This is a genomic window from Klebsiella quasipneumoniae subsp. quasipneumoniae, assembly GCF_020525925.1.
Classification (GTDB): Bacteria; Pseudomonadota; Gammaproteobacteria; order Enterobacterales; family Enterobacteriaceae; genus Klebsiella; species Klebsiella quasipneumoniae.
The window spans coordinates 4,599,781-5,061,153 of sequence record NZ_CP084876.1; the positions used below are offsets into that span (position 1 = coordinate 4,599,781).

Sequence of the window (461,373 nt, forward strand, 5' to 3'; positions counted from 1 at the left end):
CATTTCGCGCCCCGAGTCCTGGGGTCGGTGGTCCAATGCCCAGTTGGGCAGCGACGTGAAGATTGAATATAAAGAGCCGCTGCCGGAGAAATTTGATCTGGTGATCACCGCCAAAGCCTACGGTCCCAATGCCAATAAGCCGATCCCGGTGCGGGTTGGTCAAAGTGAGCAAGTACTTACACTGGTCAATGATGTGACCACCACGACGCTGCATTTCGACAACCCAACGCGCAGCAATACGCTGACCATCACTCCGCCGGACCCGCAGTCCACCAACGAGGGCAATATCCTCGGCCACTCCCCGCGTCAGCTGGGGATCGGTATGGTGGAGATCAAAGTGGTGAAAAGCGAAGGTTAAAGCCACCTTGCCCGGCGGATATTGGCGCCGGGCAACGGTTTCCGTGGCAGGGTGTTAACAATACAGCGGCTTGAGGTCGTCAGCCGACAGTCCGGTAATTTTCTGTACCGTCTCTTTGTCGAGGCCATTCTGTAACATGCTGCCGGCAATGCGCAGCGCCTCACGCCGGCTCCCTTCCTGTAAGCCCTCAAGGCGCCCTTCCAGGCGCCCCTCCTGTCGGCCCTCATGCCGACCTTCCTGCTTAAGCTTTTGCGCGATAGACATCAATGTCTCCTCATACTGTGGCAGACGGCGGGCCAGCCGGCGGAGAAACACGCCCGGCTCGGCCGTGTTACCGTACTGCAGCATATAGTGAAACAGCATTCTCAACTGCCGGGGATTAGTGTATCCCAGTATCACCACGGCCGCCAACGACTCCGTTATGCCGCTGAGATCGCGCTGGCGAATATGCTTTTGCATCAGCTCCAGCAGGGCGACCCGCCGATGCTGCACGATTTCATCGTCCGGCATGACCGTGACGTCGATCAATGGAAACTGACTGCCGTACAGCCTCTTCGCCAGCTGCGGGTCGGCAAATTCATCCAGCCAGTTGAGGGAAAAAGGATACGGACTGGTTGCGCCATGATAAAAAAGCATCGGCACCACCAGCGGCAGCGTTTTGTGCCCGGCGTCGAGGTGTCGCTGCATCGCGGCAATCGCATAGCGCATTAGACGAAAAGCCATATGATTATCCGGCGAGCTCTGATGCTCTATCACCACGTAAATATATCCCTCCCCGCAGGTGGTTTGCACCGACCACAGCACGTCCGAATACCAGGCGCGTAGATCCTCATCGATAAAGCTCGCCGATTGCAGCCTCAGAGTAGCGAAATCGCACCGCTGGCGGATCGCTTCGGGAAGATAGAGCATGAGAAAATCATTCGCCGTCTCCGGGTGGCGAAGAAATCGTTTAAACACCGCATCATGCGGCGTGGCGGTTATTCGTTTTTTCATGGCCATCCGCTTGCCTGAAAGAGAAGGAAAGCCGGACTCTACCACCGGTTTTTAACCGGTTGGTTTTGACGATGATTTTCTGGGAAGCGCCTCGGAGAATAGCGGAGCGGCCAGTTTGACTGGCCGCCATAGGCAAGATTTAGTAATCAAACTGCCGGTAATAACGGCGGATATTCAGGTCGTGGCCGGTATGGTGCTCAAAGTGGGCCGCCAGCCGGTCCACCAGCAGAGTGGACACCACGCACGGCGCCATAATCCAGCGGAACGCATCATCAATGCCGTTCAGCGGATAGTCGCGCGGGTCGATCACCACCAGATGGTCAGTTATCTTTTCGGCAAAGCGTTCGACGCGCTCGTCCAGCGCCCGGCATTTCCCCTCGCCCTTCACCAGAAACAGCGGGACCTCTTTTTCCAGCAGCTCCAGAGTGCCGTGGAAAAATTCAGCCGAGCTTACCGACTTGGTCCGCTTCCACTGCATCTCTTCGAGAATACACATCGAGAACAGGTAGACCTCACCCCACATTTCCGCGCCGCCAATCCACATCATATAGTCGCTGTCATGGTACTGCGCGGCAATGCTGTCCGCCTGGGGATCGAACTGGCGTTTGGCCTGCAGAAGATTTTCCGGCAGCAACTCGAGCTGGCTGGCAAAACGCGCATAATCCGCAAACTCGCCGTGACGATAAATGACACGGAAGAATAACCAGTACAGCAGCATATATTCATATTCCACGCCATTTTTGTGGCACATCGGAATATGCCAGCTGGCGGCGGCAGCCAATGGCGAATCGGCATGACGGGTAATGGCTACCACGCGTATCCCCTGCGCCTTGCACCATTCGGCAATGGCCACCGACTCTTTGGTATCGCCGGATTTGGATAACGTCACCACCACCGCCTCTTTATTTAATTTTTTATGCCCGCGATGAATTAATTCCGCCGCCTGCTCAAGATAAACCGGCACGCTGGTTAATTCTTTGGCAAACTCATTAATTGCCATCATCGGAGCTAAAGAACCGCCTACCGAGGCGAAAAATAACGCGCTGCAGCCGCTGTCATAAATAGCGTCAGCCACGGTTTCAGCCTGTTTACGCGCAGCGATGATCTCGCGAGCACTGGTCAGGTACTCGTCCTGATTAAAACCCAACATAGTTTTCTCCTGAATAATCAGATTTTACTTTTTAATACGCGGTCAAAATCGTCGAAAATACGTATCGCCAGATCGATGCCTTTTAGCCCAGCGGTATGCCAGGCGAGCATCTGCACTGGGACAATCAGCAGCAGCGGCGCCAGGTGATGCTCGCACGGGCAGTTAAGCGCCAGCGTTTGTTCATCCTCTTCGTCCCCCAGCGTCAGGGTAAAGGCGCGGGCAATGGACGGCGCCATATAGTCGCGCAGCGCCCGGGTTCGCGCGTCCGGCGAGTCTTCCATAAACAGCATCACATGGCGGGCATTGGCTTCCAGATAGGGGCCGTGCATATAGGCTTCCAGCTCAAAGCCGCTGGAAGGTACCCGCACCGTCTCGGTAAATTTGGTTTCGAACTCTTTCGCCACGCCAACCAGCGCGCCATAGCCGGTGGCGACAAAGCGCTCGCCGCGCCGCAGCGTTTCGCTATGCCGGTCGATAAAGCGCGAAGTGCGGGCGATGACCTCCGGGATCGCCGCCGCCAGTCGCTGGAATTCGGCAAGATAGTGCTGCTCCTCGGCTTCACTGGCCTTCCCCTGGCTGCGAGCAATCATCAGCGCTATCAGCAGCAGATTGAGCACTGTCGCGCTAAAGCCGCGGGTGACAAACCCTACGCTCTCGATCCCGGTATTGATATCCAGAACGCCATCGCAGGCCCGCCCGGTCGGGCTTTGCGGATCGGAGGTCAGGGCAAATACCGGCAGTCCTGAGGCCTGTACCTTACGCATCGCCTCCAGCGTCGACGCGCTTTTTCCGCTCTGGGAAATCGCCACCACCAGATCGGTATGCGGGTCGATAGTTTCGTAATGGGTAAAGTTGTACGGCTCTTTAATGTCCACCAGCACGTCAAAGCGTTGTTCAAAGAAATAGCGCGCGCAAAGCGCGGCATTCAGCGACGATCCGGTCGCCAGCAGCAAAATACGCCGCACCGGCTGCTGGCGGGCGAAGGTCTCAATCGCCGCCAGCTTGTGCCGGTAGTCGCGCAGGATCTGCGCCAGACAGGCCGGCTCTTCGCTGATATAGGTCATCATTGTTGGTCGCATAGCTCACTCCCGTTAAAACAATCCGATCCACGAACCCAGAATGCCCACCAGCGCCATTCCGCCGATAATAGAGAGCGGTTTAACCTTCCGCCCCAGCAGCCAGTAGACGATGCCGAAACTCACCAGCGGCAGCATGCAGGGCAGAATGTCGTTGATGATGTCCTGCACCTGAGTTTTGGCCTCCCCGGCCCCGAAGGAGACAGGGATGGTGATATCGATCATTGAGGCGGTCATCGCCCCGACCACCATCAGGCCGATAATCGACGCCCCGTAGGTCAGGCTCTCCATCATTCCGCTCTTCTGGATCCGCTGCAGCACCCCGGTGCCCAGCACGTAGCCCCAGCGGGTAAAGCACCAGCGCACCAGAATGTGCGGCACGTTAAACACCAGCAGAAACAGGATCGGCCCGAGAATATTGCCCTTTAGCGCCAGGCTGGTGCCGATGCCGGTGGCGATCAGGCGCAGCGTTCCCCAAAAGAAGGAGTCTCCCAGCCCGGCCAGCGGCCCCATCAGCGAGGCTTTGACGTTATCAATCGCGTTGGCATCCATATTTTTCTGCTGGCTGTTTTTCTCCTCCATCGCCGTCGTGATCCCCAGCAGCAGGGTGACGATATGCGGCGTGGTATTGAAGAACACCAGATGGCGTTTCAGCGCCCCGGCCAGCTCCTCTTTGCGCGGATAGAGCTTCTTCAGCACCGGGATCAGCGCGTAAACAAAGGCGAGATTCATCTGTCGCTCATAGTTCCACGAGAACTCCATCTGGAAGGAGCGCCAGAACACCCGGCGTAAATCACGCGGCGTAATTCGCGCTTCTTCCTGCTCCTGCGGCTGCAGGGTCTCTTCAGAAATCATCTTCGTCGTCATCGCTGACTCCTTGTTCTGTCGTGGTACGAGGTGCGCTCAATGCGGTGACATTAACCATCACCACCGCCACGATGGCGCCGAGAATGGCGATACCGGTCACCGGGATTTTCAAATAGGCCATCAGTACAAAGCCGAGGAAAAAGTACGGCGCCACCTTCTTGTTAATCAGCAACCTGGCGAGCATCGCGAAGCCGAGAGCCGGAATGATCCCGGTGGCCACGCTGAGTCCGTGTTTAATAAATTCCGGGATCGTATCGAGCAGGGATTTCACCGCGTTGCTGCCCACCAGGAATGAGACGGTCACCACCGTGGCAAGCATCAGCGACAGGCCGAATCCGGCAATCAGATGCATCCGCTCAATGCCGCGCGTATCCGCCCGTTCCGCATAGCCGTCCGCTTTCTGGCTGAGCAGCGGAATAAACATCCCCAGATAAACGTTTTTCAGGATCAGGGTCAGGGTGGCGATAGGCAGGCCGAGCAACAGCGCCGTTTCCGTGCCCGCGCCGGAGGTGATGGCGAACGCCACGCCGAGAATACCGCCGGTCACCACGTCGGGCGGGATCGAGGCGCCAACGGAGAACGAACCGATAAACGCCAGCTCCAGCGTCGCGCCCATAATGACGCCGGTCTGCACATCCCCCAGCACCAGACCGGTCAGTAGCCCGGTGACGATAGGCCGGGAAATCAGCGACGTCCCTAAGGCATATTCCGATTGCGCGATAAACGCCACCAGACCCAGTAAGAGAGCCTCTACCATAATCTGTCCTCCGGAATCACACGCATTCCGTAAAAAGCTGTTTGCGATCGTTCGGGACCTGGCGAATCTCCACCTCGACGCCTTTGCCCACCAGTTGTTGCAACTGCTCTATTTCCTCCGGCAATAAATTAATCGCCTTAGAGATATTTTTACTGCCCTCTTTGGCTTTAATTCCGCCGAGATTAATACTTTTAATTTCCTCGACGGCGCTGGCAATACGCCAGGCGTCATTGACCGATTCCACAACAATAAATAAATTATATTTATCGGTAACCCCGCTTTTTATCGCCTCAATTGAGTCATTTATATTTTTAATCACCAGCTTCACCGAGGGTGGTTTAGCTAGCTTAATGGTGGTTTTCCGCAGTTCATCCTCAGGGACACTGTCGTTGGCGATTAAAATACAATCGGCGCCGACATATTGGGTCCAGGAAAAGGCTACCTGGCCGTGAAGTAATCGATGGTCAACCCTTAATAACGTAATCATCATGCATCCTCATTTCAGAAGTCTTTATCCATAGTCATCGCCCCGGCAATAGTCTGATTGCAGTACTGAATGCTCTCTTTGGCGTTGATTAATGCTTCAGAAATTAATTTTTCGGTATTCTCTTCCGCTGCAGAAATAAGCAGATCAATAATTAATGGTAGATTTAACCCGGACAATAAATGGAAGTGCGGGCGCGATAAAAAACGCACAAACTCATTATTCACGCTACCGGCGAAAATATCCGTAATCACTATCAGCTCATCCTGCGCCGGGAAACGCGCCAGCAGCGCCTCCACCTGCTGCGTCAGATCGACCTCCTCTTCCACATAGGCGCACAGAGTATGAATATCCGGCTGTTTACCGAGGATCAGCTCCACAGAGTTCAACAAACCGTTAGCAAAGGTGCCGTGGCTGGCAAAAATATAGTGTCGTTTCATCCTTACCTCGAAAGCGCATTCCACTGCTTTCTTAATTGCAACCGACGTGCCAGAAACAGTGGCGCGTCGGCTAACGTAAGGACAAAAGGGAGAGAAGCGTTAAAACTCTTGATCTTCCTGAATAAATTCCGTTTCCCGCGTCAGAATATCGTGAATGTAGTACAGTTCTACGGCGGGGATTTTGACACTATATCCACTCTCTATGACACTAAAGGCCTCGCGCAGCGTCGCCAGCTCGCGCTCCGGACACTGCCTTCCCGCATAATGGGTTGGGGAAGCGTGGCGAATTAACCGCTCTATCAGACAGCTGATATGCACATACAGCGCCACCTTACGTTCGTTGGGCACCTCGTACCCGGCCAAATGCTCATAGCGCAGCAAAAACTGCTCAACCTGGTTGATCACCTTCGCGGTATCGAGGATCGTCACCGACTCGATCACCCGCCGCAGCGAGAAGTTTTTCAGGATCAGGTTGTTGATCTCGCTGACCTGCTCCGCTGTCGCCAGTTCGCCGAAGATACGCATTAGCGGGCGGCTTCCCTCCCCCGAGATCAGCGAATCCAGCGAGATCCACGGGAGATCGGCAAGATGCGGATCGAGGGTGCCGACGATCGCCAGCACGTCGTAGCGGCTGAGCATCGGCTCCCGCCGCGCGGGGTCGGCCAGGGTCTCCACATCGCAGGCCACAATATCAACGCCGAGCGCTTCAGGGATGCTGGCTTTTAACAGCGCCGAAAGGTTCGCCGCAGCGCCCAGGCCGGTGGCGCAGGTGGTCAAAATCGCCCGCGGTTTATCGGTCTGCGGGTAATAGAGCTGGTGCTCAACCGCCAGATCGTCGCCGATCTCGCGGACGATATCTTCCAGCATATCGCCGTGTAAAATCCGCTCCCCGACGTACATCGCCATGCCGGTGGAGACATTGTTAATAATCGCCACCGGCGTATTCAGGCGACGATTAAAATGGCTGTGAATAGCGTTCAGCGATCCCATATCGACCAGAATGATCAGCCCTGACGCCAGCGCGTGGCGCTCAATATACGCCATCACCTGATTAGCGATAGCCTCCGGCGTCACGTCGAGCGGCATGTCGAATGACTCAAACAGCGGGCTTTTCAGCAAGCGGTTCGCCACGCTGGCGATGCTGCTGGCGGTGGCGTAACCGTGAGCGAGAATAATCGCGCGGGTCACCTGCTGCTGGCTGATTGCGCCGTTTTTCTGGAACCATAGTACCAGCAACAGCAGGTCAATACGCCGGGGCTCAATATCCAGCTTCAACGCCAGCGCGTCGAGGATCGCTTCGCAAAAGCGATACAGCAGCGGGAATTTGTTTGCCAGAAAATCCGCCAGAAGACGGATTTTCTCATTGCTCATCGTGGACGCCGCCTGACGGGAGCGATGGATCAGGTAGTGGCTCAGGGCGTAGAGACAGTTGCCGTTAAACTGGATGTTGAAGCGTTTTTCCAGGCGATAATACTCCTCCCGCACCTGATGGGCGATCAGCAGCAACATCTGCGAGCTACTGGCATCCTGGTTATCAAAGATCAGCCGATCGAAGAGGGTTTCAATCTCCTCCCCCATGCTTCTTTGCGCCTCTTCCCAGACCGTTTTTTTATTTAGCACTGCTTCATACAGCGCCAGAATCCGACACTGAACGTCATGGATCAGCCCCTGAACCGGATCGCGCGCCCGCAGCAGCCAGACCAGGCTGGTCTGCGGCTCGATAAGCAGCGGCTCCTTCTGGCCCATGGCTTCACTGAGCGCCGGCGTCGCCGCCATGATATTTTCCGGCAGATCGTGCAGCGTCACGGTCAGCATCTCGCTGCCCGGAGACCTGGCCCAGGCCGATGCAACGGCGTACTTCACCACATTCTTCAGCTCGCCGACGTTGCCTCGATAAACGTACTGCGTCAGAACCTGCAAAAGCCGCGGCGTGAGCTGCAGCCTGGCGGCAAGCGTCCGCGCCTCCTGCCAGAAAAACTGCAGCGTTAGCGCCTCCTTCTCCTCGCGGCTACGCTGTTGAAGATCGGGCAAGCTGACCAGGATCGGAATACGACGAAGAAAGGTGGTCAGAAACGTGCTGTGAATATCTTCGGTGGTGGCAAACACCAGCCGCAGGGAAATCGGCAGGCCATGGGCGGTCTCTCCCACCCGGTAGATCTCCTTGCGGTCCAGCCAGGTGAAGAGCTTCTCCTGCCCCTGAGCATCCAGTCGATGGACCTCGTCGAGAAACAGCATCCCGCCGTTTGCCGCCTCGAACGCCCCGGCTTTATCGCTCTGCGCGCCGGTAAACGCGCCTTTGACATAGCCAAACAGGTTGGCGGCCAGCAGCTCCGGGTTACTGGCATATTGCGCGCAGTTGAAGCTGACAAAGGGCGCATCGGGCGCCAGCAGGCCCTGGGCGATCGCGAACTCGTGCATCAGCTCCGCCATATAGCTTTTGCCGGTTCCGCTGTCGCCGACGATCAGTAACGGCAGGCCGCCGTTGGGATAAAACAGCGCGGTTTTCATCTGCTCAATCGGTTTACGCAGGCTGCCGTCATGCCCGGTCAGCAACGAAAAATGGTCCGCCTGTTCCGGCTGGCGGTCACTCTCCGCGAGCAGCTCCGCCATGCTGGCGTACTCGCTGCGGGAAAGGGGGAAGAACTGCTGGCAGAAGGCTTTTTTATGCAGAAAATAGACCGGCCGGGTGTTGATCTTCACCAGCACGTCCTGGGCGACCAGCTGATTGAGATAGTGGCTGGCGGTATTTCTTTGCATCGCGAAACGCTGAGCCAGCCAGCTGGCGGTAAAAACGTCGCTCAGGTTATCCGGATCGAAAAAATCGGTCTGATTTTGCAAAAAAGCCAACAGTTCCGTTTTACGCATTACATCCCCCTCGTCGCCATTACGAAGAGATATGATGCGGCAAAAGAGAGGCTTATCGACGCCCCGTGCTGTTTTTTGCGGCCCAGCGCACACTCCCGCCTAAGCGGACTTCGCTGCCGCACACTCCATCGTCATTTCATACTGCTGCAGCGATAGCGGCGCATACCCCGCCGCGGCAAACAGCGGCGTAAAGGTTTCCGGGACCGTCACCGACGTGCCGATCCCCGGGAACTGCTGCGCCAGCGCCATCAGCAGCGCCTGCGCCAGCCCCTGGCGACGGGCGGCGGGTTCCACCCATAAAAACTGCAGTACAGGCCGTGAGCCCGAGGTGCTCAGTACCGCGAAGGCGCGCTGTTCCAGGGTCACGACGCGGCATGGCAGGGTGGCGAAGGTAAGCGGATCCATCAGCCAGGGGAGCTGACTGTTACTCTCCTCAACGGCGCGTCGAAGCAGTGCCAGGATCGGATAAGGCTGTAACACGCCAGGCGCCGCAGCCAGAGGCTCTGCGCTCAGGTAGCCGCAGAGCCCATAGCGCCGCGTAAAGCCTAACGACTGATACAGCGCGACGGCCGCGTGGTTATCGCGGATCACCTCCAGGGAAACCGTCTCGATCTCCTGCTGCTGCAGAAACGTCAGCAGCTCCTGCATCAATTTCCGCCCAAGACCTTTGCCGCGCCAGGCCGGGCGCAGGGCAAAGGCCGCCAGGCGAGCCATATTCCCCCGACGCGCGACGATCGCGATCGCCGCCGGTTCATCTCCGGCCAGCCAGACGCGGGAATCGATCAGGCTCATCCCCTCGGCGCTAAAGCGCTGAACAAATCCCTCCACCGACTGGGTCACCGGTACCAGATAGGCTTCAAAACAGGCGTTAAGAATATCCGTTAACTGCACGCTGCTGAACTGCGTGGCGGGAACGGCGGTCAGATCCATATTTTTCTCCCGAAGGCTGCTATGCTCAGGTGATGAAAACTAACACTATAACTGCCGGCGCCGGATTACGCCTGACCGAGGAGAGTGATATCGCCCTTCTGCCGGCCATTGAACGTTCCGCCGCTCAGGCATTTCGTCAGATCCCCGCTCTCGCCTGGCTGGCGGACAGCGAGGTGATTAGCGTTGCGCGCCATCATGATTATCTGGAAACGGAACATAGTCTGCTGGCGGTGGCCGCCGGGCAGCCGGTTGGTTTTATTCTTACCGAACCGCTCGACGATGCCTTATTTATCGCCGAAATCGCCGTCCACCAGGCCTGGCAGCATCAGGGCATCGGGCGGATGCTGCTGGAGCAGGTTATCGAGCGCGCCCGGCAAATGGCTTACCCGGCGGTGACCCTCACCACCTTCCGCGAAGTGCCGTGGAATGCGCCGTTTTATACCCGCCTGGGATTCGCCATACTCGATGAGCTGACCCTGCCCGCCGGGCTGGCGGCGAAAAGGGAGCTGGAAACGGAACATGGCCTGCCGCCGGAAACGCGCTGCGCCATGCGCTTAGCGCTGTAGCCTCCGGCGCTGATTTCAGCGGCGGAATATGGTACAAAGTACCATTCACAACTTACCCGTTGATACCCGTATGTCCTGGTCAATCGATATCATTTCCTGCATTACCGATCGCTTTGTGGAACTCACGGCGACCGAAAAGCGCATCGCGCAGTTTATTCTCGATGATGTCGCGGCGGCGGCGGAGCTACCCATCGCCGAGATAGCGCGTCTGACTCAGACCAGCCAGGCGTCGGTCACCCGTTTTGCCCGGGCGCTCGGCTGTAAAGACGTCCGTGAGCTGAAGATGAAGCTTGCGCAATCCCTTGCGGTCGGCCAGCGGTTTATCCTCGATGTTCCGGACCTCGAAGGCGTACAGGGGATCTATGAGTCAATCATCAGCGTGCTGGAGACCAATCGCCGGGCGCTGGATATCGAGGCGTTGAAGCGTGCGGTGAGCTGGTTGAGTGCAGCGCGGCAGATCCTCGCCCTTGGAATGGGCGGCGGGTCAACCATCTGCGCTCAGGAGATTCAATATCGCCTGTTTCGTCTTGGTCTTCCGGTCGTCAGTCAGAGCGACGGTCTGCTGGTACGCATGATGAGCTCGGCGGTGACGCCGCAGGATGTGGTGATTGTGCTGTCTCTGGGCGGCTATACCCCGGAGATCATCGAGAGCGCGGCGATTGCCAGCCAGTACGGCGCGAAGGTCATTGCGATTACCCCCGCCGGGACGCCGCTGGCTGAGCAGGCGGATCTGGTGCTGCCGCTGCTGGTGCGGGAAAACGACTATATCTTCAAGCCCAGCACTTCGCGTTATGCGATGCTGGCGATGGTCGATGTGCTGGCCACCGAACTGGCGATGGCCAACAAAACTCAGGCAAAAGGCAAATTACGTCGTATTAAGCTGGCCCTCGACAGCCACCGCGGCGGCGTCGATCGCCAGCCTCTTGGCGACTAGCCACCGGCAGCGGCGATAAACCTCTCCGCCTGCAGGCGGGTACGTTCCACGGCCTGTCCGGCGCGATACAGATCGCTGCCCAGGCCGGCTCCGGCGCACCCAGCCCGCATCCAGGTTGCCAGATTCTCCGGCGTCACGCCGCCCACCGCCAGCACCGGCACCTCCGACGGCAGCACCGCTTTCAGCGCCCGAATGTAGTCCGGACCGAAAGCAGAAGACGGAAATATCTTCAGCCACTGCGCCCCGGCATCCAGCGCGTTAAACGCCTCAGTCGCGGTGGCGCATCCGGCACAAACCTGCATTCCGTGCGCCACTGCCTGACGGATCACCGCAGGCTGGGTATTCGGCGTCACGATAAGCTTCGCCCCGGCCTCAGCGAGAAAATCGACCTGTTCCACGCGCAGTACCGTTCCCGCGCCTATCATCGCCTGCTCGCCAAACCGCGCAACCATCTGCGGAATACTCTGCTGCCAGTCTGGCGAATTGAGCGGGATTTCGATATAGCGAAAGCCTGCATTGATTAGCGTCTCAATATGATCTGCCGCCTCAGCGGGTTGAATGCCGCGTAAAATCGCCACCAGCTTAATCTTGTTCATGCATTATCCTCGCCATGCCAGCCAGCAATGCCTCATCGCCACTGCAGCTGTTAACCGTCATTCCGCGCGCCTTCATCGCCCGACCGTAGCGGGCATTCAGCGCCGGGTCGCCAACCAGCGTGACGGCAGAAGCACGGAAACGCTGCCCCAGGGTCGCCACCTCCGCGCCAATCAGCAGCCCGGAGAGGTAATCGCTGACCGAGCTCGCCGCCAGACCGCCCAGCACCCGGGCGGCCCTGGCGACAAACAGTTCGCTAATCAGCGACGGCTGCGCCAGCCCTTTTTCCAGCCCCCGTTCAAACGCCGCCTCGTCCGGCTGCTGGGCAGGCAGCCCTTTGCCGATCAGCGATTGCGTCATCAGCAGATGATGCAGTTCGCCGGTCATCGCCGTGGCAAAATAACGCACCGCGCCGCCCGCCACCTGGACCCATTTGCAGTGGGTGCCCGGCAGCACGTAACACTCCGCCGGCGCCAGCTGGCAGGCCCCCAGCAGCTGCGTCTCTTCGCCGCGCATCACGTTGAAATCCCGGTCCTGTTCAATCTTGAGGCCGGGAATAATCCACACGCCTTCAGCAACGGCGCATAGCTGCCGCCCGGGCGCGTCGATCGCCGCCGGACAGTCCAGATACGGCACCGCCTGCCAGCCCGCGTCGCTGCCGATCATCCCGGCCATCAGCACCGGCAGCGCCTGTGCGCCGCGCCAGGGGGCCAAATGCTCCGCGAATACATCGGCAGGCGATCGTCCGTTCAGGCGGGTAATACCCAGCGGCAGCTGCTTCGTTTCGACGCACTGGCCGTTGCGAATCAGCCAGCCGCGCAGCTGGGTAGAGCCCCAGTCGACGGCAATATAATCCTTCATTGTGCTTCTCCTGAGACCTGCACCGCCGTCTTCGCCGGGATCGCCTCCCCTTCCCGCTCCTGGGTAATCATTTCCAGCGCCTGCTGACGGCTGATTTTGCTGGCTGGCGTCATGACGGTGACAAAAATAGCGGAAACAAAGCTGCCAACGACCGACGGAATGCACGGATTGCCCCAGTAAGCCAGCCAGTCGGCCTTAACCAGAACCACAATAGACACCAGCATGCCGCTCAGCAGCGCGGTGAGCGCACCCTGCCAGTTAAAGCGCAGCCAGAAGCGGCCGAGAATGGAACAGACGAAGAGCCCGGACATCAGCATGGAGATCATTTTGGTGATATAGCTGATGATATCGTTCGAGGTCAGGGCGAAGATCATCGCCAGGCCGATGACGAACGCCAGCATCCAGCGAGAGAGCGTTATCGCCTTATGCGCCGGCGGCATTTTTCCGGTAACGAGGGTATAGACATCCCGCATCATGATGGCCACGGCGGCTATCGCATCGGAGCTGGCCGAAGACATGGTGGCGGAAAGTCCGGCAATCAGGACCACCAGCCCGAGGATCGCCGGTAAGAAGCTGGTGGCGAACAGGAAGGCGTAGTTACTGTTCTCAAGATTGGGGTTCATCGTCCAGGCCGCCATGCCGATGATCGCCGGCAGCACCGAGAAAAACAGATACAGCACGCCGGTATAGACAAACGAGCGCCGCACCGAAGAGACGTCTTTTCCCGAGTAAATACGCTGGCGATAGGAAGGGGTCGCCAGCACGCCGACGCCGATGACCATCGCCAGCGATAGCGCCGGAATGGTCCCCAACTTATCGACCGCAAACAGGCTCATCGCCTTGGGATCCATTGCCTGAACGATGGCATCCCATCCCCCGACGTGAACCACCGCCAGAATCGCCATCAGGATAAAACCGAAAAACAGAATTAATGCCTGAATGGTGTCTGTCCACACCACAGCAGAATAACCGCCGATAATGACGTAAATCGCAAACGCCATGGCAATAATAATTTTTGCCACCGTCAGATTAATTCCTGTCGCCCAGGCTAAATACATACTCCCGCCAAGAATATGCGCCCCCAGCCAGCCAATTGAGGCAATAAATATCATTATCCCGACGAGGTTTTTAATTAAATGGCTGCCACCAGTGTAATAAGAAAGCTCTTCGCTCATGGTCATAAAGCGCAGCTTTCGCACCGGCGCAAACAGCCAGGCCACCAGTAAAATACCGATGGCGCCGCCCACGCCGTAGAGCATCCCGGCCCATCCATTGCTGTAGCCGAAGCCGACAGCGCCCATGCTTGAACCGGTTCCCACCATAGTCGCCACGGTAGACCCCAGCGTCAGGAACAGCGGCAAAGAACGGCCGCCGAGTAAAAAATCCTCACCGCTTTTTTGATGACGGGACACGTACCAGCCAAGCCAAATCATGGCCAACGCGTAAATAATAAAGCCGACTAAAAAGACATGACTATTCATAATTCACATCCTGCCAGTTAATTTTGTAAAGGTAAAAGGCTACGAAGCGCTGAATTATTTCAGCGCTCAAAATGACTGTTTATATTTCTGGTTACTAACTTTTTATGCGCGAGAAGCGTTATAACAGGTCACATCCACTTCGACTTTACAATCCACCACCAGGTCCGCTACGCAGCAGATGCGGGCAGGCGGGTTGTCGCCAAAGAACTCGCGGAAGACTTTATTGAAAGACTGAAAATAGCGCGCATCGGTGAGGATCACTTTAACATGCACCACGTCGGCCAGGGTGTAGCCCGCTTCGGTCATGATATCTACGCAGTTCTGAATCGCCAGACGCGACTGGTCGACAATCCCGCCTTCCACCACTTCCCCGTCCTTCATCGGCGTCTGGCCGGAGACGTACAGCCAGCCTCCCGCTTCCACCGCCCGCGCGAACGGCAGGTGCTGCCCGCCGGTACCGGTACCGCCCTCTACGCCATAACGTTTAATACTCATTTTTCACTCCTCAGTTCATTCGGCGGCGCAGGAAACGCCCCGCGCGCCCGATAATCTTTTTGTCGCTGCCGTAGCTCATCACGCCGTTAACCATCACCGCCTCAATACCGTCCGCCGGACGTTTCGGGTCGGAGAAACTGGCGACATCGCGCACCGTCAGCGGGTCAAACAGCACCAGGTCGGCGTAATAGCCCACTTTTACCAGCCCACGATCCGCCAGCTGGAAGCGCGCCGACGACAGCCCGGTCATTTTGTGGATCGCGGTAGTCAGCGGAAACAGCCGTTCATCGCGGCAGTAGTGGCCCAGGACCCGCGGAAACGCGCCCCACAGCCGCGGATGCGGCATCGGGTCGTTCGGCAGCCCGTCGGAGCCAATCATGGTCACCGGATAACCCAGCACCCGCCGTACGTCCTGCTCGTCCATGTTGTAATAAATAGCGCCTGCCGGCATCAGCCGCGCCGCGGCGTCGTGCAGGCTCACCTGCCATTCATCGGCGATCTGCTGCAGCGTTTTTCCGGCCTGCTCGGGCTGTGCTTCCGACCAGGTGATGACGATATCGAACTCATCGGTGACCTGCTTCATATCCAGCGTCGACGAGCTGGCGGAATAGGGGTAACAGTCACAGGCGATCTCCTGGCGCTGGCGCATCTCATCGAAGAAAGCCAGCGTCTCCTTCGTGCGACCCCAGTTTTTCGCGCCGGCGCACTTATGGTGCGAGACCACCACCGGCACGTTGCCGTGGCGACCAATGCGGAACGCCTCGTCGAGCGCCTCCAGAATCGGCTCGAACTCCGAACGCAGGTGGGTGGTGTAAATTCCCCCCTCTGCCGTCAACTCCTCAGCGAGCGCCATCACTTCTTCGGTGGTCGACTGGAAGGCGCTGGCGTAGGCAAGGCCCGTGCTCAGTCCTAAAGCGCCCTGGCGCAGCGCATCGCGCAACTGTATGCGCATGCCGGCGATTTCCGTCTCGCTCGCCGGGCGGAACAGGTCATCCATATGGTTATTGCGCAGCGCGGTGTGCCCAATCAGCGTCCCGACGTTAAGCGATGGTCGCGCCGCCTCTACCGCATGGGCGTAGGCTTCGACGGTGGGATAGATGAAGTGCTGTCGTTCGCCGAGAAGATTCATCGGGTCTGGCACCTCGCCGCGCATGGTGGCGGTTGCCGCGCTGATCCCACAGTTGCCGACGATCACGGTTGTCACCCCCTGGCTGAGCTTAGGCAGATACTCCGGCATGCGGATGACGTTGATATCGTCATGGGTGTGAACATCGATAAAGCCAGGCGCCAGCACCCGCCCTTGACCATCTATCTCCTGCTCCGCCGCGACGTCAAGCGCCGGAGCGATAGCCATTATTCGGTCGCCCTTCACCGCCACATCGGCACGGTATTGCGGCCCGCCGCTCCCGTCGATCACCGTGACGTTTTTGAAAAGCCAGTCAACTTTCATAGCAATTACTCCCTTTCGACATACCGACAAGTTAACCATTTACAAGTGCAAAAAACAGTGGAAAACTACGCAAAAACCAGATCATTTTGTGATACTTTTATTCAAAATAAACAATAATCATTAATTAAAGACATTATTATCAAATATTTATAACTGATACCCAGCAACTCACCGATTATAAACCCTGAAAGGATAGTGTTATGAAATACCATTCAGCACCCCTCATTCCGCACAAATCCGCCCTCATGTCCGCGCCGGCTAATCTGCTGGCGGAAGAGGTCTGTCTGCCTGCCGCGCTGCTAAAAAAGTCGGCGCTGGAAAATAATATTTCATGGATGCAGCGCTACGCCGATGCCCGCGGCGTATCGCTGGCGCCGCATGGTAAAACGACAATGACGCCATGGATATTTCAGGCGCAGCAGCGAGCGGGAGCGTGGGGGATCGGCGTGGGCAGCGCCTGGCAGGCCAGCGCGGCGATGGCCAGCGGCATCCAGCGCGTCCTGATGGTCAATCAGCTGGTCGGTAAGGCCAATATGCAGGTGGTCGCGCAGCTAAAAGCCCACTACCGGGCAGTGGATTTTATCTGCTGTGTAGATAGCGAGACCAACGTGCGCGCCCTCTCCGCGTTCTTCGCCGCCCAGGGGCAAACGCTGGATGTGCTGATTGAACTTGGCGTGCCGGGCGGGCGCTGCGGCTGTCGTAGCGTGGATGACGCGCTGGCATTGGCGCAGCGGGTCAGCGACCTGCCGGGGCTACGGCTACGCGGTCTGGAATTGTATGAAGGGGTCCTGCACGGCGACGATCCGCAACCGCAGGTGGAAGCGCTATTACAACAGGCTGCAGCGCTAGCCTGCCGCATGGAGCCGCTGGTTGACGGCGAATTTATTCTCACCGGCGCGGGCACCGTCTGGTATGACGTGGTGTGCAACATCTGGCTGGCGGCGGCAAAACCGCGCCGCTGCCGTATCGTCATTCGCCCTGGCTGTTATATCACCCACGATCGCGGGATCTACGATCTCGCCCAACAAGCGCTGATCGCCCGCGATCCGATTGCCTGCGATCTCGCCGGCGATCTTACATCAGCGCTGGAGCTGATGGCGATGGTGCAATCGGTGCCTGAGGCGGATCGCGCGGTGGTGAATTTCGGCAAGCGCGACTGCGCCTTCGACGCCGGGCTGCCGCAGCCGATCGCCCATTATCGTAACGGCCAGCAGTTAGCGCTGCGCGCGGAGTCGATCGTCAGTATCGGCATCATGGATCAGCACTGCATGCTGCGCCTGGCGCCGGGCAGCGATGTGCAGGTTGGCGATATTCTGCTGTTCGGCACCTCGCACCCCTGTCTGACCTTTGATAAGTGGAAGACGTTGCTGCTGGTCGATGACGACTACAACGTGCTGGACGAGCTCGACACGCTGTTTTGACAGGCATCCCGGGTGGCGGCGCTTCGCGCCTTACCCGGGCTACACAATCCGCGACGTTCGGTAGCCCGGCTAAGCGTAGCGCAAGCCGGGGGATGCCCCGGTGGCGGCGCTTCGCGCCTTGCCCGGGCTACACAACCCGCGACGTTCGGTAGCCCGGCTAAGCGTAGCGCAAGCCGGGGGATGTCCCGGGGGACGGCGATTCGCGCCTTACCCGCCCTGGCGCAAGGCGCAAATCTCATCATGCAATGAACGGCTGATGGCGACCCCCTGCCGCTCACTCTGCTGGCGGCAGGCGAAACGCCGCTCGCCCGGCAGCCGCGCGCCCTGATCCTGCATCGCATTGAACAGGGTTTCGGCGCGCGCCAGCTGCTCCTGTGCCTGCGCGCCGAGAAAACGCTGCGGATCCAGCGCCAGAATCAGTTCTCCGCCGTAGGGTAAACCGCCCGCGCCGTTATCCCACGCCAGCGATTCGGCGCTGGTCATATCGCCGATAAGCGGCCCGGCCAGCAGCTCAACCATTGCCGCCAGCGCCGAGCCCTTATGGCCGCCGAAGGTTAACATCGCGCCGTTCAGTACCTCTGTGGCATCGGTCGTCGGCTGCCCCTGGCTGTCGATTCCCCACCCTTCCGGTAGCGCTTTGCCAGCACGCTGATGCAGCTGGATTTCGCCGCGCGCCGCGGCGCTGGTCGCCATATCCACAATAAACGGCGGTTCCTCCCGCCGCGGCCAGCCAAAGGCGATAGGGTTGGTGCCGAACAGCGGACGGGTGCCGCCCGCCGGGGCGACCCAGGCATGGCTTGGCGTACAGGCCAGCCCCACCAGCCCTGCCTCAGTCAACGGCTCAATATCGGCAAACAACGCGGAAAAATGGACGCAGCGGTTAATCGCCAGCGCCGCAATACCGCTGTGCCGCGCTTTCTCCAGCAGCAGCGGTAGCGCGCGTTCGTAGGCCAGCAGCGAAAAGGCGCCCCCGGCATCCGCCCGCACAATCGCCGGCGCCTGGTCGTGGATCTGCGGCTCGGCATCAGGCGAAACCTTACCTTTACGCAAGGTATCGACAATGCCCAACAGCCGCCACAGGCCGTGGGAAGCGCAGCCGTCGCGCTCCCCGGCAGCCACGTTACGGGCGATGGCCGCCGCGTGGTCGGCGCTGAATCCATTGGCGCTGAGCACCGCCAGCGCCAGGTCATAAGCTTCTGGTAACGATAGAGTTACCGACCCCATACTGTTCTCCTTTACTCTTCTTCGTCTCCGCTAAAATTAGCCTGCGGCAGACAGCTGCGCGCGCCCCAGTAATAAATCCCCAGCGACATCGCCGCCACCAGCACCGTATCCCAGGGGTGACCAATAACATTAAGCCCGCCGAAGCTGCCCAGCCAGGAAAAGAGGATAATCAACGCATAAAAAGCGATCAGCCACAGCGAAGACTTCACCTGCTGCGCCAGGCTCACGGTATGTTCCGGCACCTTGCCTTTGCACATCACATACACCACAAACATCACGATCTGCAGCCCCAGCAGCCACGAGAGCGTATTCCAGCCGGACCAGTAGACGATCAGCGCCGAGACCATAAACGACACCGGGCCGATGATGCCGAAGGCGCGCACGCGGAACGGCCGCGGCAGATCCGGGGCGTTGCGGCGCAGCCCGGCGGCGGTCACCGGGGCGATGGCGTAGCTCAGCACCAGGGCCGCCGACACCACGCTTATCAGCTGTTCCCAGGAGGGGAACGGCAGCGTCCAGAAAATCGACAGCCCAAAGGTCAGCCACAGCGCCGGGCGCGGAATACCGGACGCTTTATCAATATGGGTAAAGGCTTTAAAGAAAGTACCCGCCTTCGCCCAGCCGTAGATCACCCGCGGCGTCGCGTTCATATAGATATTGCCGGTGCCGCTCGGGGAGATGATCGCATCGCTTATCACCATAAAGGCCAGCCAGCCCATGCCGAGGGTAATGGCGATATCGCGATACGGCAGCGAGAACTGTTTGCTCACTTCGGCCCAACCGCCGTTCAGCATCTCGGTGGGGATACTGCCAAGGAACGCCAGCTGCAGCAGCACGTAGATAATCGTCGACAGCACCACTGATAAAATCAACGCGATAGGGATAGTCCGCTGCGGCTTTTGTACTTCGCTGGCCACCGAGATAATCGGCGTCAGTCCCAGATAGGCGAAGATAATTCCCCCGGCGCTGATCGCCGCTTCCACCCCGGACATACCAAACGGCGCAATGCCCTGAGCATGCAGGTTCTCAGGTTTAAAGAAGGCGAACAGCGTGACCACCACCAGCAGCGGCACCAGAAACTTGAGCACGCTGATGAAGTTGTTCGAGCGGGCGAAGGTCTTGACGCTGTAGTAGTTCAGCGCGAAGAAGAAACAGAGCAGCAGGAACTGCACCCCCCACCCCAGCAGCGTCGGCGAGCTGGAGCCCGGCTGGGTCAGCGCCGGAAACCAGGCCGCGGCATATTGCCGGGCGGCGACAATTTCTATCGAGATCAGGCTGGAGAAGGCGATCAGGGTGATGAACCCCAGCAGATAACCCATCAGCTCACCGTGGGAAAAGACCGGGTAACGAATAATGCCGCCGGCGCGCGGCAGCGCCGCCCCCAGCTCGCAGTAGACAATCCCCAGCAGCAGCACCGCAAAGCCGCCGATCACCCACGACGCGATACCGGCCGGACCGGCAATGGATGCCACATGGCTGGCGGCGAATAACCATCCGGAGCCGAAGATCGCCCCCAGGCCGATAAAGGTGAGGTCGGTCAGAGTCAGCTGTTTTTTAAACTTACCCGACTCCGCAACGCGTGTTTGACTGTTATGCGTAGTGTGAATGGTCATGGTGATGCCCTTGCGTCAATGAGAGGAGGAAATCGCTTCCCGGGTCCACTGGCCGTTGACCAGGCGCAGCAGGTTTAAAGGGTTCGCATCCTGCAGCGCCGGCGGTAACAGGGCGGCCGGCGCATTCTGCAGGCAGACCGGGCGCAGAAAACGCTCAATCGCCCGGCTGCCGACCGACGTCCCGCGCGCATCGGTCGTCGCCGGCCATGGGCCGCCGTGGACCATCGCATCGCACACTTCCACGCCGGTGGGATAACCGTTAAACAGCACCCGTCCGGCCTTCTCACACAGCAGCGGTAGCAGACTCGCCGCCAGCGGGCCGTCGTCCGCTTCCGCGTGCAGCGTCGCGGTGAGCTGTCCTTGCAGCGCTTTCACCACCGCCTGCAGCTGGGCCGCGTCGTCCACTTCCACCAGCAACGATAGCGGGCCGAAAACTTCGGTCTGCAGCAGCGTATCCTGCGCCAGCAGATCCTCGACCTGAGCCTGCCACAGCTGGGTTTGCGCCTCCCCGGCGCCGGCGGCGAGGCCGCTCGCCAGCCTCTCGATACGCGGATGCGCCGCCAGCGCCGCCACGCCCTGGCGGTAGTGCTGAAGGGTCGGCGCATTGAGCAACACCTGCGGCGCGCAGCCCGCTACCGCCGCGCACAGCGCCGACTTAAAGCGTTCCAGTCCGGCGCCGCGCAGCGCCAGAATCAGCCCCGGACGGGTACAGAACTGGCCGCCGCCGAGGGTAAATGACGCCACCAGCTCGTTCGCCAGCGCCTTGGCCCGCGTCTGCAGCGCCTGCGGCAGAATAATCAGCGGGTTAATCGCCGACATTTCAGCAAACAGCGGGATTGGCTGCGGGCGCTGCTGCGCCAGCTGATATAGCGCCTTACCGCCAGCCAGCGAGCCGGTAAAGCCAACGGCCTGAATCGCTGGATGGCGGACTAATTCGGCGCCGATATCCGTCCCGAAAATCATATTGAATACGCCGCCGGGTAACCCACACCGCGCGACCGCCCGGACGATCGCGTCAGCGGTCAGCTCGGCGGTGGCCATATGGCCCGCATGGGCCTTCACCACCACCGGGCAGCCAGCCGCCAGCGCCGAGGCGGTATCGCCGCCAGCGGTGGAAAAGGCCAACGGAAAGTTGCTGGCGCCAAACACCGCCACCGGCCCTAACGCCTGCTGATATTGACGCAGGTCCGGGCGCGGCAGCGGCTGACGGTCGGCTAAGGCGGTATCAATACGGGCGGCGAAGGTATCCCCGCGCAGGATCACGCCAGCAAACATCCGCAACTGGCCGCTGGTTCGCGCCCGCTCGCCCTGCAGCCGCGCCAGCGGCAGCGCGGTCTCCTGTTCGGCGATAGCAAAAAACGCCTCCCCCAGCGCGTCCAGCTCATCGGCAATGGCGCAGAGAAAGTGCGCCCGCTGCTGCGGCGCGGTCTGTGAATAAATGGCAAACGCCTGCTGCGCCGCCTCCGCGGCCTGGGCGGCCTCCGCGTGGGAAGCCGGATAAAAGCGATGGCCGGTGGCCTCGCCATCCACCGCCCGCAGGCTCAATAGCGTCGCTTCGCCGCTGGCAACGCGGCGTCCGGCGATAAACTGCCGTCCCGCCGTGGTTTGAGATGCATTCATACTGACTCCTGTGCTCAGAGGCCAACGTCCGGCAGGGCAGGACGAGTCGCCAGCGCCTGTTCCACGATCGCCACCACCTGCTGGCGCGTTTCGCCTTCCAGCGCCAGACGCGGCGGACGGGTCACAGCGCTGCCGCGCCCGAGTAGCTCTTCGCACAGCTTGATGCACTGCACCAGATCCGGACGCGCATCGAGATGCAGCAGCGGCATGAACCAGCGGTACAGCGCCATCGCTTCTTCGTAACGCTGTTGGCGGGCGAGACGGAATAACGTTTCCCCTTCGCGCGGGAAGGCGTTGGACATTCCGGAGATCCACCCTTCCGCGCCGACGGCGATGCTTTCCACCACCACGTCATCCAGCCCGGCAAACAGCACGAAGCGGTCGCCAACGGTGTTACGCAGGTCGATAAAGCGGCGGGTATCGCCGGAGGAGTCTTTAAAGCAGACGATGTTGTCGCAATCGGTCAGGGTGGCGAGAATGTCCGGCGTCACGTCGTTTTTGTAAATCGGCGGGTTGTTGTAGACCATGATCGGCAGGTCGGAGGCGGTGGCCACACTGCGGAAGTGAGCGGCGGTTTCATGCGGTTTTGAGGAGTAGACCAGCGCCGGCATCACCATGATCCCGTCGACGCCGACGCGCTCCGCCTCTTTCGCCATCTTCTGGGCAAAGGCGGTGGTGAACTCGGCCACCCCGGCGATCACCGGAATTTTGCCGCCGGCGGCATCTTTCGCCACTTCGATAATCTGCAATTTTTCATCAGTGCTCAGGGAGGTGTTCTCCCCTACGCTGCCGCACACCACCAGCCCGGAAACGCCATCTTTGACCAGGTTTTTCATCACCGCGTGGGTGGCGTCTAAATCGAGGGAGTAATCGCTACGAAACTGCGTGCTAACCGCCGGGAATACGCCGCTCCAGTGAATCGCTTTATTGCTCATGCTCGGTTCCTTGTCGTCATTTTGTTAAGTCGAGGTGAATGATTGGTGAATATTCACTGACAGATTGACGCGTCGCGGAACCGGCGGCTTGTCGGTTTTCCCTTAATCCGATGACGAAATTAGCACAGTCGACAAAAGTGTGAGCCAGCCGTTATCCCTGCAGCGTCAGGCGAAAATCGCGCGGCGTCGAGCCGGTCATCGCTTTGAACTGGCGGCTGAAGGCGCTGTGATCGGTATAGCCGCACTGCAAGGCGATATCGGTAATCGGCGTGTCGCCGGCCAGCAATTCGGTGGCTTTTTCCAGACGCACTTTGTGGATCATCTGCCGCGGCGTGAGATGAAAGATCCGTTTGCAGTAGCGCTCGATCTGCGCAATCGACATCCCGCTCAAGGCGGTCAGCTCTTCCATGGCGATCGGCCGGTGATAGTGGCGGCGGATATGATCGTCGACGATCGCCAGCCGCTGCCACGCCGGATGGCGGGCGTGGGCCTCCTGCAGATCGTGAGAGATCCCGGCCATGCCGATCACCTGTCCGCGGACATCGCGCAGCGCCAGCTTCTGCGTCAGGCACCAGCCGCGTTCCCGGCCATTGTAGAGATGCATTTCCAGCTGGTCGCGCAGGGTCACGCCCTCCCGCAATACCCGAAGATCCTGTTCGGTGTAACCCTGACCCAGCGCGGAAGGAAAGACGTCGGCGGAGGTTTTCCCCAGCAGCGAGGAGACGGTTTTGAAACCGCAGCGGCGGGCCAGCGTCAGATTCGCCAGCAGATAACGCGCTTCGCTGTCTTTGATAAAAAAGACCACGTTGGGGATGGCATTGAGCAAGGGGGCGATCAGCGCCAGGGCATTGAGCAGCGCCGCCATATTCTCCGGCCGCTGGCGCGCCAGCCCTTCGCAGATCTGGCTCAGCTCATCGACCGCCAGCTCCGGTTGATTAACAGCGCGCGGCGGCGCCGCTTCAGACACACCGATCATAGGGCTTCCTCATGGTAAGTGACCGAAGGATATTTATTCACTTCCTGTTAACACCTCAAGCGGCAACCGCCGGTTTTGCGATCCTGGATCCGCTTTACGCCTTCCCCTGGTTTATCCACTGGCGCAATCGCCACTTTCGGTTTACCACGCCATTAACAGAATGATTAATAAGAAATAATTATGCACCACATGAACATCCCCCCAGCGCTATTATGCCGATTTCGTCATTATCTCTGCCGAAAGCGTTCAAGCCGCCCGTCACGGGTTGCGCCAGCATGATGAAACATGTTGTTAACTTCCGGAGAGCAGAATGACCGCGCCACGCCCCCCTATTGCGCTGAGAGCCATTGATTCACACACCGGCGGCGAACCCACCCGCCTGATCGTTGACGGCTTCCCCGACCTCGGCGGCGGCAGCATGGCGGAGCGTCGCGACCGTTTCGCCCGTGACTTCGATCGCTGGCGTCAGGCGGTGATTCTCGAACCGCGCGGCAGCGATGTGCTGGTCGGCGCGCTGCTTTGCAAACCGGTCTCGGCGGCGGCCACCGCTGGCGTCATTTTCTTCAACAACGCCGGTTTTCTGAATATGTGCGGCCACGGCACCATCGGGCTTATCGCCTCGCTGGCGTGGCTTGGCCGTATCCTGCCAGGCGTTCATCTGATTGAAACCCCGGTCGGCGACGTAAGCGCCACGTTGCACGACGATGGCAGCGTATCGGTGCAAAACGTCCCGGCCCGCCGCTGGAAAAAGCAGGTCCGCGTGGAGACCGCGCGGGGTCCCGTCATCGGCGATATTGCCTGGGGCGGCAACTGGTTTTTCCTGATTAACGATCACCCGTTCGCCATTACCCCGGCGCACATTCCACAGCTCACCGACTACGCCTGGGCGGTGCGCGAGGGGCTGGAGGCTGCGGGGATCCGCGGCGACGACGGCGGCGTTATCGACCATATCGAGCTGTTCGCCGATGACGATGCCGCCGACAGCCGCAGCTTCGTACTCTGTCCGGGAAAGGCCTGGGATCGTTCGCCGTGCGGCACCGGCACCAGCGCCAAGCTGGCCTGCCTGGCGCAGGATGGCAAACTCCAGCCGGGAGCGATCTGGCGCCAGGCCAGCATCATCGGCAGCCAGTTTACCGCCAGCTACCAGCGCGCCGCCGCAGGCATCATTCCAACGATCCGCGGCGAAGCCTGGGTGTGCGGCGATAATCAGTTGATCCTCAACCCGGACGATCCCTTCTGCTGGGGGATCGCGCCGTGAAGCCGTGCGATGTCATCGTGATCGGCGCCGGGATCATCGGCACCGCCTGCGCGTGGCAGCTGGCGAAGCGGGGGCAGAAAGTGACGCTTATCGATGACGGTCAACCCGGCGCCACGGCGGCGGGTATGGGCCATCTGGTGTGCATGGATGACGACCCCGCCGAACTGGCGCTGTCGGCGTGGTCGCTGGCGCGCTGGCGCGCCATCACCCCGCGGATGCCCGCCACTTGCGCCTGGCGCGGCTGCGGCACGCTGTGGCTGGCGGAAAGCGAAGAAGAGATGGCCGTCGCGGGTGAAAAACAGCGGCGGCTGGCTGGCTATCAGATCCACAGCGAACTGCAGACCCCACAGCAGATCGCCGGGCGCGAGCCGCTGCTGCGCAGCGGGCTGGCCGGCGGGCTATGGGTACCAGGCGACAGCATCGTCTACGCGCCAAACGTCGCCCGCTGGCTGATGGCCGATGCCGGAGACCATCTCACCTGCCTGCACGACAGCGCGCAGGCGATTACCGAACCGGAGGTGCTGCTCGCCAGCGGCAAACGGCTACAGGCGCGGGCCATCGTGGTGGCCTGCGGCCTGGAGGCCAATACGCTGTTGGCGGAAAACTGGCTGCGGCCCAGGAAGGGTCAGCTGGCAATTACCGATCGCTACGGGCCGCGGGTGCATCACCAGCTGGTTGAGCTGGGCTACGGCGCCAGCGCCCACGGCGGCGGTACCTCGGTAGCGTTTAACCTGCAGCCGCGGCCCACTGGCCAGCTGCTGATTGGCTCTTCGCGCCAGTTCGATAATCGCGAGCGCCAGCTGGATCTCCCCTTGCTGGGGCAGATGCTCGACCGCGCCCGCCATTTTGTGCCGGCGCTGGCGACGCTGAATATCATCCGCTGCTGGAGCGGCCTGCGCGCCGCCTCGCAGGATGGCAATCCGCTGATCGGCCCGCACCCCACGCGCCGCGGTGTATGGCTGGCGCTGGGCCATGAAGGACTGGGGGTCACCACCGCCCCGGCGACGGCTGAGCTGCTGGCGGCGCAGATCCTCGGCGAACGCTGCCCGCTGGCGCCTGAGGCCTGGCTCCCGGCCCGTCTGTACCATCAGGAGGCGATCGCATGAATAGCACGCTCAATATCACTGTCGATGGCGAAGCGCTGACGGTGCCGGAAGGTATCAGCGTGGCGGCAGCGCTGGCGTTGACCGGCGATCCCACCACCCGCCAGGCGGTTAACGGCGACCCCCGCGCGCCGTTTTGCGGCATGGGGGTCTGCCAGGAGTGCCGGATCACCGTCGACGGCCGGCGGGTGCTGGCCTGCCAGACCCTGTGCCGGGCCGGTATGCAAATAGAAAGGAGCCGCTATGTACACGCTGCGCTGTGACATTTTAATCCTCGGCGCCGGCCCCGCCGGCATGGCGGCAGCCCTCGCTGCCGCCGCCTGCGATAAACAGGTCATTATTCTCGACGATAACCCCGCCCCCGGAGGGCAAATCTGGCGCGCCGGCCCGCAGGCGACGCTGCCCGCCCTGGCCCGGCGCTACCGCGACGCCATCGCAGCGTCTGCCGCCATCCGGGTGGTGAACGGCGCGCGGCTGATTGCCCGCCCCTCCGCGCGCAGCGTGCTGTTTGAAACCGCCGACGGCGGTGGCGTGGTTTACTGGCGGAAACTGATCCTCTGCTGCGGCGCGCGCGAGCTGTCGCTGCCCTTTCCCGGCTGGACCTTACCCGGCGTGACCAGCGCGGGCGGCCTGCAGGCGCAGATCAAACATGGCCTGTCGCTGAAAGGCGAAAAAGTGGTGATTGCCGGCAGCGGCCCGCTGCTGCTGGCGGTGGCGGATACGGTGAACAAGGCCGGAGGCCAGGTAACGAATATCGTTGAGCAAGCGCCGCTCCCGGCGCTGCTGCGCTTCGCCAGCGGGCTGTGGCGCTGGCCGCAGAAGCTGCGCCAGTTAGCGACGCTGGCTCCGAAAGGCTATCTTAGCGGCGCCCAGGCGATCCGCGCCCACGGCGCAACGCGGCTGGAAGCCGTGACGCTGCGCCAGCGCGGCATCGAGCGGACTGTCGCCTGCGATCGGCTGGCTATCGGCTACGGGCTGGTGCCCAATATCGAGACGGGGCTGCTGTTCGGTTGCGCCACGGCGCAGGAGGCGATCCAGGTTAACCGCTGGCAGCAGACCAGCCTCGCGGATATTTACGCCGCCGGGGAGTGCACCGGTTTCGGCGGGAGCGAGCTGGCGCTGGCGGAGGGCGAAATCGCCGGGTATGCCGCCGCCGGGGCCAGCCAGCAGGCCCAGGCGTTATTTGCCCGTCGCGCCCGCTGGCAGCGCTTCGCCACGGCCATCAACCGCACCTTCCGGCTGGCGGAGTCGTTGAAAAACGCGGCGACGCCGGAGAGCCTGCTGTGCCGTTGCGAAGATGTGCGCTGCGGCGATGTGGCAGCCGCCGACGACTGGCTACAGGCCAAGCTTACCCAGCGCTGCGGAATGGGCGCCTGTCAGGGGCGCACCTGCGCCGCCAGCGCCCGCTGGCTGTATGGCTGGCCGCTGCCGCAGCCGAGAGAGCCGCTGTCCCCCGTCCGCGCGGAAACACTTATTGCCCTCGCCAGGCTGAGCGCCGAGCCGTAACCGCTACTCTTCTTCATCACCGCGCCCGGCAGGGACGCCAAGCGCAATAAACTCCTCCAGCAGCGAGGTCAGTTGCTGCAGCTTTTCCGTAGTGAACTGAGCCTCCAGCAGGCGATAGGTTTCTTCCACCTCCGCCTGGGCGCTTTCGTACAGCGCGGTTCCGGCAGGCGTCAGCGAGACGTACAGCTTGCGCTGATCGTTAACCGGCTTCAGCCGCAGCACCAGTCCATCCCGCTCCATGCGCGTCAAAATCCCGGTCAGACTGGGGCGCAGAATACAGGCGCGAAAAGCCAGATCGTGAAAGTCCATTGACGGACGTTCGGCGAGGATACGCACGATCCGCCACTGCTGTTCGGTGAGATTGTGTCGTTTGACGATCGGTCGAAAGTAGGCCATCGCCGCTTCACGCGCCTGCAACAAGGCAATGGTTAATGAATCATGCATAGTATTCCCTCAACGGCCTCATCTAAAACTTATTAACAACTTAATAATTAGCTTTAATCCTGCCATGTACAACCGGTTTCTGCACCTGAAAAGTACCAGCCTTTCCCAGAAAAATATTCAACTATTTGATTAATAACGAATAAGTTATTGATGTGTAAATATTGTGTTAATCCGATCACAAAACATTCACTTCCAGTTGCTAAACCTCATCGCAAAGCATAAAAGATGATCATTAATATATTAACGAAATCCCTTTAAACCGAAATCAGTCCCAGAGGAGTGGTGAATGAAAGGTACCATCTTCGCCGTTGCGCTCAATCATCGCAGCCAGCTCGACGCCTGGCGCGAGGCGTTTCAACAGGCCCCCTACAAAACGCCGCCGAAAACCGCGGTCTGGTTTATCAAGCCGCGCAATACCGTGATTGGCGATGGCGAGGCGATCCCCCATCCGCAGGGCGAAACTGTGCAAAGCGGCGCCACCGTGGCGCTGATTGTCGGCAAAACCGCGCGCAAGGTGGCGGCGGAAGAGGCAGCGAACTATATCGCCGGCTACGCGCTGGCGAACGACGTCAGCCTGCCGGAAGAGAGTTTTTATCGCCCGGCGATCAAGGCCAAGTGCCGCGATGGTTTCTGCCCCGTCGGCGCGCTGTCGCCGGTGCGCAACGTCGATAACCTGACCATCATCACCGAAATCAACGGCCGCGAAGCGGACAGCTGGCATACCGGCGATCTGCAGCGTAACGCCGCGCAGCTGCTGAGCGCCTTGAGCGAGTTCGCCACCCTCAATCCCGGCGACGCGATCCTCATCGGTACGCCCCACTCCCGCGTTACGCTGCGTCCCGGCGATCGCGTACGCATTCTCGCCGAGGGCTTCCCGGCGCTGGAAAACCCGGTTGTCGCAGAAGGAGAGCTGGCATGAAACAGGCACGTATTGAATGGCAGGGACAGGTACGCGATGCGGTGGTCGATGAACGCGACCAGGTGCGCCTGGACGATGGCACGGTATTGAAAGAAGGTGAATTCCGCTGGCTGCCGCCCGCCGACGGCACGCTGTTCGCGCTGGGGCTGAACTACGCCGACCACGCCAGCGAGCTGGCGTTTAAGCCGCCAACCGAGCCGCTGGTGTTTATCAAAGCGCCAAACACCTTTACTGGCCACCAGCAGCAGTCGGTACGCCCGGATAACGTGGAATACATGCACTACGAAGCTGAGCTGGTGGTGGTGATCGGTAAAACCGCCCGCCGCGTCAGCGAAGCCGAGGCCATGGACTATGTCGCCGGCTATACCGTCTGCAACGACTACGCGATCCGCGACTATCTGGAAAACTACTACCGGCCAAACCTGCGGGTGAAAAGCCGCGATACCCTGACGCCGATCGGCCCGTGGATCGTCGGCAAAGAGGCGATCCCGGATCCGCATAATCTGGCCCTGCGCACCTGGGTCAATGGCGAGCTGCGCCAGCAGGGCACCACCGCCGATCTGATCTTCAGCATCCCGTTTCTCATCGCTTACTTAAGCGAATTTATGACCCTGCAACCGGGCGACATGATCGCCACCGGCACGCCGAAAGGGCTGTCCGACGTGGTGCCAGGCGACGAGGTGATCGTTGAAGTCGAGGGCGTGGGCCGCCTGGTCAACCATATCATCAGCCAGCAAGCGTATGAGGAGACACTGTCATGAAAAAGATTAACCATTGGATCAACGGTAAAAACGTTGCCGGCGCAGACTATTTTCATACCACCAACCCGGCCACCGGCGAAGTGCTGGCGGAAGTCGCCGCCGGCGGTGAAGCCGAAGTCCATCAGGCGGTAGCGGCGGCGAAAGAGGCCTTCCCGAAGTGGGCTAACCTGCCGATGAAAGAGCGCGCGCGTCTGATGCGCCGCCTCGGGGATCTGATCGACCAGAACGTCCCGGAGATCGCGGCGATGGAAACCGCCGATACCGGTCTGCCTATCCACCAGACCAAAAACGTGCTGATCCCGCGCGCCTCCCACAATTTCGAGTTTTTCGCCGAAGTGTGCCAGCAGATGAACGGTAAGACCTATCCGGTCGACGACAAGATGCTGAACTACACCCTGGTGCAGCCGGTGGGCGTCTGCGCGCTGGTGTCGCCGTGGAACGTGCCGTTTATGACCGCCACCTGGAAGGTGGCGCCGTGCCTGGCGTTGGGGAATACCGCGGTGCTGAAGATGTCCGAGCTGTCGCCGCTGACCGCCGACCGTCTGGGCGAACTGGCGCTGGAAGCGGGTATTCCGGCGGGGGTACTGAACGTGGTGCAGGGCTACGGCGCGACGGCGGGCGATGCGCTGGTACGCCACCATGACGTGCGCGCGGTATCGTTTACCGGCGGTACCGCCACCGGGCGCAACATCATGAAAAATGCCGGGCTGAAAAAGTACTCCATGGAGCTGGGCGGCAAATCGCCGGTGCTGATTTTCGAAGACGCCGATATTGAGCGCGCCCTCGACGCCGCGCTGTTCACCATCTTCTCGATCAACGGCGAACGCTGCACCGCCGGCTCGCGCATTTTCATTCAGCAGAGCATCTACCCCGAGTTCGTTAAGCGCTTCGCCGAGCGCGCTAACCGCCTGCGCGTCGGCGATCCAACCGACCCGAACACCCAGGTTGGCGCGCTGATTAGCCAGCAACATTGGGAGAAAGTCTCCGGCTATATCCGCCTCGGCATTGAAGAAGGGGCGACCCTGCTGGCCGGCGGCGCGGATAAACCGTCCGACCTGCCGGCGCATCTGAAAGCCGGCAATTTCCTGCGCCCGACAGTGCTGGCGGATGTCGACAACCGTATGCGCGTCGCGCAGGAAGAGATTTTTGGCCCGGTCGCCTGCCTGCTGCCGTTCAAAGACGAGGCGGAAGGGCTGCGCCTGGCGAACGATGTGGAATACGGCCTGGCGTCGTATATCTGGACCCAGGACGTCAGCAAAGTGCTGCGTCTGGCGCGCGGTATTGAAGCCGGGATGGTGTTCGTCAACACCCAGAACGTCCGCGACCTGCGTCAGCCGTTCGGCGGCGTGAAGGCCTCTGGCACCGGCCGCGAAGGCGGCGAGTACAGCTTTGAAGTGTTCGCCGAAATGAAAAACGTCTGCATCTCGATGGGCGACCATCCGATCCCGAAATGGGGAGTCTGATATGGGTAAGTTAGCGTTAGCAGCAAAAATCACTCACGTGCCGTCGATGTACCTGTCTGAGCTGCCGGGGAAAAACCACGGCTGCCGCCAGGGCGCTATCGACGGGCATAAAGAAATTGGCAAGCGCTGCCGGGAAATGGGCGTCGATACCATCATCGTGTTCGATACCCACTGGCTGGTCAACAGCGCCTACCACATCAACTGCGCCGACCATTTCCAGGGCGTCTACACCAGTAACGAACTGCCGCACTTTATTCGCGACATGACCTACGACTATGACGGCAACCCGGAGCTGGGTCAGCTCATCGCCGACGAGGCGGTGAAGCTCGGGGTGCGCGCCAAAGCGCACAATATTCCGAGCCTGAAGCTGGAGTACGGCACCCTGGTGCCGATGCGCTACATGAATAGCGATAAGCACTTCAAGGTGGTGTCCATTTCCGCCTTCTGTACCGTTCATGACTTTGCCGACAGCCGCAGGCTGGGCGAAGCGATCCTCAAAGCCATTGAGAAATATGACGGCACCGTGGCGGTGCTGGCCAGCGGCTCGCTGTCGCACCGCTTTATCGACGATCAGCGTGCCGAAGAAGGCATGAACAGCTACACCCGAGAGTTCGATCATCAGATGGATGAGCGGGTGGTGAAGCTGTGGCGCGAGGGCAAATTTAAAGAGTTCTGCACCATGCTGCCGGAGTACGCCGACTACTGCTACGGCGAAGGCAACATGCACGACACGGTGATGCTGCTTGGCCTGCTGGGCTGGGATAAATACGACGGCAAGGTGGAGTTTATCACCGAGCTGTTCGCCAGCTCCGGCACCGGCCAGGTTAACGCCGTGTTCCCGCTGCCGGCGCAGGCGTAAGGAGGCCCCATGCCACATTTTATCGCCGAATGTACCGACAACATCCGCGAGCAGGCCGATCTGCCTGGACTGTTCGCCAAAGTCAACGAGGCGCTGGCCGCTACCGGCATCTTTCCGATCGGCGGGATCCGCAGCCGTGCCCACTGGCTGGATACCTGGCAGATGGCCGACGGCAGGCAGGATTACGCCTTTGTCCATATGACGCTGAAGATCGGTGCCGGGCGCAGCCTGGAGAGCCGTCAGGACGTGGGAGATATGCTGTTCGCGCTGATCAAATCCCACTTCGCGGCGCTGATGGAGAGCCGCTACCTGGCGCTGTCGTTCGCCATGGAAGAGCTCGATCCGACGCTGAACTACAAACAGAACAATGTGCACGCCTTATTTAAATAACGTGCAAATTGCCCGGTGGCGCTGCGCTTACCGGGCCTACAGCGGCCATGAATTTGTAGGCCGGATAAGCGAAGCGCCATCCGGCAATACAATGCCACAGGAATCACTATGCTCGATAAACAGACCCGAACCCTGATTGCCCAGCGGCTGAATCAGGCCGAAAAACAGCGTGAACAGATCCGCGCGATCTCGCTGGATTATCCGTCGATCACCATTGAGGACGCCTACGCCGTCCAGCGCGAGTGGGTCGAGATGAAGATCGCCGAAGGCCGCGTACTCAAAGGCCACAAGATCGGCCTGACCTCAAAAGCCATGCAGGCCAGCTCGCAGATCAGCGAGCCGGACTACGGCGCGCTGCTTGACGATATGTTCTTCCACGACGGCAGCGATATCCCCACCGACCGCTTTATCGTTCCGCGTATCGAAGTCGAGCTGGCGTTCGTGCTGGCCAAACCGCTGCGCGGCCCGAACTGCACCCTGTTTGATGTCTACAACGCCACCGACTACGTGATCCCGGCGCTGGAGCTGATTGACGCCCGCTGCCACAACATCGACCCGGAAACCCAGCGCCCGCGTAAAGTGTTCGACACCATTTCCGATAACGCCGCCAACGCCGGGGTGATCCTCGGCGGCCGCCCGATCAAGCCCGACGAGCTGGATCTGCGCTGGATCTCCGCCCTGCTGTATCGCAACGGCGTGATTGAGGAGACCGGCGTCGCCGCGGGGGTGCTCAATCACCCGGCCAACGGCGTGGCCTGGCTGGCCAACAAACTGGCGCCGTACGATGTCCAGCTCGAAGCCGGGCAAATCATCCTCGGCGGCTCCTTCACCCGTCCGGTCCCGGCGCGCAAGGGCGATACCTTCCACGTCGACTACGGCAACATGGGCGCCATCAGCTGCCGCTTTGTCTGAGGAGAGCAACATGAACAACGCTTTTAAAGCGGCGCTCAAGGCCGGGCGCCCGCAAATCGGCCTGTGGCTGGGGCTGTGCAGTAGCTACAGCGCCGAACTGCTGGCCGGCGCCGGCTTCGACTGGCTGCTGATCGACGGCGAACACGCGCCCAACAATGTGCAAACGGTGCTGACCCAGCTTCAGGCCATCGCCCCCTACCCCAGCCAGCCGGTGGTCCGCCCGTCGTGGAACGACCCGGTGCAGATTAAACAGCTGCTGGATATCGGCGCGCAAACCCTGCTGGTGCCCATGGTGCAGAACGCCGACGAAGCGCGGCTGGCGGTCAGAGCCACCCGCTACCCGCCCGCCGGCATTCGCGGCGTCGGCAGCGCGCTGGCCCGCGCCTCGCGCTGGAATCGGGTGCCGGATTATCTTCACCAGGCCAACGACGCCATGTGCGTCCTGGTACAGATTGAAACCCGCGAAGCGCTGAAAAATCTGCCGCAGATCCTCGATGTCGACGGGGTGGATGGCGTGTTTATCGGCCCGGCGGACCTCAGCGCCGATATGGGCCATGGCGGCAATCCGCAGCACCCGGAAGTGCAGGCCGCCATTGAACAGGCCATCCAGCAAATCCGTCAGGCCGGTAAGGCGCCGGGGATCCTGATGGCCAATGAAGCGCTGGCGAAGCGCTATCTCGAACTGGGCGCGCTGTTCGTCGCCGTCGGCGTCGATACCACCCTGCTGGCGCGTGGCGCAGAAGCGCTGGCGGCCCGTTTTACCCACACCGCAACGACCACAACCGATAACAATAAATCCGTCTATTGAACGGATAATGTGGAGCGCAACATGACTACCTCTACCCTGCAACACAATGATAATAAAGCCGTTGAAGTAGAAAACCAGGTGATCAAAAAGCTGTTCCGCCGCCTGATTACCTTCCTGTTTGTTCTCTTTGTTTTCTCATTTTTGGACCGCATTAATATCGGCTTCGCCGGCCTGACGATGGGCAAAGACCTCGGCCTGACCTCCACCATGTTCGGCCTGGCGGCGACGCTGTTCTACGTCACCTACGTACTGTGCGGGATCCCCAGCAATATCATGCTGGCGAAAGTCGGCGCGCGCCGTTGGATCGCCGGAATTATGGTGGTCTGGGGGATCGCCTCGACCTGCACCATGTTCGCCACCAGCCCGCATACGCTGTACATCCTGCGCATGCTGGTCGGCATCGCCGAGGCTGGTTTTCTACCGGGGATCCTCGTCTATCTGACCTGGTGGTTCCCGGCCTACCATCGCGCCCGCGCCAACGCCCTGTTTATGATCGCCATGCCGGTGACCATGATGCTCGGCTCGATACTTTCCGGCTATATTCTGGCGCTCGACGGCCTGTGGAACCTGAAGGGCTGGCAGTGGCTGTTTCTGCTGGAAGGCCTGCCGTCGGTGGTGCTCGGCGTCGTCACCTGGTTCTTCCTCAACGACACGCCGGATAAAGCCAACTGGCTCGATAGCGAAGAAAAACAGGCGCTGAAGGCGATGATCGATCGTGAACGGGAAAATGCGGCGGTCGTTCCGGCTTCGCCGCGTTCCACGCTGCGCGAAGTCCTGACGCCAGCGGTGCTGATGTATACCCTGGCCTACTTCTGCCTGACCAATACCCTGAGCGCCATAAATATCTGGACGCCGCAGATCCTGCAGAGCTTCAACACCGGCAGTAGCAACATCATGATTGGCCTGCTGGCGGCGATCCCGCAGTTCTGCACTATTTTCGGCATGATCTGGTGGAGCCGCCGCTCCGACCGGCGCAAAGAGCGCAAAATGCATACCATCCTGCCCTACCTGTTCGCCGCGGCGGGTTGGCTGCTGGCTTCGGCAACTCACCACAGCCTGATCCAGCTGATCGGCATTATTATGGCTTCGGTGGGATCCTTTACCGCGATGGCCATTTTCTGGACCACCCCGGATCGGGTGATCAGCCTGCAGTCGCGCGCGGTGGCGCTGGCGGTAATCAACGCCATCGGCAACGTCGGCTCTGCCGTCAGCCCGCTGTTGATCGGCATTTTGCGCGATACCACCGGCAGTTTTAGCTCCGGGCTGTGGTTTGTCGCCGGGCTGCTGATTGTCGGCGCGCTGGTGCTCACCCGCATTCCAATGAGCCAGCGTGAGGACGCCGCCGCCGCGCCGGGCTTAGCGGCGCAAAAAGGCCACTAAGGAGCGGGTATGTGCCAGCATTCCATCGCCAATATCGATATCAATAAAGATTACGACGAGAGCCTGGGCACCGAAGAGGTGCACTATCAGTCGTTTTCCCGCATGGCGGCCTTTTTTGGCCGCGACATGCAGGCGCATCGCCACGACCGCTATTTCCAGATGCACTATCTTGATACCGGGCAGATTGAGCTGCAGCTTGATGACCATCGCTATTCGGTGCAGGCGCCATTGTTTGTGTTAACGCCGCCCTCGGTGCCGCACGCCTTTATTACCGAGTCCGATAGCGATGGCCATGTGCTGACGGTGCACGAAGAACTCATCTGGCCGCTGCTGGAGGTGCTCTATCCCGGCACGCGGGAGACCTTCGGCCTGCCGGGGATCTGCCTGTCGCTGGCGGATAAACCCGACGAGCTGGCGGCGCTGGCCCACTACTGGCAGCTGATCCGCCGGGAATCCACCGCCCAGTTGCCGGGGCGCGAGCACACCCTGGCGCTGCTGGCGCAGGCGGTCTTTACCCTGCTATTGCGTAACGCAAAGCTCGACGATCACGCCGCCAGCGGCATGCGCGGCGAGCTGAAGCTATTCCAGCGCTTTAACCAGATGATCGACAGCCACTACCATCAGCACTGGACGGTACCGGATTACGCCAGGGAGCTGCACCTGACCGAATCGCGGCTGACCGATATCTGTCGCCGCTTTGCCAACCGTTCGCCCAAACGGCTGATATTCGACCGCCAGCTGCGCGAGGCGAAGCGCCTGCTGTTGTTCTCCGATAGCGCCGTCAATGAGATAGCCTGGCAGCTGGGGTTTAAAGACCCCGCTTATTTTGCGCGTTTTTTTAGCCGCCAGGTCGGCTGCTCGCCCAGCAGCTACCGGGCGCAAAAAGTACCGGTATCGTAATTCCCCGCTGGCGCTGCGCCTGCCGGGCGATGGTCCACAGGTCGGTTCAGCGCCGCGCCAGCCGGCAAACGCTGCAGAGATCACAAAATTTACTCCCGCCTGAAAAGTACCCGTCGTTGTCGCAAACGTCCCTTCACGACAAGCGCAATAACCGCTTCAATTGAACAACAAAAACAAAACATATATTTAACATCATTTTCCGATAAATACTGAAGAGGCCCCTATGAAACCTGAAGATTTCCGCGCCGACGCGAAACGCCCGTTAACTGGCGAAGAGTATTTAAAAAGCCTGCAGGATGGCCGCGAAATTTATATCTACGGCGAGCGCGTGAAGGATGTCACCACCCACCCGGCCTTCCGTAACGCCGCGGCCTCCGTCGCTCAACTGTACGATGCGCTGCACAAACCGGAGATGCAGGATTCCCTGTGCTGGGGCACCGATACCGGCAGCGGCGGCTACACCCATAAATTCTTCCGCGTGGCGAAAAGCGCCGACGATCTGCGCCAGCAGCGCGACGCCATCGCCGAGTGGTCGCGCTTAAGCTACGGCTGGATGGGCCGCACCCCGGACTACAAAGCCGCCTTCGGCTGCGCGCTGGGCGCCAACCCGGCGTTTTACGGCCAGTTCGAGCAGAACGCCCGCAACTGGTACACCCGCATTCAGGAAACCGGCCTGTACTTTAACCATGCGATCGTCAACCCGCCGATCGACCGCCACAAGCCGGCCGATGAAGTGAAGGATGTCTACATCAAGCTGGAAAAAGAGACCGATGCCGGGATCATCGTCAGCGGCGCGAAAGTGGTCGCCACCAACTCGGCGCTGACCCACTACAACATGATCGGCTTCGGCTCCGCGCAGGTGATGGGCGAAAACCCGGACTTCGCGCTGATGTTCGTCGCGCCGATGGACGCCGAAGGCGTCAAGCTGATCTCCCGCGCCTCCTATGAGATGGTCGCCGGCGCGACCGGCTCCCCGTACGACTATCCGCTATCCAGCCGTTTCGACGAGAACGACGCGATTCTGGTAATGGATAAGGTGCTGATCCCATGGGAGAACGTGCTGATTTATCGCGACTTCGACCGCTGCCGCCGCTGGACCATGGAAGGGGGTTTCGCCCGCATGTACCCGCTGCAGGCCTGCGTGCGTCTGGCGGTAAAACTGGACTTTATCACCGCCCTGCTGAAGCGCTCGCTGGAATGTACCGGCACCCTCGAGTTCCGCGGCGTGCAGGCCGACCTCGGCGAAGTGGTGGCGTGGCGCAACATGTTCTGGGCGCTGAGCGATTCCATGTGCTCGGAAGCGACGCCGTGGGTCAACGGCGCATGGCTGCCGGATCACGCCGCGCTGCAGACCTATCGCGTGATGGCCCCGATGGCCTACGCCAAGATCAAGAACATCATCGAGCGCAACGTCACCAGCGGCCTGATTTATCTGCCGTCCAGCGCCCGCGATCTGAACAACCCGCAGATTGACCAGTATCTGGCGAAGTATGTGCGCGGCTCCAACGGTATGGATCACGTTGAACGTATCAAGATCCTCAAACTGATGTGGGACGCCATCGGCAGCGAGTTCGGCGGCCGCCACGAGCTGTATGAAATCAACTACTCCGGTAGCCAGGATGAGATTCGCCTGCAGTGTCTGCGCCAGGCGCAGAGCTCCGGCAATATGGACAAGATGATGGCGATGGTCGACCGCTGCCTGTCCGAGTACGACCAGAACGGCTGGACGGTGCCGCATCTGCACAATAACGCTGATATCAACATGTTGGATAAGCTGCTGAAGTAATTCGCAGCGGGAGGTCATAATGCAATTAGATGAACAACGCCTGCGTTTTCGCGATGCCATGGCCAGCCTGTCGGCGGCGGTTAACGTGGTCACCACCGCAGGCGAAGCCGGCCGCTGCGGGATTACCGCCACGGCGGTGTGCTCGGTGACGGATACGCCGCCCTCGGTGATGGTGTGTATCAACGCCAACAGCGCGATGAACCCGGTGTTTCAGGGCAACGGCAAGTTGTGCATCAACGTGCTGAACCATGAACAGGAAATCATGGCCCGTCATTTCGCCGGGATGACCGGGGTGACGATGGAAGAGCGTTTTGCCCTCAGCGGCTGGCAGCAGGGCGCGCTCGGGCAGCCGGTGCTGAAGGGGTCGCTGGCCAGTCTCGAGGGGGAGATTAGCCAGGTACAAACCATCGGCACCCACTTGGTCTATCTGGTAGAAATCAGGAATATAACCCTGAGCCAGCAGGGCCACGGGCTGATCTACTTTAAGCGCCGCTTCCACCCGGTAATGATGGAAATGGAAGTCGCAGTGTAATCGCCTTGTCAGCTCCTCCCCGGTTGGGGAGGAGCGTTAACCCACAGCGTCGCAGGCCACAATCTCCTGTGATCACAATCACATAATCCCGCCCTGTTCACTTCGTAGCCAACCGCTTACCCCTTCCAGTAACCGCTTAACCTCCTATACAACCACTCACCCATTTACTCATCTTTACGCGCGCGCCGGTCTGGCAAGATCGGAGGCAGCCTAGCTAATCAATACCTCCATCAACTCTTACTTAAAACCAGACGGCTTCGGCCAATTATTCATCTCATTAACGCCAGGTTTTACTATGGATACCAAAAAACTATTCAAGCACATACCCTGGGTGATTCTCGGGATCATCGGGGCATTTTGCCTCTCAGTCGTCGCCCTGCGCCGCGGTGAGCACGTCAGTGCCCTGTGGATCGTGGTGGCGTCGGTTTCCGTGTACCTCGTCGCCTACCGGTATTACAGCCTGTATATCGCGCAGAAGGTGATGAAGCTTGACCCGACGCGCTCCACGCCAGCGGTCATTAATAACGATGGCCTGAACTATGTGCCGACCAACCGCTACGTGCTGTTTGGCCACCACTTTGCCGCGATTGCCGGCGCCGGTCCGCTGGTGGGCCCGGTGCTCGCCGCGCAGATGGGCTACCTGCCGGGCACCCTGTGGCTACTGGCGGGCGTCGTGCTGGCAGGCGCGGTACAGGACTTTATGGTGCTGTTTATCTCCTCACGGCGTAACGGCGCCTCGCTGGGCGAGATGATCAAACAGGAGATGGGTCCCGTACCGGGCTCCATCGCGCTGTTCGGCTGCTTCCTGATAATGATCATCATCCTCGCGGTGCTGGCGCTGATCGTGGTGAAAGCGCTGGCGGAAAGCCCGTGGGGCGTCTTCACCGTCTGCTCGACGGTGCCAATTGCCCTGTTTATGGGGATCTACATGCGCTTCCTGCGCCCGGGCCGTGTAGGCGAAGTATCGGTCATCGGTATCGTCCTGCTGGTGGCGTCTATTTACTTCGGCGGCGTGATTGCCCACGACCCGTACTGGGGCCCGGCGCTGACCTTTAAAGACACCACCATCACCTTTACCCTGATTGGCTACGCGTTTATCTCGGCTCTGCTGCCGGTATGGCTGATTCTGGCGCCGCGCGACTACCTGGCGACCTTCCTGAAAATCGGCGTCATCGTTGGCCTGGCGCTGGGTATCGTGATCCTTAACCCGGACCTGAAAATGCCGGCGGTGACCCAGTACATTGACGGTACCGGTCCGCTGTGGAAAGGCGCCCTGTTCCCGTTCCTGTTTATCACTATTGCCTGCGGCGCGGTCTCCGGCTTCCACGCTCTGATCGCCTCCGGCACCACGCCGAAGCTGCTGGCCAACGAAACCGACGCCCGCTTTATCGGCTACGGCGCAATGCTGATGGAGTCCTTCGTGGCGGTGATGGCGCTGGTAGCGGCCTCAATTATCGAACCGGGCCTCTACTTCGCGATGAACACCCCGCCGGCGGGTCTGGGCATCACCATGCCGAACCTGCACGAAATGGGCGGTGAAAACGCGGCGCTGATTGCCGCCCAGCTGAGGGATGTCACCGCTCACGCGGCAGCGACCGTCAGCTCCTGGGGCTTCGTGATCTCACCTGAGCAAATCCTGCAAACCGCGAAAGATATCGGCGAACCTTCCGTACTGAACCGCGCAGGCGGCGCGCCGACGCTGGCCGTGGGTATCGCTCATGTGTTCCACAAAATCATCCCGATGGCGGATATGGGCTTCTGGTACCACTTCGGTATCCTGTTTGAAGCGCTGTTTATCCTCACCGCGCTGGATGCGGGGACCCGCGCAGGCCGCTTTATGCTGCAGGATCTGCTGGGTAACTTCGTGCCGTTCCTGAAAAAAACCGACTCGCTGGTCGCCGGGATTATCGGTACCGCCGGCTGCGTCGGGCTGTGGGGCTACCTGCTGTATCAGGGCGTGGTCGACCCGCTGGGCGGCGTGAAGAGCCTGTGGCCGCTGTTCGGTATCTCTAACCAGATGCTGGCCGCGGTGGCGCTGGTGCTTGGCACCGTGGTGCTGGTCAAAATGCAGCGCACCAAATATATCTGGGTCACCGTGATCCCGGCTGCGTGGCTGCTGCTGTGCACCACCTGGGCGCTGGGCCTGAAGCTGTTCAGCACCAACCCGCAGATGGAAGGCTTCTTCTTTATGGCTCAGCAGTATAAAGAGAAGATCGCTTCCGGCGGCGAACTGACCGCACAGCAGATTGCCAACATGAACCATATCGTGGTCAACAACTACACCAACGCCGGCCTGAGTATCCTGTTCCTGGTGGTGGTGTACAGCATCATCTTCTACGGCATCAAAACCTGGCTCACTGTCCGCAACAATAAAGTGCGTACCGACAAAGAGACCCCGTACGTGCCGGTACCGGAAGGCGGCGTGAAGACCTCGTCACATCATTAACCCCGATGCCGGATGGCGCTACGCTTATCCGGCCTACAAAAAAGCGCATCAACGTAGGCCGGAGAAGGCGCTAGCCGCCATCCGGCTTTATTCGTTATCTGGAACTTACAATGTTTGGTAACTTAGGTCAGGCAAAAAAATATCTCGGTCAGGCGGCGAAAATGCTGATTGGCATTCCGGATTACGACAACTACGTCACCCATATGCAAACCAACCATCCGGATCAGCCGTACATGACTTATGAAGAATTCTTCCGCGAACGCCAGCAGGCCCGCTACGGCGGCGACGGCAAAGGCGGCGTCCGCTGCTGTTAATGGAGGCAATAATGGCACCGATTGCAGTCACCCTACTCACCGGTTTTCTCGGCGCAGGTAAAACCACCCTGTTGCGCCATATTCTTAACGAACAGCACGGCTTTAAAATCGCCGTGATTGAAAATGAATTTGGCGAAGTCGCCGTCGATGACCAGCTGATCGGCGACCGCGCCACGCAGATTAAAACCCTGACCAACGGCTGCATCTGCTGTACGCGCTCCAACGAACTGGAAGACGCCCTGCTCGATCTGCTCGACAGCCGCGACCGCGGTGAAATCGAGTTCGACCGGCTGGTGATTGAATGCACCGGCATGGCCGACCCGGGGCCGATTATCCAGACCTTTTTCTCCCACGAGGTGCTTTGCGAGCGCTATCTGCTGGATGGCGTGATCGCCCTGGTGGATGCGGTCCATGCCGACCAGCAGATGGATCAGTTCACCATCGCCCAGTCGCAGGTAGGCTACGCAGACCGCATTTTGCTGACCAAAACTGATGTTGCCGGCGACACCGAAAAATTGCGCGAACGGCTGGCGCGCATTAATGCCCGGGCGCCGATTTATACCGTCATTCACGGCGATATCGATCTTAGCCAGTTGTTTAACACCAGCGGCTTTATGCTGGAAGAGAACGTCGTAAACAGCAAACCGCGTTTCCACTTTATGGCAGAGAAGCAAAACGACGTGTCATCAATCGTGGTTGAGATGGATTACCCGGTGGATATCAGCGAAGTGTCGCGTGTAATGGAAAATCTGCTGCTCTCCTTCGCCGAGCAATTGATGCGCTATAAAGGGATGCTGTGGATCGACGGCGAGCCAAATCGCCTGCTGTTCCAGGGCGTGCAGCGCCTCTACAGCGCCGACTGGGATCGCCCGTGGGGCGATGAAACGCCGCACAGCACGCTGGTGTTTATCGGCATTCAGTTGCCGGAAGAGGAGATTCGCGCGGCATTTGCCGGGCTACGACGCTAATCTGCCCGCCTGCGCGCTAAGGCGCAGGCCCCCTTCTCTCCCCGTACATCGTCAAAGACAGGGATAAAACGTCGTCATCGCGTCGAAAAATGTAAATCAACGTTTTTATAAGTAACAGCAGAAACACTTTTGCAAATAATAAGAAATTCAATGAATAGGACGCTTAATAATTAATGCCCGCCCTGTTCAGTTTCTGTTTAGCCCCCCCATTAAACTGTGGCTAAACAGACCAAATTTGATGATTGACCTCGCCATAACCCAACGTCATTACAACATTTTCAAAACACTTCCCTGACAAACACAGCATAAAAAATCGACGTAAGTCACATTTGCAGAGGTAAACATCGATTGTTAAGGTGCCCTCAGACAAATTTAATGACGAGGAGCAAACCATGAAAAAGCTTAACATCCTGATTGTTGCTGCCCTGACCGCGGTCTCTGGTTCCGCCATGGCAATGGGGTTTACCGTTGAACAAGGTAAGAATTTTACCAACCTGAATATGGAAATGGGTAAATCCTCTTCCGGCCTGTATGCCGAAAGCCACTGGCTGAAGAATACCGATGATGGTAGCCAGACCGGCGGCGTTGGCGCGGGTTACAATCTGGAAGTTGGCCCGGTGATGCTCAACGCTGGCGCGAAAGCTATCTACCTCGGGCCGAAAAAAGGCGATAACGGCGTCGCGTTTCCGGTCGGCGGCGGAGTGAACGTGGCCCTGACCGACAGCATCCACGTGTTTGGCGAAGGGTATGTCGCCCCCGACGGCCTGAACAACAGCGTGAAAAACTATGTTGAGGCGAACGGCGGCGTGAGCTGGTCCCCGGTTGGTCCACTGACCCTGAAGGTCGGTTACCGTCACGTGAGCGTTGACGGCAAAGAGGGCCGCCCAAACCACACCCTGATTGATGGCGCCTACGTGGGCGGCGGGATTACCTTCTGATGAAATCACGTCTCGCCGCGCTCTCTGCGCTGAGCCTGGCGTTGCTGCTCACCGGCTGCACTCAGTATACCTGGGTGAAGCCGGGTTTAAGCGATGCCGACATGCATAAAAAGCTCACCGAATGTGAAGCGCAGGCCCTGGTCGATCTCCCTCCGGATAACGTGGTGACCGGGTCCAGTTCAGAAAAAACCGACAAAAAGCATAAGAAACAGGATGTTGAAACAAGTTATACGGTAGAAGACGCGAATGAATATCAGCGGGAGACCTTAGTCGACAGCTGTATGTTCAAAAGCGGCTGGGATAAAGTCGAAGTGCAATAAATCTATTATAAAAAAACCTGCCGGATGGCAGGTTTTTTTATGGTCGGGCTTAGCGGCGAACCACCACCAGCTTTTGGTTCACAAACTCTTTGATGCCGAGATCGGAGAGCTCCCGGCCATAACCGGAACGCTTCACGCCGCCAAACGGCAGTTCAGGCGCGGTATCGGTCAGCCAGTTGATATAGACCATCCCGGTTTCAATGGCGGATGCCATCCGTTTAGCGCGTTCGATATCCTGACTGAACACCGCGCCGCCCAGGCCATAGTGAGAATCGTTGGCAAGCGCAATCGCCTCCTCATCGTTTTTCACCACGTAGATCTGCGCCACCGGGCCAAAGAACTCTTCGAAGTACGCCGGGTTGTCGCGGGTGATACCGGTCAGGATAGTGGGTTCAAAGAAGTTGCCGTCTCGCTCCACGGGCTTGCCGCCCAGATGCAGCGTGGCGCCATTTTTGACCGCCTCGTCAACCTGCTTGCTTAAGGTTTCCAGCGCATCTTTAGAGGAGAGCGGCCCCAGCGTGGTGCTTTCATCCAGCGGATCGCCTATTTTTACCTGGCGAAACGCCTCGCTAAATTTCGTCAGAAACGACTCAGCGATGTTCTCATGCAGGATAAACCGCTTGGCGGCAGTACACACCTGGCCGGCGTTGTTCAGCCGCGCCTGGACGCCGATTTTCACCGCGCGATCGAGGTCGGCATCGTCGAGCACCACAAACACATCGTTGCCGCCGAGTTCCAGGGTCGATTTTTTAATATGCTTCGCCGCCTGCGCCGCCACCACGCTGCCAGCTTTTTCCGACCCGGTCAGCGCCGCGCCCTGCACACGATCGTCGGCGATAATCTTCGCCACCTGATCCTGGGAGATAAACAGATTGGTCCACGCCCCTTCCGGTGCGCCGGCCTCGCGCACCAGATGAGCAAAGGTCTCCGCGCAGTGCGGCACAATGCTGGCGTGTTTGGCGATAACCGGGTTCCCGGCCGCCAGGTTTGGCGCCAGGACGCGCATCAGCTGGTAATAGGGGAAGTTCCACGGTTCCACCGCCACTAATACGCCGATGGGATGGTGTTCAACCCAGGCGTCGCCGAGTTCGGTGGGGTATTTCACCGGCGCCAGCATCGATTTGGCGTTATCGGCGTAATAGCGGGCGATTTGCGCGCACAGTTTTACTTCGCCGCGGCTCTGCTTAATGAGTTTCCCCATCTCCTCGCTGGCGATTTTCGCCAGATCTTCCGCCCGGCTGTCGATCAGATCCGCCAGCTTATGCAGCACCGCCAGACGCGGTTCAATATCGCCTTTCGCCCAGGCAGAATGATAGAGCGCATCCGCCTGCCGCAGCGCCGCCTCCACGTCCGCATCGCTGTGCGCCGGGTACGTTTTAATAAGCTGATTGTTCGCAGGATTCACCGTCTGATAGGCCATATCGCATGTCTCCTTGTTATCGCTATTAAGGCAGTCAAAAATGCCGTTAAGGATATTAAGGGTAGTCGAGATGGCTGGCGATGCGGGTAAAGTTAGGTATATCCGGAATATTCCATAACGGTGGCTAACCGGGGCGACCGTCAGGCCGTCCCGGCGTTATCAATGCGCCAGCGCGGCGATCTCGTCGGCGGTCAGGCCGGTGATTTTCACCACCGTCTCGCGGGCAATGCCGTCGGCCAGCATCCTCTGGGCAATGCGCAGCGCCTCGGCATGCTGTCCTTCACGCTTGCCTTTTCTGCGCCACACTTCCTGTAATCGTTCGGCGATGGTCATCAATCTCTCCCTGTGCTGAGGAACCCGTTGCGCCACTTCCTGGATAAACCGGCCAAAGCGACGCGCGTTGCCAGTCTGCAGTAGATAATTAAACAGCGTTTTTATCTGCCTGTCATTAGCGTCACCGCTAAGTAAAATCGTCGTCAGCTGCTCAACAATCGCCATTAAATCGCGCTGGCGAATATGCTTCTGTATCAGCTCGAGTAATGCCACCCGCCGGTGACGAACGATCTCATCGTCGGGGATCACCGTGATATCCACCAGCGGAAAGGGCGAGGCATAAAGCTCCCTCGCCAGCTGTGGATCGGCAAAGCAGTCCAGCCAGCTGAGCGACCACGGGTATGGCGTGGTCGCTCCGTGATAGAACAGCATCGGCACCACCAGCGGCAGTCTGGTATGACCGTTATCCAGATGGCGCTGCATCGCGGCGATGGCGTAGCGCATCAGGCGAAAAGCCATTTGCACGTCCGGTGAGCTCTGATGTTCGATAACCACATAAATGTATCCCTTGCCAGACGCGGTTTTGAGTGACCACAGCACATCGGAGTACCAGGCCCGCAGGCTCTCCTCGATAAAGCTTGCCGACTCCAGCTGTAAGGTATCGAGGTCGCAGCGCTGACGCAGCGCAGGCGGTAGATGGATCGCCAGGAAATCACGCGCGATGTCGGCCTGAGTGAGAAACTGTTTAAACACCGCATCATGCGGCGTCGAGGTGGTGCCCTTTGCCATCGGCTCATCCCTGCCTGCTTATCCTGCAGGGACTCTACCTCCCATGAATGTCGCTGACACCCCGGAAACCGGGATTTTACATTCCGCGACGAAAACATATTTCCCCGGACTGCAAGCGTGACATCCTTTTTCGACGCGGTACGCAAATCCCGGCGGGCGACAGCCTCGGCGCAGCATGCTATAAACGATTTATCCCCTCAGCAAAGGTCGATGCGGTGAACCATACCCGAGATATTCCCCAAACCTTCTGGCGAGACGATCGCCTGCCGTGGCTGGAGCTGCGCAGCACCTGGCGCAGCCGTCAGGCCTATAAGCGCCACAGCCACCCGCAGCTCTCGGTGGGGGCGATTATCGACGGTGAAACGCGCTGCCTGTGCAATGGTCAGGAATATCTCCTGCAGCCCGGGGATCTGATCGTGATCCCGCCGCACGCGCCGCATAGCTGTAATCCGCTGCGTGACCGGCCGCGCAGCTATCATATGCTGTACCTGGAGGCGGCATGGTGCCATGCGCAGCGTCCAGATATTCCCCCTGGCGCCAGTATCACCTCGCCGCAGCCGCTGCTGCGCGACAGCCCTCTCTTTGCCTGCTTCCAGCAGATTGTCGCCCTGATGAGCCGCGGCCGTATTGAGCAACTGCCCGCCCGGCTGGCGCAGCTCCTGCACGCGCTGCCGCTGTGCGCCGCCGTGCCGCAGGCGCCACATCACGCCAGCGCCCTGCTGTTTCAGCGCCTGGCGACAGATCTGCCGGCGCCGCCATCGCTGGATAAGCTGGCCCACGACAGCGCGCTACGTAAAGAGACCGTTATCCGCGCCGTGAAACAGGATACCGGCCTGACGCCCGCCAGTTTGATCAATATGGCGCGCATTGAATATGCGAAAACGCGCTTACGTGCCGGGGACCCTATTGCCGACGTCGGCTATCAGGCCGGCTTTGCCGATCAGAGCCATTTCCATAAAACCTTCGTCAGCTATACCGCCGCCACGCCGCGGCAGTATGCGCAAAGCCGATCAATTTCCGACAATAAGTAATTTTCCACCTGGCGTAGGGTGGCCTCAGCACCATTATCGAGGCCACTATGAATACCTTATCGACTCTCTTCCCCGCCGCCTTTCCGGCGTTAGCCCTGTCCCACTTTGTCGCTCTGCTCAGCCCGGGCCCCGATTTTTTTCTGCTGGTCGGTTACGCTGTACGCTACCGGATCCGCGGCAGCCTCGGACTGTGTCTCGGCATCGCCGCCGGGAATGCGTTGTATATAGTCCTGGCCATCGTTGGCTGGGGGCTTCTGCGCCAGGCGCCGCTGCTGTTTTTGCTCATCGAGCTGCTGGGCGCAGGCTATTTACTGTGGATTGGCAACCTGCTGATTCGCAGCCGTCCCGCGGCGCTGGCGGTGGAGAGTGTTCGCGCATCGTGTCCGGGGTTCGGCAAGCAGTTGCTGCTGGGGCTGGGGTCATCGCTGCTCAACCCGAAGAACGCGCTGTTTTATCTGGCGCTGATGACCTCCCTGCTGGGGCCGGCGGTTACCTTGCTGCAGCAAACGGTAAGTGGCCTGTGGATGGTCAGCGTGGTGTTCTTCTGGGATTTACTGCTGGTGAGCGCGATTGCGCTGCCGCAGGTGCAGCACCGCCTGAGCGCCATCGTCTGGCGGGTCGAGCGGGCGGCGGGGGCGATCCTGATGATGTTCGGTCTGTGGATTATCTGGCGATTTTTGCACGACCTCGCCGTCAGGTTATATGCTTAAGTTTATGGAAAAACTCGCTGAACTGAAACGCGCCAAACTGCTGGCGCTGTCGCTGCTGCTGATCGCCGCCGCGCTATTTATCACCACCCTGCTGCTGCCGCCGACGCCATGGGTCAGCGCGCTGAAGGCCATTTCCGAAGCGGCGATGGTCGGGGCGCTGGCCGACTGGTTTGCGGTGGTGGCCCTGTTTCGTCGTATTCCGCTGCCCTTTGTCGCCCGCCATACCGCGATTATCCCGCGCAACAAAGATCGCATCGCCGACAACCTCGGCCGCTTTGTGGAAGAGAAGTTCCTCGATACCCCGTCGCTGGTGGCGCTGATCCGCCGCTATCAACCAGCTCTGATGCTCGGCAACTGGTTCAGCCAGCCGGAGAACGCCCGGCGGGTCGGCCAGCACCTGCTGCAGGTGATGAGCGGTTTTCTCGAACTGACCGATGACGCCCGCATTCAGCGCCTGCTGCGGCGCGCGGTGCATAAGGCGATCGATAAGGTCGACCTGACGCAGACCAGCGCCATGATGCTGGAGGGGCTGACCCGCGACAACCGCCATCAAAAGCTGCTGGATTCGCTGATAAATCAGCTGATCGCCCTGCTGCAGCGCGACAGCTCCCGCGCCTTTATCGCCCGCGGCATCGTACGCTGGCTGGAGACCGAACACCCGCTGAAGGCCAGGCTATTACCCACCGAGTGGCTCGGCGAGCACAGCGCCGAGATGGTCACCGACGCCGTGAATACCCTGCTGGACGAGGTCACTCACGATCGCACCCACCAGATCCGCCAGACCTTTGACCGCGCGACGCAAAAGCTAATCGATAACCTGAAATCCGACCCGGAACTGGCGCAGAAGGCCGATAACATCAAAGCCTGGCTGAAAAATGATGAGACCTTCAACCGCTATCTTGGCGAAGTGTGGGGCGACCTGCGCGGTTGGGTAAAAAACGATATCAGCAGCGACGACTCGCGTATCAAGCAGCGCATCGCCGAGGCTGGCCAGTGGTTCGGTGAAACCTTACTCCGCGACGACGCGCTGCGCGAATCGCTTAACGAACACCTGGAGCAGGCGGCGCACCGGGTGGCCCCGGAGTTCGCCGCCTTCCTCACTCGGCATATCAGCGACACGGTGAAGAGCTGGGACGCCCGCGATATGTCGCGGCAGATCGAGCTTAATATCGGTAAAGATCTGCAGTTCATCCGCATCAACGGCACCCTGGTCGGGGGAACCATCGGCCTGTTGTTGTGGCTGCTCTCGCAGATCCCGTCGCTGCTGCATCTGCATATTGGTTAGCAATGATACTATCTGAACAATAGCGCTGAAAAATATTCCACAGGGAGGGCGAGATGATGCACCGGATGACCCGCTGGCTAACCCGGCACGCCGCCGCGCTGTTCTTCCCGGCGGCGCTCATTCTGTATGATTTTTCCGCCTATCTCACCACCGACCTGATCCAGCCGGGGATCCTGCACGTGGTGCGGGATTTCAACGCCGATGTGGCGCTGGCTCCAGCCTCGGTGAGCCTGTATATGGCCGGCGGCATGGCGCTGCAGTGGCTGCTGGGGCCGCTCTCTGACCGGATCGGACGGCGTCCGGTACTGCTCACCGGCGCGCTGATTTTCACCCTCGCCTGCCTGGCGACGCTGTTCACCACCTCCATGACCCAGTTCCTGATCGCCCGCTTCGTGCAGGGCACCAGCATCTGCTTTATCGCCACCGTCGGCTACGTCACCGTACAGGAAGCCTTTGAGGAAAAAAGGTCGATCAGGCTGATGGCGGTGATCACCTCCGTCGTGCTGGTGGCGCCGATCGTCGGCCCGCTCTCCGGCGCGGCGCTGATGCATTTTATCCACTGGAAAGCGCTGTTCGGCATTATCGCCGCCATGGGGCTGGTGGCCTGGCTGGGGCTGCTGTTGACCATGCCGGAGACGGTGCGCCGCGGCGATGTGCCGTTCAGCCCCCTGGGCGTGCTGCGCGATTTTCGCAACGTCTTTCGCAACCGCATCTTTTTGCTCGGCGCCGCCACGCTGTCGCTGAGCTATATTCCGCTGATGAGCTGGGTGGCGGTATCGCCGGTGATTTTAATGGACGCCGGCGGGCTGACCACCAGCGAGTTCGCCTGGAGCCAGGTGCCGGTCTTCAGCGCCGTCATCATTGCCAACCTGTCGGTGGCGCGCTGGGTAAAAGATCCCACCCGTCCGCGCTTTGTGCTGAGCGCGGTGCCGGTACAGATGCTCGGCCTGGCCATCCTGATCGTCGGGAATCTGGCCTGGCCGCACGTCTGGCTGTGGTCGGTGCTCGGCACCTGCTTCTACGCCTTTGGCATCGGGCTGATTTTCCCGACGCTGTTCCGCTTTACCCTCTTTTCCAACGACCTGCCGAAAGGCACGGTCTCCGCCTCGCTGAATATCGTGATCCTCAGCGTCAGCGCCTTATCGATTGAAGGCGCGCGCTGGCTGTGGTTCCATGGCGGGAGACTGCCCTTCCACCTGTTGGCGGTGGTCGCGGGGCTCGCCGCCGCCTGCTGCCTCGCCGGACTGTTACGCCACCAGCGTCAGTGTGCGCAAGCGGTCATTGAAGCCCGGCAGTCGTGACCCCTTTTACGGAGAAAGCCCCATCATGAGTGAGATTGAACTCAGCCCGGCGCAGCGCGACCTGCTGCGCGACAGGCTCAGCAGGTACTGCGAAGAGACATTTAACCTCGAACTGGAGCAGTTTGACGCTGAATTTTTTGTCGACTTTATCGCCCAGGAGCTGGGGCCGCTGTTTTACAACGCCGGTATCGAAGAGGCCATCCGCACCCATCTGGCATGGAGCGAGCGGATCCAGGAAGAGATGGATTTAAAGAAGGTCTATTAACGCCGCGCGCAGACGCAGGAGATCAATAAAAGCATACAAACAACGGGGTTATAATGGCGACTCTTTCAGCATCTCCCGTGTACGGGGAAGGAAAACCATGTCGCTTATCACCGATCTACCCGCCATTTTTGACCAGTTCTCGGAAGCTCGCCAGAAGGGCTTTCTCACCGTCATGGATCTTAAAGAGCAGAACGTGCCGCTGGTGGGCACCTACTGCACCTTTATGCCTCAGGAGATCGCCATGGCGGCGGGGGCCGTGGTGGTCTCGCTGTGCTCCACCTCCGATGAAACCATCGAGGAAGCGGAAAAAGATCTGCCGCGCAACCTCTGTCCGTTAATCAAAAGCAGCTACGGCTTCGGCAAAACCGATAAATGCCCCTACTTCTATTTCTCTGACCTGGTGGTTGGGGAAACCACCTGCGACGGCAAAAAGAAAATGTACGAGTACATGGCCGACTTCAAGGCGGTCCACGTGATGCAGTTGCCGAACAGCGCCAGCGACGCGGCCTCCCGCGCCCTGTGGAAAGCGGAGATCCTGCGCCTGCAGCAGGTGATTGAGGCGCAGTTTGGCGCGCCGATTAGCGAGGCGGCGCTGCGCGAGGCCATCGTGCTGAAAAACCGCGAACGCCGGGCGCTGGCCCACTTTTATCGTCTCGGGCAGCTCAATCCGCCGGCGCTCAGCGGCGGCGACATTCTGAAAGTGGTGTATGGCGCCACCTTCCGCTTCGACAAAACCGCGCTGATTGACGAGCTCAACGCCATGGCGGAGCGCATCCGTCAGGAGTGGCGGCAGGGTAAACGACTGGCCTCACGCCCGCGCATTCTGATCACCGGCTGCCCGATCGGCGGGGCGGCGGAGAAAGTGGTTCGCGCCATCGAAGAAAACGGCGGCTGGGTGGTGGGTTATGAAAACTGCACCGGCGCGAAGGCTACCGAGCGCTGCGTGGCGGAAGAGGGTGACGTCTACGACGCCTTAACCGATAAATATCTCGCCATCGGCTGCTCCTGTATTTCCCCTAACGATCAGCGCCTGCAGCTGCTGAGCCAGATGGTGGAGGAGTACCAGGCCGACGGGGTAATCGACGTCATCCTGCAGGCCTGCCATACCTATGCCGTGGAATCGCTGGCCATTAAACGCCATCTGCGCCAGCAGCACGACCTTCCTTATATGGCGATTGAAACCGACTATTCGACAGCGGACCTCGGCCAGCTCAGCACCCGCGTCGCCGCCTTTATCGAAATGCTGTAAGGAGCAGGCGTGATCTACACGGTTGGTATTGATTCCGGCTCCACCGCCACGAAAGGTATCCTGCTGGCGGACGGGGTGATTACGCGTCGTTTCCTCTGCCCGACCCCCTTTCGCCCCGCCGACGCCATCCATGAGGCCTGGGAGACGCTGCGCGCTGGCCTCGCGGAAACGCCCTTTTTAACCCTCACCGGCTATGGCCGCCAGCTGGTGGATTTTGCCGATAAACAGGTGACGGAGATTTCCTGTCATGGCCTCGGCGCCCGCCTGCTGGCGCCGGACACCCGCACGGTGATTGATATCGGCGGCCAGGACAGCAAGGTTATCCAGCTGGATGCCGGGGGCAACCTCAGCGACTTTCTGATGAATGACAAATGCGCCGCCGGTACCGGCCGTTTTCTGGAGGTCATTTCACGAACCCTCGGCGCCAGCGTCGAACAGCTGGACGTCATTACCGACGGCGTGGAACCGCACGCCATCACCAGCATGTGTACGGTATTCGCCGAATCGGAAGTCATCAGCCTGCGGTCGGCCGGGGTCGCGCCGGAGGCGATTCTGGCGGGGGTGATTAACGCCATGGCCCGGCGCAGCGCGAACTTTATCGGCCGCTTATCGGCGCAGGGACCGCTGCTGTTTACCGGCGGCGTCAGCCACTGCGCCGCCTTTGCCCGCATGCTGGAAAGCCATGTCGGCATGGCGGTGACAACCCATCCCGACGCCCAGTATGCCGGGGCGATCGGCGCGGCGCTGATCGGCCAGCGTCAGCGGAGGCGCGGATGACAACCTTTCTGTTTTTATTTCATTCCACGGTGGGAGTGGTGCGCACGCGCAAAGCCCTGCAGGCGGCGGGAATGACCTTCGAGGTCAAAGATATTCCCCGCCAGCTGCGCAGCGGCTGCGGGCTGTGCATCCTGCTGGAGGGGACGGAAGCCGATGCGCGAAGCTGGATCCTGCCGGAGCTGACGGCGGCGTTGTATCAGCAGGACGGGGAAGCGTGGCGCTGTCTCGCCACCTTCCCATCGGCAGGTTAATCGCTTACCACAAAGCGCGTCGCCGCGAAGCAGTTCAGCAGGCGGTGCATCAGAAAGACCAGGGTCAGCGTCACCACCAGCGAGACCGTCACCGAGGTGATGCGGTACAGATCGCTGAATACCAGATCCTGATAGGGATGCAGATTCTGGCCAAACATAATGCCGATGGTGGTGATGCTGGCGAAGCCCACCCCGGCGCCCACTTTCTCCATCACGTGCAGACGGGCGCTGAAGGCCAGCCCGAGGCCAATCAGCGGCATCATCAGGACCATGTGGTTGCTGAAGTCATAGATAATCAACTGCACCACCAGAATATAGAGACAAGCCAGCACCACCCCCGCCACGCGCCAGATCGAGCTGATCACCGCCCCGCGATAGTGCATCGGGAACAGGATCAGGATCCCGGCCATCAGCGCTGACAGCGAGTCGCTGAGATCGCAGATCTGAAACACCACGAAGATGATCGTCGCCACCGTGCCGGAGAGCAGCGACTCGTGGCGGATGCGGGCGGCGTCTTTTTCAAGGCGCGGCGGCGGCTTGCGCGGCTCGACGTCCGGGATCAGGTAATGCAGCAGCGCGCTTAGCGCCACCGCCAGCACGCACGCTTCCATGTTGGAGAACATCAGGGTGTGCCAGTTGCTGGTCGGGTAGCTCATAAAGTTGAGCATCGTGCTCTGACACACCACCCCCATCGACCCCAGCAGAAACAGCGGCCCCTGGCTCATAAAGCGAAAACGCATCACGTACAGGGCGAACACCACCAGCGTCATGATCACCGGCCACTGTGACAGATAGCCAACGATCAATACCATTTCGACGCAGTTCACCGCCGCGCTGAATACAAACTGGCGGGCGACATGGCGGTTGAACACCGGCACCAGCGACATCAGCATCAGCGGATAAACCACAAAAAATACGCCGTACTGCACGTCGTAGAAGGTGGAGATGCTGAGGGCAATGGTCCCGGCCACGGCGATACGCACCGTCTGGCGAAAATCATTCGCCGTGTAGACGATATTGCCGTGCGGGGTAAAGACGTGCGCCAGGGTATTAATAGACATAGTGCAACCAGCTCACCAGATGGATCTGCAGGCCGGCGAAGGTGCGGGCGAAAGGTCCCTCGCTATTGTACAGCTGCACCGTGGCGCGGGCGCCGGTCGGCAGCGGTTTCTCCAGCGGCTGATCCAGCGCGACGTGAATGCGCATTCGCTGGGCGTCGCGCACCCAGCGGGTGGACTGTTCCGGCTGCGACAGCTGACCGTTAACCGCCTCCTGCCCCGCCAGAATCCCGGCATCGCTGCTGGTGACATGCGCCGGGAAGACTTCCCCCGGCAGGGCGTCAAAGACCACCGCCGCATCGGTGTTTACCGCGGTGTGGCGCAGGCTCTTCTCACGGAAGTCAGCGACGATATCGGTATTGTTGTTGACCAGCGCCAGCACGGCCGTCGCCGCGGTGGCGTAGATCCCCGGGTTAAGCTGCAGGTTGCTGACCATGCCGTCAGTTTCCGCACGCACTTTGGTCCAGGCCAGGTTCAGCTGCGCCTCCTCCAGCGCGTTGCGGTATTTCTGCAGGGTGACGTTGCGCTTATCGTCGCGCTCGCCGCGCTGGATCAGCAGGTTCTGGATCTGCGCGTTCAGCGCCGAGACCGACTGCTCGCTGGTCTGCCAGGTGGTCCGCACCTTGTCGAGATCGGACTGCGAGACGTTCTGCATGGTGCTCAGGCGCTGATAGCGATCGAGCGTGACCTTATCGTTACGGGCGGTGTACTGCGCGGTGCGCAGGTTGGCGCGGGCGGCGGCGATTTGCGCGTCCAGCTGCTGGTTGCTCAGCTTCGCCTGTTCAAGGGCGATCTGTGCCGCTTCAACTTTATTAATGAATGGCGTTGGGTCGAGCTCATACAGCAGGTCGCCCTTTTTCACCTGGCTATTGTTATGCACGTAGACGTGCGAGACATAGCCGGAGACCCGCGACGAAACCGGGGTCACCACGCGCATGACGGTGGAGTCCGGCGTCAGCGGGATCCAGATATCGGCAACGATAAACCAGGCGAATATTCCCAGAAAAGCGGCAATACTCACCCGTACCCAGCGGGCAAATTTTTGTTCAGGCGTCATCATAGTGTGTTAGATCTTGTTATCTTCTTCGCGGATAGTCCGCAAACGGCAGGCGATTTGATTTAACGTGGCGCTGAAGGTGGCGAGGTCGGCCTCCGGGATGGTCTGGGTTACGCGCTCCTGATAGGTCTCGATCACGCGGCTCAGTTTTTCCAGAATAGCCCGCCCCTCAGCGGTCAGCGTCAGCAGGCGAATGCGTTTGTCATATGGCGATGTGGAACGCAACAGATAGCCCTGCTTTTCCAGTAATGAGAGGGTGCGCGTCAGCGGCGGCAGTTCAATCCCCTGCACCTCCGCCAGTTCGCTGACCGAGACGTTGTCTCCCAGCTGATGCAGCTGCATCAGCACCGTCCAGCTGGACTGGGTGAGTCCCGTATCGGTGATAGCGGAGTCAATAATCGCGCGCCACTGGCGCACCACCATGGCCATCCGCATCCCCAGCGGGCGGCGGGCAAACAGTTCGTCTTCAGTCACAGCTTTTCCTCTCATTGTTGAGAAGAAAATAATACTTATCAGGGTAAGTATCAAGAAACGGAAGGTCGCGTCGCATCAATTGATAAATTTCGTGAATGTTTCCCCGGCGTCGCCAGCGCTTACCGGGGCAAAGAAGAAATGATGTCTGAAAAAAACCGCACTTTTTAATTGATCTGATCCCGACGCAGGCCGATATCTTTCAGCTGTTCGTCGCTCATTTTCTGCAAAGCTCTGCGCGTTTGCTCCCGAAGCCACCATTTTTTGACAAATCGCGCCAGCAGTACGAAACCGATAAATGGCTGTCTTGCCCTGTTCTCGTGAAATTCCATCCTCTACCTCCTCACCTTGCCAGAGGCTTTATCTTCACGGATTTGGGGGTAAGGAATACAGATTCACAAAACACTTTTCTTTAACATACAGATTAGCTAAAACGTACAGCAGACCCCACTTTTTACGGCCATCTGTACTGGTTATTCCATCTGTATGGCGGCAATTAAGGATACACATGACCCGCTATCAACATCTCGCGACGCTGCTGGCCGAACGCATTGAACAGGGCCTGTATCGCCACGGCGAAAAACTGCCGTCGGTGCGCAGCCTGAGCCAGGAGCACGGCGTCAGCATCAGCACCGTCCAGCAGGCCTATCAGCTGCTAGAGCAGCAGCAGATGATTGTGCCGCAGCCGCGATCGGGCTATTTCGTCGCCCCCCGCAAGGCCCAGCCGCCGGTGCCGCCGATGTCGCGCCCGGTGCAGCGCCCGGTGGAGATCACCCAGTGGGATCAGGTGCTGACCATGCTCGACGCCCGCTACGATAAAACGATCATCCCCTTCGGCGGCGGCTCGCCGGACGTGACGCAGCCAAGCCTGAAGCCCATCTGGCGCGAACTGAGCCGGGCGATCCAGCACAACCTCACTGAGGTGTTGAACTATGACGAACTGGCCGGGCGCCGCGAGCTGCGGGAGCAGATCGCCCGCCTGATGCTCGACGGCGGATCGGTGGTGACTGCCGACGATCTGGTGCTCACCAGCGGCTGCCACAGCGCGCTGTCGCTGGCCCTGCTGTCGGTGTGCCAGCCTGGGGACATCATCGCCGTGGAATCCCCCTGCTACTACGGCACCATGCAGATGCTGCGCGGACTGGGATTAAAGACGATTGAGATCCCCACCGATCCGGAAACCGGGATCAGCATCGAGGCCCTGGAGCTGGCGCTGGATCAGTGGCCGATCAAAGGGGTGATCCTGGTGCCGAACTGCAACAACCCGCTGGGCTTTATCATGCCGGACGCTCGCAAGCGCGCAGTGCTGAACCTGGCCCAGCGCCACGATATCGTTATTTTCGAGGATGATATCTACGGCGAGCTGGCCACCGAGTACCCGCGCCCGCGCACCATTCACTCCTGGGATATCGACGGCCGGGTGATGCTCTGCAGCTCCTTTACCAAAACCATCGCCCCCGGCCTGCGCATCGGCTGGATCGCCCCCGGTCGCTACTACGACAAGCTGCTACAGATGAAGTACGCCGCCAGCGGCACCAACGTCCCCTCCACTCAGCTGGCGGCCTGTAACTTTATTCGCGAAGGCCACTACCACCGCCACGTGCGGCGGATGCGGCAGATCTATCAGCGCAATATGGAGATCTATACCTGCTGGCTGCGGGAATTTTTCCCCTGCGGGATCTGCGTCACCCGGCCGAAGGGGGGTTTTATGCTGTGGGTGGAGCTGCCGGAGCAGGTGGATATGGTCTGTGTCGCCAAACAGCTGTGCCGGCTGAAGATCCAGGTCGCGCCGGGCTCGCTGTTTTCCGCGGCGGGCAAGTATCGCAACTGCGTCAGGATCAACTGCGCCCTGCCGCCGACCGAGAAACATAAAGCGGTGATGGTGAAGCTGGGAGAAGCGGTGAAGGTGGCGATGGAGTGAAGTGCAACCTGTTCTCCCCGGTGGCGCTGCGCTTACCGGGGCTACGGATGATCCCGCGTCAGCAAAGCGCTTCACTGGTCAAAAAACACCATCCCCCTATACGGCTGTTCGCGGCAGGCGGCCAGACGCTGGGCGAGGCTACCGACGTGCAGCTCCAGCTTATGGCCGTCGGGGTCGAGGAAGTAGTGCGAGGCGCCTTCGCTGCGGTTCAGCTTCCACACCGCCACGCCGGCAACCTCAAGGCGAGCGGCGAAGCAGGCGAAATCGGCTTCGCTGATGCTAAACGCATAATGGGTGTAATCGCTCTCCTCCGGCGGGGTGATGCGCCGCTGCGGATCCAGCGACAGGCATAGCCACAGATCGCCGCAGGAGAGATAGGCGCCGCTCTCCCAGCGGGCGTGCAGCGTCATACCCAGCAGCTGCTGATAAAACGCCACGCTCGGCGCCAGCTGGCTGACCGCCAGGGTCAGGTGATTCAGTCCGCTCAGCATGTCTGTTCCTCCAGTGAATTCACAATGAACTGGCGCAGCCATTGATGCGCCGGGTCGCGGTGCCAGCGCTCGTGCCACAGCATCAGCATCTCAAAGCCGGCGACCGCCAGCGGCGGCTCGACGACCGCCAGCCCGCTCTGCCCGCGCACCAGCCGCTCCGGCAGCATCGCCACCAAATCGCTGTTGCGCAGAGTCTCCAGCATAAACAGGAAATGTGGCACGGAAAGGACAACCCGCCGCGCCAGGCCAAGATTCGCCAGCGCGGTATCGGTCGCCGCGCTGAAGCCGCCCCCATCCGGGGAGACGATCGCTTGCTCCAGCTGACAGAACGTTTCCAGACTCAACCCTTGCCCCAGCGCCGGATGCCCGGCCCGACCCGCCAGCACGTAGCGTTCGCGAAACAGCAGGCGTTGATGCAGCCCCGGCGGCGCGCCCTCGCGGGTATGGAAGCAGAGATCTACTGTATCGCTGGCTGCCTGCTGCTCCAGCCGCGCCGGCTGTAGCTCGAACACCGCCAGCCGACTGCCGGGAGAGGCCAGGCGTAGCCTGCCCAGCATCGGCAGGAGGATCGCCGAGGCCATATAGTCCGTCGCTGCCACCCGCCAGGTCTCCGCCGCCGTCGCCGGATCAAAAGGGCTGACCGGCGCCACCGCCTGCTCCAGCGCGGCTAACGCGGCGCGCAGCGGCTGGCGAAGCTCATCGGCGCGGGCGGTGGGCTGCATGCCGCGCGGGCCCGGCATCAGCAGCGGGTCGGCAAACATCTCCCGTAACCTGGCGAGCTGAATACTCACCGACGGCTGCGACAGATTCAGCCGCTGCGCCGCCCGGGTGACGTTGTTTTCACTGAGCAGCACGTCGAGCGTGCGCAGCAGATTGAGATCCAGACGATGTAAATTAATCACAGCTATACCTGGGATTGAAGTAATTAATTTCTACTATAGCGCCAACTTTCCTACTCTGCAGATCTTCCCACTTCAGAGGTGATGTTATGAAAGTACTGCTGATTTACGCCCATCCGGAACCGCGCTCCCTCAATGGCGGACTCAAAGATTTCGCCATCCGTCATCTGCAGCAGGCCGGTCATGAAGTCCAGGTGTCCGATCTCTACGCCATGCGCTGGAAGGCCGAGTATGACGCCGACGACAGCGGCGCGCCGCCGGTCGGCGAGTTCTGGCGTCCTACCCTTGATTCAAAACTGGCCTTTTCGCAAGGAACTCAAAGCGCGGATATCGCAGCCGAGCAGGAAAAGCTGCTATGGGCCGATACGGTGATTTTTCAGTTCCCGCTGTGGTGGTTCTCGATGCCGGCGATCATGAAAGGCTGGATCGATCGGGTATATGCCTGGGGTTTTGCCTATGGCGTCGGCGAGCACAGCGACCGCCACTGGGGCGATCGCTATGGGGAAGGCACCTTCGTCGGCAAGCGGGCAATGCTGATCGTCACCGCCGGCGGCTGGGCGGAACACTATTCACCGCGCGGGATCAATGGCCCCATCGACGACATCCTGTTCCCCATTCAGCACGGTATGCTGTTCTACCCCGGCTTCGAGGTGCTTCCGCCGCTGGTGTTCTACCGCACGGACAAAACCGATGCCGCGCAGTTCGCCGACCAGTGCGCCACCCTGGCCGGGCGGCTGGACACGCTGTGGCAAACTGAGCCCATTCCATTTCGCCGGCAAAATCATGGCGACTATCTGATCCCATCGCTGACGCTGCGCCCGGAGCTGGCGCCGGGGCAAAGCGGCCTGGCGGTGCATCTGCGTAGCGAGTAGCAGACAAACGCTGCCCGTCTTCGCCACCGAGGATGGGTAGTTTATCCGACTCTCTCCAGCCCCAGCATGCCTCGCGCCTGGATAAAGCACAGCAGCAATACCCCCCACAGCGCCATCGTCAGATAGGGGCTGATACCGAGGATATTGAACCCACTCTCAATGATCTGCAGCAGGAACAGCGCTAGCACCATCCCGACGATGCGCCCGCTGCCGCCATCCGGATTCACGCCGCCAAGCACCGCCGCGAGGATCGACACCAACAGATACGATTCTCCATAAGACGCTTTGGCTGAGTTCAGCTTCGACATCATCAGAAACGCGGCCACAGCGCAGAGCAGGGCCGAGATGACATATACCCACATCAACACCCGTCGGGTATTGATCCCGGAATAATGGGTCGCCCGCTCGTTGGATCCGATCAACATGATCGCCCGACCCAGCGGGCTTTTCTCCAGCAGCACCCACAGCCCGATCGCCACCACCGCAAAAAGCCACATTGGTAGCGGAATACCAAACCACTGGGCATGATTCAGCCACAGTACCCACTGAGGATAGTTAGCGATGGCGCTGCCGCCGGTGATCAAAATATTTATCCCTTTGAGCAGGGTCATCATACCGAGGGTAGCCAGGATCGGCGAAACACGGATCCCGGCGATCAGTATCCCGTTGCACAGGCCAATGATCATCGCCGCCCCTCCGCCGGCCAGCAGCGTCGCCAGCGCAGTGGCGGCACCCGGTGGATAGCTTGTCGCTACCCAGGCCATCACCAGCGAGCAGGCATTGGCGGTCGCGATAATTGACAGATTAATGCCGCCGCAAAGCATGGTCATTGCCATCGCCAGCGCCAGGATCCCCAACACCGGCATTTGCGAGGCAATCGACTGGAAATTAGTGACAGACCAGAAGATGTTTGGCATGGCAATGCTAAAGGCGATAACCGTCAGCAGCAGCAGGCCGATCAGGTAAAACTCAACGTTATTGCGCCATGATTTTTTCATAACAAGCTCCGGTTCTGATGCTGGCTCCAGGCCGTTACGCTGATACTGACGACGATGATCGCCCCGGTAATCAGGGTCTGCCAGTAGGAGGAGACCCCCAGCAGGTTCAGGCCGTTCTGCATCACCGCCAGTAAAATCACCCCCAGCAGCGTACCGGTGAGGGATCCGCGCCCGCCAATCAGGCTGGTACCGCCCAGCACCACCGCGGCCAGCACCGTCAGCTCATAGCCCAGCAATGAATCCGGCGCGACAGTCATCACTGTCCATGCCTGCACGACACCTGCGGCCCCCGACATCAGCCCCATATAGCCATAAACGAACAACTGCAGGCGGAGCACACTGAAGCCGACGCGGCTGGCGGATTCCCGGTTGCCGCCCATGGCATAGATCTTGCGGCCAACGGTGGTGAAATTCATGATAAACGCGGTCAACAACACCACCGCTATCATCGTCAGCAGCGGCAGCCCCAGGCCGTAATCGTAACCATCGGCATCGGTGTATTTGAACAGCATGACCCCCTTTTCAAACCACGGGGGGAAGTCATAGAGCCAGACACCTTTGCTTAACCACAGCAGCAAACCGTAGAAAATATTGAGCGTGGAAATGGTGATAATGATCGAGGGGACCCGCAGACGATTGACCAACAGCGCGTTAACCAGCCCCAGTAGCACGCCGATACCGCCGGCAAGCACAAAGGCCACCGCGAAGTTGCCGCCCACTTTTTGCAGCATCACTACCATGCCGTACTGGGCGATAATGGTCATGGCCGGGAAGGAGATATCAATCCCGCCGGCGATCAGCACCACGAACAGGCCACAGGCGAGGATAGTCAGCATCGCGTAGTTATTAGCGAGGTCGTAAATATTACCGAAAGTGAAAAATTCCTCACTGCGCCAGCCCAGCATCAGGCACAGCGCGATAATAAACATACCTAACCAGAATTCATGTTGTTTCAACAGATTAGCCATTAACCACCTCCGCTATCTGCTGTTGGTTACTGCTGTCCGGCAGGAAGCTATGCGTCAATTCGCCCTGCTTCATCACCAGGATGCGATGACTCTGGTACCACGCCTCTTCGATCTCGTCACAAATCATCAGCACGGCGATGCCATGGGCAGCCAAATCGCTGATGATATGATAGATCCCGGCTTTGTTTGCGATATCCACCCCCACCGTCGGGCTATCAAGGATCAGCAGCTTAGGGGCGATCGCCAGCCATTTGGCGATAGAGACGCGTTGGGCATTGCCGCCGGAGAGGGTATTCACCGGCAAATGCGTATCCGGCGCTTTAATGGTCAACGCGTTGACCATTCTCGCGACCAGTTGCTGAGCTTTACTGTCACTCAATAGTCCGCAAGTGCCTTTCACTTTATGAAACACCGTGCTGATGATGTTATTTTCAATCGACTGACTCATCACCAGGCCGCGTGACATACGGTCCTCAGAGACATAGCCGATACCGTGGCGGATAGCGTCCTGATTGCTACGCAACCGCACCGGTTGGCCATTTATCAGGATCTCGCCGCTGTCGGGGCGGGTCATGCCGAAAAGGCTCAGGCACAACTCTGTTCGCCCCGCACCCAGCAGGCCGACTATCGACACCACTTCTCCGGCTTCGACCTTCAGAGAGACGTTGTGATATTCCCCCTTACGGCTGAGATTGCGCACTTCCAGTACCGGCGTGCTGCCCTTCCCTTGCCACAGGTCGCGCACCTGATAATCAAACTCCTGGCCCGTCATCAGAAAACCGAGTCGCCGAGTAGTCACCTCTGCCGCCGGTAAGGTACCGACCAGATTGCCATCCTTCAGCACGCTGATGCGATCCGATACGGCCATGACCTCTTCCAGACGGTGGCTAACAAAGACGATGCAGATCCCCCTCTCACGTAGCTGGCGCACGACATTCAGTAGCCCCTCCACTTCCTGATGGGTCAATGAGGCCGTGGGTTCATCCATAATGATAAGCTGGGCGTCCTGCGCCAGCGCGCGGCAGATCGCCACCAGCTGGCAGCGGGCGATGGAGAGCGACTCAACGGTGGCATCAAGCGGCAGCGAGACGTTAATACTCCGCATCGCCTGCTCCGCACTGCGCCGCAGTTCGCTGCGCTTTACCAGCACGCCGCGGTGATAGTGGTTGATGGCAATGTTCTCCCACACGCTGAGATTGGGAAACAGCGACAGATCCTGATAAATCACCTGGATCCCATGGGCGACAGAGGCCGCAGGCGTCAGTCTGGGCCACGTCTTGCCGCCCAGCTCCATCGCCGCGCCCTCATCCGGGCGATAGACGCCGGAGATAATTTTGATCAACGTCGACTTCCCGCAACCGTTCTGCCCGGCCAGGCAGTGTACTTCCCCGGGCATAAAATCGATGCTGATATCATTGAGCGCGCGGTTGGCGTGGAAGGTTTTGCTGACGTGACGAAGGGAAAGGAAAGGTTCCATAACATCCCCTGGCAGGTTAAGCCGGGGCGCCAGGCGCCCCGGAAGATGGATTAGTAGAGCGAATCAATATTGTCTTTATTTACCAGCAGCACTTTATGGAAGCGGATAATATGCTTGTCGCTATCGACATCCGCTTTACCGAGCTCTTTCAGTTCAAATCCTGGCTCAATGGATTTGCCGTTCAGCAGGGTGCTGGCGACGGCCGCGAGGGCATAGCCGGCTGTCGCCGGATCGTAGGTAATGCCTTCTGTAATATCACCACTCTTAATGAGGGAGGCCGCCTGCGATGGGATCATCATCCCGTAGACCGCAACTTTGTTTTTCGCACGCTTCTCTTTCACCGCGCGCCCCGCGCCAATCGGACCATTCGAACCAAAAGAGACCACCGCTTTCAAATCCGGGTAAGTTTTCATTAGATCGAGCGTGGTACGGCGGGAATCATCAACACTTTCCGCTACCGGCATGCGGCGGGTGACTTCATGCATGTCCGGATAATGCTCTTTTTGGTATTTCACCAGCAGATCGGCCCACAGGTTGTGCTGCGGTACCGTAAGACTACCTACATAGATAACGTAGCCGCCTTTGCCACCCATCCGCTTGGCCATATGCTCCACATATTCAGCGGCGAACTTCTCGTTATCGATGATCTCCACATCCCAGTTGGCGCTCGGCTGCCCGGGCGATTCGTTGGTCAGCACGACGATGCCGGCGTCACGGGCTTTTTTGAATACCGGCTCCAGCACGTTGGCATCGTTAGGCACGATAGTGATGGCATCCACTTTACGTGCAATCAGGTCCTCAATAATTTTCACCTGCTGCGGCGCGTCGGTGCTGGACGGCCCAACCTGAGAGGCGTTGAGGTTAAACTCTTTCCCAGCCTGGACTACCCCTTCTCCCATCCGGTTAAACCATGGCATGCCATCTACTTTTGAAATATTGACTACCGTTTTTTCCGCCGCATATACCGGCGCGGAAATAAGCGCAGCCCCCAACAGCAAGGATGAAAAAATATTAACGACCAGACGTTTATGCATAATAATTAGCCTCAATACGTTGTAGTCAGACAGGGGTATGACGCAAAATGGAAAAAAGATATAAATAGTAATAATGTTAATAATTTAGAAGAGAATAAACACAAGCAGTAACAGCAGACAGGTAATATCCAGCTATAAATATGGATAATAATACTATAATCCTGTGACGTGAGCTTTTTCACAAAAAGCCTGCAACATACTTTATTGTTCCATAATAATTATCAGGTCTATGAGAAAACCTATTTTCCCGTCTGGTCATTTACCGCAAAACAACAAAAAAATAATACCAGAAAAATCATATGGTTTTTGATTGCGCTCTTGGCCTATTCCGTGGCAGGATAAAAAGATGAACAGAAACGCGATCGTAACCTATCCCCGCCGTTGGTGGCTGCCTGCATAACAGGCGGCACGATACACGTTTCCATTTTCAAAGCCGCCGGAAGGCGGCTTTGGTGTTTTCAGGACGTCTTTCGGCTGAACAGTCTGATAAGGAGTTCCTGATGAACCATCCGCAAACCATCCTCACTGGCGACCGCCCCACCGGCCAGCTACATCTTGGCCACTTCGTCGGCTCGCTGCGCCAGCGCGTCGCGCTGCAGCACGACCACCAGCAGTTTATCCTTATCGCCGACCTGCAAGGGCTCACTGACAACGGCAGCAACCCGCAAAAAATCAGCCATCATATTCTCGAAGTGATGGCCGATTATCTGGCCGTCGGCATTGACCCCAGGCTCACCACGCTCTGCCTGCAGTCCGCCCTGCCCGCGCTGGCGGAGCTCAGCGCGCTGTATATGAATATCGTCACCGTCGCCCGCGTGGAACGTAATCCGACGGTCAAAAATGAGATTGCCCAGAAGGGATTCGCCCGTTCGCTGCCGGTGGGCTTTCTCGCCTATCCGATTAGCCAGGCGGCCGATATCACCGCCTTCAAAGCCGAACTGGTGCCAGTGGGCGACGATCAGCTACCGATGATTGAGCAGACCAACGAGATCGTCCACAAGATGAATAGCCTCACCGGCGAACCGGTGCTGCGCCACTGCAAGGCGCTACTCAGCGAAGTGAGCCGCCTGCCGGGCGTCGACGGCAACGCCAAAATGTCGAAATCGCTGGGCAATACGCTGACGTTATCGGCCAGTGAAGAGGAGATCCACCGCGCGGTCAGCGCGATGTATACCGACCCAACGCACCTGAGAGTCAGCGATCCGGGCCATGTCGACGGCAACGTGGTGTTCACCTATCTCGACGCTTTCCATAGCGATAAGGCGCGGGTGGCTGAGATGAAAGCCCACTATCAGCGCGGCGGGCTGGGGGATCGCCAGTGTAAGAATGAACTGGAAACCTGCCTGCAGGCGCTCCTGGCGCCGATCCGCGAACGGCGGGCCACCTTTATTCAGGATAAAGGGATGCTGCTGGAATTGTTGCGTCAGGGCAGCGAGCGCGCCCACCAGTTGACGCAGCAGACGCTGCATGAAGTGAAACGAGGTCTGGGGCTGCCGGTCCTGTTCTGAGGTGATGAAAGGTTTCCGGTAGTGGATATTTTGTTAACGCGTCGACAAGACCCTGCCTTTAGTGTGGACAACACCGCCGCGGATGTTACTATCACGTTAACGGTAGCTCTCACTATGCGTGTTTCATTAAGGCCAGGATCGCTGATGATGACCACATAAGTAGTACAGCGTTCGGCTGCGCATCGACGCGGTAGAGCGCTGCGTCAGCGGCCCTTCCCCACTCATTCGTCCTTCGCAAGGAGGACGCTCCGCCCGTCGGAGAAGACACGCGTATCACTTCGCACAGGGAATCAAGCGAGTCGCGTATGGACAAAATAAAGAAACGTTGGACAGGGTATTTTGTCGGCTTACTGGTGGTACTCGCCGCCGCTGCATGGTGGCTGCTGCGCCCGCCGGGCCTCCCGGAGGGTTTTGCCAGTAGCAACGGACGAATCGAAGCCACCGAGGTGGATATTGCCAGCAAAATCGCCGGGCGTATCGACACCATTCTGGTCAAAGAGGGTCAGTTCGTGCACCAGGGAGAGGTGCTGGCGAGAATGGATACCCGTGTACTGAACGAGCAGCGTCTTGAAGCCGCCGCGCAAATCAAGGAAGCGGAAAGCGCGGTCCTGGCCGCCAGAGCCTTGCTCGATCAGCGGCAAAGTGAAATGCGCGCCAGCGAAGCGGTAGTGAAGCAGCGTCAGGCGGAGCTCGACTCCACGGCGAAACGTCACGTCCGCTCGCACACTCTCTCCCAGCGCGGCGCCGTCTCCGCTCAGCAACTGGATGACGATCGCGCCGCGGCGGAGAGCGCTCGCGCGGCGCTGGAGTCGGCGAAAGCCCAGGTCTCTGCCGCCCGCGCCGCCATCGAGGCCGCCCGCACCAGTATTATTCAGGCGCAAACCCGCGTCGAAGCCGCCCAGGCGACCGAGCGGCGGATCCTCGCCGATATTGACGATAGCGAGCTGAAAGCCCCCCGCGACGGCCGTATTCAGTATCGCGTCGCCGAGCCCGGCGAAGTGCTGGCCGCCGGTGGTCGGGTGCTGAATATGGTCGATCTCGCCGACGTCTATATGACTTTCTTTCTGCCCACCGAACAGGCAGGTCTGCTGGCGCTCGGCAGCGAAGCGCGCTTGATCCTCGATGCCGCTCCGGATCTGGTGATCCCGGCCAATATCAGCTTTGTCGCCAGCGTCGCCCAGTTCACGCCGAAAACGGTGGAGACCCGCGACGAGCGTCTCAAACTGATGTTCCGCGTCAAAGCGCGCATCCCGCCGGAGCTGCTGGCGCAGCACCTGGAGTATGTCAAAACCGGTCTGCCCGGCATGGCCTACGTGCGGCTGGATAACCAGCAGTCCTGGCCTGAAGCCCTGACGGTGAGGTTGCCGCAATGATACTGACGCCACAGGATACCTCGCCCCCCGTCGCCCGGCTGGACAACGTTGGCCAGCGCTTCGGCATCACCGTGGCGCTGCGGGATATCAGTCTGGCGATCCCGGCGCGGCGCATGGTCGGCCTGATTGGCCCGGACGGCGTCGGCAAATCGAGCCTGCTCTCTCTCATCGCCGGGGCGCGGGCCATTGAGCAGGGTAACGTGATGGTGCTCGGCGGGGATATGCGCGACGTTCATCACCGCCGCGAGGTGTGCCCGAAGATTGCCTGGATGCCGCAGGGGCTGGGGAAAAACCTCTATCACACCCTTTCGGTGTATGAAAACGTCGACTTCTTCGCCCGCCTGTTTGGCCACGATAAAGCCGAACGCGAATCTCGTATCAACGAGCTGCTGCAGAGCACCGGGCTGGCGCCGTTTCGCGATCGCCCGGCGGGTAAGCTCTCCGGCGGGATGAAGCAAAAGCTGGGGCTCTGTTGCGCCCTTATCCACGACCCGCAGCTGCTGATCCTCGATGAACCCACCACCGGCGTCGACCCGCTTTCCCGGGCGCAGTTCTGGGAGCTTATCGACAGCATTCGTCAGCGCCAGCCGGAGATGAGCGTGCTGGTGGCCACCGCCTACATGGAAGAGGCTGAGCGCTTTGACTGGCTGGTGGCGATGAACGCCGGCGAGGTGCTGGCGACCGGTACCGCTACGGAGCTGAAAGCGCAGACCGGCAGTCAGACGCTGGAGCAGGCGTTTATCGCCCTGCTGCCGGAAGCGCAGCGCCAGGCGCATAAGGCAGTGGTAATCCCGCCGCGCGACGACCGCGAGGAAGAGATCGCCATCGAAGCCCGTGGGCTGACCATGCGCTTTGGCGACTTCGTCGCCGTCGACCACGTTAACTTCCGCATCGCCCGCGGTGAAATCTTCGGCTTCCTCGGCTCCAACGGCTGCGGCAAATCCACCACCATGAAGATGCTCACCGGCCTGCTGCCCGCCAGCGAAGGCGAAGCCTGGCTGTTCGGCCAGCCGGTCGACCCGAAAGATATCGCCACCCGCCAGCGGGTGGGCTATATGTCGCAGGCTTTCTCGCTCTATAGCGAACTGACCGTCCGGCAAAACCTCGAACTGCACGCCCGCCTGTTTCATATTCCGGACGGCGAGATCCCCGGTCGGGTGGCGGAAATGAGCGAGCGCTTCATGCTCAGCGAAGTGGAAGACGCCCTGCCCACCGCCCTGCCGCTGGGCATCCGTCAGCGTCTGTCGCTGGCGGTGGCGGTCATCCATCGCCCGGAAATGCTGATCCTCGACGAACCCACCTCCGGGGTCGATCCGGTGGCACGGGATATGTTCTGGCAGCTGATGGTCGACCTCGCGCGTCAGGATCGGGTGACCATTTTTATCTCCACCCACTTTATGAATGAGGCAGAACGCTGCGACCGCATCTCGCTGATGCACGCCGGCAAGGTGCTGGCCAGCGATACGCCGCAGGCGCTGGTCGAGCAGCGCGGTGCCGCCAGCCTCGAAGAGGCGTTTATCGCCTGGCTCCAGGAGGCGCAGCCAACCGCCGCAGCTCCTGAGGAACCTGCGCCTGCTGCAGCATCCCATCCAGAACGCGCGGCCCCGCGCCAGGCCTTCAGTCTGCAACGGCTGTTCAGCTACAGCCGCCGCGAGGCGCTTGAGCTGCGCCGCGATCCGGTGCGCTCGACGCTGGCGCTGCTGGGAACGGTGATCCTGATGTTTATCATGGGCTATGGGATCAGCATGGACGTCGAGGATCTGCGCTTTGCGGTACTCGACCGCGATCAAACACTGAGCAGTCAGGGCTGGTCGCAGAATATCGCTGGCTCACGCTACTTTATCGAACAGGCGCCGCTGCGCAGTTACGATGAGCTCGACCGGCGGATGCGCGACGGCGAGCTGGCGGTGGCGATAGAGATCCCGCCGAACTTTGGCCGCGATATCGCCCGCGGCACGCCGGTGCAAATCGGTGTCTGGGTGGATGGCGCAATGCCAAACCGCGCGGAAACGGTACGCGGCTACGTGCAGGCCATGCATCTGGCCTGGCTGCAGGAGATGGCTGCCCGGCAGAGCAGTCCGCAGCGCGCTACCTCTCTCATCTCCATTGAGACCCGCTATCGCTATAACCCGGACGTGAAGAGCCTGCCGGCCATCGTCCCGGCGGTGATCCCGCTGCTGCTGATGATGATCCCGGCGATGCTCAGCGCCCTGAGCGTGGTACGCGAGAAGGAGCTCGGGTCGATCATCAACCTGTACGTGACGCCGACCACCCGCAGCGAATTCCTGCTCGGCAAGCAGGTGCCTTACATCGTACTGGGAATGTTTAACTTCTTTTTGCTGTGCGCGCTGTCGGTCTTCGTCTTTGGCGTATCACATAAGGGCAGCTTCCTGACGCTGAGCCTGGCGGCTCTGCTCTATGTCACCATCGCCACCGGACTGGGACTGCTGATCTCAACCTTTATGAAGAGCCAAATCGCCGCCATCTTCGGCACCGCCATCATTACGCTCATCCCGGCGACCCAGTTCTCCGGGATGATCGATCCGGTGGCGTCGCTGGAAGGCCCCGGGCGCTGGATTGGACAAATCTACCCGACCAGCCACTTCCTGACTATCGCCCGCGGCACCTTCTCCAAGGCGCTGAATCTCAGCGATTTGTGGGGCTCCTTTATTCCCCTACTGATTGCGGTGCCGCTGGTGCTCGGGCTGAGCGTGTTGCTGCTGAAGAAACAGGAGGGGTGATGCGCGGATTACGTAATATTTATAACCTCGGCGTCAAAGAGCTGCGCAGCCTGCTGGGTGATAAAGCGATGCTGGCGCTGATCGTGTTTGCTTTTACCGTGTCGGTGTACTCCTCAGCTACGGTGATGCCCGGCTCGCTGCACCTGGCGCCGATTGCGGTTGCCGATATGGATAAGTCGCAGCTCTCTTCACGCATCATTAACGCTTTCTACCGCCCCTGGTTTCTCGAACCGGAGCTGATCACCGCCAATGAGATGGACGCCGGCCTGGATGCCGGGCGCTACACTTTCGCCATCAATATTCCGCCAAATTTCCAGCGCGATGTGCTGGCCGGCCGCCAGCCGGAAGTGCAGGTCAACGTCGACGCCACGCGCATGAGCCAGGCCTTTACCGGCAACGGCTATATCCAGAATATTATTAACGGCGAAGTAAACGGCTTCATTGCCCGCTATCGGGAGAACAGCGTGCTGCCGGTAGAGCTGGCGGTAAGAATGCGCTTTAACCCTAACCTGGAACAGGAGCGCTTTGGCGCGGTGATGGCGATCATCAACAACATCACCATGCTGGCTATTGTCCTCACCGGCTCGGCGCTGATCCGCGAGCGCGAGCACGGTACCATCGAGCATCTGCTGGTGATGCCGGTTACGCCGTTTGAGATCATGATGGCCAAGATCTGGTCGATGGGGCTGGTGGTATTGGTGGTCTCCGGGCTGTCGCTGCTGCTGATGGTTCAGGGGATTTTGCAGGTGCCCATTGAGGGGTCGATTCCACTGTTTATGCTGGGGGTGGCGCTCAGCCTGTTCGCCACCACCTCGATCGGCATTTTTATGGGCACCCTCGCCCGCTCGATGCCGCAGCTGGGGCTGCTGATGATCCTGGTGCTGCTGCCGCTGCAGATGCTCTCTGGCGGCTCCACGCCGCGTGAAAGTATGCCGCAGCTGGTCCAGGATATCATGTTGACCATGCCGACCACCCACTTCGTCAGTCTGGCGCAGGCGATTCTGTACCGCGGCGCCAGCTTCAGTATCGTCTGGCCGCAGTTCTTAACCTTGCTGGCTATCGGAGCGGTGTTCTTTACTATCGCCCTGCTGCGTTTTCGCAAAACGATTGGTCAGATGGCGTAAGGGCTTAAGAAGGGCCGTCGACTCCCGGCGGCCCGAATGGTTTATTTGTGGCGATTCATAAAGTGGCGAAGACCCCAGGTGAAGGCCATCGCCATGCTGAAGAGAATGAACAGCAGCACCACCCAGCTGATGGAGATGCGCAGCAGCGTGCCGGGGGTCATAAACGGCTGCAGATAGACAGTGAAGGACTGGGCGGGTGATTTCCCCAGCAGTTCATACAGGTTATCCGTCAGCCACACGCCGACCCGGCAGAACAGCCAGATTATCGCTGGCCAGCAGAGCAGCACCAGAAAGGTAAAGCGCTCCTGAAGGTAGGTGAAGAGCCGGCGCAACGGCGACCAGTTAAGCAGGATTTTCATTTCTATTCTCATATTGCCAGCCGATAACCAGAGCAGATAGCGCAAGGTACGTCGGACAGCATCCATACAGGCAATCATCCCTCTTTGTATATCAAATTTGCTGTCATATAAACCAGATCAAGTTAACAAAGTGTTAATGATATGGCGCATCAAGCCCAAAAACCGGCAAGATGCATACCCATTGTTGCAATAAATGGGGAGTGAAGTCCTCAGCGGCGGAAATAATTTCGTAATTTCGCTAACGTGTTAATATTCCGAAAGAAGAAGCAGCGCTATTATTTCGCAGAGCACAAGATAATAGCGCTGAAATAGCGAGAGATATTTAATCGTAGCCACTGATAATTATTTTTCGACTCGTATCATTGGATAAATTCACGGTACGAGCGACCACACCACGCGCGTAATTCTCAGTATTTTGCGAGTCAAAAAGATAGGTATTTTTCCCGCAGCGTTGCAGAGGTTGTTTATTCACCATACCCGTGTTGCAGGTTTCTGACACCACCCGCCCGGAGAGCGTCAGCCTGGCGGATTAGCGAAGCAGTTGCAGGACTTCAGGCGATATTTTTCCCTGAGTCAGTGCTGCATATCTTGTCCGCGCCACAGGGGCGTAGCCCCATGTCAGATCCGTAGCCCCGGTAAGCGCAGCGCCACCGGGGAGGCATGCCGGCACCCTCCCCGGAGGACAAAAACGCAAAAAAGCTCAGTCTTTCGACTGAGCTTTCTGCTTTATTTGATGCCTGGCAGTTTATGGCGGGCGTCCTGCCCGCCACCCTCCGGGCCGTTGCTGCGCAACGTTCAAATCCGCTCCCGGCGGATTTGTCCTCCTCCGGAGAGCGCTCACCGACAGACAACAGACAAAACAAAAGGCCCAGTCTTTCGACTGAGCCTTTCGTTTTATTTGATGCCTGGCAGTTCCCTACTCTCACATGGGGAGACCCCACACTACCATCGGCGCTACGGCGTTTCACTTCTGAGTTCGGCATGGGGTCAGGTGGGACCACCGCGCTAGTGCCGCCAGGCAAATTCTGTTTTATCAACACGTCCTGCGGACGCATCGACTAATCTGTATCGAAGCTGAAAATCTTCTCTCAATCCGCCAAAACATCTTCGGCGTTGTAAGGTTAAGCCTCACGGTTCATTAGTACCGGTTAGCTCAACGCATCGCTGCGCTTACACACCCGGCCTATCAACGTCGTCGTCTTCAACGTTCCTTCAGGAGACTTATAGTCTCAGGGAGAACTCATCTCGGGGCAAGTTTCGTGCTTAGATGCTTTCAGCACTTATCTCTTCCGCATTTAGCTACCGGGCAGTGCCATTGGCATGACAACCCGAACACCAGTGATGCGTCCACTCCGGTCCTCTCGTACTAGGAGCAGCCCCCCTCAATTCTCCAGCGCCCACGGCAGATAGGGACCGAACTGTCTCACGACGTTCTAAACCCAGCTCGCGTACCACTTTAAATGGCGAACAGCCATACCCTTGGGACCTACTTCAGCCCCAGGATGTGATGAGCCGACATCGAGGTGCCAAACACCGCCGTCGATATGAACTCTTGGGCGGTATCAGCCTGTTATCCCCGGAGTACCTTTTATCCGTTGAGCGATGGCCCTTCCATTCAGAACCACCGGATCACTATGACCTGCTTTCGCACCTGCTCGCGCCGTCACGCTCGCAGTCAAGCTAGCTTATGCCATTGCACTAACCTCCTGATGTCCGACCAGGATTAGCTAACCTTCGTGCTCCTCCGTTACGCTTTGGGAGGAGACCGCCCCAGTCAAACTACCCACCAGACACTGTCCGCAACCCCGATTAGGGGCCCACGTTAGAACATCAAACATTAAAGGGTGGTATTTCAAGGTTGGCTCCACGCAGACTGGCGTCCACGCTTCAAAGCCTCCCACCTATCCTACACATCAAGGCTCAATGTTCAGTGTCAAGCTATAGTAAAGGTTCACGGGGTCTTTCCGTCTTGCCGCGGGTACACTGCATCTTCACAGCGAGTTCAATTTCACTGAGTCTCGGGTGGAGACAGCCTGGCCATCATTACGCCATTCGTGCAGGTCGGAACTTACCCGACAAGGAATTTCGCTACCTTAGGACCGTTATAGTTACGGCCGCCGTTTACCGGGGCTTCGATCAAGAGCTTCTCCTTACGGATAACCCCATCAATTAACCTTCCGGCACCGGGCAGGCGTCACACCGTATACGTCCACTTTCGTGTTTGCACAGTGCTGTGTTTTTAATAAACAGTTGCAGCCAGCTGGTATCTTCGACTGGTCTCAGCTCCATCCGCAGGGACTTCACCTACACACCAGCGTGCCTTCTCCCGAAGTTACGGCACCATTTTGCCTAGTTCCTTCACCCGAGTTCTCTCAAGCGCCTTGGTATTCTCTACCTGACCACCTGTGTCGGTTTGGGGTACGATTTGATGTTACCTGATGCTTAGAGGCTTTTCCTGGAAGCAGGGCATTTGTTACTTCAGCACCGTAGTGCCTCGTCATCACACCTCAGCCTTGATTATCCGGATTTGCCTGGATAACCAGCCTACATGCTTAAACCGGGACAACCGTCGCCCGGCTAACATAGCCTTCTCCGTCCCCCCTTCGCAGTAACACCAAGTACAGGAATATTAACCTGTTTCCCATCGACTACGCCTTTCGGCCTCGCCTTAGGGGTCGACTCACCCTGCCCCGATTAACGTTGGACAGGAACCCTTGGTCTTCCGGCGAGCGGGCTTTTCACCCGCTTTATCGTTACTTATGTCAGCATTCGCACTTCTGATACCTCCAGCAACCCTCACAGGCCACCTTCGCAGGCTTACAGAACGCTCCCCTACCCAACAACACATCGTGTCGCTGCCGCAGCTTCGGTGCATGGTTTAGCCCCGTTACATCTTCCGCGCAGGCCGACTCGACCAGTGAGCTATTACGCTTTCTTTAAATGATGGCTGCTTCTAAGCCAACATCCTGGCTGTCTGTGCCTTCCCACATCGTTTCCCACTTAACCATGACTTTGGGACCTTAGCTGGCGGTCTGGGTTGTTTCCCTCTTCACGACGGACGTTAGCACCCGCCGTGTGTCTCCCGTGATAACATTCTTCGGTATTCGTAGTTTGCATCGGGTTGGTAAGTCGGGATGACCCCCTAGCCGAAACAGTGCTCTACCCCCGAAGATGAGTTCACGAGGCGCTACCTAAATAGCTTTCGGGGAGAACCAGCTATCTCCCGGTTTGATTGGCCTTTCACCCCCAGCCACAAGTCATCCGCTAATTTTTCAACATTAGTCGGTTCGGTCCTCCAGTTAGTGTTACCCAACCTTCAACCTGCCCATGGCTAGATCACCGGGTTTCGGGTCTATACCCTGCAACTTAACGCCCAGTTAAGACTCGGTTTCCCTGCGGCTCCCCTATACGGTTAACCTTGCTACAGAATATAAGTCGCTGACCCATTATACAAAAGGTACGCAGTCACACCCGAAGGTGCTCCCACTGCTTGTACGTACACGGTTTCAGGTTCTTTTTCACTCCCCTCGCCGGGGTTCTTTTCGCCTTTCCCTCACGGTACTGGTTCACTATCGGTCAGTCAGGAGTATTTAGCCTTGGAGGATGGTCCCCCCATATTCAGACAGGATACCACGTGTCCCGCCCTACTCTTCGAGTTCACAGCCTGTGCATTTTGGTGTACGGGACTATCACCCTGTACCGTCGGACTTTCCAGACCGTTCCACTAACACACAAGCTGATTCAGACTCTGGGCTGCTCCCCGTTCGCTCGCCGCTACTGGGGGAATCTCGGTTGATTTCTTTTCCTCGGGGTACTTAGATGTTTCAGTTCCCCCGGTTCGCCTCGTTAACCTATGTATTCAGTTAACGATAGTGCAACGAATTGCACTGGGTTTCCCCATTCGGACATCGCCGGTTATAACGGTTCATATCACCTTACCGACGCTTTTCGCAGATTAGCACGTCCTTCATCGCCTCTGACTGCCAGGGCATCCACCGTGTACGCTTAGTCGCTTAACCTCACAACCCGAAGATGTCTTCAGATTGCGAAAATTTGAGAGACTCGAACACACATTAACTGTGTGTCGTTTCAATTTTCAGCTTGATCCAGATTTTTAAAGAGCAAATATCTCAAACGTCACCCGAAGATGAGTTTTGAGATATATCGGCACGCGTCTTTCACTCACGAACCAGCAAGTGGCGTCCCCTAGGGGATTCGAACCCCTGTTACCGCCGTGAAAGGGCGGTGTCCTGGGCCTCTAGACGAAGGGGACACTGAAGTCTCAATCGCAAGACGCCTTGCTTCTCTACTTTCATCAGACAATCTGTGTGAGCACTACAAAGGCAGGTTCTTTAAGGTAAGGAGGTGATCCAACCGCAGGTTCCCCTACGGTTACCTTGTTACGACTTCACCCCAGTCATGAATCACAAAGTGGTAAGCGCCCTCCCGAAGGTTAAGCTACCTACTTCTTTTGCAACCCACTCCCATGGTGTGACGGGCGGTGTGTACAAGGCCCGGGAACGTATTCACCGTAGCATTCTGATCTACGATTACTAGCGATTCCGACTTCATGGAGTCGAGTTGCAGACTCCAATCCGGACTACGACATACTTTATGAGGTCCGCTTGCTCTCGCGAGGTCGCTTCTCTTTGTATATGCCATTGTAGCACGTGTGTAGCCCTGGTCGTAAGGGCCATGATGACTTGACGTCATCCCCACCTTCCTCCAGTTTATCACTGGCAGTCTCCTTTGAGTTCCCGGCCTAACCGCTGGCAACAAAGGATAAGGGTTGCGCTCGTTGCGGGACTTAACCCAACATTTCACAACACGAGCTGACGACAGCCATGCAGCACCTGTCTCACAGTTCCCGAAGGCACCTAAGCATCTCTGCTAAGTTCTGTGGATGTCAAGACCAGGTAAGGTTCTTCGCGTTGCATCGAATTAAACCACATGCTCCACCGCTTGTGCGGGCCCCCGTCAATTCATTTGAGTTTTAACCTTGCGGCCGTACTCCCCAGGCGGTCGATTTAACGCGTTAGCTCCGGAAGCCACGCCTCAAGGGCACAACCTCCAAATCGACATCGTTTACGGCGTGGACTACCAGGGTATCTAATCCTGTTTGCTCCCCACGCTTTCGCACCTGAGCGTCAGTCTTTGTCCAGGGGGCCGCCTTCGCCACCGGTATTCCTCCAGATCTCTACGCATTTCACCGCTACACCTGGAATTCTACCCCCCTCTACAAGACTCTAGCCTGCCAGTTTCGAATGCAGTTCCCAGGTTGAGCCCGGGGATTTCACATCCGACTTGACAGACCGCCTGCGTGCGCTTTACGCCCAGTAATTCCGATTAACGCTTGCACCCTCCGTATTACCGCGGCTGCTGGCACGGAGTTAGCCGGTGCTTCTTCTGCGGGTAACGTCAATCAACAAGGTTATTAACCTTATCGCCTTCCTCCCCGCTGAAAGTGCTTTACAACCCGAAGGCCTTCTTCACACACGCGGCATGGCTGCATCAGGCTTGCGCCCATTGTGCAATATTCCCCACTGCTGCCTCCCGTAGGAGTCTGGACCGTGTCTCAGTTCCAGTGTGGCTGGTCATCCTCTCAGACCAGCTAGGGATCGTCGCCTAGGTGAGCCGTTACCCCACCTACTAGCTAATCCCATCTGGGCACATCTGATGGCATGAGGCCCGAAGGTCCCCCACTTTGGTCTTGCGACGTTATGCGGTATTAGCTACCGTTTCCAGTAGTTATCCCCCTCCATCAGGCAGTTTCCCAGACATTACTCACCCGTCCGCCGCTCGTCACCCGAGAGCAAGCTCTCTGTGCTACCGCTCGACTTGCATGTGTTAGGCCTGCCGCCAGCGTTCAATCTGAGCCATGATCAAACTCTTCAATTTAAGTTTGATGCTCAAAGAATTAAACTTCGTAATGAATTACGTGTTCACTCTTGAGACTTGGTATTCATTTTTCGTCCGAGGACGTTAAGAATCCATGTCACTTTGAGTGCCCACACAGATTGTCTGATAAATTGTTAAAGAGCAGTTGCGACGCGCTTTAGCGCTCTGTCGCGAGGTGGCGTATATTACGCTTTCCTCTTTCAGAGTCAACCCGTTTTTCAGGATTTTTCTCTTCAACCGAACCGGCTGTTTGTGTGAAGTGATTCACATCTGCCGTGTCAGTGGGAGCGCATTATAGGGAGTTCGCCGGAAGTAGCAAGGGTTAAAATAGAAAAATCTTATCGACCGCTCATTATTTGAACTTTTCGCATATTCCTCTTCCTACCATTAAAGCCGCCATCCCAGTGTTCATGCGGCCTGCAGCGTAGTTAACGCGAAAATTGGTTTTTGGCAAAAATGTGGTTTTTCTCTCTTACCCAACGCCATTATCGCGCCGATGGTGAATTAAGCGCCACTCTTGACCCACGACAAAGCGCCCGCCCAGCCCCCGTTTCTATAATCAGGCCCGTTTCTTCTTACTGGTAATAATCGATGGCTTATCAACTCAACATTAACTGGCCCGAGTTTTTAGAGAAATACTGGCAAAAGCAGCCGGTGGTTTTAAAAAACGCGTTTCCGGACTTCGTCGACCCGATTACCCCGGACGAGCTGGCCGGGTTAGCCATGGAGCCGGAAGTCGACAGCCGGCTGGTCAGTCTGGCCAACGGTAAATGGCAGGCCAGCAATGGACCTTTTGAACATTTCGATGGCCTGGGCGAGACCGGCTGGTCGCTGCTGGCCCAGGCGGTAAACCACTGGCATATGCCGGCCGCCGAGCTGGTGCGACCGTTCCGCGTACTGCCGGACTGGCGTCTGGACGACCTGATGATCTCCTTCTCCGTCCCCGGCGGCGGCGTCGGCCCCCATATCGATCAGTATGACGTCTTTATTATTCAGGGCATGGGCAGCCGCCGCTGGCGCGTGGGCGATAAGCTGCCGATGCGTCAGTTCTGCCCGCATCCCGCGCTGCTGCACGTCGACCCGTTCCCGCCGATTATTGATGAGAATCTGCAGCCGGGCGATATCCTCTATATTCCGCCGGGATTCCCGCACGATGGTATCACCCACGAAACCGCGCTGAACTACTCCGTGGGTTTCCGCGGGCCAAACGGGCGCGACCTGATCAGCAGCTTCGCCGACTATGTGCTGGAGAACGATCTCGGCGGCGAGCACTACAGCGATCCGGACCTCACCTGCCGCGAGCATCCGGGCCGGGTTGAAGAGTATGAACTCGAACGTCTGCGCGGCATGATGATCGACATGATTCGCCAGCCGGAAGACTTCAAGCAGTGGTTCGGCAGTTTCGTCACCACCCCGCGTCACGAGCTGGATATTGCGCCGGCGGAACCACCGTATGAAGAAGAGGAAGTAGTCGATGCGCTGCTGGGCGGCGAAAAACTTTCTCGCCTGAGCGGCCTGCGCGTTCTGCATATTGGCGACAGCTTCTTCGTGCATAGCGAACAGCTGGACACCACCGATGCCGAAGCGCTGGATGCATTATGCCGCTATACCTCATTAGGCCAGGAGGAGCTCGGCAGCGGCCTGCAAAACCCGGCGTTTGTGAGCGAACTGACGCGCCTGATTAATCAAGGCTACTGGTACTTCGAAGAGTAAGCCGCGGTACGACTACGGGCAGCCGCCTGGCGCTGCCCGCTGGCTATCAGCCGTTATTGCGCCTGTTTCGGCAGCACTACAATAAACCGCGTCGAGCGCAGATCGGACTGCGCCGCCACGCTGCCGTGGTGGGCGCTGACGATGGATTTCACAATCGCCAGGCCGATGCCGCTGCCCTCCCCTTTGCGCTGGCGCGAGGGGTCGACGCGATAGAAACGGTCAAACAGCCGCGGCAGATGTTCGGCGGCAATCGGCGTACCGGGGTTCTCCACCACCAGGCGGATCGTCTCCGCGCTTTCGCTCAGCGCGATCGTCACCGCCTGGCCAGCCGGGGTGTAGCGGATCGCGTTCGACAGCAAGTTGCTGATCGCCCGCCGCAGCATCAACGGATCGCCCGTCACCCGGCAGGGGCTGCCGTCAAAGCGCAGCGCTACCGCCTTCTCTTCCGCCCACGCCTCGAAAAACTCAAACACCTTATGCACCTCCTCAGCCAGATCCAGTTCCCGCTGTTCGGGGATCAGCTGGTTGTTATCGGCCTGGGCGAGGAACAGCATATCGCTGACCATCCGCGACATGCGCGAGAACTCTTCAAGATTGGAGTAGAGCACCTCTTCCAGCTCCGGCTGGCTGCGGCTCTGGCTTAAGGCGATTTCGGTTTGCGTCACCAGGTTGGTGATCGGCGTGCGGATCTCATGGGCGATATCGGCGGAGAAGTTCGACTGGCGGGTAAAGACATCCTCCATTCGCTCCAGCATATGGTTAAAGGACAGCGCCAGCCGCTCCAGTTCGATAGGCACCGCCTGCGGGTCGAGGCGCACGTCGAGATCCCGCGAGGTAATATTCTGGATCTGCCGGCTGATCTGGCGGATAGGCTTATGCCCCTGATAGACCACAAACAGCACGATGGCGATAATCAGCAGGCTGATTATCGACGCGGCGGAAATCAGCTTCGCTTTCAGCTCATTAATATAGTGCAGGTGAAAATCGATGGATAAGGCCATCAGCAGATGGTACGCCGGCTTGCCATCCGCCTGCTTGCCCAGCGGCAGCATGATCAGCCGCCAGGCACGGGTCTCCATTTGATGATTATCGTGCGCCATTGCCCGCGGCTGCGGATCGGTCCATGAAATCACATTCCCGTCGCGCAGCTGCATCGCCAGGCCTGGCGTACTCAGCATATGGCTGAGATCCGGTCCGTTGGGCGACTGGAACAGAATATTGCCCTGTCCATCGTCCAGGCAGATAAAGACGTTGGCGTAGCCCGCAATGATATTCTTCACGATCTCCAGCCGCCGCGCCTGCGGGTAGTCAGCGTGGTCGAGGACCGTCTCCAGGGTGGTGCTGAGCTGCCTGAGATCGTGAACGTCGCGCTCTTCAAAATGCGCCTTCACCGAATGGATCATGATCCAGGTGAAGGCAAAGAAGGCGATGATGGTGGCGAGGCTAATAAAGAAACTCAGCCGGGTAGCCAGGGAAAAGGGGCGCTTAGCGACAATCCGGCACCTCAAGCATATAGCCGACGCCGCGCACAGTCTGGATCAGCTTCGGCTCGAAGTCGTTATCGATTTTGGCGCGCAGCCGCTTCACCGCCACATCTATCGCGTTGGTATCGCTGTCGAAATTCATATCCCACACCTGCGAGGCAATCAGCGAACGCGGCAGCACCTCGCCCTGATGGCGCAGGAAGAACTCCAGCAGAGTGAACTCCTTGCTGGTCAGGGTGATGCGGGTGGCGCCGCGCGTCACCTTACGGCTGACCAGATCGACGCTGAGATCCGCCGCCTGAAACTGGCTTTCGACAATGACCGCCGCCCCGCGACGCAGCAGCGTCCGCACCCGCGCCAGCAGTTCCGCAAAGGCGAACGGCTTCACCAGATAGTCGTCGGCGCCCAGCTCCAGCCCCTTCACCCGATGCTCAATGGTGCCTAACGCGGTAAGCAGCAGGATCGGCATGCCTTTCCCGGCGGTGCGCAGCATGCGCACGATATCCCAGCCGTTCACGTCCGGCAGCATGATGTCGAGGATCAGCAGATCATAGTCGCCGGTCATCGCCAGGTGATAGCCGTTAAGGCCGTTATCGGCCAGGTCGACGACGAAGCCAGCCTCGGTGAGCCCTTTGGTCAGGTACTCCCCGGTTTTCTTCTCATCTTCGACAATCAAAATCTTCACCGCCGGCTCCTTCACGCGCGTTCTGTGCGGGTATTCAATTTTAGAGGAGCGCCTCCGGATAGCAATGAAATATCAGGAAAATGACAGCTTTGTCATTTTCCTGTCACGTCCTGAACAGAGGCCGCTACGTAAAGTAGCCGCCATGGATAAATCGTCGAAAACGTCTGCCGCCATGCGCCCAATAACGCTTCTTACCCTCAGCGTGATACTCGCCTTAACCGGCTGTGTCTCGCTCGCTCCCGACTACCAGCGCCCCGCCGCGCCGGTACCGCAGCAGTTCTCTCTCAGCCAGAACAAGCTGGTTCCCGCTACCGCGAGCTATCAGGAGACCGGCTGGCGAACCTTTTTCGTCGACCCGCAGGTGAAAAGCCTGATAGGCACCGCGCTGACCAACAACCGCGATCTGCGGATGGCGACGCTGAAAGTGCAGGAAGCCCGCGCCCAGTATCGGGTGACCGATGCCGACCGCTACCCGCAATTGAACGGTGACGGTAGCACCACCTACGGCGGCAAGCTTAAAGGCGACACCACCACCAGCAGCGATTACGCCGTCGGGCTGAATCTCAACTATGACCTCGACTTCTTTGGCCGGCTGAAAAACCTCAGCGAGGCCGACCGGGAGAACTTCTTCGCCAGCGAAGAGGCACGGCGCGCAGTGCATATCCTGCTGATTGCTAACGTTTCACAAAGCTACTTCAACCAGCGGCTGGCGGCAGCGCAGCTGCAGGTGGCCAACGACACCCTGCAAAACTATCAGCAGTCTTATGCGTTCGTTGAAAAACAGCTGCTGACCGGCAGCACCACCGTCCTGGCGCTGGAGCAGGCGCGGGGGATGATCGAGAGCACCCGCGCCGAGATCGCCAGGCGGCAGGGCCAGCTGGCGCAGGCTAATAACGCTCTGCAACTGTTGCTCGGTAGTTATCAACATCTGCCGGACGATAGCGCCAGCAGCGCCGTCGACCTGCAAGGCGTAACCCTGCCGCCGTCGCTCTCTTCAGCGATCCTGCTGCAGCGGCCGGATATTTTAGAGGCCGAACACAGCCTGCGGGCGGCCAACGCCAACATCGGCGCCGCGCGGGCGGCCTTCTTCCCGTCGATCACCCTGACCAGCTCGCTCTCCGGCAGCAGCAGCGAGCTCGCCAGCCTGTTTAACGCCGGCAGCGCGATGTGGAACTTCATCCCCAAAATCGACATTCCGATTTTCAACGCCGGGCGCAATCAGGCCAACCTCGATCTGGCGGAGATCCGCCAGCAGCAGCAGGTGGTCAACTACGAGCAAAAAATTCAGTCCGCTTTTAAGGAAGTGGCCGACGCGCTGGCCCTGCGCCAAAGCCTGGCCGATCAAATTACCGCACAGGAGCGCTATCTCGCGTCGCTAAATATCACCCTGCAGCGCGCCACCGCGCTCTATCGCCACGGCGCGGTCAGCTACATCGAAGTGCTGAGCGCCCAGCGCGACATTTTCACCACCCGACAAACCCTGCTGGAACTCAACTATTCCCGTCAGGCAAATGAAATCACCCTGTTCACCGCCCTCGGCGGCGGCTGGATGGAATAACCCGAGGAGTCTTGATTATGAATTCACTGTCTAAAGTCGCCCTGTTCACTCTGATTTCTGGCGCGGTGTTCGCCGCCCAGGCCGCCGACCCGCACGCCGGCATGGCGATGCACGAACAGCCCGCCGCCGCGCAAACGCAAAGCATCAGCGGCAAAGGGGTCATTAAAGCCATTGATATGGATAGCAAAAAAATCACCATTGCCCACGAAGCCATCCCGGCGGTGAACTGGCCGCCGATGACCATGCGCTTCACCATCACCCCGCAGACCCAGCTCAACAATGTGAAGGACGGCGACAGCGTGGACTTCACCTTCGTTCAGCAGGGCAATCTGTCGCTGTTACAGGATATCCGCGCCCACTAATGGCCCGGCGACGGTAGGCTCCTCAACAACTGAATGGACGACACATGGCATCCCTGACACTGAAAAACACGGCGCTGCTCCTCGGCAGCATGGCGATCGGCGGCGCGCTCACCGCAGCGCTGTATACCCGGATGGCGCCGCCCCTCGACGCTGCCGCCGCCGCCCCGGCGGCCGAGCAGCAGCGAAAAGTGCTGTTCTGGTACGACCCGATGTACCCGAACACTCGCTTTGATAAACCGGGTAAATCGCCGTTTATGGATATGGACCTGGTGCCGAAATACGCCGATGAAGAGAGTGCCGCCGCCGGTGCGCCGGGGGTGCGTATCGACCCGACGCAGACCCAGAATCTCGGGGTGAAAACCGCCGCCGTCACCCGCGGGCCGCTGCGCTACGCCCAGACCTTCCCGGCCAACATCAGCTACAACGAGTACCAGTACGTGATTATGCAGGCGCGGGCGGCGGGTTTTATCAATAAAGTCTATCCCCTGACCGTCGGCGACAAAGTGCAACAAGGTACGCCGCTGCTGGAACTGACCATCCCGGACTGGGTGGAAGCGCAGAGCGAATACCTGCTATTGCAGGAGACCGGCGGCACCGCCACCCAGGTCGAGGGGATCCTCGAGCGGCTGCGTCTCGCCGGAATGCCGGACGACGATATCCGCCGCCTGAAAGCCACGCGCAAGATCCAGACCCGCTTCACCCTCAAGGCGCCCATCGACGGGGTGATCACCGCCTTCGATCTGCGCGCCGGAATGAACATCGCCAAAGATAACGTGGTGGCGAAAATTCAGGGCATGGACCCGGTGTGGGTCAGCGCGGCGGTCCCCGAGTCCATCGCCTGGCTGATTAAAGACGCCTCGCAGTTCCGCATTCAGGTTCCCGCCTGGCCTGACAAAACCTTCCGCATCAGCAAATGGACGATTCTCCCCAGCGTCGATAGCGCCACCCGCACCCTGCAGCTACGCCTGCAGGTGAACAACCCGGATGAAGCGCTGAAGCCGGGGATGAACGCCTATCTGCAGCTGACCAGTGACAGCGAACCGATGCTGCTGATCCCCTCCAAAGCGCTGATCGACAGCGGCAGCGAGCAGCGGGTGATCACCATGGATAACGAGGGCCGCTTCGTGCCGAAGCAGGTCCAGGTTTTCCATGAATCCAATGGCGTCACGGCCATTCGCAGCGGGCTGAAGGAGGGCGAGAAGGTGGTCGCCAGCGGCCTGTTCCTGATCGACTCGGAAGCCAATATCGCCGGCGCGCTGGAGCGCATGCGCGCGCAGGCCCCTGATGCCGCTGCCGCCCACGCGCACTGAGGAACGGAACAATGATTGAATGGATTATCCGCCGCTCGGTGGCCAACCGCTTCCTGGTGATGATGGGCGCGCTGTTTCTCAGCCTCTGGGGGACCTGGACCATCGTCCACACCCCGGTGGACGCCCTGCCGGATCTCTCCGACGTACAGGTGATCGTCAAAACCAGCTATCCGGGGCAGGCGCCGCAGATTGTCGAAAACCAGGTCACCTGGCCGCTAACCACCACCATGCTGTCGGTGCCCGGCGCCAGAACGGTGCGCGGCTTCTCGCAGTTTGGCGACTCTTATGTGTATGTGATTTTTGAAGACGGCACCGACCCTTACTGGGCGCGCTCGCGGGTGCTGGAGTATCTCAACCAGGTGCAGGGCAAACTGCCCGCCGGAGTCAGCGCCGAAATGGGCCCGGACGCCACCGGCGTCGGCTGGGTCTTCGAGTACGCGCTGGTCGACCGCAGCGGCAAGCACGATCTCGCCGAACTGCGCTCCCTGCAGGACTGGTTCTTAAAATATGAGCTGAAAACCATTCCTAACGTCTCGGAAGTGGCGTCGGTGGGCGGCGTGGTCAAGGAGTACCAGATAGTTGTCGACCCGATGAAGCTGACCCAGTACGGCATCAGCCTCGGCGAGGTGAAATCGGCGCTGGACGCCTCTAACCAGGAGGCGGGCGGCTCTTCGGTCGAACTGGCGGAAGCCGAATATATGGTGCGCGCCAGCGGCTATCTGCAGACCCTCGACGACTTCAAAAACATTGTACTGAAAACCGGCGATAACGGCGTGCCGGTGTATCTCGGCGACGTCGCGCGGGTGCAGGTCGGCCCGGAGATGCGCCGCGGCATTGCCGAACTGAACGGCGAAGGCGAAGTGGCCGGCGGCGTGGTGATCCTGCGCTCCGGCAAGAACGCCCGGGAAGCGATCTCGGCGGTCAAAGAAAAACTGGCGTCGCTGCAAAGCAGCCTGCCGGAAGGGGTTGAAGTGGTCACCACCTACGACCGCAGCCAGCTTATCGACCGCGCCATCGATAACCTCAGCCACAAGCTGCTGGAAGAGTTTATCGTCGTCGCCCTGGTCTGCGCCCTGTTCCTGTGGCACGTGCGCTCGGCGCTGGTGGCGATTATCTCCCTGCCGCTCGGCCTGTGCTTCGCCTTTATCATGATGCATTTCCAGGGGCTCAACGCCAACATCATGTCGCTGGGCGGGATCGCCATTGCGGTGGGGGCGATGGTCGATGCCGCCATCGTGATGATTGAGAACGCCCACAAGCGGCTGGAGGAGTGGACGCATCAGCATCCGGGAGAGAAGCTCGGCAACGACAGGCGCTGGAAAATCATTACCGATGCCTCGGTGGAGGTTGGCCCGGCGCTGTTTATCAGCCTGCTGATCATCACCCTGTCGTTTATCCCCATTTTCACCCTCGAAGGCCAGGAGGGCAAACTGTTCGGCCCGCTGGCCTTCACCAAAACCTGGTCGATGGCCGGAGCGGCGCTGCTGGCGATCATGGTGATCCCGATCCTGATGGGCTTCTGGATCCGCGGCAGGATCCCGGCGGAGAGCAGCAACCCGCTGAACCGCTTTTTGATCCGCATTTACCATCCGCTGCTGCTGAAGGTCCTGCACTGGCCGAAGACCACCCTGCTGATCGCGCTCCTGTCGATCCTGACGGTTGTCTGGCCGCTTAACCGGGTCGGCGGCGAGTTTCTGCCGCAGATCAACGAGGGCGATCTGCTGTATATGCCGTCAACGCTGCCCGGGATCTCCGCCTCGCAGGCGGCGGATATGCTGCAGAAGACCGACAAGCTGATCATGACGGTGCCGGAGGTGGCGCGGGTGTTCGGCAAAACGGGTAAAGCAGACACCGCTACCGACTCAGCGCCGCTGGAGATGGTGGAGACCACCATTCAGCTCAAACCGCAGGATCAATGGCGGCCGGGGATGACCATGGAGAAGATCATCGACGAACTGGACAAGACCGTGCGCCTGCCGGGGCTGGCGAACCTGTGGGTGCCGCCGATCCGCAACCGCATCGACATGCTCTCCACCGGCATCAAGAGCCCGATCGGCATTAAAGTTTCCGGCACTAACCTGGCCGATATCGACGCCATCGCCGGGCAAATTGAGGGAGTGGCGCGCAGCGTGCCGGGCGTGACCTCGGCGTTAGCCGAGCGGCTGGTGGGCGGGCGCTACCTCGACATTGATATTCAGCGTGAGAAGGCGGCCCGCTACGGGATGACCGTCGGCGACGTGCAGCTGTTCGTCTCGTCCGCTATCGGCGGGGCGATGGTCGGCGAAACGGTGGAGGGCGTCGAGCGCTATCCGATCAACATCCGCTATCCGCAGAGCTACCGCGACAGCCCGCAGACCCTGCGCCAGCTGCCGATCCTCACCCCGCTGAAGCAGCAGATCGTCCTCGGCGACGTCGCCGAGGTGAAGGTGGTCAGCGGGCCATCGATGCTGAAGACCGAGAACGCCCGCCCCACCAGCTGGATCTACATCGACGCCCGCGACCGCGACATGGTGTCAGTGGTGCACGATCTGCAGCAGGCCATCGGCAAGGAGGTGAAGCTGAAGCCGGGCATCAGCGTGTCGTATTCCGGGCAGTTTGAGCTGCTGGAGCGCGCCAATCAGAAGCTGAAGCTGATGGTGCCGATGACGCTGATGATTATCTTTGTGCTGCTGTACCTGGCGTTCCGCCGCGTCGGCGAGGCGCTGCTGATCATCGCCAGCGTGCCGTTCGCCCTTGTGGGCGGGATCTGGTTCCTCTACTGGATGGGCTTCCATCTGTCGGTGGCCACCGGTACCGGCTTTATCGCCCTGGCCGGGGTGGCCGCGGAGTTTGGCGTGGTGATGCTGATGTACCTGCGCCACGCCATCGAGGCGGAGCCGGCGCTGGAGAACCCGCAGACCTTCAGCGCCGGGAAGCTCGACGAGGCGCTGTATCAGGGGGCAGTACTGCGCGTGCGGCCGAAGGCGATGACCGTGGCGGTGATTATCGCCGGCCTGCTGCCGATTTTGTGGGGCACCGGCGCCGGGTCGGAGGTGATGAGCCGCATCGCCGCGCCGATGATTGGCGGAATGATCACCGCCCCGCTGCTGTCGCTGTTTATTATTCCGGCGGCGTATAAGCTGATGTGGCTGTCCCGGCATCGGGACAAGCGCGGCCGCTAGCCCACCGCGTTTACGCCGGTCCGGGAAATTGGCTATAGTGGCGCCACTCTTCTGGCCGGCGTGAACGTCCCTATGAATCTGAACCTGGTATGTTATTCCCTGCTGCTGCTCACCGCTGTGGGCAGCGCCCTGCTCCCCTACCCGCTGGCGATGTGGTTTTTACTGAGCAGCCTTCTGACATGGCTTATCTATGGTGCCGACAAGCTGGCGGCGCGCAAAGCCTGGCGACGGGTACCGGAAACCACGCTGCTGGTGCTCGGCCTGGCGGGAGGCTGGCCGGGGGCGATCCTCGGCCAGCAGTGTTTTCGCCATAAAACGCAAAAGCAGCCCTTCCGGACGTGGTTTTTCATCAGCGTGGCGCTGAACGTGGCGGCGCTGGCCGGGCTGTATGCGGTTTACTCTGGCATGCTCAGCCGCTAAGGGGCGAGGCTAGCGCGGCGTCTGGCGGATCCACACCAGTCGATCGACGTCAAAGCCCAGTTCGCGCGCGGTATTCAGGTAATCCTGCTTCACCGCCGCCGGAATGGTGGGGGTACGCGACAGGATCCACAGATAGTCGCGGTTGGGGCCGCTGACCAGCGCATACTGGTAGTCGTCGTCCAGACGGATCACGTTATAGCCGCCGTAGAATGGCCCGAAGAACGACACCTTCAGCGCCGCGGTGGTGGGGGCGCCGGTGAAATAGGCTTTCCCGTCGCTCTCATTCCAGCGTTTTTTGACCGGGTCATAACCGCGATTGACGACGCTGATCCCCCCGTCGCTGCGGGCGCCGTAGGTGGCGGTCACCTGCTCCAGGCCTCGCTCGAAGCGATTCTCCAGGCGGGCGACCTCATACCATTTCCCGAGGTAACGGCTGGCGTCAAACCCGCTAATCGGCTGAACGCCCTTCGGCGGGGTGGGCGATTTGCAGGCCACCAGGGTCAACGCGATAGCGACGCCAGTGACAACAGGCCATAGCTTCATGAGAACTCCTTTCATTTACGCGGTTGGGGAAAGTGTAGTGCAAAGCCGCTACACTTCACGCCAGCCGACGTGATTCGTAGTATATTGAGAATATTCTTTGTTAACAGGTGGCCTCCATGCCTTACTCCATCGGCGAATTTGCCCGACTCTGCGGGATAAATGCGACCACGCTTCGCGCCTGGCAGCGCCGCTATGGCCTGCTCAAGCCGCTGCGCACCGATGGTGGACACCGTCTGTACAGCGATGACGACGTCCAGCAGGCGCTTAAAATCCTCGACTGGGTGAAAAAAGGGGTGCCGGTCAGCCAGGTGAAGCCCCTGCTGTCGCGCCCCGGCGCGCGGCGCACCAACAACTGGCTGACGCTGCAGGAGACCATGCTGCAGCGGCTGAAAGAGGGAAAAATCGAGTCCCTGCGCCAGCTGATCTACGATGCCGGCCGCGAATATCCGCGCCAGGAGCTGGTGACCGAGGTGCTGCGTCCGCTGCGCAGCCAGGTCTCCGCCAACGTGCCGGCCATCATGACCCTGCGCGAAATCCTCGACGGCATTATCATCGCCTACACCTCGTTTTGCCTCGAAGGCGACAAGAAGGCGCCCGGGGACAACTTTCTGATCACCGGCTGGCACCTGACCGACGCCTGCGAAATCTGGCTTGAAGCGCTCAAACGCACCGGCCAGGGCCATCGCATCGACGTCCTGCCGGTGCCTCCCGCCGCCCTGGCGCCGGAGATTTTCCCCCAGCGCAACTGGCTGCTGGTCACCAGCGGCAAACTCTCCGCCGCTCGTCAGAGGCAGGTCGAACTCTGGCAGCAGCAGGTCGTCTCCCTCGAGGTGATCCCGCTCTAACCCCCGGTTTTCACTTCCCCCCACTCTCTGTTCCGCCTGCGCCCGGCGGCGCGGCGGGCGCACGTTTGCCCTTCGTGCAACCCGCGTTTTTCATCCTTTACAACAATAATCATAACATCATGATTTTAAACATAAATAAAATATATTTTACCACAAACTTGGACAAATAATTTTATTTGTGTAAGTTTTAAGTATGCCATTACACCACCGTGTTTAGCCAGGATGTGATCCATGAGCACCACGCCGTCCGTCATTCGTCGTTTCGTTGAGTACTACGCCGGGCTGGATGCGCAGCCGCCCACGGCGCTGGCCGCGCTGTACCATCCGGACGCGACGCTGAGCGATCCTTTTGGTCAGCACCAGGGACTGTTTGCCATCCAGCGCTACTTTACCCATCTGCTGGCCAACGTGGAGCAGTGCCGGTTCACCATCGACGCGCCGCTCTGCGACGGTCAGCGGTTCGCCGTAACCTGGACCATGCACTGGTCGCATCCGCGCATTGCCGGCGGAGAAACGCTGGCCCTGCCGGGCTGCTCGGTGGTGGACATCGCCGGGGAGCAGATCCTCCATCAACGCGACTACTACGACGCCGGGGAGATGATCTACGAGCATCTTCCCCTGCTGGGCTGGGCGGTACGCGGCGTGAAACGGAGGGTGCGCTCATGATGACGGTGCTTATCACCGGCGCCAGCTCCGGGATTGGCGCCGGCCTGGCGAAATCCTTCGCGGCGGATGGCCACCTGGTCATCGCCTGCGGGCGCGATGCGTCGCGCCTGACGGCGCTGCAGCAGTTCAGCCCCAACATCAGCGCGCGCCTGTTCGATATGACAGACAGGGACGCCTGTCGCCAGGCGCTGACGGGCTGTTTTGCCGACCTGATCATTCTCTGCGCCGGCACCTGCGAATACCTCGACCACGGGCAGGTGGATGCCGCCCTCGTGGAGCGGGTGATGACCACCAACTTCCTCGGGCCGGTAAACTGCCTGGCGGCGCTGCAGACGCAGCTGGAGGCAGGCGATCGGGTGGTGCTGGTCAGCTCCATGGCGCACTGGCTGCCCTTCCCGCGCGCGGAAGCCTATGGCGCCTCCAAGGCGGCGCTGACCTGGTTTGCCAATAGCCTGCGTCTGGACTGGGAGCCGAAAGGGGTCGCCGTCACGGTGGTCTCTCCAGGCTTCGTCGACACCCCGCTGACGCGCAAAAACGACTTTGCCATGCCCGGCCGGGTGAGCGTCGATCGGGCGGTGGCGGCGATCCGCCACGGCCTGGCGAAGGGCAAAAACCACATCGCCTTCCCCACCGGCTTCAGCCTGGCCCTGCGGCTGCTGGCCAGCCTGCCGTCAGGTATACAGCGCCTGCTGTTGCGCAGGATGGTGCGCTCATGAACATCGCCATCATCGGCAGCGGCATCGCCGGGCTGACCTGCGCCTGGCGGCTGGCCGGACACCATCAGGTGACGCTGTTCGAAGCGGGCGCCGCGCCGGGCGGCCACACCGCCACCGTGGATGTCGCCACGCCGCAGGGCACCTGGGCCATCGATACCGGATTTATTGTCTACAACGATCGCACCTATCCGCGCTTTATGGGCCTGCTCAGCGAGCTGGGGATCGACGGGCAAAAAACGCAGATGAGCTTCTCGGTCCACAACCCGGCCAGCGGCCTGGAGTACAACGGCCACAGCCTGACCTCGCTCTTCGCCCAGCGGCGCAATCTGCTGAAGCCGGCCTTCTGGGGGCTGCTGAGCGAGATCGTCCGCTTCAACCGGCTGGCGAAACTGGCGCTGACCGAGGCGCTGGATCCGGGGGCGACGCTGGAGAGCTTCCTCGCCCGCCACCGCTTCAGCCCCTTCTTCGCCCGCCACTATATCCTGCCGATGGGGGCGGCCATCTGGTCGTCGTCGCTGCAGGAGATGCGCCGCTTCCCGCTGCCGCTGTTTTTGCGCTTCTTTGAACACCACGGCCTGCTGGACATTCGCGATCGCCCGCAGTGGTACGTAGTGCCCGGCGGTTCCCGGGAATACGTTCGCGCCCTGCTCGCCAGGCTCGGCGACCGCCTGGACCTGCGGCTCAACGCGCCGGTGCAGCAGGTGGAGCGCCACCCGACAGGGGTTACCCTGCGGCTGGCGTCCGGGGAGGCGCATTTTGACCAGGTGATCTTCGCCTGCCACTCCGCGCAGGCGCTGGCGATGCTGGCGGCGCCCACCGACGCCGAACGCGAAGTTCTCGGGGACATCGGCTGGCAGCGCAACGAGGTGGTGCTGCACAGCGATCCGCGCTGGCTGCCGGCGCGTCAGCGCGCCTGGGCCAGCTGGAACTATCGCCTGAACGACGGGGATCGGGCACGGGCCTGCGTCACTTACAACATGAATATTCTCCAGGGGCTGCCCGCGGGCGCGCCGCTGTTCTGCGTCACCCTGAACCCGGACGCGCCGGTGGACGATCGCTACGTCTGGCAGCGCTTCGTCTATGAGCATCCGCTGTTTAACCCGCAAAGCTGGTCGGCCCAGCTGCGACGCGACGAGATTAACGGCCAGCGGCGGAGCTGGTACTGCGGGGCCTACTGGTACAACGGCTTTCATGAGGACGGGGTGCGCAGCGCGCTCGACGTGGTGCAGGGCATCGCCGCAGCGGAGGGCAACTGAAATGAACAGCTGCCTCTATCAGGGCGTCCTGCGCCACCGTCGCCTGCAGCCGAAGGCGCACCACTTCGTCTACCGCCTGTTTATGGCCTGGCTCGACCTCGACGAACTGGACAGGCTGCCTGAGGCGGGCATCCGTCGCAACCGCCTGGCCGCCGCCGCCTGGTACGACGCCGATTATCCGCTGGGCGCGCCGCTGAAGGCTCAGGCGCTGAACCGGCTGGAGAGCCTGACCGGCTGCCGCCCGGCGGGACGCGTGATGCTCCTGACCCAGCTGCGCTACTTCGGCTTCCATTTTAATCCGGTCAACTTTTACTACTGCTATGACGAGGCCGACACCCTGCGCTGGGTGCTGGCCGAAGTGCGCAACACGCCGTGGAATGAGCGTCATTACTACGCGGTGGACGGCCAGCAGGCGCGCCCGCTGGAGAAAGCCTTTCACGTTTCGCCGTTTAACCCGATGGACATGGTCTATCACTGGCGCTTCAACGCGCCCGGCAAAACGCTGCACATGCATATTGAAAACCATCAGGCCAGCAAGGTGTTCGACGCCACGCTGGCCCTGAGCCGCGTGCCGTTAACCCGCGCCAACCTGCGCGGGCTGCTGCTGCGTCTGCCGATGATGACCCTGAAAACCGTCCTCGCCATCTACTGGCAGGCGCTGCGGCTGTGGCTGAAGCGCGTGCCGCTGTACAACCATCCTGTCAGCAGGAGTGAACGCTCATGACCGATCCCGTCTTTGCGCTTGAACCCGATGTGCCGCGCAACGTGCGGCTCGCGCGCTGGCTGCTCTTTCGTCTGTTGAGCGGCCTCCGCGAAGGCTCGCTCACCGTGCGCGAAGGGGCGCAGACTTTTCATTTTGGCGACCCCGCCGCTGCGCTGCGCGCCGAGGCGCGGGTCTGCACGCCGGAGGTGTACTGGCGCCTGCTGACCGGCGGCAGCCTGGCGGCGGCCGAGGCCTGGATGGACGGCGACTGGGAGAGCCACCAGCTGACGGCGCTGCTGCAGATCCTCGCGCGCAACGGCGAGGTGTTGGGGCGTCTGGAGCGCGGCTTTCGTCTGCTGGGCAAGCCCGTCGCCCGCCTGCGCCACTGGACCCGCCGCAACACCCGCGCTCAGGCGCGGGAGAACATCGCCGCCCATTACGACCTCGGCAACGAATTTTATGCCCACTTTCTGGATGACGACCTGCTCTACTCCAGCGCGCTGTTTGCCGACGACCAGCAGGATCTGACCCAGGCCCAGCGGGCCAAGATGGCGCGCCTGTGCGACCAGCTGGCGCTCACTCCCGGCGATCATCTGCTGGAGATTGGCACCGGCTGGGGGGCGCTGGCCGAGTACGCCGCCCGCCATTACGGCTGCCGGGTCACCACCACCACCCTCTCCCGGGAGCAGCACCGCTGGGCTACCGAGCGCATGGCCCGCGCCGGGCTGCAGGATCGCGTCGAGGTGCTGCTCTGCGACTACCGCGATCTGCGCGGCGAGTACGACAAACTGGTGTCGGTGGAGATGATTGAAGCGGTTGGCCAGCGCTACCTGCCGGCCTTTTTCCGCACCTGTCAGGCGCGCCTGCGCCCGGGCGGCAAAATGGCCCTGCAGGCGATCACCATCCAGGATCAGCGCTATCGCGACTACAGCAAAAGCGTCGATTTTATCCAGCGCTACATCTTCCCGGGCGGCTTTTTGCCCAGCATCACGGCAATGAGCGAGCTGATGACCCGCCATACCGATTTTGTGGTGCGCAACCTGTTCGACATGGGCCCGGACTATGCCCGCACGCTGGCGCACTGGCGGCAGCGTTTTACCCATGCCTGGCAGGATATTGAAAAGCTCGGCTTTGATGAGCGCTTCCGCCGGATGTGGCTCTACTACTTCGGCTACTGCGAAGCCGGATTTAACGCCCGCACCATCAGCGTGGTGCAGCTCACCGCGGAGCGGGTATGACACGCCCGGCGCAGCACCTGCTGATGGCCCTCGCGTTCGATGTTTACTGGACGCTGGTGGTGATGTTGCGCGAGCGCGGCCTGCTGATCTGGCTGACGCTGGCGCTGTTCGCCTGGCTGCGGTTGCCGGCGGCCAGTCGTCCGCCCGCTCTGCTGTTGGCCGCGGCGGGCTGCGGGCTGGACGCCTGCTGGGCGCTGGCGGGGCTGATTGATTTTCCCGGCGACAGCCTGCTGCCCCTGTGGATGGTGGCCCTGTGGCTGATGTTCGCCGTCGTCTGGACCCGGCTGACCCGCACCACGACGCTTCCCGGCTGGGTGCTGGCCGCGGCGGCCACCGTCGGCGGCCCGGTGGCCTACCTGATCGGCGCTCGCCTCGGAGCCATGACCCTGCTGGTACCGACGGCGCTTGCCGTGGCCGCCATGGCCTGCGGCTGGCTGGTGCTCATGCTGTTGTTCCATCTGGGGATGGGGAGGCAAAAATGAGATTCGCCCTGTTACTGCTGTGGCTGAGCGCCATCGCCCCGGCGGCCCACGCCGCCGACTGGCTGACGTGGCGCCGCGTCGGCGAGGCGACCCTCACCTGGGGGCCGTTCACCGTCTATCACTCACAGCTGCGCACGCCCAATGGCCGGTATGACGGCCCGCAGCAGGATCGGGCGCTGATCATCACCTACCGGCGCGACATCGATCGCGAGGCGCTGGTGGAGGCCACCCGCGACCAGTGGCAGGCGCAGGGCATTTTGCAGCAGGAGCCGCGCAGCGAAGCCTGGCTGCGCATGCTGCAGGGGATCTGGCCGGACGTTGCGCCGGGCAGCCAGCTGGCGTTCGTGGTCAGCGGCGGCGAGGGGCAGTTCTGGTACCGCGCCAGCGCCGCGCAGACCGCCTTTACCCCACTCGGCCCGCGCCAGTCGGCGGCGTTCAGCACCCGCTTTCTCGCCATCTGGCTCGATCCGCGCACCACTTATCCCGAACTGCGTCAGCAGTTGATCGGAGGTACACCATGAAACGCATTCTGACCCGTAGCCTGGCGCTGCTGATGCTGATGCTCGCCGGCTGCAGCACCGAGGTCACCGAGTACCGGCAGCAGCAGCCCGCCCTCGACATCTTCCACTATTTTCAGGGCCGAACCGAGGCGTGGGGGATGGTGCAGGATCGCAGCGGCAAACAGCTGCGCCGCTTCCATGTAGCGATCGATGGCGACGTCGTCGGCGACACCCTGACGCTCCATGAGCGCTTTGTCTATGACGATGGCGAGAAACAGCAGCGGGTGTGGCGCATTCGCCGCACTGGCGATAACCGTTATCAGGGCACCGCCGGGGATATCGAAGGCGTGGCCAGCGGCCAGGCGGCAGGCAATGCCTTTCACTGGCGCTACAGCATGAACGTCGAGGCCAGCGGCAGCCGGTGGCTGCTGCACTTTGACGACTGGATGTTCCTGCAGGACGGCAGCCATTTGTTTAACAAAACCGAGATGAAGAAATTCGGCATTACGGTGGCCACCGTGACCCTTTTCTTTACCCGAACCACAGCAGAAGAGAGGACAGCGCCATGAACACGCAACCTGTCATTGGGATCAGCGGATGTTTAACCGGCTCAGCCGTGCGATTCGACGGCGGGCATAAGCGTATGGGCTTTGTGATGGATGAGCTCGCGCAGTGGGTGGCGTTTAAGCCCGTCTGTCCGGAGATGGCGATCGGCCTGCCCGTTCCCCGCCCGGCGCTCCGGCTGGTGCAGACCCCGGTCGGGGAGATCCGCATGCGCTTCAGCCACGCCCCGCACGAGGATGTGACGGAGAAGATGGCCGATTTCGCCAACGCCCATCTTGCAACCCTGGGCGAGCTGTCGGGCTTTATCGTCTGCGCCAAATCGCCGAGCTGCGGGATGGAGCGCGTGCGGCTGTATGATGAAAAAGGCAATCGCGGGCGTAAGGAAGGCGTGGGGCTGTTTACCGGCGCCCTGATGGCGCGCTACCCGTGGCTGCCGGTGGAAGAGGATGGCCGGCTGCACGATCCGCTGCTGCGGGAGAATTTTGTCGAGCGCGTCTTCGCCCTGCATGAACTCAACGCCCTACGCGCCCGCGGCCTGACCCGCCACGGCCTGCTGGCCTTTCACAGCCGCTACAAGCTGCAGCTGCTGGCTCACCACCAGGCGGGCTACCGCGAGATCGGCCCCTTCGTCGCCTCGCTGCATGAATGGGAGGATCTGGAGGCTTTCTTCGAGGTCTACCGCGAGAAGCTGATGGCGATCCTCAAGCGGCCCGCCTCGCGGAAAAACCACACCAACGTGCTGATGCATATTCAGGGTTATTTCCGCGACCAGCTGAACAGCCGCCAGCGCGGCGAGCTGCGGGAGGTGATCCTCAACTATCGCGCCGGGCTGCTGCCGATCCTCGCGCCGCTGACGCTGCTTAAGCACTATCTGGCCGAGTATCCGGATCGCTACCTGCAGGCGCAGAACTATTTTGACCCCTACCCGCAGGATCTTGCCCTGCGCCTGACGGTGAACTGAGGGAACCTGGGCCAGCTGCCCGGCGGCGCTGCGCTTGCGCGGGCCTGGGGGGGTATCCCGCAGGCCTCCTCAGGAACGTAGGCCGGATAAGGCATTTATGCCGCCATCCGGCACTACCGCGGGTGCGGCGGCAGACCGCCCGGCGGCGCTGCGCTTGCCGGGCCTACGAGGGGATCCCGCAGGCCTCCTCAGGAACGTAGGCCGGATAAGGCATTTATGCCGCCATCCGGCACAACCACAGGTATGGAGCTTGAAGTGTCCTGCCCGGCGGCGCTGCGCCTGCCGGGCCTACAGGGGGAGCCCGCAGGAAGGAACGTAGGCCGGATAAGGCATTTATGCCGCCATCCGGCATAAATGGAGCGCACCAGTCGTAGCCCGGCTAAGCGTAGCGCCAGCCGGGAACGCTCCTTCGACAACGCTATCGCATCAGAACCACGCCTCAAACATCCCGCCGACGTTCAGCGAATCCAGCTGCTGGTCTTTGGTGCCGTTGACCTTCGCGGTATGCTCGTTGTCCACCTGACCGCCGGTCACGTAGAAGCGCAGCATCGGACGGAACTCCGGCCCCATGCCGATGGCGATGTTCTGCGACAGCGTCAGCTTCCAGCCGTGGTTATCCCCGCCCTGGTCGTAGTCCACGCGCTGGTAGCCCGCTTCCAGCCAGGTGGAGTGCACGTCGTTCCAGAAGTACATCGGCCGCACGATGGCGCCGTAGTTTTTGCGGTTGTCGGTATTATCTTTGCCGTTGTCGTAGTCGTGGAAGGCCAGCAGATATTCCACCTGCGCCTGCTGGGTGAACTTATGGCTGCCCTCGAAGCTGGCGTAGACCGTGGTCAGGTCGTCGGTTTTGTTGTAGACGCTGTTATCCGAGTTGTCGGAGTAGCGCAGGATCACCTTGTTCACCCCGCTGTCGTTGGTGTGGCTCAGCACCAGGCCGCCCTGCCAGGCTTCGAGACGCGCGTCGCTGTCCACCGCCTTCGAGTCAAAGCCGTAGTTGGCGTACACCTCGACATCGATCGGCCCGGCCTTGATGTTGTGGGTTTTGGTGGTCAGCGCGTAGTGGCCGTTGTCCCCGGTGTCGGAGCTGCCGGTACAGGTGATGCGCGACGGGTTGGTCTCGTCGGCCATCACTTCCGGGCTACAGGATTTCACCTGCGACACCGCCGCCACGTCGAACTGCACGCCGCCGATATCAAAGTTCTTCACCCCGGCGCCCTGGCCGTCGTGGTTCATCCAGAAGTAGTCGTTGATCCCCTGTTGCGGACGCTGGTGGAAGTCGCGGCCGGCCCAGATATAGGCGTTGGGGTTGGATTCCAGCACGTTGGTGACGCCGACGTAGGCCTTCTTCAGGTTAACCTCGTCGCTCCAGTGGTCGAACATGACGTTGAGATCCCAGATAGCCCCCTGCGCGCTTTTGAAGGCTTTGCTGATCTGGAATTCGCCGCCGTTGCTTTCGTTGCCCAGACGACCGATCGCCGAGGCGCCGTTATAGGAGCCGTCGACGCCGACATATTTCTGGTCGCCGGTCTGGAAATGGGCGCCATAGCGGGCATAGCCGCTGAACTTGAGGCCGAACGGAATGGCCATATCCGGCGAGGCGGCGGTGGTCTGCGGGTTGGTAATGACGTCGACCTTTTTGTCGGCCGCGGCGTCAATTTTCGCCTGGCGGTCGGCCAGCGCTTTATCAACGGCTTTGGCGACGATGGCGTCGATCTGTTCCTGAGTAAATTCTTGCGCCATTACAGAGGTAAGCGGAAAAAACGCGGCGATAACCGCCATGGTTAATGGAAGTTTTTTTATCATTGTCATGAGTTTCTCAATATAGGTTAATTTTATTCAGACAATAACCAGCCTATTCTGAGCTGACAGAATATGTCGCTATCATCAGAACAAGTTATTTTTTATTTTGTACGGTCACAGAGGCATTACACAATTATCGCTACTCGCCCTCCCTCACTGATATTAAACAGGTGGCACAATGGCAGAACCATCCGCGCGGCGGATGGTTCCTCTATAGACAGTCAAACAGATAGCCTTTCGGCACAGACAGCATAAATACAACACGAACAAATAAACGCTATTTCCCGGCAGCGGGCAGACGGCGGAATACATGCCCCCGCAGGGGCATGTCAGCCAAATTTAACCAAAGATATAGGTATTGACGAGATTTTCGAGTAATTCCTGACGCCCGCTGTGATGCTGCGGATTCAGATTATGCTGCTCAGCGTACCGGGCAATATTATCCAGCGACATACGGCCGGCCATAATTTGCTGCCCCAGCTCGCCCTGCCAGCCGGCATAGCGTTTTGCCAGAGCCCGATCGAGCTTGCCATCCTCAATCATCCGCGCGGCCAGCTTGAGAGACAGTGCCATCACGTCCATGGCGCCAATATGGCCATAGAACATGTCGTATTTGTCGGTGCTCTGCCGGCGAACTTTGGCGTCAAAGTTCAGGCCGCCGGTGGTGAATCCCCCGGCTTTGAGGATCTCGTACATCACCAGGGTATTTTCTTCCACGCTGTTCGGGAACTGATCGGTATCCCAGCCGAGCTGCGCATCGCCGCGGTTGGCATCAACGGAGCCGAAGATCCCCAGCGCGATGGCGCTGGCGATTTCATGGTGGAAAGAGTGCCCCGCCAGGGTGGCGTGGTTGGCTTCAATGTTCACCTTGATCTCATTTTCCAGACCAAACTGCTTCAGGAAGCCATACACCGTCGCGACATCGTAATCGTACTGATGCTTGGTGGGCTCCTGCGGTTTCGGCTCGATAAGCAGCGTGCCGCCAAAGCCAATCTTATGCTTGTGCTCCACCACCATCTGCAGGAAGCGGCCAATCTGCTCGCGCTCCTGACGCAGGTCGGTATTCAGCAGGGACTCGTAACCTTCGCGGCCACCCCACAGAACATAGTTTTCGCCGCCGAGCTGGTGGGTGGCGTTCATGGCGGTCACCACCTGCGTGGCCGCCCAGGCAAACACCTCCGGATCGGGGTTGGTCGCCGCCCCGGCGCCGTAGCGCGGGTGGGTAAAGCAGTTGGCGGTGCCCCACAGCAGTTTCACGCCGGTTTGCTGCTGTTTCTCCGCCAGCACCTCGGTCATCACGGCAAAATTATGCAAATACTCTTTCAGCGACGCGCCTTCTGGCGAGACGTCGACATCGTGGAAGCAGTAATACGGCACGTTGAGCTTGTAGAAAAATTCAAACGCCACGTCCGCTTTGCGTTTGGCCATTTCCAGCGCATCGCCCGCGGCCTGCCAGGGACGCTCAAACGAGCCGGCGCCAAACATATCCGCGCCATTCCAGCAGAAGTTATGCCAATAACAGGCGGCAAAACGCAGATGATCTGCCATACGTTTTCCCAGCACGATTTCATCCGGATTATAGTGGCGAAACGCCAGAGGATTATCGGTTTTAGGTCCGGCAAAAAGAACGCGTTCGAGCTGGTCAAAATAAGTTTGCATGATGAACTCCGAAATTGAGGAAGCCGAAAATTAACAACTGTGACACATCGTGTATTCTCATCGTCGGTTGCTCAATTACGTTATTTCACTCGGCGATTGAGAAAATGCTCAAATGTGAGCCATCTCGCAAATAAAACTATTTTAAATATCTCGCTTCGCGCGCGTATAGCGTACACTTCCTGGGGAATTCAGGTGGGCATAGCGAATTAAAATGCCGGTTTTGTCACATTGCCTGTCTGCCAAAAAATTAGCGGCGGATGGCGGCTCAACGCAGGTGATACAGGCCTTTGCTTCGAGGATCACAGAAGTAAAAAAACATAATTACTTAATTTAAAAACGTAATAGATTCTTCCATGTCAACTGTGTCAGAAAGTGTTTCACCTACACAAAACAAACCGGAGTCTGCTTAGAATGAGTAAAAACATAATGCACAGTCGGCATGATGAATATCATAAATTAACCCGCGGAGAACGAATTGGTTATGGCATGGGCGACTTTGCGCAAAACCTGGTTTTCGGCACAATTGGGGGTTTTCTGGCTTTGCATATGCTGACGGTAAATACCATCAGCACGGCAACGGCAGGATTTATTTTTCTTTTTGTCCGCATAATTAACGTGTTTTGGGATCCGATGGTCGGCACCTACGTGGATAAACGAACCTCGAAAGCAGGGAAATATCGTCCGTGGCTGTTACGAGCCGGCGTGCCGCTGGTGATCCTCTCGGCATTACTGTTCGCGCCCATCCCCGGAGTGAAAGGTTCGGTGGCTTTCGCCTTTATTATTTATCTGGCGCTGGACCTGGTTTATTCCTTAGTCAATATTCCCTATGGCTCATTGAATGCGTCGCTGACCCGCGACCCGGAATCGATCGATAAGCTCACCAGTACCCGCATGATGCTGGCCAACAGCGCCAACCTGCTGGTCTATACCCTGTTCCCGATGTTTGTGCAGATGGCGGCGCCGAAAGATCGCAGCCTGAAAGACACCGGCTTTTTTGGCCTTGAGCTGAATCTGGGGAATTATGCCGATCCGTCGGCAAATTACGCCTGGTTTGGCGTGTACGCCATCTATATGATCATCGGCGCGGTGGCTCTGTTTATCTGTTATAAATTCACCAAAGAACGCGTTGTCGCGACCGCCGAGCAGACCGCCAACGTCAAAACCACCGACCTTTTCCACGAGCTCCGACATAACCGCCCGCTGGTGATCCTCGGCATGTTCTTTATGCTGGCCTTTACCTTCATGTTCTTCATGAACACCGTTAACGGCTTCTTCAACCAGTACGTCGTCGGCCACTCCGAATGGATGGGCGCGGTGGGTCTCGTCGCGTCTATTCCCGGCATCGCCTTCCCGATTTTCTGGCCGAAACTGAAAAAAATCTTTGGTAAAAAAGGCTTCTTCCATCTGTTCCTCGCCATGTTCATCGTCGGCGAACTGCTGACCTACGTCTGGTCCCGCGAAGGGATGCACGACGCGCTGTGGCTGGCCTACATCGCCACCTTTATTAAACAGTGGGGCTTAACCTCCGCCACCGGCTTTATGTGGGCGCTGGTACCGGAAGTCATCGCGTACGGCGAATTAAAATCTGGCAAACGCAATGCCGCCATTATCAATGCCATTATGGGACTCTTCTTCAAGATCGGCTTCACCATCGGCGGCGCGATCCCGCTGTGGCTGCTGGCGGTGTATGGCTTTAATGAAAGCGGCGCCGTGCAGAGCGCCAGCGCCATCGACGGGATCATTATGACCGCGGTGTGGATCCCAATTGCGCTGGCCGCTATTTCGATGGTGATCATGCAGGTTTATCCGATCTCCGATAAACATGTTACCGACATCAACCGTCAGCTGGATGAGATCCGCGTGTAGTTAAAAAATTATAAATCAGACCGATTCGTCACTTTCCATTTTAAAAGGTGTAATGAAATGTCACTTATTCAAAACCCGATATTACGCGGCTTTAATGCCGACCCCAGTATTATTCGCGTCGAGGATACGTACTATATTGCCAACTCGACGTTTGAGTGGTTTCCGGGCGTGCGTTTACATGAGTCGAAAGACCTGAAAAACTGGAACCTGCTGCCTTCGCCGCTCTCCACCACCACCCTGCTGGACATGAAGGGCAACCCCTCCTCCGGCGGCATTTGGGCGCCGGCGCTCTCCTGGGCCGACGGACAATTCTGGTTGGTGTATACCGATGTGAAGGTCACCGAAGGCGCCTTCAAAGACATGACCAACTACCTGACCACCGCGAAGGATATTCGGGGCCCGTGGAGCGACCCGATCAAGCTGAACGGCGTCGGGTTTGACGCCTCGCTGTTCCATGACGACGATGGCCGGAAATATATCGTCCAGCAAACCTGGGATCACCGGGAGTACCATCACCCCTTCGATGGCATTACCTTAACGGAGCTGGATACCAACACGCTGAAGTTAATGCCGGAAACCGCGCGCACCATCTACCGCGGCACCGCCGTGGCGCTGGTCGAGGGGCCGCACCTCTATAAACTGAACGGCTACTACTATCTGTTTGCCGCCCAGGGCGGCACCGTGTTTACCCACCAGGAGGTGGTGGCGCGGTCGAAAACCCTCGAGGCCGACAGCTTTGAAACCGAGCCGGGCGACGTGTTCTTAACCAACGTCGACACCCCGGACAGCTACATCCAGAAACAGGGCCATGGCGCGCTGGTCTCCACCCCGGAAGGCGAATGGTATTACGCCTCGCTCTGCGCCCGGCCGTGGAATCGCCCGGGGGAATCCATCTACGACCCGCGCGGCTGGTCAACCCTCGGCCGGGAAACCGCGATCCAGAAAGTGTACTGGGATGACGAGGGCTGGCCGCGTATTGAAGGCGGTCACGGCGGGAAAACCTTCGTCGAAGGGCCGAAAGACGCCATCTTCACCGAAAGCGCCAGCGATAATAGCCAGCAGGATGACTTTACGTCGCCAGCGCTCGACCCGAACTGGAATACCCTGCGGGTGCCGTTTACGGCCAAAATGGGCACCACCGGTAACGGCAAATTAACCTTAATCGGCCAGGGTTCGTTAGCCAATACGCATGACCTGTCGCTGATTGCCCGCCGCTGGCAGGCCTTCTATTTTGACGCCGCGGTGAAGGTGAAATTCGAGCCCTTCAGCTACCAGCAGATGGCCGGGTTAACGAATTACTATAACGACCGCCACTGGAGCTTCGTCTTCCTGACCTGGAATGAAATTAACGGCAAGGTCATCGAAGTCGGCGAAAATAACCGCGGGAAATACACGTCGTACCTGAAAGATAACGCCATCAAGGTGCCGGACGGCGTGGAATACGTCTGGTTCAGGACCAAAGTCCGCAAGCAGACCTACAGCTATGAATACAGCTTCGATGGCGTGACGTTCACCGAGATCCCGGTCCAGCTGGATGCCGCGGTGCTGTCCGATGACTATGTGTTGCAGAGCTACGGCGGGTTCTTTACCGGGGCGTTCGTCGGCCTGGCGGCGGTAGACTACGCCGGGTACGGTACCCAGGCTGAGTTTTATCAGTTCGAGTATCAGGAGCTGGGCGATAGCTTAGCGGCCGATGGCAGCTACAGCTGGGAGGCTGGCGAGACGCGGGATAAGTAAAAGAGAGCGGGCCCACGCTACCGGTAAGGTAGCGTGGGGTTTGTGGTGTGTTTGATGAACGTAAAGCGAGCGCTGTCGGATGTCAGTCTGTGGGGCGCAGCCGGGCCTTCAGCTCTTCGGGGGTAAACGGCGGATCTCGCCGGTGCAGCATCGCATGGCAGTTGGGACATACCGGGATCAGATCGGTTTCAGGGTTCAGGCGGTAGTCCTGCTTTATCCCGGCCAGCGGGATGAGATGGTGGATATGGATAAAGCCCTGGCCGATATCGCCATAGCGGCTGGCCATATCCAGACCGCATACCTGACACTGGCAGCCATGCAGGCGAAGCGCCGCCTGACGAGCCTGACGGTCACGCTCATAGCGATTGATCACCACCTGCAACGCCGCCCCTTCCACGTACTCCATGGTCGTCTGCCCCTCATCGGGGAAAAGCGCAACCTCGTCATCGCCAGCGCCCTGCGACGCGATCGTAAATCCTTGCTCCAGTAACAGACGCACGCATTTGGATTTAATCCCTCCGCTGAAATCCGCCGGGGTAAATTCCGTCCCCGTCGCAAGTGTGGCCGCTAACCCGACGATGGCTTTTGAAGGATACCGACGCCCCTCAAACTCGATCTCATACAGACACGCGCTTTTAAACTGATGCGCAACGCCTGCATCGTAAGCGCGAATGGCGGCGATGATGCATTCCCTGGATAAATGGTCCGGTAGTTTTTTCATAAGACATAGCTATCTGATGGCGCGAAGCTTGAGTATAAATAGAAAGCTATGGGCTTTTCGAACAAATAACTGGCAGTGATAATTAAATCGCGATCCATGTAGAATCGCCGCATCTGGTAGGTTGATCGGCAAGGATTTTGCGAGCATCATCGCATTTATTTAGCTGCCGATGTAACGCTATGCCCTCCAGCACGACCCTGCAACACGCGATCGAGAACATCGCCATCTGGCGCAAAGGCGAACAGCGTGCGCCGCATAAGCCACTACTGCTGCTGTACGTCCTCTCACAGTACCAGCGCGGCCATGCGCGGATGTTCGACTACGCCTCAGAGATACGCGATGAGCTGCATAGCCTGCTGGAACGCTTTGGCCCGCAGCGCCGCCAGTACCGGCCGGACATGCCCTTCTGGCGCCTGAAAGGCGACGGCTTCTGGGAGCTGCACAACAGCGAACAGTGCTCAACCCAGGGCAGCCGACAGCCGCCCGGCAAAGAGCTGGAGCTCTGTCACGTCGCCGGCGGCTTCGATGAGCCGCATTTTGCGCTACTCAACAGAAATAATAAGCTGATCAATACCCTCGCCCATCAGATCCTCGAAGCGCATTTCCCGGAGAGTATTCAGGAAGAACTGGCTGAAGAGATGGGGTTTGATCTGCTGCAGATCCGTAAAGAGCGCGACCCGCATTTTCGCCAGCAGGTGCTGCGCGCCTATAACTATGAGTGCGCTATCTGCGGCTTCAATATGCGCCATGATAATACCTCCGTCGCCCTGGAAGCAGCCCATATTAAATGGAAGCAGCACGGCGGCCCATGCGAAATCCCTAACGGCCTGGCGCTCTGCGCGATTCACCATAAGGCTTTTGATAAAGGATCCATTGGTCTGGATGAGGATATGCGCATCCAGGTTTCGCCGGCGGTGAACGGCGGGGGCATCGTTGGCAGGCTGTTCTGGGATTTTAATGGTAAGCCGATTACCTTGCCGCTGGGGAAAGCATGCTATCCGCAGGAAGGGTTTGTGGCATGGCACCGGCGGGAGGTGTTCAGGGGATGAGGGGGTATGGGGATGGTGATAAGCGGGTTTCGATGTTGAGCGTAGGGTTTAGGGATTTTGAATGTGTTTCGGAGAGGATTTCGGGGTTGATCAATGATTGGTCGTGGCTAGATTAAAGGACTTATTTATTGGTTGTTTTGATATTGATGCTTGGGAATGGGGGGAGGCCGGACTCGAACATGAAATTCAACCTCATGATTTTAAATAGTAAATAAAAAACATTTTCATTTTATACCAACATAGATACCAACACGAAAATTCATTGTTCTTCAGCATTGAACCCGGACAAACATGACTGAGTTGTATTAGCTCAAATTTGACCTGAACAGAACAGCTCGCTTAAGCCCGGCCAGTGCCTGGTTGTTGATATCTGTTGTCTGAGAGCATATCTACACTGCATGAAATCGCATGAGTCTCATGCAGTATTTCTCACGCAAAAAACCATATGTGGTGGCTTCTGTAACGAACTACGTTCTGCATGAAAACTACTGCATTAAGTGAAGCGGGCAGGCGGGCGAGGCTACCCACGCTGGAGAGGATTATGAGTAATTTTATTCGTTGACCTTGCTACGACGCATGTACGTTGCAAAAAATCAATATATTCCTAAACAATCGATAGACACAAGCAACGACCATCAATAGTATAAACTTCATGATAAACGCATGCTTAAAAAGGAAGTTACAGGATGAGCGGTTATTCAGTGACTTATGAAGAGAGATTTCTTTTTAAAGAAATCGGTTCAATAGCTACGAAACCTGATATTGCTATTACTGAACTTGTAGCTAACTCACATGATGCTGGCGCAACGGTAGTAAAAATAAATATATCTGAAACCAATCCGCAAGTCCTCACTATTGAAGATAATGGAGTAGGACTGACGAAAGAACAATTCGAAAGCAGGTGGCTTAGATTACGATACGACAGGCACAAGCATCAGGGAGCATATGTCGAATTTCCTAGCGATGCTGATGTCCAAACTAAACGTCTTGCATTTGGATGCAATGGTGTAGGGAGACATGCAGGACTATGTTTCGATGATAATTATATAGTTGAAACATGGAAGGACTCCATCCGCAATTATTATCATTTAGCTGTATCCTCCGGTCAAAGTCCAATAAAAGTTGTTGAACACCGTAGCGAGAAATCAGCAGGTCATGGTTCTAAGATTACAGTAAATATCACTCGTAACTACGTCGATTCTGAACAAATATCAGATATTATATCTGCAAGATTTCTTTTTAATCCAGAATTTCATGTTTATGTTAACGGCCGCAAAATCACCTTGCTAGAGCATCCTGGGGTGGTAAGAACGGAAGAAATAAATCCAATCGGAAACATAAAAATAAAATTAACTTTAGTAGATTCTTCTGCTGCGGCTAGAACTTCAAATCAGCATGGTGTCGCTTTTTGGCTGGGTGGGAGATTGTTAGGAAAACCTTCTTGGTATATTGCTAAAAATCAAATAATAGATGGGCGAAAGTCATTTGCCAAAAGATATACTTTAATTGCTGAGTCGAATGATCTATTCAGCTATGTTGAACCTGATTGGTCCAGCTTCAAGACAGACTTTACAACTATAGACCTTATATCTAATGAAATCGGTAGGATTCTTCGCGGCTGGTATGTTGAGTTATCTCAAATAGACATGCAACAAGCAAAATCTACGGTAATTCAAAATCATGTTGAGGATATAAAGAGTCTAAACATTCTTGCTAGAAAGGAACTGAATGATTTTCTAGACAATATTTTGGAGGAAAGTCCGGATGTTAAATTGGAATATTTGGAGTTGGCATTTAAAGCAGCTATAAATTTAGAGAAGTCCAGATCTGGAATTCCACTTTTGAGAAAATTAATTAGCATTTCACCTGATGATGTCGAAGCGCTGAATGTTTTTCTGGATGAATGGAATGTAACAGATGCAATGACAATTCTTGCTGAAATTGACTCTCGCATAAAGTTAGTTGAGATGATTTCCAAGATTAGTGGTGACCATAGTGTGGATGAATTACATACTCTACATCCACTAATCGAGAAAGCTCGTTGGGTTTTCGGTCCAGAATTCGATAGTGCCGAATATTCAAGTAACAGAGGGCTTATCAAAACTATGGAGACCATATTTAAAAAAAGTTATAAGAAAGAATGTTTTTTAAACTCATCAAAACGTCCTGATATAGTCGTAGGTAGTAATTCATCTTTAAGCATGCTTGGACTTGAGGAGTTTGATGGTGAAATAAAAAAGACTAAGACTGTACTTTTAATTGAGCTTAAGAAAGGCGGTTTCACTATTGGTCGTGATGAGATGAATCAGGCAAGATCTTATGTGGAAGATATTTGGCATACTGGCGTAGGATCTTCACGTCCTTTTATTAAAGCATTTGTTGTTGGTGATACTATAGATAAATTTGCCAGCAAGTATCAAGCAGTTGGAAATAATGAAAATGACAAGTTTGGCGAAGTGAAAGCTATTACTTTTGATGAAATGGTTAGGACTGCACAGGCTAGGCTTTTTAATCTACGTGACAAAGTATTCCTTAGGTACGACAGCTTAGACAACGAAGCTACGATGAGCAACGTTATCAATATTCCTACACAAGATAAATTTAGCATTTAAATTTCACTCATGAGTCAGGTGATAATAGTTATCAACTGACTCACAAATTTCATGACGTAATAGTACAATTTATATTGTTAAGGCTGATTGTCTTTTGATACTCTAATTGAGTTGGGAGTAGGTTATTGTTACTTTCTTTGGTTGTAACTGGTCTGTCCATGAAGAAATGACTATGCTTATTCCACTAAAGATTCTTCCTGAATTGTCGATAATTGATCCGAAAAGCCAAATTTTTTACGGAATCATCATAGTTAAGGAAAGTACATATTGCTGGGTTTAATAAATAAAAAGTTAAAGTGTTTACTAATTATAATAATAATAATGGGTTCAGGCTGTGTAACACAATCCCCATATAATTCCTCCGGCCCGTAGATCAGGCATTAAAAGTTTGTGGCTTAGGATACTAATCGGAAGCTGCAATGCTTTATCGAGGTGCTGACCAGATTACTCATAAACAAGCATCTGCTGAATTTGAAACAAAGTTTAGCCAAAACCTTGAAACTCAGATTGTAAGTATCCCGGTAAAGCGGACCATTCACATTTAGAGATCTTCCTGCATACTGATTATGTTCCTGGAGGAGATAGCCATGCGCAAAGCCCGATTCACCGAACACCAGATCATTGCCGTTCTGAAGTCCGTCGAAGCCGGACGCACCGTCAAAGATGTGTGCCGCGAAGCCGGGATTTCTGAGGCCTCGTACTACAACTGGAAAGCGAAGTTCGGCGGTATGGAAGCCTCTGATATCAAAAAGATGAAGGACCTCGAAGATGAAAACCGCCGGTTGAAACAGATGTTTGCGGACCTGAGCCTCAAGTGCCGCGCATTGAAAGACGTTATTGAAAAAAAGCTTTAAAACCAGCGATAAAGCGTGAGCTGGTCAGCTATCTGACCGCGCAGTTTGCCATGAGCTTACGTCAGGCATGCAGGATATTGTCGCTGAGCAGGACGGTATTTCGTTATCAGCCGGATACGCAACGTGATGAGCCAGTCATTATGGCGCTGACCGTGGCGGCTGAACGCTATCCGCGATACGGATTTAAAAAGCTTTTTCAGGTGCTGCGCAGGCAGGACAAAAGCTGGAACCATAAGCGCGTTCACCGGATTTACTGCCTGCTGAAACTGAATTTTCGCCGTAAGGGAAAACAGCGTCTGCCAGTGCGCAATCCGGTTCCGCTGGTGACGCCAGAGGCGATGAACCAGAGCTGGTCCATCGATTTTATGCACGATGCGCTGGTGTGCGGCAGACGCTTCCGGACCTTCAACGTGGTGGATGATTTTAACCGCGAAGCACTGGCGATCGAAATTGACCTGAATATCCCGGCGCAGCGAGTCGTGCGAGTGCTGGACAGGATCGTGGCAAACCGCGGATATCCGCTAAAGATGCGGATGGATAACGGTCCGGAACTGGTCTCGCTGACGCTGGCACAATGGGCAGAAGAGCATGGTGTGATGCTGGAGTTTATCAGGCCCGGCAAGCCAACGCAGAATGCCTTTATCGAACGGTTCAACCGGACATACAGAACAGAAATACTGGATTTTTATCTGTTCAGAACACTGAATGAAGCACGGGAAATTACAGAGCGCTGGCTGGCTGAATATGACGGCGAGCGCCCCCACGAATCCCTGAATAACCTGACGCCGGAAGAATACCGGCTGATGGCTGAAACCCCGGAAATCTCAAAAAGTGCGTGGAACTAAAACGGGTGCGCTTACAATATCTGCTTGCGAAAAATAATGATCAATCTGACGTCCAAACTCATGCCTAGGAACAATGCGGCGATCGTGCTATGTGCAGATCTTCTCCATACGCTTCAGTGGGAAAAGTACTTTTCAAGCTCATTGAGCAGTACTTCATCTGTTCAAACATAGGGCAGGATCGTCTACCGGGGCGGGGTCAGTCCAACTATAGGGCAGGAGCGTCTACAGGAGTGGGTCAGTCCACCCAGTATTCATTTACCCCACAAGCTGTTCATGAGATCATATAAGCAAATAACTTCTGGTATGGGGCTTTTCAGTCTAGATCGCTGGTCATCGGTTGAATGAATCATAGAAGACTCTGGTAACAGCAAAATCACCATTTATGTGCAGCCCCAAAATGCTGTATTTTTATACATAAAATACTTCATCATGGAAGTTGTAAGCTAAAGGCGCTCGCAAATGGTTGCATCTTGGACGTTGTGCAAATACTAATGAAGTGGAAATAAGATCTTGATACTCTTGTAGTAATTAATCTATGGGTATCTCTAAGTCTTTGAAAAGATGAGAAGAGTTAAATGAAGAAAGTATCTTGTGTCGATTTGTTTTGTGGTGCAGGTGGATTAACGCATGGCCTTGTACTTGAAGGCTTACCTGTAGTTGCAGGAATTGACATGGATCCGGCCTGCAAATTTCCTTATGAATCAAACAACAATGCCAAATTTATAGAACGGGATATAAGCAAAGTAACAACAACCGAATTAGATGCATTGTTTGGCGATGCTGACATCAAAATTCTCGCTGGCTGCGCGCCTTGCCAACCATTTTCTACCTATACACAACGTTATGAATCGGATGGTAAGGACGGTAAATGGGGGCTCCTGTATGAGTTTGCACGCCTAGCAGAAGGTACTCGCCCAGACGTGATCACGATGGAAAATGTTCCTACAGTGGCTAAACACCAAGTGTTCCACGACTTCGTCGAGGCATTGAAGTGTATTGGCTACAGCGTATGGTTTAGCATTGTTGATTGCACTCAATTCGGTGTCCCACAAACACGTAAGAGAATGGTTTTATTGGCATCACTCCATGGCGAGATAAAAATGTCTTCTCCAACGTGTACAAAACCCAAAACAGTAAGAGAAGCTATAGGCCATCTGCGCGCATTAAATGCTGGTGAAGCTGCTCCAGGAGATAAGCTGCATGTTACCTCCACATTGTCAGATAAGAATCTGGAGCGTATTAAGGCCTCAAAACCAGGAGGAACTTGGCGTGACTGGCCAGAACATCTTGTTGCCGATTGTCATCGAACAGAAAGTGGCAGAACTTACGCTAGTGTTTATGGCCGTATGGAATGGGACAAACCAGCACCAACCATGACAACGCAGTGCTATGGTTTCGGAAATGGTCGATTTGGGCATCCTGAACAGAACCGCGCAATCTCCCTGAGAGAAGCGGCAATTCTTCAGAGTTTTCCCCGTAACTATGCATTTATTCCCCATGATGGTCCAGTAAGTTTAAGGATTCTAGGGCGCCTAATCGGGAATGCAGTTCCTGTGGAACTTGGCCGAGCAATTGCACGCAGTATTAATTCACATCTTGCAAATGTGAATATGGCCACTGTGGAATGACAACTCTTTACTAATCATTAGCTTCGCTGAATTAGAGCCTGGAAACAATATGGAAATTTCTAATACACCTGATATCCGAGTACAGCGAACTATTCCAGAACCCGGTCAGTTGGTTGAGGTCCGTCGGCGTCAATGGGTTGTTGTGGAAGTTACTTCATCTCAATTGTTACCTGCCTCAGCTCAACAGCACGCAGTAACTTTGTCATCTATTGATGAAGATGGTTTGGGGGAAGAACTTGAGGTTATTTGGGAAATTGAGGTAGGTGCCCAGATTATTGAGCGAGCTGGGCTGCCCACAATCAGTGGCCAAGACGACTCCAGCACTCTTAATGCTTTCCTTGACGCAGTGCGCTGGGGAGCAGCCACTAATGCTAACCGAGGCTTCCTGCAGGCCCCCTTTCGCAGTGGCGTTAGTATAGAAGACTTCCAACTCGATCCGTTGGTGCGTGCAATTGATATGGCACGTGTCAATCTCCTCATAGCCGATGATGTCGGTTTAGGTAAGACTATTGAGGCGGGATTAATCATTCAGGAAATGCTGCTTCGGCATCGAGCCCGTACAGTCCTGATTATCTGCCCTGCGTCGCTACAGGAAAAGTGGCGGATGGAGATGCAGGAAAAGTTTGGACTGGAATTTCAAATCGTCGACACTCTCTACATCAAGCAATTACGCCGAGAACGCGGGATCCATGCCAATCCGTGGACATCGCATTCTCGACTGATCACGTCCATGGATTGGGCCAAAAGCGGCGAAGGCCTGAGAGCTATGCGCGATGTGTTGCCCTTATATAGCAGCTACCCACGCAAGTTCGATCTATTGGTCATTGACGAAGCACATAATATCGCACCGGCTGCTGGGGCAAACTACGCACTGGAGAGTCAGAGAACGCGCTTCATCCGTTCAATCAGCCCTCATTTCCAGCACAGGTTGTTTCTGACCGCTACGCCACATAATGGCTATACCGAATCCTTCACCTCACTGCTCGAACTTCTGGATGACCAACGTTTCGCCAGAAATATACTTCCCGACGATAAGCAGCTCAATCAAGTAATGATCCGTCGCCTCAAGAGCGATCTCGTTGACGCAGACGGCAATCTACTTTACGCCCAACGTAAGCTTGAAGCCTTACCGATCTTATACACTGCCAAAGAACGCGAAATTCACTCAAAACTCAACGACTACTGCAAGAGCCGAGAACTAGGTGCAGAGAAAGCTGGTAGAACATTCGGAACTACTTTCGTGAATCAGCTGCTAAAAAAACGCCTCTTTTCCTCACCTGCAGCCTTCGCATCAACACTCGAAAAACACATCGCTAGTCTGGCTTATGGAAACCTGCGTAGTGATAATAGTCCGATGGACGACCGCATCTTGCGCAAAGCTATTCTTCGTGTTGATGAAGATTACGCTAACGACCAAGAGATAGAGAATGCGCAATCTGAGGCTGTTGAAGAAGCTTCACGTCGAGCTCAGCCGCTCACAACCGACCAGCAACAAATGCTGAGTGAACTACGTAAATGGGCACAGATAGCCAGAAACCAAGTCGATTCCAAAGCTAAAGCAGTGCTCAGCTGGCTTGATACCAATCTGAAAACAAACGGCCATTGGAACGAACATCGGGTAATTCTGTTCACTGAATATCGCACTACCCTCCAGTGGATACATGAGATCCTAGCCAGCCATGGATTTGGTGGGGAGCGCCTTGCGATCCTACATGGTGGTATAGCGCAGGACGAACGTGAGAAAGTAAAAGCAGCCTTCCAGACCGCTCCAAAAGTCTCTGCCGTTCGTATTCTTCTTGCTACCGATGCAGCATCTGAAGGTATTGATCTGCAGAACCACTGTAACTGCTTAATCCATCTTGAGATCCCCTACAATCCCAATGTCATGGAGCAGCGCAATGGTCGTATTGACCGTCATGGTCAACGCCAGAAAGAGGTCTTGATCTGGCATCCTGTCGATGGCGATGAAAATAGCCAAGCTAGCATTGGAGGCCATAGTGGAGACATCATCCGAGCTCTACGTAAGCTCGAATCTATGCGATCAGACATGGGTAGTGTCAATCCGGTTATCGCGCCACAGATGTCGAAGCTGATTGAAGGATCTATCAGGGATTTTGATACTCGTATTGCAGAAGCTCGGATTGCCAAAACTAAACGATTCGTAAGCGCCGATCGTGAACTGAAAGAGCGGATAGCCCGGTTACATGACCGGCTACTATCCACTCAAAACGATTTCCATCTCACGCCAGAACATATCCTCATGGCTGTAAATACGGGACTTTCTTTGGCAGGCCGACCACATTTGGAGCCGTTTGCTCTTCCGGATGCTCCAGCTGGTTCAACATTCAAAATGCCAGCATTGTCAGGATCCTGGGCTCGTTGCCTGGAGGGGCTACGCCATCCCTATACTCTACAAACTCGCCCTATCACCTTTGACCATACCGTGGCGAAAGGGCGTGACGATGTCGTACTCGTTCATTTGAATCATCGACTGGTACAGATGTGCCTACGTCTGTTACGAGCAGAAGTATGGGCTCGCGATGACGTGAAGAAGTTGCATCGTGTTACTGTACGTTCGGTGCCCGACACACTAATTGATGGCCTTGCCGTAGTAGTTAGTTCAAGGCTGGTTATCACCGGAGGCAATTACCATCGGCTCCACGAAGAGTTGACAACAGCCGGAGGTTATCTTGGGGATAAATCCTTCCGCCGTGAAGAAGGGGTCAATAAAGTTCAGCTATGGCTAGATAATAGTAAGCCAATGACAGCTTCTGACTCACTATTTGATGATATCCGTATTCGTTTTGAGCGTGCGCAACACGCCATTCTACAGTCAGTGAACGCTAGGTCAAAAGACCGGCTCAAAGATTTGAGTAATACTCTTCAGCTCAGTAAGAATCGAGAATTAACGGACATTAGCACCGTGCTTGATGAACTTGAAAAAACCATCTGTATCGAATTAAAAAAAGATCAACAACCTGAGCAATTTTCACTGTTCTCAGAGGATGAACGAACCCAGCTCAAACGTGACACCGCAGCTCTGAAAGCTCGTCTTTCACGTATTCCTGAAGAGCGTGAACAGGAGATCCAAGCCATCGAAACTCGCTACGCTAAACTCGACGATCGTACTTTTCCAGTTGCTATTACCTTCCTAGTACCTGAATCTACTGTTCAGCGGGGGGAAGCATGAGTATGACCAGCATACACGATGATTGGCTCTCGCTAATCGACATTTCAGGCCCCTTCCTTGCTGTACCAGTACTAAAAGATGCATTCCCGCAAGGGCTGGAAGAGCTAGACGCTGCTAAGCGCAAACGACTGCGCCAAGCTTACGATGAGTGGCGAGAAGCACTGGAACAAGAAGATCCTCAGTTCAACAAATTGCATTTCGCGTGGATTGAAGAAGTTCTTTCACGTGGCCTTGAGTTTGACGAGGACGGGAAAGGCGATGTACTGAAGGGCACAGATTGGTGCGCCGCCAACTTGAACACTTTTCTCCCTGATCATGGCGTAGCTCTGTCACCAACTCTAACAATTGTCGACGAGCAATGTGCGAACAAGCCTTTGATGCTCATTCATACCTATGCGCACGATATCGATCTTGACGCAACATTGAAAATAGACGGATGGGCCGCTACACCCACGGAACGTATGGTTCAGCTGTGCCGCTCCAGGGAGTGTCGCCTTGGTTTGGTGACCAATGGCGAACGCTGGATGCTGGTTGATGCACCGGTGGGCGCTGTCACCAGCTTCGCCAGTTGGTATGCTCGACTCTGGAACCTGGAGCCCATAACACTGCAGGCCTTCGTGCACCTGCTCGGTATCCGCCGTTTCTTCGTCGATGAATCCGAACAACTACCCGCATTGTTCGACAGTTCTCTGAAATATCAGGATGAAGTAACCGATGCGCTGGGAGAACAAGTACGTCGTGCTGTCGAAGTATTAATCCAGTCCCTTGATAAAGCTGATCAGGATCGCAACCGTGAACTACTGTACAACGTAAAAGAATCCGAACTCTATGAAGCCGCGCTGACGGTGATGATGCGTTTGGTGTTTCTGCTCTCAGCCGAAGAGCGCGGACTGCTACTTTTGGGTGACGAGCGATACGAAGCCAACTATGCACTTTCCACTTTGCGTATGCAGCTGCGCAAAGTTCCCGAAGAAATCCTAGAACGAAGATGGGACGCTTGGTCACGCCTGTTAGCGATTTTTCGGGCTATGTTCTGCGGTGTTGAACATGAGAATCTACGTCTACCAGCACTGGGTAGTTCACTATTCGATCCAGACCATTTTCCTTTCCTAGAAGGACGGGCTAAAGGATCTAATTGGCGGACAGATGCTGCCAAACCACTACCAATTGATAATCGCACAGTCCTATTATTACTTGAGGCTATCCAGCAATTCCAGGGCCGAACACTCTCATATCGCGCACTGGACGTCGAACAAATCGGGTACGTGTATGAAGGTCTGCTGGAACGTACTGTCAGGCGCACCGATGAAGTCACACTGGAGCTTGCTGCCACCAAGAAATCACAGTATCCATGGGTTACACTGGCCGAGCTAGATGCAGCGAACACTGATGGTGCCGAACAATTAGTTAAGTTGTTGCAAGAACGCTCCGGCAGTTCTGCCAGCCGAGTGCGTAATGATCTGGCTAAAGCTGTTGATGACACCTTGGCTGATCGCCTGCTGACGGCCTGCCAAGGTGACATCCAGTTACGTGATCGTATCAAACCTTATGCCCATCTGCTGCGCACTGACCCTTGGGGTTATCCGCTAGTCTACCCCGCTGGTGCCTTCATCGTAACCAGCGGCTCAAACCGACGCGAAACTGGTACTCATTACACGCCCAAGTCCCTTACCGAAGCCATCGTCACCGAGACGTTGACACCAGTGGCCTATGTCGGCCCTGCAGAAGGCACACCCCGTGAAGGGTGGCGACTCAAATCTCCCACTGAACTGCTCGATCTCAAGATCTGCGACCCAGCGATGGGGTCGGGCGCCTTCCTGGTACAGGCCTGCCGCTGGCTGGCCGATCGCCTTGTCGAGGCCTGGATGCTTGCTGAAGCCAGCGGAAAGGCGGTGAGCGTGGATGGTGTCGTCTTGGACGCCCTTGGCACCTTTGAGCAGTTACCACGCGATATGGATGCACGCATCGTCATCGCCCGTCGCCTGATTGCCGAACGTTGCCTATACGGCGTCGATCTGAATCCGCTGGCAGTCGAACTGGCCAAACTATCGATCTGGCTTGTAACGCTAGCCAAGGGTCGTCCGTTTGGCTTCCTCGACCACAGTTTGCGCTGCGGTGATAGCCTGCTCGGTATCCATCAATTGGATCAACTGACCCAGCTTTCGATGAAACCTGCGCCCAAGGGACAGCTACGCCTGTTTGGCCAAAACAGCGAAAAAGCTGTTCGGGAAGCAGTAGAATTGCGTCAGAGACTGCGCGAAATGCCTATCCGCGACATTCGCGACGTAGAAGCCATGGCGCAACTGAATGCCGAGGCACGCAGCAAGCTCGAAGTGCCGAAATGTATCGCCGATGCGTTTATCGGAGAAGTATTCACAGTAGGTGACAATGCTGCTGTGCTGGAGAACTCGCTGGCATTCCTGACTACTCAGGCCGGACAAGCTATCGACGGGGAGCGTAACGTACTTAACTTGATGTACCGGAGAGCAGTTGCCGCGCTCTCGATCGATCTTCCAGTAGACAAGACTGCACGTCGACCTTTCCATTGGCCGCTGGAGTTTCCGGAAGTGTTCGAGCGTGAATGCTGCGGTTTCGACAGTATCGTCGGCAATCCACCGTTCCTTGGCGGGAAGCGAATCAGCACAGTAATGGGTTCTGCCTACAGCGATTGGCTTTCCATTGTGCATCAAGGCGCCGGAAAAAACTCTGATTTGGTAGCGCATTTCTTCCGTCGCACTTGGAACATCATCCGTGATAATAGTGGATTCGGCCTTATTGCTACTAACACTATTGCGGAAGGTGACACCCGCCAAGGGGGGCTTGAATGGATCCTGAATGAGGGGGCCATCATCTATGCAGCTTACCCGAACGAACGCTGGCCCGGAAAGGCGGCCGTCATCACCAGCCGCGTGCACGCGCACAAGGGGCGGTGGAATGGCGAACGTACGCTGCTTGGAAGACCTGCCTCTTTTATATCGGCTTTCCTATCCAACCGAGAGGAATGGAGTCTGAAGAAGCTCAAGGCAAACGACAAAAATGCTTACATCGGCTCTTTCGTAAACGGTATGGGATTTGTTCTAACCAACAACGATGCCCAGATGATGCTTAACGCTAATCCACGCAATGCGGAGGTGATTTTCCCTTATCTCAATGGTGAAGACCTGAACTCTGACCCGGAGCAGCAGGCCAGCCGTTGGGTTATTAACTTTTGGGACTGGCCAGAAGAGAAAGCTGCAACCTACCACGAGCCCTACATGTGGATAAGAGAACATGTCTACCCCGAGCGCTTGAAGAAGAGCAAGGAGAAATCGTACAAAAATATCATGTCTATGTGGTGGCTGTTTTGGCGCCACCGTCCAGAACTCTACCACGCAATTGGTCGTGGTCATCATTTCGAATGCCATCCAAATGGCTGGTTGCCAAATGAGCGATTGATGTCAAGAGTTCTTGCGATTACTCGCGTCAGTAAGACATTGGCCTTTTCGTTTGTCGATCCCAATATTGTCTTTTCAGACGCCATCGTTGCATTTTCTCTCAACCGCGGGAGAGATTTCGCTCTGTTACAATCGAATATCCATGCAGTCTTTGCGTGGCAACATGCATCAAGGCTTAAAACAGATTTGCGGTATAGCCCGACAGATGCACTAGAACCGTATGTTTTCCCACGTGGTTTCCATGACGCTCTGGGCGGCCAGCTTGATGATTTGGGAGAGCAGTTTCACCAAGAGCGCATTGAAGTCATGCGAGCCGATCAGATTGGCTTAACTAAACTTTATAACCGCTTCCACACTGACACCGAGCACGATTCTCGTATCGAAAGGCTGCGCGCATTGCAACGTGAAATTGATACCGCGACCGCCCAAGCCTACGGTTGGGATGACTTTGACCTTGGCCATGATTTCCACGAAGTTCCATATTTACCCGAGAATGACCGGGTTCGTTTCACTATCTCAGAGGCTGCTCGTGTCGAAGTGCTACAACGATTGTCAGAATTGAATCGTCTGCGCTATCAGGAGGAACTTGCTGCTGGCTTGCATGTAAAAGCGGCTAAAGCTAAGAGATTAAGTACGCCACGAAAATAATCCCCAACATTAATTTCAAACTAAGTTTGAGTTTGGGAAAGGTAATTCATTAATGATCAACGCAACCCCCGTTGATCTTGTTGTCACGGCTCAAAATTTCGTCTAGAGCGGTATGGAGGGAAATAATGATAAATGATAAAGCAACCAGATCACCTAATGCATGGTTCGCGATTGACCGTGCCCAAGTGAAAGATCCGACCTTAGCCCTCTATACGCAGCGCTTAAAAGGCGAGCGAGAACTCAATCAAGGCATCTCAAATGACGATTGGGTCGTGATTCTAGATACCTCAGGCCATATCACGCGAATCGGACGCATTCTGCGTATTCGCTCCGATCTTGAAAGTACTACGCTGTTTTTCGATCGCATGTTGCACGTCAAGCCATCTATTTCGGTTGGTATGACCTCACTCACACTACCAGCAAAAGGAAGTTCTGGTCGTATTCAATGGAAAGAATTCATTGAAATGCTCCCAAATGTACTGAATACGAATATTGCTGAAATACCAAAAATCGGGGATCAAACCTATATCCGCGAACTGCTGCAATTGGCTGTGATGGACGACTTGCTTGGCCCTGCTGGTGGCCCTAATGAGCTCATCGTCGATATGGGTGTACGCGACCGCTACCTAGTTGGCAAACTCGCCCCACGTGAAGCAGCCGAAAGAGGACAAGAGTTTCCTGTTGATGCTGAAGATATTGAAGATGAGGAGCCAGACCTGATCGTCAAAGCGAAGACTGCAAAGGTGAACTCTCCCTCAGTCCTTGGTAGCGGCGAAACAGATACGGCAGAAGAGATTGATGCAGCCAGCAATCAATCATTGGTGCCCAGTAGCCTCGGCATGACTTTCTGCGTGGATGGCGACGTCGATCGGATCGAGATCGAAGCGTGTTGGGGGCGATATGAGCGTGTGCCAAATGATGAACATCAATTCTTTAAGTCCAATGGGCAAAAAGCTAAGGTGTGGAAACGCATTCCTTGTGGCGGCAAGATCGTACTCCCCCTGATCGAAGGCTCGATTTCACATAATGCTCCGGATAGTACTTCCCCGGAAGTTAGAGTGCAGGGCTCTATTCGAGCCAAAAATGACAATGGTGATCGGCTGATTACACTCTTCCTCGTTAATGCGCAGGAAGAACCGGATACAAACCGTGATACAGCATGGGTGTTTCAACCAGAGCTGATCGTTCGAGCAGCGAAAGATGCGACCAAGCCTGCCATTTTCAGGCGCAGACCGGTACTAGATGCAGATGGTATGGACCCAGAGCGCGAAGCACTTGAGATGATCTACCGAGATCGTGTCGAGTTCGCCGTGGGTCATGGAGTTGCAGTTCATGCAGAAATAGCGGATGACGTCACACTAGCCACAGAAGTGCGTACTACAGTGATGCCACAGTACGAGGTTCAGGCAACTGAGACTCCTGGGCTTGAGCTATCCGATCGTCCAGCTATGCGAGAAATGGTAAGTAGTGGTCTGCTTGATATGCAACGACTAGCCACTTTGGACATTGATCCATTAGTTGATGCCTTGAGTGTGCTAACTAATGACTACGCTACCTGGATTGATGAACAGAACTTGAGTGTGAGCAGCAAGGCCAAAGGCTTCGATAGCCAAGCCCAAGCGGCCATAAATCGTTGTCAGGAGATCCATACCCGCCTGCAAGAAGGTATCAATACACTTAAGTATAATGAGAATGCTCTGGCGGCCTTCCGTTTCGCCAACCAGGCGATGGCCACGCAACGTATACGCAGCTTGTATGCACTTGCCATGCGCCGAGGCGAAGACGTTACCCTAGATAAGTTCGATGTTCTGAAGAACCGCAGCTGGCGTCCATTCCAGTTAGCTTTTCTGTTGCTGTCGATTCCATCCCTGGCGGATCCGTGTCACCCAGACCGAGTCAAACCTATTGAGGCTTATGCGGACCTGCTGTGGTTTCCTACCGGGGGTGGTAAGACTGAAGCCTATCTGGGTGTAGCCGCCTTCACCATGGCTATTCGACGTATGCAGGGTAATTTGGGCGGGTACGATAGCTCGCGTGGTTTGACTGTAATCATGCGCTACACCCTTCGTTTGCTGACACTTCAACAGTTCCAGCGTGCTACAGCACTTATTTGTGCAATGGAAGTGCTGCGAGGCGAGGCACTAAAAAAGGGTGATAAGTCCCTCGGAACGGAGCCATTCACTATTGGCCTATGGGTCGGCAATAAAGTGACTCCGGGAACGACTGAAGATAGCCATAATGCTATCGAAAAAACACGTAACACGGGTAGTTATAATGCAGGAACAGCCTCACCCGTCCAACTGACCAGCTGTCCATGGTGTGGTACCGAAATCATTCCTGGGCAAGATGTCGAAGTTAAAAAGGATAAAGCTGGCGGCCGAACCTTTATCTATTGTGGTGACAAAAAAGGACGTTGCGAATTTTCCAAGGGAAAGTCCAGCAAGCAACTACACCCTGGAATACCAGTACTGGTGGTAGATGAAGAAATCTACCATCGTCCTCCGACAATGATGATTGCCACAGTGGATAAGTTCGCCATGATGGCATGGCGTGGCCAAGTGCGGACTCTTTTTGGCAGAGTTGAAAAAGAATGTGAGCGGCACGGTTTACTCTGGCCTGGGGCCAATTGCACTGGAAACCACCAAGCATTCAAAGGACAACCTTCAGTTAAAGTGAAGGCCATCCCCCCCATCCGACCACCTGATTTAATAATCCAGGATGAGTTCCACCTAATAAGTGGGCCACTGGGTACCATGGTAGGTTTGTATGAAACTGCCGTCGATGAGCTGTGTAGCTGGACGCTCAACGGAAAAACGGTAAAACCGAAAATCATCGCCTCAACGGCGACGGTGCGCAAAGCCAAAGAACAAGTAAATAATGTATTTATGCGTCAAGTTTCGGTATTCCCGCCACATGGACTAGATGTGGAAGATAACTTCTTCTCAGTTCAACGCCACATTAAGGATAAATTTGGGCGACGTTATCTGGGAGTCTGCTCCCCCGGTAGCTCGCGCCCAGCAATGCTTATTCGTGTCTATACCGCTTTCTTAACAGCGGCACAGGAACTATTTGACCACTTCGGTGAACCTGCTGATCCTTATATGACTATGGTCGGCTACTTCAACTCTCTGCGTGAACTAGGTGGAATGAAGCGATTGGCAGAAGATGATGTGCAGACACGTTCCTATCGCGTGCAAATGAGCATGGTGGAACGGCCTGCATTGGCACAACGTAGTGTCAACAACATCCGCGAATTGACTTCTCGTGTATCCAGCCAGGATATCCCAAAGTACCTCGACAATCTTGAGGTCAAGTTTAAGGCCGAGTTTGATAACTCTGCAGGTAAATACGTAACGAAATGGCAGGAGGGTGATACTCGCGCTATTGATGTAGTGCTGGCGACCAATATGCTGTCAGTGGGAGTCGATGTGAATAGACTCGGCCTGATGGCAGTGAATGGACAACCTAAGGGAACGGCCGAGTATATTCAGGCTACCAGTCGTGTTGGACGTTCATTCCCCGGCCTAGTTTGCACCGTACTTACGTGGGCCCGACCGCGTGACCTCTCTCATTACGAAACATTCGAACATTACCACGCCACCTTCTACAAGCATGTTGAGGCTCAATCGGTAACGCCATTCTCTCCACGTGCAATGGATCGTGGTTTGACAGGGGCGTTGCTAAGTCTTATGCGTCTGAAGAATAACGAGTTCAGCCCGAATGAAGGTGCGGGTAAATTGGATATGTCAAACCAGAGTGAACTCGCTCATGCAATTGAAGTTTTAGCGACTCGTGCAGGCAATGTAGCAGAAGATAATGCACGTAAGTTGTTAGCTGAAAATGAACTGAAAGAGCGTGCCGACGAATGGGCCAAAGAGGCCAGTAAAGGCGGACGAATTTTGGGATATGAAAAGAGAGGACCCGAAAAAGACAAGACTGTGGCGTTGATCAAATCACCAGGGCTTCAAGCGTGGGACAACTGGACTGTACCTATGTCAATGCGAGAAGTTGAGTCTGGAGTACGCCTGATTATGGACACCAAATTTATCAAGGACGATCACGATTGGAAGCCTCGTCCTGCAACGAATGACGAGGATTGAATATGATCATCAATAACAAAACTCCAGTCGGCGAAGTACGCCCAAGCCAGTTGCTATGGACTTATGGGCCTGGCGCGCTAATCGATCTACCGAGCCTATCTGTAGTGACACTAGGTATTGACCAGTGGGAGCGAGATCGCTGCCAGCCAATTCAAGAGGCCCGGCTTCTTGCTGCTGTTCGGAAGGTATTAGGATCACAAGTCGAAAATTTGAGAATGCCGCCCTTTCAGAAAAGCGAGCTCGTTGACCCCTGGTCAGCCGAGGCCAACATAGGTGTACCTGTTCGTCCATTTCCTCGCTGGATGCGCTGTGTAAAGTGTGGTTTGTTGTCGCCCTTTGATGATGGTCTGCTTGAGATCAGAGAGGATCGATTCAGGGCCGAACGAACTCGCTTTGTTCACAAAGGCTGTACAGGTTCTAAAAGAAATTTACCCGCTAAGGATGCTGATGCTGTTCCTGCACGTTTTCTGCTTGCCTGTCGTGACGGTCACCTAGATGACTTTCCTTGGCACTACTTTGTCCATGGTGGCAATAGTACATGCAAAGGGACATTGCGCTTCTTTGAGAGCGGTGCATCCTTACAAACCGAAAACCTGTGGGTACGGTGTGATAGCTGTGAGGCATCACGAAGCATGGCCCATGCCTTCGGCAAAGCCGGTAAAGAAAATCTTCCAGCTTGTCGAGGTCGCCACCCACATTTGGATCAATTCGACATTGACTGCGGTGAAGAACCACGGGCAGTACTGCTAGGAGCCACAAACAGCTGGTTTCCGATAACGCTTTCTGCATTGGCCATACCCCAAACAAAAAATCCTCTCAGTCAGTTGATTCAAGATGGATGGCCGTTCTTTGAAGCAATTACAGCTGAAGTCATGGTTCCCATCGTTGTGCAGACACTCAAGTTAACTGGCGGTCTCCCTGGAATCGACAAATATAGCGTGTCAGACATCTGGTCAGCCATCGAAATGCATCGTTCTGGTGGCGATAGCGAATATGTCGGTGAAGCCGATATCAAAGGTCCAGAATGGGAAGTGCTGACAGAGGCCAACCCTCCCACGGATTATCCACACTTCATGAGTAAGAAGATCGGAACCCCAGCACAATTCATACCGTACATCAGCCGTGTATTACTACTTGAACGACTACGAGAGGTTAATGCTCTGCTTGGTTTTACTAGAGTAGAGGCACCAGAAGGATCCGGAGAGATAAATGAACGTCCTCAGATGGCTAGCTTGGCACGCAATAAACCTGAATGGGTGCCAGCTAACCAGGTGCATGGGGAAGGTATCTTCATCCAATTCGATGAAAAATCTCTTGTAGATTGGGAATCACTGGATGCCGTCAAGCAAGTAGACAAGTTGCTTCGTGGTGGGCATACCGGTTGGCGTAACTCTCGTAATCTCGATCCGAATGAAGATTACCCAGGTATCCGATATGCCATGCTGCATACCCTATCTCATTTGTTGATCCGTGAACTAGCCCTGGAATGTGGATACAACGCAGCAAGTATTCGCGAACGTATCTATGCTGATACATCAAACGGCAGTCCACAAGCTGGTATCTTGATCTACACGGCAGCAGCTGATTCTGATGGCACACTGGGTGGTCTTGTAGATCTTGGCAAACCAGAGAATCTTGGTCGCCTGCTGGTACAAGCATTAAATCGTTCTAAGATCTGTTCTTCTGACCCACTATGTTCTGAACATAACCCGGAGAAAGATCGGTCATTACATGCCGCAGCCTGCCATGCATGTACTCTGGTAGCAGAAACCTCCTGTGAGCAAGGCAATCGCTATTTGGATCGATCGCTATTAGTACCAACACTTGAGCGTATTCACGCTGCATTTTTTAAGGGTTTTTAACATGGATGAACTCTTAGATGCTGTTGCCGAGCTAGTTTGTCTGGTTTCTCCTGAAAAGATACAAGCGATCGCAGGCCGAATTCGACGGACTGAAGCCTGCAAGGCTCTGCTGGTACTGCCAGGTGCAGTAGGAACTCCCAAGGCAAGTAACGCTATTGAGAGACTAGCAATTGCATGGCGAAACACCATGGTCAGTTCAGATGAACTAGCATCTATGCTTCTTGCTGCAAGCCATGTTTACTTTAAAGTTAGCTCAGAGCAAAGTACTGAACTTGTATGGACTGGTCCAACAACACCTTTTGTATCTGTTCGCCGAACAGAGCAAGTGCTGCTACAAATAATCAATGCGGCAAAACAGTCTTTATTTATTACCAGCTTTGTTGCCTATGATGTGTCGAGTATTGTGAATGAATTGAACATAGCTATAAAGCGTGGCGTTACCATTACAATGTTGCTGGAATCTTCACAAGAGCATGGTGGCAGTATCAATATTGATATAATCGGTAAGATGCAGGCGCTTATACCTGGCGCACATATTTACGCTTGGAATAATAAAAATAATGAATATTCAGAAGGTCGCGTGCATGCGAAAGTAATTGTTGCCGATGGTCACACCTGTTTTATTACAAGCGCAAATCTAACTGGGTATGCCATGGAGAGAAACATTGAAGCAGGAGTACTTATTACAGGCGGAGGGATTCCAAAAGCACTTAGTGATCATCTGTACTCTCTTATAAACACAAATATCATTAGTCTGATTTAATTTATTCAGCTTGATATAAAAAATTAATCTTCGTACTAAGGATAAAAAATTGAATGCATCTGAAAATGGACTATTAGAAGTAGCTTGGTATCTCGCTAAGTATGGAAAAAAAAAGCCTCCTGAAGCTCTGGATGTTGATACATGGAAAGCAGCAATATCACTATTTTATTCAACATTTGGTGCAGGTAAGACGAGAATTGAATTTTATAACAGTCTAAAAAACCACCGTGATCGTTTTGATTCTTGGCTAAGTGATGTACGCACAGGCTGGCGGAATGCTGATGGTTCTCCTAGCGAGCTCCCGTTGTCTGCTCAGATTGTTATGAACAAAATGAACAAACTACCAGAGTCACTTATTGAACAAAAAATTTTATCTTGGCTGTCGATAACCTCTTCAGAACAAGAACTGGCTGATATCTTACCTATTCAACAAGATAAAAATCTGGATGAAACGATGAAAGAACGATTAGTCGCTTCAAGGCTTGGACAAGGTGAATTCAGGAAAAAATGCCTTAAACTGTTCCCTGCCTGCCCTATAACTGGTATTTCTTTTCAACCACTATTAAGGGCTAGCCATATTAAGCCTTGGGCCGCGTGCCAGAATGGTCATGAGCGACTGGATCCTTATAATGGAATAATGTTGGCAGCTCATATTGATGCTCTTTTTGACCAAGGATGGCTGTCATTTAGTAATAATGGGCACATCTTAATTAGCACCGAACTTGATTTTGAAGTTAAAACACAACTAAACCTACCTGAAAATATCCCACCATTCTCGGAACAGCATCATCACTATCTAAAATGGCATCGAGAAAATATATTAAGATGATGATATTATTTTCGTGGAAACAGTTGCACAAAAACACGCCAATTAAAGCATGCTTCCTGAAGTATGTAAATAGATGAAATTGAGTATTGGTTAATCTATTCAGTGAAGCTTAAAGCAGACATCCAACCATCCTCATGTTCAGATGCCTGCTTTACTGACATTTTTCATCAAAGGTCCTCTTGGAGATAGATCGCCAGCAACACTATGTCGTATGTTGCAAATACTATACTCAATAAGGTTTATCTATTTCCCTGAATTAATTTTCGCAAAATCAAACGGACTCACTACCCCTTCCCGATTAACATCCAGAAAATCAGCCCACCACTGCAGCATCAGTCGCCGCTCATCAAGATGTTCGGCCTTATGAATGTAAGCTGCACGTACTGAGTTACGTTCCATATGACTCATCTGCCGTTCCACTGCATCCCTCGACCACAATCCAGACTCAATCAATGAACTACAGGCCATTGTCCTGAAACCATGCCCACAAACCTCTACCTTGGTGTCATAACCCATAACGCGCAGGGCCTTGTTCACCGTGTTCTCACTCATCGGTTTGCGATGGTCGTGATCGCCAATGAAAACAAAATCGCGATCGCCACTAAGTTTGTGTACCTGTTTAAGGATTGCTAACGCCTGACGAGATAACGGCACCAAATGAGGCGTACGCATTTTTGAACCACGCTGGGAGTGCTTCACCCCTTCAATAGCTTCTCGCTCTGCTGGGATCGTCCACATTGATGTTTCAAAATCGATCTCAGACCAACGAGCAAAACGCAGTTCACTTGAACGAATAAATACAAGGAGGGTTAGCTCAACGGCAAGGCGGGTCAAAGATCTACCCGTATAGCTGTCAATGCGCTGAAGCAGTTCGGGGGTACGTTTCAACTCTAACGCAGGTCTATGCTGCCTGTTACTTGAAGCAACAGCACCAACCATTTCCTGTGCGGGATTGTAATCAAGTAAACCACTCTGAATGGCATATCTCATAATTGCAGTAGTGCGCTGCTGTAGACGGGATGCCACCTCAAGTCGCCCCGACAACTCTACCGCTTTGATTGGGGCTAGCAGGTCTCTAGTTTTAAGATCAGCAATATTTCGCTTACCTATGGCAGGGAAGAGATTATCCTCCAGACTTTTCAGTACTCGTCGGCTATGTTCTTCCGACCACTTTTTATTTGTGGCATGCCACTCAATAGCAAGTTGTTCGAAAGTACGTGCTTCTTCCTGCTCAACCTTATCATTTTTCTTTTTATCTCCCGGATCGATGCTGTTTGCCAAAAGCTTACGAGCCTCATCACGACGAGCCCTTGCATCAGCGAGTGACACATCAGGATAAACACCCAGAGCCAGCATCTTTTGCTTGCCGTCAAAACGGTACTGCAAACGCCAGTATTTCGAACCATTAGGATGGACAAGCAAGTGCATACCACTGCCATCAGTCAGCTTATATTGCTTATCCGTTGGCTTGGCTGTTCTGACTTTGATATCTGTTAGAGCCATGCTTATCCCCTCCCTGTTGGTACAAGCATTATCGAACCGGAAATACCATCATCTGTACCAACATCTGTTGGTAGATGTACGTTGAAGTCGGTTGACCTTGAGATAATTAATATAGCGGGAATAATGGATAAATACTGGATTTTAGGCACAAAAAAAGACGTCTGTTGACGTCTATTGATGTTCCGATGGTGCCGAAGGCCGGACTCAAATCATGTCGTAACTTAATGAAATTAAAAAGATAATATATAAACCATAAATTATATGCCCCCTTTTGTGCCCCCAACCATTTTTGCGACCATATCAAACTTAGCTGTTTGATATTACTATCTAATTAAAGACTAACGCCCCATTCGGTTAGGATCCGAAACCCGGATCCTAACCGGAACTCAAATACCATAAAAAAGTTTTTTTGCATTTAACTGTTCACACTGTTCACCTCCTTATTTTTCTTTTTAATATCATAATGATAGATGGTGAACGGTTGGTGAAGAGTGAACAGTCAACTCTTCACCTCAGCGCGTTTCTGGCCTGTTTCCGGCGACCATCACCGCAATACGATGGTGATGAGGGGGGGTAAAAAGTTTTTTTGGGTTTAACTGTTCACACTGTTCACCTTTGGTTTTTTATCAATATTTTCATAGTGATACAGGGTGAACATACGGTGAAGGGTGAACAGTGGATTGTTCACCCTTGAGGGAGGGACAGATACAAAAAGACCGGCGGTTGCCGGTCTGAGACAGGTTAAGTCGCGGTGGGTTCGTCGCACTTCGGCAGCCAGTCGCCGTAGCTTTCTTCTTTCAACGTCAGGTTGGTTTGTATCCCCTGCTTGGTGTGCCGCTTCTCATAATTCATCCCGTACTCTTTCAGCATCATGGGCAGTCCCAGCCCGAACATTTTCAGGCTGAGCACATTCCTGTACCCGTTGGCCTCCATATAGGCCAGATACGCGTGATAGAGATATTTACGGTAATTACGCGGGATGATACTGGCATTACCAATAAACATCCCGTTGGTCTGCGGCAGCGCCTCCAGATAGCCACAAAAATCAAACGTCGGGTCAGCGTCGCGTTTAATACTGAGCGCCTCGTCGGAGTTCTGCTGCGACTGGAGCAGCGCGCGGGCACTCATCGGGTCGCTGAACTGCTGCATCAACTGGCGCACAATTACGGCCAGCTCGCGGGCGATTTTATCCCTGAGCTGCGGGTCGCGCTCCTCCGGGGCTATCTGCTCCGGGAAGTGGATGATTACCCGTCGGCGTGACACGCCGCCGCTGCGGTCGGTGAAGCGCATCGGGTTATTGTTCACGGCCAGAATCACCGCCGGAATGTGCGTCGAGTAGGGGTTCTGGTATTTCGGGTCAACGGAGACCGCATCGCCGCCGGTGATGGCCTTGAGTCCGGCACCGTCACCGCTCCATTTCTCCTGGTCAGGCAGACGTATCAGCGAGAAGCCAATCAGGGAGGCGCGCTTGCGCGGGTCTTCCAGCGTGTCGATATCGGCTGACGTGGCGTTATCCTCTCCGGCCAGCATCGTGGCGATTTCGGCGAGAATACTTTTCCCGCTGCCGCCCGGCCCGGTCACTTCGAGAAAGAGCTGCCAGTCGTAGCGGTTCGCCAGCACCATAAACAGCGCGGCCAGAATCACGTCGCGTTTTGTCGGGTTGCCACTGGCCGCCCGGTCGAGCCAGCGCCAGAAATTCGGCGCGTGGGTTTCCAGTGTTTCCCCCTCGACCGGCGGGGTGAAATCCACGTCGCACAGGGTGCGCAGCCAGTGCGATTTACTGTGCGGGCTGAATATACCTGAGCTGGTATCGAGCACCCCGTTGCGAAAACCAATCAGACGGCGTGCCGGTGCCTCCTGCTGCGGAATAATCAGTTTCAGGGTTTCCACCACCGACGCAATTCTCCCCGACGAGAAAGGGGCGCGCAGGCGCTGGAACAGCCCGGCCACGTCGCGGGCAAAGTCAGACGGCGGAATTACCTTCCAGATGCCGTTTTCATAGCGGGACAGGAGCTGGCCGTTGGCGTCCACGGCCAGCGCTTCGCCGTAATGTTCATGCACCCGCATTGCCTTATCGCTGGCGCTCATGGCGGTAAATTCCGCCTCGCTCATGGTGTCGAAGGGGCTTTGTGCCGCTGGCCGGATGGCGGCATAAATGGCTTTCCGCGTGGCGTCCTCCCCTTTCAGCATCACCGCATCATTCCAGTCACCGAACACCGGCGGCAGGGCGACAATGCCCTCGCAGGCTGCTGTGGCCGCAGCGGCTTTAGTCTGGCCGTCGCCGTTCAGGTCACGGTCGGCGGCGAGGATAATCTGACAGGCCGGGTGCTTGCTGCGGGCCAGGCTCGCCAGAGAAAGAAGGTTCACCGACGACAGCGCCACCATGACGGTTTCCCCGGTCAGGTGATGCACGCTAAGGGCCGTTGCATAACCCTCTGCTATCCACAGGCGTTTACCGGCCTGTTTCTGCCCGTCGATAAGGTGACATGCTCCTTTGACCTGTCCTCCCTTCAGGGTGCGCTTGAGCCCCTCAGCATTAATAAGCTGGAGGTTAACCAGCGCGCCGGTTTCGTCATACAGCGGCACCACCACATCACCGGCGCGGTAGGCCACGCCGCCGGTTTTGTGCGACGTGGTCAGCGTCAGACATTCCAGAGCGGGAAAGCCCTTGCGGGTCAGGTAAGCGTTGCCGGTGGCCGGGCGGGTTTTCTCCAGCAGCCCGATGGCCAGCGCGGCCGCTGCTTTGCGGTCGGCCTCCGTTCCGGCGTCTGCGGCTGCAATCACCTCCGGGGCTACCGGCGGCAGGTGGCCGGTGACGGCGTTCACCTTCCCGGCGGCCTCGGATGCCGATATGCCGAACACCTTCTCAACCAGTGTCAGGCCGTCACCGGCACCGCACTGGTTACAGAACCATGTGCCGCGCCCCTCTTTATCGTCAAAGCGGAACCGGTCAGCGCCGCCACACACCGGACAGGCCTGATGGCGGTTTTTTATCACCTTCATGCCCAGCGCCGGGAGAATGCGCGGCCAGTGGCCGCACGCCTGTTTTACGGTATCCGTTACGTTCATTTTCATGGTTTTCTCCCTCAGTGCAGTACAGGCGATGTCAGATGGCGGGCGCAGAGTTCATCCATCACGGCGAGCCCGAGGAAGGACAGCGACGGGGCGGCTTTCAGCGGCCCGGCCTCCATCAAATCTTCCAGTAATGCACAGGCAATCAGACGGCCTTTCTCTTCGCCGTGCTGGCGCAGATAGAAGCCCTCCAGCTCGGCGGCGATGGCGCTTTCCAGCGCATCGAGGGTGAGGTGGGGATAGCGGTGCTGGCGTTCGCACAGGGTCAGCCAGGCACAGGCCACGGCGCGGCGATACAGGGCGGCACGCAATACGGGCGGTAATGGCGTTTTCATACGTTGCCCTCCCCGGTCAGCCAGCGGTGGTTGCAGCGTTCGACCACGCCGTCGAGCTGGGCGGTCATGAGGTAAATCACGGAGGTGAGCTGTAACTGCTGGGTCGGGTCGCGGCGAATGGTAGTGCAGTCCTGCTCCTGCATCAGCTCGCCGACGAACTGGCCGACGTTACGCAGGTGCTCAAGGCATTCGAGGTCTTTGACGGTGATGGCGGGCTGTTTCATGCGCGCACCTCCGCCACCGGCAGGCGTCCGGCAAACGAGAGGACGTAATCGCGGACGAGGGAAAGGCGTGCGGCGTGTTCATCCCCGGCAACGGCGCGGAGCATACAGATACGGGGCTGACGGTCTGCGCGACGAACAGCGGCAAACACAAAGACAAACTGCGGGTGTGACGGGGTGAGGGTCGTAGCCATAGGGGCAACCTCCTGTGAATAGCGGTTATTGCCACCACCGGAGTTCCTACGCTCATGGGTGGTGACCCGGACGGGGGTAGGAATACCGGCTCCACAGAATACCGGCCAGCCCGAAAGCTGCCCCGCCCGGACCACCATTATCTTGCCGGAGCTGCGGTGTGCGCATAAACACCACAGCCCGAAAAATGGGTGTGCCTGAGCTACGACGTAAAAAAAGACGCATGGCGCGTCTGTTGTCGCCTGTGAATTACACGGGTTCCTACGCCCGGCTGCCGATTTTGCGACAGCGACAGAACTATACCTGGAAACGGCAAAGGGAAGCAAGCCAGAAAAAGAGGCTTTTTGCAGAACGGACATCATCATGCGTCATAGCCCCGGTTGCGTTCGGCGATACGGTCAGCCATCCACCCGGTGATTTCCGACTGCGCCCACGCCACGTTTTTCCCGCCGAGGGAGATTTGTTTTGGGAAAGCCTCCCGGCTGATGAGGTCGTAAATCGTGGAGCGGGACAGCCCGCACAGATGCATCACTTCGGGCAGACGGATAAAACGCTCCTGAACGGCATCAGAGACCGGCATCATCGGCGCGGCAGGGGCAGAAGACGGGGAAGAAAAAGCGGTGTGCATCGGGCTACCTCATAAAGTCCATACAGTGCCGGTCGTGTCCGTCCGGCTTCGGGTAGCTCTCTATTTTGTGAATATTTTCCCCGAGGGCAACAAGTCATTTTGCAGCGAAATACCACACAACAAACTGTTAACAAGCAAATGGCAAACAGTGGCAATCCCTGACAATCGTTGGCAATCCCTGATAATTCTTTGGCAAACCGATGATTACTTTTATATATATAAATTTATTTTTTAATTGCTAAAAAATCTAAGAAAGCAGAGCATCGTAAAAACAGAAAGGTGAACAGTGGTGAACAGTGGGTGAACAGTCAACCCCTCAACTGTTCACCCTTTATCTTACTGTATTACTTATATTTTTTCTTATGGTGAACAGTGGTGAATAGTTAATAGTAAAAAAACAAACAGTGAGTATGCTTTTCCTGAGACCTTTCTCTGGCAAGCCGGGTTTTGACGTCCTGTTTGTGCCAGCACTGCCACAACCGCAACAGGTCGTGTTGTTGTGTGTGCCCCGGCAGAATCACCTCATGTTGAAACCACGAGGAAACCTGCCATGACCGACACCACCTTTATCCCTGATTACCTGAAACCGGCGCTGGAGCGACTGGCCGCAGCCCGAGAAGCCCATCTTGAACAGGCCCGCCGGATGGAAGACACCCTTACGGCCATTACCCGCGCGGAGGAGCAGAAAGCGGCGCTGGAGCAGGACAACGGCAGCGATACCCGCACATGGCGTGCCGCTTTCCGTGCCGGGGGTGCCATGCTGACCGATGAGCTGAAAAGCGGCCATATCGAGCGAGTGGCCCGCCGGGAGCTGGCGCAGGAATGCCACAACCTGACCGAAGTGCTGGCCTTTGAACGTGACCAGCTGAAAGCCACCTGCAACAGCACCGCGCGGGCATTCCGCCAGGCGCATCATGCTGTGCTGAGTAAATACGCTGAGGAAGAGCTTAACCGCGCGCTGAATGACACCCTCGGGCCACTGGTCCGGGCGATGGTGCTGAAAGCAGAGGTGATGGAAAATCCGCTGGCCAACACCACCGGCCATCAGGGCTACATCGAGCCGGAGAAGGAGGTTATGCAGCAGGTGGTCACCTTCCTGACCGGGAAAGTGAGCGCCTTCTCCGTCACGCCAGCCGATGAGCCGGTGCTCTCCCTGACCGGCTTCCCGGTCGTCGCGCTTCCGCATATGAACCACGACGCCGCCAGCACGCCCGGCGAGCGTAAGGTCTGGCAGGAGAAAATCCGTCAGCGCGAGGCTGACCTGAAAGCGCGGGGGCTGCTGCCATGATGCACTGTCCGTTCTGCAAAAAGTCAGCGCATACCCGTACCTCCCGTTACCTGTCGGAGAACGTCAAACAGCGCTATCACCAGTGCACCAATATTGAGTGCTCGGCGACGTTCCGCACCACTGAAGCCATTGACGAGGTTATCCGTCCTCCGGCGGAGAAAATGCCGCCTGTCGCGGAGCCGGTCACACCTCCGGCACCCCGTAAAGTGCAGGGCTGCTACAGCTCGCCATACCGCCATTAATCAGGGGAGAATTGACCATGACCGCCATTACGCTACAGCAGGCCTTTGAGGCCTGTCAGAATAACAAAACCGCCTGGCTGAACCGTAAAGCCGAACTGGCGGCCGCAGAGCAAGAATACCGCGAGCAGATGCTGGCCGGGGATGAACGTATCCCGGCAATTATGCAGGGACTGCGCGACATTATGGACGTCAAAAAATGGGAAATTAATCAGGCAGCCGGGCGCTATATCCGCTCCCATGAAGCGGTGCAGCGCATCAGTATCCGCAACCGGCTGAATGACTTCATGCAGGCGCACGGTGCTGAACTGGCGGCCACGCTTGCCCCGGAGCTGATGGGACTCAGTCAGCAGCCCGCCCTCCTGACCGGCCATGCGCTCGACCGTTCGGCTCATTACCTGAGGGAAGCGCTGTCCGTGTGGCTGAGTACCGGTGAAGAAATTAATTATTCGGCAGAAGACAGCGATATTTTAACGGCCATCGGATTCAGGCCTGACGCGGCTTCGCTGGTGGATAATCAGGAAAAATACACCCCCGCACAGAGCCTGATTTATGCCCGCCGGCGCACGGAACTGGCCAGTAAGTAGCTTCGCAAAAAATCCCCGAAAATACCGCTATTTTTCCCGAATTAAGCCATGCATCCACAGGGTGCATGGTTTTGCATGCGTTTCCTCGCCTTGTTATTCCTGTCCGGCCCCTGTCCCGGCGCGGCCTGAGCTCCCCGATGCACCTGCATGAAAACCGACCCACGAAGCGTGCAGGCGAGGCGGGGAAAGCACTGCGCGCCAGCGGTAAAGTATTTATTTAATGATATTTAATTTCGCAGCCTGAGCGCGTCGCTGCGCTGCGCGGGTTCACGGGAGTGTCGGTGGATGGTGCGGTGCTGTTCGATGGCATGGCGAGCCTCTGAGGCGCTCAGGAGAAGTGCAAAAAAAGGTCGCCCGAAGGATGAGGGAAATTAGTTATTTCGGCGCCGATGCTGTTACCACTTAAACCGCTCACCTCCTGTCCATGCATTCATCTGATGCATTCGGCCTGTTGCAGCTTAAGCCCCACTAAGCACCTGCATGAAAACAGACCTACGAAGCGCGCAGGCGAGGCGGGGAAAGCATTGCGCGCAAACTTGAAGAGTACATTGTCTAAATTAGTCTTTTAAATTCCACAGTTCTCCGAATGCGGGCATCTTTCTACTTACTCGCATGAATCTAGAGCTTCTCAGTATTATCCTAGTTCGTTCACTCAAAAGGCTTAACTGATCCATGGCTACAAAAATTTGCTTCCTACTCTGAGCAAGACACTCGATAATTGCTTCATTTGTTTTAGACTCTATGTTTTTAAATATTAAAGAATCTTCAATCAAAATAGGTAAAGATGTATTCCTCAGGAAGGAAATGTCAAATATCAGCAAATCAGAATATGACTTCCCAGTGCCAGAATCGCTATAATGCTCAAAGACGTAGCTTTTTTTATTCAAGCGTAACCTTGGATAAATCTTGCTATTCTGATATATCTCAGAACAAACAATATTTATATTTTCGTTAATGGTTTTTTCAACACCCATTAATACACTATCTACCCTCTCATCAATTTCAGCACGTAAAGTCTTCACACTTTCATCAATATCATTTTTCATTTCTGTAAAATGGATTATTCTCTCAATATCTTTTTTTCGTATTGTAAGTGAAAGAACTTCGTCAATTAACTCTTTTGGTTTATCAAGCTTCCCAGCAGATGCTTTGATTTGTTCATCTATGTTAATCAGCGATTGATCAATATCATTCACTTGAAACTCAAGAACCTTTATCTCTTCTTTGATTTTGCTCGTCAATATCTTAGTGATTCCAGAGTGGAATGACTCCACTTGAGTTAGCTTATCAATATTAACGGTAGGTAAGAAATCTATTAGTTTTTCGAAATACTTACCCTTTATAGTTCCTGCATGAAGAAGGTTGGTTTTCAATCTTTCAATCTTGCCATTCAAAACAGAACGTTGCTTTTGGAAGCTATTTTTATCCTTTATCAATTCAATGTTTTTTTCATTTACAATAGATTCAATACCTGAAATGAAACTACCAAAATCATCTTTTATGTAATTAATCTTTTCATTAATAGTTATGAGCTCAGACATTAAAGCACGTACTTCTTTTTTAGTGGCCTTGCTTATTAACCCTTTCTTTATTGCTGAATCAAGACTGCTCCTTAAGCTCTCTTGTTCTTTTTTATTTTTGTGCATTTCATCGAACAAATCTGCATAACCGAATGTTTTTATTAAAAATTCTTTAATTTCTGCGTAACTTTCAGATGGATGGTTGTGTAATGGATTATCAGGATCTTCGTTACCTTTTCTCCATATTCTCGAAAATCGAGATGTAATATTCCTAAAGGTTGGCGCGCTTTCAGTCAAGCCATACTGTTCAGAGAGAAAATCCCTATATTCAGCAATTGTTTTCTCTTCATTCCCAACGCAGTATTGAACGATATTTGGAAATTCGGTGCTTCGAAAGAACCGGTAACAAACGTTATTAAATTCGAAATTAGCATAAACTTTTACATGCCCTTTTTGATTAATAACATCAACACAATTTTTTAAAAAACTATCTCCTCCAAAAACAAAATCTATTAGATATAAAACGGAGGATTTCCCAATGGAGTTTGCTCCACTCCGAGGGCCTAATATAGTATTGAGACCTGGGCCGAACACCAAAGTTTCACGAACTAATTTTTTGCAATATATTGACGTCAGCATTTTTCCAATATCCCTTTTTCATTAACCTTGATCTTTTCTATTATGAATAGCACGTCAAGAGAAAACACAAATTCATCTATACCCTCAAAAAGATGTGAAACTTCATCATAAAGCTCAAGTAAACCTATTGTTTCAAAATCCTCTTCTAGGATGGCGAGCATTTTAAACAAGATTGATTCTCTTAATGGTGTCGCTTTATTTGGCACTATCACTAGAACACCTCGCAATTTTGAACAAAAAACGAGATTAAAACCTCAGATGCGACCTTGTTCTTTGTTTGACATGTAAGATGAACCCAACTCACTAGAGCATCGAAAGCCTTCTCTTTATCTAACCCACTTCGTTTTAAACTTAGATAATGAGTTTTGACCTCGGAATAAACTAACTCAGAGGTACCAGGAATATCTTTATCCAGCTCTTGAAAAAGTTGTTTAATATCGACGTAAAAATAATTAACAAACCCTTGGACTTTAAACTTTAATAAAAAATCATTGTCATCAGGTAATTTCGTATCAATAGTCTTAGCGTCAAAATCTAGATTTGCTTGTGCTTGATTAATTTTACTTGCTAACCTTTCTATTAACTCCTTCACTTCTTCAGTTAAGTGAAAAGTTGATAAGTTCCTTCTTATTTCTGCGTTTTGAGAGGATGCTGTTTTTATCTTACACATTTCTCGGTAACCCTCAACTGTACGAGGGTTATCGAAGACTTTATGGCAATCCTTACACAAAGCAATAAGATTACCTAGATCATCAACATCAGTCGTTAGCCTTTTTTCATTTTTTAATAAAATAATTTCGCTTGGTCGAGGGGAGTGAGGATATATATGAGCTACTTCATATACCTTAACATGGCTTTTACCGCTTTTTTTTAATAGCGCTTTATTGCATTTCGGACAGATGCCATTCACCTCATCACATAAGGCTATATTCATATTTTCAGTGATAGATCCTCTTTTCCCTGCCACAATCGGCTCCTAAACAATTAGTTTGGTTATATTCCCACGACTTCAATAGACAGATCAAAACTCTCGTATCATAAAGTAAGCCACCTTGTCAACGGATGCTTATCATACGAATGAAGAAGTTAACATAAATTTATGCACTATTCGTCTTTAGCTTCGCAAACTCATAAGGTGTTAGATATGTATTTTTATTCCAATCTAGATAATCTGACCACCACTGCACCATCAGCCTACGCTCATCTAAATGCTCTGAAGTGTGAATATAAGCAGCACGTACATTATTACGCTCTGAATGACTCAGTTGACGCTCAATCGCATCATCACTCCATAACCCTGACTCACCGAGCGCACCACGCGCCATTGTCCTGAATCCATGCCCGCAAACCTCGGTTTTCGTGTCATACCCCATAGCACGCAATGCGCTGTTTACCGTGTTTTCACTCATAACCTTTGTTGCGTCATGATCACCCGGAAAAAGCAGCTCTTTATCACCACTAATCTGCTTTAACTGGTTTAGCAAAATCATCGCCTGCCGACTAAGCGGAACGATATGCTCCTCTTTCATCTTCATGCCACGGTATGAGTAACGCACGCCTTTAATTTCTTCTCGCTTTGCAGGTACACGCCAAAGAGATTTATCGAAATCAAACTCTTCCCAACGAGCAAAGCGTAACTCGCTGGAACGTACAAAAGTTAGCAGAGAAAGCTCAACCGCGATCCGCGTCATTACACGGCCACGATATGCAGCAAGACGAGCAAGAAACTCAGGGAACCGGCTAGAGGGTAAAGCAGGATAGTGTCGTGCTTTGGTTGTTGATAAAGCACCAGCCATATCACTGGCCGGGTTAGAGTCGATGTAATCGTTCTGTACGGCATAACGCATAATAGCCGTCACACGCTGCTGAAGACGCTGTGCGACGTCATGTTTGCCACTGGCATCAACTTTTTTAATCGGGGCTAACAGGTGGCTGGTTTTGAGCTGGCGAATGTCGGACGAACCGATATGAGGGAAGATATAAAGCTCAAGATAGCGGAGAACGCGCGATCGATGGTCTTCACTCCAGCGCTTGTTACTGGCATGCCATTCGCGAGCAATGGTTTCGAAAGTATATGCACCCGAATTCTCGGCCTGATCTTCTTTCTGTTCGGCTTTTGGGTCAATGCCCTGTACTAACAGCTTTTTAGCTTCGTCGCGCTTGGCTCTTGCCTGAGCAAGCGTCACAGTAGGCCAAACACCAAAAGCAAGGCGATCCTCTTTTTTGTCAGAGGGGCGTCTGTATTTCATGCGCCAGTATTTAGACCCCTTAGCCGAAACCTCGAGATACAAACCGCCGCCATCGGCCATTTTGTAGGTTTTGTCTTTGGGCTTTGCGGTCTCTACCTGCCTGGCGTTGAGCTTCATTTTGGGGGCACATTTCTAATCGAAGTTAAGATGCCCCCAATTATGCCCCCAATGACATCCGGATTTCAACGGACAACCTCGGACGACTCAGGACGTAAAAATCGCTGCAAGCATTGATTTTTAAGGTAAAATTGGACTTTCTCGGATGGTCTTGGAAGTACTAATGGTGCCGAAGGCCGGACTCGAACCGGCACGTATTTCTACGGTTGATTTTGAATCAACTGCGTCTACCGATTTCGCCACTTCGGCACTGAAGGGGATGCGGAAACGTTCTGGATTATACCTGTCGGCGGCGGCCATGCAAGCGACAGCGTGTCGTCATCGCGCTAAGTGTTGAAAAAAACAGCACTATCCTGCTCGGCGTCACCTTTTGCCGCCGTTCCATAGCGTGCCTACCACCAGCAACCCTTCTCTCACCCTCCCGCAGACCCAGCTCCACCTGCCAGCCACTCCCCTTTCCCCCTTTACCCCCCAAACCCCACTCAAACTTATCTCAAATTTTTCTCACATTACTCTCACCAGCATACCTCAACACAACCCAACGCTCCCCACCCATCCCCAATATCCAATCCCTCAATATTCCCCCGCCCCCACCCACCATCATTCCCATATATTCCAGAAAGTTTTAGCCAATGCCTTTTTGTTATTCATCCGCTCCGCAGTCAAATATTAATTTCATCAATATTTTTATAACTTTACATTAATGAAAAGTTTTCTTTTTGCCGTTTATTCCAGGATTTTCCTCAGGCGTGAAGGGTTCCGGTAAACACTATTTTTACTAGTCGCTGTACGAGTCTTGATGGACATATTCACTCGATGAATTAACTCAGGAGAATACTTGTGACGACGTTAAAACCTTTGCTGGCCCGCAACCGCAGCTGGGCGCTGCAGAAGTGTCAGCATGACCCGGACTATTTCGAAAAATGGGTCGACGGGCAGCGGCCCCACTCGCTGTGGATCGGCTGCTCCGACAGCCGCGTTCCCGCCGAGGTGCTCACCGGCAGCCAGCCCGGCGAGCTCTTTGTCCACCGTAATATCGCCAACATGCTCGATCCCGCCGACGACAACGTCATGAGCGTCCTGCAGTATGCCCTGCACTACCTTGAGGTGGAGCGGGTGGTGCTCTGCGGCCACTACGGCTGCGGCGGCGTGCAGGCGGCGCTCTCTCTGCCCACCCTGCCGCTGGCGCAGGAATCCTCGGCGCTGGCTCGCCGCATCGGCCAGTTGCGCCACACCCTGCATCACGAAATTGCGCAGATCGCCGATGGATGTGGTGTTGCGGCCTCCTCCGGCGCCAGCGCCGGCACCGACGCGGAGCGCTCTCGCCATGCGCTGGACGCCCTGGTGGAAGCCAACGTTCGCGCCCAGTTCGCCCGTCTGCTGGAGAGTGAACCGGTGCAGACGGTGCTCGCCAGCGGGCGGCCGCTCAGCCTGCACGGCTGCGTCTACGATCTGGCTTCCGGCCATTTAACCACCCTCGTCGAACACCTCTCACCGCAGGAGCACGCCCCATGAACACACTTCGTCAGGACTCTCTCGCCGGCATCGTCGTCTTCCTTGTCGCCCTGCCGCTGTGCCTTGGCATCGCCCAGGCCAGCGGCTTACCGCCCTTCGTTGGCCTGCTGACCGGCATCATCGGCGGCCTGGTCGTCACCGCCCTCAGCCCCTCCCGCTTCGCCGTCAGCGGCCCCGCCGCCGGACTGGTCACCATCGTCGTCGCCGCCATAGAATCCCTGGGTTCCTTCTCCGTCTTCCTGATGGCGCTGGTGCTGGCCGGCGTGCTGCAGCTGCTGTTCGGCATTCTGCGGGCCGGGCGTTTTATCTCGCTGGTTCCCGCCAGCGTCATCAAAGGCATGCTGGCGGCGATCGGCATCCTGCTGATTATGCAGCAGATCCCCGTCGCGCTCGGCACGGCGGAAGAGACCGGGCTTGCCGATGTGGTTCAGGGCAATGCCGCTTTCTCCGTCACTGCGATTGCCGTCGCCGCGGGCGGCCTGCTGGTGCTCTGGCTCTGGGGCTCGCCGCTTATCCGCCGGGTGAAGAGCCTGCGCTGGATCCCCGGGCCGCTGATCGCCGTCCTGCTCGGCTGCGTGACCACCCTGCTGCTGACCCATTTTGCGCCGCAACAGCTGGCCGCCCTGCCGCGGATCACCCTGCCGGCGTTCGGCAGCCTCGGCGACCTGCTGGGCGAGCTGGAGTCGCCGGCGTGGAGCGCGTGGCGCAATCCGTCGGTGTGGGTGGTGGCGGTGACCCTGGCGCTGGTCGCCAGCCTCGAAACCCTGCTCAGCCAGGAGGCGCTGAAAAAGCTGCGCCCGCAAAATCCGCCGCCTTCGCCGAACCGCGAAATGGTCGCCCAGGGCGTCGGCAACCTGCTCTCCGGCGTGCTGGGGGCGATGCCGATCACCGCGGTGATCGTCCGCAGCTCGGTGAACGTCAGCAACGGCGCGCAGAGCAAACTGTCGATCTTTATCCACGGCGTGCTGCTGTTGATCTGCGGCCTGTGGTTTAGCGGCCTGCTGACCCTGATCCCGCTCGCCAGCCTCGCCGCCGTGCTGCTCTATACCGGCTATAAGCTGGCGACGCCGCGGCTGTTCATCGAGCAGTTCCGCCAGGGGGCAGCGCAGTACGTCCCCTTCCTCGCCACCATCGGCGGGATTATCGCCTTCGGCATGCTGGCGGGGATCGGGATTGGTCTTGCCACCCAGATGGCGTTCAGCCTCTGGCGCAGCCATCGCCACTCGCTGCAGCTGGCGCGCTACGATGACCACTACGTGCTGCGCATCCAGCAGAATCTGACCTTTATGCACAATCCGCATCTGCTGGCCCTGCTGGCGAAAATTCCGGAAAAGAGCGTGGTGATCGTCGAGCATGACAGCGTCGGCTACCTCGACCCGGACGTGCAGGCGGTGCTGGATGATTTTGCCGAGAACGCCCCGCAGCGCGGCATCCGCCTTAATCAGTGGCCGCTGGCCAGCCGCTGACCTTAACGGGCGGCTGGTCCGCCCGCTTCGCTACCCCTCCGATTGCCAAGCGCCGGGGAATACCATGCTCTACACTTTCTGGGTTATCACGCCAACCCCAAGGAAATGAACATGAGCATCATTAAAAGCTACGCCGCCAAAGAAGCGGGCGCCGATCTGTCGCTGTGGGAATACGATGCCGGCGAGCTGCAGCCGGAAGATGTCGAAGTTGAGGTGGAATACTGCGGGATCTGCCATTCGGACCTGTCGATGATCGACAACGAATGGGGAATGTCGAGCTACCCGCTGGTGGCCGGTCACGAGGTGATTGGCCGGGTGGCGGCGCTGGGCAGCGCGGCGCAGGATAAAGGGCTGAAGATTGGCCAGAAGGTCGGCATCGGCTGGACGGCGCGCAGCTGCGGCCACTGCGACGCCTGCATCAGCGGCAACCAGATCAACTGTCTGGAAGGCTCGGTGCCGACCATTCTCAACCGCGGCGGCTTCGCCAATAAGCTACGAGCCGACTGGCAGTGGGTGATCCCCCTGCCGGAGAGCATCGATCTGGCGTCCGCCGGCCCGATGCTGTGCGGCGGCATCACCGTCTTTAAACCGCTGCTGACCCACCACGTCACCGCCACCAGCCGCGTCGGGGTGATCGGCATCGGCGGCCTCGGCCATATCGCCATTAAGCTGCTGCGGGCGATGGGCGCGGAAGTGACCGCCTTCAGCTCCAACCAGGCCAAAGAGCAGGAAGTGCTGGCGATGGGCGCCGATCGCGTGGTCAACAGCCGCGATCCTGAAGCCCTAAAAGCGCTGGCCGGCCAGTTCGACCTGATTATCAACACCGTCGCCGTCGACCTCGACTGGCAGCCGTACTTTGAAGCGCTGGCGTACGGCGGCAACTTCCACACCGTCGGCGCGGTAATGAAGCCCTTCCCGGTGCCGGCCTTTACCCTGATCGGCGGCGACCGCAGCATCTCCGGCTCGGCGACCGGTAACCCGTCCGAACTGCGCACTCTGATGAAGTTTGCCGGCCGCAGCAAAGTGGCCCCAACCACCGAGCTGTTCCCGATGTCGCAGATTAACGAAGCGCTGAAGCACGTTCGCGAAGGCAAAGCCCGCTACCGCGCGGTGCTGAAAGCCGACTTCTAATGGTTCTCTCCCGCCGGGCGGCCCGCTCGCCCGGCGTTTTTCCCGTCGCTTCATCAAACCGTCATCTCCCCGCCATGCCTCTGTAGTCATTGCTTCCCACAATCCGGGCTTCGATAAATGGCTGAACGAGATGCGCGTCACCATGAGAAAGACCTGGCTTCCCTGGCTGATCCTGTCGCCTTCCCTGCTGATTTTACTGCTGTTTACCTGGTTCCCGCTGGGGCGTTCGGTGTATGACAGCCTGTTTGATACCCGCATGGCCAGCGACGGCGCGCAGTACGTCGGGCTGGATAATTTCGCCCGCCTGTTTGCCGATAACGTCTTCTGGCAGTCGCTGGGCAATAACCTGCTCTATATCCTGCTGACGGTAGTGCCCGGGGTGACCCTCGCCCTGCTGCTGGCGGTCGCCCTGAGCGAGAACCATCGCGTCAACCGCTGGCTGCGCACCGCCTTCTTCTTCCCGATGATTATCCCGATGGTCAGCGCCGCCGCGCTGTGGCTGTTTATCTTTATGCCCGGCCTCGGCCTGCTCGACCACTATCTGGCGAAGCTGTTCGGGCCGATGAACAACAACTGGCTGGGGCGCAGCAACAGCGCGCTGCTGGCCCTGGCGCTAATCGGCGTGTGGAAGTTCGCCGGCTACTACATGCTGTTTTTCCTCGCCGGGCTGCAGAGCATTCCGGCCTCGACGCGGGAAGCGGCGCTGATGGAAGGGGCTACCCGCACGCAGGTCTTTTTTAAGGTCACGCTACCGCTGCTGCGCCCGACCCTGAGCTTTGTGATCACCACCGCGCTGATCTACTCCATCACCCAGATCGACCACGTGGCGGTGATGACCCGCGGCGGGCCGGACAACGCCACCACCGTGCTGCTCTATTACATCCAGAATCTCGCCTGGGATACCCACGACCTCGGCAAAGCCTCCGCCGCCACCTTCCTGACCCTGGCCGGGCTGTTCGCCTTCTCGCTGATTAACCTGAAACTGCTGGAGAAAGGAGCCCACTATGAGCGCTGACATCTCGCCGCTGCTGGTCCGCACGCCCGCCGCCGCCCGTCCGCTGTGGCTGCGCCTGCGCCGCTCGTCGCCCTTTACGCTCACAGTATTAATGTGCTGCCTGGCGCTGCTGTGGGTAAGCCCGTTTATCTGGATGCTGGCCACCTCGTTCAGCGCCACCACCTTCGGGGAAGATATGGCCTCGTTGCTGCCGCGCCTGCCGCTGACCCTCGATAACTTCCGCGACGCCTGGAACAGCGCCGACTGGCTGAGCCTGTACGCCAACACCCTTATCTTCACCTTCGGCACCTTCTTCGTGCAGCTGTTGACCATCACCACCGCCGGGTACGTCTTCGCCTGCCACGAGTTTCGCGGCAAGCAGACGCTGTTTCTCCTGTTCCTGGTGCAGCTGATGATCATGCCGGTAGTGATGATGGTGCCGAACATGCTGACCCTGAAAACCTTCGGCCTGCTCAACACCCTCACCGGGGTGATGATGCCCTACTTCACCTCGGCGTTCGGCGTGTTCCTGATGCGTCAGGCGTTCCTCGCCATTCCGAAAGAGCTGGAGGAGGCGGCGCTGATGGAGGGCTGCCGCTGGTGGCAGGTGCTGTTCCGCGTGCTGCTGCCGATGTCCTGGCCGTCGGTGCTGGCCTTCGCCACCGTCAGCATTACCTACCACTGGAACGAATACCTGTGGCCGCTGATGATGCTCAACGATCCCGATAAGCAGGTGCTGACCGTCGGGCTGGTCTCCTTCGCCATGGGCGCCGAATCCGGCGGCCAGTGGGGCACCATCGGCGCCGGAACGCTGATGGTCTGCCTGCCGCTGATGCTGGCGTTCATCCTTTTTCAGAAACAGTTCCTGCGGAGCTTCGGCTTCTCCGGGATCAAATAAGGAGTGATTCATGCTGTTAGCGCACATTTCCGATACCCATTTCCGCAGCCGCGGCGAGAAGCTGTACGGCTTTATCGACGTCAACGCCGCCAACGCCGACGTGGTCTCCCAGCTTAACGCGCTGCGCGAGCGTCCGGACGCGGTGGTGGTGAGCGGGGATATCGTCAACTGCGGCCGCCCGGCGGAGTATCAGGTGGCCCGCCAGATCCTCGGCAGCCTGAACTATCCGCTGTATCTGATCCCCGGCAACCACGACGACAAAGCCCATTTTCTCGAGCATCTTCACCCGCTATGCCCGCTGCTGGGCAACGATGCGCAAAATATGCGCTATGCGGTGGATGACTTCGCCACCCGCCTGCTGTTTATCGATTCCAGCCGCGCCGGCACCTCGAAAGGCTGGCTGACCGACGAGACCATCGGCTGGCTGGAAGCCCAGCTGTTCGAGGGCGGCGACAAACCGGCGACTCTCTTTATGCACCACCCGCCGCTGCCGCTGGGCAATGCGCAGATGGACCCGATCGCCTGCGAAAACGGCCACCGTCTGCTGGCGCTGGTGGAGCGTTTCCCGTCGCTGACGCGCATCTTCTGCGGCCATAACCACAGCCTGACCATGACCCAGTATCGCCAGGCGCTGATCTCCACTATCCCCGGCACCGTCCATCAGGTGCCGTACTGCCACGACGACACCCGGCCCTATTACGACCTTTCTCCGGCCTCATGTCTGATGCACCGCCAGGTCGGCGAGCAGTGGGTGAGCTACCAGCACTCGCTGGCCCACTACGCCGGGCCGTGGCTGTACGACGAAAACATCAGTTGCCCAACGGAAGAGCGCTAACCGCCATGCTCAGTCTGCAAAACATCAGTAAACGTTTCGACGGCAAGCCGGCGCTCAGCGCCCTGTCGCTGGATATTCACGAAGGCGAATTCGTGGTGCTGGTCGGCCCGTCGGGCTGCGGAAAAAGCACCCTGCTGCGCCTGCTCGCCGGCCTGGAGCCGGTCAGCGAAGGCCAAATCTGGCTGCATGATGAGAACATCACCGCCACCACGCCGCGCGAGCGCAACTTCGCGATGATCTTCCAGAACTATGCCCTGTTTCCGCATCTGTCGGTGCGCGACAACATCACCTTCGGCATGAAGGTGCGCAAGGAAGAGAAAAGCAGCTGGCAGCCGCGGGTGGACAACGTGGCGCAGATGCTGCAGCTGGAGGCGCTGCTCGACCGCAAACCGGCGAAGCTCTCCGGCGGCCAGCGCCAGCGGGTGGCGATGGCCCGGGCGATTGTGCGTAATCCGCGGCTGTTCCTGATGGACGAGCCGCTCTCCAACCTCGACGCCCGTCTGCGCAGCGAAGTGCGCGACAGCATTATGGCGCTCCATCAGCAGCTGAAAACCAGCACCATCTATGTGACCCACGACCAGACCGAGGCGATGTCGATGGCCGACCGCATCGTGGTGATGAACGGCGGCCACGTGCAGCAGGTCGGGCGCCCGGAGTATCTCTACGCCAACCCGGCCAACCTGTTCGTCGCCGGATTTATCGGTTCGCCGGCGATGAACCTGCTGTCGCTGCCCTGCGCCAACGGTGAAGTACTGTTGGGAGAACAGCGCCATCCGCTGCCGCCGCGCCACCGGGATCAGACCCGCGTCTGGCTGGGCGTTCGCCCGGAACATATTACCGACCGCGTGGAGGAGGGCCATCTGCGCCTGCCGGCCACCGTTCTGCAACGAGAACTTATGGGAGCCGATTACCTGCTCCACGTCAGCACCCCGATCGGCACCCTGCGCTTTAGCCGCCGCCACCGCGGCACGGTGCCGGAGAAAGGCGAGTCGCTACCGATCGGCTTTTCGCCTGCCGATGTGCATCTTTTTCATGCTGAGACCCAGCATAATTTACTGATGGAGTGTAATCATGTTTAAACCTCTTACGGTAGTCGCGGTTAGCCTCAGCCTCGCCCTGAGCGGCGCGGCGCTGGCAAAAGAGAAAATAGACTTCATGTTCCCGGCGCCGGTGGACGGCAAGCTGACCATGGAGATGACCCGCGTCATTAAGCAATTCAACGACTCGCAGCAGGATGTGGAAGTGCGCGGCATCTTCACCGGCAACTACGACACCACCAAGATCAAAGCTGAATCGGCGCAGAAGGCCGGCCAGCCGCCGGCGCTGGTGATCATGTCCGCTAACTTCACCACCGATCTGGCGCTGAAGGATGAGATCCTGCCGATGGATGAGTTGTTTAAATATGGCGATCAAAAGGCCGGCGATTTTCTGCAAAAGGAATTCTGGCCCGCGATGCATAAGAACGCCCAGGTGATGGGCACCACTTATGCGATCCCGTTCCATAACTCGACGCCGATCCTCTACTACAACAAGACGATGTTCGATCGGGCCGGGATCAAACAGCCGCCGCAGACCTGGGCCGAGCTGCTGGCCGATGCCAAAAAGCTGACCGACGAGAGCACCGGCCAGTGGGGGATCATGCTGCCGTCGACCAACGACGACTACGGCGGCTGGATCTTCTCGGCGCTGGTGCGCGCCAACGGCGGGAAATACTTTAACGAAGACTATCCGGGCGAAGTCTATTACAACTCGCCGACCGCCATCGGCGCCCTGCGCTTCTGGCAGGATCTGATCTACAAGGACAAGGTGATGCCGTCCGGGGTGCTGAACTCGAAGCAGATCAGCGCTGCGTTCTTCTCCGGCAAGCTCGGGATGGCGATGCTCAGCACCGGCGCGCTGGGCTTTATGCGCGAGAACAGCAAAGACTTTGAGCTTGGGGTGGCGATGCTGCCGGCCAAAGAGCAGCGCGCGGTGCCGATCGGCGGCGCCAGCCTGGTGAGCTTTAAAGGCATCAACGAGGCGCAGAAGAAAGCGGCGTATCAGTTCCTGATCTATCTGGTGAGCCCCGACGTGAACGGCGCGTGGAGCCGTTTTACCGGCTACTTCTCGCCGCGCAAGGCGTCATACGATACGCCGGAGATGAAGGCCTATCTGCAGCAGGATCCGCGGGCGGCGATCGCGCTTGAGCAGCTGAAGTACGCCCATCCGTGGTACTCCACCTGGGAGACCGTGGCGGTGCGTAAGGCGATGGAGAACCAGCTGGCGGCGGTGGTTAACGATGCCAAAGTGACGCCGGAAGCGGCGGTTCAGGCGGCGCAAAAGGAAGCCGACGCGCTGATGAAACCTTATGTGGATAAAACCGCGCTGGCGGAAGTGAAGTGACGCTTTACCCGTCATCGCCACCCTCACCCCGGCCCTCTCCCTGAGGGAAAGGGAACTGTCCGGCGCCGGGGTTAAGATCCAGTCAGGCGGTTTGCAAGCGGGAACAGGGATTGAGAAAGGAAAAAAAGCAGGCCATACCCGGTATGGCCTGAAAATGTCACAACGATTAGATCCCTGCCGTTTCGCGGATATATTTGCGCGCTTTTACGGCGTATTCGAAAGGATTGGCCAGGGCAGGATCCTGCTCGGCTTCCACCACCATCCAGCCTTTATAGCCAAAGTCGTCCAGCAGCTTGAACACCGGACGGAAATCGATCACCCCGTCGCCCGGGACGGTGAAGGTGCCTTTTTTCACGCCGTCGAGGAACGACAGGCCGTCGCGGCGCACCTGGTCGATCACCGGCGGACGGACGTCCTTCAGGTGAACGTGGTTGATGCGCGGCAGATACTTTTTGAGGATCGCCAGCATCGGCGCTTCGCCGCCTTCGGAGTACCAGGCGTGGCCGGTGTCGAACAGCAGGAAGACGCGCTCGTCCACCAGCGACATAAACTTGTCGATTTCCGCAGTGGTCTGGATGCCGGTGCCCATGTGGTGGTGCAGACAGACCTGCATCCCCTTCTCCGCCGCCAGGCGACCAAGGGTGTTGTAGCCTTCCGCCACCCGCTGCCACTCTTCGTCGCTGAAGCACGGCTTCGCATCGCCGAGGATCGGTTTATCCAGCCCCTGGATGCTGCCGCTCTGCTCGGAGCAGCCAATCACTCTCGCGCCCATCGCATGGAGGAAGTTCATGTGATTGACGAATTCATCAATGGTTTTTTCCCGCTGGCCGTTAGCGAAAAAGGTGCTGAACCAGGCGTTGCAGATCTGAATGCCGCGGATGTCCAGCATCGGCTTGAGAACCGCCGGATCGCGCGGATATTTGCTGCCGACTTCGCTGCCGGTAAAGCCGGCCAGCGCCATTTCGCTGACGATCTGCTGGAAAGTATTTTCGCTGCCGAGCTCCGGCATATCATCGTTAGTCCAGCCGATCGGGGCGACAGCCAGTTTGACGTTATCTTTGTTCATAGTAGGGCTCCTGCCGCTGCGCCTTAGCGGCGCAGCAATTCACGTTCAATGAGTTCACGGGTTTCCACTGCCTGGTATTTCATTTTTTCCGGGTAGCCAAACAGCGAGGTGGCGACAATCGGCTCCCCGCCGACCTTGAAGGTCTGCTCGGCGAATTTCATTTCGCGCAGGGTGCGGAACAGCGCGTCGAAATCCACATCCCCTTCCCCGACGCCTACGTGCTGGTGCACCACGGCATCCACGCCCGGCGGGTTAACGATATAGCGGCAATGTTTCGTATGATTGCGGGTATCCGCAATCAGGACATGGGAGAGATCGCTCCCGGCATAGCGCAGCATGCTCGCCACGTCGCCGACGCCTTTGTCGTAGAAAAAGGTGTGCGGCACGCTGTAGACGTACTTCACGTTATCGCTGCGGAACGACTTCACGATATCGACGGTTTCATTGTTCTCTTCGCAGAAATCCCAGGGATGCGCCTGGATCTCCACGCGGATGCCTTCCCGCTCAAAAATCGGCAACAGCTCTTCCATCGAGCGATAGAACATTTCATCGCAGATCTCAGGCTGATTCGGATCGCCGGAGAACTCGGTGTTGATCACCTGAACGCCCATCTCCACCGCAATTTCCACCAGCCGTTTCCAGTTTTTCACCGCCGCCTGGCGGCGCAGTTCGTCCGGGCCGGACCAGCGGTAGACGCAGATAAACGACGACAGCTCAAGGCCGGTATCGCGCAGCGCCTGCTTGTACTCGGCCATGATCTCCCGGCTGGCGCGCGGGTGCTTGTAGAACGGGTTAATCTGCGGGTGCGGCGACTGTTCAATGTACTTGTAGCCCCACTCCGCTACCTGATGGACCATGCGGGTGATCCCGAGGTCCTTAATCACATCCACATCAAAGGCAATTTTCATCGTCGTTACCTGTGCAAAGAAGTTCCGTCGGCAAAGCGTGCTTAACGTTTGTAGAATGCCGGGCACTCAGGCAGCGTCACCTCAACCGGCTCGCTGGTTCCCTGCGCTTTAATGCAGGCGTCCGCCGCTACCGACGCCGCGTAGCCGTCCCAGGCCGACGGGCCGTGCAGCTGACCGGCTTTGACGTCGTTGATAAAGGCCTGCAGCTCGACGTCGTAGGCTTTGATAAAGCGGTCTTTCCAGTCGGTCAGAATGGCGGTCGACAGGCTGGCGGACTTGCGCATCTGGACGGCAGACGGCTCCGGCAGACGGGCAATCCCGGTCTCGCCGACCACTTCGCACTGGATGTCATACCCGTACTGGCAGTTCACGAACACCTCGACGTCGATCAGGGTGCCTTTTTTGGTTTCAAAGGAGACGATCTGCGGATCTTTCAGGCGCGCATGGGTGTGCGAGGTGGAGCGCGGGAAGCGCACCTGCACGGAACGGTAGTCATCGTTCAGCAGCCAGCGCAGCACGTCCAGCTCGTGGATCAGGGTGTTGGTGATCGCCATATCGGTGGTGTAGTTCTCGCCAACCGACTGGTTGCGGTGGGCGCAGCGCAGCATCAGCGGCACGCCGATATCGCCATCGTCGATCACTTTTTTCAGCGCCAGATAGCCTTCGTCGTATGGGCGCATAAAGCCAACCTGCACCAGGCGACGGCCGGCCTTCATTTCAGCATCGACGATACGGCGGCAGCCTTCCGCAGACATCGCCAGCGGTTTTTCGCAGAACACCGGCTTACCGGCGGCGATGGCGGCCAGGGTGTACTCTTCGTGGGTCGGGTCCCAGGAGGTGACCAGGATGGCATCGACATCGCTGGCGTTAATCACGTCGTGGCCGTCGGCGTAGACTTCCGCCTGCACGCCCGGCAGCGCGACCGCCGCACGGGCGTTGTCGGCATTGATATCAGACACCGCCACAACGGTGGCGCCCTGCAGAACCTGGGTGCAGCGACGGATGTGTTCTTTACCGATAGCGCCAGCGCCGATGACACCTAATTTGAGCGACATAATGGTTTTCTCCGTAAGTCTGTAGGATTCAGGGTGGATGTTCGTTTTAGTAATCACGCGCCTGGGCGCGCTTTTCATTAATCATTTGCGCAACTTTGCGGATCCGCTCTGAGAGCGCCGTCTGGGCGACCCCGACGTTCCACCAGCTGCCGTATTTGTGCACCATGGTCTTCGGCAGTACTTTAATATCAATCAGGGTGCTGACCGTTTCGCGACGGGCGGCGTCCAGCGCGTGGCGCAGTTCGTCCAGGGTGGTGACGCGCCAGGTTTTGCAGCCGTAGCCGGCGGCGATGGTGGCGAAGTCCACCGGCACCAGACCGCCCTGCAGCTGGCCGGTTTCCGGCTGGCGGTAGCGGAACTCGGTACCGAAGCTGTCCATCCCGTGCTCCATCTGCAGGTTGTTGATGCAGCCGTTGGCCATGTTGTCGAACAGCACGACGTTGATCTTCGCCCGCTCCTGCAGGGAGGTGACCAGTTCAGAGTGGAGCATCATGAACGAGCCATCGCCGACCAGGGAGTAGACTTCGCTCTGCGGCTGCGCCAGCTTCACGCCCAGCGCGGCGTTGACCTCATATCCCATGCAGGAGTAGCCGTACTCCACGTGGTAGGTGTTTTCCGCGCGGTTGCGCCAGACGCGCTGCAGATCGCCGGGCAGGCTGCCCGCCGCCGCGACGATCACCGCCTCGGCCGGCAGCGTTTCATTCAGTACCCCAAGGACGCTGCTCTGGGTCAGGGTGGAGTCGGTGATCTGGCGGAACTCGCGATATACCGATTCGCGATCGAGATGATCGTCGATCTCCGGCACAAAGGATTTCTCCTGCCACACCGCCTGGTACACGCGCTGGGTCTCTTTTAACTGACGGCTCTGCACGCTCTCGATCTGCGCGCCCCAGCCGGCCTGCCAGCCGCTGTCCGCCAGCGCCGCGTCGAGGGCGGTCATCGCCTCCCGGGCGTCCGCCAGCATGGCAATGCCGTCCAGCTTCCAGGCGTCGAAGTTGCTGACGTTAATATTCAGGAAACGCACCTCCGGGTGCTGGAAAATCCATTTCGAGGCGGTGGTAAAATCGCTGAAACGGGTGCCGACGCCGATCACCAGGTCGGCCTCTTTCGCCAGCAGGTTCGCCGCCAGACAGCCCGTCTCGCCGACGCCGCCGACGTTCAGGGGGTGAGAAGAGACCACCGTCCCCTTCCCGGCCTGGGTTTCGGCAAAAGGCACTCCGTAGCGCTCGGCGAAACGGGACAGCGCTTCGCCCGCGCCGGAGTATTTCACCCCGCCGCCGCAGACGATCAGCGGTTTACGGCTGGCTTTGATGGCCGCCACGGCGTCCGCCAGCTGCGCGGCGCTGGCCGGGCGGCGATCGAGACGGTGTACGCGACGCGCAAAGAAGGATTCCGGGTAGTCCCAGGCTTCGCCCTGCACATCCTGCGGCAGGCACAGCGTCACTGCGCCGGTTTCCGCCGGGTCGGTCAGGACGCGCATGGCGTTGATGCAGGCGCTCATCAGCTGTTCCGGGCGGGTAATGCGGTCCCAGTATTTGCTGACCGCACGGAAGGCGTCATTGGTGCTGATGCTGAGATCGTAGCTCTGTTCAATCTGCTGGAGCACCGGGTCCGGCTGGCGGGTGGCGAAGACATCGCCCGGCAGCAGCAGCAGCGGAATGCGGTTGGCGCTGGCGGTGCCGGCGGCGGTGATCATGTTGGCCGCCCCCGGGCCGATGGAGGAGGTGCAGGCGATAATCTGCCGGCGCAGGGCCTGGCGGGCAAAACCGGTGGCCGCGTGGGCCATCCCCTGCTCGTTGCGCCCCTGATAGACGCGCATGTCGCCGCTATCCTGCTCCAGCGCCTGCCCCAGTCCCAGGACGTTGCCATGGCCGAAAATCGCAAAAATGCCTTTCACGAACTTCAGCTCTTCGCCATCCACTTCCAGGTACTGGTTATCGAGGAACTTCACCAGCGCCTGCGCCGTTGTCAGTCTCAGTTTGCCCATGTTTCACAATCCTTATTGTTCAGTATTTGTGTGTGGCGTCGCGCCGATGCCGCCGGGGCCGTCGTTCACGTCACTGGAATACCTGTGGATTATAGGCAAACATTTTTTTCATTAAATACAAATACAGAAGAAATATTTCATTTTGCGAGAAGGATCAAACTCTCTACCCATTTCATACGTTTCACTTACATTCCTGACACGTTTTCGGGCCCTTTTTGGCGGCGCCAGACGGCAACATCCCCTTAAAAATCATAGGTAAATGGCTGTCGTTTGGCGTTTCATTTTCCTCAGGGTCGACAGTGGGGGCGATCCGCGCTAACGCGAGGCTCAGTGCGGCAGAGTGGTAGATCCCTCACACTTTTGGTTTTTTAATTTCGAACGAGTTTGCAAATGAAATATTTATTTCTCAAACTAAGGGTAACCAATAACCCTCAGGCTGTTCACGGAGTCGACGTCGGGATCCCGACCCTTCCAGGCAGCAGACACCAAAAAGGAAATCCTAGCTATGAATGCAGCAGTAAAGCGGCTCGACGTCATCTGTATAGGTCGGGTGGCCGTCGACCTCTATGCCCAGCAGATCGGTTCGCGGCTAGAAGACGTTGCCAGTTTCTCGAAATATCTGGGCGGCTCCTCCGGCAACGTGGCCTTTGGCACCGCGATTCAGGGGCTGAAATCGGCCATGCTGGCGCGCGTTGGCGATGAACACAACGGCCGTTTCCTGCGTGAAACGCTCAACCGCGCCGGGGTGGATACCGAGTATCTGATTACCGACAAATCCCGCCTGACCGCGCTGGTGATGCTGGGGATCAAGGATCAGGAGACCTTCCCTCTGATTTTCTACCGCGATAACTGCGCCGATATGGCCTTAACGCCTGACGACATCAGCGAGGAGTATATTGCCTCCTCCCGGGCGCTGGCGGTGACCGGCACCCACCTGTCGCACGCCAACACCCGCGCCGCGGTGCTGAAGGCGCTGGAGTACGCTCGTCGTCACGGCCTGCGTACCGCGCTGGATATCGATTACCGTCCGGTGCTGTGGGGGCTTACCTCGCTCGGCGATGGCGAAACCCGTTTCATTGAGTCCGGGCCGGTCACCAGCCAGCTGCAGGAAGTGCTGCATCTGTTCGATTTGGTGGTGGGAACCGAAGAAGAGTTTCATATTGCCGGGGGCAGCACCGATACCCTGACCGCGTTGAAAAATGTGCGCCATGCCACCAAAGCCACCCTCGTCTGCAAGCGCGGACCGATGGGCTGCGTGGTGCTGGAAGGCGACATCCCGGACAGCTGGGACCAGGTGCCGCTGCAGCAGGGCGTGCGCGTGGAGGTGCTCAACGTGCTGGGCGCCGGGGATGCCTTTATGTCGGGCCTGCTGCGCGGCTGGCTTAACGACGAGGGCTGGGAGCAGGCTTGCCGTTACGCCAACGCCTGCGGGGCGCTGGTGGTCTCCCGCCACGGCTGCGCGCCGGCGATGCCGACCAAAGTCGAACTCGATGACTACCTGCAGCGCGCCGAATCGGTGCCGCGCCCGGACGTCGACGAGCGCCTCAACCATCTGCACCGGGTCACCAGCCGCCGCCAGCAGTGGCCGGAGCTGTGCATTTTCGCCTTCGACCATCGCAAACAGCTAGCCGACCTGGCGCGGGAGACCGGGCGCGATGAAGCCTGCATTCCGCAGCTCAAGCTGCTGTTGTTGGCCGCGGCCGAAGCGGCGGCGCAGGAGGCGGGTCTTGACCAGCGCAGCGGTATTCTGGCCGACGGCACCTACGGCCAGCGTGCGCTGAACGCCATTACCGGCAAGGGCTGGTGGATCGGGCGCCCTATCGAACTGCCCAGCTCGCGCCCGCTGCGTCTGGAGCATGGCAACATCGGCTCGCAGCTGATCGACTGGCCGCTGGAGCATGTCGTCAAATGTCTGGTCTTCTATCACCCGGACGACCCGGCGGCGCTGCGTGAAGAGCAGGACGCTCTGCTGCTCGAGGTGTGGCAGGCCTGTAACAAATCAGGCCACGAGCTGCTGCTGGAGGTGATCCTCCCAGAAAATGGCCCGGACAAAGACGAGCGCCATTACCACACCATGCTGGAGCACTTCTATCAGCTGGGGATCAAGCCGGACTGGTGGAAGCTGCCGCCGCTCTCCAGCGCCAGCTGGCAGCAGATCACCGCCCTTATCGAGCGCGAAGATCCGTGGAGCCGCGGGATCCTGATCCTCGGTCTCGATGCGCCTTCCGACAAACTGCGCGCCGGTTTCGCCGAAGCGGCCGCACACCCGATGATCAAAGGTTTCGCCGTCGGGCGCACCATCTTTGGCCAGCCGTCGCGGCGCTGGATGCAGGGCGAGCTCAGCGATGAGGCGCTGATAGAGGAAGTGAAACGCAACTACCTGACGCTTATTGGCTACTGGCGCGAAGCCCGCCGCTGATCCCCCAACGCCCGTCTCCGTCACCTTGCGGAGCGGGCGTTTTTCTGTTTCTTCGTGAAATGAATCGCGTATTTCGTCGCAATAAATGAAAAATTCGCTTCATTTGGTACACTGGAAGCCATATTCCTTCCATTTTCTCAGAGCGCACTCTATGGCCAATAACCCAACACAGCTGACCATCCTGCAGGATGAAATCAGGCGTCGCTACGATACGTTAAGCAAACGTCTGAAACAGGTCGCCCGCTATATCCTTGATAACAGCAATAGCGTGGCTTTCGATACCGTGGCCTCCATTGCGCAACAGGCGGACGTTCCCCCTTCCACGTTGATTCGTTTTGCCAACGCCTTCGGCTTCAGCGGCTTTAACGAAATGAAACAGATGTTCAAGCAGCATTTGATGGAAGAGACCGCCAACTATACCGAGCGCGCCCGTCTGTTCCGCCAGACCACCAGCGATGAGTCCAGCCCGCCGGAAACGCCGACGGAAATCCTCAATATGTTCACAATGGTGAACAACCAGGCGCTGCAGCAGCTGGCGATGCAGACCTCCAGCGATGAGCTGGAGCGCGCGGTGGCCCTGCTGGGCGAGGCGGAAAATATCTACGTCATTGGCCTGCGCCGGTCGTTCAGCGTCGCTTCCTATCTGACTTATGCGCTGCGCCACCTCGATCGCAAAGCCTTTCTGATCGACGGCCTCGGCGGCATGTTCACCGAGCAGCTGAGTCTGGTCGGCCCGAAAGACGTGGTGGTGGCGGTGAGCTTCTCGCCGTACGCCCGGGAAGTGGTCGAGTTGGTGGAGCTGGGCGCGCAGCGCAAAGCGCGGCAGATCGCCATTACCGACAGCCAGGTCAGCCCGCTGGCGGCCTTCAGCGATGTCTGCTTTGTGGTGCGGGAAGCGCAGGTGGATGGCTTCCGTTCGCAGGTTGCTTCCCTGTGCCTGGCCCAGACGCTGGCGGTTTCGCTGGCGCTGAACAGCAGTCAGGAGTCCGAGGCCAAGCAGAAGGCGTGAGATAGGCCGCCTGGCGTCGGTTGCGCGGCGGCGCGGGATAAGCCTGCGGGGGGACCCCGTAGGCCGGATAAGCGTAGCGCCATCCGGCACAAGACGGGTATGGCGCCAGAGGTGTCCTGCCCGGCGGCGCTGCGCTTGCCGGGCGTGTGATATATGCGCCTGCGGGTCGCCGTAGACACTGTTTTCGGTTTGCAACTTTCCCGGCCAGACAAAGCGTTTATCACGTGTAACTTCAGTGAAATTTGCGCTCCCGGTTAATTTTCTGCGTTATGTCTCTTACGGCGCAGGGAGCGCACAGGGGGCGGCCAGTCGCCGCCGCCCCCTGTACCCCCGGGCTCCGGCCAGCAAAATCGCCGCTACGCGGTACCTTCGACTTATCCCTGCAGGCTTCGGGTCGGGCCGAGGCAGCGTCCGTGCAAAACACGGCCCTCAGCCCGCATCCATGCGGGCTGCCCCGGCCTTCCGGGAACGTCTCAGCGATTTTGAGGCCGTCAGCACCGGCAGTTTCAGCAAGGCTGGTGAATAAATTAACGACAGGTCGCACGAACTGTAGGCCGGGTCAGGCGCAGCCGCCACCCGGCATAAAAGCGGCTCCGTACCCGCTGTCATCGCCCGGTGGCGCTGCGCTTACCGGGCCTACGAGGTATGAGCCTGTGAGAGGCCCCCGTAGGCCGGATAAGCGTAGCGCCATCCGGCACAAGACGGGTATGGCGCCAGAGGTGTCCTGCCCGGCGGCGCTGCGCTTGCCGTGCGTGTGATATGTGCGCCTGCGGGTCGCCGTAGACACTGTTTTCGGTTTGCAACTTTCCCGGCCAGGCAACGCGTTTATCACGTGTAACTTCAGTGAAATTTGCGCTCCCGGTTAATCGTCTGCGTTATGCCTGGCATGGCGCAGGGAGCGCACAGGGGGCGGCCAGTCGCCGCCGCCCCCTGTACCCCCGGGCTCCGGCCAGCAAAATCGCCACTGCGTGGTACCTTCGACTTATCCCTGCAGGCTTCGGGTCGGGCCGAGGCAGCGTCCCTGCAAAACACGGCCCTCAGCCCGCATCCATGCGGGCTGCCCCGGCCTTCCGGGAACGTCTCAGCGATTTTGAGGCCGTCAGCACCGGCAGTTTCAGCAACCATGGTGAATAAATTAACGACAGGTCGTAAGAACGTAGGCCGGGTAAGGCGCCAGCCGCCACCCGGCAACATGACTGGTATCGAGCCTGATATCTTGCCCGGTGGCGCTGCGCTTACCGGACCTGGGAGGTATGAGCCTGTGAGAGGACCCCGTAGGCCGGGTAAGGCGCAGCCGCCACCCGGCAAAATAACGGCACAACCGGAAATGTCCTTGTTCGCACTGCGCCTGGCGGGGCTACAACTTCTATGTTATTTCCGGACAGATTGCGCTCCCGATATGTCTTCTGCGCTATGTCCCTAATGGCGCAGGGAGCGCACAGGGGGCGGCCAGTCGCCGCCGCCCCCTGTACCCCCGGGCTCCGGCCAGCAAAATCGCCACTGCGTGGTACCTTCGACTTATCCCTGCAGGCTTCGGGTCGGGCCGAGGCAGCGTCCCTGCAAAACACGGCCCTCAGCCCGCATCCATGCGGGCTGCCCCGGCCTTCCGGGAACGTCTCAGCGATTTTGAGGCCGTCAGCACCGGCAGTTTCAGTCGCGCAAGTGGGTAAATCAAGGACAGGTCGCACGAACCCTCCAGGCCGGGTCAGGCGCAGCCGCCACCCGGCAACATGACGGGTATCGAGCCTGATATCTTGCCCGGTGGCGCTGCGCTTACCGGGCCTGGGAGGTATGAGCCTGTGAGAGGCCCCCGTAGGCCGGATAAGCGTGGCGCCATCCTGCATAAAAACGGCGACGGTGTTTGCGGTGTCCTGCCCGGCGACGCTGCGCTTGCCGGGCCTACGAGGTATGAGCCTGTGAGAGGACCCCGTAGGCCGGATAAGCGTAGCGCCATCCTGCATAAATACGGCGACGGTGTTTGCGGTGTCCTGCCCGGAGGCGCTGCGCTTGCCGGGCCTACGAGGTATGAGCCTGTGAGAGGCCCCCGTAGGCCGGATAAGCGTAGCGCCATCCGGCACAAGACGGGTATAGCGCCAGAGGTGTCCTGCCCGGCGGCGCTGCGCTTGCCGGGCCTACGAGGTATGAGCCTGTGAGAGGACCCCGTAGGCCGGATAAGCGTAGCGCCATCCGGCACAAGACGGGTATGGCGCCAGAGGTGTCCTGCCCGGCGACGCTGCGCTTGCCGGGCCTGGGAGTGGGATTCCGCGGAGCCTTTCGCGAAAAAACACCCGCAGCCCATAGACAAGAAGGCCGGTTAGCATCGCTAACCGGCCTTTTTTATCGGCGTCTGCGCGTCACGTTAGTCGTGGCGCGGATATTCCGGGGTGTTGATCCAGGCGTGGTCCTCTTCCCAGGTGAACAGCCATTTCCGATCCGGCCCGGCCATGACGTTCAGATAGTAGCTGTCGTAACCGGCAATCGCCGCCACCGGATGGTAACCGCGCGGCACCATCACCACATCGTGGTTATAGGGCGCCATGCAGGCGTCCAGGCTGCGGTCGTCGGTGTAGACCCGCTGGAAGGCAAAGCCCTGCGGCGGATCGAAGCGGTGATAGTAGGTCTCTTCCAGCTGCGTCTCTTTGCCCGGCTGGGCGGTATCGTGCTTATGCGACGGCCACGAGCTGGTGGCCCCTTCGTCGGTGTAGACCTCGACCACCAGCAGGCAATCCGCCTCGGCGCTGTCCGGCAGAATATTATGCACCCGGCGCTGGTTGCGCCCTTTCCCGCGGTGCTCCACGCCGACGTCTTCCGGCCGAATCAGGCGTGCCGGGAAGCTGCCTTTGCCCGGCGCGCTGCACACCGCCAGCTCCAGATCGGAATCGGCGGTCACCTCGACCCGATCCTGCGGCGGCACGTATACCGACCACGGCGGGGTACGTTCAAACGGCGACATCCGTTTACCGAGATTCGGGAAATCGGCCTGCTGCGTTTTCACCGACGCCAGGCCAGCGACCAGCACCAGGCACAGCTCGCGATCGCCGCTCTCCAGCGTCACGGTCTGCCCTTTTTTCAACATCCAGACATCAAAGCCGATATAGCGCCAACCGGCGCTTTGCGGCGTAATATGCTGGATCTGTCCCTCTTTTCGCGATTTAGCCAGTAACGACATGGCGCTCTCCTTCGCCGATTAACCTAACGTCGGCATGCTGAATTCAGATACGGTCTGCTGCCCTGCCGGCCAGCGTACGGTGGCGGTCTTCATGCGCGTGTAGAAGCGCACGCCGTCCGGCCCGTGGACGTTCAGCGCGCCAAACACTGAGCGCTTCCAGCCGCCGAAGCTGTGGAACGCCATCGGCACCGGGACCGGCACGTTCACCCCGACCATCCCCGCCTGCACGTCGTGGACGAATTCACGCGCGGTGTGGCCGTTGCTGGTGAAGACGGCGCTGCCGTTGCCAAACTCGTGGCTGTTAACCAGTTCGAGGGCGCTGTCATAGTCCGCCGCGCGCACAATCCCCAGCACCGGGCCAAAGATCTCTTCGCGCCAGATGGTCATCTCCGGGGTGACGTGATCGAACAGGGTGCCGCCGACATAATAGCCCGCGTCGTAACCCGGCACGCGCAGTTTGCGGCCATCGACCACCAGTTTTGCCCCTTCGCTTTCGCCTTTATCAATATAGCCGAGCACTTTTTTCTGGTGAGTATCAGACACCACCGGCCCCATCTCGTTCTCTTCCTGGCCGCGCATGCAGCCCGGGCCCACTTTCAGCGCTTCCACCAGCGGCTTCAGGCGAGCGATCAGTTTGTCGGCGGTTTCATCTCCCACCGCCACCACCACCGGCAGCGCCATGCAGCGCTCGCCTGCGGAACCGAAGGCGCCGCCCATAATGGCGTTAACGGTGGCGTCGAGATCGGCATCCGGCATCACTATCGCGTGGTTTTTGGCGGCGCCGAAGGCCTGCACGCGCTTGCCATGGGCGCTGGCGGTCTTATAGATATACTCCGCCACGCCGGAGGAGCCGACGAAGCTCACCGCCGCAATGCGCGGGTCAGTGTACAGCTGCTCGGCATCTTCATTGCTGCAGTGCACGACGTTAAACACGCCGTCCGGCAGACCGGCCTCTTTCAGCAGCTCTGCCAGACGCACGGCGGCCGTCGGCGCCAGCGCCGGCGGCTTGAGGACGAAGCTGTTGCCGCAGGCCAGCGCCAGCGGGAACATCCACATCGGCACCATCGCCGGGAAGTTGAACGGGGTGATCCCGGCCACCACGCCCAGCGGCTGCATCAACGAGTAGCTGTCGACGCCGGTGCCGACGTCAGAGGAGTATTCGCCTTTAATCAGGTGCGGGATCCCGCAGGCGAATTCGACCACTTCCATGCCACGGGTCAGCTCGCCCAGCGCATCCGACCACACTTTGCCGTGCTCGCTGACGATGATCCCCGCCAGCTCTTCCACGTGCTGTTCCAGCAACATTTTAAAGTTGAACAGCACGCGGGCGCGGCGCAGCGGCGTGGTGCGAGACCAGCTGTCAAACGCATCGCGAGCAACCTGAATCGCCTCAGAGACTTCCTGCGCGGTCGATACCGTGACTTCGCGCACCGCTTTGCCCGTCGCCGGATCGTACACCGGCATCGTTTCGTTGCTGATGCTGATAACGGTTTTCCCGCCAATAAAGTTTCCTGTGATCGTCATGTTCTCGCCTCATAGTGAAGAGGGCCAGCGCACGCCGGCCCGTCGCTGATTCTGCTGTGCTATAACCGTAGTAAAATGAAATTTATATTTCAACATTGTTGTGAAATGAAATTTCATTTTGGTGATAACAGTCGCATTTTGCGCTCACGCATCGCTTACGCGCTTCCCCCATCGAGCCGCGCCGCCTCGCGATACCTGGCTTCCGGTCCCGGTCGCTCCCGCCGCGGCAGCCGGGAATATTTTGCGAGGCAGCTCAAACAATCATCATTTTCATTCTTGCTTATTTTGGAATAAACGTTTTGACTGTTAGCCAATTGAACGAACCCAACCCTCTTCCGTCAGGAGTGTCCTATGGCCATCGCAATGCAACGTTTTTGTATTAACCGCAAAATCGCGCCAGCGCTCAGCATTGAAGCGTTTTTCCGTCTGGTGAACCGTCTGGGCCTGAATAAAGTCGAGCTGCGCAACGATTTACCCAGCGGGAAAGTGACCGACGATCTGAGTCATCAGCAGGTGCGCGAGCTGGCGGCGCGTTACCACATCGAGATCCTGACGATTAACGCGGTCTATCCCTTTAACCGCCGTAGCGAAGAGGTGCGGCAGCTGACCGAGTCGCTGCTGAAAGAGGCCCAGGCCATTGGCGCCAAATCGCTGGTGCTCTGCCCGCTCAACGACGGCAGCGAGGTGCCGGCCAGCGACACTCTGAGCGCCCTGCGCGACCTGGCGCCGCTGTTCGCCTTCTACGGCATCCACGGCCTGGTGGAGCCGCTGGGCTTCCCGCAAAGCTCACTGCGATCGGCGCACCAGGCGCAGACGCTGATCCATGACGCCCGCGTGCCGTTTAAGCTGCTGATCGACACCTTCCATCACCATCTCTACCCGCAGGCGGCGGACGAGTTCAGCCAGGTGGAAGTGGCGGACATCGGTCTGGTGCACCTCTCCGGGGTGGACGATACCCGTCCGCGCGAGCAGCTCACCGATGCCGAGCGCATCATGCTGACGCCGCAGGATCGCCTCGGCACCTGCGAGCAGGTTAAAGCGCTGGAAGCCCGCGGCTATCAGGGGGTATACGCTTTTGAACCCTTCGCTCCCGAGCTGGCGCAGTGGAGCGAAGCGGATATCGAGCGCGAAATTGAGCAGAGCATTGCGCTTATCCAACGCCACTGCGCCTGAGGCCTCTCGCGACAGCGTGCGCGGCGCGTGACGATTTCCCCAACGCCGGACGACGAGGTTGCCTATAATCGTCGCAGGATAAATGGAGGAATCGATCATGAGCTCACCCCTGTTGATTGCGCGCACGCTGGATAACGCGCTCTATTTGCTGCCCGCGATGGCCAACCGCCATGGGCTGATCACCGGTGCGACCGGCACCGGTAAAACCGTCACCCTGCAAAAGCTGGCTGAGTCGTTCTCGGAAATTGGCGTGCCGGTATTTATGGCGGACGTCAAGGGCGACCTGACCGGCATTGCCGCCGCGGGGCAGAGCTCAGAGAAACTGCAGGCGCGGCTGGAGAAGATCGGCGCCAGCGACTGGGAGCCGCACGCCAACCCGGTGGTGCTCTGGGATATCTTTGGCGAGAAGGGCCACCCGGTTCGGGCGACGGTCTCCGATCTTGGCCCCCTGCTGCTGGCGCGCCTGCTCAATCTCAATGAGGTGCAGAGCGGCGTGCTGAACATTATTTTCCGCATCGCGGACGACCGCGGTCTGCTGCTGCTTGACTTCAAAGACCTCCGCGCCATCACCCAGTTTATCGGCGACAACGCCAAATCTTTCCAGAACCAGTATGGCAATATCAGCAGCGCCTCGGTCGGCGCCATCCAGCGCGGACTGTTGACCCTGGAGCAACAGGGCGCCGGGCACTTCTTCGGCGAGCCGATGCTGGATATTGCCGACTGGATGCGCGTCGATGCCAGCGGCAAAGGGATAATCAATATCCTCAGCGCCGAAAAGCTCTACCAGATGCCGAAGCTCTACGCCGCCAGCCTGCTGTGGATGCTCTCCGAGCTGTACGAGCGTCTGCCGGAGGCGGGCGATCTCGACAAGCCCAAACTGGTATTCTTCTTCGATGAGGCGCATCTGCTGTTCAACGACGCGCCGCAGGTGCTGCTGGATAAAATCGAACAGGTGATCCGTCTTATTCGCTCCAAGGGCGTCGGCGTCTATTTTGTCTCGCAGAACCCGGCGGATATACCCGACGCCGTGCTCGGCCAGCTGGGCAACCGCGTACAGCACGCGCTGCGCGCCTTTACGCCGAAGGATCAGAAAGCGGTGAAAACCGCCGCCCAGACCATGCGCGCCAACCCAGCCTTCAGTACCGAGCAGGCGATCCAGGAGCTGGGCACCGGCGAGGCGCTGATCTCCTTCCTCGATGAGAAAGGCAGCCCCTCGGTGGTCGAGCGGGCGATGGTTATCGCCCCCTGCTCGCGAATGGGGCCGGTCAGCGATGATGAGCGCAATGGCCTGCTGAATCACTCGCCGCTGTACGGCAAGTATGAAGAAGAGGTGGACCGCGAGTCGGCCTTCGAAATGCTGCAGCAAGGGGTGCAGGTCACTACCGAGCAGCAGTCGGCTCCGCCGGCGAAGGGTCAGCAGAGCGGGGATGACGATGGGCTGCTCGGCGGCCTGAAAGAAATCCTGTTCGGCAGCACCGGCCCGCGCGGCGGCAAACGCGACGGTATCGTGCAGACCGCGGCGAAAAGCGCGGTTCGCCAGGTCACCAATCAGATCGTCCGCGGCATGCTGGGCAGTCTGCTGGGCGGCCGCAAGCGCTAAAAAAAAGCCCCCTCATCGTTGAGGGGGCTTACGTTCCGTAGCCGGGTCCGCTAGGCCTTGCGCATCATCAGCCAGAGGCTTATCAGGAAGAAGCTGGCGCTTGGCAACAGGGCGCCGATGATCGGCGGTATGCCGTACACCAGGGTCAGCGGGCCGAAAATCTGATCCAGCACGTAGAAGATAAAGCCGAAGCTAATCCCGGTCACCACCCTGACGCCCATCGGCACGCTACGCAGCGGGCCAAAGATAAACGACAGCGCCATCAGCATCATCACCGCCACCGACAGCGGCTGGAAGATTTTGCTCCACATATTGAGCTGGTAGCGTCCCGGATCCTGGCCGCTGGACTTCAGGTATTTCACATAGTTGTGCAGCCCGCTGATCGACAGCGCGTCCGGATCCAGGGCTACCACGCCGAGCTTGTCCGGCGTCAGGTTGGTTTTCCAGGTGCCGCTCACCATCTGCGACCCGGTCACCTGCTTCGGATCGGTCAGATCGGATTCATCCACCTGCGACAGGCGCCACACTTTATTCTCGCTATCGAATTTTGCCGAGGCGGCATAGCGCACCGACTGTAAACGACGCTCCGGGTTGAAGGCATAAATGCTGACGCCCCCCAGCTCATCGTTACCTTTTACCCGTTCGATATAGACAAAGTTATGGCCATCTTTCGCCCACAGCCCCTGCTGGGTGGAAAGCAGCGAACCGCCGTACATCTGCTGAGCGCGGTAGTTGCGCGCCATCTGTTCGCCCTGCGGCGCCACCCACTCGCCGATCGCCATGGTCAACAGCACCAGCGGGATCGCGGTTTTCATCACCGCCAGCGCCACCTGCAGCCGGGTGAAACCGGACGCCTGCATCACCACCAGCTCGCTGCGCTGGGCCAGCATCCCCAGCCCCAGCAGCGCGCCAAGCAGCGCGGCCATCGGGAAGAAGATCTGGATGTCTTTCGGCACGCTGAGGATGGTGTAGAGGCCAGCGCCCAGCGCATCGTAACTACCCTGCCCGGACTTTTTCAGCTGATCGACAAACTTGATAATGCCGGAGAGCGACACCAGCATGAACAGGGTCATCATGATGGTGTTGAAAATCGTCTTACCGATATAACGGTCAAGTACGCCAAACGCCTGCATCAGGCCGCTCCTTTATTAAAACGGGCGCGGAAGCGGCGCATCGGCACCGTGTCCCACAGGTTTAACAGCACCGCCAGCGCAAAATAGAGCAGGTTAATCGCCCACATCCAGATAGCCGGGTCCATTTTGCCTTTGCCGCCGTTCGACTTAATCGAGGTCTGCAGCAGGAAGAACACCAGGTAGAGCAGCATCGCCGGCAGCATCGACAGCACGCGGCCCTGGCGCGGGTTGACCACGCTGAGCGGCACCACCATCAGCGCCATAATGAAGACGGTCGCCACCAGCGTGAAGCGCCAGTGCAGTTCGGCGCGCGCACGATCGGTGTGGGTCTGCCACAGGGTGCGCATATCCATCTGTTCGGTGTCGTCCGGATCGGCGGCCACCGCCTGGTGGCCGATAATGGCCTGATAGTTATTGAAGTCGGTGATGCGGAAGTCGCGCAGCATCGCGGTGCCTTCAAAGCGGGTGCCCTTATTGAGGGTCACCACCTGCGAACCGTCTTTCTGCTGCGACAGCTCGCCGGAATCCGCCACCACCACGGAGGGGCGCGCGTTGCCTTTCGGGCGCAGCTGGGCAAGGAAGACGTCATGGAAGCGGTTGCCGTTCACGCTCTCGATAAACATGACCGCGTTACCATCGCTGGCCTGCTGGAACTGGCCCTGGGCCAGCGCGGCCATGCCGGGGTTGGCCTTGGCTTCCGCCAGCACTTCATCCTGATGGCGCGACGACCACGGCCCCGCCCACATCACGTTGACCGCCGCCACCGCGCCGGTGAACAGCGCGAGGATCATCGCCGCCTTGATCAATACGGCTTTACTCAGGCCGCAGGCGTGCATCACCGTAATTTCGCTTTCGGTGTACAGCTTGCCGAGGGTCATCAGCAGGCCAAGGAACAGACTTAACGGCAGGATAAGCTGCGCCATCTCCGGGATGCCGAGCCCCAGCAGCGAGAGCACCAGATTGGTTGGGATATCGCCATCCACCGCAGCGCCGAGGATCCTGACTAATTTCTGGCAAAAGAAAATCAGTAACAGGATGAATAGGATCGCCAACTGGCTTTTCAGCGTCTCACGAACCAGATATCTTATGATTATCACTATAAATACGCCCGTAAAAACCCGTTTTAGTGCAGGAAAATTGCTTGTTTCATGGCTTAAACGTCATTTATTCTCTTTGGTCGTCGAAAACGTCGCTAAGATTAAATGACTCATCGGTTCTGCATGTCAGGATCTTTTCTGACGAACCCAGGCCTTATTAACGTTAAGATTAACACGAAGTCACCGCAACAGCGGACATGAGTTACGAAAGCTTGCAATTATATACTCAATGGATTTCGAGTTGTAAGAAGGCAGCAGGGCTGTGGCCCCTGGCGCGCACAATGTGCCACGTCAGGGTAAGCAGGCGCAGCCGGCGCATCTGCAACTTGAAAGGCGACGAGTATAGCCGTAGCCACCACTGTTGTCTTTAAGATTCAGGAGCATAGTGCATGGAGTTCAGTGTAAAAAGCGGTAGCCCGGAGAAGCAGCGGAGCGCCTGTATCGTGGTCGGCGTTTTTGAACCACGTCGCCTCTCCCCCATCGCCGAACAACTCGATAAAATCAGCGACGGCTACATCAGTGCCCTGCTGCGTCGCGGCGAGCTGGAAGGCAAACCTGGCCAGACGTTATTGCTGCACCATGTGCCGAACATTCTGTCTGAGCGCATTCTGCTGATTGGCTGCGGCAAAGAGCGCGAACTGGATGAGCGTCAGTACAAGCAGGTCATCCAGAAAACCATCAATACCCTGAATGATACCGGTTCAATGGAGGCAGTCTGCTTCCTGACCGAGCTGCACGTCAAGGGTCGTAACAACTACTGGAAAGTTCGCCAGGCGGTGGAAACCGCCAAAGAGACGCTGTACAGCTTCGACCAGCTGAAGACCAACAAAAGCGAGCCGCGTCGCCCGCTGCGTAAAATGGTCTTTAACGTGCCGACCCGTCGCGAGCTGACCAGCGGCGAACGCGCCATTCAGCACGGGCTGGCGATCGCCGCCGGCATCAAAGCGGCGAAAGATCTCGGCAACATGCCGCCGAACATCTGTAACGCCGCCTATCTGGCCTCCCAGGCGCGCCAGCTGGCCGATACCTATAGCAAAAATGTTATCACCCGGGTGATCGGCGAACAGCAGATGCGCGAGCTGGGAATGAACGCCTACCTCGCCGTCGGCAACGGTTCGCAGAACGAGTCGCTGATGTCGGTCATCGAGTATAAAGGCAACCCGTCGGAAGACGCGCGCCCTATCGTGCTGGTCGGTAAAGGCCTGACCTTCGATTCCGGCGGTATCTCCATCAAGCCGGCCGAAGGCATGGACGAGATGAAGTACGACATGTGCGGCGCCGCGGCGGTGTACGGCGTGATGCGGATGGTTGCTGAGCTGCAGCTGCCGCTGAACGTGATCGGCGTGCTGGCGGGCTGTGAAAACATGCCTGGCGGTCGCGCTTATCGCCCGGGCGATGTTCTGACCACCATGTCCGGCCAGACGGTGGAAGTGCTCAACACCGACGCCGAAGGCCGCCTGGTGCTGTGCGACGTGCTGACCTACGTTGAGCGCTTCGAGCCGGAAGCGGTTATCGATGTCGCGACGCTGACCGGCGCCTGCGTGATTGCCCTCGGCCATCACATCACCGGCCTGATGTCGAACCATAACCCGCTGGCCCATGAGCTGATCGGCGCCTCTGAACTGGCGGGCGACCGCGCATGGCGTCTGCCGCTGGCCGACGAGTTCCAGGATCAGCTGGAATCCAACTTTGCCGATATGGCGAATATTGGCGGCCGTCCTGGCGGCGCGATCACCGCCGGCTGCTTCCTGTCGCGCTTCACCCGCAAGTACAACTGGGCGCACCTCGACATCGCCGGCACCGCCTGGCGTTCCGGTAAGGCCAAAGGCGCCACCGGTCGTCCGGTCGCGCTGCTGTCGCAGTTCCTGCTCAATCGCGCGGGTTTTAACGGCGAAGAGTGATTGCCGTCTGATGCCCGGTGGCGCTACGCTTACCGGGCCTACGGAAAGATGCCGTTTGTAAGCCGGGTAAGCGTAGCGCCGCCCGGCTTTACATTTAAATCCACAACAAGAAGCCCCATATATGAAAAACGCAACGTTCTATCTTCTGGACAACGAAGACACCGTCGATGGCCTGAGCGCCGTCGAGCAGCTGGTGTGTGACATTGCCGCAGAACGTTGGCGCAACGGCAAGCGCGTCCTGATCGCCTGTGAAGATGAGCAGCAGGCGATTCGTCTCGATGAGGCGCTGTGGTCGCGACCACCGGAGAGCTTTGTGCCGCACAATCTGGCGGGCGAAGGCCCGCGAGGCGGCGCGCCGGTAGAGATTGCCTGGCCGCAAAAGCGCAACAGCAGCCCGCGGGACATTCTGATCAGCCTGCGGCTTAACTTTGCAGATTTTGCCACCGCTTTCACAGAAGTGATAGACTTTGTCCCTTACGAAGAAAATCTGAAACAACTGGCGCGCGAACGCTATAAGGCGTACCGCATGGCTGGTTTCAACCTGAACACGGCAACCTGGAAATAATGGAAAAGACATACAACCCACAAGATATCGAACAGCCGCTTTACGAGCACTGGGAAAAGCAGGGCTATTTCAAACCGAATGGTGATGAAAGCCAGGAGAGCTTCTGCATCATGATCCCGCCGCCGAACGTCACCGGCAGTTTGCATATGGGTCATGCCTTCCAGCAAACCATCATGGATACCATGATTCGCTACCAGCGCATGCAGGGCAAAAACACCCTGTGGCAGGCGGGGACCGACCACGCGGGTATCGCTACCCAGATGGTGGTTGAGCGTAAGATTGCCGCTGAAGAAGGGAAAACCCGTCACGACTACGGCCGCGACGCCTTCATCGACAAAATCTGGCAGTGGAAAGCGGAATCCGGCGGCACCATTACCCGTCAGATGCGCCGTCTCGGCAACTCCGTTGACTGGGAGCGCGAGCGCTTCACCATGGACGAAGGCCTTTCCAATGCCGTGAAAGAAGTCTTCGTTCGCCTGTACAAGGAAGACCTGATCTACCGCGGCAAACGCCTGGTTAACTGGGACCCGAAACTGCGCACCGCCATTTCCGACCTCGAAGTGGAAAACCGCGAATCGAAAGGCTCCATGTGGCATATCCGCTACCCGCTGGCCGATGGCGCGAAAACCGCTGACGGTAAAGACTACCTGGTGGTCGCCACCACCCGTCCGGAAACCCTGCTGGGCGATACCGGCGTGGCCGTTAACCCGGAAGATCCGCGTTACAAAGATCTGATTGGCAAATTCGTGGTGCTGCCGCTGGTTAACCGCCGCATCCCGATCGTGGGCGACGAACACGCCGACATGGAGAAAGGCACCGGCTGCGTGAAGATCACCCCGGCGCACGACTTTAACGACTACGAAGTGGGTCGTCGTCACCAGCTGCCGATGATCAACATCCTGACCTTTGACGGCGACATCCGCGAAAGCGCGGAAGTGTACGACACCAAAGGCAATGAATCCGACGTCTACTCCAGCGAGATCCCGGCGGAGTTCCAGAAACTGGAACGCTTCGCGGCGCGTAAAGCCGTCGTTGCGGCGGTTGACGCCCTCGGCCTGCTGGAAGAAATTAAACCGCACGACCTGACCGTCCCTTACGGCGACCGCGGCGGCGTGGTTATCGAACCGATGCTGACCGACCAGTGGTACGTGCGCGCGGACGTGCTGGCCAAGCCGGCGGTGGAAGCCGTTGAAAACGGCGACATTCAGTTCGTGCCGAAGCAGTACGAAAACATGTACTTCTCCTGGATGCGCGACATTCAGGACTGGTGTATCTCCCGTCAGCTGTGGTGGGGTCACCGCATCCCGGCATGGTATGACAACGACGGCAACGTTTACGTGGGCCGCACCGAAGACGAAGTACGCCAGGAAAATAACCTCGGCGCCGACGTGGCGCTGCGCCAGGACGAAGACGTGCTGGATACCTGGTTCTCCTCCGCGCTGTGGACCTTCTCCACTCTCGGCTGGCCGGAAAACACCGACGCCCTGCGTCAGTTCCACCCGACCAGCGTGATGGTGTCCGGCTTCGACATCATCTTCTTCTGGATCGCCCGCATGATCATGATGACCATGCACTTCATCAAAGATGAAAACGGTAAACCGCAGGTGCCGTTTAAGACCGTCTACATGACCGGTCTGATCCGCGATGACGAAGGCCAGAAGATGTCCAAATCCAAGGGTAACGTTATCGACCCGCTGGATATGGTTGACGGCATCACCCTGCCGGAGCTGCTGGAGAAACGTACCGGCAACATGATGCAGCCGCAGCTGGCGGAGAAAATCCGTAAGCGCACCGAGAAACAGTTCCCGAACGGCATCGAGCCGCACGGCACCGACGCCCTGCGCTTCACCCTGGCGGCGCTGGCCTCTACCGGCCGCGACATCAACTGGGATATGAAGCGTCTGGAAGGTTACCGTAACTTCTGTAACAAACTGTGGAACGCCAGCCGCTTCGTGCTGATGAACACCGAAGATCAGGATTGCGGCTTCAACGGCGGTGAAAGGGTGCTCTCTCTGGCCGACCGCTGGATCCTCGCGGAATTCAACCACACCGTCAAAGCGTATCGCGAAGCGCTGGATAACTTCCGCTTCGATATCGCCGCCGGCATCCTGTACGAGTTCACCTGGAACCAGTTCTGCGACTGGTACCTGGAACTGACCAAGCCGGTGATGAACGGCGGCAGCGAAGCGGAACTGCGCGGCACTCGCCATACGCTGGTGACCGTGCTGGAAGGTCTGCTGCGCCTGGCGCATCCGATCATTCCGTTCATCACCGAGACCATCTGGCAGCGCGTGAAGGTCATCTGCGGGATCACCGCCGACACCATCATGCTGCAGCCGTTCCCGCAGTATGATGCCTCTCAGGTGGATGACGCGGCGCTGGCCGACACCGAATGGCTGAAGCAGGCGATCGTCGCCGTACGTAACATCCGTGCGGAAATGAACATCGCCCCGGGCAAACCGCTGGAACTGCTGCTGCGCGGCTGCAGCAAAGAGGCCGAGCGTCGCGTGAACGACAACCGCAGCTTCCTGCTGAATCTGGCGCGTCTGGAAAGCATTACCGTGCTGCCTGCCGATGATAAAGGTCCGGTCTCCGTGACCAAGATCGTCGACGGCGCCGAGCTGCTGATCCCGATGGCGGGCCTCATCAACAAAGAAGATGAGCTGGCGCGTCTGGCGAAAGAAGTGGCCAAAATCGAAGGCGAAATTGGCCGCATCGAAAGCAAGCTGGCTAACGAAGGCTTTGTCGCCCGCGCGCCGGAAGCTGTGATCGCCAAAGAGCGCGAGAAGCTGGAAGGCTACGCGGAAGCGAAAGCGAAGCTGATTGAGCAGCAGGCGGTGATCGCCGCGCTGTAATTGCTCGCGATAGAAAAAAGGCCGGAGCTTGCTCCGGCCTTTTTACATTACAGGAACGGCAGCATCGGAAAAAAACCGCCGCATAGTTTGTCAGATACCGTCGGCTGCGGTGGTGCCGCCGGCTGCAGATCGAGCGAATCGAACTCACCGACCATCGTCGTGTTTTCAGCAATATAGCGTAGCAAATCAATCTTGAACCAGGGATAGGCCAGCCCCAGCGTCAGCGGCGTGAGAAACGTCAACGCCAGTAAACGCGGAGCAAGACCGAAAAACGTCAGGGTGGAACGAAAATGAACGCTGTCCCCCAGCACCAGGTTATTCATCGCGTGATTACGTAAAGCCACACGAAGGTATGCCATGGATAACACGATACCGATAGTGAGGAATATATATCCCCCTAATATCGCCCCAAGATGCCGCAATGCCATAAACAGTGCCGAACCTTCACTGCACAGACCAAACATACAGCCCGTCAGCAGTTGAGCGAATGCTGAAAATAAAAAGCCAATAAAAATGATGATAAACGGCAACAAAATCGCCGTTGCCCATAAAAAAATCACCACACAACGCTTAGTACTCACATAAATATTAAATTTATTTTTGCCTAAGGTTGCGCCTTTGCCGATGAGATCAAGCCAGTGGCTGTAAACCACACCGCTGGTTATTGCCATAATAACTAGCGCCAGCAAAAGCAGAACAACGATCCCCAGCAGCATGCTATTTAGGCCATTGTAAAAGAGCCGACTTCCCAGCATGGCGAACACCACCGCTGTTAGCACGTATATCAGCAAAGGTAAGCCGAGCATAATCCACCATCCGCGCAGCAGATGACACTGAACCCCAAAGCGAATATTCGCGAAAGAGGTCATCGTCGCATGGTAGCTTAACCCCTTAATTATCATTACCGGCAGCAGGATAAGAAATGCCAGCGTCTCCAGCCCTTCGCTACCGGGAGAGAAAATGGCAAGCGCTAAGCTGAGTAAAACCAGCACGACAAATATCAATAGCCAGCTGAGTAAAATCGTGATACCGCGCCCGTGATAGGCAAAGCGGGCGCCATTAACCTCCATATTCTCACAAAGATAACGGCGACTCCGTACCCATGCCCATGGAATAAATAACCCACAAGTTATTACAGAAAAAATAATATTAACCAGACAAATAATAAAATAGCGCCCGACCTGACCATGAAAAACAAAAGAATGGCCAGAACGCTGCAATTGCCCTGAAATCATACTCATAAAAAGGTCGTCCTTGTACTTTAAACCATATATAAAAATAATAAATAATGCGCATCGGCATTAAGAGAGCAGAATATATTATTTTGAATTTTCCCGGCAATACATTTCACGCGCACCTTGCGCCTGTAAACGAATAATGGTATTAAAGAAATATATGGTTATTTAAGCTAAAATTGAGTGATTCTATGAATCTTGCCGCGCCACAGACCTTTACTTTACGCCATATCGCGGTACAGGATAACGCTGCGATAGCGGCCGTCATCCGCCAGGTATCCGCAGAATATGGCCTGACCGCCGATAAAGGCTATACGGTCGCCGACCCGAATCTCGATGAACTGTATGAGCTGTACAGCCAGCCAGGCTCGGCCTATTGGGTGGTGGAGAAAGAGGGAGAAGTGGTTGGCGGCGGCGGCGTCGCGCCGCTCGCCTGCAGCGAGCCGGATATCTGCGAGCTGCAGAAAATGTATTTTATGACCAGCGCCCGCGGCCAGGGGCTGGCGAAGAAGCTGGCGCTGTTGGCGCTGGACTACGCCCGCGAGCAGGGCTTTAAACGCTGCTATCTGGAAACCACCGCCTTCCTGACGGAGGCGATCGGCTTATATGAGCATCTTGGCTTCGAACATATTGACGGTCCGCTGGGCTGCACCGGCCACGTGGACTGCGAAGTGCGGATGTTGAAAATGCTGTAACGCCTCGATATCGCAGGCGTCCCCGGTAGCGCTACGCTTACCGGGGCTACAGTTCGGTAGCCCGGCTAAGCGTAGCGCGAGCCGGGGTATGTCCCGGATGGCACCGCTTGCACCTTACCCGTGCTCGCGGTGCCGTTTTTTTGTCGGGTGGCGGCTAACGCCTTACCCGATCTACGGCCCGTACCATGGCGAGCTGAAGCTCTCAACGCTATCTCTCCCCCCATGGCTACTGAGACTGCCGGCGTGAGTGGCGACCGGGGCGACGGGAGCCGAACAGCGTGGGCTACGCCGCCGCCGGCACGCCGCTGTGAAAGCGGAATTCGGCCTCCGGACGGAGGATCAGCGCCGCTTCCGCCTCGCCGAGCTGGCGGACCCGTTCGCTGATATCTTCTCCGGCAATCTTCTGCGCCAGATCCAGGTAGTCCTGATAGTGACGCGCTTCCGAACGCAGCAGCGACAGATAGAACTTCTGCAGATCGTCGTCCAGCCACGGCGCCAGCGCCGCAAAGCGCTCGCAGGAGCGGGCCTCGATATAGGCGCCGCAGATAAGCTTATCGATCAGCATCACCGGCTCATGTGAGCGCACCTCCCGTCGCATGCCGCGGGCATAGTTGCTGGCGGTGATTTTGACGTAGGGGATATCGCGCGCCAGCATCATCTCCCGCACCTGCCAGAAGTGATGCAGCTCCTCTTTAATCAGCAAAATCATGCTGTCCAGCAGCTGACGGCCCCACGGGTCGTCGGTCTGCGGCATGGCGCTTTTGTTGATCCGCTTATGCAGGGCGACAAAATCCGGCTCCGGCCCCCGGCGGTAGGTGAAGTCTTCATACGGCTTCAGGCAGGCCAGCAGCTTGTCGGCGTCGGCTTTATCCGCGACGTAGCGACGCACCAGCAGCATGGCGTTCTGCGCCGCTTTCAGTTCGCACACCATATGGTCGGTCAGCAGCAGCGGCAGGTTTTCCGGCTTGCGGGCTTCGTCAATCCACGCCTGCGGCGTCGGGCAGTGCAGGAAGTTGATAATCGGGGAGAGTATCTGCGGGTAATCCATGGAAGTTCCTTGCTATACGGCGGCTGGCGCCGCCGTATCCATCTACATCATCTGCGACTTAGTGACGAACACCATCGTCGTCTTCATCGACAAAATCTTCGTCATCCTCGCCGTCTTCTTCGCCGTTCGGGTCCTCATAGTAGGTGCCCCAACCGTCATACTCGACGTCAAATTTTTCTGCCAGCGTCATCAGCTGTTCCACCTGGGCATCGATCAGTTCTGCGTTCAGGGCGCATTCGCTCAGGATATCGCAGCAGATGACCACTTCACCCTCTTCCACTTCCAGCTCTTCGGGCTCGGTCACTTCGTAGCCCAGCTTAAACGCTTCCACCGCCACTTTCTCCAGGGTTTCGAAATCGTCTGCAGAGAGGTGATGCTCAATCGTGTACAGTGCGTCCGGATCGCTGCCATCTTCCAGCAGCTCTTCGATAATCAGACGCGTCTCTTCACGCTGTTCTTCCAGGTGTTCCGGGTTTGCCATGGCTCGTTCCTCATAATGTGCGGCAGTTATCCCTATTGTCACATACCGCCGTCATTGCCTCCACTTCTCAGTGAAAGATTTCGATCACAGACTTGCAAATGAATATTCATACATATAAATTGAATTTTAATTCAATTAGTGGCCTATGCCAGGTGAGGGAACCATGTCTGCGTTTTACCAGAAGCATTTTTTAAAGTTACTCGATTTTACGCCTGCAGAAATCACCGCCCTGCTCGAGCTGGCGGCAAAGCTGAAAGCCGATAAGAAAAACGGTATCGAAGTCCAGAAACTGGCAGGGAAAAACATCGCGCTCATCTTCGAAAAAGACTCAACCCGTACACGATGCTCTTTCGAAGTTGCCGCATACGATCAGGGCGCCCGCGTGACCTACCTGGGGCCCAGCGGCAGCCAGATTGGCCATAAAGAGTCGATCAAGGACACCGCCCGCGTGCTCGGACGGATGTACGACGGCATTCAGTACCGCGGCCACGGCCAGGAAGTGGTGGAGACCCTGGCGCAATACGCCGGCGTGCCGGTGTGGAACGGCCTCACCAACGAGTTCCACCCTACCCAGCTGCTGGCGGACCTGCTGACCATGAAAGAGCACCTGCCGGGCAAAGCCTTTAACCAGATGACGCTGGTCTACGCCGGCGACGCGCGCAACAACATGGGCAATTCGATGCTGGAAGCCGCGGCGCTGACCGGTCTGGATCTGCGCCTGGTGGCGCCCTCGGCCTGCTGGCCGGAGGCCGCGCTGGTGGAAACCTGCACCGCGCTGGCCAAACAGCAGGGCGGCAACATCACCCTGACGGAAGATATCGCCGCGGGGGTGCAAGGCGCCGATTTTATCTATACCGACGTCTGGGTCTCAATGGGCGAGGCGAAGGAAAAATGGGCCAAACGTATCGCCCTGCTGCGCGACTATCAGGTTAACAGCGCGATGCTGGCGCTGACCGGCAACCCGCAGGTCAAATTCCTCCACTGCCTGCCAGCGTTCCATGATGACCAGACCACGCTGGGCAAACAGATGGCTGCCGAATACGGCCTGCACGGCGGCATGGAGGTGACTGACGAGGTGTTTGAGTCGGCGGCAAGCGTGGTCTTCGACCAGGCGGAAAACCGGATGCACACCATCAAAGCGGTGATGGTGGCGACGCTGAGCAAATAGTCCTTCGCTCGCCGTCAAATCCCGGATCGCTTGGCGCGTATCCGGGATACCGCTCGTCAGGACGCTTTGTCACGCCATCAGCATCTTCACCACCGCTTTGCGCACCTTCGCCGGGGCGCCCACGGCGCACAGCGGTTTATGCACTTCGCCGGGATAAAACACCACAAAGTCCCCTTCGTTAAGGATTACCGTTTGCTCCTGCGCCCCCTCCGCCAGGAAAGCGATGTCTTTCTCCACCAGCCAGTCGGTCTGCGGCTCTCCAGCCGGCAGGGTGCTGAAGGTCATCCCCTCGCTGCCGCGGAGCACAATCTGGATATCGAGATAGCGGGCATGATATTCCGCGCGACGCGCGGCCTGCGGCTCGGTGGTGTCTTCGGAAATCAGATAAAACAGGTTGTTGCCGTCGATATGGTGTTTACCCAGCGGCGTCGCCTCGCTGACATGGGCGATAACGTGTTCGATAGCCTCGCGCAGCGCGGCAGGCAGCCATGGCTGCAGATGGTGGATATTGCCAATAATCATCGCTTACCTCAAATATAAAACAACATTTCATTTTTTCGTTTTATACCCCCATCGTCGCTGCCATACCAGTGCAGTTTCACGGTTCTTTGCGCTGGCGCACTTTTCTGCAGGCAAACGATTACCTGTTTGTGAATGAATCGCTTGATCGCCATAACGGTCTGCGTATAATGCCAGTCGTTTTGCCGGGAGGAAGCATGGCCAATTGCGTACGACATTCTGTCTTAGCGCGTCTCAATGCAGACGCTGGCCTGCCGTTTTTCTTTCCGTTGCTCATTGGATTCCCGAAGCCCCTTATTTAAGGGGCTTTTTTTTTGCCCAGGCGTCAGGAGATAAGCATGGCTAACCCGCTATATCAAAAACATATCATTTCCATAAACGATCTCAGCCGCGAAGACCTCGAACTGGTGCTGGCGACGGCGGCAAAGCTGAAAGCTAATCCACAACCCGAGCTGCTGAAGCATAAGGTTATCGCCAGCTGTTTCTTTGAAGCCTCGACCCGCACCCGCCTCTCTTTTGAAACCTCGATGCACCGCCTGGGGGCCAGCGTGGTCGGCTTCTCCGACAGCGCCAACACCTCGCTGGGCAAAAAAGGGGAAACGCTGGCGGATACCATCTCCGTCATCAGCACCTACGTTGACACCATCGTGATGCGTCATCCGCAGGAGGGCGCCGCCCGTCTGGCGACCGAATTCTCCGGCGGCGTGCCGGTACTGAACGCCGGCGACGGCGCCAACCAGCACCCGACCCAGACCCTGCTCGACCTGTTCACCATTCAGGAGACCCAGGGCCGCCTCGAAAACCTCAACGTGGCGATGGTCGGCGATCTGAAGTATGGCCGTACCGTCCACTCCCTGACCCAGGCGCTGGCCAAATTCAGCGGCAACCGCTTCTACTTTATCGCCCCGGATGCGCTGGCCATGCCGCAGTACATCCTCGATATGCTGGATGAAAAAGGTATCGCCTGGAGCCTGCATAGCGCCATCGACGACGTGATGGCGGAAGTGGATATTCTCTACATGACCCGCGTGCAGAAAGAGCGTCTGGATCCGTCGGAATACGCCAACGTCAAAGCGCAGTTCGTCCTGCGCGCCGCCGACCTCGAAGGGGCGCGCGCCAATATGAAGGTGCTGCACCCGCTGCCGCGCATTGACGAAATCACCACCGATGTCGATAAAACGCCGCACGCCTGGTACTTCCAGCAGGCCGGTAACGGCATCTTCGCCCGCCAGGCGTTACTGGCACTGGTACTGAATAGCGAGCTGGCACTGTAAGGGGAAATGAGAGATGACACACGACAATAAACTGCAGGTAGAAGCGATCAAACGCGGCACCGTGATCGACCACATTCCGGCGCAGGTCGGCTTTAAGCTGCTCACCCTGTTCAAACTGACCGAAACCGACCAGCGCATCACCATCGGCCTGAACCTGCCCTCCGGCGAGATGGGCCGCAAAGATTTGATTAAAATCGAGAACACCTTCCTGACCGACGAGCAGGTTAACCAGCTGTCGCTGTACGCCCCGCAGGCGACGGTAAACCGCATTGATGATTACGAAGTGGTGGGCAAATCCCGCCCGAGCCTGCCGGATCGCATCGACAGCGTGCTGGTCTGCCCGAACAGCAACTGTATCAGCCACGCCGAACCGGTTTCTTCCAGTTTTGCAGTGAAAAAACGCGCTGATGACATCGCACTCAAATGTAAATACTGCGAAAAAGAGTTTTCTCATTATGTGGTGCTGGCCAACTAAATGCGGTTGGTATTGGTGGTAGGCCTCCCTATAATGGCTACCACCCTACGCTTCGTCCTTCGGGCGGCGTCTGCGCCCGGCGGCACAGCGCTTACCGCCTGGCGGCCACCTGAATGATTTTGCGTAACATTACTCAGTTCATCTGGAGATAACATGAGCAAAACTATTGCGACGGAAAATGCACCAGCAGCGATTGGCCCCTACGTTCAGGGCGTTGACCTGGGCAGCATGATCATCACCTCTGGCCAGATCCCGGTCGACCCGAAAACCGGCAGCGTTCCGGAAGACGTATCCGCGCAGGCGCGCCAGTCGCTGAACAACGTGAAAGCCATCGTTGAAGCCGCAGGCCTCACCGTCGGCGATATCGTCAAGACCACCGTTTTCGTCAAAGATCTCAACGATTTCGCTACCGTTAACGCCACATACGAAGCGTTCTTCACCGAGCACAACGCCACCTTCCCGGCGCGCTCCTGCGTTGAAGTGGCGCGTCTGCCGAAAGACGTGAAGATCGAGATCGAAGCCATCGCCGTACGCCGCTGATCGCGAACCCCGGCATGAAAAAAGGCAGCCCGCAGGCTGCCTTTTTTACGGGGGTCATCCGCAAACCTTCCCCTCACTGCCAGCCGTAGCGGCGGCTGTAAAAGCCTTTGACCGTTTGGGTCAGCACCATATAGCCCGCCAGGATCGCCACCAGCCATGGGAAGTAGCTCAGCGGCAGGGCCTGCAGCTGCAGATAGCCCGCCAGCGGCGAGAACGGCAGCGCGATCCCCACCGCCATCACCACCAGGGTCATGGCGAACAGCGGCCAGGCGGCGCGGCTCTGGACGAACGGAATGCGCCGGGTGCGGATCATGTGCACGATCAGCGTTTGCGACAGCAGCCCTTCAATAAACCAGCCGGACTGGAACAGGGTCTGCATCTCCACGGTATTGGCGTGGAACACCCACCACATCAGGCCGAAGGTGAGGATGTCGAAAATCGAGCTGATCGGGCCGAAGAAGACCATAAAGCGTCCGAGGTCGGCCGGGTTCCAGCGCTGCGGCTTGCGGATCTGTTCATCGTCTACATTATCGAACGGGATCGCCACCTGGGAGACATCGTACAGCAGGTTCTGAATCAACAGGTGCAGCGGCAGCATCGGCAGAAACGGCAGGAAGGCGCTGGCCACCAGCACGCTGAAGACATTGCCGAAGTTGGAGCTGGCGGTCATTTTGATGTACTTAAGCATGTTGGCGAAGGTGCGGCGGCCTTCGATCACCCCCTCCTCCAGCACCATCAGGCTCTTCTCCAGCAGAATGATATCCGCCGCCTCGCGGGCGATATCCACCGCGCCGTCGACCGAGATGCCGATGTCCGCCGCGCGCAGCGCCGGGGCGTCGTTGATGCCGTCGCCCATGAAGCCCACCACGTGGCCTTCGCGTTTCAGCAGCGTCACGATGCGCTCCTTATGCAGCGGCGCCAGGCGGGCGAAGAGCGTGGTGCGTTTCGCCAGCGCCGCCAGCTCGTCGTCGCTCATGGCTTCAATCTGGCTGCCAATCACCACTTCGCCGGCATCCAGCCCCACTTCATGGCACACCTTCGCCGCCACCAGCTCGCTGTCGCCGGTGAGGATCTTCACCGTGATGCCGCTGGCTTTTAACGCTTTCAGCGCCGGGGCGGTGGTCTCTTTCGGCGGATCGAGGAAGGCGATGTAGCCTTCAAGGATCAGGTCCGACTCATCGGCGCGCTGGTAGTCGCCTTCGCGGGCCGGCAGGTACTTGGTCGCCACCGCCACCACCCGCAGCCCTTGCCGGTTGAGGGTGTCAGTGACCCGGCGAATGCGGCGCAGCATGGTGTCGTCCAGCGGCACGATATCGCCGTTGTAGCGCACCTGGGTTGAGACGTTGAGGATCTCCTGCAGCGCCCCTTTGCAGATCAGCTGATGCGCGGCGTCCTCCTCTTTCACCACCACCGACATGCGGCGGCGTTCGAAATCGAAGGGGATCTCATCCACTTTCTGCCAGCGCGCCGCCAGCCCGCGGGCGGCCTCCAGCTCAACGCCCTCCAGCACCGCGGTGTCGAGCAGATTTTTCAACCCGGTCTGGTAGTGGCTGTTCAGCCAGGCGGCATGCAGTACGCGCTCGCTGACCTTGCCGGAGACGTCGGTATGGTTCTCCAGCACAATCTTATCCTGAGTCAGGGTGCCGGTTTTATCGGTGCAGAGGATGTCCATCGCGCCAAAGTTCTGAATGGCGTCGAGGTGCTTCACGATGACCTTTTGCTTCGACAGCTTTACCGCCCCGCGCGCCAGCGTCGAGGTGACGATCATCGGCAGCATCTCCGGCGTCAGGCCGACCGCCACCGACAGCGCGAACAGCGCCGCCTCCCACCAGTCGCCTTTGGTGTAGCCATTGATCAGCAGCACCACCGGGGCCATCACCAGCATAAAGCGGATCAGCAGCATACTCACCCGGCTGATGCCTTTCTGGAAGGCGTTCGGCTCGCTCTCCTGCTCGCTGACGCGGCCGGCCAGTTGACCAAACCAGGTGTGGCCGCCGGTGGCGAAGACGATGGCCTGCGCCGAGCCGCTCACCACGTTGGTGCCCATAAAGCACAGGGTGTCGCACTCCAGCGGGTTCTGCTGCAGCGGATCGCGGCTGCGGGCCACTTTCTCCACCGGCAGCGATTCGCCGGTCAGCGAGGCCTGGGCGACGAACAGATCCCGCGCCTGCAGGATACGCAGGTCCGCCGGGATCATATCCCCCGCCGACAGCCGGATGATGTCGCCCGGCACCAGCTGGTCGATAGGCAGCTCCAGCCAGCGGCTCTCCCCCTGCTCGTTGACCACCCGCAGCACGGTGGCGGTATTGCTCACCATCGCCTTCAGCGCATCCGCCGCTTTGGTCGAGCGCGCCTCCTGGATGAAGTTGAGCAGCGTCGAGATCCCCACCATCAGGGCGATCACCCCGGCGGCGAACAGATCTTCGGTGGAATAGGAGACGATACCCAGCACCGTCAGCAGCAGATTGAACGGGTTGCGATAGCAGGTCCACAGATGCACCCACCACGGCGAGGGCTTCTGCGCCGGGATCTGGTTGTCGCCGTGTTTAAGGATTTTCGCCGCCACTTCGCCTTCATTGAGCCCTTCAGGGTGGCTGTCAAAGGCGCGCCAGATCTCCTGGTCGTCCATCGCCGCCACGTCCAGGCACTGTTTGCCCAGCGACTCAGGGATGGGGCCGCTCGCCAGATGGCGGGCGTCCGGCAGCGGATCGCGCTGGACTAAACGGCGTGGCAGATGGCGGCTAAGCTGTGCGAACAGCTGCCGGGTATAATTTTTCAGCATAAACAGTCCCTCCGCGCTCGCGCAAGCGAACGCAGCGTTGCCGACGGGCGTAGCAAAACCTACCTGTCAGGCATGTTATTTTTATGGCAGGGACATCAAGGACGTCACTGCTTTACGCTTTCCGGTAAAGCAGTGTTAAACAGGCTTACCGGAAAGAAAGGTTGCTCCATCGAGGATGAGGAGTGGGATCGGGGTCCATAACTATCTCCGGTAAGTTAATTTAAACGGCGCGGATTATAGCGCCCTCGTTGAGGATTGTGTGGCAATAATGGCGATGATAAACCCGCGCAACTAAACCGAACGTAAACCAGACTTTGCTCATTGCGGTTTGGTTGAGTAGCATTAGGCTCACTTCTACCCACCCTGACGAGAATTCCGCATGCAGAACCGGCTGACCATCAAAGATATCGCGCGCTTAAGCGGCGTAGGGAAATCAACGGTATCCCGCGTCCTCAACAACGAGAGCGGGGTCAGCGAACGGACCCGCGAGCGCGTCGAAGCGGTGATGCAGCAGCACGGTTTCTCGCCCTCCCGCTCCGCCCGCGCCATGCGCGGCCAGAGCGATAAAGTGGTGGCGATTATCGTCACCCGTCTCGATTCGCTGTCGGAAAACCTCGCCGTGCAGACCATGCTGCCCGCCTTTTATGAGCAGGGTTACGACCCGATTATGATGGAGAGTCAGTTCTCCCCTGGGCTGGTGGAGGAGCATCTCGGCATGCTCGCCCGGCGTAATATTGACGGCGTGGTGCTGTTCGGTTTTACCGGCATCGACGAGGCGATGCTCGCTCCCTGGCGCGACACCCTGGTGCTGATGGCCCGCGACGCCCCCGGCTTCGCCTCGGTGTGCTATGACGACGAGGGGGCCATCACGCTGCTGATGCAGCGGCTCTACGAGCGCGGACATCGCCACATCAGCTTCCTTGGCGTACCGCACAGCGACGTCACCACCGGCGAACGCCGCCATCTCGCCTACCTCGCCTTCTGTAAAAAGCATCGCCTGACGCCCACCGCCGCCCTGCCAGGGCTGGGCATGAAGCAGGGGTATGACACCGTCGCCAGCGTGCTGACGGCCGAGACCAGCGCCCTGGTCTGCGCCACCGATACCCTCGCCCTCGGCGCCAGCAAATATCTCCAGCAGCAGGGCCGCGATGCGCTGCAGCTCGCCAGCGTCGGCAGCACGCCGCTGATGAAGTTTCTCCACCCGGAAATATTGACCGTCGATCCTGGCTATGCCGAGTCCGGACGCCGGGCCGCCCGGCAGCTGATCGAGCAGATCGCCGGCAGCGTCGATCCCCGCCAGATCGTGATTCCCGCCGCCCTCAATTAATCTCGTTCGGGCGATTTATGTGATCGTCGCCGGGTTTCGGGAACGTTCCCATTTTGCAAATCAAGCGGAACGGTTAGGATGCCCTCAAGGTAAAAACGGCATCTCTCCCCTCTGTTTTTGAGGCTTCATCATGAGCAAAGTAAACCAGCAGGACATCGATAAACTGATCGAACTGGTGGGCGGGCGCGGCAATATCGCCACCGTCAGCCACTGTATTACCCGTTTGCGCTTTGTGCTGAACGACCCGGCCATCGCCAGACCAAAAGAGATTGAGCAGCTGCGCATGGTGAAGGGATGCTTCACTAACGCCGGTCAGTTCCAGGTGGTCATCGGCACCGAGGTGGGTGATTACTACAAGGCCCTGCTGGCGACCACCGGTCAGACTTCCGCCGATAAAGAGCAGGTCAAACAGGCCGCGCGGCAAAATATGAAGTGGCATGAACAGCTGATCTCGCACTTCGCCGAGATCTTCTTCCCGCTGCTGCCGGCACTGATCAGCGGCGGTCTGATCCTTGGTTTCCGCAACGTCATCGGCGACTTACCCATGAGCAATGGCCAGACGCTGGCCCAGATGCACCCGTCGCTGAAAACCATCTATGACTTCCTGTGGCTGATTGGCGAGGCGATCTTCTTCTATCTGCCGGTGGGGATCTGCTGGTCGGCGGTGAAGAAGATGGGCGGTACGCCGATCCTCGGGATCGTCCTGGGCGTGACCCTGGTGTCCCCGCAGCTGATGAACGCCTATCTCCTCGGCCAGCAGGTGCCGGAGGTGTGGAACTTCGGCCTGTTTACCATTGCTAAAGTCGGCTACCAGGCGCAGGTCATCCCGGCCCTGCTGGCGGGCCTGACCTTAGGCTTTATCGAGACGCGCCTCAAGCGCATTGTGCCTGACTACCTCTATCTGGTCATTGTGCCGGTCTGCTCGCTGATCCTCGCGGTATTCCTCGCGCACGCCATTATCGGTCCGTTCGGCCGCCTGATCGGCGACGGCGTGGCCTTCGCAGTGCGCCATCTGTTAACCGGCAGCTTCGCGCCGATCGGCGCCGCGCTGTTTGGCTTCCTCTACGCGCCGCTGGTGATTACCGGCGTCCATCAGACCACCCTCGCCATCGATATGCAGATGATCCAGAGCATGGGCGGGACCCCGGTGTGGCCGCTGATTGCGCTGTCCAACATTGCCCAGGCGTCGGCGGTGGTCGGCATCATCATCGCCAGCCGCAAGCAGAATGAACGTGAAATCTCAGTACCGGCGGCGATCTCCGCCTATCTCGGGGTCACCGAGCCGGCAATGTACGGTATCAACCTGAAGTACCGCTTCCCGATGCTGTGCGCAATGATCGGCTCCGGCCTCGCCGGCCTGCTGTGCGGCCTGAACGGCGTGCTGGCGAACGGCATCGGCGTCGGCGGCCTGCCGGGGATCCTCTCCATCCAGCCGAGCTACTGGCAGGTGTACGCCATGGCGATGGCCATCGCGGTGGTGGTGCCGATTATCCTCACCACCGTGGTGTATCAGCGCAAGTACCGTCAGGGCACCTTGCAGATTGTCTAACTTCTTCTTTCGGGGCGCCTTTGGCGCCCCTCGTTGCAGCAGGAAAGTACTATGAATCATCTCCCCCACTGGTGGCAAAACGGCGTTATTTATCAAATCTATCCGAAGAGTTTTCAGGATACCACCGGCAGCGGCACCGGCGACCTGCGCGGCGTCACCTCCCGCCTCGACTATCTGCAAAAGCTTGGGGTCGACGCCATCTGGCTGACGCCGTTCTACGTTTCACCGCAGGTGGATAACGGCTACGACGTGGCAAACTACACCGCCATCGATCCCTCCTACGGCACGATGGCCGATTTTGACGCTCTGGTGGCGGAAGCGAAGGCCCGCGGGATCCGCATCGTGCTGGATATGGTGCTGAACCATACCTCGACCGAACACGAGTGGTTCCGTCAGTCGCTGAATAAGGAGAGCCCCTACCGTCAGTTCTATATCTGGCGCGACGGCGAACCGGACGCCCTGCCGAACAACTGGCGCTCCAAGTTTGGCGGCAACGCCTGGCAGTGGCATGCCGACAGCGGTCAGTATTATCTGCACCTGTTCGCCATTGAGCAGGCGGATCTCAACTGGGAGAACCCGGCGGTGCGCGCCGAGCTGAAAAAGGTCTGCGAATTCTGGGCCGACCGCGGCGTCGACGGCCTGCGCCTCGACGTGGTCAACCTGATCTCGAAGGATCAGGCCTTTCCCTGCGATGCGGACGGGGATGGCCGCCGCTTCTACACCGACGGCCCGCGGGTGCATGAGTTCCTGCAGGAGATGAGCCGCGATGTCTTCACGCCGCGTCATCTGATGACCGTCGGCGAGATGTCTTCCACCTCGCTGGAACACTGCCAGCAGTACGCCGCGCTGGACGGCCGCGAGCTATCGATGACCTTTAACTTCCACCATTTAAAAGTCGATTATCCCGGTGGGGAGAAGTGGACCCTCGCCCGCCCGGACTATGTGGCGCTGAAGGCGCTGTTCCGCCACTGGCAGCAGGGGATGCACAACCGGGCGTGGAACGCGCTGTTCTGGTGTAATCACGATCAGCCGCGCATCGTCTCGCGCTTTGGCGACGAAGGCGAGTACCGGGTGCCGGCGGCGAAGATGCTGGCGATGGTGCTGCACGGCATGCAGGGCACGCCCTATATTTATCAGGGCGAAGAGATCGGTATGACCAATCCGCACTTCAACAGCATCAGCGATTATCGCGACGTCGAGAGCCACAATATGTTTATCGAACGCGCGGCGCAGGGGCAAAGTCCGGACGAACTGCTGGCGATCCTTGCCAGCAAGTCGCGCGACAACAGCCGCACGCCGATGCCGTGGCATGGTGGCGAGAACGGTGGCTTTAGCGATGGCGAACCGTGGATCGGCCTTGGCGATAACTACCGGGAGATCAACGTCGAGGCGGCGCTGGCGGACCCTGATTCGGTGTTTTATGCCTATCAGCAGCTGATTACGCTGCGTAAAACCCTGCCGCTGCTGACCTGGGGCGATTATCAGGATCTCCTGCCTGACCATCCGTCGCTGTGGTGCTATCGCCGTCAGTGGCAGGGACAAACGCTGGTGGTCGCCGCCAACCTGAGCCGCGACCTGCAGGCCTGGCAGCCTGAGGACGCCCCGGGCGAGTGGAAGATGATCATCAGCAACTATGCCGAGACCACGCCCCGCCCAACCGGGCTGACGCTGCGGCCGTTCGAAGCGGTATGGTGGCTGCAGGCGTAAGGTGTCCCCTGCCCTCCCGAAATGAGAAGGTCATGCCTGGCGCCGGTGGCGAACGCCAGGCATTTTTGCTTATTTTCCAGCCAGATAAATTTACATTTATCGCCAGCGCCCATCATCCGTACTCTCACCTTTTTACCTTGTTCTGGGTCAATAAAATCGCAAACATCTTTGATGCAAATCACTACATATAGAACTTAAAATGCGTCCCGGCCCTACATGTTGTATTAATCGTCTATTATGTCACCATATCTTGTCGATGTCTGGCGGTGATGAGATGTGGATAAAACGGGCCGGATCTGAAGGCAAACAGCACGAGCCGTAGCGTACAGCGCCTTCGGGATAACCTCCGCCTCTGTGGATAACCTGTTCTATATATGGAGTGATCATGACACCGCATGTGATGAAACGTGATGGCTGTAAAGTGCCGTTCAAGTCAGAGCGCATTCAGGAAGCAATTCTGCGTGCAGCTAAAGCAGCGGGAGTCGATGACGCAGACTATTGCGCCACCGTCGCAGAAGTCGTTAGCCAACAAATGCAGGGCCGCGCCCAGGTCGACATCAACGAGATCCAGACCGCCGTGGAAAACCAGCTGATGTCCGGCCCCTATAAGCAACTGGCGCGCGCCTACATTGAGTATCGCCATGACCGCGATAGCCAGCGTGAGAAGCGCGGCCGCCTCAATCAGGAGATCCGCGGCCTCGTCGAGCAGACCAACTCCGCGCTGCTCAACGAAAACGCCAACAAGGATAGTAAAGTCATCCCGACCCAGCGCGACCTGCTGGCCGGTATCGTCGCCAAGCACTACGCCCGACAGCACCTGCTGCCTCACGATGTGGTGATGGCCCACGAACGCGGCATGATCCACTATCATGACCTCGATTACTCGCCCTTCTTCCCGATGTTTAACTGCATGCTGATCGACCTGAAAGGCATGCTGACCCAGGGCTTTAAGATGGGCAACGCGGAGATCGAGCCGCCGAAATCTATCTCTACTGCCACCGCGGTGACCGCGCAGATCATCGCCCAGGTCGCCAGCCATATTTACGGCGGCACCACCATCAACCGTATCGATGAAGTGCTGGCGCCGTTCGTCAGCGAAAGCTTTAACAAGCATCGTAAAATCGCCGAAGAGTGGCAGATCCCGGATGCCGAAGGCTATGCCCGCGCCCGTACCGAAAAAGAGTGCTACGACGCCTTCCAGTCGCTGGAGTATGAGGTTAACACGCTGCATACCGCCAACGGCCAGACGCCGTTCGTCACCTTCGGGTTCGGTCTCGGCACCAGCTGGGAATCGCGGCTGATCCAGCAGTCGATTCTGCGCAACCGCATTGCCGGCCTCGGTAAAAACCGTAAGACCGCGGTGTTCCCGAAACTGGTGTTCGCGATCCGTGACGGCCTGAACCATAAGTTCGGCGACCCGAACTACGACATCAAACAGCTGGCGCTGGAGTGCGCCAGCAAGCGCATGTACCCGGATATCCTCAACTACGACCAGGTGGTGAAGGTTACCGGGTCGTTTAAAACGCCGATGGGCTGCCGCAGCTTCCTCGGGGTGTGGGAAAACGAGAACGGCGAGCAGGTGCACGATGGGCGCAATAACCTCGGCGTCATCAGCCTCAACCTGCCGCGCATCGCCCTGGAAGCGAAAGGCGACGAAGCCGCCTTCTGGGCGCTGCTGGACGAGCGCCTGCAGCTGGCGCGTAAAGCGCTGATGACCCGCATTGCCCGCCTGGAAGGGGTAAAAGCGCGCGTGGCGCCGATCCTCTATATGGAAGGGGCCTGCGGCGTGCGGCTGAAAGCCGACGACGACGTCTCCGAGATCTTTAAAAACGGCCGGGCGTCGATTTCGCTGGGCTATATCGGTATCCATGAAACTATCAATGCGCTGTACGGCAACCAGCATATGTACGACAGCGAGGCGCTGCGCGAGAAGGGTGTGGCCATCGTCCAGCGCCTGCGCGACGCCGTCGATTTGTGGAAAGAAGAGACCGGCTACGGCTTTAGCCTGTACAGCACGCCGAGCGAAAACCTGTGCGACCGCTTCTGCCGTCTCGACACCGCCGAGTTTGGCGTGGTGGAGGGCGTGACCGACAAAGGTTACTACACCAACAGCTTCCACCTCGACGTGGAGAAGAAGGTCAACCCGTACGACAAGATCGATTTTGAAGCGCCGTATCCGCCGCTGGCTAACGGGGGCTTCATTTGCTACGGCGAATACCCAAACATTCAGCACAACCTGAAGGCGCTGGAAGACGTATGGGATTACAGCTATCAGCATGTGCCGTACTACGGCACTAACACGCCGATCGATGAGTGCTACGAGTGCGGTTTCACCGGCGAGTTCGAGTGCACCAGCAAGGGCTTTACCTGCCCGAAATGCGGTAACCACGACGCCTCCCGCGTTTCCGTTACCCGTCGGGTGTGCGGCTACCTCGGCAGTCCGGACGCGCGTCCGTTCAACGCCGGCAAGCAGGAAGAAGTGAAGCGCCGCGTGAAGCACCTGGGCAACGGGCAGATCGGTTAATTCCAGCTGGTTTAGCCCCTCCCCCTCTCCCCAACGGGGAGAGGGAACCGGCCCCGTAGCCGTTTGGCCACTAAGGCGCCGTTCCCGGATCGCGGCGCAAAGCGCCTTATCCGGGCTACAACCGCGTATGCGGCTTTTCGTAGCCCGGGCGAGCGCAGCGACGCCGGGAGCCGTTCCCTTTACAAATGCACAGCACCTCCGTTTTCGCAAAGCCATTAGCGTCAGAGCAAGGCGGCAAACGAGGGAATCCCAAACAGCCAGGTGGGTTTCCTCAAATCAGTTGGCGTTGTAGCAAGGCGGCAAACGAGTAAGTCCCGGGGAGCTTACTGGAGTAAGTGACCCGGGCGAGCGAGCGCAGCCAACGCCGCTACATCGGCAAATGAGAAGAGGAAACAATGAATTACCATCAGTACTACCCGGTAGATATTGTCAACGGCCCCGGCACCCGCTGCACCCTGTTTGTCTCTGGCTGCGTCCATGAGTGCCCCGGCTGCTACAACAAAAGCACCTGGCGGGTGAACTCCGGCATGCCGTTTACCGCCGAGATGGCCGACCGCATCATTGCCGATCTCAACGATACCCGCATCAAACGCCAGGGGATTTCACTCTCCGGCGGCGATCCGCTGCATCCGCAGAACGTCGCGGAGATCCTCAAACTGGTTCAGCGCGTGCGTGCCGAATGCCCCGGCAAAGATATCTGGGTCTGGACCGGCTATAAACTGGATGAGCTGAATGAGGCGCAGATGCAGGTGGTGAACCTGATCAACGTGCTGGTCGACGGTAAGTTTGTGCAGGATTTAAAAGACCCAGCGCTGATCTGGCGCGGCAGCAGCAACCAGGTGGTACATCATTTGCGATAGCGTTTAGAGCCGTTTATTCGCCTGATGATAAACGGCCGCTTTCTCTCTTTTGCCAATGGCAATAACGTAAACCACCACCACACTATCCCGTACTTGATACACCAACCGATAACCTGACGCCTTAAGCTTGATTTTGTAGCAATCCGGTAAATCACTCAGACTGGCCGATGCAATTCGCGGATTCTGCACAACCTGCTGGAGCTTATTTTTGAACTGTTTTTTGATCGTCTCGCCAAGCTTATGCCATTCGCGCCAGGCACGCGGATCAAACGCCAGTTCATAGGTCATCCAGACTTACCTTCACCTCCGGCTGCGGGTTTTCCAGCCGCTCGCGGACGGTGCGTAATAATGCCGCTTCGCTATCGCTGATAGTCATACTTTTCACTGGCATGCGGCCATTTTCCGCAATGTATTGAAACAGCAGGCGCACCGCCTCCGTTGGCGTCATATCGAGTTTCTCCAGCACGGCATAAGCCTCTTTTTTGAGTTTATCGTCCAGTCGAACGTTGAGCGTGGCCATTATGCCTCCAGAAAGGGATATTTTGTAATGCATTATAGCATTACATTTGCATTACACTCGAATCTGGAAAACGCCTCTCAAAACCGGCTGACGCACTCCATCGCCACCGTTTTAAACTCATCGAAGCTGCGGGTCGCGGCGAGGCGGCTCATGGCGCGCTCGCGCAGGAAAGTCACGAAAATATCGTAGATCGCCATCGCCTCTTCGTACTCGCGCTTGCTGATAGCGAGCAGGAAGATGATATGGGCGGTTTCATCACCCCAGACGATGCCCTGCGGGGCAATGACGGTATAGACCACCGTCTTTTTCGCCAGTAGCCCCAGGGAGTGCGGCAGCGCAATGCCATCGCCGAGCATGGTGCTGACAATCGCTTCACGCTCCACCACCGAAGCATGAAACTCGGCGTCAACAAAGCCTTCCTCCAGCAGCTGCTGGCACAGCTCGGCGAACAGCGTTTGCTGATCCATCGGCGTATCGACCACCCGGAAGTGGGCGGCATCGAAGTACTTATTCAGCATCCATGGACGGGTACGGTCCACCAGCACCAGCTTGCCGATCTGATCCAGTTGATAGTCAGTGGGGAACGGCGCGATGGTCACTACCGGCTTGTCTTTTTCGCTGATCCGCACCGTGGAGATAACAAAATCCGCCTCGATCGCGTCCCGCTGTTCGTATTCGCGCTGGGAAATAGTGGCGGCGATCTCCAGCTGCGGATATTTGCGCTGCAGGATCGCCTCGATCATCCGCACCATCGCATTGCTGGTATCGCACACCAGCAGCACCTGCGGCTGACGCTGGTAGCCGATGTTGTAGTGGCGCTCCAGCCCGACGCCGATATGCAGCACCAGAAAGCCGATTTCGTTTTCGCTGATGGTGTATGGAGTATATTTGCCCCAGCTGGAGACCGCGGCGAGGGTCATATCCCAGGCCATCGGGTAGTGCTGTTTGATGTTATCCAGCAGCGGATTGGGGATCATGATCTGGTAGCGTACGCGGGTGATCATGGTCTTTATGTGGGTTAGCAGATCGGCGTGCAGCTGGGCATCGTCCAGCAGGTTGTAGTTATACTGGCTGTTGATGTAGCGCAGGATGTAGTTGACCAGCGCTTCGTCATCGTCGGCGCTGATGGTTTCCGGGTCCACGTCCTGTACCTGACGGGCGGCGATATGCACGCACAGCCACTCTTCTTCCGCGGGCGATAAAGGTTTACCGGCCAGCCGCTGCAGTTCGCCCGCCAGATCGCGCGCGGCATCGCGGACGTTCTGCGCCACATCTTCAGCACTAAAATCCGCCAGCGGGTAGCCTTCGCTGACGCGACGCACCACCACCGCCCCGTACAGGCAGATAAAGCGCTCGCCGACGTCGGTGAGACGAATATGGTGGCGCGTGAGCGTCTCCTGCAGCACCGGCTCCAGCAGCGCAGGCACCTCCTCTGCAAAGGCCTCGGCGCCGATCGGCGGCGCGATACCGCCCTGCTGGGTTAGCTCCCACAGCAGGTCGGTGAGGCAGGCGCGAACCGATACCTCGCTACCGAACAGCTTCATGCCGTGGCGCGGGCGGGTTTCAAGGGTTAGCTGATAGCGCTGGAAGCGCTCGCGCACCTCGACCATATCGTTTTGCAGCGTGGCGCGGCTGACGAACCACTCATCCGCCAGGTCTTCCAGCTTGATCGAGAACGCCGACGTCAGAAAACGCACCAGCAGGAAAGTGATGCGATCCTGGGCGGTACGCGGGACATGCTGCGCCTTCGGCGCCGTCTCCTCCAGCGCCTGAAAGCTCGCCGGGTTATCAATTTTCAGCTGATAACCGCTGCCGCGGTTAAGGATAAACTGCGCGCCATACTGCGCCAGTAGCGCATTCAGGGCGGTAATATCGGCGCGCACGGTACGGGTGGAAACCGACAGGCGTTGCGCCAGCTCATCCTGCGGCAGCGTTTCATTCCGCAGCAGGGTGAAGAGTTGCGCTAAGCGTTGGTTGGGAAATCGCATGTCAGTTCCTTGTGGTTACGGCTCAGGGTTGGGCGGAAATCACCATCTGCGATGGGCTGCCGACCGGCGTGTAGTCTGAGACAAAGGTCAATTTGCCATCCTTCGGCGCCACGCTGAAGCGGGTAATATTATCGCTACGCTGGTTCATGACGTACAGCCACTGCCCTTGATTATCCAGGGTCAGCGTGCGGGGGTAATCTCCGCGCGTCCAGATATCCTCCTGGTGGCGCAGGCGGCCGTCGGCCTGCACCGTAAAGTGGGCGATGCTGTTATGCAGACGATTGGCTACGTACAGCTGTTTGCCGTCGTTGCTCAGCGCCAGGCCGGCGGCAAAGCTGGTGCCCTTATACTCTTTCGGCAGCGCGGAGACGGTTTTGCCTTCGCGCAGCAGGCCGCTTTGCTGATCCAGATGATAGAAGGTCAGCGTCGACGCTTCCTCGTTAATCAGCCACAGACCGTCGCCCTTTGGCGTGAAGACGAAGTGGCGCGGGCCGGCTCCCGGCGACGAGGCGGCGATAAACGGCGGATCGTTCGGCGTCAACTTGCCGCTGGCGCTATCCAGCCGATATTGATAGATCCGATCCAGCCCCAGATCGGTGGAGTAAACAAATTTCCCGCTGGGATCGGCGGCGATCATATGGGCGTGCGGGCCATTGTGATCGCTGATGGCGAAGCTGCCCTCGACGGCCGCCGCCGGGCGTTCGGCGCCTGCCGGGCCTTCATCCTGATGCCTGTCCACCGCCTCGCCCAGGCTACCATCCTCTTTCACCGGTAGCACGGCGATGCTGCCGCTGACGTAGTTGGCCACCAGTAGCTGTTTACCGTTCGGCGTCAGGGAGAGATAAACCGGACCAGCGCCGCCGGAGGCGACCTGATTGAGTGCGGTCAGCTCGCCGTTCTTCTCAATGCGCCACGCCTGCACCACGCCTTTCTCCACTTCGCTGGCGGCATACAGCGTCTTGCCATCGCGCGAGACGGTCAGCTGCGCGGCGTTCGGCAACGAACTCACCAGCGTCCTGTCACGTAGCGCGCCGGTTTGGCTATCAACGGTAAAGCGGTACAGACCTTCGCCATTGGGATTATAGGTGCCTACCCAGGCATAGTGAGTTTGCGCGGCGGCGGCGGCGGCAAACAGGGACAGTGAAGCGACAAGCAGATGACGAGCGACAGGCATAGCAACTCCTTGATGGTTCAGTGGGATAAGCTGCCCCTCACCCTTTGAGGGTGAGGGGCAAGGGCACTACTTCACTAACTGTTTGGTCATCTCCAGCAGCTGGCGAACATCGGCCGGGCGGGTGTTGCCGCTGGCCTTATCGATAATCGAGCTGTAGATATGCGGGATGATTTTGCTCACCCCGGCATCGAGGGCGATCTTCAGGATCGCGCTGTAGTTTTCCAGATCGATACCGCCGGTCGGCTCCAGCCAGAAATCGTGCGCGGCGCAGGCTTTGGCCACCGCCTCGAACTCGTCGCGGTGCTTCAGGCCGCCCATCGGGAAGTATTTGATGGAGCTGCCGCCCATATCTTTTAACAGCGCGATGGCGGTTTCCAGCGGCACAATCCCATCCGCCGCGCCGCTGCTCAGCGGGCCGGTGGAGATCTTCACCATACCCGGGGTGCCGGTGGGCGAGACCAGGCCGTTGACCACCGTTTCGTTCTGCCCGAGCAGCGCGCGGCTGGTGGCCACGCCGGTGAAGACCTGATTGACGTGCTGCGGCTGCACCTGGCGCGAAATCTCGCTCACCATCGCCGACTGATTCGGATCCCCTGCGCCCAGCCCGACGGAGAGGGCGTTATCAATCAGCTTCGCGTAGTCGCGCATATCGGCCACCGCGCTGGCGACGTCCGGGTAGTTTTTGGAGAGCACGCCGACCAGGACATGACCTTCCGCCGCGTCGTAGATTTCCCGGGCGTTGTCTTTGCTACCCGCCAGGACGTTCAGGCACACGCGGTCACGGTAAAAGTTTGGGGTCAGTTTCATGCTTGTTTCTCCTTGTTCAGAACTTCCGCGATACGGCGGGCGACTACCGCCAGCTGCTGGGCGTCAACGCTGCGGACATCGGCTTCGATAATGCCTTCATTCGCTTTATAGCCGCGGAAGTAGATGGCGTATTCGCCCTGCTTCAGCGCGTTAACCAGATCGCCGGTCTTCACGCCGGTCACCGCTTCGTCGAATTTGATTTCGGCGCGGGCGATATCGCGGCCGGCGCTGTCCCATACCACGCGGGCAGTGACGCCGTTGAGGGTATTGAGCTGTTCGATAAACGGCGTCATCTTCGCCACCATCTCTTCGCCGCTCTCTTTGCTTGCCGTCAGGTAGTGTTCAATGGCGCAGGTCAGGCCGAGGATCCCCTCTTTACCCACTTTCATCGCCCGGCCAATCCCCATCGACTGGCGTTTAACCCACTCGACGTACTGCGTTTTGCCGATCACCAGCCCGCTGGTCGGCCCTTCAATCGCTTTCGCGCCGCTGTAGATCACCAGGTCGGCGCCCATGCGGTAGTAGCCCTGCAGATCTTCCTCCGCCGCCGCGTCGACGATCAGCGGTAAATGATGCTGACGCGCCACTTCCGCGGCCTGCGCCACGTTGAGCATGCTTTTCTGCACGCAGTGGTGGGATTTGATGTAGAGGATCGCCGCGGTGCGCGGGGTGATCGCCGCCGCCAGCTGTTCGGCAGAGCATTCGTTGGCGTAGCCCGCTTCCACCAGCCTGCCGCCGCCCAGCGCCACCATGGTGCCGACCGGCGCGCCGAAGTTGACGTTGTGGCCCTTCGGCAGGACGATTTCGTTATGCTCTATCGGCGTGACGTGCAGGTTATCCAGCAGCCAGTCGCTGTCTTTCACCAGCACCGCCGCCACCGACTGGGCAATCCCTGCCGAGGCGCAGGAGACCACGGTCGCCCCTTCCACGTCCAGCAGCCTGGCGATGTACTCGCCGGTTTTATTCACCAGATCTTTCATTTCAAAGTACTGGTTCATGCCGGCCATCGCGGCGTCCACCACTTCCGGACGCGGCGTGGAAACGCCCAGCGCCGTCATCCGGCCGGAAGTGTTAATAACTTGTTTTAAATGGTATTTTTCAAAAATCGAAGGCATGTTCCGCGCTCCCTTGTTCGGTCAGATAGCCTTTGCCCGCGCGGATCGCAGCCAGCGGCACCAGAATGTTGTCTGCCTGGAGGCTCTCTTTTTCGGCATCCACCAGCAGCGTTGGCTGGCGCTCCAGGCGAAATAGCGTGAGATCGGCGTCGAAACCCACTTCCAGCCGCCCTTTACGCGACAGGCGCAGCCCCTCGGCAGCGCTGACGGTCACGCAGGCAATCACCTGCGGCAGGGTCATGCCGATGGCGAGAAATTTCGACATCACCAGCGCCAGCGAACGCACCGGGCCGTCAATGCGGTTACGGCAGTAAATATCCGAGCTGATGGTGTGCGGCAGAATGCCCAGCGCAATCGCCCGGCGCGCCACTTCAAAGCTGAAGCTGGCGGTACCGTGGCCGACGTCGAGGCGCACGCCGCGCTGCAGGGCGCGAGTAATCGAACTGCGCAGTTCGCCGGCAGGATTCAGAATGCGGTTCGGTTTGCCGTTATAGCAGTGGGTAATGATGTCGCCGCGGCTCAGCAGATCGGCGATTTCATCGAGGTTCGGCGGATTGTTGCCAATGTGCACCATCAGCGGCAGATCGCCGTTTTCCTGCTGAATCGCCTTGGCGCGCGCCAGCGGCGTAATGCCGTTTTCTCCCACCACGCTGCTGCTCATCCGCGCCTTCAGACCAACGATAAAATCGGGATGACGCTGCACCGCCTGCTTCACCGCCTCGGCGTCAATATTGGTCATATTGGCCAGTTCATTCTGGGCAATCAGCCCGACGCGGGAGATATTGAGCAGGGCATAGACTTCCGTCGCCGCTTTACGGGTCAGTTGATAGAACTCATCGACATCGTCGGCGCCGGTGCTGCCGGCATCAATCACGGTGGTGACGCCGGTGGCGATACCGACGCTGTCCGGCTCATCGTGATAAATTGGCGAATTCGGGTAGCAGTGAACGTGGGAGTCAATCCAGCCGGCGCTGACGTAGCTGTTGCCCTGCAGATCGAGGGTTTTGCGGGAGGGCGCGCTAATCTCGCCCAGCGCCGCGATTTTCCCGTCCTGAATGGCGATATCAGTCAGGGTATCGTCGACGAGGCGCGCGCGGCGCAGGAGTAAATCAAACATAGCTATCTCCTGATGAAAGTGTGAATCTGTTGCCGGATGGCGACGTACCGCCTTATCCGGCCTACCAATCGCGCTGACGTGTAGGCCCGATAAGCGCCGCGCCATCGGGCGATTAGCTAATCGCCACCGGGAAAATGGAGCCGAGGATCATCGCGCCGAGGATGGCGCCGCCGGTGATCGGTTTCTGCCAGATGTAGAACAGCAGGGCGCCAACCAGCGAGCCGATCCCGATAGGAATCGAGGCGGTCATTGCGCTGAGGATGATCAAGGGGCCGAGGAAGCGGCCGGAGGCATTACCGGCCCCCATCATCACGTCGGCGCCGTAGGTAGAGTCGCTCTGGTTGATGGTGAACTTACGCGCCAGAATGATGATGTAGCCCACCGCCAGGCCGAGGATCAGGCCGGTTGCCAGCGAGGCGGCGAAGTTCGCCACCGGGAAGACAAAGCCCGCGCCGAGCAGCAGCGCCGGGACGCCAAGACCGATCCCGGTCTGAATAGCGCCGCCGATATCGAGGATCCCCACCAGCGACCCTTCGATGATGCGGGCGAACAGGAAGCTGGCGCCAAACGCCGCCACCGCGCCGTAAACGCCGGTATCAATCCCCGACTTCAGCATCGCCACGAAGGCGACTTCGTTAAAGGCGCCGATGCCGTACAGGTAGTACATGTGGGTCCCGGCGAAGACGCCGGAGGAGAGCAGGCCAACGAAGATCGGGAACGACCAGTCGGCATACCAAAAACCTTTATTCTGTTCCATTATCAGGCTCCCGTTACTTGCCGCTGAGTGAGTTGTGGATCATGTCCAGCCAGTTCGGCACGGTCAGATGGAAGGATTCGATCATCTTCATGTCGAAGCCGCGGAAGAAGCCGCTGAGGACGAACAGGGCGACAATGGCCACCATCATCACTTTGGTGACCCGGTTCCAGCCGCTCTCTTCAACGCCTTTGCCGATCAGGATGCCCAGCACCAGCCCCGGTACGGCGTTGCCCATAATCAGCTGCGCCGCGCCGCCGAAGATAGTCGCCCAGAAGCCTGATTTTTTACCGGCGTCGATCGCCGCCAGCCAGAAGATCACCGGCATCACGGTGTTCACCAGCAGGTTTGCCGCCGGCACCAGTACCTTAACCGCGGTCACCTGCAGCGCTTCCGGTACGGACGAGGCGGTGAGGTTAAGGAAGGCGACGACGATCATGCCGATGATGCCGCAGGAGATGGCCATTTTTTTCGGATCGTGCAGCGTTTCGCCGACGTTACGATTTTTCAGCATCAGCGCCGCCGCGCCCCAGTTGGGGATAATGCGGTGGTCAACATCCTGGGTGAAGGAGCCTGCTGCAACGGAAGAGGCCCAGGCGTTAAAGAAGAAACCGAGGCCAAAGGAGAAGTGGGAAGCCGGATCGCCCTCACAGGAGTTCAGCTCGCCCAGGGTTCGAAACGCCCCCATCCCCTGGGTGGTAGGGGCATGAAACATGCGTGCCGCTCCGGCGCCCACGCCGACGCCGACCAGGCCGCCGATGATAAGCGATTTTATTAATATTATCAGGAACATAGTCAGACCCTTTGCTAACAATCAGGTTTGCGTGACGAAATCCACTTTATCGAGATCGATGGCGGTCACGTTGACGGTGACGTCCAGCTCCACGCTGTAGGTCCGTCGTTCACGGCGCAAAAAGAAAAACAGGAAGGCCTCTTTTCGTACCGCTTCGCGCGCATGAACAACCGTCACGTCCTGTGGCTCAATACGCAGCAGAATGTGCGATGACGTTTTCATCACCGCAGCCTGCACATGGTTCAGGGCATCGGCGAAGGCCCGTGATTTGCTTTCGCCTTTGCCGGCAACCCTCACCGTGGTGGTGAATTGCTCTTTCATACTTATGCGCCGTATTTCTTTTTCCAGGCCTCTACCAGCCGCTCGCCCAGCTCTTCTTTATCCATAAAGCCGAAGCCCAGCACGTTGCAGCCTTCGTTGATGGCGGTGACGCCCTCTTCCACGGAACGCATGCCGTATTTCGCTTTGTAGCCGTGTTTGGTCTGGGCGGTGATGGCGCCGGCGCCGCCGCTGCCGCAGAAGGAGATGCCGAAGGTGGCGTTTTCCGCTTTCATCATGTCGCCAAGCTTCATGTCGGCAGCAACGCCAGGGACGACCACTGCACGTGCGCCGGCTTTCTCTGCGCCTGCGGCGACTTTTTGGCCTTTACCCAGACGGTCGCCAATAACTACGGTGATTTGTTCCATGTTTTGCTCCTTACAGGTTTTCTTTTGCGACTTCGAAATGGACGGAGAGCAGCCAGGCCTCTTCATCAGGCAGGTTGCCGAACTGCGCGACCACTTCGCGGGCCAACGTCATTGAATCTGGTGAAATCTCTTCGAACAGGCTGGCATCCACTTCCGGCAGCGGTTCCCCGCTGATTGACCGGTGGGCCATCGCCCGCACGTGGGAGGTCAGCATTTGCTCCTGAACGTCGTTAGGGACGATGCCGTGACGGCTTAACAGGGCAAAAACCTGCTGCAGCATCTTGTCAGCCAGGCGTTCGGTCTGCGCTGCCTGCTCCCCTACGTCGTGTATTACCGCTCCGTTATTCACTTCTGATACCCCGCTGATGTCTCTGGGAATCAAAGTAGCGCCGGGGGATGGGAGTTTGTAGCGAGTTGTTTTCCACTTCGAAGTGGAAAGGGAGACGGCAGGCGTGATCGACCCCACACATTCACTGGAAAAATGAAAAAACAGCAATTATGGCGTGAGACGTATCACAACAATGCGCGTGAATGTGCAGCCCGCGGCTGCGGAAAGGCCGGAAAAAGAGATCGAAAAGTGTGATATCGGTAGGCTTTGAGGTGGGAGACATCGGCTGATGCCTCCCGAAAACGGCAGTTAGCGGTACTTCTTATGGTAGGTGTTGCGGGTGGTTTTAAACTCCTCCGCGGCGGCCTGCGCCTCTTTCACCTTGCCTTCATTCGCCAGCTTCAGCGCGCCGTCGATCTGGCCGATCAGAATATCCAGACCGTGACGGTAATCTTTCATCTCAGCGCTGTCGGCCGCTTTGCCTTCCAGCTTCGGCGGCGTCTCTTTCTGGGCATCAACCGCGGCGGTACGCATCTTATTCAGCGCCGCTTTCAGTTCGCCGGCGTCGGAGGTTTTCTGTACCACTTGCAGATTTTCTGCCAGAGTGTCCATGTCTTCGCCCAGGTCGGCGAAGGCCGAGGCTGAACCGAGCGCAAAAGCAGAGACAGCCAGCATCGCTAACAGTTTTTTACGCATTGCTCACTTCCTTTTTATTATTTAAGCAAACAGGTGTTATTGCCCGGCGATTTTCATCTCCGGCAGCAGCACAGAACCGCACTGAATGTTGCTGCGCGTTTCAATATCATCGCCGATGGTCACGATATTACGCCACATTTCTTTCAGATTTCCTGCAATGGTGATCTCACTGACAGGATATTGAATTTCGCCATTTTCTACCCAGAAGCCGGATGCGCCGCGTGAGTAGTCGCCAGTGACGCCACTGACACCCTGCCCCATCAGTTCGGTAACCACAAGACCGGTGCCCATCTCTTTAAGCATCTTTGCAAAACTCAGGCCGCGGCCGTTGATGCGCCAGTTATGGATGCCGCCGGCGTGGCCGGTGCTTTTCATCCCCAGCTTGCGGGCAGAGTAGTTGGTCAGCAGCCACTGGGTCAGCACGCCGTCTTTGACGATATCGCGACGCTCGGTGCGCACGCCTTCGCTGTCGAACGGCGTGGAGGCCAGTCCTTTACGCAGGTGCGGATGCTCTTCAATGGTCAGCCACTCCGGCAAAATTTGTTTGCCCAGCGAATCGAGCAGGAAGGTGGATTTGCGGTATACCGAACCACCGGCAATCGCTCCGACCAGGTGGCCAAACAGCCCGGTCGCCACTTCATTGGCGAAAATCACCGGCGCCTTCATGGTCGACAGCTTACGCGGCGCGAGGCGCGACAGGGTGCGGCGGGCGCACTCTTCCCCGACCCATTCCGGGGACTGCAGATCCTCAATCGCCCGGCCAATGGTATAGGCGTAGTCGCGTTCCATGTCGCCGTCATCTTCCGCGATCACGCAGCTGGAAAGGGAGTGGCGAGTCGAACAGTAGCTCTGCAGCATGCCATGGCTGTTGCCGAACACTTTGATGCCGTAGTGGCTGTTAAAGCTGCCGCCTTCGGTGTTGGTGATGCGTTTATCGGCCTTCAGCGCCGCTTGCTCTGCGCGGGCGGCCAGTTCGATGGCCTCATCCGGGGAGACCTCCGCCGGGTGGAACAGGTCCAGATCCGGGGCGTCAAAGGCCAGCAGCTCTTTATCCGCCACGCCGGCGAAGGGATCCGGGGAGGTGTAGCGGGCAATATCCAGCGCCGCCTGCACGGTGCGGGCGATGGCGTCCGGGCTGAGATCGGTGGAAGAGGCGCTGCCCTTGCGGTTCTGGTGGTAAACCGTGATGCCTAACGCCCCATCGCTATTGAATTCTACATTCTCCACTTCGCCATAGCGGGTGCTGACGCCGATGCCCGTCGTCTTGCTGACGGAGACTTCCGCGCCATCGGATTTACCTGCCGCCAGTTCCAGCGCCGTGGTCACGGCCTCTTCCAGCGTCTTACGTTGCTGGGCAACTTGAGAGATCACTTTCATTGCTAATGCCATAATGTAAGAAGGAGTTAACTGAAGTCTAACAGAGAACCGTTTTTCAGTGCGCGCCTTAACTGGTAACATTAGCCTCTTTTTTTAAGGAGCCTGAGATGACAAAGCAGCCCGAAGACTGGCTCGACGACGTTCCCGGTGATGATATCGAGGATGAAGACGATGAAATTATCTGGGTCAGTAAGAGTGAAATTAAGCGCGACGCGGAAGAACTGAAGCGTCTTGGCGCGGAACTCGTTGACCTGGGGAAAAACGCGCTGGATAAAATTCCGCTGGATACTGACCTGCGCGACGCCATCGAACTCGCCCAGCGAATCAAAAAAGAGGGTCGCCGCCGCCAGCTGCAGCTTATCGGTAAGATGCTGCGCAATCGCGATGTCGATCCGATTCGTCAGGCGCTGGATAAGCTGAAAAACCGCCACAACCAGCAGGTTGCGCTGTTCCACAAGCTGGAGCAGATCCGTGACCGACTGATTGACGACGGGGATGACGCCGTAGCTGAAGTGCTGAACCTGTGGCCAGATGCTGACCGTCAGCAGCTGCGTTCCCTGATCCGCAATGCGAAGAAAGAGAAAGAAGGCAACAAACCGCCGAAATCCGCGCGCCTGATCTTCCAGTATCTGCGCGAACTGGCGGAAAACGAAGGCTAATTCCCGCCGCATTTGCCGCACAAGTCACCCGGATGGCGGCGCGCTGCGCCTTATCCGGGCTACTCCGCTTTGTCTGGGGGTGGCTAACGCCTTATCCGGCCTACGGAAGGCTGCTGAACCTGAGTTATCAAACAGTTGCTCAACTCTGTAGGCCCGCGCAAGCGCAGCGCCGCCGGGCAGGCTGTATCCAACGCTATTCCCCTCGTTTTGCCGGATGGCGGCCCACCTTCCCCTTCTTCAACGCAAGCATCGCGCCAGCAGGGGGTTCCCCTGAGCCCCCAAGTCCACACAACGAGACTGTCGTTTATTGCCTTCTCTAAAGCTGAATCGTTAAAGCTAAAAGCAATGCAGATCACATCTTGTGGTGATAATTAAGCATGGTTTAGCACAATAATCCGACGACTATCGCATTTAACATCTTAAAAAAGGCCACTTTCTCACCAGGTGAGGCGCTTCACATTTTAATCACCCCCATGCCGGTAGATTTCACACGTCAATGACACAATCGATTCAGCAAAAAGGGAATAAAAATGAAAAAGACATTGGTTCTGACGGCTATCGCTCTGCTGGTTTCTGGCTCCGCCGCGGCAAAAACATGGGTGCTGACGAATGCTGAAGAGGGCATGGATAAAGGAAACTGGCAGATCGGCAGCGATCAGCTGAAGGTGAAAGACCATGCGTTCAGCATTGAGCAGAAAGTCCTGCACGGCGGCAAGCAGGAAGGCAGCAAAATCCTCACCATTCGCAGTAAAGACGGCCTGACCATCACCCTCAGCCCGACGCGCGGCATGAACTTGCTGCGAGTGGAAGGCTTCGGCAGCCGGATGGGTTGGGATTCGCCGGTCAAAGAGGTTGTTAACCCGGCCTTTATCAACCTGGAGAGTCGCAACGGGCTCGGCTGGCTGGAAGGGTTCAACGAAATGATGGTCCGCTGCGGCTACGAGTGGACCGGCCATCCGGTGACTGCGGACGGGCAAATTTATACCCTGCACGGCAAGGCAGGCAACACGCCGGCCTCTCTGGTGGAGGTTGAGGTGGCCGACAGCGCGCCGTATGAAATTCGCGTCCGCGGGCTGGTGAAAGAGAGCACCTTCAAAAAAGCCGATCTGCAAACCATGACCGAGCTGCGCTATATCCCGGGCAGCAACAGCTTCAGCCTGCACGATGTCTTAACCAATCACGCCGACTATCCGCATGATTACCAGATCATCTACCACAGCAACTTCGGCACCCCGATTCTGGAAGAAGGCGCGCGTTTCCTCGCCCCGATGTCCAGCATCAGCCCGTTCAATGATTACGCTAAGAGCGGATTAAAAACCTGGCAAACCTATCAGGGGCCGACCAAAGACTTTGACGAGATGGTGTTTAATATTCAGCCGCTGGCCGATGAAAATCACCAGACGCTGGCCGCCGTGGTCAACAAAGCGGGCGATAAAGGAGCCTCCATTCAGTTCGACACCCGCCAGCTGCCGGTCCTGACGCTGTGGAAAAACACCGACACCGTCAAACAGGGCTATGTCACCGGTATCGAGCCGGGGACCAGCTACGCCTATCCGGTGACCATTGAACGCGAGCAAAAACGCGTAAAACAGCTGCAGCCGGGCGCCAGCGCGCAGTTTGATCTGACCTACACCCTGCTGCATGACAGTGCCCAGGTGGCCGCCGTCGAGCAGAAAATCGCGCAGATTCAGGGCGACAATAAAGTGGCGGAGAACGACACGCCGATCGCCAAAGAGTAAAAATACCCCAGCCGAACGCCCGGAGCGGTACGCCGCGCCGGGCTACGCCCGCCCCATCACCTCGCGCCCGAGATCCCGGGCAAAATGCTGATACTGTCGCTCATCGATCGGCTGCGGGTAGCTCAGCACCAGCAGCTCATGATCCGCGATGCCCTGATGATAGGTCGGATGACGATGCGCCCAGGGGTTAGCGTGGAATCCCATCGACTGATAAAAGCGCAGCCGTTTATGGGCGATCTCGCTGCTCAGCGGATCGATTTCCAGAATGGTCAGCGGCGCGCGCGTCAGGATCTGCGCCAGCAGCTGTTTACCATAGCCGCGGGAGCGCAGCGTATCGTCGATCGCCAAATGTTCGACATAACAGTAGCCGGAAAACTGCCAGCAGCCGCTGAGGCCGATATATACGTCCTCATCGAACCACGCCTCCAGCGCGTAGTGCGCGTTGCTGAGCGCCTGACGTTTGGCCTCGCTTTCGCGCTGCTCGTGCCAAGGAAAGGCGCGCGCGTAGAGCGCGTCCAGCATGGCGAAATGGGGCGAGTCGGTAGAAAGTACGCTTTCGCGGGTAAGCATCACACCATCCCTGTTGGTAAAAACAAAACTGCCCTCACGCGGAGGGCAGTGACCGGAGGCGGGACGTTACTCTGTCGCGGCCGCTTTTTGCGCCAGTTTATCCAGCAGCTTTTGATGAATGCCGCCGAAGCCGCCGTTGCTCATCACCAGGATATGGTCGCCAGGATGGGCGGTTTTGACCACCATCTCCGCCAGGGTATCGACGTCGGCGCTCCAGTGAGCCGGCTGGACGCAGGCTTCCGCCACTTCCGCCACCTGCCACGGGATATGCTGCGGCTGCAGGAGGAACACCTCATCGGCGCGGCCAAGAGACGGCGCCAGATCGTCCTTGCAGACGCCCATTTTCATGGTGTTAGAGCGCGGCTCCAGCACGGCGAGAATGCGCGCAGTGCCGCCCACTTTGCCGCGCAGCGCCTGCAGCGTAGCGAGAATGGCCGTCGGATGATGAGCGAAATCGTCATACACGGTGACGCCGTTGGCTTCGCCGCGCAGCTCCAGGCGACGGCGGGCGTTGATAAAGCTGCCCAGCGCGTTCGCGGCATCCGCCGGCAGTACCCCGACGTGACGCGCCGCGGCAATGGCCATCAGGCCGTTATGCATATTATGCTCGCCGACCAGCGCCCACTTCACCTCGCCGACCTTTTCACCGTCGAACAGCACTTCCCACTGCGAGGCGTCAGCGTTCAGCTTCCTTGCCTGCCAGTGGCCCTGCTCGCCCACCAGCTCCTGCTCGCTCCAGCAACCCATCGCCATCACCTGCTTCAGGTTGATGTCGTTCTCCGGCAGGATAATTTTGCCTTTGCCCGGCACGATGCGCACCAGATGGTGGAACTGCTTCTGAATCGCCTTCAGGTCGTCAAAGATATCCGCGTGGTCGAACTCAAGGTTGTTGAGGATCAGCGTCCGCGGGCAGTAGTGAACAAATTTGGAGCGCTTGTCGAAGAAGGCGCAGTCGTATTCATCCGCTTCAATGACGAAGAACGGGCTGTCGCCCAGGCGCGCAGAGACGTCAAAATTGCCCGGCACGCCGCCGATCACGAAGCCCGGCTGGTAACCGCAGGCTTCAAGGATCCAGGTCGCCATGCCGGCGGTGGTGGTTTTGCCGTGGGTCCCGGCGACGGCCAGCACCCAGCGATCGCGCAGCACGAAGTCGTGCAGCCACTGCGGGCCGGACATATAGGGAATATTGTTTTCCAGCACCGCTTCAACGCACGGGTTGCCGCGAGTCATGGCGTTACCGATGATCACCAGATCCGGCCGGGGCTCCAGCTGGCTGGGGTCATAGCCCTGAATTAAATCAATCCCCTGGTTTTCCAGCAGGGTGCTCATCGGCGGATAGACGTTAGCATCCGACCCCGTTACCTCATGACCGAGGGAGCGCGCCAGCATGGCCAGGCCCCCCATAAACGTGCCACAGATTCCTAAAATATGAATGCGCATTCGTCATTTCCTTCTCTTATCCGGGGCACATTTTACCCATATCCCGGGCCCTGGCGAAATGCATTTCAGGCGAATCTGTATTTTGCTGGCGCGATTCACTAGTGCGCACTTTTTTGATTCTTTGTTAAGATTGTTGCGTTCGTTTTACTCAACATAAAAATGCAGGGAACGAGTTATGAAAACGTTAGGTGAGTTTATTGTTGAAAAGCAGCACGAGTTCTCCCACGCCACCGGTGAGCTGACTGCTTTGTTGTCAGCAATAAAGTTGGGCGCCAAGATCATCCACCGCGATATCAACAAGGCCGGTCTGGTCGATATCCTGGGTGCCAGCGGTGCTGAAAACGTTCAGGGCGAGGTGCAGCAAAAACTCGATCTGTTCGCGAATGAAAAATTAAAAGCCGCACTGCGAGCACGCGATATTGTTGCCGGGATCGCCTCTGAAGAAGAAGATGAGATTGTCGTCTTCGAAGGGTGTGAACACGCCAAATACGTAGTGCTGATGGACCCTCTGGATGGCTCCTCTAACATCGACGTTAACGTCTCTGTTGGTACGATCTTCTCTATCTACCGCCGCGTGACGCCTGTTGGCACGCCGGTGACAGAAGAAGATTTCCTGCAGCCGGGCAACAAACAGGTGGCAGCGGGCTATGTGGTCTATGGCTCTTCGACGATGCTGGTGTATACCACCGGCTGCGGCGTCCACGCCTTCACCTACGACCCGTCCCTCGGCGTCTTCTGTCTGTGCCAGGAGCGCATGCGCTTCCCGGAGAAGGGCAATACCTACTCCATTAACGAAGGCAACTACATCAAATTCCCGCAGGGCGTGAAGAAGTACATTAAGTACTGCCAGGAAGAGGACAAAGCGACGCAGCGTCCTTATACCTCACGCTATATCGGCTCGCTGGTGGCGGACTTCCACCGCAACCTGCTGAAAGGCGGCATCTACCTCTATCCAAGCACCGCCAGCCACCCGGACGGCAAGCTGCGCCTGCTGTATGAATGCAACCCGATGGCCTTCCTCGCCGAACAGGCGGGCGGTAAGGCCAGCGATGGTAAAGAGCGTATTCTGGATATTGTTCCGGAAAGCCTGCACCAGCGCCGCTCCTTCTTCGTCGGCAACAACCACATGGTGGAAGACGTCGAGAACTTTATTAAGTCGTTCCCGGACGCCTAAGCGCCCTGCCCGCTCCTCCCGCGCCTGCGGGAGGAGCCTCTCTCTTAGCGACTCCCCGCCCCGCTCACCCGCGTGACCGCCGCATTCTGCCGGTTTTCCCACAGCACGGTCAGCCCACGCTGCAGCGCGATAAAGATAAACAGCAAAATGCCGATGGCGATTTTGGTCCACCATGAGCTGAGGGTGCCGTCGAAGTTGATGTAGGTCTGAATCAGCCCCTGGATCGCCACCCCGAACAGGGTTCCCAGCACAGTGCCGACGCCGCCGCTAAGCAGCGTGCCGCCGATCACCACCGAGGCAATGGCGTCCAGCTCCACGCCGACGCCCGCCAGCGCATAGCCCGCCTGGGTATAAATGGAAAAGACGATCCCGGCCAGCGTCGCCAGCCCGGTGGAGAGCATATAGATACGGATCGTGGCGCTGCGGGTGGAAATCCCCATTAAATTCGCCGACGTCGCGTTGCCGCCAATGGCATACACCTGGTTGCCGAAGCGGGTGCGGTGGGCGACAAAAATACCGGCCACCACCACCAGCAGCATCAGCAGCCCCATGGCGCTGAGGCGTCCGCCGCCGGGAATGGTCCATGCCAGCCCGGACAGGGTGTCGTACACCGGGTGGTTAATCGGAATCGACTCCTCTGACACCAGATAGCTCACGCCGCGCAGGAAGAACATGCCGGCGAGAGTGATGATAAAGGCCGGGATCTTCAGGGCGTCAATCAGCAGCCCCATAAACGCGCCGAAGGCGCAGCCCATCACCAGCACCAGCGGAAACGCCACCAGCGGTGATATTCCCCAAAAGCCAATCGCTTTGGCGAGAAAGACGCCGGTAAAGGCGATCACCGACCCGACAGACAGATCGATCCCGCCGGAGAGGATCACGAAGGTCATGCCCACGGCGATGATCCCGAGGAAGGCGTTATCCGTCAGGATATTGCAGATCACCCGCGTCGAGGCAAAGCCGGGGAATTGCGTCAGGCAGTAGAGATAGCCCAGCACAAACACCGCGAGGGTGATCATCAACGGTAAATTACGTTTTATCATGGCCGCGTACCCCTTTCAGTAAACCGATAAAGCGCGGCGACTGGACAATCAGTACGCACAGCACCACCACCGCTTTCACCACCTGGTTGAGCTCCGGCGGGAAGCCGGAGAGCAAAATCCCGGTGTTCATTCCCTGGATAATCAGCGCCCCCACCACCGACAGCAGCAGGTTGAAGCGCCCGCCCATCAGCGAAGCGCCGCCGATGACCACCGCCAGAATGGCGTCCAGCTCAAGCCATAGCCCGGCGTTATTGGCATCCGCGCCGCGAATGTCCGCCGCCACGATGATCCCGGCGATCGCCGCGCAGACGCCGCTCAGGACATAGGCCAGCATCACCACGATGCGGGTATTGACGCCGGCGTTTTTCGCCGCGCGGATATTGATCCCTACCGCTTCGATAAACATGCCCAGCGCCGTTTTGCGGGTAAACAGCCAGAACAGCAGCAGGGTCGCGGCGGCGATGATCACCGGCGTCGGAAACAGGAGGAACGATCCGCTGCCGAGCCACGCCAGCGCCGGGGAATCAAAGGTGACGATCTGCCCGGCGGTGATCAACTGCGCCACCCCGCGTCCGGCCACCATCAGGATCAGCGTCGCCACAAAGGGCTGGATCTTAAGGACCGCCACGAGAATGCCGTTCCACAGCCCGGCCAGCGCGCCCGCCGCCAGCGAGGCCAGCAGCACCACCGGCAGGCTGTGACCGGCGACGGTCATCGAGGCGGCCGTCGCGCCGGCTATCGCCATCACCGCCCCCACCGACAGGTCGATGCCGCCGGTGGCGATCACCAGCGTCATGCCGATGGCCAGCAGCGCCACCGGGGCGGCGCGGTTGAGAATATCGATTGGGCTGCCAAACAGGCGGCCATCCTGGAGCACCACCTGATAAAAATGGGGCGCCACCAGGCTGTCGACCAGCAGAACCAGCAGCAGGGCAATGATCTGCGGGGTGCCCTTCGGCCAGGTGAAGCGTCGCTTCTCCGGGCCGGTTTGCGAAAGAGATCGAGGCATCATGGGTTACTCCTTATGCCGCAATTGCGTTCATGATCGCCGGTACAGAGAGCTCGGCGAGCGGGATCTCGGCCACCTGCCGGCGATCGCGCATGATAATGACCCGATCGGCGTAACCCACCAGCTCCTCCAGTTCAGAGGAGATGACCAGCAGCGCCAGGCCATCGGCGCAGAGGGTTTCAATCAGGCGAATGATTTCCGCATGGGCGCCGACGTCGATGCCGCGGGTCGGCTCATCGAGGATCAGGAACTGCGGTTTGGTCAGCAGCCAGCGCGAAAGCAGCACCTTCTGCTGGTTGCCGCCGGAGAGAAACTCGATCGGCTGCTCCGCGCTGGGGGTGCGGATCCCCAGCTGGCGAATAAAGCGCTCGGCGATCTCGTTCTGTTCGCGCCGGGGTATCGGCCGCAGCCAGCCGCGCTGCGCCTGCAGAGCGAGGACGATATTTTCCCGCACCGAGGCGGCGGCGATAATGCCGTCGGTTTTGCGATCCTCCGGACAGAAGCCGATCCCGAGGCAGGAGGCCTGATGCGGAGAACGCAGGGTTTGCGGTTTGCCTTTGATCCACGCCTTCCCGCTGTCCGCCGTTTTAATACCGAAGATCACCTCGGCGGTTTCCGTGCGGCCGGAACCCAACAGGCCGGCGAGGCCAACGATTTCGCCCGGACGCACCTGCAGGTCGAACGGGGCGATGGTGCCTTTTTTACCGTAGCCTTCAAATGCCGCCACCGGCTTATCGCTCAGCAGGGTTCGGCCCGCCCGCTGCAGGGCGTTGTGGTCCAGTTCGCGGCCCAGCATCATTTTCACCAGCTCAATCTGCGGCAGTTCGCGGGTCTCGCGGCAGCCGACGAAGCTGCCGTTGCGCAGCACGGTAATGCGGTCGCTGACCGCATAGACCTGGTCGAGAAAATGGGTGACGAAGATCAGGCTGACGCCGTTATCCCTGAGCTGGCGCATCAGGGTAAACAGCATCTCCACCTCCTGGGTATCGAGGCTGGCGGTGGGCTCGTCGAGGATCAGCACCTTGGCCGACAGGTCGATGGCCCGGCAGATAGCGACGATCTGCTGCATCGCCACTGAAAAGCGGTTCAGCGGCTCGCGCACATCGAGGGAAAAGCCGTAGGAGGCCATCAGCGCCGTTGCCCTGGTCTCCATCTCTTTCCGCCGCAGCAGGCCAAACCGCCGCGGCTCACGGCCGATGAACAGGTTATCCGCCACCGACATATTGGGCAGCAGGTTCACTTCCTGGTAGACAGTGCCGATCCCCAGCTGCTGGGCATGGGCGGTATTTTTCGGGGAAATGGCCTGGCCTTCCAGCCAGATAGTGCCGCGATCGGCATGGTAAACGCCGGTAAGCGCTTTGATCAGCGTCGATTTCCCGGCGCCGTTTTCGCCCAACAGGGCCATGATTTCGCCGCGCCGCAGGCTAAAGTTGACGTTATCCAGCGCCTTAACGCCGGGGAAGAATTTACTGAGTCCTTCGGTGCGAAGGATCTCCTGGTGTGCCTCGGCGCTCATAATCGATATCACCTTCAAATGATGTCAGGTTGCCCCGGCTCGCGCTGTGCTTGCCGGGGTTGCTGGAACGCTGCCTGTTACCCTCTCCGGCTGAGGAGAGGGGCGGGATGAGGGGCTATCCACTCAGTAGCCCATATTTTTCTTCTTCTCTAACTCTTCTTTCGCCGTATCCGGCAGATACAGCGTCGATTTGGTAATGGTCAGCTTCTCCGGCAGGGTGCCGTCTTTTTTGTATTTCTCCAGCGCATCAAACGCCGGGCCGGCCATATTTGGCGTCAGCTCGACGCTGGCGTTGGCTTCGCCGGCGATCATCGCTTTATAGATATCCGGCACGCCGTCGATGGAGCCGGTCAGAATATCTTTGCCCGGCTTCAGGCCAGCTTCTTTAATGGCCTGGATGGCGCCGATGGCCATATCGTCGTTATGAGCGAATACCATGCAGATGTTTTTGCCGTTATTCTCAGCCTTGATAAAGCTCTCCATAACCTCTTTCCCTTTGCTGCGGGTGAAGTCGCCGGACTGAGAGCGGATGATTTTGATATTCGACGCTTTGGCGATGGCGTCAGCGAAGCCTTTCTTACGATCGATGGCCACGCTGGCCCCGACGGTGCCCTGCAGTTCCACGACGTTACACGGCTTACCGTCGACGGTTTTCACCAGCCAGTCGCCAATCAGTTGACCTTCCAGCACGTTGTTGGCGGTCACGGTGGTCATGTAGAGATCTTTATCTTTCACATCAATAGAACGGTCGAGGAGGAAGACCGGGATTTTGGCCTCTTTCGCCTCTTTCAGCACCGGCTCCCAGCCGGTAGCCACCACCGGCGCAATGAAGATCGCGTCTACCCCCTGGGCGATAAAGGAGCGCACCGCTTTGATCTGGTTTTCCTGTTTTTGCTGACCATCTGCGATCTTCAGCGTGATACCGCGCTTGGCGGCTTCCTCTTTCGCGACGCTGGTTTCTGCCGCACGCCAGCCGGATTCAGAACCGACCTGCGAAAAACCTACGGTTAGCGGGGCAGCTATCGCCATAGACGACATAGCTGCGGAAACTGCTGTGACAAGAAGTAAGCGCTTCCACATAAGGGTATCCTCGTAGGGTTATTGTTGGTTAAAGTCTCACCTGCGGACAAACTATAGACAATCGGTGATGTAACTGAATGCGTTACATCACACTTCAAAAAAGTAAATGAGATGTTAATGACGGCCCCATTGCCCAGCGGAGAGCCGATAAGGCTTCGCAGGGAGCGCGGCTGTTGCGGTTTATGACGTTTTTTTAAGCGGTTTGATAAATCAATCACATGCAATGAAAACGGTTACATAAATTTATTCATGATGTGGCTATGTTTATGGATTTTCATGCCATTATTGCGCGCAAAATTCAGAGCACTCCACGGCGAGATCGGGAAAAAGAAGCGAAGACATTCGATGTGAGTTGGCTATAATACCGAGCACTTGTTTGCCATACATTTTAAAGGAAACAGACATGAGCTTACTCAACGTACCTGCGGGCAAAGATCTGCCGGAAGACATCTACGTCGTGATCGAGATCCCGGCGAACGCAGATCCCATCAAATACGAAGTCGACAAAGAGAGCGGTGCACTGTTCGTTGACCGTTTCATGTCCACAGCGATGTTCTATCCGTGCAACTACGGCTACATCAACCACACCCTGTCTCTGGACGGCGACCCGGTTGACGTGCTGGTCCCGACCCCGTACCCGCTGCAGCCGGGCTCCGTGATCCGCTGCCGTCCGGTTGGCGTTCTGAAGATGACCGACGAATCCGGTGAAGATGCGAAACTGGTTGCGGTACCGCACACCAAGCTGAGCAAAGAATACGATCACATCAACGATGTGAACGACCTGCCGGAACTGCTGAAAGCCCAGATCACTCACTTCTTTGAGCACTACAAAGATCTGGAAAAAGGCAAGTGGGTTAAAGTCGACGGTTGGGACAACGCAGAAGCGGCGAAAGCTGAAATCGTTGCCTCTTTCGAGCGCGCTAAGCAGAAGTAATTCTGTCTCAGGCAGGGTCATACCCTGCCTGATTGCGGCACGGATAGCCGCGATAACACCATGGAGGGTGTCCCGTGAAAAGCGTTCGCTATTTCACTCTTAACTTTTCTGGCTTCACAACCGCCGCCTCTGAAAAACAGGGGTATCTGCGCCTTATCGCCGGCGACCATGTCTTTTATACCGATAAACGCTATTTTAACGACCCCTCGCTTTTTGACCGCCTGAAGACCCATCAGCCTCTGTATCTCGGCGCCCGCCGCCTGGACAACGGCAGTTACTGGATCCACTGGCTCAGCGATGGCGAAACGCTCCTTGAGCCCAGTCAACGCGTCAAGCGCTGGGCCCGGCCGCTGCTGATTATCAGCCTGCTGACGCTCATCGTCTCCCTTATTCCGCTCCTGGTGAGCGCCTCAGAATGGGCAAAGTTCGGCTGCGGCATTATCGCGGTACTGGCCTTCATCGCGCTGTTAACCGGGCTCTGCGAGCGGCTGTTCCACCCGGCGCTAAAACGGCACCCCGCGATGCGCGATCTGCTGGCGAAGATGGCGCAGGCCCGCCGCCGCGACTTTTCTTTTTGCCAGCCGCTACCCTCAACGCCGCGGGCCGTCCGCCGGTCGGCGATGCCTTTTACGCATGCCCTGCCGGAACGCTATGCGGTTAAGACAGACATCATCACCGATACCCACTTTAAGAAGTGGTATGCGAGCAATCCTACGCGGGAATATCACGGCCTCGGGATACAATGCGGTTCCCTGCCGCTGGCCTTCTGGTGGCAGGCTGGCTGCGCTAATTTCGCGCTGCATCCTGTTCTCTATCGTCGTCAGCCACCGTTTCTTGCCACTGGCGATCGTATCGTCGCCGTATACGAGCGCGACAGCCGGGCGATCCATGCGCTATACAATGCCAGCGACGGCGCGGCTTATGTAAAAAACCATCCGCTCTATCCTGGACGCAGACAGCTGTCGCTGCTTTATTATCTGTTTTACGGCCTAGCGCTGGTGATGTATCTGCTATTTCTCGGGGTAGAAATCATCAGCGCCCTTCAGTCAGGCCGACGCGTCTGGTGGCAGGTTCAGGATTCACTGGACATGCTGTCCTTATTGTTACTCTGCTTTGGCGGGATACTGGCGGTACTGGAGCTGATTGGCCCAACGGCCTGGTTATTGTCACACCGGGTGGCTGACTGGCTGAAGCTGCGATCGGCGATGCGGCGTTACCTGCGGGAGGCAGCCCCCCAAACCACGCCCGAGGAGGTCATGTAATGTTCAGCACCCCAACACGACGATTATTATTCCTCGCGCTGACGACGCTGGCTTCCACGATGTGGCTGGCGAGAGATTATCTGCCGCTCTGGTAAGAGGCGGGCGCAGAAAAAACAACGCCACCCGAAGGTGGCGCTGTCGTGGTTAATACTGGTCGCGATCCAACCAGTTGCCGTTCGCTATCAACGTACAACCCTCAACGGAACGTTGATAGACATACATCCATGCGCTGCCGTAAGGCGTCTGAATCAGGTGGCGCGCATACTCGCCCCCCTTGGTGCGGAGCGCATCCAGTTCGGCCAGCGTCGATGCATCAATACGATAAACTTCACCATGTACTGTGCCTTCGCCGGGCACCGCGCCTGGATAGTGGCCCAGGCTGTACAGCTGATAATCGTCGACACTATGAGCGCCCAGCCACTGGGCGTTGGTCATCCAGTGGCTGTTGCCTTGTTTGCGTCGTAAACTGCCGTAAACAAATATTCGCATTGCTAAAACTCAAACTGATAGAGCAAATCGAGCGCCTGGTCGATGCCAGACACCGCTTCCACATATAGCTTAGGCATCAGGCGATAACGTAAAGTCAGCGTCGCCAGGGAATCGAAGATACCGACCCCGTATTTTACCTGCAGACCCGGCAGTACATAGCCGCTGACCACCACCTGGGAAGAGTCGCCTACCCCTTCGGTGTCCAACGCCAAATTGCTTACGCCAAACGTCTCGCCGATTTTACCCACAACCTGACCACTTTGTGCAACCCCCATACCAATAAGCATTGAGGTCATCGCGGCGCTATCGCTCTGTCCGCTGCTCAAACCCTGGCCGCGCAGCAGATAAGACAGCGCTTCCTGCTGGGACATAACCGGGTCGGAGAAGATCTCCGCTTTCGGCTGATCGGCGGAGCCGGTGACGCGAACGCCGGCGATCACGTCGTCTTCGGTGGCATCCGGGTTACGAATCGCTTCGATATTCAGCAACGGCTGATCCGGCGGACCGGAGAACAGCAGCTCCCCTTTGCGCACAATCAAATCCTGGCCATAGGCGTGGAAGCGGCCGTCCGGAATATTGATCTGCCCGTTGAGTCCCAGCCCCTGCTTGTCCTGCGCCACTTTCAGATCGCCGGTCAGACGCGCTTTCAGACCGAAGGCTTCCAGACGAACGTTGTTGCCGACGTGGATCGTCAGGTTGCTGTTGATCGGGATCCCGGCGCTCTGCTGCTTAATCGGCTTGAGGTTTTTGTCGAGCATCACTTCGTCCGACGACACGCCGACCGCGCTCTCCGGCACCTCGTTGACCACGATCCGCGCCCAGGGCACATCCACCTTGCCATCGAGGTTGAACAGGCTTGGCGTGGCGGTAAACACCACGTCCGGCGATACATCGAGACGGACCATCGGCGGCACGGTGATCCGCACCCGGCTGCCCTTCGCCGCAATCTGCGCCCGCCAGTTATCGATCTGCGTCCAGTCGGCGTTCCCGCTAAGGGCGATTTGCCCCTGACGGGTGTTCACCGTCCCCTGCAGGGTCGAGCGCGTACCGTTGAAGTTCATCGCCAGCTGGCTCGGCTGCATATCAAACGGCATAAAGTTGCCGTCGATATCCACCCCGCTTAGCTGCATCTGGCCGAACAGCTGCGGACTTTTCACGTTGCCGCCCAGGCGCAGACGGGCGTTGAGCCGTCCCTCCGCCTTTTCACCGCGGGCGAAAATCGGGTTGATCATCGCCAGCGAGAAGTTGCTGATATTGACGTTGCCGCCGAGGTTACGCCGCCCCTGCGGGTCGGTGACCTGCACTTGCCCATCCAGTTGGCCATTGTTGGTCAGGCGGATAAGCCAGCCCAGCTCCGCGCGATTGTTGTGCAGATCGGCGCTGAGGTTCAGCGTATCGAACGCCACCGGCAGCGGGGCGTCATTGACCACCTGGGTCACTTTGACGTTGCGCCCGCTGAGGGTCACTTTACCCTGCGGCAGCCCCTCTTTGGTGGTGTCCCAGCTGACATTGGCATTACCGGTAAACACGCCGCTGGCCTGGGTCGCCTCCGGCATAAACGGCTTAAGCATCGCCAGGTCGAAGCGGTTGAGATTCACCCGCGCCCGCCCGCTGGCGCCCGCGTCAATGGTCTCAGGCACGCAGAGTTCGGCGTTCGGGTTGGTCCAGCAGTGTGGCCCGATGCTGATTTTCTGCTCCTGGTTACGGTAGTCCAGCGCAATACTGCGCGTCAGCGCTACTGGCCCCACCGGCGTCTGGAAGCGGGTATCGCTTAGCGCGCCTCTCCAGCGCTCGGCCTGACGATCGAAGCTGCCCGCCAGCGCCAGCTGGCCGGAAACCGGATCGCCCTGCACCCGCAGCCGCAGCTCATGCTGCTTTTCAGTGCCTTTGGCATTGAGCTGCACCAGGCTGATATTCACCCCCGGCTGGCTGATGCGATCCACCCGCACGTCCAGGTTGCCGCCAATCTGATCGGTGGATTTCACATCCCCTTTGACGTTGACCTGGGCGATGCTCAGCTCCTGCCAGCGCAGCGCACGGGCGGTGATGTCCGCCAGCAGCTGCGGCGCATCGACAGTGCCGCGCACTTTCACCAGCCCCTTCGCCGTCCCGCCGAGCCCCGGCAGCGCATTATCCAGGTGCGGCGCATCGATGGTGGCGTCGAGATTCAGATCCTTCACCCCCAGCTCGCCTTTGATATCGGCGCTGTTCGGGCCTAACGCCAGATGCAGCCCCGGGATCTTCCACTGCAGATAGCTGTTGCCCTGCAGCGAGCCGGAGACATCCACCTTGTTCTGTTTCACGTTGCCGGTAATTTTCAGCTCCGGCACCGACATCTGCCAGCTGCCGCCGTACAGGCTGCCCTGGGTCTTGATCCTGCCGTTGAGCTTCGACGGCCAGTCCGGCACCTCTTTGGCGGTGTTGATGCCGTCGAGGGTCAGCTCGCCGCGCCAGCTGATCGCCTGCTGCCAGTCGAGGAGCGCCTTCAGCTCGGTTTTCCCTTCGAGGGCATTGACCGTCAGCTTGTCGAGATTGATCTGCCGCTCATTGCCTTTGGCGTTGAGGGCGATTTTCGCCGGCGGCAGCGACTGGCCTTTCACCGCGGTGGAGAAGGCCAGCGCGTAGTCGGTCATTTTGCCGCTGAACTTCAGCTGGACGTCGTCGGCCTGGAACTGCTTCTCGCCGCTGAACGGCCAGGCGAGCTGCTTGCTCTTCAGCTCCATATTGAGCGGCAGCCCGGCCTCCGCCAGCTGCGCGTCCGCCCGCAGCGTGGCCGCTACCGGCCCGCTTAAGTCCACCCCGACCTTAAGCGTTTTACGTATCTCGCCGCCCACCTTCAGCTGCACTTTCTCCCCTTTCATCGGGTCGACGTTCAGCGTTCCGGCGAGGGTGATGTCTACCGGCCAGTTATCCTGCAGCTGGGCGCTGCCCGAGGCGGTGACTTTGCCCTGATCGGAGTCGATGTCGAGGGCGTCGAGCTTCATCTGCCCGTCGATACTGCTGACTTTCAGCAGCAGGTTATACACGGTGATATCGGTATCGCCGGTGAGGCGCAGCTGCTCGCCGCGGAACGCCTCAATATTGAGGTTCAGCGGCAGATGGACGTCGGTCATCGCCGGCAGCACCGGCTGCGAGAAGAGGTCGGTCATCGTCTCGCCGAGCGGTTTTTCCTGCGGCTGCGGGTTGTCGATTTTCGGTTCAACCACCTGCTCCTGCGCTACTTTCGCCACCTTCGGCAGGGCGATCAGCAGCCCCTGCAGCGAGGTCGGCGTCAGGGTCAGGTTTTTCTCCTGCCAGTTCAGGCCGGTGGAAAAATCGCGCACAGAGACCGCGGTATCGTCGATTTTGACGTTGACGTTATGCAGCGCGACGCGGCTGAGGGCGATCGGATAAGGGGTGGAGAGATTCAGCGGCCCGCTGTCCTCTTCCTCGACCGGCGCAGAGGGCGGCATCTTCTTCGTATCGACGGCGACGTAAATATCACGCAGCGAGATGTCGTTTACGCACAGACTGCTGTCCCACAGGCAGCGCAACCTGACGCTGAGATGAAACTGGCCGGCGGTGACCGCCACGCCGGGCTGCTCATAGCGGACATTATCGAGGGTTAAATCACGCCAGCCGCCGGTCACTTTGCCGATTTCCAGCCCCGAAACCCAGCGATCCGCCGCTTTGAAAACCAGATGCAAGCCGGTGGTGGTGCCCACCAGGAACCCGACGGTACCCAGCAGGAGGACCAACACGATTAAGACGCCGAGGCTTATCTTCTTCCATAAACTCATAATTCAGGCCCCAGACCGATGTAAAACTGTAAACCATGCTCTTCTTTGTCGCCGATTGGCCGGGCGATATCCAGCTTGATCGGCCCCACCGGCGACTGCCAGCGCACGCCCACCCCGGCGCCGGTTTTAAAATCACTTTCGCGAATATCGCTGACCGCTTCGCCGCTATCGACAAACACGGCGCCCCACCATTTGCCGCTGACGTTGTACTGATATTCCAGCGAGCCGGTGGCCAGCTTCGAGGCCCCGATCAGCTTGCCGTCATCGTCCTTCGGCGAGATGGATTTGTATTTATAGCCGCGAATACTGCGATCGCCCCCGGCGAAAAAGCGCAGGTCCGGCGGCACCTTGTCAAAGTTGTCCGCTTCGATCCAGCCCAGGTTGCCGCGCACCACAAAGCGGTGGCGGTCATAGAGGGTACGGATCCAGACGTCCTGGGCCTGCATCACGATGAAGTTGATGTCCGAGCCCCACATGGTGTTGGAGTAGTCCACCGAGTAGCGCTGGGAATCGCCCCAGGTGGGCATCAGGCCGCCGCGGGAGCGAGTGCGGTTCACCGAGACCCCGGGGTAAATCAGCATGGTGGTGTTGGTGACGTTCGCCTGGGTAAAGTGGTCCAGGCTCCAGCGCAGGTTGATCGCCCGCTGCCAGCCGCTCGACATCTCCCAGAAACGCGACAACCCAAGGGTGGTGGAGTCAGCCTGGGTGTCATTGAGATCGGTACGCTTAAAGCCGCCCTGCATCAGATAGTACTGCTCGAGCGGGCTCTTGAGCAGCGGGACTTTATAGGTGAAGTCGAACTGCTGCTCCGGGGCGGAGAGGCTGACGCTGGAGGTCAGGCTGTGGCCATAGGAGTTCATCCACGGTTTTTTCCACGTGGCTTTTACCCGCGGACCGACGTCTGTGGAGTACCCTACCCCGGTTTCCACGGTGTTCTCTTTGCGTGGCGAGACAACGCCCTGCAGAGGCAGCACCTTGGTTTTCCGTGACTTAGCAAAATCAGGCGCCACCACCACCGAACTGAACCACCCGGTCGCCGCCAGGCGGCGGTTTAGCTCGGCCAGGTCCTGAGAGGTGTAGTAGTCGCCCTCTTTAAACGGCACGAGGTTTTGCAGGTATTCATCACGGATTTGCGATCCGGAGAAGGTGACGTGGCCAAAGCGATAGCGTTCGCCGCTGTCGTAATCGATATCCCAGAACGCCTGATGGCGGTCGAGGGAGACCCCCAGCTGGCTTTTATTGAACTCGCTGTCAAAGTAGCCTTTGCGCAGGGCGACGCGGGTCAGGGAGCTCTTGAAACCGTCGTAATCGCCGTGGTTGAGCACCGTCCCGATGGCCGGGCGGGTTTTCAACAGCGCCAGATAGTCGCTGTCGGTGCGGGCGCCGCCGCGCAGAATCACCTCGGTGCCGCCAATGCGCACCGGCTCACCCGGGGTCACTTTGGCGATCAGCACCTGACGGCCCCTTTTCGGCGGCGGACGAAGATCAAATTCAATCGTCGGCTCGTAATACCCCAGCGCTTTCAGACCTTCGCGAATGGCGTCATCGACGCGCGCGCGAAAGCGACGATCCGGCGTGACCTCATCACTCTGGATGGTGGAAAGCTGGGCGCGAACGTTTTTCTCCAGCTCCCCGGATAATCCTTCAACCTGCAAACGCACATTCGCTGCGCTGGCGATCCCGCTGACCAGCAAAAGGCTGGTGACACATAACTGGCGGATTTTTAGCACATTTTCTCCTGAATATCCCTGTTTCCCCCTACAGGAAACACTGGCGCCGTTCCACGGCTTAACAAAACCCTAACAACGTAGGGTTGAAAAAGTGGCAATAACCCAAATAATTCTTATGTATTAATCTAGACGTATTACGCGTATTTATTGTGTTAAAAGACACGCTTCGTTACAACCTTAACGACGATTTCTGTATTGAGAGGCCCACCGTGAGTCTATTTGATAAAACGCATCTTGTCGCCCAGGCGGATGCGCTGCCTGGACGCAATACCCCGATGCCAGTGGCGACGCTCCACGCAGTTAACGGCCACTCGATGACCAACGTCCCGGCGGGGATGGAAGTCGCGCTGTTCGCCATGGGCTGCTTCTGGGGAGTTGAACGTCTGTTCTGGCAATTGCCGGGGGTTTACAGCACCGCCGCCGGCTACACTGGCGGCTATACGCCCAATCCGACCTATCGCGAAGTGTGCAGCGGCCAGACCGGTCACGCGGAAGCGGTGCGCGTGGTCTACGATCCGCAGGTCATCAGCTATGAGCAGTTATTGCAGGTGTTCTGGGAAAATCACGACCCGGCGCAGGGAATGAGACAGGGTAACGACCACGGCACCCAGTACCGTTCGGCGATTTACCCGTTGACGCCGGAACAGACGGAAGCGGCAAAGGCCAGCCTCGCGCGCTTCCAGGCGGCGATGAACGACGCGCACGATACCCGGCACATCACCACCGAGATCGCCACCGCCAAACCGTTCTACTATGCCGAGGACGATCACCAGCAGTATCTGTATAAGAACCCGCACGGCTATTGCGGCATCGGCGGCATTGGCGTCTGCCTGCCGCCTCAGGCGTAATTCTGATTTCCGCCTCAACAGCGAGGCGGTTAATGAACGCTCTGGCGGCTTTACATTCCCTTACGCTATACTACCCAGTGTGACAGCCGGTCCAGCGCCTTCGGACCGGTTTTTTATGTATTCCACATTTGAGTTATCAACTTCCCTTCCGAGGATCTGACCTCAACGGTCAGAAAAGATATGTTAAACAGTATTTTAGTAATACTCTGTCTGATAGCCGTCAGTGCCTTTTTTTCGATATCGGAAATCTCACTGGCCGCCTCACGTAAAATCAAACTGAAACTGCTGGCCGATGAAGGCAACGTCAACGCACAGCGGGTGCTGAAGATGCAGGAGAACCCGGGCACCTTCTTTACCGTTGTGCAGATTGGCCTTAACGCCGTCGCCATTCTGGGCGGTATCGTGGGCGACGCGGCCTTCTCCCCGGCGTTTTATAGCCTGCTCAGCGGGTATATGTCACCGGAGCTCTCCGAGCAGCTGAGCTTCATCATCTCTTTTACCCTGGTCACCAGCTTGTTCATCCTGTTTGCTGACCTGACTCCGAAACGCATCGGTATGATTGCGCCCGAAACCGTGGCACTGCGCATCATCAACCCGATGCGCTTCTGCCTGTTAGTCTTCCGCCCGCTGGTGTGGTTGTTTAACGGCATGGCTAATATGATCTTCCGCATCTTCAAACTGCCGATGGTGCGGAAAGACGATATCACCTCCGACGATATCTATGCCGTGGTTGAGGCCGGCGCGCTGGCCGGGGTGCTGCGCAAGCAGGAGCATGAGCTGATTGAGAACGTGTTCGAGCTGGAGTCCCGCACCGTTCCTTCCTCCATGACCCCGCGTGAAAGCGTCATTTGGTTTGATTTACATGAAGACGAGCAGAGCCTGAAGAATAAAGTGGCCGAGCATCCGCACTCGAAGTTCCTCGTCTGTAATGAAGATATCGACCATATTATCGGCTACGTCGATTCCAAAGATCTGCTGAACCGCGTGCTGGCGAACCAGAGCCTGGTGCTGACCGGCGGCGTGCAGATCCGCAACACGCTGATCGTCCCGGATACCCTTACCCTGTCCGAAGCGCTGGAAAGTTTCAAAACCGCCGGGGAAGACTTCGCGGTGATCATGAATGAATATGCGCTGGTGGTCGGGATCATCACCCTTAACGACGTGATGACGACTTTGATGGGCGATCTCGTCGGCCAGGGGCTGGAAGAGCAGATCGTCGCTCGCGATGAAAACTCGTGGCTGATCGATGGCGGTACGCCGATTGATGACGTGATGCGCGTGCTGGATATCGACGAGTTTCCGCAGTCCGGGAACTACGAGACCATCGGCGGCTTTATGATGTTTATGCTGCGTAAAATCCCCAAGCGCACCGACGCGGTGAAGTTCTCCGGCTATAAGTTCGAGGTCGTGGATATCGACAACTACCGTATCGACCAGCTGCTGGTGACCCGCATCGATAACAAGCCAACGGTGCTGGTGCCCAAGCAGTCGGAAGCGGCGGAAAGCCAGAACGCCTGAGCATCATCTTTTCTCTCTCTTAAGGGCGGATGATCATCCGCCCTTTTTATTGCCCGAATGTGAAGCGGCTCACGCCCCTCTGCCGATAGCAGATTATTACTGCTCCATAGCGAAACGTTCATGACTCCCCCGTGCGCAAAAAGGTAACGTTGCTCGCGTCTACACGATCATATTCCTGAATAAAGGAAGCGAGGGTTACCATGATAACGTCGAATAAAAATTACTTTATCAGCTGTCTGTTTTTCCTGTTTTTCTTTATAGGCTGGGGATGCTGCTACCCCTATTTATCACTGTGGTTAACGGAAACCATCGGTATTAACTACACGGACGTCGGTCTGGTTTATTCTTTCACCGCCATTGTGGCCGTCTGCGTTCAGCCATTATTCGGTTTTATATCGGATAAGCTGGTGTATCGTAAGAATTTGATGTGGATGCTGGCGATCATTATCACCTTATTCGCCCCATACTGGATCTATGTCTTCGCGCCTCTGTTAAAAATAAATGTGTTCCTCGGCGCACTGGCTGGCGGCCTCTATATTGGCATGGCCTACGGCGCAGGCTGCGGGATTTGCGAAGCCTACATCGATAAGGTCAGCCGCGCCTCCGGCTTCGAATTTGGTCGGGCGAGGATGTTCGGCGGCATCGGCGCCGCGATCGGCACCTTTGCGGCAGGAAAGCTCTACGGCATCGATCAGAACATGATTTTCTGGCTGGCCAGCGCGGCAGGTGTCTGCCTGCTGGTGATTGTCTGGAAAATGCAGATCAGCACCCATCAGCAGCAGGGGCTACTGTCTGGCAAAACGTCTCCGGTCACCCTCCGCGATGCCGCCTCGCTGCTGAAAATTAAAAAATTCTGGTTCTTCGCGCTCTATGTGATTGGCGTGGGCGCGGTCTATGAAACCTATGACCAGCAGTTCGCTATCTACTACAGCCACTTTTTTGAGAGTAAAGCCCGGGGCGCAGAAGTCTTCGGTTATTTAACGACAGGACAGATTTTCCTTGATGCCGTCGTCATGTTCTTTGCGCCGTGGTTTGTGAATAAAATCGGCCCCAAAAATGCGCTGTTATACTGCGGGCTGATTATGAGCTTGCGCATTATCGGTTCCGCGTGGGCTATTGGCCCGATATCCATCAGCCTGATTAAACTTCTCCATGGATTTGAAAGCTCGGTGTTACTCGTCGCGGCGCTTAAATATATTACCGCTAACTTTAACCCCCTGCTTTCAGCGACGGTTTACTTAATTGGTTTTCAGTTTTCAAAAAGCTTTAGCTCTATTTTCCTCTCCACCGGCATCGGCCATATGTACCAGAGAATGGGCTTTACCAGCAGCTATATCGTGCTGGGAAGTATCGCCCTGTGCTTCACGCTCATTTCGTTTATCACGCTGGATAAAGCGCGCGTGTTCTCTTCACAACCTGTGCCCGCGAATTAATGTCAGGAGGTACTCTGCATGTCTCAGTTATTTTATGGCGTGGCGTATTACGATGAATATATGCCGGAAGATCGGCTGGCCAAGGATATTGCCTTAATGCGCGAAACCGGCATTAACGTGGTGCGTATCGCCGAGTCCACATGGAGTACGCTGGAGCCCGAAGAGGGCCAGTACAATTTCTACCATATCGACCGGGTGCTGGCGGCGATGCATGAGGCCGGCATCGCGGTCATCGTCGGGACGCCGACCTACGCGGTCCCGGCCTGGCTGGCGGCGAAACATCCCGATATTCTGGTCACCACCGTCACAGGGCAGCAAAAGTATGGCCCACGGCAGATCATGGATATCGTCAACCCGACCTTTCGCCGCTATGCCGAAAAAATTATCCGCACGCTGATGGCGCATGTGCAGCACCATCCGGCAATTATCGGCTGGCAACTGGATAACGAAACCAAGCATTACGACAATATCGGCCGCTATATGCAGGAGGGCTTTGTGCGCAGCCTGCAGGAGAAATATCCTGACCTCCGGCAGCTAAATCACGATTTCGGTCTGGATTACTGGAGCAACCGCATTGACCGCTGGCAGGATTTTCCGCCGGTGGAAAATACCATCAACGCCAGCCTCGCCTGCGCCTTTTTCCGTTATCAGCGCCAGCAGGTCACCGAGTATCTGGCCTGGCAGGCGGAGATCGTGCGCGAGTACGCCCAGCCGCACCAGTTCGTCACCCACAACTTCGATTTTGAATGGCGCGGTTACTCTTACGGCGTGCAGCCCCGGGTCGACCATTTTGCGGCAGCGCAGGCACTGGATATCGCCGGTGTTGATATCTATCACCCGAGCCAGGCGCACCTGACCGGGCGGGAAATCGCCTTCGGCGGCGCCATCACCCGCTCGCTTAAGCCGGGCCAGAACTACTTCGTGCTGGAAACGCAGGCGCAGGGTTTCGCCCAGTGGACTCCCTTCCCGGGCCAGCTGCGCCTTCAGGCGTTCAGCCATGTCGCCTCCGGCGCCGCCATGGTCTCCTACTGGCATTGGCATTCGATTCATAACGCCTTCGAAACCTACTGGAAGGGGCTGCTCAGCCACGACTTCTCGCGTAATCCGACCTGGCAGGAGGCCACCACTATCGGGGCTGACTTTGCCCGCCTGTCGCCGCAGCTGACGGAGCTGAAGGCCGAAAACGACGTTGCGCTGCTGATAAGCAATGAGGCAATGGACGCCCTTAACCAGTTCCGCCCCGGCGACGCCGAGGGCAATATTTATAACGATATTTTCCGCCGCTTCCACGATGCGCTGTATGACCACAATATCAGCCTCGATATCATCCACGACGTCAACGAGGAGACCTCTCGCTACCGGGTGCTGATCGTTCCCGGCCTGTACGCTGCCGATGATGGCCTGCTGGCGCGTATCAACCACTATATCGCCGAGGGCGGCAGAGCGCTCATCGGCTTTAAATCGGGCTTTAGCGATGAAAACGTCAAAGTGCGCCGCAGCGCGCAGCCTGGGATCCTGCGGCAGAGCTGCGGCGTCAGCTACAGCCAGTTCACCCTGCCGGAAGGGACAACGGTAAGCTCATGCTGCGCGGATATTGATTGCCGCAACGACAATCAGGCTGAGCTGTGGATGGAGCTGCTGACGCCCGATGCCGGGACCCGCACTCTGCTGCGCTATCAGCATCCGGCATGGGGCGAGTACGCGGCCGCCACCGAAGCGGATTATGGCCGGGGACGATCGATGTACGTTGGCTTCCTGCCGCAGAAGCGATTGATTAGCCAGCTGTTTGATGTACTCACTGCCGATCTCGCATTGCGCTCGCGCACTTCCTCCTATCGCTACCCATTAGTGGTCAAAAAGATGCGTAATCGCGCCGGGAAAACCATCCACTTCCTGTTCAATTACTCTGGCGAGACGCTCGATTTCGGTAGCGAAACGGCGGGGAACGACCTGCTGAGCGGGGAAAAAGTGCGCTGCGGCCAGCCGTTGCGCCTCAGGGCATGGGAATTTACTATCATCGAAAGGTAATGACGCTGCGACGCTCAGGTGGGAGAGAGAATGGAACTTGATATCAATGAGCTACTCAATTTCTCGCCATTGATGAAAACCTTTACCTTCAATGCCTGGGTTGTCGCGGGCTTCACGCCGATAACCCGCGGCTCCAAACTGGACTACTACATTAATCGTCCGCAGGGGATGAAAGGTTACATCATCAATCTGACCCTGCGTGGCCAGGCGCGGGCGAAAGCGGGCGATGGCTTTCTTCTGTGTCGGGAAAACGATCTGCTGCTGTTTCCCCCCGGCGTGCCTCATCATTACGGCAGAGACGAACACAGCGAGTATTGGGACCATCTCTGGATCTACTTTATTCCCCGCCCCTACTGGATAGACTGGCTAAAATGGGACCAAACCACGCACGGCATCGGCAAAACGACCGTTGCTGGCCCCGACCAGCTCCAGCACCTGCGCGATCTGTTCCATGAAGTGATACGCCACCACTCGGCCTCCGCGCCGCTGTCGGAAGCGCTGGCGATGAACGCCCTGGAAAGGTTGATCCTCCGCTGTTTTCAGCAACAGCCCATCAGCAACCGCCACGCCCACGATCCGCGAATTAACGCCGTCTGCGACTACCTTAACGCCCATATCGCGCAAGAGGTAAAAATCGAGACCCTGGCGGCGATGGTATTTATCTCTCCTTCACGTCTGGCGCACCTTTTCAAAAATGAGCTGGGGCAGACGGTTTACGCCTGGCGGGAAGCTCAGCGCATCAACCGCGCCAGGTGGCTCATTCAGAGCACCACACTCCCGCTTAACAAGATTGCCTTATCGGTGGGTTACAGCGATCCGGTCTATTTCACCCGCTTGTTTCGTAAACATAACGGCATTCCACCGGGGGAGTATCGCAAACGCTATGCGGAGATGAAGGGCTGAAAACATCAACGGCCCCCATCGGGAGCCGTCTTTTACCTACTACGTACTGCTACGTGTCAGGTTATGCCATCTCAGTTTGCAGACGCAACACCTGACGATTGACTTCGGACATCACTGACAGATGCAGCTTGTCCTTGACCTTCGGGATAAGGATTTTGCCCTTATCAAATTCAAATGCGCCAACGTCCTTGATGTACAACCGTCCACGAAACAGGATCTTCACGTACTTCGCCACTTGCAGCGGATTGTAGCGTTGGAAAATTTTCATTCTTCTCTCCTGCCAGGGTTACGCTCCTGTGGTGCCACAGTTAGCCCACGTATCGGGAGCGCAAATTTTAATGCCCTAAAACTATAGTCCAGAATCTCAGAGGGACCCAGTGTGTATAAGTTTATTTACCGTTTGATGACAATAATTCAGAATTTTCGTTTCGGACATACGATGAAGTAAGTATAAGTCGCCGTTTTTCGACTAATTTGTGCGTCAACACGCAAACTGGCATCCTCATTGCGGGTAATCGTCGCCAATCGCACTTATCATTAAACGAGACCAAGTGGTCGGATCACCTGCACAAAAATGATTAAGGATTCCGCATGACCCTACGTAGCATACTGGCCGCCTCGTTACTCCTCTTCCCGCTGCTGGCCTCAGCGCATAACTTTGTCGACGGCCAGCGCGTGGCGCCGGTCGGCGTCGCGGATCGGGGCGAACTTATTCTGGATAATGATAAGTTTAGCTATAAAAACTGGAATAGCTCTCAGCTGGTGGGAAAAGTGCGAGTCATCCAGCACATCGCTGGTCGCTCGTCAGCAAAAGAGAAAAATGCCAACCTGATCGAGGCGATTAAAGCGGCGAGTTTCCCACACGATCGCTATCAGACCACCACCATTGTCAATACCGACGATGCCATCCCGGGCACCGGCATGTTCGTGCGCAACAGTATCGAGAGTAATAAACAGCTCTTCCCGTGGTCGCAATTTATCGTCGACAGCAACGGGCTGGTGCGGAAAGCCTGGCAGCTGGACGAGAAGAGCTCCGCGATTGTGGTGCTGGATAAGAGCGGGCGCGTACAGTGGGCCAAAGACGGCGCGCTCACCCAGCAGGAGGTGCAGCAGGTGATCGACCTGCTGCGTAAGCTGCTTAATAAATAGAGACCCGGAAGCCGGGGTTGAGGAAGGATTCACGCGGCGTGTAGTCGAGGGTTTTCCCCTGCCAGTCGTGAACATGCGCCCCGGCGGCGACCGCGACCGCATGGCCGGCGGCGGTGTCCCAGGTGCTGGTCGGCCCGAAGCGCGGATAGAGCTGGGCCTGACCTTCCGCCACCAGGCAGAACTTCAGCGAGGAGCCGATAGAGGTGGTCTGGTGCTCGCCCAGCTGCTCAAGGTACTCCTGCAGCTCCGGATCGTTGCCATGGGAGCGGCTGATCACCACCAGCGGCGGACGGGCATCGCGGACCTGGATCTGCTTGCGCACGCCGCACTCTTCTTTCCAGGCTTTGCCTTTTTCCGCGCTGTACATCACCTTCATCACCGGCGCGTAGACCACGCCCAGCGTCGGCTTGCCGTTTTCAATCAGCGCGATATTGACGGTGAACTCGCCGTTACGCTTAATAAATTCTTTGGTGCCGTCCAGCGGGTCGACCAGCCAGTAGCGCTGCCAGTGCTGACGCACTTCCCAGGCCGGCGGGTCCTCTTCCGACAAAACAGGAATGGTGGCATCCAGCGCCTGCAGGCCGCTGACAATGACTTTATGCGCCGCGATATCCGCCGCCGTGACCGGAGAATCATCTTTCTTGCTGGCGACGTTGATCGGTTGGTTTCCATCGTAAACTTCCATGATGGCATCGCCCGCGTTCCGTGCAAGCTGACATACTTGTTCTAACATTCTCCACCTCGTCTGGTTACAGTGGCGTTAACTCGTTGTTTTATTTATATCGCATCACCGCAAGTTCCGCTATCTGTGATAACGATGGCGGTTTCGCTGCCCACTTTTCTGGCAAGATTCACATTTCTGTAAGCAACAGAATATAAATACATTTTCTTCTGTGCTATCGCTCATAAAAAAAGGACGCCTCTGATGATTAAGTTTAGCGCAACGCTCCTGGCCACGCTGATCGCCGCCAGCGTCAGCGCCGCAACGGTCGACCTGCGGATCATGGAAACCACCGATCTGCACAGCAATATGATGGACTTTGACTATTACAAAGATGCCGCCACGGAGAAATTCGGCCTGGTGCGTACCGCCACCCTGATCGAACAGGCGCGGGCAGAAGCGAAAAACAGCGTACTGGTAGATAACGGGGATGTGATCCAGGGGAGCCCGCTGGGCGACTACATGGCCGCCAGGGGGCTGAAAGAGGGCGATGTTCATCCAGTGTATAAGGCGATGAACACCCTGAATTATGCCGTCGGCAACCTGGGCAACCATGAATTCAACTACGGCCTCGACTTCCTGCACAAAGCGCTGGCGGGGGCGAAATTCCCTTACGTGAACGCCAATATCATCGATGCCAAAACCGGCAAACCGATGTTCACCCCCTACCTGATTCAGGATACCCCGGTTCAGGACAGCGACGGTCAATCCCACACCCTGCGCATCGGCTATATCGGCTTTGTGCCGCCGCAGATCATGACCTGGGATAAAGCCAATCTTAGCGGCAAAGTGACGGTCAACGACATTACCGAAACCGCGCGCAAATATATCCCGGAGATGCGGGCGAAAGGCGCTGACGTGGTCGTGGTGGTCGCGCACTCCGGCCTCTCCGCCGACCCGTATCAGGCGATGGCCGAGAACTCGGTCTACTACTTAAGCCAGGTGCCCGGCGTTGACGCCATCATGTTCGGCCACGCCCACGCGGTGTTCCCCGGCAAAGACTTCGCCAACATTAAAGGCGCGGATATCGCCAGAGGGACGCTGAACGGCGTGCCGGCGGTAATGCCGGGAATGTGGGGCGATCACCTCGGGGTGGTCGATCTGGTGCTGAACAACGACAGCGGAAAATGGCAGGTGACTCAGAGTAAAGCGGAAGCGCGGCCAATCTACGACGCGGTGGCGAAGAAATCGCTGGCGGCGGAAGACGGCAAGCTGGTGGCGGTGCTGAAAGCCGATCACGACGCCACTCGCGAGTTCGTCAGTCAGCCGATCGGCAAGTCCGCCGACAACATGTACAGCTATCTGGCGCTGGTGCAGGACGACCCGACGGTGCAGGTGGTCAACATGGCGCAAAAAGCCTACGTCGAACACTACATTCAGGGCGACCCGGATCTGGCGAAACTGCCGGTGCTCTCCGCCGCCGCGCCGTTTAAAGTCGGCGGGCGTAAAAACGATCCGGCGAGCTTCGTGGAAGTGGAAAAAGGCCAGCTCACCTTCCGCAACGCCGCCGACCTCTATCTCTACCCGAACACCCTGGTGGTGATGAAGGTCAGCGGGAAGGAGGTCAAGGAGTGGCTGGAGTGCTCGGCCGGGCAGTTTAACCAGATAGACCCGGCCAGCAGCAAGCCGCAGTCGCTGATCAACTGGGACGGCTTCCGCACCTATAACTTCGACGTGATTGACGGGGTGAACTACCAGATCGACGTCAGCCAGCCGGCCCGCTACGACGGCGAGTGCCAGATGATCCATCCGCAGGCAGAGCGCATCAAGGGCCTGACCTTCAATGGCAAACCGGTCGATCCGCAGGCCACTTTCCTGGTCGCCACCAATAACTATCGCGCTTACGGCGGTAAATTCGCCGGCACCGGCGAAAGCCATATCGCCTTTGCCTCACCGGATGAAAACCGTTCGGTGCTGGCGGCGTGGATTGGGGCGCAATCGAAGAAGGATGACGCGATCCATCCGGCGGCGGATAACAACTGGCGCCTGGCGCCGATCCACAGTAAGACACCGCTGGATATTCGTTTTGAGACCTCGCCTGGCGACAAAGCCGCGGCGTTTATCAAAGAGAAAGCCCAGTATCCGATGCGCCAGGTGGCCGCCGATGATATCGGCTTCGCCATTTATCAGCTGGATTTGAGTCAGTAATGCCTGTTCCCCGGTGGCGCTGCGCTTACCGGGGCTACAAACCGGAGCTGACGGGTAGCCCGGATAAGGCGCCAGCCGCTATCCGGGTACATCTCCCCGGTGGCGGGGCTACAGGGAGTGATACATTTTCACTCCCCGTGGCTCGCCAGCACCGCGGGCAGATTAACCTCGATCCAGTCCGCCAGGGCGGCCACTTTATCGCTCACCTGCAGACCGAGCGGCGTCAGGCTATATTCAACGTGCGGCGGCACCACCGGATAAGAGACGCGGTCGATAAAACCATCCTGCTCCAGGGCCTGCAGCGACTGCGCCAGCATCTTTTCGCTGACCCCGCCCATTTTGCGCCGCAGATCGCTGAAGCGATGGGTCCCCTCGCGCAGCGCCACCAGAATCAACACGCCCCAGCGGCTGGTGACATGTTTAAGCACATCGCGCGACGGGCACTGTTCCGCAAACAGATTGCCGTTGCGCAGTTTATCGCTCAGCGTCGGTTCGGCCATTTTCATACTTACCTTTTTGTACGTACTTACTAAAAGTTAGTTAAGGTGTTAGCTTACCACAACTGCCAATAAACACGAAGGAGAAGCCTCATGATCGCCCTTACCGGTGCCACCGGCCAGCTTGGCCACTACGTTCTGCAAGACCTGCTTAAAACCGTTCCTGCCAGCCAGATTGTGGCGATTGTCCGCAACCCGGCCAAAGCCCAGGCGCTCAGCCAGCAGGGCGTCGTCGTCCGCCAGACCGACTATAGCGACGAAGCGGCATTGACCGCCACGCTGCAGGGTGTGAATAAACTGCTGTTAATCTCCTCCAGCGAAGTCGGCCAGCGTGCCGTACAGCACCGTAACGTCATCAACGCCGCCAAAGCCGCTGGGGTGACATTCATCGCCTATACCAGCCTGCTGCACGCCGACACTTCGCCGCTGGGCCTGGCCGCAGAGCATATTGAAACCGAGCAGATGCTGGCCGACTCTGGCATCGCTTACGCCCTGCTGCGCAATGGCTGGTATACCGAAAACTATCTGGCCAGCGCGCCGCCGGCGCTGGAGCACGGCGTGTTTATCGGCGCCGCCGGCGAAGGTAAAATTGCCTCCGCTACCCGCGCGGATTATGCCGCCGCGGCCGCCCGCGTTATCGCCGGTGAAGGCCATGCAGGGAAAATTTACGAACTGGCGGGCGATAACGCCTGGACGCTGAGCGACCTGGCTGCCGAGCTGAGCACGCACAGCGGGAAAAACGTGGTCTATCAGAACCTCAGCGAAGCCGACTTCGCCGCCGCGCTGAAAAGCGTCGGCCTGCCGGCGGGTCTGGCGGATATGCTGGCGGACTCCGACGTCGGCGCCTCGAAAGGCGGGCTGTTTGACGACAGCCACACCCTGAGTACATTGATCGGCCGTCCGACCACTTCCCTTGCCGAAAGCGTGAAAGGCATGCTGTAACCGCCCCTCTCAGCTTTTGCGGTTGCGTCCCGGCGGTTCCTCTCTCATATTGAAGAGATCAACCGTCGGGAGGCAGGCATGCAGGGCGTACCACCCCAATTTAGTGATGAAAAAGATCGTGCGCGCTTTCGCCATCTCGAACAGCTTCCCGGGGTGGAGCTTTACCACGCCCATATCTCCCGCTACGCCTTTGAACCCCATACTCACGAAGCCTTCGGCATCGGCGTGATTGAGCAAGGCGCCGAGCGCTTTCGCTACCGTGGCAGCCAGCATATCGCCGCCGCCAACGCTATTGTCACCATGAATCCCGACGAGCTGCACACCGGCGAAGCGGAAACCGCCGACGGCTGGCGCTACCGGATGATTTATCTGGAGCCGGACCGTCTGGAAGCCATCACCGGGGTGCGCGACTGGTGGTTCAGCGAGGTGGTCCGCGAGGATCCCCTGCGGTCCCGGCGGATTGGCCAGCTAATATATGGCCTGTGGCACAGCGACGATGCGCTGGCCCAGCAGGGAATGCTGCTCGACCTCATCGACACCTTCCGCCCTCTGGCCCACCATGCCTCGGCGCAGGGCGAGACAGGACATCGCTTCGACCGCGTGCGCGACTACCTGCACGATAACTATATGCGCCCCATCACCCTCGACGAGCTGGCTCAGGTGGCGGCGCTTAGCCCGTACCACTTTCAGCGCCAGTTTAAAGCCCACTATCATGTGACGCCCCATCAGATGTTGATGGCCATCCGCCTGTGGCGCGCCAAGGCGTTTCTCACCCACGGCATGCCCGCCGCCGAAGTGGCGATAGCCGTCGGCCTTACCGACCAGTCTCACCTGACCCGCGCCTTCACCCAGCGTTACGGCATTACGCCGGTACGCTATCAGAAGCAGGTCGCCAGGCGCTGATGCGCAATCTCATACAATATTCCCGCCCGCCCTCCTTCTACACTGCAGACAACCGTGATGACAATGGATGCAATGATGATTAGTGGTGTGTTGTACGCCCTGCTGGCGGGGCTGATGTGGGGATTAATCTTTGTCGGGCCTTTGCTGGTGCCCGAGTATCCGGCGATGCTCCAGTCGATGGGACGCTATCTGGCGCTGGGTCTGATCGCCCTGCCGCTGGCATGGCTCGGGCGCGCGCGTTTGCGCCAGCTGAGCCGGAACGACTGGTGGACCGCGCTGGGTCTGACGATGATGGGAAATCTTATCTATTACGTCTGTCTGGCCAGCGCCATTCAGCGCACCGGGGCGCCGGTCTCCACCATGATTATCGGCACGCTGCCGGTGGTATTGCCGGTCTTCGCCAATCTGCTCTACAGCCAGCGCGACGGAAAGCTGCCGTGGCGGCGCCTGTTTCCGGCGCTGGTCTGCATCGCCGTCGGCCTGATCTGCGTTAACGTCGCGGAACTGCGCCAGGGTTTGCCTGATTTTAGTCCGTGGCGCTACGGCTCCGGCATTGCGCTGGCGCTGGGGTCGGTGGTCTGCTGGGCCTGGTATGCGCTGCGCAACGCCCGCTGGCTGCGGGAGAATCCGCATCAACCGCCGATGATGTGGGCTACCGCTCAGGCGCTGGTGACGCTTCCGGTTTCGCTGGCCGGTTATCTCGCCGCCTGCGCCTGGCTGCACGGTCAGCAGGCCGGGTTCCCCCTGCCCTTCGGCCCGCGCCCGGCGGTGTTCATTACGCTGATGCTGGCCATCGCGGTGCTCTGCTCATGGGTCGGCGCGCTGTGCTGGAATATTGCCAGTCAACGGTTGCCGACGGTGATCCTCGGGCCGCTTATCGTTTTCGAAACCCTGGCCGGGCTCCTGTATACCTTTCTGCTGCGACAAAGCTTACCGCCGCTGCTGACCCTGAGCGGTATCCTGCTGCTGGTGCTCGGCGTGGTCTCCGCCGTACGCGCCAGGCCGGACAAACCGACGTTGCAACCGCTGACGCACGAAAAAAAGTAGCCGGGCCCTCTTAAGGGGTATTCCCTCGCCATAAAGATGCATTTAAAATGCATCTTATATTCCTGATGACGAGGTAACTGCTATGGCTTTCCGTGACCAACCTTTAGGCGAGCTGGCGCTGACCATCCCGCGCGCCTCCGCCCTGTTCCGTCAATACGATATGGACTACTGCTGCGGCGGCAAACAGACGCTGGCGCGCGCCGCATCGCGTAAAGCGCTGGATGTCGCGGTGATCGAAGCCGAGCTGGCGAAACTGGCCGAGCAGCCCGTCACCCACGACTGGCGCGCGGCGCCTCTCGCGGAGATTATCGACCATATCATCGTTCGCTATCATGATCGGCACCGCGAACAGCTGCCGGAGCTGATCCTGCAGGCCACCAAGGTGGAACGGGTCCATGCCGATAAACCGAACGTGCCGAAAGGGCTGACGAAGTACCTGACCATGCTGCAGCAGGAGCTCTCCAGCCACATGATGAAAGAGGAGCAGATCCTGTTCCCGATGATCAAACAGGGGATGGGCGCCCAGGCCGGGGGCCCCATCAGCGTGATGGAAAGCGAGCATGACGAAGCGGGTGAACTGCTGGAGGTGATCAAACATATCACCCATAACGTGACGCCGCCGCCGGAAGCGTGCACCACCTGGAAAGCGATGTATAACGGTATCAACGAGATGATTGACGATCTGATGGAGCACATCAGCCTGGAAAATAACGTGCTGTTCCCGCGTGCCCTCGCAGGAGAATAACGAAAAAGGCGCCCGCAGGCGCCCTCGACATTGTCCGTCTTATTTGGCCACTCCGGGTGGCCTTTTTTATGACGGTCCGTTGCAAGCAACGTTAAAATGCTCTTTTATTTCGCCAGACGTTTTTTGCCGGCAAACAGCCAGCCCGCACCCAGCAGAACGAACCACAGCGGGGTGACCATCAGCGCTTCACGGGTGTCATCTTCGAGGGTCAACAGCACCAGTACGAAGACGAAGAAGGCCATGCACACCCAGCACATTAATTTGCCCAGCGGCATCTTATATTTGGACTTCTCGTGCAGCTGCGGACGCTTTTTACGGTAGACCAGATAAGAGCAAAGGATGATGGTCCAGACGAACATGAACAGGATCGCCGACACCGTGGTGATCATGGTGAACGCGGCGATCACGCTCGGGTTGACCATCAGCATCACCACACCGCCCAGCAGGCACATGCAGGAGAAGGTTAAGCCCTTCGCCGGCACCGCACGCTTCGACAGCTTGGCGAACATCTTCGGCGCCTGACCATCCTGCGCCAGACCGAACAGCATACGGCTGGTGGAGAAGACGCCGCTGTTGGCTGAGGAGGCTGCGGAAGTCAGCACCACGAAGTTAATCAGGCTCGCCGCCGCCGGCAGACCGACCAGCACGAACAGCTCAACGAACGGGCTCTTGCTCGGCACCACGGAGCTCCATGGCGTCACCGACATAATCACAATCAGCGCGAAGACGTAGAACATAATGATACGCAGCGGGATGGAGTTAATCGCCCGCGGCAGGGATTTTTCCGGGTCTTTGGTTTCGGCCGCGGTGGTACCGACCAGCTCAATCCCCACGAAGGCGAATACCGCAATCTGGAAGCCGGCGAAGAAGCCGCTCAGCCCTTTCGGGAACCAGCCGCCGTCATTCCACAGATGCGCGAAAGAGGCTTCGACGCCGGTCGGCGATTTAAAATGCATCATGACCATCACCAGGCCGACCACGATCAGCGCCACGATGGCGACGATTTTGATCATCGCGAACCAGAACTCCATTTCGCCAAACATTTTGACGGTGGCAAGGTTCAGGCCCAGCAGCAGCAGGATCACCGCCAGCGACGCGACCCAGTCGGAGAGTCCGGGAAACCAGAACTGCGCGTAGGCAGTGATCGCCACCACGTCCGCCATCCCCGTCACCACCCAGCAGAACCAATAGGTCCAGCCGGTAAAGTAGCCCGCCCAGGGTCCCAGCAGATCGGCCGCGAAGTCGCTGAAGGATTTATATTCGAGGTTCGACAGCAGTAATTCGCCCATGGCACGCATAACGAAAAACAGCATAAAACCGATAATCATATAAACAAAAATAATGGATGGCCCGGCAAGGCTGATGGTTTTGCCAGAACCCATAAATAATCCAGTGCCGATCGCCCCGCCAATTGCAATCAGCTGAATATGTCGGTTTGTGAGATTTCGCCGTAGCGACTGTTCAGTCGGCTCCTGCTCGACAGCAGCGACTTTAACCTGATCTACCATGTGATTTCTTCCTGTTGTACCTGTCTGTGTTGTTCAGGCTCTGATGGCCTGTCGTCTGTCATTAACCCCAGCAAGGGCTAGTCGATATTAGGTAAGAATCGGAGGGATGAATACTATGATTTAGATATAATGTTAATTTTATGTTTAAAGTGAGTGTTATATCACTCATCTAACGCGAAATAGCTCACAAAAATACACCCATACGCGATGAATGCAAAACATAATTCCAATTAATTTTTAACTTAAGGATTTTACGCTATTTTTGTGGCTTCCCCCGCCGCCGGGGAAGAGGAAGCCTCTGCTGTTTAGATAATATCCAGCAGTTCAACTTCGAAGATCAGAGTGCTGAACGGAGGAATCGACGCGCCAGCGCCGCGCTCGCCGTAGGCCAGGTTGTGCGGGATGGTCAGTTCCCATTTGGAACCTACCGGCATCAGGGTCAGCGCTTCAATCCAGCCGCCGATTACGCCGGTCACCGGGAACTCTGCCGGTTCGCCGCGGGCGACGGAGCTGTCGAAGACGGTGCCGTCGATCAGTTTACCGGTGTAGTGCACGCGTACGCGGTCGGTACGGGCCGGGATCGGACCTTCGCCCTGGGTCAGCACGCGGAACTGCAGACCGGACTCGGTGCTGTTCACACCCTCTTTCTCGCGGTTTTCATCAAGGTATTTCTGGCCGTCAGCGGCCATCGCCTGGAAACGCTCGCGACGCACGGCGTCGGCGCGCTCGTGGATTTCACGCAGCGCACGGTGGACGGCTTCTACCGGCACCTGCGGCTGGTTACCTTCCAGCGCATCGGCGATACCCGCCACCAACGCTTCCGGCAGCAGCCCCTGCAGGCCGGATTCGCTCAGCTGTTGTCCAACCTGCAAGCCGATACCGTAACTTGCCTGCGCTTCGATAGTGTCAAAAGTTGGGGTTGCCATCTTTGTTCCTTTTTTGGGTGATAAACATCAAGAGAAAAGCGTCCGGAAGCATAACAGCCATAGCGAAATGGGTAAAACTTTGTCGGCGGATGATGACAAATCTCAGCGAAAAAGAAACAATAGGCGGCATCAGGTTAACTTCACTTTGTTCCGGTCATCAGGACGTTAGCCATCTATACTCATAGGCAGGATAAAAATATGCGGAGCAGGAGGAAAGCCATGCCCGGGCGCTTTGAACTGACATCTACCCTGGCGAAAATCTGGCACGCCCCGGATCATTTTCGCCTCCTGGACCCACTGCCCCCGATGCACCGCCGGGGAATTATCGCTGGCTTCCTGTTGGTGATTATCGGCATTCTGCTTCCCTCAGACGATAGCCAAAACCCGGCGTCCACCAGCCGTGAAGCAAACCTGAATCTGCAGTCGCAGTCCCAACCGCAAGCTGGCGGCAATCAGGCCGTTCCGCTGCCGCCGATCACCAATACGCCTACCGTGAGCGATGCCGACCAGATGGCGCCGGTCGCCCCGGAGCCGATTCAGGATGAGCAACCGGACCAGGCGCAAACGCAGCAGCCCGCCGCCTCCCAGCCCTATCAATCCTCATCGCAGCAGTCCGCGCCGGGCATTGAACAGCAATGGCGGACCTATCGCATCGAGTCAGGCAAAACCCTGGCCCAGCTGTTCCGCGATCATGGGCTGCCGGCCACCGACGTTTACGCCATGGCGCAGGTTGAAGGCGCAGGTAAACCATTAAGCACGTTGCAGAGCGGACAGACGGTGCAGATTCGGCAGAACGCCAACGGCGTGGTCACCGGGCTCACTATTGATACCGGCAACGGACAGCAGGTGCTGTTTACCCGCCAGTCGAACGGCAGCTTTGTGCGCGCGCGCTAGCAGCGAAGACGACAGCGAGCGTTACGCCGCCGCAAAATGAAAGGCGCTAAAAAGCAAAACGCCGGCACAAGGCCGGCGATTTGTTGTTACCAGAACGTCAGAGGCCGATTACTCAGCAACCACGTTGATGATAACTTTAGCGAAAACTTCGCTGTGAACCTGGAAGTCCACTTCGTGCTCGCCAACGTTACGCAGAACGCCGTTCGGCAGGCGAACTTCGCTCTTAGCAACTTTAACGCCTGCTGCAGTGACAGCGTCAGCGATGTCGCGAGTACCGATGGAACCGAACAGTTTACCTTCGTCGCCAGCTTTAGACGCGATGGTTACGGATTCCAGGGCGTTGATCTGCGCAGCACGAGCTTCAGCAGCTGCCAGAACGTCAGCCAGTTTGGCTTCCAGTTCAGCGCGACGTGCTTCGAAGAATTCAACGTTTTTCTTGGTAGCAGGAACAGCTTTACCCTGCGGGACCAGGAAGTTACGAGCATAGCCCGCTTTAACGTTAACCTGATCACCCAGGCTACCCAGGTTTGCTACTTTATCAAGCAGAATAACTTGCATTACCTTATCCTCTCAAAGTCGTATTAATGGACCGTGACCGATTACTGATGACGATCAGTGTACGGCAGCAGGGACAGGTAGCGAGCGCGTTTGATAGCGCGAGCCAGCTGACGCTGGTATTTTGCACGGGTACCGGTGATACGGCTCGGGACAATCTTACCGCTTTCGGTGATGTAGTTTTTCAGCGTAGCGATATCTTTATAGTCGATCTCTTGAACGCCTTCCGCGGTGAAACGGCAGAACTTGCGACGACGGAAATAACGTGCCATATGGCTAGTCTCCAGAATCTATCAATTCAATCTGCTCGGCATGCAGAACCATTTTGCTCAAGCCGTTCTTTGCCTTATGGCAAGAGATGAACCCTCGAACGGTTACTGCGCTACCGACCGTTATACTGTGAGTAATGGCCTGGTTCTCGTGACCGCTAATAATAACGGGCATTTGACACCATGCCTGCCGGTGAAAACCGGCTTCCTCCTGCACTGAACGATGCTCAAGCACGAACTGGCAGTGAGGAATTCCTGACGGGCTGACCTTACGAAGTGGAGTCCTGCAAATAATGCCGGACAGCTCCAGACGGTTGGTCATCAGGATTACTCTTCAGAATCCCCAGCTTCAGAATCATCTGCGGTTTCGTTGGCGAAATCTTCGCGACGCTCACGGCGCTCGTCTTTCGCTTTAACCATCGGAGATGCTTCGGTAACAGCGTGCTTAGTACGCATTACCATGCTGCGGATAACGGCGTCGTTGAAGCGGAAGTTAGTTTCCAGCTCATCGATCGCTTCCTGCGGCGCTTCAACGTTCAGCAGAACGTAGTGAGCTTTGTGCAGTTTGTTGATCGGATAAGCCAGCTGACGGCGGCCCCAGTCTTCCAGACGGTGGATCGTACCTGCTGCTGCAGTGATTGCACCAGTGTAACGTTCGATCATGCCCGGAACCTGTTCGCTCTGGTCAGGATGGACCATAAAAACGATTTCGTAATGACGCATCGAATTGCTCCTTACGGATTATTCAGCCTCCTGTCTGGGTCAGCCGCGGCCCATGGAGGCAAGGAACGTGTTAAAGGGCGGCTGAAAAATTGACGCGTCATTCTAATGGCGGCCCCCCAGGAACACAAGCGCATTTGCACAAATAATTCGCACTAAGCGCCAAGTGGCGCTAAGTGGGTGATTTAAAATTAACCAGCAAAGGAAGCGGCATTTTTTTGAACAACTGCATCAGAAAAGGTCGCGATACGCCGTTCAATCAGCGATTACACTTAAATCAGAAACCCAATGACCACAGGAGAGCCCCGAGTCAGCGTCAGGACTGTCAGTCAGGAGCGTAGTATATGAAACTGAAAATCATCGCCATGATGGCTGCGCTTTTCTTCAGCGCCAACGCGTTGGCAGCTATCCAAATCACCGAACGACAGGCCCGCAACATGGACGATGTGCAGAGCCTCGGCGTTATCTATATCAATCACAATATGGCCACTGAGCACGAGGCCGAACAGGTCCTTAGCCAGCTGAGCGATGCGCAGGGGGCGAAATATTTTCAGCCCATCCTGATGCACGAACCAGAAACCAACGGCCCGCTTCGCGCCAGCGCGGTGATTTACCGCTAATGTCGGGCCCATTCTTCGCCTCTCCTCGCGAGGGGCGAAGCAAGGCCAGCGGCTAAACGCAATTGAGAATAATTTTATAAATCAACTTATCAGCGTCATCGCAACCTGATTTAATCAGCCACTCGCCATTTGATATTCAGGAGTGATTGATGGTTCCGCGTTTCGCCACCTTAGGCCGCATCCCCAAAGGCGTTTGGGTACTCGGCGGCGTCAGCCTGCTGATGGATGTGTCGTCCGAGATGATCCACAGTCTCTTACCGCTGTTTATGGCCACCACCCTCGGCGCCAGCGTGATTATCATCGGTCTTATCGAGGGGCTGGCGGAAGCCACCGCCCTGATCCTGAAAATCTTCTCCGGCGCGATCAGCGACTACGTCGGTAAGCGCAAAGGGCTGGCGCTGCTGGGCTACGGCCTGGGCGCGCTCAGCAAGCCGCTGTTTGCCATCGCCCCGACCGCCGGCGTGGTGTTTAGCGCCCGCATGATCGACCGCGTAGGCAAAGGCATTCGCGGCGCGCCGCGCGACGCGCTGGTCGCCGACGTCACCCCACCGGAGATCCGCGGCGCCGCCTACGGGCTACGTCAGGCGCTGGATACCGTTGGCGCCTTTCTCGGCCCGCTGCTGGCGGTGCTGCTGATGTTTATCTGGGCCAACGATTTTCACGCTATATTCTGGGTGGCGGTTATTCCCGCCGTGCTCTCTATTCTCCTGCTGGGTTTTGGCCTGCAGGAGCCAAAATCCGCCATCGACCATCAACGCAGTAATCCGCTGAAGCGCGAAAATCTGCAAAAGCTCTCCGCCGCCTACTGGTGGGTGGTCGCCATCGGCAGCATCTTCACCCTCGCCCGCTTCAGCGAAGCCTTTCTGGTGCTGCGCGCCCAGCAGATGGAGATCCCGCTGTTTACCATTCCGCTGGTAATGGTGGCGATGAACCTGGTCTACAGCGTTACGGCCTACCCGTTCGGCAAGCTCTCTGACAGCATGAGCCACAGCAAACTGCTGCAGTGGGGACTGCTGGTGCTGATCCTCGCCGATATCGTGCTGGCCCTCAGCGCCCACTGGAGCACGCTGCTGGTCGGGGTCGCGCTGTGGGGAATTCATATGGGGATGACCCAGGGGCTGCTGGCGGCGATGGTCGCCCATACGGCGCCGCCGGCGCTACGCGGCACGGCGTTCGGTATGTTCAACCTGATGAGCGGCCTGGCGCTGTTGCTGGCCAGTACCGGCGCAGGCGTGCTGTGGGAAACCTTCGGCGCCGCTTCGACGTTTTACGCTGGCGCGATAATTTGCGTGGTCACGCTCATCGGCATGCGCGCTATGCCGTCGGCTTATCGTCAGGGCTAAAAACGGCTCCGGGGCCAGACCAGTTGCTTTACCGTGACGGTGAAAGCCCCGGAGCGCGTCGTTTACTTCTGCCCGTAGTAGGCGTTCGGCCCGTGTTTACGCAGAAAATGTTTTTCCATCAGCCAGCTGTCAATCGGCTGCAGCCGCGGATTAATGCCGCGGGCAATCCACGCCATGCGCGCCACCTCTTCCATCACCACCGCGTTGTGCACCCCCTCGTGGGCGTCTTTCCCCCAGGAGAACGGCCCGTGCTGATAGACGACGATCCCCGGCGTATGCAACGGGTTTGCCTCGCCCAGCGTTTCGATAATCACCTTTCCGGTGTTCAGCTCGTAGGCCTCATCCACCTCCTGCGCGCTAAGCGCCCGGGTGCAAGGGATATCGCCGAAAAAGTAGTCCGCATGGGTGGTGCCGAGCGCCGGGACCGCCAGCCCCGCCTGTGCCCAGGCGGTAGCGTGCGTCGAATGGGTATGCACTACCCCGCCAAGGCCGGGATAACGGCGATAGAGCGCCAGATGGGTAGCGGTATCAGAGGAGGGACGTCAGCGTGATCCGCGTTTAAAGATGCTGCTGGAAAAAGGCGACCGTCGTGGCCAGCGCCTCCGGGGTGATGCGATGGCGGACGCCTTTCTGCCAGACGCAGGTCAGCCTGGCGGCAAGATCGCTCTGCCTGAGCGCCTGCTCAAGCCGGAAGGTCTCTGCCGGCGGCACCACGTCGTCGGCATCGCCATGCCAGAGCAGCAGCGGCCGCCGGGCGAGCGACGCCAGCTGATGACTGACATCCCACTCGCTGAGGCTGTCGCCATCAAAGCCAGGCGAGGGAAACAGGGTTTGCGACAGCGAACGAAAATAACCCGACCCCATCAGGCAGGCGACGCTGTTCAGCTCGGGATGATGCGTCATGATACCCAGAGCCGTCATTCCCCCCATCGACGCCCCCGCCACCGCCAGTCGCTCTCCTTCCAGCCAGCCTTCGGCGATAATCGCCTCGCGCAGCGCGGGAAACTCTCTGAAATTCTGCTGCAGGATCGGCCAGAAGCGCTGCATCCGCCCGGTCTCATCACCGTGATAGCGCGCGCCATGCTCCGGCGCGTCCGGCATAATCACCCGGAAACCCGCCTGGGCCAGCGCCACTGCAAAGTAGCTGTAAACCAGTTTTGACGAGGTAAAGCCATGATAAAAGACGATACAGGGCAGTGGCTTATCCAGACTCTCCTGCGGGCAGGCATGCAAAATTTCGCCACCGCCGAGGTTGCGCATTTCGAGTGCAATCATTTATCGTCTCCCTTCTCTATTGTGGTTAGGCAGCATGGGAAAATGCATTCACCAGGCAACCCCGTTTGCTACGATTCATAATGTTGAGAACCCGGTTACGCTTTCACAACATTTTCATTCGAAAATCGCGTCAGAGATAACAGTTCGGGAACATTCCCCGGAAATCCTGTTAAGGCTACCACTACACTATCACTATCAGGAAACGAGATATGGTTATGCGCAGGTTTTGTCCGTGGTTACTGGCTATCGTCCTCAGCGGGTGTAGCGCTCTGCAGGGAACGCCGGAAGCCCCGCCGCCCGCCACCGACCATCCGCAGGAGATCCAGCGCAACCAGACGGCTGGCCTGCAGAAAATGGCCACGGTGAGCGTACTGATGTACGGTTCGCCGATGGATGTCGAAGCGGCGCTGAAGGCCAAAGCAGAAGCGGCCAAAGCCGATTACTACGTCATCATCATGATCGATGACACCATGGTACCCGGCCAGTGGTATTCGCAGGCGATCCTCTATCGTCGATGACGAGGCGGCGTCTTTAAATCTGCTTTACACAGCTTTGCGTCCATTCACGTTCTCCTGTGCATAATAACGTTCGGCCAGCCACCTGGCAGGACGTTAGCAACGGACTGCCCTTGGGACTACGTGAAATGGAGCTGACGATGAAACGATCTTTTACCCTATCCAGCCTGCTGTTAACCACTGCGACGGCCAACACCTCCGCGCAGTCAGCCGAATTCGCCAGCGCGGATTGCGTCACCGGCCTGAATGAAATCGGTCTGATCTCCGTCGCTAATCTTTCCGGCAGCCAACAGGATGTGGAGCACGCCATTGCCCGCAAAGCGGACGAGCAAGGCGCCTCCTGGTATCGCATTATTCAGATGTACGAGGAACAACAGCCGGACAGCTGGCGCGTGCAGGCCATTCTCTACGCCTGAGGCGCCTGACGCCCCCGCCCCATGGCCCGCAGCAGCAGGTCGTCGAGGGTCGGCGCGTCAAGACGTATGCCGCCGCGCGTGTCGAGCATCATCCGGCACCAGGCTTCGGCCAGCGGCGGCGAAGCGAAACGCAGCATCTGCGCTCCCGCCCCCAGACGATAGACCAGCCGGGCAATCTCTCTGCCCTGCTCTTCGGCGGGTCGTTTCAGCAATTGCTGCAGCTGACGCCATGCGCGGTCGAGATGGCGGTTCTGTCCTTTCACCTCCGCACACTCCGCGGCCAGCAGCTCCATCGCCGCCGGCTGCTTGCTCAGCACCCGCATCACATCGAGGCACATAATATTGCCGGAGCCTTCCCAGATGCTGTTGACCGGCATCTCGCGATACAACCGCGGCAGCTCACTCTCCTCGCAATAGCCGATCCCTCCCAGGACTTCCATCGCCTCAGCGACGAACGGGATGCCTGCCTTGCAGATGGCAAACTTGGCCGCAGGCGTAAACAGACGCGCCCAGGCGCTTTCCCGGGCATCATCCCGACGGTCCCAGGCCCGCGCCAGACGAAACAGGAACGCGGTTTGTCCTTCAAGACGGAGCGCCATTTGCCCCAGCAGCTGGCGCATCATCGGTTGATCGACCAGATTTTTACCGAACGCCTGGCGCTGTAACGCATGATACAGCGCCACCGAGAAGGCCCGGCGCATCAGGGCATGGCTACCCAGCGCGCAGTCAAAGCGGGTCAGGCCGCCCATCCTGAGGATCTGCCGCACGCCGTCGCCCTCGTCGCCCACCAGCCAGCCGCAGGCGTCATAAAACTCCACTTCGCTACTGGCGTTGGAGCGGTTGCCGAGCTTTTCTTTTAAGCGCTCCAGCCGCACGCCGTTGCGCTGTCCGTCGGGCAGCAGGCGCGGCACAAAGAAGCACGACAGACCCGCAGGCGCCTGGGCCAGCACCAGGTGGGCATCGCTCTGCGGCACCGAGAAGAACCATTTGTGTCCCACCAGCCGGTAAAACCCTTCCGCCGTTTTCTCCGCGCGGGTGGTATTGCTCAGCACATCGGAGCCCCCTTGCTTCTCGGTCATCCCCATGCCAATCAGCAGGCCGCGCTTCTGGCCGCCCGGCGCGAGGTGGGGATCGTAACGGTCGCTCAGCAGCGGCGACAGCCAGTCGCCAAAAGGCGCAGGCAGGGCGTGCTGCAGCAGAGGCGTCGCGGCGAAGGTCATGGTAATCGGGCACAGCGTTCCGGCCTCTACCTGGGCGTGGAGCAGAAAGCGAGCGGCGCGCGCGACAAACGCGCCTTCACGGGCCTCCTCCTGCCAGGCGAGATTATGCACCCGGTTCGCGCACAGCCCCTGCATCAGCAGGTGCCAGGCGGGGTGGAAGCGAACGTCGTCCAGTCGGGCGCCGGTGGCGTCATAGCGCAGCAGCTCCGGCGGGTTGCTGTTGGCCAGGCGTCCCAGCTCCAGCGATTCTGCGGTCCCCAGCTGCTGGCCAATGCTGGCGAGCAGATCGCCATCCCAGCCGGCGCCTTCACGGACCACCGCTTCACGCAGGGCGGTATCAGACAGGAACAGATTGCTGTTATTCAGCGGGGTCGGTTGATTAAAAACGGTGTGCGTTTGCCAGTGCATCGTGTCTCCCTCCATCAATGGCGATAACCATAAGTATGGTTATCCAGGGAGATACTCGCCCGCGAGAGCGGTCACAAAAAAGCCATCCCGGAGGATGGCTTTTCAGTTCCGTCAGCGGATCAGCTTAGCTGCGCTGGCGTACCGCCTCAAACAGGCAGATGCCAGTGGCCACCGAGACGTTCAGCGAGGAGACACTGCCCGCCATCGGGATACTGATCAGCTCATCACAGTGCTCGCGGGTCAGGCGGCGCATACCTTCGCCTTCCGCGCCCATCACCAGCGCCATCGGCCCGGTCATTTTGCTCTGGAACAGCGTATGGTCGGCTTCACCTGCGGTTCCGACGATCCAGACGTTCTCCTCCTGCAGCAGGCGCATGGTGCGCGCCAGGTTGGTGACGCGGATCAGCGGGACGTTCTCCGCCGCGCCGCAGGCCACTTTCTTCGCCGTCGCATTCAGCTGCGCGGAACGATCTTTCGGCACAATCACCGCGTGCACGCCGGCAGCATCGGCGCTGCGCAGGCAGGCGCCGAGGTTATGCGGATCGGTCACGCCGTCAAGGATCAACAGGAACGGCTGATCGAGCTGCGCCAGCAGATCCGGCAGATCGTTCTCCTGATACTGACGCCCCGGCTTCACACGGGCAATGATCCCCTGGTGTACCGCGCCTTCGCTCTTCTCATCGAGGAACTGGCGGTTGGCCAGCTGAATCACCACGCCCTGCGCTTCCAGCGCGTGGATCAGCGGCAGCAGGCGCTTATCCTCACGGCCTTTCAGAATATAAACTTCCTGAAAACGCTCAGGTGCGCGCTCCAGCAGTGCCTGCACCGCATGGATGCCGTAAATCATTTCACTCATTGATGTACTCGTTTTAGGTTCTGTAATCCGCCCTTAACCCCGTTCTGCGTCAGCAGACTTCAGAGTGAAGGGTGGTCAATCACTCGGCGCTCTTCTTCTTTGCCGCGCGCTTGGCTTTGGTCGCGGCGGCGATTTTCTGCGTTTTCGCCGACGGTTTTTTCGCTTTCTTCTCGCCTTTCGGCTTCGCTTTCGCCTGGTCTTTTTCTTTGCGGAACGCGCTGTCCGGCTCGAAGTTCACTTGCTTACCAACCTGACGACGACGGCCGCCCGGTTTGCCGGAGGTGCTCTTTTTCGCTTTCTCACGGGCGGTTTTGCCGACATTACGCGGCGCGCGCTCGCTGGAGATCAGGGTAAAGTCGATTTTACGCTCGTCCATGTTGACCGCTTCCACACGGACTTCCACGCGGTCGCCCAGGCGATAGGTCTGCCCGCCGGACTCGCCGATCAGACGCTGCCCCACCTGGTCGAAACGATAGTAGTCGTTATCGAGGGAGGAAACATGCACCAGGCCGTCGATAAACAGATCGTTGAGACGAACGAAGAAGCCAAAGCCGGTCACGCTGGCGATAACCCCGGAGAAGATATTGCCTACCTGATCCTGCATGAAGTCACACTTCAGCCAGTCGGAGACTTCGCGCGTCGCTTCATCGGCGCGACGTTCGGTCATCGAGCAGTGCTCGCCCAGCTGCAGCATCTCTTCCATGCTGTAGTGCCAGCCGCCAGTCTCCGTGCTATTGCCTTTATGCCCCTGCTCTTTGGCCAGCAGATATTTGATGGCGCGGTGCAGCGACAGATCCGGGTAACGACGGATCGGCGAGGTGAAGTGGGCATAGGACTGCAGCGCGAGGCCAAAGTGGCCGCGGTTTTCCGGATCGTAGACCGCCTGCTTCATCGACCGCAGGAGCATCGTCTGCAGCATTTCCGCATCCGGGCGATCGGCGATGGAGGTCAGCAGTTCTGCGTAATCGCGCGGCTCCGGCTTGTTGCCGCCCGGCAGTTCCAGACCCAGCTCCGCCAGCACGCTGCGGAACGCGGTAATCGCCTCGGTGCTCGGCTTATCGTGAATACGGAACAGCGCCGGCTCTTGCGCCTTCTCAACGAAGCGCGCAGCGGAGATGTTCGCCAGGATCATGCACTCTTCAATCAGCTTGTGCGCATCGTTACGCTGGGTCTGTTCGATACGCTCGATACGGCGCTCGGCGTTGAAGATGAATTTAGCTTCTTCACTTTCAAATGAGATACCGCCGCGCTCTTCGCGGGCGCCATCCAGCACCTTGTAGAGGTTATGCAGTTCTTCAATATGCTTCACCAGCGGCGCGTAGTGCTCACGCAGCTCCTGGTCGCCCTGCAGCATATGCCACACCTTGGTATAGGTCAGGCGAGCATGTGAACTCATCACCGCTTCATAGAATTTATAACCGGTCAGACGGCCTTTTGACGAAATCGTCATCTCGCACACCATGCACAGGCGATCGACCTGCGGGTTCAGCGAGCACAGACCGTTAGACAGCACTTCCGGCAGCATCGGCACCACCTGCGACGGGAAGTAGACCGAGGTTCCGCGGCTGCGCGCTTCAGCGTCCAGCGGCGTCCCTGGACGCACGTAGTAGCTGACGTCGGCAATGGCTACCCACAGGCGCCAGCCGCCGCCGCGTTTCTTCTCGCAGTACACCGCGTCATCGAAGTCGCGGGCATCTTCGCCGTCAATGGTGACCAGCGGCAGGGAGCGCAGATCGACGCGCCCGGCTTTCGCCTCTTCCGGCACCTGCTCTTTCAGGCCGGAAACCTGGTTTTCTACCGCCGGCGGCCAGACGTATGGAATTTCATGGGTGCGCAGCGCCATATCGACGGCCATGCCGGTACCCATGTTGTCGCCCAGCACTTCGACGATTTTCCCCACGGCTTTGGTGCGGCGGGTCGGGCGCTGGGTCAGCTCGACCACCACCACGTAGCCCATCCGCGCGCCCATAATCTCTTCCGGCGGGATCAGGATATCGAAGCTCAGGCGACTGTCGTCCGGGACGACGAAACCGACGCCAGCGTCGGTAAAGTAGCGGCCAACAATCTGGCTGGTTTTCGGCACCAGGACGCGGACAATGCGCGCTTCGCGGCGGCCCTTGCGGTCCGCGCCCAGCGGTTGGGCCAGCACCTGGTCGCCATGAATACAGGTTTTCATCTGCTCTGACGACAGGTAGAGATCGTCTTTGCGCCCTTCAACGCGCAGGAAACCATAGCCATCACGGTGGCCGATAACGGTTCCTTTGAGGAGATCAAGGCGCTCCGGCAGCGCATAGCACTGACGGCGGGTGAAGACCAGCTGACCGTCGCGCTCCATCGCGCGCAGGCGGCGGCGCAGCGCTTCGGTTTGCTCTTCGCCCTCGATATTTAACTCGATGGCCAGCTCATCGCGGCTGGCAGGCTTTTCCCGTTTGGTTAAATGTTCGAGGATAAATTCCCGGCTCGGGATTGGGTTCGCGTACTTCTCAGCTTCGCGTTCCTGGAATGGATCTTGTGACATATCGGTTCCTCCGTTGTCATCTCCGGCAGAGTGGCGTCACTCCACCAGCAATAATTTATAAAGCGGTTGATTCTTCTCAACCAAATCAGCCAGCGTATAGTTATCCAGTTCCTTGAGAAAACTCTGCGCGGCTTCAGCTAGCGCCTGTTTCAAACGACAGGCTGGTGTAATGTGGCAAAACTCGCTGCTGCAGTTGACCAGCGATAAGGGTTCAAGGTCGCGCACCACGTCACCGACGCGGATCTGTCCTGCTGGTTTGCCGAGGCGAATGCCCCCGTTCTTCCCCCGCACGGCAGTTACGTAGCCCATGCGACTTAACTGATTGATTATTTTAACCATATGATTACGGGAGACGCCATAGACCTCGGTCACTTCCGAGATACTGGTCATCCGTCCTTCCGGCAGCGACGCCATATAAATCAGCGCCCGTAGTCCGTAATCGGTGAAACTCGTTAACTGCACATAAACCTCAGGGAAAAGAAAACAGGGTATGTCGAGCGACATCATTATTATTGATGATAAACCAGCCAGCGCTCAGGCCGCTAATTTATTTAAAATGGGGCGGGCGAACAGCAAAAACAAGGGCGCCCGAACGGCGCCCCTTGCGAGTGATTATGCGTCGAACGGGTCGCGCAGAATCATGGTCTCGGTACGGTCTGGACCGGTAGAGATGATATCAACCGGAACGCCGGTCAGCTCTTCAATACGCTGGATGTAGTTCAGCGCTGCCTGCGGCAGGCCGCTGCGCTCTTTCACGCCGAAGGTGGTTTCAGACCAGCCCGGCATGGTTTCGTAGATAGGCTCGATACCTTCCCAGTTGTCGGCTGCCAGCGGAGTGGTGGTCACTTCGCGGCCATCCGGCATACGGTAGCCAACGCAGATTTTCACTTCTTTCAGGCCGTCGAGGACGTCCAGTTTAGTCAGGCAGAAGCCGGACAGGGAGTTAATCTGCACCGCGCGACGAACCGCGACGGCGTCCAGCCAGCCGGTACGACGACGACGACCGGTGGTGGCGCCGAATTCGTTACCCTGCTTGCAGAGGAACTCGCCGGTTTCATCAAACAGCTCGGTCGGGAACGGACCCGCGCCTACGCGAGTCGAGTAAGCTTTGATGATACCCAGAACGTAATCCACATAACGCGGGCCCAGGCCGGAGCCGGTCGCCACGCCACCGGCGGTGGTGTTGGAAGAGGTTACGTACGGATAAGTACCATGGTCGATATCCAGCAGCGTGCCCTGCGCGCCTTCGAACATCACGAAGTCGCCGCGTTTACGCGCCTGATCCAGCAGGTCGGAAACGTCCACCACCATGCCGGTCAGGATGTCGGCAATCGCCATCACATCGTCCAGCACTTTCTGGTAGTCAACGGCTTCTGCTTTGTAGAAGTTCACCAGCTGGAAGTTGTGATATTCCATCACTTCTTTCAGTTTATCGGCGAAGGTTGCTTTATCGAACAGATCGCCAACGCGCAGACCGCGACGAGCGACTTTATCTTCGTAAGCCGGGCCGATGCCGCGACCGGTGGTGCCGATCGCCTTCGCGCCGCGCGCTTTTTCACGCGCCACGTCCAGCGCCACGTGATAGTCAAGGATAAGCGGGCAGGCTTCAGAGAGCAGCAGACGCTCGCGAACCGGGATACCACGGTCTTCCAGGCCCTTCATCTCTTTCATCAGCGCAGCCGGAGACAGCACGACGCCGTTACCGATGATGCTGGTGACGTTTTCACGCAGAATGCCTGATGGAATAAGATGGAGAACGGTTTTTTCACCGTTGATTACGAGAGTATGGCCGGCGTTGTGACCACCCTGGTAGCGCACAACATATTTAGCCCGTTCTGTCAGGAGATCGACGATCTTCCCTTTACCTTCGTCACCCCATTGGGTGCCCAGTACGACGACGTTGTTACCCATTTTTCAAAATCACCGTTTGCTTAAAAATGGATTCTACCATCGCTTTTTCAGAGTTACAGCACTTTTTGCATCCAAAATAAGGCAAATCCGACCACTTTTTGATCAGCCAATCGATTTCCTCAACATGTAGTAGATCACAATCCCGGCAACCACAAGTCCGCCGCCAAAGCGCCGCAATAAATTATCCGGGAGCTGGCTCAGGCTGGCGACCATCTTGCGCCAGGCGCGCGGATAAAGTAGCGGGCCAAGCCCTTCGAGTACTAAAACCAGCGCCAGCGCCAGCCAAATGGTGGAGTTCATCGTCAACCCTAATTGAAAAGTATCATCGCCGCCTTCGCAGGCGTCATCGGCCAGCACAGTGAATTCATTCACTCATTTCACATTGTCCCGTATTTCAGCTTCATTATGAACCAGCAAAGTGAAACATAATTCACAACTAATTGTATTGATGGATATTTTTTAAACTGTAACTATGCCGTCGCGTACTACAACCCGGTACGTCTACATAATCAGGAAGATTATCATGAGAGAATTAACCGCATTTGAAATCGAAAATGTGAGCGGCGCAGGCTGGTTACAGGATGGCCTGGCCTCCTTAGGTAGTAAGGTCGGCGCCGCCGTATGGACGATGGGCACCGATGCCCTGAGCATCAACCTGCCGCTGCTTGGCACCATTAATCTGGCCGATCTGGCGCCGGACCTGGGCAAAACCCTGGGCGAAAGCGTTGGCTCATCTATCGGCGGCACCATCGAGAGTACGCTGGCGAGCCTGCCGGTGATCGGCGGCCTGCTGAACAAGCTGCTCGGCAACTAATTCACGCCGTCGTAGCATAAAAAAAGGCGCCTGTCTCAGGCGCCTTTTTGCATTAACCACTGTAGGTTACTGTCATCTTCGACTTATTTACGCACCGAATCCGGTGAACGCATATAGCGGAAGAAATCGCTATCCGGGCTCAGGACCATGACATCCTGATTGCTCTGGAAGCTCTTCTCATAGGCGCGCAGGCTACGAATAAAGGAATAGAAGCCCGGATCCTGGCTGAACGCGTCGGCAAACAGTTTTGCCGATTCCGCATCGCCTTCACCACGCAGGATACGGCCCTGGCGCTCGGCTTCCGCCAGCGTCTTGGTGACTTCATAGTCCGCGGTCGCGCGCAGTTTTTCCGCCTCTTCCTGACCCTGTGAACGGTGGCGACGAGCAACCGCTTCACGCTCCGCGCGCATACGGTTGTAGATCGCTTCCGACACTTCCGCCGGCAGGTTGATCTGCTTGATACGCACGTCGACGACTTCAATACCCAGCGCCGCCATACTGTTCGGGTTGATCACCTGCACTTTGCCGTTGGTTTCAGCTTCCACGCGCTCTGCCGCTTTGGCAATCGCGTCGTCAGCTGCCGGCGTGCTAACCTCGTCTTCCGTACCGGCCGACCCTGAGTTCAGCGCATCACGCACTTCCAGCGTCAGACGGCCACGGGAGTCGGTGACGATGTCTTTCACATCCAGACGGCCGATTTCAGAACGCAGACGGTCCGAGAATTTACGCTTCAGCAGCACCTCTGCCTGGGAGACGTCGCCGCCGCCGGTGGCCAGGTAGTAACGGCTGAAGTCGCTGATGCGCCATTTAATATAGGAGTCGACGATCAGGTCTTTCTTCTCTTTGGTGACAAATCGGTCAGCCTGGTTATCCATGGTCTGAATACGCGCATCCAGCATTTTCACCGATTCGATAAACGGGATCTTGAAGTGCAGGCCTGGCGCATATACCAGCGGCTTGTTTTCGTCGTCACGCAGAACTTTACCGAAACGCAGCGTGATACCGCGCTCGCCCTCCTTCACGACAAAGACTGACATGTAGAGCACTACCAGCACGATGACAATGATCGCGATAACAGATTTACGCATCGTTATTCCCCCTGACGCTGGTAGTCGTTACGCTGCGCGTTAGCGCGGCGTTGGTCCATAATGCTACCCCCGGTTGAGCTCGAGGTTGATGAGGTGCTGGCGCTGCCAGTGCTGGATGCAGGCGGCAGACGCAGCAGATCGCTGGCGTCACTGCTATCGCTCTTTGCTGCCGGCGCAGCGGCGCCTTTCAGCATCTGGTCCAGCGGCAGAACCATGAGATTGCCGTTTTTGCTGTCATTAACCAGCACTTTACGGGTGTGGCTCAGCACTTTTTCCATCGTTTCGATGTACAGACGCTCGCGGGTAATCTCCGGCGCGGCTTTGTATTCCGGCAGGATCTTAGCAAAGCGAGCCACTTCACCCTGGGCTTCCAGGACGGTCTGGGTCTTATAGGCGCGTGCCTCTTCGAGGATACGCTGCGCCTGACCATTCGCGCGCGGCTGGACTTCGTTGGTGTAAGCCTCCGCTTCACGAATGTATTGCTGTTCGTTCTCACGCGCGGCAATGGCATCGTCAAACGCGGCTTTCACCTCTTCCGGCGGACGTGCCGTCTGGAAGTTGACGTCCAGCAGAGTGATGCCCATGTTGTACGGGCGAATCGTCTCTTCCAGCTCACGCTGAGTATCGCTACGGATCACGGTACGACCTTCGGTCAGAATGCGATCCATGGTGTATTTACCGATCACCCCGCGCAGCGCGCTGTCGGTGGCCTGACGCAGGCTGTCGTCCGCGCTGGTGACGCTAAACAGATAGCGCTCCGGATCGGTGACGCGGTACTGCACGTTCATCTCAACGCGCACCACGTTTTCGTCAGAGGTCAACATGACGCCGGACGCCGCCAGTTCACGTACCGACTCCACGTTTACTGCCTGCACGTTATCGATAAAGGTCGGCTTCCAGTTCAGGCCCGGCTCAACCAGATGGCTGAACTTACCAAAACGGGTGACCACGCCGCGTTCGGCTTCTTTAATAGTATAGAAACCGCTGGCCGCCCAGATAATCACTGCCGCCGCGGCAACGATGCCGACAATACGCCCGCCCATCGGTCCGCGAGGTCCCTGCGCGCTATTGCCGCCGCCCAGTCCGCCCTTGCCGCCGCCGAGCCCGCCAAGTTTTTTACTTAACTTGCGGAAGATATCATCCAGATCCGGCGGCCCCTGCTCGCGACCGCCTTTGTTGCCATTTCCCTCAGAGTTGCCGCCAGGTTTGCTGCTCCCCCACGGGTCGCGGTCCTGTCCGTTATTACCGGGCTGATTCCACGCCATGTATATGCTCCATATTTGTTTTTGATATCCCCACAGGGGTCAATATCTTCAGGCAAGCTGCAAGGTCAAACCACATAGTCAACAAGCGTTGGCTCTTGCTTACAGAGGCGCCGCCAGTCAACGATCGGCATGCGCACCTGCAGACTCACGCTGCCGTCATCCTCCATCCACTCTTTTTCTATCGCCTGAAGCTGATAGAAACGGCTTCTCAGTCGCCCTTCTTTCGGCGGTAAGCGCAGCGTATGCTGGGCCACTTCACCGGAAAGGCGCTCCGTTAACGCCTGAAAAAGCAGTGGTACGCCAACCCCGGTCTGAGCGGAAAGCCAGACCCGAATCGGTTTATTTTCATCGTCGCGATCGATGCGCGGTTCAAAATCGTCCAGCATGTCGATTTTGTTCATCACCAGCAGCGCCGGGATCTCATCGGCCTCAATTTCAGCGAGAACCGTATTTACCGCATCAATGTTTTCCTGCACGCGGACATCCGCCGCGTCAATCACATGCAGCAGCAGCGTCGCCTGACGCGTCTCCTGCAACGTCGCTTTAAACGCGGCCACCAGATCGTGCGGCAGGTGGCGAATAAAGCCGACGGTATCGGCCAGCACCGTTTCGCCGACGTCAGGGACGTCAATGCGGCGCAGCGTCGGGTCCAGGGTCGCGAACAGCTGGTTCGCGGCATAGACCTCGGCGGCGGTGATCTGGTTAAAGAGCGTTGATTTTCCGGCGTTGGTGTAGCCCACCAGCGACACGGTTGGAATATCGGCTTTCGCGCGCGACCGCCGCCCCTGCTCACGCTGTTTTTCGACTTTTTCCAGCCGCGACAGGATCTGCATGATGCGGTTACGCAATAAACGACGGTCAGTTTCGAGCTGGGTTTCACCCGGGCCACGCAAACCGATCCCGCCCTTTTGTCTTTCAAGGTGGGTCCAGCCGCGGACAAGGCGGGTCGCCATATGGCGCAGCTGCGCCAGCTCGACCTGCAGTTTCCCTTCATGGGTGCGCGCGCGCTGAGCGAAAATATCTAAAATAAGACCGGTACGATCGATAACCCGGCATTCGCACAGGCGTTCCAGGTTGCGTTCTTGCGCCGGACTCAGGGCATGATCGAAGAGCACGACCGAAGCGCCGGTCGCTTTAACGGCTTCCGCAATTTCGACTGCCTTACCTTCACCAACAAAATACTTCGGGTGCGGTGCTTTACGGCTACCGGTAATCACCTGCATTGCTTCGACACCGGCGGAAGAGGCCAGAGTTTCAAACTCCTGGAGGTCTTCCATATCTTTGTCTTGCGAAAAATAGATGTGTACCAGTACCGCCTGCTCACCGGCGTCATAACGGTCAAACAAGCGTAAACCCCTTATAAAATACCAGCGGGGAACGCAGAAAACCTGGCTCCCCGGCGTGGAAAAACAGCACTAGCCTTATTCGGCGTCGTCGCTGTCTTGTTGTGGCGCAGAAGAGCCCTGCGCGCTACCACCGTGGTGATAGTTACTGGAACCGCCGCCAGCATTGTTGCTGTGGTGAGACACCGGGCGAGACGGGACAACAGTAGAAATTGCGTGCTTATAGACCATCTGGCTGACCGTGTTCTTCAACAGGATCACGAACTGATCGAAAGACTCAATTTGCCCTTGCAGCTTGATACCATTCACCAAATAAATAGAAACCGGAACGCGTTCCCGACGCAAAGCGTTCAGGAACGGATCTTGTAAAGATTGCCCCTTAGCCATTCTCTCTTTTCCTTATATGTATGCTTGTTTTGTACTCAGAACCTTACGATTCTCAAAAAAAATTACGCACGATACCGTTTAATTGTACACGTTCAGTTCTGGCTCGCACCAACAACCTGTAATACTTTGTTGAGCGCTTGTTCAGGTTGTTCACTGTCTAACCAATGCACACCTTCCCAACCGCGCAGCCAGGTGACCTGACGTTTGGCTAACTGTCTCGTGGCGCAAACACCTCGATAAACCATCTCATCATATGGGATCTCGCCATTGAGATATGACCACATCTGGCGGTATCCGACACAACGGATGGAAGGCATATCCGTATGCAAATCTCCGCGGGCAAAAAGCGCCCGTACTTCTGCTTCAAAACCTGAAGCTAACATCTGATGAAAACGCTGTTCTATGCGTTGATGGAGCAGTTCACGGCTCGCCGGGGCGATGGCGAACTGATGCACCTGATATGGCAGAGCGTCTCCTGACGTTTGCGTCAGTTCCGTTAAAGTTTTACCCGAAATGAAAAAAACTTCCAGTGCCCGGGAAAGCCTTTGCGGATCATTTGGATGAATACGCGCAGCCGCCACGGGATCGATCTCCTGTAACTGCTGATGTAACGCGTTCCACCCCTGCTCTGCGGCCTGCCGCTCAATCCGCGCTCTGACCTCTGGGTCAGCGGACGGTAAGGGCGACAATCCTTCCAGCAACGCTTTGAAATACAACATCGTCCCGCCGACTAACAGCGGAATTCGCCCGGCGGCAACAATTTCCGCCATCGCCGCCAGCGCATCGCGGCGAAAATCCGCCGCGGAATAGGCCTCTGCAGGATCCAAAATATCCAGCAGCCGGTGCGGCGCGGCGCTCAGCTCTGCGGCATCCGGTTTGGCGGTGCCAATATCCATTCCCCGATAAATGAGGGCGGAATCAACACTAATCAACTCTACTGGCAAAACTTTACGTAAGGCTATCGCCAGCGCGGTTTTGCCGGAGGCCGTCGGGCCCATTAAAAAAATTGCCTTGGGCAGGCTCGCCTCGGTTACATCATTCATCTTTCAGGGCATTCATCGCCGAATGGAGATCTACAGGTTGTAACAGGCCACCCGGCGGCGTTCTCACCAGCTGCGGGCAAAGACGCTCAACGTCCGCCAGCAGCGCAATCGCCTGCGCCATATTCCATGACGTCTGTTCGCTCGTCAGATTACGCGCCATCCATTGGGCGATATTGCCGACGTCGAATGCGTTTTGCTGCGCCAGGTAGCCTATCAGTTCAGGAATCAAGATTTGTAAATTTTGTTGTCTTAAGGGTAAAGGGACCGCGCGCACCGTCACGTGCAGGGCATCGGTATGCATATCGATCCCCAGCTGCGTCAGCGCCGACTGCGCGGCGGCCAGCGCCTGTTTTTCCCCTTCCGTCACTTTTAACCGCAGGGGGATCAACAGCGGCTGGGCACAGACGGCCTCTGCTCCCGGGGTTAACTGCGCCTGGCGCAGCCAGCGCTCGGCAACGGTCAACGACAGCAGCGCCAGGCCGCCCTCGCGCTCGAGCAGCGCGCAGTCGCGGCTCACAATCGTCAGCACTCTGCCAAAGCTCTGGCTGTGACCGGCCAGTTCCGCCGTGCCCGGAGTCTGTAACGCGGGCTTTGGCGCCGTTGGCGTGTCGAGCAACTGACGATAAAGCGCCCCTTGCTGCTTCTGGTAACCCGGCTGCGCGTGCGGCCAGCTCGCGCCGCCCGGCCTGCCGCTGGAGGCCGCAGACTCACGCGATGGCGTGATGCTGAAACGGGTTGCCGGTTCACGCGCTTCCGACGGCCGCGCAAACTGGTTGCCGCCCGCCGCGATCCGGTTCTCCGGCATCGCACGGGGCGCCGGCGGGTCGTCTTTTTCCGCCAGCGGCGCGTCAAGTTGCTGCTGCAGCACGCTCAGTACGCCCTGGTAGATAAAGTCATGCACCAGGCGCGACTGATGGAAACGCACCTCATGCTTGGCCGGGTGGACGTTCACATCCACCTGATGGGGATCGATCTCCAGATACAGCACAAACGCCGGCTGCTGATCGGCCCCCAGCTTGTCTTCACAGGCCTGGCGGATAGCGTGGTTGATCAGCCGTTCGCGCATCATCCGCCCGTTAACATAGCAATACTGAATTTCCGCCAGCGCAGGGGTGGTATGCAGCGGATCGGCGACCCAGCCGCGCAGGGTCAGATCGCCATGCTGCCACTCAATCGCCAGGGCATGTTCAAGAAAGGCGGCGCCACAGATGGTTCCCAGCCGCCGCTCCCGTTGGCCATCCTGAGCGACTGCCCGATACTGGCGCATCACCTTGCCGTTATGGCTGAGGTTGATGGTGACGTCGAAGCGCGCCAGCGCAATGCGGCGGACCACCTCGTCAATATGGCCGAACTCGGTCTTTTCGGTGCGCATAAATTTGCGCCGCGCCGGGGTGTTGTAGAACAGATCGAGGACTTCCAGGGTGGTGCCGACCGGATGCGCCGCCGGCTTCACCGTCACCGCCTGATCGCGGCCTTCGGCATACGCCTGCCAGGCTTCCTGCTGTTCCGCCGTGCGCGAGGTGAGCGTCAGGCGCGCCACCGAGCTGATACTGGCCAGCGCTTCGCCGCGAAAACCGAGGCTGATAATGGCTTCGAGATCGTCGAGCGAGGCGATTTTGCTGGTCGCGTGGCGAGCCAGGGCCAGCGCCAGCTCGTCTTTTTTGATGCCGCAGCCGTTATCGCGAATGCGAATGAGCTTCGCGCCGCCGCGTTCGATATCAATATCAATTCGCGTGGCGCCCGCATCAAGGCTGTTTTCAACCAGCTCTTTCACCACCGACGCGGGCCGTTCCACCACTTCGCCGGCGGCAATCTGGTTGGCGAGCTGCGGCGGCAGAACCTGAATCGGCATCCCCTGCTCCTTAGTTAATCAACATCCCGCCTGGCGCTGCGGCGCTGGCGGTCTGCGCCGCCTCGCCGCGAGGCGCAGACTGCAGCGGATGCTGCATAAAGTAGTTGCGCAGACCGTTGTAAATCGCCTCCGCAATCTGCTCCTGGTAATCATCGCTCCCCAGTAGCCGTTCTTCCCCGTTGTTACTGATAAAGCCTGTTTCCACGAGGATCGACGGAATGTCCGGCGAGCGCAGTACGCCGAGGCTGGCATGCTCAGGACGGCGCTTATGCAGATTGCCAATCCGCTGCAGCTGGCTGAGTACGTTGGTCGCCACATCGTAGCCGACGCGCTGGGAGTGACCGAACTGCAGATCCAGCACCGCCTGGCTCAGGTAGGGATCGGCCTGGCTGTTCGCCAGCACATCGCCCGCGCCGCCGAGCAGTTCAGACTGCTTCTCATGCTGCTCCAGCCAGCCGGCCATTTCACTGTTGGCGCGACGGTTCGAGAGCACCCATACCGAGGCGCCGGTGGCATCGCGGTTTGGCGCGGCGTCGGCATGGATTGAGACGAGGAAGTTGGCGTTTTGCTTACGCGCCACATCCGAGCGCCCCATTACCGAAATAAAGTAATCCCCGTCACGGGTCAGCACCGGTTTAAACTGCGGATCGGCGTTCAGCAGCGCCCGCAGCTTGCGCGCGATAGCGATAGTCACGTTCTTCTCTTTGGTGCCATTCGGACCAATCGCGCCAGGATCCTGACCGCCGTGCCCGGCGTCGATGGCGATAATCACCTTATCCTGCGCCGACACCGTGCGGGCCGCCGGACGGGTCACGGTCTGATTGTTGGTCATCGCCGGCTGAGAGGGGGTCATCACCGTCTGCCGATCGTGGCCCGACGAGCTAAACGGATTGCGTCCCGCCGTCGCCGTCCGGGAAGGCATTACCGGCGGCGGGTCGGCCCGTTTCACCACCACAGGAGGCGGCGGCGGTGGCGGTGGCGGCGCGTCGGCGTTGATGGTAAAGACCACCGTGTAATTCGCCCCGTTCTGCTGCTTCACCGCCCGGGTTTTGCCATCTTCCGTCAGATCCACCAGCAGACGCAGCGTCTGCGTATCCTGCGGCGTACCGGCGCGAATACTCTTCACCAGGTTGCTGCCGCTAAATTTCAGCGGCAGTCCCTGCAATACGCCGGTCTGCTTGATATCCAGCGCCACCAGTCGTTTGCCCTGCGGGGTAAAGGAATACTCCGGTTCACCGACAAAGCTAAGAGTAATACGGGCCTGCTGGTCTCCATTGGAGACCTGGATATCGGATAAACTCGCCGCAGTGGCGTGAAGACTCGACAGCATCAGCGCAGCGGCAAGCCAGGTGGTTATGCGATACTTCATCCCGTCATCCTTCAGGCTAAATGGCTAAACGCGCCAGTAAAGATTCACCCCGTGAGGAGATCGCGGTCATGCGCGCCTCACGCCCTTGTGCCTGGTAATCAAGGTGAATTTCAACGTCCGGGTCAGGCAGGACACCTGCGCCTTGCTGCGGCCATTCCACCAGGCAGATGGCATCGTCGGCAAAATAATCGCGGATCCCCATAAATTCCAGCTCCTCAGGATCCGCCAGGCGGTAGAGATCGAAGTGATACACCATCAGTTTGTCGAGGGTGTACGGCTCCACCAGGGTATAGGTTGGGCTTTTGACATTGCCGCGGTGACCGAGCGCCTGTAAAAAGCCGCGGCTAAAGGTGGTTTTCCCCGCGCCTAAGTCACCATACAGGTAAATCACGGTGGCGCCGGTACAGGCCTGCGCAATACGGTCGCCCAGGGCCAGCGTGGCCTGCTCATCGGGTAAAGGAATCACTCGGTTAATCATGGTCTACGTCAATCACATCCGGGTTAACAACACGCCTGAGCGTGGAAAAGAGATCGGTCGCCAGCATGCCGCGGGTGCCCTCGCGGGCGGCCAGTCGGTCGGCGGCATCGCCATGCGCGACGCACCCGGCACAGGCAGCATCATACGGCGTCAGGTGCTGTCCTAACAATGCGGCGATAATGCCAGTGAGCACATCGCCCATTCCGCCGCTGGCCATCCCGGCATTGCCGGCGTCGATAATACCCATCGCCCCGCTTTCACTGGCCACCACCGTGCCCGCGCCTTTCAGCACGACCACGCCGCCATACCGTTTTACCAGACGCTGCGCAGAAAGTAAGCGATCGCTTTCAATTTCTGCCACGCTGACGTTCAGCAGACGGGCCGCTTCGCCGGGGTGCGGCGTCAGCACGCGATTGTGACGTTTATCGGGATTGAATGCCAGCAGGTTCAGCGCGTCTGCGTCCCAGACCATCGGTTTGTTAACACTTTCCACCATGCGCAGGGCGCTGCGTCCCCACTCGTTCTGCCCCAGGCCCGGGCCAATCGCCACCACATCCGCCCATTCCAGCGCGGCTTTCAGGGTCTGCGGCGTCAGTTCATCCACCATTAATTCCGGCCGGGCGGTGACAATGGGCGCTACGTTCTCAGGGTGAGTGAGTACTCGCACCAGCCCTGCGCCGGCGCGTAAAGCCGCTTCACCGCACATGCGAATCGCGCCTGCCGTGCCGCGCTCGCCGCCGACGATCGCCAGCTTGCCGTGATCGCCCTTATGGGAGGTAGCCCGGCGCGGCGGCAGCCAGTCGGCAAGGTGGGCGGCGCAAAACCGCGTCAGGGGAGTACTTTGTCCGGCGAGCCAGCGCTCAAGCCCCAGCGCATGATGGTGGAGCTGCCCGACGACATCCCGCGCCTTGCCGGTCAGCAGCCCCGGCTTGAGCGCAATAAACGTCAGCGTATGGTCGGCCTGAATGACCGCCCCCGGCGTCGCGCCGGTCTGCGCATTCAGGCCGGAAGGGATATCCAGAGCCACCACAGGCGCAGGATGGTGGTTCGCCTGGTGGATGAGCGCCGCGATGGATTCGCGCGGCGCACTGCGCAACCCGGTGCCAAGCAGGCCGTCAATAATCAGTGAGATATCGTCTGGCCAGGGGACAGTGTCCGCATGGATCACGCCGCCGGCGTTAAGCCATGCCTCCCGCGCCGCCTGCGCCTCTTCCGGCAGCGGGTTGTCACTCTCCACCGCCAGCAGCGTCACCCGCCGCCCGGCGGCCTGGGCCAGACGCGCGACGACATATCCGTCGCCGCCGTTGTTGCCATGCCCGCAGAGGATCAGCCAGTGCGCGCTGTCAGGAAAAGCGCGGCTGGCCAGCTGGAACGCCGCCTCGCCCGCGCGCTGCATCAGTTCAAACAGCGTCAGTCCCAGGCTGTCCGCCGCCTCTCGTTCGGCCAGGCGCAGCGCCTCCGCAGGCCAAATGTTGTATGGTATACTGTCAGGGTTTTTCGTCATTGTATGGTCCATCATGTCACAGCCCCTCGATCTCGTTCAGTTAGCGCAACAAATCAAACAATGGGGCACAGAGCTCGGGTTCCAGCAGGTCGGTATCGCCGATACCGACCTTAGCGCCAGTGAACCCAAACTGCAGGCATGGCTGGATAAACAATACCACGGCGAAATGGAGTGGATGGCCCGTCACGGTATGATGCGCGCCCGCCCCCACGAACTGCTGCCCGGTACGTTACGCGTCATCAGCGTGCGGATGAACTATCTGCCCGCCAACGCCGCCTTTGCCCGCACCCTGAAAGATCCCGCGCTGGGTTACGTCAGCCGTTATGCCCTTGGGCGTGATTATCATAAGCTGCTACGTAATCGCCTGAAAAAACTGGGTGAGAAGATTCAGGAACAGTGTGCTTCGCTCAATTTTAGACCTTTTGTCGATTCCGCGCCTATTCTGGAGCGGCCCATCGCAGAAAAAGCGGGCCTTGGATGGACAGGTAAGCACTCACTTATCTTAAGCCGCGACGCCGGATCCTTCTTTTTCCTCGGCGAACTGCTGATTGACCTGCCCCTGCCGGTCGACAGCCCGGTCGCGGAGGAGTGTGGACGCTGCGTCGCCTGCATGACCATCTGCCCCACCGGGGCCATCGTCGAGCCCTATACCGTCGACGCCCGCCGCTGCATCTCCTATCTCACCATCGAACTGGAAGGCGCGATCCCGGAGGAATTCCGTCCGCTCATCGGCAACCGGATCTATGGCTGTGACGACTGCCAGCTCATCTGTCCGTGGAACCGTTTCTCACAGCTCACCGATGAAGAGGATTTCAGTCCGCGCCAGGCGCTGCATGCCCCGCCGCTGGTGGAGCTGTTCGCCTGGAGCGAAGCGTGGTTTCTGAAGGTGACCGAAGGGTCGGCGATTCGTCGCATTGGTCACCTGCGCTGGCTGCGTAATATCGCCGTCGCGCTGGGTAATGCGCCCTGGGATGAAGCCCATCTTCGCGCGCTGGAGAGTCGCCTGGGCGAGCACCCGCTTCTCGACGAACACATTGAGTGGGCGATGGCCCAGCAGCTGAAAAAACGGAGCGCCGACGCCGTTGAAGTACAGCTGCCGAAAAAATTACGTCTGGTCAGGGTGGTAGAGAAAGGGCTGCCGCGCGACGCCTGATTCATTCACAGGCTGTGAATAAAATCTAAAACACATTGCGTTTCAAGGCGCAGACCGAGGTCAAGTGATCGGATTAACATTTCGAAATGAAATTTAATTGTTAAATTTCAATTAGATATAAAGATATTATTTACAAAGCGAAGCATTTACGCCGTCAGAGACGAAACGACAACCTGTGGATAACTCTGTTCACAGTATTTCTGCAGACCAAACGAAAATCATCCCCGGCGCTGGATTGCACTGTGGATAAATAAGAGATGGAAGAAAATTTGGAGCGGGAAACGAGACTCGAACTCGCGACCCCGACCTTGGCAAGGTCGTGCTCTACCAACTGAGCTATTCCCGCTTAATCATCGTCATTCAAGCTACTGTGTAGCAACCTGAAAACTGCGACTGGTGTGGTGTGTCATTCAAATTTTGGAGCGGGAAACGAGACTCGAACTCGCGACCCCGACCTTGGCAAGGTCGTGCTCTACCAACTGAGCTATTCCCGCTTAATCTTTGGCTTTCGCCCCGCATCTGCGAGATGAAATCCTTTGATCAGGATGGTGCTTTCAAATTTTGGAGCGGGAAACGAGACTCGAACTCGCGACCCCGACCTTGGCAAGGTCGTGCTCTACCAACTGAGCTATTCCCGCGTTACTGCATTTTTTGCCATATTTCGATGGCGTCGTAATTTGCATTTCTGCGTCGTTACGGGAGGCGCATTATACGAGAATTCGATGCCCCTGCAACCCCCTGTTCATCACTTTTTTGCGTTTTTTGTTTAAATGGATATTTTCTCGCCACCTACGCCGCTGAATTGTATAAATAAGCGTCATTTCGGGCAAAATCGCTTTTTCCGCCCGCCTGAATGACGCAAAATCGCTCGCATCATACAGCGGTGGCGCGACGTAAAACGAGGCCACCACGCCGCCAAACAGGGAATTAGCATGAGAAAAGTCCTCACCGTCCTGCTGCTGAGCACGCTGGCCATCGGAACCGCGTCAGCCGAGACGCTCCATTTTGGCACCAGCACGGCCAATCCGCCGTTTGTCACCGCCAACGGCAAAAATCAGCCTGTCGGCTTCGATATCGATCTTGCCCAGGCCCTGTGCCAGCAGATGCAGGCGCAGTGCCAGTTCACGGCGCAGCGTTTCGATACGCTGATCCCGGCTTTACGCTTCAAGAAATTTGACGCGGTGATTGCCGGCATGGAAGTGATCCCGATGCGTGAGAAGCAGGTCGCCTTCAGCCGTCCCTATCGCCAGGCGCTCTCCGGGGTGGTGATCGTCAACAAAGATGTCGCCCATACCTTTGCCGACCTGAAAGCCAAAAAAGTCGGCGTGGTGAAAGGCACACTGCATCAACACTATCTGCGTGATAAACAGAAAGCCGTACAGGCTGTTCCTTACGACGACGTCGCCAGCGCCCTGGCCGCGCTGAAGGCCGGGCAAATAACCGGCGTCATGGGCGACTTCGCCACCCTCGACGCCTGGCAGCAGGAGAACCCTGACTACGCCATCATGGATGAACGTGCCACCGACCCGGCTTATTACGGTAAGCAGTATGCGATTGCGGTGCGCAAAGACGATCCGGAGCTACTGAATGCGATCAACGATGCCCTGACCGCGGTCATGGCGACGCCTGACTTCCAGCAGATGCAGCAGAAGTGGTTTAAATAACGCAGAAAGGTGTACCGGGCCGCGCACAGGGCCCGGTCGCGGTTTACAGCTTAATGAAATGCTCGCGGTAGTAAGCCAGCTCGGCGACTGACTCGCGGATATCGTCCATCGCCTGATGGGTACCCTGCTTTTTAAAGCCGTCGAGAATTTCCGGCTTCCAGCGGCGCGCCAGCTCTTTCAGCGTGCTAACGTCCAGATAGCGATAGTGGAAATAGGCTTCCAGTTGCGGCATGTACTTAAACAGGAAGCGACGATCCTGGCCGATGCTGTTGCCGCAGATCGGCGACTTGCCCGCCGGCACCCACTGCTTAAGAAACTCAATGGTCGCCAGTTCGGCGTCGTGCTCGCTGACGGCGCTGGCCTTCACGCGATCCACCAGCCCGCTGCCGGTATGCGTCCGCACATTCCACTCGTCCATCAGCGCCAGCTGGGCATCCGATTGATGCACCGCGATGGTCGGCCCCTCGGCCAGAATGTTCAGGTTGGCATCGGTCACCAGGGTGGCGATTTCAATAATGCGATCGCGCTCCGGATCCAGCCCTGTCATCTCAAGATCGATCCAAATGAGGTTGTTTTCATTTGCACTCATGCTATTTTCCACCCTTCTTGCGTGACTATATTCATCTAAAATAGCGTGTATCATAGAGGTTTTGCCCCATCAGGGCGACCAGGAGCCAGTTCGATTGAGTAAAAATAAACTCTCCAAAGGCCAGCAGCGCCGCGTCAAAGCCAACCACCAGCGCCGTCTGAAAACCACTGCGGAGAAGGCCGACTACGATGACAACCTGTTTGGCGACACGTCGGAAGGCATTGTCATCAGTCGCTTTGGCATGCATGCCGACGTCGAATCCGCTGACGGCAGCGTGCATCGCTGCAATATCCGCCGGACGATCCGTTCGCTGGTCACCGGCGACCGCGTGGTCTGGCGGCCGGGTAAAGACGCCGCCGACGGCGTAAGCGTCAAAGGGATCGTCGAAGCGGTTCACGATCGCGCCTCCGTCCTGACGCGCCCGGATTTTTACGACGGCGTGAAGCCTATCGCCGCCAATATCGACCAGATCGTGGTGGTTTCCGCGATCCTGCCTGAGCTGTCGCTGAATATTATCGATCGCTATCTGGTGGCCTGCGAGGCGCAGGATATCGAGCCGTTAATCGTCCTGAACAAAATTGATCTGCTGGATGACGATGGCCTGCGCTTCGTCAATGAGCAAATGGACATCTACCGCAACATCGGTTACCGCGTACTGCTGGTCTCCAGCCGTACTCAGGACGGCCTCAAGCCGCTGGAAGCGGCCCTGACCGACCGCATCAGCATCTTCGCCGGGCAGTCCGGGGTGGGTAAATCAAGCCTGCTGAACGCCCTGCTGGGGCTGAATGAGGATCAGATCCTCACCAATGATGTCTCGGACGTTTCCGGCTTAGGCCAGCACACCACCACCGCGGCGCGCCTCTACCACTTCCCGCACGGTGGCGATGTGATTGATTCACCGGGGGTACGTGAGTTCGGCCTGTGGCATCTGGAAGCGGAACAAATCACCAACGGCTTTGTCGAATTCCATGATTATTTAGGCCGTTGCAAATATCGCGACTGTAAACACGATACCGATCCTGGCTGTGCGCTTCGCGAAGCGGTAGAGAGCGGCAAGATCGCCGAAAGCCGTTTCGAGAACTACCACCGCATCCTGGAAAGCATGGCGCAGGTACAGGTAAAAACGCGTAAAAACTTTTCCTCGACCGATGACTGACCATTAAGCTGAGCGTCACGTCAGGCGCTGCCGGGCAGCGGTGATGACGCGGCTTACGCGGATGCCATTTGGCGAGTTTTACGTATAGAATCGTCCCCTTTTTTCAGGTCCCCGCCCGCAGGCGGGGTCAGGAACGACATATCATGGCCTGGAGGCTACTTTGTTAAACGATCTTAAACTTTCACTGCAATACATTCTGCCTAAACTGTGGCTCACCCGCCTCGCAGGCTGGGGTGCGAGCAAACGCGCAGGTTGGCTGACGAAGCTGGTCATCGATCTGTTCGTGAAATACTACAAGGTCGATATGAAAGAGGCGCAGAAGCCGGATACCGCGGCCTATCGCACCTTCAACGATTTCTTTGTGCGCCCGCTGCGCGACGACGTTCGCCCGCTGAATACCGATCCTAACGTACTGGTGATGCCGGCCGACGGCGTGATCAGCCAGCTTGGTGCCATTGAGAACGATAAAATTCTGCAGGCCAAGGGCCACGACTACAGCCTGGAAGCCTTACTGGCCGGCAACTACCAGATGGCCGACCTGTTCCGTAACGGCAGCTTCGCCACCACCTATCTGTCGCCGCGCGACTATCACCGCGTGCACATGCCGTGCAACGGTATCCTGCGCGAAATGATCTACGTTCCTGGCGACCTGTTCTCCGTTAACCATCTGACGGCGCAGAACGTGCCGAACCTGTTTGCCCGTAACGAGCGCGTCATCTGCCTGTTTGATACTGAGTTTGGCCCGATGGCGCAAATTCTGGTGGGCGCGACTATCGTCGGCAGCATCGAGACCGTGTGGTCCGGCACCGTAACCCCGCCGCGCGAAGGCATTATTAAACGCTGGACCTGGCCCGCTGGCGACAGCGAAGGCTCCGTCGCCCTGCTGAAAGGCCAGGAGATGGGCCGCTTCAAACTGGGCTCCACCGTGATCAACCTGTTTGCCCCGGGCCAGGTGAAGCTGGTCGACATGCTGCAAAGCCTGTCCGTGACTAAAATCGGCCAACCGCTGGCGACAACGGTGGAAGCAACCACCGCCGCTGAACCGGCGCCGTTACCGGAAGAAGAGATCCGCGCCGAACATCGCGCCAGCCCGCTGGTTGACGATAAACAAGACCAAGGTTAATTCTTCAGCAAAAGGGTTATGCCGTGCGCCTGATATACACTTTCCTGTTGGCCTTGAGCCTCAGTTTCGGGGCGTACGCTGCGACAGCCCCGGATGCTAAACAGATAACCCAGGAACTGGAACAGGCGAAGGCGGCAAAGCCCGCCCAGCCTGAAACCGTTGAAGTTCTGCAGTCCGCCCTGAACGCGCTTGAGGAGCGAAAATCGTCTCTCGAGCGCGCCCGTCAGTATCAGGACGTTATCGACAATTTCCCCAAACTGTTTCAAAGCCTGCGTGCCCAGCTCAACAATCTGAGCGAAGAGCCGCGCCAGGTGCCAGTCGGCCTGACCGCCGATGCGCTGAACCAGGAGATCCTCCAGGTCAGCAGCCAGCTGCTGGAGTCAAGCCGTCAGGCGCAGCAGGAGCAGGATCGCGCGCGTGAAATCGCCGACTCCCTGAACCAGCTGCCGCAGCAGCAAACCGACGCCCGGCGTCAGCTCAATGAGGTTGAGCGCCGCATCGGCACGCAAACCGGCAACAATGCTCTCGCCCAGGCGCAAAATCTTGCCCTGCAGGCGGAATCGGCGCGCCTGAAGGCGCTGGTGGATGAGCTCGATCTCGCCCAGCTTTCCGCCAATAACCGCCAGGAGCTGTCGCGCGCCCGTTCTGAACTGGCGCAAAAGCAGAGCGAGCAGCTGGATGCCTATCTGCAGGCGCTGCGTAATCTGCAGAACAGCCAGCGCCAGCGGGAGGCGGAAAAAGCGCTGGAGAGTACCGAACTGCTGGCGGAGAACAGTGAAAACCTGCCGCCGGACATCACCGCCCAGTTTAAAGTCAACCGCGAACTCTCCCAGGCGCTGAACCAGCAGGCGCAGCGTATGGATCTGGTGGCGTCCCAGCAGCGGCAGGCGACGAATCAAACGCTGCAGGTGCGCCAGGCGTTAAACACCCTGCGCGAGCAGTCGCAGTGGCTGGGCTCCTCCAATCTGCTGGGCGAAGCCCTGCGCGCCCAGGTGGCGCGGCTGCCGGAGCGCCCTCGCCCGCAGCAGCTGGATACGGAGATGGCGCAGCTGCGCGTGCAGCGTCTGCGCTTTGAGGATTTACTCAGTAAGCAGCCGCAGCTGCGGCAGATCCGTCAGGCCGACGGCGAACCGCTGACCAGCGAGCAGAACAAGATCCTGCAGGCGCAGCTACGCACACAGAACGAGCTGCTGAACTCGCTGCTGCGCGGCGGCGATACCCTGATGCTGGAGCTCACCAAGCTGAAGGTCGCCAACGGCCAGCTGGAAGACGCGCTGAAGGAGATCAACGAAGCCACCCACCGCTATCTGTTCTGGACTTCGGACGTCAGCCCCATCGGCTTCTCCTGGCCGCTGGAGATCGTCCAGGATCTGCGGCGCCTGATCTCCCTGGATACCATCAGCGAGCTGGGTAAAGCCAGCGCGATGATGCTCACCAGCAAAGAGACCCTGCTACCGCTGTTTGCCGCCCTGCTGCTGGTTGGCTTCAGCATCAGCTCCCGGCGCCATTTCACCCGCTTCCTTGAGCGCTCCAGCGCTCGGGTGGGGAAAGTCACCCAGGATCACTTCTGGCTGACGCTGCGCACGGTCTTCTGGTCGATACTGGTAGCTTCGCCGCTGCCGGTGCTGTGGATGACGCTCGGCTATGGTCTGCAGTCCGCCTGGCCCTTCCCGCTGGCGGTGGCGATTGGCGATGGGGTCACCGCGACGGTGCCTCTGCTGTGGGTGGTGATGATCTGCGCCACCTTCGCCCGGCCAAACGGGCTGTTTATCGCCCACTTCGGCTGGCCGCGTAACCGCGTGGCGAAAGCGATGCGCTACTACCTGATGAGCATCGGACTGATTGTGCCGCTGATAATGGCGCTGATCATGTTCGATAATCTTAACGACCGCGAGTTCTCCGCCTCGCTGGGCCGCCTGTGCTTCCTGCTGATCTGCGGCGCGCTGGCGGTGGTCACCCTCAGCCTTAAGCATGCCGGCATCCCGCTCTACCTGGATAAAGAGGGGAATGGCGACAATATGGTGAACCGCCTGCTGTGGAACCTGATGCTTGGCGCCCCGCTGGTGGCCATGCTGGCGGCCGCCGTCGGCTACCTCGCCACCGCTCAGGCGCTGCTGGCGCGTCTGGAAACCTCCGTCGCCATCTGGTTCCTGCTGCTGGTGGTCTATCACATTATCCGCCGCTGGATGCTGATCCAGCGGCGCCGACTGGCCTTCGACCGGGCCCGCCATCGTCGCGCGGAAATTCTCGCCCAGCGCGCCCGCGGCGAAGATGAGCCTGTTCACGTCAGCAGCCCGGAAGGGTCGGTGGAGACGGAGGTCAGCGAGGTCGATCTCGATGCCATCAGTACCCAGTCGCTGCGTCTCGTGCGCTCTCTGCTGATGCTGATCGCGCTGCTGTCAGTCATCGTGCTGTGGTCGGAAATTCACTCGGCGTTTGGCTTCCTTGAGAATATCTCGCTGTGGGACGTCACCTCGACGGTGCAGGGGGTGGAAAGCCTCGAGCCCATCACCCTTGGCGCGGTGCTGATTGCCATTCTGGTGCTGATCATCACCACTCAGCTGGTGCGCAACCTGCCGGCGCTGCTGGAGCTGGCGATCCTCCAGCACCTCGATTTAACGCCCGGCACCGGCTACGCCATCACCACCATCACCAAGTATTTGCTGATGCTGATCGGTGGGCTGGTGGGCTTCTCGATGATTGGCATTGAGTGGTCGAAGCTGCAGTGGCTGGTCGCCGCGCTGGGTGTGGGTCTCGGGTTTGGCCTGCAGGAGATCTTCGCTAACTTTATCTCCGGCCTGATTATCCTGTTTGAAAAGCCGATCCGCATCGGCGATACGGTCACCATCCGCGACCTGACGGGCAGCGTCACCCGCATCAATACCCGCGCCACCACCATCAGCGACTGGGACCGGAAAGAGATTATCGTGCCGAACAAGGCGTTCATCACCGAACAGTTTATCAACTGGTCGCTGTCGGACTCGGTCACCCGCGTGGTGTTGACGGTGCCGGCTCCGGTGGACGCCGATACCGAAGAGGTGACCAAGATCCTCATCGCCGCGGCGCATCGCTGTTCGCTGGTCATCGATACCCCGGCGCCGGAGGCGTTTCTCGTCGACCTGCAGCAGGGGATCCAGATTTTCGAGCTGCGTATTTTTGCCGCCGAGATGGGGCACCGCATGCCGCTACGCCATGAGATGCATCAGCTGATCCTGGCGGGCTTCCGCGAGCATGGCATTGATATGCCGTTCCCTCCGTTCCAGATGCGGCTGGAAAGTATCGACGGCAGGCAAAGCAGTAAAACCATGACCTCGGCCGGGAAAACCAGCCGACGTACGGCTGGCAGCCTGTAGGCCATACCCTGCCCGGCGCCGCCGCCGGGCAGGCTTTCTAGCTCTCCATTACCAGCACACCGGACGCCAGGCGCCGACGGTAGCTTTCGTAAATGGCCAACGCCAGCAGCGAGAAGAAGATCGGCCCGCCGACCATCCACAGCGTGCTGTTCCAGTCCCCGCTGTCGATGACCGGCTGAATAATGGTGAAGATATTGGCGAAAGTCACCACCAGTAGCACCACGCCGGTCGCCAGCAGCGTCGACTGGCGGTTTTTGAAAATCACGAACGGCCGATCGAGATGCGCTTTTGACTTGAAGAACGGGAAGGCGATGGTCAGGAACAGGTAAGGCAAAGTCATGGAGACATTGGCCATCAGCGTCAGCTTGTTATAAAACGCGGAAGCGCTGTCCCCACCGAACGACACCATGACAATAAACACCCCGACCAGCAAACACTGCAGCCACATCGCCGCGGCGGGCATACCATTAACGTTGAGACGGGTCATCACCGATGGCCAGAGCGCTTTTGGCGTGCCCTGGATAATCGCTTTCAGCGGCGAATAGCTGAGAGTGAAAAACGCGCCGGTATAGGCGAGAAACATCGACAGCCCGGTAATACGGGCGAACCAGATCCCGGTGAGGGCTGCCGCCTCTGGCGTCATGTGCAGAGCCTGGCCGAGCGTGTTCCCGAGGCTGGTCATCAGCACATAGGTGATGTTGCCGAGGTTGGTTGAACGCGCACCGAGCACCTGCTGCCAGTTAGCGCTCACGCCCCACAGCACAATCGCCAGCGAATAACCAACCGAGATTACGATCGCCGCGATAATAATCCCTTTGGCAAAGTTCTTTTCCGGTTTATCGGTTTTATCCACTAAGCCGCCGACTGCCTCAATTCCGCCATAGGCGAAGATGGCAAATACCACAAATGACAGCATTGCCATACACGACTGATAGCCCGGATTAGGCGAAAGGGCGAAGTTTAACGGTTGGGCGAAATGGCCGCCGTTGAGCAGCAGGATCGCCCCGCTCACCAGCAGCAGCACCAGATTAAGCCCCATCACCGCGATACCGCCGACGGCGGTGATCCTGGCGATTTTATTGATCCCTTTGACGGCAATAAAGGTCACGACGACCATCCAGCAGGCCGCCAGAATGCCCACCGTCTGCGTCGGGGTCAGGCTACCCAGCGCCCAGCTTTGGGTTTTGTCGGCGCCAAACAAAAAGGTAGATAGCGGCACCCAGATCTTAGCCGCGGTACTCACCATCCAGACGATGTACGACGCAAACCACATAAAGGTGCCGATAAACGCAAAGCGCGGCCCGACGCTGTGGTTCATCCAGGAGTAAATGCCGCCCTCTTCCCGACGAAAGGCTGAGCCCATCTCCGCCATCATCAGCGCAAACGGAATGAAGAAAAAGAGTGCGGAAAAAAGATAAAACGGCATAGCGCTGTAGCCCATCAGATAAAACGCCGACGGGCTGTTGGCAAAGCCAAACACCGAGGTGAAGATCATCAGAATCAGCCCAATCAGGCTCATCTTCTTGAGTTGTTGATGCATAAACCTATCCAAACGTGAGCATCGCCCGACGGGCAACGCCTGGTCTCATAAAAAGAGCGCGGATAGTAGCAAAAGCACGGAGAGAGATTGTGGGTATTCGGGCGAATGCCGGGATACCGTGCGAGGTATAGGTCAGGAGAGGCCTGTCACCTCCCTCGCCCGCAGGCGGCGGGAGGTGACAGCGCCATCAGGCGCGGTCGACCGTAAAGGCGATCACTTCGCCGATGCTTTCAGCGCCCAGCGCCAGCATCACCACGCGATCAACGCCCAATGCCACGCCGGAGCAGTCCGGCAGACCTGCCTCCAGCGCCGCCAGCAGGTTGTTATCGATGGGCTGCTGCGGGAGGCCGCGCGCGGCCCGCTTGCGGTTGTCCTGCTCAAAGCGCAGGCGCTGCTCATGGGCGTCGGTCAGCTCGTGGAAACCATTCGCCAGCTCAATTCCTTTGTAATAGACCTCGAAGCGCTCAGCGACCCGATGATCTTCCGGGCTGATCTGCGCTAAAGAGGCCTGAGTTGCCGGGAAATGATAAATGAACGTCGGCCGATCTTTGCCGATGTGCGGCTCCACGCCCATGGTGAACAGCAGTTGCAGCAGCGTGTCGCGATCTTCTTCAGTATCGGCGATATTGCTCAGATCCAGCTTCGCCGCGACTTCGCGCAGCTGCGCTTTATCGGCAGAGAGCGGGTCAATATCCAGATGACGCTGGAACGCCTGCTGATAGGAGAGGCTTTCCGCCGGCTGGCACTCCAGCACCTGCTGCAGCAGATCGTCCACCTCGTTGATCAGACGATACATGTCATAGCACGGACGATACCACTCCAGCATGGTGAATTCCGGATTGTGATGCCGCCCCATCTCTTCATTACGGAAGCTGCGGCACAGCTGGAAAACCGGGCCGCAGCCCGCCGCCAGCAGGCGCTTCATATGGTATTCCGGACTGGTCATCAGGTACAGATTGAGTCCCTGTGAGTGGCCCGGGCCGACGAAACGGGTTTCAAACGGGAACAAATGGATATCCGTTACCGTCGCCTGACTCATGCAAGGCGTCTCCACCTCCAGCACGCCGCGATCGGTAAAGAAACGGCGGATTTCCGCCATCACCGCCGCGCGTTTCAACAGATTGGGAATGGGTGCGCTCGGCTGCCAGGTTGCCGTCTCGCTCATGGTACTTTCTCCGATTGCAAACAAGGGCACGAAGTCTACTCGCAACCGGCGAGTGAAACAAATTTTGTGCAATCCCCGGCAGATTACATGCCATTAATCTATCGTTAACCTAAATGCATAAATATCACTGATAAATAACCGCACATATCGATAAAAAAATCGAACACGTCAATTTTCCATACTGACCCTACGGCTATACTCCTGTACCTATAAAGGAGCAGTGATACTTTTTCGCCAGCCCGGCGGCGAAATACACTAAAACTGGAGGAATGTCGTGCACACTTTTCAAGCCGATCTCGCCGTAATTGGCGCCGGCGGGGCAGGCCTTCGCGCCGCTATCGCCGCCGCCCAGGCCAACCCCAATGCCAAAATCGCCCTGATTTCTAAAGTCTATCCGATGCGCAGCCATACGGTCGCTGCAGAAGGGGGGTCCGCAGCCGTTGCCCAGGATCACGATAGCTTTGAGTACCATTTTCACGACACCGTCGCCGGAGGCGACTGGCTGTGCGAGCAGGATGTCGTCGACTATTTCGTTCACCACTGCCCGACGGAAATGACCCAGCTGGAACAGTGGGGATGCCCGTGGAGCCGCCGCCCTGACGGCAGCGTTAACGTCCGGCGCTTCGGTGGCATGAAGATCGAACGTACCTGGTTTGCCGCCGATAAAACCGGCTTCCACATGCTGCATACCCTCTTCCAGACCTCCCTTCAGTTTCCCCAAATTCAACGCTTTGATGAACATTTCGTCCTTGATCTGCTGGTCGATGACGGCCAGGCCCGCGGCCTGGTGGCGATGAATATGATGGAAGGCACGCTGGTGCAGATCCGCGCCAACGCGGTGGTGCTGGCCACCGGCGGCGCCGGACGCGTCTATCGCTACAACACCAACGGCGGCATCGTTACCGGTGACGGCATGGGTATGGCGCTGGGCCACGGCGTGCCGCTGCGCGATATGGAATTCGTGCAGTATCACCCGACCGGCCTGCCGGGCTCCGGGATCCTGATGACCGAAGGCTGCCGTGGTGAAGGCGGGATTCTGGTCAACAAAAACGGCTATCGCTATCTGCAGGATTACGGCATGGGCCCGGAAACCCCGCTCGGCGAACCGAAGAACAAATATATGGAGCTGGGCCCGCGCGACAAAGTGTCCCAGGCCTTCTGGCACGAATGGCGGAAAGGGAACACCATTCCCACGCCGCGCGGCGACGTGGTCTACCTCGATCTGCGCCACCTCGGCGAGAAAAAGCTGCTGGAGCGCCTGCCGTTTATCTGTGAGCTGGCGAAAGCCTACGTCGGCGTCGACCCGGTGAAAGAACCGATTCCGGTACGCCCGACCGCGCACTACACCATGGGCGGCATCGAAACCGATCAACAGTGCGAAACCCGCATCAAAGGGCTGTTTGCCGTGGGCGAATGCTCGTCCGTTGGTCTGCACGGCGCCAACCGCCTGGGCTCCAACTCGCTGGCCGAGCTGGTGGTCTTCGGCCGCCTGGCCGGGGAACAGGCCATGCAGCGCGCCGCGCAAGCGGGCGAGACGAACGGCTCCGCCCTTGATGCGCAGGCTGCCGATGTGGAGCGTCGTCTGAAAGATCTCGTCAACCAGGAGGGTAACGAAAACTGGGCGAAAATCCGCGACGAAATGGGGCTCTCGATGGAGGAAGGCTGCGGCATCTACCGGACGCCAGAGCTGATGCAGAAAACTATCGACAAGCTGGCTGAGCTGCAGGAGCGCTTTAAGCGCGTGCGCATTACCGACAACTCCAGCGTATTCAACACCGATCTGCTTTACACCATTGAGCTGGGACACGGTTTAAACGTTGCCGAATGTATGGCGCACTCGGCCATCGCCCGTAAAGAATCGCGCGGTGCGCACCAGCGTCTGGATGAAGGCTGTACCGAACGCGACGACGTCAACTTCCTCAAACATACGCTCGCCTTCCGCGAGGCTGATGGCACCACCCGCCTGGAATATGGCGATGTGAAGATCACCACGCTGCCGCCGGCGAAACGTGTCTATGGCGCTGAAGCGGAAGCGGCTGAGAAGAAGGAGACCACCCATGGCTGAGATGAAAAACCTGAAAGTCGAAGTGGTGCGTTACAACCCGGAGGTCGACACGGCACCGCACAGCGCGTTCTATGACGTGCCTTACGATGAGCAGACCTCGCTGCTGGACGCGCTGGGCTACATTAAAGACAACCTGGCGCCCGACCTGAGCTACCGCTGGTCCTGCCGGATGGCGATCTGCGGCTCCTGCGGCATGATGGTCAATAAGGTACCGAAGCTGGCCTGTAAAACCTTCCTGCGGGATTACACCAAAGGCATCAAGGTTGAAGCGCTGGCCAACTTCCCGATCGAGCGCGATCTGGTGGTGGATATGACCCACTTTATCGAAAGTCTGGAGGCCATTAAGCCGTATATCATCGGCAATAACCGCACCCCGGACCAGGGACCAAACAAGCAGACGCCGGCCCAGATGGCCAAATACCATCAATTCTCCGGCTGTATCAACTGCGGACTGTGCTATGCCGCCTGTCCGCAGTTCGGCCTGAATCCGGAGTTTATCGGCCCGGCGGCGATCACCCTCGCCCACCGCTATAACGAAGACAGCCGCGACCACGGCAAAAAGGAACGCATGGCGCAGCTTAACGGCCAGAACGGCGTCTGGACCTGTACTTTCGTGGGCTACTGCTCGGAAGTGTGTCCGAAGCACGTCGACCCGGCGGCCGCGATCCAGCAGGGCAAGGTGGAAAGTTCGAAAGACTTTCTTATCGCCACCCTGAAACCACGCTAAGGAGTGCATTATGACGACGAAACGCAAACCCTACGTGCGGCCGATGACCTCCACCTGGTGGAAAAAGCTGCCGTTTTATCGCTTCTACATGGTGCGGGAAGGCACGGCGGTGCCGACGGTCTGGTTTAGCATTGTGCTGATTTACGGGCTGTTTGCCCTCAAGCACGGCGCCGAAAGCTGGGCGGGATATATCGGATTCCTGCAAAATCCAGTGGTGGTGATCCTCAATCTGATCACCCTGGCGGCGGCGCTGCTGCACACCAAAACCTGGTTCGAGCTGGCGCCGAAAGCCGCCAACGTCATCATCAAAGGCGAAAAAATGGGGCCAGAGCCGGTGATTAAAGGTCTCTGGGTGGTGACGGCGGTGGTCACCGTGGTGATCCTGTTTGTCGCCCTGTTCTGGTAAGGAGGCTGAGATGATTAATCCCAATCCGAAACGTTCCGATGAACCCGTTTTCTGGGGGCTGTTTGGCGCTGGCGGCATGTGGGGCGCGATTGTCGCGCCGGTGATGGTGCTGCTGGTGGGCATTTTGCTGCCGCTGGGGCTCGCCCCCGCCGACGCCTTCAGCTATGAGCGCGTGCTGGCCTTTGCCCAAAGCTTTATCGGCCGCGCGTTCATCTTTCTGATGATTGTCCTGCCGCTGTGGTGTGGGCTGCATCGTATTCACCACGCCATGCACGACCTGAAAATCCATGTGCCAAACGGCAAATGGGTCTTCTACGGTCTGGCGGCGATCCTCAGCGTCATTACTCTGGTTGGCGTACTGTTTATCTGATCCTGCAAGAGCCCGGCAGCAATTCTGCTACCGGGCTCGCTTCATAGAAAAATCTTGCCGCCTTTGCCCTGCCGGACTCTACACTTAGCTTAAAAGCCAGCAAGGAGCATACCATGCGTATCCTGCCGATAATCACCGCGGTCGCCGTCTCGTTCCTGTCTGTCGCCTGCAGCACCCCTGCCCCGCCGCCGGGCGTCACCGTGGTCACCCCCTTCGACGTTCAGCGCTATCTGGGTACCTGGTACGAAATCGCCCGCTTCGACCATCCTTTTGAAAGCGGGCTTGAAAAGGTCACGATCGCCTGGCAGCCGCGCGATGACGGCGGTCTGGACGTGGTCAATAAAGGCTATAACCCCGACCGCGACATGTGGCAGAAAACGGACGGGGTGGCGTATTTTACCGGCGAACCCAGCCGCGCCGCGCTGAAGATCTCCTTCTTCGGCCCCTTCTATGGCAGCTATAACGTCATTGCGCTGGATAAGGAGTATCGGTACGCGCTGGTCTGCGGCCCCGACCGCGACTATCTCTGGCTACTGGCGCGAGCCCCCACCATCGCCCCGGAAGTCAGGCAGCAGATGCTGGATATTGCCACCCGGCAGGGTTTTGATATCAGCAAACTGGTCTGGGTCAATCAGCGCTACAACTAGTGCGCGCTGATCTTCAGGCCAATGATGCCGACCACGATGCAGACAAGACTGGCGATACGCATAGCGCTGGCGGATTCACCTAACAGTACGATACCGGTCACAGCGGCGCCCACGGCGCCGATCCCCGTCCAGACGGCGTAAGCGGTACCCACCGGCAGGGTTTTCATCGCCCATGAAAGCAGCGCCATGCTGACGACCATCGCGACGATGGTGATGACGCTGGGAACCAGCCGGCTAAAGCCATGGGTATATTTCAGGCCGACGGCCCACACCACTTCCAGCAGGCCAGCGATAAATAAGACTATCCAGGACATAAGGCTCCTTTGCTGGGGCCGTCCCCGGATGAGAAACGCTTACGGGTCGTCCCGTAAGGTGGATGAAAAGTCGTAGTGAGTATATCCAACAGGATGGGGGAAGTGAAGAACGGTACGGCGCAAAACCGTACCGTCGAAGGCTGTTATTGCTGAGCTTTGGTTGCTGCGCCAGAGATTGCGCTGCCGCCCTCTGAAATATCCTGACCCACACCGCGCGTGGTGTTACAAGCGGTCAGTGCTGAAGAGAGGACCAAAACCGTAAAGAACGCTGCAATCGTTTTTTTCACCATAATGTCATCCTTAGTGTCAGTTTTGTTTTCATGCCCTATAAGCATAGACAAACCGTCCACAGATGAAGGGATCTTTGCGTTTTTTAAGAGAAAAGGAGTATTCGTGGAGGAAGCAGGCGCACCGCAAGGCGATCGCGGCAGGCGAAACGGAAGGAAGTCAGCTTACAGCGCGAGAGATGGCGTGACCCAGGCCCTGAATATCTTCACCGAAACCGCGGGCGGTATTGCAGCCAGACAGCAGTGCGCTGCTCAGAAACAGTAACGCCAGGAGTTTTACGCTGCGCTTCATGTGTCGTGCTCGTCGTGCCAGTACAGAAAGAGCGGCGCAGCACAGAGGCTGCGCCAGTCATCATGACGTGAAATTACTTCACGCGGGATACGTATTCGCCAGAGCGAGTATCCACTTTGATTACTTCGCCAATCTGGACGAACAGCGGCACTTTAACCACAGCGCCAGTAGACAGGGTCGCTGGTTTACCACCGGTACCTGCGGTGTCGCCTTTCAGACCTGGGTCGGTTTCAACGATTTCCAGCTCAACGAAGTTCGGCGGGGTGACCGCGATCGGCTGGCCGTTCCACAGGGTCACAATGCACTCAGCCTGATCCAGCAGCCATTTGGCATTGTCACCGATCGCTTTCGCATCAGCAGACAGCTGTTCGAAGGTTTCGTTGTTCATGAAGTGCCAGAACTCACCGTCGTTATACAGGTAAGTCAGGTTCATATCGACAACGTCCGCGCCTTCTGCAGAATCAGTAGATTTGAAGGTTTTCTCAACGCGGGTGCCGGTCAGCAGACGGCGCAGCTTAACGCGCGCAAACGCCTGGCCTTTACCTGGTTTAACGAATTCGCTGGCTTCTACCGCATAAGGTTCGCCATCTAACATGATTTTAAGACCAGCACGAAAATCGTTGCTATAGTAAGTCGCCATAAGGCCCTCTGAAATTGTTTAACTGGTAGCTAAGCCACAAAATGGCGCATATTGTAACCCTAAATACCCCATCCAGAGAAGATTGGATAACGCAACTTGCCAATGTTGTGACCAGTCCTGATGAACTGCTGCGTCTTTTAAATGTAGACGCTGATGAAAAACTGCTCGCCGGACGTGAGGCCAGACGCCTGTTCCCGCTGCGCGTCCCGCGCGCGTTTATTGCCAGAATGGAGAAAGGCAACCCTGACGATCCGCTGCTTCGTCAGGTACTTACCGCCGAAGAGGAGTTTATCGTCGCCCCCGGCTACTCCACCGATCCGCTGGAAGAACAGCACAGCGTCGTGCCCGGCCTGTTGCACAAATATCGCAACCGGGCCCTGCTGTTGGTGAAAGGCGGTTGCGCGGTCAATTGCCGTTACTGCTTCCGCCGCCACTTCCCTTATGCCGAAAATCAGGGCACCAGGCGCAACTGGCAGACGGCAATGAATTATATCGCTGAGCATCCGCAGCTTGATGAAATCATCTTCTCCGGCGGCGACCCGTTGATGGCGAAGGACCATGAGCTTGACTGGCTAATGACCCAGCTGGAAGCCATTCCGCACGTTAAGCGTCTGCGTATTCACAGCCGCTTGCCGATCGTGATCCCGGCGCGCATCACCGAGATGCTGGCCAGCCGCTTCCACCGTTCGTCGCTGCAGGTGATCTTGGTTAACCACGTCAACCACGCTAATGAAATTGACGGCGAGTTTCGCGCGGCGATGGCCATGCTGCGTCAGGCGGGCGTCACGCTGCTTAACCAGAGCGTGCTGCTGCGCGGGGTGAACGATAACGCGCAAGCCCTGGCCGATCTCAGCAATGCGCTGTTCAATGCCGGGGTAATGCCCTACTACCTGCACGTGCTGGACCGGGTACAAGGGGCGGCACACTTTATGGTCAGCGATGATGAAGCCCGTGAAATCATGCGTGAACTATTGACCCTTATCTCCGGCTATATGGTGCCGAAGCTGGCGCGAGAGATCGGCGGCGAACCCAGCAAGACGCCGCTGGATTTAGGACTGAAGCAGCGTTAGCTCTCCTCCCTTGTCTGCCAGGTCGTGCTGGCAGACATCTTAATATGAATACACCGCCAGGTTGGGACTAACATACTCGGCAATCCACTTTACCGTTACCTTCTCGATATAAACCCCAGCGGCGGCGTATTATCGATGTAACACGATCAGTACGATAACATTGATAACTATCATCACGACAATCAGCGCGATTAACCAGGTGGGAACTTTAAAGGTTATATGTAATCGTTCCGATACTTTCTCTGCCACCTTCACGCTATTTTCCCGCCTATCATTCTCCTGGATTGCTAAATTCACTGGTAGTGGAAGACTTAATTTATGGTCAATTTTCCCCGTATCATTGAAAATGACATCAGCAGTTTTACTACTGTGAAAATGCGTTAATCTTTCCCGATTCATATTCTCGCACTCTTCATCCGAGAGCGGGATAACTAAAGTATCCGGGGCGACGCTAAAGCCTTTTTGTCTGACGGTGATAATGATATCCTCAGATAGTCCGGCTTTGAGCAGCGATTTTCTCAACAAAGAGATATTTTGATAAAATGTATTTTGCGAAACTACCACTCCCCGTGTTTCCCATACAGCCGCCAGAAATTCATCCCGAGAAATCACTTTGCCGCAATTCTGCAATAGCAGCAGCAAGCATCTGGCGGTAGGCGCATTGAGGCTGATGCTCTCCCCATTCCCGGCAAGCGGTCGCAGCTCATTCATATTGGCATTAAATATAATCTCCTGATTAATTATACAGCCATTAAATAATGCAATATCATCCATATCCTTGCCCCACGCAACCCTATTATCCATAACAAAAATAAATAATCCCAGCTAAACCATGGCGTGAACATTATCGCTTCAGACAGAAGCGGGGTCAGTTCACATTGAACTTCAGCTTTGAGGATACCGCATAAAAAATGACAAGCGATAGTTATCTTGTTTAAAAGCCACATTTTCGGATTAAATTTATCTCAACCTAACTCAACATCTCATTAGAAAAGGTCATTATTAAATTCACGTGTGCTTCATCAAGAATTCACAAGCATTTTTTGCACCAGACTTTTAAATTACCCCCGCTTCTCCATGGTTCGCTATGGCAAGTGATATTGTAGCGTCGTTCAACAGGAAGGTAGGTTTCAGCACTATATAAGGAATGCTGGCGCTTATTTTCAATATCAATAGGAATGTATACTCCATTCCCATGATAACTGTTATCGATTCTACACAGGACTAAGTATCTATATATGGATTAATTAAATGAAAAAGACAATCGTAGCTGTAATGGTCGCTGCTTCTGCAGTTCTGAGTGCTCAGGTAATGGCAACCAACACCGCTCAGGTAACTGTACTGGGTGAAGTCTCTGATGCAGCTAACTCTTGCGTCGTGACTCCGACGGGTACCCTGAACAACGGTATCGTTCAGCTGATGACCGTGACCACTACCGAAGCGAATGCTGAAGCGGCTGGTGCTCTGTTTAAAACTCAGGACTTCGGTTTTGACGTGAAAGACTGCGCACAGGGTAGCGCCACTCCGGTTACTGCTGTAACCGTCAATGTGACCGGTGCCTCCAGCAACGCTAACATCCTGGACAACACCGCACCTGGCGGCGCTACCGGCATTGGTATCGGTATCCAGCGCGTACGTGATGCACACCGCGTAGGTTTCGACGGTTCTGACCTCATGACCGAAAGCTACACTGCAGCTGGCGGCACTCAGCTGAAGTACACCACTGGTTATGTGAAAGTGAACTCCGCGACTCCGGTTACCGAAGGTCCGGTTAAAGGTGTTGCGACCTTTACTATCGATTATACCCTCTAATTTTTCCCCGAAGGGCTCCGCTTCACGGCGGGCCCTTTTTCGCATTCAGAGAAAAACCATGTTCAGGAACTTATTAAATATCACCGCATCCTGTGCATTACTCCTCAGTAGTATTGCCCATGCTGGTATTGTGATTGAGTCCACCCGCTACCTCTATAAAGAAGGTGCGCGTGAAATCACCGCGCAAATCGAAAATAAAGATGACATCCCTTATCTGATTAAATCCTGGGTTGAAGCGCCGGCAGGGAAAACGCCCTCTTTTATGGCTACACCTCCGTTATTCCGCCTTGAGGGTAAGCAGCAGAATACCGTGCGTCTATTTTCTACCGGAAACGTCAATGCCCCGAACGACCGGGAATCCATATACTATTTTAACGTGATGGCCATCCCGCCGGCGGACGATGAGAAAGCCAACGCCAATACTATTCAACTGGCGGTCCGCCACCGCATGCGTCTGGTCTATCGTCCAAAAGCACTTTTCGACCTTTCTCCAAACATTGAAGCCAAAAAACTCGAATGGCGGAAATCAGGCACAAAACTGACGATTAAAAATCCAACACCGTTTTTCTTCTATTTCCATAGTGTTCAGATTGGTAGCAAAGAAGTGAAGCCGGAAGTCAACTCGGTCGCTCCAATGACGACCAAAGAAGTGACATTAAAAGAAAATATCAATGCCTCCAGCGTCAACTGGAAAGTAGTTAATGATTATGGCGGAGCAGGATCGCTCTATTCCTCATCGCTGTAATAAGAATTTTATTTTATCATTATAGGGATGTGTCTATGCCAAATAAGAATAATGGATTATTCAAACTATCCGCAGTCTTCCTCGCAATGCTTCCGGCATTGCTTTCTGGTTTGAATAATAAAGCGCAAGCACGTGACTTTTTCGATCCCTCATTCATTAGCTCATTGAATGGTAGCGATCCATCAACCACTCCCGACTTATCTATTTTCCAGACGCAGAACGCACAGGCGCCAGGGGATTATCGGGTAGATATCATGTTTAATGGTCGCTATCTGGATACCAGGACAATGAAGTTTGTTGCGAATAGCCGTGCCACTGGGAATAATCGAGAGCCCGCCCTGGTGCCCTGTTTGAGCCTGAAAACATTGGCAGAGTATGGCGTACGGGTTAAAGCCTTTCCCGAACTGGTCGAGGATAAAAACGGCTGCGCCAATCTTTCAGTCATCCCGGATACCAAAGCGGATTTCGACTTTACCGTCCAGCGCTTGAATATATCCATTCCGCAGGCGGCACTATCTACCACCGCACAGGGATATATTCCACCGGAACAGTTTGATGACGGCATCAACGCCCTGCTGGTGAACTATCAGTTCAGCGGCTCAAACGACATGCAGGCCAATGACGAATACTACAGCCTGAACCTGCAGTCTGGCCTCAACGTTGGCCCATGGCGTATCCGTAACCTCAGCACCTGGAATAAAAACAACGGTGGTGCGGGTGATTGGGACTCAGCCTATCTCTACATGCAGCGCAGCATTCGTCCCATCAACAGTAACCTGGTGATGGGCGAGAGCTCGTCACTCTCAGGCATCTTTGACAGTGTACCGTTTACCGGTATTCAACTGGCCACCGATACATCAATGTTGCCGGAAAGTATGCGCGGCTATGCGCCGATTATCCGTGGTATCGCCAAAACCAACGCCCGTGTCTTCATTAAACAAAACGGCTACCAAGTATACCAGACCTACGTGGCGCCTGGCGCGTTTGAAATCACCGATATGTACCCGAGCGGCGGTAGCGGCGACCTTTACGTCACCGTGGAAGAGTCCGACGGTTCTAAGCAGGAGTTTGTCGTACCGTTCGCTACGCTGCCGGTGATGGTCCGTGAAGATCAGCTGGAATATGAAATTACGTCTGGTAAATATCGTCCTTACGACGGCGGGGTCGATGAAACGCCCTTTACGCAAGCTACCGCGACCTACGGTGTCTCCAGCAGCCTGACGCTTTATGGCGGGGTGCAGGCCGCATCGCGCTATCAGGCGCTGTCAACAGGCCTCGGCTATAACCTCGGCGAGCTAGGCGCCGCCTCAGCAGACGTCACTCAGGCCTGGTCAAAAATGAAAGACGACGAAAAGACCTCTGGGCAGTCATGGCGTGTCCGTTACGGGAAAAATATTATCGAAACCGGTACAAACGTGACTATCGCTGGCTACCGCTATTCCACCCGCGGATTTAATACCCTCTCTGAAGTGTTAGATAGCTATTCTAATGACGGCAAGTATACTCCTCGCTCGCTGCGCAACCGCACCAATCTGACGCTGAATCAAAGCCTGGGTAAAGGCCTCGGCAGTCTGTCTATCAGTGGATTGATTGAAGATTACTGGGACGATAAGCGCACCAACAAGTCGATTAGCGTGGGGTACAACGGTGGCTTCCGCAATGTAAACTATTACCTCGGGTACAGCTATAACCGCTATACCTGGAGCGGGAATAACTCCGGGAAAGACGCCCAGGACGATCAACGTATCTCGCTGACCGTCACGCTGCCGCTGAGCAACTGGCTACCGGGCACCTATACCAGTTATCAGTTAACCAACAGTAATCCGGGGTCTACCGATCAGTCGGTCTCCATCGGTGGTAACGCGCTGGATAACGACAGCCTGGAGTGGAGCCTGCAGCAAGGATACAGCAACCGGGAATACTACAGCGGCGATATGCGCGCAACCTATAACGGTGCTCGCGGCAGCGTCAATGCCGGTTACAGCTACGATCGCGGTAGCGAGCGTATAGACTATGGGGCCAACGGCAGCATTGTCGCTCATGCCGATGGGGTCACGCTTGGTCAGGACATCACCGATGCCGCCGTACTGGTTAAGGCCCCAGGTTTGGATAACGTCAAGCTGACCAACGATAACACCATCACCACCGACTATCGTGGTTACGCCATCGTACCTTACGTTACGCCTTATCGTCGCACCGATATCACCCTCGATAGTACTTCGCTTGGCGAAGATATGGAGCTTCCGGAAACCACGCAGAGCGTCGTTCCGACACGCGGCGCCATCGTGCGGGCCAATTATGCCGGTAATATCGGCCAGCGCGCATTTGTCCATCTGAAAACGGCCAGCGGCCAGGACGTGCCTTATGGCGCGATGGTGCTGCTCGCCGGCGACAGCAAGTCGCAGCCAAGCATCGTCAGCGACGCCGGGATGGTCTATATGTCCGGCCTGCAGCAAACCGGAATACTTAACGTGCAATGGGGCAAAAGCGCGGCGCAGCAATGCAATGCTTCCTTTACTTTACCGGCCAGGGAAGGCAAAGCGTCTGGCATCAGTCAAATCGAAACGGTTTGTCGCTAATATCGACCAAGGAACAATAAAGAATGAGAAAAATACTTGTTTTTTTATGTCTACTATTTTGTTGTAGTGAGGTAGTTGCAAAATGTGATTATTTTGATTCTACTGGAACGGTGTTATTCAACCTAAGTCCGAAAATCGCAACGGATCCAACAATACCAGTAGGTACAGTTTTGTATACCAAAAAAGTCGGTACCGGGCACTATAAAACCTTTGAGTGTAATAAATTACTGGGGGATCAGTACATTGTTGATTCAACCGCACCTGAGGTGCCAGGCGTCACGGGTATCATGGGTAAGCCGGTTTATGAAACAGGGATTGATGGTATTGGTTTTCAATTTTCAGATATTCTGGACAGCAAACATGGGTCAATTAAACCAGCAGTTGCTCAATCAATGATTGTACCTATAAAGAGATCTAATGATGATTATAGATTCATGACGGTATGGTTAATCAAAACGAAGCCTGTCATTGATACATCCGGTGTCAGTACCAATCCGGTATTTAAATTCTCTGCGGGTAACTTAAACACCAACCCCAGGCCATCTGACCGCCTTTTGCTCACAGCGACCCTAAAGTTTAAGAGTATTTCGTATAAAGCAACCTCATGTGATATTTCAGTATCAGGGCCTAGCCAAATCACCCTGAATACAATTGAAAAAAATACATTAATGTCAATCCCTCGGGGCGGCACAACCCCATCACAGAAAACTATCACAATGGACGTTTCATGCCCAGCGGGTTCAATTGGTAATAAACTTTACTATTGGTTTAACCCAGTTGGTGGCACCAGCCCTGCGGGGAATGGTATCATCGATAATCTGCTAACAGGAAGCGGAGCAGCAAGCAACGTTGGCATTATCTTCAAAAAAGATAATAGCCCGGTTATATTTTATGATGCAGAGACATACAGTTTTGCCAGCGCTCAAGCATCGCAACAATTTAAATTCACCGCCGATTATTATCGAATGAGCGATAATAGCGCTGAAGTCACGGCCGGGCATGTAAAAGCGATGCTTGAGGTGGTTATTCAGGAAGAATAAACAAAATTACAATCGCATAAAAGGTGGATAATGATATCCACCTTTTTAATTCCCTTGTGAATAACCAAATGCACTGTAATATGTAAATGTGTAAAAATAAGGAGATATCATCGGGAGCACATCAATAATAACAGAGTGATTTCACATTCTAAAATGAATTGCTAAGTCGTGAAGCTAAAAGTATTGAGAATTAATCGAGCATAAATTTTAAATTTCATCAACAATTCACATTAAGTTGAGTTGATTCATACTACAGCAACGACTATCTTCTCTGCGGACCAACTTCTGGTCTGGAATGAATATATAATTTTAATTTTAGTTAAAGGACTAATCATGCATCAATTAACTGTATTTGAAATGGAAGAAATTTCTGGTGGCGCGCTGACTGATACTTTATCTGATATCGCAACCTGGGCTTTTCAAGAAGTTAGCGCCATCGCGCTTGGGGCTTCTCTGGGAGCTCTTGCAGGTACAGCATTTGCAGGCCGCTGGGGTGGCGTAAGCGGTGGTATCTTTGGTATCGGCTCCATCGGGCAGGGCGTGGGAATGATCGCCGGGGTTATCCTTGGTGGTGTTTGCTTTGGTATTGCAGCAGGTGTTGTCGGTTGGGATTTGACCCTCGAGTATGCAAAAATGGGCGTTGGTGGCGTGTTCGACGGCACCTTTAATTTCTGGAGCAACTAAGTTTTAGCGCTCATAACTGATTCAATATTTTGTTGACATCAGCCGACTATTAAATAAGGCCTGGAGTTTCAGGCCTTTTAACTTCTCGTAAGTGAATACCATGTTGAAAAAAATCTATCGCAAGGAAGCGATCGAATACAAAAAGCATCACTGGAAAGGAAAGGCTTTGCTGCTAGCAGGGCTTCCAGCATGGCTTATTGCATTACTTTCTTTTGCCTTTTTAGCCATTCTAATAACCACCACAATATTTTGTACCTTTACCCAACGCATTGATGTTCGTGGGGAAGTTATTACTTTACCTCATTCTGTCAATGTTTATGCGCCACAGCAAGGGTTTGTTATTTCCCAATATGCAAAAGTCGGTGACCTTGTCGCCAAAGGACAGTCTTTATATGAAATTGACATCTCCCGAAATACAACAACAGGCAACGTCAGTACGGCGCAAATAGAAGTCATTAATGAAAAGATTGCGAACGCTGAAGATATCATCACCAAACTTTCTCATAATAAAGAAGAAACTCGCTTATCTTTAGATAAACAGCTAAAAACCATCAATGATTCGTTAAAAGAAACTAACCGCATGCTGGTTAATGCGCAGACTGGTTTAAAGAAAATGCATGATAATCTTTCCAGTTACGATAAATATCTTCGTGATGGCCTTATCACCAAAGATCAGTATAACTATCAGCATTCATTATACTTTCAACAACAGAGTACCTATCAGTCTTTGGTCAGTCAGAAAATGCAACTGGAATCCCAGGTAACCCAGTTAAATAGCGATAAAATCACAAAAACGGCAGATTTTGACAACCAAATATCATCTCAGGAAAACCAGATTAATGATTACAAAAACCAGTTGGTTGAATCAAATGCCAATGGTAATGTCATTATTAAAGCAACCACAGAAGGACGCATTGAATCGCTGGCTGTAACAAAAGGACAAATGGTCGACAAAGGCAGCAGTTTAGCGCAAATCAAACCCACTGGTGATATAGAATATTATCTTATTTTATGGTTACCTAATAATAGCATACCTTATGTCAAACCGGGTGATGTCATTAACATCCGCTATGATGCTTTCCCATCCGATAAATTTGGGCAATTCCCGGGAAAAATACTTTCAATATCTTCGGTCCCGACATCCCGACAGGAACTGTCTGAATACACTAATGTTAATAATGGAACGAATCAGCAGGAACTGGCACTCTATAAAACCATTGTCAAAATTGAAAACAAAACCTTTAATTACAATGGTAAAACGCTTTCGCTTTCGAATGGACTGAAGGCTCAAGCCGTTGTATTTCTCGAAGAGCGCCCACTTTATATGTGGATGTTTACCCCTGTGTATAAGATAACTCAAAGCATTACTGGGCCAATCCATGACTAACGAATTGTTCAAAACCATTGTTGCAAAACTAAATTTTTCTCTGGTTAACAAAACGCCTGTTATTCTACAGTCAGAATCATCGGAATGTGGAGTTGCCTGTCTGGCGATGGTCTGTGGTTATTATGGGTTAAATATCGATTTATTTAATTTTCGTCAACGATTCGGTAGCCCCTCACAGGGCTCCTCACTGCTGTCTCTAAGCAAAACAGCCGAGCAGGCTGGTTTAAAAAACCGTGCGCTAGCGCTCGACCTCGATGAAATAAAACAGCTTAAGCTTCCCTGCATCATCCACTGGGGAATGAACCACTATGTAGTCCTTACAAAAGTAAAGAAAAACGGATTTGTGATTCACGATCCCGCGCTGGGTAAACGAATCATTGGCATCAGTGAGATGTCAAATAATTTTACCGGCGTTGCGCTTGAACTCTGGCCTGATCATAACTTCCAACAAGAGGAGGCGAAATCCCGTTTACGACTCCTGGATTTAATGCATAAAATTGTTGGTTTAAAATCGGCGCTGATTAAGATCTTTGCTTTCTCTGTTGTGGTAGAAGCGATTGGCCTCCTGTTGCCTATTGGTACACAGTTAGTAACTGACCATGTCATTATGGCGCACGATGAAAGTTTACTCTCTGTTATTTGTATTGGTTTAATATTTTTCACGCTATTCCGCACGTTTATTAGCATGCTCCGAGCATGGACGTCGTTAACGTTGAATACGTTGACAAACATTCAATGGAAAACAACGCTATTCGATCATTTGGCAAGTTTGCCATTATCTTTTTTCGAGAAAAGACACTTAGGTGATATCCAGTCTCGTTTCTCGTCTCTGGATACCATTCGTTCAATTTTTACCAACAGTATTGTCACTGGCATCATCGATTCGATAATGACGATCGGTTTGTTAGTCATGCTGACATTATATGGCGGCTGGTTAGTCTGGGTCGTCATTGGTTTTACCGTCTGCTATGCGATTATGCGCTTCGCTACCTATAGTTTTTATCGACGCGTAACGGAAGAGCAGGTCGTTAAAGGGGCGCGTGCTAACTCTCACTTTATGGAATCACTTTATGGCATTTCCACGATCAAAGCATTAAATTTAAAAGAACGTCGCTCGCAGCATTGGCTGAATCTTAACGTTGATGCCAGTAACGCAGGTATTAAGCAAACTCGCTTTGATATGATGTTTGGTGGGATTAATACCTTTATCACCTCTATCGATCAGGTGGTGGTACTGTGGTTGGGTGCCATTATGGTAATTGATAATGAGATGACGCTCGGTATGTTTATGGCATTTAATGCTTATCGAGGCCAGTTTTCTCAACGTGCATCGAATCTCATTGATTTGGTGATGCAGCTTCGTATGCTCTCGCTTCATAATGAACGTCTATCTGAAATCGCCTTTAGCGAACCGGAAAAAGAACTTCCATCCCGACGTGTGTTTACAGCAAACACCGGCGTGAAACTTGAAGTTAGGAACCTGAGTTATCAATACGATCCTTTTTCACAACCCATTTTTACCAATCTGAATATAACGGTTGCCCCAGGCGAGTCTGTCGCGCTAATTGGCCCATCTGGCGTTGGCAAAACCACGCTGTTGAAAGTCATGTGCGGTTTGCTTTCACCTGACTCCGGCGAAATACTGGCGGATAATCTGGAGATTCAAAAAATTGGCTTAAATAACTATCGTCTCGGTATCGCCTGCGTACTTCAGGAGGATCGTCTCTTTTCAGGTTCACTTATCGATAATATCAGTGGTTTTGATGATAACCCCGATTTGGAATTCGTAATGGAATGTGCCAAACATTGCAACATCCATGATGAAATCATGAAGATGGCGATGGGATACGAAACCATTGTCGGCGAACTGGGGCTGGGCATTTCCGGCGGTCAAAAGCAGCGTATCCTGATCGCTCGTGCTTTGTACCGTAAACCGAGTATTCTGTTTATGGATGAGGCAACTAGTCACCTGGATCTCAGAAATGAGTCGGTCATCAATCAGTCGATTTCAGCGTTAAGTATCACCCGAATTATTGTCGCGCACCGGCCATCAACCATTGCATCAGCCGATCGCGTTATTGACCTCTCACAATCGAAGTCGATGGCTACCGCTTAATAAAGGAGAAGATTATGCAAGGAACGTTTATTGGTTTTAATACTGCAGGAATTACTTTTGAAGAGCGTTTCCTGGCGCTGTTACTTAAGGTCAAGAAAGCGAATGATACCTGTGAGATTTTCTATCTTCAGGCACCCGTATTATCCGACCTGCTTCTGATATTGCAAAGTAGAATGGCCTTAATTTTTCAGCGACTTGAAAATAAAGGCGAGGCTTACAAAGATGAGATTATCGCTTATAACGAAACACTCGTAACCCATATCCCCACGGTAGAAATGGCTGAAATACAACAGCCTTCTCCTGAGCGGCGTATAATGTCTATTACGCTTAAACCTGGCGAAACGCAGTCAACGCTGATCCTGGTATTTCAGGATGAGCAAATTAAGACGTTAACTATTGATGACCGACAGGTTGAAGCCCTGATAATCGGTATTCAACAGGCATTAAAAACAGTCGGCGATCAGGAACTTATCCAGTATTTAAGTTCAAATATGGATTTTTTAATGTGCTACAGCGTCGACTTAACTACTCAGCCGAATATTGATTACCAGCAGTATCCCCAGGAAGAATGGAAGCTAAACCTGTTTTCCCATTATCTGGGCGTGCTCTATTGCTGCGAGACGGACGAAGGCAAGAAAATTGTCTCCGGAGCGGTGGTAAAAACCAGTGCGCCACATTTATCTGAAATGGAAAACAGCGTGGTAGTACGCCTTATTGAGAAAAGCCCCAAGCTTAAGGCGATGCACACGGCGCTGGCGCCATGCCAAATCTTCAGTACCATTATTCCTTCCCAGCCAGGAAGAATGCTCAGCCTGGAAGAGTGTCTGCGTCCCCTGCATGCCTTCTATCTGGAGAAGAAAGCGGAGCTTAACGCCTGACCCTCTTCTACCGGTCACGCCTCTCTCTACGCTCGCAGAGAGAGGCATCGCGCATCAGTTCGGACACTTATAAACCTGGCCGTTCATCTCGCTGTCGGTGGGCACAAAGCTCGACAACAGATTTTGCGTCGGGCTGCTGACGCCATAAATCACGTTGCCGCCCATGGCTGCCGCCTGGTTACGCAGGGCGTTAGCCGCACCGCGCATGGAGCCACCCTCATCGCCATTCTGGCCGGAGAGCCAGTTGCTCTGTTTACCCGTCGCGGTCCCTAACAGCTGACACTCTGCGCCCGGCTTATCCTGCACGAAGCGCACATTCTGGCCGGCAGAGGTTAATTCATTGCTGGAACTGCAACCTGCCAACAGTAAGGCTGCGCCGACAATCCCTGCTAAATATTTTACCTGCATGTTAATCCCCATGATCGATGAGCTGGACGCACTGGCCCGGATGTAAACCTGTCATCCTTCAAACTGCGTCGGCATGAGCCGCTTTCATTCCTTAGCCGGTCGCGCTAGTTAGTCGCTTCCGATACGGAGGTGCTTGCCGCTCTGATGCAGCTTAAATGATTTTTATGTATAAGCCTTATACTAAAAAGCGCGCCAAAAGAAAAACCCCCAGCCATTACTGGCCAGGGGTTTCTGCTTTTTTATGCCGTAGAGCGCACGATTACATCATGCCGCCCATACCGCCCATGCCGCCCATACCGCCAGCAGCACCTAAATCAGGCGCATCGCCTTTCGGCAGGTCGGTCACCATGCACTCGGTGGTGATCATCAGGCCAGCCACGGAAGCCGCGTACTGCAGTGCAGAACGGGTGACTTTGGTTGGGTCCAGGATACCGAAGTCGATCATGTTGCCGTATTCTTCAGTTGCCGCGTTATAACCGTAGTTACCGTCGCCGGCTTTCACGTTGTTCGCCACAACAGACGGCTCTTCACCGGCGTTGGACACGATCTGACGCAGCGGCGCTTCCATTGCGCGCAGCGCAACTTTGATACCGACGTTCTGATCTTCGTTCTGACCGGTCAGGCCAGCGAGTTTCGCTGCAACGCGAACCAGCGCTACGCCGCCGCCAGCCACCACGCCTTCTTCAACCGCAGCACGAGTGGCGTGCAGGGCATCGTCGACGCGTGCTTTTTTCTCTTTCATTTCAACTTCGGTTGCCGCGCCGACTTTGATTACGGCAACGCCGCCAGCCAGTTTAGCGACACGTTCCTGCAGTTTTTCACGGTCGTAGTCGGAGGTTGCTTCTTCGATCTGCTTACGGATCTGAGCAACGCGGCCCTGGATTGCGGATTCTTCGCCAACGCCATCGATGATGGTGGTGGTGTCTTTGTTGATAACCACGCGTTTCGCCTGGCCCAGGTCTTCCAGAGTCGCTTTTTCCAGCTCCATACCGATCTCTTCAGAGATAACGGTACCGCCAGTCAGCGTCGCGATATCCTGCAGCATGGCTTTACGACGGTCGCCGAAGCCCGGCGCTTTCACCGCAGCCACTTTCACGATGCCGCGCATGGTGTTAACCACCAGGGTCGCCAGCGCTTCGCCTTCAACGTCTTCAGCGATGATAACCAGCGGTTTGCCAGCTTTCGCTACGGCTTCCAGAACCGGCAGCATTTCGCGGATGTTGGAGATTTTTTTGTCAGCAAGCAGGATGAACGGGCTTTCCAGCTCAACGGCGCCGGTGTCCGGCTTGTTGATGAAGTACGGAGACAGGTAGCCGCGGTCGAACTGCATACCTTCAACCACGTCCAGTTCGTCTTCCAGACCGGTACCGTCTTCAACGGTGATCACGCCTTCTTTGCCAACTTTATCCATCGCTTCCGCGATCAGTTTACCGACGGTTTCGTCGGAGTTAGCGGAGATGGTACCTACCTGAGCGATAGCTTTGGAGTCAGAGCACGGAACGGACAGCGCTTTCAGTTCTTCAACAGCGGCAACGACAGCTTTGTCGATACCACGTTTCAGATCCATCGGGTTCATGCCTGCAGCAACGGCTTTCAGGCCTTCGTTCACGATAGCCTGCGCCAGCACGGTTGCGGTGGTGGTGCCGTCGCCTGCCGCGTCGTTCGCTTTAGAGGCAACTTCTTTCACCATCTGCGCGCCCATGTTTTCGAACTTGTCTTCCAGCTCGATTTCACGTGCAACGGAAACACCATCTTTGGTGATGGTCGGCGCGCCGAAGGATTTGTCCAGAACCACGTTACGGCCTTTCGGGCCCAGGGTCACTTTAACTGCATCTGCCAGTACGTTTACGCCGCGCAGCATTTTAACACGAGCGTCGTTACCGAATTTTACGTCTTTTGCTGCCATTTCTTATATTCCTCAAATTCGTTCAGGGTCGTGCGAATTAAGCTTCAACAATTGCCAGGATGTCGCTTTCGGACATGATCAGCACTTCTTCGTTGTCAATCTTCTCAGTCTTCACGCCGTAGCCATCGTTGAAAATCACGATGTCACCAACTTTAACGTCCAGCGGCTGCACGGTCCCGTTTTCCAGGATGCGGCCTTTACCGACAGCGATGATTTCGCCACGCGTTGACTTAGCTGCTGCAGAACCGGTCAGAACGATGCCGCCCGCAGATTTGGTTTCAACTTCTTTACGTTTGACGATCACACGATCATGTAACGGACGAATACTCATTGATAGCTCTCCTTCGAGAAAGTCATTATCAGTTATGGGTGACGCCGGGCCGAACGCGGTTTACCGGCTAGTGCAGAGAGAGATGGGGATGGCCATTTCCCGCTTCAAGGGCAAAATTAAAAAAAAATTTTTACCTTTGCGCTGGCGCGCAAAAAGCGGCGCCACCGGGCAACCGGTCATAAGGAAAAGCGATTGTGATACTCTCTTTCTTTTCACTGGCGCAGGATGGAATCATGAGTGGTTTAAAACAGGAGTTAGGGCTGGGACAGGGAGTCGGGTTGCTTTCCACCTCACTGCTGGGCACCGGCGTTTTCGCCGTTCCGGCGCTGGCGGCGCTGGTCGCTGGCGATAACAGCCTGTGGGCATGGCCGTTGCTTATCCTCCTTGTTTTTCCGATTGCCATCGTCTTCGCCCTGCTGGGCCGCCATTTCCCCAGCGCGGGCGGCGTGGCCCACTTTGTCGATATGGCCTTTGGCCCACGTCTGGCCAGCGTCACCGGCTGGCTGTTTTTATCGGTTATCCCGGTCGGACTCCCTGCCGCCCTGCACATCGCCATCGGCTTCGGCCAGGCGCTGTTCGGCTGGCATGATGCGCAGCTGCTGCTGGCGGAGCTGGGTACCCTGGCCATCGTCTGGTGGGTCGGTTCACGTGGCGCCAGCTCCAGCGCCAACCTGCAGACGCTGGTTGCCGTGCTGATCGTGGCGCTGATCGTCGCCGTCTGGTGGCGCGGCGGGATAAGTCCGGCGCAGATCCCCTTCCCCGCCCCGGCGGAGATCGACCGCGGCCAGCTCTTCTCTGCGCTGTCGGTGATGTTCTGGTGCTTTGTCGGCCTGGAAGCCTTTGCCCACCTCGCCTCGGAGTTTAAACACCCCGAGCGCGATTTTCCCCGCGCGCTGATGATAGGCCTGCTGCTTGCCGGTTCGGTCTACTGGGCCTGCACCGTGCTGGTGTTGCACTTCCACGCCTTTGGCGTGGAGATGGCGGCGGCGGCGTCATTACCGAATATCGTGGTCCGCCTGTTCGGCGTCGAAGCGCTGTGGGTGGCCTGCGTCATCGGTTACCTCGCCTGTTTCGCCAGCCTCAACATCTATATTCAGAGCTTCGCCCGCCTGGTCTGGTCGCAGGCGCAGCATAAGCCACAGAGCTACCTCGCGAGGCTGTCGCCGCGGCAGATCCCACGCAACGCCCTCAACACCGTGCTGGGCTCCTGCGTGGTCAGCACCTTGTGTATCTATTTTCTCGATATCAATCTGGACGCGCTGATCGTCTATGCCAACGGCATTTTCATCATGATCTATCTGCTGTGCATGCTGGCGGGCTGTCGTTTGCTGCGCGGGCGCTATCGGCTGCTGGCGGCGGTGGGCAGCATTCTCTGTCTGCTGCTGCTGGCGATGGTCGGCTGGAAGAGTCTGTACGCGCTGGTGATGCTGGCGGTGCTGTGGTTGTTTTTACCGAGACGTAAGCTGGCGACAGGAAGCGCATAGGCGCAAAAAGAAAGCGGCCCGGTCGCGTCTGCAGACCGGGCCGATAAACGTTAATCGCGGCGATCGTCCTTGTGGTCCAGACGGTCGCGCTGTTCATCCTTGCGCTGGTATTCCCCTTCGAAGGTCTCTCCGCCGCCAGTCCCGGCGCTAAAGCCGCCACCCGGCATCCGGCTGAAGCGCAAATGCGGCATCAGCTTCATCGTCAGGTGCTTCTGCACCGGGGGCAAAAGCAGCAGCAGGCCGAGGAAGTCGGTAAAGAACCCCGGGATCAACAGCAGCAGGCCAGCGATAATCAGCGAGACGCTCTTGATCATCTCCGCCGCCGGGCTCTCGCCCGCGGCCATCTTCTGCTGCATCAGCAGGAAGTTTTTGAAGCCCTGGTTGCGCACCAGCGACATCCCCACCACCGAGCTAAAGATCACCAGGATCAGCGTCATAAAGACGCCCAACACGTGCGCGACCTGGATAAAGATCGATATCTCAATGTAAACGTAAAGAAAAAAGGCAATAAACGGAATCCAACGCACCGGCGTCTCCTTCATCGACAGGCGCCGAATTCGGCCCCCGTAGTCATCAATTTGCTGATCGCATCCCACTAAGATGGGGATGCTGAGCGCCTTTTCAATCAGCGGAAATGCTTATTTTTTCCAAGAATAGGAAAGCGGTGACCCATTTCACAGATTAATAAATCTTCTCACACCCGCGATGTAATAAGTGATCAAGCTTACTGATATTCGCTATCATCAGCATATGATCTTGGGCACCGGGCCGGTTAAGGAAATAATCGTCGGCCAGAAAATATACTGAATCCTGGATATTCTGTGTATTTGGTGAATTCATTGGCAGCTTGAAAAGAAGGTTCACATGTTAAACAACATTCGTATCGAAGAAGATCTGTTGGGCACCAGGGAAGTTCCCGCGGACGCTTACTACGGCGTTCATACTCTGCGAGCGATTGAAAACTTCTACATTAGCAACAGCAAAATCAGCGACATACCAGAATTCGTGCGCGGCATGGTGATGGTGAAGAAAGCCGCCGCGCTGGCGAACAAGGAGCTGCAGACCATTCCCAAAAGCGCGGCAAATGCGATTATCGCCGCCTGTGACGAAGTCCTGAATAACGGCAAATGCATGGACCAGTTCCCGGTCGATGTCTTCCAGGGCGGGGCCGGCACCTCCGTAAACATGAACACCAACGAAGTCCTGGCAAACATCGGCCTCGAGCTGATGGGCCACCAGAAAGGCGAATACCAGTACCTGAACCCAAACGATCACGTCAACAAATGCCAGTCCACCAACGATGCCTACCCGACCGGATTCCGCATTGCGGTGTATGCCTCTATCCTCAAGTTAATCGATGCGATTAAGCAGCTGGGCGAAGGTTTCCAGGCGAAAGCCGAGGAGTTCCAGGACATCCTCAAGATGGGCCGCACCCAGCTGCAGGACGCGGTGCCGATGACCCTCGGTCAGGAGTTCCATGCCTTCAATGTGCTGCTCAATGAAGAGACCAAAAGCATTCTGCGCACTGCGGAGCTGCTGCTGGAAGTGAACCTTGGCGCAACCGCCATCGGCACACGCCTCAACACCCCGGACGGTTATCAACAGCTGGCGGTGCAGAAGCTGGCGGAAGTGAGCAACTTACCGGTCGTTCCGGCGGAAGATCTGATTGAAGCCACCTCGGACTGCGGGGCGTACGTCATGGTTCACAGCTCGCTGAAACGCCTGGCGGTGAAACTGTCCAAGATCTGTAACGACCTGCGCCTGCTCTCTTCCGGACCGCGCGCGGGCCTCAACGAAATTAACCTGCCTGAGCTGCAGGCTGGCTCTTCTATTATGCCGGCGAAGGTTAACCCGGTGGTGCCGGAGGTGGTCAACCAGGTCTGCTTTAAAGTGATCGGCAACGACACCACGGTGACCATGGCCTCAGAAGCCGGGCAGCTGCAGCTGAACGTGATGGAGCCGGTGATCGGCCAGGCAATGTTCGAGTCTATCCACATTCTGACCAACGCCTGCTACAACCTGCTGGAGAAATGCGTCAACGGCATTACTGCCAACAAAGCGGTGTGCGAAGGTTACGTCTATAACTCCATCGGCATCGTCACCTACCTCAACCCGTTTATCGGCCACCACAATGGCGATATCGTCGGCAAGATCTGCGCCGAAACCGGGAAGAGCGTGCGGGAAGTGGTGCTGGAGCGTGGGCTGCTGACGGCGGCGGAGCTGGATGACATTTTCTCCGCGCAAAACCTGATGCATCCCGCTTATAAAGCGAAGCGTTATACCGATGAAAGCGAACAGTAATCTTTCCGGATAGTCATTCAAAGGCATGTCAGCGATGACATGCCTTTTTGCTTTTTAGTTTTACTAAAATACAACAATCCAATATCAACTTGTTAAAAAACAAGGAAGGCATATATGTTTGGTGCAGAACTGGTTATTGTCCTGCTGGCGATTTATCTCGGCGCCCGGCTCAGCGGCATCGGTATCGGCTTTGCCGGTGGCCTTGGCGTCCTTGTCCTGACGCTTATTTTTCAAATTAAACCGGGTGCGATCCCCTTCGACGTTATTGAAATCATTATGGCGGTGATTGCCGCTATCGCCGCCATGCAGGTCGCAGGCGGAATGGATTACCTGGTCAGCCTCGCCGAACGGATGCTGCGTCGCCACCCGAAATATATTACCTTCCTTGCCCCGCTGGTGACCTGGTTTATGACCGTACTCGCCGGCACCGGCCATACCGCCTTCTCCACGCTGCCGGTGATCACCGAAGTGGCCAAAGAGCAAGGCATCCGTCCGTCCCGTCCGCTATCGATTGCGGTGGTGGCCTCCCAGATAGCGATCACCGCTTCGCCCATCTCCGCCGCGGTAGTGTTCTTTGCCGGGATCCTGGAGCCGCTGGGCGTTAGCTACCTGATGCTGCTGGCCATCTGTATTCCGGTCACCCTGCTGGCGGTGATGCTCACCGCTATCGTCTGCAATTTCCTCGGCTGCGAACTGAAAGATGACCCGGTTTACCAGGAGCGGCTGGCCAAGGGTGAGGTCAGACTGCGCGGCAGCCAGGTGTTTGAGCTGAAGCCGCACGCCAAACGTTCCGTTCTGCTGTTTCTGATCGGCATCGTGGCGGTGATGTTCTACGCCACGGCCATCAGCGATACCGTCGGTCTGATCAAAAACCCGGTACTACCGCGTAACGAGGCGATCGTGGTGTTTATGCTGACCATCGCCACGCTGATCAGCATCACCTGCAAAATCGACACCGGCGAAGTGCTCAATGCCAGCACCTTTAAGTCCGGCATGAGCGCCTGCGTCTGCGTGCTCGGCGTCGCCTGGCTGGGGGATACCTTCGTTAAAGCGCATATCAGCGATATCCAGGCCGTGGCCGGCGACCTGCTGCATAACTACCCGTGGCTGCTGGCGGTGGTGCTGTTCTTTGCCGCCACGCTGCTCTACTCGCAGGCGGCCACCACCAAAGCGCTGATGCCCGCCGCGCTGATGCTGGGCGTGAGCCCTCTCACGGCCATCGCCTCGTTTGCCGCCGTCTCCGCCCTTTTCGTTCTGCCGACCTACCCCACCCTGCTGGCGGCGGTCGAAATGGATGACACCGGCTCCACCCGCATCGGTAAATACGTCTTCAACCACGCCTTCCTGATCCCCGGCGTCATCGCCATTACGCTGTGCGTGATCCTCGGGTTTATTTTTGGCGGCATCATGCTGTAAATCTCTTCAAATTCGGGCCAGATCCTGGCCCGTTTCGTTAATCCTCCCCACCTTGCGTGCTATAGTGCCTCTTTTCGCTGATACGAGGTTCATGATGACTACGCCTGATGCTGTTGTTGTGCTCTGTACCGCGCCGGATGAAGCGACCGCCCAGGATCTGGCGGCAAAAGCGCTGGCCGAAAAGCTGGCCGCCTGCGCCACGCTCCTGCCGGGCGCCACCTCGCTCTATTACTGGGAAGGGAAGCTGGAGCAGGAGTATGAAGTTCAGATGCTGCTCAAAACCGATCTTGCCCATCAGCAGGCGCTGCTGGACTGCCTGAAGTCTCACCACCCGTATCAAACCCCTGAACTGCTGGTTCTGCCCGTCACGTATGGAGACAACGATTACCTCTCATGGCTTACCGCATCTTTACGCTGATCCTGCTGCTGTGCAGCGCGTCAGCCACCGCCGGGTTATTCGACGCGCCGGGGCGCTCGAACTTTGTGCCTGCTGACCAGGCCTTCGCCTTTGACTTTCAGCAGCAACAGCATGACCTCAACCTGAGCTGGCAAATCAAGGATGGTTACTATCTTTATCGTCAACAGTTTACCTTCCGCGCCGCCGGGGCGACGATCGCCGAACCGGCGCTGCCGGCGGGCGAGTGGCATGAGGATGAGTTTTACGGCAAAAGCGAGATCTTTCGTCAGCGCCTGACTGTCCCGGTCACGGTGAAGCAGGCGGACAAAGACGCCACCCTCACCGTCACCTGGCAGGGCTGCGCCGATGCCGGATTCTGTTATCCGCCGGAGACCAAAGTGATCCCGCTGAGCGCCGTGCTGGCGGCTTCGGCAGATGGCCGGGCGACCACCATTGCCCCTGCGCCGCCGGCGAGCAGCCGTCCGGCGTTCAACCCGCCGCTGCCGGTTGAGCCGCGTCCGGCCCCGGAGGTCGCCACTTCACCTGCGCCTGCCTCAGCGCCGCCCGCTGACGCCCCCGCCCGCCTGCCTTTCACCGCCCTGTGGGCGCTGCTGATAGGCATTGGTATCGCCTTCACCCCCTGCGTGCTGCCGATGTATCCGCTGATTTCCGGCATCGTGCTGGGCGGCAAACAGCGGCTTTCCACCGCGCGCGCCCTGCTGCTGGCCTTTATTTATGTCCAGGGGATGGCCTTAACCTATACCGCGCTGGGGCTGGTGGTGGCCGCCGCCGGGCTGCAGTTCCAGGCGGCCCTGCAGCACCCGTATGTGCTGGTGGGTCTGTCGGCAGTGTTTATACTGCTGGCGCTCTCCATGTTCGGCCTGTTCACGCTACAGCTGCCCTCCTCGCTGCAGACCCGGCTGGCGCTGCTCAGCAATAAGCGCCAGGGCGGCTCGCCCGGCGGAGTCTTTGCGATGGGCGCGATTGCCGGGCTGATCTGCTCCCCCTGCACCACTGCGCCGCTGAGCGCCATCCTGTTATATATCGCCCAGAGCGGTAATCTGTGGCTGGGCGGCGGCACGCTGTACCTCTACGCGCTGGGCATGGGCCTGCCGTTGATTCTCGTCACCGTGTTTGGCAACCGTCTGCTGCCGAAGAGCGGCCCGTGGATGAGCCATGTGAAGACCGCCTTCGGATTCGTGATCCTGGCTCTGCCCGTTTTCCTGCTGGAGCGCATCCTCGGCGACCAGTGGGGATTACGTCTGTGGTCAATGCTTGGCGTCGCCTTCTTCAGCTGGGCGTTTATCACCTCGCTGGGCGCGACCCGGCCGTGGATGCGGCTGGCGCAAATCATTCTTCTTGCCGCCGCGCTGGTTAGCGCCCGTCCGCTGCAGGACTGGGCGTTTGGCGCCCCGGCGCCCGAGCAGCAGGCGCATCTGTCCTTCACCCGCGTCAGCTCGGTGACCGAGCTTGATCGGGCGCTGGCGCAGGCAAAAGGCCAGCCGGTGATGCTCGATCTCTACGCCGACTGGTGTGTAGCCTGCAAAGAGTTTGAAAAATACACCTTTCGTTCACCTGACGTGCAGCAGGCGCTGAAAGGCGTCGTGTTATTACAGGTTGATGTGACAAAAAACAGTCCGCAAGACGCCGCGCTGCTGAAGCGCCTGCAGGTGCTCGGTCTGCCGACGATCCTGTTCTTCAACGCGCAGGGCCAGGAACAACCCGACCGGCGGGTCACCGGCTTTATGGATGCTGCGGCATTCAGCGCCCATTTGCGCGATTGGCAAGCGTGAGCGACACTTTAGGAGGAAAGATGGAGGAGAACACCGTGCTACGTGAAGACGTCCTGGCAGAAGCCATTAAAATTCTTGAAATTGAAGGTATCGCCAACACGTCGCTGGAGATGGTCGCTGAGCGCGTGTCCTGTCCGACGAGCGACCTGAAACGCTTCTGGCCCGATCGCGAAGCGCTGCTCTACGACGCGCTTCGCTATCTGAGCCACCAGGTGGATGCCTGGCGCCGTCAGCTGCTGCTGGACGACACCTTAAGCGCAGAGCAAAAGCTGCTGGCGCGCTATAGCGCGCTTACCACCTGCGTCAGCAACCAGCGCTACCCCGGCTGTTTATTTATCGCCGCCTGCACCTTCTATCCGGATGCCCAGCACCCGATCCACCAGCTGGCGGAACAGCAGAAGCAGGCTTCGCTGGCCTACACTCATGAGCTGCTGACCCAGCTGGAGGTGGATGATCCGGAAATGGTCGCCAAGCAGATGGAGCTGATTGTCGAGGGCTGTCTGAGCCGTCTGCTGATCAAGCGTAGCCAGACGGATGTCGATACGGCGCGGCGGCTGGCAGAAGATATTCTGCGCTTCGCCCAGTGCCGTATGGGCGGGGCCTTAACCTGATTCTGATATCCTAACCGCCACGTCGCGCATATAATTTCCCCCTCACTGATTGCTGACAGGGATTGATATGCGCGCGTTCTTCTGGGCTGCCTGGCTGGGGCTGTGCTCCACACCTCTGCTGGCGGCGCCCCTGCAAGGTTTTTCCTTTGCGCAAAAAGACTGGGAGCTCGCCTGCGATAACACTGGCACCTGCCGGGCGGCGGGTTACGGCGCCCGCATGGGCGAGGTCAGCGTGCTGTTGACCCGCAACGCCGGCAGCGAACAGCACCTCACCGCCACGGTCACCTTCGCGCAGATCGAACACGATATCCCCGCCGACTCCACCGCCAGCCTGCTGATCGACGACCGGGACCTCGGCTCGCTGGATGCCGTGGATGACAGCCACTTCCGTCTGGACAGCGATCAGACCTCCGCCGTGCTGCAGGCCCTGGCGAACCAGCGCAAAATTGAATTCACGCTTAACGGCCAGCACCTGCCGCTTTCCAGCGCCGGCAGCCGCGAGGTGCTGAGTAAAATGGATGCGTTTCAGCGACGAACCGGCACCGCCGACGCGCTGCTGGATAAAGGCAACGCGGGCGACGATGCCATTTTGCCCGCTGCCCCCGCCCAGGAAATCATCGCCGCGCCGGTGATCCACAACGCGCAACCTGTACCGCTGAGCATGCTCCAGCGCCAGAAGCTGTTGCCCGCCCTGACGCCGCTGCTGAACCAGCGCTGTGAAGACTGGCAGAACCCGGCCATTCCGGCGGCAGAGCGCCAGATCACCCTCACCGCGCTGGATAAAACCCATTCGCTGGCGCAGGCGCTCTGCTGGCGAGCGCCCTATAACGATGGCTATGCCCTGTGGCTGGTCGATAACGCCCAGTTGAGCAAACCGCGGCTGCTCACTACCGAGGCCTCCAGCTACGCCAACGGCACGCTGGTCTTCCTGCACAAAGAGCGGGGCATGGCCGACTGCGTAACCGGCGAGACGCGCGTCTGGGAGGGTAAAACCTTCGTTCCCAGCCTGAAGTACAGCACCGGTATGTGCCGGGAAATCACCCCGGGCGGCACCTGGATGCTGCCGACCTTTGTCAGCCAGGTGATCCCGAAGCAGCAGAAAGAAGCGGATAACCTGGCCCTGCGAACGCTGTACAACGCGGTGCTGAAAGCGCAAAAAAGCGATCCGGAACTGGCGCTGAACCGGGTCGCCGAGCAGTTTCCGTTAACCGGCCATATTACCGACTTCACGCTCACTTACGCCGATGACAGCCTGGTGACGACCAGCAAACCGTCCCCGGATATCAGCGATGACGAGTGGCAGGCGTTTCTGCGCTCCGCAATTAGCGCAGATTCAGAAAACGGTAAAGTCAACTTTACGCTTATCGACCTCGACGGCGACGGCAAACGCGATCTGATCATCGACAGCTACGTGGGCGGCACCGGGCTCTTCAGCTACACCGGGGTACTCCGGCGCGGCGATGATGATTTTGCCGCCGTCAACGATAGCGACAGTGATAACGGCGAAGATTTCGATGCCGGGGTGCCCGGCGCCCTCTTTTCGATCAATGGCCGCGGGGCTAACCAATGGAACCACTGGGTCAAAATCAACGGCCAGGTCTATGCCCTGTGGTACAACGGCCAGTTTGGCGAAGATAATCTCTATCTGCTGCGCCCGTTCAGCACCGCCAGCCAGACGCCCGCGGTGACGGTTCGCTATCGCTATACGCTGAACAGCATCCGCTCCCCGGAGAAAGACCAACCGCTGACCCCCAGCCTGAGCGACGGCGATAAAGCGGATCTGCTGCGCTCGCTGGAGGTGATGCAGGGCAACCTGCTGAAAGACAAACCCGCCAGCGACAACGATGCGCCGATCTGCCCCATTCCGCCCGGCGCCTCCGCCGACGAGGCGGACAACTATTACAGCGGCGTTGCCGTTAACTATATCTATGAGACGGTGGCCTATATTCCGGTCTGGCTGAACGGAAAATGTTATATCGGCACTATTTTCAGCCATCATGGCGCCTATCGTCACGGTGTGGATGCGGAAATTACGCTGAGCTCGCCGCGGGAAGATGAAGAGGTCATTGGTGATTACCTGATCTCCGGGTTGCGCCACGTTATCTCCGTCACCAGCGGCTGGAAAAGCCGTGAAGGCGATAACGGCATGCAGTGATATTGAGTCAAAATGCGCCTTTGAACGCGGAATTGCCGCAAAGATAAGCAATCGACAAGTAATTTAAGAAATTTGGTTGACGGGGTGGGCGGATTACGGTTTAATGCGCCCCGTTGCCCGGATAGCTCAGTCGGTAGAGCAGGGGATTGAAAATCCCCGTGTCCTTGGTTCGATTCCGAGTCCGGGCACCACTTATTCAGAGAACCCAGCCTATGGCTGGGTTTTTGCTTTTCTACATCCGGACTCTTCATCGAACTGCGTTCGATTATTCGCCGCACAGCGGCTCACCCCTTCGGGGCCAGCGCGACACGCGCGCTGTTCAACGCCTGCGGCGTTAGTCCGAGTCCGGGCACCACTTATTCAGAGAACCCAGCCTATGGCTGGGTTTTTGCTTTTCTGCATCCGGACTCTTCATCGAACTCCACTCTATGATCCCCTGCCCGGCGGCGCTGCGCTTGCGCGGGCCTACGCTGTTTGAGCCTGCGGCAGGACCCGTAGGCCGGATAAGGCATTTATGCCGCCATCCGGCACAACCGCGGGCACGGCGTCTGATGTATATCGCCCGGCGGCGCTGCGCTTGTGCGGGCCTGCGCTGTTTGAGCCTGCGGGAGGACCCGTAGGCCGGATAAGGCATTGATGCCGCCATCCGGCACAACCGCGGGTACGGCGTCTGATTTATATCACCCGGCGGCGCTGCGCTTGCGCGGGCCTGCGCTGTTTGAGCCTGCGGGAGGACCCGTAGGCCGGATAAGGCATTTATGCCGCCATCCGGCACAACCGCGGGTACGGCGTCTGATGTATATCGCCCGGCGGCGCTGCGCTTGCGCGGGCCTGCGCTGTTTGAGCCTGCGGGAGGACCCGTAGGCCGGATAAGGCATTTATGCCGCCATCCGGCACAACCGCGGGTACGGCGTCTGATGTATATCGCCCGGCGGCGCTGCGCTTGCGCGGGCCTACGCTGTTTGAGCCTGCGGCAGGACCCGTAGGCCGGATAAGGCATTGATGCCGCCATCCGGCACAACCGCGGGTACGGCGTCTGATGTATATCGCCCGGCGGCGCTGCGCTTGCGCGGGCCTACGCTGTTTGAGCCTGCGGCAGGACCCGTAGGCCGGATAAGGCATTGATGCCGCCATCCGGCACAAACGCGGGTACGGCGTCTGATGTATATCGCCCGGCGGCGCTGCGCTTGCGCGGGCCTGGGGGTCAATGAAACGTCTGCGCAAACGCAGTGAAGAAAGGTATTACTCGGCGGCGGTTTTCCCTTTGCCGGGCAGCCTGAACGCTTCGCCATAGGGCTTCGCAATGCCCATGCGATACTGCGTCTCCTTTGCCGCCTGGTGGAGATCGGCGAACTCCTCTTTCGGCGCCGGCGGACGTTGCGCCTTTTTCAGACACTGATTGCGATGGTGACGGATCCACTCTCGGTCCTCATCGTCCAGGCAACGCTGCATCACCTCAATCCATCTGGATGCCGCCCGACGGTAGAGCCCGCAGGCTTCTAACCGCTCCGCAATACTGTCCCTTATTCTCATCCACCTCGCTCCTCTGATGCTTTCACGATATCTCATGGTATTCCGACGCGTGAGTCGGAATACCATGGTAGAGTTAATTTATGACAAAACTATTCCTCTGCGGCGCAAGGAATATAATCATTATAATAATCGCTGTGCATAGCAAACCGCCATGGCGGTAATTACTTCCAAAGAGCTCCGGAATTATATGCCGGGCGCCGCCCTGGATACCGACTGGTATCGACGGTTATACCTATCAATATCTATTTAATTTATTACATTTCCATCGTCACATACCTTGCGATATCATCTATTCCCTGTACAACCACGCCTTATGGCGATCGACCGGACTGGTCCAGAAGTTTATTTTTGAAGATAAATAAGCAGGCTTCATTAAAATTATCTAACCCCAGACGCTCATAAAGCGCGGTCCGCTTGCGGTAAAGGCTTTTTAGCGAAGTATTCAGATTCACCGCCACCTCCTCCATTGTCATCCCCGCCCCAAGAAAACGCAGCATCAGCTGCTCTGTCATACTTAAGCGCAGATTGTCGAACCACTCTTTGGTCAGCCGCTTGCTCTTCATCTCCAGAAAAAGCCCAAATAAGGTCGCCATATCGGCGGGTGATAATGACATGTTTAAAAACGATTTCAGACTGAGTAAATGCTCTTCCCGATGGCGCATATCGAGGACAATACAGCATATTCGCTTTCTGGATTGTGCCGCCTCCATGACCAGATAATCGTAATGACAAAGCGGCGAACGGCTATCAACCAGCAGAGAGAGTTCATCAACCTCATTATCTAAAATCGCTTTTCCGCTAGAATCTAACTGAATGATATCAGGAAAGAAATTTTTAACTCCTTGAAAAAGACAGTGATCCTGGGTAACTAATATCATTGAATTTGCCACAAGTCTTCCCTTTAACATTTAATCAACAAATTCTCGTCAACCAGACGTTTTCCTTGCCCCTGGGGAACGCTCCGCATGGCGGTAAAAATAACGAGATCTGTGATTTATCATTAGCGCGGCATCTGAATCTGGCTGTGAAAAACCTCCCTGGGTGCGGACAGAAAATAAACGGATTAATTATAAATAAAAAAATCCCACAGAAAAGATGCTTTTTTTGCTATTGAGAATTTTTGTCAGAAATCATCTTAAATATCCATGAAAAACCTTTCTCTTCACTGCAATATAAGCCACCCAACAAAATTAAAACAAAATTTCAGCCAACTCCATTTTTTATTTATTTCAGTAAGTTAAAGGAACTCGCTTCAACATGGCGATTCGAATTAAACCATTTTTACAGATTTATCTTAAAACGCAGTTCGTCATTTAACCATATTTATCCGCTGCGGTATCGGGTATAAATTATCCATTCAATTATCCACAGGAGATATGTTTATTACTTTGCAATAAGTCATTCACCCGCAGTGCCAGTCAGCTAAATGGGACCATCCTCATCCTTTAACTCACCGTCAAAGGACGGTCGTGTTGTGCAATGGATTCTTGATGAACATATGGCAAATAGAAATGGAAAGATCACCTTATTCAAATACGTTATTGTTTAATCGCAACACGAAACTCTCGCTGTCAATCGGTGTGCTTTTGCTCTTCCCGACGCTGGTTCAGGGAGCGGACTCGCTCTATGACCAGCAGATCCTGCAAGCGCGTCAAGGCCAGTACGCCCCCTTTCTCTCATATCTTCAGCAATACCAGCTGCGGCATGCCTTAACCCCTTCTCAGGTTGCAGACTGGCTGCAGGTAGCCCTCTGGGCCGGCCAGGACGACGAGGTGGTGAAAGTCTGGCGACGCTATCAGGTCTATATGCCGCTTCCCGCACGGGGCACCGCCGCCGCGGCGCAGGCGATGCGCAACCAGAAACAGTGGCAAGCCTCGCTCCTCCTCTGGCAGCAGGCTCTCAGCCAGGCCCCCGACAGTGACGACTATCGTATCGGCTATATCAAGACGCTGGCCGATGCCCGCAAGGACGGCGAGGCGCTCAGAGAAGCGCGTCGCCTGGTGGCGGAGCAGGCGAGCATTGCCCACCTGCAGACCCTCTCTTATGTCTACCTGCGGCTTGGCAAGAGCTGGGACCAGCTGCTGGTGGACACGCAGATCCTCGATCGCGAACCGCAGAATAAAGCCGCGCTGGCGAGCCTGATGGCGACCCTGACCCGCAACCGGATCGACTCCCCCGCCCTCGGCCTCGCGAATAGCGTCGAACTGACGCCCGCGGAAAAGCGCAACCTGCAGCTGAACGCCGCCGCCGAACTGGTGCGCCTTGCCGATACGCCTTCCCGTGAAGAAAATGCGCGTTACGCGCTGGCCCGCACGGCGCTGGCGCAATACGACGCGATGATCGCCGCCTGGCGTCCCGACCCGCAGGCCGCCCCGGACATCATCCGGGCGCGCATTGACCGTCTGGGCGCGCTGTACGCCAACGCAGACTACGCGCAGGTTATCCGCGAATACCAAAGCCTGATGGCGCAGCAGCAGGCGGTTCCCGACTGGGCCATCGGCTGGGTTATCTCCTCTTATATCGCGCTTAAGCAGATTGAGCCTGCGTTGACGCTTATTCATCAGCATCCCTCGTGGCTGACGAGCCAACAGAATGAAGAACATGAGCTTTTCTTCGCCCTGCTGGACACCGCTCAGTACCCGGCGGCGCAACGGTATGTCGCCCGACTCACCCGGAATGCGCCCTATATCCGTCATCTCTACGGCTCGCCGACGCCCCAGCCGAACGACGACTGGCTCACCGCGCAGTCGCTTAACGTGCACTATCTCTCCGCCACCAACGCCCTGCCGCAGGCCGAAGCCCGCATGCAGCGCCTGGCGGCGACGGCCCCCGGCAACCAGGGGCTGCAGATCGACTATGCCGCCCTGCTGCAGGACAGAGGGCTGCCGCGGGCAGCCGAACGCCAGCTGAAAGCGGCGGAAGCCCTGGAGCCCGCCAGCCTGCAGCTGGAGCGCCAACAGGCCTGGGTCGCCCTCGATCTGCAGGAGTGGCGGCAGATGGATCTGCTGACCGACGACGTTATCGCCCGCTCGCCACGGGATCTGAATACCCAGCGCCTGGCCAGAGCCCGCGACATCCATCATTTCTCCGAGCTGCGCCTGAGCGTCGGCAAAGGGCTGCATTCCGACAACCCGGTGAGCGGTACCCACGACCTCAGTTTTGAGACGGCGATCTACAGCCCGCCGATAGCCGACAGCTGGCGATTGTTCGGCGGCCACCGCTTTGCCCAAGGCAATTTTGAAGAGGGGAAAGGCAGCCGTCGCCAGCTGTTCGCCGGTATTGAATGGCGTCCGCGCGACGCCTGGGGAGAACTTGAACTCTCCAGCGTCAATTTTCACGGCGAGAATAAGCCCGGCGTCCGCCTTTCCGCCGCGCACGACGTCAACGATCGCTGGCAGCTGGGCGGCGAGCTGGAGCGGATTTCGCAGCAGACGCCGCTGCGCGCGTTACGCAACGGCGTCAGCGCCAACCGCGGCGAAGGCTGGCTGCGCTGGTATCAAAACGAGCGCCGGGAGTACCGCGTCAGCGCGGCCGCCAGCCGCTTTACCGACCACAACCGTCGTCAGGAGTACACCCTCTCCGGTAAAGAGCGCCTCTGGCAGACCCCGTGGCTAACGCTGGATCTGCAGCCCGGTCTGTCGGCCAGCGCCAATAGCCGCACCGACACCGCGTATTACAGTCCGGCCCGCGACCTCGCGGCCACCGCGGCGCTGGCGGTCGATCACACGCTTTACCAGCGGTATGACACCGTCTGGAGTCAGCAGCTGCTCGCCGGCGGCGGCAGCTACTGGCAAAAAAATCACGCCGCCGGCGCGATAACGACGCTGGGCTACGGGCAGCGTCTGCGCTGGAACAACCTCGTCGACGCCGGGGTGATGCTGAACTGGGATAAACGCCCCTACGACGGTAAACGTGAAAACAACCTCGCTATCACTGTTGATGCAAACATACGGTTTTAAGGATGACCATGCTGAACACGACCCTGCGCAACGGCCTGATGCTTCTCGGCTGGCTGTGCCTTATCTTCAGCGTGCGTGCTGAGGAGGTCCCCTTCCTCGCCCCGCAGCAACGACCCCAGCTGGAGGCCAATAACCCCTGGCCGGCGGATCGCTTTCTGGTGCTGGCCTATCATGACGTCGAAGACGACGCCGCCGACCAGCGTTACCTTTCGGTGCGTACCAGCGCGCTTAATGAGCAGATCGCCTGGCTGCTGCATCACGGCTACCATGCCGTGAGCGTTCAGGACATTCTGGACGCGCATCATGGCCTTAAGCCGCTGCCGCCTAAGGCTTTTCTTCTCAGCTTCGACGATGGCTATAGCAGTTTTTATACTCGCGTCTGGCCGCTGCTTAAAGCCTGGAACGTTCCGGCGCTGTGGGCGCCGGTGGGCAGCTGGGTGGACACCCCCGCCAACCAGCCCGTTAATTTTGGCGGCCTGATGACGCCGCGCGATCGCTTCGCCACCTGGGAGATGGTGCGCGAGCTTAGTCGCTCGCCGCTGGTGGAGATCGGCGCGCACACCTGGGCCTCGCACTACGGCCTGCCGGCCAATCCGCAGGGCAGCCGCGAGCCCGCCGCCGCTAACCGCGGCTGGGATAAAACCACCGGCCGCTATGAAAGCGACGCGCAGTTTACCCGGCGAATAGCCGATGACGTGCAGAAAGTGACGGCGAAAATCCACGACGTCGCCGGGAAAGCGCCGCGCGCCTGGGTGTGGCCCTACGGCGCCGCCAGCGGCAGCACCCTGGCCATCGCCAAACAGCAGGGGTATCAACTGGCGTTTACGCTGAACGACGGCCTGGGCAACGTGAAGGATCTGGATAATATTCCGCGCATGCTGATCGCCGGTAACCCGTCGATCAAGGCCTTTGCCAACGCCGTAACCCAGATCCAGGAAGCCGATCCTGTTCGGGTGATGCATGTGGATCTGGACTATGTCTATGACCCCAATCCCGTCCAGCAGGCAAAGAATATCGATAAGCTGGTGCAGCGCGTCTATGACATGAAAATCAGTCACGTCTTTCTGCAGGCCTTCTCCGACCCGCAGGGTGACGGCACGGTCAAGTCGCTCTATTTCCCCAACCGCTGGCTGCCGATGCGCGCCGACCTGTTTAACTTCGTCTCCTGGCAGCTACAGACCCGCGGCGGGGTGAAGGTTTATGCCTGGATGCCGGTGCTGGCCTTCGATCTCTCGTCCGATCTGCCGCGCGTTCAGCGCTGGGATCCGCAAACCGGGAAGGCGTTACTTGCCCGTCAGCCCTATGTCCGCCTGTCACCCTGGGATCCCCGGGTTCGCCAGCAGATCACCGACATCTATGAGGATCTGGCCCGACACGCCAGCTTCAGCGGGATTCTGTTCCACGACGACGCCGTGCTGACCGATTTTGAAGACGTGAGCCCGGAGGCGGTCGCCGCCTGGCGGCAGAGTGGCCTGGCGCACGATGCCGGCCCGGTGCCCCAAAGTCCGCAAGAGCGCCAGGCATGGATGCGTTTCAAAAGCCAAACCCTGACCCGCTTCACTCTGCAGCTGCGCCAGTCGGTACAGGCCATCCGCGGCCCGCAGGTAAAAACGGCGCGTAATCTCTTCGCCCTGCCGATCCTTGAGCCGCAGAGCGAAGCCTGGTTTGCGCAAAATCTGGATGACTTCCTTGCCGCCTATGACTGGACGGTCCCCATGGCGATGCCGCTGATGGAGTCCGTGCCGATTGACGCCAGCCAGGCCTGGCTGACGCGGCTGGTGCAGGCCGTCGCCCGCCGCCCGGGCGCGCTGAAGAAAACCATCTTTGAGCTACAGGCCAGAGACTGGAACCGACGCCAACACAACGCCATTCCCGACCAACAGCTGGCGGACTGGATGCATTTGCTGCGGCTAAACGGCGTCAAAAATTACGGCTACTACCCAGACGATTTCATTAACAATCAGCCAGATATCTCCCGTATCAGACCGCAATTTTCTTCCTGGTGGTACCCTGACCATGACTGATCGCATTATCGCATTGTGCATTTTATGCCTCGTTTTCGGGCTGCCGTTAGGCGTCGCAGCGGCGTTTACCGGCGAGCTTATCCTCGACTTTGTCTTTTTCTGGCCGCTGTTTATGTCGGTGCTATGGATCACCGGGGGTCTGTACTTCTGGTTCCAGCTGGAGCGCCACTGGCCGTGGGGAGAGGATACCCCGCCGCCGTCGCTACCGGGCAATCCGCTGATCTCGATCCTGATCCCCTGCTTTAACGAGGAGAAAAACGCCCGGGAGACCATCAGCGCGGCGCTGGCCCAGCGTTACGCCAACCTCGAAGTGATCGCGATTAACGACGGCTCTTCGGACAACACCGCCCAAGTGCTCCAGCAATTGGCGCAGGAGGAGCCAAGGCTGCGGGTGATCCACCTGGCCGCCAATCAGGGAAAAGCGGTGGCGCTCAAAGCGGGCGCCGCCGCCGCGCGCGGCGATCTGCTGGTCTGCATCGATGGCGACGCCCTGCTGGACCGGGATACCGCGGCCTGGCTGGTCGCCCCGCTGATCCACTACCCGCACGTCGGGGCGGTCACCGGCAATCCGCGGATCCGCACCCGATCCACGCTGATCGGCCGCATTCAGGTAGGGGAGTTCTCGTCGATCATTGGCCTTATCAAGCGGACGCAGCGGATCTATGGCCGGGTCTTTACTGTCTCCGGCGTGATCGCCGCCTTCCGGCGTCAGGCTCTGGCGGACGTCGGCTACTGGAGCCCGGATATGATCACTGAAGATATTGATATCAGCTGGAAGCTTCAGCTCCGCCACTGGGACATCTTTTTCGAGCCGCGGGCGCTGTGCTGGATCCTGATGCCTGAGACCCTCAAAGGGTTATGGAAGCAGCGTCTGCGCTGGGCCCAGGGGGGAGCCGAAGTCTTTCTGGTCAACCTGCGCCGCCTGTTTCACTGGCAGCATCATCGGATGTGGCCGCTGTTTCTGGAGTATGCCTGCTCCACGCTGTGGGCCTTTGCCTATGCGGTCACCATCCTGCTGTTTATCCTCAGCCGCCTGATGCCATTGCCGGACAACCTGACAGTGCACAGCCTGTTTCCGCCTGAGTTCACCGGCATGCTGCTCGGCCTGATGTGCCTGCTGCAGTTCGTCGCCAGCCTGTATATCGAACGGCGCTATGAGAAAAAGGTCGCCAAATCCCTGTTCTGGGTGATCTGGTTCCCGATGGTTTACTGGATGATCGGCCTGCTGACCACGCTGGTCGCTTTTCCGAAAGTGATGTTGAAACGTCAACGTTCCCGCGCGCGCTGGGTGAGCCCGGACCGGGGAAAAGGAAGCCTGCGATGAATGAAAATACGCTCATCTTAACCGAACACCGCGTGCTGCCCCGGCTGGTGGACGCCGGCTTAACGCTGGTGGCCTGGCTCGGTTTTCTGTTCTTTCTCTACGCCAATTTGCTGATGCAGTTCATCGCGCCGCCCTCCCCGCGCTGGTCATCGTTGATGGACTCCCTGAATACGGCGCTGGTGTATTTATTGATTGCCGCGCTGAACGGCTGGTTGCTGATCCTCTGGTACCACTATAACCGACGCCGCGCCCATACCCGGCGTCACACCGCGGTGCTTACCCTGCGAGATGAGGAGCTGGCCAGCAGCTTTAACGTCGCCCCGCAGATCATCTCCGAAATGAGTCGCTATAATTTGCTGACCGTTTACCACGATCACATTGGTCAGATTATTGATTTAAAAAGCCACGCGCTGCCGCCGCCCGAGGAGAGGGATCAGGAATGATAGCAGGGCCGCCCCCGGCGGCCCTGACTGGGTAACGACGCCGCCGATCAGCCGCCGGCCTTTTTAATGGCGGCTTCGAGCGAGGCTTTATCCGCCAGCCCCGGGAAGACGGTGATGCTGGCTTCCGTGGCGCCAGTAGTTGGCATCACGATCACGCCCGGCGTGCCGCTGAGACCAATCTCCTGCGCCAGGTCGTTAATGCTCTGCAGCACCGGTTCGACGTCGGTGGCCTTCTTCGCATCAAAGCCGGCTTTCTTCGCCTGCTGCTGGATATCCGCCGTCGTCAGCTTGCCTTCGTTATGTCCGGTGGCGTAGATCCCGTTATGGTAGGCCAGATAGGCATCCGCCCCTTTCTGCTGATAGATCTGCAGGCCGGTTTTCGCTGCTTCCAGCGAGCTTTCCCAGCGGCCGCCGAAGATAGGCCACTCTTTAAAAGCGAAGCGGGTCTGCGGATGCGCTTTAATCACCTGCTCCATCACCGGCGCCAGCCGGCTGCAGTAGACGCACTGGTAGTCAAAGAACTCAATCACCGTGACTTTGCCGTTGGCCGGGCCGTAGGTCGGGGTATTTTTATCCTGAGTCAGCAAGGCGGCATTCTTCAGCACCGCCTGGGTGGCCGCGCTGGCCTGCTGCTCAGCCTGAATTTGCTGCAGTTTCTGGCTTGCCTGCAGGAGAACTTCCGGGTGGGCGACCAGGTAATCGGCGGCGATTTTGCCGATTTGCGCCTCCTGTTCCGCGGTGAAAGTCGCCGGCGCGTCAGCGGCAGAAGCCATCGCCGGCAGTAAGACAGCGCTCAGCAGGGCGACAGAGAGGTATTTCTTGTGGCCAGACATAGTGGGGATCCTTGCGATAAGTGAACAGCAGGTGAGTCTGTATGACAAAATATCACCCTTTTTCGCCGAAGCCTTGCCCGACGGCGCGTTGATTCGTAACTTTATTTTTCAGGCTCAGGTTTCCCGCGCGACGGCGCGGACCGGCGCCAGTGGTCAACGCTCCCCGGGCGGAGCCCCCGGCGCAACGGCTTTTCGTGGTATTTATTTCAGGTGGTTTCTCTCGATATGTATGCGTTTCTTCAACAATGGGACATGGCGGTGATTATGCTGCAGATTGTCGCCATCGACTTACTGCTGGGCGGCGACAACGCCGTGGTGATCGCCATGGCCTGTCGCAAACTGCCGCCACAAAAACGCACCAAAGCGATCGTCATCGGCACCGTAGGCGCTATCCTGGCGCGCATCCTGCTGCTGGCGATCGCCCTGTATCTCCTGTCGCTGCCGTGGCTGAAAATAGTCGGCGCGCTGCTCCTGATGTGGATTGGCATCAGGCTGGTCAGTAATGAGGAGGACGAGAGCGAGGTTGCCAGCTCCGGCAGCCTGTGGCGCACCGCAGTCACCATCACCGTCGCCGATGTGATCATGTCGCTGGATAACGTGCTGGCGGTGGCCGCCGCAGGCAAAGGGCACATTGCGCTGGTCGCCCTCGGCGTGGCGATCAGCATTCCGGTTATCGTCGCCGGCAGCAAGCTGGTGCTGGCCCTGCTCACTCGCTTTCCCGCGGTGGTGCTGCTGGGCGGGATGCTCATCGGCTGGATTGCCGGGTCAATGCTGGTCAGCGACCCTACCCTTCGCCAGCTGTTTCCCACCGCCGGCGACGGCATTGCGCGCCTGGCCGGCGCCATCGGCGCGCTACTGGTGCTGTTCGCAGGCTGGCGCCGTCGTCCGCGACCGCAGGTGAAAGACTAGCTGCGCCCACGACGCCGTTGACCCCGACGGCGTCAAGTTTCCGCCACTTTTCTTCCCCTTCAGGGCGCATTTGCCCTACGCTTTATACAGACGCCTGATCCAGGGAATATGTAACCACCGCACTGAGCATAGATGAGATAACAGCATGGAATTGAAGGATTATTATGCCATTCTCGGGGTGCAACCAACCGACGATCTGAAAACCATCAAGACCGCCTACCGCCGCCTGGCGCGCAAGTACCACCCCGACGTCAGTAAAGAAAACGATGCCGAAGCCAAATTTAAGGATCTCGCCGAAGCCTGGGAAGTCCTGAAAGATGAGCAACGGCGCGCGGAATACGATCAGCTCTGGCAGCATCGCAACGATCCCGGGTTCGGTCGCCAGCAGCAGACCCACGAGCAGAGCTACAGCCAGCAGGATTTCGACGACATCTTTTCCTCCATGTTTGGCCAGCAGGCGCATCAGCGTCGCCGTCAGCACGCGTCGCGCGGCCACGACCTGGAGATCGAGGTCGCGGTGTTCCTTGAAGAGACGCTGGCTGAGCAGACCCGCACCATCAGCTATAACCTGCCGGTGTATAACGTGTTCGGCATGATCGAAAGCGAGACGCCGAAAACGCTGAATGTGAAGATCCCCGCCGGGGTGGCCGATGGACAGCGCATCCGCCTGAAAGGCCAGGGGACGCCGGGCGAAAACGGCGGGCCGAACGGCGATCTGTGGCTGGTGATCCACATCGCCCCGCACCCGCTGTTCGACATCGTGGGACATAACCTGGAGATCGTCCTGCCGCTGGCGCCGTGGGAGGCCGCGCTGGGCGCCAAAGTCACGGTGCCCACCCTGAAAGAGAGCATTCTGCTGACGGTGCCGCCGGGTAGCCAGGCAGGGCAGCGCCTGCGTATCAAGGGCAAAGGGCTGGTGAGCAAAACCCACACCGGCGATTTGTTCGCCGTTATTAAAATTGTGATGCCGCCAAAACCAGATGAAAAAGCGCGTGAGCTCTGGCAACAGCTGGCCACCGCCGAAGCCAGCTTCGATCCGCGTAAGACATGGGGGAAAGCCTGATGGCTACAGTAACAGTGACGTTTACCATTACCGAATTGTGCCTGCGTACCGGGGTGTCGGAAGAGGAGCTGACGGAGATTGTCGGCTTAGGCATGATTGAACCGCACCAGCCGCAGGCGGACGCCTGGCTGTTCGACGACAGCGCGGTGACGATTGTCCATCGCGCGGTGCGCCTGCGTAACGAGCTGGAGCTGGACTGGCCGGGGATTGCGGTGGCGCTGACGCTGCTGGATGAGAACGCGCGGCTGACCCGCGAAAATCGCCTGCTGCAGCAGCGCCTGGCCCGCTTTCTCGCCCACGGATAGGGGCGACATCCCGGGTGGCGGCGTTCCGTCTTACTGCCGGGTGGCGGCTACGCCTGACCCGGCCTACATACGGCACCAGGCTCACCCATCGCATTGGATCCGTAGGCCCGCGCAAGCGTAGCGCCGCCGGGCATGGCCACAGCCAGGGAGCCGCCTGTATGCCGGGTGGCGGCTACGCCTTACCCGGCATACAAACTAAGCACAGCGCAAGCCGGGGAATTTCCCGGGTCGCGGCGTTCCGCCTTACCCGGGCTACCGGACTAGGCCCACCATTGCACTGGATCCGTAGGCCCGCGCAAGCGTAGCGCCGCCGGGCATGGCCACAGCCAGGGAGCCGCCTGTATGCCGGGTGGCGGCTACGCCTTACCCGGCCTACAAACTAAGCACAGCGCAAGCCGGGGAATTTCCCGGGTCGCGGCGTTCCGCCTTACCCGGGCTACCGGACAGTGTAAACAGTAGCCCGGCTAAGCGCAGCGCAAGCCGGGGAGTTTCCCGGATAGCGCAAACCGCGAATAGCGCTTAGTCCGGCAGCGAACCGGCGAGGTTGCGCGCCGAAACGCTCTCGCTGACCGGCGCGGGCGGCTCCGGCGCCTTAGCCGGGGCGGCCGCTGGCGCGGCTGTCGGGGCGGAAGAGGCCGGCTGGATCTCAAGGAACGAGGCCAGCATCTTGCGCAGCGTTTCCGGTTTAGTGTCTTCCGCCAGCAACGCCGCCAGCATCGACGGCAAGCGGCTATCGACTTCCCCTAACGCCAGCCCCGCCAGCAGCGCCGTGCGCGACATATCGCCACGGTCGCCGCGATGGTGGGCCTCAATTTTTGCGTCCGCGAAGCGCTCGCTGGCGCTGATATCCGGGCGCAGGTAAATCAGCACTTTTCTGCGTTCCAGAGTCATAGACGCTCCTTAGCCAATAATTTTCAGACCACGCACCAGGGCGAACTGCGGCTCTTCAGCCACCACGAAACGGTCCTCACGCAGGCCCATACGTTCACGAATGGCATCGGCAACCAGCGGCGCGCCGCCGCCAATCACGATGGCATGCGAGTAGCCTTTAAAGCTATCGATAGCCGTCAGGACGCGGGTGGTCAGACGTTCGATGCTGTTAGTGATCACCTTTTTCACCTCAGAAACCGCATCCGGATCGTTGATGTTATCGGTCAGGTACGCTTCGTCATGGCGATTGATAATGATCTGGTCGACGTTATAGCTTGAGGTATCGGTATTCGCCCGCGCCAGCGCCAGCTTAACGGCGTCGGTCACCAGCGATACGCCCAGCTTCGGGTCGCCGTAAATGCGCGAAACCGAGGTCATCTGCCCGGCGACCATCGAGATATCGAGCGTGGTGCCGCCGAGGTCGATAATCAACACCGAATGGGAGGGCTTGAGTTCATCGCACAGGCTAATGCCCGCCGGAATCGATTCCGGGCGCACGGTGACTTTGGTGATGTTGAACACCACACCTTTATTCAGCTTAACTTCGCGCAGCAGGCTCTTTTTCTTACGCTCAATGTTGTCGAGGCGATATTGCGCATCCTCGTCATAAAATTCAGTCAGCGGCAGCGTCACAACTATTTCAACGTCCTGTGGCTCAAGACCGCTGGTCAGCAGCGCGTGATGGACAGCGATGGAGTTCAACGGGCTGTACTGCCAGTCAATATTATTGGTCGGGAGCGCATCGGGAGTGATCAGGTCGAATGAGTACTTTTCATCATCCACGGTGTAGTTAAAGGGCTTCCCGGAACCGAAGGTGGCAGACCAGCCGCGTTTAAAACTATTGGGGCTGATATGGGTGAAAGTTTCGCCATCTTGCTCCCACAGCATTTTGATATTGGTTGAACCATCATCGATAAAAATGCGCATCGCATTGCTCCATCACTGAGACAAATAAGAGAAAAATGTAACACCCAAAAGAGTAGCAAGAGTTAAAAAGCAGCGCAAGAGCACGAAAAAGAGACAATTCCGAGTTTTAATTGAGAACAATTGGAGCAAATAACAACTTCATGAACCTAGATAGAGAACATTTTGAGACAAATTAGAGAAATACGTTTTCTCTTTTCATCCGCTTTCAACGCTCATTTTTGTCCAAAAAAGAGAGTATCCCTCCCCTCTTTCGTCAGCTGTTTTCGAACGCTTTTTACACCTGGTTGGGTACCACAATGGGCCGTTCCGGCTCAGCCACATTTTCCGGTACCCGACGATATTTATCCAGCAGGTGAATCTGAATGCGACGCAGCATATCGCCGTTGAGCTTGTAATAGCGGAAATAGAGAAACAGCGTCAGGGCAAAAAAGAGCGTCGGCAGCGCAATCATAATCGCCTGCATCCCCAGCAGCGTCTGGGACGACTGGGCCACATTCGGCACATAACCGATGATACCGAGCACGATGGCGATAAACCAGGCCGCGAACGCCGAGCCCGCTTTCACCACCAGCGTCTGCACCGAATAGGCGATACTTTCGCAGCGGATGTTCATCGTATATTCGCCGTAGTCGACGGTATCGGCCACCATAATAACCTGCAGCACCCAGAACAGCGCGGTGCCGATATTCAACAGCACGCCGGCCAGCGAAATCAGCGCGACGTTGTAGACCCCGCTCAGCGCCATCAGCAACAGCACGCCGCAGCCCAGCACCGGCATGATCGAAGCGCCCGCCCACAGAATGCGCCGCGACAGCCCTTTCACCAGCCGCGGAAACAGCACCAACGTCAGCAGGTTCGCCGCGCCGGCGTAGGACATGTAATACGGGAACATCTCCGCGCTGCCAATCACGTAGGTAAAGTAGTAAATCGCAAAGCCAGCGATAATATTCGCCGCCGTGTTATAGGCCAGCGCCATGCCCAACAGGCAGGCCAGCTGATCGTTTTTATAGATCAGCGCCACCATCTGGCGCAGTGAGAGATGGCTGGCATCCTCGCTCACGCCGCTATCCGAGGAGTAAACCTCGTGGACGTTACGCAGCGTGACGAGGGTGGAAACCACGAAGAAGGCGATCAACACCAGGGTGAACATCTGGAAACCGAAACCGCGGTCGGCGCCGCCCACGGCGCTGACAAACGGCAGCGTGACGCCGGCAGTGACGAATCCCGCCAGGCTGGCGAAAAAGCGTGGATACGGCACCAGCTGTTCACGTTCGCGTTTATCGAGGGTAATGGTCGGTACCAGCGACCAGAATGGCACATCCATGATGGTGTAGGTGAACCCCCACAGCAGGTAGGTCAGCCACACCCATGCCAGCAGCGCCCCGCCGGAGAAGTGATGGGCGCTGAACAGCATATACAGCACCACCGAGTTGGTTATCGTGCCAATCAGGATCCACGGTTTGAATTTCCCCCATCGCGATCGCGTACAGTTGACGATCCAACCCATGATCGGATCGGCTATCGCATCGAGGATCCTCGCCACCAGAAACAAGGTACCGACCACCCCAACCGACAGTCCAACAATATCGGTGTAGTAATACATCAGGTACATGTAGACGATACCGATAGCGAAATCTTTACCAAAGGCACCAAATCCGTAGCTGAGCTTTGTTGTCATTGAAATACTCATAGGGTACAGGTCGCTGTCGCCAGCGCCTCCTTCAGTGTTTGATAGAGCATGTAGGACGCCGCCGGGGTCGTTGCCCCCGGCGGCATGAGAAGATTAACGATGCAGCCAGGACGGCAGCCAGTCGCCGTGGCTGGCGATCAGATCGTCCACCAGCGCGTAGATCTCTTCGATCCCCAGCACCGCGGCGGTGTGCGGATCCATCATCGTGGCGTAATAGACGTAATCGCGATTTTCGGTGAGGATCGCCTCCGTGAGCAGCGTCTGCACGTTGATGTTGGTCTGCATCAGCGCCGCCAGATGCGCCGGCAGAGCGCCCACTTTGGTCGGCTGAATGCCGTTGGCGTCCACCAGGCAAGCCACCTCCACGCAGCAGCCCTGCGGCAGGTTGTCGATAAGGCCGTCATTGCGTACGTTGCCATACACCACGCTTGGCTCGCCGGTCCAGATGGCGTTCATGATGGTGCTGGCATACTCACGGGATGGCTTCACCTCGATGCGCTCGCCGCGCTGATAGCTCTCCAGCTCCTGATGCCAGTTGGCCAGTTGCTCGACGCAGCGTTTCGGGTATTCATCCAGCGGCACTTTATAGCGGGCGATAAGGTCCTCGCGGCCCGGCTTGATAAACCATGGCGTGTATTCGGCAAAATGCTCCGATGACTCGGTCACAAAGTAGCCGAGCTTTTTGAACATCTCATAGCGGACAATGTTTTCGCAGCGCGGGTTACCGTGCAGGTTAGGCTTCGGCGCGCGCCCGTCGGCGTAGGCCTGCAGCAGGTCGGGATAGAGGCTGACATAGCTGCCGTCGGCGAGCTTTTTCTCCAGCGAGAGATAGAACGCCATATGGTTAATCCCGGCGCAGCGGTAGCGTAAATCCGCCGGGTTGAGGTCAAGATCGCGCGCCAGTTCTTCCGCCGTTCCCTGCACCGAGTGGCACAGGCCAACCTGTTTAATATGCGGGTAGCGGGCGTACATGGCCCAGGTGTTCATCGCCATTGGGTTGACGTAGTTAAGCAGGGTGGCGTCCGGGCAGACCTCGGTCATGTCGTCGCAGATAGCCCACAGGTGAGGTATGGTGCGCAGGGCGCGCATAATGCCCCCCGGACCCAGCGTATCGGCGATGGTCTGCTCCAGGCCATGGCGTTTACAGACCTCAAAATCGGTGACAGTACAGGGCTCATAGCCGCCAATCTGGAAGGCGACCACAACGAAATCAGCGCCCTGCAGGGCGGTTTTGCGATCGCGATGGCAGCTGATTTCGCCCTTCGCGCCGACGGAATCCATCAGCTTGCGCACCACGGTATGCGACTCTTCCAGCCGGGTGTCATCGATATCCATCAGCGCGACATGCGCCGATTTCAGCGCCGGGCGCTGGAAAACATCACCGAGAATATTTTTAACGAACACCGTCGAACCGGCGCCGATAAAGGTAATTTTTGGGGCGGTCATTACGCTCTCTCCATCTGGTCATTGAACCCTTGCAGAGTGGCACGCCGTTCAGCGTTGCGCTGCCCTGTTCCCACCGGAGCATTCCCGAAAGCTCAGATCGGCCATTAAGCGCCACAAAATCTGAGTTTTCGGGAACAGATTGCGCAAAAAGGAGAGAAAATGGGCCGATTCTTCCGCTAAGCTGTCGTCAGTTCTGGCGAAAAATGCAGCCACTCTGACAATTCAGGAATACGCTAACGATGGAATACCGCTTCACCTCCCTGCCCCCCGATCCCTTTATGTGCAGCAGCGATGAAAAGCAGAGCCGCAGCCCGCTGGCGCTCTACTCTGAGTATCAGCGTATGGATATCGAGCTGCGCCCGCCGCACGCCATGCCTACCAGCCACTGGCATGGCCAGGTGGAGGTCAACGTGCCGTTCGATGGCGACGTGGAATATATGATTAATAACGAAGTGGTGCGCATAGAGAAAGGCTATATCACCCTGTTCTGGGCCTGTACGCCGCACCAGTTGACCCGCCCGGGGGATTGCCAGCAGATGGCGATCTTTAACCTGCCGATGCATCTGTTTCTCTCATGGCCGCTGGACCGGGAGCTGATCAACCACGTCACTCACGGGATGGTGATTAAATCCCTCGCCGCCCAGCAGCTGAGCGCCTTCGAGGTGCGCCGCTGGCAACAGGAGCTGAACCACGACAATGAACAGATTCGCCAGCTGGCGATCGATGAAATCGCCCTGATGCTGAAGCGGCTGAGCCTCGCCGGCTGGCAGCCGATTCTGGTCAACAAAACCTCGCGCACCCATAAGAACAGCGTCTCGCGCCATGCGCAGTTTTATGTCAGCCAGATGCTGGAGTTTATCGCCGCCCACTACGACCAGGCGCTGACCGTCAATGCCGTCGCCGAGCACGTTAAGCTCAACCCGAACTATGCGATGGGGGTATTCCAGCGAGTGATGCAGCAAACCATGAAGCAGTACATTACCGCCATGCGCATCAATCACGTGCGGGCGCTGCTGAGCGATACCGACAAGACCATCCTGGATATCGCCCTCACCGCCGGTTTCCGCTCCAGCAGCCGCTTCTACAGCACCTTTACCCGCTACGTGGGGATGCCGCCGCAGCAGTACCGTAAACTTAGCCAACAGCGTCGTCACGGTCTGGCCTTGCCGGAGGCATAAAAAATGCCGCCGGGGTTTCCCCAGGCGGCATGATTAGCAGTGAAAACAGTTAGTCGTTGATACGCGGATGCTGCTGCACCAGACGCGACCGTTTTGCCTGCAGATCGGCGATCTCCTGATCGATATCTTCGATTTTTTGTTCGATGTTATCGTAGTGCTCGCCAAGGATTTCTTTCGCTTCCTGAATATCCGACGCCGCCGGGGTCGCCCCTTTCAGCGGACGGTTAGCCGTCTCTTTCATCGACAGGCCCGTCGCCATACCCACCACCGCGATTACCATCAGGTAGTATGCTGGCATCATCAGGTTCTGAGTGGTTTCCACCAGCCACGCCGCCAGGGTTGGCGTCAGACCGGCAATCAGCACCGAGATGTTAAAGGCGCTGGCCAGGGCGCTGAAGCGGATGTGCGTCGGGAACATCGCCGGCAGCGAGGAGGCCATCACCCCGATAAAGCAGTTCAGCACCACCGCCAGCAGCAGCAGACCGGCGAAGATCAGGCTCGTCACGTTGCTGTTGATCATAATGAAGGCCGGGATCGACAGGGCAAACAGCGCCACGCTACCAATCAGGATAAACGGGCGACGGCCGAAACGGTCGCTAAGCATACCGATAACCGGCTGTACAAACAGCATCCCGACCATGATAGCGATGATGATCAGCACCCCATGGTCTTCCGAGTAGTGCAGGTTATGCGACAGGTAGCTCGGCATGTAGGTCAGCAGCATGTAGTAGGTCACGTTGGTGGAAATCACCAGACCGATACAGGTCAGCAGGCTGCGCCAGTGCTTCGTGGCAATCTCTTTAAAAGAGACCTTCGGCCCGTCCTGCAGACCTTCACGATCGCCCTGCTCCATGGTGTCCACATGCTGCTGGAACGCCGGGGTCTCTTCCAGCGCATGGCGCAGATAGAGGCCGATGATGCCTAGCGGCAGCGCCAGGAAGAACGGGATACGCCAACCCCACTCAAGGAAGTTCTGTTCCCCCACCACGCTGGAGATCAGGACCACCACGCCGGCCCCCATCACAAACCCGGCGATGGAGCCAAAGTCCAGCCAGCTGCCCATAAACCCGCGTTTACGGTCAGGGGAGTATTCCGCGACGAAGATCGACGCCCCGGTATATTCACCACCGACCGAGAAGCCTTGCGCCATTTTACACAGCAGCAGCAGGATCGGCGCCCAGATACCTATCGTGGCATACGAAGGAATAAGGCCGATACAGAAAGTACTTATCGACATGATCACGATAGTTATCGCGAGAATTTTCTGCCGACCGTATTTATCGCCCAGCATCCCGAAGAACAGGCCGCCCAGCGGACGAATTAAAAATGGAACGGAGAAGGTACCGAGTGCGGCAATCATCTGCACGCTTGGGTTGGCATCGGGGAAGAAGACTTTACCTAAGGCGTAGGCCACAAAGCCGTAGACGCCGAAATCGAACCACTCCATCGCGTTGCCCAGAGAGGCCGCGGTGATCGCCTTTTTCAGTTTACCATCGTCGATGATGGTCACATCCTTAAGGGTGATGGGCTTTATTTTTTTCCTTTTAAGCATATTTTTCCTCTGCTACTCCGCCTTGAATGCACGTCTCTTCGCCGAATGGCAAAGCCATTCGCAACGTGCGTCAGGAGCGGTGAATTGCTGTGCTCCTCATTTCAAGCGTAGCAGGTTTGCCTGCACTGTCTGCTGACAGAATGTACAACCGAACCTGTTGACGCCTGCTGTGGCTACTGGTGAATAAATGGAGCGGCTCATCGTCATAATTGATGAAATTGACCTGCTCCCCTTTTTTACCCTAACAGTGTTTATATCTGCGATCAACTTCACATAAATTTACCGCCTAATTACAGAGTCCCAGAAAATAAATAAGTTCATTTCCTGCCGTTTGCCCGGAAATTATTTCGTCGGTGTTGTTCCATCGCCGGCGGTTAATTTCAGCAATTATTCGGTTCTTCCCGGAATAGCGCCCCGGCTATTTTTTAGCAAAAAAACACCCGACAAAAGTGGGTGATTGCGCTATAATCATAGCCACTTTCGGCTCTCAGCCGCTGTTTAAAGGACCAACGTCCTGTTTTTCGACGACATCACGAGGAACGTCATGCAACTGCCACACTGCCCAAAATGCGATTCGACTTACACTTATGAAGACAACGGCATGTACATCTGCCCGGAATGCGCCCATGAGTGGAACCCTGCCGAAGCCACGGAAGAAAACGACGTTCTGATCGTTAAAGATGCCAATGGCAATTTACTGGCCGATGGCGACAGCGTCACGGTAGTGAAAGATCTGAAGGTTAAAGGCAGCTCTTCGATGCTGAAAATCGGCACCAAAGTGAAGAATATCCGTCTGGTCGAAGGCGATCACAATATTGACTGCAAAATTGACGGTTTTGGCCCGATGAAGCTGAAATCTGAATTCGTCAAAAAGAACTGATTTATTTCCGGGCAGGCGACGCGATTATTTTCCCCTATCGCCGTCGCCGCTCCCGATATCCTCACTGCCCTTCGCCTCCCTGCGCATCCGGTTATTTATCCCGCCAGCCGCCGCTATTTACGCTGCCGCCTGCAGCACTATTCCCGCCCCATTTTCGCGCTGCCGTCTGGCTCAATCCCGCTGTGGGTGACTACGCTTTACGGGTTACGGTCACTGAGGTATTCACCATGTCCTTAAGTCCCTACCTTGCCTTTGCGGGCAACTGCGCCGAGGCGATCGCCTTCTATCAGCAGACGCTGGGCGCCGAGCTGATGTTTAAAATGACCTTTGGCGAAATGCCGCCTTCGGCGCAGGAAGCCTCTGACGGCTGCCCGTCTGGCCAGAAGATGGCGGATGACGCCATCGCCCACGCCAGCCTGCGCATCGGCAACGGCGAGCTGATGCTAAGCGACAGCGCCTTCGGGCCCGATGTGCATTACGCCGGCTTCACCCTCGTCCTCGATCCCAACGATGTCGCTGAAGGCCAGCGCTGGTTCGACGCGCTGGCGGTCGGCGGGCGCATTGAGATGGCCTGGCAGGAAACCTTCTGGGCCCACGGCTTCGGCAAAGTCGTCGATCGCTTTGGCGTCCCATGGATGATCAACGTGGTCAAACAAGGCTGACCCCGCCAGGGCGGCCTGGCCGCCCTGTCATCCGTCTGGCATTAACTCTTCATCCTTTAGTCATCATCACTTAACAGAACTGCAACATAAACCGGTCAGGATCGGCTCACAACGCGAGGAGGCTCCTCGCCTATGCTGTGTGAGGCTTGATGACCATGCACCTGTCCAGACATCCGACCAGTTATCCCACGCGCTATCAGGAAATCGCCGCCCGGCTTGAGCAGGAGCTGCGCCACCACTATCGCTGCGGCGACTATCTGCCCGCCGAGCAGCAGCTGGCGACGCGCTTCGACGTAAACCGCCATACCCTGCGTCGGGCTATCGACCAGCTGGTTGAGCGCGGCTGGGTACAACGCCGTCAGGGCGTCGGCGTGCTGGTGCTGATGCGGCCGATCGATTACCCGCTCAATGCCCAGGCGCGGTTCAGCCAGAACCTGCTGGAACAAGGCAGCGATCCCACCAGCGAAAAACTGCTGTCGGTACTGCGCCCCGCCAGCGCGCACGTTGCCGAGGCCTTTGGCATTAGCGAGGGCGAGAATGTCATCCACCTGCGCACCCTGCGCCGGGTCAATGGCGTCGCCCTGTGCCTGATTGACCACTACTTTACCGACCTGCGCTTCTGGCCGGTGTTGCAGACCTTCAGCCACGGCTCGCTGCACAACCTGCTCCGCGATCGGCTTGACGTCGAACTGACCCGGGTGCGCACCAAAATCAGCGCCCGTCGCGCGCAGGCGAAAGAGAGCAAGCTGCTGGAGATCCCCAATATGGCGCCGCTGCTCTGCGTGCGCACCCTCAACAGCCGCCAGGGCGAGCAGGCCGTCACCGAATACTCCGTCAGCCTGACCCGCGCCGACATGATTGAATTCACCATGGAGCACTGAATGCACTTCGATACCGCCACCCGCCAGCGCTGGATGTCCGTGCTGGCCCACAGTGAACCTCAAGATCTTCTGGCACGCATGCACGCCCTGCAGCTGGCGCCGGAGTATGAGCTGATCCGCTCTCCCGAGACAGGCCTGGTGCAGCTTCAGGCCCGGATGGGCGGTATCGGCGACCGTTTCTTCGCCGGCGACGCCACGCTCACCCGGGCGGCGGTACGTCTGGCCGATGGTACGCTCGGCTACAGCTGGATCTTAGGCCGCGACCGCCCGCACGCCGAACGCTGCGCGGCCATCGACGCCCTGCTGCAGTCGCCCCGCCATTTTCACAATTTAATGGAAACCCTGATAACCCCGCTGGAAGCGCTACGCAGCGCGCGCATTGAAGCCCGACGCGCCGAAGTCAACGCCAGCCGGGTCGACTTCTTTACCCTGGTTCGCGGAGATAACGCATGACCTTACAACCCGCTTTTACCCTGGCTGTGCAGGATGCCCAACACAGTTTTCGTCGCCTGCTGAAAGCGATGAGCGAGCCGGGGGTGATTGTCTCCCTGCAGCAGTTGCAGCACGGCTGGCAGCCGCTGAACGTCGCCTCCACCAGCCTGCTGTTGACCCTTGCCGATCACGAAACGCCGGTCTGGCTCGCCAGCGCCCTGCATAACGATCTGGTGGGACAGAATCTGCGCTTCCATACCGGCGCGCCGCTGGTGGACCAGCCGCAGCAGGCGGTCTTTGCGGTCGCCAATGACGGCATCAGCGCCGAGCAGCTCAACGTCCTCTCCGCGGGCACCGTCACCGCCCCGGAGACCGGCGTCACGCTGATCGTCCAGCTCGCCAGCCTGAGCGGCGGGCGCATGCTGCGCCTGACCGGGGCAGGCATTGCCGAAGAGCGAATGATCGCCCCTCAGCTGCCGGACTGCATCATTGACGAACTGACGGAGCGCCCGCACCCGTTCCCGCTGGGCATTGACCTGATCCTCACCTGCGGCGAGCGCCTGCTGGCGATCCCGCGCACCACCCACGTGGAGGTTTGCTAAATGTACGTTGCCGTCAAGGGCGGCGAGAAGGCGATCCGCGCCGCTCACGCCTTACAGGAACAGAAACGACGGGGCGATGGACGGCTTCCCGAACTGAGCGTTGACCAGATAAGTGACCAGCTCAATCTGGCGGTGGACCGGGTGATGACCGAGGGCTGCATCGCCGATCGCGAACTGGCGGCGCTGGCGCTCAAGCAGGCCAGCGGCGATAACGTCGAAGCGATCTTCCTGCTGCGCGCCTACCGCACCACCCTGCCGCGGCTGGCGATTAGCGAACCGATCGACACCGCCGGAATGCGTCTCGAACGCCGCATCTCGGCAGTGTACAAAGATATCCCCGGCGGCCAGCTGCTGGGCCCCACTTACGACTACACCCACCGCCTGCTCGATTTTACCCTGCTGGCAAACGGCGAAGCGCCTTCTGTGCAGCAAGCCGAGTGCGACACGCAGCCGACGCCGCACGTCTTTAGCCTGCTCACGCAGCAGGGGCTGGCGAAGGCCGAGGAAGATCGCGGCACACCGCCCGACGATATCACCCGCACCCCGCCGGTCTACCCCTGCTCGCGTTCTTCGCGCCTGCAGCAGCTGATGCGCGGCGATGAAGGCTACCTGCTGGCGCTGGCCTATTCGACTCAGCGCGGCTATGGCCGCAACCATCCGTTTGCCGGCGAGATCCGCAGCGGCTACGTGCAGGTGGAGATTGTCCCGGAAGAGCTGGGCTTTAGCGTCAATATTGGCGAGCTGCTGCTGACCGAATGCGAAATGGTCAACGGCTTCGTCGCCCCGCAGGATGAACCGCCGCACTTCACCCGCGGCTACGGTCTGACCTTCGGCATGAGCGAGCGCAAAGCGATGGCCATGGCCCTCGTCGACCGCGCCCTGCAGGCGGCGGACTATGACGAAGAGATTGCCGGTCCCGCCCAGGATGAAGAGTTTGTGCTGGCCCACGCCGATAACGTTGAAGCCGCCGGCTTCGTCTCGCATCTGAAGCTACCGCACTATGTCGATTTCCAGGCCGAACTGGCGCTGCTGAAACGCCTGCAACGGGAGAACGAACGTGGCTAACCCACTGACTGGCTATAACTTTGCTTATCTCGACGAGCAAACCAAGCGCATGATCCGCCGGGCTATTCTCAAAGCGGTAGCCATTCCCGGCTATCAGGTGCCGTTCGGCGGTCGCGAAATGCCGATGCCCTACGGCTGGGGCACTGGCGGCATCCAGCTGACCGCCAGCGTCATCGGCGAGAACGACGTGCTGAAGGTGATTGACCAGGGCGCCGATGACACCACCAACGCGGTGTCGATCCGCCAGTTCTTTAAGCGCGTGACCGGCGTCGCCACCACTGAGCGCACTGAAGACGCCACCCTGATCCAGACCCGCCACCGCATCCCGGAGACGCCGCTGGTGGAGGATCAGATCCTGATCTATCAGGTGCCGATCCCGGAGCCGCTGCGCTTTATCGAGCCGCGCGAAACCGAAACCCGCACTATGCACGCCCTGGAAGAGTACGGCGTGATGCAGGTGAAACTGTATGAAGATATCGCCCGCTTCGGCCATATCGCCACCACCTACGCCTACCCGGTGAAGGTCAATGGCCGCTACGTGATGGACCCCTCGCCGATCCCGAAATTCGATAACCCGAAAATGCACATGATGCCGGCGCTGCAGCTGTTCGGCGCCGGGCGCGAAAAGCGGATCTACGCCGTGCCGCCCTATACCCCGGTGGAAAGTCTCGATTTCGACGACCATCCGTTTACCGTCCAGGAGTGGGATGAGCCTTGCGCCATCTGCGGCTCGCGCCACAGCTACCTCGACGAAGTGGTGCTGGATGACAGCGGCCAGCGGATGTTTGTCTGCTCCGATACCGACTATTGCCGCCAGCAGAGCGAGGGGCAGAAAAAATGAGCCAGCCGTTACTTGCCGTCAATCACCTGACCCATCTCTATGCCCCGGATAAAGGCTTCCGCGACGTCTCCTTCGAACTGTGGCCGGGGGAAGTGCTCGGCATCGTTGGGGAGTCCGGATCCGGTAAAACCACCCTGCTGAAGGCGATTTCCGCCCGCCTGACGCCGCAGCGGGGCGAGGTGCTGTACCAGCAGCGCTCGCTGTACGCCATGAGCGAAGCCGAACGCCGCCGCCTGCTGCGCACCGAATGGGGGGTGGTGCATCAGCACCCGATGGACGGCCTGCGTCGCCAGGTCTCCGCCGGGGGCAACATCGGCGAACGGCTGATGGCCACCGGCGCCCGCCACTACGGCAACATTCGCGCCACCGCCGAAAAGTGGCTGCAGGAAGTGGAGATCCCGCCCTCGCGCATCGACGACCTGCCCACCACCTTTTCCGGCGGCATGCAGCAGCGTCTGCAGATCGCCCGCAATCTCGTCACCCAGCCGAAGCTGGTGTTTATGGATGAACCTACCGGCGGGCTGGATGTGTCCGTGCAGGCGCGGCTGCTTGACCTGCTGCGCGGCCTGGCGGTGGAGCTGAATCTGGCGGTAGTGATTGTCACCCACGATCTCGGCGTCGCCCGCCTGCTGGCGAACCGACTGCTGGTGATGAAGCAGGGCCAGGTGGTGGAGAGTGGCTTAACCGACCGGGTGCTCGACGATCCGCATCACCCTTACACCCAGCTGTTGGTGTCGTCGGTATTGCAGAACTGACGCTGTTTTGCCGGGCGGCGGCGGCGCCTTACCCGGCCTGCAGATACGTTATTCGTAGGCCGGGTCAGCGAAGCGCCTCCCGGCAACTCAACCCCGTGAGGGCTAACATGATCCGCGTTGAAAACATTCATAAAACCTTTGTTCTGCACCAGCAGCACGGCGTGCGTCTGCCGGTGCTGGCCGACGCCTCGCTGACCGTTAACGCCGGGGAGTGCGTGGTGCTCCACGGCCACTCCGGCAGCGGCAAATCGACCCTGCTGCGCTCGCTGTACGCCAACTATCTGCCGGACAGCGGCCATATTCATATCCGCCACGGCGACGAATGGGTCGATCTGGTCACTGCCACACCGCGCAAGGTGCTGGAAGTGCGTCAAACCACCATCGGCTGGGTCAGCCAGTTTCTGCGGGTGATCCCGCGCATTTCGGCGCTGGAGGTGGTGATGCAGCCGCTGCTCGACCTCGGGACGCCGCGTGAAGCGAGCGCCGCCAAAGCCGCCCAGCTGCTGACCCGCCTCAACGTTCCCGAACGTCTGTGGCATCTTGCGCCGTCGACCTTTTCCGGCGGCGAACAGCAGCGGGTCAATATCGCCCGCGGTTTTGCGGTCGACTATCCGATCCTGCTCCTCGATGAACCCACCGCCTCACTGGATGCCAAAAACAGTGCTGCCGTGGTCGACCTGATCCACGATGCCAAAGCGCGCGGCGCGGCCATCGTCGGGATTTTCCATGACGAAGGGGTACGCCGCCAGGTCGCCGACCGGCTGCACCCCATGGGAATGACAGCATGATTATCAATAACGTAAATCTGGTTCTCGATGACGACGTGGTACACGGTTCGCTGGAAGTCCAGGGCGGTCGCATTCTCGCCTTCGCGGAAAGCCAGAGCCGGCTGCCGCAGGCGCTGGATGGCGAAGGCGGCTGGCTGCTGCCGGGCCTTATCGAACTGCATACCGATAACCTCGACAAATTCTTTACCCCGCGACCGAAGGTGGACTGGCCGGCCCACTCGGCGATGAGCAGCCACGATGCAATGATGGTCGCCAGCGGCATCACCACCGTGCTCGACGCCGTGGCGATTGGCGACGTGCGCGATGGCGGCGATCGTCTTGAGAATCTGGAGAAGATGGTCAATGCGGTGGAAGAGACGCAAAAGCGTGGTCTTAACCGCGCCGAGCACCGCCTGCACCTGCGCTGCGAGCTGCCGCATCACACCACGCTACCGCTGTTTGAAAAGCTCATTGACCGCGAGTCAGTGAGCATGGTCTCGCTGATGGATCACTCCCCGGGCCAGCGCCAGTATGCCGATCGCAGCAAGTACCGCGATTACTATCAGGGAAAGTACCATCTGACGCATGACGAGATGGATCGGTTTGAAGCCGAGCAGATGGCCCTGGCCGCCACCTGGTCGCAGCCCAATCGCCAGACCATTGCCGCCATGTGCCGCGCCCGCCGTATCGCCCTCGCCAGCCACGACGACGCCACCGAGGCGCATGTGGCTGAATCCCACCAGTTGGGTAGCGTGATCGCCGAGTTTCCTACCACCCTGGCCGCGGCGCAGGCTTCACGTCAGCACGGGATGCACGTCCTGATGGGGGCGCCGAATATCGTGCGCGGCGGTTCCCACTCCGGCAACGTCGCCGCCCACCAGCTGGCGAACCACGGTTTGCTCGACATTCTCTCTTCCGACTACTACCCCGCCAGCCTGCTGGATGCCGCATTCCGCATCGCCGACGCCGAGGATAACGCCTTCACCCTGGCGCAGGCGATCCGTCTGGTCAGCAAACATCCGGCGCAGGCGCTGGGCCTTGACGATCGCGGCGTCATCGCCGAGGGGAAACGCGCCGACCTGGTGCTGGCGCACCGTCGCGGCGAGCATGTCCACATCGACCATGTCTGGCGCCAGGGAAGGAGGGTCTTTTAATGCCGGGGAAACTGATTTGGCTGGTGGGGCCCTCCGGCTCCGGTAAAGACAGCCTGCTGGCGGCGCTGCGCCAGCGCGAGCACCCGCAGCTGCTGGTGGCGCATCGTTACATTACCCGGCCCTTTAACGCCGGTAACGAAAACCATATCGCCCTCAGCGAACATGAATTTTTTACCCGCGCCGAGCAGCATCTCTTTGCCCTCAGCTGGCACGCCAACCATACTTACTATGGCATTGGCGTGGAGATCGACCTCTGGCTGCACGCCGGCTTCGACGTGGTGGCCAATGGCTCCCGCGCCCATCTGGCGCTGGCGCGGGAACGCTACGGCGAGGTGCTGGTGCCGATCTGTCTCGCCGTCTCGCCGCCGGTGCTGCGCCAGCGGCTGGAGCAGCGCGGCCGGGAAAATGCGGTGGATATCGCCCAGCGTCTGGACCGCGCCGCGCGCTATAAGCCGGACGATTGCCTGACGCTGAATAACGACGGCAGTCTCCGACAATCGGTCGATGAATTTTTCCGCCTGCTGCGCAGCCACGCGGTGCGCGAAGCGGATCCGCTGGTATAAACCAAAGGTGACACGATGAGCCTGACCCTCCGCTTAACCGGCACCGGCGGCGCTCAGCTGGTGCCGGCCTTTGGCTGCGATTGCGCGGCCTGCCGCCGCGCCCGCCGCGAGGAAAGCCATCGCCGACGCCCCTGCAGCGGGGTGGTGACGTTCAACAGCGCAGTGACGCTGCTGGACGCCGGCAGACCGGATCTGATGGAACATCATCCCGCCGGCAGCTTTCAGCAGGTGCTGCTAACCCACTATCACCTGGATCATGTGCAGGGGCTGTTTCCGCTGCGCTGGGGCGTGGGCGCGCCGATCCCGGTCTACGGCCCGCCGGACGACGCCGGCTGCGACGATCTGCTCAAGCACCCCGGCCTGCTCGACTTCAGCCATACCGTCACGCCGTTTGTGGTGTTTGAGCTGCAGGGCCTGCGGGTAACGCCCCTGCCGCTCAACCATTCGAAGCTCACCTTCGGTTATCTGCTGGAGTCGGCCCACAGTCGGGTAGCCTGGCTCTCGGATACCGCCGGGCTGCCGGACAAGACGCTGAAGTTTTTACTCAGCAACCGCCCGCAGGCGATGATCATCGACTGCAGCCATGAGCCGCGGGCGCAGACCCCGCGTAACCATAACGATTTCAATACCGTTCGCGCCCTTAACCAGGCGATAGGCTGTCCGCGGGTGATCCTCACCCATATCAGCCATCAGTTTGACGTCTGGATGATGGATAACCCGCTACCGGAAGGTTTCGAAGCGGGTTATGACGGGATGGAAATCGTGCTGGATTAGGCGTCGGTCTGCTGCGGGGCGATCAATAGTCATCGTCCAGACGACGCTGATCGCTTTCTAACTGGCGGCGATCGCGATCGAGCTGGCGCTGGCGTTCATCCAGCTGACGGCGGCGATCGTCCAGCTGGCGTTGCCGATCGTCATGCTGACGCTGGCTGTCACGGCTCTGCTGGCGACTTCCCTGATAGCGCCCGTCATCATACCGGCCATCGTCATCGTATCTGTCGTCGTCATCAGAGCGACTGCTACCCGGGTTATAGGCGTCGTTAATGGCTTGCTGAATATTGCCGATCGCGTCATCGATAATATCGGCGCGGGCGGCCAGGCTGGTCAGCGACAGAGTGCAAAAGAGCAGTGCGATTGCGTAACGTTTCATCGGGGCCAATCTCATCAGAGTCCTGCCGCTACCTTAATCATCGGCATGCCGCCCGGGTAGCGGAGGAATCTCAAATCCTCGCGTACGCTGCACTCAGCGCCTGCGCCAGCTGGGTGCGGGTAAAGGGCTTACGCAGCCACTCCACCTCCGGCAGGGCCGGGTTCTGCGCCGGGCGCAAATCCTGACCGCTGATCAGCAGCACCGGCAGCGCCGGAAAGCGGCGTCGGGCGGTATGGATCACATCGGCGCCGCTCAGCGCGCCGGGCAGCATCAAATCGCTGATCAACAGGGCGATATCCGGCGAGGCCTCCAGCAGCTGCAGCGCCTCTTCCCCGCTGGCGGTTTCCAGCGTCAGCCAGCCCAGCTGATGCAGCTGTTCGCACAGCGTCTGGCGAACATCCTCTTCATCCTCCAGCACCAGCGCCAGCCGCTCTCCCGCCGGGATGGGTTCGTCTTCCACCGGCGCCACCGCCTTCCCGACCTCGGTCATCGCCCGGGGCAGCTGCAGCCGCACCGTCGTCCCCTGCCCCGGCGCGCTCTCCAGCGCCACCCTGCCGCCCGACTGGCGCACAAAGCCATACACCATCGACAGCCCCAGGCCGCTGCCGCTGCCGGTGGCTTTGGTGGTGAAGAAGGGTTCAAACACCCGGGCTTTCACCGCCTGCGACATGCCGCTGCCGTGATCGATCACCTCCAGGGCCACCATATCCTGCCGCTGGCCGCTGCTGCGAGTGACCCGCTGATTCCAGGTGCGAATTTTAATGACGCCCGTGCGCCCGGCCATGGCGTCGCGGGCGTTCATCACCAGGTTGATCAGGGCGTTTTCCAACTGGCCGACGTCTATCCATGCCGGCCATGCCGGCGACTGCGCCTCAATCTCCAGGCTCAAGGTCGCCGGCAGGGAGTGGCGCATCAGCTCGCTGAGGTTCTCCAGCAGCGGCGCCATCGCCACCGCCTGGGGATGCAGCGCCTGCTTGCGCGAAAAGGCCAGCAGCCGCTGGGTCAGAAGCGCCCCGCGTTCCGCCGCCTTCAGCGCCCTGGTGAGGCGCGGCGCATCCTGCGCATTCGCCTCCACCAGCTCAAGGCTGCCGATGATCACCGCCAGCAGGTTGTTAAAATCATGCGCCAGGCCGCCGGTCAGCTGGCCGACGGCCTTCATCTTCTGGCTGTGCAGCAGCGCCTCCTCCAGCTCCTGGCGCTTAATCCGATCGATCTCCATTTGGGTGGTCTTCTCTTTCAGCAGCCGGGTGGTATGCTCCAGCGACGCCGTATTGCGGGCGAAAACGTTAAAGGCGCGCGCCAGTTCGCCCAGCTCGTCGCGCCGCTGCAGGGCCGGCACCGAGACGTTCGGCTCTCCCTGAGCCAGCCGCGACATCGCCCGCGAGATAGCGGTCAGGTTAGAGCCCAGGTTACGGTAGATGTACCACCCGGCGCAGCCGGTGATCGCCAGCGCCAGCAGCGCGGAAAGCAGAATAAACATGCTGATGGAGCGCAGCTCCCGATGGCTCTGCGCCGCCCGCTGTTCGGAGGCTTCCGCCACCCGGGTCACGTACTGATTGATGTCGTCGTTAAGTAGCGCGACCAGCGCTTTGATGTGGTACATGTACCAGCTGATCGTCAGGTCGCTCTCCTCCAGCTGGGCCGACAGCGGGGCCAGCTTCGCCAGCTCCCGGGTGACGTCGGGGAGAACAAACGCCAGCGCGGGATCGGCGCTTTGAGCCGGCAGGTCGCCGCGCAGCTGGTCGAGCTGCAGAACGATCGACCGCGGCGTGACGGTATGGATCGCGGCGACGATCAGCCGGTCCATCTCGGCCAGCCGGCGAGGATCGATCGCCCGCTCCCCGCCGCGATCGTTAAGATCGGCGAGATGGCGCAGGTTGCTCTGATTCTGGTAAAGCGAACTCAGCAGCGCATTGCGCTGCAGATGGCGGCGCTGGCCGCGCTCCAGCATCTCCGCCACGCTCTGCTGCAGCGCGTTGCTGCGGCGAATAATACTGGCCACCAGCGCCTGCTCCTGCTGCGCCAGCGGGGCCGCCGCCAGCTGGGCCAGCGAGTGCTTCAGCGCCTGCTGCGTCGCCAGCAGCCGTTCCGCTTCGCTTTTGTACTCCAGCGCGCCCACCACCTGCGACAGGCGCACCGCCGCCGTGGCGACATTCGCCGTGTCCCGCGCCAGATCCATACTGCCGCGCATATCGTTGAGGGTCTGGCGCTGCACCTGCTCCTGCAGCTGGCTGGCGTGGTGAAAGCCGAACACCGCCACGCCGCTCACCAGCAGGGTGACGACTACCATCAGCAGATTAAAGGAGAGCAGGCGGCCACGGGCGCTGGTGAAAAACGGGTGTCGGCGAGCGGTCATAGCAACTCCGGTGAAGGAACGGTCGGCAGATAAGCGTGACGGTGCAGAAAATGACGCCGCGTAACTGTGATCGCGGTTAACTATTTATCACTATGACAAATATGAATGGATTCTGACATCCTGCATTTATTTTCCGGTGGTGGACTACAGCTATTGTTCTCGCAGACAGGAGCGCCGTGATGACCGCCACCCCGGTACTGGAAATGCGCCATATCGCCAAAGCTTTTGGCAAATTCTACGCGCTGAAGGGCGTCGACCTGACGGTCTGGCCCGGCGAGATCCATGCCCTGATGGGGGAAAACGGCGCCGGAAAAAGCACACTGATGAAGATCCTCGCCGGCGCCTATACCGCCACCAGCGGCGAGATCCTGATCGACGGGAAACCGCAAACGATCCGCGGCCCCAAGGACGCGCTGGCCGCCGGGATCACGTTGATCTACCAGGAGATGCAGCTGGCGCCGAACCTGACCGTCGCGGAAAACATCTTCCTCGGCAGCGAGCTGGCGCGCGGTGGCCTGGTGCAGCGCAAAGCGATGCTCAGCCAGGCGCAGGCGGTGATCGACCGTCTCGGCGCCCAGTTCAAGGCCAGCGACCGGGTGATGACCCTGACCATCGCCGAACAGCAGCAGGTGGAGATCGCCCGCGCTCTGCACCGTCAAAGCCGCATTCTGGTGATGGATGAACCCACCGCCGCCCTCTCCTCGCGAGAAACCCAGCGCCTGTTCGACCTCATCCTGCGCCTGCGTGACGAGGGGATGGCGATCATCTATATCAGCCACCGTATGGCGGAAGTGTATGAGCTCTCCGACCGGGTCAGCGTCCTGCGCGATGGGCAGTATGTCGGCAGCCTGGTGCGCGACAAGCTCAATGCGCCGGAGCTGGTGCGCATGATGGTCGGCCGTCCGCTCAGCGATCTGTTCAATAAAGCGCGCGATATTCCCCGCGGCCAGCCGCGCCTGCGGGTCGAAGACCTGACCGATGGCGGCAAGGTTAAGCCCAGCAGCCTGGTGGTGCATGCTGGCGAAATCGTCGGCCTCGCCGGGCTGGTCGGCGCCGGACGCTCCGAGCTGGCGCAGCTGATCTTTGGCGTGCGCAAAGCCACCGGCGGGGTGATCGAGATCGACGGCGAGCCGGTGGTGATCCACTCGCCGCGCGAAGCCATCGACCATGGAATCGGCTTTCTGACCGAAAATCGCAAAGAGCAGGGCCTGTTTCTCGAACTGGCGGCCCAGGAAAACATCACCATGGCGACGCTGGAGCGCGACGCGACCTGGGGGATGCTCAATCGCCGTAAGGCGCAAACTATTTCCGATGACGCCATCCAGCTGCTGAACATCCGCGTGCCTCACGCCCAGGTGCGCGCCGGCGGACTGTCCGGCGGCAACCAGCAGAAGCTGTTAATTTCGCGCTGGGTGGCGATTGGCCCACGCATTCTGATCCTCGATGAACCCACCCGCGGCGTCGACGTCGGCGCGAAAAGCGAGATTTACCGCATCATGAACGACATGGCGCGCCAGGGCGTCGCTATTCTGATGATCTCCAGCGAACTGCCTGAAGTGGTGGGCATGAGCGACCGGGTCTATGTGATGCGCGAAGGGACTATCGCCGGCGAGCTGCAGTCCGGCGATATCAGCCAGGAACAGATCATGACGCTGGCCACCGGCGTGAACGATTCTCACCTTAAGGCAGGGCAACTATGAGCATACCGAAAGAGACCTCCGCGCCGGTCGCGACATCCGCTTCGGCGAAAAAAATGCTGATGGGCGACCTGATGCAGACCGTCGGCATTCTGCCGATCCTCATCCTGATCGTCGCCGTTTTCGGCTTTATCGCCCCCAACTTCTTCACGGAAAGCAATCTGCTGAATATCACCCGCCAGGCCTCGATCAACATTGTGCTGGCGGCGGGAATGACCTTCATCATCCTCACCGGCGGCATTGACCTCTCCGTCGGCTCCATTCTCGGCACCACCGCGGTGGCGGCAATGGTGGTCTCGCTGATCCCGGAGTTGGCGTTGCTGTCGATTCCGGCGGCGCTGATGCTCGGCCTGCTGCTTGGGCTGTTCAACGGCGCGCTGGTGGCCTTCGCCGGGCTACCGCCGTTTATCGTCACCCTCGGCACCTATACGGCGCTGCGCGGCGCCGCCTATCTGCTGGCCGACGGCACCACGGTAATCAACTCCGATATCAGCTTCGAGTGGATCGGCAATGACTACCTCGGCCCGGTGCCGTGGCTGGTGGTCATCGCCCTGGCGGTTATCGCGGTGTGCTGGTTTATCCTGCGCCGAACCACCCTTGGGGTGCATATCTACGCGGTGGGCGGCAACATGCAGGCGGCGCGGCTGACCGGCATCAAAGTCTGGCTGGTGCTGCTGTTTGTCTATGGCATGAGCGGCCTGCTCTCCGGCCTTGGCGGGGTGATGAGCGCCTCCCGGCTGTACAGCGCCAACGGCAACCTCGGGGTCGGCTACGAGCTGGACGCCATCGCCGCGGTCATTCTCGGCGGCACCAGCTTCGTCGGCGGCATCGGCACCATCACCGGTACGCTGGTGGGGGCGCTGATTATCGCCACCCTCAATAACGGTATGACCCTGATGGGGGTCTCCTACTTCTGGCAACTGGTGATCAAAGGGGCGGTGATCATCATTGCGGTGCTGATCGACAAATACCGTACCCGACACCATCAAAGTGCATAACAACACCATCTTACCTGCGAGGAAAAGCGAATGCGTTTAAAACCGATAGTCACCGCGCTGTGTGCTGGCGCGCTGCTGGCCGCCTCCCCCTTTGCGTCGGCCAAAGAGCTGAAAGCGATAGGCGTGACGGTGGGCGACCTTGCCAACCCGTTTTTTGTGCAGATCACCAAGGGCGCGGAGCTGGAAGCCCGCAAGCTGGCGGGGGATAACGTCAAAGTGACGCTGGTCTCCAGCGGCTACGACCTGGGCCAGCAGGTGGCGCAGATCGACAACTTTATCGCCGCCAGGGTCGATATGATTATCCTCAACGCCGCCGATTCGAAAGGCATTGGCCCGGCGGTGAAGCGGGCCAAAGAGGCCGGGATCGTGGTGGTGGCGGTTGACGTTGCCGCCGAAGGGGCCGACGCCACCATCACCTCCGATAACACCCAGGCGGGCGAGCTGGCCTGTAAATACATTAGCGACCGTCTGAACAACAAAGGCAACGTGGTGATCATCAACGGGCCGCCGGTCTCCGCCGTACAAAACCGCGTCGAAGGCTGCGAAACGGAGTTCAAAAAACACCCGGATATTAAAATTTTGTCCTCCAACCAGAACGCGAAAGGCAGCCGGGAAGGCGGACTGGAGGTGATGACCTCCCTGCTGGCGGCCAATCCGAAGATTGACGGCGTGTTCGCGATCAACGATCCGACGGCGATTGGCGCCGATCTGGCGGCGAAACAGGCGCAGCGCAGCGAGTTCTTCATCGTCGGCGTCGACGGCAGCCCGGACGGCGAAGAGGCGCTGAAGCGTAAGAACTCGCTGTTCGTCGCGACGCCGGCGCAGGATCCGCAGGTGATGGCGGCGAAGGCGGTGGAAATTGGCTACAACATCCTGCAGGGCAAACCGGCCCCAACCGCGCCGGTGCTGATCCCGGTGACCATGATCGACAAAAACAACGTCAGCTCTTACAAAGGCTGGACCGTGAAATAAGCGCAACCGGGCGCACAATCGTTCCGTCGATTGTGCGCTACGCTTAACAGGTATGACGGCGCGGAGTAGCGATCATGGAACGCAAAGGCATCATTGCCGCAGGCAACATGCTGGTCGATCATGTTCACCAGATCAGACAGTGGCCGGAGCGCGGCTGGCTGGTGGAAATTATTCACAGCGAACGCGCCACCGGCGGCGCGCCGCTGAATGTCCTGCTGACCCTGGCCAAAATGCACGCCGGACTGCCGCTGCAGGCGGTCGGCCTGATTGGCGAGGATAACGATGGCGACTACATTACCGCCATGCTCGATCAGTACCATATCAATCGCCAGCTTGTGCAGCGCACCAGCTCCGCCCCCACCTCAATGACTCAGGTGATGACCGACGCCGAAGGCCAGCGCACCTTCTTTCACTCTCCCGGCGCCAACCGCCTGCTTGACCTTCCGGCCTTTGAGCCGCTGGATGCGCCGCTGAAAATTTTCCATCTCGGCTATCTGCTGCTGCTTGAGAGTCTCGATCGCCCCGACGAAGAGTACGGCACCCGCAGCGCGCGGTTGCTGGCGCAGATGCGCGAGCGAGGCTATGAGGTTTCCCTCGATCTGGTGTCGCGCAAGGGCGACCCGCGCTACCGCCCGCTGGTCCTGCCGGCGCTGGCGCATCTTGACTACCTGACCATCAATGAGCTGGAAGCCAGCGAGTTTAGCGGGCTGGAGATTCGTCTACCCAACGGCGAGCCGCACGTCGCCCATATCGCCCGCGCCGCCAGCGCATTGCTTGACGCAGGCGTGCGCCAGCGAGTGGTGATCCACTGTCCGGAGGGGGCATGGGGCGTCTCCCGTACCGAAGCCGGGCGCTGGGTACCGTCATGGCGGCTACCGCCGGAGGAGATTGTCGGCAGCGTCGGCGCCGGAGATGCCTTCTGCGCCGGCCTGCTGTACGGCAGCCACGAACGCTGGCCGTTAACCGACAGTCTGCAGCTGGCTCATGCCTGCGCCCGCGCCAGCCTGCAGGCCGCCAATGCGATCGACGGCGCCAAAACGCTCTCTGAGCTGCAGGCGTTTATTCAGTTGCAGAATAGTGAGAGGGGTTAACACCGCCAGCAATGGGCAGGCCGGTTAGACAGCCCCCGCCCTACGCCGCCTTCTCGCTGTGGGTCACGTCGGCGGAAAAGACATAGCCCAGGCCGCGCAGCGTTTTAATCAGCGTCGGCTGATGCGGGTTCAATTCGATTTTGCGCCGCAGGCGCATGATCAGCACATCGATGGTGCGATCGAACACCTCGGTGCTTTCGGTATGGGTTAGCGCCAGCAGCTGTTCACGGTTCAGCACCCGGCGGGCGTTCTGCGCCAGCGCCAGCAGCAAACCGTATTCTCCCTGAGTCAGCGGGATCGCCTGCTGCTGTGGGTTATACAGCTCACAGCGGGTGGTATCCAGCCGCCAGCCGTTGAACGTCAGGCCGGCGACGCCGCCCGGCGCCTCGCTGGCCAGCGCCCCGCTGCGCCGCAGCACCGCCTTCACCCGGGCGACCACCACCCGCGAACTGAACGGTTTGGCGATGTAATCATCGGCGCCCATCTCCAGGCCCACCACCACATCGGACTCGCTGCCCAGGCCGGAGAGCATCACCACCGGCAGCTCAGGCCGCGTGCGCTGCAGCTGCTGGAGCACCTGCAAACCATGGGTATCCGGCAGGATCATATCCAGCAAAACCAGCGCGATGTCCGCCCGCTGCGCCACCGTCGCCAGCGCGTCGCCGCCGGTCTGGCAGACCAGCACCTCAAACGCGTGCGCGCCGAGCACATCGCTGAGCAGCTCGCCCATCGCTATGTCGTCATCAACCACTAAAATGACCGGTTTCATCTTTGCCTCTGCCCGCGGGGAGTTAGTGTCAGTCTGATCGATTCTGCAAGGCTGCGCCGACAAATTCCTCTCCCGGTGACATTTTTTCAAGCGCCGTCACATCTCCAGGGTATCGACACGTCAAATCTGTCGACAGGCTGTTTTTCGTCAGCATTTCGCCCAAAAAAGCCACGTATCATCAAGGAATACCCACAATGAAAATATGGCATAGAAGATGCATAGTGACGGCGCGATAGCGCAAACGCGCCCATTGAATAACTGGAGCAAGACCGATGAAAAAAGTCGTCACGGTTTGCCCGTATTGCGCATCAGGTTGCAAAATCAACCTGGTGGTCGATAACGGCAAAATCGTTCGGGCTGAAGCGGCGCAGGGGAAAACCAACCAGGGAACCCTGTGCCTGAAGGGCTATTATGGCTGGGACTTTATTAACGATACCCAGATCCTGACGCCGCGCCTGAAAACCCCCATGATCCGTCGTCAACGCGGCGGCAAGCTGGAAGCTGTCTCCTGGGATGAGGCGCTGGATTACGTCGCCACTCGCCTCAGCGCCATTAAAGCCAAATATGGCCCGGATGCGATCCAAACCACCGGCTCCTCCCGCGGTACCGGTAATGAAACCAACTATGTGATGCAAAAATTCGCGCGCGCCGTTATTGGTACCAATAACGTCGACTGCTGCGCTCGCGTCTGACACGGCCCTTCGGTTGCAGGTCTGCACCAGTCGGTCGGTAATGGCGCCATGAGTAATGCCATCACGGAGATTGATAACACCGATCTGGTGTTTATCTTCGGTTACAACCCGGCGGATTCCCACCCTATCGTGGCGAATCACGTCATTAACGCTAAACGCAACGGGGCGAAAATTATCGTCTGCGACCCGCGCAAAATTGAAACCGCGCGCATCGCCGATATGCACATTGCGCTGAAGAACGGCTCGAATATCGCGCTGCTCAACGCCATTGGCCACGTGATTATTGAAGAGGATCTGTACGATAAATCCTTCGTCGCCAGCCGTTCCGAAGGCTTCGAGGAGTATCGCAAAATCGTTGAAGGCTATACGCCGGAGTCGGTGGAGGAGATCACCGGGGTCAGCGCCCAGGAGATCCGCGCCTGCGCCCGGATGTACGCCAGCGCCAAATCCGCCGCCATTCTGTGGGGCATGGGCGTGACCCAGTTCTACCAGGGCGTGGAGACCGTACGTTCGCTGACCAGCCTGGCGATCCTCACCGGCAACCTCGGCAAACCGAGCGTCGGCGTCAACCCGGTGCGCGGCCAGAACAACGTCCAGGGCGCCTGCGACATGGGGGCGCTGCCGGATACCTATCCGGGCTATCAGTACGTTAAGTTCCCGGAAAACCGCGAGAAGTTCGCCAAAGCCTGGGGCGTCGACAGCCTGCCGGCACATACCGGCTATCGCATCAGCGAGCTGCCGCACCGCGCGGCGCACGGCGAAGTGCGGGCGGCGTACATTATGGGTGAAGATCCGCTGCAGACCGATGCCGAACTCTCGGCGGTGCGCAAAGCGTTCGACGATCTGGAGCTGGTTATCGTCCAGGACATTTTCATGACCAAAACCGCCTCCGCGGCCGACGTCATCCTGCCGTCCACCTCGTGGGGCGAGCACGAAGGCGTGTACACCGCAGCGGATCGCGGCTTCCAGCGCTTCTTTAAAGCGGTAGAGCCGAAGTGGGACCTGAAAACCGACTGGCAGATCATCAGCGAAATCGCCACCCGGATGGGTTATCCGATGCACTATAACAACACCCAGGAGATCTGGGACGAGTTGCGGCATCTGTGCCCGGACTTCTACGGCGCCACCTACGAGAAAATGGGTGAGCTTGGCTACGTCATGTGGCCGTGCCGCGATGAGTCCGACGCCGATCAGGGGACGTCGTATCTGTTTAAAGAGAAGTTCGATACCCCGAACGGGCTGGCGCAGTTCTTCACCTGCGACTGGGTCGCGCCGATCGATAAGCTCACCGACGAGTACCCGATGGTGCTGTCGACGGTGCGCGAAGTCGGCCACTACTCGTGCCGTTCAATGACCGGTAACTGCGCGGCGCTGGCGGCGCTGGCGGATGAGCCTGGCTATGCGCAGATCAACACCGCCGACGCCGAACGGTTAGGCATTGAGGATGAAGCGCTGGTGTGGGTGAATTCGCGCAAGGGTCGGATCATCACCCGCGCGCAGGTCAGCGACCGGCCGAACAAAGGGGCGGTGTATATGACCTACCAGTGGTGGATTGGCGCCTGTAACGAGCTGGTGTCGGAGAACCTGAGCCCGATAACCAAAACGCCGGAGTACAAGTACTGCGCGGTCAACGTTGAGCGGATTGCCGATCAGCGCGCGGCGGAACAGTACGTGATCGACGAGTACAACAAGCTGAAATCCCGCCTGCGCGAAAGCGCGATGGGTTAATGTTCGGCGGCCTGATCCGGCTCGCGCGATGCGTAGGCCGGATCTGGCATAGCCGCCACTCGGCATACAAGCGGCGCCGTGCCCGCGTACCTGCGGTAGGTAGAGCGAATCCGCTCTACCTACCGATCCCTGTCATTTTCTTCTTTTTCGCCTCCCTTTATACTGCGCGCTATGTTCCTTGCTGATAATAAATACAAATGAAATACCTCTTTTTATTTTTACTGGTCATTACCAGCGGCGCAGCGGTGGCCACCGAACCGGGTAGCCGGTATCAACAGCAGGCGGAAGCCGGCGATCGACGCGCGCAATATTACCTTGCGGATACCTGGGTTAGCTCCGGCGATTATCAGAAAGCCGAATTCTGGGCACAGAAAGCAGCGGCGCAGGGCGATGGCGACGCGCTGGCCCTGCTGGCGCAGCTAAAAATTCGCAATCCGCAGCAGGCGGACTATCCGCAGGCTCGCCAGCTGGCGGAAAAAGCCGTCGAGGCCGGCAGTAAATCCGGGGAGATCGTCCTCGCGCGAGTGCTGGTGAACCGTCAGGCTGGCCCCACCGACGTGGCGCACGCCATCACGCTTCTGCAGGATGCCGCCCGGGACAGCGAAAGCGATGCGGCGGTAGACGCCCAGATGCTGCTGGGGCTGATCTACGCCAGCGGCGTGCACGGTCCGGAAGATGATGGGAAAGCGAGCGCCTACTTTAAAGGCAGCTCGGCGCTCTCGCGGACCGGCTATGCCGAATACTGGGCCGGGATGATGTTCCAGCAGGGAGAGAAAGGCTTTATCGAACCGAATAAGCAGAAGGCGCTGCACTGGCTTAACGTCAGTTGCCTGGAGGGGTTTGATACCGGCTGCGAAGAGTTTGACAGGATCAGTAAAGGATAAGAAAAAGCCCGGCGCTCGCGCCGGGCTTTGTGTTTTATTGCGCGGTTTTATCAAACTTGCCCAGCACTTCGCGTTCATACGCCAGCGCTTTTTTGCGGTCGAACTTATGCTCCCACTTGGCGATAACCAGCACCGCCAGCGCATTGCCCACCACGTTCAGCGCGGTACGCGCCATGTCGAGGATACGGTCGACGCCGGCGATAAAGGCGAGGCCCTCCAGCGGGATCCCGACGCTGCCCAGGGTGGCCAGCAGCACCACAAAAGAGACGCCCGGCACGCCGGCGATCCCTTTCGAGGTCACCATCAGGGTCAGTACCAGGGTGATCTCCTGCCAGATGGAGAGGTCGATGCCGTACAGCTGGGCGATAAAGATCGCCGCGATGCTCTGATACAGCGTTGAGCCATCGAGGTTAAAGGAGTAGCCGGTCGGCACCACGAAGCTGGTGATCGACGCCGGCGCGCCATAGGCTTCCATTTTCTCGATAATACGCGGCAGCACGCTCTCGGAGCTGGCGGTGGAGTAAGCCAGAATCAGCTCATCTTTCAGGATGCGGATTAGGATCCAGATGCTCAGGCCGCACAGGCGGGCGACAATCCCCAGCACCACCAGCGCGAAAAACAGGATCGCGAAGTAAACCAGCAGCACCAGCTTGGCCAGCGGCCACAGCGAGGCGAAACCAAAGGTGGCGACGGTCACTGAAATCAGGGCGAACACCCCGATCGGCGCATAGCGCATCACCATATGGGTGACTTTGAACATGGTTTCGGAGATGGAGCGGAAGACCGTCACCAGCGGCTCACGGTGCGTCGCCGGCAGCGAGGAGAGCCCCAGACCAAACAGCACCGAGAAGAAAATAATCGGCAGCATATCGCCTTTCGCCATCGACGCCACGATGTTGGTCGGCACCAGCGACAGGATGGTGCCCATCAGGCCATGCGCATGGCTCTGCACCTCAGCGGTGGTGTTCTGGTATTTCGAAATATCAACCGCCGCCAGCTGCGACATATCAATGCCCGTTCCCGGCTGGAAGACGTTGGCCAGGGTGATACCCAGCACGATCGCCACCGTGGTGATCACTTCGAAATAGATAATGGTTTTGGCGCCGATCCGGCCTAACTGTTTGGCATCGCCCACGCCGGCAATCCCGACCACCAGGGTCGAAATAACAATCGGGACTACGATCATTTTAATCAGATGGATAAAGATATCGCCCGCCGGCGTCAGCAAATTGCTAATCAACCAATCGCGACTTTCGGCGTGGTAATGCAGATAACTGCCCAAAAGGATACCCAGCACCAGGGCTAGCAAAATTTGCCAGGCCAGACTGACTTTTTTTGTTTTCTTCACTACTGACTTCCTCAATGAAAGGCACCATTCCTTTTCGTCATGGTACCCACTGCAGGGGGTATGAATTGTGTTGCGTTGCTTTGTGGGGTTATTTAACGCGCAATATCAGTATCATTTGCACGGCATGCTGCGCAAGCCTTTAAGAATAGGGCTTTCTTCTGGTTTTCTGCATAAAGTCACGAATTTCCCCCAGTTACAATGCATAAGTATTTGTAATAAAAAATATTTCACATCTTCCGTTTCTATAAATTCATTTACGTAATTATTTCACTTCAAAGTTTCATTTGACGAAATTTCACTCAGTTGAATCATTGCGTGATCTGCCCCCCAATTAACAAACAAAGCTGTCAAAACCCCTACTCTTAACGTTTGTTTGACATATATTTAACAAGTTCAAAGGAGAAAAAAAGCCATGAGCCAAATACACAAACACCCTATTCCCGCTAACATTGCGGAACGTTGCCTGATTAACCCGGATCAGTACAAGGCGCAGTATCAACAATCCATAACCGACCCTGATACATTCTGGGGCGAGCAGGGCAAAATCCTTGACTGGATGCGCCCCTATACCCGCGTGAAGAATACCTCCTTTGCGCCGGGTAACATTTCCATCAAATGGTATGAAGACGGCACCCTGAACCTCGCCGCCAACTGCCTCGACCGCCATCTCGCCGAGCGCGGCGATCAAACCGCCATCATCTGGGAAGGCGACGACGCCAGCCAGAGCAAGCACCTCACCTACCGTGAACTGCATGCGGACGTCTGCCGCTTCGCCAATGTGCTGCTCGGCCTCGGGATTAAAAAAGGCGACGTGGTCGCCATCTATATGCCGATGGTGCCGGAAGCCGCGGTGGCGATGCTGGCCTGCGCCCGCATCGGCGCCATCCACTCGGTGATTTTCGGTGGCTTCTCGCCGGAGGCAGTGGCCGGACGCATTATCGACTCCAGCTCGCGCCTGGTGATCACCGCGGATGAAGGGCTGCGCGCCGGTCGCGCCATCCCGCTGAAGAAAAACGTCGATGACGCGCTGAAAAACCCGAACGTCAACAGCATTGAACACGTCGTGGTCCTGAAACGTACCGGCGGTAAAATCGACTGGCAGGAAGGCCGCGATCTGTGGTGGAGCGATCTGATGGCGAACGCCAGCGCCGAACACCGCCCCGTCGAGATGAACGCCGAAGATCCGCTGTTCATCCTCTATACCTCTGGCTCCACCGGTAAACCGAAAGGGGTGTTGCACACCACCGGCGGCTATCTGGTCTACGCGGCCACCACCTTTAAATACGTTTTCGATTACCACCCGGGCGATATTTACTGGTGCACCGCCGATGTCGGCTGGGTCACCGGCCACAGCTATCTGCTGTACGGCCCGCTGGCCTGCGGCGCCACCACTCTGATGTTCGAAGGGGTGCCGAACTGGCCAACCCCGGCGCGTATGTGCCAGGTCGTCGATAAGCATAAGGTCAGCATTCTGTATACCGCTCCGACGGCGATCCGTGCCCTGATGGCGGAAGGCGACAAGGCTATCGAAGGCACGGACCGCTCCTCACTGCGCATTCTCGGCTCGGTCGGCGAACCCATTAACCCGGAAGCCTGGGAGTGGTACTGGAAGAAGATCGGTAACGAGAAGTGCCCGGTGATGGACACCTGGTGGCAGACCGAAACCGGCGGCTTTATGATCACCCCGCTGCCGGGGGCGATTGAGCTGAAGGCTGGCTCCGCTACCCGCCCGTTCTTCGGCGTTCAGCCGGTGCTGGTGGATAACGAAGGGCTGCCGCTGGATGGCGCCACCGAGGGCAATCTTGCCATCGCCGACTCCTGGCCCGGCCAGGCGCGAACCCTGTTCGGGGATCATGAGCGCTTTGAGCAAACCTACTTCTCCACCTTCAAAAATATGTACTTTAGCGGCGACGGCGCGCGCCGAGATGAAGATGGCTATTACTGGATCACCGGCCGCGTGGATGACGTTCTGAACGTCTCCGGCCACCGTCTGGGTACTGCCGAGATCGAATCGGCGCTGGTGTCACACCCGAAAATCGCCGAAGCGGCAGTGGTCGGTATTCCGCACAACATCAAGGGCCAGGCTATCTACGCCTACGTGACGCTCAATCACGGTGAAGAACCGACGCCGGAGCTGTATGCGGAAGTGCGTAACTGGGTGCGTAAAGAGATTGGCCCGCTGGCGACGCCGGATGTTCTGCACTGGACCGATTCGTTGCCAAAAACCCGCTCGGGCAAAATTATGCGCCGCATTCTGCGCAAGATCGCCGCGGGCGACACCAGCAACCTCGGCGATACCTCGACTCTCGCCGATCCTGGCGTAGTGGAAAAACTGCTCGAAGAGAAGCAGGCCATTACCATGCCTTCTTAAGTAAGGACCGATTCCCTACACCCTCTCCCCCACCGGGGAGAGGATAAAAATAAGTCCCTCCCCCAGGATTTCACTCGCAGGAACGCCGTCAGCGAACCGTATCCCGGCCTTTAACGCCGGAGGGGTTGCTGTCGCCAGCGTCCGCTGCGTGGATGACGAAAGGGAGACCTCTGGAGACGCTAAGATGAATGAACAACTTTGTCAGCGGATAGAAAATAGTGCGCATTTCAGGGAGCTGGTAGCATCACGGCAACGGTTTGCCGCCATTCTGTCAGTGATTATGTTAGTGATCTATGTGGGCTTTATTCTGCTTATCGCCTTCGCGCCAGGCTGGCTCGGCACGCCGCTGCACGCCGGGACCAGCGTCACCCGCGGGATCCCGCTGGGCATCGGGGTGATCGTCATTTCGTTTGTTCTCACCGGTATTTATGTCTGGCGGGCCAACGGTGAATTTGACCGTTTGACCAAGAGCGTTCTCAACGAGGTAAAAGCATGATCAAGAGAGTCCTGACGGCGCTCGCCGCCACGCTGCTGCCCCTCGGCGTTCAGGCCGCAGACGCCATTACCGGCGCGGTACAGCGCCAGCCGACCAACTGGCAAGCGATTGTCATGTTCCTGATTTTCGTCGCCCTGACCCTGTACATCACTTACTGGGCGTCAAAACGGGTGCGTTCGCGCAGCGATTACTACACCGCCGGCGGCAATATCACCGGTTTCCAGAACGGGCTGGCGATTGCCGGCGACTTTATGTCGGCAGCGTCGTTCCTTGGTATCTCCGCGCTGGTGTATACCTCCGGTTACGACGGTCTGATCTACTCGCTGGGCTTCCTTGTCGGCTGGCCGATTATCCTGTTTCTGATTGCCGAACGTCTGCGTAACCTTGGCCGCTACACCTTTGCCGACGTGGCGTCCTATCGTCTCAAACAGGGACCGATCCGCACCCTCTCCGCCTGCGGCTCGCTGGTGGTGGTGGCCCTCTATCTGATCGCCCAAATGGTCGGCGCCGGCAAGCTGATCCAGCTGCTGTTCGGTCTTAACTATCACGTTGCGGTGGTGCTGGTGGGCGTCCTGATGGTGCTCTATGTCCTGTTCGGCGGCATGCTGGCGACCACCTGGGTGCAGATTATCAAAGCGGTTCTGCTGCTGTTCGGCGCCAGCTTTATGGCCTTTATGGTGATGAAGCACGTCGGCTTCAGCTTCAATAATCTGTTTACCGAAGCGATGGCCGTCCACCCGAAAGGCGCGGCGATTATGAGCCCGGGTGGGCTGGTGAAAGATCCGATATCCGCGCTCTCCCTTGGCCTCGGTCTGATGTTTGGTACCGCCGGCCTGCCGCATATCCTGATGCGTTTCTTCACCGTGAGCGACGCCAAAGAAGCGCGTAAAAGCGTGTTCTACGCCACCGGTTTTATGGGCTACTTCTATATTCTGACCTTTATCATCGGCTTCGGCGCCATCATGCTGGTCGGCGCGAACCCAGTGTTCAAAGACGCGGCCGGGCAGCTTATCGGCGGCAATAATATGGCGGCGGTGCATCTGGCGGATGCGGTGGGCGGCAACCTGTTCCTCGGCTTTATCTCCGCGGTCGCCTTCGCCACCATTCTGGCGGTGGTCGCTGGCTTGACGCTGGCGGGCGCCTCAGCGGTGTCGCACGACCTGTACGCCAACGTCTTCCGTAAAGGGGCGACCGAGCGTCAGGAGCTGAAGGTCTCCAAAATTACGGTGCTGATCCTCGGCGTGGTGGCCATTCTGCTGGGCATCCTGTTCGAAAATCAGAATATCGCTTTCATGGTCGGCCTGGCGTTCTCTATTGCCGCCAGCTGTAATTTCCCGATCATTCTGCTGTCGATGTACTGGTCGAAGCTGACCACCCGCGGGGCGATGATCGGCGGCTGGCTGGGTCTGCTGACGGCGGTGATTCTGATGATCCTCGGCCCGACCATTTGGGTGCAGATCCTCGGTCATGAGAAAGCGCTGTTCCCGTATGAATACCCGGCGCTGTTCTCCATCGCTATCGCGTTCATCGGTATCTGGCTCTTCTCCGCGACCGATAACTCACCGGAAGGGATGCGCGAGCGCGAGCAGTTCCGCGCCCAGTTTATCCGTTCGCAGACAGGGATTGGCATCGAGAAAGGTCAGGCGCATTAATCTTCTCCCCCTTCCCCGGCATCGTCCGGGGAAGGGGCTTATTCTGCCCCCGTCAGTTGTAGGTGAAGGTGATCACCCCTGCTGCGTTTGCTGAACCTGCTGTCACTATACTTCCCGTCTTATAATAGTTTGTGGAAAAAGCGAGCGACTGCTGAGCGGCTGCCCCGCCAGGACTGTCGGGATGGGTGAAATAGCTATAGCTGGCATCTGCGCCGTCGTTCGTTACCGTCGTACGGCTCGAGGTATAGAGGCTGATGTCGGTATTCAATGGCAGCGCTTCGCCATCCAGATTCAACTGGACCCCCACCCCGGTGGCAACATTCTCTTCTGCCGTTAAGGCCATTACGGTGTTATCCGGATTATCCCCACTCGCTTCCGCCGCCACCACCCGCATCGAAACATTGGTTCCCGGCTCGCAAAAGAGATTCATGGACTGCCGCGCTGATCCTACCTTCGTCGCGCTATTAAACTCGCCGGTATTGATGCTGCCCATGGCAAAACTAAGATTATTGCTACTGACATCGCACCCCATCGGGATCATCTGGATGCTGGTGGTTCCGCTGATATGCAGTTGAGAAATCGCTACCGAGCCTGACTTATCCTTTGCCGATACCGTCGCCACCGGGTCGTTAAAGGATAATGTACTATTGCTGGCAATCGCGCCGCCAGTCGCTACCAGCTGCAGCTGATACGCCGGGGTGTAATGTGTGGAAGCGTAGAAATCTAAAAAGCCATTAGGTTCACCGAGTTTAAAGTTGGCATCGCCGATATAATGCACCTGCGAGTCGGGAGTGAAATCATCTGTATCGTTCTCATATTCACCACTGATATTAAGCCACACTTTAACGCGTATCCCGATCCCCTGCACCGAGGTGGTATAGATGTTATCGCCGACCAACGCCCCGGCATTGCTCGAAGACCAGGCAAACACCGCGTAAATTTGCCCCTGGCAATTGAGCATAAACGTTTGCGCGTGATTCATTTTCCCGGAATCGTATAGCACCGTACCCGCGGTATAATTTCCGGCGTTGATAAGTATTTTTTCCGGCAGGTTAGTCATCGAGATATCGCCATAATTTTTCCCCTCACATAACGCCCAGCTGTAGGAGGGGATCAGCACCACAATGAAAAATAAAATAAGCTTTTTCATAAACTTCCCTGTCGAAATGATTATTTATAAGCCACATCAAACGTGGCGGTAAAACCGACAATGCCGGGACTCACCTGGCCATAAGGTGAGTACATCCGTGCCGCCATGGTGAACGTGTGGATGTCCGCTTCGCTATCAAAGGTGAAGAGATACTGGTTACCGGGGCCCAGCGGCTGCTGGTCGGCCATGCTGAGCAGTTGCAAACCAATGCCGCTGGCCCCGCTATTGCCTGTCATATAGCTTTTATAGATCGAAGTATGGGCTTCATCGAAACCAGCCCCACTGAATGTGATCGTCACTGCCGACGCATAGGCGGAACAGTTGGAAAAGAGCAGCTTAACCGGCACGCTGGCGCTGCTCGATCCCGCTTTTCCGGAGAACGTCTGATAGGGAACGGTGCCCAAATCAATACGATTCGACGGCTCCACAGCCACCTCACAGGAGGGCGCTTCGATCGTGCCCGTAACCTTAAAATTGACCGTGCTGTTGCTCTCGTAAGCCAACCCGGGAGCGGAGAGCAGTAAAAGGCTAGCCAGTACACAGCCCCCTGCTCCGCAGTCTTTAATGCTCATATCAGCCCTTTTTTCCTGTTGCGAACGTGCGGCCATTATCGGCAGATGGCCTGATAAAACTGAATATTGTCGCTCAGCGTGGTGCTGGAGAAATCATAATGAGCGGTGCACTGCTCACTGCTTTTGTCCCCCCAGCGTGCTAGCAGCTGGCCTTTTTTCTGCAACCCCGTCAGGTAAACCTGCCCCTCATCGCCAACGATATTGCTGCGCGAGACGCTGGTGTTAGGCCGGGCGTTATCGAGGGTCACCAGCGCGCCGAAGGGCACCACCCCGCTGCGGGTGCGCAGTGTGAGCATCGCCTTATAGCCAATTCGCGTGTCATACTGCACTTTGACGATCGCGTTGCGCGTCGGTACCACCGTTCTGGCAACGTTATCCACTTCAGCGCCGGGGATTTCCTGTTCATCCAGCGCCAGGCTATTACGATGGTATGGACGGACGTAGGGCACCACGGCATATCCGGTGGAATCCGTCGTCACGTTTGTCTGGCCGCGCACCGTCACATCGCTGACGCCGGGGGTCTCGACCAGCGCCGAACTCTCCCCCAGAAAGCGTGACAGCGTGAGCCCACCTGAATGGGCGACCATGCCGCCGCGCAGCGAATAGTTGTAGTGATTGCTGTAGCGGTCGTAGCCATAGCCGCCCGCCACGTCGCCTTTTGCCCCCTGGTAGTTGACGCTGAGGTTGCCGGAAGTGCTCTTATCCTGGGTGTTGTACCCTTCCAGCACGCTCCAGTTCAGGGAGCGATCCTCGAACGCTGAACCGTTAAGTCCCACGCTGTGCGTGGTGTCGTTATGGCGGCCATGGTTCATGGTGTAATTCGCCGAGAGTGAGTCTCCCAGCGGAATGCTTAACGTCAGGGAGACGACCGTATCGCTGGCCGGCCGGTTATGACCGCTGTCATCGGTGTTCTGCACGTTGCGGTTATAGGAATAGTTAATAAAGTAGGAGGCTTTGCCGATTGCTCCGCTATAGCCCACCCCGACCGACGCCATGCGCGAGTTGTCCCAGTAGGTTTCATTGATCAGCGACAGCGAAAGTGAGCCATAGCCAAACAGCGTCTGTGACACCGAGGCGTCAAAACGGCCTTTCGTTCTGCCGTTGCTGGTACAGCAGTCATACTGAGTGGAAGCGTTATCGATAAAATCCTGAAACGAATAGTATCCCGCGGTGGAGTAGCGATAACCGGCCACGGAAAAGTTGGTCCCGGTCTGGAGAAAACTTTTGCTAAAGCGGACGCGATAAGATTGCCCCTGTTCTTTACTGGTCGATGTGGCCGCGGCGTTGGCGTTGACATCAGCCCATGACTGAGAACCATCAAATGAGAGGGCGCCGATAGTCCCAAGATTAAAACCGGCGCCTAACAGCAAGTTGGTGTATTTATCTTCCGCCTGCTGAAAGCCGCTATAAAGAGTAACGTTGCTGGTCACGCCATAAACCAGAGAGGACTGAATAAAGTTATATTCTTTATCGTCGGAGCTACCTGAGCGCGTTCTGCCACTGCTCAGCGCATAGTCCAGCTGGCCCTCGCGCTGCAGGATCGCCAGCGAGGCGAATGGCACCACAAAGTTTTGCTCGCTGCCGTCAGACTCTTTAATGCTGACGTACAGATCGCCGGCGCTGCCGGTGGCGTAAAGATCTTTTATTTCAAAGGCGCCGGGTGCAACGGTGGTTTTATAAATGCTATAGCCATTCTGATAGACCGAGACCTCAGCGGTGGTACGCGCAATACCCTTGATCGTCGGCGCAAACCCGTGAAGGCTATCCGGCAGCATCTCTTTATCTGAGCTGAGCTGTAGGCCGGTAAAGCTCATGCTGTCGAAGATGCCGGACGACGTATAGGTGTTGCCCACCACCAGTTGACTGCGCAGGGTTTGGATATCGCGGGTGATATAGGAGTATACCGACTCCCAGCGACTGCTATTGTCGCTGTGGCTATAGGTGCTGTAGTTGCGCAGGCGCCACGGCCCCAGGTTCACGCCAGGCTGCAGGCTGATAAACTGGCTGTCGATAGTCGCGCCGTTATGTCGCGGGGTATTGCGCTGCCCGGAAATGCTGTAGTTGAGAATACCGGCGTTAATCCCCTGCTGCCACTGGCTCTCCGGCACATAGTCCCTGGGGCGGTTCAGCATGGCGGCTTGTGGGACGGTAAAATCTATCCGCTGTTGGGCAAGTGAAACCGTAAACGTCACGCCCGGGATCGCCGACAGCTGAGCACAGGTTTCTCCTGCCTCGAACAGCTTCGGATAGGCGGCGGTATTGATGAGCCATGAATGAAGAAACTCCGTAGAAAGACAGGGAGTCACCGTTGCGTTTGCACCAGCGTCAGGGTTATTTACCTGAAACAGGAGCGATTCAGAACCGACATACTTATCATTGATGAAAACATCCAGGTAATAAGTACCCGGCGGTACGCCATCTTGCGAAAAATAAGACAGATCAACTGAAGTCGCACTATTAGCGGTGACTTCGAGTAGGTTTGGGTTGAAATATTCGCCGGCCTCAGCGCAAGTAGATAGGGTACTCAGGCACAGAAAAATAGCGACGCAGAGACTTTTAGTTGGAAATAGCGGCTCAATGCTACTGAATAAGAGCGGTATATTTCTTCCCTGACATACCATAATCATTAATCACGCTCCATGTGATTTCTTTTTTTCCTGCCGAGGACAGGTTACTCCTGACGGGTATTTTTAAAGTCGAAAACGGGGCTGCAAACCATGCACCAGAAATATTTTTACCGTTAATACTAACCTGCGAGAAATTCATATACACTGGCGAACTATTTTTTACCGTTAGGGACGCCCCTTCTTTACCCCATCGTAATTTGTCGGCATAGCTTTCTGGTGTATTACCTTTTAACGCGGCAGGCCGGTAAATTAATTTTATTTTCGAGTTGATAGCAAACTGCACGACATTTTTATCAGGAATATATTCCGTCGCCGGGATCCCTTTAATATTTAGCCAAAACATGGATTCGCGGTCGTCTGGTAACATCTTTCCTGAACGGACAATACGCACAAATCCTTTTTCTCTGGCTTTAAGACGAAATAGCGGTGGTGTAATAATAAATGCATCTTTTGCTGGTGAAGCAGCATCAACCACAGAGAGCCAGGACTGCACGATATTGCTGTTCTGATCTTTATTCTCAACGCTAATAACGGCGTTATTCTTCGTACCATCAAAGACAAGGCGCGTACCGCCAACCACCACGCTGGCTTGCGCGATAGAAGACGACAGCACTAAACCAACCACAAAAAAAGGATATCTCATACGCTTAAATAAGGGGAATAACAGACGATCCCCCTTTCTCCCTTCAATAAAATGCAGAATTAATGATAGGTCACGTTATAAGTTACCGTTGTCTGAACGGCACCCTTTGTCGGTTCACCAGAGCCCGATTTCACCATCTTAACGGTGAACGGAATCGTTGCGGCACCGGAAGAGATATCGACATCGGAACCTTCTTCGTTATTTTTCATCAGGCTACCGGCTTCGTCATACAGCGCCACAGCGACGCCCGTTGCTGCGTCTTCCGTAGCCTGGTTTTTAAAGTAATCGCTATTCGCGGTATCGGAAACCCCGCCGAAAGTCACGCGGGCGGAGTTATTTCCCCCCTCTTCCACCGTCGGGCAATCCGCTAAGCTAAAGGAAAAGTTTTTGGCTGCGCCGAAGGTATACGCTTTCAGGTCCGCCACCGAGGTGGTACCCATATCAATGGCAGTCACACCGCCATCGATGGTCGCCGTACAGGTAGTATCTGAAACAATGCCATTAAAGGTAATGGTGTTATCAGCCTGGGCAACGGTAGACAGCGCGCTGCAGGCAGAGAAAATCAGGGCACCTGCCAGAAATTTTTTACTCATCTTCATATTTATTCCCATATCCATTATAAACGACAATCAGTCCGTCAATTGCTTTATGCAGCGATATTAGAGAATGAAATTCAATCAGCGCGGCGTCATGCCGGCATTTACATGCTATCGGCTTGATGACAGGCACTATTATGCAGAAATAAACGACCCACTATGAATCCATTCAATAATACAAGCTCGCGTAAAAAGAATAACTAACACAAGGTAAAAATTCAATTATCAACAGATATGCTATTTTTTAAACAACGCGTATTAAAAGATTAGCGGTGCGACATAAAAAACCTTAAAAATCACTTGGATAAGCAGTTATATAATTCGTGAAAATAATAAAAACACTGAATTATATTTAGATTGCAATTAAATAATTGCCGCCAGTGAAATATTTTCTTACAAATTCAGAAGAAACATAAGAATCGACTTAATCTTTTATGATGAGTAATAACGGGTATAAACAAAAACAGGGGAAAATAGTCCATAACTATTCTCCCCCTCAATATTTCATAATATCCGGTTACGGGACCATGTTAAAACAGCAGCCAGCGCACGACCGGCGCAGCCAGCACGACGACCACCCCTGAGAGCATCATCACCAGGCTGGCCACTACGCCCTCCTGCTGGCCCAGCTCATAGGAGCGCGCGGTTCCGGCACCGTGGGAGGCCGCCCCGAACCCGGCCCCTTTCGCCATCCCTTCCCGGATAGCAAGCCGTAAAAACAGCATGTCCCCCACCGCCATACCAAAGACGCCGGTGATCACCACAAACAGCGCCACCAGATCGGGTTGACCGCCGAGCGGTTTCGCCGCCGCCAGGGCAAAAGGCGTGGTCACCGAACGCACCGCCAGGCTACGCTGTATTTCGTCAGACAACATCAATCCGCGCGCCAGCCACACGGAACTGGTCACCGCTACCACCACCGCCGTCACCACCCCTGCGCTGAGAGACATCCAGTGGCGTTTGATCACCGCGATATTTTCATAGACCGGGACGGCAAAGGCGATGGTCGCCGGGCCCAGCAGCCAGAGCAGCCAGTGGGTCTCTCCCATATAGCTCTGATAAGAGATATGGCCTGCCACCAGGATCAGCACCAGCAGGATCGGCGTAAATACCAGCGGCATCAACGGCAGTTTATGAAAACGGCGATACAGTTTTTTGTTAGCGTAATAGAGGCCCAGCGTCGCCGCCAGACACAGGATACTTAGCGTGGTATCGCTCATTTTTTTATCCTGTTCACTTCGTAACGATAAACCTTGTCAACGACCCAGGCCGTAGCGCCGAGCACCATCAGCGTGCTCAACGCAATGACCAGGAAAATACGCCATCCGTCGACCATCAACAGCTGGGCATAATTGACCACCGCCACCACCGCCGGGACGAAAAACAGCAGCATCTCCGCCAACAGCCAGCGGGCGCCGGCGCGAACCCAGTTGAGGGGGATCACCCGGCAAACGATCATCAACAGGAGCATCACCATGCCCACTAAGTTGGCCGGCAAGGGTACCTGCCACCTGTTCACCAGATATTGTGCGAAGATGAATAACCCGACGTAGAGCAGCACCTGTATCGGGATCTGAAGTCGCTGCGCCACAGCAGGGGCAACGCGAGCTGGCGCGAAGGCCATGAGCGATAGTCCTGAAAAAAGAAGTCAGGCATGCAGTATAGAGAGCCGCCGACGCGGACAGAAATGAATTAAAATCATCGCAGGTATAGTCTCAGGGAATAATTATGGATATCCGAACGCTGCGCTATTTCGTTGAAGTGGTTCGTCAGCAGAGTTTTACTCGCGCGGCGGAAAAGCTGTTTGTCACACAGCCCACCATCAGCAAGATGCTCAAAAATCTCGAAGATGAACTGAACTGCACGCTGTTGATCCGCGACGGCCGCAAACTGCTGCTTACCGATACCGGGCGCGTGGTTTTTGAACGCGGCCAGGCGATCCTCGGCGAGTTCAGCCAGCTGGAGTCAGAGCTGAGCGATATCAATCACCTGCATAAGGGGGTGCTGCGTCTTGGCATTCCGCCGATGGTCGGGATGCTGATGGCGGAGCCGATCAGCCGTTTCCGCCAGCGCTACCCGGGCGTCGAGCTGAAAATCGCCGAGTTTGGCGGCCTGACGGTCCAGCAGGCGGTCAGCAATGGCGAACTTGATATGGCGATGACCGCCCTGCCGATCGAAGAGGGTAGCAGCCTCACCACCCTGCCGTTGTTCAACCACCCACTGTGCGTCCTGACGCCCAGGACCGCGGCGTGGGAAGGCAAAACGTCGCTCTCGCCGGCGGAGCTGGCGGCGCATCCGCTGGTTATCTACAACGAGGAATTTGCCCTCAGCCAGCAGCTGATGCGCCTGTTTAGCGAGCACGACGTGAAGCCGCGGATCGCCGTGCGCAGCGGCCAGTGGGACTTTCTCGCCGCCATGGTGCAGGCCGGCATTGGCGTGGCGATCCTGCCGGAGCCGATTTGCCAGCGTCTCGACCCGCAGAACTTTTGCTGGATCCCATTGCAAAGCGAGCTGCGCTGGGAGCTGGGGATGATTTGGCGGGAAGGCGTGTATATGTCGCGCAGCGCTGAGGCCTGGCTGGCGTGCAGTAAAGCGTTCTGGCTGGAATAACGCCTGGCGGCGCCAGGCTGGTGCGCATCGGGTGGATACCGCGGAGGTTGTCGGCCCGGTAAGGCGTCAGCTGCCCGCGGGCGCACGTGCGTTACGAGAGATCACCCGGCGGCGCTACGCCACCGGGCCTGACGATCACTGATCTTCGATCAACAGCGCTTCCAGCAGGTCGAGGTCGTGCAGCAGCTTCTGCAGCGTCTCGTTACTGATCTGCCGGGTGGCGCGCAGATGGTACAGCTCACCGCGCTCAGAGCGCAGCGCCGCCAGGCGGAAGCGCCGCTCCAGGCTCTCTTCGAGCATCGAGGTTTCCACATCGTTACGACCATCGGCGCGGCGGCGCAGGTTACCGATCACCCGCGAACTGACTTCGGTCAGCAGCTGGTTATCGATATTCTCTTTGGTATCCGCCGCCAGCCGCTCTTCCATCTTCTGGATCGCCACAATCGCCACGTCCGCCGTCGCCGCGCGCGCCAGACGCTCCTCTTTCCGCTGCTGCACATTATCGCTCGATTCAATGTGGCGCAGCAGGATCGGCAGCGCAATCACCCCAACGAACAACGAGAACAGGATCACCCCGGCGGCGAGGAAAATCAGCTCATAGCGCGCCGGAAAGACATTCCCGTCCGGCAGTAGCAGCGGAATAGAGAGCACACCGGCGAGGGTAATCGCCCCGCGCACCCCGGCAACGGAGGAGATCAGCAGCTCGCGCGTGGTCCAGGAGCCAAACTCCATCGGTTTCTTCTTCAGGAAGCGCTGGCTAAGCTTACGCATCGACCACAGCCAGCCAAAACGCACCAGCATCAGCGCGGCATAGATCAGGATGATGTCGGTAAACAGCATCCAGGTCTCGACATTAGGGTCGGCTTCCGCCGCCACCAGCGAGCTGGAGAGGATATCCGGCAGCTGCAGGCCCAACAGCAGAAACACCATGCCGTTAAAGACAAACTCCAGCATCGCCCAGGTGCTGTTGGCGCGCAGGCGCATCGCCAGCGGCGCGGTACGCATCACGCCGGAACGGGTGATGGTCATCCCTGCCGCCACCGCCGCCAGAATGCCGGAGACGCCGATATGTTCGGCAATCAGATAGGAGGCAAACGGCAGCAGGAACAGCAGGACGATCTGCGTGGCGGGCTCGTCACCGCCCCAGCGGCTGAGGAAGCGCATCGAGCGGCCATACGACCAGCTCACCACAAACCCGGCCAGCACGCCGCCAATCGCCACTTTCAGAAACTCGACGGTGGCGCCGCCGACGGTAAAGACCATGGTGCCCATCGCCACCGCGACGGCAAACTTGAGCGAGACCAGGCCGGAGGCGTCGTTCATCAGCGCCTCACCCTGCAAAATGCCCATGATTTTTTTCGGTATCCGCCCTTCCCCGACGATACCCGAAAGCGCCACGGCATCGGTCGGCGACAGCACGGCCGCCAGCGCGAACGCCGGGATCAGCGGAATGCCCGGCACAATCCAGTAGATCAGAAAGCCGATGCCGACCACCGTCACGACCACCAGCGCCAGCGCCAGGCCGAGGATCTCGCGCCCGTGCTCAATGAATTCGCGAGTTGGCGTTTTCCAGCCGTCGGCGAACAACAGCGGCGGGATAAACAGGACCAGAAACAGCTCTGGATCAAATTCAACATGCAAACCAAAGGTCGGCCACGCCAGAAGCGCGCCAATGGCGATTTGCATCAGTGGAAGTGGAACCTGAAAGGGCAGTACGCGCGTCACTACCCCGGAGAGTGAGACCACAAGGGTCATGATGAGGATGGTAAAGAATATTTCCATGTGTTCCCTGTTTGCTGCGTTTTCTTTTATACCTGTGAGGCGTCTTGCCTTTGAATCATACGCTACCCAGATTAACGCAAATGGAAACAGGATGTGGCTTAAAAATAAAACGGGCGGCCTGAGCCGCCCGTGAGGAGCACAAAGGGTTTAAATCGCCCACCCGCCGGCGTAGAACACCACCAGCGCCACCGCGATAATCACCGTGCCGAGGTTCAGCTTACGCCACTCGCCGGAGACCAGGCGGCCGATCACCAGGGTCGCGAAACCGATCATGATGCCGGTCACGATGTTGCAGGTCAGCACGATAAACACCGCGGTGATCAGGCCAGCCATGGCGTCAACGAAGTCATTGAAATCGATCTTCGCCACGTTGCTCAGCATCAGCAGGCCGACGTACATCAGCGCCGGCGCGGTCGCGTAGGCCGGCACCAGATAAGAGAGCGGAGAGAGGAACAGGATCAGCAGGAACAGGACCCCTACCGTCACCGCGGTCAGGCCGGTTTTACCGCCGGCTGCCGTACCCGCCGCCGATTCGATATACACCGCCGCCGGCGCCGCCCCGACTAAGCCTGAGAAGACGCTGCTCAGGGAGTCGGTGGTCAGCGCTTTACCGCCGTTGATGATCTGTCCGTCTTTGTCCAGCAGGTTCGCCTGACCGGCCACCGCGCGGATGGTGCCGGTGGCGTCAAAGACCGCCGTCATCACCAGGGCCAGTACGCTGGGCAGCACGACCGGATTCAGCGCGCCGACGATATCCAGACTGCCAATCAGCGAGTTGCCCTGGTCATCGCTCAGGGATGGCATGGCGAAAATCCCGGAGAAATGGACGTTAGGATCGAATATCAGGCCGACAATCGACACGCCGATAATGGTCAGCAGAATACCGCCCGGTACCTTCATTTTTTCCAGACCGATGATCACCGCGAGGCCAATCAGCGACATCACCACCGGGAAGCTGTCAAAGTTCCCCAACGCCACCGGCAGACCGTCCAGCGGGTTTTTGATCACCAGGCCAACGCCATTGGCGGCAATCAGCAGCAGGAACAGACCGATCCCGATCCCGGTACCGTGGGCCACGCCCTGCGGCAGGTTGCGCAAGATCCAGCTGCGGATGCCGGTTGCCGAGATCACCGTAAACAGGACGCCCATCAGGAATACCGCGCCGAGCGCCACCGGAATACTGATGTGCTGCCCCAGCACCAGGCTGAAGGCGGTGAAAGCGGTCAACGAGATAGCGCAGCCGATGGCCATCGGCAGGTTTGCCCATAATCCCATCGCCAGCGAGCCAACGCCCGCCACCAGACAGGTAGAAACAAACACCGCGGCCGGCGGGAAGCCCGCTTTTCCGAGCATGCCCGGCACCACGATGACGGAGTACACCATTGCCAGAAAGGTAGTAAGACCTGCAACAATCTCCTGACGCACGGTGCTACCGCGCGCCGAAATTTTAAACCAGGCGTCTAATGAACCGCCGGTACGCGCTGAAGGCGTAGACATAGAAAACTTCCCCTGAAAATTTTTATTGTTCGTTGATATGCGTGGTGGACCTTCCACTGCCAGTTAAACGCGATCTCCTTGTACCGAATCGCAGCGCCAGGGGGGCCGCAAAAAAGCAAACGTTTAACTCCGCGCATACACTACGGTGTGTCAACCTTATCAACTCCCCCCGGCTAGCAGAAAAAAGAGGGAGTAAAACAGAAAGGCAAACGATTATCCGGCCTTTAGATAACCCTTTTCAACCGATGTTTATCGTATTTCGCTAAATTTCGCTTATGACGAACAGAAAATAACCAGCCGATGCGCAAACGTTATCGTCCATGCGCAATCCGCTAACAATTTTTTAGTGAGTTGCTTTCATTTAGCCGCGTCATCGGATCCGCTGATACTTCAGGCGCCGGGTAAGGTGAAGGGGCCGCCGCGCTCGATAGCCCGCTGCCAGGCCGGGCGCTGTTCCACCCGCTGTCGCCAGGCCTCAATATGGCGAAGATCATGCATGCCGCCGCGGGCCAGCAGCGCCATCACCGGGAAGCTCATCTGGATATCGGCCATGCTCAGCCGATCGCCGGCAAACCATGGCCGCGTGGCAAGATGGTCGTCAATGAACCGCGCATGGGTGGCCAGCTGAGGATCGAGCCACGCTTTCTGGATACCTTTGCCCAGCAGCGAGCCCAGCGAGCGGACGCCAAAGGGCACCGGGGGTTTGCCGAGGCTGGCGAACACCAGCTTCATTAACAGCAGCGGCATCAGCGAGCCTTCGGCATAGTGCAGCCAGAAGCGGTACTGCAGTTTGTCATCCGCGCCCTGTGGCTTCAGCAGCCCATCGCTGTCCCAGCTCTCCTGCAAATACTCAAGGATCGCTCCGGACTCCGCCAGCACATAGCCGTTGTCTTCCAGCACTGGCGATTTCCCCAGCGGGTGGATTGTCTTCAATGCCGCTGGCGCCAGCATCGACTTTTCCCGCTGATAGCGGACTATCTGATAAGGCAGCTGTAGCTCCTCCAGCGCCCACAGTACGCGTTGCGATCGTGACTGATTAAGATGATGTACCGTCAGCATGGGCCTCTCCCGTGGTTTGTTCAAATTAACTATAGGAACAGGCGCGGATTGCCGGGAAAATTTCGGCAAAATAGTGAGGAAAAAACGGCGGCGGATGCCATAGTTAAAGTGTCGACGCAAACCGGAACCTCCATCAACAGATTGCGCAATACTGAGGGACGTCGACGTCGGGGGAAACCCTCTCGTGAACCAACGAGATAATGCGAAAGACCAAGACCGGAAAACAACTAAAGCGCCCAGTTGTGGCGCTTTAGTTTTATCACTCCTCCTCCAGCAGCCGGGCGCCGGTCCCCTCTTCCCCCAGTTTATCGCCCGGGTTGCGTAGCGGGCAGTCGCGCCGCGATAAACAGCCGCAGCCGATGCAGCCGTCGAGCTGGTCGCGCAGCGCCGTCAGGGTGTGGATACGCCGGTCCAGCTCCTCGCGCCACTGGGATGACAGCATTTTCCACTCTTTTGCGCTGAGATTGTGCCCTTCCGGCAGCACGCCAAACGCGTCGCCGATGGTGGCCAGCGGGATGCCGATACGTTGCGCAATTTTGATAATCGCCACCGCGCGCAGGACATCGCGCCGGTAGCGCCGCTGATTGCCGGCATTCCGCTGGCTGTGGATCAGCCCTTTACTCTCATAAAAATGGAGGGCCGAGACCGCCACGCCGGTTCGTTTTGCCACTTCCCCGGGCGTCAGCAGCATTTTGATGCGGGGTGATTTCTTTTCCATAAAGCGCTTTACCTCAAGTTAACTTGAGGAATTATACTCGCCCGCAGACAAAACGACGAATCGAGAATTGAGAGAGGCCGCTTTATGTCCCATCAGGATATTATTCAAACACTGATTGAATGGATTGATGAACATATCGATCAACCACTTAACATTGATGTAGTCGCCAGAAAGTCAGGATACTCGAAGTGGTACCTGCAGCGGATGTTCCGCACCGTGATGCATCAGACGCTGGGGGATTATATTCGTCAGCGCCGTCTGCTGCTGGCGGCGGAGGCGTTGCGAACCACCCAGCGGCCGATCTTTGATATCGCCATGGATCTGGGCTACGTCTCGCAGCAAACCTTCTCGCGAGTCTTCCGCCGGGAGTTCGACCGCACCCCCAGCGACTACCGCCATCAGATCTCCGCGTGACGCGACGGCTGAGGCACGTTCACGGGCGCGGGCGCATTGGCTAACCACTGCATAAACTCCCGCGCCGGCATCGCTTTCGCAAACAGCCAGCCCTGGCAATACTGCACGCCGCGCTTGTAGAGCCAGCTTACCTGCTCAGGCGTCTCCACGCCTTCCGCGATAGTCTTTAGACGCAACCCGCGCGCCATCTCGATGATGTGTTCGGCAATCAGGTGGCTGGTGTTGTTGGTGGTCAACGTATCAACGAAGGTTTTATCGATTTTAAGGATATCGACATTCAGGGCGTGCAGATTATGCAGATTCGAATAGCCGGTGCCGAAATCATCGATGGCAATTTCATAGCCCGCTTCGCGGAACGCCTGAATCACCGGCGTGGTCTTCGGTACGTCGATAAACCCCCGCTCGGTTACTTCGATTTTGATCTGCCCGATACAGACCGCATAGCTGCGCGCTTTCTCACTGATCTGTGAAATCAGCCGCGCCGAGTGGAAGTCCGACGCAGAGAGATTGATCGCCACGTACAGCTGCGGATGGCTGGCAAGAAACTCTCCCATTTCGTAAAACAGCTCATCCACCACGTAGTCCGTCACCTGGGCAATCATGCCTTCATTTTCCGCCAGCGGAATAAACTCCGCCGGGTTCATCACCGGACCGTCAAACCCTGGCCAGCGCAGCAGCGCTTCCGCCCCGACGCAGCGGTTATTTTTAATATCGATAATCGGCTGGTAGTGCAGGCGCAGCTGGCGGCAGCTCAGAGCCCGCTGCAGCATATTGCGCGGCGAGTGATACTGACGGCGGGTGCGCGACCACACCAGCACCAGTAAAATACTGCAGATGATCCCCAGCGGCAGCGTCAGGCTGGCCTGGTCACAAAAGTTGTGATAATAGCTGGCCCGCGAGGTGGACATAATGACGGCGATCGGCCGGATAGCAGAGCGGGCTATCGTATACACCCGGCCATTCTGATTAAAAAAGGTATCGCCTTCGCGAATTAACGCATGGAGCTCCGCGGGCTCGACATTGTTACTAACCGAGAAAAAGAGGTTGGTTTTGGTATCGAACACGCCATAGGCTAAATCGCGATCGCTGGCGATCACTGAGCTGAACGAGAAGGGATTGACCACCACCACATAGGGTCCCTTCTGCATATAATTCATGGCAAAGCCGGGATAAAACGGCGTGTCCCGGTAATAGTAAATCGCGACATCCGGCTTTTTGGTGTAATTGGCCGCCGGCATCCGCCAGCCGGTTTGCTGATGAACGGACGTTGAACAGATAAAGCGCTGACCGTTAGCGTAGATCAGATCTTCCACATACAGCAGGCCGCGAACGATATGCAATAAATAACGCTGATGGTCCGCTGAGCACAGCTCCCCGCGATACTGGCTGGCTTTCGCCCGGGCCTGATCCGCTTCGCGGATGACCATTTCCGTTTTTTGCAGCGCCAGCTGCGAAAATGAGTGTAATTGATCAATGGTTTCGGCTTTTGCCCGCAGCTGGGCAAACCACAATGCCAGTACCACTGGCAATAAAATAACCAAACCCGTTCCGATGAGCCTTAGCGCCTTATGCGGCGTACTGTCACCCATTTACGCTTACATCCATGCGATATGCCTTAATTAAGGTAGCCCAAACACGTTAGCAATCGCGACTGCGATAGACATCAGCCGATTTCCGCCAGCCCTCACGGGCGTCAGCTTTACCACTGACAGGGAAGAATAATACTTATTTATCAGGTATTCGGAAGATATTCCGCCAAGATTAAGAATAGACGCGCTTCTGACTCGGTTTCTCCGTGTATTAAACAAGAACAAGTAATAAAACCCGCAGAATAATAATCATTAGCAAGAGAATGAAAATAAGATCATCGGAGGTTACTTACTAATATCCACATTAATAACATTGTTATTAAGCGCAGCGAAAGCTCATTTTTTGACTGGTGAATAAAGCGCCAAGTGTGATATAGTTCACACAAGTTGATGAAACAGAAATGGCGTTTCATCACTCTCTAGTACGCCAGTTGAGACCAGAGCGCTATGCCATCGTCAGTCGCGCCAGGTCGTCCATGGCTCCCCGACTTTCTTTGAGGACAGGTTAATGGCTTCCATTACTACCAGTGTTGTGTTGTTGCGCTGGCCCCTGGTGAGCGCGGTACTGATGTTTCTTGCCAGTTCACTGAATATCCAACTTCGCAAAAGCGATTATGCCGGTCTGGCGGTGATCTGCAGCTGCCTCGGCCTTGCCGCCGCCTGCTGGTTCGCCACCGGTTTGCTCGGCATCACCCTGCTCGATATTGCCAAAATCTGGGGCAATATCAAAGATGTGATGATTGAAGTCATGAGTCAGACACCGCCAGAATGGCCAATGATGATGACCTGAGGTTAAAAAGCTTCCCACCGGGAAGCTTTTTCGTTTTCTGCAGCCCTTATTTCCCCAGTTTTGCCATCATCTCCGGACGCATAAATTTATGGATCACCACCATAAAGAGCAGCGATGGCGCCAGTAAAATCAGCGCGGTAATCGACGAGACCTGATAGTTACCCGACATGCTGGCGTTATAGAGCAGCAGCGGCAGCGTAGTGACATCCGGCGCCCCGACGAAGAAGGTGCCGGTAAACTCATCCAACGACTCCAGAAAAACAAAGATGCTCGCGGCAACGATCCCCGGCGCCGCCTGCGGCAGCACGATGTGCCAGAAGGTATACATCGGTCCGGCGCCCAGGTTACGCGATGCCCGCGCCAGCAGCGGGTCGATGGCTGAAAACGCGGCCACACAGATCCACACCGAGTACATCAGACCGTGGACGCTATGCACCAGCACCACCCCCGCGATAGTTCCGTTCAAGCCCCACTGGTAAAACAAACGGGCAATATTCATGTATACCGTCAGGTTGGGAAAGGCCTGCGGGAGGAGAAACAGCAGCATAAACAGCACCCGCAGCGGCATTTTCCGCCGGGAAAGCGCATAGCCGGCGGGAACGGAAATCAGCAAACAGACCACCACCGACAGCAGGGCGATCAGTACGCTGGTTAACAGCGAGCTGGAGACATCGCTGTACGGATTGAAGACCTGATACCAGTACTTCAGGCCCCACTGGCTGGGCAGCGAATGGGGAAAATACCAGCTTTCCGCTACGGTCCAGATCAACAGGTTCAGAAGCGGGCCAAACATCGCCAGCAGCATAAACAGCAGTAGCAGGGTCTGCAGCACCGGGCTGGCGTTCACTTTACGGCGTCCTCTTACCCACCATGACGGAGAGGAAGCAAGGTGCAGCGCTTTCATCCTTCACCGCCTTTTTGCTGCAGGCTGTGGCGCAGGTAAAACCACGACAGCGCGCCGCAGATCGCCAGCGACACCACGCCAAGCGCATTCGCCACCGCGTAATCACCATAGGAATTGACGCGAAACGCCATATCCACGGTCAGCATCGTCGGCGTCCCCACGCCGATCATCAGCGGTACCGACAGCACCGACATCATGGTTACCGTCGACAGCACCAGCGCCACTCCGATGGTCGGCAGGACCTGCGGCAGCATAATATCGAACAGCAGCCGCGGCCGGGAGGCGCCAAGATTACGTGCGGCGAGGATCTGCGACGGCTCCAGCGCCGCCATCGCTCCGCAGATCAACAGCGTAGCAAAGGCCAGCTGCTTCCAGACAAAGGTAATGACAATTCCCTTCCATCCCAGCCAGGAGAGGGTCTCCAGCGGCCTGACCAGATCGGCCGCCACCAGCGCATTGTTCATCAGGCCATTTTTGGCGAGAAAAGTGCGCATCATCTGGGCGACGACAATAAAGGGGATAAACAGCGGCAAGCGATACAAAAAACCCAGCAGGCGAACAACGGGCCGGCAAGGCGACAGCGCAATCACTGCCGAGAGGGTAATGGCGATCAGCGCTAACAACGCCACTGAGATCAGCACGATAAGCAGCGAAAAGAGCACATCGTTGGCGTAAAGCGCATAGACCTTGCGAAAATGATCGAGGGTGAACGACTGTCCCGGCGCGGTAAACGCCGAGACCAGCGAAAACCCCAGCGGATACAAAAACAGGACCGCGATCATCAGCGCGGCCGGGGCAACCAGCAGCAAGTATTTCAATGAACTGGACATAAAGGACCTGGCGTTGGCACAAGCAAGCGCCCGGGTCGGCGACCCGGGCTGGAAAAAGGGTTAATTGGCCACCTGGCTTTCGTAACCCTCTTTGATATCGTCAAAGTAGGGGGCGATCGGGAAGCTTTTGCCATACTTCGCCAGGGCTTCAGGCGAAATTTCGGCAAACAGCTTTTGCCAGGTCGCCGCATCCAGCTTCGGCTTCACCTGCCCGGCGTCGATGCCCGGGTACCAGTTGAACTGCTTAACGATCCCCTGCGCCTGCACTTCCGGGCTGGTGGCCAGCGCGATAAAGTCGCGCGCCAGCTGCGGATTCGCCGCTTTCGCTGGGATGACGTAATACATCGGCTGACCCGGCATACCCGGGGCCAGTAAAGCGAGCTTAATCGATGGCGGCAGCTTGCCCTGATCTTTCCAGCTATAGAACATGTCGACCCATACCGGGCCCATGGCGATCTCTCCCCGACTTAGCATATCGAGCGTTCCGGCGTTGCCCGGAGTGAAAGTGACATTTTTATTAAACGCTTTCAGTTTCGCATAGGCCTGCTGCCAGCCCTTTTCGACGCTTTTATCATAAGGCGCGGAGGAGAGGCGCTCGGCGCCGGTCCCGTAGGCGTAGATCCAGCCCACCACAAAGCTAACGCCGGACATGCCGTTCTTGATGCCGTTATAGCCAAAAGCCTGCGGATGTTTCTGCGTCCACGCGACCAGCTCGTCATACGACGCCGGTGGCGTACTGACGAGATCGCTGTTCCAGGCGATAGCGGTCTGGCTTAAGAACATCGGCATGACGTATCCGTCGACGTTAACGCCGAGCGCCTGGGTGGCGCTCGGCGAGCTCACCATGCCGCCGGTCTGAATATCCTGGCGATATTTTTGCAGCAATCCCTTTTCCACCTGTTCGCCCCCCGCCTTCTGATGCACCACGGCGACGTCGATATCCCACTGCTGCGCGCCGCTCTCCTGTTGGGCGCTCAACTTCTCGCTGATTTTATTCGACCCGGCGTCGCCAGGGCCGGTACCGATCACCCGCACCTTGACGCCGGGATGAGCGGCTTCAAATTTTGGCCCCAGCCAGGTTTTCACGTAATCCACCATATTCTGATCGCCCGCGGTAGCGACGTTAAGAAAGGTGTCGGCCTGGGCGCTAACGCTCAGGCAGAGGGTCGTTAAGATCGCTGCTTTCGTCTTAGTAAACATGGATTGTCCCCAGAATGAACACGCTGATATCACTGTGATAGTGGTAAAGGAAAAATATGGAGGGCCGGCATGGGCACATGGAGCCTGACGCGGCTTTTCGTCGGCCAGCACTGAGCGGAGTCGGCCTGCAGCAGGCGGTCATGGCAGCGCACGCTGTGGCGATACAGATTGCCCAGAAACGCGCTTTGCTCCACCATCCCCTCCAGGGCGAGCCCCTCCTGCGGCGCGGGCTGCGTTAATTCGCCGAGCGTGGCATCGGCGCTGCGAAAATAAATGACTTTTTCACCCTGCTGAGCTGCGGATAAACCGGATATTGCGGCAGCAGATATTTCATCAGAGGTTATTTTATTATCGGCGCCCATAAAATCAGCGACGAAGGGTGTCGCGGGTCGCTGATATATTTGTTGCGGCGTACCGGTTTGCTCAATTCGCCCCTGGTTTAATACTGCAATACGGTCCGCCATCACTAATGCCTCCTGTTGATCGTGGGTGACAATTAACGACGTAAAGCCGAGTTTCTTTTGCAGAGATTTAATTTCATGGCGCACATTGAGCCGCACTTTGGCATCCAGATTAGATAACGGCTCATCCAGCACCAGCACCTGAGGCTCTATCGCTAGTGCCCTCGCCAGCGCCACCCGCTGCCGCTGGCCGCCCGACAGTTCAGTCACCTTCACGTCAGCCAGCCCGTCGAGATTGACGATCCGTAGCAGCTCCGCCACTCGCCGTGTGATGTCCGCCCCGCGCCATTTGCGCAGCTTCAGGCCATAGCCAATATTGCGCGCCACCGTCAGGTGCGGCCACAGGGCGTAGCTTTGAAACACCATGGTGATATTGCGCTGCTCCGGCGCCTGATGGGTGATCGCTCGGCTGGCGATGGAGATCTCCCCGCTTTCCACCGGAATAAAACCGCAGAGGGCATTCAGCAGGGTGGTTTTTCCACATCCCGAAGGACCGAGCAGCGCGATCATCTCCCCCTGCTCGACCGCCAGATCGATATTATGTAAAACCACTTTATCGCCATAACAAATTTTAAGGCCGGAGATCTTTAAATAACTCATATTCGCTACCTGACAGCGCTGTTGCGGGCATTTTTTATTGCTGTGAACACGTGTTCATTTAGCTGTAAAAAAAATGCAACGTTAACTCGACATGATGTGAGCCTACTTTGTCGGGTATTTATGACAATTTAATTAAGCGGCAAAAAATTTTGGCGAGGGTAAATGAAAATAGATGTGCTTGGCTGCGGGAGCGCCTTTTCCTGCACGCAAAATACCTCCGCGCTGCGGGTAATCGACGCGGACAACAAACAGTGGTTAATCGACTGCGGACCCACCGTTCCCCGCGCGCTCTGGCAGCGCGGCGGCGGGGTCAACGATATCGACGCGATCTACTTCACCCACGTTCATCCGGACCACTGCACCGGTCTGACGGCGCTGCTGAATTACTGGAAAAGCGGCTCCCGCCAGAAGCCGCTGATTATCTACTGCCAGCCGACGCAGCAGCCGGTGCTCATGCAGCTGGCCGCGCTGGCGAACTGGCCGCAGGCGGAGCTCGGTTTCACCATCGACTGGCAAGCATGTCGCGAAGCCTGGACGTGGCAGGACTGGCAGATCCGCACTGCCCCCACCCAGCATGAGCTGAGTAATCGCGCCATCCGTATCACCATTGCCGGGCAGACGCTGTTTTACAGCGGCGATGGCCGGCCGACCGCCGACTCGATGGCCCTGATGGCCGGCGCCGGGCTGGCGTTTCAGGAGTGTGCCTCGGTGGCGGCCCTGGACGATGACGCCTCTCATGGCGATTTCCCCTCTTGCCTGATGCTGTTCAGAACGCTGCAGCTCCCGGCGCTGGGGCTCTATCACTGCGAGGACGCTGCCCTGCCGGGGCTGAAGCAGGCCTGCCAGCCGTGGCCGGGGTTATTCGTTTCCCGGGATGGGCTCGCCTTAACGCTGCCGCGTCCCCCGTTTACCGACGAGGCGCACATCCTATGAGCACCGCATCACGTAAAGCCAGCGTCACCGCCCAGGATGTCGCACGGCGTGCGGGCGTCTCCCGGGCGGTGGTGTCCCGGGCGTTGAGCAGCAACGGCAGCATCTCTCCCGATGCCCGGGCGCGGGTGTTGCGCGCCGCCGAAGAGCTGGGGTATCAGGTTAACTTCCTCGCCCAGGGGCTGAACCGCCAGCGCAGCCACTTAATCGGCGTGATCGTCTCGCGCATCAGCGATCCTTTTCGCAGCGCCCTGCTTGATGCCTTGCTCAACGAGATCCAGCGCCAGGGCTTTCAGGCGCTGGTGAGCGAGATCCATAGCGAGCAGGATCTGGCGCATACCCTGCGCCGTTTCACGCAGTTTCGCGTCTCCGGGGTTATCGTTACCTCCGGCCAGCCGCCGGAAGCGCTGGTGAACGAGTGCGTTCACCAGCATATTCCGGTAGTGGGCATTAACCGTCAACCGACGATCCCCGGGGTGGATTATGTCTGCTCTGATAACGCCGCCGGCGCCGAACTGGCCGCTAACCAGCTGTTGCGCAGCGGCTGTCGGCGCTTCGGCTGGCTCAATACTCTCCCTTCCACCTGGGCCGGGCGCATGCGCGGTGAAGCATTCAGCCGGGCGCTACAGGCGCGCGGAGTGGACATCGAACGCGACCTGGCGCACCTCGCCTGTCCGGAAGAGGGCTACGTCGGCGGTGAGCAGGCCGCGGCGCTCGCTGACGAGGTGCCTGAGGGGATCTTTTGCGCGAATGCCCAGCTTGCCTGTGGCTTTCTTGATGGGATGCGCCAGCGCGGCAAACAGGCGCCTGAGGATTTTCAGCTGATTGGTTTTGATAACACGCCGCCGACCGCGCAATATAGCTATCAGCTCACCACCCTACATCAGGATGTGGCGGCGATTTCCCGCCAGGCGCTTGCCCGGCTGCTGGAGCGCACCGCCGACCCTTTACAACCTTCACGCACCACATGGGTGGAGGTGACATTAATTCACCGGCGCACGTCGCCCTTTGTTATCTGAGAGCAGGACTATGACGGAAGCACAACGAGAGTCATTATGCGCCTTAATTCGCCAGGCTGGCGCCCACGCCCAGGCGCTACGCGATGCGGGATTACAGGTCGATAAAAAATCGCGCCAGGATTTTGTGTCGCAGGCGGATCTCGCGGTAGAACAAGAGATTAAAGGCTGGCTGCAGGCCCATTTTCCCCAGGAGGGTTTCCTCGGCGAGGAGAGCGGTTTCGCCGGCGATGCACAGACCGTCTGGGTGCTCGACCCTGTCGATGGCACCACCAACTTTATCCTCGGTATGGATTACTGGTGTATCTCGCTGGCGCGAGTGTGCCAGGGTGAGCTGACGCTTGGCATTATCTACGCCCCCGATCGCGATGAGTTTTTCTTCGCTGGTCGCGGCGAAGGCGCGTATCTCAACGGCCAGCGCCTGACGCTACGCGAACCGGATCCGGATGCGGTGGTAGTGGGTATGGGCCGCTCCAGCCGCGCCCCGGCCAGCGACTACGCCTGGGCCATCACCACCCTGCTCGACGCCGGCCTGGAATATCGCCGCTTCGGCGCGGGCGCCCTGATGCTGGCGCATGTCGCCGCCGGCCAGCTCCATGCCTATTATGAAGCGCATATGAACAGCTGGGACGCGCTGGCAGGCATGCTGTTGATTGAGGAGGCGGGCGGAACGTGCAATGCGTTTCTCGCCAATGAGGGGCTGCGGCGAGGTAACCGCGTGCTGGCCGGCTGCGCAGGCGTCCAGCCACGACTGGCCGCCCTGCTGGAGAAATGACGCTACACCGCCCCCGGCGTGGCCTGACTAACGCCAGGTTTCGCTGCGGGGAATATTATTCGGGCAGCGCTTAATCGCGCAAAAGGACTGGTAAAAACAGGAGTCAGACCGCTCGCCGCCGGCATGGTACGGGCACGATGGCCGCTCGCGTAATATTTCCCACTGCGCCTCGTCGTACACCGCAATATTGTAGATTTTTAATGAATGATACTGGTCATTAATTAAAACTCTTGAGGAATAGAGCTTCATTGTCTCGCCGGGCAGCAGGATCACATCGGCCTCGTACCACATAATAAATTTTAAGAAACGCAGGCTGGATATCGCCGAAAAGGCGATGCCGGATTGCGGGCAGATCAGGGTATTAAGAATAGTCCATTTCATATTCCTTCCTTATATAAATGCTACAAATTGTTACCGTATATAGTGATAGCATTCATTAATATAAACTGCAAGCATCCCTGACAATTATGTGACTTAAGACAATTCCTAACAACATACTCCATTATTAGTAACGTTTACTTTTCGTCGAGAGATTAATGATTAGACCCTATAAAAACAGAAACAAATCAACCTAAAAAAAGAAAATACAATAAAAAATAAGATTAAATAAAAATAATTGACAATATGTATTAGTCCCTTTGGATGAGCCTTCATCCATTCGTATCAGACGATGTGGCGCTGAGCGTCGCCAAAGCTTCCGCCGGCAGAGAGGACGACGGCAGCCAGCTATTTATTGCGCGGTTGCCTCGGCGTACGACAACAGACCCGCGCAGCCATCAGGCCGCGCTCGGGTAAATGTCTTTGGTATACCGCCATAGCGAATATCTTTGCGATAATATCGCCATGGCGATTGATCTTATTTAGCTCAATCCGTATGTCGGGGTACCGTCTACAGAATATTGCCACGCCGGTCTAATAAGCCCCGCTGGGGCCTTACCAGGTTTTGCCGATATTAAACTGAAACTGCTCTGCTTTATCGCCATCATACTTTTTAAATGGCTCTGCCCATGAGAAGACCAGTGGACCGAGAGGAGACATCCACTGCACGGCAATCCCAGCGGAGAGACGAATATGACTCGGATCGCCGTAGTCAGGGATCCCTGCCGCCTGCGTCTGCGCGGTGTTTTGCCAGGAGGTGCTCCAGACCGTCCCCGCATCAACAAACAGCGAGGTTCGCAGACTATCGGCATATTTGTCATTCACAAAGGGGGTTGGAATGATAAATTCGCTGTTCAGCACCGCCATGGCATTCCCGCCGACCGCATCAGATGAGGAGTCCAGCGGGCAGGCGCTATAGCTGCTTTCGCTGCCGTTACAACGGTAATAGGCCGCTTTAGGCCCGATGGTGTTAGATGAGAAGCCGCGCACTGTCGACGAACCGCCAGCGTAAAAGTTATCGTAGAACGGCACACTTTTGCCGTCTAACCCGCCGGCATAGCCTGCGCGCAGGCGTTCCATCCAGATCCAGCGCTTATTCTCGTTCAGTGGCAGATACTGGGCAGTGTCAAAGGAGAGTTTGTAATAACTGTTATCCGAGCCGGGGAGGGTCAGTTTTCCGCTAAGGCTGCTTTTGTTTCCCGCTCGCGGGAAAAAGCCGCGGTCGAGGTCGTTGTAACCCCATCCAATACTCACAAAATAATCGTTGGCGCTATATTTCGCGCCGCTGTCGCCATCTTTCGTCACCACGCTGGGCTCGATTCCGCGAGAACTGAGGTAGCGCCAGGTCGACAGCTCCGGATCCATATTAGTCAGCCGATTATGAACATAATCCAGTCCCAGGTTCAGGGAGTTATTTTCGCTAATTGGAAACCCCAGCGTACTGCCTAAGCCGTAGCTCTGCTGGTTATAGCTCCCGGCGTCCGCATCGGAAGCATCATAGCTGTTATAAAAAATCTTTCCGCCCAGGCTAATGCCATCGACGGTAAACCACGGATTCGTCGCCCCCAGTTCAAGATAAGACTGATAGCTGTTGCGCGTCCCGTTGAAGCTAACGCTGTTGCCCGTTCCCAGCCAGTTATCCTGAGTCACGCCAAGCTGATAGCTCACGCCGCTGTCCGTTCCAAATCCCAGGCCCACGTTAAATGAGCCGGTGTTGCGCTCCTTCACCTTGTAGACCACATCGACCTGATCCGCCGTCCCACTAACCGGAACGATCTGCTGTTCAACGTTCTCAAAAAAACCCGTTCGGTCAAGACGTACTTTCCCTTGCTCGACTTTTTCGTTGTTGAGCCACGCCCCTTCCATTTGACGCATTTCACGACGCAGCACCGCGTCCCGGGAGGTGTCGTTACCGGAAAAGCGGATCTGGCGTACCGAGTAGCGGCGACCCGCGTCGACCTGAATATGCAGCGTCATACGGTGATGCGCATCATCGATTTCCGGCGTGGTCGTCACTTGCGGCCAGGCATAACCATACTTGCCGAAACGCTTTTTGATCTCATTTTCAATCGTGGTGACTTGCGCCCCGCTATACCATGCCCCCGCCAGCGGCTGGGCAAGGGCCTCGATCTCCGGTCCATGCTGCGCCAGGTCGCCTGTCACCTGAGTTCGGTCGACCCGATAACGTTCGCCTTCATTGAGGGTGATGGTGATATACAAGGATTTTTTATCTGGCGTCATACTGACCTGCGTGGACTGGATAGCAAAGCGCGCATAGCCGCGATCGAGATAAAAACTGCGCAGCGTTTCCAGATCGGCTTCCAGCTTCTGTTTCTGGTATTTTTTATCCGCTACCACGTTCCACCACGGCACATTATCGCGTAGCTGAAGCTGGTCCAGGAGCGTCTCTTCTCGAAACGCCTGATTACCGATAATGTTTATTTGTGCGATTTTCGCCGATACGCCTTCCTGAAAGACGAACGTTAAGTCAACGCGATTACGCGGTAACGGGGTCACCACAGCGTGAACCTGCGCACTGTATTTCCCCGCGCTGTAATAGAAATCCTGCAACCCCTTTTCTATTTCGCTGAGCGAATTTCTATCCAGTGCGCTACCTGCAAAAATACCTGTCGCGGTGAGATTCTCCGTTAACGCATCATCCTTCACCGACTTATTCCCGGAAAAACTGATGCTGGCAATAGTGGGCCTCTCCTTAACCTGCACCACCAGCGTTTTCCCATCGCGCAGGATCTGCACATTCTCGAAATTGCCGCTCGCATACAGCGCGCGCACCGCCTCGCTGACTTCCTCTGGCGTCACCGTTTCTCCCGCGTGCAACGGCATACTTAATAGCGCCGCCCCGACGGTCACGCGCTGCAGCCCTTCAAAACGAATATCATCAACTTGATATGATGTTGCGGCGTACAACGTTAAAGGGGTAATCAATAATCCGCTGATGATATGAGTCTTTTTTAACATGAATGTGTCGTCTACGAGATAATGAGCAATAGCAGTTATCTGCTGGCGTTGAGCTTATTTGTTCAGGTTGCGTATCTAAGATATGCGACAGAATTAACCTGAGCGAGGCGCAGAATTACATGCAATTATGGCGACAAAATGGAGAAAAAAAGGATGTTAAATCATCTTTAAAAATATATTTAATGATGGAACTTTCCCTGAACTCCGTGGTTCTAATGGCCAACACCAGAGCTATATTTAGATTTGCCTGAACGGTTTTTATTGAAAAAGCCCCCTTTCTTGCTAATGGAAAGGGGGAAGGATCTCGTTAGGAATGTTGTTCTCTGGAATCACCAGGAACAGGCACAATCATATTCTTAAAGCCAGCAGATATAATGAAGAGAAATTGAATAAATTATGCAATCGACATCACAACATTCTTTCATGTATTTACCGCCAGATGACAATGGCGAAAATCTCCATATTTTCCTCAAAATAGCAGAATACAGTAGGGACGCCTTATCAAGGCATCAAGGAAAGTCTATCGTTATCTACAATAGCCAAGCAGTGGCGCCTCGCCAGGGAAGGTGAGGAATAGGCTTCACCATCCTGCCGCCTCCCATCATCAATTACAGGGAATTGCGTATGTCACGCTTACTTAAAACGATCTTACCCATCATTATCTGCACCCTCTTTGGGTTATCGTTCGCTTCGCCAGCGCAGGCTGCCTCCAGTCTGCCGATTGTTCTCCCCGCGCTGACATGCGATGCGCTGAGCGCTACCGACTTCAGCGCCGCCGTTGGCGCAAAGGTCACTATCAACCACACTGAAATGCAAACCTCCGCGCAGGGAAGCTGGTGCAAGGTGAGCGCCACTATCGCCCCCCAGATTGGCGTGCAGATTGCCCTGCCGACCCAGCGCTGGAGTCAACGTTTCTTGCAGGTCGGCTGCGGCGGACTGTGCGGGAGCATTAACCTGAGTCTGTCGAATGCCAGCGGCTGCCTGCCGGCAATGAACGGCGAGTTCGTGGTGGCAGCAACCGATATGGGGCACCATGGCAGTATGATGGATGCTTCATGGGCCGAGGATCCGCAAAAGCGCATCGATTTTGCCTGGCGCGCCAACCACCTGACCGCAGTGCTGAGCAAAGCAGTGATTCAGATGCTTTACCGCCAGCCGCCAAAATACGCGTACTTTATGGGCTGCTCAGACGGCGGTCGCGAAGCATTGATGGAAGCACAGCGCTTTCCGCAGGATTTTGACGGTATCAGCGCTGGCGCGCCTGCGGCCTTTTTCCAGTTTCAGAATTCCTTCTTCCACGGCTGGAATGTGGCCGCCAATCAGCGTCCCGACGGTACCGCTGTCTTGTTGAAAGATCGCTTACCTTTGATTCACCAGGCCATACTGTCTCACTGCCCGACGCTTTCCGGCGTGCAGGACGGCATCCTGCAAAACCCGTATGCCTGTCAGTTCTCTGAGACTTGGCTCCCCCGCTGTCCTGCCAACGCTCAGGACCGTTCCGCCTGCCTGACACAGGAAGAGATTGAGGTAGTGAAAAAGCTCTACCGCGGCGCTTACGACAGCCACAGCGCCCAGTTCGTCGCTGGCGGTCTTCCGCTGGGCTCCGAGCTACGCTGGCCGGTGCCGGAGATGCCGACCGGCCACTCAATGTCGGAAATGATGGTACTACCGGCTCTGCAATCCGTGCTCCTGCCGGGAGGAAAACAGAAGATCCATTCGATGCGGGATTTCCCACTTAATCAGCAGAATTTTGACGCCGTCGCTCAACTGGCACCGCTCTATAACGCGGCAAATACCAATCTTCATGCCTATCAACAGCGCGGCGGCAAGCTTATCCTGTGGCACGGTCTGGCCGATGACTCCGTCAGCCCAGCCTTTTCTATCGCCTATTACCGCGGCGTAGAAGCAGAGATGGGCCATGCCGCAACGGATACCTTCCTGCGGTTATTCCTGCTGCCTGGGGTAGCACATTGCGGTAATGGCGAAGGTTACGATCAAATTGATCTCCTTACCCCGCTGATGCGCTGGACCGAGGAAGGCATCGCGCCGCAAGAGCTTATGGCCGGAAAACGGGCGTCAGCCGCCGCCAGGCTGCCGCCGATGACAGAAAAACCAGATGCGCAAACGCAGTTTCACGGCGTGCAGAAAATCAGTCAGCCTTACGCTGACGCCACTCCAGCCGTTATCGCAACGCGTCCGGTGTATCCCTTCCCAGCGATTGCCCGTTATAACGGGCGCGGCGACGTGAATGACGGCGAAAATTATCATGCAGAGCAATCAACCGCGTTTGGTTATCTGCAGGTGGCAAAACCCGCCAGCGACTATATTGGCCCTGATAACCAAAAAAATTATCAGGTTCGCCGCGGCGAGCTCACCGTTCAATAAACCCGGGGCTCCTCATTGAGGAGCCATTCGTTTTTGGGATTGGCCTCAATCATGCGTAGCAAAACGCTCCAGCAATCGGTACTAAACGACCTGATCCTTTGGATCGATAATAATCTGGATAAGAAACTAACCGTCGACGATCTGAGCGATATTTCTGGTTATTCTCCCTGGCATTTATTTCGGCTCTTCCGTTATTATTTTGATCGTTCGCCGATGGAGTATATCCGCCAACAGCGTATGTCGCTCTGTCGCCGTTTATTGCTGACGACGCCTGGTTACCGTATTGTCGATATTTGTATTATGGTTGGTTATGACGATCTCAGTGCGTTTAATCGTACCTTCAAAAAATATCATGCGCTCACACCCACCCAATATCGTCACCGGGTCACGCGACAAAAATAAGGAAGGTCCCCCTCCTCCGCATCGCTGCGGTTGGGAATGGAAGGGGGACAGGGGGTATTGCAGAAGGGAAATAGCAGGATGCTATTATCGAGCCCGGTCGGGATCAACGACCTTGCGCGACGGAAATCAGTATAAAAGGATATTTTGAGCTAATAATGTAGAGGGCGTGAAGATTTTGTCACCATTTATAATTGTCTCCGCCGCTCTCATCTGAAATAAAAAAACCGGGCCGCGCTGCACCCGGTTTCATTCTCCTCAGCACCATTAGAAATGAGTATTTACGCTCATAAAGAAGGTTCGCCCCGACTCGTTATAGGTCTCAGCACCCGCACCATAAAGGTAAGCCCCCGTCGTCGCGTTTCCAGTCGTTTGCGCATTCCCTGCCCGATAGTGGCGGATATCAAACAGGTTATCTATCCCACTGGTGAAGCTCAGATTTTTGTTCACATCCCAGGTCGCGCTGAGGCCGACAATGCTGTATGGGCTGACTTCGTTTAGTTCGCTGCCGCTGACCGCCTCGCCCTTATAATTAAAGCGTTTTGGTTTCTGACGGCCATACCAGGTAAAGGTGCTCTGCAGAGAGAGATCTTCACGAACCTGCCAGCTCAAAGTCGAGTTCAGGGTAAACTGCGGGATCACTGACAGCCGGTCGCCTGTCGTCTTATTCTTGCTCTGCAGCATCCATGTCAGGTTATTGCTCCAGTTAATCGTCTCCCCCACTGGAAGATTCAGCGTTCCTTCCAGGCCTTCCACTAACGCTTTTGGTACGTTTTCCCACTGATAGATATTGGTGGTACCGTTGCTGGCAGTGCCCACCGCCGCATACCCTGACTCAATCTTGTTGTGATAGTCGTTACGGAACCAGGTAATTCCCGCCTGATAGCCATCATGCTTGTACTCAATACCGATCTCTTTATTGACGCTGGTCTCCGCTTTCAGGTCGCTATTTCCCATCAGATAGCAGGCGGAACTACTGGCGTAACAGCCTTGACCATTGCTGTAGAGAATATAGTTCGGGTTCAACTGGTAGAGGTTAGGCGCCTTGTAAGCGCGGGCAATGCCCAGCTTAAGCGTCCAGTCATCCGTCAGTTCCTGGGACAGATTCAGCGACGGGCTCCAGTTATTACCGACGATGCTGTGGTGATCGAAGCGCAGAGCGGGTGTCAGCATGGTACTGTCCGTTAGCGCCATATTATCTTCGGTAAACAGCGAGAAAATCTCAGCGCTGGAGTACGGGCTACGATCGGTAGCCGATACACCGTCGATCGCCCCGTAAGAGAGCGCCTGGGCTGTCGACACGCCGTCTTTCATCCGCTGCTGGTTCCATTCGGTGCCCAGCGTCAGATTCTGATCGACCCCCAGCGTAAACGGAATATTCACTTCGCTATGTAGCAGAACATCGGCCAGATCGATATCTGAAAACTCGCTACTGGAGAAGATCCCTTCCGTACCGCCCGCCAGCCCTTCATTCATTCGCGAGTTGCGGGTGTGTTCGTACTGGGCATAGCTGTTGCTGGTCACGCCATTATCCCAGCCGCCGGTCCATGTCACGCCATAAGTTTGCCGGTAGAGACGGTTAGTCTCTTTCCCGTACATACTCTTCACCAGCGTACTGGTATTGGTGTTTTGTGTGTCGCCGGCATAGAGGTTGCCCTGGCGGCTGTAGCCGGCCTCAAACTCCAGGGCCTGCATCGGGGCGAATTCCCAGCGCAGCTTACTGTGAATATCTTTGTTCACTACCCCTTCACGTCCGGCTGGATAAGAGCCCGCGTAGGAACCGGTACGCTCAGCTTCATGCCCGGCGTTAATGTCCTGAGCATCGGCCTGGGTTTTACTCAGATTACCCCAGAGATTGAAGCTAACACTGTCTGACAGCGGACCATTGAGGCTAAAGTTGGTACGTTTCGTCGACCCTTCTTTACGGTGCTGCGGAGCATTGATATAGGTATTCCACGACCCATGCCATTCAGGCGTGGTCGGTTTGGTTACGATGTTGACGACCCCGCCCATCGCGCCATTACCATAGCGCGCCGCCGCCGGGCCGCGGATCACATCGATATGATCGATCATCTCTGCCGGCACCCAGTTGGTATCGCCACGGGAATCACGATCGCCGCGCCAGCCATATCGTACCGAGTTACGGCTGGTGACCGGTTTTCCATCGACCAGCACCAGCGTATTCTCTGGCCCCATGCCACGGATATCAATTTGCCGGTTGTTGCCGCGCTGACCGCTAGTGGAGTTACCGGTCAGGTTGACCCCGGGTTGCGTGCGAATTAACTCCGACACATCGCGGGCGGGGGGATGTTTGCGAATCTCCTCTGCGGTAATGGTCGACACGCCCGGCGCCTGCAGGTTCTGCCTGGCAGCGGTCACCACCATCGTTTCCTCCTGGTTTTCGGCCGTTGGGGTGCTCTCGTCACGAGTCGATTGTTCAGTAATATTCTCTGCCGCCTGCAGCTGCACGCTACAGGCGAGCAAAGGAATGACGATCCCCAGCGGGAAGTGAGACGTGTATTTCATAGAATATGCCCTGTTTTCTGTTGCTGTCGGGCATAACGCCTTCCCCAATTGAAAAAACAAGGGGATAAAATACTCGCCTCAGCGCCTCGCCAGATTTTGGCGTAGGTCAGCCCCTTCCCGATAGTCATGGGAAGAAGAAAACAGCATGAGGCATAATAAAATTAAGTGCCCTGTTTCATCATTAGAGAAAAAGCGCTTCGCGCTATTCTTTGATAGCGTAATCCAGACAGCGAATAATAAGAGTAATGTGCTGTGCTACGGTAATAAAAATGAGATTCATTATCAAGGTGATAATAATCAATATCGGATAAAAATAAAATAAACACTAATAATCAAAAGGTTAATACAAAACAGATGAGGAAGCATAAAATAAAAACATTATCATTACTTTCTATTTATCATTAAAAAAACACATTTCCGCCATATTATCTCCATAGTTAAAGTAAAGATAAAAGCACATTAATAGTAAGCGATAAAATGGGAGAAAATGATTTGTCAGCATCGTTATGTTTTTTACGCCCTTGTCGTGCCCGGCTAACGGCGGCCGTTCTGCTAAAATAAACACATCCCCCTGCGGAGTGTTCCTCCATGAACGCCAACTTGCTATCACGCCTGTTTATCGCCTGGCTCACCTGCCTCGCGACGCTGTTATTCGCCCCTATCCTGCTTGCGGCGGAGGCGGAAAAAGCGCCGCCGGTGGCAACCGAAGATAACACGCTGTCGATCCATATCGACGACATGCTGCAGCCGTGGAAAGGCGATCTGCCTGGCATGCTTGATCGGCGCACCATCCGGGTATTAACCACCTACAGCAAGACCTTCTTTTTTATTGATAAGGGAACCCAACGCGGAGCGACGCACGACATTTTCATGGCGCTGGAAAACGATCTGAATAAACAGCTGGCCAGGGATAAAAAGCTGAAACAGCGCCACCTGAAGCTACATATCGTTTTCGTGCCGGTCAGCCGGGATAATCTCTTCACCGCGCTCAATGAAGGTAAAGGGGATATCGTCGCCGCCAACCTGACCATCACTCCGTCGCGGGAAGCCCAGGCCGCTTTCGCTCAGCCGCTCTACAGCGGCGTCAAAGAGTTGCTGATCTCCGGCCCGGCGTCGCCAAAGGTCGACAGCCTGGAGCAGCTTTCCGGTCAAACGGTCTTTGTTCGCCGCTCCTCCAGCTATTACGACAGTCTGCAAGCGCTGAACGCCCGATTTGCCAGTGAGTCAAGACCGCCGGTTACCCTGGAAGCGGCGCCGGAAGCGCTGGAGGATGAAGATCTGCTGGAAATGCTCAACGCCGGGCTGGTGCCGTTGATCGTCGTCGATCAGCATAAAGCTGTTTTCTGGAAACAGGTGTTTCCGAAAATCCAGGTCCATGACAACGTGGTGCTGCGCGACGGCGGCAACATTGCGTGGGCGGTACGCCAGGACAGTCCGCAGCTGCTGGCGCTGCTGAACAACTTTGTGAAAAAGAATCGTCAGGGCACCACGCTGGGCAATACTCTCCTGCTGCGTTACCTGAAAAACGCTAAATATGTCAAAAATGCCGCAGCGAGTCAGGAACGGCGCAAGTTCCTCGCCATGGTGGACGTCTTCCGCAAATATGGCGATCGCTACGATGTCGACTGGCTGCTGATGGCGGCCCAGGGATACCAGGAGTCGCGGCTGAACCAGTCGGTTCGAAGCCACGTCGGCGCCGTCGGGGTGATGCAGGTGATGCCCAGCACCGGAAGAGAGCTGAAGGTGGGTGATATTAAACAGCTGGATCCCAACATTCATGCTGGCGTGAAATATATGCGCTGGATGATAGATCGATACTATGCTGATGAGCCCATGACCCGGCTGGATAAAGCGCTATTTACCTTTGCTTCCTACAACGCCGGTCCAGCGCGTATCGCCCGCCTGCGCACCATGACCAAACAGCGCGGGTTTGATCCAAACGTCTGGTTCGGTAATGTCGAAAATCTGGCGGCAGAAAAAATCGGCGCGGAAACGGTGACCTACGTCAGCAATATCTATAAGTATTACATCGCCTATCGGCTGATCGTCGATGACATGGCCCGCAAACAGAAAGCGACGGCCGCGCCGCGGCAGAGGCCAGCGACACAGCCCGCCGCACCGCAGCCAGGCGTGGCGACGCCCGCAACCGCTCAGGTGCCCGCAGCCTGAAGCGCTCGCGATCCGCGATCAGTGGTCAAAACGACTCCTGAGGCGGCGGTGGAATAATCATAAAAAAAGCCCCGTCGAAACCGGGGCTTTCTGTTTTAACTACGCGGATATTGCGTCTAAGGCAAGCCTTAGAACGGGATATCGTCGTCGAAGTCCATCGGCGGTTCGTTGGAAGGCGCTGCCGGAGCCTGCTGCTGCGGACGGGACTGCGCGCCGCCGCTGAACTGGTTGCCGCCCTGCGGCTGCTGAGGCTGACCCCAACCGCCCTGCTGCTGGCCGCCACCTGCCGGTGCGCCGCCGCCCTGACGGCCGCCCAGCATCTGCATGGTGCCGCCAACGTTCACCACCACTTCAGTGGTGTATTTGTCCTGACCGGATTGATCGGTCCACTTGCGGGTACGCAGCTGGCCTTCAATGTACACCTGAGAGCCTTTACGCAGGTACTCACCAGCGACTTCCGCCAGTTTGCCGAACAGCACAACGCGGTGCCATTCAGTCTGCTCTTTCATTTCGCCGGTCTGCTTGTCACGCCAGGATTCGGAAGTTGCCAGCGTGAAGTTGGCGACTGCGCCGCCACTTGGCATGTAGCGTACTTCCGGGTCCTGCCCCAGATTACCGACGAGAATCACCTTGTTTACGCCTCTGCTGGCCATGATCGAATCTCCTGAATAATACGTTTTGTATAAGTGTAAACCGGGAATTCTAACACCACAAAGGGACAATTTGATAGCTGCTAAGCCAATTCCAGAAAACATGCCGCCGCTATGCAAATTTTCACACGCTTCCCGCAGCGCCATTCCAATACTGTATATTCAGACAGGTTAAATTGTGTCATAATTAGCCGTTTCTGCCGTTTGTCCTTCAAGCAAACCAGGCAATCCGTGTATCTACCTACCGGGAAAGGTGAATGGATAAGATCGAAGTTCGGGGCGCCCGCACCCATAATCTCAAAAACATCAACCTCGTTATCCCGCGCGACAAACTCATTGTCGTCACCGGGCTTTCCGGGTCTGGCAAATCTTCACTGGCTTTCGACACCCTGTATGCCGAAGGCCAGCGTCGCTACGTCGAATCGCTCTCCGCCTATGCGCGACAGTTCCTGTCGCTGATGGAGAAGCCGGACGTCGACCATATCGAAGGGCTGTCGCCGGCGATTTCCATCGAACAGAAATCAACCTCTCACAACCCCCGCTCGACGGTGGGTACTATTACCGAAATTCACGACTACCTGCGTCTGCTGTACGCCCGCGTCGGCGAGCCGCGCTGTCCGGACCACGACGTGCCGCTGGCGGCGCAGACCGTCAGCCAGATGGTCGATAACGTCCTCGCCCAGCCGGAAGGCCTGCGTCTGATGCTGCTGGCGCCCATTATTAAAGAGCGTAAGGGCGAGCACACCAAAACCCTGGAAAACCTCGCCAGCCAGGGCTATATCCGCGCACGGATAGACGGCGAAGTCTGCGATCTCTCGGATCCGCCGAAGCTGGAGCTGCAGAAGAAACACACCATCGAGGTGGTAATTGACCGCTTCAAGGTGCGCGACGATCTGGCGCAACGTCTGGCCGAGTCGTTTGAAACCGCGCTGGAGCTCTCCGGCGGTACCGCCATCGTGGCCAATATGGATGATGAGAAAGCGGAAGAACTGCTGTTTTCCGCCAACTTCGCCTGCCCGATCTGCGGCTACAGCATGCGCGAGCTGGAGCCGCGCCTGTTCTCCTTCAACAACCCGGCGGGCGCCTGCCCGACCTGCGACGGCCTCGGCGTGCAGCAATATTTCGATCCCGATCGCGTGGTGCAAAATCCGGAGCTGTCGCTGGCGGGCGGCGCCATCCGCGGCTGGGATCGGCGTAACTTCTACTACTTCCAGATGCTGAAGTCGCTGGCGGAGCACTACAAGTTCGACGTCGAAGCGCCGTGGGGCACTCTCAGCGCCAGCGTGCAGAAAGTGGTCCTGTACGGTTCCGGTAAAGAGAATATTGAATTCAAATACATGAACGACCGCGGCGACACCTCGGTACGCCGCCATCCGTTCGAAGGCGTGCTGCATAACATGGAGCGCCGCTACAAAGAGACGGAATCCAGCGCGGTGCGCGAAGAGCTGGCGAAGTTCATCAGCAATCGCCCGTGCGCCAGCTGCGACGGTACGCGTCTGCGCCGCGAGGCGCGCCACGTGTTTGTGGAAAACACCCCGCTGCCGACCATTTCCGATATGAGCATCGGCCACGCGATGGACTTCTTCAACAATCTGAAACTCTCCGGCCAGCGGGCGAAAATCGCCGAAAAAGTGCTGAAAGAGATTGGCGATCGCCTGAAGTTCCTCGTCAACGTCGGCCTCAACTACCTGACGCTCTCCCGTTCGGCGGAAACGCTCTCCGGCGGCGAGGCCCAGCGTATCCGCCTGGCGAGCCAGATTGGCGCTGGACTGGTTGGCGTGATGTACGTCCTGGATGAGCCCTCCATCGGCCTGCACCAGCGCGATAACGAGCGCCTGCTCGGGACCCTGATTCACCTGCGTAATTTGGGCAACACGGTGATCGTCGTTGAGCATGACGAAGACGCCATTCGCGCCGCCGACCATGTGATCGATATCGGCCCTGGGGCCGGGGTCCACGGCGGCCAGGTGGTGGCGGAAGGGCCGCTGGAGGCCATTATGGCCGTCCCGGAATCCCTGACCGGCCAGTTCATGAGCGGCAAGCGCAAAATTGAAGTGCCGAAGCAGCGCGTGCCCGCCGATCCGGAGAAAGTCCTCAAACTGACCGGCGCGCGCGGCAACAACCTGAAAGACGTGACGCTGACTCTGCCGGTGGGCCTGTTTACCTGCATTACCGGCGTCTCCGGCTCGGGTAAATCAACGCTGATCAACGATACCCTGTTCCCGATTGCCCAGCGTCAGCTTAACGGGGCGACCATCGCCGAACCGGCGCCGTATCGCGATATTCAGGGGCTGGAGCACTTCGATAAAGTCATCGATATCGACCAGAGCCCGATCGGCCGTACGCCGCGCTCCAACCCCGCGACCTATACCGGGGTGTTTACGCCGGTGCGCGAGCTCTTCGCCGGGGTGCCGGAATCACGTTCCCGTGGTTATACGCCGGGTCGTTTCAGTTTTAACGTCCGCGGCGGTCGCTGCGAAGCCTGCCAGGGCGACGGGGTGATCAAGGTCGAAATGCACTTCCTGCCGGATATCTACGTACCGTGCGACCAGTGCAAAGGTAAGCGTTATAACCGCGAAACGCTGGAGATTAAGTACAAGGGCAAAACCATCCACGAAGTGCTGGATATGACCATTGAAGAAGCGCGCGAGTTCTTTGATGCCGTACCGGCGCTGGCGCGTAAGCTGCAAACCCTGATGGATGTCGGCCTGACCTATATCCGTCTCGGCCAGTCGGCGACGACGCTGTCCGGCGGCGAGGCGCAGCGCGTGAAGCTGGCGCGCGAGCTGTCCAAGCGCGGTACCGGCCAGACGCTGTATATCCTCGATGAGCCGACCACCGGTCTGCACTTCGCCGATATCCAGCAGCTGCTGGAAGTGCTGCACCAGCTGCGCGATCAGGGCAATACCATCGTGGTGATTGAGCACAACCTCGACGTGATAAAAACTGCCGACTGGATTGTCGATCTCGGCCCGGAAGGCGGCAGCGGCGGCGGCGAAATTCTGGTTTCCGGTACGCCGGAAACCGTCGCTGAGTGCGAAGCTTCGCACACCGCGCGCTTCCTGAAGCCGATGCTGAAATAATTAGCGGGAAAGCTGCTGCCGGACCGGCTCCGGCAGCATTTTCACCGCCTGCTGGTAAGACGCATCGACCAGGTAGTAGATTTGCGAATCCGGCAGCGAGCCATCCAGAAAGACGGTGCTCCAGTGCGCTTTATTGAGATGCTTGCTGGGCCGGACGTCGCGATGCTGCTGCCGCAGGAGCTCCGCCAGCTCCGGACTCGCCTTCAACGCAACCGCCGGCCGCTGGTCTTCGACCTCCTTCACCATGGCAAACAGCACGTCCGAGACCTTAATCTGCGTGGCTTTCCAGTCGCTGTGGACGCTCTGCTCTGCTCCCGGCTTCGCCATGCAGTACTGCAATAACTCCGAAATTGTCATCTTTTATTCCCCCATGAGCGTCGCAACGATGTGCCGCGAACCGCCGTGTATCCGATGCTCCCCCAGCCAGATGCCCTGCCAGGTCCCCAGCCTGACGCGTCCGTCCTCGACCGGCAGCATCAGCGACACGCCAAGCATCGATGATTTGATGTGCGACGGCATATCGTCAGGGCCTTCATAATCATGTTCGTACGGCGCATTGTCCGGCACGGCGTTAAGAAAATACTGCTCCATGTCATACCGGACGGTGGGATCGCAGTTTTCGTTGAGCGTCAGGGAAGCGGAAGTATGCTGGAGCAGGAGGTGTAGCAGGCCGACCTTCACCCCGGACAGCCCGCGGATCTGGCCGAGTATTTCGTCGGTGACCAGATGAAAACCACGGGATTTGGGCCCAAGCGTCAGGGTTTGCTGATACCACATCATCGACTCCTTTTTGCGAATGAATCCCTCTAAGTGTGCAGCAATACGTGAAAAGGTAAAACCTTCCACCCCGGATTTTGCATAAAAAAACGGCAGCGTCACCGCTGCCGTTTATCCCGTTCAGGCGCCCATCAGTATTCGGAATTGACGATCACTTCTTCGCCCAGCGCGCCGGCCATCGGCAGCGGCTTGTAGGAGGAGTTGGCGGCGCGCAGCACGCGGATCCCGCGGGCGCCCGCCTCGCGGGCAGCGGTAATGTCGTTATCCGAGTCGCCATAGAAAACCTTTATCTGCTTCGCCTGCAGCCACTGGGTCTTGGTGTTCTGACCCGGCTTATCGCCAGCGAAAATTACCGGGTTCATATTGGCGGCCGGGATGAGGAAATCATCCTGCAGGGTTTTAGAAACGGTTTCTGTTTTGGTCTGGCTGCGGCCGGTGACGAACCAGATGCTGTCGCCACGCTTCACATGCATGGCAATCAGCTGGCGCGCCACCTCTTTTGGCATGCTGAATTCGTCCCAGCCGTTGTTCATTTTTTCCCAGAACTGCGGGTTTTTCAGGTAATCCTCACTGCCGGGGGAGAAGGTTTTTTGCCCGCGCCAGAAACCGGGACTGGAGAAGAGGACGGTATCATCGATATCAAAACCGACGGCCATCGGCGGGCGCCCCAGCAGGCTGTTCTCAATTTGCGCCACCGAAACCCAGTGGATCGGCGCCTGCTCGGCCAGCTGGGCCACGTTGGTACCGACCCACAGCGGCTGCGGCGTGGAGGCGCGCGCCACGACGGCGCTGTTCAGCGTGAACAGGAGAGAGGCCGCCGCAAGGGCGAGAGTAAGTTTGCGCATATTTATCCCTAAATCTATCAATCATTATTGTTTTCAATAATGTGCATGCTTAGTAACGTCCCGACCTTACCCGCAGGCGACAGGGATGAAAAGCCTTTTTCGCGCTGATGTCATAGAAAAAGAGGATGATCACAATCAGAGGGGGTTGCCTCTGCCCGTTGACCGGCAGAGACAACCTGCTGGAGAGCGGCTTACATTACCGCGGTAAAGGCTTTCGCTACCTGCTGAACATTACGTGAGTTTAACCCCGCCACGCACATACGTCCGCTGGCAATCAGGTAGACGCCAAACTCGTCGCGCAGGCGATCCACCTGCGCCGCGCTGAAGCCGGTGTAGCTGAACATCCCGCGCTGCTTGAGCAGATAATCCACTTTGCTGCCCGGAGCAACCTGCTGCAGCGCGTCGACCAGCGCCTGACGCATGGTCAGGATATGCGCGCGCATGGCGTCCACTTCCGCCTGCCAGGTGGCTTTCAGCCCGGCATCGTTCAGCACCGTCGCCACCACCTGCGCGCCAAAGCTCGGCGGGCTGGAGTAGTTGCGGCGCACGGTGGCCTTCAGCTGGCCCAGCACGCGGCCTGCGGTTTCACTGTCTTCACAGACCACCGACAGGCCGCCGACGCGCTCCCCGTACAGGGAGAAAATTTTGGAGAAAGAGTTGCTGACCAGCATCGGCATCCCGGCGCTGGCGATGGCGCGAATGGCGTAGGCATCCTCTTCCAGCCCTGCGCCAAAGCCCTGGTAGGCAATGTCGAGGAACGGGATCAGCTGACGCGCTTTCAGGATCTCCACCACACGATCCCACTGTTCCGGCGTCAGGTCGGCGCCGGTCGGGTTGTGGCAGCAGGGGTGCAGCAGCACAATGTCGCGCGCCGGCAGCGTTTGCAGCGTCGCCAGCAGCGCTTCAAAGCGCACGCCGTTGGTGGCTTTATCAAACCAGGGGTAAGTACTTACTTCGAAGCCAGCCCCTTCAAATATGGCGATGTGGTTTTCCCAGGTCGGGTCACTGACCCAGACATGAGACTCAGGAAAGTAGCGTTTGAGGAAGTCGGCCCCGACCTTCAGCGCGCCCGAACCGCCGACCGTCTGAATGGAGGCGATGCGGTTTTGCTTAAGCGCGCTATGCTCTGCGCCAAACAGCAGCGGGGCAATCACCTGGCGGTAGCCGCTCAGCCCTTCCATTGGCAGATACAGCGAGGCGCCGTGCGGCTCGGCGTTCAGGCGCGCTTCCGCTTCCGCCACCGCCTGCAGCTGCGGGATAATGCCGTCATCGTTGTAATACAGCCCGATACTCAGGTTGACTTTGTCGCTTCGCGGGTCTTCTTTGAAGCGTTCCATCAGAGAAAGAATTGGGTCGCCGGCGTAGGCGTCAACTTTTTGAAACACGCGATGTATCTCCAGGTTTACATAGGGCAGGTTCTTACACAATAAACCGGATATGACGGCAGGTCGAGAGGATGTTGAGGGGAAAGTGACTGCGCAGCGGTATAAACCGCTTTTTTGTCTGCGGCTATACCGATTGCGTACCGGACCAGCGTCTGAGCTATCCGGTACGAACGAGGCTTAGTCGAGGTATTTCATGGCGACGCGGGAGGTCAGTCGCGTAATAAGTTCGTAAGCGCTCACTTTCGTTATCTCGGCGATACGCTCTACCGGGAGTCCCTCTCCCCACAGCACCACCGCGTCGCCGGCTTTATCCTCGGCCTGCGGGCCGAGGTCAACACAGATCATATCCATCGCCACCCGGCCGACAATCGGCACTTCGCGGCCATTGACCAGCACTGGGGTGCCCGACGGCGCGGCGCGCGGATAACCGTCGCCATAGCCCATCGCGACCACGCCGAGCCGAGTGTCGCGTTCGCTGATCCAGGTGCCGCCGTAGCCGACGGGCTCCCCTGCTTTATGCTCGCGCACGGCAATCAGGCTGGACGTCAGGGTCATCACCGGCTGACAGTCAAAATCTTTCCCGGTGGAGCGATCGTCCAGCGGCGACACGCCATACAGGATAATGCCCGGACGCACCCAGTCATAATGCGACTGCGGCCACAGCAGGATGCCACCCGAGGCGGCAATAGAGCGCCATCCCGGCTTGCCTTCGGTAAAGGTGGTGAAGATATCCAGCTGCCGTTCGGTGGCGCCGCAGGTCGGCTCATCGGCGCGGGCGAAGTGGCTCACCACGTTGACCGGCTGGCGGACGTTTTTGCACTGGCTCAGACGCTGATAAAACGCCTCAGCTTCCTCCGGGCGCACCCCTAAGCGATGCATACCGGTATCCAGTTTCATCCACACGGTCACCGGCTCGGGGAGGTCGGCTTGCTCCAGCGCCGCCAGCTGTTCGGGGCTATGCACCGCCGTATGCAGACGCTGAGCGGCGATCACCGCCAGGTCTTCCGCCGCAAAAAAGCCTTCCAGCAGGAGGATCGGCTGGGCGATCCCCCCCGCTCGCAGGCGCAGCGCCTCTTCCAGGCGGGCGACGCCAAAAGCGTCGGCGTCGGTCAGCGTTCGCGCGGTCTCAACAAGACCGTGTCCGTAGGCGTTCGCTTTCACCACCGCAACCAGTTTGCTGGCAGGCGCCAGTTCACGCAGACGTTGCAGGTTGTGTCGCAGAGCGCGGCGGTTGATAACTACAGTTGCCGCTTGCATTTGAATTCCTTAATTAAAGAAGGAGGAAGGATTACTCATCATCATACTGAGGGCCAGCATAATTATCGAAACGCGACCACTGGCCGTTGAAGGTCAGTCGCACGGTGCCGATCGGGCCGTTACGTTGTTTACCAATGATAATTTCCGCGATGCCCTTCAGATCGCTGTTCTCGTGATAGACCTCATCACGGTAAATGAACATGATTAAGTCGGCATCCTGTTCGATAGAGCCGGACTCACGCAGGTCGGAGTTGACCGGGCGTTTATCGGCACGTTGCTCCAGCGAGCGGTTCAGCTGCGACAGCGCCACCACCGGCACCTGCAGCTCTTTGGCCAGCGCCTTCAGCGAGCGGGAGATTTCGGCGATCTCGAGGGTACGGTTGTCGGAGAGCGACGGCACGCGCATCAGCTGCAGGTAGTCGATCATAATCAGCCCGATGCCGCCGTGCTCGCGAGCGATACGCCGCGCGCGGGAACGCACTTCCGTCGGCGTCAGGCCGGAGGAGTCATCGATATAGATGTTACGTTTTTCCAGCAGAATGCCCATGGTGCCGGAGATCCGCGCCCAGTCCTCATCGTCCAGCTGACCGGTACGAATGCGGGTCTGATCGACGCGCGACAGCGAGGCCAGAGAACGCATCATGATCTGTTCCGAGGGCATCTCAAGACTGAAGATGAGTACCGGCTTGTCCTGCAGCATCGCTGCGTTTTCCACGAGGTTCATGGCGAAGGTCGTTTTACCCATCGACGGACGGGCGGCGACGATAATCAGATCCGACGGCTGCAGGCCGGCGGTCTTTTTGTTGAGGTCGTCGTAGCCGGTGTTGACCCCGGTAACGCCGTCGTGGGGCTGCTGGAACAGCTGTTCGATACGGGCGACGGTGGCGTCGAGGACATCGGCGATGTTTTTCGGCCCTTCGTCTTTATTGGCCCGGCTTTCAGCGATTTTAAAGACGCGGGACTCGGCGAGGTCGAGCAGATCTTCGCTGGTTCGCCCCTGCGGGTCGAAGCCGGCCTCGGCGATTTCATTGGCCACCGAGATCATCTCGCGCACGACCGCGCGTTCGCGCACGATGTCGGCATAGGCGCTGATGTTTGCCGCGCTGGGGGTATTTTTGGACAGTTCAGCCAGATAGGCGAAGCCGCCCACGCTGTCCAGCTGTCCCTGACGCTCCAGCGACTCCGCAAGGGTGATCAGGTCAATCGGGCTGCCCGACTCCTGCAGGCGCGCCATCTCGGTAAAGATATGACGATGCGGACGGGTATAAAAGTCGTCGGCAACGACGCGTTCGGCGACGTCGTCCCAGCGCTCGTTATCCAGCATTAAACCGCCCAACACCGACTGCTCCGCTTCAATCGAGTGCGGCGGGACTTTCAGCCCGGCGAGCTGCGGATCGCGTTCGCGGGTTTCTGTCTGTGGTTTGTTGAAGGGTTTATTTCCTGCCATAGCCTAACGTTTCACCGATACGGAAAAGAGCGTGACAGTATAGCGAGAAAGCCATTGCCGCTAAAGAACCCATTCAGCGTGACTGGCCTGAGGCGGGTAAGAAAATCCGTCGCCGCCGCCGCAGGCTGTTAAGCTTACTGGATAATCTCAGAACAACACAGGAGCGAACATGGCAACACGCATCGAATTTTCAAAACACGGGGGGCCGGAGGTGCTTCAGGCGGTTGAATTCACGCCCCGCGATCCCGCTGAGCATGAAATTCAGGTCGAAAACAAAGCCATCGGTATCAATTATATCGACACCTATGTTCGTGGCGGCCTCTATCCGCCGCCCTCGCTGCCGAGCGGCCTCGGCACCGAAGCGGCCGGCGTCGTCAGTAAAGTTGGCCACGGGGTATCGCACATTAAGGTAGGCGATCGGGTGGTGTACGCCCAGTCGGCGCTCGGCGCCTACAGCACGGTGCACAATGTGCTGGCCGACAAAGCGGCGGTCCTCCCGGACGCCATCTCTTTCGAACAGGCCGCCGCGTCGTTCCTCAAGGGATTAACGGTCTGGTATCTGCTGCGCAAAACCTATGAAATTAAGCCTGATGAGATGTTCCTGTTTCACGCGGCCGCCGGCGGCGTGGGGCTGATAGCCTGTCAGTGGGCGAAAGCGCTGGGGGCGAAACTTATCGGCACCGTCGGCAGCGCGCAGAAGGCGCAGCGCGCCAAAGCGGCGGGCGCCTGGCAGGTGATTAACTATCGCGAAGAACCTATCGCTGAGCGGCTCAAAGCGCTCACCGACGGTAAGAAAGTCGCCGTGGTCTATGACTCGGTAGGGAAAGATACCTGGGAAGCCTCTCTGGACTGTCTGCAACGCCGCGGCCTGATGGTCAGCTTTGGCAACTCCTCCGGCCCGGTAACCGGCGTTAATCTGGGGATCCTGAACCAGAAAGGTTCTCTGTACGTCACCCGCCCATCGCTGCAGGGCTATATCACCAACCGGGAAGAGCTGGCGGAAGCCTGCAGTGAACTGTTTTCGCTGATCGCCAGCGGCGTGATTAAAGTGGACGTGCCCGAGAGTCAGACCTATCCGCTCACCGAAGCGCGACGGGCGCATGAAGTTCTGGAGAGCAGGGTGACACAGGGGTCGAGTCTGCTGCTGCCGTAAGCGGACAAAGGGACAAAAGTTTAGGGCTTCCACCTGGGAAGCCCTTACTTTTTTTTAGTTCGGCTGTATGTAGGGTACAGCGCGATGAATTCGTTAACGCGCTAATAGTGACAGATTTGCGCAGTAATGCCTACGCGGTTCTGTGCAAAATTGTTCAGGTTGTGACATACCCCTCAATACCTTAGTAACGCCAACGGTTATTGTCGCGAAAAGCGTTTCCGTCCGGGGTTTTCAGTGCCCGAATAACCCACACCACCACCACCGCCAACAGCAGCCACGGCAGCAATTTGATCATTAAAGCAAACAAACCGCCGACGAACATCAGCGCCGTAGCCACCACGATGGCGGCGATAATCCCCAACAGCGATACGCCGGTGACCAGCAGCATGACAAAAAATCCGATGACAAATAACAGTTCCAGCATGGCTCTCTCCCCACAGTCATTAATATGTCGCTCTGCAGGTATTACAAAAAACATGCCAACAATAACCAACTGAATTTAAAAGAAAACGCCCCGCAATAGTGTGCGGGCGTGGTCAATTTCACCAGGTTTTGGTGAGAAACTAACGCTTATCGGCCACCAGCTTCAGGGCCTGCTCCAGCACCGCAATATCGGCGCCGGCTTTATGCGCATTCTCGCTCAGGTAGCGACGCCACTGCCGGGCGCCCGGGATACCTTGAAACAGTCCCAGCATATGACGGGTGATATGGCCCAGATAAGTACCCTTGCTGAGCTCGCGCTCAATATACGGGTACATGGCCCGCACGACGGCCACGGGATCGGCATCCGCACCGGCGACGCCGAAAATCTCCCTGTCGACCGAAGCCAGAATGCCCGGATTCTGATAGGCCTCACGCCCGACCATCACCCCATCCATATGCTCAAGCTGTGCTCTGACTTCATCCAGCGATTTGATGCCGCCGTTAATCGCCATCGTCAGATGGGGGAAGTCGCGCTTCAGCTGCCAGACGCGGGGGTAATCCAGCGGCGGGATCTCGCGGTTCTCTTTCGGGCTCAGACCGGAGAGCCAGGCTTTGCGCGCGTGAATAATAAACATCTCACATTCGCCCTTGCCGGAGACCGTCTCAATGAAATCGCAAAGGAATTCATAGCTATCCTGGTCGTCGATGCCGATACGGGTCTTCACCGTGACCGGGATCGACACCACATCGCGCATCGCTTTGATACAGTCGGCCACCAGCTGGGCGTTCCCCATCAGACAGGCGCCAAACATCCCGTTCTGCACCCGATCGGAGGGGCAGCCGACGTTGAGATTGATCTCATCATAGCCGCGCGCCTCGGCCAGCTTCGCGCACTGCGCCAGGGCCTGCGGATCGCTGCCGCCGAGCTGCAGAGCAACCGGGTGTTCTTCTTCGCTATAGGCCAGATAGTCCCCTTTGCCGTGAATAATCGCCCCGGTGGTCACCATTTCGGTATACAGCAGCGTATGCCGCGACAGCAGCCGCAGGAAGTAGCGGCAATGCCGGTCAGTCCAGTCGAGCATCGGCGCGATGGAGAAGCGGTGAGCAGGAAAAACAGGTGACGTTGATTCAGGCATCATGGCGAATAAATAAGCATCCGGGTAAAAAGGGGCGCTACTATAGCATAAAGATAAACCACAGGCGCGTAGTGCGCCGCGCTTCGCCCCTTCCCGGTGTCGATTACTTTATCCGCGGTTTGCCGTCATGTGGGCCAAAGAACTGCGGCGGATGATCAACCCAGCGATCCTGGCGCGTAGCGGCATAGCCGGGATTGAGCGGGTAGTAAATTCGGTTGTACTTTTTGTTGGCCTCACCCACCACCAACAGACGAACCTCCTGCTCGGTGTTATTGAGAAAGGTGTGGCAAACGCCGGTGCCGGCGGGGAAACCCACGCTATCGCCCGGCTCCAGCTTCCAGAGATAGCCGTTTATCCACACTTCCGGATAGCCCTCCAGCACATAGATGAACTCTTCCTCATCGCTCTCCGCGTGCGGGTAAGAGGTGCGCCGCCCGGGCGGCAGTCTCTCGTGGTGGATCCCCAGCCGGTTGAGGCGCAAACCGCGCCCCAGCGGCGCGCCAATGGAAAAACGCTCCGGGCTGTCGGGATAAGTGGCATCGTCGGGCCCTTCCAGTTCGCGCCAGTGGCGAATGCAATCAGGTCGTTTCATCGTTTTCTCCCGAAAATGAGACACTTCAGATATAGCATACCCTGGGTCAGGCGTGTTGCGATTAAATCGGGCATGACGGTTTTAGCGACCGGCGAAGGCGCAGCCTCCACGAGCGTCAGCGGCCAGCACCAGGGAGTGGACTGGCGCCGACAATCTGAAGTATGACCCGCATCACCCGTCGGGTCTCGGCGTTTTCCGCGGAACGTGATAAAGTAACAGATTCAATTTCACGCAACCTGAGGATGCTCATGGATAAGTCCCCTTCGCAAGAGATGTTAGCGCATGCTGAAAAGCTGTGTGCGCAACGCGGCGTACGCCTGACCCCACAGCGTCTGGAAGTGTTGCGCCTGATGAGCCTGCAGCAAGGGGCAATCAGCGCCTACGACCTGCTGGATCTGCTGCGTGAGAAAGAGCCGCAGGCAAAGCCGCCGACGGTCTACCGCGCGCTGGAGTTTTTACTCGAGCAGGGTTTTGTCCACAAGGTGGAATCGACCAACAGCTATGTGCTGTGTCATCTCTTTGACCAGCCAACCCACAGCTCGGCCATGTTTATCTGCGACCGCTGCGGCGTGGTGAAGGAAGAGGCGGCTGAAGGGGTGGAAGATATCATGCATACGCTGGCGGCCAGAATGGGCTTCGCCCTGCGCCACAACGTGATTGAAGCTCATGGCCTTTGCGCGAGCTGCGTGGAAGTGGAAGCCTGCAGCACGCCGGGACACTGCCAGCACGATCATACGATTCAGCTCAAAAAGAAAGCCCGCTGAGCGGCAGCCGCAGCGGGAAAAAGGGTTAACGGCGCGTCCCTGCGCCATTTAGACAGGCACTAACACAAATGCTTCATTCTTCGGATCACGGAACGCTACCAGCGATAGTCGTTCTTATGCTCCCAGTCTGAGACTTCTTTCTCAGCCTGATCTTTCTCATAGCCGTAACGCTCCTGAATTTTGCCGACCAGCTGGTCGCGCTTCCCTTCGATTACGGTCATATCGTCATCGGTAAGTTTGCCCCACTGTTCCTTGGCTTTACCTTTCAACTGTTTCCAGTTACCGCCGATTTCGTCTTTATTCATGATAACGTCCTCATCATTCGGTGGGTTTACAGCCCGTTTTGTGCCGGACATGGTATTAACTATAGATGAGAATGCTGGCGCCGATTCGTTATTCGGAATTTTTAACCATAGCCCTCATTGGAAACGCTGAAGGTGGTTTTCCCGGCACGCGCTACGCTCGCCGGGCTACTGAGTCGCTCCGGCAAACCTGGCGCGACCGGAGGACGTTCACCGATAATGGCGAGCTAGAGAAAGGGCTAACTAAACCAGGTGCCGCGTCGCCAGTGGCGGCGCCAGATCAGCGCCAGCGACAGGCCTCGCAGCGCGAGAAACACCGCCAGCGCCAGCCACAGGCCGTGATTGCCGAGCGCCGGGACCGTAAGCAGCGTCACGGCGAAGCCGGCCGCGGCGACCGCCATACTGTTCCGCATCTCCGCGCCGCGCGTCGCGCCGATAAACATGCCGTCCAGCAGATAGCACCAGACCCCGACCACCGGCAGGATGGTCTGCCAGATCAGATAGCGATCGGCCAGCTGCTGCAGGGAAGGCAGTGAGGTTAACAGCGCGATGATGTACTCCCCCGCCAGGCTGTAAACCAGGGCAAACGCCAGCGCCACCATACCGGACTGCCGGCAGGCCGCCCGCCACACCTCCAGCAGCTGGCTGCCGTCGCGCGCGCCGTAGGCCTGGCCGGAGTGGGCCTCCACGGCATAGGCAAAGCCATCCAGCGCGTAGGCGGTAAAGGTCAGCATGGTCATTAGTACGGCGTTGACCGCCACGATATCGCTGCCCAGACGGGCGCCGTAGACGGTCAGCGCGCCAAAGCACAGCTGCAGCAGCAGGGAGCGCAGCATGATGTCGCGATTCAACGCCAGCAGACGGCGCATGTCCCCGCGCCAGGCGTTTTTCAGCATCGCCAGCGACACGCCGCGCAGCGTTAGCACCCGCTTCGCCATCATCAGGCCGATAATGAGAGTGGCGTACTCCGCGGTGACCGTGGCCAGCGCCGCCCCCTGGACGTTCATCCGCAGGCCCATCACCAGCCACAGGTCGAGCACAATATTCAACAGATTACCGACCACCAGCAAAATCACCGGCGCCCGGGCATACTGGACCCCCAGCAGCCAGCCGAGCAGCACAAGGTTGGCCAGCGACGCGGGAGCGCTGAGCCAGCGGATATCGAGAAACCGTCTCGCCTGCTCGAGAACCGCCTCGCTGCCGCCGACGATATGCAGGGCGAGGTTAATCAACGGCAGGCGAAACAGGATAATCAACACCCCGGCGCCCAGCGCCAGAGCCAGCGGCTGCACCAGCGCCCGCGCCAGTCGCAGCGGATCTTTGGCCCCCCAGGCCTGAGCGGTCAACCCGGTGGTGCTCATGCGAAGAAACAGCAGCAGCATAAACAGGAAACTGGTGGCCGTCGCTCCGACCGCGACGCCGCCAAGGTATACCGGGCTGTCAAGGTGGCCGATCACCGCGGTATCCACCAGCCCCAGCAGCGGGACGGTGATATTGGAGAAAATCATGGGGAGTGCAAGGCGCCACAGCGCTTTATCGGCAGCGTTGAGCAGCATGTTCGGAGACCTGATTGAGGACAAACGTCGCAGCGTCATGCATCAGATGACGCTGCGCGGGGGCAGGCGTTACAGCCATTCTCCATTACGGATCACGCCAACGGCCAGACCCTCAATGGTAAAACTCTGCTGACGCAGATCGACAACGATAGGGGTAAATTCGCTGTTTTCCGGCAACAGTTCGACGACGTTGCCCTGCTTTTTCAGGCGCTTCACCGTCACTTCATCGTCAATGCGCGCTACCACCACCTGGCCGTTACGCACATCCTGGGTTTTGTGGACCGCCAGCAGATCGCCATCCAGAATACCGATGTCTTTCATCGACATCCCGCTGACGCGCAGCAGAAAATCGGCGTTGGGCTTGAACATCGACGGGTCGACCTGATAGTGGCCTTCAATATGCTGCTGCGCCAGCAGCGGCTCACCGGCGGCGACGCGGCCGATCAGCGGCAGGCCGTGCTCTTCTTCCGTCAGCAGGCGGATACCGCGCGAGGCGCCGGAGACGATCTCGATTGCGCCTTTACGCGCCAGCGCTTTCAGGTGTTCTTCCGCCGCGTTTGGGGAACGGAACCCCAAGCGCTGAGCAATCTCCGCACGCGTCGGCGGCATGCCCGTCTGGCTGATATGATCCCGAATGAGATCAAACACCTCTTGCTGCCTGGTCGTTAACGCTTTCATTCCGCCCCCTGGGTGTATATACAGTTATGCTGTGAGTATATACAGCTAACGGTGATTTTGGAACCACATGGCACACAAAAATCGGCAGATTGTTTATATTTTGCGAGGGTTAGCGAAGAACGTTAGTGATAATGGCTCCACAGCAGCGTTCCCCAGGTGATCAGCGCGATGATTATCGCCAGCAGGACCGCCGCCGACCCCATGTCTTTGGCGCGCCCTGAAAGCTCATGATAATCCGAGCCAATACGGTCCACGACCGCCTCAATCGCGCTGTTGAGAATTTCGACTATCATCACTAGCAGGACCGAGCCAATCAGCAATACGCGGGTGATGGCGTCGACGTCCAGCCAGCAGGCTATCGCGACGGCCACGATGGCGGCGACACCTTCCTGACGAAACGCGGCCTCGTTGATCCACGCCGCGCGAAATCCTTTCCAGGAGTAACCTGCCGCCTTAATGATTCGGGTTAACCCGGTGGTATTATTGGCCATCACAAAACCTTTTTATGTAAATGACGTCGATGAGTGTACGCGTTTGCCGCGCGGTAACGGAAATTTTGCCCGCTTTCTGTTATTCTTGCCGCGCATTTGCATGATTAACCAGAGGCTTCACATCGTTTATGTCCGGCTGGCAACGAATTTACTATAAATTACTGAATTTACCATTACGGGTGCTGGTAAAAAGCAAGTCTATTCCGGCAGAGCCTGCTCAGGAATTAGGACTCGATACCTCGCGTCCGGTCATGTACGTCCTGCCCTATAACTCCAAGGCGGACCTGCTGACGCTGCGCGCCCAATGTCTGGCGCATGATTTACCTGACCCGCTTGAACCGCTGGAAATCGACGGCGCCCTGCTGCCGCGCTACGTATTCATCCACGGCGGGCCGCGCGTATTCACCTACTACACGCCAAAAGAAGAGTCCATCAAGCTGTTCCACGACTACCTCGATCTGCACCGCAACCATCCGGATCTCGATGTGCAAATGGTGCCGGTGTCGGTGATGTTCGGCCGCTCGCCGGGTCGTGAGAAAGGGGAAGTTAATCCGCCGCTGCGGATGCTTAACGGCATTCAGAAATTTTTCGCCGTCTCCTGGCTCGGCCGCGACAGCTTCGTGCGCTTCTCGCCTTCCGTATCGCTGCGCCGCATGGCGGATGAGCACGGTACCGATAAGATCATCGCCCAGAAACTGGCACGCGTCGCGCGGATGCATTTTGCCCGCCAGCGCCTGGCCGCCGTCGGCCCGCGTCTGCCGGCCCGCCAGGATCTGTTTAACAAGCTGCTGGCGTCGAAGGCCATTGCCCGGGCGGTGGAAGACGAAGCGCGCAGCAAGAAAATTTCCCACGAGAAGGCCCAGCAGAACGCGATTGCGCTGATGGAAGAGATTGCCGCGAACTTCTCTTACGAGATGATCCGCCTGACCGACCGCATTCTCGGCTTCACCTGGAACCGCCTGTACCAGGGCATCAACGTGCATAACGCCGAGCGCGTACGCCAGCTGGCGCACGATGGCCATGAGATTGTCTATGTCCCCTGCCACCGCAGCCACATGGACTATCTGCTGCTCTCTTACGTCCTGTACCACCAGGGGCTGGTGCCACCGCATATCGCGGCGGGTATCAACCTTAACTTCTGGCCAGCCGGGCCAATCTTCCGCCGCCTCGGCGCGTTCTTTATTCGCCGCACCTTTAAGGGCAATAAGCTCTACTCCACGGTGTTCCGCGAGTACCTTGGCGAACTGTTCAGCCGCGGCTATTCCGTAGAGTATTTCGTCGAAGGCGGCCGCTCCCGTACCGGCCGTCTGCTCGATCCGAAGACCGGTACGCTGTCGATGACCATCCAGGCGATGCTGCGCGGCGGCACCCGGCCGATCACCCTGGTGCCGATTTACATCGGCTACGAGCACGTGATGGAGGTAGGGACCTATGCCAAAGAGCTGCGCGGCGCCACCAAAGAGAAAGAGAGTCTGCCGCAGATGGTGCGCGGCTTAAGCAAGCTGCGCAATCTTGGCCAGGGCTACGTTAACTTCGGCGAACCGCTGCCGCTGATGACCTATCTGAACCACCATGTGCCGGAGTGGCGGGAAGCGATTGACCCGATCGAAGCGGTCCGCCCTTCCTGGCTGACGCCGACGGTGAATAACATCGCCGCTGACCTGATGGTACGCATCAACAACGCCGGCGCGGCCAACGCCATGAACCTCTGCTGTACGGCGCTGCTGGCCTCCCGCCAGCGTTCGCTGACCCGTGAGCAGCTCACCCAGCAGCTGGAGTGTTACCTCGCGCTGCTGCGCAATGTGCCCTATTCGCCGGATGCCACCGCGCCGTCCGCTTCGGCCAGCGAGCTTATCGACCACGCGCTGCAGATGAACAAGTTCGAAGTCGAGAAAGACACCATTGGCGACATCATCATTCTGCCGCGCGAGCAGGCGGTGCTGATGACCTACTATCGCAACAACATCGCCCATATGCTGGTGATGCCCTCGCTGTTAGCCGCCCTGGTGACTCAGCATCGTCATCTCAGCCGCGCCGAAGTGCTGCGCCATGTGGAAACGCTCTATCCGTTCCTCAAAGCCGAGCTGTTCCTGCGCTGGGAGAAAGCGGAGCTGGCCGGAGTGATGGATGCGCTGATTGCCGAGATGCTGCGTCAGGAGCTGATCGTCATCGATGGCGATGTGATGAGCCTCAACCCGTCGCACTCTCGCTCTCTGCAGCTGTTGGCCGCAGGCGCCCGCGAGACGCTGCAGCGCTACGCCATTACCTTCTGGCTGCTGAGCGCTAACCCGTCGATCAACCGCAGCTCGCTGGAGAAAGAGAGCCGTACCGTGGCTCAGCGCCTGTCGGTGCTGCATGGCATCAACGCGCCGGAGTTCTTCGATAAAGCGGTGTTCAGTACCCTGGTGTTGACCCTGCGCGATGAAGGCTATATCAGCGATACGGGCGATGCCGAGCCGGAAGAGACCCTGAAGGTCTATCGGATGCTGGCGGATTTGATTACGTCGGATGTACGTCTGACTATCGAAAGCGTCACGCAGGACGACGCGTAACGCGGCGTTTGCTGTCCTCCTCGCCCCCCGGCAAACCGGGGGGCAAGGATGGGGACAGGGATTTTACAGGTAGCTCATCGCCAGGCCGAGGAACAGCACCAGCCCGACGTAGTTATTGTTCATAAACGCTTTAAAGCAGTTATCGCGGTCGCGATTGAAGATAAGCTTCTGCTGCCAGCCAAACAGACCCGCCGCCACGAACAGCGACCAGTAGTATTCCCAGCACAGCCCGTTCAGCCAGCCTACCGCGCCCATCAGCGCCAGCACGGCCACCTGCAGGATACCGATAATCAGACGATCGTTTTCGCCGAACAGGATCGCCGTCGATTTAATGCCGATCTTGACGTCGTCATCGCGATCCACCATCGCATACTGGGTATCGTAGGCCACCGCCCACAGAATGTTGGCGAGGAACATCAGCCAGCAGCTCAGCGGCAGCGATTCGCTGACGGCCGAGAAGGCCATTGGGATCGACCAGCCAAAGGCCGCCCCCAGCACCACCTGCGGCAGATGGGTGTAGCGCTTCATAAACGGATAGACCCACGCCAGCGCCAGCGCCGCCACCGACAGCAAAATCGTCATGGTGTTGAGGGTGAGCACCAGCAGGAAGGAGAGCAGCACCAGAACGATAAACAGCGTTCGCGCCTCTTTCTCGGTGACGTCGCCGCTCGGCAGCGGACGGCGGGCGGTACGCTTTACGTGACCATCAAATTTTCGATCGGCATAGTCATTCACCACGCAGCCGGCGGCGCGCATCAGCCAGACGCCGGCGACGAATACCGCCAGGATCCACAGCGGCGGGACGCCCGGCGAGGCCACCCACAGCGCCCACAGCGTCGGCCACAGCAGCAGCAAGGCGCCGATCGGTTTGTCAGTGCGCATCAGGCGATGAAACGCCAACAGCTTATTCTGCGACAGACTCCACTCCATTTTTTCTTCCTCTTAGTACAACGGCGACGCAGGCAAAAACAGCTCGGTCAGCAGCAGGGGTTTGCCACTCAGCCGCAGACGGGAACGACGCCCCCACAGCGCTGCATCGCGACCAATTTCAATAAAATCGCGGGTTAACGTCGACGACGTGAACAGGTATCGGCCCAGCGGGGTCTGCCCGAGCTGCTGTAGCGCCAGCTCCGGCCCACACAGCGTCGACTCCGGCACCACCGTGCGTCCGGCCAGCCAGGGCTCGCCATCGGCATTGAGTATAATCTCCCGCAGCCAGTAGCGCGGCTCGTCGGGCAACAGCGCCGCTTCGTCAGCCAGCGCCTCACGCCCGATATACCCTTCGTTAACCAGGGTGACGGTGACCTGCTTTCCTTGTTGCTCAAAACGCTGGGTCATTGAGTCCTCCAGCAGCAGCCAGTCACTCAGGGGCGGCGCCAGGGGCGGCATAACGGCAAAATAGCGCAGCGCACGCAGTCGCGTAAGCGCAGGATGGGACATGCCTGATTCTCCGGTACATAACGTGAGAGCATTGTATCGCAGAATAGGCGGTTGGTGGCGGGCAAACGTCAATATACGATCATTCACGCAACAGCCATGCAACAGACCGCCGCGCGTGCAAAAAAAGGTGCATCCCGGAGGATGCACCTAAAGGCTGTGCCTAAACATCAGCATTGTGGGGAGACGATTACCCCTTGCCTTTTACACTGCTGATAAAGGTGGAACGAGCGGATTTGGAGCCGAGGCGCTCAGCTTCGTTCATCAATTTCAGGGCTTTGTCGATGTCACCTTGTTTCACCGCCTGCTTAATACCGTTGTTGAAGTAGGTCTCGGTATCGCTGAGCATCGGTTCGCTTTTGGCGGCCGGCGCCGCAGCGGCTGCGGCGGCTGGCGCGGCTACCGGCGCCGCGGTGTTACCGACGGTGACCGGGCCCGGGCCGGAGGAGCCGAACAGCGGCCCCACCAGCACGCTGGAGGTGCTGTTGGTTTTCACTTTCAGCTTCAGCACGCCATCGGTGGTATGTTTGGCGATCGGATCCGGGATGTCCGGCGCCGCATTGCCTGCGCCTTTGGCATAGGCCTTCGCCGGATCCAGCAGGGTGGTGGTCTGCTGGAGATCTTTTTCAGTGGTAAACACCAGCACATAGAGCTTCTGCTGGCCCAGCGCCGGGGTCAGGCGCATCACACCGCCCAGGCGATCGGCAGTCATCACGCCCGGCTGCTGATAGGTAAAGTAGTTGCTGGGAAAGAACGCCGCTGGCGTCATGTTCTGGTCGAGAATCAGCACGTTCGGCGCAAAAATCTGCTTATGTTTGTTCAGTTCGCTGTCGAGGGTCAGGGTCAGCTCACCGATATTGGCCGGCACGCTCCAGGCGGCGACCGGTCCGACGATCCCTGGAACATCCAGGCGTTGACCGCCGGTGGTTAAATCTACGCTCTGCGTCTTCGATTGATCGGCAGGCGTCCAGATCAGTTGCTGCAGCGCGCTGGCTGGAATAGACGGCGCGGCGCTGGTGTTCTGCGGTACAAAGTTAACATCGGCAAGGCTCATCCCCGGCACGCATGCCAACATCCCTGCGGATAAACACAGAGCGACGAGAGTTTTCTTCATTTTCATTCTTCTCACCTTGGATAGCATCGGTTTAGCGGTAGCCAGGCAATAGCGCGCTAACCCTGAATAGTCAGGAGGGGCCGATGCCCCTCCCAGGTTACACCCGTCCTGCGGACGGTATTACCACCACACTTCCATCTGGGCACCGAAGGTAACTTCGCTGTCGTCACCGCGGCTGGAGGTGAAAGCGCCGCTTCCGCTGCTGTCTCTCGTCTGCAGACCAGAGGTGTTGCTGTAGCCCCAGTTTTCATCCCACTTCGCGTAGGTTGCGAAGATACGGATAGCCGGACGAGACCAGACGCTGTTGCCTGCCTGCCACTGTTGAGCCAGAGTAATTTTGTACTGGTTGTTGTTTTCGCTGGTACGCTGAGATTTCACGTTGTCGTAACCGATTTCCAGCTGGGTGCTCATGATCGGCGTCCATTTGTACATCGGACGAACACCCACGGTGTACCAGGTGGAGCCGTTTTTGCTGTCCAGATCCACGTCCTGGTACATCGCAACGTACATCAGGCCCCAGTCATCGTTGAAGTCCATCGCGCCGTGATCCAGAACGCGGATCATGCTGCCGTTGTTATCGATGCTGGTTCCCTGAGAGTGGCCGCTGTTCCAGGAGGTCATTGCGTCAGTGGCGTACTGAACCACAAACTTGTTGAAGCCGCCCCAGATGGACTGAGTATGTTCACCGGTCCACATCCAGCCGTCTTTCGACGCGCCGTCTTCCAGGCGATAGTCATCCTGCGGGTTCGCACGGCCGTAATCGACGCCTAACTCCAGCACGCCGCCCGGGTTGGTTTCCAGGCCCGCCAGACGGATGTCAAAGACGTCGTTGGCAGTTTTCGCAGCATATTTCTTGGTGTCATCGCTGGAGAAAGTATAAGAGCCGCCGCTTTCTGAGTTACGGGTAGCGGCCAGAGAGAGCTTACCGAAGCCAAGGTCAACGTTTTCCAGACCTGCACCCGGGCCGGAGATATCCCAGTAGTAGAAGTCGATCATGTGAACGTCATGACGCTGATAGAAGCGTTTACCCGCCCACAGCGTGGAGCCCGGCAGCCAGTCGATCAGGTTTTTACCCTGGATGTTGGCTTCACGGAACGCCGGAGAGGTGCTTTCCCAGTCATCTTCCTGATTCACGGAATAGGCAACGTTAGTATCGAAATAAAAACTCTTATCTCCTTCCTTCCACAACTCCTGGCCCAGCTTCAGTTCCGCATAGGTTTCACATTCGTTACCAAGACGGTATTTACTTTGAGCGCCGGTCGCTTTGAAGCACTGTTGCTCGCCGCCGCTGCCGGTCCAGCCAATGCCGGAACGCGCGTAGCCATGGAAATCGACAGCCAGCGCCTGAGCAGACATAACGCCTGCCGCGACGGCGACCGCCAGTGGAAGTTTGCGCAGAGTAATCATCATTCTATCTCCTGAGATCATTGCTTTTCTTTGCACGCTTCGCCGGTGTACCGCCAGCCGGGTTCGCGCCTTTTTTTAATGGGAAGCCTTACACGCCCGGCTCTTTATGCAGCCGACGACAAGCGGTGCCATCCTCACGGAATAAATGGCAACGTTCTGGCGGCAAACCGATAGCGAATGTGGCTCCCTCTTCTACCAACACCACGTCGTTCTGGCGGTAGACCAGGTTTTGACGGATGGCGGGGATCTGGATATGAATTTGCGTTTCGTGACCTAACTGCTCGACAACCTGAACCTCGCCTTCGAGGGTCACATCGGCGATATCGCTGGGCAGTAAATGCTCCGGGCGGATACCTAAGGACATGTTGGCGCCCGCCTGAACGTTGGCGCTGTCCACCGGTAGCCAGATTTGCTGACGGTTTGGCAGTTCAACCTGCACCTGATCGATAGCCGTCGCGGTGACTTTGACCGGCAGGAAGTTCATCTTCGGTGAACCGATAAAGCCGGCGACGAAGCGGTCAGCCGGATAGTGATAGAGTTCCAGCGGTTTCCCGACCTGCGCCACACGGCCGGCGTCGAGGACCACGATCTTGTCCGCGAGGGTCATCGCTTCCACCTGATCGTGGGTCACATAGATCATGGTGCGGCCCAGTCGCTTATGCAGACGGGAGATTTCGATACGCATCTGAACGCGCAGGGCGGCATCGAGGTTGGAGAGCGGCTCATCCAGCAGGAAGACGCTCGGCTCAGCCACCAGCGTACGGCCAATCGCCACACGCTGGCGCTGACCGCCGGAGAGGGCTTTCGGTTTACGCTCCAGCAGATGGGCCAGCTGCAGCACTTCCGCCACCTGGGTCACCCGCTGGTTAATCAGATCTTTTTTCGCGCCGGCCAGCTTCAGGCCAAACGACATATTTTCCGCAACGGAAAGGTGGGGATAGAGCGCATAAGACTGGAATACCATCCCAACGCCGCGTTCTGCCGGTGGGATCTCGTTCATGCGGGTGTCACCGATAAACAGGTCCCCGCTGGTAATAGTTTCTAACCCGGCAATCATACGCAGCAGGGTAGATTTGCCGCAGCCCGATGGCCCGACAAACACGACGAATTCCCCTTCGTGGATATCGAGATTGATATCTTTCGATACCACCACGTCACCCCAGGCTTTCGTTACATTTCGCAGCTGTACGCTCGCCATGCCCTTCTCCCTTCGTTACAACCTGTCACTAACAGTCACATTCAAGATGGGTCGACTATGCGGCATTCATTAGCCGGGCAAATCCTCCACCCCCCGGCTTTTTTATGGGGGAGGAGATGGGAGGATGAGAGATTGGCTCTCGCCGCGGGGGATGGCGGGCAGCGGGTGATTTCGTGATGGAGGCGACAAAATTGGGCGCTTTTTTCTGTGCTCCAGGACGCAATACGGCCGTTTTTGCAATGGAGATCACACAACCAGCGGGTGGGGCGTAGACCTGGGGAGGATGGAAAGGGGTTGTTAAAAAAGGAAACTCATCATCGTTAAGCCACCGAAGTGTATCCACGAGTACAACACCAAAAAGGACGGGTATATGAAAATCAAAACTGGCGCTCGCATCCTCGCGCTGTCGGCACTGACCACGATGATGTTTTCCGCCTCTGCCCTCGCGAAAATTGAAGAAGGTAAGCTGGTTATCTGGATTAACGGCGACAAAGGCTACAACGGCCTCGCTGAAGTGGGTAAAAAGTTTGAAAAAGACACCGGCATTAAAGTTTCTGTAGAACACCCGGACAAGCTGGAAGAGAAATTCCCGCAGGTTGCGGCGACCGGCGACGGCCCGGACATCATCTTCTGGGCGCATGACCGTTTCGGCGGCTACGCGCAGTCCGGCCTGCTGGCGGAAATCACCCCGGACAAAGCGTTCCAGGACAAACTCTATCCGTTCACCTGGGATGCCGTTCGCTATAACGGCAAACTGATCGCCTACCCGATCGCGGTGGAAGCGCTGTCCCTGATTTACAACAAAGACCTGGTGCCGAACCCGCCGAAGACCTGGGAAGAGATCCCGGCGCTGGATAAAGAACTGAAAGCGAAAGGTAAGAGCGCGCTGATGTTCAACCTGCAGGAACCGTACTTCACCTGGCCGCTGATCGCTGCCGACGGCGGATACGCGTTCAAGTTTGAAAACGGCAAGTACGATGTGAAAGACGTCGGCGTGGACAGCGCAGGCGCGAAAGCGGGCCTGACCTTCCTGGTTGACCTGATCAAGAACAAGCACATGAATGCCGATACCGATTACTCCATCGCGGAAGCGGCCTTCAACAAAGGTGAAACCGCGATGACCATCAACGGTCCGTGGGCGTGGTCTAACATCGATAAGAGCAAGGTTAACTACGGCGTGACCCTGCTGCCGACTTTTAAAGGCAAACCATCGAAACCGTTCGTTGGCGTGCTGAGCGCGGGGATCAACGCCGCCAGCCCGAACAAAGAGCTGGCGAAAGAGTTCCTCGAAAACTACCTGATGACCGATCAGGGTCTGGAATCCGTTAACAACGACAAACCGCTGGGTGCGGTGGCGCTGAAATCCTTCCAGGAAAAACTGGAAAAAGATCCGCGCATCGCTGCCACCATGGCGAACGCCCAGAAAGGCGAAATTATGCCTAACATCCCGCAGATGTCTGCCTTCTGGTATGCCGTTCGTACCGCGGTTATCAACGCCGCCAGCGGTCGTCAGACTGTCGATGCTGCGCTGAAGGATGCCCAGAGCCGTATCACTAAGTAATGCTGTAGCGTACGTGCCGGATGGCGGCATGAATGCCTTATCCGGCCTACACAATCCGTAGGCCGGATAAGCGCAGCGCCATCAGGCACTGACGCCGACAGATGTTTAACGCTGTAGAGGATGATCCCCATGGATGCCGTTAAAAAGAGACACTGGTGGCAAAGTCCGCAACTCACATGGTCTGTGATTGGCTTACTGTGCCTGCTGGTGGGTTACCTTGTTGTTTTGATGTACGCCCAGGGGGAGTACCTGTTCGCCATCATGACGCTGATTTTAAGCTCAGTTGGCCTGTATATTTTCGCTAATCGCAAGGCCTATGCCTGGCGCTATGTCTATCCCGGCCTCGCCGGCATGGGCCTGTTTGTCCTGTTTCCGCTGATCTGTACTATCGCTATCGCGTTCACCAACTACAGCAGCACCAACCAGCTGACCTTTGAGCGCGCGCAGCAGGTGCTGATGGATCGCTCCTTCCAGGCCGGCAAAGCCTATAACTTCACGCTGATCCCGGCAGGCGACGAGTGGAAGCTGGCCCTGACCGATGGCGAGAGCGGTAAAAACTACCTTTCCGACGCCTTTAAATTCGGCGGCGAGCAGAAGCTGGCGTTAAAAGAAACTGATGCCCTGCCGGAAGGCGAGCGCGCCAACCTGCGCGTCATTACCCAGAACCGCACCGCGCTGAACCAGCTGACCGCCGTACTGCCTGATGACAGCAAAGTGATCATGAGCTCGCTGCGCCAGTTCTCCGGCACCCAACCGCTGTATACGCTTGGCGAAAACGGCGAGCTGACCAACAATCAAACCCACGTCAAATACCGCCCGAACAACGACGTTGGTTTCTACCAGGCAATCAACGCCGACGGTAGCTGGGGCACAGAAAAGCTGAGCCCGGGCTACACCGTGACTATCGGCTGGGATAACTTTACCCGCGTCTTCCACGATGAAGGCATCCAGAAACCGTTCTTCGCCATCTTCGTCTGGACGGTGGTGTTCTCGGTTCTGACCGTGGTGCTGACCGTCGCGGTGGGGATGATCCTCGCCTGCCTGGTGCAGTGGGAAGCGCTGAAAGGCAAAGCGATTTACCGTGTCCTGCTGATTCTGCCGTATGCCGTACCGTCATTTATTTCGATTCTGATTTTCAAAGGCCTGTTCAACCAGAGCTTTGGTGAAATCAACATGATGCTCAGCGCGCTGTTCGGCATTAAACCGGCGTGGTTTAGCGACCCGACCACCGCGCGCACCATGATCATCATCGTCAACACCTGGCTGGGCTACCCGTACATGATGATCCTGTGCATGGGGCTGCTGAAGGCGATTCCGGACGATCTGTACGAAGCGTCGGCAATGGATGGCGCCGGCCCGTTCCAGAACTTCTTTAAAATTACCTTCCCGCTGCTGATTAAGCCGCTGACGCCGCTGATGATCGCCAGCTTCGCCTTTAACTTTAACAACTTCGTCCTGATTCAACTGTTGACCAACGGCGGTCCGGACCGTCTCGGCACCACCACCCCGGCCGGTTATACCGACCTGCTGGTGAGCTACACCTACCGTATCGCCTTTGAAGGCGGCGGCGGTCAGGACTTCGGCCTGGCGGCGGCTATCGCAACGCTTATCTTCCTGCTGGTTGGCGCGTTAGCGATTGTGAACCTGAAAGCCACACGCATGAAGTTTGATTAAGGGAGATAACGATAATGGCTATGGTCCAACCCAAATCGCAGAAGCTACGTTTATTTACCACGCATCTCCTGCTACTGATTTTTATCGCCGCGATTATGTTTCCGCTGCTGATGGTTATCGCCATCTCGCTGCGCGAAGGCAACTTCGCCACCGGCAGCCTGATCCCGGATACCATCTCCTGGGAACACTGGCGTCTGGCGTTAGGCTTCAGCGTCGAACACGCGGATGGCCGCGTCACGCCGCCGCCGTTCCCGGTCCTGCTGTGGCTGTGGAACTCGATTAAGGTCGCCGGGATTACCGCGATCGGTATCGTCGCCCTCTCCACCACCTGCGCCTACGCTTTTGCCCGTATGCGCTTCCCGGGGAAAGCGACCCTGCTGAAAGGGATGCTGATTTTCCAGATGTTCCCGGCGGTGCTGTCGCTGGTTGCCCTGTACGCGTTGTTTGACCGCCTGGGCCAGTACATCCCGTTCGTCGGCCTCAACACCCACGGCGGCGTGATCTTTGCCTACATGGGCGGTATCGCCCTGCACGTCTGGACGATTAAAGGCTACTTCGAAACCATCGATGGCTCGCTGGAAGAAGCGGCGGCGCTGGATGGCGCGACCCCATGGCAGGCGTTCCGCCTCGTGCTGCTGCCGCTGTCGGTGCCGATTCTGGCGGTGGTCTTTATTCTGTCGTTCATCGCCGCCATCACCGAAGTGCCGGTCGCCTCGCTGCTGCTGCGCGATGTGAACAGCTATACCCTGGCGGTAGGCATGCAACAGTATCTCAACCCGCAGAACTATCTGTGGGGCGATTTTGCCGCCGCGGCGGTACTCTCCGCCATCCCAATCACGGTAGTGTTCCTGCTGGCGCAGCGCTGGCTGGTGAACGGCCTGACGGCGGGTGGGGTGAAAGGTTAAGTTTTTTTTGTAACACCGGCCCCAAATTTCAGATGGGGGCCGACGGTCTAGCCGCAATACACGACCCCAACCGGGTATTGTCGCCGTCGCCCTCAGCTGAAAAAGTAAGGCCAATGCCACTGCTATCCTCAACTGGACCCTACATAAATTCTATTTGTGACTGTTGGTCAGCGGCCCTGGAGGCCGCTTTTTTTTTATTCGCGTTTCAGGCGATTGGAGTTACACAGCCAGAGCGTAATCACCAGGATCAGGATCGCGGCGGAGTATATGAGCACCGCCATCGGCGATTCATGATCGATGATGATCAAACGCACAATCGCGGTGATGCCGATATAGACGAAATAGCGCAGCGGGAAGTGGAACCCCGACTGAAAATACTTGACGATCAGCGCGATAAATTCGAAGTAGAGAAAGTAGACCACCAGTCCTTCCACCAGCCGGTACTTACTGGTCGGCTCCGGGGTAAAGAGGACATCGGCCAGATGCAGCGTCTCTTTACCGAGGAAGACGATCAGGATAATCCCCAGGCACAGCAGCCCCAGATTCAAAACCGTTTGCATCGCAGTGGCGATAAAATTCACCAGTGGGCGATAAACCGACGACATATTCACACCTCATAATCAGTCCTTGTTGCGTCCGGTATAGCGCAAAAGTGTGATCCAGATCTACAGTTACCCCTCACCGCGTGGGCTTTCCACGTTTGCGCCCTCAGGACAGGATTTCGGCAAAAGAGAAAAATGCTCTCCTTAACGGCGTGTGATCGACATAACTGAACCCCCTTTTTTGTATAAAACTATCCCTGCACAGTCATTGTTAATCAATAACTTAATTTACATACAGACCTGCATGTTTAGATAAGGCTAAAAATAAAATTTTTCTCCAGACCTTAATAAATAAATGGTTATTTGAGAAAGTTTTTTTCTGCCGATTCCCTTAGCATATTTCCTCATCATCTTACGTCCAGGAATCATAATAATGTCTGACCAAGCATCCTCACTTTTTATTCGCTGGCTACAGCGAGAAGTCGCACCAGCATTAGGTTGTACGGAACCTGTTGCTATTTCATTTACCACCGCTTACGCCGCGAAACATTTAGCGACACCCTGCGAAAAAATTAGCGGTTTTATTTCTGCCAACCTGTATAAAAACGCCACGGGCGTCACGATTCCCGGCACGACAGTTAATGGCGTCGCGCTGGCCGCCGCCATCGGCGCCTTTGGTGGCGATGCCGATAAGGGATTACAGACCCTGGCAGGCATTACTTCACAGCATGTGGAACAGGCACAAGCGCTGGTGGATGCAGGCCACGTTACTATTGACGTCCAGGATACGCCTGACTTTATTCATCTCGATCTCACCCTCAGCGCCGGTGACCAGACCTGTCGCGTCGTGGTAAAAGGCACGCATACCAATGTGGTCGAGTTATATATTAATGGCGAACAGCAGCCATTACACGCTGGGGAAAATAGCGCCACAGCGCAGACTGAACTGCCAACTTTCTCTCTCCAGGAAGCGTATGACTTTATTATCTCCACCCCGGTTGAGAATATTACGTTTATTCTGGAAGCCGCCCGCCTCAATAGCGCACTGGCTGCAGAAGGCAAATCGAAAAAGTATGGGTTGAATATTAACGGAACATTCTCTGAAGCCGTTAAAAATGGTTTGTTAAGTAATGACTTAATGAGCGAGGTCATTATCAACACCGTCGCAGCTTCCGATGCGCGTATGGGCGGAGCCCCGGTGGTCGCCATGTCGAACTTCGGCTCTGGCAACCAGGGGATCGCAGCGACCATGCCGGTAGTTACCGTCGCCGAGCATCTGAATGCCGATGAAGAGACGCTCGCTCGCGCGCTGGCGCTCTCGCATCTGACGGCCATTTCCATCCATTCGCGCTATACCCGCCTGTCCGCACTGTGCGCGGCCTCCACCGCCGCCATGGGCGCTGCCGCCGGTATGGCATGGCTGTTTACCCGCAATATCGAAACCATCAACACCGCCATCATCAATATGATTAGCGATGTTACCGGCATGATTTGCGATGGCGCTTCCAACAGCTGCGCGATGAAGGTCTCCTCGGTGGTTTCCAGCGCCTTTAAATCTGTGTTGATGGCGATGCAAAACCGCTGCGCCAGCGCCAACGACGGCATTGTCTGCGCCGACGTCGAACAGTCGATTAATAACCTGTGCCGCCTCGTGATTAAGCCTATGGCGCAAACCGATAAAGAGATCATTCGCATTATGGTCAGCAAATAAGACCAGCCCTTTTGTACCCTACGCAATAATGATTTATTGCCTGCACCAACAGGTATTTTACGATGAATAAAAAAGTCATATTACGCGGCGCCAGCGCCATTATGCCCCTGTGCATCGGGGACTTTCCTTTCTCGTTCATTGTTGGCGCATTAAGCGTCAGCGCCGGCATGAGCGTCTGGCAAAGTACCGCGTGGTCGGCGATTGTGATTGCCGGTTCGGCGCAAATGCTGGCACTGAATATGTTAAAAACCGGCGCCACGCTCGGCGTGATTATTTTCACCACATTAATTATTAATCTTCGCCATGTGCTGTATAGCGCCTCTATTTCCGGCACCGTGCGCGAAGCCTCATTCTTTAAAAAATGCTTTATGTCCTATGCGCTCACCGACGAAGTGTATGCCACCACCGTCAAAGAGATGGAAGGAAATAAAAAGGAAAAATATCTGTTTTATGGTTCGGCGATGGTCACCTTCTGGGCGATTTGGGTGCTGGCCGATTTTCTTGGCGCGCTGGTCGGCGCCTCGTTTCCCCACATTGAGAAATACGGTCTCGATTTCGCCATGGTCGCCGCCTTTATCGCCATCGTGGTGCCGCAAATTAAAAGCCAGGCCTGCACCGTCGCCGCGGTAGTGGCCGCCGTTTCCGGCGTGCTGTTAGTGGTCCTGCCCTACTCGCTGGGTATCGTCGTCGCCTCCGTGCTCGGTGTCCTTGCCGGCCTGTGCGTCGACCTGGCGGAAGAGCGCAAGCAGATGGCAACAACCGAATCCGATATGCCGTTAGTGGAGGCGCTGGAAAATGAGTAATAGCTATTTTATCGCCCTGACGCTGGGCATGGCCGCGGTCACTTTTCTTATTCGTTTCTCGTTTATCGGCCTGGCCGGCAAGATCCAGATGTCTGAGCGGGTGACCAAAACATTGCGCTTCGTGCCGGTCACCGTCCTGCCGGCCATCATCACCATTCAGATCCTGAGCGTGAATTCCAGCATGGAGTTCGACTTAAAAAATCCGAAGGTGATCGCCGCCATTATCTGTACGCTCGCCAGCTTCCGTTTAGGTCTGGTGTGGGTGGTGGTGAGCGGCGTCGGCTCGCTGGTGCTATTGAATTATTTTCTGTAACTGTTTGAAGGGGTAACCACATGATTATTACTACCGCTGACGCGCCCGCCGCGATTGGTCCGTACGTTCAGGGCGTCAATCTCGGCGCGATGACCCTCACCTCCGGCCAGCTGCCCATTAATCCGCAGGACGGCACCATGCCCGACGACATTGCCGAACAGACGCGCCAGTCGCTGGAGAACGTGAAAGCCATCGTCGAAGCCGCCGGCCTCACCGTTGGTCAGATCGTCAAAACCACGGTGTTTGTGAAAGACCTGGCGGATTTTGCCGCCATTAATGCCGCCTACGAGGCCTTCTTTACCGAACATCAGGCGGCCTTTCCGGCGCGCTCCTGCGTGGAAGTAGCCAGGTTACCGAAAGACGCTGGCGTCGAAATCGAAGCGATCGCTTTCGCCCGTTAATCCCCCCGGCTGGAGGAAGAACCTCCAGCCCCTTCCCCACCGATTTTTGTCGTTCCACGTTGTTCATATTACAGGCACTATAGCCACTGAACGACCCGAGGAACGCAGCATGTTAACTATCCGAAAGGCATTGCCCGAGGACGCGCCACAACTGAGCGCGATGGGTTATGCCAGTTACCAGCACCACTTCGCCCATCTCTGGCGCAATGCCGATGAACTGGCGTTATTTCTTAAGCAAGAATATGCCGAAGATGCGCTACGTCGGAGTCTTACCGATGCCAACCATCATTGGCTCATCGCCGAAGCCGCTTCCCCCGTTGGTTTCGCGAAATATAGCTATCAGCAGCGAATGGCTGAAGATGGCACGATGGGTACGCTGCTGCATAAGCTCTACCTGATGCCGGGGGAGACTGGCCACCGCTACGGCGAGCAGATTTTTCACGCCATCGAGACGCGAGCAAAAACGGCCGGCGAACGCTGGCTGTGGCTGGAAGTACTCGCCGCGAATCCCGCCGCGCGCCGTTTTTACGAACGCCAGGGGATGCAGCACATCAGAGACACGACTTTCCATTCCGCCAGCCAGCAAAGCACCTTACATATTCTGGCCAAACCGCTGTGAGAGGAACTATGCCTGAGCTTCGTGATACCGGCGTACGTAACGTCGTCTGTGGGAAAAATGTCGTTATTTACCAGCCCGCCAACCTGTACGACTGCACGCTGGGTGATAACGTCTTCGTTGGACCGTTCGTTGAGATCCAGGGGAATACCCGCATCGGCGCGGAGAGTAAAATCCAGTCGCATACCTTCATCTGCGAGTACGTCACCATTGGCCGGCGCTGTTTTATCGGTCACGGGGTGATGTTCGCCAACGACCTGTTTCGCGACGGCAAACCAAACGCCGACCGCGCCAGCTGGGGGCGGATTGAGATTGGCGATGACGTGTCGATCGGTAGCGGCGCCACGATTCTGGCCGTCAACATCTGCGACGGCGTGGTGATTGGCGCGGGCAGCGTGGTGACGAAGTCCATCACCGAGAAAGGCGTGTGGGCGGGGAATCCAGCCCGCCTGCTGCGGCGGCTGTAAAAAAAATGCCGACCATAAGGTCGGCATTTCGTCTTAACGGCGCAAGCGTTATGCGCGCCAGGCTTTATAACGGTTAATCAGACCGTTAGTGGAGCTGTCGTGGCTGCTGACTTCGCTGCCGTCTTTCAGCTCCGGCAGGATGCGGTTAGCCAGCTGTTTGCCCAGCTCAACGCCCCACTGGTCGAAAGTGAAGATGTTAAGGATCGCGCCCTGGGTGAAGATTTTGTGCTCGTACAGAGCAATCAGCGCCCCGAGGCTGAACGGGGTGATCTCACGCAGCAGGATAGAGTTAGTCGGGCGGTTGCCTTCGAACACTTTGAACGGCACCACGTGCTCCAGGGTCGCCGGATCTTTACCCTGATCGCGATATTCCTGCTCCACCACTTCACGGGATTTACCGAAGGCCAGGGCCTCGGTCTGGGCGAAGAAGTTGGACAGCAGCTTCGGATGATGATCGGAGAGCGGGTTGTGGGTGATAGCCGGGGCGATGAAATCGCACGGTACCATTTTGGTGCCCTGATGGATCAGCTGGTAGAACGCGTGCTGACCGTTGGTGCCCGGCTCGCCCCAGATGATCGGGCCAGTCTGGTAGTCCACGGCGTGGCCGTTACGGTCGACATACTTACCATTGGACTCCATGTTGCCCTGCTGGAAGTAGGCGGCAAAACGGTGCATGTACTGGTCGTAAGGCAGAATCGCTTCGGTTTCCGCACCGAAGAAGTTGTTGTACCAGATACCGATCAGCGCCAGCAGCACCGGCAGGTTTTTCTCCGCCGGGGTGGTGGAGAAGTGCTTATCCATCGCATGCGCGCCAGACAGCAGCTCAACGAAGTTGTCGAAGCCCACGGAGAGAATGATGGACAGGCCAATCGCCGACCACAGGGAGTAACGGCCGCCAACCCAGTCCCAGAATTCGAACATGTTGGCGGTGTCGATGCCGAACTCGCCAACCGCTTTCGCGTTGGTGGAGAGCGCCGCGAAGTGTTTAGCCACATGCTTGTCGTCGCCCGCGGTCGCCAGGAACCAGTCGCGCGCGCTGTGGGCGTTGGTCATGGTCTCCTGAGTGGTAAAGGTTTTGGACGCGACCAGGAACAGGGTGGTTTCCGGGTTGACGTTCTTCAGCACTTCGGCGATGTGGGTGCCATCGACGTTGGAGACAAAGTGCATGTTGAGGTGATTTTTATACGGACGCAGCGCTTCGGTGACCATGAACGGACCGAGGTCGGAGCCACCGATACCAATGTTGACCACGTCGGTGATCGGTTTGCCGGTGTAGCCTTTCCAGCTGCCGGAGATAATCGCTTCAGAGAAGGCTTTCATCTTCTCCAGCACAGCGTTCACTTCCGGCATCACATCTTTGCCATCAACCACAATCGGCGTATTGCTGCGGTTGCGCAGCGCGACGTGGAGTACCGCACGATCTTCGGTGCGGTTGATCTTTTCACCGGAGAACATCGACTTGATGGCGCCTGTGAGATCGGTCTCTTTCGCCAGATCCTGCAGTTTAGCCAGCGTCTCTTCGGTGATGCGGTTTTTGGAGAAGTCCACCAGCATCAGATCGTCGAACGTCGCGGAAAATTTAGAAAAACGGTCGCTATCTTTGGCGAACAGCTCGCTGATAGTGACATCTTTCATTTCGTCGAAGTGTTTCTGTAATGCCTGCCAGGCAGAGGTCTGCGTTGGGTTGATGTTTTTCATTAGCAATACTCTTCTGATTTGAGATTGTGACTTCGGTCGATTGTAGCGCCGGTGACGGAAAATTGTGATGATTTTTGTGACTTGTCCCTGACGCCGGTCAGGAATCAGGTCAAAACGGAGTAAAAAGCCCCATTAGTATAGCTATCATAAGGCTTTTTTCTGTTAGCCGCAGGGGCATGAAAAATCCGCATAACCGCAGCGTTGACATAGCTGGCGTTAAGCCTTTATATATCCGCAGTGCTTACGTATTGTAAGTATCTATTGCTCGCGCATTTCACGCTACAGCGAAAGGGTATTCGCGGGGGATATAATGTCCTTATTCCCCCGGCCAGGTGAAAGACGTCGGTAATTGCCAGAAGAGGTGCGTTGCCCAGGTAACCGTATTGGAGGAACCAGTCCGGCGAAAATACGTGAGGGGGAGCAACGCCGAGGTGAAAGAGCGTCTGGTTACGCTCCTCACCGGCCACAGGGGCTGAATCCCCTGGGTTGTCACCAGAAACGTTCGCAGTCGGGCGTTTCATACCCGAACACTTCAGCGCCCAGAGCGGTGAGTCGGGTCTACAAGGTGGAGCACTTCTGGGTGACATCGTAGTTGTTTATCATTCTGCGCCACCCTGTTTATCGCTCTTCCCTTGTGCCATGGCTGAATAATTTGGCCTGGCTTATTAAGACATTTTGTTGCGATCCGGCGGCATCCAGCCCCTGTCAGGATCGGTGTTCAGGAATCGTTTTAATAAGTCAGGCCCCCTGACACGAGGTTGTTATGACAGATTTAGTCGTCGCCAAATTTGGCGGCACCAGCGTTGCTGATTTTGACGCGATGAACCGCAGCATTGATGTGGCGCTGCTCGATGCCAATACCCGTATTGTTGTGCTCTCCGCCTCTGCCGGCGTGACCAACATTCTGGTGGCCTTAGCGGAAGGGCTGGAACCCACCGAACGTTTTTCCCAGCTGGACGCTCTGCGCCAGATCCAGTTCAATATTCTGGAGCGTTTGCGCTATCCCAACGTGATCCGCGAAGAGATTGAGCGCCTGCTGGAAAATATCACCACGCTGGCGGAAGCCGCCGCGCTCGCCTCCTCTAGCGCGCTGACTGACGAACTGGTCAGCCATGGCGAACTGATGTCCACCCTGCTGTTTGTAGAGATTCTGCGTGAGCGCGGAATTCAGGCGCAGTGGTTTGACGCCCGTAAAGTGCTGCGCACTAACGATCGCTTTGGTCGCGCCGAACCGGATATCGCCGCCGTCGCCGAACTGACTCAGCAGCAGCTGACGCCGCGTCTGGCGGAAGGCCTGGTGGTGACGCAGGGCTTTATCGGCAGCGAAGCGAAAGGCCGCACCACCACCCTCGGCCGCGGCGGCAGCGACTATACCGCCGCTCTGCTCGGCGAAGCGCTGAATGCCACCCGCGTCGATATCTGGACCGATGTGCCCGGGATCTATACGACCGACCCACGCGTCGCGCCTGCGGCGAAACGCATCGACGTCATCGCCTTTGAAGAGGCGGCGGAAATGGCCACCTTTGGCGCCAAAGTGCTGCACCCGGCGACCCTGCTGCCTGCCGTGCGCAGCGATATCCCGGTATTTGTCGGCTCCAGTAAAGAACCTAAAGCGGGCGGTACGCTGGTGTGTAAAACCACCGAGAACCCGCCGCTGTTCCGCGCGCTGGCGCTGCGTCGCCGCCAGACGCTGCTGACGCTGCACAGCCTGAATATGCTGCACTCCCGCGGCTTCCTCGCCGAAGTGTTCGGTATTCTGGCGCGCCATAACATCTCCGTCGATTTGATCACCACCTCCGAAGTGAGCGTGGCCCTGACCATGGACACCACTGGCTCAACCTCTGCGGGCGATACCCTGCTGACCCAGGCGCTGCTGACCGAGCTCTCCTCGCTGTGCCGCGTGGAAGTGGAAGAAGACCTGGCGCTGGTTGCCCTGATCGGCAACGAGCTGTCGAAAGCCTGCGGCGTCGGCAAAGAGGTGTTTGGCGTCCTTGATCCGTTTAACATCCGCATGATCTGCTATGGCGCGTCCAGCCACAACCTCTGCTTCCTTGTGCCTGGCGCCGATGCGGAGAAGGTGGTGCAGACGTTGCATCATAATTTGTTTGAATAAAATTCCTTAGCACGATAAACAATACCTATAGCCGGGCTCGAACCCGGCTTTTTTATAACAACATCAACACAACCAGCTGACCTGCTCGCCGCCCTACCGGGACGGCGCGGCCGGTTTGCGTATCGCAAGGAACACAACATGCTCGCAACTCTGACGCGGCTGTTCCCGTTATGGGCACTGCTGCTCTCCGTTCTGGCCTATTACACCCCCACCACCTTCACCCCGATCGGCCCGTGGGTTACCACCCTGCTGATGCTGATTATGTTCGGTATGGGGGTACATCTGAAGCTGGCGGATTTCAAACGCGTCCTGTCGCGTCCGGCGCCGGTCGCCGCAGGGATATTTCTGCACTATCTGGTGATGCCGCTCGCCGCCTGGCTGCTGGCGCTGCTGTTTCATATGCCGCCGGAGCTCTCCGCCGGGATGGTGCTGGTGGGCAGCGTCGCCAGCGGGACGGCCTCCAACGTGATGATCTTTCTGGCCAAAGGGGATGTGGCCCTGTCGGTGACCATCTCCTCGGTCTCCACCCTGGTCGGCGTCATCGCGACGCCGCTGCTGACCCGTCTGTACGTCGACGCGCACATTCAGGTCGACGTCATGGGGATGTTGCTGAGCATTCTGCAGATTGTGGTCATTCCCATCGCCCTGGGGCTGATTGTCCATCATCTGCTGCCGAAGGTGGTGAAAGCGGTGGAGCCGTTCCTGCCCGCTTTCTCGATGGTGTGCATTTTGGCGATCATCAGCGCGGTGGTGGCGGGTTCCGCGGCCCATATCGCGTCCGTCGGCCTGGTGGTGATTATCGCAGTGATCCTGCATAACACCATCGGCCTGCTCGGCGGCTACTGGGGCGGACGTCTGTTTGGTTTTGATGAATCCACCTGCCGTACGCTGGCGATCGAGGTGGGGATGCAGAACTCCGGCCTGGCGGCCGCGCTGGGTAAAATTTACTTCGGCCCGCTGGCGGCGCTGCCGGGAGCCCTGTTCTCCGTCTGGCATAACCTGTCCGGTTCGCTGCTGGCCGGATACTGGTCAGGGAAGCCCATCGCCAAAAAAACCAGCAAGCGCTGAGCGTGACACGTCCGGGCGCCGGCCCGGACGTGTGCCTGCTTTAGTTGCCATACAGGCTATCAGTAAAATATTCATTGCCGTACACTGGGTGCTCTGGTCTGACTGAGGGCACCACCATGGCACTCCCCCGTATTACACAAAAAGAGATGACCGAGCGCGAACAGCGCGAATTGAAAACGCTGCTTGACCGCGCGCGCATTGCGCACGGCCGCCCGCTGAGCAATGCGGAAACGAACAGCGTAAAAAAGGAATATATCGATAAGCTGATGGCCCAGCGTGAAGCGGAAGCGAAGAAAGCCCGCCAGGTGAAAAAACAGCAGGCTTATAAGACAGATAAGGAAGCGACCTTTTCCTGGTCGGCGAATACGCCGACCCGCGGCAGGCGTTAACGCCCTTTCTTTTTACGTCCCGGCTGGGTGAAACGTTTGCCGTTGCCAGTCGGGCGGCCCTTATCGTTGCTATTTTCCATCTTCACCACCGGGCGCTTGATGCCGGGGGTCGCCGCTTTGGCCTTCGGCTTAGCTTTCGGCTTCGCTTCGGAAGAAGAGTTTTCAATCAGCTTGAACAGATCGATCAGCTCGTCATCGGTCAGATCGCGCCACTCACCCAGCGGGATCCCCGTCAGGCTGACGTTCATAATCCGCGTACGCTCAAGCTTCGTCACTTCATAGCCAAAGTGCTCGCACATGCGACGGATCTGGCGATTCAGCCCCTGCACCAGAGTGATGCGGAAAACGAACGGCGCTTCTTTCTTTACCTTACATTTTTTGGTCACGGTCCCGAGAATCGGTACCCCCGCGCCCATGCCGCGAATGAACTCATCGGTCACCGGCTTATCGACCGTAACCAGATACTCTTTTTCATGGTCGTTGCCGGCGCGCAGGATCTTATTCACCAGGTCGCCGTGATTGGTGAGGAAGATCAGCCCCTGGGAGTCTTTATCCAGACGGCCGATAGGGAAGATACGCTTGCTGTGGTTGACGAAATCGACAATGTTGTCGCGCTCGCCGTCTTCCGTGGTGCTCACAATGCCGACCGGCTTATTCAGCGCAATCAGCACCAGATCATCCGCTTCGCGCGGCTCAATCAACCGTCCGTTAACTTTGACCAGGTCGCCAGGCTTCACCTGATCGCCAATTGTGGCGCGCTTGCCATTGATAAAGACGTTGCCTTGTTCAATAAAGCGGTCCGCTTCGCGACGCGAGCAGATGCCGCTTTCACTGATGTATTTGTTTAATCGGGTTGATGAGTCGGGCAGCATAGATTCTCCTGTAAAAGCGAAATATACCCTACCTTGCGGGCGAGAAAAAAGATGTGCCTTTGCGCCCTCCGGCGCAAGGTGTGATCGACTACGCCTTTTTTCACAAAAGTGTCTCGCTCAACGCCTGGCAACTTTGCATGCTTAAATATCACAGAATCAGCGATTTAGCGTGCAATGCACAAAGGTGCCAACAACCAGCTATTGATAACGCAAATGTGCAAGATTATTCGCCAGATTAGGGTGATGAAATAAAAGAAAATCGCTTTAAACGGTGGCTCTAATAGGGTTATATCAGATCAACAGCACAAACCCGCGATTTGCACAAATGTGCAGGAGCCTGCAGATGACCATGGAAAACAGCGATGATATCCGGTTGATTGTCAAAATCGCCCAGCTCTATTACGAGCAGGATATGACTCAGGCGCAAATTGCTCGCGAGCTGGGGATCTATCGCACCACCATCAGTCGCCTGCTGAAGCGCGGCCGCGAGCAGGGCATTGTTACCATCGCCATCAACTATGACTACAATGAAAACCTGTGGCTCGAGCAACAGCTCAAGCAAAAATTTGGCCTGAAAGAGGCGGTGGTTGCCAGTAGCGATGGGCTGCTGGAAGAAGAACAGCTGAGTGCGATGGGCCAGCATGGCGCCCTGCTTGTCGACCGATTGCTGGAGCCAGGCGATATCATCGGTTTTTCATGGGGCCGCGCCGTGCGTTCGCTGGTGGAGAACCTGCCGCAGGCCAGCCAGTCACGCCAGGTGATCTGTGTCCCCATCATCGGTGGTCCTTCCGGTAAACTGGAGAGCCGCTACCATGTGAACACTTTAACCTACGGCGCGGCAGCCAGGCTGAAAGCGGAATCCCACCTTGCCGATTTTCCAGCCCTGCTGGATAACCCGCTGATCCGCAACGGCATCATGCAGTCCCAGCATTTTAAAACCATCTCATCCTACTGGGACAGCCTGGATGTGGCGCTGGTGGGTATTGGTTCACCGGCCATTCGCGACGGCGCAAACTGGCATGCCTTCTACGGCAGCGAAGAGAGCGACGATCTCAACGCCCGCCACGTCGCCGGGGATATCTGCTCGCGTTTCTACGATATTAACGGCGGGTTAGTCGATACCAATATGAGCGAAAAAACCCTGTCGATCGAAATGGCGAAGCTGCGCCAGGCTCGCTATTCCATCGGCATCGCCATGGGTGAAGAGAAATACTCTGGCATTCTTGGCGCATTGCACGGACGCTATATTAATTGTCTGGTGACAAACAGAGAAACGGCTGAGTTATTACTGAAATAACACACAGGATATGATTTCACGCAGCACCCGCTGCGGGGGATCCCTTTATCTAAAGAAATGGGAGTAAATAATGAATACATGGTTAAATTTAAAAGATAACGTCATTATCGTGACCGGCGGCGCCTCGGGAATTGGGCTGGCCATTGTCGATGAATTATTATCACAAGGTGCTCATGTCCAGATGATTGATATTCATGGCGGCGATCGTCATCACAATGGCGATAATTATCACTTCTGGCCGACGGATATTTCCAGCGCGACAGAGGTGCAACAGACTATCGATGCCATTATTCAGCGCTGGTCGCGAATTGATGGTTTGGTCAATAACGCCGGCGTGAATTTCCCGCGTTTATTAGTCGACGAAAAAGCACCGGCCGGCCGCTATGAATTAAACGAAGCCGCTTTTGAAAAAATGGTCAATATCAACCAGAAAGGGGTGTTTTTCATGTCGCAGGCGGTGGCGCGTCAAATGATCAAACAGCGCGCCGGTGTGATTGTCAATGTCTCTTCGGAGAGCGGCCTGGAAGGCTCTGAAGGTCAAAGCTGCTACGCCGCGACCAAGGCCGCGCTCAACAGCTTTACCCGCTCCTGGTCCAAAGAATTGGGTAAATATGGGATCCGCGTGGTCGGCGTTGCGCCGGGGATCCTCGAAAAAACCGGCCTGCGGACACCGGAATATGAAGAGGCGCTGGCCTGGACGCGCAATATCACCGTCGAGCAACTTCGCGAGGGATATACCAAAAACGCCATTCCCATCGGGCGGGCAGGAAAGCTCTCGGAAGTGGCTGATTTTGTTTGCTATCTCTTGTCAGCGCGCGCCAGCTACATCACCGGAGTCACCACTAACATTGCCGGCGGAAAAACGCGCGGTTAAGGAGGCAGTATGGTTCACGCTATCTTCTGCGCCCACGGCCAGCTGGCCGGGGCCATGCTTGATTCGGTACGCATGGTCTACGGCGAGGTTAACGTCAGCGCCGTCGCGTTTGTCCCCGGCGAAAACGCGGCGGATATCGCCATTAACCTGGAAAAGTTAGTAAGCGCCCACACCAATGGGGAGTGGGTAATCGCGGTAGATTTGCAGTGCGGAAGCCCATGGAATGCCGCAGCCGGGCTGGCAATGCGTCACCCGCAGATCCGGGTGATTAGCGGCCTGTCGCTACCGCTGGCGCTCGAGCTGGTGGATAACCAGCATACCCTGAGCGCCGATGACTTATGCCAGCATCTGCAGGCCATCGCCAGTCAGTGCTGTGTGGTCTGGCAGCAGCCAGAAACCGTTGAGGAGGAGTTCTGATGCAAATTACCCTCGCCCGTATTGATGACCGACTGATTCATGGCCAGGTTACCACCGTGTGGTCAAAAGTCGCCAACGCCCAGCGGATAATTATCTGCAATGACGATGTATTTAACGATGAGGTTCGCCGGACCCTGTTGCGCCAGGCGGCTCCGCCAGGCATGAAGGTAAACGTTGTCAGTCTGGAAAAAGCGGTTGCGGTCTATCATAACCCGCAATATCAGGACGAGACCGTCTTTTATTTATTTACCAATCCACACGATGTTTTAATGATGGTGCGCCAGGGCGTGCAGATCGCCACGTTAAATATTGGTGGCATGGCCTGGCGACCCGGGAAAAAACAGCTAACCAAAGCCGTTTCTTTGGATCCGCAGGATATTCAGGCATTCCGTGAACTCGATAAACTGGGCGTAAAACTCGATTTACGCGTGGTCGCATCAGATCCGTCAGTCAATATTCTCGACAAAATTAACGAAACAGCTTTCTGCGAATAAAAAATAGCGCCTGTTGTGATATGCCGTAGCAGGCAGGATGACTCACACCTTAAAGGTCATAAATTATGGAAATTAGTACTCTACAGATAATAGCCATATTTATTTTTTCCTGTATTGCCGGAATGGGCAGCGTGCTGGATGAATTTCAGACCCATCGGCCCCTTATCGCCTGTACCGTGATTGGCCTCATCCTGGGTGATTTAAAAACCGGGGTTATGCTCGGCGGTACGCTGGAGCTGATCGCCCTCGGCTGGATGAACGTGGGGGCAGCGCAGTCGCCAGATTCGGCGCTGGCCAGCATTATCTCCGCCATTCTGGTGATTGTGGGCCACCAGAGCATTGCCACCGGTATCGCCATTGCTCTGCCGGTGGCCGCCGCCGGGCAGGTGCTGACCGTTTTCGCCCGTACCATTACCGTGGTGTTCCAGCACGCCGCGGACAAAGCGGCCGAGGAGGCGCGCTTTCGCACAATCGACCTGCTGCATGTCTCCGCACTGGGGGTGCAGGCACTACGCGTGGCAATCCCGGCGCTGGTGGTCTCGCTGTTCGTTAGCGCGGATATGGTCAGCAGTATGCTCAGCGCGATCCCGGAATTCGTCACCCGCGGCCTGCAGATTGCCGGTGGTTTCATTGTCGTCGTGGGCTACGCGATGGTGCTGCGAATGATGGGTGTGAAGTACCTGATGCCCTTCTTTTTCCTCGGTTTTCTCGCCGGGGGTTATCTCGACTTCAGTCTGCTGGCCTTCGGCGGCGTGGGCGTCATCATCGCGCTGATCTACATCCAGCTCAATCCACAGTGGCGTAAGGCTGAACCCGCCGCCTCCACTGCCCCCTCTGCCCCCGCCCTTGACCAGCTTGACGACTAATGGAGCCGAAAATGGAACAGAAAAAAATCACGCAAGGCGACCTGGTGAGCATGTTTCTCCGCTCCAACCTCCAGCAGGCCTCCTTTAACTTCGAACGTATTCATGGCCTGGGATTTTGCTACGACATGATCCCGGCGATCAAACGCCTGTATCCGCTCAAAGCCGATCAGGTCGCGGCGCTGAAGCGTCATCTGGTGTTCTTTAATACCACGCCGGCGGTGTGTGGCCCGGTGATCGGCGTCACCGCCGCCATGGAGGAGGCCCGGGCTAACGGCGCGGCCATTGACGATGGCGCTATCAACGGCATCAAAGTGGGTCTGATGGGCCCGCTGGCCGGCGTCGGCGACCCGCTGGTCTGGGGCACGCTGCGGCCGATTACCGCGGCCCTTGGCGCCTCGCTGGCCCTCTCCGGCAATATTCTGGGACCTTTGTTATTTTTCTTTATTTTCAATGCAGTGCGGCTGGCAATGAAGTGGTACGGCCTGCAACTGGGCTTCCGTAAAGGGGTCAATATCGTCAGCGATATGGGCGGTAACCTGCTGCAGAAGCTGACCGAAGGCGCCTCCATTCTCGGCCTGTTTGTCATGGGGGTGCTGGTGACCAAATGGACCACCATCAATGTGCCGCTGGTGGTGTCCCAAACGCCCGGTGCAGACGGCGCCACCGTCACGATGACCGTCCAGAACATCCTCGATCAGCTCTGCCCCGGCCTGCTGGCGCTGGGCCTGACGCTACTGATGGTGCGTCTGCTGAACAAGAAAGTGAATCCGGTCTGGCTGATTTTCGCCCTTTTCGGCTTAGGCATTATCGGCAACGCCCTCGGCTTTCTGTCCTGATTATTCCGCCCCGGCGATGCCGGGGTGACGTCAACAACATAGCCCCGAAAGATGAAGGGGATGAGGTGGTTTATGCAAACAACAACGGCTCTGCGCCTGTATGGCAAACGTGACCTGCGCCTGGAAACCTTTACCCTCCCGGCGATGCAGGACGATGAGATCCTCGCCCGGGTGGTCACTGACAGCCTGTGCCTTTCTTCATGGAAAGAGGCCAATCAGGGTGCCGATCATAAAAAGGTGCCTGATGATGTGGCCACCAGGCCTATTATTATCGGCCATGAATTCTGCGGCGAAATCCTTGCCGTCGGTAAAAAGTGGCAGCATAAGTTTCAGCCGGGGCAGCGCTACGTGATCCAGGCCAACCTGCAGTTGCCCGACCGACCCGACTGCCCCGGCTACTCATTCCCATGGATCGGTGGCGAAGCCACGCATGTGGTGATCCCCAATGAGGTGATGGCGCAGGATTGCCTGCTCACCTGGGAGGGGGATACCTGGTTTGAAGGATCGCTGGTGGAGCCGCTCTCCTGCGTCATTGGCGCCTTCAACGCCAACTATCATCTGCAGGAGGGGAGTTACAACCACATGATGGGGATCCGTCCTCAGGGACGCACCCTGATCCTGGGCGGGACGGGGCCGATGGGGCTGCTGGCCATCGACTATGCGCTGCACGGCCCCATCAATCCTTCACTACTGGTAGTGACCGATACCAATAAGCCGAAGCTCAGCTACGCCCGCCGTCATTACCCCTCTGAGCCGCAGACGCTGATCCACTACCTCGACGGCCATGAGGCCAGTCGCGATACGCTGCTGGCGCTCAGCGGCGGCCATGGCTTCGACGATATCTTCGTGTTTGTGCCAAACGAACAGCTGATCACCCTGGCCTCCTCGTTGCTGGCCCCGGACGGCTGCCTGAATTTCTTTGCTGGCCCCCAGGATAAGCAATTCAGCGCCCCGATCAACTTCTACGACGTGCACTACGCCTTTACCCACTACGTCGGCACCTCCGGCGGTAATACTGACGATATGCGCGCCGCGGTGGCGCTGATGCAGGCGAAAAAGGTCCAGACGGCGAAAGTGGTCACCCATATTCTCGGCCTGAACGCTGCGGGCGAAACCACCCTCGATCTGCCTGCCATCGGCGGGGGAAAAAAGCTGGTGTATACCGGAAAAGCCTTCCCGCTCACGCCGCTGGGCGAGATCGCCGATCCCGAACTGGCAGCGATTGTGGCGCGTCACCATGGGATCTGGTCCCAGGAGGCTGAAGCGTATCTGCTGGCCCACGCGGAGGATATTATGCATGATTAACCGCGATACGCTGTTGTGCATCTCCCTGGCGGGTCGCCCCGGCAACTTCGGCACCCGCTTTCATAACTATCTGTATGACAAGCTGGGGTTGAACTACCTCTACAAAGCCTTTACGACTAAGGATATTGAGGCGGCGGTAAAAGGGGTTCGCGCATTGGGTATCCGCGGCTGTGCGGTCTCCATGCCGTTTAAAGAGAGCTGCATACCGTTTCTTGACGCTATCGATCCGTCGGCAAAAGTCATCGACTCCGTCAACACCATCGTCAATGACGACGGGAAGTTAACCGGGCTGAACACCGATTACATCGCGGTCAAAAGCCTGATCGCCAGCCATCGGCTCGATACCAACGCCAGAGTGATGATTCAGGGTAGCGGCGGCATGGGGAAAGCCGTCATTGCCGCCTTCCGTGATGCCGGTTTCCGTGACGTGATCATTGCGGCCCGCAATCGCCAGCGCGGCCTGGCGCTGGCAAAACAGTATGGCTTTCAGTGGCAGCCCCTGCCGGAAGGGATCGCAGCCGAGATTCTGGTCAATGTCACACCGCTGGGCATGGCGGGGGGAGCGGAAAGCAACACGCTGGCGTTCAGCGAGGCCATGGTGGCCCAGGCCAGCGTCGTGTTTGACGTGGTCGCGTTGCCGGCGGAAACCCCGCTGATACGCCTGGCGCAACAACGGGGTAAGCAAACCATCAGCGGTGCGGAAGTCATTGCCCTGCAAGCCGTTGAGCAGTTCGCCCTTTATACCGGCGTACGACCGGATAACGTGCTGGTGGCAGAGGCCTCGGCGTTTGCCAGAAGCTAGGATGTCCCTCCCGGGAAGGCGTCAGCCACGTCCCGGGAGGGCTACCTCGCCAGAAAAGAAGCGACATAGACGGAAAAATAATCCGTCTCAGTAGTCATCCCTTTCGTCGTCTTCATCCGGCTGCTCCATCACGCTGTAAGCCACCGAGCAGAACAGGCTGTTCAGACGCTTCATATCCCCCAGCAGCGCCAGGTGCAACGTACTGGTTTCGATACTCTGCACGTTCTGCTGATGCAGACGGTCAACGTGCGCATGCGAGTAGCGGCGGTTAAGAATGCGGAACCGGTGTTTACTGCGCCGCAGGCGACGGGCGCTGGGCACATCGCTGGAGAAGAAGACCGACATCGCCAGCTGCAGGTTGCTGAGCAACAGATCGTACAGGGCGTCCAGCTCCTTTAACCCTTCCACCGAGAAGGCGCGCCGCGCCGCCAGCGATTTATCAGCGATCTCGCTGCCCATCCGCTCGACGATATCGGAGGCCTGCTCGAGGTTTAACGACATCTCAATAATTTCCGCCCAGCGCCGGGACTCCTCTTCCGCCAGTTCATCCTTTGGCATTCGCGCCAGATAGAGCTTAATGGCGGTGTAGAGTACGTTGATATCGTCCGCCATGCGGCGTAGCTCTTTCTCCTGACGCGGTTCGCCATGCATCACCTTATGCAGGCTCTCCAGCATTTGCTCCATCGCGTCACCAATGCGCAGCGTCTCGCGCGCGGCATTGGCCAGCGCCAGCGCCGGGGTGTCCAGCGCCGACGGGTCGAGATGCTTGGGTTTGAGATGGTTATCCAGCTCGGGTTCATCGCGGATCATGCGCTGGCACAGCTTCGCCATCGGTCCGGCAAAAGGGACCATCGCGATGCAGCGCAGCAGGTTGTAAAAAACGTGGAAGTAGATAACCAGCTCGGACTCGGCCAACGGTAGCTTATGCATCGCCGCGGCCAGCGGATGGACGAACGGCAGAATGATCAGGCTCCCCACCAGCTTAAACAGCAGGCTGCCCAGCGCCACCCGGCGCGCCGCCGCGTTCGCCGCGCTGTTGTTGAGCATCGCCAACAGCCCCGATCCCAGGTTGGCGCCAATCACCAGGCACAGCGCCACCGGGAAAGAGATCGCTCCTGCCGCAGTCAGCGTCGCGGTCAGCAGCACCGCCGCCAGGCTGGAGTAGCTGATGATCGCGAATACGGCGCCAATCAAGGCATCCAGCATAATATCCCCGGTCAGCGAGGCAAAAATCACCTGCACGCCGTTGGCCTGGGTAATGGGGTGGACGGCCTGCACAATCAGCTCCAGGGCCAACAGGATCAGCCCAAGGCCAATCCCCACTCGCCCCAGCTGCCCGGCGCGGGTCTGCTTACGGCCGAGGAAGAAAATCACCCCGATAAATATCAACAACGGCGACAGCCACGACAGGTCGAAGGTCAGCACCCTCGCCATCAGCGCCGTCCCGACGTCGGCCCCCAGCACCATCACCAGCGCCGGCGTGAGGCCCACTAAATCCTGGGCGACAAACGAGGTCACCAGCATGGTGGTGGCATTGCTGCTTTGCACCAGCGCAGTCACGCCAAGACCCGCGCAGAAGGCGAGCGGCTTTTTCTCTACGCTGCTACTGAGAACGGTACGCAGGCGAGCGCCATAGACGCGCATCACCCCGGTACGCACGATATGCGTGCCCCACACCAGCAGAGCGACCGCGGACAACAGGTGTAGCAGAGTTAACACGGAATCAGCTTCTCCTTATCGTTATAGGTGTTCCGACGTTCTGGAACCTATCTCAGTATAAGGGGTTAACCTCAATAAAGAGACAAGGCGCTCACAGAGCGCCTTGTTTGTTGTAAGGAAAGATGACGACTAGTCCGCATCATAGCCCAGATTAGGGGCTAACCAGCGCTCGACTTCCGCCGGGGTCATCCCTTTACGCAGCGCGTAGTCTTCGACCTGGTCGCGCTGGATCTGCGCCACGGCGAAGTATTTGCTGTCAGGATGGCTGAAGTACCAGCCGGAAACCGATGCCCCCGGCCACATGGCGAACGATTCGGTGAGCTTCATGCCGGTATGGGCTTCGACGTCCAGCAGCTGCCAGATGGTGCCTTTTTCGGTGTGCTCCGGACAGGCCGGATACCCCGGCGCCGGACGGATCCCCTGGTAATTCTCGCGAATAAGCTCCTCATTGCTGAGGTTCTCATTGGCCGCATACCCCCAGTAGACCTTGCGCACTTTCTCGTGCAGATACTCGGCGAAGGCTTCCGCCAGACGATCGGCGATGGCCTTGATCATGATCTTGTTATAGTCATCATGCTGCGCTTCATAGGCTTCCGCCAGCGCGTCCTCTTCCAGGCCGCCGGTGACGGCGAAGGCGCCGATATAGTCCGCTTTGCCGCTCAGCTTCGGCGCCACAAAGTCGGCGAGGCAGTAGTTGGCGAAGCCGACCTTCTCCGTCTGCTGGCGCAGGTGATGGCTCACCGTCAGCACGTGGGTGCGGGTTTCATCGCGATAGATTTCAATATCGTCGCCCACGCGGTTGGCCGGGAACAGGCCCACCACGCCGCGCGGGTTGAGGGTTTTCTCTGCGCTCAGCTTATCCAGCAGCTCGTTAGCGTCTTTGAACAGGCGCTGCGCCTCTTCCCCTACCACGTCATCTTCCAGAATGCGCGGATATTTGCCCGCCAGCGACCAGGTCATAAAGAACGGCGTCCAGTCGATGTAGTTGCGTAGCGTCTCGATACTGGCTTCCACCTCCTGAATCCCCAGGCGATGGGCCACCGGCGGAGTGTAGCTCTCCCAGTCAAAGGCCAGATCGTTTTCCCGTGCGGCGGCCAGGGTCACCGGCGGGGTGCGCGGTTTTTTACGCCCATGCTGGATACGCACGGTTTCATACTCTTTGCGCGTACGGGCGACAAACTCATCGCGCTGCGTGTCCGAGAGCAGCGCAGCCACCACCCCGACGGTGCGCGAAGCGTTCTGTACGTAAACGGTCGGGCCGCTGTAGTTCTGCTCGATTTTCACCGCCGTATGCGCTTTAGAGGTGGTCGCGCCGCCGATCAGCAGCGGGATGGTAAAGCCCTGGCGCTCCATCTCTTTCGCCACGTTAACCATTTCGTCGAGCGACGGGGTAATCAACCCGGAAAGGCCGATGAGATCCGCGTTCATCTCTTTGGCGGTTTTGAGAATTTTATCCGCCGGGACCATCACGCCAAGATCGATTATTTCGTAGTTATTGCACTGCAGCACCACGCCGACGATGTTTTTGCCGATGTCATGAACGTCGCCTTTTACCGTGGCAATCACCATTTTGCCGTTACTGGAGCCCTGCTCTTTACTGGCTTCAATAAACGGCTCCAGGTAGGCCACCGCCTGTTTCATGACGCGGGCGGATTTCACAACCTGCGGCAGGAACATTTTGCCTTCGCCGAACAGATCGCCGACCACGTTCATGCCGTCCATCAGCGGCCCTTCGATCACCTCAATCGGGCGAGCGGCCTGCTGACGCGCTTCTTCGGTGTCCTGTTCAATAAATTCGGTAATGCCCTTCACCAGCGAATATTCGAGGCGTTTTTTCACCTCCCAGCTGCGCCATTCCGCCTGCTGGGCATTGGCGCCGTCGTCAACTTTACTGCCGCGATATTTTTCCGCCAGCTCGAGCAATCTTTCGGTGCTGTCATCGCGGCGGTTGAGGATCACGTCCTCCACCGCGTCGCGCAGCTCGGCGGGAAGGTCGTCGTAAATCGCCAGCTGGCCGGCGTTGACGATGCCCATGTCCATGCCGTTGCGGATCGCGTAGTAGAGGAATACGGCGTGGATCGCCTCGCGCACCGGGTCGTTGCCGCGGAAGGAGAACGACACGTTAGAGACGCCACCGGAGATCAGCGCGTGCGGCAGCTCGCGTTTGATGTCTTCGCAGGCGCCGATAAAGTCCTGGGCATAGTTATTGTGTTCTTCGATACCGGTCGCCACCGCGAAGATATTCGGGTCAAAGATAATATCTTCTGGCGGGAAGCCGACCTCTTCGGTGAGGATTTTGTAGGCGCGACGGCAAATCTCAATTTTACGTTCGCGGGTATCGGCCTGCCCCACTTCGTCAAAGGCCATCACCACCACCGCGGCGCCGTAGCGGCGAACCAGTTTCGCATGGTGGATAAAGGGTTCGACGCCCTCTTTCATCGAGATGGAGTTAACGATGCCTTTGCCCTGAATGCATTTCAGGCCCTTTTCGATGACCTCCCATTTGGAGGAGTCGATCATGATCGGCACGCGGGCAATGTCCGGCTCGCCGGCAATCAGGTTGAGGAAGCGCACCATCGCCGCTTCGGCGTCGAGCATCCCCTCGTCCATGTTGATATCGATGATCTGCGCGCCGCTTTCCACCTGCTGACGCGCGACGTCCAGCGCTTCGCTGTACTTCTCTTCTTTGATTAAGCGTTTAAATTTCGCCGAGCCGGTAACGTTGGTACGTTCGCCGACGTTAACGAACAGGCTGTCATCGCCGATATTCAGCGGCTCCAGGCCGGAAAGACGGCAGGCGACGGGGATCTCCGGCAGCTGGCGCGGCGGCAGGCCGGTCACCGCCCGGCTCATGGCGGCGATATGTTCCGGCGTGGTGCCGCAGCAGCCGCCGACGATATTGAGGAAACCGGCTTCCGCCCATTCGCGGATCTGCGCCGCCATGGTATCGGCATCCAGATCGTATTCGCCGAAGGCATTGGGCAGGCCAGCGTTCGGGTGCGCGGTAACGTAGCACTCAGCGATACGCGACAGCTCCTGGACGTACTGGCGCAGTTCGTCCGGCCCGAGGGCGCAGTTCAGACCAAACGATAAGGCTTCGGCGTGACGCAGCGAGTTATAGAAAGCTTCGGTGGTCTGCCCGGACAGCGTGCGGCCGGAGGCATCGGTAATGGTCCCGGAGATCATCAGCGGCAGGTCAACGCCCAGCGCCTCCAGCTCCTCTTTCACCGCATAGATGGCCGCTTTGGCGTTCAGGGTGTCAAATACCGTTTCAATCAGGATCAGATCCACGCCGCCTTCCACCAGCGCTCGGGTGGATTCGCGATAGGCAGCCACCAGCTGGTCAAAGGTAATATTGCGGAACGCCGGATCGTTCACATCAGGCGAAATAGAGGCGGTGCGGTTGGTTGGGCCAAGCACGCCCGCGACGTAGCGCGGTTTTTCCGGCGTGCGGGCCGTCCAGGCGTCGGCGCTGGCGCGGGCCAGCTTCGCCGCCGCAAAGTTGATCTCTGCCGACAGGGATTCCATCTGGTAATCCGCCATCGCAATGGTCGTCGAGTTAAAGGTGTTGGTCTCAATGATATCCGCGCCGGCCTCGAAGTAGGCGTCGTGGATCTCGCGGATCACCTCGGGCTTGCTGAGCACCAGCAGGTCGTTGTTGCCTTTCAGGTCGCACGGCCAGTCAGCAAAGCGCTCACCGCGAAAGTCCTGCTCACTCAGACGGTAGCCCTGGATCATGGTGCCCATGCCCCCATCCAGAACCAGAATACGTTCTTTTAACTGCTGATGCAGTTGCTCAACTTTGCTGCTCACACTTGCTCCCGACAACGCTCAACACAGGCCAAATAGCCAACAAACCATACTGGCATAAACCACCGGAGCGGAAAAGACAACAACGGGCAATATGAGACATGTTCAGCTTCACTCCTCCGATGAGTCCGGTTGTGATTGCATTATCGCCAAATAAAACGAAAATCATTTCCACGATACAGAAAAAGGAGTCCGCGATGGCCACTACCCCCGTTCCCGCGAAACGCGGCAGAAAACCCGCGGCTGCCACCGCCCAGCAGGCTGGCGGTCAGGTTCAGTCGCTGACCCGCGGCCTGAAATTGCTCGAATGGATTGCCGAGTCCCACAGCAGCGTCGCGCTGACCGAGCTGGCGCAGCAGGCGGGTCTGCCCAACTCAACCACTCACCGCCTGCTGACCACCATGCAGCAGCTGGGTTTCGTTCGCCAGGTCGGCGAGCTGGGCCACTGGGCCGTCGGCGCGCATGCCTTCGTGGTCGGCAGCAGCTTTCTGCAAAGCCGCAATCTGCTGGCGATTGTCCACCCGATCCTGCGCCAGCTGATGGAGGATTCCGGTGAAACGGTGAATCTGGCGGTGCTTGACCAGAGCGACCACCAGGCGATCATTATCGACCAGGTGCAGTGCACCCAGCTGATGCGTATGTCGGCGCCAATCGGCGGAAAACTGCCGATGCACGCCTCCGGCGCCGGGAAGGCGTTCCTCTCGCAGCTGAGCGAAGAGCAGGTGACCAGCCTGCTGCACCGTAAAGGGCTGCATGCCTATACGCATGCCACGCTGGTCTCGCCGCTGCATCTGAAGGAAGATTTAGCGCAGACCCGCAAGCGGGGCTACTCGTTCGATGACGAGGAGCACGCGCTCGGCCTGCGCTGCGTCGCCGCCTGCATTTATGATGAACACCGCGAACCGTTCGCGGCAATCTCCATCTCCGGTCCCATCTCACGCATGACCGATGATCGGGTGACCGAGCTGGGCGCGCTGGTGATCAAAGCGGCGAAGGAAGTGACGCTGGCATACGGCGGGGTTAAATAAAAAAATGCCCCGCAGGGGCATTTTAAGTAGGCCTGATAAGCGTAGCGCCATCAGGCAGATCGGCGCACCTTGCCGGATGGCGGCGTAAACGCCTTATCCGGCCTACTGTCGGCGCCATAGCGCACGCTAAAACGCTGCTTACGCCGGTAAGCATAGACATCCTCCACATGACCGTTTTTAATCCGCGTCTGCAGTTCGCGCCAGTAGTCGGCACGCAGCAGGTCGGCATGCATCTCCTCAAACAGCGGCCCGATGCGCGGGTCAGCGCACAGCCAGTGGCGGAACTCCTCCGGAAACACATCCCCCGGCGAGACGCTGTACCACGGCTCGCTGGCCAGCTCATCCTCGGGATAGCGCGGCGGCGGGATCTGGCGGAAATTCACCTCCGTCATATAGCAGATTTCATCATAGTCGTAGAACACCACCCGGCCGTGGCGGGTGACGCCGAAGTTTTTAAACAGCATATCGCCGGGAAAGATGTTGGCGGCGGCCAGCTGGCGGATAGCATTCCCATACTCTTCTACCGCATCGCGCAGCGCCTGGCCGTTAACCTGCTCCAGCCACAGGTTGAGCGGCACCATTCGCCGTTCAATATACAGATGACTGATGACAATCCGGTCGCCGAGGTCGGTCAGTTTGTTCCCCGCTTCCGCCTGCAGCAGCGCCAGCAGCGCTGGCGCGATTTGTCGTTTCTCCAGCACGAAGTTTTCAAACTCCTGCGTGTCCGCCATCCGCCCGACGCGGTCATGCTCCTTTACCAGCTGATAGCAGGCGCGCACGTGGGCGGCGGTCATCTCCTTTTGCGGCGCGAAGCGGTCTTTGATCACCTTGAACACCCGGTCAAACCCCGGCAGGGTAAACACCAGCATCACCATCCCGCGAATGCCCGGCGCCTCGATAAACTGCTCATCGCAGCGAGCGATGTAGTGCAGATATTCGCGATAGCTTTCAGTTTTGGCGTGCTTCTGGCAGCCAATCGCCATATACAGCTCAGCAGTGGTTTTACCCGGCAGGATCTCGCGCAGCCATTCCACCAGGGCGCCGGGCAGGGGCGCATAAACCATAAAATAGGAACGCGCGAAGCCAAAAACGATGCTCGCTTCGGCATGGGTGGTCAGGCAGGTATCGACAAACAGCTCGCCCTCGTCGCTGCGATGGATCGGCAGCAAGAAGGGCAGCGTGGTCATCGGCATCACCAGTTTGCCCACCAGCCAGGCGGCTTTGTTGCGATAGAACAGCTCATTGGCGACCTGTAGATGACAGGTGGCGAGCGGTTCCTCCCCCAGCGCCTCCTGCAGACTGGCAATGATATAGCCGATATCCCGCGCTTTATTTTGCCACGGCAGCCGCAGCGGCAGATCGGACAGCACTTTACCCAGCAGGTGCGACCAGCCGCGCTCTGGATAGAAATCTTTCGCCAGCGGGCGCGGAAGGGTGCGAAAAGGACGCTCGGGCTGCGAGCTGAAAATAAAGAGCCGCTCGGGGGTCAGCGAGCGGTGGTCAAACAGGCGGCAGTAGACCGAATTGAAAAAGCTCTCGGCAATTTCAAAACGAGGGTAATCCGGCAGCAAACGGGTGTAGTGGGCTTTCACCCGCAGCAAAAAGTCGGCATCCGTGCTTTTTCCCTCCGTGATGCAGCGCAGCTGCTCCACCACCAGACCCACATGGTGGTCATAGAGATGGATCCGCTGTTTCATCGCCTGCTGCACCGCATGCCAGTCGGCCTGTTCAAAGCGCTGCTGCGCGCCGGAAGTCACTTCGAGAAAACGCCCATACTGAGCGTCAAATCCCTGCAATATCGTTTGGGCAATCAGTAATTCCAGACCACGCGTCATCGAACTCCCCCATCCGGTACCACGTCAGGCCGGATGGCGCGCTCGCTTATCCGGTCTGGATCCCTTCACAGGCCCGGTGAGCGTCGTGCCACCGGGCATGGCTCAAAACTGATCTTCTTCGGTCGAGCCGGTCAGCGCCGTCACCGACGAGGCGCCGCCCTGGATAATGGTAGTGACCTTGTCGAAGTAGCCGGTGCCCACCTCCTGCTGATGCGAGACGAAGGTATAGCCTTCCGGCCCGGCGGCGAATTCCGGCTGCTGCACTTTTTCAACATAGTGGCGCATCCCCTCACCCTGAGCGTAGGCATGGGCGAGGTCGAACATGTTGAACCACATGCTGTGGATCCCGGCGAGGGTAATAAACTGGTATTTGTACCCCATGTCTGACAGCTGCTGCTGGAAGCTGGCGATGGTTTTATCATCGAGATTTTTCTTCCAGTTAAACGACGGCGAGCAGTTATAGGCCAGCAGTTTGCCCGGGAAACGCGCATGAATGGCTTCGGCAAAGCGACGCGCCTGCTCGAGATCCGGTTTCGACGTTTCACACCACACCAGGTCCGCATACGGCGCGTAAGCCAGCCCGCGGCTGATCGCCTGCTCGATCCCGGCATGAGTGCGGAAGAACCCTTCGCTGGTGCGATCTCCGGTAATAAACTCACGATCGTACGGATCGCAGTCTGAGGTAATTAAATCGGCAGCGTCAGCATCGGTACGGGCGATCACCAGCGTCGGGACCCCCATCACGTCGGCAGCCAGACGCGCCGCCACCAGTTTCTGTATCGCCTCCTGGGTTGGAACCAGCACTTTACCGCCCATATGACCGCACTTCTTCACCGACGCCAGCTGATCTTCGAAGTGAACAGCCGCTGCACCGGCTTCAATCATCGATTTCATCAGCTCAAAGGCGTTCAGGACGCCGCCGAAACCGGCCTCCGCATCCGCCACGATCGGCAGGAAGTAGTCGATAAAGCGCGGATCGTTCGGCTCAATCCCGGCTGACCACTGGATCTGATCGGCGCGGCGGAAGGTATTGTTGATCCGATCCACCACCGCCGGTACCGAGTTGGCCGGGTACAGCGACTGATCCGGGTACATGCTGGACGCCAGGTTAGCATCCGCCGCCACCTGCCAGCCGGAGAGATAAATGGCTTCGATGCCGGCCTTCGCCTGCTGCAAGGCCTGGCCGCCGGTCAGCGCGCCAAGGCTGTTGATGTACCCTTTCTTCGCCTCACCGTGCAGCAGACGCCACATTTTCGCTGCGCCAAGCTGCGCCAGCGTGCACTCCGGGTTCACCGAGCCGCGTAATTTCACCACCTCTTCCGCGCTGTACGGGCGGGTAATCCCTTCCCAGCGCGGGTTCGTCCACTCTTTGTTTAATTCTTCGATTTGTTGGGTACGGGTTTTCATGTGCAGATGCTCCATATTATTTCCTGGCTCCCCAGGCGTCATTGGTGAAGGACTAAATGGCGAACAACACCATCTGGCGATTAGGCCAGCAGGCGGTAGCCCGGTAATGTCAGAAAATCAATCAGTTCGTCGGAGGTGGTGATCTGCTCCATCAGCCGCGCCGCATCGTCAAAGCGGCCATGGCTGAAGCGGTGCTCCCCCAGCTCCTCCTGAATCACCATCAGCTCTTCCGCCAGCCACTGGCGGAACAGCGCTTTCGTGACCGGCGTGCCGTCGTTCAGGGTTTTCTGATGATGGATCCACTGCCAGATAGAGGTGCGCGAGATCTCGGCCGTCGCGGCGTCTTCCATCAGGCCATAAATCGGTACACAGCCGTTGCCGGAGATCCAGGCTTCGATGTACTGCACCGCCACGCGGATGTTGGCGCGCATCCCGGCTTCCGTGCGCTCGCCCTCGCAGGGGGCCAGCAGCTGTTCGGCGGTAATTGGCGCGTCCTCGCAACGGGTCACCGAGAGCTGATTCGGCTTGTCGCCGAGCACGCGGTTAAACACCGCCATGGCGGTATCCGCCAGTCCAGGATGGGCGATCCAGGTGCCATCGTGACCGTTGTTCGCCTCCAGCTCTTTGTCGGCGGTGACTTTATTCAGCACCTGACGGTTACGCTCGGCCTCTTTACTCGGGATAAAGGCCGCCATTCCACCCATCGCAAACGCCCCGCGTTTGTGGCAGGTCTTAATCAACAGCCGTGAGTAGGCGCTGAGGAAGGGTTTATCCATCGTCACCACCTGGCGGTCCGGCAGTACGCGGTCAGGATGGTTTTTCAGCGTCTTGATATAGCTGAAGATATAGTCCCAGCGGCCGCAGTTCAGGCCGACAATATGGTCGCGCAGCGCATGCAGGATCTCATCCATCTGGAACACCGCCGGCAGTGTTTCAATCAGCAGCGTGGCCTTGATGGTGCCGCGCGGCAGGTCAAAGCGATCTTCAGTAAAGCTGAAGACATCGTTCCACCATGCCGCCTCCTGCCAGGCCTGGGTTTTTGGCAGATAGAAGTAGGGACCACTTCCTTTCGCCAGCAGCGCCTGGTAGTTATGAAAGAAATAGAGCGCAAAATCGAAAAGACTGCCGGGAATGGCCTCATTACGCCAGGTCACATGCTTTTCCGGCAGGTGCAGGCCGCGCACACGGCATACCAGCACAGCGGGATTGGGCTGCAGTTGGTAGATTTTGCCAGCCTCATTGGTGTAGCTGATGGTCCCGTTCACGGCATCACGTAGGTTGATTTGGCCATCAATGACTTTACGCCAGTCCGGCGCCAGCGAATCCTCAAAGTCCGCCATAAAGACTTTTACGTTAGCATTCAGCGCGTTAATGACCATCTTGCGCTCGACGGGGCCGGTAATTTCAACGCGGCGATCCTGCAAATCCGCCGGGATACCGCGAATGGTCCAGTCGCCATTTCTAATGGAAGCAGTTTCCGAAATAAAATCCGGCAGCTGCCCATCGTCAATAGCCTGCTGCTGCTGCAGACGCGCGGCCAGCAGTTTATTGCGCGCCGGCGTAAAGCGGCTCACCAGTTCCGTCAGGAATTCTACCGCCTCAGGCGTTAAGATCTGCTTCTCCTGCTCGCCATAGGGCTGACTAAAGGCCAGTTCATCGGTGATTGTCGCCTGCTGCGTCATTGTGCTGCTCCTCTTGGTTGATCCGCTGGAAGCGAGCGAAAGATCGTTGTGCAGTTTTCGCTCAGCACAATTAAGACTACTCAATTAATTTTCAAAATCAAAAACAATTTCCATTTTAATTTTAAAATGAGATTAACATATTGATAACAATGAAATTAAAGTTATCATCAGCCATGAGGTGAATTTCGGAAATAAAAAAGGCACCCGAAGGTGCCAGAGGCAAAGTGCTGAAACGCTTTAGGATCGTTTCGTGCGGAGTATTACTCCAGCGTTGGATTCATATGACGCAGATCGTATGGTGTAATCTGGTAGACGTAATAGTTCAGCCAGTTAGCGAACAGCAGATTACCGTGGCTCCGCCAGGTGGCGCGCGGTTTGTTCTGCGGGTCGTTTTGCGGAAAATAGTTGTGGGGAACCTCAGGGTTCAAACCGGCTTCCACATCGCGGAAATATTCACTTGCCAGGGTATTGGCATCGTACTCGGGGTGGCCGGTGACAAAGGCTATACGCTTATCTTTACTGGCGAACAGATACGCATCGCCCTCTTCCGTCTCCGCGAGGATCTCGAGATCGGTATAATCCCGGATAAGCCCTGCAGGAAAGTCAGCATAGCGTGAGTGTGGGGCCAGGAAAGAGTCGTCGAAACCGCGGGTCAGTAAAGCGTGTGGATGAAGAATATGGTGTTCATAAACGCCAGAAATCTTTTCGGCGCGGGTCTGCTTGGGAATGCCGTACAGAATATTCAGCGCGGCCTGAACCGCCCAACAGACGAACAGCGTCGAAGTGACGTGATCCTTGGCCCACTCCAGCACCTGTTTGATCTGCGGCCAGTAAGCGACATCATTAAATTCAACCAGGCCTAAGGGAGCGCCGGTGACGATCAGGCCGTCGAAGTTCTGATCGCAGATCTCATCGAAATTGCAGTAAAAGTTATTCAGATGCTCCGCCGGCGTATTACGTGACTCACGCGCATCGATACGTAATAACTGGATGTCCACCTGCAGCGGAGAGTTCGACAGCAGACGCAGGAACTGATTCTCCGTCTCGATTTTCTTCGGCATCAGGTTGAGGATTAACACCTTCAGGGGGCGGATTTCCTGAGTTGTTGCACGCGTTGTCGTCATCACAAAGACGTTTTCATTGCGCAAGAAATTGACGGCTGGTAGCTCGTCCTGCACCCGAATTGGCATAACTCTATTACCTCATAGCATACGTATAAACGTTTAGACATCCAGATAGCTGAAGATAACCAGGAATCGGGTGAATGTCGAGTCTGCATGTTCACGGTGAGAAAATTTCACGGCGCGCATTGAGTTAGAATATAAGAATGAAGAAAAGGAGAAAATATGGTTATTAGCATCCGCCGTTCCCGGCCTGATGAAGGGGATAAACTGATTGCGATCTGGTGTCGGTCAGTCGACGCCACGCACGATTTTCTGTCAAAAGCGTATCGGAGAGAGCTGGAGGAGCTGGTACGTGCCTTTATACCGGAGGCTCCGCTGTGGGTGGCGGTTAACACGGAGGACCAGCCGATCGCCTTTATGCTGCTGACCGGAGATCATATGGATGCGCTGTTCGTCGATCCGGATGTCCGCGGCTGCGGTGTGGGGAGATTGCTGATCGCGCATGCGCTGTCGTTAACGCCAACACTGACGACCAACGTAAATGAGCAGAATGAACAAGCGGTCGGGTTTTATCGGAGAATGGGTTTCAAAGTGACAGGTCGCTCTGAAACGGACGATCTGGGTCAACCGTATCCGTTATTGAATTTGATACATGAGCAGCAGGCTGAAGCAGACTACGATTGACGTCGGTAACTTTGCGGCATTGATGTCCCCTCGGCCAGCAGGTGGCCGAGGATCCGTAGCCCCGGTAAGCGCAGCGCCACCGGGGGAAGCATGTCGACACCCTCGCCGGAGGACAAAAACGCAAAAAAGCTCAGTCTTTCGACTGAGCTTTCTGCTTTATTTGATGCCTGGCAGTTCCCTACTCTCACATGGGGAGACCCCACACTACCATCGGCGCTACGGCGTTTCACTTCTGAGTTCGGCATGGGGTCAGGTGGGACCACCGCGCTAGTGCCGCCAGGCAAATTCTGTTTTATCAACACGTCCTGCGGACGCATCGATTAATCTGTATCGAAGCTGAAAATCTTCTCTCAAATCGCCAAAACATCTTCGGCGTTGTAAGGTTAAGCCTCACGGTTCATTAGTACCGGTTAGCTCAACGCATCGCTGCGCTTACACACCCGGCCTATCAACGTCGTCGTCTTCAACGTTCCTTCAGGAGACTTATAGTCTCAGGGAGAACTCATCTCGGGGCAAGTTTCGTGCTTAGATGCTTTCAGCACTTATCTCTTCCGCATTTAGCTACCGGGCAGTGCCATTGGCATGACAACCCGAACACCAGTGATGCGTCCACTCCGGTCCTCTCGTACTAGGAGCAGCCCCCCTCAATTCTCCAGCGCCCACGGCAGATAGGGACCGAACTGTCTCACGACGTTCTAAACCCAGCTCGCGTACCACTTTAAATGGCGAACAGCCATACCCTTGGGACCTACTTCAGCCCCAGGATGTGATGAGCCGACATCGAGGTGCCAAACACCGCCGTCGATATGAACTCTTGGGCGGTATCAGCCTGTTATCCCCGGAGTACCTTTTATCCGTTGAGCGATGGCCCTTCCATTCAGAACCACCGGATCACTATGACCTGCTTTCGCACCTGCTCGCGCCGTCACGCTCGCAGTCAAGCTAGCTTATGCCATTGCACTAACCTCCTGATGTCCGACCAGGATTAGCTAACCTTCGTGCTCCTCCGTTACGCTTTGGGAGGAGACCGCCCCAGTCAAACTACCCACCAGACACTGTCCGCAACCCCGATAAGGGGCCTACGTTAGAACATCAAACATTAAAGGGTGGTATTTCAAGGTTGGCTCCACGCAGACTGGCGTCCACGCTTCAAAGCCTCCCACCTATCCTACACATCAAGGCTCAATGTTCAGTGTCAAGCTATAGTAAAGGTTCACGGGGTCTTTCCGTCTTGCCGCGGGTACACTGCATCTTCACAGCGAGTTCAATTTCACTGAGTCTCGGGTGGAGACAGCCTGGCCATCATTACGCCATTCGTGCAGGTCGGAACTTACCCGACAAGGAATTTCGCTACCTTAGGACCGTTATAGTTACGGCCGCCGTTTACCGGGGCTTCGATCAAGAGCTTCTCCTTACGGATAACCCCATCAATTAACCTTCCGGCACCGGGCAGGCGTCACACCGTATACGTCCACTTTCGTGTTTGCACAGTGCTGTGTTTTTAATAAACAGTTGCAGCCAGCTGGTATCTTCGACTGGTCTCAGCTCCATCCGCAGGGACTTCACCTACACACCAGCGTGCCTTCTCCCGAAGTTACGGCACCATTTTGCCTAGTTCCTTCACCCGAGTTCTCTCAAGCGCCTTGGTATTCTCTACCTGACCACCTGTGTCGGTTTGGGGTACGATTTGATGTTACCTGATGCTTAGAGGCTTTTCCTGGAAGCAGGGCATTTGTTACTTCAGCACCGTAGTGCCTCGTCATCACACCTCAGCCTTGATTATCCGGATTTGCCTGGATAACCAGCCTACATGCTTAAACCGGGACAACCGTCGCCCGGCTAACATAGCCTTCTCCGTCCCCCCTTCGCAGTAACACCAAGTACAGGAATATTAACCTGTTTCCCATCGACTACGCCTTTCGGCCTCGCCTTAGGGGTCGACTCACCCTGCCCCGATTAACGTTGGACAGGAACCCTTGGTCTTCCGGCGAGCGGGCTTTTCACCCGCTTTATCGTTACTTATGTCAGCATTCGCACTTCTGATACCTCCAGCAACCCTCACAGGCCACCTTCGCAGGCTTACAGAACGCTCCCCTACCCAACAACACATCGTGTCGCTGCCGCAGCTTCGGTGCATGGTTTAGCCCCGTTACATCTTCCGCGCAGGCCGACTCGACCAGTGAGCTATTACGCTTTCTTTAAATGATGGCTGCTTCTAAGCCAACATCCTGGCTGTCTGTGCCTTCCCACATCGTTTCCCACTTAACCATGACTTTGGGACCTTAGCTGGCGGTCTGGGTTGTTTCCCTCTTCACGACGGACGTTAGCACCCGCCGTGTGTCTCCCGTGATAACATTCTTCGGTATTCGTAGTTTGCATCGGGTTGGTAAGTCGGGATGACCCCCTAGCCGAAACAGTGCTCTACCCCCGAAGATGAGTTCACGAGGCGCTACCTAAATAGCTTTCGGGGAGAACCAGCTATCTCCCGGTTTGATTGGCCTTTCACCCCCAGCCACAAGTCATCCGCTAATTTTTCAACATTAGTCGGTTCGGTCCTCCAGTTAGTGTTACCCAACCTTCAACCTGCCCATGGCTAGATCACCGGGTTTCGGGTCTATACCCTGCAACTTAACGCCCAGTTAAGACTCGGTTTCCCTGCGGCTCCCCTATACGGTTAACCTTGCTACAGAATATAAGTCGCTGACCCATTATACAAAAGGTACGCAGTCACACCCGAAGGTGCTCCCACTGCTTGTACGTACACGGTTTCAGGTTCTTTTTCACTCCCCTCGCCGGGGTTCTTTTCGCCTTTCCCTCACGGTACTGGTTCACTATCGGTCAGTCAGGAGTATTTAGCCTTGGAGGATGGTCCCCCCATATTCAGACAGGATACCACGTGTCCCGCCCTACTCTTCGAGTTCACAACCTGTGCATTTTGGTGTACGGGACTATCACCCTGTACCGTCGGACTTTCCAGACCGTTCCACTAACACACAAGCTGATTCAGACTCTGGGCTGCTCCCCGTTCGCTCGCCGCTACTGGGGGAATCTCGGTTGATTTCTTTTCCTCGGGGTACTTAGATGTTTCAGTTCCCCCGGTTCGCCTCGTTAACCTATGTATTCAGTTAACGATAGTGCAACGAATTGCACTGGGTTTCCCCATTCGGACATCGCCGGTTATAACGGTTCATATCACCTTACCGACGCTTTTCGCAGATTAGCACGTCCTTCATCGCCTCTGACTGCCAGGGCATCCACCGTGTACGCTTAGTCGCTTAACCTCACAACCCGAAGATGTTTCGTAAAACATCATCGTGTCGCGAAAATTTGAGAGACTCGAACACACATTAACTGTGTGTCGTTTCAATTTTCAGCTTGATCCAGATTTTTAAAGAGCAAATATCTCAAACGTCACCCGAAGATGAGTTTTGAGATATATCGGTACGCGTCTTTCACTCACGAACCAGCAAGTGGCGTCCCCTAGGGGATTCGAACCCCTGTTACCGCCGTGAAAGGGCGGTGTCCTGGGCCTCTAGACGAAGGGGACACTGAAGTCTCAATCGCAAGACGCCTTGCTTCTCTACTTTCATCAGACAATCTGTGTGAGCACTACAAAGGCAGGTTCTTTAAGGTAAGGAGGTGATCCAACCGCAGGTTCCCCTACGGTTACCTTGTTACGACTTCACCCCAGTCATGAATCACAAAGTGGTAAGCGCCCTCCCGAAGGTTAAGCTACCTACTTCTTTTGCAACCCACTCCCATGGTGTGACGGGCGGTGTGTACAAGGCCCGGGAACGTATTCACCGTAGCATTCTGATCTACGATTACTAGCGATTCCGACTTCATGGAGTCGAGTTGCAGACTCCAATCCGGACTACGACATACTTTATGAGGTCCGCTTGCTCTCGCGAGGTCGCTTCTCTTTGTATATGCCATTGTAGCACGTGTGTAGCCCTGGTCGTAAGGGCCATGATGACTTGACGTCATCCCCACCTTCCTCCAGTTTATCACTGGCAGTCTCCTTTGAGTTCCCGGCCTAACCGCTGGCAACAAAGGATAAGGGTTGCGCTCGTTGCGGGACTTAACCCAACATTTCACAACACGAGCTGACGACAGCCATGCAGCACCTGTCTCACAGTTCCCGAAGGCACCAAGCCATCTCTGGCAAGTTCTGTGGATGTCAAGACCAGGTAAGGTTCTTCGCGTTGCATCGAATTAAACCACATGCTCCACCGCTTGTGCGGGCCCCCGTCAATTCATTTGAGTTTTAACCTTGCGGCCGTACTCCCCAGGCGGTCGATTTAACGCGTTAGCTCCGGAAGCCACGCCTCAAGGGCACAACCTCCAAATCGACATCGTTTACGGCGTGGACTACCAGGGTATCTAATCCTGTTTGCTCCCCACGCTTTCGCACCTGAGCGTCAGTCTTTGTCCAGGGGGCCGCCTTCGCCACCGGTATTCCTCCAGATCTCTACGCATTTCACCGCTACACCTGGAATTCTACCCCCCTCTACAAGACTCTAGCCTGCCAGTTTCGAATGCAGTTCCCAGGTTGAGCCCGGGGATTTCACATCCGACTTGACAGACCGCCTGCGTGCGCTTTACGCCCAGTAATTCCGATTAACGCTTGCACCCTCCGTATTACCGCGGCTGCTGGCACGGAGTTAGCCGGTGCTTCTTCTGCGGGTAACGTCAATCGACAAGGTTATTAACCTTATCGCCTTCCTCCCCGCTGAAAGTGCTTTACAACCCGAAGGCCTTCTTCACACACGCGGCATGGCTGCATCAGGCTTGCGCCCATTGTGCAATATTCCCCACTGCTGCCTCCCGTAGGAGTCTGGACCGTGTCTCAGTTCCAGTGTGGCTGGTCATCCTCTCAGACCAGCTAGGGATCGTCGCCTAGGTGAGCCGTTACCCCACCTACTAGCTAATCCCATCTGGGCACATCTGATGGCATGAGGCCCGAAGGTCCCCCACTTTGGTCTTGCGACGTTATGCGGTATTAGCTACCGTTTCCAGTAGTTATCCCCCTCCATCAGGCAGTTTCCCAGACATTACTCACCCGTCCGCCGCTCGTCACCCGAGAGCAAGCTCTCTGTGCTACCGCTCGACTTGCATGTGTTAGGCCTGCCGCCAGCGTTCAATCTGAGCCATGATCAAACTCTTCAATTTAAGTTTGATGCTCGTGAATTAAACTTCGTAATGAATTACGTATGTTCACTCAGAGACTTGGTATTCATTTTTCGTCCGAGGACGTTAAGAATCCATGTCACTTTGAGTGCCCACACAGATTGTCTGATAAATTGTTAAAGAGCAGTTGCGACGCGCTTTAGCGCTCTGTCGCGAGGTGGCGTATATTACGCTTTCCTCTTTCAGAGTCAACCCGTTTTTCAGGATTTTTCTCTTCAACCGAACCGGCTGTTTGTGTGAAGTGATTCACATCTGCCGTGTCGATGGAGGCGCATTATAGGGAGTTCTCGAGCGCCCGCAATAGAAAAATGGCAGAAAAATGACTGACTGCTGCATTCCCCAGCAAAACCCCGCTTTATACCTCTTTACACACAGAATTATCCACAGGAGAGCGTCAAAACATGACCGAACGCCCCGCGGATCGGCAGCTACATAGAAGGAGAACCATCGGCCTAAAGAGAAAGATAAAAATTCGCGAGCGTTGCGCAAACGTTTTCGTTACAATGCCGCGCAATGACACGGATGCCCGGTTGGGTGCGTTAGGTGAGTTTTTAGGCAAAAACTCACCTAACGCTCTCTGTAATGTTCAAATCCTGGGGATTTAATACCATGCAACAACGTCGTCCAGTCCGCCGCGCTCTGCTCAGTGTTTCTGACAAGGCCGGTATCGTCGAATTCGCGCAGGCGCTTTCCGCTCGTGGTGTCGAGCTGCTGTCCACCGGCGGCACCGCCCGCCTGCTGGCAGATAAAGGCCTGCCGGTAACCGAAGTCTCTGACTACACCGGTTTCCCGGAAATGATGGATGGACGCGTGAAGACCCTGCATCCGAAAGTACACGGCGGCATCCTCGGTCGTCGCGGTCAGGATGATGGCATCATGCAGCAGCACGGTATCGCGCCTATCGATATGGTGGTCGTTAACCTCTATCCGTTTGCCCAAACCGTCGCTCGTGAAGGCTGCTCGCTGGAAGACGCGGTGGAAAACATCGATATCGGCGGCCCAACCATGGTCCGCTCCGCGGCGAAGAACCACAAAGATGTCGCCATCGTGGTGAAGAGCAGCGACTACACCGCCATCATTAATGAAATGGACGCCAACGAAGGCTCCCTGACGCTGGACACCCGCTTCGACCTCGCCATTAAAGCCTTCGAACACACCGCCGCGTACGACAGCATGATCGCCAACTACTTCGGCAGCATGGTTCCGGCCTATCACGGCGAAAGCAAAGAAGCCGCTGGCCGCTTCCCACGCACCCTGAATCTGAACTTCATTAAGAAGCAGGATATGCGCTACGGCGAAAACAGCCACCAGCAGGCTGCCTTCTATATAGAAGAGAATGTCAAAGAAGCTTCCGTGGCAACCGCTACCCAGCTGCAGGGTAAAGCGCTCTCCTATAACAATATTGCCGATACCGATGCGGCGCTGGAGTGCGTGAAAGAGTTCAACGAACCGGCCTGCGTGATCGTTAAGCACGCTAACCCGTGCGGCGTTGCCGTCAGCGACTCGATCCTTGACGCCTACGATCGCGCATACAAAACCGACCCGACCTCCGCGTTCGGCGGCATCATCGCCTTCAACCGCGAGCTGGATGCCGACACCGCGCAGGCGATCATCTCTCGCCAGTTTGTCGAGGTGATCATCGCCCCGTCCGCCAGCGAAGAAGCGCTGAAAATCACTGCCGCGAAGCAGAACGTCCGCGTACTGACCTGCGGTCAGTGGGAAGCGCGCGTTGCCGGTCTCGATTTCAAACGTGTCAACGGCGGCCTGCTGGTTCAGGACCGCGATCTCGGTATGGTCACCGCAGGCGAACTGCGCGTGGTCAGTAAACGTCAGCCGAGCGAGCAAGAGCTGCGCGATGCGCTGTTCTGCTGGAAAGTGGCGAAATTCGTCAAATCCAACGCCATCGTGTATGCCAAAGACAATATGACCATCGGCATAGGCGCCGGCCAGATGAGCCGCGTCTACTCGGCGAAAATTGCCGGGATTAAAGCCGGTGACGAAGGTCTGGAAGTGAAAGGCTCCGCCATGGCCTCCGATGCCTTCTTCCCGTTCCGCGACGGGATTGACGCCGCGGCTGCGGTCGGCATCACCTGCGTTATCCAGCCGGGCGGCTCTATCCGCGACGACGAAGTGATTGCCGCCGCTGACGAACACGGCATCGCCATGATCTTCACCGATATGCGCCACTTCCGCCATTAATTCATGGAGCTGCAGATGAAAGTATTAGTAATCGGCAACGGCGGGCGTGAACACGCCCTGGCCTGGAAAGCGGCCCAATCGCCGCTGGTTGATACCGTCTACGTTGCGCCGGGCAACGCAGGTACCGCGCTGGAGCCGTCGCTGCAAAACGTCGCCATCGGCGTCACCGATATTCCGGCGCTGCTGCGCTTCGCTCAGGATGAAAATATCGACCTGACCATCGTTGGTCCGGAAGCGCCGCTGGTCATTGGCGTGGTCGACGCGTTCCGTGCCGCCGGGCTCGCCATCTTTGGGCCAACCGAAGGCGCGGCGCAGCTGGAAGGCTCAAAAGCCTTCACCAAAGATTTCCTCGCCCGTCATCATATCCCGACGGCGGAATACCAGAACTTCACCGAGGTCGAGCCTGCGCTGGCTTATCTGCGGGAGAAAGGCGCGCCGATCGTCATCAAAGCCGACGGTCTGGCGGCGGGTAAAGGCGTTATCGTGGCGATGACCCTTGAGGAAGCCGAAGCGGCGGTCAAAGACATGCTGGCCGGTAACGCCTTTGGCGACGCCGGACACCGCATCGTCATTGAAGAGTTCCTCGATGGCGAAGAGGCCAGCTTCATTGTGATGGTCGACGGCGAGCACGTCCTGCCGATGGCCACCAGCCAGGATCACAAACGCGTCGGCAACGGCGATACCGGCCCGAACACCGGTGGGATGGGCGCTTATTCTCCGGCGCCGGTCGTGACTGATGAAGTCCATCAGCGCACCATGGAGCGTATTATCTGGCCAACCGTGAAGGGCATGGCCGCGGAAGGCAACACCTATACCGGTTTCCTGTATGCCGGTCTGATGATCGACAAGCAGGGCAACCCAAAGGTCATTGAGTTCAACTGCCGCTTTGGCGATCCGGAAACCCAGCCGATCATGCTGCGCCTGAAATCTGACCTGGTAGCGCTGTGCCTCGCCGCCTGCGCCGGCAAGCTGGATGAGAAAACCTCCGAGTGGGATGACCGCGCATCGCTGGGGGTAGTGGTTGCCGCCGGCGGCTATCCGGGCAACTACAACACGGGCGATGAGATCCATGGCCTGCCGCAGCAGGAAGCGGCAGACGGTAAAGTCTTCCATGCCGGCACGAAACTGTCTGACGACCAGCGCGTGGTCACCAACGGCGGGCGCGTACTGTGCGTCACCGCCCTGGGCGATACCGTAGCGCAGGCGCAGCAGCGCGCCTATCAGCTGCTGACCGATATTCGCTGGGATGGCAGCTTTAGCCGAAACGATATCGGCTGGCGCGCCATTGAGCGCGAAAAGGCTAACGGCTAAGTTTCGCCAACAGCGTTTTCCGCGTAATGCCTAACTGACGGGCGGCTTCGGTTTTGTTGCCGCCCGTTTTTTCCAGCGCCGCCAGAATCACCTCTTTTTCGACTTCCACTAGCGGCTGAATCAGCCCCTCCTCGCTCCCGCCTGACGGCAGCGGCGTACCCGCGATCGCCAGCGGCAATTCCCGCCCGGAGATATAGTCCCCGGTCAGTAGCACCACCGCCCGCTCCACCGCGTTTTCCAGCTCGCGAATGTTGCCCGGCCAGGAGTAGTGGATCAGCAGATCCATCGCCTGTGGAGTGAACCCCTTTACCGCCTTACGATTGCGTTCGGCATAGCGTTTGAGAAAGTGCTGCGCCAGCGGCGGAATATCTTCCCGGCGCCGGCGCAGCGGCGGCATCTCAATAGTCACGACGTTCAGGCGGTAATAGAGATCCTGGCGAAAACGCCCGGCGCTTACCTCTTCCGCGAGGTTGCGGTGGGTGGCGGCGATCAGCCGCACATCAACGGCAAGCGTCTGGTTGCTGCCGACCCGCTGCACCTCCCGTTCCTGAATCGCCCGCAGCAGCCGGACCTGCATCAATGGTGAGATATCGCCAATTTCATCGAGGAACAGCGTGCCGCCATCCGCTTCGACAAAGCGCCCTTCACGTCGCCGATCCGCGCCGGTAAACGCCCCTTTTTCATGGCCGAAGAGTTCCGACTCCAGTAGCGACTCATTCAGCGCCGCGCAGTTGAGCGTCACCAGCGGCTTATCACCGCGCCCGCTGCAGGCGTGGATGGCGCGCGCCACCAGTTCCTTACCGGTTCCCGACTCCCCATAGATCAGCACCGTCGCATCCGAAGGGGCTACCAGCGTAATATTATTAAGAAGCGCCTGCATCGCCGGGCTGTCGCCTATCATGCCCCAGCGCGAACTCGCTGCGGCGGGGTGTTCGCCCTCGCTATGCCGGGTGTGTGCCAGCGCCTGGACTAACGTCTGCTGTAACGTGTCAAAATCCAGCGGTTTAATCAGATAATCCAGCGCCCCGGACTTGATGGCCTCCACCGCCGTATCGACGCTGGAGAACGCCGTCATGATCAGCACCGGGATCGCCGGGTTATAGGCTTTAATCTCTTTTAACGTCGCGATACCGTCCATCTCCGCCATGCGAATATCGCACAGCACCAGGTCGAAGACCTGCTGATGGATCAGCTCCAGCGCCTGCAGGCCGTTGTGGGCTAATGCCACCTGATAGCCCCAGCCGCGCAGCAGCGCCTGCAGGATCGTGCAGTGGCTGATGTCATCATCGACAACCAGAATCTGTACCTTATCGCTGCTCATCTTCCCTCCGTTGAGCATCAATCGGTAGCCAAAGCGTAAATATCGCTCCGGCCCCCGGCTGACTTTCGGCGCGGATCGTCCCGCCATGTTGTTCGATAATATTCTGCACCACCGCCAGCCCCAGCCCGGTGCCGTCCGCTTTGGTGGTGAAATAGGGGGTGAAGATGGCCTGCAGCTCTTCGGCAGTCATCCCTTTACCGCTATCTGCGACGACGATTTTCATCCGCTGACGGTCAGCTTCGCTTGCCGATACGCGAATGACGCCGTCACGGCCAATCGCCTGCATCGCGTTCAGGTACAGGTTCAACAGCACCTGGTTCAGGCGGTCGGCATCGGCGTTGATCGTGGAGAGCTCCGGGCGCGGAGTGAATTGCAGCGCGATCCCGCGACTCTGCGCATCCTGGCTAACCAACTGCAATGAGTGGTGGATAAGCGCGTTAATATCCACCGGCTGGTAATTTAAATGCGCGGGCCGGACCAGCTCCAGCAGCTCACTGACCACCCGATTGAGGCGGTCGGCCTCTTTGGCCATCACCTGCGCTAACTGATGCGACTCACCGCCCGGCGGCGTGCGCTCGGCAAAATATTTTGCCAGCCCTTTAATCGACGAGAGCGGATTGCGGATCTCGTGCGCCACGCCCGCCGCCAGATGGCCAAGCGCCAGCAGTTTCTCTTTGCGGGCCATCGCCTCCAGCAGTTGTTTCCGTGAGCGGCGATAGCGGCGGAACCAGAACTGGGCAAGGATCGTTGCCGCTGTCACCAACGCGGCGGCGCCCAGCATGATGGCCATATTCCGCTGCCCGCGGGCCTGCGCGGCATCCAGCTCGCGGCTATCAAAGGCGATAAAAATCACCTGCGGGACGCTGGCTTGAGCCAGGGCGCTGTTGCCGCGATTCATCATGCCCCTATGGTGGCCGCGGGCCGGATTGAGCGGGCGAAACTGGCGATAGATCTCCATGGCCGGCTGCGGCTCGCTAAGCCGCCGCCAGCGAGCCTGTTCGCCAACCGCCAGCGCACGCATCTGCGCGGGGCTGTAGAGCGTTTGACCCACCTGCTGCGGATCGCTGTGGGCGATGATGGCGCCATTGTCATCAGTCACCGCGAACCACAGGACGCCCGGCTGCCAGGCCATCTCTTCCAGCAGGGCCTGCAGCTGCGCGTGGTGCATCCGCATTCCCATGCCAACGCGCGTGCCGGACTCCAGCGCGCGGATCAGTACGCTCCCCTTCTCCTCGATAGTTTGTCGGGCGGCGGTCGTCTCACGACCGTAGTCGCGGACGATCATCGCGGAGAACAGCACCACCAGCAGCACTACCGTACCGGTCAGCAGCCAGCTCAGCGCGCCAGCGGCAGCGTCCCGGGAAAAAGGTTTGATCTTCATCGGCGAGTCCTTGTCATCTCCTTTTCGCTATCAGCAGGATCTTTCAGCAGAAATCATGCCATGTTTCCGCGCGGCCAAACCTGCTCTCAAACATATCGCCTGCGCTTTAGCGAGTAAAAATGACTCGCCGGTCCCGGGCGGAACGGGTCATTTTTACTCGCTCTTCTCTTTAACGGCCTCGGCAGGCCTGCACGGACGGGCTTTTTCAGGCTGGCATGAAAGATGCAATACCGAGAGAAACCACACAGGAGAAAATGCCATGAAACGGAACCGTACCTTACCTCTCGCCCTCGTTACCTTAGCCGCGCTGACCTTCGGCAGCAACACGGCCTGGGCCAACCACCACTGGGGCAACAATAACGGGATCGGCAACCAGGGCTACAGTCAGCTGACCCAGGAGCAGCAGGCTACCGCGCAAAAGCTGCATAACGATTACTATGAGCAAACCAGCGCCCTGCGCCAGCAGTTGCAGTCCAAACGCTATGAGTACAATGCGTTGCTCACGGCGCAAAAGCCGGACAGCGGCAAGATTGAAGCCGTCGCTCAGGAGATGGAAGGCTTACGCCAGAAGCTGGATCAGCAGCGGGTGAAATTAGATCTCGCCCTGGCTGAGGCTGGCGTTCCCCGCGGCGCAGGAATGGGATATGGCGGCTGTCGCGGTAGCGGCGGCGGTCATATGGGCATGAATCACTGGTAAAGGTTAGAAGCTTTTTTCCGTCGGCTGCCAGGTGCAGAAGTTTTCATTGGCCACCAGCAGCAGTTGAGAGCCTTCCGGCGCCTCCAGCCAGGCAATGCTCACCGCGGCGGAAGCGTGGCTCTGCCGACGTTCAATGTGCGCCAGAGCCCGACTATCGAGGTCGGGCGTGACCGTCTGCCCTTCACAGGTCAGCACGGTATGCGCGGCGGCGTTCCAGCGCCCCTGACGCAGGACGACCCGTCCCTGGCGGAGGGCGTCGCTGGTCTGGCGGATCTGCTCGGCGCGATAACGGTACAGCGCGACCTGGTCGCTGGAGAGTTGCTGCTTCTGCCCGTCAACTTCCCGCTGCATAAAGCTCAGATCGCCCTGCGCGTCGAAGCGGGCACGAATATGTTCCGGCGGCTTGCCGTAGACATTGAGTTCAATCAGCGTCAGCTGATCGCCCTGCCAGCGATATTCGCTGGTCGAGGTGTCCCCGTGACGCCACGGGCTGAAGGCGGCGAGAAGATGGACTTCATCGCCAGAATCTTTACGCCAGATACGCATCGCCCCCTGGTTGTCCGCATAACCGCTGGCGGTAAATGGTGGTAGCGACGCGTTATGGCTGCAGGCAGTCAGCAACAGGATGCCCGCCAGCGCCAGAGGCCGGCGCCAGACAGACAAAAGGGGCTTAATAGCCCCTTCGATAAAACTGTTCACTGCCACGCGGTCTTACTTAACTGCGTCTTTCAGTGCTTTGCCAGAAACAAATGCCGGCACGTTAGCTGCAGCGATTTTGATCTCTTTACCGGTCTGCGGGTTGCGGCCAGTACGCTCAGCGCGGTGGTTCACTTTGAAGGTACCGAAACCAACCAGTTGAACAGCATCACCTTCTTTCAGAGACTCAGTAATTGCAGCCAGGGTAGATTCCAGGGCAGCTTTAGCCTGTGCTTTGGACAGGTCAGCTTTGTCCGCAATTACATCAATCAGTTGAGTCTTGTTCATAAGTTATCCTTACAATGTGTTTATCGCTTGCTAAGCATCGAGTGCGACGGAAATGCCAAAAAAGCACCCTCCTGCATACACGCACCGATAGCCACTTTTTTTCGCCCTCCAAATGTAGACCAGACGGGGGGCGGAATGGAAGCCTTCAGACGCTACAATTCAGGCGGTAAATCACGTTTTCTGGTCTCACTGCTGAAAATTTATACCAATATTGCTCTCGCCGGCCTCACGCAGGTCCGCGCGCAGGCCTTTTATCAGCTCAAGGTCACGCTCTTCGCAGTCGGCCAGCAGGCGGAAAATTTCCCACTGAATGTCCCATTCCTGCTCTACCGCCGGGTTCGCTTTCAGCTCTTCGTCGGTCATTTCGCGACCTTCCTGGGTCATTTCCAGCATCGCCACGGTGGTGATAGAGGTTTTGCTCACCTCGATCGCGTGCTCGAGCGTTTCGCCGCTCAGACGTGAATGGATCAGTTCGCTCAACGCCACGCAGGCGTCTATGGCCGGATAAACACCGTACAGGTCGAAATCATCTGCCGCCGGGATCGCCTCTTCCAGTTTCTCCAGCTGACTATCGAAATTCACCTTCGCATCTTTGACCGTCAGCGTTTCCCAGATCAGATCTAGGATACGACGGTACAGCTGGCCGTCGCCAAACTCGGTTTGCTTGCAGAACATCGCGTAGTTGGGGTACATACGCTCGCACAGGCAGGCCATAAAAGTGACATGCTGCCAGCTTTCCAGCTTCTCCAGGCGCAGGTGAATCGGGTTTTGTAACATGATGAATTCTCGAAGTCAGAAATTAGGCGCAGTGTACCTGAATCAGCTGTGATTTGCTTGCCAACGCACAAACGACGGACGGCGGGAAGCCACCGCATCGGCCCAGCGCGTCGGTTCGGGCAGACGATAGCCTCGCATGCAGCGTTCGACCCACATTAAAGCGCTGTCCATGCCTACCCGGTGGCCGGTGCTAATAAACAGCGGGTTGCAGCGCACTTTGCTGCGCCAGACCCAAGCCAGTTGCTCATTTTTATCCATCAGCGGGGCCAGCGCACCGGGCTCATCACCCAGGTCGCCGATTTTGCCGCACAGCCGTTTTTTCGCCACCCCGATGGTCGGCACGTCGATCATCAGGCCAAAATGGCTGGCGACGCCGAGCCGCCGGGGATGGGAGATACCGTGGCCGTCAACAAACAACAGGTCCGGTTTTTGCGAAAGCTGCTCCCACGCCGCCAGCAGCGCAGGGGTTTCGCGAAACGAGAGAAAGCCGGGAATATAGGGCATGGAAGTGGCGACGCGCGCCACCTGATACTCCACCAGCTCCAGTTCAGGCCAGGTCAGCAGCACCATCGCAGCCCGGGTGATCTCCCCTTCCTGCTCAAACCCGACATCCGCGCCGCCGATCAACGTCGGTGGGTCACGATCCAGTCGATCCGCGCGCTCTACCGACGCGGCTAACTGTTGCTGCTGGATACGGAGTGCGGCTAAATCCATATGGCTGATCTCCTACTGGTGATAGGGTGCGGAAAGACGATGCACCGCTTCAACAAAGACGCCCGCATGCTCAGGGTCAACGTCCTGATGGATGCCGTGGCCGAGGTTAAAGACGTGGCCTTCTCCCTGACCAAAGCCGGCGAGGATGGTCGCGACTTCTTCTTCAATACGCGCGGGGGGCGCATAGAGCATGGACGGATCCATGTTGCCCTGCAGCGCGACTTTGTCGCCCACGCGACGACGGGCATCGGCAATATCGGTGGTCCAGTCGAGACCCAGCGCGTCACAGCCGGTCTCCGCCATCGCTTCCAGCCACTGACCGCCGCCTTTGGTGAACAGCGTCACCGGCACGCGGCGGCCTTCGTTTTCCCGCAGCAGGCCATCGACGATTTTATGCATGTAGTAGAGGGAGAACTGCTGGTAGTCGCGGCCGGTCAGCACCCCGCCCCAGGTGTCAAAAATCATCACCGACTGCGCGCCGGCTTTGATCTGCGCGTTGAGATACAGGGTGACGCTCTTCGCCAGCTTATCCAGCAGCGCGTGCAGCGCCTGCGGGTCGGCGTACATCATCTTTTTGATGACGGTGAAAGCCTTGCTGCTGCCGCCTTCCACCATGTAGGTCGCCAGCGTCCATGGGCTACCGGAAAAACCGATCAGCGGCACTTCGCCTTTCAGTTCGCGGCGAATGGTGCGCACGGCATTCATCACGTAGCCCAGTTCCTGCTCGGGATCCGGGACTGGCAGCTTGTCGACGTCGGCTTTGCTTTTCACCGGCGAGGTGAAGCGCGGGCCTTCGCCTGCCTCAAAGTACAGCCCCAGCCCCATGGCGTCCGGGATGGTCAGGATGTCCGAAAAGAGGATCGCCGCGTCCAGCGGGTAACGACGCAGCGGCTGGAGCGTCACTTCGCAGGCCAGCTCGGCATTTTTACACAGCGACATAAAGTCGCCCGCTTGCGCACGGGTGGCTTTGTACTCCGGTAAATAGCGGCCCGCCTGGCGCATCATCCACACCGGGGTGACATCAACCGGCTGACGCAGCAGCGCGCGCAGGTAACGATCGTTCTTCAGTTCGGTCATTTTTACATTCCTTTAGCGTTGATACGCCCAGTGTAACATGTCACTCGAACTCTGCCCGACACATCGCGACGGTATCTTCGATAAGCCGGCGCGCCACCGTCCCCGGCGGCGGCAGAAGCGGCAGATCGTCATAGCGGTACCAGTCCGCGCTGAGTAACTCTTTTTTATCCACCACGATATCGCCCTCCGCGTAATCCGCCATAAAGGCAGTCATCAGCGACTGCGGGAACGGCCACGGTTGAGAAGTCACGTAGCGCAGATTTTTCACCCGGATACCGCTCTCCTCCATCACCTCACGGGCAACGGCCTGCTCGAGGGTTTCGCCGACCTCGACGAACCCGGCCAGCACGGTGTGTATCCCATTGCGATGTCGGGTATGTTGCGCCAGCAGGATCGCATCGTCGCGACGGATAGCGACGATAATGCACGGGGCAATTTGCGGGTAGTAACGTTCACGGCAGTGGCTGCACAGCATCGCCCATTCGCTTTTACTGGCATGCATCGGGTGACCGCAGTAGCCGCAAAATTTATGCGATCGATAAAATTCGGCGAGCTGGATCCCCCGTCCCGCCAGCTGAAAGAGTCCCGGATCCTGATCCAGCACCTGGCGTAACGATCCCATGTCATGGCGGCGATCCTGGCGCACCATCCACACCGGATCGCCCTGCCATTCGCCGATATGCAGCGCATGCTGGCCGACAAGATCGAAATTAACCGCTTCGCCATGTGGTAATTCTCCACCAGGCAACCATAATTTTTGTTCGTGACTGACAACCCACCAGCCGCGATCTAATTTTTCAATAATACGATCCATATCTATTGCACTACCTTTGCTTCACTGGCATGTTGTTAACATTATATTTACATTTTTGGTGAGCAGATTTAAATCAAAACTAGCGGAGTCAATCATGCTAAACCAGCTGGAAAATCTGACGGAGCGCGTTGGCGGTAGTAATGAACTGGTCGATCGCTGGCTACAAGTGCGTAAGCATCTGCTCGTGGCTTACTACAATCTGGTTGGCCTGAAACCGGGCAAAGAGTCGTTTATGCGGCTAAACGAAAAGGCGCTGGATGACTTTTGCCAAAGTCTGGTGGATTACCTCTCGTCCGGTCATTTTAGTATTTATGAACGCATTATTGGCGAAATGGAAGGCGATACCCCACTTTTAGCCGCCACCCGGCTTTACCCGCAGCTGGAAGCCAATACCCAGCAGATGATGGACTACTACGATACCTGCCTCGAAAACGCCATTGATCATGATAACTACCTTGAATTTCAGCAGGCGCTGTCGGATATCGGCGAGTCGCTGGAAGCGCGTTTCGCCCTGGAAGATAAACTGATCGCCCTCGCCGTCGCCCATC

405 protein-coding genes, 7 tRNA genes, 6 rRNA genes, 4 pseudogenes and 1 riboswitch (2 of these 423 cut by a window edge) are annotated in these 461,373 nt (G+C 57.6%); of the genes and pseudogenes, 216 read left to right on the forward strand and 206 right to left on the reverse strand.

Going from position 1 to position 461,373, the window contains the following annotated elements:
* Window positions 1-358: the final stretch of a phosphatidylglycerol--membrane-oligosaccharide glycerophosphotransferase gene (gene opgB, locus LGM20_RS22120; protein ID WP_023291873.1), read on the forward strand. Its footprint begins 1,934 nt before the window's first position; only the last 358 of its 2,292 coding nucleotides appear in the window; the start codon falls outside the window, past its left edge; the stop codon is at window positions 356-358.
* A gap of 54 nt (window positions 359-412) precedes the next feature.
* Here the strand turns inward: opgB and LGM20_RS22125 are convergent, their stop codons facing one another.
* The 9 genes from LGM20_RS22125 to LGM20_RS22165 all read right to left on the reverse strand — a co-directional run bounded on the left by LGM20_RS22125 (window position 413) and on the right by LGM20_RS22165 (window position 9,920).
* On the reverse strand, window positions 413-1,357 hold the full coding sequence (locus LGM20_RS22125) for an Rpn family recombination-promoting nuclease/putative transposase (protein ID WP_162823533.1): 945 nt from the start codon (window positions 1,355-1,357) through the stop codon (window positions 413-415).
* Between the two features lie 133 nt (window positions 1,358-1,490).
* Complete coding sequence (locus LGM20_RS22130) at window positions 1,491-2,501, reverse strand: SIS domain-containing protein (protein WP_044525297.1); 1,011 nt, start codon at window positions 2,499-2,501, stop codon at window positions 1,491-1,493.
* A gap of 17 nt (window positions 2,502-2,518) precedes the next feature.
* Window positions 2,519-3,580, reverse strand: a complete 1,062-nt coding sequence (locus LGM20_RS22135; RefSeq protein ID WP_044525296.1) for an SIS domain-containing protein — start codon at window positions 3,578-3,580, stop codon at window positions 2,519-2,521.
* A 12-nt stretch (window positions 3,581-3,592) separates the two neighbouring features.
* Entirely contained in the window at window positions 3,593-4,444 is an 852-nt protein-coding gene (locus LGM20_RS22140) for a PTS system mannose/fructose/sorbose family transporter subunit IID (protein ID WP_023291869.1), read from the reverse strand.
* A complete protein-coding gene (locus tag LGM20_RS22145; protein WP_023291868.1) occupies window positions 4,422-5,201 on the reverse strand; it encodes a PTS mannose/fructose/sorbose/N-acetylgalactosamine transporter subunit IIC in 780 nt (259 codons plus the stop codon). The genes LGM20_RS22140 and LGM20_RS22145 overlap by 23 nt, the downstream gene beginning before the upstream one ends.
* Before the next feature lie 16 nt (window positions 5,202-5,217).
* On the reverse strand, window positions 5,218-5,688 hold the full coding sequence (locus LGM20_RS22150; protein WP_023319678.1) for a PTS sugar transporter subunit IIB: 471 nt from the start codon (window positions 5,686-5,688) through the stop codon (window positions 5,218-5,220).
* A 14-nt stretch (window positions 5,689-5,702) separates the two neighbouring features.
* Window positions 5,703-6,125, reverse strand: a complete 423-nt coding sequence (locus tag LGM20_RS22155) for a PTS sugar transporter subunit IIA (protein WP_044525295.1) — start codon at window positions 6,123-6,125, stop codon at window positions 5,703-5,705.
* A gap of 99 nt (window positions 6,126-6,224) precedes the next feature.
* Complete coding sequence (locus tag LGM20_RS22160; protein WP_044525294.1) at window positions 6,225-8,990, reverse strand: sigma 54-interacting transcriptional regulator; 2,766 nt, start codon at window positions 8,988-8,990, stop codon at window positions 6,225-6,227.
* Window positions 8,991-9,089: 99 nt separating this feature from the next.
* Window positions 9,090-9,920, reverse strand: coding sequence for a GNAT family N-acetyltransferase (locus LGM20_RS22165; RefSeq protein ID WP_044525293.1), 831 nt, complete (start codon window positions 9,918-9,920; stop codon window positions 9,090-9,092).
* 32 nt (window positions 9,921-9,952) lie between these two features.
* Between LGM20_RS22165 and LGM20_RS22170 the strand changes: the two genes are divergently transcribed.
* Together LGM20_RS22170 and LGM20_RS22175 are read left to right on the forward strand one after the other, a co-directional pair.
* Window positions 9,953-10,486, forward strand: a complete 534-nt coding sequence (locus LGM20_RS22170) for a GNAT family N-acetyltransferase (protein WP_023291863.1) — start codon at window positions 9,953-9,955, stop codon at window positions 10,484-10,486.
* Between the two features lie 70 nt (window positions 10,487-10,556).
* Window positions 10,557-11,420: a MurR/RpiR family transcriptional regulator gene (locus LGM20_RS22175; protein ID WP_032429092.1), complete on the forward strand. Its 864-nt coding sequence runs from the start codon at window positions 10,557-10,559 to the stop codon at window positions 11,418-11,420.
* Here LGM20_RS22175 and LGM20_RS22180 read toward each other — a convergent pair.
* The 5 genes from LGM20_RS22180 to LGM20_RS22200 form a co-directional block, all read right to left on the reverse strand.
* Window positions 11,417-12,016, reverse strand: coding sequence for a 2-dehydro-3-deoxy-6-phosphogalactonate aldolase (locus LGM20_RS22180; RefSeq protein ID WP_023291861.1), 600 nt, complete (start codon window positions 12,014-12,016; stop codon window positions 11,417-11,419). The two genes, LGM20_RS22175 and LGM20_RS22180, sit on opposite strands and share 4 nt — an antisense overlap.
* Window positions 12,003-12,875: a 2-dehydro-3-deoxygalactonokinase gene (locus LGM20_RS22185; protein ID WP_044525292.1), complete on the reverse strand. Its 873-nt coding sequence runs from the start codon at window positions 12,873-12,875 to the stop codon at window positions 12,003-12,005. Before LGM20_RS22185 ends, LGM20_RS22180 begins: the two co-directional genes overlap by 14 nt.
* Window positions 12,872-14,356 carry a sodium:solute symporter family protein gene (locus tag LGM20_RS22190; protein ID WP_004886423.1) on the reverse strand — a complete coding sequence of 495 codons (1,485 nt, stop codon included), beginning with the start codon at window positions 14,354-14,356 and terminating at the stop codon, window positions 12,872-12,874. Before LGM20_RS22190 ends, LGM20_RS22185 begins: the two co-directional genes overlap by 4 nt.
* A gap of 102 nt (window positions 14,357-14,458) precedes the next feature.
* A complete protein-coding gene (locus LGM20_RS22195; protein WP_004204205.1) occupies window positions 14,459-14,851 on the reverse strand; it encodes a RidA family protein in 393 nt (130 codons plus the stop codon).
* 10 nt (window positions 14,852-14,861) lie between these two features.
* Window positions 14,862-16,301 carry an N-acyl-D-amino-acid deacylase family protein gene (locus tag LGM20_RS22200; protein ID WP_023291858.1) on the reverse strand — a complete coding sequence of 480 codons (1,440 nt, stop codon included), beginning with the start codon at window positions 16,299-16,301 and terminating at the stop codon, window positions 14,862-14,864.
* Between LGM20_RS22200 and LGM20_RS22205 the strand changes: the two genes are divergently transcribed.
* On the forward strand, window positions 16,279-16,425 hold the full coding sequence (locus LGM20_RS22205; protein ID WP_044525291.1) for a hypothetical protein: 147 nt from the start codon (window positions 16,279-16,281) through the stop codon (window positions 16,423-16,425). The two genes, LGM20_RS22200 and LGM20_RS22205, sit on opposite strands and share 23 nt — an antisense overlap.
* A 76-nt stretch (window positions 16,426-16,501) precedes the next feature.
* The gene (locus LGM20_RS22210; RefSeq protein WP_044525290.1) at window positions 16,502-17,722 is read left to right on the forward strand and encodes an amino acid deaminase; all 1,221 of its coding nucleotides are present in this window, start codon (window positions 16,502-16,504) and stop codon (window positions 17,720-17,722) included.
* 207 nt (window positions 17,723-17,929) lie between these two features.
* Here the strand turns inward: LGM20_RS22210 and LGM20_RS22215 are convergent, their stop codons facing one another.
* From LGM20_RS22215 to LGM20_RS22235, 5 genes are all read right to left on the reverse strand, one after another.
* On the reverse strand, window positions 17,930-18,946 hold the full coding sequence (locus LGM20_RS22215; protein WP_032454766.1) for an Ldh family oxidoreductase: 1,017 nt from the start codon (window positions 18,944-18,946) through the stop codon (window positions 17,930-17,932).
* Between the two features lie 11 nt (window positions 18,947-18,957).
* Complete coding sequence (locus tag LGM20_RS22220; RefSeq protein ID WP_044525289.1) at window positions 18,958-20,559, reverse strand: APC family permease; 1,602 nt, start codon at window positions 20,557-20,559, stop codon at window positions 18,958-18,960.
* Between the two features lie 15 nt (window positions 20,560-20,574).
* On the reverse strand, window positions 20,575-22,179 hold the full coding sequence (locus LGM20_RS22225; protein ID WP_044525288.1) for an aldehyde dehydrogenase (NADP(+)): 1,605 nt from the start codon (window positions 22,177-22,179) through the stop codon (window positions 20,575-20,577).
* Between the two features lie 14 nt (window positions 22,180-22,193).
* The gene (locus LGM20_RS22230) at window positions 22,194-23,114 is read right to left on the reverse strand and encodes a dihydrodipicolinate synthase family protein (protein WP_044525287.1); all 921 of its coding nucleotides are present in this window, start codon (window positions 23,112-23,114) and stop codon (window positions 22,194-22,196) included.
* A 151-nt stretch (window positions 23,115-23,265) separates the two neighbouring features.
* A complete protein-coding gene (locus tag LGM20_RS22235; RefSeq protein ID WP_032455015.1) occupies window positions 23,266-24,090 on the reverse strand; it encodes an AraC family transcriptional regulator in 825 nt (274 codons plus the stop codon).
* 310 nt (window positions 24,091-24,400) lie between these two features.
* Between LGM20_RS22235 and LGM20_RS22240 the strand changes: the two genes are divergently transcribed.
* The 4 genes from LGM20_RS22240 to LGM20_RS22255 are packed head-to-tail and all read left to right on the forward strand — an operon-like array spanning window position 24,401 to window position 27,957.
* The gene (locus LGM20_RS22240) at window positions 24,401-25,348 is read left to right on the forward strand and encodes a 4-hydroxyproline epimerase (RefSeq protein WP_044525286.1); all 948 of its coding nucleotides are present in this window, start codon (window positions 24,401-24,403) and stop codon (window positions 25,346-25,348) included.
* Window positions 25,345-26,454: an NAD(P)/FAD-dependent oxidoreductase gene (locus LGM20_RS22245; protein ID WP_044525285.1), complete on the forward strand. Its 1,110-nt coding sequence runs from the start codon at window positions 25,345-25,347 to the stop codon at window positions 26,452-26,454. The genes LGM20_RS22240 and LGM20_RS22245 overlap by 4 nt, the downstream gene beginning before the upstream one ends.
* Window positions 26,451-26,714, forward strand: a complete 264-nt coding sequence (locus tag LGM20_RS22250; protein ID WP_032455020.1) for a (2Fe-2S)-binding protein — start codon at window positions 26,451-26,453, stop codon at window positions 26,712-26,714. The genes LGM20_RS22245 and LGM20_RS22250 overlap by 4 nt, the downstream gene beginning before the upstream one ends.
* Window positions 26,695-27,957 (forward strand): FAD-dependent oxidoreductase, encoded by a 1,263-nt coding sequence (locus tag LGM20_RS22255; protein WP_072013451.1) that lies wholly within the window; start codon window positions 26,695-26,697, stop codon window positions 27,955-27,957. Before LGM20_RS22250 ends, LGM20_RS22255 begins: the two co-directional genes overlap by 20 nt.
* A 3-nt stretch (window positions 27,958-27,960) precedes the next feature.
* Here the strand turns inward: LGM20_RS22255 and hpaR are convergent, their stop codons facing one another.
* Window positions 27,961-28,401, reverse strand: a complete 441-nt coding sequence (hpaR, locus tag LGM20_RS22260) for a homoprotocatechuate degradation operon regulator HpaR (RefSeq protein WP_002887503.1) — start codon at window positions 28,399-28,401, stop codon at window positions 27,961-27,963.
* Window positions 28,402-28,465: 64 nt separating this feature from the next.
* On the opposite strand from hpaR, the pseudogene LGM20_RS22265 reads away from it, so the two are divergent.
* From LGM20_RS22265 to LGM20_RS22345, 17 genes and pseudogenes are all read left to right on the forward strand, one after another.
* Window positions 28,466-28,630, forward strand: a pseudogene (locus tag LGM20_RS22265) (hypothetical protein).
* Between the two features lie 57 nt (window positions 28,631-28,687).
* A complete protein-coding gene (locus tag LGM20_RS22270; RefSeq protein WP_023291853.1) occupies window positions 28,688-29,320 on the forward strand; it encodes a fumarylacetoacetate hydrolase family protein in 633 nt (210 codons plus the stop codon).
* On the forward strand, window positions 29,317-30,081 hold the full coding sequence (locus tag LGM20_RS22275) for a fumarylacetoacetate hydrolase family protein (RefSeq protein ID WP_044525284.1): 765 nt from the start codon (window positions 29,317-29,319) through the stop codon (window positions 30,079-30,081). The genes LGM20_RS22270 and LGM20_RS22275 overlap by 4 nt, the downstream gene beginning before the upstream one ends.
* Entirely contained in the window at window positions 30,078-31,544 is a 1,467-nt protein-coding gene (gene hpaE, locus LGM20_RS22280) for a 5-carboxymethyl-2-hydroxymuconate semialdehyde dehydrogenase (RefSeq protein WP_023291851.1), read from the forward strand. Before LGM20_RS22275 ends, hpaE begins: the two co-directional genes overlap by 4 nt.
* A 1-nt stretch (window position 31,545) precedes the next feature.
* The gene (hpaD, locus tag LGM20_RS22285; protein WP_002887492.1) at window positions 31,546-32,403 is read left to right on the forward strand and encodes a 3,4-dihydroxyphenylacetate 2,3-dioxygenase; all 858 of its coding nucleotides are present in this window, start codon (window positions 31,546-31,548) and stop codon (window positions 32,401-32,403) included.
* Window positions 32,404-32,412: 9 nt separating this feature from the next.
* Window positions 32,413-32,793, forward strand: coding sequence for a 5-carboxymethyl-2-hydroxymuconate Delta-isomerase (locus LGM20_RS22290; protein WP_023291850.1), 381 nt, complete (start codon window positions 32,413-32,415; stop codon window positions 32,791-32,793).
* 108 nt (window positions 32,794-32,901) lie between these two features.
* A complete protein-coding gene (hpaH, locus tag LGM20_RS22295) occupies window positions 32,902-33,705 on the forward strand; it encodes a 2-oxo-hept-4-ene-1,7-dioate hydratase (protein ID WP_002887487.1) in 804 nt (267 codons plus the stop codon).
* Between the two features lie 10 nt (window positions 33,706-33,715).
* On the forward strand, window positions 33,716-34,513 hold the full coding sequence (gene hpaI / locus LGM20_RS22300; protein ID WP_044525283.1) for a 4-hydroxy-2-oxoheptanedioate aldolase: 798 nt from the start codon (window positions 33,716-33,718) through the stop codon (window positions 34,511-34,513).
* Between the two features lie 21 nt (window positions 34,514-34,534).
* A complete protein-coding gene (hpaX, locus tag LGM20_RS22305) occupies window positions 34,535-35,893 on the forward strand; it encodes a 4-hydroxyphenylacetate permease (protein ID WP_044525282.1) in 1,359 nt (452 codons plus the stop codon).
* Between the two features lie 9 nt (window positions 35,894-35,902).
* The gene (gene hpaA, locus LGM20_RS22310; RefSeq protein WP_023291847.1) at window positions 35,903-36,793 is read left to right on the forward strand and encodes a 4-hydroxyphenylacetate catabolism regulatory protein HpaA; all 891 of its coding nucleotides are present in this window, start codon (window positions 35,903-35,905) and stop codon (window positions 36,791-36,793) included.
* A 223-nt stretch (window positions 36,794-37,016) separates the two neighbouring features.
* Window positions 37,017-38,579, forward strand: coding sequence for a 4-hydroxyphenylacetate 3-monooxygenase, oxygenase component (gene hpaB / locus LGM20_RS22315; protein WP_002887473.1), 1,563 nt, complete (start codon window positions 37,017-37,019; stop codon window positions 38,577-38,579).
* A 19-nt stretch (window positions 38,580-38,598) separates the two neighbouring features.
* Window positions 38,599-39,111 (forward strand): 4-hydroxyphenylacetate 3-monooxygenase reductase subunit, encoded by a 513-nt coding sequence (locus tag LGM20_RS22320; RefSeq protein WP_023291846.1) that lies wholly within the window; start codon window positions 38,599-38,601, stop codon window positions 39,109-39,111.
* 295 nt (window positions 39,112-39,406) lie between these two features.
* The gene (gene btsT / locus LGM20_RS22325; protein WP_044525281.1) at window positions 39,407-41,557 is read left to right on the forward strand and encodes a pyruvate/proton symporter BtsT; all 2,151 of its coding nucleotides are present in this window, start codon (window positions 39,407-39,409) and stop codon (window positions 41,555-41,557) included.
* Window positions 41,558-41,667: 110 nt separating this feature from the next.
* Entirely contained in the window at window positions 41,668-41,871 is a 204-nt protein-coding gene (locus LGM20_RS22330; protein WP_002887451.1) for a YbdD/YjiX family protein, read from the forward strand.
* A gap of 11 nt (window positions 41,872-41,882) precedes the next feature.
* Entirely contained in the window at window positions 41,883-42,839 is a 957-nt protein-coding gene (gene yjiA / locus LGM20_RS22335) for a GTPase (protein WP_023291844.1), read from the forward strand.
* Between the two features lie 392 nt (window positions 42,840-43,231).
* Complete coding sequence (locus LGM20_RS22340; RefSeq protein ID WP_023291843.1) at window positions 43,232-43,777, forward strand: YfaZ family outer membrane protein; 546 nt, start codon at window positions 43,232-43,234, stop codon at window positions 43,775-43,777.
* Entirely contained in the window at window positions 43,777-44,097 is a 321-nt protein-coding gene (locus tag LGM20_RS22345; RefSeq protein WP_023291842.1) for a hypothetical protein, read from the forward strand. The genes LGM20_RS22340 and LGM20_RS22345 overlap by 1 nt, the downstream gene beginning before the upstream one ends.
* A gap of 49 nt (window positions 44,098-44,146) precedes the next feature.
* On the opposite strand, the gene LGM20_RS22350 is transcribed toward LGM20_RS22345, so the two are convergent.
* Window positions 44,147-45,517 (reverse strand): NAD-dependent succinate-semialdehyde dehydrogenase, encoded by a 1,371-nt coding sequence (locus LGM20_RS22350; RefSeq protein WP_044525280.1) that lies wholly within the window; start codon window positions 45,515-45,517, stop codon window positions 44,147-44,149.
* A gap of 159 nt (window positions 45,518-45,676) precedes the next feature.
* Window positions 45,677-46,579, reverse strand: a complete 903-nt coding sequence (locus LGM20_RS22355; protein WP_044525279.1) for an Rpn family recombination-promoting nuclease/putative transposase — start codon at window positions 46,577-46,579, stop codon at window positions 45,677-45,679.
* A gap of 215 nt (window positions 46,580-46,794) precedes the next feature.
* On the opposite strand from LGM20_RS22355, the gene LGM20_RS22360 reads away from it, so the two are divergent.
* From LGM20_RS22360 to LGM20_RS22395, 8 genes are all read left to right on the forward strand, one after another.
* Entirely contained in the window at window positions 46,795-47,610 is an 816-nt protein-coding gene (locus tag LGM20_RS22360; RefSeq protein ID WP_044525278.1) for an AraC family transcriptional regulator, read from the forward strand.
* Between the two features lie 47 nt (window positions 47,611-47,657).
* Window positions 47,658-48,320 carry a LysE family translocator gene (locus LGM20_RS22365; protein WP_044525277.1) on the forward strand — a complete coding sequence of 221 codons (663 nt, stop codon included), beginning with the start codon at window positions 47,658-47,660 and terminating at the stop codon, window positions 48,318-48,320.
* A complete protein-coding gene (locus LGM20_RS22370) occupies window positions 48,313-49,605 on the forward strand; it encodes a DUF445 domain-containing protein (RefSeq protein ID WP_023291837.1) in 1,293 nt (430 codons plus the stop codon). Before LGM20_RS22365 ends, LGM20_RS22370 begins: the two co-directional genes overlap by 8 nt.
* A gap of 53 nt (window positions 49,606-49,658) precedes the next feature.
* The gene (mdtM, locus tag LGM20_RS22375; protein WP_023291836.1) at window positions 49,659-50,906 is read left to right on the forward strand and encodes a multidrug efflux MFS transporter MdtM; all 1,248 of its coding nucleotides are present in this window, start codon (window positions 49,659-49,661) and stop codon (window positions 50,904-50,906) included.
* Window positions 50,907-50,931: 25 nt separating this feature from the next.
* Window positions 50,932-51,171: a DUF2164 domain-containing protein gene (locus LGM20_RS22380; RefSeq protein ID WP_044525276.1), complete on the forward strand. Its 240-nt coding sequence runs from the start codon at window positions 50,932-50,934 to the stop codon at window positions 51,169-51,171.
* Window positions 51,172-51,268: 97 nt separating this feature from the next.
* The gene (locus tag LGM20_RS22385; RefSeq protein WP_044525275.1) at window positions 51,269-52,420 is read left to right on the forward strand and encodes a double-cubane-cluster-containing anaerobic reductase; all 1,152 of its coding nucleotides are present in this window, start codon (window positions 51,269-51,271) and stop codon (window positions 52,418-52,420) included.
* Between the two features lie 9 nt (window positions 52,421-52,429).
* Entirely contained in the window at window positions 52,430-53,197 is a 768-nt protein-coding gene (gene yjiL / locus LGM20_RS22390) for a putative 2-hydroxyacyl-CoA dehydratase activator YjiL (protein ID WP_023291834.1), read from the forward strand.
* Window positions 53,194-53,448, forward strand: a complete 255-nt coding sequence (locus LGM20_RS22395; RefSeq protein ID WP_044525274.1) for a putative Se/S carrier protein — start codon at window positions 53,194-53,196, stop codon at window positions 53,446-53,448. The genes yjiL and LGM20_RS22395 overlap by 4 nt, the downstream gene beginning before the upstream one ends.
* Here LGM20_RS22395 and LGM20_RS22400 read toward each other — a convergent pair.
* The 4 genes from LGM20_RS22400 to LGM20_RS22415 all read right to left on the reverse strand — a co-directional run bounded on the left by LGM20_RS22400 (window position 53,445) and on the right by LGM20_RS22415 (window position 56,366).
* A complete protein-coding gene (locus LGM20_RS22400) occupies window positions 53,445-54,509 on the reverse strand; it encodes a DUF2955 domain-containing protein (protein WP_023291832.1) in 1,065 nt (354 codons plus the stop codon). The genes LGM20_RS22395 and LGM20_RS22400 overlap by 4 nt on opposite strands.
* Window positions 54,499-55,566, reverse strand: a complete 1,068-nt coding sequence (locus LGM20_RS22405; protein WP_023291831.1) for an HlyD family secretion protein — start codon at window positions 55,564-55,566, stop codon at window positions 54,499-54,501. The genes LGM20_RS22400 and LGM20_RS22405 overlap by 11 nt, the downstream gene beginning before the upstream one ends.
* Before the next feature lie 6 nt (window positions 55,567-55,572).
* Window positions 55,573-56,037 carry a MarR family winged helix-turn-helix transcriptional regulator gene (locus LGM20_RS22410; protein ID WP_023291830.1) on the reverse strand — a complete coding sequence of 155 codons (465 nt, stop codon included), beginning with the start codon at window positions 56,035-56,037 and terminating at the stop codon, window positions 55,573-55,575.
* Between the two features lie 164 nt (window positions 56,038-56,201).
* Entirely contained in the window at window positions 56,202-56,366 is a 165-nt protein-coding gene (locus LGM20_RS22415) for a DUF1127 domain-containing protein (protein WP_044525273.1), read from the reverse strand.
* A gap of 176 nt (window positions 56,367-56,542) precedes the next feature.
* On the opposite strand from LGM20_RS22415, the gene LGM20_RS22420 reads away from it, so the two are divergent.
* On the forward strand, window positions 56,543-57,955 hold the full coding sequence (locus tag LGM20_RS22420) for an aminotransferase-like domain-containing protein (protein WP_023291829.1): 1,413 nt from the start codon (window positions 56,543-56,545) through the stop codon (window positions 57,953-57,955).
* A gap of 71 nt (window positions 57,956-58,026) precedes the next feature.
* Here LGM20_RS22420 and fosA read toward each other — a convergent pair whose 3' ends face one another.
* Together fosA and LGM20_RS22430 are read right to left on the reverse strand one after the other, a co-directional pair.
* Window positions 58,027-58,446 carry a FosA5 family fosfomycin resistance glutathione transferase gene (gene fosA, locus LGM20_RS22425; RefSeq protein ID WP_044525272.1) on the reverse strand — a complete coding sequence of 140 codons (420 nt, stop codon included), beginning with the start codon at window positions 58,444-58,446 and terminating at the stop codon, window positions 58,027-58,029.
* The gene (locus tag LGM20_RS22430; protein WP_044525271.1) at window positions 58,440-59,348 is read right to left on the reverse strand and encodes a LysR family transcriptional regulator; all 909 of its coding nucleotides are present in this window, start codon (window positions 59,346-59,348) and stop codon (window positions 58,440-58,442) included. Before LGM20_RS22430 ends, fosA begins: the two co-directional genes overlap by 7 nt.
* Window positions 59,349-59,434: 86 nt before the next feature.
* On the opposite strand from LGM20_RS22430, the gene LGM20_RS22435 reads away from it, so the two are divergent.
* Complete coding sequence (locus tag LGM20_RS22435; protein ID WP_044525270.1) at window positions 59,435-60,217, forward strand: NAD(P)H-dependent oxidoreductase; 783 nt, start codon at window positions 59,435-59,437, stop codon at window positions 60,215-60,217.
* Window positions 60,218-60,258: 41 nt separating this feature from the next.
* Here LGM20_RS22435 and LGM20_RS22440 read toward each other — a convergent pair whose 3' ends face one another.
* Genes LGM20_RS22440 through LGM20_RS22455 form a run of 4 tightly spaced genes read right to left on the reverse strand, consistent with a single transcriptional unit; the run spans window position 60,259 to window position 64,694 of the window.
* Window positions 60,259-61,215: an ABC transporter permease gene (locus LGM20_RS22440; protein WP_023291825.1), complete on the reverse strand. Its 957-nt coding sequence runs from the start codon at window positions 61,213-61,215 to the stop codon at window positions 60,259-60,261.
* Window positions 61,212-62,183 (reverse strand): ABC transporter permease, encoded by a 972-nt coding sequence (locus LGM20_RS22445; protein WP_044525269.1) that lies wholly within the window; start codon window positions 62,181-62,183, stop codon window positions 61,212-61,214. The genes LGM20_RS22440 and LGM20_RS22445 overlap by 4 nt, the downstream gene beginning before the upstream one ends.
* Window positions 62,176-63,660: a sugar ABC transporter ATP-binding protein gene (locus LGM20_RS22450; RefSeq protein ID WP_044525268.1), complete on the reverse strand. Its 1,485-nt coding sequence runs from the start codon at window positions 63,658-63,660 to the stop codon at window positions 62,176-62,178. Before LGM20_RS22450 ends, LGM20_RS22445 begins: the two co-directional genes overlap by 8 nt.
* A 50-nt stretch (window positions 63,661-63,710) precedes the next feature.
* Complete coding sequence (locus tag LGM20_RS22455) at window positions 63,711-64,694, reverse strand: autoinducer 2 ABC transporter substrate-binding protein (protein ID WP_023291822.1); 984 nt, start codon at window positions 64,692-64,694, stop codon at window positions 63,711-63,713.
* A 500-nt stretch (window positions 64,695-65,194) separates the two neighbouring features.
* Between LGM20_RS22455 and trpS the strand changes: the two genes are divergently transcribed.
* From trpS to LGM20_RS22475, 4 genes are all read left to right on the forward strand, one after another.
* Window positions 65,195-66,202 (forward strand): tryptophan--tRNA ligase, encoded by a 1,008-nt coding sequence (gene trpS, locus LGM20_RS22460; protein WP_044525267.1) that lies wholly within the window; start codon window positions 65,195-65,197, stop codon window positions 66,200-66,202.
* 305 nt (window positions 66,203-66,507) lie between these two features.
* Window positions 66,508-67,575 carry an HlyD family secretion protein gene (locus tag LGM20_RS22465; protein ID WP_044525266.1) on the forward strand — a complete coding sequence of 356 codons (1,068 nt, stop codon included), beginning with the start codon at window positions 66,508-66,510 and terminating at the stop codon, window positions 67,573-67,575.
* Window positions 67,572-70,316, forward strand: coding sequence for a ribosome-associated ATPase/putative transporter RbbA (gene rbbA, locus LGM20_RS22470; RefSeq protein ID WP_044525265.1), 2,745 nt, complete (start codon window positions 67,572-67,574; stop codon window positions 70,314-70,316). Before LGM20_RS22465 ends, rbbA begins: the two co-directional genes overlap by 4 nt.
* Window positions 70,316-71,440 carry an ABC transporter permease gene (locus LGM20_RS22475; protein ID WP_044525264.1) on the forward strand — a complete coding sequence of 375 codons (1,125 nt, stop codon included), beginning with the start codon at window positions 70,316-70,318 and terminating at the stop codon, window positions 71,438-71,440. Before rbbA ends, LGM20_RS22475 begins: the two co-directional genes overlap by 1 nt.
* 41 nt (window positions 71,441-71,481) lie before the next feature.
* On the opposite strand, the gene LGM20_RS22480 is transcribed toward LGM20_RS22475, so the two are convergent.
* The 6 genes from LGM20_RS22480 to LGM20_RS22505 all read right to left on the reverse strand — a co-directional run bounded on the left by LGM20_RS22480 (window position 71,482) and on the right by LGM20_RS22505 (window position 77,697).
* Entirely contained in the window at window positions 71,482-71,799 is a 318-nt protein-coding gene (locus LGM20_RS22480) for a hypothetical protein (protein ID WP_004204117.1), read from the reverse strand.
* A 322-nt stretch (window positions 71,800-72,121) separates the two neighbouring features.
* Complete coding sequence (locus LGM20_RS26650) at window positions 72,122-72,274, reverse strand: DUF2574 family protein (protein WP_369707877.1); 153 nt, start codon at window positions 72,272-72,274, stop codon at window positions 72,122-72,124.
* A gap of 428 nt (window positions 72,275-72,702) precedes the next feature.
* Window positions 72,703-72,818, reverse strand: a 5S ribosomal RNA gene (gene rrf, locus LGM20_RS22490).
* Between the two features lie 98 nt (window positions 72,819-72,916).
* Window positions 72,917-75,818 (reverse strand): 23S ribosomal RNA (locus LGM20_RS22495).
* A gap of 178 nt (window positions 75,819-75,996) precedes the next feature.
* Window positions 75,997-76,072 (reverse strand) — tRNA-Glu (locus LGM20_RS22500).
* A gap of 85 nt (window positions 76,073-76,157) precedes the next feature.
* Window positions 76,158-77,697 (reverse strand): 16S ribosomal RNA (locus LGM20_RS22505).
* Together the 16S, 23S and 5S rRNA genes with 1 tRNA gene alongside form the textbook arrangement of a ribosomal RNA operon.
* A gap of 591 nt (window positions 77,698-78,288) precedes the next feature.
* Between LGM20_RS22505 and LGM20_RS22510 the strand changes: the two genes are divergently transcribed.
* Complete coding sequence (locus LGM20_RS22510; protein ID WP_044525263.1) at window positions 78,289-79,410, forward strand: ribosomal protein uL16 3-hydroxylase; 1,122 nt, start codon at window positions 78,289-78,291, stop codon at window positions 79,408-79,410.
* Window positions 79,411-79,463: 53 nt separating this feature from the next.
* On the opposite strand, the gene LGM20_RS22515 is transcribed toward LGM20_RS22510, so the two are convergent.
* The gene (locus LGM20_RS22515; RefSeq protein WP_023291816.1) at window positions 79,464-80,906 is read right to left on the reverse strand and encodes a Cu(+)/Ag(+) sensor histidine kinase; all 1,443 of its coding nucleotides are present in this window, start codon (window positions 80,904-80,906) and stop codon (window positions 79,464-79,466) included.
* On the reverse strand, window positions 80,896-81,579 hold the full coding sequence (gene cusR, locus LGM20_RS22520; RefSeq protein ID WP_044525262.1) for a copper response regulator transcription factor CusR: 684 nt from the start codon (window positions 81,577-81,579) through the stop codon (window positions 80,896-80,898). The genes LGM20_RS22515 and cusR overlap by 11 nt, the downstream gene beginning before the upstream one ends.
* A gap of 172 nt (window positions 81,580-81,751) precedes the next feature.
* Here cusR and LGM20_RS22525 point away from each other — a divergent pair, with 172 nt between their 5' ends.
* The 5 genes from LGM20_RS22525 (at window position 81,752) to LGM20_RS22545 (ending at window position 88,390) form a co-directional block, all read left to right on the forward strand.
* Window positions 81,752-83,137 (forward strand): efflux transporter outer membrane subunit, encoded by a 1,386-nt coding sequence (locus tag LGM20_RS22525; protein ID WP_044525261.1) that lies wholly within the window; start codon window positions 81,752-81,754, stop codon window positions 83,135-83,137.
* Between the two features lie 17 nt (window positions 83,138-83,154).
* Window positions 83,155-83,499 carry a cation efflux system protein CusF gene (gene cusF / locus LGM20_RS22530; protein WP_023291814.1) on the forward strand — a complete coding sequence of 115 codons (345 nt, stop codon included), beginning with the start codon at window positions 83,155-83,157 and terminating at the stop codon, window positions 83,497-83,499.
* Window positions 83,500-83,543: 44 nt separating this feature from the next.
* The gene (locus LGM20_RS22535) at window positions 83,544-84,809 is read left to right on the forward strand and encodes an efflux RND transporter periplasmic adaptor subunit (RefSeq protein ID WP_044525260.1); all 1,266 of its coding nucleotides are present in this window, start codon (window positions 83,544-83,546) and stop codon (window positions 84,807-84,809) included.
* An 11-nt stretch (window positions 84,810-84,820) separates the two neighbouring features.
* Complete coding sequence (locus LGM20_RS22540; RefSeq protein ID WP_044525259.1) at window positions 84,821-87,970, forward strand: CusA/CzcA family heavy metal efflux RND transporter; 3,150 nt, start codon at window positions 84,821-84,823, stop codon at window positions 87,968-87,970.
* A 72-nt stretch (window positions 87,971-88,042) separates the two neighbouring features.
* Window positions 88,043-88,390: a DUF1294 domain-containing protein gene (locus tag LGM20_RS22545; protein ID WP_032454727.1), complete on the forward strand. Its 348-nt coding sequence runs from the start codon at window positions 88,043-88,045 to the stop codon at window positions 88,388-88,390.
* A 9-nt stretch (window positions 88,391-88,399) separates the two neighbouring features.
* Here LGM20_RS22545 and LGM20_RS22550 read toward each other — a convergent pair whose 3' ends face one another.
* Window positions 88,400-88,933: a lipocalin family protein gene (locus LGM20_RS22550; RefSeq protein ID WP_002887259.1), complete on the reverse strand. Its 534-nt coding sequence runs from the start codon at window positions 88,931-88,933 to the stop codon at window positions 88,400-88,402.
* 116 nt (window positions 88,934-89,049) lie between these two features.
* Between LGM20_RS22550 and LGM20_RS22555 the strand changes: the two genes are divergently transcribed.
* From LGM20_RS22555 to LGM20_RS22600, 10 genes are all read left to right on the forward strand, one after another.
* Entirely contained in the window at window positions 89,050-89,778 is a 729-nt protein-coding gene (locus tag LGM20_RS22555; RefSeq protein ID WP_002887258.1) for a MerR family transcriptional regulator, read from the forward strand.
* A 231-nt stretch (window positions 89,779-90,009) separates the two neighbouring features.
* Entirely contained in the window at window positions 90,010-90,444 is a 435-nt protein-coding gene (locus tag LGM20_RS22560; RefSeq protein ID WP_044525258.1) for a nuclear transport factor 2 family protein, read from the forward strand.
* Window positions 90,441-91,160, forward strand: coding sequence for an SDR family NAD(P)-dependent oxidoreductase (locus LGM20_RS22565; protein ID WP_044525257.1), 720 nt, complete (start codon window positions 90,441-90,443; stop codon window positions 91,158-91,160). Before LGM20_RS22560 ends, LGM20_RS22565 begins: the two co-directional genes overlap by 4 nt.
* Window positions 91,157-92,416, forward strand: a complete 1,260-nt coding sequence (locus LGM20_RS22570) for an NAD(P)/FAD-dependent oxidoreductase (protein WP_044525256.1) — start codon at window positions 91,157-91,159, stop codon at window positions 92,414-92,416. Before LGM20_RS22565 ends, LGM20_RS22570 begins: the two co-directional genes overlap by 4 nt.
* Before the next feature lies 1 nt (window position 92,417).
* Window positions 92,418-93,140, forward strand: a complete 723-nt coding sequence (locus LGM20_RS22575) for a DUF1365 domain-containing protein (protein ID WP_004888758.1) — start codon at window positions 92,418-92,420, stop codon at window positions 93,138-93,140.
* Window positions 93,137-94,357 (forward strand): SAM-dependent methyltransferase, encoded by a 1,221-nt coding sequence (locus tag LGM20_RS22580; protein WP_032454723.1) that lies wholly within the window; start codon window positions 93,137-93,139, stop codon window positions 94,355-94,357. The genes LGM20_RS22575 and LGM20_RS22580 overlap by 4 nt, the downstream gene beginning before the upstream one ends.
* The gene (locus LGM20_RS22585) at window positions 94,354-94,839 is read left to right on the forward strand and encodes a DUF2878 domain-containing protein (RefSeq protein ID WP_023291806.1); all 486 of its coding nucleotides are present in this window, start codon (window positions 94,354-94,356) and stop codon (window positions 94,837-94,839) included. Before LGM20_RS22580 ends, LGM20_RS22585 begins: the two co-directional genes overlap by 4 nt.
* Window positions 94,836-95,360 (forward strand): hypothetical protein, encoded by a 525-nt coding sequence (locus tag LGM20_RS22590; RefSeq protein WP_044525255.1) that lies wholly within the window; start codon window positions 94,836-94,838, stop codon window positions 95,358-95,360. The genes LGM20_RS22585 and LGM20_RS22590 overlap by 4 nt, the downstream gene beginning before the upstream one ends.
* Window positions 95,357-95,908 (forward strand): DUF3833 domain-containing protein, encoded by a 552-nt coding sequence (locus LGM20_RS22595; RefSeq protein ID WP_044525254.1) that lies wholly within the window; start codon window positions 95,357-95,359, stop codon window positions 95,906-95,908. Before LGM20_RS22590 ends, LGM20_RS22595 begins: the two co-directional genes overlap by 4 nt.
* Window positions 95,905-96,864 (forward strand): YbgA family protein, encoded by a 960-nt coding sequence (locus tag LGM20_RS22600; RefSeq protein WP_004206730.1) that lies wholly within the window; start codon window positions 95,905-95,907, stop codon window positions 96,862-96,864. Before LGM20_RS22595 ends, LGM20_RS22600 begins: the two co-directional genes overlap by 4 nt.
* Window positions 96,865-97,290: 426 nt before the next feature.
* On the opposite strand, the gene LGM20_RS22605 is transcribed toward LGM20_RS22600, so the two are convergent.
* Both LGM20_RS22605 and xylA read right to left on the reverse strand, forming a co-directional pair.
* A complete protein-coding gene (locus LGM20_RS22605; protein WP_048296553.1) occupies window positions 97,291-98,673 on the reverse strand; it encodes a carbohydrate porin in 1,383 nt (460 codons plus the stop codon).
* A gap of 330 nt (window positions 98,674-99,003) precedes the next feature.
* A complete protein-coding gene (gene xylA / locus LGM20_RS22610) occupies window positions 99,004-100,323 on the reverse strand; it encodes a xylose isomerase (protein ID WP_017900971.1) in 1,320 nt (439 codons plus the stop codon).
* Between the two features lie 426 nt (window positions 100,324-100,749).
* On the opposite strand from xylA, the gene LGM20_RS22615 reads away from it, so the two are divergent.
* Both LGM20_RS22615 and LGM20_RS22620 read left to right on the forward strand, forming a co-directional pair.
* Window positions 100,750-102,189: an MFS transporter gene (locus tag LGM20_RS22615; RefSeq protein ID WP_162823547.1), complete on the forward strand. Its 1,440-nt coding sequence runs from the start codon at window positions 100,750-100,752 to the stop codon at window positions 102,187-102,189.
* A gap of 57 nt (window positions 102,190-102,246) precedes the next feature.
* Window positions 102,247-103,926: a glycoside hydrolase family 43 protein gene (locus LGM20_RS22620; RefSeq protein ID WP_044525248.1), complete on the forward strand. Its 1,680-nt coding sequence runs from the start codon at window positions 102,247-102,249 to the stop codon at window positions 103,924-103,926.
* An 82-nt stretch (window positions 103,927-104,008) separates the two neighbouring features.
* On the opposite strand, the gene LGM20_RS22625 is transcribed toward LGM20_RS22620, so the two are convergent.
* Complete coding sequence (locus LGM20_RS22625; RefSeq protein WP_044525247.1) at window positions 104,009-104,647, reverse strand: HNH endonuclease; 639 nt, start codon at window positions 104,645-104,647, stop codon at window positions 104,009-104,011.
* A gap of 179 nt (window positions 104,648-104,826) precedes the next feature.
* Here LGM20_RS22625 and LGM20_RS22630 point away from each other — a divergent pair, with 179 nt between their 5' ends.
* The 10 genes from LGM20_RS22630 (at window position 104,827) to LGM20_RS22675 (ending at window position 126,461) form a co-directional block, all read left to right on the forward strand.
* Window positions 104,827-105,696, forward strand: coding sequence for a phosphorothioated DNA-binding restriction endonuclease (locus LGM20_RS22630; protein ID WP_044525246.1), 870 nt, complete (start codon window positions 104,827-104,829; stop codon window positions 105,694-105,696).
* 686 nt (window positions 105,697-106,382) lie between these two features.
* Window positions 106,383-108,308: an ATP-binding protein gene (locus LGM20_RS22635; protein ID WP_072013449.1), complete on the forward strand. Its 1,926-nt coding sequence runs from the start codon at window positions 106,383-106,385 to the stop codon at window positions 108,306-108,308.
* Between the two features lie 587 nt (window positions 108,309-108,895).
* Window positions 108,896-110,007 (forward strand): IS3 family transposase gene (locus LGM20_RS22640; RefSeq protein ID WP_115667359.1). Its coding sequence is split into 2 segments (ribosomal slippage): window positions 108,896-109,157 and window positions 109,157-110,007, totalling 1,113 coding nucleotides; the frame shifts between segments, so codons are not numbered across the junction.
* 575 nt (window positions 110,008-110,582) lie between these two features.
* On the forward strand, window positions 110,583-111,635 hold the full coding sequence (locus LGM20_RS22645; RefSeq protein WP_072013448.1) for a DNA cytosine methyltransferase: 1,053 nt from the start codon (window positions 110,583-110,585) through the stop codon (window positions 111,633-111,635).
* 49 nt (window positions 111,636-111,684) lie between these two features.
* Window positions 111,685-114,825 carry a DISARM system SNF2-like helicase DrmD gene (gene drmD, locus LGM20_RS22650; RefSeq protein ID WP_044525243.1) on the forward strand — a complete coding sequence of 1,047 codons (3,141 nt, stop codon included), beginning with the start codon at window positions 111,685-111,687 and terminating at the stop codon, window positions 114,823-114,825.
* Window positions 114,822-118,907, forward strand: coding sequence for an Eco57I restriction-modification methylase domain-containing protein (locus LGM20_RS22655; RefSeq protein ID WP_044525242.1), 4,086 nt, complete (start codon window positions 114,822-114,824; stop codon window positions 118,905-118,907). The genes drmD and LGM20_RS22655 overlap by 4 nt, the downstream gene beginning before the upstream one ends.
* A gap of 125 nt (window positions 118,908-119,032) precedes the next feature.
* Window positions 119,033-123,007 carry a DISARM system helicase DrmA gene (gene drmA / locus LGM20_RS22660; RefSeq protein ID WP_044525241.1) on the forward strand — a complete coding sequence of 1,325 codons (3,975 nt, stop codon included), beginning with the start codon at window positions 119,033-119,035 and terminating at the stop codon, window positions 123,005-123,007.
* Between the two features lie 2 nt (window positions 123,008-123,009).
* Window positions 123,010-124,869, forward strand: a complete 1,860-nt coding sequence (gene drmB / locus LGM20_RS22665) for a DUF1998 domain-containing protein (protein ID WP_072013447.1) — start codon at window positions 123,010-123,012, stop codon at window positions 124,867-124,869.
* A 1-nt stretch (window position 124,870) separates the two neighbouring features.
* Complete coding sequence (gene drmC / locus LGM20_RS22670) at window positions 124,871-125,632, forward strand: DISARM system phospholipase D-like protein DrmC (RefSeq protein ID WP_044525240.1); 762 nt, start codon at window positions 124,871-124,873, stop codon at window positions 125,630-125,632.
* Between the two features lie 49 nt (window positions 125,633-125,681).
* The gene (locus LGM20_RS22675; RefSeq protein WP_072013446.1) at window positions 125,682-126,461 is read left to right on the forward strand and encodes an HNH endonuclease; all 780 of its coding nucleotides are present in this window, start codon (window positions 125,682-125,684) and stop codon (window positions 126,459-126,461) included.
* A gap of 243 nt (window positions 126,462-126,704) precedes the next feature.
* On the opposite strand, the gene LGM20_RS22680 is transcribed toward LGM20_RS22675, so the two are convergent.
* The 7 genes and pseudogenes from LGM20_RS22680 to LGM20_RS22705 all read right to left on the reverse strand — a co-directional run bounded on the left by LGM20_RS22680 (window position 126,705) and on the right by LGM20_RS22705 (window position 132,412).
* A complete protein-coding gene (locus tag LGM20_RS22680; protein ID WP_044525239.1) occupies window positions 126,705-127,964 on the reverse strand; it encodes a tyrosine-type recombinase/integrase in 1,260 nt (419 codons plus the stop codon).
* A 741-nt stretch (window positions 127,965-128,705) separates the two neighbouring features.
* Complete coding sequence (locus LGM20_RS22685) at window positions 128,706-131,039, reverse strand: primase-helicase zinc-binding domain-containing protein (RefSeq protein ID WP_044525238.1); 2,334 nt, start codon at window positions 131,037-131,039, stop codon at window positions 128,706-128,708.
* 11 nt (window positions 131,040-131,050) lie between these two features.
* Window positions 131,051-131,371 (reverse strand): DUF5375 domain-containing protein, encoded by a 321-nt coding sequence (locus LGM20_RS22690; RefSeq protein WP_014837515.1) that lies wholly within the window; start codon window positions 131,369-131,371, stop codon window positions 131,051-131,053.
* On the reverse strand, window positions 131,368-131,595 hold the full coding sequence (locus LGM20_RS22695; protein WP_044525237.1) for a hypothetical protein: 228 nt from the start codon (window positions 131,593-131,595) through the stop codon (window positions 131,368-131,370). Before LGM20_RS22695 ends, LGM20_RS22690 begins: the two co-directional genes overlap by 4 nt.
* Window positions 131,592-131,786 (reverse strand): host cell division inhibitor Icd-like protein, encoded by a 195-nt coding sequence (locus LGM20_RS26500; protein WP_004132556.1) that lies wholly within the window; start codon window positions 131,784-131,786, stop codon window positions 131,592-131,594. The genes LGM20_RS22695 and LGM20_RS26500 overlap by 4 nt, the downstream gene beginning before the upstream one ends.
* A 24-nt stretch (window positions 131,787-131,810) precedes the next feature.
* Window positions 131,811-132,149: pseudogene (locus LGM20_RS26505) on the reverse strand (ash family protein); the annotation flags it as partial.
* Window positions 132,146-132,412: a helix-turn-helix transcriptional regulator gene (locus LGM20_RS22705; RefSeq protein WP_039102774.1), complete on the reverse strand. Its 267-nt coding sequence runs from the start codon at window positions 132,410-132,412 to the stop codon at window positions 132,146-132,148. The pseudogene LGM20_RS26505 and the gene LGM20_RS22705, both read right to left, overlap by 4 nt.
* Before the next feature lie 550 nt (window positions 132,413-132,962).
* Here LGM20_RS22705 and LGM20_RS22710 point away from each other — a divergent pair.
* From LGM20_RS22710 to LGM20_RS22720, 3 genes are read left to right on the forward strand one after another with little or no spacing between them, the layout of a single operon-like run.
* Window positions 132,963-133,700 (forward strand): glycoprotein 3, encoded by a 738-nt coding sequence (locus tag LGM20_RS22710; protein ID WP_044525236.1) that lies wholly within the window; start codon window positions 132,963-132,965, stop codon window positions 133,698-133,700.
* Window positions 133,697-133,942, forward strand: coding sequence for an ogr/Delta-like zinc finger family protein (locus LGM20_RS22715; RefSeq protein WP_044525235.1), 246 nt, complete (start codon window positions 133,697-133,699; stop codon window positions 133,940-133,942). Before LGM20_RS22710 ends, LGM20_RS22715 begins: the two co-directional genes overlap by 4 nt.
* 17 nt (window positions 133,943-133,959) lie before the next feature.
* Window positions 133,960-134,526 (forward strand): phage polarity suppression protein, encoded by a 567-nt coding sequence (locus tag LGM20_RS22720; RefSeq protein ID WP_044525234.1) that lies wholly within the window; start codon window positions 133,960-133,962, stop codon window positions 134,524-134,526.
* A gap of 557 nt (window positions 134,527-135,083) precedes the next feature.
* On the opposite strand, the gene LGM20_RS22725 is transcribed toward LGM20_RS22720, so the two are convergent.
* From LGM20_RS22725 to LGM20_RS22745, 5 genes are all read right to left on the reverse strand, one after another.
* Window positions 135,084-136,685: a DUF2326 domain-containing protein gene (locus tag LGM20_RS22725; protein WP_044525233.1), complete on the reverse strand. Its 1,602-nt coding sequence runs from the start codon at window positions 136,683-136,685 to the stop codon at window positions 135,084-135,086.
* On the reverse strand, window positions 136,679-136,891 hold the full coding sequence (locus tag LGM20_RS22730) for an ABC-three component system middle component 7 (RefSeq protein ID WP_134901614.1): 213 nt from the start codon (window positions 136,889-136,891) through the stop codon (window positions 136,679-136,681). Before LGM20_RS22730 ends, LGM20_RS22725 begins: the two co-directional genes overlap by 7 nt.
* Before the next feature lie 5 nt (window positions 136,892-136,896).
* The gene (locus tag LGM20_RS22735) at window positions 136,897-137,652 is read right to left on the reverse strand and encodes an ABC-three component system protein (protein WP_134901613.1); all 756 of its coding nucleotides are present in this window, start codon (window positions 137,650-137,652) and stop codon (window positions 136,897-136,899) included.
* 130 nt (window positions 137,653-137,782) lie between these two features.
* Entirely contained in the window at window positions 137,783-139,051 is a 1,269-nt protein-coding gene (locus LGM20_RS22740; RefSeq protein WP_044525230.1) for a tyrosine-type recombinase/integrase, read from the reverse strand.
* Window positions 139,052-139,215: 164 nt separating this feature from the next.
* A tRNA-Leu gene (locus LGM20_RS22745) sits at window positions 139,216-139,300 on the reverse strand.
* 591 nt (window positions 139,301-139,891) lie between these two features.
* Here LGM20_RS22745 and LGM20_RS22750 point away from each other — a divergent pair.
* From LGM20_RS22750 to LGM20_RS22785, 8 genes are all read left to right on the forward strand, one after another.
* Entirely contained in the window at window positions 139,892-140,566 is a 675-nt protein-coding gene (locus tag LGM20_RS22750) for a carbonic anhydrase (protein WP_044525229.1), read from the forward strand.
* Window positions 140,563-142,032: a SulP family inorganic anion transporter gene (locus LGM20_RS22755; protein ID WP_044525228.1), complete on the forward strand. Its 1,470-nt coding sequence runs from the start codon at window positions 140,563-140,565 to the stop codon at window positions 142,030-142,032. Before LGM20_RS22750 ends, LGM20_RS22755 begins: the two co-directional genes overlap by 4 nt.
* A gap of 111 nt (window positions 142,033-142,143) precedes the next feature.
* Complete coding sequence (gene ahr / locus LGM20_RS22760; protein WP_044525227.1) at window positions 142,144-143,163, forward strand: NADPH-dependent aldehyde reductase Ahr; 1,020 nt, start codon at window positions 142,144-142,146, stop codon at window positions 143,161-143,163.
* A gap of 130 nt (window positions 143,164-143,293) precedes the next feature.
* The gene (locus LGM20_RS22765) at window positions 143,294-144,178 is read left to right on the forward strand and encodes a carbohydrate ABC transporter permease (protein ID WP_162823544.1); all 885 of its coding nucleotides are present in this window, start codon (window positions 143,294-143,296) and stop codon (window positions 144,176-144,178) included.
* Window positions 144,168-145,055, forward strand: coding sequence for a carbohydrate ABC transporter permease (locus LGM20_RS22770; RefSeq protein WP_044525226.1), 888 nt, complete (start codon window positions 144,168-144,170; stop codon window positions 145,053-145,055). Before LGM20_RS22765 ends, LGM20_RS22770 begins: the two co-directional genes overlap by 11 nt.
* Window positions 145,056-145,065: 10 nt before the next feature.
* Entirely contained in the window at window positions 145,066-145,890 is an 825-nt protein-coding gene (locus LGM20_RS22775) for a phosphodiesterase (protein ID WP_044525225.1), read from the forward strand.
* 5 nt (window positions 145,891-145,895) lie between these two features.
* Complete coding sequence (locus tag LGM20_RS22780) at window positions 145,896-146,969, forward strand: ABC transporter ATP-binding protein (RefSeq protein ID WP_044525224.1); 1,074 nt, start codon at window positions 145,896-145,898, stop codon at window positions 146,967-146,969.
* Window positions 146,962-148,272 (forward strand): ABC transporter substrate-binding protein, encoded by a 1,311-nt coding sequence (locus LGM20_RS22785; protein ID WP_044525223.1) that lies wholly within the window; start codon window positions 146,962-146,964, stop codon window positions 148,270-148,272. The genes LGM20_RS22780 and LGM20_RS22785 overlap by 8 nt, the downstream gene beginning before the upstream one ends.
* Before the next feature lie 166 nt (window positions 148,273-148,438).
* Here the strand turns inward: LGM20_RS22785 and iolE are convergent, their stop codons facing one another.
* Genes iolE through iolD form a run of 4 tightly spaced genes read right to left on the reverse strand, consistent with a single transcriptional unit; the run spans window position 148,439 to window position 153,288 of the window.
* Window positions 148,439-149,338 carry a myo-inosose-2 dehydratase gene (iolE, locus tag LGM20_RS22790; protein WP_044525222.1) on the reverse strand — a complete coding sequence of 300 codons (900 nt, stop codon included), beginning with the start codon at window positions 149,336-149,338 and terminating at the stop codon, window positions 148,439-148,441.
* A 23-nt stretch (window positions 149,339-149,361) separates the two neighbouring features.
* Window positions 149,362-150,246 carry a sugar phosphate isomerase/epimerase family protein gene (locus tag LGM20_RS22795; protein ID WP_004152193.1) on the reverse strand — a complete coding sequence of 295 codons (885 nt, stop codon included), beginning with the start codon at window positions 150,244-150,246 and terminating at the stop codon, window positions 149,362-149,364.
* Window positions 150,247-150,287: 41 nt separating this feature from the next.
* Entirely contained in the window at window positions 150,288-151,301 is a 1,014-nt protein-coding gene (locus LGM20_RS22800; RefSeq protein ID WP_044525221.1) for a bifunctional inositol 2-dehydrogenase/D-chiro-inositol 1-dehydrogenase, read from the reverse strand.
* A 46-nt stretch (window positions 151,302-151,347) separates the two neighbouring features.
* Window positions 151,348-153,288: a 3D-(3,5/4)-trihydroxycyclohexane-1,2-dione acylhydrolase (decyclizing) gene (iolD, locus tag LGM20_RS22805; protein WP_023291779.1), complete on the reverse strand. Its 1,941-nt coding sequence runs from the start codon at window positions 153,286-153,288 to the stop codon at window positions 151,348-151,350.
* Window positions 153,289-153,793: 505 nt separating this feature from the next.
* Here iolD and LGM20_RS22810 point away from each other — a divergent pair.
* On the forward strand, window positions 153,794-155,707 hold the full coding sequence (locus tag LGM20_RS22810) for a bifunctional 5-dehydro-2-deoxygluconokinase/5-dehydro-2-deoxyphosphogluconate aldolase (RefSeq protein WP_023291778.1): 1,914 nt from the start codon (window positions 153,794-153,796) through the stop codon (window positions 155,705-155,707).
* 151 nt (window positions 155,708-155,858) lie between these two features.
* Window positions 155,859-156,716, forward strand: coding sequence for a MurR/RpiR family transcriptional regulator (locus tag LGM20_RS22815; RefSeq protein WP_004206536.1), 858 nt, complete (start codon window positions 155,859-155,861; stop codon window positions 156,714-156,716).
* A gap of 2,359 nt (window positions 156,717-159,075) precedes the next feature.
* Here the strand turns inward: LGM20_RS22815 and iolB are convergent.
* Together iolB and LGM20_RS22825 are read right to left on the reverse strand one after the other, a co-directional pair.
* A complete protein-coding gene (gene iolB, locus LGM20_RS22820; protein ID WP_023291777.1) occupies window positions 159,076-159,885 on the reverse strand; it encodes a 5-deoxy-glucuronate isomerase in 810 nt (269 codons plus the stop codon).
* 18 nt (window positions 159,886-159,903) lie between these two features.
* Window positions 159,904-161,409 (reverse strand): CoA-acylating methylmalonate-semialdehyde dehydrogenase, encoded by a 1,506-nt coding sequence (locus LGM20_RS22825; RefSeq protein WP_044525213.1) that lies wholly within the window; start codon window positions 161,407-161,409, stop codon window positions 159,904-159,906.
* A gap of 351 nt (window positions 161,410-161,760) precedes the next feature.
* Here LGM20_RS22825 and LGM20_RS22830 point away from each other — a divergent pair, with 351 nt between their 5' ends.
* A complete protein-coding gene (locus LGM20_RS22830) occupies window positions 161,761-162,582 on the forward strand; it encodes a TIM barrel protein (protein WP_044525212.1) in 822 nt (273 codons plus the stop codon).
* A gap of 97 nt (window positions 162,583-162,679) precedes the next feature.
* Complete coding sequence (locus LGM20_RS22835; protein WP_044525211.1) at window positions 162,680-164,182, forward strand: helicase HerA-like C-terminal domain-containing protein; 1,503 nt, start codon at window positions 162,680-162,682, stop codon at window positions 164,180-164,182.
* Between the two features lie 50 nt (window positions 164,183-164,232).
* Here the strand turns inward: LGM20_RS22835 and lptG are convergent, their stop codons facing one another.
* Entirely contained in the window at window positions 164,233-165,315 is a 1,083-nt protein-coding gene (gene lptG, locus LGM20_RS22840; protein ID WP_002886956.1) for an LPS export ABC transporter permease LptG, read from the reverse strand.
* Window positions 165,315-166,412, reverse strand: a complete 1,098-nt coding sequence (gene lptF, locus LGM20_RS22845; protein ID WP_023291773.1) for an LPS export ABC transporter permease LptF — start codon at window positions 166,410-166,412, stop codon at window positions 165,315-165,317. Before lptF ends, lptG begins: the two co-directional genes overlap by 1 nt.
* 389 nt (window positions 166,413-166,801) lie before the next feature.
* On the opposite strand from lptF, the gene pepA reads away from it, so the two are divergent.
* From pepA to LGM20_RS22860, 3 genes are all read left to right on the forward strand, one after another.
* A complete protein-coding gene (gene pepA / locus LGM20_RS22850) occupies window positions 166,802-168,313 on the forward strand; it encodes a leucyl aminopeptidase (RefSeq protein ID WP_004206531.1) in 1,512 nt (503 codons plus the stop codon).
* 121 nt (window positions 168,314-168,434) lie between these two features.
* Window positions 168,435-168,878 (forward strand): DNA polymerase III subunit chi, encoded by a 444-nt coding sequence (gene holC / locus LGM20_RS22855; RefSeq protein WP_004206530.1) that lies wholly within the window; start codon window positions 168,435-168,437, stop codon window positions 168,876-168,878.
* Complete coding sequence (locus LGM20_RS22860) at window positions 168,878-171,733, forward strand: valine--tRNA ligase (protein ID WP_044525210.1); 2,856 nt, start codon at window positions 168,878-168,880, stop codon at window positions 171,731-171,733. The genes holC and LGM20_RS22860 overlap by 1 nt, the downstream gene beginning before the upstream one ends.
* Before the next feature lie 47 nt (window positions 171,734-171,780).
* Here the strand turns inward: LGM20_RS22860 and LGM20_RS22865 are convergent, their stop codons facing one another.
* A complete protein-coding gene (locus LGM20_RS22865; protein ID WP_072013443.1) occupies window positions 171,781-172,974 on the reverse strand; it encodes a YjgN family protein in 1,194 nt (397 codons plus the stop codon).
* A gap of 185 nt (window positions 172,975-173,159) precedes the next feature.
* Between LGM20_RS22865 and LGM20_RS22870 the strand changes: the two genes are divergently transcribed.
* On the forward strand, window positions 173,160-173,663 hold the full coding sequence (locus LGM20_RS22870) for a GNAT family N-acetyltransferase (protein WP_044525208.1): 504 nt from the start codon (window positions 173,160-173,162) through the stop codon (window positions 173,661-173,663).
* 283 nt (window positions 173,664-173,946) lie between these two features.
* Here LGM20_RS22870 and miaE read toward each other — a convergent pair whose 3' ends face one another.
* Together miaE and rraB are read right to left on the reverse strand one after the other, a co-directional pair.
* Window positions 173,947-174,711 carry a tRNA isopentenyl-2-thiomethyl-A-37 hydroxylase MiaE gene (gene miaE / locus LGM20_RS22875; RefSeq protein WP_044525207.1) on the reverse strand — a complete coding sequence of 255 codons (765 nt, stop codon included), beginning with the start codon at window positions 174,709-174,711 and terminating at the stop codon, window positions 173,947-173,949.
* Window positions 174,712-174,769: 58 nt separating this feature from the next.
* Window positions 174,770-175,192 (reverse strand): ribonuclease E inhibitor RraB, encoded by a 423-nt coding sequence (gene rraB / locus LGM20_RS22880; RefSeq protein WP_023291768.1) that lies wholly within the window; start codon window positions 175,190-175,192, stop codon window positions 174,770-174,772.
* Between the two features lie 98 nt (window positions 175,193-175,290).
* Between rraB and argL the strand changes: the two genes are divergently transcribed.
* Together argL and argF are read left to right on the forward strand one after the other, a co-directional pair.
* Window positions 175,291-175,386, forward strand: a complete 96-nt coding sequence (argL, locus tag LGM20_RS26655) for a putative translational regulatory protein ArgL (protein ID WP_370736902.1) — start codon at window positions 175,291-175,293, stop codon at window positions 175,384-175,386.
* Window positions 175,356-176,360: an ornithine carbamoyltransferase gene (gene argF / locus LGM20_RS22885; RefSeq protein WP_044525206.1), complete on the forward strand. Its 1,005-nt coding sequence runs from the start codon at window positions 175,356-175,358 to the stop codon at window positions 176,358-176,360. Before argL ends, argF begins: the two co-directional genes overlap by 31 nt.
* A 69-nt stretch (window positions 176,361-176,429) precedes the next feature.
* Here the strand turns inward: argF and LGM20_RS22890 are convergent, their stop codons facing one another.
* Window positions 176,430-176,882 carry a YhcH/YjgK/YiaL family protein gene (locus tag LGM20_RS22890; RefSeq protein ID WP_044525205.1) on the reverse strand — a complete coding sequence of 151 codons (453 nt, stop codon included), beginning with the start codon at window positions 176,880-176,882 and terminating at the stop codon, window positions 176,430-176,432.
* 194 nt (window positions 176,883-177,076) lie between these two features.
* Here LGM20_RS22890 and LGM20_RS22895 point away from each other — a divergent pair, with 194 nt between their 5' ends.
* From LGM20_RS22895 to ridA, 5 genes are all read left to right on the forward strand, one after another.
* Window positions 177,077-177,181 carry a pyrBI operon leader peptide gene (locus LGM20_RS22895; RefSeq protein WP_002886930.1) on the forward strand — a complete coding sequence of 35 codons (105 nt, stop codon included), beginning with the start codon at window positions 177,077-177,079 and terminating at the stop codon, window positions 177,179-177,181.
* Window positions 177,156-177,215 carry a pyrBI operon leader peptide gene (locus LGM20_RS26510; RefSeq protein ID WP_227650304.1) on the forward strand — a complete coding sequence of 20 codons (60 nt, stop codon included), beginning with the start codon at window positions 177,156-177,158 and terminating at the stop codon, window positions 177,213-177,215. Before LGM20_RS22895 ends, LGM20_RS26510 begins: the two co-directional genes overlap by 26 nt.
* 2 nt (window positions 177,216-177,217) lie before the next feature.
* Window positions 177,218-178,153, forward strand: coding sequence for an aspartate carbamoyltransferase (pyrB, locus tag LGM20_RS22900; protein WP_044525204.1), 936 nt, complete (start codon window positions 177,218-177,220; stop codon window positions 178,151-178,153).
* A 13-nt stretch (window positions 178,154-178,166) separates the two neighbouring features.
* Window positions 178,167-178,628, forward strand: a complete 462-nt coding sequence (gene pyrI, locus LGM20_RS22905; protein ID WP_002886927.1) for an aspartate carbamoyltransferase regulatory subunit — start codon at window positions 178,167-178,169, stop codon at window positions 178,626-178,628.
* Between the two features lie 153 nt (window positions 178,629-178,781).
* Window positions 178,782-179,168, forward strand: coding sequence for a 2-iminobutanoate/2-iminopropanoate deaminase (ridA, locus tag LGM20_RS22910; RefSeq protein ID WP_002886926.1), 387 nt, complete (start codon window positions 178,782-178,784; stop codon window positions 179,166-179,168).
* A gap of 73 nt (window positions 179,169-179,241) precedes the next feature.
* Here ridA and mgtA read toward each other — a convergent pair whose 3' ends face one another.
* A complete protein-coding gene (gene mgtA / locus LGM20_RS22915; RefSeq protein ID WP_023291764.1) occupies window positions 179,242-181,950 on the reverse strand; it encodes a magnesium-translocating P-type ATPase in 2,709 nt (902 codons plus the stop codon).
* 145 nt (window positions 181,951-182,095) lie between these two features.
* Window positions 182,096-182,149 carry a mgtA regulatory leader peptide MgtL gene (mgtL, locus tag LGM20_RS26660; RefSeq protein ID WP_219340445.1) on the reverse strand — a complete coding sequence of 18 codons (54 nt, stop codon included), beginning with the start codon at window positions 182,147-182,149 and terminating at the stop codon, window positions 182,096-182,098.
* Between the two features lie 180 nt (window positions 182,150-182,329).
* Here mgtL and treR point away from each other — a divergent pair, with 180 nt between their 5' ends.
* From treR to nrdG, 5 genes are all read left to right on the forward strand, one after another.
* Window positions 182,330-183,277, forward strand: coding sequence for a trehalose operon repressor TreR (gene treR, locus LGM20_RS22925; RefSeq protein WP_004206520.1), 948 nt, complete (start codon window positions 182,330-182,332; stop codon window positions 183,275-183,277).
* Between the two features lie 130 nt (window positions 183,278-183,407).
* Window positions 183,408-184,826, forward strand: a complete 1,419-nt coding sequence (treB, locus tag LGM20_RS22930) for a PTS trehalose transporter subunit IIBC (protein ID WP_023291762.1) — start codon at window positions 183,408-183,410, stop codon at window positions 184,824-184,826.
* A 51-nt stretch (window positions 184,827-184,877) separates the two neighbouring features.
* A complete protein-coding gene (gene treC / locus LGM20_RS22935; RefSeq protein ID WP_044525203.1) occupies window positions 184,878-186,533 on the forward strand; it encodes an alpha,alpha-phosphotrehalase in 1,656 nt (551 codons plus the stop codon).
* A 385-nt stretch (window positions 186,534-186,918) separates the two neighbouring features.
* Window positions 186,919-189,057 carry an anaerobic ribonucleoside-triphosphate reductase gene (nrdD, locus tag LGM20_RS22940; RefSeq protein WP_004206513.1) on the forward strand — a complete coding sequence of 713 codons (2,139 nt, stop codon included), beginning with the start codon at window positions 186,919-186,921 and terminating at the stop codon, window positions 189,055-189,057.
* A gap of 395 nt (window positions 189,058-189,452) precedes the next feature.
* Window positions 189,453-189,917 (forward strand): anaerobic ribonucleoside-triphosphate reductase-activating protein, encoded by a 465-nt coding sequence (gene nrdG, locus LGM20_RS22945; protein WP_012969085.1) that lies wholly within the window; start codon window positions 189,453-189,455, stop codon window positions 189,915-189,917.
* A gap of 3 nt (window positions 189,918-189,920) precedes the next feature.
* Here nrdG and LGM20_RS22950 read toward each other — a convergent pair whose 3' ends face one another.
* From LGM20_RS22950 to pmbA, 14 genes are all read right to left on the reverse strand, one after another.
* On the reverse strand, window positions 189,921-190,205 hold the full coding sequence (locus LGM20_RS22950) for a type II toxin-antitoxin system RelE family toxin (protein WP_044525202.1): 285 nt from the start codon (window positions 190,203-190,205) through the stop codon (window positions 189,921-189,923).
* Window positions 190,195-190,437, reverse strand: a complete 243-nt coding sequence (locus tag LGM20_RS22955; RefSeq protein ID WP_023291757.1) for a type II toxin-antitoxin system RelB/DinJ family antitoxin — start codon at window positions 190,435-190,437, stop codon at window positions 190,195-190,197. Before LGM20_RS22955 ends, LGM20_RS22950 begins: the two co-directional genes overlap by 11 nt.
* A gap of 77 nt (window positions 190,438-190,514) precedes the next feature.
* Complete coding sequence (locus LGM20_RS22960) at window positions 190,515-192,425, reverse strand: BglG family transcription antiterminator (protein ID WP_044525201.1); 1,911 nt, start codon at window positions 192,423-192,425, stop codon at window positions 190,515-190,517.
* Between the two features lie 22 nt (window positions 192,426-192,447).
* Window positions 192,448-193,599, reverse strand: a complete 1,152-nt coding sequence (locus LGM20_RS22965; RefSeq protein WP_023291755.1) for a lactonase family protein — start codon at window positions 193,597-193,599, stop codon at window positions 192,448-192,450.
* 66 nt (window positions 193,600-193,665) lie between these two features.
* Entirely contained in the window at window positions 193,666-194,406 is a 741-nt protein-coding gene (dagF, locus tag LGM20_RS22970) for a 2-dehydro-3-deoxy-phosphogluconate aldolase (RefSeq protein WP_017900574.1), read from the reverse strand.
* Window positions 194,403-195,521 (reverse strand): DgaE family pyridoxal phosphate-dependent ammonia lyase, encoded by a 1,119-nt coding sequence (locus tag LGM20_RS22975; RefSeq protein ID WP_044525200.1) that lies wholly within the window; start codon window positions 195,519-195,521, stop codon window positions 194,403-194,405. The genes dagF and LGM20_RS22975 overlap by 4 nt, the downstream gene beginning before the upstream one ends.
* Window positions 195,505-196,638 (reverse strand): amidohydrolase/deacetylase family metallohydrolase, encoded by a 1,134-nt coding sequence (locus LGM20_RS22980; RefSeq protein ID WP_044525199.1) that lies wholly within the window; start codon window positions 196,636-196,638, stop codon window positions 195,505-195,507. Before LGM20_RS22980 ends, LGM20_RS22975 begins: the two co-directional genes overlap by 17 nt.
* Before the next feature lie 112 nt (window positions 196,639-196,750).
* Window positions 196,751-197,395 (reverse strand): DUF4310 family protein, encoded by a 645-nt coding sequence (locus LGM20_RS22985; protein WP_004206504.1) that lies wholly within the window; start codon window positions 197,393-197,395, stop codon window positions 196,751-196,753.
* 13 nt (window positions 197,396-197,408) lie between these two features.
* The gene (locus LGM20_RS22990; protein ID WP_002886897.1) at window positions 197,409-198,185 is read right to left on the reverse strand and encodes a DUF4311 domain-containing protein; all 777 of its coding nucleotides are present in this window, start codon (window positions 198,183-198,185) and stop codon (window positions 197,409-197,411) included.
* Between the two features lie 21 nt (window positions 198,186-198,206).
* On the reverse strand, window positions 198,207-198,506 hold the full coding sequence (locus LGM20_RS22995) for a DUF4312 family protein (RefSeq protein ID WP_004206503.1): 300 nt from the start codon (window positions 198,504-198,506) through the stop codon (window positions 198,207-198,209).
* A 2-nt stretch (window positions 198,507-198,508) separates the two neighbouring features.
* Window positions 198,509-198,871 carry an SFCGS family glycine-rich protein gene (locus tag LGM20_RS23000; protein ID WP_032454653.1) on the reverse strand — a complete coding sequence of 121 codons (363 nt, stop codon included), beginning with the start codon at window positions 198,869-198,871 and terminating at the stop codon, window positions 198,509-198,511.
* Window positions 198,872-198,881: 10 nt separating this feature from the next.
* Entirely contained in the window at window positions 198,882-199,220 is a 339-nt protein-coding gene (locus LGM20_RS23005) for a PRD domain-containing protein (RefSeq protein ID WP_004206500.1), read from the reverse strand.
* A 288-nt stretch (window positions 199,221-199,508) separates the two neighbouring features.
* Window positions 199,509-199,895, reverse strand: coding sequence for a cytochrome b562 (gene cybC / locus LGM20_RS23010; protein ID WP_002886893.1), 387 nt, complete (start codon window positions 199,893-199,895; stop codon window positions 199,509-199,511).
* Between the two features lie 36 nt (window positions 199,896-199,931).
* Window positions 199,932-201,284 (reverse strand): metalloprotease PmbA, encoded by a 1,353-nt coding sequence (gene pmbA, locus LGM20_RS23015; protein WP_032429082.1) that lies wholly within the window; start codon window positions 201,282-201,284, stop codon window positions 199,932-199,934.
* Between the two features lie 95 nt (window positions 201,285-201,379).
* Between pmbA and yjgA the strand changes: the two genes are divergently transcribed.
* Both yjgA and LGM20_RS23025 read left to right on the forward strand, forming a co-directional pair.
* Window positions 201,380-201,931 (forward strand): ribosome biogenesis factor YjgA, encoded by a 552-nt coding sequence (gene yjgA, locus LGM20_RS23020; RefSeq protein WP_004206498.1) that lies wholly within the window; start codon window positions 201,380-201,382, stop codon window positions 201,929-201,931.
* 530 nt (window positions 201,932-202,461) lie between these two features.
* Complete coding sequence (locus LGM20_RS23025) at window positions 202,462-203,670, forward strand: aldose 1-epimerase family protein (protein WP_023291750.1); 1,209 nt, start codon at window positions 202,462-202,464, stop codon at window positions 203,668-203,670.
* Between the two features lie 42 nt (window positions 203,671-203,712).
* Here the strand turns inward: LGM20_RS23025 and LGM20_RS23030 are convergent, their stop codons facing one another.
* Both LGM20_RS23030 and mpl read right to left on the reverse strand, forming a co-directional pair.
* Window positions 203,713-204,240, reverse strand: coding sequence for a GNAT family N-acetyltransferase (locus LGM20_RS23030; protein ID WP_044525198.1), 528 nt, complete (start codon window positions 204,238-204,240; stop codon window positions 203,713-203,715).
* 66 nt (window positions 204,241-204,306) lie between these two features.
* Window positions 204,307-205,680 carry a UDP-N-acetylmuramate:L-alanyl-gamma-D-glutamyl-meso-diaminopimelate ligase gene (gene mpl / locus LGM20_RS23035; RefSeq protein WP_044525197.1) on the reverse strand — a complete coding sequence of 458 codons (1,374 nt, stop codon included), beginning with the start codon at window positions 205,678-205,680 and terminating at the stop codon, window positions 204,307-204,309.
* Window positions 205,681-205,855: 175 nt separating this feature from the next.
* Here mpl and fbp point away from each other — a divergent pair, with 175 nt between their 5' ends.
* The gene (gene fbp / locus LGM20_RS23040; RefSeq protein WP_004206493.1) at window positions 205,856-206,854 is read left to right on the forward strand and encodes a class 1 fructose-bisphosphatase; all 999 of its coding nucleotides are present in this window, start codon (window positions 205,856-205,858) and stop codon (window positions 206,852-206,854) included.
* Between the two features lie 44 nt (window positions 206,855-206,898).
* On the opposite strand, the gene yjfF is transcribed toward fbp, so the two are convergent.
* The 4 genes from yjfF to ytfQ form a co-directional block, all read right to left on the reverse strand.
* On the reverse strand, window positions 206,899-207,897 hold the full coding sequence (gene yjfF, locus LGM20_RS23045) for a galactofuranose ABC transporter, permease protein YjfF (protein WP_002886825.1): 999 nt from the start codon (window positions 207,895-207,897) through the stop codon (window positions 206,899-206,901).
* Window positions 207,884-208,909 (reverse strand): galactofuranose ABC transporter, ATP-binding protein YtfT, encoded by a 1,026-nt coding sequence (gene ytfT, locus LGM20_RS23050; protein ID WP_023291747.1) that lies wholly within the window; start codon window positions 208,907-208,909, stop codon window positions 207,884-207,886. Before ytfT ends, yjfF begins: the two co-directional genes overlap by 14 nt.
* A 10-nt stretch (window positions 208,910-208,919) precedes the next feature.
* A complete protein-coding gene (ytfR, locus tag LGM20_RS23055; protein WP_044525196.1) occupies window positions 208,920-210,422 on the reverse strand; it encodes a galactofuranose ABC transporter, ATP-binding protein YtfR in 1,503 nt (500 codons plus the stop codon).
* 123 nt (window positions 210,423-210,545) lie between these two features.
* Window positions 210,546-211,502 carry a galactofuranose ABC transporter, galactofuranose-binding protein YtfQ gene (gene ytfQ / locus LGM20_RS23060; protein WP_002886769.1) on the reverse strand — a complete coding sequence of 319 codons (957 nt, stop codon included), beginning with the start codon at window positions 211,500-211,502 and terminating at the stop codon, window positions 210,546-210,548.
* Between the two features lie 403 nt (window positions 211,503-211,905).
* Here ytfQ and ppa point away from each other — a divergent pair, with 403 nt between their 5' ends.
* Together ppa and LGM20_RS23070 are read left to right on the forward strand one after the other, a co-directional pair.
* Complete coding sequence (gene ppa / locus LGM20_RS23065) at window positions 211,906-212,436, forward strand: inorganic diphosphatase (RefSeq protein WP_002886766.1); 531 nt, start codon at window positions 211,906-211,908, stop codon at window positions 212,434-212,436.
* Between the two features lie 74 nt (window positions 212,437-212,510).
* On the forward strand, window positions 212,511-213,698 hold the full coding sequence (locus LGM20_RS23070; protein WP_044525195.1) for a hypothetical protein: 1,188 nt from the start codon (window positions 212,511-212,513) through the stop codon (window positions 213,696-213,698).
* Between the two features lie 144 nt (window positions 213,699-213,842).
* Here the strand turns inward: LGM20_RS23070 and LGM20_RS23075 are convergent, their stop codons facing one another.
* The 3 genes from LGM20_RS23075 to tamA are packed head-to-tail and all read right to left on the reverse strand — an operon-like array spanning window position 213,843 to window position 219,696.
* Complete coding sequence (locus LGM20_RS23075) at window positions 213,843-214,187, reverse strand: gamma-glutamylcyclotransferase family protein (RefSeq protein WP_002886724.1); 345 nt, start codon at window positions 214,185-214,187, stop codon at window positions 213,843-213,845.
* A 2-nt stretch (window positions 214,188-214,189) separates the two neighbouring features.
* Window positions 214,190-217,966, reverse strand: a complete 3,777-nt coding sequence (tamB, locus tag LGM20_RS23080) for an autotransporter assembly complex protein TamB (RefSeq protein WP_044525194.1) — start codon at window positions 217,964-217,966, stop codon at window positions 214,190-214,192.
* Complete coding sequence (tamA, locus tag LGM20_RS23085; RefSeq protein WP_023291743.1) at window positions 217,963-219,696, reverse strand: autotransporter assembly complex protein TamA; 1,734 nt, start codon at window positions 219,694-219,696, stop codon at window positions 217,963-217,965. Before tamA ends, tamB begins: the two co-directional genes overlap by 4 nt.
* A gap of 209 nt (window positions 219,697-219,905) precedes the next feature.
* Between tamA and msrA the strand changes: the two genes are divergently transcribed.
* The 5 genes from msrA (at window position 219,906) to araC (ending at window position 226,426) form a co-directional block, all read left to right on the forward strand.
* The gene (gene msrA / locus LGM20_RS23090; protein WP_002886721.1) at window positions 219,906-220,544 is read left to right on the forward strand and encodes a peptide-methionine (S)-S-oxide reductase MsrA; all 639 of its coding nucleotides are present in this window, start codon (window positions 219,906-219,908) and stop codon (window positions 220,542-220,544) included.
* Window positions 220,545-220,724: 180 nt separating this feature from the next.
* On the forward strand, window positions 220,725-222,062 hold the full coding sequence (paeA, locus tag LGM20_RS23095) for a polyamine export protein PaeA (RefSeq protein ID WP_023291742.1): 1,338 nt from the start codon (window positions 220,725-220,727) through the stop codon (window positions 222,060-222,062).
* Window positions 222,063-222,262: 200 nt separating this feature from the next.
* Complete coding sequence (locus tag LGM20_RS23100; RefSeq protein WP_032454642.1) at window positions 222,263-223,495, forward strand: oligosaccharide MFS transporter; 1,233 nt, start codon at window positions 222,263-222,265, stop codon at window positions 223,493-223,495.
* Between the two features lie 18 nt (window positions 223,496-223,513).
* Window positions 223,514-225,523, forward strand: coding sequence for a beta-galactosidase (locus tag LGM20_RS23105; protein ID WP_044525193.1), 2,010 nt, complete (start codon window positions 223,514-223,516; stop codon window positions 225,521-225,523).
* Between the two features lie 30 nt (window positions 225,524-225,553).
* Window positions 225,554-226,426 carry an arabinose operon transcriptional regulator AraC gene (gene araC, locus LGM20_RS23110; RefSeq protein WP_044525192.1) on the forward strand — a complete coding sequence of 291 codons (873 nt, stop codon included), beginning with the start codon at window positions 225,554-225,556 and terminating at the stop codon, window positions 226,424-226,426.
* A gap of 61 nt (window positions 226,427-226,487) precedes the next feature.
* Here araC and LGM20_RS23115 read toward each other — a convergent pair whose 3' ends face one another.
* Window positions 226,488-226,694 (reverse strand): DUF1107 domain-containing protein, encoded by a 207-nt coding sequence (locus LGM20_RS23115; RefSeq protein WP_002886707.1) that lies wholly within the window; start codon window positions 226,692-226,694, stop codon window positions 226,488-226,490.
* 323 nt (window positions 226,695-227,017) lie between these two features.
* On the opposite strand from LGM20_RS23115, the gene LGM20_RS23120 reads away from it, so the two are divergent.
* Window positions 227,018-227,575, forward strand: coding sequence for a YtfJ family protein (locus LGM20_RS23120; RefSeq protein ID WP_023291738.1), 558 nt, complete (start codon window positions 227,018-227,020; stop codon window positions 227,573-227,575).
* Here the strand turns inward: LGM20_RS23120 and cysQ are convergent.
* Entirely contained in the window at window positions 227,565-228,308 is a 744-nt protein-coding gene (cysQ, locus tag LGM20_RS23125) for a 3'(2'),5'-bisphosphate nucleotidase CysQ (protein ID WP_023291737.1), read from the reverse strand. The genes LGM20_RS23120 and cysQ overlap by 11 nt on opposite strands.
* Window positions 228,309-228,500: 192 nt before the next feature.
* Between cysQ and LGM20_RS23130 the strand changes: the two genes are divergently transcribed.
* Window positions 228,501-230,444, forward strand: a complete 1,944-nt coding sequence (locus LGM20_RS23130; protein ID WP_044525191.1) for a bifunctional 2',3'-cyclic-nucleotide 2'-phosphodiesterase/3'-nucleotidase — start codon at window positions 228,501-228,503, stop codon at window positions 230,442-230,444.
* A gap of 128 nt (window positions 230,445-230,572) precedes the next feature.
* Here the strand turns inward: LGM20_RS23130 and LGM20_RS23135 are convergent, their stop codons facing one another.
* Window positions 230,573-230,944 carry a winged helix-turn-helix transcriptional regulator gene (locus LGM20_RS23135; protein ID WP_032429258.1) on the reverse strand — a complete coding sequence of 124 codons (372 nt, stop codon included), beginning with the start codon at window positions 230,942-230,944 and terminating at the stop codon, window positions 230,573-230,575.
* A gap of 90 nt (window positions 230,945-231,034) precedes the next feature.
* Here LGM20_RS23135 and LGM20_RS23140 point away from each other — a divergent pair, with 90 nt between their 5' ends.
* The 4 genes from LGM20_RS23140 to ytfE all read left to right on the forward strand — a co-directional run bounded on the left by LGM20_RS23140 (window position 231,035) and on the right by ytfE (window position 234,578).
* Entirely contained in the window at window positions 231,035-231,883 is an 849-nt protein-coding gene (locus tag LGM20_RS23140; RefSeq protein ID WP_044525190.1) for an SDR family oxidoreductase, read from the forward strand.
* Window positions 231,884-231,961: 78 nt separating this feature from the next.
* Window positions 231,962-232,786, forward strand: a complete 825-nt coding sequence (locus LGM20_RS23145; protein WP_023291733.1) for an AraC family transcriptional regulator — start codon at window positions 231,962-231,964, stop codon at window positions 232,784-232,786.
* A 75-nt stretch (window positions 232,787-232,861) separates the two neighbouring features.
* A complete protein-coding gene (locus LGM20_RS23150; protein ID WP_044525189.1) occupies window positions 232,862-233,833 on the forward strand; it encodes a DMT family transporter in 972 nt (323 codons plus the stop codon).
* Between the two features lie 82 nt (window positions 233,834-233,915).
* Window positions 233,916-234,578 (forward strand): iron-sulfur cluster repair protein YtfE, encoded by a 663-nt coding sequence (ytfE, locus tag LGM20_RS23155; protein ID WP_032454637.1) that lies wholly within the window; start codon window positions 233,916-233,918, stop codon window positions 234,576-234,578.
* A gap of 104 nt (window positions 234,579-234,682) precedes the next feature.
* Here the strand turns inward: ytfE and cycA are convergent, their stop codons facing one another.
* Window positions 234,683-236,086: a D-serine/D-alanine/glycine transporter gene (cycA, locus tag LGM20_RS23160; RefSeq protein WP_023291730.1), complete on the reverse strand. Its 1,404-nt coding sequence runs from the start codon at window positions 236,084-236,086 to the stop codon at window positions 234,683-234,685.
* 305 nt (window positions 236,087-236,391) lie between these two features.
* On the reverse strand, window positions 236,392-237,012 hold the full coding sequence (gene fklB, locus LGM20_RS23165; RefSeq protein ID WP_002886687.1) for an FKBP-type peptidyl-prolyl cis-trans isomerase: 621 nt from the start codon (window positions 237,010-237,012) through the stop codon (window positions 236,392-236,394).
* Window positions 237,013-237,231: 219 nt separating this feature from the next.
* On the opposite strand from fklB, the gene LGM20_RS23170 reads away from it, so the two are divergent.
* Window positions 237,232-237,906 (forward strand): LysM-like peptidoglycan-binding domain-containing protein, encoded by a 675-nt coding sequence (locus LGM20_RS23170; RefSeq protein ID WP_023291729.1) that lies wholly within the window; start codon window positions 237,232-237,234, stop codon window positions 237,904-237,906.
* A 108-nt stretch (window positions 237,907-238,014) separates the two neighbouring features.
* Here LGM20_RS23170 and rplI read toward each other — a convergent pair whose 3' ends face one another.
* The 4 genes from rplI to rpsF are packed head-to-tail and all read right to left on the reverse strand — an operon-like array spanning window position 238,015 to window position 239,453.
* Complete coding sequence (gene rplI, locus LGM20_RS23175; protein ID WP_004206464.1) at window positions 238,015-238,464, reverse strand: 50S ribosomal protein L9; 450 nt, start codon at window positions 238,462-238,464, stop codon at window positions 238,015-238,017.
* 41 nt (window positions 238,465-238,505) lie between these two features.
* Complete coding sequence (gene rpsR, locus LGM20_RS23180; protein WP_000135199.1) at window positions 238,506-238,733, reverse strand: 30S ribosomal protein S18; 228 nt, start codon at window positions 238,731-238,733, stop codon at window positions 238,506-238,508.
* A gap of 4 nt (window positions 238,734-238,737) precedes the next feature.
* Window positions 238,738-239,052, reverse strand: a complete 315-nt coding sequence (gene priB, locus LGM20_RS23185) for a primosomal replication protein N (protein WP_002885722.1) — start codon at window positions 239,050-239,052, stop codon at window positions 238,738-238,740.
* Window positions 239,053-239,057: 5 nt separating this feature from the next.
* Window positions 239,058-239,453 (reverse strand): 30S ribosomal protein S6, encoded by a 396-nt coding sequence (rpsF, locus tag LGM20_RS23190; RefSeq protein ID WP_008807174.1) that lies wholly within the window; start codon window positions 239,451-239,453, stop codon window positions 239,058-239,060.
* A gap of 341 nt (window positions 239,454-239,794) precedes the next feature.
* On the opposite strand from rpsF, the gene LGM20_RS23195 reads away from it, so the two are divergent.
* Together LGM20_RS23195 and LGM20_RS23200 are read left to right on the forward strand one after the other, a co-directional pair.
* Complete coding sequence (locus LGM20_RS23195) at window positions 239,795-240,070, forward strand: YdgH/BhsA/McbA family protein (RefSeq protein ID WP_044525188.1); 276 nt, start codon at window positions 239,795-239,797, stop codon at window positions 240,068-240,070.
* A 149-nt stretch (window positions 240,071-240,219) separates the two neighbouring features.
* Window positions 240,220-241,413, forward strand: coding sequence for an MFS transporter (locus LGM20_RS23200; protein ID WP_023291728.1), 1,194 nt, complete (start codon window positions 240,220-240,222; stop codon window positions 241,411-241,413).
* A 62-nt stretch (window positions 241,414-241,475) separates the two neighbouring features.
* On the opposite strand, the pseudogene LGM20_RS23205 reads toward LGM20_RS23200, so the two are convergent.
* A pseudogene (locus tag LGM20_RS23205) lies at window positions 241,476-241,955 on the reverse strand (class II aldolase/adducin family protein); the annotation flags it as partial.
* 16 nt (window positions 241,956-241,971) lie between these two features.
* Entirely contained in the window at window positions 241,972-242,688 is a 717-nt protein-coding gene (gene yjfP / locus LGM20_RS23210; RefSeq protein WP_023291719.1) for an esterase, read from the reverse strand.
* Between the two features lie 209 nt (window positions 242,689-242,897).
* Here yjfP and bsmA point away from each other — a divergent pair, with 209 nt between their 5' ends.
* Window positions 242,898-243,206: a biofilm peroxide resistance protein BsmA gene (gene bsmA, locus LGM20_RS23215; RefSeq protein ID WP_023291718.1), complete on the forward strand. Its 309-nt coding sequence runs from the start codon at window positions 242,898-242,900 to the stop codon at window positions 243,204-243,206.
* A gap of 137 nt (window positions 243,207-243,343) precedes the next feature.
* Window positions 243,344-243,619: a DUF1471 family protease activator YjfN gene (gene yjfN, locus LGM20_RS23220; protein WP_004206450.1), complete on the forward strand. Its 276-nt coding sequence runs from the start codon at window positions 243,344-243,346 to the stop codon at window positions 243,617-243,619.
* On the opposite strand, the gene LGM20_RS23225 is transcribed toward yjfN, so the two are convergent.
* The 6 genes from LGM20_RS23225 to LGM20_RS23250 all read right to left on the reverse strand — a co-directional run bounded on the left by LGM20_RS23225 (window position 243,610) and on the right by LGM20_RS23250 (window position 250,832).
* Window positions 243,610-245,247 (reverse strand): isovaleryl-CoA dehydrogenase, encoded by a 1,638-nt coding sequence (locus LGM20_RS23225; protein ID WP_023291717.1) that lies wholly within the window; start codon window positions 245,245-245,247, stop codon window positions 243,610-243,612. The two genes, yjfN and LGM20_RS23225, sit on opposite strands and share 10 nt — an antisense overlap.
* Before the next feature lie 124 nt (window positions 245,248-245,371).
* On the reverse strand, window positions 245,372-246,103 hold the full coding sequence (gene rlmB / locus LGM20_RS23230) for a 23S rRNA (guanosine(2251)-2'-O)-methyltransferase RlmB (protein WP_002885669.1): 732 nt from the start codon (window positions 246,101-246,103) through the stop codon (window positions 245,372-245,374).
* Between the two features lie 79 nt (window positions 246,104-246,182).
* Window positions 246,183-248,621, reverse strand: a complete 2,439-nt coding sequence (gene rnr, locus LGM20_RS23235) for a ribonuclease R (RefSeq protein ID WP_023291716.1) — start codon at window positions 248,619-248,621, stop codon at window positions 246,183-246,185.
* 36 nt (window positions 248,622-248,657) lie between these two features.
* Window positions 248,658-249,083 (reverse strand): nitric oxide-sensing transcriptional repressor NsrR, encoded by a 426-nt coding sequence (gene nsrR / locus LGM20_RS23240; RefSeq protein ID WP_002885667.1) that lies wholly within the window; start codon window positions 249,081-249,083, stop codon window positions 248,658-248,660.
* Window positions 249,084-249,233: 150 nt separating this feature from the next.
* Complete coding sequence (locus LGM20_RS23245) at window positions 249,234-250,532, reverse strand: adenylosuccinate synthase (RefSeq protein WP_012543110.1); 1,299 nt, start codon at window positions 250,530-250,532, stop codon at window positions 249,234-249,236.
* A gap of 102 nt (window positions 250,533-250,634) precedes the next feature.
* Complete coding sequence (locus tag LGM20_RS23250; RefSeq protein WP_002885664.1) at window positions 250,635-250,832, reverse strand: DUF2065 domain-containing protein; 198 nt, start codon at window positions 250,830-250,832, stop codon at window positions 250,635-250,637.
* Window positions 250,833-251,055: 223 nt separating this feature from the next.
* Between LGM20_RS23250 and LGM20_RS23255 the strand changes: the two genes are divergently transcribed.
* Complete coding sequence (locus LGM20_RS23255) at window positions 251,056-251,346, forward strand: hypothetical protein (RefSeq protein ID WP_023291715.1); 291 nt, start codon at window positions 251,056-251,058, stop codon at window positions 251,344-251,346.
* An 83-nt stretch (window positions 251,347-251,429) separates the two neighbouring features.
* On the opposite strand, the gene hflC is transcribed toward LGM20_RS23255, so the two are convergent.
* The 9 genes from hflC to nnr all read right to left on the reverse strand — a co-directional run bounded on the left by hflC (window position 251,430) and on the right by nnr (window position 261,675).
* A complete protein-coding gene (gene hflC / locus LGM20_RS23260) occupies window positions 251,430-252,434 on the reverse strand; it encodes a protease modulator HflC (RefSeq protein WP_004192484.1) in 1,005 nt (334 codons plus the stop codon).
* Window positions 252,435-252,436: 2 nt separating this feature from the next.
* Window positions 252,437-253,699: an FtsH protease activity modulator HflK gene (gene hflK / locus LGM20_RS23265; RefSeq protein WP_004206443.1), complete on the reverse strand. Its 1,263-nt coding sequence runs from the start codon at window positions 253,697-253,699 to the stop codon at window positions 252,437-252,439.
* Between the two features lie 65 nt (window positions 253,700-253,764).
* Window positions 253,765-255,045: a ribosome rescue GTPase HflX gene (gene hflX, locus LGM20_RS23270; protein WP_004146725.1), complete on the reverse strand. Its 1,281-nt coding sequence runs from the start codon at window positions 255,043-255,045 to the stop codon at window positions 253,765-253,767.
* A gap of 75 nt (window positions 255,046-255,120) precedes the next feature.
* On the reverse strand, window positions 255,121-255,429 hold the full coding sequence (gene hfq, locus LGM20_RS23275) for an RNA chaperone Hfq (protein WP_002885659.1): 309 nt from the start codon (window positions 255,427-255,429) through the stop codon (window positions 255,121-255,123).
* Window positions 255,430-255,521: 92 nt separating this feature from the next.
* Complete coding sequence (gene miaA, locus LGM20_RS23280) at window positions 255,522-256,472, reverse strand: tRNA (adenosine(37)-N6)-dimethylallyltransferase MiaA (RefSeq protein WP_044525187.1); 951 nt, start codon at window positions 256,470-256,472, stop codon at window positions 255,522-255,524.
* On the reverse strand, window positions 256,465-258,324 hold the full coding sequence (mutL, locus tag LGM20_RS23285; protein ID WP_044525186.1) for a DNA mismatch repair endonuclease MutL: 1,860 nt from the start codon (window positions 258,322-258,324) through the stop codon (window positions 256,465-256,467). Before mutL ends, miaA begins: the two co-directional genes overlap by 8 nt.
* Window positions 258,325-258,334: 10 nt before the next feature.
* Window positions 258,335-259,693, reverse strand: coding sequence for an N-acetylmuramoyl-L-alanine amidase AmiB (amiB, locus tag LGM20_RS23290; RefSeq protein WP_044525185.1), 1,359 nt, complete (start codon window positions 259,691-259,693; stop codon window positions 258,335-258,337).
* Window positions 259,694-259,709: 16 nt separating this feature from the next.
* Complete coding sequence (gene tsaE / locus LGM20_RS23295) at window positions 259,710-260,171, reverse strand: tRNA (adenosine(37)-N6)-threonylcarbamoyltransferase complex ATPase subunit type 1 TsaE (protein ID WP_032454629.1); 462 nt, start codon at window positions 260,169-260,171, stop codon at window positions 259,710-259,712.
* Complete coding sequence (gene nnr, locus LGM20_RS23300) at window positions 260,164-261,675, reverse strand: bifunctional ADP-dependent NAD(P)H-hydrate dehydratase/NAD(P)H-hydrate epimerase (protein WP_162823534.1); 1,512 nt, start codon at window positions 261,673-261,675, stop codon at window positions 260,164-260,166. The genes tsaE and nnr overlap by 8 nt, the downstream gene beginning before the upstream one ends.
* A gap of 13 nt (window positions 261,676-261,688) precedes the next feature.
* Between nnr and queG the strand changes: the two genes are divergently transcribed.
* Window positions 261,689-262,828, forward strand: coding sequence for a tRNA epoxyqueuosine(34) reductase QueG (gene queG / locus LGM20_RS23305; protein ID WP_032454627.1), 1,140 nt, complete (start codon window positions 261,689-261,691; stop codon window positions 262,826-262,828).
* A 270-nt stretch (window positions 262,829-263,098) separates the two neighbouring features.
* Here queG and LGM20_RS23310 read toward each other — a convergent pair.
* The 3 genes from LGM20_RS23310 to LGM20_RS23320 form a co-directional block, all read right to left on the reverse strand.
* Window positions 263,099-263,174, reverse strand: a tRNA-Gly gene (locus LGM20_RS23310).
* A gap of 72 nt (window positions 263,175-263,246) precedes the next feature.
* Window positions 263,247-263,322: transfer RNA gene (locus tag LGM20_RS23315), tRNA-Gly, on the reverse strand.
* A gap of 68 nt (window positions 263,323-263,390) precedes the next feature.
* Window positions 263,391-263,466: transfer RNA gene (locus LGM20_RS23320), tRNA-Gly, on the reverse strand.
* 294 nt (window positions 263,467-263,760) lie between these two features.
* Between LGM20_RS23320 and LGM20_RS23325 the strand changes: the two genes are divergently transcribed.
* On the forward strand, window positions 263,761-264,492 hold the full coding sequence (locus LGM20_RS23325) for a transporter substrate-binding domain-containing protein (RefSeq protein WP_004206436.1): 732 nt from the start codon (window positions 263,761-263,763) through the stop codon (window positions 264,490-264,492).
* Window positions 264,493-264,535: 43 nt separating this feature from the next.
* Here the strand turns inward: LGM20_RS23325 and orn are convergent, their stop codons facing one another.
* Complete coding sequence (gene orn, locus LGM20_RS23330) at window positions 264,536-265,081, reverse strand: oligoribonuclease (protein WP_004206435.1); 546 nt, start codon at window positions 265,079-265,081, stop codon at window positions 264,536-264,538.
* Between the two features lie 94 nt (window positions 265,082-265,175).
* Here orn and rsgA point away from each other — a divergent pair, with 94 nt between their 5' ends.
* From rsgA to mscM, 3 genes are all read left to right on the forward strand, one after another.
* Complete coding sequence (gene rsgA, locus LGM20_RS23335; protein WP_023291707.1) at window positions 265,176-266,237, forward strand: small ribosomal subunit biogenesis GTPase RsgA; 1,062 nt, start codon at window positions 265,176-265,178, stop codon at window positions 266,235-266,237.
* 160 nt (window positions 266,238-266,397) lie between these two features.
* Window positions 266,398-267,360: an archaetidylserine decarboxylase gene (gene asd, locus LGM20_RS23340; protein WP_044525183.1), complete on the forward strand. Its 963-nt coding sequence runs from the start codon at window positions 266,398-266,400 to the stop codon at window positions 267,358-267,360.
* A 23-nt stretch (window positions 267,361-267,383) separates the two neighbouring features.
* Complete coding sequence (gene mscM, locus LGM20_RS23345) at window positions 267,384-270,713, forward strand: miniconductance mechanosensitive channel MscM (RefSeq protein ID WP_017900929.1); 3,330 nt, start codon at window positions 267,384-267,386, stop codon at window positions 270,711-270,713.
* A gap of 37 nt (window positions 270,714-270,750) precedes the next feature.
* On the opposite strand, the gene yjeM is transcribed toward mscM, so the two are convergent.
* Together yjeM and epmA are read right to left on the reverse strand one after the other, a co-directional pair.
* A complete protein-coding gene (gene yjeM / locus LGM20_RS23350; RefSeq protein ID WP_044525182.1) occupies window positions 270,751-272,253 on the reverse strand; it encodes a glutamate/gamma-aminobutyrate family transporter YjeM in 1,503 nt (500 codons plus the stop codon).
* Window positions 272,254-272,440: 187 nt separating this feature from the next.
* Window positions 272,441-273,418: an elongation factor P--(R)-beta-lysine ligase gene (gene epmA, locus LGM20_RS23355; protein ID WP_004206428.1), complete on the reverse strand. Its 978-nt coding sequence runs from the start codon at window positions 273,416-273,418 to the stop codon at window positions 272,441-272,443.
* Between the two features lie 274 nt (window positions 273,419-273,692).
* Between epmA and frdA the strand changes: the two genes are divergently transcribed.
* From frdA to LGM20_RS23380, 5 genes are all read left to right on the forward strand, one after another.
* Window positions 273,693-275,483 (forward strand): fumarate reductase (quinol) flavoprotein subunit, encoded by a 1,791-nt coding sequence (gene frdA, locus LGM20_RS23360; protein ID WP_032454622.1) that lies wholly within the window; start codon window positions 273,693-273,695, stop codon window positions 275,481-275,483.
* A complete protein-coding gene (frdB, locus tag LGM20_RS23365) occupies window positions 275,476-276,210 on the forward strand; it encodes a fumarate reductase iron-sulfur protein (RefSeq protein WP_004177729.1) in 735 nt (244 codons plus the stop codon). Before frdA ends, frdB begins: the two co-directional genes overlap by 8 nt.
* Window positions 276,211-276,220: 10 nt before the next feature.
* Entirely contained in the window at window positions 276,221-276,616 is a 396-nt protein-coding gene (frdC, locus tag LGM20_RS23370) for a fumarate reductase subunit FrdC (RefSeq protein ID WP_002885530.1), read from the forward strand.
* Between the two features lie 10 nt (window positions 276,617-276,626).
* Window positions 276,627-276,986 (forward strand): fumarate reductase subunit FrdD, encoded by a 360-nt coding sequence (gene frdD, locus LGM20_RS23375; RefSeq protein ID WP_002885526.1) that lies wholly within the window; start codon window positions 276,627-276,629, stop codon window positions 276,984-276,986.
* A 113-nt stretch (window positions 276,987-277,099) separates the two neighbouring features.
* The gene (locus tag LGM20_RS23380; RefSeq protein ID WP_032454621.1) at window positions 277,100-277,633 is read left to right on the forward strand and encodes a lipocalin family protein; all 534 of its coding nucleotides are present in this window, start codon (window positions 277,100-277,102) and stop codon (window positions 277,631-277,633) included.
* On the opposite strand, the gene sugE is transcribed toward LGM20_RS23380, so the two are convergent.
* The 4 genes from sugE to efp all read right to left on the reverse strand — a co-directional run bounded on the left by sugE (window position 277,630) and on the right by efp (window position 279,166).
* Window positions 277,630-277,947: a quaternary ammonium compound efflux SMR transporter SugE gene (gene sugE, locus LGM20_RS23385; protein ID WP_004206425.1), complete on the reverse strand. Its 318-nt coding sequence runs from the start codon at window positions 277,945-277,947 to the stop codon at window positions 277,630-277,632. The two genes, LGM20_RS23380 and sugE, sit on opposite strands and share 4 nt — an antisense overlap.
* Window positions 277,948-278,090: 143 nt before the next feature.
* Entirely contained in the window at window positions 278,091-278,237 is a 147-nt protein-coding gene (gene ecnB / locus LGM20_RS23390) for a lipoprotein toxin entericidin B (protein WP_004206423.1), read from the reverse strand.
* Between the two features lie 157 nt (window positions 278,238-278,394).
* Window positions 278,395-278,526, reverse strand: coding sequence for an entericidin A/B family lipoprotein (locus tag LGM20_RS23395; protein WP_004206422.1), 132 nt, complete (start codon window positions 278,524-278,526; stop codon window positions 278,395-278,397).
* Window positions 278,527-278,599: 73 nt separating this feature from the next.
* Entirely contained in the window at window positions 278,600-279,166 is a 567-nt protein-coding gene (efp, locus tag LGM20_RS23400) for an elongation factor P (RefSeq protein ID WP_004206421.1), read from the reverse strand.
* A 41-nt stretch (window positions 279,167-279,207) separates the two neighbouring features.
* On the opposite strand from efp, the gene epmB reads away from it, so the two are divergent.
* Window positions 279,208-280,236 (forward strand): EF-P beta-lysylation protein EpmB, encoded by a 1,029-nt coding sequence (gene epmB / locus LGM20_RS23405; protein WP_044525181.1) that lies wholly within the window; start codon window positions 279,208-279,210, stop codon window positions 280,234-280,236.
* A gap of 129 nt (window positions 280,237-280,365) precedes the next feature.
* Here the strand turns inward: epmB and LGM20_RS23410 are convergent, their stop codons facing one another.
* Window positions 280,366-281,010, reverse strand: a complete 645-nt coding sequence (locus LGM20_RS23410; RefSeq protein ID WP_044525214.1) for a winged helix-turn-helix domain-containing protein — start codon at window positions 281,008-281,010, stop codon at window positions 280,366-280,368.
* Between the two features lie 477 nt (window positions 281,011-281,487).
* Here LGM20_RS23410 and LGM20_RS23415 point away from each other — a divergent pair, with 477 nt between their 5' ends.
* From LGM20_RS23415 to yjeJ, 8 genes are all read left to right on the forward strand, one after another.
* Complete coding sequence (locus LGM20_RS23415; protein WP_004206418.1) at window positions 281,488-282,048, forward strand: fimbrial protein; 561 nt, start codon at window positions 281,488-281,490, stop codon at window positions 282,046-282,048.
* 58 nt (window positions 282,049-282,106) lie between these two features.
* Window positions 282,107-282,793 carry a fimbrial biogenesis chaperone gene (locus LGM20_RS23420; RefSeq protein WP_004206417.1) on the forward strand — a complete coding sequence of 229 codons (687 nt, stop codon included), beginning with the start codon at window positions 282,107-282,109 and terminating at the stop codon, window positions 282,791-282,793.
* A 35-nt stretch (window positions 282,794-282,828) separates the two neighbouring features.
* Window positions 282,829-285,372: a fimbria/pilus outer membrane usher protein gene (locus LGM20_RS23425; protein WP_044525180.1), complete on the forward strand. Its 2,544-nt coding sequence runs from the start codon at window positions 282,829-282,831 to the stop codon at window positions 285,370-285,372.
* A 23-nt stretch (window positions 285,373-285,395) separates the two neighbouring features.
* A complete protein-coding gene (locus LGM20_RS23430) occupies window positions 285,396-286,412 on the forward strand; it encodes a fimbrial protein (RefSeq protein WP_044525179.1) in 1,017 nt (338 codons plus the stop codon).
* A 333-nt stretch (window positions 286,413-286,745) separates the two neighbouring features.
* Window positions 286,746-287,096 carry a hypothetical protein gene (locus LGM20_RS23435; RefSeq protein ID WP_044525178.1) on the forward strand — a complete coding sequence of 117 codons (351 nt, stop codon included), beginning with the start codon at window positions 286,746-286,748 and terminating at the stop codon, window positions 287,094-287,096.
* A 100-nt stretch (window positions 287,097-287,196) separates the two neighbouring features.
* Window positions 287,197-288,483 (forward strand): HlyD family secretion protein, encoded by a 1,287-nt coding sequence (locus LGM20_RS23440; RefSeq protein ID WP_044525177.1) that lies wholly within the window; start codon window positions 287,197-287,199, stop codon window positions 288,481-288,483.
* The gene (locus LGM20_RS23445; RefSeq protein ID WP_044525176.1) at window positions 288,476-290,599 is read left to right on the forward strand and encodes a peptidase domain-containing ABC transporter; all 2,124 of its coding nucleotides are present in this window, start codon (window positions 288,476-288,478) and stop codon (window positions 290,597-290,599) included. Before LGM20_RS23440 ends, LGM20_RS23445 begins: the two co-directional genes overlap by 8 nt.
* A gap of 14 nt (window positions 290,600-290,613) precedes the next feature.
* Window positions 290,614-291,477 (forward strand): YjeJ family protein, encoded by an 864-nt coding sequence (yjeJ, locus tag LGM20_RS23450; protein WP_044525175.1) that lies wholly within the window; start codon window positions 290,614-290,616, stop codon window positions 291,475-291,477.
* A gap of 54 nt (window positions 291,478-291,531) precedes the next feature.
* Here the strand turns inward: yjeJ and LGM20_RS23455 are convergent, their stop codons facing one another.
* The 3 genes from LGM20_RS23455 to LGM20_RS23465 all read right to left on the reverse strand — a co-directional run bounded on the left by LGM20_RS23455 (window position 291,532) and on the right by LGM20_RS23465 (window position 294,122).
* Window positions 291,532-291,885: a DUF4156 domain-containing protein gene (locus tag LGM20_RS23455; RefSeq protein WP_044525174.1), complete on the reverse strand. Its 354-nt coding sequence runs from the start codon at window positions 291,883-291,885 to the stop codon at window positions 291,532-291,534.
* A gap of 259 nt (window positions 291,886-292,144) precedes the next feature.
* The gene (groL, locus tag LGM20_RS23460; RefSeq protein ID WP_023291693.1) at window positions 292,145-293,791 is read right to left on the reverse strand and encodes a chaperonin GroEL; all 1,647 of its coding nucleotides are present in this window, start codon (window positions 293,789-293,791) and stop codon (window positions 292,145-292,147) included.
* Between the two features lie 37 nt (window positions 293,792-293,828).
* The gene (locus LGM20_RS23465) at window positions 293,829-294,122 is read right to left on the reverse strand and encodes a co-chaperone GroES (RefSeq protein WP_004152420.1); all 294 of its coding nucleotides are present in this window, start codon (window positions 294,120-294,122) and stop codon (window positions 293,829-293,831) included.
* Window positions 294,123-294,355: 233 nt separating this feature from the next.
* Between LGM20_RS23465 and yjeH the strand changes: the two genes are divergently transcribed.
* Complete coding sequence (gene yjeH / locus LGM20_RS23470; protein WP_044525173.1) at window positions 294,356-295,606, forward strand: L-methionine/branched-chain amino acid transporter; 1,251 nt, start codon at window positions 294,356-294,358, stop codon at window positions 295,604-295,606.
* Between the two features lie 50 nt (window positions 295,607-295,656).
* Here yjeH and LGM20_RS23475 read toward each other — a convergent pair whose 3' ends face one another.
* On the reverse strand, window positions 295,657-296,133 hold the full coding sequence (locus tag LGM20_RS23475; RefSeq protein WP_023291691.1) for an FxsA family protein: 477 nt from the start codon (window positions 296,131-296,133) through the stop codon (window positions 295,657-295,659).
* A gap of 337 nt (window positions 296,134-296,470) precedes the next feature.
* On the opposite strand from LGM20_RS23475, the gene aspA reads away from it, so the two are divergent.
* The 7 genes from aspA (at window position 296,471) to LGM20_RS23510 (ending at window position 304,470) form a co-directional block, all read left to right on the forward strand.
* Window positions 296,471-297,907 (forward strand): aspartate ammonia-lyase, encoded by a 1,437-nt coding sequence (gene aspA / locus LGM20_RS23480; protein WP_004177762.1) that lies wholly within the window; start codon window positions 296,471-296,473, stop codon window positions 297,905-297,907.
* Between the two features lie 114 nt (window positions 297,908-298,021).
* Window positions 298,022-299,323 carry an anaerobic C4-dicarboxylate transporter gene (locus tag LGM20_RS23485; RefSeq protein WP_044525172.1) on the forward strand — a complete coding sequence of 434 codons (1,302 nt, stop codon included), beginning with the start codon at window positions 298,022-298,024 and terminating at the stop codon, window positions 299,321-299,323.
* 94 nt (window positions 299,324-299,417) lie between these two features.
* Window positions 299,418-299,741 (forward strand): divalent cation tolerance protein CutA, encoded by a 324-nt coding sequence (gene cutA, locus LGM20_RS23490; protein ID WP_004206404.1) that lies wholly within the window; start codon window positions 299,418-299,420, stop codon window positions 299,739-299,741.
* Complete coding sequence (locus LGM20_RS23495) at window positions 299,717-301,513, forward strand: protein-disulfide reductase DsbD (RefSeq protein WP_044525171.1); 1,797 nt, start codon at window positions 299,717-299,719, stop codon at window positions 301,511-301,513. The genes cutA and LGM20_RS23495 overlap by 25 nt, the downstream gene beginning before the upstream one ends.
* 35 nt (window positions 301,514-301,548) lie before the next feature.
* A complete protein-coding gene (locus tag LGM20_RS23500) occupies window positions 301,549-302,124 on the forward strand; it encodes a transcriptional regulator (RefSeq protein WP_032429251.1) in 576 nt (191 codons plus the stop codon).
* Between the two features lie 67 nt (window positions 302,125-302,191).
* A complete protein-coding gene (locus tag LGM20_RS23505) occupies window positions 302,192-304,279 on the forward strand; it encodes a DUF1176 domain-containing protein (protein ID WP_044525170.1) in 2,088 nt (695 codons plus the stop codon).
* Between the two features lie 115 nt (window positions 304,280-304,394).
* Window positions 304,395-304,470: transfer RNA gene (locus LGM20_RS23510), tRNA-Phe, on the forward strand.
* 1,051 nt (window positions 304,471-305,521) lie between these two features.
* On the opposite strand, the gene LGM20_RS23515 is transcribed toward LGM20_RS23510, so the two are convergent.
* Together LGM20_RS23515 and LGM20_RS23520 are read right to left on the reverse strand one after the other, a co-directional pair.
* Entirely contained in the window at window positions 305,522-305,878 is a 357-nt protein-coding gene (locus LGM20_RS23515; RefSeq protein ID WP_305953346.1) for a PerC family transcriptional regulator, read from the reverse strand.
* 245 nt (window positions 305,879-306,123) lie between these two features.
* On the reverse strand, window positions 306,124-306,690 hold the full coding sequence (locus LGM20_RS23520; RefSeq protein WP_044525160.1) for a helix-turn-helix transcriptional regulator: 567 nt from the start codon (window positions 306,688-306,690) through the stop codon (window positions 306,124-306,126).
* A gap of 633 nt (window positions 306,691-307,323) precedes the next feature.
* On the opposite strand from LGM20_RS23520, the gene pgaA reads away from it, so the two are divergent.
* The 4 genes from pgaA to pgaD are packed head-to-tail and all read left to right on the forward strand — an operon-like array spanning window position 307,324 to window position 313,562.
* Window positions 307,324-309,771 (forward strand): poly-beta-1,6 N-acetyl-D-glucosamine export porin PgaA, encoded by a 2,448-nt coding sequence (gene pgaA, locus LGM20_RS23525; protein ID WP_072199178.1) that lies wholly within the window; start codon window positions 307,324-307,326, stop codon window positions 309,769-309,771.
* A gap of 8 nt (window positions 309,772-309,779) precedes the next feature.
* Window positions 309,780-311,795, forward strand: coding sequence for a poly-beta-1,6-N-acetyl-D-glucosamine N-deacetylase PgaB (gene pgaB / locus LGM20_RS23530; RefSeq protein ID WP_044525159.1), 2,016 nt, complete (start codon window positions 309,780-309,782; stop codon window positions 311,793-311,795).
* Window positions 311,788-313,119 (forward strand): poly-beta-1,6-N-acetyl-D-glucosamine synthase, encoded by a 1,332-nt coding sequence (pgaC, locus tag LGM20_RS23535; protein WP_004206396.1) that lies wholly within the window; start codon window positions 311,788-311,790, stop codon window positions 313,117-313,119. The genes pgaB and pgaC overlap by 8 nt, the downstream gene beginning before the upstream one ends.
* On the forward strand, window positions 313,116-313,562 hold the full coding sequence (gene pgaD / locus LGM20_RS23540) for a poly-beta-1,6-N-acetyl-D-glucosamine biosynthesis protein PgaD (RefSeq protein WP_032454595.1): 447 nt from the start codon (window positions 313,116-313,118) through the stop codon (window positions 313,560-313,562). Before pgaC ends, pgaD begins: the two co-directional genes overlap by 4 nt.
* Window positions 313,563-313,609: 47 nt before the next feature.
* On the opposite strand, the gene LGM20_RS23545 is transcribed toward pgaD, so the two are convergent.
* On the reverse strand, window positions 313,610-314,395 hold the full coding sequence (locus LGM20_RS23545; RefSeq protein ID WP_023291680.1) for a DsbA family protein: 786 nt from the start codon (window positions 314,393-314,395) through the stop codon (window positions 313,610-313,612).
* Between the two features lie 225 nt (window positions 314,396-314,620).
* Between LGM20_RS23545 and LGM20_RS23550 the strand changes: the two genes are divergently transcribed.
* The 3 genes from LGM20_RS23550 (at window position 314,621) to cbpM (ending at window position 316,672) form a co-directional block, all read left to right on the forward strand.
* A complete protein-coding gene (locus LGM20_RS23550) occupies window positions 314,621-315,304 on the forward strand; it encodes a TerC family protein (RefSeq protein ID WP_032454594.1) in 684 nt (227 codons plus the stop codon).
* Window positions 315,305-315,449: 145 nt separating this feature from the next.
* Complete coding sequence (gene cbpA, locus LGM20_RS23560; protein WP_023291678.1) at window positions 315,450-316,367, forward strand: curved DNA-binding protein; 918 nt, start codon at window positions 315,450-315,452, stop codon at window positions 316,365-316,367.
* Window positions 316,367-316,672, forward strand: coding sequence for a chaperone modulator CbpM (gene cbpM / locus LGM20_RS23565; protein ID WP_020481009.1), 306 nt, complete (start codon window positions 316,367-316,369; stop codon window positions 316,670-316,672). Before cbpA ends, cbpM begins: the two co-directional genes overlap by 1 nt.
* Before the next feature lie 519 nt (window positions 316,673-317,191).
* Here the strand turns inward: cbpM and LGM20_RS23570 are convergent.
* The 4 genes from LGM20_RS23570 to melA all read right to left on the reverse strand — a co-directional run bounded on the left by LGM20_RS23570 (window position 317,192) and on the right by melA (window position 321,665).
* Window positions 317,192-317,563 carry a plasmid partitioning/stability family protein gene (locus LGM20_RS23570; protein ID WP_017900087.1) on the reverse strand — a complete coding sequence of 124 codons (372 nt, stop codon included), beginning with the start codon at window positions 317,561-317,563 and terminating at the stop codon, window positions 317,192-317,194.
* 9 nt (window positions 317,564-317,572) lie between these two features.
* Window positions 317,573-318,529 (reverse strand): plasmid segregation protein ParM domain-containing protein, encoded by a 957-nt coding sequence (gene parM, locus LGM20_RS23575; RefSeq protein WP_032454592.1) that lies wholly within the window; start codon window positions 318,527-318,529, stop codon window positions 317,573-317,575.
* 274 nt (window positions 318,530-318,803) lie between these two features.
* Window positions 318,804-320,219, reverse strand: coding sequence for a melibiose:sodium transporter MelB (melB, locus tag LGM20_RS23580; protein ID WP_044525156.1), 1,416 nt, complete (start codon window positions 320,217-320,219; stop codon window positions 318,804-318,806).
* Window positions 320,220-320,312: 93 nt separating this feature from the next.
* Window positions 320,313-321,665, reverse strand: a complete 1,353-nt coding sequence (melA, locus tag LGM20_RS23585; protein WP_023291675.1) for an alpha-glucosidase/alpha-galactosidase — start codon at window positions 321,663-321,665, stop codon at window positions 320,313-320,315.
* A gap of 239 nt (window positions 321,666-321,904) precedes the next feature.
* Between melA and melR the strand changes: the two genes are divergently transcribed.
* Window positions 321,905-322,843, forward strand: a complete 939-nt coding sequence (gene melR, locus LGM20_RS23590; RefSeq protein ID WP_044525155.1) for a transcriptional regulator MelR — start codon at window positions 321,905-321,907, stop codon at window positions 322,841-322,843.
* A 49-nt stretch (window positions 322,844-322,892) separates the two neighbouring features.
* Here the strand turns inward: melR and proP are convergent, their stop codons facing one another.
* Window positions 322,893-324,395 (reverse strand): glycine betaine/L-proline transporter ProP, encoded by a 1,503-nt coding sequence (gene proP / locus LGM20_RS23595; protein ID WP_023291673.1) that lies wholly within the window; start codon window positions 324,393-324,395, stop codon window positions 322,893-322,895.
* A 544-nt stretch (window positions 324,396-324,939) separates the two neighbouring features.
* Here proP and LGM20_RS23600 point away from each other — a divergent pair.
* The 12 genes from LGM20_RS23600 (at window position 324,940) to phnP (ending at window position 333,771) form a co-directional block, all read left to right on the forward strand.
* Entirely contained in the window at window positions 324,940-325,275 is a 336-nt protein-coding gene (locus LGM20_RS23600) for a zinc ribbon domain-containing protein YjdM (RefSeq protein ID WP_023291672.1), read from the forward strand.
* Between the two features lie 227 nt (window positions 325,276-325,502).
* Window positions 325,503-325,937 (forward strand): VOC family metalloprotein YjdN, encoded by a 435-nt coding sequence (gene yjdN, locus LGM20_RS23605; protein WP_023291671.1) that lies wholly within the window; start codon window positions 325,503-325,505, stop codon window positions 325,935-325,937.
* Window positions 325,938-326,092: 155 nt separating this feature from the next.
* Window positions 326,093-326,818 carry a phosphonate metabolism transcriptional regulator PhnF gene (gene phnF, locus LGM20_RS23610; RefSeq protein ID WP_044525158.1) on the forward strand — a complete coding sequence of 242 codons (726 nt, stop codon included), beginning with the start codon at window positions 326,093-326,095 and terminating at the stop codon, window positions 326,816-326,818.
* Window positions 326,819-327,271 carry a phosphonate C-P lyase system protein PhnG gene (phnG, locus tag LGM20_RS23615; RefSeq protein ID WP_032454588.1) on the forward strand — a complete coding sequence of 151 codons (453 nt, stop codon included), beginning with the start codon at window positions 326,819-326,821 and terminating at the stop codon, window positions 327,269-327,271. It abuts the gene before it with no gap.
* On the forward strand, window positions 327,268-327,852 hold the full coding sequence (phnH, locus tag LGM20_RS23620; protein WP_008807244.1) for a phosphonate C-P lyase system protein PhnH: 585 nt from the start codon (window positions 327,268-327,270) through the stop codon (window positions 327,850-327,852). Before phnG ends, phnH begins: the two co-directional genes overlap by 4 nt.
* The gene (locus LGM20_RS23625; RefSeq protein ID WP_044525154.1) at window positions 327,853-328,917 is read left to right on the forward strand and encodes a carbon-phosphorus lyase complex subunit; all 1,065 of its coding nucleotides are present in this window, start codon (window positions 327,853-327,855) and stop codon (window positions 328,915-328,917) included.
* Window positions 328,910-329,758 (forward strand): alpha-D-ribose 1-methylphosphonate 5-phosphate C-P-lyase PhnJ, encoded by an 849-nt coding sequence (locus LGM20_RS23630; protein WP_002885202.1) that lies wholly within the window; start codon window positions 328,910-328,912, stop codon window positions 329,756-329,758. The genes LGM20_RS23625 and LGM20_RS23630 overlap by 8 nt, the downstream gene beginning before the upstream one ends.
* Window positions 329,755-330,513 (forward strand): phosphonate C-P lyase system protein PhnK, encoded by a 759-nt coding sequence (gene phnK, locus LGM20_RS23635; protein WP_023291666.1) that lies wholly within the window; start codon window positions 329,755-329,757, stop codon window positions 330,511-330,513. Before LGM20_RS23630 ends, phnK begins: the two co-directional genes overlap by 4 nt.
* 107 nt (window positions 330,514-330,620) lie before the next feature.
* Window positions 330,621-331,301, forward strand: coding sequence for a phosphonate C-P lyase system protein PhnL (phnL, locus tag LGM20_RS23640; protein ID WP_023291665.1), 681 nt, complete (start codon window positions 330,621-330,623; stop codon window positions 331,299-331,301).
* A complete protein-coding gene (gene phnM / locus LGM20_RS23645) occupies window positions 331,298-332,434 on the forward strand; it encodes an alpha-D-ribose 1-methylphosphonate 5-triphosphate diphosphatase (RefSeq protein WP_044525153.1) in 1,137 nt (378 codons plus the stop codon). The genes phnL and phnM overlap by 4 nt, the downstream gene beginning before the upstream one ends.
* Window positions 332,434-332,997, forward strand: coding sequence for a ribose 1,5-bisphosphokinase (gene phnN / locus LGM20_RS23650; protein WP_004206368.1), 564 nt, complete (start codon window positions 332,434-332,436; stop codon window positions 332,995-332,997). Before phnM ends, phnN begins: the two co-directional genes overlap by 1 nt.
* Before the next feature lie 15 nt (window positions 332,998-333,012).
* A complete protein-coding gene (gene phnP / locus LGM20_RS23655) occupies window positions 333,013-333,771 on the forward strand; it encodes a phosphonate metabolism protein PhnP (protein ID WP_004206367.1) in 759 nt (252 codons plus the stop codon).
* Between the two features lie 22 nt (window positions 333,772-333,793).
* Here phnP and yjdP read toward each other — a convergent pair whose 3' ends face one another.
* Both yjdP and LGM20_RS23665 read right to left on the reverse strand, forming a co-directional pair.
* Window positions 333,794-334,147, reverse strand: coding sequence for a DDRRRQL repeat protein YjdP (gene yjdP, locus LGM20_RS23660; protein ID WP_004206366.1), 354 nt, complete (start codon window positions 334,145-334,147; stop codon window positions 333,794-333,796).
* A gap of 70 nt (window positions 334,148-334,217) precedes the next feature.
* A complete protein-coding gene (locus LGM20_RS23665; protein WP_044525152.1) occupies window positions 334,218-336,503 on the reverse strand; it encodes an ATP-binding protein in 2,286 nt (761 codons plus the stop codon).
* Between the two features lie 179 nt (window positions 336,504-336,682).
* On the opposite strand from LGM20_RS23665, the gene LGM20_RS23670 reads away from it, so the two are divergent.
* The 4 genes from LGM20_RS23670 to LGM20_RS23685 all read left to right on the forward strand — a co-directional run bounded on the left by LGM20_RS23670 (window position 336,683) and on the right by LGM20_RS23685 (window position 341,261).
* Window positions 336,683-338,203: a sugar ABC transporter ATP-binding protein gene (locus tag LGM20_RS23670; protein ID WP_044525151.1), complete on the forward strand. Its 1,521-nt coding sequence runs from the start codon at window positions 336,683-336,685 to the stop codon at window positions 338,201-338,203.
* Window positions 338,200-339,198, forward strand: a complete 999-nt coding sequence (locus LGM20_RS23675) for an ABC transporter permease subunit (protein WP_023291658.1) — start codon at window positions 338,200-338,202, stop codon at window positions 339,196-339,198. The genes LGM20_RS23670 and LGM20_RS23675 overlap by 4 nt, the downstream gene beginning before the upstream one ends.
* A 30-nt stretch (window positions 339,199-339,228) precedes the next feature.
* Window positions 339,229-340,170: an ABC transporter substrate-binding protein gene (locus LGM20_RS23680; protein WP_032454582.1), complete on the forward strand. Its 942-nt coding sequence runs from the start codon at window positions 339,229-339,231 to the stop codon at window positions 340,168-340,170.
* Window positions 340,171-340,244: 74 nt separating this feature from the next.
* Window positions 340,245-341,261 (forward strand): carbohydrate kinase family protein, encoded by a 1,017-nt coding sequence (locus tag LGM20_RS23685; RefSeq protein WP_032454581.1) that lies wholly within the window; start codon window positions 340,245-340,247, stop codon window positions 341,259-341,261.
* Between the two features lie 40 nt (window positions 341,262-341,301).
* On the opposite strand, the gene LGM20_RS23690 is transcribed toward LGM20_RS23685, so the two are convergent.
* Window positions 341,302-342,030, reverse strand: a complete 729-nt coding sequence (locus tag LGM20_RS23690) for a response regulator (RefSeq protein WP_044525150.1) — start codon at window positions 342,028-342,030, stop codon at window positions 341,302-341,304.
* Window positions 342,031-342,302: 272 nt separating this feature from the next.
* Between LGM20_RS23690 and fdhF the strand changes: the two genes are divergently transcribed.
* Together fdhF and LGM20_RS23700 are read left to right on the forward strand one after the other, a co-directional pair.
* A complete protein-coding gene (gene fdhF / locus LGM20_RS23695) occupies window positions 342,303-344,450 on the forward strand; it encodes a formate dehydrogenase subunit alpha (protein WP_077598907.1) in 2,148 nt (715 codons plus the stop codon).
* Between the two features lie 197 nt (window positions 344,451-344,647).
* Complete coding sequence (locus LGM20_RS23700; protein WP_023291654.1) at window positions 344,648-345,334, forward strand: tetratricopeptide repeat protein; 687 nt, start codon at window positions 344,648-344,650, stop codon at window positions 345,332-345,334.
* A 34-nt stretch (window positions 345,335-345,368) separates the two neighbouring features.
* Here LGM20_RS23700 and gltP read toward each other — a convergent pair whose 3' ends face one another.
* Both gltP and LGM20_RS23710 read right to left on the reverse strand, forming a co-directional pair.
* Window positions 345,369-346,682: a glutamate/aspartate:proton symporter GltP gene (gltP, locus tag LGM20_RS23705; RefSeq protein ID WP_004206354.1), complete on the reverse strand. Its 1,314-nt coding sequence runs from the start codon at window positions 346,680-346,682 to the stop codon at window positions 345,369-345,371.
* A 111-nt stretch (window positions 346,683-346,793) separates the two neighbouring features.
* Window positions 346,794-346,994 (reverse strand): annotated as a pseudogene (locus tag LGM20_RS23710) (hypothetical protein).
* A gap of 100 nt (window positions 346,995-347,094) precedes the next feature.
* Between LGM20_RS23710 and acs the strand changes: the two are divergent.
* From acs to actP, 3 genes are all read left to right on the forward strand, one after another.
* Window positions 347,095-349,053 carry an acetate--CoA ligase gene (gene acs, locus LGM20_RS23715; RefSeq protein WP_044525149.1) on the forward strand — a complete coding sequence of 653 codons (1,959 nt, stop codon included), beginning with the start codon at window positions 347,095-347,097 and terminating at the stop codon, window positions 349,051-349,053.
* A 184-nt stretch (window positions 349,054-349,237) separates the two neighbouring features.
* Complete coding sequence (locus LGM20_RS23720; protein WP_004206350.1) at window positions 349,238-349,549, forward strand: DUF485 domain-containing protein; 312 nt, start codon at window positions 349,238-349,240, stop codon at window positions 349,547-349,549.
* The gene (gene actP, locus LGM20_RS23725; RefSeq protein WP_025999225.1) at window positions 349,549-351,201 is read left to right on the forward strand and encodes a cation/acetate symporter ActP; all 1,653 of its coding nucleotides are present in this window, start codon (window positions 349,549-349,551) and stop codon (window positions 351,199-351,201) included. Before LGM20_RS23720 ends, actP begins: the two co-directional genes overlap by 1 nt.
* A gap of 52 nt (window positions 351,202-351,253) precedes the next feature.
* Here the strand turns inward: actP and LGM20_RS23730 are convergent, their stop codons facing one another.
* The 7 genes from LGM20_RS23730 to LGM20_RS23760 all read right to left on the reverse strand — a co-directional run bounded on the left by LGM20_RS23730 (window position 351,254) and on the right by LGM20_RS23760 (window position 358,413).
* Window positions 351,254-352,351: a type 1 fimbrial protein gene (locus LGM20_RS23730; protein WP_044525148.1), complete on the reverse strand. Its 1,098-nt coding sequence runs from the start codon at window positions 352,349-352,351 to the stop codon at window positions 351,254-351,256.
* A 20-nt stretch (window positions 352,352-352,371) separates the two neighbouring features.
* Window positions 352,372-352,923 carry a fimbrial protein gene (locus LGM20_RS23735; RefSeq protein ID WP_044525147.1) on the reverse strand — a complete coding sequence of 184 codons (552 nt, stop codon included), beginning with the start codon at window positions 352,921-352,923 and terminating at the stop codon, window positions 352,372-352,374.
* A gap of 35 nt (window positions 352,924-352,958) precedes the next feature.
* Entirely contained in the window at window positions 352,959-355,550 is a 2,592-nt protein-coding gene (locus LGM20_RS23740; protein WP_044525146.1) for a fimbria/pilus outer membrane usher protein, read from the reverse strand.
* On the reverse strand, window positions 355,504-356,193 hold the full coding sequence (locus tag LGM20_RS23745) for a fimbrial assembly chaperone (RefSeq protein ID WP_044525145.1): 690 nt from the start codon (window positions 356,191-356,193) through the stop codon (window positions 355,504-355,506). The genes LGM20_RS23740 and LGM20_RS23745 overlap by 47 nt, the downstream gene beginning before the upstream one ends.
* Window positions 356,194-356,252: 59 nt before the next feature.
* Window positions 356,253-356,810 carry a fimbrial protein gene (locus LGM20_RS23750; protein WP_072096590.1) on the reverse strand — a complete coding sequence of 186 codons (558 nt, stop codon included), beginning with the start codon at window positions 356,808-356,810 and terminating at the stop codon, window positions 356,253-356,255.
* A gap of 509 nt (window positions 356,811-357,319) precedes the next feature.
* Window positions 357,320-358,009, reverse strand: coding sequence for an LrgB family protein (locus LGM20_RS23755; RefSeq protein ID WP_044525144.1), 690 nt, complete (start codon window positions 358,007-358,009; stop codon window positions 357,320-357,322).
* Window positions 358,006-358,413 (reverse strand): CidA/LrgA family protein, encoded by a 408-nt coding sequence (locus tag LGM20_RS23760; RefSeq protein ID WP_004206336.1) that lies wholly within the window; start codon window positions 358,411-358,413, stop codon window positions 358,006-358,008. The genes LGM20_RS23755 and LGM20_RS23760 overlap by 4 nt, the downstream gene beginning before the upstream one ends.
* 104 nt (window positions 358,414-358,517) lie before the next feature.
* Here LGM20_RS23760 and LGM20_RS23765 point away from each other — a divergent pair, with 104 nt between their 5' ends.
* Window positions 358,518-359,399, forward strand: a complete 882-nt coding sequence (locus LGM20_RS23765) for a LysR family transcriptional regulator (RefSeq protein WP_017900105.1) — start codon at window positions 358,518-358,520, stop codon at window positions 359,397-359,399.
* Between the two features lie 135 nt (window positions 359,400-359,534).
* On the opposite strand, the gene LGM20_RS23770 is transcribed toward LGM20_RS23765, so the two are convergent.
* From LGM20_RS23770 to soxR, 4 genes are all read right to left on the reverse strand, one after another.
* Window positions 359,535-361,181 carry a Na+/H+ antiporter gene (locus LGM20_RS23770; protein ID WP_004206334.1) on the reverse strand — a complete coding sequence of 549 codons (1,647 nt, stop codon included), beginning with the start codon at window positions 361,179-361,181 and terminating at the stop codon, window positions 359,535-359,537.
* Between the two features lie 147 nt (window positions 361,182-361,328).
* The gene (locus tag LGM20_RS23775) at window positions 361,329-362,678 is read right to left on the reverse strand and encodes an NCS2 family permease (RefSeq protein ID WP_004206333.1); all 1,350 of its coding nucleotides are present in this window, start codon (window positions 362,676-362,678) and stop codon (window positions 361,329-361,331) included.
* Between the two features lie 390 nt (window positions 362,679-363,068).
* Window positions 363,069-363,737 carry a glutathione S-transferase family protein gene (locus LGM20_RS23780; protein ID WP_044525143.1) on the reverse strand — a complete coding sequence of 223 codons (669 nt, stop codon included), beginning with the start codon at window positions 363,735-363,737 and terminating at the stop codon, window positions 363,069-363,071.
* A 259-nt stretch (window positions 363,738-363,996) separates the two neighbouring features.
* Window positions 363,997-364,455, reverse strand: a complete 459-nt coding sequence (soxR, locus tag LGM20_RS23785; RefSeq protein ID WP_004206331.1) for a redox-sensitive transcriptional activator SoxR — start codon at window positions 364,453-364,455, stop codon at window positions 363,997-363,999.
* An 84-nt stretch (window positions 364,456-364,539) separates the two neighbouring features.
* On the opposite strand from soxR, the gene soxS reads away from it, so the two are divergent.
* Window positions 364,540-364,869, forward strand: coding sequence for a superoxide response transcriptional regulator SoxS (gene soxS / locus LGM20_RS23790; protein ID WP_023291646.1), 330 nt, complete (start codon window positions 364,540-364,542; stop codon window positions 364,867-364,869).
* Here soxS and LGM20_RS23795 read toward each other — a convergent pair.
* Window positions 364,854-366,458: an EAL domain-containing protein gene (locus LGM20_RS23795; RefSeq protein WP_023291645.1), complete on the reverse strand. Its 1,605-nt coding sequence runs from the start codon at window positions 366,456-366,458 to the stop codon at window positions 364,854-364,856. The genes soxS and LGM20_RS23795 overlap by 16 nt on opposite strands.
* A 508-nt stretch (window positions 366,459-366,966) precedes the next feature.
* Here LGM20_RS23795 and LGM20_RS23800 point away from each other — a divergent pair.
* Window positions 366,967-367,248 carry a YjcB family protein gene (locus tag LGM20_RS23800; RefSeq protein ID WP_002885064.1) on the forward strand — a complete coding sequence of 94 codons (282 nt, stop codon included), beginning with the start codon at window positions 366,967-366,969 and terminating at the stop codon, window positions 367,246-367,248.
* A gap of 46 nt (window positions 367,249-367,294) precedes the next feature.
* On the opposite strand, the gene LGM20_RS23805 is transcribed toward LGM20_RS23800, so the two are convergent.
* The 4 genes from LGM20_RS23805 to LGM20_RS23820 are packed head-to-tail and all read right to left on the reverse strand — an operon-like array spanning window position 367,295 to window position 371,243.
* Window positions 367,295-368,152, reverse strand: coding sequence for an ABC transporter permease (locus LGM20_RS23805; RefSeq protein ID WP_044525142.1), 858 nt, complete (start codon window positions 368,150-368,152; stop codon window positions 367,295-367,297).
* On the reverse strand, window positions 368,149-368,982 hold the full coding sequence (locus LGM20_RS23810) for an ABC transporter permease (protein WP_044525141.1): 834 nt from the start codon (window positions 368,980-368,982) through the stop codon (window positions 368,149-368,151). The genes LGM20_RS23805 and LGM20_RS23810 overlap by 4 nt, the downstream gene beginning before the upstream one ends.
* Window positions 368,983-369,042: 60 nt before the next feature.
* Window positions 369,043-370,182: an ABC transporter substrate-binding protein gene (locus tag LGM20_RS23815; protein WP_044525140.1), complete on the reverse strand. Its 1,140-nt coding sequence runs from the start codon at window positions 370,180-370,182 to the stop codon at window positions 369,043-369,045.
* A 29-nt stretch (window positions 370,183-370,211) separates the two neighbouring features.
* A complete protein-coding gene (locus LGM20_RS23820) occupies window positions 370,212-371,243 on the reverse strand; it encodes an ABC transporter ATP-binding protein (RefSeq protein WP_044525139.1) in 1,032 nt (343 codons plus the stop codon).
* Window positions 371,244-371,405: 162 nt separating this feature from the next.
* Between LGM20_RS23820 and LGM20_RS23825 the strand changes: the two genes are divergently transcribed.
* The 3 genes from LGM20_RS23825 to LGM20_RS23835 are packed head-to-tail and all read left to right on the forward strand — an operon-like array spanning window position 371,406 to window position 373,964.
* Window positions 371,406-372,176, forward strand: coding sequence for an MBL fold metallo-hydrolase (locus tag LGM20_RS23825; RefSeq protein ID WP_044525138.1), 771 nt, complete (start codon window positions 371,406-371,408; stop codon window positions 372,174-372,176).
* Complete coding sequence (locus tag LGM20_RS23830; protein ID WP_044525137.1) at window positions 372,173-373,192, forward strand: LacI family DNA-binding transcriptional regulator; 1,020 nt, start codon at window positions 372,173-372,175, stop codon at window positions 373,190-373,192. The genes LGM20_RS23825 and LGM20_RS23830 overlap by 4 nt, the downstream gene beginning before the upstream one ends.
* 10 nt (window positions 373,193-373,202) lie before the next feature.
* Window positions 373,203-373,964: an inositol monophosphatase family protein gene (locus tag LGM20_RS23835; RefSeq protein ID WP_044525136.1), complete on the forward strand. Its 762-nt coding sequence runs from the start codon at window positions 373,203-373,205 to the stop codon at window positions 373,962-373,964.
* A 27-nt stretch (window positions 373,965-373,991) separates the two neighbouring features.
* Here LGM20_RS23835 and iraM read toward each other — a convergent pair whose 3' ends face one another.
* Together iraM and bamA are read right to left on the reverse strand one after the other, a co-directional pair.
* A complete protein-coding gene (gene iraM, locus LGM20_RS23840; protein ID WP_023291644.1) occupies window positions 373,992-374,345 on the reverse strand; it encodes an anti-adapter protein IraM in 354 nt (117 codons plus the stop codon).
* 552 nt (window positions 374,346-374,897) lie between these two features.
* On the reverse strand, window positions 374,898-377,321 hold the full coding sequence (bamA, locus tag LGM20_RS23845; protein ID WP_044525135.1) for an outer membrane protein assembly factor BamA: 2,424 nt from the start codon (window positions 377,319-377,321) through the stop codon (window positions 374,898-374,900).
* Between the two features lie 624 nt (window positions 377,322-377,945).
* Between bamA and LGM20_RS23850 the strand changes: the two genes are divergently transcribed.
* Complete coding sequence (locus LGM20_RS23850) at window positions 377,946-379,706, forward strand: tannase/feruloyl esterase family alpha/beta hydrolase (protein WP_044525134.1); 1,761 nt, start codon at window positions 377,946-377,948, stop codon at window positions 379,704-379,706.
* 33 nt (window positions 379,707-379,739) lie between these two features.
* A complete protein-coding gene (locus LGM20_RS23855; protein ID WP_048296437.1) occupies window positions 379,740-380,108 on the forward strand; it encodes a helix-turn-helix transcriptional regulator in 369 nt (122 codons plus the stop codon).
* A 264-nt stretch (window positions 380,109-380,372) separates the two neighbouring features.
* On the opposite strand, the gene LGM20_RS23860 is transcribed toward LGM20_RS23855, so the two are convergent.
* Window positions 380,373-382,631, reverse strand: a complete 2,259-nt coding sequence (locus LGM20_RS23860) for a TonB-dependent siderophore receptor (protein WP_044525132.1) — start codon at window positions 382,629-382,631, stop codon at window positions 380,373-380,375.
* Window positions 382,632-383,219: 588 nt separating this feature from the next.
* On the opposite strand from LGM20_RS23860, the gene LGM20_RS23865 reads away from it, so the two are divergent.
* Window positions 383,220-384,800: an MltF family protein gene (locus LGM20_RS23865; RefSeq protein WP_032454565.1), complete on the forward strand. Its 1,581-nt coding sequence runs from the start codon at window positions 383,220-383,222 to the stop codon at window positions 384,798-384,800.
* A 128-nt stretch (window positions 384,801-384,928) separates the two neighbouring features.
* Here the strand turns inward: LGM20_RS23865 and ssb1 are convergent, their stop codons facing one another.
* Complete coding sequence (gene ssb1 / locus LGM20_RS23870; protein ID WP_004151744.1) at window positions 384,929-385,453, reverse strand: single-stranded DNA-binding protein SSB1; 525 nt, start codon at window positions 385,451-385,453, stop codon at window positions 384,929-384,931.
* Window positions 385,454-385,707: 254 nt separating this feature from the next.
* Here ssb1 and uvrA point away from each other — a divergent pair, with 254 nt between their 5' ends.
* Window positions 385,708-388,533, forward strand: a complete 2,826-nt coding sequence (gene uvrA, locus LGM20_RS23875) for an excinuclease ABC subunit UvrA (RefSeq protein WP_023291635.1) — start codon at window positions 385,708-385,710, stop codon at window positions 388,531-388,533.
* Here uvrA and LGM20_RS23880 read toward each other — a convergent pair whose 3' ends face one another.
* From LGM20_RS23880 to dnaB, 6 genes are all read right to left on the reverse strand, one after another.
* Complete coding sequence (locus LGM20_RS23880; protein ID WP_023291634.1) at window positions 388,534-388,890, reverse strand: MmcQ/YjbR family DNA-binding protein; 357 nt, start codon at window positions 388,888-388,890, stop codon at window positions 388,534-388,536. It lies immediately after the preceding gene.
* A 3-nt stretch (window positions 388,891-388,893) separates the two neighbouring features.
* A complete protein-coding gene (locus LGM20_RS23885; protein WP_004206303.1) occupies window positions 388,894-389,310 on the reverse strand; it encodes a secondary thiamine-phosphate synthase enzyme YjbQ in 417 nt (138 codons plus the stop codon).
* A gap of 131 nt (window positions 389,311-389,441) precedes the next feature.
* A complete protein-coding gene (aphA, locus tag LGM20_RS23890) occupies window positions 389,442-390,155 on the reverse strand; it encodes an acid phosphatase AphA (protein WP_004151745.1) in 714 nt (237 codons plus the stop codon).
* Window positions 390,156-390,346: 191 nt separating this feature from the next.
* Window positions 390,347-391,540, reverse strand: a complete 1,194-nt coding sequence (tyrB, locus tag LGM20_RS23895) for an aromatic amino acid transaminase (RefSeq protein ID WP_044525130.1) — start codon at window positions 391,538-391,540, stop codon at window positions 390,347-390,349.
* A 177-nt stretch (window positions 391,541-391,717) separates the two neighbouring features.
* Window positions 391,718-392,797 (reverse strand): alanine racemase, encoded by a 1,080-nt coding sequence (gene alr, locus LGM20_RS23900; RefSeq protein ID WP_044525129.1) that lies wholly within the window; start codon window positions 392,795-392,797, stop codon window positions 391,718-391,720.
* A gap of 31 nt (window positions 392,798-392,828) precedes the next feature.
* A complete protein-coding gene (gene dnaB / locus LGM20_RS23905) occupies window positions 392,829-394,244 on the reverse strand; it encodes a replicative DNA helicase (RefSeq protein ID WP_002884942.1) in 1,416 nt (471 codons plus the stop codon).
* Window positions 394,245-394,413: 169 nt separating this feature from the next.
* On the opposite strand from dnaB, the gene LGM20_RS23910 reads away from it, so the two are divergent.
* Window positions 394,414-395,397 (forward strand): quinone oxidoreductase, encoded by a 984-nt coding sequence (locus tag LGM20_RS23910; RefSeq protein WP_023291630.1) that lies wholly within the window; start codon window positions 394,414-394,416, stop codon window positions 395,395-395,397.
* A 181-nt stretch (window positions 395,398-395,578) separates the two neighbouring features.
* On the opposite strand, the gene pspG is transcribed toward LGM20_RS23910, so the two are convergent.
* From pspG to LGM20_RS23925, 3 genes are all read right to left on the reverse strand, one after another.
* A complete protein-coding gene (pspG, locus tag LGM20_RS23915; protein WP_004206297.1) occupies window positions 395,579-395,821 on the reverse strand; it encodes an envelope stress response protein PspG in 243 nt (80 codons plus the stop codon).
* A gap of 139 nt (window positions 395,822-395,960) precedes the next feature.
* Window positions 395,961-396,959, reverse strand: a complete 999-nt coding sequence (dusA, locus tag LGM20_RS23920; protein ID WP_072199093.1) for a tRNA dihydrouridine(20/20a) synthase DusA — start codon at window positions 396,957-396,959, stop codon at window positions 395,961-395,963.
* Window positions 396,960-397,059: 100 nt separating this feature from the next.
* The gene (locus LGM20_RS23925; RefSeq protein ID WP_023291628.1) at window positions 397,060-397,548 is read right to left on the reverse strand and encodes a cupin domain-containing protein; all 489 of its coding nucleotides are present in this window, start codon (window positions 397,546-397,548) and stop codon (window positions 397,060-397,062) included.
* A 248-nt stretch (window positions 397,549-397,796) separates the two neighbouring features.
* On the opposite strand from LGM20_RS23925, the gene zur reads away from it, so the two are divergent.
* Complete coding sequence (zur, locus tag LGM20_RS23930) at window positions 397,797-398,312, forward strand: zinc uptake transcriptional repressor Zur (protein ID WP_023291627.1); 516 nt, start codon at window positions 397,797-397,799, stop codon at window positions 398,310-398,312.
* A 95-nt stretch (window positions 398,313-398,407) separates the two neighbouring features.
* Here zur and LGM20_RS23935 read toward each other — a convergent pair whose 3' ends face one another.
* The 4 genes from LGM20_RS23935 to LGM20_RS23950 form a co-directional block, all read right to left on the reverse strand.
* Window positions 398,408-398,617, reverse strand: a complete 210-nt coding sequence (locus LGM20_RS23935; protein WP_023291626.1) for a CsbD family protein — start codon at window positions 398,615-398,617, stop codon at window positions 398,408-398,410.
* 236 nt (window positions 398,618-398,853) lie between these two features.
* Window positions 398,854-400,170 (reverse strand): MATE family efflux transporter DinF, encoded by a 1,317-nt coding sequence (gene dinF, locus LGM20_RS23940; RefSeq protein ID WP_044525128.1) that lies wholly within the window; start codon window positions 400,168-400,170, stop codon window positions 398,854-398,856.
* A gap of 69 nt (window positions 400,171-400,239) precedes the next feature.
* Window positions 400,240-400,848, reverse strand: coding sequence for a transcriptional repressor LexA (gene lexA / locus LGM20_RS23945; protein ID WP_004206291.1), 609 nt, complete (start codon window positions 400,846-400,848; stop codon window positions 400,240-400,242).
* A 122-nt stretch (window positions 400,849-400,970) separates the two neighbouring features.
* A complete protein-coding gene (locus LGM20_RS23950) occupies window positions 400,971-401,339 on the reverse strand; it encodes a diacylglycerol kinase (RefSeq protein ID WP_004206290.1) in 369 nt (122 codons plus the stop codon).
* 128 nt (window positions 401,340-401,467) lie between these two features.
* Here LGM20_RS23950 and plsB point away from each other — a divergent pair, with 128 nt between their 5' ends.
* Complete coding sequence (gene plsB, locus LGM20_RS23955; RefSeq protein WP_017900122.1) at window positions 401,468-403,891, forward strand: glycerol-3-phosphate 1-O-acyltransferase PlsB; 2,424 nt, start codon at window positions 401,468-401,470, stop codon at window positions 403,889-403,891.
* A 63-nt stretch (window positions 403,892-403,954) separates the two neighbouring features.
* On the opposite strand, the gene ubiA is transcribed toward plsB, so the two are convergent.
* The 5 genes from ubiA to malK form a co-directional block, all read right to left on the reverse strand.
* Window positions 403,955-404,821, reverse strand: coding sequence for a 4-hydroxybenzoate octaprenyltransferase (gene ubiA, locus LGM20_RS23960; protein ID WP_044525127.1), 867 nt, complete (start codon window positions 404,819-404,821; stop codon window positions 403,955-403,957).
* A gap of 12 nt (window positions 404,822-404,833) precedes the next feature.
* Entirely contained in the window at window positions 404,834-405,331 is a 498-nt protein-coding gene (gene ubiC / locus LGM20_RS23965; protein WP_017900123.1) for a chorismate lyase, read from the reverse strand.
* A gap of 187 nt (window positions 405,332-405,518) precedes the next feature.
* Window positions 405,519-406,448, reverse strand: a complete 930-nt coding sequence (gene malM / locus LGM20_RS23970) for a maltose operon protein MalM (RefSeq protein ID WP_008807310.1) — start codon at window positions 406,446-406,448, stop codon at window positions 405,519-405,521.
* A gap of 114 nt (window positions 406,449-406,562) precedes the next feature.
* Entirely contained in the window at window positions 406,563-407,852 is a 1,290-nt protein-coding gene (locus tag LGM20_RS23975; RefSeq protein ID WP_044525126.1) for a maltoporin, read from the reverse strand.
* An 85-nt stretch (window positions 407,853-407,937) separates the two neighbouring features.
* Window positions 407,938-409,047 (reverse strand): maltose/maltodextrin ABC transporter ATP-binding protein MalK, encoded by a 1,110-nt coding sequence (gene malK / locus LGM20_RS23980; RefSeq protein WP_002884743.1) that lies wholly within the window; start codon window positions 409,045-409,047, stop codon window positions 407,938-407,940.
* A 370-nt stretch (window positions 409,048-409,417) separates the two neighbouring features.
* On the opposite strand from malK, the gene malE reads away from it, so the two are divergent.
* The 3 genes from malE to malG all read left to right on the forward strand — a co-directional run bounded on the left by malE (window position 409,418) and on the right by malG (window position 413,187).
* Window positions 409,418-410,608 (forward strand): maltose/maltodextrin ABC transporter substrate-binding protein MalE, encoded by a 1,191-nt coding sequence (gene malE, locus LGM20_RS23985; protein ID WP_004206285.1) that lies wholly within the window; start codon window positions 409,418-409,420, stop codon window positions 410,606-410,608.
* A gap of 129 nt (window positions 410,609-410,737) precedes the next feature.
* Entirely contained in the window at window positions 410,738-412,282 is a 1,545-nt protein-coding gene (gene malF, locus LGM20_RS23990; protein ID WP_023291623.1) for a maltose ABC transporter permease MalF, read from the forward strand.
* A gap of 14 nt (window positions 412,283-412,296) precedes the next feature.
* Complete coding sequence (malG, locus tag LGM20_RS23995; RefSeq protein ID WP_002884725.1) at window positions 412,297-413,187, forward strand: maltose ABC transporter permease MalG; 891 nt, start codon at window positions 412,297-412,299, stop codon at window positions 413,185-413,187.
* 194 nt (window positions 413,188-413,381) lie between these two features.
* On the opposite strand, the gene psiE is transcribed toward malG, so the two are convergent.
* Window positions 413,382-413,792, reverse strand: coding sequence for a phosphate-starvation-inducible protein PsiE (gene psiE, locus LGM20_RS24000; protein WP_004206282.1), 411 nt, complete (start codon window positions 413,790-413,792; stop codon window positions 413,382-413,384).
* 370 nt (window positions 413,793-414,162) lie between these two features.
* Between psiE and LGM20_RS24005 the strand changes: the two genes are divergently transcribed.
* From LGM20_RS24005 to LGM20_RS24030, 6 genes are all read left to right on the forward strand, one after another.
* Window positions 414,163-415,440 (forward strand): L-cysteine desulfidase family protein, encoded by a 1,278-nt coding sequence (locus LGM20_RS24005; RefSeq protein ID WP_023291622.1) that lies wholly within the window; start codon window positions 414,163-414,165, stop codon window positions 415,438-415,440.
* Window positions 415,441-415,502: 62 nt separating this feature from the next.
* Window positions 415,503-416,243, forward strand: a complete 741-nt coding sequence (locus LGM20_RS24010) for an AzlC family ABC transporter permease (protein ID WP_023291621.1) — start codon at window positions 415,503-415,505, stop codon at window positions 416,241-416,243.
* Window positions 416,236-416,556: an AzlD domain-containing protein gene (locus LGM20_RS24015; RefSeq protein ID WP_004206276.1), complete on the forward strand. Its 321-nt coding sequence runs from the start codon at window positions 416,236-416,238 to the stop codon at window positions 416,554-416,556. The genes LGM20_RS24010 and LGM20_RS24015 overlap by 8 nt, the downstream gene beginning before the upstream one ends.
* A 20-nt stretch (window positions 416,557-416,576) precedes the next feature.
* Complete coding sequence (locus tag LGM20_RS24020; protein ID WP_023291620.1) at window positions 416,577-416,957, forward strand: RidA family protein; 381 nt, start codon at window positions 416,577-416,579, stop codon at window positions 416,955-416,957.
* Window positions 416,958-417,066: 109 nt separating this feature from the next.
* Complete coding sequence (locus LGM20_RS24025) at window positions 417,067-417,576, forward strand: GNAT family N-acetyltransferase (protein WP_044525125.1); 510 nt, start codon at window positions 417,067-417,069, stop codon at window positions 417,574-417,576.
* Between the two features lie 8 nt (window positions 417,577-417,584).
* Complete coding sequence (locus tag LGM20_RS24030; protein WP_023291618.1) at window positions 417,585-418,040, forward strand: acyltransferase; 456 nt, start codon at window positions 417,585-417,587, stop codon at window positions 418,038-418,040.
* A gap of 48 nt (window positions 418,041-418,088) precedes the next feature.
* Here LGM20_RS24030 and pgi read toward each other — a convergent pair whose 3' ends face one another.
* The gene (pgi, locus tag LGM20_RS24035; protein WP_044525124.1) at window positions 418,089-419,738 is read right to left on the reverse strand and encodes a glucose-6-phosphate isomerase; all 1,650 of its coding nucleotides are present in this window, start codon (window positions 419,736-419,738) and stop codon (window positions 418,089-418,091) included.
* A gap of 348 nt (window positions 419,739-420,086) precedes the next feature.
* Window positions 420,087-420,322, forward strand: a riboswitch (Lysine riboswitch).
* A 179-nt stretch (window positions 420,323-420,501) separates the two neighbouring features.
* Here pgi and lysC point away from each other — a divergent pair.
* From lysC to LGM20_RS24050, 3 genes are all read left to right on the forward strand, one after another.
* A complete protein-coding gene (lysC, locus tag LGM20_RS24040) occupies window positions 420,502-421,851 on the forward strand; it encodes a lysine-sensitive aspartokinase 3 (RefSeq protein ID WP_017900129.1) in 1,350 nt (449 codons plus the stop codon).
* A 138-nt stretch (window positions 421,852-421,989) separates the two neighbouring features.
* On the forward strand, window positions 421,990-422,919 hold the full coding sequence (panS, locus tag LGM20_RS24045; protein ID WP_023291615.1) for a ketopantoate/pantoate/pantothenate transporter PanS: 930 nt from the start codon (window positions 421,990-421,992) through the stop codon (window positions 422,917-422,919).
* Window positions 422,920-423,035: 116 nt separating this feature from the next.
* Window positions 423,036-423,308 (forward strand): YjbD family protein, encoded by a 273-nt coding sequence (locus tag LGM20_RS24050; RefSeq protein WP_004177859.1) that lies wholly within the window; start codon window positions 423,036-423,038, stop codon window positions 423,306-423,308.
* Here the strand turns inward: LGM20_RS24050 and rluF are convergent.
* Window positions 423,305-424,180 (reverse strand): 23S rRNA pseudouridine(2604) synthase RluF, encoded by an 876-nt coding sequence (gene rluF, locus LGM20_RS24055; RefSeq protein WP_044525123.1) that lies wholly within the window; start codon window positions 424,178-424,180, stop codon window positions 423,305-423,307. The two genes, LGM20_RS24050 and rluF, sit on opposite strands and share 4 nt — an antisense overlap.
* Window positions 424,181-424,529: 349 nt before the next feature.
* Here rluF and LGM20_RS24060 point away from each other — a divergent pair, with 349 nt between their 5' ends.
* The 8 genes from LGM20_RS24060 to LGM20_RS24095 all read left to right on the forward strand — a co-directional run bounded on the left by LGM20_RS24060 (window position 424,530) and on the right by LGM20_RS24095 (window position 431,071).
* On the forward strand, window positions 424,530-425,477 hold the full coding sequence (locus LGM20_RS24060) for a sugar-binding transcriptional regulator (protein WP_002884616.1): 948 nt from the start codon (window positions 424,530-424,532) through the stop codon (window positions 425,475-425,477).
* A 70-nt stretch (window positions 425,478-425,547) separates the two neighbouring features.
* Complete coding sequence (locus tag LGM20_RS24065) at window positions 425,548-426,351, forward strand: SDR family oxidoreductase (RefSeq protein WP_044525122.1); 804 nt, start codon at window positions 425,548-425,550, stop codon at window positions 426,349-426,351.
* Window positions 426,352-426,360: 9 nt separating this feature from the next.
* Window positions 426,361-426,768: a mannose/fructose/sorbose PTS transporter subunit IIA gene (locus tag LGM20_RS24070; protein WP_044525121.1), complete on the forward strand. Its 408-nt coding sequence runs from the start codon at window positions 426,361-426,363 to the stop codon at window positions 426,766-426,768.
* On the forward strand, window positions 426,768-427,262 hold the full coding sequence (locus tag LGM20_RS24075) for a mannose/fructose/sorbose PTS transporter subunit IIB (protein ID WP_044525120.1): 495 nt from the start codon (window positions 426,768-426,770) through the stop codon (window positions 427,260-427,262). Before LGM20_RS24070 ends, LGM20_RS24075 begins: the two co-directional genes overlap by 1 nt.
* A 65-nt stretch (window positions 427,263-427,327) precedes the next feature.
* Entirely contained in the window at window positions 427,328-428,128 is an 801-nt protein-coding gene (locus tag LGM20_RS24080; RefSeq protein ID WP_002884608.1) for a PTS mannose/fructose/sorbose transporter subunit IIC, read from the forward strand.
* A gap of 11 nt (window positions 428,129-428,139) precedes the next feature.
* Window positions 428,140-428,964, forward strand: coding sequence for a PTS system mannose/fructose/sorbose family transporter subunit IID (locus LGM20_RS24085; RefSeq protein ID WP_002884590.1), 825 nt, complete (start codon window positions 428,140-428,142; stop codon window positions 428,962-428,964).
* A gap of 72 nt (window positions 428,965-429,036) precedes the next feature.
* On the forward strand, window positions 429,037-430,269 hold the full coding sequence (gene sorE, locus LGM20_RS24090; RefSeq protein ID WP_044525119.1) for an L-sorbose 1-phosphate reductase: 1,233 nt from the start codon (window positions 429,037-429,039) through the stop codon (window positions 430,267-430,269).
* Complete coding sequence (locus LGM20_RS24095; RefSeq protein ID WP_044525118.1) at window positions 430,262-431,071, forward strand: shikimate 5-dehydrogenase; 810 nt, start codon at window positions 430,262-430,264, stop codon at window positions 431,069-431,071. The genes sorE and LGM20_RS24095 overlap by 8 nt, the downstream gene beginning before the upstream one ends.
* Before the next feature lie 87 nt (window positions 431,072-431,158).
* On the opposite strand, the gene LGM20_RS24100 is transcribed toward LGM20_RS24095, so the two are convergent.
* The gene (locus LGM20_RS24100; protein ID WP_004206824.1) at window positions 431,159-432,790 is read right to left on the reverse strand and encodes a Na/Pi cotransporter family protein; all 1,632 of its coding nucleotides are present in this window, start codon (window positions 432,788-432,790) and stop codon (window positions 431,159-431,161) included.
* Window positions 432,791-432,919: 129 nt separating this feature from the next.
* A complete protein-coding gene (gene metH, locus LGM20_RS24105) occupies window positions 432,920-436,603 on the reverse strand; it encodes a methionine synthase (protein ID WP_044525117.1) in 3,684 nt (1,227 codons plus the stop codon).
* A 194-nt stretch (window positions 436,604-436,797) separates the two neighbouring features.
* Between metH and iclR the strand changes: the two genes are divergently transcribed.
* Window positions 436,798-437,628, forward strand: a complete 831-nt coding sequence (gene iclR / locus LGM20_RS24110) for a glyoxylate bypass operon transcriptional repressor IclR (protein ID WP_004206826.1) — start codon at window positions 436,798-436,800, stop codon at window positions 437,626-437,628.
* 50 nt (window positions 437,629-437,678) lie between these two features.
* Here iclR and aceK read toward each other — a convergent pair whose 3' ends face one another.
* From aceK to metA, 4 genes are all read right to left on the reverse strand, one after another.
* A complete protein-coding gene (gene aceK, locus LGM20_RS24115) occupies window positions 437,679-439,463 on the reverse strand; it encodes a bifunctional isocitrate dehydrogenase kinase/phosphatase (protein WP_023291610.1) in 1,785 nt (594 codons plus the stop codon).
* Between the two features lie 102 nt (window positions 439,464-439,565).
* On the reverse strand, window positions 439,566-440,870 hold the full coding sequence (gene aceA, locus LGM20_RS24120; RefSeq protein ID WP_004206828.1) for an isocitrate lyase: 1,305 nt from the start codon (window positions 440,868-440,870) through the stop codon (window positions 439,566-439,568).
* Between the two features lie 80 nt (window positions 440,871-440,950).
* Entirely contained in the window at window positions 440,951-442,552 is a 1,602-nt protein-coding gene (gene aceB / locus LGM20_RS24125; RefSeq protein WP_044525116.1) for a malate synthase A, read from the reverse strand.
* Between the two features lie 260 nt (window positions 442,553-442,812).
* The gene (gene metA / locus LGM20_RS24130; protein WP_004206830.1) at window positions 442,813-443,742 is read right to left on the reverse strand and encodes a homoserine O-acetyltransferase MetA; all 930 of its coding nucleotides are present in this window, start codon (window positions 443,740-443,742) and stop codon (window positions 442,813-442,815) included.
* Window positions 443,743-443,898: 156 nt separating this feature from the next.
* Between metA and LGM20_RS24135 the strand changes: the two genes are divergently transcribed.
* Window positions 443,899-444,360, forward strand: a complete 462-nt coding sequence (locus tag LGM20_RS24135; protein WP_032454547.1) for an acetyltransferase — start codon at window positions 443,899-443,901, stop codon at window positions 444,358-444,360.
* A 165-nt stretch (window positions 444,361-444,525) separates the two neighbouring features.
* Here LGM20_RS24135 and rrf (LGM20_RS24140) read toward each other — a convergent pair.
* The 4 genes from rrf (LGM20_RS24140) to LGM20_RS24155 form a co-directional block, all read right to left on the reverse strand.
* A 5S ribosomal RNA gene (gene rrf, locus LGM20_RS24140) occupies window positions 444,526-444,641 on the reverse strand.
* Window positions 444,642-444,739: 98 nt separating this feature from the next.
* Window positions 444,740-447,641, reverse strand: a 23S ribosomal RNA gene (locus LGM20_RS24145).
* Between the two features lie 190 nt (window positions 447,642-447,831).
* Window positions 447,832-447,907: transfer RNA gene (locus LGM20_RS24150), tRNA-Glu, on the reverse strand.
* 85 nt (window positions 447,908-447,992) lie between these two features.
* Window positions 447,993-449,532 (reverse strand): 16S ribosomal RNA (locus LGM20_RS24155).
* 627 nt (window positions 449,533-450,159) lie between these two features.
* Here LGM20_RS24155 and purH point away from each other — a divergent pair.
* Window positions 450,160-451,749, forward strand: a complete 1,590-nt coding sequence (purH, locus tag LGM20_RS24160; protein ID WP_023291607.1) for a bifunctional phosphoribosylaminoimidazolecarboxamide formyltransferase/IMP cyclohydrolase — start codon at window positions 450,160-450,162, stop codon at window positions 451,747-451,749.
* Window positions 451,750-451,764: 15 nt separating this feature from the next.
* Window positions 451,765-453,060: a phosphoribosylamine--glycine ligase gene (purD, locus tag LGM20_RS24165; protein ID WP_044524908.1), complete on the forward strand. Its 1,296-nt coding sequence runs from the start codon at window positions 451,765-451,767 to the stop codon at window positions 453,058-453,060.
* Here the strand turns inward: purD and zraR are convergent.
* Window positions 453,050-454,381, reverse strand: coding sequence for a sigma-54-dependent response regulator transcription factor ZraR (zraR, locus tag LGM20_RS24170; RefSeq protein ID WP_023291605.1), 1,332 nt, complete (start codon window positions 454,379-454,381; stop codon window positions 453,050-453,052). The two genes, purD and zraR, sit on opposite strands and share 11 nt — an antisense overlap.
* Window positions 454,368-455,762: a two-component system sensor histidine kinase ZraS gene (gene zraS, locus LGM20_RS24175; protein WP_044524906.1), complete on the reverse strand. Its 1,395-nt coding sequence runs from the start codon at window positions 455,760-455,762 to the stop codon at window positions 454,368-454,370. Before zraS ends, zraR begins: the two co-directional genes overlap by 14 nt.
* Window positions 455,763-456,021: 259 nt before the next feature.
* Here zraS and zraP point away from each other — a divergent pair, with 259 nt between their 5' ends.
* Window positions 456,022-456,459 carry a zinc resistance sensor/chaperone ZraP gene (gene zraP, locus LGM20_RS24180; protein WP_017901120.1) on the forward strand — a complete coding sequence of 146 codons (438 nt, stop codon included), beginning with the start codon at window positions 456,022-456,024 and terminating at the stop codon, window positions 456,457-456,459.
* Between the two features lie 3 nt (window positions 456,460-456,462).
* Here zraP and LGM20_RS24185 read toward each other — a convergent pair whose 3' ends face one another.
* From LGM20_RS24185 to nudC, 6 genes are all read right to left on the reverse strand, one after another.
* The gene (locus LGM20_RS24185) at window positions 456,463-457,158 is read right to left on the reverse strand and encodes a DUF1481 domain-containing protein (RefSeq protein ID WP_023319466.1); all 696 of its coding nucleotides are present in this window, start codon (window positions 457,156-457,158) and stop codon (window positions 456,463-456,465) included.
* Window positions 457,159-457,170: 12 nt separating this feature from the next.
* Window positions 457,171-457,443 (reverse strand): nucleoid-associated protein HU-alpha, encoded by a 273-nt coding sequence (gene hupA, locus LGM20_RS24190; protein WP_002884342.1) that lies wholly within the window; start codon window positions 457,441-457,443, stop codon window positions 457,171-457,173.
* A gap of 186 nt (window positions 457,444-457,629) precedes the next feature.
* Entirely contained in the window at window positions 457,630-458,220 is a 591-nt protein-coding gene (locus LGM20_RS24195; RefSeq protein ID WP_004206742.1) for a YjaG family protein, read from the reverse strand.
* 42 nt (window positions 458,221-458,262) lie between these two features.
* Window positions 458,263-458,934 (reverse strand): deoxyribonuclease V, encoded by a 672-nt coding sequence (gene nfi, locus LGM20_RS24200; RefSeq protein WP_004206743.1) that lies wholly within the window; start codon window positions 458,932-458,934, stop codon window positions 458,263-458,265.
* A gap of 12 nt (window positions 458,935-458,946) precedes the next feature.
* Entirely contained in the window at window positions 458,947-460,011 is a 1,065-nt protein-coding gene (gene hemE / locus LGM20_RS24205) for a uroporphyrinogen decarboxylase (RefSeq protein ID WP_044524905.1), read from the reverse strand.
* Between the two features lie 40 nt (window positions 460,012-460,051).
* Entirely contained in the window at window positions 460,052-460,825 is a 774-nt protein-coding gene (gene nudC, locus LGM20_RS24210; RefSeq protein ID WP_044524904.1) for an NAD(+) diphosphatase, read from the reverse strand.
* A 94-nt stretch (window positions 460,826-460,919) separates the two neighbouring features.
* On the opposite strand from nudC, the gene LGM20_RS24215 reads away from it, so the two are divergent.
* Window positions 460,920-461,373 carry the 5' portion of an Rsd/AlgQ family anti-sigma factor gene (locus LGM20_RS24215; RefSeq protein ID WP_023291598.1) on the forward strand. Its footprint extends 44 nt past the window's final position, so the window shows 454 of its 498 coding nt (coding positions 1-454); it begins with the start codon at window positions 460,920-460,922; its stop codon lies off the right edge, out of view.

Coding starts and splice junctions, on each gene's coding strand:
- LGM20_RS22125 (WP_162823533.1), bottom strand. CDS start 1,357: ATGGCCATGAAAAAACGAATAACCGCCACGCCGCATGATGCGGTGTTT.
- LGM20_RS22130 (WP_044525297.1), bottom strand. CDS start 2,501: ATGTTGGGTTTTAATCAGGACGAGTACCTGACCAGTGCTCGCGAGATC.
- LGM20_RS22135 (WP_044525296.1), bottom strand. CDS start 3,580: ATGCGACCAACAATGATGACCTATATCAGCGAAGAGCCGGCCTGTCTG.
- LGM20_RS22140 (WP_023291869.1), bottom strand. CDS start 4,444: ATGACGACGAAGATGATTTCTGAAGAGACCCTGCAGCCGCAGGAGCAG.
- LGM20_RS22145 (WP_023291868.1), bottom strand. CDS start 5,201: ATGGTAGAGGCTCTCTTACTGGGTCTGGTGGCGTTTATCGCGCAATCG.
- LGM20_RS22150 (WP_023319678.1), bottom strand. CDS start 5,688: ATGATTACGTTATTAAGGGTTGACCATCGATTACTTCACGGCCAGGTA.
- LGM20_RS22155 (WP_044525295.1), bottom strand. CDS start 6,125: ATGAAACGACACTATATTTTTGCCAGCCACGGCACCTTTGCTAACGGT.
- LGM20_RS22160 (WP_044525294.1), bottom strand. CDS start 8,990: ATGCGTAAAACGGAACTGTTGGCTTTTTTGCAAAATCAGACCGATTTT.
- LGM20_RS22165 (WP_044525293.1), bottom strand. CDS start 9,920: ATGGATCTGACCGCCGTTCCCGCCACGCAGTTCAGCAGCGTGCAGTTA.
- LGM20_RS22170 (WP_023291863.1), top strand. CDS start 9,953: ATGAAAACTAACACTATAACTGCCGGCGCCGGATTACGCCTGACCGAG.
- LGM20_RS22175 (WP_032429092.1), top strand. CDS start 10,557: ATGTCCTGGTCAATCGATATCATTTCCTGCATTACCGATCGCTTTGTG.
- LGM20_RS22180 (WP_023291861.1), bottom strand. CDS start 12,016: ATGAACAAGATTAAGCTGGTGGCGATTTTACGCGGCATTCAACCCGCT.
- LGM20_RS22185 (WP_044525292.1), bottom strand. CDS start 12,875: ATGAAGGATTATATTGCCGTCGACTGGGGCTCTACCCAGCTGCGCGGC.
- LGM20_RS22190 (WP_004886423.1), bottom strand. CDS start 14,356: ATGAATAGTCATGTCTTTTTAGTCGGCTTTATTATTTACGCGTTGGCC.
- LGM20_RS22195 (WP_004204205.1), bottom strand. CDS start 14,851: ATGAGTATTAAACGTTATGGCGTAGAGGGCGGTACCGGTACCGGCGGG.
- LGM20_RS22200 (WP_023291858.1), bottom strand. CDS start 16,301: ATGAAAGTTGACTGGCTTTTCAAAAACGTCACGGTGATCGACGGGAGC.
- LGM20_RS22210 (WP_044525290.1), top strand. CDS start 16,502: ATGAAATACCATTCAGCACCCCTCATTCCGCACAAATCCGCCCTCATG.
- LGM20_RS22215 (WP_032454766.1), bottom strand. CDS start 18,946: ATGGGGTCGGTAACTCTATCGTTACCAGAAGCTTATGACCTGGCGCTG.
- LGM20_RS22220 (WP_044525289.1), bottom strand. CDS start 20,559: ATGACCATTCACACTACGCATAACAGTCAAACACGCGTTGCGGAGTCG.
- LGM20_RS22225 (WP_044525288.1), bottom strand. CDS start 22,179: ATGAATGCATCTCAAACCACGGCGGGACGGCAGTTTATCGCCGGACGC.
- LGM20_RS22230 (WP_044525287.1), bottom strand. CDS start 23,114: ATGAGCAATAAAGCGATTCACTGGAGCGGCGTATTCCCGGCGGTTAGC.
- LGM20_RS22235 (WP_032455015.1), bottom strand. CDS start 24,090: ATGATCGGTGTGTCTGAAGCGGCGCCGCCGCGCGCTGTTAATCAACCG.
- LGM20_RS22240 (WP_044525286.1), top strand. CDS start 24,401: ATGACCGCGCCACGCCCCCCTATTGCGCTGAGAGCCATTGATTCACAC.
- LGM20_RS22250 (WP_032455020.1), top strand. CDS start 26,451: ATGAATAGCACGCTCAATATCACTGTCGATGGCGAAGCGCTGACGGTG.
- LGM20_RS22255 (WP_072013451.1), top strand. CDS start 26,695: ATGTACACGCTGCGCTGTGACATTTTAATCCTCGGCGCCGGCCCCGCC.
- hpaR (WP_002887503.1), bottom strand. CDS start 28,401: ATGCATGATTCATTAACCATTGCCTTGTTGCAGGCGCGTGAAGCGGCG.
- LGM20_RS22270 (WP_023291853.1), top strand. CDS start 28,688: ATGAAAGGTACCATCTTCGCCGTTGCGCTCAATCATCGCAGCCAGCTC.
- LGM20_RS22275 (WP_044525284.1), top strand. CDS start 29,317: ATGAAACAGGCACGTATTGAATGGCAGGGACAGGTACGCGATGCGGTG.
- hpaE (WP_023291851.1), top strand. CDS start 30,078: ATGAAAAAGATTAACCATTGGATCAACGGTAAAAACGTTGCCGGCGCA.
- hpaD (WP_002887492.1), top strand. CDS start 31,546: ATGGGTAAGTTAGCGTTAGCAGCAAAAATCACTCACGTGCCGTCGATG.
- LGM20_RS22290 (WP_023291850.1), top strand. CDS start 32,413: ATGCCACATTTTATCGCCGAATGTACCGACAACATCCGCGAGCAGGCC.
- hpaH (WP_002887487.1), top strand. CDS start 32,902: ATGCTCGATAAACAGACCCGAACCCTGATTGCCCAGCGGCTGAATCAG.
- hpaI (WP_044525283.1), top strand. CDS start 33,716: ATGAACAACGCTTTTAAAGCGGCGCTCAAGGCCGGGCGCCCGCAAATC.
- hpaX (WP_044525282.1), top strand. CDS start 34,535: ATGACTACCTCTACCCTGCAACACAATGATAATAAAGCCGTTGAAGTA.
- hpaA (WP_023291847.1), top strand. CDS start 35,903: ATGTGCCAGCATTCCATCGCCAATATCGATATCAATAAAGATTACGAC.
- hpaB (WP_002887473.1), top strand. CDS start 37,017: ATGAAACCTGAAGATTTCCGCGCCGACGCGAAACGCCCGTTAACTGGC.
- LGM20_RS22320 (WP_023291846.1), top strand. CDS start 38,599: ATGCAATTAGATGAACAACGCCTGCGTTTTCGCGATGCCATGGCCAGC.
- btsT (WP_044525281.1), top strand. CDS start 39,407: ATGGATACCAAAAAACTATTCAAGCACATACCCTGGGTGATTCTCGGG.
- LGM20_RS22330 (WP_002887451.1), top strand. CDS start 41,668: ATGTTTGGTAACTTAGGTCAGGCAAAAAAATATCTCGGTCAGGCGGCG.
- yjiA (WP_023291844.1), top strand. CDS start 41,883: ATGGCACCGATTGCAGTCACCCTACTCACCGGTTTTCTCGGCGCAGGT.
- LGM20_RS22340 (WP_023291843.1), top strand. CDS start 43,232: ATGAAAAAGCTTAACATCCTGATTGTTGCTGCCCTGACCGCGGTCTCT.
- LGM20_RS22345 (WP_023291842.1), top strand. CDS start 43,777: ATGAAATCACGTCTCGCCGCGCTCTCTGCGCTGAGCCTGGCGTTGCTG.
- LGM20_RS22350 (WP_044525280.1), bottom strand. CDS start 45,517: ATGGCCTATCAGACGGTGAATCCTGCGAACAATCAGCTTATTAAAACG.
- LGM20_RS22355 (WP_044525279.1), bottom strand. CDS start 46,579: ATGGCAAAGGGCACCACCTCGACGCCGCATGATGCGGTGTTTAAACAG.
- LGM20_RS22365 (WP_044525277.1), top strand. CDS start 47,658: ATGAATACCTTATCGACTCTCTTCCCCGCCGCCTTTCCGGCGTTAGCC.
- LGM20_RS22370 (WP_023291837.1), top strand. CDS start 48,313: ATGCTTAAGTTTATGGAAAAACTCGCTGAACTGAAACGCGCCAAACTG.
- mdtM (WP_023291836.1), top strand. CDS start 49,659: ATGATGCACCGGATGACCCGCTGGCTAACCCGGCACGCCGCCGCGCTG.
- LGM20_RS22380 (WP_044525276.1), top strand. CDS start 50,932: ATGAGTGAGATTGAACTCAGCCCGGCGCAGCGCGACCTGCTGCGCGAC.
- LGM20_RS22385 (WP_044525275.1), top strand. CDS start 51,269: ATGTCGCTTATCACCGATCTACCCGCCATTTTTGACCAGTTCTCGGAA.
- LGM20_RS22395 (WP_044525274.1), top strand. CDS start 53,194: ATGACAACCTTTCTGTTTTTATTTCATTCCACGGTGGGAGTGGTGCGC.
- LGM20_RS22400 (WP_023291832.1), bottom strand. CDS start 54,509: ATGTCTATTAATACCCTGGCGCACGTCTTTACCCCGCACGGCAATATC.
- LGM20_RS22405 (WP_023291831.1), bottom strand. CDS start 55,566: ATGATGACGCCTGAACAAAAATTTGCCCGCTGGGTACGGGTGAGTATT.
- LGM20_RS22415 (WP_044525273.1), bottom strand. CDS start 56,366: ATGGAATTTCACGAGAACAGGGCAAGACAGCCATTTATCGGTTTCGTA.
- LGM20_RS22420 (WP_023291829.1), top strand. CDS start 56,543: ATGACCCGCTATCAACATCTCGCGACGCTGCTGGCCGAACGCATTGAA.
- fosA (WP_044525272.1), bottom strand. CDS start 58,446: ATGCTGAGCGGACTGAATCACCTGACCCTGGCGGTCAGCCAGCTGGCG.
- LGM20_RS22435 (WP_044525270.1), top strand. CDS start 59,435: ATGAAAGTACTGCTGATTTACGCCCATCCGGAACCGCGCTCCCTCAAT.
- LGM20_RS22440 (WP_023291825.1), bottom strand. CDS start 61,215: ATGAAAAAATCATGGCGCAATAACGTTGAGTTTTACCTGATCGGCCTG.
- LGM20_RS22445 (WP_044525269.1), bottom strand. CDS start 62,183: ATGGCTAATCTGTTGAAACAACATGAATTCTGGTTAGGTATGTTTATT.
- LGM20_RS22450 (WP_044525268.1), bottom strand. CDS start 63,660: ATGGAACCTTTCCTTTCCCTTCGTCACGTCAGCAAAACCTTCCACGCC.
- LGM20_RS22455 (WP_023291822.1), bottom strand. CDS start 64,694: ATGCATAAACGTCTGGTCGTTAATATTTTTTCATCCTTGCTGTTGGGG.
- trpS (WP_044525267.1), top strand. CDS start 65,195: ATGAACCATCCGCAAACCATCCTCACTGGCGACCGCCCCACCGGCCAG.
- LGM20_RS22465 (WP_044525266.1), top strand. CDS start 66,508: ATGGACAAAATAAAGAAACGTTGGACAGGGTATTTTGTCGGCTTACTG.
- rbbA (WP_044525265.1), top strand. CDS start 67,572: ATGATACTGACGCCACAGGATACCTCGCCCCCCGTCGCCCGGCTGGAC.
- LGM20_RS22475 (WP_044525264.1), top strand. CDS start 70,316: ATGCGCGGATTACGTAATATTTATAACCTCGGCGTCAAAGAGCTGCGC.
- LGM20_RS22480 (WP_004204117.1), bottom strand. CDS start 71,799: ATGAAAATCCTGCTTAACTGGTCGCCGTTGCGCCGGCTCTTCACCTAC.
- LGM20_RS26650 (WP_369707877.1), bottom strand. CDS start 72,274: ATGGTGAATAAACAACCTCTGCAACGCTGCGGGAAAAATACCTATCTT.
- LGM20_RS22510 (WP_044525263.1), top strand. CDS start 78,289: ATGGCTTATCAACTCAACATTAACTGGCCCGAGTTTTTAGAGAAATAC.
- LGM20_RS22525 (WP_044525261.1), top strand. CDS start 81,752: ATGCGCCCAATAACGCTTCTTACCCTCAGCGTGATACTCGCCTTAACC.
- cusF (WP_023291814.1), top strand. CDS start 83,155: ATGAATTCACTGTCTAAAGTCGCCCTGTTCACTCTGATTTCTGGCGCG.
- LGM20_RS22535 (WP_044525260.1), top strand. CDS start 83,544: ATGGCATCCCTGACACTGAAAAACACGGCGCTGCTCCTCGGCAGCATG.
- LGM20_RS22540 (WP_044525259.1), top strand. CDS start 84,821: ATGATTGAATGGATTATCCGCCGCTCGGTGGCCAACCGCTTCCTGGTG.
- LGM20_RS22545 (WP_032454727.1), top strand. CDS start 88,043: ATGAATCTGAACCTGGTATGTTATTCCCTGCTGCTGCTCACCGCTGTG.
- LGM20_RS22550 (WP_002887259.1), bottom strand. CDS start 88,933: ATGAAGCTATGGCCTGTTGTCACTGGCGTCGCTATCGCGTTGACCCTG.
- LGM20_RS22555 (WP_002887258.1), top strand. CDS start 89,050: ATGCCTTACTCCATCGGCGAATTTGCCCGACTCTGCGGGATAAATGCG.
- LGM20_RS22560 (WP_044525258.1), top strand. CDS start 90,010: ATGAGCACCACGCCGTCCGTCATTCGTCGTTTCGTTGAGTACTACGCC.
- LGM20_RS22565 (WP_044525257.1), top strand. CDS start 90,441: ATGATGACGGTGCTTATCACCGGCGCCAGCTCCGGGATTGGCGCCGGC.
- LGM20_RS22570 (WP_044525256.1), top strand. CDS start 91,157: ATGAACATCGCCATCATCGGCAGCGGCATCGCCGGGCTGACCTGCGCC.
- LGM20_RS22575 (WP_004888758.1), top strand. CDS start 92,418: ATGAACAGCTGCCTCTATCAGGGCGTCCTGCGCCACCGTCGCCTGCAG.
- LGM20_RS22580 (WP_032454723.1), top strand. CDS start 93,137: ATGACCGATCCCGTCTTTGCGCTTGAACCCGATGTGCCGCGCAACGTG.
- LGM20_RS22585 (WP_023291806.1), top strand. CDS start 94,354: ATGACACGCCCGGCGCAGCACCTGCTGATGGCCCTCGCGTTCGATGTT.
- LGM20_RS22590 (WP_044525255.1), top strand. CDS start 94,836: ATGAGATTCGCCCTGTTACTGCTGTGGCTGAGCGCCATCGCCCCGGCG.
- LGM20_RS22595 (WP_044525254.1), top strand. CDS start 95,357: ATGAAACGCATTCTGACCCGTAGCCTGGCGCTGCTGATGCTGATGCTC.
- LGM20_RS22600 (WP_004206730.1), top strand. CDS start 95,905: ATGAACACGCAACCTGTCATTGGGATCAGCGGATGTTTAACCGGCTCA.
- LGM20_RS22605 (WP_048296553.1), bottom strand. CDS start 98,673: ATGACAATGATAAAAAAACTTCCATTAACCATGGCGGTTATCGCCGCG.
- xylA (WP_017900971.1), bottom strand. CDS start 100,323: ATGCAAACTTATTTTGACCAGCTCGAACGCGTTCTTTTTGCCGGACCT.
- LGM20_RS22615 (WP_162823547.1), top strand. CDS start 100,750: ATGCACAGTCGGCATGATGAATATCATAAATTAACCCGCGGAGAACGA.
- LGM20_RS22620 (WP_044525248.1), top strand. CDS start 102,247: ATGTCACTTATTCAAAACCCGATATTACGCGGCTTTAATGCCGACCCC.
- LGM20_RS22625 (WP_044525247.1), bottom strand. CDS start 104,647: ATGAAAAAACTACCGGACCATTTATCCAGGGAATGCATCATCGCCGCC.
- LGM20_RS22630 (WP_044525246.1), top strand. CDS start 104,827: ATGCCCTCCAGCACGACCCTGCAACACGCGATCGAGAACATCGCCATC.
- LGM20_RS22635 (WP_072013449.1), top strand. CDS start 106,383: ATGAGCGGTTATTCAGTGACTTATGAAGAGAGATTTCTTTTTAAAGAA.
- LGM20_RS22645 (WP_072013448.1), top strand. CDS start 110,583: ATGAAGAAAGTATCTTGTGTCGATTTGTTTTGTGGTGCAGGTGGATTA.
- drmD (WP_044525243.1), top strand. CDS start 111,685: ATGGAAATTTCTAATACACCTGATATCCGAGTACAGCGAACTATTCCA.
- LGM20_RS22655 (WP_044525242.1), top strand. CDS start 114,822: ATGAGTATGACCAGCATACACGATGATTGGCTCTCGCTAATCGACATT.
- drmA (WP_044525241.1), top strand. CDS start 119,033: ATGATAAATGATAAAGCAACCAGATCACCTAATGCATGGTTCGCGATT.
- drmB (WP_072013447.1), top strand. CDS start 123,010: ATGATCATCAATAACAAAACTCCAGTCGGCGAAGTACGCCCAAGCCAG.
- drmC (WP_044525240.1), top strand. CDS start 124,871: ATGGATGAACTCTTAGATGCTGTTGCCGAGCTAGTTTGTCTGGTTTCT.
- LGM20_RS22680 (WP_044525239.1), bottom strand. CDS start 127,964: ATGGCTCTAACAGATATCAAAGTCAGAACAGCCAAGCCAACGGATAAG.
- LGM20_RS22685 (WP_044525238.1), bottom strand. CDS start 131,039: ATGAAAATGAACGTAACGGATACCGTAAAACAGGCGTGCGGCCACTGG.
- LGM20_RS22690 (WP_014837515.1), bottom strand. CDS start 131,371: ATGAAAACGCCATTACCGCCCGTATTGCGTGCCGCCCTGTATCGCCGC.
- LGM20_RS22695 (WP_044525237.1), bottom strand. CDS start 131,595: ATGAAACAGCCCGCCATCACCGTCAAAGACCTCGAATGCCTTGAGCAC.
- LGM20_RS26500 (WP_004132556.1), bottom strand. CDS start 131,786: ATGGCTACGACCCTCACCCCGTCACACCCGCAGTTTGTCTTTGTGTTT.
- LGM20_RS22705 (WP_039102774.1), bottom strand. CDS start 132,412: ATGCACACCGCTTTTTCTTCCCCGTCTTCTGCCCCTGCCGCGCCGATG.
- LGM20_RS22710 (WP_044525236.1), top strand. CDS start 132,963: ATGACCGACACCACCTTTATCCCTGATTACCTGAAACCGGCGCTGGAG.
- LGM20_RS22715 (WP_044525235.1), top strand. CDS start 133,697: ATGATGCACTGTCCGTTCTGCAAAAAGTCAGCGCATACCCGTACCTCC.
- LGM20_RS22720 (WP_044525234.1), top strand. CDS start 133,960: ATGACCGCCATTACGCTACAGCAGGCCTTTGAGGCCTGTCAGAATAAC.
- LGM20_RS22725 (WP_044525233.1), bottom strand. CDS start 136,685: ATGCTGACGTCAATATATTGCAAAAAATTAGTTCGTGAAACTTTGGTG.
- LGM20_RS22740 (WP_044525230.1), bottom strand. CDS start 139,051: ATGAAGCTCAACGCCAGGCAGGTAGAGACCGCAAAGCCCAAAGACAAA.
- LGM20_RS22755 (WP_044525228.1), top strand. CDS start 140,563: ATGAACACACTTCGTCAGGACTCTCTCGCCGGCATCGTCGTCTTCCTT.
- ahr (WP_044525227.1), top strand. CDS start 142,144: ATGAGCATCATTAAAAGCTACGCCGCCAAAGAAGCGGGCGCCGATCTG.
- LGM20_RS22765 (WP_162823544.1), top strand. CDS start 143,294: ATGCGCGTCACCATGAGAAAGACCTGGCTTCCCTGGCTGATCCTGTCG.
- LGM20_RS22770 (WP_044525226.1), top strand. CDS start 144,168: ATGAGCGCTGACATCTCGCCGCTGCTGGTCCGCACGCCCGCCGCCGCC.
- LGM20_RS22775 (WP_044525225.1), top strand. CDS start 145,066: ATGCTGTTAGCGCACATTTCCGATACCCATTTCCGCAGCCGCGGCGAG.
- LGM20_RS22780 (WP_044525224.1), top strand. CDS start 145,896: ATGCTCAGTCTGCAAAACATCAGTAAACGTTTCGACGGCAAGCCGGCG.
- LGM20_RS22785 (WP_044525223.1), top strand. CDS start 146,962: ATGTTTAAACCTCTTACGGTAGTCGCGGTTAGCCTCAGCCTCGCCCTG.
- iolE (WP_044525222.1), bottom strand. CDS start 149,338: ATGAACAAAGATAACGTCAAACTGGCTGTCGCCCCGATCGGCTGGACT.
- LGM20_RS22795 (WP_004152193.1), bottom strand. CDS start 150,246: ATGAAAATTGCCTTTGATGTGGATGTGATTAAGGACCTCGGGATCACC.
- LGM20_RS22800 (WP_044525221.1), bottom strand. CDS start 151,301: ATGTCGCTCAAATTAGGTGTCATCGGCGCTGGCGCTATCGGTAAAGAA.
- iolD (WP_023291779.1), bottom strand. CDS start 153,288: ATGGGCAAACTGAGACTGACAACGGCGCAGGCGCTGGTGAAGTTCCTC.
- LGM20_RS22810 (WP_023291778.1), top strand. CDS start 153,794: ATGAATGCAGCAGTAAAGCGGCTCGACGTCATCTGTATAGGTCGGGTG.
- LGM20_RS22815 (WP_004206536.1), top strand. CDS start 155,859: ATGGCCAATAACCCAACACAGCTGACCATCCTGCAGGATGAAATCAGG.
- iolB (WP_023291777.1), bottom strand. CDS start 159,885: ATGTCGTTACTGGCTAAATCGCGAAAAGAGGGACAGATCCAGCATATT.
- LGM20_RS22825 (WP_044525213.1), bottom strand. CDS start 161,409: ATGACGATCACAGGAAACTTTATTGGCGGGAAAACCGTTATCAGCATC.
- LGM20_RS22830 (WP_044525212.1), top strand. CDS start 161,761: ATGGCCATCGCAATGCAACGTTTTTGTATTAACCGCAAAATCGCGCCA.
- LGM20_RS22835 (WP_044525211.1), top strand. CDS start 162,680: ATGAGCTCACCCCTGTTGATTGCGCGCACGCTGGATAACGCGCTCTAT.
- lptG (WP_002886956.1), bottom strand. CDS start 165,315: ATGCAGGCGTTTGGCGTACTTGACCGTTATATCGGTAAGACGATTTTC.
- pepA (WP_004206531.1), top strand. CDS start 166,802: ATGGAGTTCAGTGTAAAAAGCGGTAGCCCGGAGAAGCAGCGGAGCGCC.
- holC (WP_004206530.1), top strand. CDS start 168,435: ATGAAAAACGCAACGTTCTATCTTCTGGACAACGAAGACACCGTCGAT.
- LGM20_RS22860 (WP_044525210.1), top strand. CDS start 168,878: ATGGAAAAGACATACAACCCACAAGATATCGAACAGCCGCTTTACGAG.
- LGM20_RS22865 (WP_072013443.1), bottom strand. CDS start 172,974: ATGAGTATGATTTCAGGGCAATTGCAGCGTTCTGGCCATTCTTTTGTT.
- LGM20_RS22870 (WP_044525208.1), top strand. CDS start 173,160: ATGAATCTTGCCGCGCCACAGACCTTTACTTTACGCCATATCGCGGTA.
- miaE (WP_044525207.1), bottom strand. CDS start 174,711: ATGGATTACCCGCAGATACTCTCCCCGATTATCAACTTCCTGCACTGC.
- rraB (WP_023291768.1), bottom strand. CDS start 175,192: ATGGCAAACCCGGAACACCTGGAAGAACAGCGTGAAGAGACGCGTCTG.
- argL (WP_370736902.1), top strand. CDS start 175,291: ATGAATATTCATACATATAAATTGAATTTTAATTCAATTAGTGGCCTA.
- argF (WP_044525206.1), top strand. CDS start 175,356: ATGTCTGCGTTTTACCAGAAGCATTTTTTAAAGTTACTCGATTTTACG.
- LGM20_RS22890 (WP_044525205.1), bottom strand. CDS start 176,882: ATGATTATTGGCAATATCCACCATCTGCAGCCATGGCTGCCTGCCGCG.
- LGM20_RS22895 (WP_002886930.1), top strand. CDS start 177,077: ATGGCCAATTGCGTACGACATTCTGTCTTAGCGCGTCTCAATGCAGAC.
- pyrB (WP_044525204.1), top strand. CDS start 177,218: ATGGCTAACCCGCTATATCAAAAACATATCATTTCCATAAACGATCTC.
- pyrI (WP_002886927.1), top strand. CDS start 178,167: ATGACACACGACAATAAACTGCAGGTAGAAGCGATCAAACGCGGCACC.
- ridA (WP_002886926.1), top strand. CDS start 178,782: ATGAGCAAAACTATTGCGACGGAAAATGCACCAGCAGCGATTGGCCCC.
- mgtA (WP_023291764.1), bottom strand. CDS start 181,950: ATGCTGAAAAATTATACCCGGCAGCTGTTCGCACAGCTTAGCCGCCAT.
- treR (WP_004206520.1), top strand. CDS start 182,330: ATGCAGAACCGGCTGACCATCAAAGATATCGCGCGCTTAAGCGGCGTA.
- treB (WP_023291762.1), top strand. CDS start 183,408: ATGAGCAAAGTAAACCAGCAGGACATCGATAAACTGATCGAACTGGTG.
- treC (WP_044525203.1), top strand. CDS start 184,878: ATGAATCATCTCCCCCACTGGTGGCAAAACGGCGTTATTTATCAAATC.
- nrdD (WP_004206513.1), top strand. CDS start 186,919: ATGACACCGCATGTGATGAAACGTGATGGCTGTAAAGTGCCGTTCAAG.
- nrdG (WP_012969085.1), top strand. CDS start 189,453: ATGAATTACCATCAGTACTACCCGGTAGATATTGTCAACGGCCCCGGC.
- LGM20_RS22950 (WP_044525202.1), bottom strand. CDS start 190,205: ATGACCTATGAACTGGCGTTTGATCCGCGTGCCTGGCGCGAATGGCAT.
- LGM20_RS22955 (WP_023291757.1), bottom strand. CDS start 190,437: ATGGCCACGCTCAACGTTCGACTGGACGATAAACTCAAAAAAGAGGCT.
- LGM20_RS22960 (WP_044525201.1), bottom strand. CDS start 192,425: ATGCGATTTCCCAACCAACGCTTAGCGCAACTCTTCACCCTGCTGCGG.
- LGM20_RS22965 (WP_023291755.1), bottom strand. CDS start 193,599: ATGCCTGTCGCTCGTCATCTGCTTGTCGCTTCACTGTCCCTGTTTGCC.
- dagF (WP_017900574.1), bottom strand. CDS start 194,406: ATGAAACTGACCCCAAACTTTTACCGTGACCGCGTGTGCCTGAACGTC.
- LGM20_RS22975 (WP_044525200.1), bottom strand. CDS start 195,521: ATGCCTTCGATTTTTGAAAAATACCATTTAAAACAAGTTATTAACACT.
- LGM20_RS22980 (WP_044525199.1), bottom strand. CDS start 196,638: ATGTTTGATTTACTCCTGCGCCGCGCGCGCCTCGTCGACGATACCCTG.
- LGM20_RS22985 (WP_004206504.1), bottom strand. CDS start 197,395: ATGGAACAGAATAAAGGTTTTTGGTATGCCGACTGGTCGTTCCCGATC.
- LGM20_RS22990 (WP_002886897.1), bottom strand. CDS start 198,185: ATGTTCCTGATAATATTAATAAAATCGCTTATCATCGGCGGCCTGGTC.
- LGM20_RS22995 (WP_004206503.1), bottom strand. CDS start 198,506: ATGAAAGAGCAATTCACCACCACGGTGAGGGTTGCCGGCAAAGGCGAA.
- LGM20_RS23000 (WP_032454653.1), bottom strand. CDS start 198,871: ATGGAACAAATCACCGTAGTTATTGGCGACCGTCTGGGTAAAGGCCAA.
- cybC (WP_002886893.1), bottom strand. CDS start 199,895: ATGCGTAAAAAACTGTTAGCGATGCTGGCTGTCTCTGCTTTTGCGCTC.
- pmbA (WP_032429082.1), bottom strand. CDS start 201,284: ATGGCATTAGCAATGAAAGTGATCTCTCAAGTTGCCCAGCAACGTAAG.
- yjgA (WP_004206498.1), top strand. CDS start 201,380: ATGACAAAGCAGCCCGAAGACTGGCTCGACGACGTTCCCGGTGATGAT.
- LGM20_RS23025 (WP_023291750.1), top strand. CDS start 202,462: ATGAAAAAGACATTGGTTCTGACGGCTATCGCTCTGCTGGTTTCTGGC.
- LGM20_RS23030 (WP_044525198.1), bottom strand. CDS start 204,240: ATGCTTACCCGCGAAAGCGTACTTTCTACCGACTCGCCCCATTTCGCC.
- mpl (WP_044525197.1), bottom strand. CDS start 205,680: ATGCGCATTCATATTTTAGGAATCTGTGGCACGTTTATGGGGGGCCTG.
- fbp (WP_004206493.1), top strand. CDS start 205,856: ATGAAAACGTTAGGTGAGTTTATTGTTGAAAAGCAGCACGAGTTCTCC.
- yjfF (WP_002886825.1), bottom strand. CDS start 207,897: ATGATAAAACGTAATTTACCGTTGATGATCACCCTCGCGGTGTTTGTG.
- ytfT (WP_023291747.1), bottom strand. CDS start 208,909: ATGATGCCTCGATCTCTTTCGCAAACCGGCCCGGAGAAGCGACGCTTC.
- ytfR (WP_044525196.1), bottom strand. CDS start 210,422: ATGAGCGCCGAGGCACACCAGGAGATCCTTCGCACCGAAGGACTCAGT.
- ytfQ (WP_002886769.1), bottom strand. CDS start 211,502: ATGTGGAAGCGCTTACTTCTTGTCACAGCAGTTTCCGCAGCTATGTCG.
- ppa (WP_002886766.1), top strand. CDS start 211,906: ATGAGCTTACTCAACGTACCTGCGGGCAAAGATCTGCCGGAAGACATC.
- LGM20_RS23075 (WP_002886724.1), bottom strand. CDS start 214,187: ATGCGAATATTTGTTTACGGCAGTTTACGACGCAAACAAGGCAACAGC.
- tamB (WP_044525194.1), bottom strand. CDS start 217,966: ATGAGTTTATGGAAGAAGATAAGCCTCGGCGTCTTAATCGTGTTGGTC.
- paeA (WP_023291742.1), top strand. CDS start 220,725: ATGTTAAACAGTATTTTAGTAATACTCTGTCTGATAGCCGTCAGTGCC.
- LGM20_RS23100 (WP_032454642.1), top strand. CDS start 222,263: ATGATAACGTCGAATAAAAATTACTTTATCAGCTGTCTGTTTTTCCTG.
- LGM20_RS23105 (WP_044525193.1), top strand. CDS start 223,514: ATGTCTCAGTTATTTTATGGCGTGGCGTATTACGATGAATATATGCCG.
- araC (WP_044525192.1), top strand. CDS start 225,554: ATGGAACTTGATATCAATGAGCTACTCAATTTCTCGCCATTGATGAAA.
- LGM20_RS23115 (WP_002886707.1), bottom strand. CDS start 226,694: ATGAAAATTTTCCAACGCTACAATCCGCTGCAAGTGGCGAAGTACGTG.
- LGM20_RS23120 (WP_023291738.1), top strand. CDS start 227,018: ATGACCCTACGTAGCATACTGGCCGCCTCGTTACTCCTCTTCCCGCTG.
- cysQ (WP_023291737.1), bottom strand. CDS start 228,308: ATGTTAGAACAAGTATGTCAGCTTGCACGGAACGCGGGCGATGCCATC.
- LGM20_RS23130 (WP_044525191.1), top strand. CDS start 228,501: ATGATTAAGTTTAGCGCAACGCTCCTGGCCACGCTGATCGCCGCCAGC.
- LGM20_RS23135 (WP_032429258.1), bottom strand. CDS start 230,944: ATGGCCGAACCGACGCTGAGCGATAAACTGCGCAACGGCAATCTGTTT.
- LGM20_RS23140 (WP_044525190.1), top strand. CDS start 231,035: ATGATCGCCCTTACCGGTGCCACCGGCCAGCTTGGCCACTACGTTCTG.
- LGM20_RS23145 (WP_023291733.1), top strand. CDS start 231,962: ATGCAGGGCGTACCACCCCAATTTAGTGATGAAAAAGATCGTGCGCGC.
- LGM20_RS23150 (WP_044525189.1), top strand. CDS start 232,862: ATGATTAGTGGTGTGTTGTACGCCCTGCTGGCGGGGCTGATGTGGGGA.
- ytfE (WP_032454637.1), top strand. CDS start 233,916: ATGGCTTTCCGTGACCAACCTTTAGGCGAGCTGGCGCTGACCATCCCG.
- cycA (WP_023291730.1), bottom strand. CDS start 236,086: ATGGTAGATCAGGTTAAAGTCGCTGCTGTCGAGCAGGAGCCGACTGAA.
- fklB (WP_002886687.1), bottom strand. CDS start 237,012: ATGGCAACCCCAACTTTTGACACTATCGAAGCGCAGGCAAGTTACGGT.
- LGM20_RS23170 (WP_023291729.1), top strand. CDS start 237,232: ATGCCCGGGCGCTTTGAACTGACATCTACCCTGGCGAAAATCTGGCAC.
- rplI (WP_004206464.1), bottom strand. CDS start 238,464: ATGCAAGTTATTCTGCTTGATAAAGTAGCAAACCTGGGTAGCCTGGGT.
- rpsR (WP_000135199.1), bottom strand. CDS start 238,733: ATGGCACGTTATTTCCGTCGTCGCAAGTTCTGCCGTTTCACCGCGGAA.
- priB (WP_002885722.1), bottom strand. CDS start 239,052: ATGACCAACCGTCTGGAGCTGTCCGGCATTATTTGCAGGACTCCACTT.
- rpsF (WP_008807174.1), bottom strand. CDS start 239,453: ATGCGTCATTACGAAATCGTTTTTATGGTCCATCCTGACCAGAGCGAA.
- LGM20_RS23195 (WP_044525188.1), top strand. CDS start 239,795: ATGAAACTGAAAATCATCGCCATGATGGCTGCGCTTTTCTTCAGCGCC.
- LGM20_RS23200 (WP_023291728.1), top strand. CDS start 240,220: ATGGTTCCGCGTTTCGCCACCTTAGGCCGCATCCCCAAAGGCGTTTGG.
- yjfP (WP_023291719.1), bottom strand. CDS start 242,688: ATGATTGCACTCGAAATGCGCAACCTCGGCGGTGGCGAAATTTTGCAT.
- bsmA (WP_023291718.1), top strand. CDS start 242,898: ATGGTTATGCGCAGGTTTTGTCCGTGGTTACTGGCTATCGTCCTCAGC.
- yjfN (WP_004206450.1), top strand. CDS start 243,344: ATGAAACGATCTTTTACCCTATCCAGCCTGCTGTTAACCACTGCGACG.
- LGM20_RS23225 (WP_023291717.1), bottom strand. CDS start 245,247: ATGCACTGGCAAACGCACACCGTTTTTAATCAACCGACCCCGCTGAAT.
- rlmB (WP_002885669.1), bottom strand. CDS start 246,103: ATGAGTGAAATGATTTACGGCATCCATGCGGTGCAGGCACTGCTGGAG.
- rnr (WP_023291716.1), bottom strand. CDS start 248,621: ATGTCACAAGATCCATTCCAGGAACGCGAAGCTGAGAAGTACGCGAAC.
- LGM20_RS23245 (WP_012543110.1), bottom strand. CDS start 250,532: ATGGGTAACAACGTCGTCGTACTGGGCACCCAATGGGGTGACGAAGGT.
- LGM20_RS23250 (WP_002885664.1), bottom strand. CDS start 250,832: ATGAACTCCACCATTTGGCTGGCGCTGGCGCTGGTTTTAGTACTCGAA.
- LGM20_RS23255 (WP_023291715.1), top strand. CDS start 251,056: ATGAGAGAATTAACCGCATTTGAAATCGAAAATGTGAGCGGCGCAGGC.
- hflC (WP_004192484.1), bottom strand. CDS start 252,434: ATGCGTAAATCTGTTATCGCGATCATTGTCATCGTGCTGGTAGTGCTC.
- hflK (WP_004206443.1), bottom strand. CDS start 253,699: ATGGCGTGGAATCAGCCCGGTAATAACGGACAGGACCGCGACCCGTGG.
- hfq (WP_002885659.1), bottom strand. CDS start 255,429: ATGGCTAAGGGGCAATCTTTACAAGATCCGTTCCTGAACGCTTTGCGT.
- miaA (WP_044525187.1), bottom strand. CDS start 256,472: ATGAATGATGTAACCGAGGCGAGCCTGCCCAAGGCAATTTTTTTAATG.
- mutL (WP_044525186.1), bottom strand. CDS start 258,324: ATGCCGATTCAGGTTCTGCCGCCGCAGCTCGCCAACCAGATTGCCGCC.
- amiB (WP_044525185.1), bottom strand. CDS start 259,693: ATGAAGTATCGCATAACCACCTGGCTTGCCGCTGCGCTGATGCTGTCG.
- tsaE (WP_032454629.1), bottom strand. CDS start 260,171: ATGATTAACCGAGTGATTCCTTTACCCGATGAGCAGGCCACGCTGGCC.
- nnr (WP_162823534.1), bottom strand. CDS start 261,675: ATGACGAAAAACCCTGACAGTATACCATACAACATTTGGCCTGCGGAG.
- queG (WP_032454627.1), top strand. CDS start 261,689: ATGTCACAGCCCCTCGATCTCGTTCAGTTAGCGCAACAAATCAAACAA.
- LGM20_RS23325 (WP_004206436.1), top strand. CDS start 263,761: ATGAGAAAAGTCCTCACCGTCCTGCTGCTGAGCACGCTGGCCATCGGA.
- orn (WP_004206435.1), bottom strand. CDS start 265,081: ATGAGTGCAAATGAAAACAACCTCATTTGGATCGATCTTGAGATGACA.
- yjeM (WP_044525182.1), bottom strand. CDS start 272,253: ATGCATCAACAACTCAAGAAGATGAGCCTGATTGGGCTGATTCTGATG.
- epmA (WP_004206428.1), bottom strand. CDS start 273,418: ATGAGCGAGACGGCAACCTGGCAGCCGAGCGCACCCATTCCCAATCTG.
- frdB (WP_004177729.1), top strand. CDS start 275,476: ATGGCTGAGATGAAAAACCTGAAAGTCGAAGTGGTGCGTTACAACCCG.
- frdC (WP_002885530.1), top strand. CDS start 276,221: ATGACGACGAAACGCAAACCCTACGTGCGGCCGATGACCTCCACCTGG.
- frdD (WP_002885526.1), top strand. CDS start 276,627: ATGATTAATCCCAATCCGAAACGTTCCGATGAACCCGTTTTCTGGGGG.
- LGM20_RS23380 (WP_032454621.1), top strand. CDS start 277,100: ATGCGTATCCTGCCGATAATCACCGCGGTCGCCGTCTCGTTCCTGTCT.
- sugE (WP_004206425.1), bottom strand. CDS start 277,947: ATGTCCTGGATAGTCTTATTTATCGCTGGCCTGCTGGAAGTGGTGTGG.
- ecnB (WP_004206423.1), bottom strand. CDS start 278,237: ATGGTGAAAAAAACGATTGCAGCGTTCTTTACGGTTTTGGTCCTCTCT.
- LGM20_RS23395 (WP_004206422.1), bottom strand. CDS start 278,526: ATGAAGCGCAGCGTAAAACTCCTGGCGTTACTGTTTCTGAGCAGCGCA.
- efp (WP_004206421.1), bottom strand. CDS start 279,166: ATGGCGACTTACTATAGCAACGATTTTCGTGCTGGTCTTAAAATCATG.
- epmB (WP_044525181.1), top strand. CDS start 279,208: ATGGCGCATATTGTAACCCTAAATACCCCATCCAGAGAAGATTGGATA.
- LGM20_RS23410 (WP_044525214.1), bottom strand. CDS start 281,010: ATGGATGATATTGCATTATTTAATGGCTGTATAATTAATCAGGAGATT.
- LGM20_RS23415 (WP_004206418.1), top strand. CDS start 281,488: ATGAAAAAGACAATCGTAGCTGTAATGGTCGCTGCTTCTGCAGTTCTG.
- LGM20_RS23420 (WP_004206417.1), top strand. CDS start 282,107: ATGTTCAGGAACTTATTAAATATCACCGCATCCTGTGCATTACTCCTC.
- LGM20_RS23425 (WP_044525180.1), top strand. CDS start 282,829: ATGCCAAATAAGAATAATGGATTATTCAAACTATCCGCAGTCTTCCTC.
- LGM20_RS23430 (WP_044525179.1), top strand. CDS start 285,396: ATGAGAAAAATACTTGTTTTTTTATGTCTACTATTTTGTTGTAGTGAG.
- LGM20_RS23435 (WP_044525178.1), top strand. CDS start 286,746: ATGCATCAATTAACTGTATTTGAAATGGAAGAAATTTCTGGTGGCGCG.
- LGM20_RS23440 (WP_044525177.1), top strand. CDS start 287,197: ATGTTGAAAAAAATCTATCGCAAGGAAGCGATCGAATACAAAAAGCAT.
- LGM20_RS23445 (WP_044525176.1), top strand. CDS start 288,476: ATGACTAACGAATTGTTCAAAACCATTGTTGCAAAACTAAATTTTTCT.
- yjeJ (WP_044525175.1), top strand. CDS start 290,614: ATGCAAGGAACGTTTATTGGTTTTAATACTGCAGGAATTACTTTTGAA.
- LGM20_RS23455 (WP_044525174.1), bottom strand. CDS start 291,885: ATGCAGGTAAAATATTTAGCAGGGATTGTCGGCGCAGCCTTACTGTTG.
- groL (WP_023291693.1), bottom strand. CDS start 293,791: ATGGCAGCAAAAGACGTAAAATTCGGTAACGACGCTCGTGTTAAAATG.
- LGM20_RS23465 (WP_004152420.1), bottom strand. CDS start 294,122: ATGAGTATTCGTCCGTTACATGATCGTGTGATCGTCAAACGTAAAGAA.
- yjeH (WP_044525173.1), top strand. CDS start 294,356: ATGAGTGGTTTAAAACAGGAGTTAGGGCTGGGACAGGGAGTCGGGTTG.
- aspA (WP_004177762.1), top strand. CDS start 296,471: ATGTTAAACAACATTCGTATCGAAGAAGATCTGTTGGGCACCAGGGAA.
- LGM20_RS23485 (WP_044525172.1), top strand. CDS start 298,022: ATGTTTGGTGCAGAACTGGTTATTGTCCTGCTGGCGATTTATCTCGGC.
- cutA (WP_004206404.1), top strand. CDS start 299,418: ATGACTACGCCTGATGCTGTTGTTGTGCTCTGTACCGCGCCGGATGAA.
- LGM20_RS23495 (WP_044525171.1), top strand. CDS start 299,717: ATGGCTTACCGCATCTTTACGCTGATCCTGCTGCTGTGCAGCGCGTCA.
- LGM20_RS23505 (WP_044525170.1), top strand. CDS start 302,192: ATGCGCGCGTTCTTCTGGGCTGCCTGGCTGGGGCTGTGCTCCACACCT.
- LGM20_RS23515 (WP_305953346.1), bottom strand. CDS start 305,878: ATGGTATTCCGACTCACGCGTCGGAATACCATGAGATATCGTGAAAGC.
- LGM20_RS23520 (WP_044525160.1), bottom strand. CDS start 306,690: ATGATATTAGTTACCCAGGATCACTGTCTTTTTCAAGGAGTTAAAAAT.
- pgaA (WP_072199178.1), top strand. CDS start 307,324: ATGGAAAGATCACCTTATTCAAATACGTTATTGTTTAATCGCAACACG.
- pgaB (WP_044525159.1), top strand. CDS start 309,780: ATGCTGAACACGACCCTGCGCAACGGCCTGATGCTTCTCGGCTGGCTG.
- pgaC (WP_004206396.1), top strand. CDS start 311,788: ATGACTGATCGCATTATCGCATTGTGCATTTTATGCCTCGTTTTCGGG.
- pgaD (WP_032454595.1), top strand. CDS start 313,116: ATGAATGAAAATACGCTCATCTTAACCGAACACCGCGTGCTGCCCCGG.
- LGM20_RS23545 (WP_023291680.1), bottom strand. CDS start 314,395: ATGTCTGGCCACAAGAAATACCTCTCTGTCGCCCTGCTGAGCGCTGTC.
- LGM20_RS23550 (WP_032454594.1), top strand. CDS start 314,621: ATGTATGCGTTTCTTCAACAATGGGACATGGCGGTGATTATGCTGCAG.
- cbpA (WP_023291678.1), top strand. CDS start 315,450: ATGGAATTGAAGGATTATTATGCCATTCTCGGGGTGCAACCAACCGAC.
- cbpM (WP_020481009.1), top strand. CDS start 316,367: ATGGCTACAGTAACAGTGACGTTTACCATTACCGAATTGTGCCTGCGT.
- LGM20_RS23570 (WP_017900087.1), bottom strand. CDS start 317,563: ATGACTCTGGAACGCAGAAAAGTGCTGATTTACCTGCGCCCGGATATC.
- parM (WP_032454592.1), bottom strand. CDS start 318,529: ATGCGCATTTTTATCGATGATGGTTCAACCAATATCAAAATGCTGTGG.
- melB (WP_044525156.1), bottom strand. CDS start 320,219: ATGAGTATTTCAATGACAACAAAGCTCAGCTACGGATTTGGTGCCTTT.
- melA (WP_023291675.1), bottom strand. CDS start 321,665: ATGACCGCCCCAAAAATTACCTTTATCGGCGCCGGTTCGACGGTGTTC.
- melR (WP_044525155.1), top strand. CDS start 321,905: ATGGAATACCGCTTCACCTCCCTGCCCCCCGATCCCTTTATGTGCAGC.
- proP (WP_023291673.1), bottom strand. CDS start 324,395: ATGCTTAAAAGGAAAAAAATAAAGCCCATCACCCTTAAGGATGTGACC.
- LGM20_RS23600 (WP_023291672.1), top strand. CDS start 324,940: ATGCAACTGCCACACTGCCCAAAATGCGATTCGACTTACACTTATGAA.
- yjdN (WP_023291671.1), top strand. CDS start 325,503: ATGTCCTTAAGTCCCTACCTTGCCTTTGCGGGCAACTGCGCCGAGGCG.
- phnF (WP_044525158.1), top strand. CDS start 326,093: ATGCACCTGTCCAGACATCCGACCAGTTATCCCACGCGCTATCAGGAA.
- phnG (WP_032454588.1), top strand. CDS start 326,819: ATGCACTTCGATACCGCCACCCGCCAGCGCTGGATGTCCGTGCTGGCC.
- phnH (WP_008807244.1), top strand. CDS start 327,268: ATGACCTTACAACCCGCTTTTACCCTGGCTGTGCAGGATGCCCAACAC.
- LGM20_RS23625 (WP_044525154.1), top strand. CDS start 327,853: ATGTACGTTGCCGTCAAGGGCGGCGAGAAGGCGATCCGCGCCGCTCAC.
- phnK (WP_023291666.1), top strand. CDS start 329,755: ATGAGCCAGCCGTTACTTGCCGTCAATCACCTGACCCATCTCTATGCC.
- phnL (WP_023291665.1), top strand. CDS start 330,621: ATGATCCGCGTTGAAAACATTCATAAAACCTTTGTTCTGCACCAGCAG.
- phnM (WP_044525153.1), top strand. CDS start 331,298: ATGATTATCAATAACGTAAATCTGGTTCTCGATGACGACGTGGTACAC.
- phnN (WP_004206368.1), top strand. CDS start 332,434: ATGCCGGGGAAACTGATTTGGCTGGTGGGGCCCTCCGGCTCCGGTAAA.
- phnP (WP_004206367.1), top strand. CDS start 333,013: ATGAGCCTGACCCTCCGCTTAACCGGCACCGGCGGCGCTCAGCTGGTG.
- yjdP (WP_004206366.1), bottom strand. CDS start 334,147: ATGAAACGTTACGCAATCGCACTGCTCTTTTGCACTCTGTCGCTGACC.
- LGM20_RS23665 (WP_044525152.1), bottom strand. CDS start 336,503: ATGACCGCTCGCCGACACCCGTTTTTCACCAGCGCCCGTGGCCGCCTG.
- LGM20_RS23670 (WP_044525151.1), top strand. CDS start 336,683: ATGACCGCCACCCCGGTACTGGAAATGCGCCATATCGCCAAAGCTTTT.
- LGM20_RS23675 (WP_023291658.1), top strand. CDS start 338,200: ATGAGCATACCGAAAGAGACCTCCGCGCCGGTCGCGACATCCGCTTCG.
- LGM20_RS23680 (WP_032454582.1), top strand. CDS start 339,229: ATGCGTTTAAAACCGATAGTCACCGCGCTGTGTGCTGGCGCGCTGCTG.
- LGM20_RS23685 (WP_032454581.1), top strand. CDS start 340,245: ATGGAACGCAAAGGCATCATTGCCGCAGGCAACATGCTGGTCGATCAT.
- LGM20_RS23690 (WP_044525150.1), bottom strand. CDS start 342,030: ATGAAACCGGTCATTTTAGTGGTTGATGACGACATAGCGATGGGCGAG.
- LGM20_RS23700 (WP_023291654.1), top strand. CDS start 344,648: ATGAAATACCTCTTTTTATTTTTACTGGTCATTACCAGCGGCGCAGCG.
- acs (WP_044525149.1), top strand. CDS start 347,095: ATGAGCCAAATACACAAACACCCTATTCCCGCTAACATTGCGGAACGT.
- LGM20_RS23720 (WP_004206350.1), top strand. CDS start 349,238: ATGAATGAACAACTTTGTCAGCGGATAGAAAATAGTGCGCATTTCAGG.
- LGM20_RS23730 (WP_044525148.1), bottom strand. CDS start 352,351: ATGAAAAAGCTTATTTTATTTTTCATTGTGGTGCTGATCCCCTCCTAC.
- LGM20_RS23735 (WP_044525147.1), bottom strand. CDS start 352,923: ATGAGCATTAAAGACTGCGGAGCAGGGGGCTGTGTACTGGCTAGCCTT.
- LGM20_RS23740 (WP_044525146.1), bottom strand. CDS start 355,550: ATGATTATGGTATGTCAGGGAAGAAATATACCGCTCTTATTCAGTAGC.
- LGM20_RS23745 (WP_044525145.1), bottom strand. CDS start 356,193: ATGAGATATCCTTTTTTTGTGGTTGGTTTAGTGCTGTCGTCTTCTATC.
- LGM20_RS23750 (WP_072096590.1), bottom strand. CDS start 356,810: ATGGATATGGGAATAAATATGAAGATGAGTAAAAAATTTCTGGCAGGT.
- LGM20_RS23755 (WP_044525144.1), bottom strand. CDS start 358,009: ATGAGCGATACCACGCTAAGTATCCTGTGTCTGGCGGCGACGCTGGGC.
- LGM20_RS23760 (WP_004206336.1), bottom strand. CDS start 358,413: ATGGCCTTCGCGCCAGCTCGCGTTGCCCCTGCTGTGGCGCAGCGACTT.
- LGM20_RS23765 (WP_017900105.1), top strand. CDS start 358,518: ATGGATATCCGAACGCTGCGCTATTTCGTTGAAGTGGTTCGTCAGCAG.
- LGM20_RS23770 (WP_004206334.1), bottom strand. CDS start 361,181: ATGGAAATATTCTTTACCATCCTCATCATGACCCTTGTGGTCTCACTC.
- LGM20_RS23775 (WP_004206333.1), bottom strand. CDS start 362,678: ATGTCTACGCCTTCAGCGCGTACCGGCGGTTCATTAGACGCCTGGTTT.
- LGM20_RS23780 (WP_044525143.1), bottom strand. CDS start 363,737: ATGCTGACGGTACATCATCTTAATCAGTCACGATCGCAACGCGTACTG.
- soxR (WP_004206331.1), bottom strand. CDS start 364,455: ATGGAAAAGAAATCACCCCGCATCAAAATGCTGCTGACGCCCGGGGAA.
- soxS (WP_023291646.1), top strand. CDS start 364,540: ATGTCCCATCAGGATATTATTCAAACACTGATTGAATGGATTGATGAA.
- LGM20_RS23795 (WP_023291645.1), bottom strand. CDS start 366,458: ATGGGTGACAGTACGCCGCATAAGGCGCTAAGGCTCATCGGAACGGGT.
- LGM20_RS23800 (WP_002885064.1), top strand. CDS start 366,967: ATGGCTTCCATTACTACCAGTGTTGTGTTGTTGCGCTGGCCCCTGGTG.
- LGM20_RS23805 (WP_044525142.1), bottom strand. CDS start 368,152: ATGAAAGCGCTGCACCTTGCTTCCTCTCCGTCATGGTGGGTAAGAGGA.
- LGM20_RS23810 (WP_044525141.1), bottom strand. CDS start 368,982: ATGTCCAGTTCATTGAAATACTTGCTGCTGGTTGCCCCGGCCGCGCTG.
- LGM20_RS23815 (WP_044525140.1), bottom strand. CDS start 370,182: ATGTTTACTAAGACGAAAGCAGCGATCTTAACGACCCTCTGCCTGAGC.
- LGM20_RS23820 (WP_044525139.1), bottom strand. CDS start 371,243: ATGAGTTATTTAAAGATCTCCGGCCTTAAAATTTGTTATGGCGATAAA.
- LGM20_RS23825 (WP_044525138.1), top strand. CDS start 371,406: ATGAAAATAGATGTGCTTGGCTGCGGGAGCGCCTTTTCCTGCACGCAA.
- LGM20_RS23830 (WP_044525137.1), top strand. CDS start 372,173: ATGAGCACCGCATCACGTAAAGCCAGCGTCACCGCCCAGGATGTCGCA.
- LGM20_RS23835 (WP_044525136.1), top strand. CDS start 373,203: ATGACGGAAGCACAACGAGAGTCATTATGCGCCTTAATTCGCCAGGCT.
- iraM (WP_023291644.1), bottom strand. CDS start 374,345: ATGAAATGGACTATTCTTAATACCCTGATCTGCCCGCAATCCGGCATC.
- bamA (WP_044525135.1), bottom strand. CDS start 377,321: ATGTTAAAAAAGACTCATATCATCAGCGGATTATTGATTACCCCTTTA.
- LGM20_RS23850 (WP_044525134.1), top strand. CDS start 377,946: ATGTCACGCTTACTTAAAACGATCTTACCCATCATTATCTGCACCCTC.
- LGM20_RS23860 (WP_044525132.1), bottom strand. CDS start 382,631: ATGAAATACACGTCTCACTTCCCGCTGGGGATCGTCATTCCTTTGCTC.
- LGM20_RS23865 (WP_032454565.1), top strand. CDS start 383,220: ATGAACGCCAACTTGCTATCACGCCTGTTTATCGCCTGGCTCACCTGC.
- ssb1 (WP_004151744.1), bottom strand. CDS start 385,453: ATGGCCAGCAGAGGCGTAAACAAGGTGATTCTCGTCGGTAATCTGGGG.
- uvrA (WP_023291635.1), top strand. CDS start 385,708: ATGGATAAGATCGAAGTTCGGGGCGCCCGCACCCATAATCTCAAAAAC.
- LGM20_RS23880 (WP_023291634.1), bottom strand. CDS start 388,890: ATGACAATTTCGGAGTTATTGCAGTACTGCATGGCGAAGCCGGGAGCA.
- LGM20_RS23885 (WP_004206303.1), bottom strand. CDS start 389,310: ATGTGGTATCAGCAAACCCTGACGCTTGGGCCCAAATCCCGTGGTTTT.
- aphA (WP_004151745.1), bottom strand. CDS start 390,155: ATGCGCAAACTTACTCTCGCCCTTGCGGCGGCCTCTCTCCTGTTCACG.
- alr (WP_044525129.1), bottom strand. CDS start 392,797: ATGCAAGCGGCAACTGTAGTTATCAACCGCCGCGCTCTGCGACACAAC.
- dnaB (WP_002884942.1), bottom strand. CDS start 394,244: ATGGCAGGAAATAAACCCTTCAACAAACCACAGACAGAAACCCGCGAA.
- LGM20_RS23910 (WP_023291630.1), top strand. CDS start 394,414: ATGGCAACACGCATCGAATTTTCAAAACACGGGGGGCCGGAGGTGCTT.
- pspG (WP_004206297.1), bottom strand. CDS start 395,821: ATGCTGGAACTGTTATTTGTCATCGGATTTTTTGTCATGCTGCTGGTC.
- dusA (WP_072199093.1), bottom strand. CDS start 396,959: ATGATGCCTGAATCAACGTCACCTGTTTTTCCTGCTCACCGCTTCTCC.
- LGM20_RS23925 (WP_023291628.1), bottom strand. CDS start 397,548: ATGAAACGACCTGATTGCATTCGCCACTGGCGCGAACTGGAAGGGCCC.
- zur (WP_023291627.1), top strand. CDS start 397,797: ATGGATAAGTCCCCTTCGCAAGAGATGTTAGCGCATGCTGAAAAGCTG.
- LGM20_RS23935 (WP_023291626.1), bottom strand. CDS start 398,617: ATGAATAAAGACGAAATCGGCGGTAACTGGAAACAGTTGAAAGGTAAA.
- dinF (WP_044525128.1), bottom strand. CDS start 400,170: ATGCTGCTCAACGCTGCCGATAAAGCGCTGTGGCGCCTTGCACTCCCC.
- lexA (WP_004206291.1), bottom strand. CDS start 400,848: ATGAAAGCGTTAACGACCAGGCAGCAAGAGGTGTTTGATCTCATTCGG.
- LGM20_RS23950 (WP_004206290.1), bottom strand. CDS start 401,339: ATGGCCAATAATACCACCGGGTTAACCCGAATCATTAAGGCGGCAGGT.
- plsB (WP_017900122.1), top strand. CDS start 401,468: ATGTCCGGCTGGCAACGAATTTACTATAAATTACTGAATTTACCATTA.
- ubiA (WP_044525127.1), bottom strand. CDS start 404,821: ATGGAGTGGAGTCTGTCGCAGAATAAGCTGTTGGCGTTTCATCGCCTG.
- ubiC (WP_017900123.1), bottom strand. CDS start 405,331: ATGTCCCATCCTGCGCTTACGCGACTGCGTGCGCTGCGCTATTTTGCC.
- malM (WP_008807310.1), bottom strand. CDS start 406,448: ATGAAAATGAAGAAAACTCTCGTCGCTCTGTGTTTATCCGCAGGGATG.
- LGM20_RS23975 (WP_044525126.1), bottom strand. CDS start 407,852: ATGATGATTACTCTGCGCAAACTTCCACTGGCGGTCGCCGTCGCGGCA.
- malK (WP_002884743.1), bottom strand. CDS start 409,047: ATGGCGAGCGTACAGCTGCGAAATGTAACGAAAGCCTGGGGTGACGTG.
- malE (WP_004206285.1), top strand. CDS start 409,418: ATGAAAATCAAAACTGGCGCTCGCATCCTCGCGCTGTCGGCACTGACC.
- malF (WP_023291623.1), top strand. CDS start 410,738: ATGGATGCCGTTAAAAAGAGACACTGGTGGCAAAGTCCGCAACTCACA.
- malG (WP_002884725.1), top strand. CDS start 412,297: ATGGCTATGGTCCAACCCAAATCGCAGAAGCTACGTTTATTTACCACG.
- psiE (WP_004206282.1), bottom strand. CDS start 413,792: ATGTCGTCGGTTTATCGCCCACTGGTGAATTTTATCGCCACTGCGATG.
- LGM20_RS24005 (WP_023291622.1), top strand. CDS start 414,163: ATGTCTGACCAAGCATCCTCACTTTTTATTCGCTGGCTACAGCGAGAA.
- LGM20_RS24010 (WP_023291621.1), top strand. CDS start 415,503: ATGAATAAAAAAGTCATATTACGCGGCGCCAGCGCCATTATGCCCCTG.
- LGM20_RS24015 (WP_004206276.1), top strand. CDS start 416,236: ATGAGTAATAGCTATTTTATCGCCCTGACGCTGGGCATGGCCGCGGTC.
- LGM20_RS24020 (WP_023291620.1), top strand. CDS start 416,577: ATGATTATTACTACCGCTGACGCGCCCGCCGCGATTGGTCCGTACGTT.
- LGM20_RS24025 (WP_044525125.1), top strand. CDS start 417,067: ATGTTAACTATCCGAAAGGCATTGCCCGAGGACGCGCCACAACTGAGC.
- LGM20_RS24030 (WP_023291618.1), top strand. CDS start 417,585: ATGCCTGAGCTTCGTGATACCGGCGTACGTAACGTCGTCTGTGGGAAA.
- pgi (WP_044525124.1), bottom strand. CDS start 419,738: ATGAAAAACATCAACCCAACGCAGACCTCTGCCTGGCAGGCATTACAG.
- lysC (WP_017900129.1), top strand. CDS start 420,502: ATGACAGATTTAGTCGTCGCCAAATTTGGCGGCACCAGCGTTGCTGAT.
- panS (WP_023291615.1), top strand. CDS start 421,990: ATGCTCGCAACTCTGACGCGGCTGTTCCCGTTATGGGCACTGCTGCTC.
- LGM20_RS24050 (WP_004177859.1), top strand. CDS start 423,036: ATGGCACTCCCCCGTATTACACAAAAAGAGATGACCGAGCGCGAACAG.
- rluF (WP_044525123.1), bottom strand. CDS start 424,180: ATGCTGCCCGACTCATCAACCCGATTAAACAAATACATCAGTGAAAGC.
- LGM20_RS24060 (WP_002884616.1), top strand. CDS start 424,530: ATGGAAAACAGCGATGATATCCGGTTGATTGTCAAAATCGCCCAGCTC.
- LGM20_RS24065 (WP_044525122.1), top strand. CDS start 425,548: ATGAATACATGGTTAAATTTAAAAGATAACGTCATTATCGTGACCGGC.
- LGM20_RS24070 (WP_044525121.1), top strand. CDS start 426,361: ATGGTTCACGCTATCTTCTGCGCCCACGGCCAGCTGGCCGGGGCCATG.
- LGM20_RS24075 (WP_044525120.1), top strand. CDS start 426,768: ATGCAAATTACCCTCGCCCGTATTGATGACCGACTGATTCATGGCCAG.
- LGM20_RS24080 (WP_002884608.1), top strand. CDS start 427,328: ATGGAAATTAGTACTCTACAGATAATAGCCATATTTATTTTTTCCTGT.
- LGM20_RS24085 (WP_002884590.1), top strand. CDS start 428,140: ATGGAACAGAAAAAAATCACGCAAGGCGACCTGGTGAGCATGTTTCTC.
- sorE (WP_044525119.1), top strand. CDS start 429,037: ATGCAAACAACAACGGCTCTGCGCCTGTATGGCAAACGTGACCTGCGC.
- LGM20_RS24095 (WP_044525118.1), top strand. CDS start 430,262: ATGATTAACCGCGATACGCTGTTGTGCATCTCCCTGGCGGGTCGCCCC.
- iclR (WP_004206826.1), top strand. CDS start 436,798: ATGGCCACTACCCCCGTTCCCGCGAAACGCGGCAGAAAACCCGCGGCT.
- aceK (WP_023291610.1), bottom strand. CDS start 439,463: ATGACGCGTGGTCTGGAATTACTGATTGCCCAAACGATATTGCAGGGA.
- aceA (WP_004206828.1), bottom strand. CDS start 440,870: ATGAAAACCCGTACCCAACAAATCGAAGAATTAAACAAAGAGTGGACG.
- aceB (WP_044525116.1), bottom strand. CDS start 442,552: ATGACGCAGCAGGCGACAATCACCGATGAACTGGCCTTTAGTCAGCCC.
- metA (WP_004206830.1), bottom strand. CDS start 443,742: ATGCCAATTCGGGTGCAGGACGAGCTACCAGCCGTCAATTTCTTGCGC.
- LGM20_RS24135 (WP_032454547.1), top strand. CDS start 443,899: ATGGTTATTAGCATCCGCCGTTCCCGGCCTGATGAAGGGGATAAACTG.
- purH (WP_023291607.1), top strand. CDS start 450,160: ATGCAACAACGTCGTCCAGTCCGCCGCGCTCTGCTCAGTGTTTCTGAC.
- purD (WP_044524908.1), top strand. CDS start 451,765: ATGAAAGTATTAGTAATCGGCAACGGCGGGCGTGAACACGCCCTGGCC.
- zraR (WP_023291605.1), bottom strand. CDS start 454,381: ATGAGCAGCGATAAGGTACAGATTCTGGTTGTCGATGATGACATCAGC.
- zraS (WP_044524906.1), bottom strand. CDS start 455,762: ATGAAGATCAAACCTTTTTCCCGGGACGCTGCCGCTGGCGCGCTGAGC.
- zraP (WP_017901120.1), top strand. CDS start 456,022: ATGAAACGGAACCGTACCTTACCTCTCGCCCTCGTTACCTTAGCCGCG.
- hupA (WP_002884342.1), bottom strand. CDS start 457,443: ATGAACAAGACTCAACTGATTGATGTAATTGCGGACAAAGCTGACCTG.
- LGM20_RS24195 (WP_004206742.1), bottom strand. CDS start 458,220: ATGTTACAAAACCCGATTCACCTGCGCCTGGAGAAGCTGGAAAGCTGG.
- nfi (WP_004206743.1), bottom strand. CDS start 458,934: ATGGATTTAGCCGCACTCCGTATCCAGCAGCAACAGTTAGCCGCGTCG.
- hemE (WP_044524905.1), bottom strand. CDS start 460,011: ATGACCGAACTGAAGAACGATCGTTACCTGCGCGCGCTGCTGCGTCAG.
- nudC (WP_044524904.1), bottom strand. CDS start 460,825: ATGGATCGTATTATTGAAAAATTAGATCGCGGCTGGTGGGTTGTCAGT.